The 461373-nt window shown below is 63.0% G+C and carries 415 protein-coding genes, 7 tRNA genes, 2 other RNA genes, 3 pseudogenes and 2 riboswitches; of the genes and pseudogenes, 203 read left to right on the top strand and 224 right to left on the bottom strand.

The annotated features are described in order from the left end of the window. Positions 1-28 precede the first annotated feature (28 nt). The 4 genes from rplS to rpsP form a co-directional block, all read right to left on the bottom strand. Positions 29-415, bottom strand: a complete 387-nt coding sequence (gene rplS / locus AAGS40_RS10715) for a 50S ribosomal protein L19 (RefSeq protein WP_020069334.1) — start codon at positions 413-415, stop codon at positions 29-31. 155 nt (positions 416-570) lie between these two features. Next, positions 571-1338 carry a tRNA (guanosine(37)-N1)-methyltransferase TrmD gene (trmD, locus tag AAGS40_RS10720; RefSeq protein ID WP_345811233.1) on the bottom strand — a complete coding sequence of 256 codons (768 nt, stop codon included), beginning with the start codon at positions 1336-1338 and terminating at the stop codon, positions 571-573. A 24-nt stretch (positions 1339-1362) separates the two neighbouring features. After that, on the bottom strand, positions 1363-2109 hold the full coding sequence (rimM, locus tag AAGS40_RS10725; RefSeq protein ID WP_345811234.1) for a ribosome maturation factor RimM: 747 nt from the start codon (positions 2107-2109) through the stop codon (positions 1363-1365). A 156-nt stretch (positions 2110-2265) separates the two neighbouring features. Further along, complete coding sequence (rpsP, locus tag AAGS40_RS10730; protein WP_345811235.1) at positions 2266-2520, bottom strand: 30S ribosomal protein S16; 255 nt, start codon at positions 2518-2520, stop codon at positions 2266-2268. Between the two features lie 263 nt (positions 2521-2783). Here rpsP and AAGS40_RS10735 point away from each other — a divergent pair, with 263 nt between their 5' ends. Further along, positions 2784-3878 (top strand): PQQ-dependent sugar dehydrogenase, encoded by a 1095-nt coding sequence (locus AAGS40_RS10735; RefSeq protein WP_345814368.1) that lies wholly within the window; start codon positions 2784-2786, stop codon positions 3876-3878. A 152-nt stretch (positions 3879-4030) separates the two neighbouring features. Then, entirely contained in the window at positions 4031-4498 is a 468-nt protein-coding gene (locus AAGS40_RS10740; RefSeq protein ID WP_345811236.1) for an NINE protein, read from the top strand. Positions 4499-4513: 15 nt separating this feature from the next. Here the strand turns inward: AAGS40_RS10740 and AAGS40_RS10745 are convergent, their stop codons facing one another. After that, positions 4514-5680, bottom strand: coding sequence for a PA0069 family radical SAM protein (locus tag AAGS40_RS10745; RefSeq protein WP_345811237.1), 1167 nt, complete (start codon positions 5678-5680; stop codon positions 4514-4516). Between the two features lie 142 nt (positions 5681-5822). Then, a complete protein-coding gene (locus AAGS40_RS10750; protein ID WP_345811238.1) occupies positions 5823-6311 on the bottom strand; it encodes an Lrp/AsnC ligand binding domain-containing protein in 489 nt (162 codons plus the stop codon). A gap of 193 nt (positions 6312-6504) precedes the next feature. Between AAGS40_RS10750 and AAGS40_RS10755 the strand changes: the two genes are divergently transcribed. Beyond that, positions 6505-7791 (top strand): D-amino acid dehydrogenase, encoded by a 1287-nt coding sequence (locus tag AAGS40_RS10755; RefSeq protein WP_345811239.1) that lies wholly within the window; start codon positions 6505-6507, stop codon positions 7789-7791. A gap of 113 nt (positions 7792-7904) precedes the next feature. Here AAGS40_RS10755 and AAGS40_RS10760 read toward each other — a convergent pair whose 3' ends face one another. The 6 genes from AAGS40_RS10760 to AAGS40_RS10785 form a co-directional block, all read right to left on the bottom strand. Next, the gene (locus AAGS40_RS10760; RefSeq protein WP_345811240.1) at positions 7905-9695 is read right to left on the bottom strand and encodes an acyl-CoA dehydrogenase; all 1791 of its coding nucleotides are present in this window, start codon (positions 9693-9695) and stop codon (positions 7905-7907) included. 118 nt (positions 9696-9813) lie between these two features. Next, complete coding sequence (locus AAGS40_RS10765; protein WP_345811241.1) at positions 9814-10749, bottom strand: FAD-binding protein; 936 nt, start codon at positions 10747-10749, stop codon at positions 9814-9816. A 75-nt stretch (positions 10750-10824) separates the two neighbouring features. Next, positions 10825-11574, bottom strand: a complete 750-nt coding sequence (locus tag AAGS40_RS10770; RefSeq protein ID WP_345811242.1) for an electron transfer flavoprotein subunit beta/FixA family protein — start codon at positions 11572-11574, stop codon at positions 10825-10827. Between the two features lie 283 nt (positions 11575-11857). Continuing rightward, positions 11858-12658 carry a MetQ/NlpA family ABC transporter substrate-binding protein gene (locus tag AAGS40_RS10775; protein ID WP_345811243.1) on the bottom strand — a complete coding sequence of 267 codons (801 nt, stop codon included), beginning with the start codon at positions 12656-12658 and terminating at the stop codon, positions 11858-11860. 45 nt (positions 12659-12703) lie between these two features. Further along, positions 12704-13357: a methionine ABC transporter permease gene (locus tag AAGS40_RS10780; RefSeq protein ID WP_345811244.1), complete on the bottom strand. Its 654-nt coding sequence runs from the start codon at positions 13355-13357 to the stop codon at positions 12704-12706. After that, complete coding sequence (locus AAGS40_RS10785; RefSeq protein WP_345811245.1) at positions 13347-14381, bottom strand: methionine ABC transporter ATP-binding protein; 1035 nt, start codon at positions 14379-14381, stop codon at positions 13347-13349. Before AAGS40_RS10785 ends, AAGS40_RS10780 begins: the two co-directional genes overlap by 11 nt. A 251-nt stretch (positions 14382-14632) precedes the next feature. On the opposite strand from AAGS40_RS10785, the gene AAGS40_RS10790 reads away from it, so the two are divergent. Next, on the top strand, positions 14633-15529 hold the full coding sequence (locus AAGS40_RS10790) for a lysophospholipase (RefSeq protein ID WP_345811246.1): 897 nt from the start codon (positions 14633-14635) through the stop codon (positions 15527-15529). Positions 15530-15616: 87 nt separating this feature from the next. On the opposite strand, the gene AAGS40_RS10795 is transcribed toward AAGS40_RS10790, so the two are convergent. Both AAGS40_RS10795 and AAGS40_RS10800 read right to left on the bottom strand, forming a co-directional pair. Further along, positions 15617-16417 (bottom strand): enoyl-CoA hydratase, encoded by an 801-nt coding sequence (locus AAGS40_RS10795; RefSeq protein ID WP_345811247.1) that lies wholly within the window; start codon positions 16415-16417, stop codon positions 15617-15619. A gap of 65 nt (positions 16418-16482) precedes the next feature. Further along, positions 16483-17406: a histone deacetylase family protein gene (locus AAGS40_RS10800; protein ID WP_345811248.1), complete on the bottom strand. Its 924-nt coding sequence runs from the start codon at positions 17404-17406 to the stop codon at positions 16483-16485. A 282-nt stretch (positions 17407-17688) separates the two neighbouring features. Here AAGS40_RS10800 and mltB point away from each other — a divergent pair, with 282 nt between their 5' ends. Further along, complete coding sequence (mltB, locus tag AAGS40_RS10805; protein ID WP_345811249.1) at positions 17689-18873, top strand: lytic murein transglycosylase B; 1185 nt, start codon at positions 17689-17691, stop codon at positions 18871-18873. Positions 18874-18991: 118 nt separating this feature from the next. Here the strand turns inward: mltB and cysM are convergent, their stop codons facing one another. The 15 genes from cysM to serC form a co-directional block, all read right to left on the bottom strand. Continuing rightward, positions 18992-19894, bottom strand: coding sequence for a cysteine synthase CysM (cysM, locus tag AAGS40_RS10810; protein WP_345811250.1), 903 nt, complete (start codon positions 19892-19894; stop codon positions 18992-18994). Positions 19895-20187: 293 nt separating this feature from the next. Continuing rightward, entirely contained in the window at positions 20188-20553 is a 366-nt protein-coding gene (locus AAGS40_RS10815; protein ID WP_345811251.1) for a helix-hairpin-helix domain-containing protein, read from the bottom strand. 76 nt (positions 20554-20629) lie between these two features. Further along, entirely contained in the window at positions 20630-21622 is a 993-nt protein-coding gene (rfaD, locus tag AAGS40_RS10820) for an ADP-glyceromanno-heptose 6-epimerase (protein WP_345811252.1), read from the bottom strand. A 92-nt stretch (positions 21623-21714) separates the two neighbouring features. Next, positions 21715-22722: a D-glycero-beta-D-manno-heptose-7-phosphate kinase gene (gene rfaE1 / locus AAGS40_RS10825; protein WP_345811253.1), complete on the bottom strand. Its 1008-nt coding sequence runs from the start codon at positions 22720-22722 to the stop codon at positions 21715-21717. Continuing rightward, positions 22676-24091, bottom strand: coding sequence for a UDP-glucose/GDP-mannose dehydrogenase family protein (locus tag AAGS40_RS10830; protein WP_345811254.1), 1416 nt, complete (start codon positions 24089-24091; stop codon positions 22676-22678). The genes rfaE1 and AAGS40_RS10830 overlap by 47 nt, the downstream gene beginning before the upstream one ends. A gap of 123 nt (positions 24092-24214) precedes the next feature. Then, entirely contained in the window at positions 24215-25390 is a 1176-nt protein-coding gene (lapB, locus tag AAGS40_RS10835; RefSeq protein ID WP_345811255.1) for a lipopolysaccharide assembly protein LapB, read from the bottom strand. 68 nt (positions 25391-25458) lie between these two features. After that, positions 25459-25752 (bottom strand): LapA family protein, encoded by a 294-nt coding sequence (locus tag AAGS40_RS10840; protein WP_345811256.1) that lies wholly within the window; start codon positions 25750-25752, stop codon positions 25459-25461. A gap of 304 nt (positions 25753-26056) precedes the next feature. Then, a complete protein-coding gene (locus tag AAGS40_RS10845; protein WP_074300394.1) occupies positions 26057-26383 on the bottom strand; it encodes an integration host factor subunit beta in 327 nt (108 codons plus the stop codon). A 21-nt stretch (positions 26384-26404) separates the two neighbouring features. After that, a complete protein-coding gene (gene rpsA, locus AAGS40_RS10850; RefSeq protein ID WP_020068971.1) occupies positions 26405-28138 on the bottom strand; it encodes a 30S ribosomal protein S1 in 1734 nt (577 codons plus the stop codon). A 176-nt stretch (positions 28139-28314) separates the two neighbouring features. After that, positions 28315-29001, bottom strand: a complete 687-nt coding sequence (cmk, locus tag AAGS40_RS10855) for a (d)CMP kinase (protein WP_345811257.1) — start codon at positions 28999-29001, stop codon at positions 28315-28317. Between the two features lie 34 nt (positions 29002-29035). Then, the gene (aroA, locus tag AAGS40_RS10860) at positions 29036-30340 is read right to left on the bottom strand and encodes a 3-phosphoshikimate 1-carboxyvinyltransferase (RefSeq protein WP_345811258.1); all 1305 of its coding nucleotides are present in this window, start codon (positions 30338-30340) and stop codon (positions 29036-29038) included. 18 nt (positions 30341-30358) lie between these two features. Beyond that, the gene (locus AAGS40_RS10865; protein ID WP_345811259.1) at positions 30359-31309 is read right to left on the bottom strand and encodes a prephenate dehydrogenase/arogenate dehydrogenase family protein; all 951 of its coding nucleotides are present in this window, start codon (positions 31307-31309) and stop codon (positions 30359-30361) included. A 49-nt stretch (positions 31310-31358) separates the two neighbouring features. Then, positions 31359-32471 carry a histidinol-phosphate transaminase gene (gene hisC, locus AAGS40_RS10870; RefSeq protein WP_345811260.1) on the bottom strand — a complete coding sequence of 371 codons (1113 nt, stop codon included), beginning with the start codon at positions 32469-32471 and terminating at the stop codon, positions 31359-31361. A gap of 80 nt (positions 32472-32551) precedes the next feature. After that, the gene (gene pheA, locus AAGS40_RS10875; protein ID WP_345811261.1) at positions 32552-33634 is read right to left on the bottom strand and encodes a prephenate dehydratase; all 1083 of its coding nucleotides are present in this window, start codon (positions 33632-33634) and stop codon (positions 32552-32554) included. Positions 33635-33708: 74 nt separating this feature from the next. Beyond that, entirely contained in the window at positions 33709-34791 is a 1083-nt protein-coding gene (serC, locus tag AAGS40_RS10880; RefSeq protein WP_345814369.1) for a 3-phosphoserine/phosphohydroxythreonine transaminase, read from the bottom strand. On the opposite strand from serC, the gene AAGS40_RS10885 reads away from it, so the two are divergent. After that, a complete protein-coding gene (locus AAGS40_RS10885) occupies positions 34705-35025 on the top strand; it encodes a hypothetical protein (protein WP_345814470.1) in 321 nt (106 codons plus the stop codon). The genes serC and AAGS40_RS10885 overlap by 87 nt on opposite strands. Here the strand turns inward: AAGS40_RS10885 and AAGS40_RS10890 are convergent. Further along, entirely contained in the window at positions 35009-35611 is a 603-nt protein-coding gene (locus tag AAGS40_RS10890) for a DUF2059 domain-containing protein (protein ID WP_345814371.1), read from the bottom strand. The two genes, AAGS40_RS10885 and AAGS40_RS10890, sit on opposite strands and share 17 nt — an antisense overlap. Before the next feature lie 185 nt (positions 35612-35796). After that, positions 35797-38442 (bottom strand): DNA gyrase subunit A, encoded by a 2646-nt coding sequence (gene gyrA, locus AAGS40_RS10895; protein WP_345811262.1) that lies wholly within the window; start codon positions 38440-38442, stop codon positions 35797-35799. 487 nt (positions 38443-38929) lie between these two features. Here gyrA and ompA point away from each other — a divergent pair, with 487 nt between their 5' ends. From ompA to AAGS40_RS10925, 6 genes are all read left to right on the top strand, one after another. After that, positions 38930-39577, top strand: a complete 648-nt coding sequence (gene ompA, locus AAGS40_RS10900) for an outer membrane protein OmpA (protein ID WP_345811263.1) — start codon at positions 38930-38932, stop codon at positions 39575-39577. A gap of 248 nt (positions 39578-39825) precedes the next feature. Continuing rightward, positions 39826-40524, top strand: coding sequence for a bifunctional 2-polyprenyl-6-hydroxyphenol methylase/3-demethylubiquinol 3-O-methyltransferase UbiG (gene ubiG, locus AAGS40_RS10905; protein WP_345811264.1), 699 nt, complete (start codon positions 39826-39828; stop codon positions 40522-40524). Positions 40525-40554: 30 nt separating this feature from the next. Beyond that, complete coding sequence (gene gph / locus AAGS40_RS10910; protein ID WP_345811265.1) at positions 40555-41268, top strand: phosphoglycolate phosphatase; 714 nt, start codon at positions 40555-40557, stop codon at positions 41266-41268. 121 nt (positions 41269-41389) lie between these two features. Next, positions 41390-41759, top strand: a transfer-messenger RNA (tmRNA) gene (ssrA, locus tag AAGS40_RS10915). Positions 41760-42056: 297 nt separating this feature from the next. Next, a complete protein-coding gene (locus AAGS40_RS10920; protein WP_345811266.1) occupies positions 42057-42845 on the top strand; it encodes a substrate-binding domain-containing protein in 789 nt (262 codons plus the stop codon). Positions 42846-43083: 238 nt separating this feature from the next. Next, positions 43084-43452 (top strand): hypothetical protein, encoded by a 369-nt coding sequence (locus AAGS40_RS10925; RefSeq protein ID WP_345811267.1) that lies wholly within the window; start codon positions 43084-43086, stop codon positions 43450-43452. Between the two features lie 139 nt (positions 43453-43591). Here the strand turns inward: AAGS40_RS10925 and AAGS40_RS10930 are convergent, their stop codons facing one another. Further along, positions 43592-43858: a hypothetical protein gene (locus tag AAGS40_RS10930; protein ID WP_345811268.1), complete on the bottom strand. Its 267-nt coding sequence runs from the start codon at positions 43856-43858 to the stop codon at positions 43592-43594. A gap of 106 nt (positions 43859-43964) precedes the next feature. Further along, positions 43965-45044 (bottom strand): substrate-binding domain-containing protein, encoded by a 1080-nt coding sequence (locus AAGS40_RS10935; RefSeq protein ID WP_345811269.1) that lies wholly within the window; start codon positions 45042-45044, stop codon positions 43965-43967. A 135-nt stretch (positions 45045-45179) separates the two neighbouring features. Between AAGS40_RS10935 and AAGS40_RS10940 the strand changes: the two genes are divergently transcribed. The 4 genes from AAGS40_RS10940 to AAGS40_RS10955 are packed head-to-tail and all read left to right on the top strand — an operon-like array spanning position 45180 to position 50448. Continuing rightward, on the top strand, positions 45180-45665 hold the full coding sequence (locus AAGS40_RS10940) for an NAD(P)H-dependent oxidoreductase subunit E (protein WP_345811270.1): 486 nt from the start codon (positions 45180-45182) through the stop codon (positions 45663-45665). Continuing rightward, positions 45662-47221, top strand: coding sequence for an NADH-ubiquinone oxidoreductase-F iron-sulfur binding region domain-containing protein (locus tag AAGS40_RS10945; RefSeq protein ID WP_345811271.1), 1560 nt, complete (start codon positions 45662-45664; stop codon positions 47219-47221). Before AAGS40_RS10940 ends, AAGS40_RS10945 begins: the two co-directional genes overlap by 4 nt. 15 nt (positions 47222-47236) lie before the next feature. Further along, positions 47237-50188 carry a formate dehydrogenase subunit alpha gene (gene fdhF, locus AAGS40_RS10950; RefSeq protein WP_345811272.1) on the top strand — a complete coding sequence of 984 codons (2952 nt, stop codon included), beginning with the start codon at positions 47237-47239 and terminating at the stop codon, positions 50186-50188. 8 nt (positions 50189-50196) lie between these two features. Continuing rightward, a complete protein-coding gene (locus tag AAGS40_RS10955; RefSeq protein WP_345811273.1) occupies positions 50197-50448 on the top strand; it encodes a formate dehydrogenase subunit delta in 252 nt (83 codons plus the stop codon). A gap of 61 nt (positions 50449-50509) precedes the next feature. On the opposite strand, the gene AAGS40_RS10960 is transcribed toward AAGS40_RS10955, so the two are convergent. From AAGS40_RS10960 to AAGS40_RS10970, 3 genes are all read right to left on the bottom strand, one after another. Beyond that, the gene (locus AAGS40_RS10960) at positions 50510-52234 is read right to left on the bottom strand and encodes an FAD-dependent monooxygenase (RefSeq protein WP_345811274.1); all 1725 of its coding nucleotides are present in this window, start codon (positions 52232-52234) and stop codon (positions 50510-50512) included. 257 nt (positions 52235-52491) lie between these two features. After that, positions 52492-53670 (bottom strand): cation diffusion facilitator family transporter, encoded by a 1179-nt coding sequence (locus AAGS40_RS10965; RefSeq protein WP_345811275.1) that lies wholly within the window; start codon positions 53668-53670, stop codon positions 52492-52494. Then, entirely contained in the window at positions 53667-54014 is a 348-nt protein-coding gene (locus AAGS40_RS10970) for a metalloregulator ArsR/SmtB family transcription factor (RefSeq protein WP_345811276.1), read from the bottom strand. The genes AAGS40_RS10965 and AAGS40_RS10970 overlap by 4 nt, the downstream gene beginning before the upstream one ends. A 137-nt stretch (positions 54015-54151) precedes the next feature. Between AAGS40_RS10970 and AAGS40_RS10975 the strand changes: the two genes are divergently transcribed. After that, positions 54152-56011: a tetratricopeptide repeat protein gene (locus AAGS40_RS10975; protein WP_345811278.1), complete on the top strand. Its 1860-nt coding sequence runs from the start codon at positions 54152-54154 to the stop codon at positions 56009-56011. 96 nt (positions 56012-56107) lie between these two features. On the opposite strand, the gene AAGS40_RS10980 is transcribed toward AAGS40_RS10975, so the two are convergent. After that, positions 56108-57409 (bottom strand): MFS transporter, encoded by a 1302-nt coding sequence (locus AAGS40_RS10980; protein ID WP_345811279.1) that lies wholly within the window; start codon positions 57407-57409, stop codon positions 56108-56110. Positions 57410-57706: 297 nt separating this feature from the next. On the opposite strand from AAGS40_RS10980, the gene AAGS40_RS10985 reads away from it, so the two are divergent. Together AAGS40_RS10985 and AAGS40_RS10990 are read left to right on the top strand one after the other, a co-directional pair. Then, complete coding sequence (locus tag AAGS40_RS10985) at positions 57707-58231, top strand: GNAT family N-acetyltransferase (protein ID WP_345811280.1); 525 nt, start codon at positions 57707-57709, stop codon at positions 58229-58231. Between the two features lie 286 nt (positions 58232-58517). After that, a complete protein-coding gene (locus tag AAGS40_RS10990) occupies positions 58518-59540 on the top strand; it encodes a hypothetical protein (protein WP_345811281.1) in 1023 nt (340 codons plus the stop codon). Positions 59541-59629: 89 nt separating this feature from the next. Here AAGS40_RS10990 and AAGS40_RS10995 read toward each other — a convergent pair whose 3' ends face one another. From AAGS40_RS10995 to AAGS40_RS11005, 3 genes are all read right to left on the bottom strand, one after another. Then, positions 59630-60391 carry a DUF2968 domain-containing protein gene (locus tag AAGS40_RS10995; protein ID WP_345811282.1) on the bottom strand — a complete coding sequence of 254 codons (762 nt, stop codon included), beginning with the start codon at positions 60389-60391 and terminating at the stop codon, positions 59630-59632. Positions 60392-60764: 373 nt separating this feature from the next. Beyond that, entirely contained in the window at positions 60765-62255 is a 1491-nt protein-coding gene (locus AAGS40_RS11000; protein WP_345811283.1) for a gamma-glutamyl-gamma-aminobutyrate hydrolase family protein, read from the bottom strand. A gap of 128 nt (positions 62256-62383) precedes the next feature. Next, entirely contained in the window at positions 62384-64141 is a 1758-nt protein-coding gene (locus AAGS40_RS11005; RefSeq protein ID WP_345811284.1) for a cation:proton antiporter, read from the bottom strand. A 197-nt stretch (positions 64142-64338) separates the two neighbouring features. On the opposite strand from AAGS40_RS11005, the gene AAGS40_RS11010 reads away from it, so the two are divergent. The 10 genes from AAGS40_RS11010 to guaD all read left to right on the top strand — a co-directional run bounded on the left by AAGS40_RS11010 (position 64339) and on the right by guaD (position 77402). Then, positions 64339-65025, top strand: a complete 687-nt coding sequence (locus AAGS40_RS11010) for a DUF2848 domain-containing protein (protein ID WP_345811285.1) — start codon at positions 64339-64341, stop codon at positions 65023-65025. A gap of 7 nt (positions 65026-65032) precedes the next feature. Then, entirely contained in the window at positions 65033-66391 is a 1359-nt protein-coding gene (locus AAGS40_RS11015) for an MFS transporter (protein WP_345811286.1), read from the top strand. 204 nt (positions 66392-66595) lie between these two features. Further along, positions 66596-67276 (top strand): GntR family transcriptional regulator, encoded by a 681-nt coding sequence (locus tag AAGS40_RS11020; RefSeq protein WP_345814373.1) that lies wholly within the window; start codon positions 66596-66598, stop codon positions 67274-67276. Positions 67277-67410: 134 nt separating this feature from the next. After that, positions 67411-68790 carry an amidase gene (locus tag AAGS40_RS11025; RefSeq protein ID WP_345811287.1) on the top strand — a complete coding sequence of 460 codons (1380 nt, stop codon included), beginning with the start codon at positions 67411-67413 and terminating at the stop codon, positions 68788-68790. Positions 68791-68942: 152 nt separating this feature from the next. Next, positions 68943-69452: a disulfide bond formation protein B gene (locus AAGS40_RS11030; RefSeq protein ID WP_345811288.1), complete on the top strand. Its 510-nt coding sequence runs from the start codon at positions 68943-68945 to the stop codon at positions 69450-69452. Between the two features lie 291 nt (positions 69453-69743). Further along, a complete protein-coding gene (xdhA, locus tag AAGS40_RS11035; protein ID WP_345811289.1) occupies positions 69744-71294 on the top strand; it encodes a xanthine dehydrogenase small subunit in 1551 nt (516 codons plus the stop codon). Beyond that, positions 71291-73714 carry a xanthine dehydrogenase molybdopterin binding subunit gene (xdhB, locus tag AAGS40_RS11040; protein WP_345811290.1) on the top strand — a complete coding sequence of 808 codons (2424 nt, stop codon included), beginning with the start codon at positions 71291-71293 and terminating at the stop codon, positions 73712-73714. Before xdhA ends, xdhB begins: the two co-directional genes overlap by 4 nt. Positions 73715-73821: 107 nt before the next feature. Next, positions 73822-74841: a xanthine dehydrogenase accessory protein XdhC gene (gene xdhC / locus AAGS40_RS11045; RefSeq protein WP_345811291.1), complete on the top strand. Its 1020-nt coding sequence runs from the start codon at positions 73822-73824 to the stop codon at positions 74839-74841. Positions 74842-74907: 66 nt separating this feature from the next. Continuing rightward, positions 74908-75954 (top strand): adenosine deaminase, encoded by a 1047-nt coding sequence (locus tag AAGS40_RS11050; protein ID WP_345811292.1) that lies wholly within the window; start codon positions 74908-74910, stop codon positions 75952-75954. A 110-nt stretch (positions 75955-76064) separates the two neighbouring features. Next, on the top strand, positions 76065-77402 hold the full coding sequence (gene guaD / locus AAGS40_RS11055) for a guanine deaminase (protein ID WP_345811293.1): 1338 nt from the start codon (positions 76065-76067) through the stop codon (positions 77400-77402). A gap of 193 nt (positions 77403-77595) precedes the next feature. Here guaD and AAGS40_RS11060 read toward each other — a convergent pair whose 3' ends face one another. Continuing rightward, entirely contained in the window at positions 77596-78858 is a 1263-nt protein-coding gene (locus tag AAGS40_RS11060) for an NAD(P)/FAD-dependent oxidoreductase (RefSeq protein WP_345811294.1), read from the bottom strand. A 123-nt stretch (positions 78859-78981) separates the two neighbouring features. Between AAGS40_RS11060 and AAGS40_RS11065 the strand changes: the two genes are divergently transcribed. Then, the gene (locus tag AAGS40_RS11065; protein WP_345811295.1) at positions 78982-79710 is read left to right on the top strand and encodes a class I SAM-dependent methyltransferase; all 729 of its coding nucleotides are present in this window, start codon (positions 78982-78984) and stop codon (positions 79708-79710) included. Between the two features lie 108 nt (positions 79711-79818). Here the strand turns inward: AAGS40_RS11065 and AAGS40_RS11070 are convergent, their stop codons facing one another. The 16 genes from AAGS40_RS11070 to AAGS40_RS11145 all read right to left on the bottom strand — a co-directional run bounded on the left by AAGS40_RS11070 (position 79819) and on the right by AAGS40_RS11145 (position 94936). Continuing rightward, positions 79819-80241, bottom strand: coding sequence for a signal peptidase (locus AAGS40_RS11070; protein ID WP_345811296.1), 423 nt, complete (start codon positions 80239-80241; stop codon positions 79819-79821). A gap of 37 nt (positions 80242-80278) precedes the next feature. Next, the gene (locus AAGS40_RS11075) at positions 80279-81538 is read right to left on the bottom strand and encodes a beta-ketoacyl synthase N-terminal-like domain-containing protein (RefSeq protein ID WP_345811297.1); all 1260 of its coding nucleotides are present in this window, start codon (positions 81536-81538) and stop codon (positions 80279-80281) included. Then, the gene (locus tag AAGS40_RS11080) at positions 81535-82761 is read right to left on the bottom strand and encodes a beta-ketoacyl-ACP synthase (protein ID WP_345811298.1); all 1227 of its coding nucleotides are present in this window, start codon (positions 82759-82761) and stop codon (positions 81535-81537) included. The genes AAGS40_RS11075 and AAGS40_RS11080 overlap by 4 nt, the downstream gene beginning before the upstream one ends. Beyond that, complete coding sequence (locus AAGS40_RS11085; protein ID WP_345811299.1) at positions 82761-83486, bottom strand: 3-ketoacyl-ACP reductase FabG2; 726 nt, start codon at positions 83484-83486, stop codon at positions 82761-82763. Before AAGS40_RS11085 ends, AAGS40_RS11080 begins: the two co-directional genes overlap by 1 nt. Next, positions 83483-83971, bottom strand: a complete 489-nt coding sequence (locus AAGS40_RS11090) for a hotdog family protein (RefSeq protein ID WP_345811300.1) — start codon at positions 83969-83971, stop codon at positions 83483-83485. The genes AAGS40_RS11085 and AAGS40_RS11090 overlap by 4 nt, the downstream gene beginning before the upstream one ends. 7 nt (positions 83972-83978) lie before the next feature. Further along, positions 83979-85175: a beta-ketoacyl-[acyl-carrier-protein] synthase family protein gene (locus tag AAGS40_RS11095; RefSeq protein WP_345811301.1), complete on the bottom strand. Its 1197-nt coding sequence runs from the start codon at positions 85173-85175 to the stop codon at positions 83979-83981. Further along, positions 85172-87625 carry an MMPL family transporter gene (locus AAGS40_RS11100; RefSeq protein ID WP_345811302.1) on the bottom strand — a complete coding sequence of 818 codons (2454 nt, stop codon included), beginning with the start codon at positions 87623-87625 and terminating at the stop codon, positions 85172-85174. Before AAGS40_RS11100 ends, AAGS40_RS11095 begins: the two co-directional genes overlap by 4 nt. After that, entirely contained in the window at positions 87625-88305 is a 681-nt protein-coding gene (locus AAGS40_RS11105; protein WP_345811303.1) for an outer membrane lipoprotein carrier protein LolA, read from the bottom strand. Before AAGS40_RS11105 ends, AAGS40_RS11100 begins: the two co-directional genes overlap by 1 nt. After that, the gene (locus AAGS40_RS11110) at positions 88293-88724 is read right to left on the bottom strand and encodes a thioesterase family protein (RefSeq protein ID WP_345811305.1); all 432 of its coding nucleotides are present in this window, start codon (positions 88722-88724) and stop codon (positions 88293-88295) included. Before AAGS40_RS11110 ends, AAGS40_RS11105 begins: the two co-directional genes overlap by 13 nt. Positions 88725-88814: 90 nt before the next feature. Next, positions 88815-90560, bottom strand: a complete 1746-nt coding sequence (locus AAGS40_RS11115) for a glycosyltransferase (protein ID WP_345811306.1) — start codon at positions 90558-90560, stop codon at positions 88815-88817. Beyond that, positions 90560-92251 carry an AMP-binding protein gene (locus tag AAGS40_RS11120; RefSeq protein WP_345811307.1) on the bottom strand — a complete coding sequence of 564 codons (1692 nt, stop codon included), beginning with the start codon at positions 92249-92251 and terminating at the stop codon, positions 90560-90562. The genes AAGS40_RS11115 and AAGS40_RS11120 overlap by 1 nt, the downstream gene beginning before the upstream one ends. Further along, complete coding sequence (locus tag AAGS40_RS11125; RefSeq protein ID WP_345811308.1) at positions 92248-92910, bottom strand: hypothetical protein; 663 nt, start codon at positions 92908-92910, stop codon at positions 92248-92250. The genes AAGS40_RS11120 and AAGS40_RS11125 overlap by 4 nt, the downstream gene beginning before the upstream one ends. Beyond that, the gene (locus tag AAGS40_RS11130) at positions 92910-93161 is read right to left on the bottom strand and encodes an acyl carrier protein (protein WP_345811310.1); all 252 of its coding nucleotides are present in this window, start codon (positions 93159-93161) and stop codon (positions 92910-92912) included. The genes AAGS40_RS11125 and AAGS40_RS11130 overlap by 1 nt, the downstream gene beginning before the upstream one ends. Positions 93162-93164: 3 nt before the next feature. Then, positions 93165-93464 (bottom strand): phosphopantetheine-binding protein, encoded by a 300-nt coding sequence (locus AAGS40_RS11135; protein ID WP_345811311.1) that lies wholly within the window; start codon positions 93462-93464, stop codon positions 93165-93167. Continuing rightward, positions 93439-94233, bottom strand: a complete 795-nt coding sequence (locus tag AAGS40_RS11140; RefSeq protein ID WP_345811312.1) for a lysophospholipid acyltransferase family protein — start codon at positions 94231-94233, stop codon at positions 93439-93441. Before AAGS40_RS11140 ends, AAGS40_RS11135 begins: the two co-directional genes overlap by 26 nt. Continuing rightward, complete coding sequence (locus AAGS40_RS11145) at positions 94217-94936, bottom strand: beta-ketoacyl synthase chain length factor (RefSeq protein WP_345811313.1); 720 nt, start codon at positions 94934-94936, stop codon at positions 94217-94219. Before AAGS40_RS11145 ends, AAGS40_RS11140 begins: the two co-directional genes overlap by 17 nt. Before the next feature lie 500 nt (positions 94937-95436). Beyond that, a riboswitch (yybP-ykoY riboswitch) is annotated at positions 95437-95646 on the top strand. Between the two features lie 17 nt (positions 95647-95663). On the opposite strand from AAGS40_RS11145, the gene AAGS40_RS11150 reads away from it, so the two are divergent. Then, complete coding sequence (locus AAGS40_RS11150) at positions 95664-96236, top strand: TMEM165/GDT1 family protein (RefSeq protein ID WP_345811314.1); 573 nt, start codon at positions 95664-95666, stop codon at positions 96234-96236. A gap of 3 nt (positions 96237-96239) precedes the next feature. Here AAGS40_RS11150 and AAGS40_RS11155 read toward each other — a convergent pair whose 3' ends face one another. Then, positions 96240-96935, bottom strand: coding sequence for a DUF4136 domain-containing protein (locus AAGS40_RS11155; RefSeq protein WP_345811315.1), 696 nt, complete (start codon positions 96933-96935; stop codon positions 96240-96242). Positions 96936-97206: 271 nt separating this feature from the next. On the opposite strand from AAGS40_RS11155, the gene pepN reads away from it, so the two are divergent. The 6 genes from pepN (at position 97207) to AAGS40_RS11185 (ending at position 106079) form a co-directional block, all read left to right on the top strand. Next, positions 97207-99903 carry an aminopeptidase N gene (gene pepN, locus AAGS40_RS11160; protein ID WP_345811316.1) on the top strand — a complete coding sequence of 899 codons (2697 nt, stop codon included), beginning with the start codon at positions 97207-97209 and terminating at the stop codon, positions 99901-99903. 278 nt (positions 99904-100181) lie between these two features. Continuing rightward, on the top strand, positions 100182-101198 hold the full coding sequence (locus AAGS40_RS11165; RefSeq protein ID WP_345811317.1) for a class 1 fructose-bisphosphatase: 1017 nt from the start codon (positions 100182-100184) through the stop codon (positions 101196-101198). Between the two features lie 55 nt (positions 101199-101253). Then, positions 101254-101329 (top strand) — tRNA-Thr (locus tag AAGS40_RS11170). Between the two features lie 512 nt (positions 101330-101841). Continuing rightward, entirely contained in the window at positions 101842-104523 is a 2682-nt protein-coding gene (locus AAGS40_RS11175) for an excinuclease ABC subunit UvrA (RefSeq protein ID WP_345814375.1), read from the top strand. A gap of 546 nt (positions 104524-105069) precedes the next feature. Continuing rightward, positions 105070-105219, top strand: coding sequence for a hypothetical protein (locus AAGS40_RS11180; RefSeq protein WP_345811319.1), 150 nt, complete (start codon positions 105070-105072; stop codon positions 105217-105219). Between the two features lie 263 nt (positions 105220-105482). After that, a complete protein-coding gene (locus AAGS40_RS11185; protein ID WP_345811320.1) occupies positions 105483-106079 on the top strand; it encodes a chorismate mutase in 597 nt (198 codons plus the stop codon). A gap of 130 nt (positions 106080-106209) precedes the next feature. Here AAGS40_RS11185 and AAGS40_RS11190 read toward each other — a convergent pair whose 3' ends face one another. Then, a complete protein-coding gene (locus AAGS40_RS11190; RefSeq protein ID WP_345811321.1) occupies positions 106210-107367 on the bottom strand; it encodes an exonuclease domain-containing protein in 1158 nt (385 codons plus the stop codon). A 514-nt stretch (positions 107368-107881) separates the two neighbouring features. Here AAGS40_RS11190 and AAGS40_RS11195 point away from each other — a divergent pair. Further along, positions 107882-108124 (top strand): hypothetical protein, encoded by a 243-nt coding sequence (locus tag AAGS40_RS11195; RefSeq protein WP_345811322.1) that lies wholly within the window; start codon positions 107882-107884, stop codon positions 108122-108124. 545 nt (positions 108125-108669) lie between these two features. Continuing rightward, entirely contained in the window at positions 108670-109815 is a 1146-nt protein-coding gene (locus AAGS40_RS11200; protein ID WP_345811323.1) for a porin, read from the top strand. A gap of 153 nt (positions 109816-109968) precedes the next feature. Here AAGS40_RS11200 and greB read toward each other — a convergent pair whose 3' ends face one another. Continuing rightward, positions 109969-110538: a transcription elongation factor GreB gene (gene greB / locus AAGS40_RS11205; RefSeq protein WP_345811325.1), complete on the bottom strand. Its 570-nt coding sequence runs from the start codon at positions 110536-110538 to the stop codon at positions 109969-109971. A gap of 119 nt (positions 110539-110657) precedes the next feature. Between greB and AAGS40_RS11210 the strand changes: the two genes are divergently transcribed. Next, positions 110658-110734 (top strand) — tRNA-Arg (locus AAGS40_RS11210). Between the two features lie 100 nt (positions 110735-110834). Beyond that, a tRNA-Arg gene (locus tag AAGS40_RS11215) sits at positions 110835-110911 on the top strand. An 83-nt stretch (positions 110912-110994) separates the two neighbouring features. Here the strand turns inward: AAGS40_RS11215 and AAGS40_RS11220 are convergent. The 5 genes from AAGS40_RS11220 to AAGS40_RS11240 all read right to left on the bottom strand — a co-directional run bounded on the left by AAGS40_RS11220 (position 110995) and on the right by AAGS40_RS11240 (position 116106). Beyond that, entirely contained in the window at positions 110995-111483 is a 489-nt protein-coding gene (locus AAGS40_RS11220; RefSeq protein WP_345811326.1) for a phage protein NinX family protein, read from the bottom strand. A gap of 139 nt (positions 111484-111622) precedes the next feature. After that, positions 111623-113980 carry a bifunctional (p)ppGpp synthetase/guanosine-3',5'-bis(diphosphate) 3'-pyrophosphohydrolase gene (locus AAGS40_RS11225; protein WP_345811327.1) on the bottom strand — a complete coding sequence of 786 codons (2358 nt, stop codon included), beginning with the start codon at positions 113978-113980 and terminating at the stop codon, positions 111623-111625. 239 nt (positions 113981-114219) lie between these two features. Then, the gene (gene rpoZ / locus AAGS40_RS11230) at positions 114220-114423 is read right to left on the bottom strand and encodes a DNA-directed RNA polymerase subunit omega (RefSeq protein WP_006025620.1); all 204 of its coding nucleotides are present in this window, start codon (positions 114421-114423) and stop codon (positions 114220-114222) included. Positions 114424-114483: 60 nt separating this feature from the next. Next, positions 114484-115164 (bottom strand): guanylate kinase, encoded by a 681-nt coding sequence (gmk, locus tag AAGS40_RS11235; RefSeq protein ID WP_345811413.1) that lies wholly within the window; start codon positions 115162-115164, stop codon positions 114484-114486. 18 nt (positions 115165-115182) lie between these two features. Beyond that, positions 115183-116106: a YicC/YloC family endoribonuclease gene (locus AAGS40_RS11240; protein ID WP_345814377.1), complete on the bottom strand. Its 924-nt coding sequence runs from the start codon at positions 116104-116106 to the stop codon at positions 115183-115185. Between the two features lie 221 nt (positions 116107-116327). Here AAGS40_RS11240 and rph point away from each other — a divergent pair, with 221 nt between their 5' ends. From rph to AAGS40_RS11260, 4 genes are all read left to right on the top strand, one after another. Then, complete coding sequence (gene rph / locus AAGS40_RS11245; RefSeq protein WP_345811414.1) at positions 116328-117068, top strand: ribonuclease PH; 741 nt, start codon at positions 116328-116330, stop codon at positions 117066-117068. 43 nt (positions 117069-117111) lie between these two features. Continuing rightward, on the top strand, positions 117112-117723 hold the full coding sequence (gene rdgB / locus AAGS40_RS11250) for an RdgB/HAM1 family non-canonical purine NTP pyrophosphatase (protein ID WP_345814378.1): 612 nt from the start codon (positions 117112-117114) through the stop codon (positions 117721-117723). Further along, positions 117720-118949, top strand: a complete 1230-nt coding sequence (hemW, locus tag AAGS40_RS11255) for a radical SAM family heme chaperone HemW (RefSeq protein WP_345811415.1) — start codon at positions 117720-117722, stop codon at positions 118947-118949. The genes rdgB and hemW overlap by 4 nt, the downstream gene beginning before the upstream one ends. A 55-nt stretch (positions 118950-119004) precedes the next feature. Beyond that, positions 119005-119094, top strand: a tRNA-Ser gene (locus AAGS40_RS11260). Between the two features lie 208 nt (positions 119095-119302). Here AAGS40_RS11260 and AAGS40_RS11265 read toward each other — a convergent pair. Further along, positions 119303-119533, bottom strand: coding sequence for a hypothetical protein (locus AAGS40_RS11265; RefSeq protein WP_345811416.1), 231 nt, complete (start codon positions 119531-119533; stop codon positions 119303-119305). Between the two features lie 136 nt (positions 119534-119669). Then, a complete protein-coding gene (locus tag AAGS40_RS11270; RefSeq protein ID WP_345811417.1) occupies positions 119670-120890 on the bottom strand; it encodes a Bcr/CflA family multidrug efflux MFS transporter in 1221 nt (406 codons plus the stop codon). A 401-nt stretch (positions 120891-121291) separates the two neighbouring features. On the opposite strand from AAGS40_RS11270, the gene AAGS40_RS11275 reads away from it, so the two are divergent. The 8 genes from AAGS40_RS11275 to AAGS40_RS11310 all read left to right on the top strand — a co-directional run bounded on the left by AAGS40_RS11275 (position 121292) and on the right by AAGS40_RS11310 (position 128784). Next, entirely contained in the window at positions 121292-121894 is a 603-nt protein-coding gene (locus AAGS40_RS11275; protein WP_345811418.1) for a hypothetical protein, read from the top strand. A gap of 126 nt (positions 121895-122020) precedes the next feature. Next, complete coding sequence (gene hemL, locus AAGS40_RS11280) at positions 122021-123304, top strand: glutamate-1-semialdehyde 2,1-aminomutase (protein ID WP_345811419.1); 1284 nt, start codon at positions 122021-122023, stop codon at positions 123302-123304. 23 nt (positions 123305-123327) lie between these two features. Then, positions 123328-124527, top strand: a complete 1200-nt coding sequence (gene ribD, locus AAGS40_RS11285; RefSeq protein WP_345811420.1) for a bifunctional diaminohydroxyphosphoribosylaminopyrimidine deaminase/5-amino-6-(5-phosphoribosylamino)uracil reductase RibD — start codon at positions 123328-123330, stop codon at positions 124525-124527. A 15-nt stretch (positions 124528-124542) separates the two neighbouring features. Beyond that, complete coding sequence (locus AAGS40_RS11290; RefSeq protein WP_345811421.1) at positions 124543-125157, top strand: riboflavin synthase; 615 nt, start codon at positions 124543-124545, stop codon at positions 125155-125157. Between the two features lie 256 nt (positions 125158-125413). Next, the gene (gene ribBA, locus AAGS40_RS11295; RefSeq protein ID WP_345811422.1) at positions 125414-126550 is read left to right on the top strand and encodes a bifunctional 3,4-dihydroxy-2-butanone-4-phosphate synthase/GTP cyclohydrolase II; all 1137 of its coding nucleotides are present in this window, start codon (positions 125414-125416) and stop codon (positions 126548-126550) included. A gap of 49 nt (positions 126551-126599) precedes the next feature. Further along, positions 126600-127106 carry a 6,7-dimethyl-8-ribityllumazine synthase gene (gene ribH / locus AAGS40_RS11300; protein ID WP_345811423.1) on the top strand — a complete coding sequence of 169 codons (507 nt, stop codon included), beginning with the start codon at positions 126600-126602 and terminating at the stop codon, positions 127104-127106. Then, positions 127103-127537: a transcription antitermination factor NusB gene (gene nusB / locus AAGS40_RS11305; RefSeq protein ID WP_345811424.1), complete on the top strand. Its 435-nt coding sequence runs from the start codon at positions 127103-127105 to the stop codon at positions 127535-127537. The genes ribH and nusB overlap by 4 nt, the downstream gene beginning before the upstream one ends. Positions 127538-127587: 50 nt before the next feature. Then, positions 127588-128784, top strand: a complete 1197-nt coding sequence (locus AAGS40_RS11310; protein WP_345811425.1) for a pyridoxal phosphate-dependent aminotransferase — start codon at positions 127588-127590, stop codon at positions 128782-128784. A gap of 223 nt (positions 128785-129007) precedes the next feature. On the opposite strand, the gene AAGS40_RS11315 is transcribed toward AAGS40_RS11310, so the two are convergent. After that, a complete protein-coding gene (locus tag AAGS40_RS11315; RefSeq protein ID WP_345811426.1) occupies positions 129008-130210 on the bottom strand; it encodes a transglycosylase SLT domain-containing protein in 1203 nt (400 codons plus the stop codon). 599 nt (positions 130211-130809) lie between these two features. Here AAGS40_RS11315 and AAGS40_RS11320 point away from each other — a divergent pair. Both AAGS40_RS11320 and AAGS40_RS11325 read left to right on the top strand, forming a co-directional pair. Further along, on the top strand, positions 130810-132378 hold the full coding sequence (locus AAGS40_RS11320) for a UbiD family decarboxylase (protein WP_345811427.1): 1569 nt from the start codon (positions 130810-130812) through the stop codon (positions 132376-132378). Positions 132379-132426: 48 nt separating this feature from the next. Next, positions 132427-133104 carry a LysE family transporter gene (locus AAGS40_RS11325; RefSeq protein WP_345811429.1) on the top strand — a complete coding sequence of 226 codons (678 nt, stop codon included), beginning with the start codon at positions 132427-132429 and terminating at the stop codon, positions 133102-133104. Positions 133105-133203: 99 nt separating this feature from the next. On the opposite strand, the gene AAGS40_RS11330 is transcribed toward AAGS40_RS11325, so the two are convergent. Then, positions 133204-133500, bottom strand: a complete 297-nt coding sequence (locus AAGS40_RS11330; RefSeq protein WP_345811430.1) for a hypothetical protein — start codon at positions 133498-133500, stop codon at positions 133204-133206. A gap of 426 nt (positions 133501-133926) precedes the next feature. Next, the gene (locus AAGS40_RS11335) at positions 133927-134088 is read right to left on the bottom strand and encodes a hypothetical protein (protein WP_345811431.1); all 162 of its coding nucleotides are present in this window, start codon (positions 134086-134088) and stop codon (positions 133927-133929) included. Between the two features lie 259 nt (positions 134089-134347). Here AAGS40_RS11335 and AAGS40_RS11340 point away from each other — a divergent pair, with 259 nt between their 5' ends. The 5 genes from AAGS40_RS11340 to trmB all read left to right on the top strand — a co-directional run bounded on the left by AAGS40_RS11340 (position 134348) and on the right by trmB (position 137701). Next, the gene (locus AAGS40_RS11340; RefSeq protein ID WP_345811433.1) at positions 134348-135295 is read left to right on the top strand and encodes a DUF2520 domain-containing protein; all 948 of its coding nucleotides are present in this window, start codon (positions 134348-134350) and stop codon (positions 135293-135295) included. Positions 135296-135372: 77 nt separating this feature from the next. Continuing rightward, positions 135373-135693, top strand: coding sequence for an EthD family reductase (locus AAGS40_RS11345; protein ID WP_345811434.1), 321 nt, complete (start codon positions 135373-135375; stop codon positions 135691-135693). Positions 135694-135918: 225 nt separating this feature from the next. Further along, complete coding sequence (locus tag AAGS40_RS11350) at positions 135919-136482, top strand: YggT family protein (RefSeq protein ID WP_345811435.1); 564 nt, start codon at positions 135919-135921, stop codon at positions 136480-136482. A gap of 99 nt (positions 136483-136581) precedes the next feature. Next, positions 136582-136655: transfer RNA gene (locus AAGS40_RS11355), tRNA-Gly, on the top strand. A 266-nt stretch (positions 136656-136921) separates the two neighbouring features. Further along, positions 136922-137701, top strand: a complete 780-nt coding sequence (gene trmB, locus AAGS40_RS11360; RefSeq protein WP_345811436.1) for a tRNA (guanosine(46)-N7)-methyltransferase TrmB — start codon at positions 136922-136924, stop codon at positions 137699-137701. A gap of 130 nt (positions 137702-137831) precedes the next feature. Here trmB and AAGS40_RS11365 read toward each other — a convergent pair whose 3' ends face one another. The 3 genes from AAGS40_RS11365 to AAGS40_RS11375 all read right to left on the bottom strand — a co-directional run bounded on the left by AAGS40_RS11365 (position 137832) and on the right by AAGS40_RS11375 (position 139743). After that, positions 137832-138668: an undecaprenyl-diphosphate phosphatase gene (locus AAGS40_RS11365; RefSeq protein ID WP_345811437.1), complete on the bottom strand. Its 837-nt coding sequence runs from the start codon at positions 138666-138668 to the stop codon at positions 137832-137834. Positions 138669-138746: 78 nt separating this feature from the next. Next, positions 138747-139340, bottom strand: a complete 594-nt coding sequence (locus AAGS40_RS11370; protein WP_345811438.1) for a DUF1439 domain-containing protein — start codon at positions 139338-139340, stop codon at positions 138747-138749. A 133-nt stretch (positions 139341-139473) separates the two neighbouring features. Beyond that, positions 139474-139743, bottom strand: a complete 270-nt coding sequence (locus AAGS40_RS11375; RefSeq protein ID WP_345814381.1) for a YkgJ family cysteine cluster protein — start codon at positions 139741-139743, stop codon at positions 139474-139476. Between the two features lie 367 nt (positions 139744-140110). On the opposite strand from AAGS40_RS11375, the gene hemN reads away from it, so the two are divergent. After that, positions 140111-141496, top strand: a complete 1386-nt coding sequence (hemN, locus tag AAGS40_RS11380) for an oxygen-independent coproporphyrinogen III oxidase (protein ID WP_345811439.1) — start codon at positions 140111-140113, stop codon at positions 141494-141496. A 104-nt stretch (positions 141497-141600) separates the two neighbouring features. After that, positions 141601-141685, top strand: a tRNA-Leu gene (locus AAGS40_RS11385). Positions 141686-141955: 270 nt separating this feature from the next. Here AAGS40_RS11385 and AAGS40_RS11390 read toward each other — a convergent pair. Next, positions 141956-143341 (bottom strand): amino acid permease, encoded by a 1386-nt coding sequence (locus tag AAGS40_RS11390; protein ID WP_345814383.1) that lies wholly within the window; start codon positions 143339-143341, stop codon positions 141956-141958. A gap of 211 nt (positions 143342-143552) precedes the next feature. On the opposite strand from AAGS40_RS11390, the gene AAGS40_RS11395 reads away from it, so the two are divergent. Beyond that, positions 143553-144497, top strand: coding sequence for an alpha/beta hydrolase (locus AAGS40_RS11395; protein ID WP_345811440.1), 945 nt, complete (start codon positions 143553-143555; stop codon positions 144495-144497). 301 nt (positions 144498-144798) lie between these two features. On the opposite strand, the gene poxB is transcribed toward AAGS40_RS11395, so the two are convergent. Next, positions 144799-146523, bottom strand: a complete 1725-nt coding sequence (gene poxB, locus AAGS40_RS11400; protein ID WP_345811441.1) for a ubiquinone-dependent pyruvate dehydrogenase — start codon at positions 146521-146523, stop codon at positions 144799-144801. Between the two features lie 297 nt (positions 146524-146820). Here poxB and AAGS40_RS11405 point away from each other — a divergent pair, with 297 nt between their 5' ends. Both AAGS40_RS11405 and AAGS40_RS11410 read left to right on the top strand, forming a co-directional pair. After that, positions 146821-147531, top strand: a complete 711-nt coding sequence (locus tag AAGS40_RS11405) for a 16S rRNA pseudouridine(516) synthase (protein ID WP_345811442.1) — start codon at positions 146821-146823, stop codon at positions 147529-147531. Positions 147532-147697: 166 nt separating this feature from the next. Next, complete coding sequence (locus AAGS40_RS11410) at positions 147698-147886, top strand: hypothetical protein (RefSeq protein WP_345811443.1); 189 nt, start codon at positions 147698-147700, stop codon at positions 147884-147886. A 125-nt stretch (positions 147887-148011) separates the two neighbouring features. Here the strand turns inward: AAGS40_RS11410 and AAGS40_RS11415 are convergent, their stop codons facing one another. Then, a complete protein-coding gene (locus tag AAGS40_RS11415; RefSeq protein ID WP_345811444.1) occupies positions 148012-149052 on the bottom strand; it encodes an NAD-dependent epimerase/dehydratase family protein in 1041 nt (346 codons plus the stop codon). Positions 149053-149171: 119 nt separating this feature from the next. Between AAGS40_RS11415 and AAGS40_RS11420 the strand changes: the two genes are divergently transcribed. The 3 genes from AAGS40_RS11420 (at position 149172) to AAGS40_RS11430 (ending at position 152237) form a co-directional block, all read left to right on the top strand. Next, positions 149172-150203 carry a CDP-6-deoxy-delta-3,4-glucoseen reductase gene (locus AAGS40_RS11420; RefSeq protein WP_345811445.1) on the top strand — a complete coding sequence of 344 codons (1032 nt, stop codon included), beginning with the start codon at positions 149172-149174 and terminating at the stop codon, positions 150201-150203. 362 nt (positions 150204-150565) lie between these two features. Then, positions 150566-151750: an acetylornithine transaminase gene (locus AAGS40_RS11425; protein ID WP_345811446.1), complete on the top strand. Its 1185-nt coding sequence runs from the start codon at positions 150566-150568 to the stop codon at positions 151748-151750. A 16-nt stretch (positions 151751-151766) separates the two neighbouring features. Beyond that, positions 151767-152237, top strand: a complete 471-nt coding sequence (locus AAGS40_RS11430) for a GNAT family acetyltransferase (protein WP_345811447.1) — start codon at positions 151767-151769, stop codon at positions 152235-152237. 96 nt (positions 152238-152333) lie between these two features. On the opposite strand, the gene AAGS40_RS11435 is transcribed toward AAGS40_RS11430, so the two are convergent. The 7 genes from AAGS40_RS11435 to AAGS40_RS11465 all read right to left on the bottom strand — a co-directional run bounded on the left by AAGS40_RS11435 (position 152334) and on the right by AAGS40_RS11465 (position 159403). Further along, on the bottom strand, positions 152334-153056 hold the full coding sequence (locus AAGS40_RS11435) for an ABC transporter ATP-binding protein (RefSeq protein WP_345811448.1): 723 nt from the start codon (positions 153054-153056) through the stop codon (positions 152334-152336). Continuing rightward, on the bottom strand, positions 153057-153830 hold the full coding sequence (locus AAGS40_RS11440) for an ABC transporter ATP-binding protein (protein WP_345811449.1): 774 nt from the start codon (positions 153828-153830) through the stop codon (positions 153057-153059). It abuts the gene before it with no gap. Between the two features lie 17 nt (positions 153831-153847). Further along, positions 153848-155017: an ABC transporter ATP-binding protein gene (locus AAGS40_RS11445; protein ID WP_345811450.1), complete on the bottom strand. Its 1170-nt coding sequence runs from the start codon at positions 155015-155017 to the stop codon at positions 153848-153850. Positions 155018-155041: 24 nt separating this feature from the next. Then, the gene (locus AAGS40_RS11450) at positions 155042-155992 is read right to left on the bottom strand and encodes a branched-chain amino acid ABC transporter permease (RefSeq protein ID WP_280996069.1); all 951 of its coding nucleotides are present in this window, start codon (positions 155990-155992) and stop codon (positions 155042-155044) included. A 228-nt stretch (positions 155993-156220) separates the two neighbouring features. Further along, complete coding sequence (locus tag AAGS40_RS11455; protein ID WP_345811451.1) at positions 156221-157426, bottom strand: branched-chain amino acid ABC transporter substrate-binding protein; 1206 nt, start codon at positions 157424-157426, stop codon at positions 156221-156223. 559 nt (positions 157427-157985) lie between these two features. Continuing rightward, on the bottom strand, positions 157986-158945 hold the full coding sequence (ispH, locus tag AAGS40_RS11460; RefSeq protein ID WP_345811452.1) for a 4-hydroxy-3-methylbut-2-enyl diphosphate reductase: 960 nt from the start codon (positions 158943-158945) through the stop codon (positions 157986-157988). 2 nt (positions 158946-158947) lie between these two features. Next, positions 158948-159403, bottom strand: coding sequence for a peptidylprolyl isomerase (locus AAGS40_RS11465; protein WP_345811453.1), 456 nt, complete (start codon positions 159401-159403; stop codon positions 158948-158950). A 173-nt stretch (positions 159404-159576) separates the two neighbouring features. Here AAGS40_RS11465 and radC point away from each other — a divergent pair, with 173 nt between their 5' ends. The 4 genes from radC to nadB all read left to right on the top strand — a co-directional run bounded on the left by radC (position 159577) and on the right by nadB (position 162970). Then, positions 159577-160470 carry a DNA repair protein RadC gene (gene radC / locus AAGS40_RS11470; protein WP_345811454.1) on the top strand — a complete coding sequence of 298 codons (894 nt, stop codon included), beginning with the start codon at positions 159577-159579 and terminating at the stop codon, positions 160468-160470. A 241-nt stretch (positions 160471-160711) separates the two neighbouring features. Further along, a complete protein-coding gene (gene rpmB / locus AAGS40_RS11475; RefSeq protein ID WP_007180631.1) occupies positions 160712-160945 on the top strand; it encodes a 50S ribosomal protein L28 in 234 nt (77 codons plus the stop codon). Between the two features lie 10 nt (positions 160946-160955). Continuing rightward, positions 160956-161123: a 50S ribosomal protein L33 gene (gene rpmG / locus AAGS40_RS11480; protein ID WP_006050116.1), complete on the top strand. Its 168-nt coding sequence runs from the start codon at positions 160956-160958 to the stop codon at positions 161121-161123. Positions 161124-161371: 248 nt separating this feature from the next. Beyond that, positions 161372-162970 carry an L-aspartate oxidase gene (gene nadB, locus AAGS40_RS11485; protein ID WP_345811462.1) on the top strand — a complete coding sequence of 533 codons (1599 nt, stop codon included), beginning with the start codon at positions 161372-161374 and terminating at the stop codon, positions 162968-162970. A 107-nt stretch (positions 162971-163077) separates the two neighbouring features. On the opposite strand, the gene nadC is transcribed toward nadB, so the two are convergent. The 6 genes from nadC to purN form a co-directional block, all read right to left on the bottom strand. After that, the gene (gene nadC / locus AAGS40_RS11490; RefSeq protein ID WP_345811464.1) at positions 163078-163977 is read right to left on the bottom strand and encodes a carboxylating nicotinate-nucleotide diphosphorylase; all 900 of its coding nucleotides are present in this window, start codon (positions 163975-163977) and stop codon (positions 163078-163080) included. Then, complete coding sequence (gene nadA, locus AAGS40_RS11495) at positions 163977-165116, bottom strand: quinolinate synthase NadA (protein ID WP_345811466.1); 1140 nt, start codon at positions 165114-165116, stop codon at positions 163977-163979. The genes nadC and nadA overlap by 1 nt, the downstream gene beginning before the upstream one ends. Positions 165117-165247: 131 nt before the next feature. Beyond that, positions 165248-166444, bottom strand: a complete 1197-nt coding sequence (locus AAGS40_RS11500; RefSeq protein WP_345811467.1) for an acyl-CoA desaturase — start codon at positions 166442-166444, stop codon at positions 165248-165250. Positions 166445-166657: 213 nt separating this feature from the next. Next, positions 166658-168013, bottom strand: coding sequence for a mechanosensitive ion channel domain-containing protein (locus tag AAGS40_RS11505; protein ID WP_345811468.1), 1356 nt, complete (start codon positions 168011-168013; stop codon positions 166658-166660). A gap of 67 nt (positions 168014-168080) precedes the next feature. Next, positions 168081-169340 (bottom strand): RsmB/NOP family class I SAM-dependent RNA methyltransferase, encoded by a 1260-nt coding sequence (locus AAGS40_RS11510; RefSeq protein ID WP_345811469.1) that lies wholly within the window; start codon positions 169338-169340, stop codon positions 168081-168083. Then, positions 169337-169990 (bottom strand): phosphoribosylglycinamide formyltransferase, encoded by a 654-nt coding sequence (gene purN, locus AAGS40_RS11515; RefSeq protein WP_345811470.1) that lies wholly within the window; start codon positions 169988-169990, stop codon positions 169337-169339. Before purN ends, AAGS40_RS11510 begins: the two co-directional genes overlap by 4 nt. A 117-nt stretch (positions 169991-170107) precedes the next feature. Between purN and AAGS40_RS11520 the strand changes: the two genes are divergently transcribed. The 6 genes from AAGS40_RS11520 (at position 170108) to dut (ending at position 177534) form a co-directional block, all read left to right on the top strand. Next, positions 170108-171103 carry a bifunctional riboflavin kinase/FAD synthetase gene (locus tag AAGS40_RS11520; protein ID WP_345811471.1) on the top strand — a complete coding sequence of 332 codons (996 nt, stop codon included), beginning with the start codon at positions 170108-170110 and terminating at the stop codon, positions 171101-171103. A gap of 174 nt (positions 171104-171277) precedes the next feature. Beyond that, a complete protein-coding gene (gene ileS / locus AAGS40_RS11525) occupies positions 171278-174115 on the top strand; it encodes an isoleucine--tRNA ligase (protein WP_345811472.1) in 2838 nt (945 codons plus the stop codon). Further along, entirely contained in the window at positions 174115-174624 is a 510-nt protein-coding gene (gene lspA / locus AAGS40_RS11530; RefSeq protein ID WP_345811474.1) for a signal peptidase II, read from the top strand. The genes ileS and lspA overlap by 1 nt, the downstream gene beginning before the upstream one ends. 143 nt (positions 174625-174767) lie before the next feature. Beyond that, the gene (gene coaBC / locus AAGS40_RS11535; protein WP_345811476.1) at positions 174768-175982 is read left to right on the top strand and encodes a bifunctional phosphopantothenoylcysteine decarboxylase/phosphopantothenate--cysteine ligase CoaBC; all 1215 of its coding nucleotides are present in this window, start codon (positions 174768-174770) and stop codon (positions 175980-175982) included. A 72-nt stretch (positions 175983-176054) separates the two neighbouring features. After that, complete coding sequence (locus tag AAGS40_RS11540) at positions 176055-177074, top strand: LLM class flavin-dependent oxidoreductase (protein WP_345811477.1); 1020 nt, start codon at positions 176055-176057, stop codon at positions 177072-177074. 13 nt (positions 177075-177087) lie between these two features. After that, positions 177088-177534 carry a dUTP diphosphatase gene (gene dut, locus AAGS40_RS11545; RefSeq protein ID WP_345811478.1) on the top strand — a complete coding sequence of 149 codons (447 nt, stop codon included), beginning with the start codon at positions 177088-177090 and terminating at the stop codon, positions 177532-177534. A gap of 100 nt (positions 177535-177634) precedes the next feature. Here dut and clpA read toward each other — a convergent pair whose 3' ends face one another. Together clpA and clpS are read right to left on the bottom strand one after the other, a co-directional pair. Then, a complete protein-coding gene (gene clpA, locus AAGS40_RS11550; protein WP_345811479.1) occupies positions 177635-179935 on the bottom strand; it encodes an ATP-dependent Clp protease ATP-binding subunit ClpA in 2301 nt (766 codons plus the stop codon). Continuing rightward, the gene (gene clpS, locus AAGS40_RS11555; RefSeq protein WP_006050100.1) at positions 179932-180246 is read right to left on the bottom strand and encodes an ATP-dependent Clp protease adapter ClpS; all 315 of its coding nucleotides are present in this window, start codon (positions 180244-180246) and stop codon (positions 179932-179934) included. Before clpS ends, clpA begins: the two co-directional genes overlap by 4 nt. 546 nt (positions 180247-180792) lie before the next feature. On the opposite strand from clpS, the gene AAGS40_RS11560 reads away from it, so the two are divergent. Beyond that, positions 180793-180999: a cold-shock protein gene (locus tag AAGS40_RS11560; protein WP_007180614.1), complete on the top strand. Its 207-nt coding sequence runs from the start codon at positions 180793-180795 to the stop codon at positions 180997-180999. A gap of 95 nt (positions 181000-181094) precedes the next feature. On the opposite strand, the gene AAGS40_RS11565 is transcribed toward AAGS40_RS11560, so the two are convergent. Both AAGS40_RS11565 and icd read right to left on the bottom strand, forming a co-directional pair. After that, positions 181095-181925, bottom strand: a complete 831-nt coding sequence (locus AAGS40_RS11565) for a hypothetical protein (RefSeq protein WP_345811484.1) — start codon at positions 181923-181925, stop codon at positions 181095-181097. A gap of 261 nt (positions 181926-182186) precedes the next feature. Then, positions 182187-183443 (bottom strand): NADP-dependent isocitrate dehydrogenase, encoded by a 1257-nt coding sequence (gene icd, locus AAGS40_RS11570; RefSeq protein ID WP_345811485.1) that lies wholly within the window; start codon positions 183441-183443, stop codon positions 182187-182189. Between the two features lie 371 nt (positions 183444-183814). Between icd and AAGS40_RS11575 the strand changes: the two genes are divergently transcribed. From AAGS40_RS11575 to AAGS40_RS11620, 10 genes are all read left to right on the top strand, one after another. Next, positions 183815-184384, top strand: coding sequence for a pseudouridine synthase (locus tag AAGS40_RS11575; protein WP_345811486.1), 570 nt, complete (start codon positions 183815-183817; stop codon positions 184382-184384). 470 nt (positions 184385-184854) lie between these two features. Continuing rightward, complete coding sequence (locus AAGS40_RS11580) at positions 184855-185049, top strand: hypothetical protein (RefSeq protein ID WP_345811487.1); 195 nt, start codon at positions 184855-184857, stop codon at positions 185047-185049. Between the two features lie 145 nt (positions 185050-185194). Continuing rightward, on the top strand, positions 185195-185707 hold the full coding sequence (locus tag AAGS40_RS11585; protein WP_345811488.1) for a DUF192 domain-containing protein: 513 nt from the start codon (positions 185195-185197) through the stop codon (positions 185705-185707). A 312-nt stretch (positions 185708-186019) separates the two neighbouring features. Beyond that, on the top strand, positions 186020-188125 hold the full coding sequence (fusA, locus tag AAGS40_RS11590) for an elongation factor G (protein WP_345811489.1): 2106 nt from the start codon (positions 186020-186022) through the stop codon (positions 188123-188125). A gap of 231 nt (positions 188126-188356) precedes the next feature. Beyond that, positions 188357-188872 (top strand): cupin domain-containing protein, encoded by a 516-nt coding sequence (locus AAGS40_RS11595; RefSeq protein WP_345811490.1) that lies wholly within the window; start codon positions 188357-188359, stop codon positions 188870-188872. A 378-nt stretch (positions 188873-189250) separates the two neighbouring features. Then, on the top strand, positions 189251-190909 hold the full coding sequence (locus AAGS40_RS11600; protein ID WP_345811492.1) for an ABC transporter substrate-binding protein: 1659 nt from the start codon (positions 189251-189253) through the stop codon (positions 190907-190909). Positions 190910-191001: 92 nt separating this feature from the next. After that, a complete protein-coding gene (locus tag AAGS40_RS11605; protein ID WP_345811494.1) occupies positions 191002-192012 on the top strand; it encodes an ABC transporter permease in 1011 nt (336 codons plus the stop codon). Then, the gene (locus tag AAGS40_RS11610) at positions 192009-192923 is read left to right on the top strand and encodes an ABC transporter permease (RefSeq protein ID WP_345811495.1); all 915 of its coding nucleotides are present in this window, start codon (positions 192009-192011) and stop codon (positions 192921-192923) included. The genes AAGS40_RS11605 and AAGS40_RS11610 overlap by 4 nt, the downstream gene beginning before the upstream one ends. Further along, entirely contained in the window at positions 192920-195091 is a 2172-nt protein-coding gene (locus tag AAGS40_RS11615) for an ABC transporter ATP-binding protein (protein WP_345811497.1), read from the top strand. Before AAGS40_RS11610 ends, AAGS40_RS11615 begins: the two co-directional genes overlap by 4 nt. A 173-nt stretch (positions 195092-195264) precedes the next feature. Then, a complete protein-coding gene (locus AAGS40_RS11620; protein ID WP_345811498.1) occupies positions 195265-195747 on the top strand; it encodes a hypothetical protein in 483 nt (160 codons plus the stop codon). 127 nt (positions 195748-195874) lie between these two features. Here the strand turns inward: AAGS40_RS11620 and AAGS40_RS11625 are convergent, their stop codons facing one another. Beyond that, positions 195875-196720, bottom strand: a complete 846-nt coding sequence (locus AAGS40_RS11625; protein WP_345811500.1) for an aldo/keto reductase — start codon at positions 196718-196720, stop codon at positions 195875-195877. Positions 196721-196938: 218 nt separating this feature from the next. On the opposite strand from AAGS40_RS11625, the gene AAGS40_RS11630 reads away from it, so the two are divergent. Next, the gene (locus tag AAGS40_RS11630) at positions 196939-197685 is read left to right on the top strand and encodes a GntR family transcriptional regulator (protein WP_345811502.1); all 747 of its coding nucleotides are present in this window, start codon (positions 196939-196941) and stop codon (positions 197683-197685) included. 63 nt (positions 197686-197748) lie between these two features. Here AAGS40_RS11630 and AAGS40_RS11635 read toward each other — a convergent pair whose 3' ends face one another. Next, positions 197749-199143 carry a CoA transferase gene (locus tag AAGS40_RS11635; protein ID WP_345811503.1) on the bottom strand — a complete coding sequence of 465 codons (1395 nt, stop codon included), beginning with the start codon at positions 199141-199143 and terminating at the stop codon, positions 197749-197751. A gap of 181 nt (positions 199144-199324) precedes the next feature. Here AAGS40_RS11635 and AAGS40_RS11640 point away from each other — a divergent pair, with 181 nt between their 5' ends. Then, positions 199325-200557 (top strand): citrate synthase family protein, encoded by a 1233-nt coding sequence (locus AAGS40_RS11640; RefSeq protein ID WP_345811504.1) that lies wholly within the window; start codon positions 199325-199327, stop codon positions 200555-200557. Between the two features lie 32 nt (positions 200558-200589). Here AAGS40_RS11640 and AAGS40_RS11645 read toward each other — a convergent pair whose 3' ends face one another. After that, the gene (locus AAGS40_RS11645) at positions 200590-200895 is read right to left on the bottom strand and encodes a DUF2917 domain-containing protein (RefSeq protein ID WP_345811505.1); all 306 of its coding nucleotides are present in this window, start codon (positions 200893-200895) and stop codon (positions 200590-200592) included. Between the two features lie 174 nt (positions 200896-201069). Here AAGS40_RS11645 and AAGS40_RS11650 point away from each other — a divergent pair, with 174 nt between their 5' ends. The 3 genes from AAGS40_RS11650 to AAGS40_RS11660 all read left to right on the top strand — a co-directional run bounded on the left by AAGS40_RS11650 (position 201070) and on the right by AAGS40_RS11660 (position 205621). Then, positions 201070-202488 carry a PLP-dependent aminotransferase family protein gene (locus tag AAGS40_RS11650; RefSeq protein WP_345811506.1) on the top strand — a complete coding sequence of 473 codons (1419 nt, stop codon included), beginning with the start codon at positions 201070-201072 and terminating at the stop codon, positions 202486-202488. A gap of 89 nt (positions 202489-202577) precedes the next feature. Further along, on the top strand, positions 202578-204038 hold the full coding sequence (gene mdtD, locus AAGS40_RS11655; protein WP_345811507.1) for a multidrug transporter subunit MdtD: 1461 nt from the start codon (positions 202578-202580) through the stop codon (positions 204036-204038). Positions 204039-204346: 308 nt separating this feature from the next. After that, complete coding sequence (locus AAGS40_RS11660; RefSeq protein WP_345814384.1) at positions 204347-205621, top strand: EAL domain-containing protein; 1275 nt, start codon at positions 204347-204349, stop codon at positions 205619-205621. On the opposite strand, the gene AAGS40_RS11665 is transcribed toward AAGS40_RS11660, so the two are convergent. Beyond that, entirely contained in the window at positions 205577-206605 is a 1029-nt protein-coding gene (locus AAGS40_RS11665) for a sigma-70 family RNA polymerase sigma factor (protein WP_345814386.1), read from the bottom strand. The two genes, AAGS40_RS11660 and AAGS40_RS11665, sit on opposite strands and share 45 nt — an antisense overlap. Positions 206606-206965: 360 nt before the next feature. Here AAGS40_RS11665 and clpP point away from each other — a divergent pair, with 360 nt between their 5' ends. Together clpP and AAGS40_RS11675 are read left to right on the top strand one after the other, a co-directional pair. Then, complete coding sequence (gene clpP, locus AAGS40_RS11670) at positions 206966-207613, top strand: ATP-dependent Clp endopeptidase proteolytic subunit ClpP (protein WP_345811508.1); 648 nt, start codon at positions 206966-206968, stop codon at positions 207611-207613. 93 nt (positions 207614-207706) lie between these two features. Beyond that, positions 207707-209311 carry an NYN domain-containing protein gene (locus tag AAGS40_RS11675; RefSeq protein ID WP_345811509.1) on the top strand — a complete coding sequence of 535 codons (1605 nt, stop codon included), beginning with the start codon at positions 207707-207709 and terminating at the stop codon, positions 209309-209311. A 295-nt stretch (positions 209312-209606) separates the two neighbouring features. Here AAGS40_RS11675 and AAGS40_RS11680 read toward each other — a convergent pair whose 3' ends face one another. The 3 genes from AAGS40_RS11680 to xseA all read right to left on the bottom strand — a co-directional run bounded on the left by AAGS40_RS11680 (position 209607) and on the right by xseA (position 212754). Continuing rightward, entirely contained in the window at positions 209607-210164 is a 558-nt protein-coding gene (locus tag AAGS40_RS11680; protein WP_345811510.1) for a glycine zipper family protein, read from the bottom strand. A gap of 413 nt (positions 210165-210577) precedes the next feature. Then, positions 210578-211156 carry a Fe-Mn family superoxide dismutase gene (locus tag AAGS40_RS11685; protein WP_345811511.1) on the bottom strand — a complete coding sequence of 193 codons (579 nt, stop codon included), beginning with the start codon at positions 211154-211156 and terminating at the stop codon, positions 210578-210580. A gap of 218 nt (positions 211157-211374) precedes the next feature. Next, positions 211375-212754, bottom strand: coding sequence for an exodeoxyribonuclease VII large subunit (gene xseA, locus AAGS40_RS11690; protein WP_345811512.1), 1380 nt, complete (start codon positions 212752-212754; stop codon positions 211375-211377). A 574-nt stretch (positions 212755-213328) separates the two neighbouring features. Between xseA and lpxK the strand changes: the two genes are divergently transcribed. The 5 genes from lpxK to AAGS40_RS11715 all read left to right on the top strand — a co-directional run bounded on the left by lpxK (position 213329) and on the right by AAGS40_RS11715 (position 217498). Continuing rightward, positions 213329-214345: a tetraacyldisaccharide 4'-kinase gene (gene lpxK / locus AAGS40_RS11695; protein ID WP_345811514.1), complete on the top strand. Its 1017-nt coding sequence runs from the start codon at positions 213329-213331 to the stop codon at positions 214343-214345. Continuing rightward, positions 214326-214529: a Trm112 family protein gene (locus tag AAGS40_RS11700; protein WP_323047947.1), complete on the top strand. Its 204-nt coding sequence runs from the start codon at positions 214326-214328 to the stop codon at positions 214527-214529. The genes lpxK and AAGS40_RS11700 overlap by 20 nt, the downstream gene beginning before the upstream one ends. Positions 214530-214796: 267 nt before the next feature. Next, complete coding sequence (gene kdsB, locus AAGS40_RS11705) at positions 214797-215597, top strand: 3-deoxy-manno-octulosonate cytidylyltransferase (protein ID WP_345811516.1); 801 nt, start codon at positions 214797-214799, stop codon at positions 215595-215597. A gap of 211 nt (positions 215598-215808) precedes the next feature. After that, a complete protein-coding gene (adk, locus tag AAGS40_RS11710) occupies positions 215809-216474 on the top strand; it encodes an adenylate kinase (protein WP_345811517.1) in 666 nt (221 codons plus the stop codon). A 265-nt stretch (positions 216475-216739) separates the two neighbouring features. Further along, positions 216740-217498, top strand: a complete 759-nt coding sequence (locus AAGS40_RS11715; RefSeq protein ID WP_345811518.1) for a 3-hydroxyacyl-CoA dehydrogenase — start codon at positions 216740-216742, stop codon at positions 217496-217498. A 99-nt stretch (positions 217499-217597) separates the two neighbouring features. Here the strand turns inward: AAGS40_RS11715 and AAGS40_RS11720 are convergent, their stop codons facing one another. Together AAGS40_RS11720 and murJ are read right to left on the bottom strand one after the other, a co-directional pair. After that, the gene (locus tag AAGS40_RS11720; protein WP_345811519.1) at positions 217598-218440 is read right to left on the bottom strand and encodes a SirB1 family protein; all 843 of its coding nucleotides are present in this window, start codon (positions 218438-218440) and stop codon (positions 217598-217600) included. Between the two features lie 5 nt (positions 218441-218445). Further along, on the bottom strand, positions 218446-219996 hold the full coding sequence (gene murJ, locus AAGS40_RS11725) for a murein biosynthesis integral membrane protein MurJ (RefSeq protein WP_345811520.1): 1551 nt from the start codon (positions 219994-219996) through the stop codon (positions 218446-218448). Positions 219997-220644: 648 nt separating this feature from the next. On the opposite strand from murJ, the gene rpsT reads away from it, so the two are divergent. Then, complete coding sequence (gene rpsT / locus AAGS40_RS11730) at positions 220645-220923, top strand: 30S ribosomal protein S20 (protein ID WP_345811522.1); 279 nt, start codon at positions 220645-220647, stop codon at positions 220921-220923. Positions 220924-221188: 265 nt separating this feature from the next. Here rpsT and AAGS40_RS11735 read toward each other — a convergent pair whose 3' ends face one another. Beyond that, entirely contained in the window at positions 221189-221533 is a 345-nt protein-coding gene (locus tag AAGS40_RS11735) for a DUF3579 domain-containing protein (protein ID WP_345811524.1), read from the bottom strand. Between the two features lie 434 nt (positions 221534-221967). On the opposite strand from AAGS40_RS11735, the gene argF reads away from it, so the two are divergent. Beyond that, positions 221968-222897: an ornithine carbamoyltransferase gene (gene argF / locus AAGS40_RS11740; protein ID WP_345811526.1), complete on the top strand. Its 930-nt coding sequence runs from the start codon at positions 221968-221970 to the stop codon at positions 222895-222897. A gap of 248 nt (positions 222898-223145) precedes the next feature. After that, entirely contained in the window at positions 223146-224372 is a 1227-nt protein-coding gene (locus tag AAGS40_RS11745; RefSeq protein WP_345811528.1) for an argininosuccinate synthase, read from the top strand. A 200-nt stretch (positions 224373-224572) separates the two neighbouring features. Here AAGS40_RS11745 and murB read toward each other — a convergent pair whose 3' ends face one another. After that, positions 224573-225613, bottom strand: coding sequence for a UDP-N-acetylmuramate dehydrogenase (murB, locus tag AAGS40_RS11750; protein ID WP_345811530.1), 1041 nt, complete (start codon positions 225611-225613; stop codon positions 224573-224575). Positions 225614-225840: 227 nt separating this feature from the next. On the opposite strand from murB, the gene AAGS40_RS11755 reads away from it, so the two are divergent. Then, a complete protein-coding gene (locus tag AAGS40_RS11755) occupies positions 225841-226326 on the top strand; it encodes a YajQ family cyclic di-GMP-binding protein (RefSeq protein ID WP_007180572.1) in 486 nt (161 codons plus the stop codon). A gap of 61 nt (positions 226327-226387) precedes the next feature. On the opposite strand, the gene plsY is transcribed toward AAGS40_RS11755, so the two are convergent. After that, positions 226388-227029 carry a glycerol-3-phosphate 1-O-acyltransferase PlsY gene (gene plsY / locus AAGS40_RS11760; protein WP_345811534.1) on the bottom strand — a complete coding sequence of 214 codons (642 nt, stop codon included), beginning with the start codon at positions 227027-227029 and terminating at the stop codon, positions 226388-226390. Between the two features lie 113 nt (positions 227030-227142). Further along, positions 227143-227634 (bottom strand): Cys-tRNA(Pro) deacylase, encoded by a 492-nt coding sequence (gene ybaK, locus AAGS40_RS11765; RefSeq protein ID WP_345811536.1) that lies wholly within the window; start codon positions 227632-227634, stop codon positions 227143-227145. A gap of 140 nt (positions 227635-227774) precedes the next feature. Between ybaK and AAGS40_RS11770 the strand changes: the two genes are divergently transcribed. Further along, positions 227775-229337, top strand: coding sequence for an AMP-binding protein (locus tag AAGS40_RS11770; RefSeq protein ID WP_345811538.1), 1563 nt, complete (start codon positions 227775-227777; stop codon positions 229335-229337). Positions 229338-229362: 25 nt separating this feature from the next. On the opposite strand, the gene xerD is transcribed toward AAGS40_RS11770, so the two are convergent. Continuing rightward, on the bottom strand, positions 229363-230298 hold the full coding sequence (gene xerD / locus AAGS40_RS11775; protein ID WP_345811539.1) for a site-specific tyrosine recombinase XerD: 936 nt from the start codon (positions 230296-230298) through the stop codon (positions 229363-229365). A gap of 92 nt (positions 230299-230390) precedes the next feature. Beyond that, complete coding sequence (gene queG / locus AAGS40_RS11780; protein WP_345811540.1) at positions 230391-231647, bottom strand: tRNA epoxyqueuosine(34) reductase QueG; 1257 nt, start codon at positions 231645-231647, stop codon at positions 230391-230393. A gap of 17 nt (positions 231648-231664) precedes the next feature. On the opposite strand from queG, the gene tsaE reads away from it, so the two are divergent. Next, the gene (gene tsaE / locus AAGS40_RS11785; RefSeq protein WP_345811542.1) at positions 231665-232237 is read left to right on the top strand and encodes a tRNA (adenosine(37)-N6)-threonylcarbamoyltransferase complex ATPase subunit type 1 TsaE; all 573 of its coding nucleotides are present in this window, start codon (positions 231665-231667) and stop codon (positions 232235-232237) included. Further along, positions 232219-233826: an N-acetylmuramoyl-L-alanine amidase gene (locus AAGS40_RS11790; protein ID WP_345811544.1), complete on the top strand. Its 1608-nt coding sequence runs from the start codon at positions 232219-232221 to the stop codon at positions 233824-233826. Before tsaE ends, AAGS40_RS11790 begins: the two co-directional genes overlap by 19 nt. A 105-nt stretch (positions 233827-233931) precedes the next feature. On the opposite strand, the gene AAGS40_RS11795 is transcribed toward AAGS40_RS11790, so the two are convergent. Continuing rightward, positions 233932-234813, bottom strand: coding sequence for an EamA family transporter (locus AAGS40_RS11795; RefSeq protein WP_345811545.1), 882 nt, complete (start codon positions 234811-234813; stop codon positions 233932-233934). Between the two features lie 237 nt (positions 234814-235050). Between AAGS40_RS11795 and AAGS40_RS11800 the strand changes: the two genes are divergently transcribed. Further along, complete coding sequence (locus tag AAGS40_RS11800) at positions 235051-235926, top strand: pirin family protein (RefSeq protein WP_345811546.1); 876 nt, start codon at positions 235051-235053, stop codon at positions 235924-235926. An 81-nt stretch (positions 235927-236007) separates the two neighbouring features. Further along, positions 236008-236856: a thioredoxin gene (gene trxA / locus AAGS40_RS11805; protein ID WP_345811547.1), complete on the top strand. Its 849-nt coding sequence runs from the start codon at positions 236008-236010 to the stop codon at positions 236854-236856. A 121-nt stretch (positions 236857-236977) separates the two neighbouring features. Here trxA and tcdA read toward each other — a convergent pair whose 3' ends face one another. Then, positions 236978-237835 (bottom strand): tRNA cyclic N6-threonylcarbamoyladenosine(37) synthase TcdA, encoded by an 858-nt coding sequence (gene tcdA / locus AAGS40_RS11810; RefSeq protein ID WP_345814387.1) that lies wholly within the window; start codon positions 237833-237835, stop codon positions 236978-236980. A 224-nt stretch (positions 237836-238059) separates the two neighbouring features. Here tcdA and pdxH point away from each other — a divergent pair, with 224 nt between their 5' ends. The 3 genes from pdxH to AAGS40_RS11825 all read left to right on the top strand — a co-directional run bounded on the left by pdxH (position 238060) and on the right by AAGS40_RS11825 (position 241542). Beyond that, on the top strand, positions 238060-238701 hold the full coding sequence (gene pdxH, locus AAGS40_RS11815; RefSeq protein WP_345811548.1) for a pyridoxamine 5'-phosphate oxidase: 642 nt from the start codon (positions 238060-238062) through the stop codon (positions 238699-238701). A gap of 141 nt (positions 238702-238842) precedes the next feature. Then, positions 238843-240057, top strand: coding sequence for a cyclopropane-fatty-acyl-phospholipid synthase family protein (locus tag AAGS40_RS11820; RefSeq protein ID WP_345811549.1), 1215 nt, complete (start codon positions 238843-238845; stop codon positions 240055-240057). 84 nt (positions 240058-240141) lie between these two features. Continuing rightward, positions 240142-241542, top strand: a complete 1401-nt coding sequence (locus AAGS40_RS11825; protein ID WP_345814390.1) for a DUF72 domain-containing protein — start codon at positions 240142-240144, stop codon at positions 241540-241542. Positions 241543-241587: 45 nt separating this feature from the next. On the opposite strand, the gene msrA is transcribed toward AAGS40_RS11825, so the two are convergent. Next, complete coding sequence (gene msrA / locus AAGS40_RS11830; protein WP_345811550.1) at positions 241588-242136, bottom strand: peptide-methionine (S)-S-oxide reductase MsrA; 549 nt, start codon at positions 242134-242136, stop codon at positions 241588-241590. A 360-nt stretch (positions 242137-242496) separates the two neighbouring features. On the opposite strand from msrA, the gene AAGS40_RS11835 reads away from it, so the two are divergent. Continuing rightward, the gene (locus AAGS40_RS11835) at positions 242497-243009 is read left to right on the top strand and encodes a flavin reductase family protein (RefSeq protein ID WP_345811551.1); all 513 of its coding nucleotides are present in this window, start codon (positions 242497-242499) and stop codon (positions 243007-243009) included. A 57-nt stretch (positions 243010-243066) separates the two neighbouring features. Here the strand turns inward: AAGS40_RS11835 and AAGS40_RS11840 are convergent, their stop codons facing one another. Continuing rightward, the gene (locus AAGS40_RS11840; protein WP_345811552.1) at positions 243067-243582 is read right to left on the bottom strand and encodes an Lrp/AsnC family transcriptional regulator; all 516 of its coding nucleotides are present in this window, start codon (positions 243580-243582) and stop codon (positions 243067-243069) included. A gap of 130 nt (positions 243583-243712) precedes the next feature. Here AAGS40_RS11840 and kynB point away from each other — a divergent pair, with 130 nt between their 5' ends. From kynB to AAGS40_RS11870, 6 genes are all read left to right on the top strand, one after another. Further along, on the top strand, positions 243713-244348 hold the full coding sequence (gene kynB, locus AAGS40_RS11845; protein WP_345811554.1) for an arylformamidase: 636 nt from the start codon (positions 243713-243715) through the stop codon (positions 244346-244348). A gap of 66 nt (positions 244349-244414) precedes the next feature. Continuing rightward, the gene (kynU, locus tag AAGS40_RS11850; RefSeq protein ID WP_345811555.1) at positions 244415-245665 is read left to right on the top strand and encodes a kynureninase; all 1251 of its coding nucleotides are present in this window, start codon (positions 244415-244417) and stop codon (positions 245663-245665) included. 10 nt (positions 245666-245675) lie between these two features. After that, positions 245676-246626, top strand: coding sequence for a tryptophan 2,3-dioxygenase (kynA, locus tag AAGS40_RS11855; RefSeq protein WP_345811557.1), 951 nt, complete (start codon positions 245676-245678; stop codon positions 246624-246626). A gap of 343 nt (positions 246627-246969) precedes the next feature. Then, positions 246970-248379 carry a D-arabinitol 4-dehydrogenase gene (gene dalD / locus AAGS40_RS11860; protein WP_345811559.1) on the top strand — a complete coding sequence of 470 codons (1410 nt, stop codon included), beginning with the start codon at positions 246970-246972 and terminating at the stop codon, positions 248377-248379. Between the two features lie 174 nt (positions 248380-248553). Beyond that, a complete protein-coding gene (xylB, locus tag AAGS40_RS11865) occupies positions 248554-250035 on the top strand; it encodes a xylulokinase (protein ID WP_345811561.1) in 1482 nt (493 codons plus the stop codon). Between the two features lie 86 nt (positions 250036-250121). Beyond that, positions 250122-251069 (top strand): sugar-binding transcriptional regulator, encoded by a 948-nt coding sequence (locus AAGS40_RS11870; protein WP_345811563.1) that lies wholly within the window; start codon positions 250122-250124, stop codon positions 251067-251069. Positions 251070-251184: 115 nt separating this feature from the next. On the opposite strand, the gene ugpC is transcribed toward AAGS40_RS11870, so the two are convergent. From ugpC to AAGS40_RS11900, 6 genes are all read right to left on the bottom strand, one after another. Then, on the bottom strand, positions 251185-252294 hold the full coding sequence (ugpC, locus tag AAGS40_RS11875) for a sn-glycerol-3-phosphate ABC transporter ATP-binding protein UgpC (RefSeq protein ID WP_345811564.1): 1110 nt from the start codon (positions 252292-252294) through the stop codon (positions 251185-251187). A gap of 73 nt (positions 252295-252367) precedes the next feature. After that, positions 252368-253081 (bottom strand): HAD family phosphatase, encoded by a 714-nt coding sequence (locus AAGS40_RS11880; protein WP_345811565.1) that lies wholly within the window; start codon positions 253079-253081, stop codon positions 252368-252370. Further along, complete coding sequence (locus AAGS40_RS11885) at positions 253078-253953, bottom strand: carbohydrate ABC transporter permease (protein ID WP_345811566.1); 876 nt, start codon at positions 253951-253953, stop codon at positions 253078-253080. The genes AAGS40_RS11880 and AAGS40_RS11885 overlap by 4 nt, the downstream gene beginning before the upstream one ends. Then, the gene (locus tag AAGS40_RS11890; RefSeq protein ID WP_345811567.1) at positions 253950-254885 is read right to left on the bottom strand and encodes a sugar ABC transporter permease; all 936 of its coding nucleotides are present in this window, start codon (positions 254883-254885) and stop codon (positions 253950-253952) included. The genes AAGS40_RS11885 and AAGS40_RS11890 overlap by 4 nt, the downstream gene beginning before the upstream one ends. Before the next feature lie 191 nt (positions 254886-255076). Continuing rightward, positions 255077-256399, bottom strand: coding sequence for a sugar ABC transporter substrate-binding protein (locus AAGS40_RS11895; RefSeq protein ID WP_345811568.1), 1323 nt, complete (start codon positions 256397-256399; stop codon positions 255077-255079). Between the two features lie 84 nt (positions 256400-256483). Further along, entirely contained in the window at positions 256484-257266 is a 783-nt protein-coding gene (locus AAGS40_RS11900; RefSeq protein ID WP_345811569.1) for an L-iditol 2-dehydrogenase, read from the bottom strand. Positions 257267-257636: 370 nt separating this feature from the next. On the opposite strand from AAGS40_RS11900, the gene AAGS40_RS11905 reads away from it, so the two are divergent. The 3 genes from AAGS40_RS11905 to AAGS40_RS11915 are packed head-to-tail and all read left to right on the top strand — an operon-like array spanning position 257637 to position 260348. Then, positions 257637-258572, top strand: a complete 936-nt coding sequence (locus AAGS40_RS11905) for a metal ABC transporter solute-binding protein (RefSeq protein WP_345811570.1) — start codon at positions 257637-257639, stop codon at positions 258570-258572. A 44-nt stretch (positions 258573-258616) separates the two neighbouring features. Then, on the top strand, positions 258617-259573 hold the full coding sequence (locus AAGS40_RS11910; protein WP_345811571.1) for an ABC transporter ATP-binding protein: 957 nt from the start codon (positions 258617-258619) through the stop codon (positions 259571-259573). Further along, a complete protein-coding gene (locus AAGS40_RS11915; RefSeq protein WP_345811573.1) occupies positions 259566-260348 on the top strand; it encodes a metal ABC transporter permease in 783 nt (260 codons plus the stop codon). The genes AAGS40_RS11910 and AAGS40_RS11915 overlap by 8 nt, the downstream gene beginning before the upstream one ends. A gap of 81 nt (positions 260349-260429) precedes the next feature. On the opposite strand, the gene fghA is transcribed toward AAGS40_RS11915, so the two are convergent. From fghA to AAGS40_RS11930, 3 genes are all read right to left on the bottom strand, one after another. Further along, complete coding sequence (fghA, locus tag AAGS40_RS11920) at positions 260430-261281, bottom strand: S-formylglutathione hydrolase (protein ID WP_345811574.1); 852 nt, start codon at positions 261279-261281, stop codon at positions 260430-260432. 14 nt (positions 261282-261295) lie between these two features. Beyond that, positions 261296-262402: an S-(hydroxymethyl)glutathione dehydrogenase/class III alcohol dehydrogenase gene (locus tag AAGS40_RS11925; RefSeq protein ID WP_345811576.1), complete on the bottom strand. Its 1107-nt coding sequence runs from the start codon at positions 262400-262402 to the stop codon at positions 261296-261298. Positions 262403-262549: 147 nt separating this feature from the next. Further along, positions 262550-264124, bottom strand: a complete 1575-nt coding sequence (locus tag AAGS40_RS11930) for an FGGY family carbohydrate kinase (protein ID WP_345811578.1) — start codon at positions 264122-264124, stop codon at positions 262550-262552. A gap of 446 nt (positions 264125-264570) precedes the next feature. Here AAGS40_RS11930 and AAGS40_RS11935 point away from each other — a divergent pair, with 446 nt between their 5' ends. Then, positions 264571-265980 carry a nucleobase:cation symporter-2 family protein gene (locus AAGS40_RS11935; RefSeq protein ID WP_345811580.1) on the top strand — a complete coding sequence of 470 codons (1410 nt, stop codon included), beginning with the start codon at positions 264571-264573 and terminating at the stop codon, positions 265978-265980. 48 nt (positions 265981-266028) lie between these two features. Beyond that, on the top strand, positions 266029-266337 hold the full coding sequence (locus AAGS40_RS11940; protein WP_345811581.1) for a hypothetical protein: 309 nt from the start codon (positions 266029-266031) through the stop codon (positions 266335-266337). Here the strand turns inward: AAGS40_RS11940 and AAGS40_RS11945 are convergent. From AAGS40_RS11945 to AAGS40_RS11955, 3 genes are read right to left on the bottom strand one after another with little or no spacing between them, the layout of a single operon-like run. Further along, entirely contained in the window at positions 266324-267871 is a 1548-nt protein-coding gene (locus AAGS40_RS11945; RefSeq protein ID WP_345811583.1) for an efflux transporter outer membrane subunit, read from the bottom strand. The two genes, AAGS40_RS11940 and AAGS40_RS11945, sit on opposite strands and share 14 nt — an antisense overlap. A 1-nt stretch (position 267872) precedes the next feature. Then, complete coding sequence (locus AAGS40_RS11950) at positions 267873-271088, bottom strand: efflux RND transporter permease subunit (protein WP_345811584.1); 3216 nt, start codon at positions 271086-271088, stop codon at positions 267873-267875. 18 nt (positions 271089-271106) lie between these two features. Further along, on the bottom strand, positions 271107-272339 hold the full coding sequence (locus AAGS40_RS11955; RefSeq protein ID WP_345811587.1) for an efflux RND transporter periplasmic adaptor subunit: 1233 nt from the start codon (positions 272337-272339) through the stop codon (positions 271107-271109). Between the two features lie 427 nt (positions 272340-272766). On the opposite strand from AAGS40_RS11955, the gene AAGS40_RS11960 reads away from it, so the two are divergent. Continuing rightward, positions 272767-273408, top strand: coding sequence for a TetR family transcriptional regulator (locus AAGS40_RS11960; protein WP_345811589.1), 642 nt, complete (start codon positions 272767-272769; stop codon positions 273406-273408). Positions 273409-273526: 118 nt separating this feature from the next. Here the strand turns inward: AAGS40_RS11960 and AAGS40_RS11965 are convergent, their stop codons facing one another. The 6 genes from AAGS40_RS11965 to AAGS40_RS11990 all read right to left on the bottom strand — a co-directional run bounded on the left by AAGS40_RS11965 (position 273527) and on the right by AAGS40_RS11990 (position 279379). After that, positions 273527-274306 carry an SRPBCC domain-containing protein gene (locus tag AAGS40_RS11965; RefSeq protein ID WP_345811591.1) on the bottom strand — a complete coding sequence of 260 codons (780 nt, stop codon included), beginning with the start codon at positions 274304-274306 and terminating at the stop codon, positions 273527-273529. Positions 274307-274330: 24 nt separating this feature from the next. Then, complete coding sequence (locus tag AAGS40_RS11970) at positions 274331-274723, bottom strand: DUF427 domain-containing protein (RefSeq protein WP_345811593.1); 393 nt, start codon at positions 274721-274723, stop codon at positions 274331-274333. Positions 274724-274928: 205 nt separating this feature from the next. Then, positions 274929-275423, bottom strand: coding sequence for a carboxypeptidase regulatory-like domain-containing protein (locus AAGS40_RS11975; protein ID WP_345811595.1), 495 nt, complete (start codon positions 275421-275423; stop codon positions 274929-274931). 276 nt (positions 275424-275699) lie between these two features. Then, entirely contained in the window at positions 275700-277229 is a 1530-nt protein-coding gene (locus tag AAGS40_RS11980) for a DegQ family serine endoprotease (protein WP_345811598.1), read from the bottom strand. Between the two features lie 181 nt (positions 277230-277410). Beyond that, positions 277411-278712 (bottom strand): ATP-binding protein, encoded by a 1302-nt coding sequence (locus AAGS40_RS11985; RefSeq protein WP_345811600.1) that lies wholly within the window; start codon positions 278710-278712, stop codon positions 277411-277413. A gap of 4 nt (positions 278713-278716) precedes the next feature. Continuing rightward, on the bottom strand, positions 278717-279379 hold the full coding sequence (locus AAGS40_RS11990; RefSeq protein ID WP_345811601.1) for a response regulator: 663 nt from the start codon (positions 279377-279379) through the stop codon (positions 278717-278719). A gap of 463 nt (positions 279380-279842) precedes the next feature. On the opposite strand from AAGS40_RS11990, the gene dacB reads away from it, so the two are divergent. The 3 genes from dacB to AAGS40_RS12005 all read left to right on the top strand — a co-directional run bounded on the left by dacB (position 279843) and on the right by AAGS40_RS12005 (position 283901). Further along, positions 279843-281459, top strand: a complete 1617-nt coding sequence (dacB, locus tag AAGS40_RS11995) for a D-alanyl-D-alanine carboxypeptidase/D-alanyl-D-alanine-endopeptidase (RefSeq protein WP_345811603.1) — start codon at positions 279843-279845, stop codon at positions 281457-281459. Between the two features lie 161 nt (positions 281460-281620). Beyond that, positions 281621-282559, top strand: coding sequence for a sterol desaturase family protein (locus tag AAGS40_RS12000; RefSeq protein WP_345811605.1), 939 nt, complete (start codon positions 281621-281623; stop codon positions 282557-282559). Positions 282560-282653: 94 nt separating this feature from the next. After that, complete coding sequence (locus AAGS40_RS12005) at positions 282654-283901, top strand: SGNH/GDSL hydrolase family protein (RefSeq protein ID WP_345811606.1); 1248 nt, start codon at positions 282654-282656, stop codon at positions 283899-283901. 265 nt (positions 283902-284166) lie between these two features. Here the strand turns inward: AAGS40_RS12005 and AAGS40_RS12010 are convergent, their stop codons facing one another. From AAGS40_RS12010 to AAGS40_RS12050, 9 genes are all read right to left on the bottom strand, one after another. Beyond that, the gene (locus tag AAGS40_RS12010) at positions 284167-285240 is read right to left on the bottom strand and encodes an L-threonylcarbamoyladenylate synthase (protein ID WP_345811607.1); all 1074 of its coding nucleotides are present in this window, start codon (positions 285238-285240) and stop codon (positions 284167-284169) included. Between the two features lie 10 nt (positions 285241-285250). Beyond that, on the bottom strand, positions 285251-286447 hold the full coding sequence (locus tag AAGS40_RS12015) for a 5-(carboxyamino)imidazole ribonucleotide synthase (protein WP_345811609.1): 1197 nt from the start codon (positions 286445-286447) through the stop codon (positions 285251-285253). Positions 286448-286545: 98 nt separating this feature from the next. After that, positions 286546-287064 (bottom strand): 5-(carboxyamino)imidazole ribonucleotide mutase, encoded by a 519-nt coding sequence (purE, locus tag AAGS40_RS12020; RefSeq protein WP_345811611.1) that lies wholly within the window; start codon positions 287062-287064, stop codon positions 286546-286548. Positions 287065-287107: 43 nt separating this feature from the next. Next, positions 287108-287998, bottom strand: coding sequence for a phosphoribosylaminoimidazolesuccinocarboxamide synthase (locus AAGS40_RS12025; RefSeq protein ID WP_345811613.1), 891 nt, complete (start codon positions 287996-287998; stop codon positions 287108-287110). 133 nt (positions 287999-288131) lie between these two features. After that, entirely contained in the window at positions 288132-289196 is a 1065-nt protein-coding gene (gene fba / locus AAGS40_RS12030; RefSeq protein ID WP_345811615.1) for a class II fructose-bisphosphate aldolase, read from the bottom strand. A gap of 210 nt (positions 289197-289406) precedes the next feature. Beyond that, entirely contained in the window at positions 289407-290843 is a 1437-nt protein-coding gene (gene pyk, locus AAGS40_RS12035; RefSeq protein WP_345814391.1) for a pyruvate kinase, read from the bottom strand. 460 nt (positions 290844-291303) lie between these two features. Next, a complete protein-coding gene (locus AAGS40_RS12040) occupies positions 291304-292497 on the bottom strand; it encodes a phosphoglycerate kinase (RefSeq protein ID WP_345811617.1) in 1194 nt (397 codons plus the stop codon). A 269-nt stretch (positions 292498-292766) separates the two neighbouring features. Continuing rightward, positions 292767-293090, bottom strand: coding sequence for an AzlD domain-containing protein (locus AAGS40_RS12045; protein WP_345811618.1), 324 nt, complete (start codon positions 293088-293090; stop codon positions 292767-292769). Then, complete coding sequence (locus AAGS40_RS12050) at positions 293087-293833, bottom strand: AzlC family ABC transporter permease (RefSeq protein ID WP_345811620.1); 747 nt, start codon at positions 293831-293833, stop codon at positions 293087-293089. The genes AAGS40_RS12045 and AAGS40_RS12050 overlap by 4 nt, the downstream gene beginning before the upstream one ends. Positions 293834-294159: 326 nt before the next feature. On the opposite strand from AAGS40_RS12050, the gene AAGS40_RS12055 reads away from it, so the two are divergent. The 6 genes from AAGS40_RS12055 to AAGS40_RS12080 all read left to right on the top strand — a co-directional run bounded on the left by AAGS40_RS12055 (position 294160) and on the right by AAGS40_RS12080 (position 299191). Beyond that, complete coding sequence (locus AAGS40_RS12055) at positions 294160-295083, top strand: branched-chain amino acid transaminase (RefSeq protein ID WP_345811621.1); 924 nt, start codon at positions 294160-294162, stop codon at positions 295081-295083. Positions 295084-295179: 96 nt separating this feature from the next. Further along, positions 295180-295374, top strand: a complete 195-nt coding sequence (locus AAGS40_RS12060) for a zinc-finger domain-containing protein (RefSeq protein ID WP_345811622.1) — start codon at positions 295180-295182, stop codon at positions 295372-295374. A gap of 439 nt (positions 295375-295813) precedes the next feature. Further along, positions 295814-296839 carry a lipopolysaccharide heptosyltransferase II gene (waaF, locus tag AAGS40_RS12065; RefSeq protein WP_345811623.1) on the top strand — a complete coding sequence of 342 codons (1026 nt, stop codon included), beginning with the start codon at positions 295814-295816 and terminating at the stop codon, positions 296837-296839. A gap of 179 nt (positions 296840-297018) precedes the next feature. Beyond that, positions 297019-297465 carry a nuclear transport factor 2 family protein gene (locus AAGS40_RS12070; protein ID WP_345811624.1) on the top strand — a complete coding sequence of 149 codons (447 nt, stop codon included), beginning with the start codon at positions 297019-297021 and terminating at the stop codon, positions 297463-297465. Positions 297466-297504: 39 nt separating this feature from the next. Next, positions 297505-298620 (top strand): alpha/beta fold hydrolase, encoded by a 1116-nt coding sequence (locus AAGS40_RS12075; RefSeq protein WP_345811625.1) that lies wholly within the window; start codon positions 297505-297507, stop codon positions 298618-298620. Further along, the gene (locus tag AAGS40_RS12080; protein ID WP_345811626.1) at positions 298613-299191 is read left to right on the top strand and encodes a DUF2946 family protein; all 579 of its coding nucleotides are present in this window, start codon (positions 298613-298615) and stop codon (positions 299189-299191) included. Before AAGS40_RS12075 ends, AAGS40_RS12080 begins: the two co-directional genes overlap by 8 nt. A gap of 30 nt (positions 299192-299221) precedes the next feature. On the opposite strand, the gene AAGS40_RS12085 is transcribed toward AAGS40_RS12080, so the two are convergent. Next, on the bottom strand, positions 299222-300979 hold the full coding sequence (locus AAGS40_RS12085; protein WP_345811627.1) for a M48 family metalloprotease: 1758 nt from the start codon (positions 300977-300979) through the stop codon (positions 299222-299224). Between the two features lie 172 nt (positions 300980-301151). Between AAGS40_RS12085 and moaC the strand changes: the two genes are divergently transcribed. Continuing rightward, a complete protein-coding gene (gene moaC, locus AAGS40_RS12090; RefSeq protein WP_345811628.1) occupies positions 301152-301628 on the top strand; it encodes a cyclic pyranopterin monophosphate synthase MoaC in 477 nt (158 codons plus the stop codon). A 57-nt stretch (positions 301629-301685) separates the two neighbouring features. On the opposite strand, the gene AAGS40_RS12095 is transcribed toward moaC, so the two are convergent. From AAGS40_RS12095 to recA, 8 genes are all read right to left on the bottom strand, one after another. After that, positions 301686-303470, bottom strand: a complete 1785-nt coding sequence (locus AAGS40_RS12095) for a Wzy polymerase domain-containing protein (protein WP_345811629.1) — start codon at positions 303468-303470, stop codon at positions 301686-301688. Positions 303471-303612: 142 nt separating this feature from the next. Then, positions 303613-304254, bottom strand: a complete 642-nt coding sequence (locus AAGS40_RS12100; RefSeq protein ID WP_345811630.1) for a pilin — start codon at positions 304252-304254, stop codon at positions 303613-303615. A gap of 155 nt (positions 304255-304409) precedes the next feature. After that, positions 304410-305114, bottom strand: coding sequence for a TerC family protein (locus AAGS40_RS12105; protein ID WP_345811631.1), 705 nt, complete (start codon positions 305112-305114; stop codon positions 304410-304412). A 142-nt stretch (positions 305115-305256) separates the two neighbouring features. Further along, the gene (gene sucD, locus AAGS40_RS12110; RefSeq protein ID WP_091799342.1) at positions 305257-306138 is read right to left on the bottom strand and encodes a succinate--CoA ligase subunit alpha; all 882 of its coding nucleotides are present in this window, start codon (positions 306136-306138) and stop codon (positions 305257-305259) included. A 115-nt stretch (positions 306139-306253) separates the two neighbouring features. Beyond that, positions 306254-307423 (bottom strand): ADP-forming succinate--CoA ligase subunit beta, encoded by a 1170-nt coding sequence (gene sucC / locus AAGS40_RS12115; protein WP_345811633.1) that lies wholly within the window; start codon positions 307421-307423, stop codon positions 306254-306256. Further along, entirely contained in the window at positions 307420-308160 is a 741-nt protein-coding gene (locus tag AAGS40_RS12120) for a DUF2889 domain-containing protein (RefSeq protein WP_345811635.1), read from the bottom strand. Before AAGS40_RS12120 ends, sucC begins: the two co-directional genes overlap by 4 nt. A gap of 214 nt (positions 308161-308374) precedes the next feature. Next, the gene (gene recX, locus AAGS40_RS12125; RefSeq protein ID WP_345811637.1) at positions 308375-309103 is read right to left on the bottom strand and encodes a recombination regulator RecX; all 729 of its coding nucleotides are present in this window, start codon (positions 309101-309103) and stop codon (positions 308375-308377) included. Positions 309104-309110: 7 nt separating this feature from the next. Next, on the bottom strand, positions 309111-310184 hold the full coding sequence (gene recA / locus AAGS40_RS12130) for a recombinase RecA (protein ID WP_345811638.1): 1074 nt from the start codon (positions 310182-310184) through the stop codon (positions 309111-309113). 232 nt (positions 310185-310416) lie between these two features. On the opposite strand from recA, the gene AAGS40_RS12135 reads away from it, so the two are divergent. From AAGS40_RS12135 to AAGS40_RS12150, 4 genes are all read left to right on the top strand, one after another. Then, entirely contained in the window at positions 310417-311196 is a 780-nt protein-coding gene (locus AAGS40_RS12135; protein ID WP_345811639.1) for a response regulator transcription factor, read from the top strand. 9 nt (positions 311197-311205) lie between these two features. Further along, positions 311206-312741 carry a sensor histidine kinase N-terminal domain-containing protein gene (locus AAGS40_RS12140; RefSeq protein ID WP_345811640.1) on the top strand — a complete coding sequence of 512 codons (1536 nt, stop codon included), beginning with the start codon at positions 311206-311208 and terminating at the stop codon, positions 312739-312741. Positions 312742-312969: 228 nt separating this feature from the next. After that, complete coding sequence (locus AAGS40_RS12145; protein WP_345811642.1) at positions 312970-314628, top strand: MFS transporter; 1659 nt, start codon at positions 312970-312972, stop codon at positions 314626-314628. An 86-nt stretch (positions 314629-314714) separates the two neighbouring features. Then, positions 314715-314791, top strand: a tRNA-Met gene (locus tag AAGS40_RS12150). 553 nt (positions 314792-315344) lie between these two features. On the opposite strand, the gene AAGS40_RS12155 is transcribed toward AAGS40_RS12150, so the two are convergent. After that, positions 315345-315698 (bottom strand): hypothetical protein, encoded by a 354-nt coding sequence (locus AAGS40_RS12155; protein WP_345814472.1) that lies wholly within the window; start codon positions 315696-315698, stop codon positions 315345-315347. On the opposite strand from AAGS40_RS12155, the gene AAGS40_RS12160 reads away from it, so the two are divergent. Continuing rightward, the gene (locus tag AAGS40_RS12160) at positions 315646-315993 is read left to right on the top strand and encodes a hypothetical protein (RefSeq protein ID WP_345811644.1); all 348 of its coding nucleotides are present in this window, start codon (positions 315646-315648) and stop codon (positions 315991-315993) included. The two genes, AAGS40_RS12155 and AAGS40_RS12160, sit on opposite strands and share 53 nt — an antisense overlap. A gap of 131 nt (positions 315994-316124) precedes the next feature. Here AAGS40_RS12160 and AAGS40_RS12165 read toward each other — a convergent pair whose 3' ends face one another. Further along, positions 316125-316568, bottom strand: a complete 444-nt coding sequence (locus AAGS40_RS12165; RefSeq protein WP_345811646.1) for a MarR family transcriptional regulator — start codon at positions 316566-316568, stop codon at positions 316125-316127. Between the two features lie 134 nt (positions 316569-316702). On the opposite strand from AAGS40_RS12165, the gene AAGS40_RS12170 reads away from it, so the two are divergent. Continuing rightward, positions 316703-318241 (top strand): DHA2 family efflux MFS transporter permease subunit, encoded by a 1539-nt coding sequence (locus AAGS40_RS12170; RefSeq protein ID WP_345811648.1) that lies wholly within the window; start codon positions 316703-316705, stop codon positions 318239-318241. A 33-nt stretch (positions 318242-318274) separates the two neighbouring features. Here AAGS40_RS12170 and AAGS40_RS12175 read toward each other — a convergent pair whose 3' ends face one another. After that, the gene (locus AAGS40_RS12175) at positions 318275-319024 is read right to left on the bottom strand and encodes an FCD domain-containing protein (RefSeq protein ID WP_345811649.1); all 750 of its coding nucleotides are present in this window, start codon (positions 319022-319024) and stop codon (positions 318275-318277) included. A gap of 150 nt (positions 319025-319174) precedes the next feature. Here AAGS40_RS12175 and dgoD point away from each other — a divergent pair, with 150 nt between their 5' ends. From dgoD to AAGS40_RS12195, 4 genes are all read left to right on the top strand, one after another. After that, a complete protein-coding gene (dgoD, locus tag AAGS40_RS12180; RefSeq protein WP_345811650.1) occupies positions 319175-320323 on the top strand; it encodes a galactonate dehydratase in 1149 nt (382 codons plus the stop codon). A gap of 210 nt (positions 320324-320533) precedes the next feature. Then, complete coding sequence (locus AAGS40_RS12185) at positions 320534-321805, top strand: MFS transporter (protein ID WP_345814393.1); 1272 nt, start codon at positions 320534-320536, stop codon at positions 321803-321805. A 283-nt stretch (positions 321806-322088) separates the two neighbouring features. Beyond that, on the top strand, positions 322089-322391 hold the full coding sequence (locus AAGS40_RS12190) for a hypothetical protein (protein WP_345811652.1): 303 nt from the start codon (positions 322089-322091) through the stop codon (positions 322389-322391). 16 nt (positions 322392-322407) lie between these two features. Further along, positions 322408-322665 (top strand): YodC family protein, encoded by a 258-nt coding sequence (locus tag AAGS40_RS12195; RefSeq protein WP_345811653.1) that lies wholly within the window; start codon positions 322408-322410, stop codon positions 322663-322665. Positions 322666-322776: 111 nt separating this feature from the next. On the opposite strand, the gene AAGS40_RS12200 is transcribed toward AAGS40_RS12195, so the two are convergent. Continuing rightward, positions 322777-323706, bottom strand: a complete 930-nt coding sequence (locus AAGS40_RS12200; protein ID WP_345811654.1) for a CopD family protein — start codon at positions 323704-323706, stop codon at positions 322777-322779. Then, complete coding sequence (gene copC, locus AAGS40_RS12205) at positions 323703-324089, bottom strand: copper homeostasis periplasmic binding protein CopC (RefSeq protein ID WP_345811655.1); 387 nt, start codon at positions 324087-324089, stop codon at positions 323703-323705. The genes AAGS40_RS12200 and copC overlap by 4 nt, the downstream gene beginning before the upstream one ends. A gap of 384 nt (positions 324090-324473) precedes the next feature. On the opposite strand from copC, the gene AAGS40_RS12210 reads away from it, so the two are divergent. From AAGS40_RS12210 to AAGS40_RS12225, 4 genes are all read left to right on the top strand, one after another. Further along, positions 324474-325205, top strand: coding sequence for a c-type cytochrome (locus AAGS40_RS12210; RefSeq protein ID WP_345811656.1), 732 nt, complete (start codon positions 324474-324476; stop codon positions 325203-325205). A 21-nt stretch (positions 325206-325226) separates the two neighbouring features. Then, positions 325227-326525, top strand: coding sequence for a cytochrome c (locus AAGS40_RS12215; protein WP_345811657.1), 1299 nt, complete (start codon positions 325227-325229; stop codon positions 326523-326525). A gap of 115 nt (positions 326526-326640) precedes the next feature. After that, complete coding sequence (locus AAGS40_RS12220) at positions 326641-327261, top strand: hemolysin III family protein (protein WP_345811658.1); 621 nt, start codon at positions 326641-326643, stop codon at positions 327259-327261. A 201-nt stretch (positions 327262-327462) separates the two neighbouring features. Further along, the gene (locus AAGS40_RS12225) at positions 327463-329070 is read left to right on the top strand and encodes a DEAD/DEAH box helicase (protein ID WP_345811659.1); all 1608 of its coding nucleotides are present in this window, start codon (positions 327463-327465) and stop codon (positions 329068-329070) included. Between the two features lie 272 nt (positions 329071-329342). On the opposite strand, the gene AAGS40_RS12230 is transcribed toward AAGS40_RS12225, so the two are convergent. The 4 genes from AAGS40_RS12230 to AAGS40_RS12245 form a co-directional block, all read right to left on the bottom strand. Next, the gene (locus AAGS40_RS12230; protein WP_345811660.1) at positions 329343-329879 is read right to left on the bottom strand and encodes a hypothetical protein; all 537 of its coding nucleotides are present in this window, start codon (positions 329877-329879) and stop codon (positions 329343-329345) included. 193 nt (positions 329880-330072) lie between these two features. Then, positions 330073-330900 (bottom strand): ferritin-like domain-containing protein, encoded by an 828-nt coding sequence (locus AAGS40_RS12235; RefSeq protein ID WP_345811661.1) that lies wholly within the window; start codon positions 330898-330900, stop codon positions 330073-330075. 339 nt (positions 330901-331239) lie between these two features. Beyond that, positions 331240-332610, bottom strand: a complete 1371-nt coding sequence (locus tag AAGS40_RS12240; protein ID WP_345811663.1) for an MFS transporter — start codon at positions 332608-332610, stop codon at positions 331240-331242. A gap of 143 nt (positions 332611-332753) precedes the next feature. Then, positions 332754-334391 (bottom strand): gamma-glutamyltransferase family protein, encoded by a 1638-nt coding sequence (locus tag AAGS40_RS12245; protein WP_345814394.1) that lies wholly within the window; start codon positions 334389-334391, stop codon positions 332754-332756. A gap of 309 nt (positions 334392-334700) precedes the next feature. Between AAGS40_RS12245 and AAGS40_RS12250 the strand changes: the two genes are divergently transcribed. The 3 genes from AAGS40_RS12250 (at position 334701) to AAGS40_RS12260 (ending at position 336830) form a co-directional block, all read left to right on the top strand. Further along, complete coding sequence (locus AAGS40_RS12250) at positions 334701-335480, top strand: DeoR/GlpR family DNA-binding transcription regulator (RefSeq protein WP_345811664.1); 780 nt, start codon at positions 334701-334703, stop codon at positions 335478-335480. A 395-nt stretch (positions 335481-335875) separates the two neighbouring features. After that, positions 335876-336073: a hypothetical protein gene (locus AAGS40_RS12255; RefSeq protein WP_345811666.1), complete on the top strand. Its 198-nt coding sequence runs from the start codon at positions 335876-335878 to the stop codon at positions 336071-336073. 124 nt (positions 336074-336197) lie between these two features. Continuing rightward, a complete protein-coding gene (locus AAGS40_RS12260) occupies positions 336198-336830 on the top strand; it encodes a TetR/AcrR family transcriptional regulator (protein WP_345811668.1) in 633 nt (210 codons plus the stop codon). 9 nt (positions 336831-336839) lie between these two features. On the opposite strand, the gene AAGS40_RS12265 is transcribed toward AAGS40_RS12260, so the two are convergent. Continuing rightward, positions 336840-337217 (bottom strand): hypothetical protein, encoded by a 378-nt coding sequence (locus AAGS40_RS12265; RefSeq protein WP_345811669.1) that lies wholly within the window; start codon positions 337215-337217, stop codon positions 336840-336842. Between the two features lie 200 nt (positions 337218-337417). On the opposite strand from AAGS40_RS12265, the gene glpD reads away from it, so the two are divergent. The 4 genes from glpD (at position 337418) to AAGS40_RS12285 (ending at position 342280) form a co-directional block, all read left to right on the top strand. Continuing rightward, positions 337418-338947, top strand: a complete 1530-nt coding sequence (gene glpD, locus AAGS40_RS12270; RefSeq protein ID WP_345814396.1) for a glycerol-3-phosphate dehydrogenase — start codon at positions 337418-337420, stop codon at positions 338945-338947. A 191-nt stretch (positions 338948-339138) separates the two neighbouring features. Beyond that, positions 339139-340638, top strand: coding sequence for a glycerol kinase GlpK (glpK, locus tag AAGS40_RS12275; protein ID WP_345811670.1), 1500 nt, complete (start codon positions 339139-339141; stop codon positions 340636-340638). A 97-nt stretch (positions 340639-340735) separates the two neighbouring features. Then, a complete protein-coding gene (locus AAGS40_RS12280; RefSeq protein WP_345811672.1) occupies positions 340736-341449 on the top strand; it encodes an MIP/aquaporin family protein in 714 nt (237 codons plus the stop codon). A gap of 144 nt (positions 341450-341593) precedes the next feature. Beyond that, positions 341594-342280 carry an HAD family hydrolase gene (locus tag AAGS40_RS12285; RefSeq protein WP_345814397.1) on the top strand — a complete coding sequence of 229 codons (687 nt, stop codon included), beginning with the start codon at positions 341594-341596 and terminating at the stop codon, positions 342278-342280. A gap of 112 nt (positions 342281-342392) precedes the next feature. Here AAGS40_RS12285 and ribB read toward each other — a convergent pair whose 3' ends face one another. The 3 genes and pseudogenes from ribB to AAGS40_RS12300 all read right to left on the bottom strand — a co-directional run bounded on the left by ribB (position 342393) and on the right by AAGS40_RS12300 (position 345700). Continuing rightward, complete coding sequence (gene ribB, locus AAGS40_RS12290) at positions 342393-343112, bottom strand: 3,4-dihydroxy-2-butanone-4-phosphate synthase (RefSeq protein ID WP_345811674.1); 720 nt, start codon at positions 343110-343112, stop codon at positions 342393-342395. 144 nt (positions 343113-343256) lie between these two features. Continuing rightward, positions 343257-343440: riboswitch (FMN riboswitch) on the bottom strand. Positions 343441-343677: 237 nt separating this feature from the next. Beyond that, positions 343678-344331, bottom strand: a pseudogene (locus AAGS40_RS12295) (XRE family transcriptional regulator); the annotation flags it as partial. A gap of 199 nt (positions 344332-344530) precedes the next feature. Then, positions 344531-345700: an MFS transporter gene (locus AAGS40_RS12300; protein ID WP_345811675.1), complete on the bottom strand. Its 1170-nt coding sequence runs from the start codon at positions 345698-345700 to the stop codon at positions 344531-344533. A 335-nt stretch (positions 345701-346035) separates the two neighbouring features. On the opposite strand from AAGS40_RS12300, the gene AAGS40_RS12305 reads away from it, so the two are divergent. The 7 genes from AAGS40_RS12305 (at position 346036) to lnt (ending at position 353913) form a co-directional block, all read left to right on the top strand. Next, positions 346036-347019 (top strand): LysR family transcriptional regulator, encoded by a 984-nt coding sequence (locus AAGS40_RS12305; protein ID WP_345811676.1) that lies wholly within the window; start codon positions 346036-346038, stop codon positions 347017-347019. Positions 347020-347228: 209 nt separating this feature from the next. After that, entirely contained in the window at positions 347229-348602 is a 1374-nt protein-coding gene (miaB, locus tag AAGS40_RS12310; protein WP_345811677.1) for a tRNA (N6-isopentenyl adenosine(37)-C2)-methylthiotransferase MiaB, read from the top strand. Positions 348603-348655: 53 nt separating this feature from the next. Beyond that, on the top strand, positions 348656-349741 hold the full coding sequence (locus tag AAGS40_RS12315) for a PhoH family protein (protein WP_345811678.1): 1086 nt from the start codon (positions 348656-348658) through the stop codon (positions 349739-349741). 69 nt (positions 349742-349810) lie between these two features. After that, entirely contained in the window at positions 349811-350272 is a 462-nt protein-coding gene (gene ybeY, locus AAGS40_RS12320) for an rRNA maturation RNase YbeY (RefSeq protein WP_345811679.1), read from the top strand. Between the two features lie 26 nt (positions 350273-350298). Continuing rightward, entirely contained in the window at positions 350299-351015 is a 717-nt protein-coding gene (locus tag AAGS40_RS12325; protein ID WP_345811680.1) for a gamma-glutamylcyclotransferase, read from the top strand. Positions 351016-351227: 212 nt separating this feature from the next. Then, the gene (locus AAGS40_RS12330) at positions 351228-352121 is read left to right on the top strand and encodes a transporter associated domain-containing protein (RefSeq protein WP_345811681.1); all 894 of its coding nucleotides are present in this window, start codon (positions 351228-351230) and stop codon (positions 352119-352121) included. A 49-nt stretch (positions 352122-352170) separates the two neighbouring features. Next, entirely contained in the window at positions 352171-353913 is a 1743-nt protein-coding gene (lnt, locus tag AAGS40_RS12335; protein ID WP_345811682.1) for an apolipoprotein N-acyltransferase, read from the top strand. A gap of 78 nt (positions 353914-353991) precedes the next feature. On the opposite strand, the gene AAGS40_RS12340 is transcribed toward lnt, so the two are convergent. Continuing rightward, positions 353992-354606 (bottom strand): glutathione S-transferase C-terminal domain-containing protein, encoded by a 615-nt coding sequence (locus AAGS40_RS12340; protein ID WP_345811683.1) that lies wholly within the window; start codon positions 354604-354606, stop codon positions 353992-353994. A gap of 266 nt (positions 354607-354872) precedes the next feature. Between AAGS40_RS12340 and AAGS40_RS12345 the strand changes: the two genes are divergently transcribed. The 5 genes from AAGS40_RS12345 (at position 354873) to purH (ending at position 360686) form a co-directional block, all read left to right on the top strand. Continuing rightward, positions 354873-356279 carry an aminopeptidase P N-terminal domain-containing protein gene (locus tag AAGS40_RS12345; protein WP_345811684.1) on the top strand — a complete coding sequence of 469 codons (1407 nt, stop codon included), beginning with the start codon at positions 354873-354875 and terminating at the stop codon, positions 356277-356279. Positions 356280-356284: 5 nt separating this feature from the next. Then, on the top strand, positions 356285-357529 hold the full coding sequence (locus AAGS40_RS12350; RefSeq protein WP_345811686.1) for a UbiH/UbiF/VisC/COQ6 family ubiquinone biosynthesis hydroxylase: 1245 nt from the start codon (positions 356285-356287) through the stop codon (positions 357527-357529). Between the two features lie 224 nt (positions 357530-357753). Continuing rightward, positions 357754-358815 carry a tRNA dihydrouridine synthase DusB gene (gene dusB / locus AAGS40_RS12355; RefSeq protein ID WP_345811687.1) on the top strand — a complete coding sequence of 354 codons (1062 nt, stop codon included), beginning with the start codon at positions 357754-357756 and terminating at the stop codon, positions 358813-358815. Then, a complete protein-coding gene (locus tag AAGS40_RS12360) occupies positions 358812-359045 on the top strand; it encodes a Fis family transcriptional regulator (RefSeq protein WP_007180440.1) in 234 nt (77 codons plus the stop codon). The genes dusB and AAGS40_RS12360 overlap by 4 nt, the downstream gene beginning before the upstream one ends. 75 nt (positions 359046-359120) lie before the next feature. After that, positions 359121-360686 carry a bifunctional phosphoribosylaminoimidazolecarboxamide formyltransferase/IMP cyclohydrolase gene (purH, locus tag AAGS40_RS12365; protein WP_345811701.1) on the top strand — a complete coding sequence of 522 codons (1566 nt, stop codon included), beginning with the start codon at positions 359121-359123 and terminating at the stop codon, positions 360684-360686. A gap of 120 nt (positions 360687-360806) precedes the next feature. Here the strand turns inward: purH and AAGS40_RS12370 are convergent, their stop codons facing one another. Beyond that, complete coding sequence (locus AAGS40_RS12370) at positions 360807-361046, bottom strand: hypothetical protein (RefSeq protein ID WP_345811703.1); 240 nt, start codon at positions 361044-361046, stop codon at positions 360807-360809. A gap of 138 nt (positions 361047-361184) precedes the next feature. Here AAGS40_RS12370 and ruvC point away from each other — a divergent pair, with 138 nt between their 5' ends. The 4 genes from ruvC to AAGS40_RS12390 all read left to right on the top strand — a co-directional run bounded on the left by ruvC (position 361185) and on the right by AAGS40_RS12390 (position 364561). Then, positions 361185-361727, top strand: coding sequence for a crossover junction endodeoxyribonuclease RuvC (gene ruvC, locus AAGS40_RS12375; RefSeq protein WP_345811704.1), 543 nt, complete (start codon positions 361185-361187; stop codon positions 361725-361727). Between the two features lie 55 nt (positions 361728-361782). Next, positions 361783-362364 (top strand): Holliday junction branch migration protein RuvA, encoded by a 582-nt coding sequence (gene ruvA, locus AAGS40_RS12380; RefSeq protein ID WP_345811705.1) that lies wholly within the window; start codon positions 361783-361785, stop codon positions 362362-362364. A 143-nt stretch (positions 362365-362507) separates the two neighbouring features. Next, entirely contained in the window at positions 362508-363572 is a 1065-nt protein-coding gene (ruvB, locus tag AAGS40_RS12385) for a Holliday junction branch migration DNA helicase RuvB (RefSeq protein WP_345811707.1), read from the top strand. Positions 363573-363610: 38 nt separating this feature from the next. Then, entirely contained in the window at positions 363611-364561 is a 951-nt protein-coding gene (locus AAGS40_RS12390; RefSeq protein WP_345811709.1) for an oxygenase MpaB family protein, read from the top strand. A 68-nt stretch (positions 364562-364629) separates the two neighbouring features. Here the strand turns inward: AAGS40_RS12390 and AAGS40_RS12395 are convergent, their stop codons facing one another. From AAGS40_RS12395 to tyrS, 3 genes are all read right to left on the bottom strand, one after another. After that, positions 364630-365307: a histidine phosphatase family protein gene (locus tag AAGS40_RS12395; RefSeq protein ID WP_345811710.1), complete on the bottom strand. Its 678-nt coding sequence runs from the start codon at positions 365305-365307 to the stop codon at positions 364630-364632. Between the two features lie 106 nt (positions 365308-365413). After that, a complete protein-coding gene (dtd, locus tag AAGS40_RS12400; protein ID WP_345811711.1) occupies positions 365414-365872 on the bottom strand; it encodes a D-aminoacyl-tRNA deacylase in 459 nt (152 codons plus the stop codon). A 67-nt stretch (positions 365873-365939) separates the two neighbouring features. Further along, entirely contained in the window at positions 365940-367190 is a 1251-nt protein-coding gene (gene tyrS / locus AAGS40_RS12405) for a tyrosine--tRNA ligase (RefSeq protein ID WP_345811712.1), read from the bottom strand. Positions 367191-367395: 205 nt separating this feature from the next. Between tyrS and AAGS40_RS12410 the strand changes: the two genes are divergently transcribed. Beyond that, complete coding sequence (locus AAGS40_RS12410) at positions 367396-368529, top strand: anhydro-N-acetylmuramic acid kinase (protein ID WP_345811713.1); 1134 nt, start codon at positions 367396-367398, stop codon at positions 368527-368529. Positions 368530-368645: 116 nt separating this feature from the next. Here the strand turns inward: AAGS40_RS12410 and erpA are convergent, their stop codons facing one another. The 3 genes from erpA to rplM form a co-directional block, all read right to left on the bottom strand. Then, positions 368646-369011, bottom strand: a complete 366-nt coding sequence (gene erpA / locus AAGS40_RS12415) for an iron-sulfur cluster insertion protein ErpA (protein ID WP_345811714.1) — start codon at positions 369009-369011, stop codon at positions 368646-368648. 206 nt (positions 369012-369217) lie between these two features. Further along, a complete protein-coding gene (gene rpsI, locus AAGS40_RS12420; protein ID WP_007180423.1) occupies positions 369218-369610 on the bottom strand; it encodes a 30S ribosomal protein S9 in 393 nt (130 codons plus the stop codon). 11 nt (positions 369611-369621) lie between these two features. Continuing rightward, the gene (rplM, locus tag AAGS40_RS12425; RefSeq protein WP_020069304.1) at positions 369622-370050 is read right to left on the bottom strand and encodes a 50S ribosomal protein L13; all 429 of its coding nucleotides are present in this window, start codon (positions 370048-370050) and stop codon (positions 369622-369624) included. A gap of 712 nt (positions 370051-370762) precedes the next feature. Between rplM and AAGS40_RS12430 the strand changes: the two genes are divergently transcribed. Continuing rightward, positions 370763-371185 carry an OsmC family protein gene (locus AAGS40_RS12430; protein WP_345811718.1) on the top strand — a complete coding sequence of 141 codons (423 nt, stop codon included), beginning with the start codon at positions 370763-370765 and terminating at the stop codon, positions 371183-371185. A gap of 72 nt (positions 371186-371257) precedes the next feature. On the opposite strand, the gene rnpB is transcribed toward AAGS40_RS12430, so the two are convergent. The 3 genes from rnpB to pyrC all read right to left on the bottom strand — a co-directional run bounded on the left by rnpB (position 371258) and on the right by pyrC (position 373766). Continuing rightward, positions 371258-371671: RNase P RNA component class A (gene rnpB / locus AAGS40_RS12435), an RNA gene on the bottom strand. Positions 371672-371832: 161 nt separating this feature from the next. Next, positions 371833-372660, bottom strand: coding sequence for a DUF3025 domain-containing protein (locus AAGS40_RS12440; RefSeq protein WP_345811719.1), 828 nt, complete (start codon positions 372658-372660; stop codon positions 371833-371835). Between the two features lie 11 nt (positions 372661-372671). After that, a complete protein-coding gene (pyrC, locus tag AAGS40_RS12445) occupies positions 372672-373766 on the bottom strand; it encodes a dihydroorotase (protein WP_345811720.1) in 1095 nt (364 codons plus the stop codon). 393 nt (positions 373767-374159) lie between these two features. Between pyrC and AAGS40_RS12450 the strand changes: the two genes are divergently transcribed. Next, positions 374160-375092, top strand: a complete 933-nt coding sequence (locus AAGS40_RS12450; RefSeq protein ID WP_345811721.1) for a class II glutamine amidotransferase — start codon at positions 374160-374162, stop codon at positions 375090-375092. A 129-nt stretch (positions 375093-375221) separates the two neighbouring features. Here AAGS40_RS12450 and AAGS40_RS12455 read toward each other — a convergent pair whose 3' ends face one another. The 6 genes from AAGS40_RS12455 to AAGS40_RS12480 all read right to left on the bottom strand — a co-directional run bounded on the left by AAGS40_RS12455 (position 375222) and on the right by AAGS40_RS12480 (position 381058). Further along, entirely contained in the window at positions 375222-375947 is a 726-nt protein-coding gene (locus AAGS40_RS12455; protein ID WP_345811722.1) for an amino acid ABC transporter ATP-binding protein, read from the bottom strand. After that, positions 375944-376621: a glutamate/aspartate ABC transporter permease GltK gene (gene gltK / locus AAGS40_RS12460; protein ID WP_345811723.1), complete on the bottom strand. Its 678-nt coding sequence runs from the start codon at positions 376619-376621 to the stop codon at positions 375944-375946. The genes AAGS40_RS12455 and gltK overlap by 4 nt, the downstream gene beginning before the upstream one ends. Next, positions 376621-377361: an amino acid ABC transporter permease gene (locus tag AAGS40_RS12465; protein WP_345811724.1), complete on the bottom strand. Its 741-nt coding sequence runs from the start codon at positions 377359-377361 to the stop codon at positions 376621-376623. Before AAGS40_RS12465 ends, gltK begins: the two co-directional genes overlap by 1 nt. Positions 377362-377443: 82 nt before the next feature. Beyond that, positions 377444-378337, bottom strand: a complete 894-nt coding sequence (locus tag AAGS40_RS12470; RefSeq protein ID WP_345811725.1) for a glutamate/aspartate ABC transporter substrate-binding protein — start codon at positions 378335-378337, stop codon at positions 377444-377446. A gap of 279 nt (positions 378338-378616) precedes the next feature. Then, positions 378617-379957 carry a Glu/Leu/Phe/Val dehydrogenase gene (locus AAGS40_RS12475; protein WP_345811726.1) on the bottom strand — a complete coding sequence of 447 codons (1341 nt, stop codon included), beginning with the start codon at positions 379955-379957 and terminating at the stop codon, positions 378617-378619. A 144-nt stretch (positions 379958-380101) separates the two neighbouring features. Then, entirely contained in the window at positions 380102-381058 is a 957-nt protein-coding gene (locus tag AAGS40_RS12480; RefSeq protein ID WP_345811727.1) for a LysR family transcriptional regulator, read from the bottom strand. Positions 381059-381341: 283 nt separating this feature from the next. Between AAGS40_RS12480 and AAGS40_RS12485 the strand changes: the two genes are divergently transcribed. Together AAGS40_RS12485 and purB are read left to right on the top strand one after the other, a co-directional pair. Next, on the top strand, positions 381342-382121 hold the full coding sequence (locus AAGS40_RS12485) for a glycosyltransferase family A protein (protein ID WP_345811728.1): 780 nt from the start codon (positions 381342-381344) through the stop codon (positions 382119-382121). A gap of 180 nt (positions 382122-382301) precedes the next feature. Then, positions 382302-383690 carry an adenylosuccinate lyase gene (gene purB, locus AAGS40_RS12490; RefSeq protein ID WP_345811729.1) on the top strand — a complete coding sequence of 463 codons (1389 nt, stop codon included), beginning with the start codon at positions 382302-382304 and terminating at the stop codon, positions 383688-383690. A 96-nt stretch (positions 383691-383786) separates the two neighbouring features. Here purB and AAGS40_RS12495 read toward each other — a convergent pair whose 3' ends face one another. The 4 genes from AAGS40_RS12495 to edd form a co-directional block, all read right to left on the bottom strand. Beyond that, positions 383787-384281 (bottom strand): gluconokinase, encoded by a 495-nt coding sequence (locus AAGS40_RS12495; protein WP_345811730.1) that lies wholly within the window; start codon positions 384279-384281, stop codon positions 383787-383789. A gap of 10 nt (positions 384282-384291) precedes the next feature. Further along, entirely contained in the window at positions 384292-385704 is a 1413-nt protein-coding gene (locus tag AAGS40_RS12500; RefSeq protein WP_345811731.1) for a GntP family permease, read from the bottom strand. Positions 385705-386002: 298 nt separating this feature from the next. After that, positions 386003-386644: a bifunctional 4-hydroxy-2-oxoglutarate aldolase/2-dehydro-3-deoxy-phosphogluconate aldolase gene (gene eda / locus AAGS40_RS12505; RefSeq protein WP_345811732.1), complete on the bottom strand. Its 642-nt coding sequence runs from the start codon at positions 386642-386644 to the stop codon at positions 386003-386005. 37 nt (positions 386645-386681) lie between these two features. Continuing rightward, the gene (gene edd / locus AAGS40_RS12510; protein WP_345811733.1) at positions 386682-388601 is read right to left on the bottom strand and encodes a phosphogluconate dehydratase; all 1920 of its coding nucleotides are present in this window, start codon (positions 388599-388601) and stop codon (positions 386682-386684) included. Between the two features lie 295 nt (positions 388602-388896). On the opposite strand from edd, the gene AAGS40_RS12515 reads away from it, so the two are divergent. Continuing rightward, the gene (locus tag AAGS40_RS12515) at positions 388897-389742 is read left to right on the top strand and encodes a MurR/RpiR family transcriptional regulator (RefSeq protein ID WP_345811734.1); all 846 of its coding nucleotides are present in this window, start codon (positions 388897-388899) and stop codon (positions 389740-389742) included. A 68-nt stretch (positions 389743-389810) separates the two neighbouring features. Here the strand turns inward: AAGS40_RS12515 and AAGS40_RS12520 are convergent, their stop codons facing one another. From AAGS40_RS12520 to AAGS40_RS12535, 4 genes and pseudogenes are all read right to left on the bottom strand, one after another. Further along, complete coding sequence (locus AAGS40_RS12520; RefSeq protein WP_345811736.1) at positions 389811-390530, bottom strand: OmpA family protein; 720 nt, start codon at positions 390528-390530, stop codon at positions 389811-389813. A gap of 123 nt (positions 390531-390653) precedes the next feature. Then, complete coding sequence (locus AAGS40_RS12525; RefSeq protein WP_345814398.1) at positions 390654-396644, bottom strand: YadA-like family protein; 5991 nt, start codon at positions 396642-396644, stop codon at positions 390654-390656. Positions 396645-396761: 117 nt separating this feature from the next. After that, positions 396762-397121: pseudogene (locus AAGS40_RS12530) on the bottom strand (hypothetical protein); the annotation flags it as partial. A gap of 1017 nt (positions 397122-398138) precedes the next feature. Continuing rightward, positions 398139-398323: pseudogene (locus AAGS40_RS12535) on the bottom strand (gamma-glutamyl-phosphate reductase); the annotation flags it as partial. On the opposite strand from AAGS40_RS12535, the gene AAGS40_RS12540 reads away from it, so the two are divergent. Beyond that, positions 398285-398536 carry a nuclear transport factor 2 family protein gene (locus AAGS40_RS12540; RefSeq protein ID WP_345811737.1) on the top strand — a complete coding sequence of 84 codons (252 nt, stop codon included), beginning with the start codon at positions 398285-398287 and terminating at the stop codon, positions 398534-398536. The pseudogene AAGS40_RS12535 and the gene AAGS40_RS12540 overlap by 39 nt on opposite strands. A gap of 100 nt (positions 398537-398636) precedes the next feature. Here the strand turns inward: AAGS40_RS12540 and AAGS40_RS12545 are convergent, their stop codons facing one another. The 10 genes from AAGS40_RS12545 to AAGS40_RS12590 all read right to left on the bottom strand — a co-directional run bounded on the left by AAGS40_RS12545 (position 398637) and on the right by AAGS40_RS12590 (position 409199). After that, on the bottom strand, positions 398637-399056 hold the full coding sequence (locus AAGS40_RS12545) for a hypothetical protein (protein ID WP_345811738.1): 420 nt from the start codon (positions 399054-399056) through the stop codon (positions 398637-398639). A gap of 443 nt (positions 399057-399499) precedes the next feature. Further along, positions 399500-399916 carry a CopD family protein gene (locus AAGS40_RS12550; protein WP_345811739.1) on the bottom strand — a complete coding sequence of 139 codons (417 nt, stop codon included), beginning with the start codon at positions 399914-399916 and terminating at the stop codon, positions 399500-399502. Positions 399917-400007: 91 nt separating this feature from the next. Continuing rightward, a complete protein-coding gene (locus AAGS40_RS12555) occupies positions 400008-401279 on the bottom strand; it encodes a glutamate-5-semialdehyde dehydrogenase (protein ID WP_345811740.1) in 1272 nt (423 codons plus the stop codon). A 149-nt stretch (positions 401280-401428) separates the two neighbouring features. After that, positions 401429-402577 (bottom strand): DNA polymerase III subunit delta, encoded by a 1149-nt coding sequence (gene holA / locus AAGS40_RS12560; protein WP_345811741.1) that lies wholly within the window; start codon positions 402575-402577, stop codon positions 401429-401431. Positions 402578-402607: 30 nt separating this feature from the next. Next, positions 402608-403159 (bottom strand): LPS assembly lipoprotein LptE, encoded by a 552-nt coding sequence (gene lptE / locus AAGS40_RS12565; protein WP_345811742.1) that lies wholly within the window; start codon positions 403157-403159, stop codon positions 402608-402610. 103 nt (positions 403160-403262) lie between these two features. Continuing rightward, the gene (leuS, locus tag AAGS40_RS12570; protein WP_345811743.1) at positions 403263-405866 is read right to left on the bottom strand and encodes a leucine--tRNA ligase; all 2604 of its coding nucleotides are present in this window, start codon (positions 405864-405866) and stop codon (positions 403263-403265) included. A gap of 137 nt (positions 405867-406003) precedes the next feature. Then, positions 406004-406447, bottom strand: coding sequence for a biopolymer transporter ExbD (locus AAGS40_RS12575; protein ID WP_345811744.1), 444 nt, complete (start codon positions 406445-406447; stop codon positions 406004-406006). A 29-nt stretch (positions 406448-406476) separates the two neighbouring features. After that, positions 406477-407187, bottom strand: coding sequence for a MotA/TolQ/ExbB proton channel family protein (locus tag AAGS40_RS12580; protein ID WP_345811745.1), 711 nt, complete (start codon positions 407185-407187; stop codon positions 406477-406479). Positions 407188-407279: 92 nt separating this feature from the next. Next, the gene (dapB, locus tag AAGS40_RS12585; RefSeq protein WP_345811746.1) at positions 407280-408077 is read right to left on the bottom strand and encodes a 4-hydroxy-tetrahydrodipicolinate reductase; all 798 of its coding nucleotides are present in this window, start codon (positions 408075-408077) and stop codon (positions 407280-407282) included. A 285-nt stretch (positions 408078-408362) separates the two neighbouring features. Next, on the bottom strand, positions 408363-409199 hold the full coding sequence (locus AAGS40_RS12590; RefSeq protein WP_345811747.1) for an outer membrane protein assembly factor BamE: 837 nt from the start codon (positions 409197-409199) through the stop codon (positions 408363-408365). Positions 409200-409357: 158 nt separating this feature from the next. On the opposite strand from AAGS40_RS12590, the gene fur reads away from it, so the two are divergent. Then, entirely contained in the window at positions 409358-409786 is a 429-nt protein-coding gene (gene fur / locus AAGS40_RS12595) for a ferric iron uptake transcriptional regulator (RefSeq protein ID WP_012434340.1), read from the top strand. Between the two features lie 137 nt (positions 409787-409923). Here the strand turns inward: fur and gap are convergent, their stop codons facing one another. Further along, positions 409924-410934, bottom strand: coding sequence for a type I glyceraldehyde-3-phosphate dehydrogenase (gap, locus tag AAGS40_RS12600; RefSeq protein ID WP_345811752.1), 1011 nt, complete (start codon positions 410932-410934; stop codon positions 409924-409926). Between the two features lie 101 nt (positions 410935-411035). Beyond that, on the bottom strand, positions 411036-413057 hold the full coding sequence (tkt, locus tag AAGS40_RS12605; RefSeq protein ID WP_345811753.1) for a transketolase: 2022 nt from the start codon (positions 413055-413057) through the stop codon (positions 411036-411038). Positions 413058-413342: 285 nt separating this feature from the next. Between tkt and speE the strand changes: the two genes are divergently transcribed. The 3 genes from speE to AAGS40_RS12620 all read left to right on the top strand — a co-directional run bounded on the left by speE (position 413343) and on the right by AAGS40_RS12620 (position 415508). Next, entirely contained in the window at positions 413343-414221 is an 879-nt protein-coding gene (speE, locus tag AAGS40_RS12610; protein ID WP_345811754.1) for a polyamine aminopropyltransferase, read from the top strand. A 113-nt stretch (positions 414222-414334) separates the two neighbouring features. Then, a complete protein-coding gene (locus AAGS40_RS12615) occupies positions 414335-414748 on the top strand; it encodes a VOC family protein (RefSeq protein ID WP_345811755.1) in 414 nt (137 codons plus the stop codon). A 19-nt stretch (positions 414749-414767) separates the two neighbouring features. Continuing rightward, the gene (locus tag AAGS40_RS12620; RefSeq protein WP_345811757.1) at positions 414768-415508 is read left to right on the top strand and encodes a 16S rRNA (uracil(1498)-N(3))-methyltransferase; all 741 of its coding nucleotides are present in this window, start codon (positions 414768-414770) and stop codon (positions 415506-415508) included. Positions 415509-415673: 165 nt separating this feature from the next. Here AAGS40_RS12620 and AAGS40_RS12625 read toward each other — a convergent pair whose 3' ends face one another. The 3 genes from AAGS40_RS12625 to AAGS40_RS12635 form a co-directional block, all read right to left on the bottom strand. Then, positions 415674-416234 carry a barstar family protein gene (locus AAGS40_RS12625; RefSeq protein WP_345811758.1) on the bottom strand — a complete coding sequence of 187 codons (561 nt, stop codon included), beginning with the start codon at positions 416232-416234 and terminating at the stop codon, positions 415674-415676. Positions 416235-416250: 16 nt separating this feature from the next. Further along, complete coding sequence (locus AAGS40_RS12630) at positions 416251-416667, bottom strand: ribonuclease (protein WP_345811759.1); 417 nt, start codon at positions 416665-416667, stop codon at positions 416251-416253. A 438-nt stretch (positions 416668-417105) separates the two neighbouring features. After that, positions 417106-419445 carry an NADP-dependent malic enzyme gene (locus AAGS40_RS12635; RefSeq protein ID WP_345811760.1) on the bottom strand — a complete coding sequence of 780 codons (2340 nt, stop codon included), beginning with the start codon at positions 419443-419445 and terminating at the stop codon, positions 417106-417108. A gap of 227 nt (positions 419446-419672) precedes the next feature. Here AAGS40_RS12635 and thiL point away from each other — a divergent pair, with 227 nt between their 5' ends. The 4 genes from thiL (at position 419673) to AAGS40_RS12655 (ending at position 422393) form a co-directional block, all read left to right on the top strand. Continuing rightward, on the top strand, positions 419673-420671 hold the full coding sequence (thiL, locus tag AAGS40_RS12640) for a thiamine-phosphate kinase (RefSeq protein ID WP_345811761.1): 999 nt from the start codon (positions 419673-419675) through the stop codon (positions 420669-420671). Further along, positions 420661-421233: a phosphatidylglycerophosphatase A gene (locus AAGS40_RS12645; protein ID WP_345811762.1), complete on the top strand. Its 573-nt coding sequence runs from the start codon at positions 420661-420663 to the stop codon at positions 421231-421233. The genes thiL and AAGS40_RS12645 overlap by 11 nt, the downstream gene beginning before the upstream one ends. Before the next feature lie 72 nt (positions 421234-421305). Then, the gene (locus tag AAGS40_RS12650; protein WP_345811763.1) at positions 421306-421806 is read left to right on the top strand and encodes a CinA family protein; all 501 of its coding nucleotides are present in this window, start codon (positions 421306-421308) and stop codon (positions 421804-421806) included. Positions 421807-421841: 35 nt separating this feature from the next. Beyond that, positions 421842-422393 (top strand): cupin domain-containing protein, encoded by a 552-nt coding sequence (locus AAGS40_RS12655; protein ID WP_345811764.1) that lies wholly within the window; start codon positions 421842-421844, stop codon positions 422391-422393. A gap of 52 nt (positions 422394-422445) precedes the next feature. Here AAGS40_RS12655 and pyrF read toward each other — a convergent pair whose 3' ends face one another. From pyrF to AAGS40_RS12710, 11 genes are all read right to left on the bottom strand, one after another. Further along, the gene (gene pyrF, locus AAGS40_RS12660) at positions 422446-423261 is read right to left on the bottom strand and encodes an orotidine-5'-phosphate decarboxylase (RefSeq protein WP_345811765.1); all 816 of its coding nucleotides are present in this window, start codon (positions 423259-423261) and stop codon (positions 422446-422448) included. Positions 423262-423510: 249 nt separating this feature from the next. Continuing rightward, on the bottom strand, positions 423511-424563 hold the full coding sequence (locus AAGS40_RS12665; protein WP_345811767.1) for an aldose 1-epimerase: 1053 nt from the start codon (positions 424561-424563) through the stop codon (positions 423511-423513). A gap of 191 nt (positions 424564-424754) precedes the next feature. After that, positions 424755-425645, bottom strand: coding sequence for an SMP-30/gluconolactonase/LRE family protein (locus tag AAGS40_RS12670; protein WP_345814399.1), 891 nt, complete (start codon positions 425643-425645; stop codon positions 424755-424757). Positions 425646-425737: 92 nt separating this feature from the next. After that, positions 425738-426538 carry an SDR family oxidoreductase gene (locus tag AAGS40_RS12675; RefSeq protein ID WP_345811768.1) on the bottom strand — a complete coding sequence of 267 codons (801 nt, stop codon included), beginning with the start codon at positions 426536-426538 and terminating at the stop codon, positions 425738-425740. Between the two features lie 28 nt (positions 426539-426566). Further along, positions 426567-427583: an L-arabinose ABC transporter permease AraH gene (araH, locus tag AAGS40_RS12680; protein WP_280996333.1), complete on the bottom strand. Its 1017-nt coding sequence runs from the start codon at positions 427581-427583 to the stop codon at positions 426567-426569. 54 nt (positions 427584-427637) lie between these two features. Further along, the gene (araG, locus tag AAGS40_RS12685; RefSeq protein ID WP_345811769.1) at positions 427638-429179 is read right to left on the bottom strand and encodes an L-arabinose ABC transporter ATP-binding protein AraG; all 1542 of its coding nucleotides are present in this window, start codon (positions 429177-429179) and stop codon (positions 427638-427640) included. 228 nt (positions 429180-429407) lie between these two features. Next, entirely contained in the window at positions 429408-430406 is a 999-nt protein-coding gene (locus AAGS40_RS12690) for an arabinose ABC transporter substrate-binding protein (protein ID WP_345811771.1), read from the bottom strand. A gap of 117 nt (positions 430407-430523) precedes the next feature. Beyond that, positions 430524-431300 carry an SDR family oxidoreductase gene (locus AAGS40_RS12695; protein ID WP_345811772.1) on the bottom strand — a complete coding sequence of 259 codons (777 nt, stop codon included), beginning with the start codon at positions 431298-431300 and terminating at the stop codon, positions 430524-430526. Then, positions 431297-431977: a 2-dehydro-3-deoxy-6-phosphogalactonate aldolase gene (locus AAGS40_RS12700; RefSeq protein ID WP_345811774.1), complete on the bottom strand. Its 681-nt coding sequence runs from the start codon at positions 431975-431977 to the stop codon at positions 431297-431299. The genes AAGS40_RS12695 and AAGS40_RS12700 overlap by 4 nt, the downstream gene beginning before the upstream one ends. Positions 431978-432020: 43 nt before the next feature. After that, complete coding sequence (locus AAGS40_RS12705; protein WP_345811775.1) at positions 432021-433079, bottom strand: 2-dehydro-3-deoxygalactonokinase; 1059 nt, start codon at positions 433077-433079, stop codon at positions 432021-432023. Further along, positions 433076-434059, bottom strand: a complete 984-nt coding sequence (locus tag AAGS40_RS12710) for an IclR family transcriptional regulator (protein WP_345811777.1) — start codon at positions 434057-434059, stop codon at positions 433076-433078. Before AAGS40_RS12710 ends, AAGS40_RS12705 begins: the two co-directional genes overlap by 4 nt. A 393-nt stretch (positions 434060-434452) precedes the next feature. Between AAGS40_RS12710 and AAGS40_RS12715 the strand changes: the two genes are divergently transcribed. From AAGS40_RS12715 to AAGS40_RS12725, 3 genes are read left to right on the top strand one after another with little or no spacing between them, the layout of a single operon-like run. Next, a complete protein-coding gene (locus AAGS40_RS12715; protein ID WP_345811779.1) occupies positions 434453-435115 on the top strand; it encodes an acetyltransferase in 663 nt (220 codons plus the stop codon). A 19-nt stretch (positions 435116-435134) separates the two neighbouring features. Further along, positions 435135-435374, top strand: a complete 240-nt coding sequence (locus AAGS40_RS12720) for an acyl carrier protein (RefSeq protein WP_345811780.1) — start codon at positions 435135-435137, stop codon at positions 435372-435374. A gap of 11 nt (positions 435375-435385) precedes the next feature. Further along, on the top strand, positions 435386-435892 hold the full coding sequence (locus tag AAGS40_RS12725; protein WP_345811782.1) for a beta-hydroxyacyl-ACP dehydratase: 507 nt from the start codon (positions 435386-435388) through the stop codon (positions 435890-435892). A gap of 72 nt (positions 435893-435964) precedes the next feature. Here the strand turns inward: AAGS40_RS12725 and mtgA are convergent, their stop codons facing one another. From mtgA to mpl, 5 genes are all read right to left on the bottom strand, one after another. Beyond that, on the bottom strand, positions 435965-436687 hold the full coding sequence (gene mtgA / locus AAGS40_RS12730; protein ID WP_345811783.1) for a monofunctional biosynthetic peptidoglycan transglycosylase: 723 nt from the start codon (positions 436685-436687) through the stop codon (positions 435965-435967). A 43-nt stretch (positions 436688-436730) separates the two neighbouring features. Further along, positions 436731-437600, bottom strand: a complete 870-nt coding sequence (gene aroE, locus AAGS40_RS12735) for a shikimate dehydrogenase (RefSeq protein WP_345811785.1) — start codon at positions 437598-437600, stop codon at positions 436731-436733. Then, entirely contained in the window at positions 437597-439735 is a 2139-nt protein-coding gene (locus AAGS40_RS12740; RefSeq protein WP_345811787.1) for an RNB domain-containing ribonuclease, read from the bottom strand. The genes aroE and AAGS40_RS12740 overlap by 4 nt, the downstream gene beginning before the upstream one ends. 203 nt (positions 439736-439938) lie before the next feature. Then, a complete protein-coding gene (locus AAGS40_RS12745; RefSeq protein WP_345811789.1) occupies positions 439939-440541 on the bottom strand; it encodes a YqiA/YcfP family alpha/beta fold hydrolase in 603 nt (200 codons plus the stop codon). Beyond that, positions 440538-441932 carry a UDP-N-acetylmuramate:L-alanyl-gamma-D-glutamyl-meso-diaminopimelate ligase gene (gene mpl / locus AAGS40_RS12750; RefSeq protein ID WP_345811791.1) on the bottom strand — a complete coding sequence of 465 codons (1395 nt, stop codon included), beginning with the start codon at positions 441930-441932 and terminating at the stop codon, positions 440538-440540. The genes AAGS40_RS12745 and mpl overlap by 4 nt, the downstream gene beginning before the upstream one ends. Before the next feature lie 279 nt (positions 441933-442211). On the opposite strand from mpl, the gene AAGS40_RS12755 reads away from it, so the two are divergent. The 10 genes from AAGS40_RS12755 (at position 442212) to AAGS40_RS12800 (ending at position 450477) form a co-directional block, all read left to right on the top strand. Then, a complete protein-coding gene (locus AAGS40_RS12755; RefSeq protein ID WP_345811793.1) occupies positions 442212-442865 on the top strand; it encodes a UDP-N-acetylmuramate--alanine ligase in 654 nt (217 codons plus the stop codon). A 10-nt stretch (positions 442866-442875) separates the two neighbouring features. After that, complete coding sequence (locus AAGS40_RS12760; protein WP_345811794.1) at positions 442876-443430, top strand: TlpA disulfide reductase family protein; 555 nt, start codon at positions 442876-442878, stop codon at positions 443428-443430. Between the two features lie 194 nt (positions 443431-443624). Continuing rightward, positions 443625-444080, top strand: coding sequence for a type II 3-dehydroquinate dehydratase (gene aroQ, locus AAGS40_RS12765; protein ID WP_345811796.1), 456 nt, complete (start codon positions 443625-443627; stop codon positions 444078-444080). Between the two features lie 69 nt (positions 444081-444149). Continuing rightward, positions 444150-444620: an acetyl-CoA carboxylase biotin carboxyl carrier protein gene (gene accB / locus AAGS40_RS12770; RefSeq protein WP_345811797.1), complete on the top strand. Its 471-nt coding sequence runs from the start codon at positions 444150-444152 to the stop codon at positions 444618-444620. Positions 444621-444749: 129 nt separating this feature from the next. Beyond that, complete coding sequence (accC, locus tag AAGS40_RS12775; RefSeq protein WP_345811798.1) at positions 444750-446117, top strand: acetyl-CoA carboxylase biotin carboxylase subunit; 1368 nt, start codon at positions 444750-444752, stop codon at positions 446115-446117. A 3-nt stretch (positions 446118-446120) separates the two neighbouring features. Then, positions 446121-447023 carry a 50S ribosomal protein L11 methyltransferase gene (gene prmA, locus AAGS40_RS12780; protein WP_345811799.1) on the top strand — a complete coding sequence of 301 codons (903 nt, stop codon included), beginning with the start codon at positions 446121-446123 and terminating at the stop codon, positions 447021-447023. Positions 447024-447071: 48 nt separating this feature from the next. After that, positions 447072-448373, top strand: a complete 1302-nt coding sequence (locus AAGS40_RS12785; RefSeq protein WP_345811800.1) for a DUF3426 domain-containing protein — start codon at positions 447072-447074, stop codon at positions 448371-448373. A 73-nt stretch (positions 448374-448446) separates the two neighbouring features. Further along, a complete protein-coding gene (tpx, locus tag AAGS40_RS12790) occupies positions 448447-448947 on the top strand; it encodes a thiol peroxidase (protein WP_345811801.1) in 501 nt (166 codons plus the stop codon). A 90-nt stretch (positions 448948-449037) separates the two neighbouring features. Then, a complete protein-coding gene (locus AAGS40_RS12795; RefSeq protein WP_345811802.1) occupies positions 449038-449976 on the top strand; it encodes a carbohydrate kinase family protein in 939 nt (312 codons plus the stop codon). A gap of 24 nt (positions 449977-450000) precedes the next feature. Then, positions 450001-450477 carry a glycine zipper 2TM domain-containing protein gene (locus AAGS40_RS12800; RefSeq protein ID WP_345811803.1) on the top strand — a complete coding sequence of 159 codons (477 nt, stop codon included), beginning with the start codon at positions 450001-450003 and terminating at the stop codon, positions 450475-450477. A gap of 322 nt (positions 450478-450799) precedes the next feature. Here the strand turns inward: AAGS40_RS12800 and AAGS40_RS12805 are convergent, their stop codons facing one another. The 7 genes from AAGS40_RS12805 to ccsA form a co-directional block, all read right to left on the bottom strand. Beyond that, positions 450800-451420 carry a histone H1-like DNA-binding protein gene (locus tag AAGS40_RS12805; protein ID WP_345814400.1) on the bottom strand — a complete coding sequence of 207 codons (621 nt, stop codon included), beginning with the start codon at positions 451418-451420 and terminating at the stop codon, positions 450800-450802. A gap of 31 nt (positions 451421-451451) precedes the next feature. Further along, positions 451452-451778, bottom strand: coding sequence for a hypothetical protein (locus tag AAGS40_RS12810; protein ID WP_345811804.1), 327 nt, complete (start codon positions 451776-451778; stop codon positions 451452-451454). A gap of 86 nt (positions 451779-451864) precedes the next feature. Then, positions 451865-453097, bottom strand: a complete 1233-nt coding sequence (locus AAGS40_RS12815) for a ribonucleotide-diphosphate reductase subunit beta (RefSeq protein ID WP_345811805.1) — start codon at positions 453095-453097, stop codon at positions 451865-451867. Positions 453098-453703: 606 nt separating this feature from the next. Further along, on the bottom strand, positions 453704-456709 hold the full coding sequence (locus AAGS40_RS12820) for a ribonucleoside-diphosphate reductase subunit alpha (protein WP_345811806.1): 3006 nt from the start codon (positions 456707-456709) through the stop codon (positions 453704-453706). Between the two features lie 544 nt (positions 456710-457253). Beyond that, complete coding sequence (gene ampD / locus AAGS40_RS12825) at positions 457254-457850, bottom strand: 1,6-anhydro-N-acetylmuramyl-L-alanine amidase AmpD (RefSeq protein ID WP_345811807.1); 597 nt, start codon at positions 457848-457850, stop codon at positions 457254-457256. Then, positions 457847-458152 (bottom strand): PP0621 family protein, encoded by a 306-nt coding sequence (locus tag AAGS40_RS12830; protein ID WP_345811808.1) that lies wholly within the window; start codon positions 458150-458152, stop codon positions 457847-457849. Before AAGS40_RS12830 ends, ampD begins: the two co-directional genes overlap by 4 nt. A gap of 7 nt (positions 458153-458159) precedes the next feature. After that, a complete protein-coding gene (gene ccsA, locus AAGS40_RS12835) occupies positions 458160-459077 on the bottom strand; it encodes a cytochrome c biogenesis protein CcsA (protein WP_345811809.1) in 918 nt (305 codons plus the stop codon). An 81-nt stretch (positions 459078-459158) separates the two neighbouring features. Here ccsA and ffh point away from each other — a divergent pair, with 81 nt between their 5' ends. Together ffh and AAGS40_RS12845 are read left to right on the top strand one after the other, a co-directional pair. After that, a complete protein-coding gene (gene ffh, locus AAGS40_RS12840; protein WP_345811810.1) occupies positions 459159-460526 on the top strand; it encodes a signal recognition particle protein in 1368 nt (455 codons plus the stop codon). 145 nt (positions 460527-460671) lie between these two features. Further along, a complete protein-coding gene (locus tag AAGS40_RS12845) occupies positions 460672-461223 on the top strand; it encodes a hypoxanthine-guanine phosphoribosyltransferase (protein WP_345811811.1) in 552 nt (183 codons plus the stop codon). The last annotated feature ends 150 nt before the right edge of the window (positions 461224-461373 follow it).

The following is a 461373-nucleotide window of genomic DNA, read 5'->3' on the forward strand; positions in this document are numbered from 1 at the left end:
CCGCGTGGGGTGCTTTTTCTTACAGCATTTACGCCTGGGAAGCAGCGCGGTCTTTCGAGACCAGCTTTTCCTTGATTCGAGCCGACTTGCCCGAACGGTCGCGCAGGTAGTACAGCTTGGCACGACGCACATCACCACGACGCTTCACGACGATGCTTGCCAGCAGCGGCGAGTAAGTCTGGAACGTACGCTCGACACCTTCGCCCGACGAAATCTTACGGACGATGAACGACGAATTCAGACCACGGTTACGCTTGGCGATTACGACGCCTTCGTAAGCCTGAACACGCTTACGCGTACCTTCAACCACGTTCACGCTGACGATCACCGTATCGCCGGGAGCGAATTCGGGGATGGTCTTCTCGCCGAGGGCGCGCGCAATTTCTTCCTGCTCGAGTTTTGCAATCAGATTCATCACTGACTCCTAAGTCCATCTTGTCGACGTTCGTACCTGCCTCGCGCTGAGTTGCCTTTTGCGCCCGGCTACGGCCCCGATAGAGGATGGGTTCACATCAGGCGCCGTACACGCATGTAAGGCGCCGCCTGGTGTCCGCTTGAAAGGCCGGGGCTTTATGCCTTCGGCTCTTTGTTTGCGAGACTTGCAAGCCATGCCTCGTCGGCACGGCTCAACATCTTGTTCTTTCTGGCCTTGACGATCAGATCGGGCCGCTTGTTCAACGTATTGCGCAACGCTTCGCGCCGACGCCACGCTTCGATCTCCGCATGATGGCCACCGAGCAGCACATCTGGCACGCGCACGCCGTTGTACTCCTCGGGACGCGTGTAATGCGGACAATCTAGCAGCACGTCGACGAAGCTGTCCTGCACCGCCGACTGCGCATCGTTCAGAACGCCCGGCAATTGACGCACGACCGCGTCCATCAATGCCATTGCCGGCAATTCACCGCCTGACAGCACGAAGTCGCCAAGGCTGACTTCTTCGTCGACCACGCGGTCGAGAAGACGCTGGTCAATCGCTTCATAACGACCGCACAACAGAATCAGACCGGATTGCGCCGCAAACTGCATGACGCGCTCGTGATTCAACGTGGCGCCTTGCGGCGACATCATCACCACGCGCGGTGAGAGGATGCCCTGCTCCGCCTGCGCCGCTTTTGCCGCGCCGATCGCGTCTTCGAGCGGCCGCGCCAGCATGACCATGCCAGGGCCGCCGCCATAAGGACGATCGTCGATCGTACGGTAGTTATCCGTGGTGAAATCGCGCGGATTCCACGTACGCAAGCCGTAACGCTCCTGCTTTGCCGCCCGGCTGGTAATGCCCCAATCGGTCAGCGCACGGAACATGTCAGGAAAGAGCGTAACGACATCGAACTGCATCGCTCTCTCCGTTCAGCGAATCATTTAATAGTCGGCTTCCCATTCGACGATGATCTGCTTCGCCGCCTGGTCGACCGTTTTGACAAAGACGCCGACGAACGGGATCAAACGTTCGCCCGTTACCGGCTTACCGTTCTTGTCGGTAGACGGATATTCGACACGCAACACCGAGTGCGCGCCGTTGTCGATCATGTCTGCAACCTTGCCGAGATCGACGCCGGCCACATTCACCACATTCAGGCCGAGCAGGTCGACCCAGTAGAATTCGTCGGCCTCGAGAGCCGGAAATTCGCTGCGGCTGACGTAGACGCGAGCGCCGCGCAGTGCCAGCGCCACATCACGATCAGCGATGCCGCCCAGATGGGCGACCACACTGTCGCTATGCGTTTTCGCGTCCAAAGCCAGCGCCGACTTGCGCTCGCGGCCTTGCATCAGCCACCAGCGCTTCGCGCTCAACAATGCGTCACCGCCGTGGCCGGCATCCGCGTGAGCGGCCACCTTGACCCAGCCTTTGAGGCCGTAAGCGTCGACGATCTTGCCGACTTCGACCGCGTCGGCCGGCCAGCTCTCCACGGTTTCCGCGCGCATGGCTGCGGCCTCGGCACCCGTGGTTGAGACGTTGGCTTTCGCCTTGCCTTCGGTTTTTTCGACCGGCTTGCGGACGAATGCACCGAACGACACCTGATCAGACGCCTTTGCGCGCGGGGCCGCGGTTTTTGCCGCAACCTTTGCCTTCACGCGATCTGTGCTGCCGTAATCACGTTCAGACATAAGAGAACCTCGCTGCCAATCTCGACGCCTGCGTCAGCATGACTGCCAATACCACCATTTGCGTTTCTGACTGCGCCCGCCAGGTGCGCGGGCCGCCGGCCAGACCGACGTTCGATCCGGCTACGACACGCCTGCGCGCTGCCCTGCGTGCGGCCATTAAGCAGCCGGCTGCGCCTTTTGCGCTTCTTTCACGAGACGCTGAACGGTCGGCGACAGTTGCGCGCCAACGCCTTGCCAGTACGTCAGGCGATCTTGAGCGATACGCAGGGCTTCACCCTTCGTAGCGATCGGGTTATAAAAGCCCACGCGCTCGATGAAGCGGCCGTCACGACGGTTACGCGAGTCGGTTGCGACGATGTTGTAGAACGGGCGCTTCTTGGAGCCGCCACGAGCCAAGCGGATGATGACCATTACTAGAATCCTTGAAAACCGGGGTTCGGAACGACTGAAACACGCGATTATAGCGGGAAACTGACGCCATAACAAACACTTACCGGGATAAACTGAGCAGGCGTAATGCGCCGGCCACGCCTGCGCGACGCCCAGACCACGCTAAAACGCCCGAATCACTTGACGGAGCGCCTGTGAAAGTCCTGCCTTGCAACGCGTTTTTGGCCTTTGCTTTGGCCTGCCGCACGGCGCTTTTCAAGCGTGCGCTTGACCTGCGAAGCCGTCTGGCGCACGGTGCGGCCGTTTTGCTCGCGGCTGGCTTGACCGTTCCGGCGCTTGCCGCCCTACCCGTGGATCGCATCAAAGTGCCGTTGGGCTTCCATATCACGGTGTTGTCCGATGCGGTGCCGAGCGCGCGGGCCATGACGTGGTCGCCGAAAGGCATCCTCTATATAGGAAGCCTCGACGGTCACGTCTACGCGCTTGAATTGCAGAACGGCCGGGTGACCGCGCGCCACGTGATCGCTTCCGGCCTGGAAAGCCCGGCGGGCGTTGCGTGGCACGACGGCGCGCTGTATGTGTCGGCGGTGTCGCGAATTCTGCGATTCGACGCAATCGACGATCATCTGGACAATCCGCCCAAGCCCGCCATCGTGACCGACCAATTGCCGACCGAAACGCACCACGGCTGGAAGTTCATTGCATTCGGCCCCGACGGCAAGCTGTACGTGCCGCAAGGCGCGCCCTGCAACGTATGTCTGAAGGACCGCAGCCGCTATGGGCTGATCGGCCGCATGGACCCGGACGGCAGCCACTACGAAGTAGTCGCCCGCGGCATACGGAATTCCGTGGGCTTCGCGTGGGATCCGCTCACGCACGACCTGTGGTTCACCGACAACGGCCGCGACCTGCTGGGTGACGATATACCGAGCGACAAACTCAACCGCGCGCCGCGTGCCGGCATGGATTTCGGCTTTCCCTATTGCCACGGCGGCGACACGCCCGACCCTGAATTCGGCAAGGACCATCCCTGCAGCGCGTTCACTCCTCCCGTCGTCAAACTGGGCGCACACGTCGCCGCGCTCGGCATGCGTTTTTACACCGGCTCGATGTTTCCGGCCGCCTATAAAAACAACATCTTCATCGCTGAGCATGGCTCGTGGAATCGCAGCAAGAAAGTCGGCTACCGCGTGGTGCGTGTGATCACGAATCCGGACGGCAGCAACGCCCACCAGGAAGTCTTTGCTGACGGCTGGCTGGAACCGGACGAAACGCAATGGGGGCGCCCCGCCGATGTGCTGCCGCTGCCCGATGGCTCGCTGCTGATCAGCGACGACTACGCGGGCGCCGTCTACCGCGTGACTTACGCGGCGCCTTGAGCCTGCTGCACGGCTAGGTGCTTGCAGCCCGGCTATACCCATGCCCTCGCAAGTCACATGACCTCAGCCGTGCAGCGGGCGTAGAATGCGCGACGCTCTGCGCCTCGGCGCGCCGGCTCCTTTCGACCGCCTGCCACTTTGCCCTCGCCCACATGTCCACCCTTGTTTCGACGCCCTCGCATTTCAGATCCAAAACGATTACCGCCGCTCTCGCGTTTTTCCTTGGGTACCTGGGCGCGCACCGTTTCTATCTGTATGGCAAACGCGACCTCTATGGCTGGGCGCACGTGATCGGTACGCTCGTCGGCATTCCGGGTGCGATGCTGGTGGTAGCGAGCGAACGTTCTTCGATGCTGGGCTGGGTGCTGGCGTTCGCAGGCGCCGTGTCGTTGCTCGCCGCGTTCCTCGCGGCCATTGTGTATGGCTTGCGCCCGGACGAAAAATGGGACGCGCAGTTCAATGCTCACACAGAACGAAAAAGCCACTCCGGCTGGACGGTCATTTTCATCGTGATCTTTTCGCTGTTGATCGGCGCATTCCTTCTGATGACAGGGCTCGCCATTTCCTTTCAGACCTACTTCGAGAGTCAGGTCGAGGCGGCCAAAGCGCTTTCACAATAAACCGTAAGCGCTGCGTCAGAACAGTTCGAGTTGCGGACTCACGGGTGGGGGCGCCTTCACCGGGTCACGCGCAGGCTCGATCCGCCGGAAATGCGACATGTCCAGAATGCCGCGGTCGCGTTGATTGAGGCCCAAGCGGCGGGCAGCGTTGTGAAAACGCTGCTTGAGCAGATCTGCCCACAACCCCTCCCCCTTCATGCGGCTGGAGAAACACGCGTCGTAATCTTTGCCGCCGCGCATGTCACGCACGCGGCTCATCACACGGTCAGCACGATCGGGGAAGTGGGCGGCCAGCCAATCCTTGAAGAGCGGTGCGACTTCCCACGGCAGACGCAGCACGATGTAGCTCGCATTGCACGCACCCGCCTCCGCGCACGCCTCGAGCACCCTTTCCAGGTCTGGCTCGGTAACGAATGGAATCATCGGCGCGACGCTGACGCCGACTGGAATGCCCGCCTCGCTCAACGTCCGGATTGTGCGCAATCGGCGCGACGGTGTTGCCGCACGCGGTTCGAGCGTGCGCGCAATGTCCGAATCCAGCGTGGTGATCGTGATTGCGGCCATGAATTGGCCGCGCGCCGCCATGGGCGCAAGCAGATCAAGATCGCGCTCGATCAGCGATGATTTGGTGATCGCCGCGAACGGATGATTCCGCTCGCCAAGTATTTCGACGACCCGCCGCGTGAGCCGTAACTCGCGCTCGACCGGTTGCCACGCGTCCGTATTCACGCCTAGCGCGATCGGCTCGGGCATATAAGACTTCTTCGACAACTCCCGTTCGAGCAATTCCGGCGCGTTAACCTTCGCATAGATGCGGCTCTCGAAGTCGAGGCCCGGGGACAAGCCGAGATAGCTGTGCGTTGGCCGCGCGAAGCAATAGATGCAGCCGTGCTCACAACCGCGATACGGATTCAGCGACACGCTAAACGGGATGTCCGGCGATGCATTGCGCGTGAGGATGGTCTTCGCCTGCTCTTCGAAGAGCTGCGTGCGTAGAACCTTGGTGTCGTCGCCGTCTTCATCCTGATGAGTGACCCACCCGTCGTCCACGGCTTCGCGCTGGTCCACTTCGTAGCGGCCTTGAAGATTCGTGACAGCGCCTCGCCCCTTGCGGGGTGCGGGCGGCGCGACAGGAAACTCGGGCACGGATGCGTCAGCAGGGTCGAAATCGGAGTCGGTCACGATGATGGCACGCCAAGGAAAAACGACGAAAACACCTGTATAAATATACAGTGTTTACGTCGTTTGTCGAGGCCTCCTTTAGCGTGCTGCCGACCACTGCCGACCACTGCCGATCGGCAGTCCGAAGCCGGAGGGACACCGCTCAGTCGCCCACCGCGATCGTCAGCGTCTCCTTGATTTCTTCCATCACCACATAGCTCTTGGACTGCACCGCGCCTGGTAACTGCAAAAGAATGTCGCCAAGCAGCTTCCGGTAATCCGCCATTTCACCAATGCGCGCCTTGATCAGATAGTCGAAGTCGCCGGACACGAGATGGCATTCCAGTACCTCGGGAATCTTCTGCACCTCGCGGCGAAACTGGTCGAACATGTTGCCACTTTTGTGGTCCAGCGTGATTTCGACGAACACGAGCAGCGCCGCACCCAGTTCCGCCGGATTCACCCGCGCGTGATAACCGGTGATTACGCCGTCGCGTTCCATACGCTTGACCCGTTCGATGCACGGCGTAACCGACAGCCCGACCTGCTCGGCCAGTTCCTTCATGGCCATTCGGCCGTCCACCTGCAACAGGCGCAGGATCTTGTGATCGAGCTTATCGAGGGCACGAACCGGCTGGCGCTGTGTACGCATGGTGTTTCTGCTGAAAATCCTGAAAATACAATAACAAAACCTGCCTGACTGTTAATAGTATAGCGGTTAACACTGGGCGAACTGCGATACACCTCGTTAATCGAACGATGCGAACGATGCGAACAACGCAAACACTTCGAACGAACGACGAACCCACCGCCCGCCAACTTTCCTGAATCTGTTTGGAGCAGCTATGCGAGTCGTCGTTTTGGGCAGTGGCGTCGTCGGGGTGACGAGTGCTTATTATCTGGCGCGCGCGGGTCATGACGTGACCGTGATCGACCGCGAGGCCGGCCCGGCGCTCGAAACCAGCTTTGCTAACGCCGGCCAGATCTCGCCGGGCTATGCGTCGCCGTGGGCCGCGCCTGGCGTGCCGCTGAAGGCAGTCAAGTGGATGTTCCAGAAGCACGCGCCGCTTGCGATCCGGCTAGACGGCACGCAGTTCCAGCTTCAATGGATGTGGCAGATGCTGCAGAACTGCACGTCTTCGCGCTATGCCATCAACAAGGGACGCATGGTGCGTCTCGCCGAATATAGCCGCGACTGCCTGCAGGCACTGCGTGCCGAAACGGGCATTCGGTATGAAGGGCGCACTGGCGGCACACTGCAGGTGTTCCGCACGCAGCAGCAGTTCGATGGGGCGGCCAAAGACATCGCCGTGCTGCGGGAAGCCAACGTGCCGTTCGAATTGCTTTCGCCAGCGGAACTGGCAAAAGCCGAACCCGCGCTCGCTGCCGTGTCGCACAAGCTGACGGGCGGTCTGCGTCTGCCGGGCGACGAGACCGGTGACTGCCAGATGTTCACCACGCGCCTCGCCGCCATGGCCGAGGAACTGGGCGTCCAGTTCCGCTACAACACGCCGATTGACTCGCTCGCGCTTGCGGGCGACCGTATTGCCGGCGTGCAATGCGGCAGCGAACTGGTGCGCGCCGATTCATTCGTCGTTGCGTTGGGCTCGTATTCGACTCAATTTCTCTCCGGTCTCGTCAAGATTCCGGTTTACCCGCTCAAGGGCTATTCCATCACTGCGCCAATTGTTAACGAGGCTGCTGCGCCTGTCTCCACGGTGCTCGACGAAACCTACAAGATTGCGATTACGCGCTTTGACGACCGCATCCGCGTGGGCGGGATGGCCGAAATTGTCGGCTTCGACAAGTCATTGCGCGAGGCTCGTCGCGAAACCCTGGAGCTGTGCGTGAACGATCTGTTCCCGGGTGGCGGCGACACGTCGAAAGCCAGTTTCTGGACTGGCCTGCGCCCCATGACGCCGGACGGTACGCCGATCGTCGGCCGCACGCCGGTGTCGAACCTGTTCCTGAATACGGGGCACGGCACGCTCGGCTGGACGATGTCATGCGGCTCGGGCCAGTTGCTCGCGGACGTCATGTCGGGCAAGCAACCCGCTATCAAGGCGGACGATCTGTCGGTGCATCGGTATCTCGGTGAAACACGCGGTGCGCATCGGCCGGCTTATGCGTGAGGTTGCTTCAGGCGACTGCACGAACGACGCGTTCTGACGCAGCCGCCCACCTACAAAAACAAACGGCGCCCTCGTGGCGCCGTTTGTCTTGCTGCATCAGAACACATGTCACGTCAAAACTGATCTTCCGACAGCGCCAGCACGCTCTCTCCACCCTTCGCGCTGACGATGGCCGCCTCCAGCGCCGACGCCAGCGGCAACACGTGCTCGGCGTAGAACTGCGCGGTGGCGATTTTCGCGCCGTAGAAAGACGGATCTTCGTCACGCTTCCGGGCCGCCACGAGTAACGCACGCGCCATCTGCCAGCCACCCAGCACAATCCCCGAAAGCTTCAGATACGGCACACTGCCGGCGAACACCGCGTTCGGATCGCTCCTCGTATTCGTGACGACAAAATCGACCGCAGCACTAAGCGAGTCATGCGCTTGTGCAAGGTACTTTCTCATGGAGGCGAATGCTGCGCCCTGCTGCGCACCGAGCGCTTCGACGGTCTCAGCAATACCCGCCAGCAGCGTTTTCGCGACCTTGCCGCCATCGCGCACGGTTTTGCGGCCGATCAGGTCATTGGCCTGAATCGCAGTCGTGCCTTCATAGATGGGCAGAATGCGCGCATCGCGGTAAACCTGCGCGGCGCCGGTTTCCTCGATGAAGCCCATGCCGCCATGCACCTGCACACCGAGGCTCGTCACCTCGATCGACAACTCCGTGCTCCAGCCCTTCACGATCGGTACGAGATATTCGTAGATAGCCTGATGCTCGGCGCGCTTCGCTTCGTCCGGATGACGGTGCGCAATATCGCAATGGCTCGCGGCGACATACGCCAGCGCACGCGACGCTTCCGTCAACCCGCGCATGGTGGCAAGCATACGGCGCACGTCCGGATGCTGGATGATCGCCACAGGCTGCTTCGCCGAGCCATCCACCGGACGGCTTTGCACGCGATCCTTCGCATAGGCGACTGCCTGCTGATACGCGCGATCCGATACCGCCACGCCCTGCATGCCAACCGCGAAGCGCGCCGCGTTCATCATGATGAACATGTATTCGAGGCCGCGATTTTCCTCGCCGATCAAATGACCGATTGCGCCGCCGTGATCACCGAACTGCAGCACTGCGGTGGGGCTCGCCTTGATGCCCAGCTTGTGTTCGATCGACACGCAATGCACGTCGTTGCGCTCGCCCAGTGAACCGTCTTCGTTAATGAGGAATTTCGGCACGATGAAAAGCGAAATGCCCTTCACGCCTTCCGGTGCGCTCGGCGTGCGCGCCAGCACGAGATGCGCGATGTTCGCCGCCATATCGTGCTCGCCCCACGTGATGAAAATCTTGGTGCCGAACAGCTTGAACGAGCCGTCGCCCTGCGGCTCGGCGCGCGTGCGGACCAACGCCAGATCGGAGCCGGCTTGCGGCTCGGTGAGGTTCATCGTGCCGGTCCACTCGCCGGAAATCAGCCTGGGCACATAAGTCTGTTTCTGCTCGTCGCTGCCCGCGGTTAGCAGCGCTTCGATCGCGCCGTCCGTCAACAGCGGACACAGCGCGAACGAGAGATTCGACGCGTTGAGCATCTCCACGCAGGGTGTGCCGATCAGCTTGGGTAGACCCTGACCTTCGTAATCGACGGGATGCTGCACACCCTGCCAGCCGCCTTCGGCAAACTGGCGAAACGCATCCTTGAAACCAGGCGTTGCGGTAACCACGCCGTCTTTCCAGCTGCTCGGATTCCTGTCGCCTTCGACATTCAGCGGCGCCAGCACTTCTCCACACAGTTTCGCCGATTCTTCGAGCACGGCCTGAGCCGTGTCCAGATTCGCGTCTTCGAAGCCTGGCAGCGTGGCGATTTCTTCGAGGCCGGCCAGTTCCTTCATTACGAACAGCATGTCCTTGATGGGCGCCGTGTAGGTCATTTCAGTTCTCCTCCTGTCTCGATGTAAAAAGGGCGCGGGACCGGCTCGGTCCTGCGCCCTTCATGTGCTGCCAGGCGCCATCATCCAGGATCACCCAGGCGCGACCATTGCCCGATTGTTAGCCCAGTTCTTTGACGAGTTCCGGCACGACCGTGAACAGATCGCCGACCAGACCGTAATCAGCAACGCTGAAAATCGGCGCTTCTTCGTCCTTGTTAATCGCGACGATCACCTTGCTGTCCTTCATCCCGGCCAGATGCTGGATCGCGCCCGAGATGCCGACCGCAACGTACAGCTGCGGCGCGACGATCTTGCCAGTCTGGCCAACCTGATAGTCGTTCGGCACGAAGCCCGCATCCACTGCCGCGCGCGACGCGCCAAGCGCTGCGTTCAGCTTGTCGGCCAGCGGCTCCAGCACCTGCGTGTAGTTCTCGCCGTTGCCCAGACCACGGCCGCCCGACACGATGATCTTCGCCGACGTCAGTTCCGGACGGTCCAGCTTCGTCACTTCACGGCTCACGAACGACGAGATACCGCTGTCCGCTGCCGCTTCGATCTTCTCGACCGTTGCGCTGCCGCCTTCGGCCGCGACTGCGTCGAAACCGGTCGTGCGGACCGTGATGACCTTGATCGGATCAGCCGATTGCACCGTGGCAATTGCATTGCCCGCGTAGATCGGACGCTCGAACGTGTCGGCCGAATCCACCGCGGTGATGTCGCTGATCTGCGCGACGTCCAGCTTCGCCGCGATACGCGGCGTAACGTTCTTGCCGTAAGCGGTGGCTGGCGCGAGGATGTGTGAATAGTCCTTCGCAATGTTCAGCACCGTTGCCTCGACGTTTTCCGCGAGACCCGCTTCGAGTTGCGGCGCGTCGGCGAGCAGCACCTTGCTGACGCCGGCGATTTTCGCTGCCGCCTCCGCTGCGGCCTGGGCCTGGTGACCCGCCACCAGCACGTGTACGTCGCCGCCAATCTTTTTGGCCGCTGCGATCGTGTTCAGCGTCGCGGCCTTGATCGACGCGTTGTCGTGTTCTGCTATTACCAGATTCGTCATTTCGTCTGTCTCCGTGTCGACCGGACCGGCGCTTCGCGCTCACTCCAGTCACATGCAACATGGTTGCCGTTTGGCTCAAAGCACCTTGGCTTCGGTCTTCAGCTTCTCGACCAGCGTCTTCACGTCCGGCACCTTCACACCGGCGGAGCGCTTCGGCGGCTCGACAACCTTCAGCGTCTTCAGGCGCGGCTTCACGTCGACGCCGAGGTCCTCAGGCTTGACCGTTTCCAGCGGCTTTTTCTTCGCCTTCATGATGTTGGGCAACGTGACGTAGCGCGGCTCGTTCAGACGCAGGTCAGTCGTGACCACGGCAGGCAACGTGAGCGACAGCGTTTCCGCGCCGCCGTCCACTTCGCGCGACACCGTGGCCTTGCCGTCTGCCACCGTGACCTTCGATGCGAACGTGGCTTGCGGCAGCCCGGCCAGTGCGGCCAACATCTGACCGGTCTGGTTCGAGTCGTCGTCGATCGCCTGCTTGCCGAGGATGATCAGCTGCGGCTGTTCCTTGTCGACCAGCGCCTTCAGCAGCTTGGCGACAGCGAGCGGCTGCAGTTCTTCGGCCGACTCGATCAGGATGGCGCGGTCCGCGCCGATCGCCAGCGCCGTGCGCAACGTTTCCTGCGATTGTGCGACACCCGCCGACACGGCGATCACTTCGGTCGCCACGCCGGCCTCTTTCAGGCGCACGGCTTCTTCCACCGCGATTTCGTCGAACGGATTCATGGACATCTTCACGTTCGCGATGTCGACGCCCGTACCGTCCGACTTGACCCGGACTTTCACGTTGTAATCGACCACTCTTTTCACTGGCACCAGGATTTTCATGCACACGCTCCAAAGTTACGAATACGTCAACCCAACGGACATTATAACGACTGCCCTCATGACAGCCCTGTCGCGGGTGCTCTAGCTGGAGGATATCCCTCTTCAACGGCGGGACGGCATTAACGAACGATCGTTCTATTTTAACGTCGAAAAAACCCGGGCGACAACCCCGGGTCAAGATCTACGACTCTAATTCGGATTGTCGTCCTGGCTGCGCGTCTGTTTTTACCGCACCACCGTCGCCGCAGTGGCCGCGGTGGCCGCGGTGGCCGCGGCGGCCGCCTCACCAGGCGGTAATGACCGAACCGCCAAACTTGCTGTCGACAAACTGCTTCACTTCCGGCGAATGATAGGCGGCGACGAGCTTCGCGACCCACGGCTTGCCCTTGTCCGCTTCGCGAATCGCGATGATGTTCACATACGGACCTTTCGGATCTTCGATCGCAATGGCGTCCTGCTTCGGCTTCAACCCGGCTTCCATAGCGAAATTGGTGTTGATCGCGGCAGCATCCACGTCATTCAGCGAGCGCGGAATCTGCGCGGCGTCGAGTTCGACGATCTTCAACTTCTTCGGATTGTCGATGATGTCGAGCGGCGTGGCCTTCAGGCCCGCGTCCGCGCGCAGTTTCAGCAGACCCTGCTTCTGCAGCAGCAACAGTGCCCGGCCACCGTTGGTCGGATCGTTCGGCACGGCGATTCTGGCGCCCGGCTGCAGTTCGCCGAGCGACTTCACCTTTTTCGAGTAAATACCCATTGGGTACGTCACCGTATCGGCGACACGGATCAGCTTGTAGCCACGGTCCTTGACCTGCGCCTGCAAGTATGGGTCGTGCTGGTAGCTGTTGGCGTCCAGATCGCCGCCGGCGAGCGCCGCGTTCGGCTGCACGTAATCCGAGAACTCGACGATCTTGATGTTCAGACCGTTCTTCGCCGCGACGGTCTTCACGACCTCCATGATTTGCGCGTGCGGGCCGCCGGTGACGCCGACCTTGATCGTGTCCTCGGCCCGAGCCGTGGTCGCGGCGGCAAACAGCGACGCGGCGCCGAGCGTGGCGGCCAGCTTGAGAATGAAACGACGTTGCATGACGAATCTCTCCAAAACCTTGGTGGGTCCCGATGACCCCTTGTTTTACTTATGGCTCAAACGACGCACGAGCCAATCCCCGAACGACTGCACCAACTGCACGAACACGATCAGTATCACGACGACCGTCAGCATGACTTCCGGCAGGAAGCGCTGATAGCCATAGCGGATGCCCAGATCGCCAAGACCACCGCCGCCGATCGCACCGGCCATCGCCGAATAGCCAACCAGCGAGACGAACGTGATGGTCAGCCCGGCAACCACGCCCGGCAGCGACTCCGGCAACAACACCTTGAAGACGATCTGGCTGGTGGTCGCGCCCATCGCCTGCGCGGCTTCGATCAGCCCGCGATCCACTTCGCGCAGCGCAGTTTCCACGAGGCGCGCGATGAACGGCGCGGCGGCGATCGTGAGCGGCACCACGGCCGCAGCTGTGCCGATCGACGATCCCACGACGAGCCGCGTGAACGGGATCACCGCCACCAGCAAAATGATGAACGGCGTCGAACGCACGGCGTTCACGATCACGCCCATCACCCGATTGACGGCGATGTTCTGCAACACGCCGTTGCGGTCCGTCAGATACAGCAGCACGCCGAGCGGCAAGCCGAGCGCCGCGCCCACCAGTCCGGAGATGCCCACCATGACGAGCGTTTCCCAGAACGACTGGACGAACATATCGAACATTTCACTCAACATACGAAAGCTCCTCCACGACCACGCCCTGTTCCCGCAAGTACGTCAGCGCCTGCGCCACTTTCACCGGTTCGCCACCCGCGAGCACCGCGAGCGAGCCGAACGCCTGACCCTGGATCTCGTCGATCTGGCCGTGCAGGATATTGAAATCGAGCTCATAGCGGCGGATCGTTTCCGAGAGGATCGGCTGATCCACGCCCGAACCGGTGAACGCGAGGCGCAGCAGGTGGCCGCTGCCGGTCTTCAGACGCTCGGCGACGCGCGCCTTCATTGCCGGCGGCAACTCCTGCGCGATCACGTCGCCGATCAATGCGCGTGTGACTTCGTGATGCGGCTGCAGGAACACGTCGATCACCTTGCCCTCTTCGACTACGCGGCCCGCGTCGAGCACGGCGACGCGGTCGCAGACCTGTTTGATCACGTCCATCTGGTGCGTGATCAGCACGATGGTCAGGTTCAGTTCGCGATTGATGCGCCTGAGCAGTTCGAGAATCGCGCGCGTGGTCTCAGGATCGAGCGCGGACGTAGCTTCGTCGGAGAGGAGCACCTTCGGCTTGCTCGCCAGCGCGCGCGCAATGCCGACGCGCTGCTTCTGACCGCCGCTGATCTGCGCGGGATAGCGGTCCTTCTGTGCCGACAGACCGACCAGTTCGAGCAGCGGCAACACGTTCGCTTCGATCTCGTCGCGCTTCATCCCGGCCAGTTCGAGCGGCAACGCGACGTTCTCATAAACGGTACGCGACGACAGCAGATTGAAGTGCTGAAAGATCATGCCGATCTCGCGACGCGCGTCGCGCAGTTGCGCAGCGGGCAGCGTGGTCAGATCGCGACCGTTGACGACGATGTTGCCTTCGGTCGGACGGGTGAGCAGGTTGATGGTGCGCACGAGCGTGCTCTTGCCGGCGCCGCTGCGGCCGATGATGCCGAACACCTCGCCCGCCGGGATGGACAGATTGACGTTGTGCAGCGCCTCGACCCAGCCCCGGGGCCCGGCGAACCGCTGGGAGATATTGCGTATTTCGATCATGGAAAAACGAAACGGCGGAGATTGCCAGCGAGCGCGTTGCGCTCCCGACAAGCGGCCGCCGTTGCTTTTATTGGGATTTGAGGCGGCAATTCTACCGCAGCGTCGACATTCCGATTAATAATCAATTCCGATCTATTTATAACTGCGAGGCATTAGAGACGTGCGCGGTACGCCGGAGAAGCTGAAACGATGCGGCTGCAGATAGGATCGGTCGAACAACAACTACGTTTTTTTAAGGACTATTGGCAATCATGGCAACAACCCGGCCAGATAACGTTCGGCCAGGCGCGAACGTGCGCAAAGGCGGCAGCGCGCGCCGCTCGACCGTCGCGGCCCGCGACGGCGTCGACCTGCCGCTGTATCGGTGGCCGGCCACCGCACCCATGCGCGCGACGGTCGCGCTCGTGCACGGGCTCGCCGAGCATGCGGGACGTTATGCGGCACTGGCCGATCGGCTCAATTCCGCGGGGATTGAACTCGTCGCTATCGACCTGCGCGGGCACGGCCATGCGCCGGGCAAACGGACTTACGTCAGGCGTTTCGACGACTATCTTCTCGACGTGCAGGCATTGCTCGACGATGCAGCGCAGAGTTGCGCGCCGCTCTTTCTAATGGGACACAGCATGGGCGGCGCCGTCGCGGCCCTCTACGCCATTGAACGGTTGCCCGCGAGCGGGCGGCGGCTCAACGGATTGATCCTGTCGAGCCCGGCACTTGCGCCCGGCCGCGACGTGCCGCGATGGATGCTTGCTCTGAGCCAGATCGTCAGCCGGTTATGGCCCGGCTTTCCGGCCATGAAAATCGACGCCGCGTTGCTCTCGCGGATCCAGCCTGTCGTCAACGCCAATCGCAATGATCCGCTCGTGCATCATGGTGCCATTCCGGCGCGCACCGGCGCGGAGTTGTTGCGGGCAATGACGAGAATCGAGCGCGGGCGCGCCACGTTGCGTGTCCCGGTGCTGGTTTATCACGGGACCGCCGATCAGCTGACCGAACCTGATGGCAGTCGTGCATTCGGAGAACACGTCGGCTCGCCCGACAGGACGCTCACCATGTATGAGGGCAGCTTCCACGAGACGATGAATGATCTCGATCGCGATCGGGTAATCGATGAGGTGATCGAGTGGATCACGAGGCGGAGTGTTTGAGGTCGCTCCGGGTAAGGTTTTCTGCGTGATTCCGTGCGTCTTTTCTGAGGCCTTTCCCGTCAGTCTGGCGGCCTGTTCTTTTGCCCTTTATTGCTTCCAGTCCGGCGGACGCTTGTCGATAAACGCCTGCACGCCCTCCAGCGCAGAGTCGTCCATCATGTTGCATGCCATGGTTTGGCCGGCAAGCTGGTAGGCGGCTTCGATGCCCATCTCGGCCTGACGGTAGAACAGGTCTTTGCCCGCGCGCACGGCTTCGACCGGCTTTGCGCAGATGCTGCTTGCGAGACGCGACACTTCCGCATCCAACGCGTCCAGCGGAACCACGCGATTGACGAGGCCTTGCTGCTTCGCGTGTACGGCGTCGATGAAGTCGCCCGTCAGCAGCATTTCGAGCGCGGCCTTGCGCGACAGGTTGCGCGAGAGCGGCACCGACGGCGTCGCGCAAAAGAGCCCGAGGTTGACGCCGGAGACCGCGAAGCGTGCGGTATCTGCGGCCACCGCCAGGTCGCACATCGCAACCAGTTGACAGCCCGCCGCCGTCGCGATGCCGTGCACACGCGCAATCACGGGCTGGGGCAGGCGCTGGATCGTCAGCATCAGCTTCGTGCAACGGTTGAACAACGACTGGTAGTAAGCAAGCGACGGCGCCGCACGCATTTCCTTCAGATCGTGACCTGCGCAGAACGCACGCCCCGCACCGGCGATCACGACGACGCGCGCATCCGACTTCCCGATCTGGTTCAGCGCGGTCTGCAAATCTTCGAGCAGCGCCTCCGAGAGCGCGTTGAATGCGTCCGGGCGTTTCATCGTCACACGCGTGACGCCGGGCAGGCCGTACACGCCATGCTCGACTTCGACCAGTGAAAGGCTGCGCACTTCGGCGTTCATCGCTCGCTCCTCTTTCAATTGATGCGGCTCACGCGCGCCGCGACACCCGGGCGCCCGCCTTCGGCTCAGATGCCCGCCAGCGAGCGCATATGCGCGACCACGCTGCGTCCAAGCGCGGACAGGTTGTAGCCGCCTTCGAGGCAACTGACGATCCGCCCGCGCGCATAGCGCTTCGCGATCTCGCGCATCTGATCCGTGATCCACGCGTAGTCGTCCTCGACCAGTCCCATGTTGCCGAGATCATCCTCGCGATGCGCGTCGAAACCGGCCGAGATGAACAGCATCTCCGGCTTGAATTCATGCAGACGCGGCAGCCACAGCATGTCCACCGCCTCGCGCACCGCCATGCCCTTCGAGCGCGCCGGCATGGGCACGTTGCACATGTTCGGCGCCTGATTATCGGCGCCCGTGAAGGGATAAAACGGATGCTGAAAGATGCTGCACATCAGAACGCGCGGGTCGCCCGAAAACGCAGCCTCGGTGCCGTTGCCGTGATGCACGTCGAAGTCGATGACCGCCACGCGCTCCAGCCCATGCACTTCAAGCGCATGACGCGCGGCAATCGCGACGTTATTGAAAAAGCAGAAGCCCATTGCGCGCGCCGGTTCCGCGTGATGGCCCGGCGGCCGCACGCTGCAGAACGCGTTGTCGTAACGGCCCTCGATCACCGCGTCGGTCGCGGCGACCGCAGCGCCCGCGGCACGTAACGCCGCTTGCAAGGTGTGCGGATTCATCGACGTATCGGGGTCGATTTCGGCCAGGCCCTCGGCGGGCGAGCGGCTGCGCAGATAGTCGACGTGTGCCCGCGTATGCACGCGCAACAACGACGCGTCGTCGGCCAGCGGCGCGGACTCGCGCTCAATGAGCGAGTCGATGCGGCTCGCGATCAGCTGGTCTTCGATGGCATGCAGACGGGCCGGACACTCGGGGTGCCACTGCCCCATGTCGTGCTGCAAACAGTCGGCGTGAGTATAGAAACCGGTTGCCATGATTCTCTTGCGCGGCGCGGCGCTTCGCAGCGCGCGCGGCGTGTCTCCTTCCAGGGGCGCGCGCCCTCGGCGCGCCAACATCATCAAGTTACCACACGGGGTGGCTGTGACGTGTGCTGCACAATTTTGCGAAGGGCGTCGGGTATACTGCCCCGAACCGATTTTCCCTACGTCTTCCTCGACACGCGCCCTCAGCTCACTATGACCGTCAAGCTTGCTCTGTCTGCACGAAACCGGCAATGCATCACCACTGTGGCCGCAGCACTTTCTGTCGCATCGTGCATGTTCATGGCAACCACGCCGGCGCTCGCGCAAGGCATCGGCAAGACACCGCCCACGCTGCTCGCGCAGAGCCAGCCGCAACCCAGCGTGCCGCAAGGGCAGACTTTCGAAGAAGAAATCATTCCGCAGCGCTACGCGAACAATGCGAATGTCGACGCGTTCATCAACGACATGGTCGCGCGCTATGACTTCGACGAGTCTTCATTGCACGCGCTCTTTGCCGGCGTGAGCTATTCGGCGACCGCGGTCAAGCTCGTGACGCCGTCGCCTTCGCCGTCGGTCAAGAACTGGCGCGTGTATCAGTCGCGTTTTCTCGACCAGGTGCGCATCAACGCGGGGGTGCGCTTCTGGCGCGCGAACCGCGATACGCTGCAACGCGCTTATGAGGAGTTCGGCGTGCCGCCCGAGATGGTTGTCGGCATTATTGGCGTAGAGACGATCTACGGGCGCTTCATGGGCAACTTCCGTGTGCTCGACGCGCTGACCACGCTCAGCTTCGACTATCCGAACACACCGAACCGCGCCGATCGCCAGGCGACCTTCCGCAAGAATCTCGAAGACTATCTGGTGTGGACGCGCGATTCGCAGATCGATCCGACCACGGTGCTCGGCTCATACACGGGTGCAATCGGTATCCCGCAGTTCCTGCCGAGCAGCATCGTTCAGTATGCAGTGAGCTACGACGGCAACAAGCAGATCGACTTGCGCACGAGTCCGGCCGATGCAATCGGCAGCGTCGCCAACTATCTGCGTCAGAACGGCTGGGAAAGCGGCCGGCCCGTCGTGTGGAAGATCGGCTCGGACGCGGGCAGCCTGGGCGTCGCGCAAGCGGCGGCCGACGGTCAGCCTGAACCGCATTGGCCGCTGTCTCAATTGCTGCGTGCCGGTTTGCTGCTGAACCAGCCGGACGTGGACGTGGCCGCCGAGGCGGGCACGCCGGTCACGGTGGTCGACCTGCCGTCGCCGGGACGCGGCACCGAGTTCGTGCTGGGCCTGAAGAACTTTTACGTGCTGACACGCTACAACCGCAGCTTCTTCTATGCGCTGGCGGTGTACCAGTTGGGCCAGCGGGTCAAGGCGCAACTGGAGGCGAGCGATGCGGCGAACGCCGCGAGTCATGCAACGGGTAATACAACCGGCAACGCGCCGGACGGCGCGGCGTCGGCAGACACGGCGCCGCAATGAAGTGACGTTGCGAGGAGCGGCGCACACCTGATCGCGCCGTCCAATTCCACGCCAGCTATAAAAGAAAAAGCGCCGGGCCGGCGATTTTTCTTTGGCTTCGCACTTCGGAGCGTGTCACTCAGGCGGGGAAGACTCCGGTCGACAGATACCGGTCGCCACGATCGCATACGATGAACACGATGGTCGCGTTCTCGACCTGACGCGCGACGCGCAGCGCCACCTCGCACGCGCCGCCCGACGAGATGCCGGCAAAGATGCCTTCAACCGACGCCAGGCGCCGCGCCATGGCTTCGGCCGCGGCCTGGCTCACGTTCTCGACGCGATCCACGCGGCTGCGATCGAAAATTTTCGGCAAATACGCCTCTGGCCACTTGCGGATGCCAGGGATACGCGAACCCTCTTCAGGCTGCGCGCCAATGATCTCAATGGCTGCGTTTTTCTCTTTCAGATAAGCGGACACGCCCATGATCGTGCCGGTCGTGCCCATGGACGACACGAAGTGCGTAATGCGCCCTTCCGTGGCCTGCCAGATTTCCGGACCCGTGCCTTCGACGTGCGCCGCCGGATTGTCCGGATTCGCAAACTGGTCGAGGATGATGCCCTTGCCTTCGCGCTGCATCTGCTCGGCCAGATCGCGCGCGTACTCCATGCCGCCGGTGACCGGTGTCAGGATGATCTGCGCGCCATAGGCGGCCATGCTCTGACGACGCTCGATCGACAGGTCCTCTGGCATGATCAGGACCATCTTGTAGCCGCGAATCGCCGCCGCCATGGCAAGCGCGATCCCCGTGTTGCCGCTGGTCGATTCGATCAGCGTGTCGCCCGGCTTGATGCGGCCGCGCGCTTCCGCTTTCTTGATCATCGACAGCGCCGGGCGGTCCTTCACCGAACCCGCCGGATTGTTTCCCTCGAGCTTTGCCAGGATGACGTTGTTGCGAGCGCGGATGTCGTCGTCGGGAAGCCGGACGAGTTGCACGAGCGGCGTATTGCCAATCGTGTCTTCAATCGTTTTGTATGCCATATCGGTTCTGGTGCTGTCGATGCGCGGAGTCTTCAATTCATTGATTCTAAACCACGATGCCCGCGGCTGCCGCCCGCCCCTTCTACCTGCATGGATGCCCGTATTCGCCTGCGACGTGCGCGTACTTTGTAATGCACTGCTCGCCAACACAAAAAGCCCGCGGCCGAGAACCGCGGGAGCCAGTCATCTGCATGACAGCTGAAGGAGTGTTCATGCGCACTCCGACCATGAAGCGCAACCCGAGCATTGACTGTGCGGCGCGCCTCGCACGGCCGCCGCACAGTGGACACCGACTATTTTTTTACCGCGACTGTGGCGCCGCTCTTCGCGGCATTGCCCGAAACGGTCGTGCCTTTGGTCGATGCAGCCGCCGCAACCTGCGTGCTAGCAGCCGCGCCAGCCGGACCGACAGCGAGACCCTCCGCCTGCAAGCGCTCGACGGTATGCCCGCCCATGCCCTTGACGCGCTTGCCGAGGTCGGCCGAGTCCTTGAATGGGCCATGCGCTGCCCGCTCGTCGAGAATGGCTTTCGCCTTGGCAGGACCGATGCCCTTGATGCCACGCAGCGCGTCTTCGTTAGCCGTATTGACGTCGACCGCCGCGTACGCGTGGCCGAAAGCGGCGAGCATGGCCGCGGTAACCAGAATTTTTCGAAACATATGGAATCTCCCTCAAACAACCGGCTGGCGTCATCACCAACCGGGAGATTCCAGTTTAAAGAGGTATCCGAATTATTTACACCTGGCCGAATAGCCAACGTACGTAGCGATCCACGCCTTCCTGCACACTGAGGAACGGCGCCTCGTAACCGGCCGCGCGCAGCTTCGACTGATCGGCTTGCGTGAAGCACTGGTACTTGCCGCGCAGCGCGTCGGGGAACGGAATATATTCGATCAGTCCGCGTTGCACGAGATCGGCGAGCGACAACGCCGGCTCGTTGTTCAGCGAGCGCAGCGTGTTGACCACGGTGCTCGCGATATCGTTGAACGGCTGCGCGCGGCCGCTGCCGAGATTGAAGATGCCCGACTTGTCCGGATGGTCGAAGAAGAACAGGTTGACCTTGACCACGTCTTCGACCGAAACGAAATCGCGCGTCTGCTCGCCCGCCGCGTAGCCGTTGTATTCGCCGAACAGTTTTACCTTGCCTTCGGCGCGGAACTGGTTGAAGTTGTGGAACGCCACGGACGCCATGCGCCCCTTGTGCGTTTCACGCGGGCCGTACACATTGAAATAGCGGAAGCCCGCAATCTGACTCCTCGCGGTGGGCAGTACGCGCCGGATCACCTGGTCGAACAGAAACTTCGAATAGCCATACACGTTCAGCGGTTGCTCGACTTCGCGCTCTTCGACGAAACGGCTCGATCCGCCATACGTTGCCGCCGACGACGCATACAGGAACTGGATGTTCTGCGCGAGGCACACGTCGAGCACGTCGCGGCTGTAGCGGAAGTTGTTGTCCATCATGTAGCGGCCGTCGGTTTCCATCGTGTCCGAGCAGGCGCCTTCGTGGAAAATCGCACGCACCTTGCCGAAGTCGCCGCCCTTGAAGCGTTCGACGAATTCGGTCTTGTCGAGATAGTCGTCGATTTCGCAGTCGACCAGATTCCTGAACTTGTCCGCGCGCGTCAGATTGTCGACCGCGATGATGCGTTGCTCACCGCGCTCGTTGAGCGCCTTCACGAGATTGCTGCCGATGAAACCGGCCGCGCCGGTGACGATGAGGGTCATGATGATCCTGCGGTAGTGTGCATGGCTGCGCTGCCGCCGTTACCGCAGCTCGTCCGGGCGAGCGCAAGCGACGGTCAGCGCGGCGGCTCGTATCAATGAAAGAGTTCGTCGTAATCGACGGTGGCGGTGCCGAGTTTGCCGACCACGATGCCGGCCGCGCGATTCGCGAGCCCGACCGCCTCGACCAGCGTCAGACCCGCGCCCAGCATGGCGGCGAGCGTGGCGATCACGGTGTCGCCGGCACCCGAGACATCATACACTTCGCGTGCAACCGCCGACGCGTGCAGGATGCCGTCGTCGGAGAAGAGCGTCATGCCTTCTTCGGAGCGCGTGAGGAGCAGCGCCTTGAATTCGAGTTCTTCGCGCAGTCGGGTCACGCGGGCGATCAGATCGTCTTCCGATTTCCACTGCCCCACCACTTCGCGCAACTCGGCGCGGTTCGGCGTGATGACCGTGGCACCCCGATAGCGCTCCCAGTCGTCGCCCTTCGGGTCCACCAGCACCGGCTTGCCCGCCGCATGCGCCTTCGCGATCATCTGCGTGACGTGCGTGAGACCGCCCTTCGCGTAGTCCGACATCAGGATCACGTCATGCGACGGCAGCAGTTCGTCAAAACGCGCAAGGCCCGCAAGCAGCACTTCGTGCGCGGGCGTGTTCTCGAAGTCCACGCGCAGCAGCTGTTGTTGCCGCGACAGCACGCGCAGCTTGATCGTGGTGAGCAGATCGGGATCGCGTTCCAGATGCGGCGCAACACCGCTCTCCCCGAGCAATTGCACGATCCGCTCGCCAGGCTCGTCGTGACCGACCACGCAGAGCAAGCCCGCCTGGGCGCCGAGCGCCACCGCATTGCGCGCGACGTTCGCCGCGCCGCCGAGACGGTCTTCCTGACGCTGCACATGCACGACCGGCACCGGGGCTTCCGGCGAGATACGGTTCACGTCGCCGAACCAGTAACGGTCCAGCATCACGTCGCCCACCACCAGCACGCGCGCCGCGCCGAGTTGCTGGCGCGGCACGAGCGTCAGTTCCGGTGCCGGTTGCGACGGTGCGCCCTCAGGCATGGCCGGGGCCATTGGCCGGAAGTTCAGAGGGTTGTGCATAGGGACGTCCAATCGAGTGATAGTCGATGCCCAGTTCGGCCATCGTCTCCGGTTCATACAGGTTGCGGCCATCGAAAATGAGCGGCGATTTCAGCACCGATTTCAGGTACACGAAATCCGGGCTCTTGAATTCCTTCCACTCGGTCACGACCACGAGTGCGTCGGCGCCGGTCAGCGTTTCGTCCTGAGTGCTCGTGAACGTGAGACGTGCAAGCTGATCCGGCGCGTCCTGCAGATCCATCGCGAAGACGCGCTGCGCTTCCGTCAGCGCAACCGGATCGTACGCGCGAACACTCGCGCCGCGCCTGAGCAACTCGGCAATCACGCGACGGCTCGGCGCCTCGCGCATGTCGTCGGTATTCGGTTTGAACGCGAGACCCCAGACGGCGAACGTGTGGCCGCGCAGATCGTCGCCGAGCCGTGCGGTGATCTTCTGCACCAGCACGTCTTTCTGGTCGTCGTTCACCTGCTCCACCGCTTCCAGGATGCGCAGGTTCTGACCGATCTCGCTCGCAGTACGAATCAGCGCCTGTACGTCTTTCGGGAAGCACGAACCGCCATAGCCGCAGCCCGCGTACAGAAAGTGATAGCCGATGCGCGGGTCCGAGCCAATGCCGCGACGCACCGACTCGATATCCGCGCCGACGCGATCCGCCAGGTTCGACATCTCGTTCATGAACGAGATGCGCGTGGCGAGCATGGCGTTCGCGGCGTACTTCGTGAACTCCGCCGAACGCACGTCCATATAAAGCGTGCGCTCGTGATTACGGTTGAACGGCGCGTACAGGCGCTTCATCAGCTCGCGCGCGCGCTCGCCGGCTTCATCCTCGTCGATGCCGATCACGATGCGGTCCGGGCGCATGAAGTCGTCCACCGCCGCGCCTTCCTTCAGGAACTCCGGATTCGACACGACAGAAAAGCCGTACTGACCGTTATCCGCAAGCCCGCGTTTCGCCAGTTCTTCGTCGATGACCGCGCGCACGCGCTGCGCGGTGCCCACCGGCACCGTCGACTTGTCGACGATCACCTTGAACCCATTCATCATGCGGCCGATATTGCGCGCCGCCTCCAGCACGTATTGCAGGTCGGCCGAGCCGTCCTCGTCGGGCGGCGTGCCAACGGCGATGAACTGCACGTCGCCGTGCGCCACGCTCGCTTCGATATCCGTTGAGAACTGAATGCGCCGCGCCGAGCGCGTGCGTTTGATTATTTCCTGCAGGCCCGGCTCGTGGATCGGCACACCGCCGTTGTTCAGGATCTCGATCTTGCGCGGATCGACGTCGAGGCAGAACACATCGTGGCCGATTTCTGCGAGACACGCGCCAGTGACGAGGCCGACATAGCCGGTGCCGATAATGGTGATTTTCATACGCTTTCCGGTAGGAGGTTCCCGTGAGGGTTTTTCGTAATCAGCCTGGCCGCGACGACACCGCCGGGTCAGTTCCGCCTGACGGGCCGCCGGTGCGACCCGCCGTTACGAAGACGTCCGCAATCAGTTCGACGCCGCGATCGGTTCGACGCGACGCGGCGCATAGGTTTCCCAACCGCTGCAGCCGGGGCATTGCCAGTAAAAGAGCCGCGCCCTGAAACCGCAATTCTGGCACGTATAGCGCGGCAGATTCTTCGTACGCTGACGGATCAGCGTGCGCATCAGCTCCAGTTCGCTGCGGCGCGGCTCTTCGGCGACGGCTTGCTGCGCTTCGAGCAGCCGCGTCATGCCGGCGAGGTTGGGCGCTTTCTGCATCTGCGAGCGCGCCAGCGCGTGCGCCGCATCCGGACCACGCAACGACGCAACGTGCTGGTACGCGACGTCGAGCAAATCATTCGACGGATAGCGGTCGACCCACGAGGTAAGCAGGTCGGCGCCGTCTTGCGGACGGCCGAGCGCTTCATAGGCCTTCATCAGCTTTTCCGCCACAAGCGGCAAATAAGCCGGATTCTGCTCCTCGACGCGCAACCAATGCGCAATCGCCGCTTCCTGCGCGCCGCCGGCCGCGTCGACATCGCCGAACAGAATCGTGGCGCGCACATTGGTCGGATTGGCTTTCAGCGCGAAACCCAGCTGCCGGCGTGCTTCGTCCGGATTCTTCTGCTGCAGCGCTTCCTGTGCGAGTTCGCAATGAAACTGGGCAATTTCCTTGTCGAGCGATTCGGCGCCCATCGTTTCGAGATGGCGGGCGGTGTCGATCGACTTCACCCAGTCCTTCTCAATCTCATAAATGGTAAGCAGCGCACGCTGTGCGCCGAGCGAGTAGTCGCCCGTCTCAAGCGAGCGGAACGTCTCTTCCGCACGATCGAGCAAGCCGGCCTTGAGGAAATCCTGGCCGAGTTCATATAGCGCGTGATCGCGTTCGCTAACCGGCAGGTCGGCACGGCTCAGCAGATTCTGATGCACGCGAATCGCACGATCTGTCTCGCCCCGCCGACGAAACAGATTGCCGAGCGCAAAATGCAGCTCCACGGTTTCCGGGTCGAGTTTGACGACTTCGATGAACGCGTCGATCGCCTGATCCGGCTGTTCGTTGAGCAGAAAATTCAGACCGCGAAAATACGAGCGCGGCAGGTTCGCGCTTTCCGACAGCAACGTCTTGAGGTCGTAACGCGCAGCCATCCAGCCGAACGCGAAAGCGACGGGTATGACGAGCAGCCACCAGAAATCTAGATCCATGCGATCAATGTCAATGTGCGGAAAACCGAGGGGTGAAGAACCGCACTTTGGCAGAGCGGTTCACGAATTCAGATCAATGGCGGCATGGGCGGCTGTTCGACGACAACCGGCGCTTCGCGCGCAACACGCAACTCGCGCTTGAGCCGCCCATTCTCCATGCGCAGGCGCACCATTGCCGGCAACGACGACACTAGCCCCGCCAGCAACCCCACGACGAAGAACGCGAGGCCGATCAGAATCAGAGGCGCCGACCATGCATAGCCTGCGAGGAAATTCAGCGTAGCGGGTTGTGTATTGGAGAGCGCGAGCACCAGCAGCAGCACGAACACCAGCACACGGATCAGCCAGACGATAAATTTCATGTATAGGTCTCTTGACGGCAGTTGCGGGGTGACGCCGGCTTGGATGACGCGTCGCGCCACGGTGTTGCCCGCGCCGAAGTGACCCGTATTGTAATGGAAGGCCCCGCGGCTGGGCAGGAACTGGCGGATAGCAGCCTTAGGCGGGACCTATCGGTGCTCGCCGCCAGGTGCGTTGACGATCTGACGCTTACATAAAAGTACAGGCGAAAAAAAAGCGCCCGAGGGCGCTTTTCATGGTCTTTTGCCGTCTGGCTTTGGCCGCTGACGCTACCAAGGCCACGCCGCCAACCGCACGGCGGGGCGCTTACAGGTCGTCGTCATCCGGCTCTTCGGCTTTCAGCGGTTCGCCCGAACGCCGGTCGACCCGCTCACGCAATTCCTTGCCCGGCTTGAAGTGCGGTACATACTTCTCGGGTACCAGCACCTTCTCGCCCGACTTCGGATTGCGCCCGACGCGGGAGGGACGGCGGTTGAGGCCGAAGCTGCCGAAGCCGCGAATTTCGATGCGATGACCGTTGGCAAGTGCCTCCGACATCGCATCAAGCATCGTCTTCACCGCGAAATCCGCATCTTTAAGAACAAGTTGCGGAAATCGCGTAGCCAGCTGGGCGACCAATTCCGATTTGGTCATACTGCAGCAGACCTCTCAGGCTTACTGGTTCTGGCCGTCGAGCTTGGCCTTCAGCAGCGCGCCGAGGTTCGTCGTGCCGGTAGCAGCTGCACTCGAGTCCGACGAAGCCAGGCCGCGGATCGCTTCCTGTTGCTCAGCCGAATCCTTGGCCTTGATCGACAGGTTGATGCCACGCGATTTGCGATCGATGTTGATGATCATCGCGTTGACCTTGTCGCCTTCCTTCAGCACGTTGCGAGCATCTTCCACGCGGTCCTGGGCGATTTCCGAAGCGCGCAGGTAGCCTTCGACTTCCGCCGACAGCTGAACCACTGCACCCTTCGCGTCCACCGTCTTGACCACGCCGTCGACGATCGAACCCTTGTCGTTCATCGCAACGAAGTTGCTGAACGGGTCGCCTTCGAGCTGCTTGATACCCAGCGAAATACGTTCCTTCTCGACGTCGATGCCGAGAACGATCGCTTCCACTTCGTCGCCCTTCTTGTACTTGCGAACCGCTTCTTCGCCCGTTTCCGACCACGACAGATCCGACAGGTGAACCAGACCGTCGATGCCGCCTGGCAGACCGATGAAGACGCCGAAGTCGGTGATCGACTTGATTGCGCCTTGCAGCTTGTCGCCCTTCTTGAAGTTGCGGCTGAAGTCGTCCCACGGGTTCGGCTTGCACTGCTTCATGCCGAGGCTGATACGGCGGCGGTCTTCGTCGATTTCGAGAACCATGACTTCGACTTCGTCGCCCAGCTGCACGACCTTCGACGGTGCGACGTTCTTGTTCGTCCAGTCCATTTCCGACACGTGAACCAGGCCTTCGATGCCCGATTCGACTTCGACGAATGCGCCGTAGTCGGTGATGTTGGTGACCTTACCGAACAGGCGCGTGCCCGACGGGTAACGGCGCGAGATGCCTTCCCACGGATCGTCGCCGAGTTGCTTGATACCCAGCGAAACGCGGTTCTTTTCCTGGTCGAACTTGAGGATCTTCGCGGTGACTTCCTGGCCAACCGACAGCACTTCGCTCGGGTGACGCACACGACGCCATGCGATGTCGGTGATGTGCAGCAGGCCGTCGATACCGCCCAGGTCCACGAACGCGCCGTAGTCGGTGATGTTCTTGACCACGCCTTCGACGATCGCGCCTTCCTTCAGCGTTTCGAGCAGCTTTGCGCGCTCTTCGCCCTGGGTCGCTTCGATCACGGCGCGGCGCGACAGCACCACGTTGTTACGCTTGCGGTCGAGCTTGATGACGCGGAATTCCAGCGTCTTGCCTTCGTACGGGGTCGTGTCCTTGACCGGACGCGTGTCGACCAGCGAACCCGGCAGGAACGCGCGGATGCCGTTGACCATCACGGTCATGCCACCCTTGACCTTGCCCGTGATCGTGCCGGTCACGAGTTCGTTGTTGTCGAGCGCTTTTTCCAGCGACAGCCACGAAGCCAGACGCTTCGCCTTGTCGCGCGACAGGATCGTGTCGCCATAGCCGTTTTCCAGCGCGTCGATCGCGACGGAAACGAAGTCGCCCGCCTGCACTTCTACCTCGCCCGCGTCGTTCAGGAACTCTTCGAGCGGGATGTAGGCTTCGGACTTGAGACCAGCGTTGACGACCACGAAGTTGTGGTCAACACGCACGACTTCGGCGGAGATCACTTCGCCAGCGCGCATGTCTTGCTTGGTCAGCGACTCTTCGAACAGAGCCGCAAAAGATTCGGTATTCGGGGTAGAGGTTTGCAGGTCGGACATAAAAATCGAAATTTGCATGGTTCTCGCGGTGCCCGGCTGGCCGGACGGTCAGCTACTTCGGCGAAACTGCGAATGCCACGCGGGGTTAAAGGGTTAACACAACGCTTTACGACGATCGTAAAGCACCTACTGACAACGGACTTCTACTGCGCCACGCCTGGCACGCAACGCTTATTGCTCACTGCTTACTTCTATCAGGCGTGGGGGACTAACGCTTCATACCATTGCACTACCTGCTCGACCGCCTGGTCGACAGACAATGCCGAGGTATCGAGCAGCCTGGCATCCGCTGCGGGCTTAAGCGGCGCGGCCGTGCGCTGACTGTCACGCTCGTCGCGCTCGCGCAAATCCCGGAGCAAGTCAACTATATTAGCAGAAAATCCTTTTTGGATCAATTGCTTATATCGGCGCGCCGCGCGGGCCTCCACGCTGGCCGTCAGGAACACCTTCAGGGTTGCATCCTGGAAGATCACCGTGCCCATGTCGCGGCCGTCCGCGACGAGGCCCGGCTCCTTGCGAAACGCCCGCTGCCGCGCCACCAGCGCGGCTCGCACGGGCGCGTGCACCGCGATGGCCGACGCCCGGCCACCCACTTCCTCCGCGCGAATGTCGGCGGAAACGTCGACACCGTCGAGTTGCGCCAAGCCTTCGCGAAAGGTGATGTGCAGGTCGTCGATCAGCTTGACGAGCGCGTCGGCGTCGTGCGCCTCGACGTTGTAGCGCATGCTCGCGAGCGCCGCGAGGCGGTACAGCGCACCGCTGTCCAGCAGGTGGAAGCCGAGACTCGCGGCCACCAGCGCGGCGACGGTGCCCTTGCCGGAGGCACTCGGGCCGTCGATTGTAATGACGGGCGTCTGGTGAAAGGGACGGGTCGGTTTCATCTAAAAGGTCGCACGTCAGACGATTCGGGTCGAATCAGGGTTGGGTGAGCGCAATAAAACGCTCGAAGTAATCAGGAAAAGTCTTGCCGACGCACTTCGGATCGTTGATCCGGATCGGCACGCCGCCGAGGCTGACCAGCGAAAAACACATTGCCATGCGGTGATCGTCGTAAGTGTCGATCGAGGCGTTCGGGACCAGCGTGGCAGGCGGCGTGACGACGAGGTAATCCTCGCCCTCCTCCACTTTCGCGCCGACCTTGCGCAACTCGGTGGCCATCGCGGCGATCCGGTCGGTTTCCTTCACGCGCCAGCTCGCGATGTTACGCAGCGTGGTCGTGCCGTCCGCGAACAGGGCGGCGACGGCAATCGTCATCGCCGCGTCGGGAATCAGGTTGAAGTCCATGTCGATCGGATCGAGCTTGCCGTTGTCGTTGCCGACGCCGCGCACTTCGATCCAGTCCTCGCCCATCTGCAGATTTGCGCCCATGCGGATCAGCGCGTCGGCGAAACCCACGTCGCCCTGGATGCTCGCGCGGCCGACGCCCTCCACCTTCAGCGGACCGCCGCCAAGCGCACCGGCTGCAAGGAAATACGACGCCGACGACGCGTCGCCTTCCACCATGATCCTGCCCGGGGACTGATAGCGCTGGCCCGACGGTACGACGAAGCGATGCCACTCATGCCGCTCGACCGCGATGCCGAAGCGCTCCATCAGCTTGATCGTGATATCGATGTACGGCTTCGAGATCAATTCGCCGTCCACCTGCACGATCGTCACGCCGCTTTCCGTGCGCAGCAACGGCAGCGTCATCAGCAGCGACGTGAGGAACTGGCTCGATACGTCGCCGCGCACGCGAATCGGCGCATCCACTGCGATGGGTGCGGGCCGGATCCGCAACGGCGGATAGCCCTCGTTTTCCTCGTAATCGATCTTCGCGCCGATCTGGCGCAAGCCGTCGACCAGATCGCCAATCGGCCGCTCGTGCATGCGCGGCACGCCGTGAATGCGATAGTCGCCGCCGTTCACCGCAAGCGCGGCCGTCAACGGGCGCACCGCCGTTCCTGCGTTGCCGAGGAACAGATCGGCCCGGCGCGCAGTGAACGCGCCGCGCGTGCCCTGGACGACGCATGTGTCGCCGTCGCGCGTCAGACGCACACCGAGCTTTTCGAGCGCGTCGAGCATCACGCGGGTGTCGTCGGAATCGAGCAGGTTGGTGATCGTCGTCTCGCCTTCGGCAAGCGCGGCCAGCAGCAGCACCCGGTTCGAAATGCTCTTGGAGCCTGGCAGACGCACCGTGCCGGACGCACGGGAAAAGGGTCCGAGATCGAGGAATTCCATGATTGTGTCCAGTTCCGGTTAGTTCGACACGTTACGGCCGGTGGGGACCGCGTCGGCCGCGCGATGCTCCTGCCACTCGCTGCGCGCCTCGCGCGAGCGGGCGAACACTGCTTCGAGCGCGGCGCCGTCGCCAGCTTCAATGGCGGCACGCAAACGCGCGAGCACCGCCGTGTAGTCGTCGAGTTCTTCGAGCAGCGCGACGCGATTCGCCACGCACACGTCGCGCCACATTTCCGGACTCGACGCGGCAATGCGCGTGAAGTCGCGAAAACCGCCTGCGGCAAAGGAAAATTTCAGATCGGCGTCGGGTGAATTGAGAATCTGCTCGACCAGTGCGAACGACAGCACATGCGGCAAATGGCTGACCGACGCGAGCACGCGGTCATGCTGCGCGGGCTCCATTTCGCGGACGCAGGCGCCGGTGGCGCGCCACATCGCGGCGACCCGCTCTACGGCGTGCGGCGTGTTTTCCGGCAGCGGACACAGCACGACGTTGCGATTCACGTACAGATCGGGCAGCGCCGCGTCCGGGCCGCTCGCTTCGCGGCCGGCAATCGGATGTCCGGGCACGAATTGCCCGACACGGCGCTCGCCGAGCGCGGCGCGCGCGGCGGCGACAACGTCTGCCTTCGTGCTGCCGGCGTCGGTAACGATCGTGTTGGCGTCCAGAAACGGCGCGATGCGTTCGAGCAGAGGCTGCGTCTGTGCGACGGGCGCCGCGAGCAGCACGAAGTCCGCGCCGTCGAGCGCGTCGCGCAGCGCGGCGTCGTCGTTCAACGACACCGCCCGGTCGATCACGCCCAGTTCCAGCGCCCGCGCACTCGACGCAGCCGACCGGCCCACGCCGATCACCGTGCGCTTGCCGGTTGCGTCTGAGCGCTCGCGCAGCGCGCGCGCAAGCGATCCGCCGATCAGGCCGAAACCAAAAATTACCAGCTTGTCAAAAGAAAACGCGGCCACGTCGGTCACACAAAAAGCGCGCTCATTCGCATGAGACGCGCGAGTCAAGAAATACCGCTTACGCGGCGGCGAGCGCCTTTTCGAGCGCCGCGATAAACGCTTCGTTCTCCTGCGGCAGGCCGATCGTAATGCGCAGCCATTGCGGCAAACCATAGTTGCCGACCGGACGGACGATCACACCCTGCTTGAGCAGCGCCAGATTCACACGATTGCCCGCGGCGTCGTCATGACCGACGCGTACCAGCACGAAATTGCCGTCCGACGGCACGTATTCGAGACCGAGCTTGTCGAACGCTTCGGTCAAACGCCGATAGCCTTGCGCATTCAGCGCCGCGCTTTTTTCGAGAAATGCCGTGTCGTTCAGCGCGGCAATCGCCGCCGCTTGCGCGAGCGTGTTCACGTTGAATGGCTGACGCAGACGGTTCAGCAGATCCGTCAATTCCGGCTGCGCAATCGCAAAACCGACGCGCAAGCCTGCGAGGCCGAACGCTTTCGAGAACGTGCGCGAGACCAGCAGATTCGGGTAACGGCGCACCCACGCGATCGAGTCGTAGCGCTTTTCTTGCGGCAGATATTCCGTGTACGCCTCGTCGAGCACGACGACCACGTTGCGCGGCACCTGGTCCAGAAACGCTTCGAGCCTGGGACCTTCGATGAACGTGCCGGTCGGATTGTTCGGATTGGCGACGAAGATCAACCGCGTGTCGTCGGTGATCGCTGCGAGCATCGCGTCGAGATCGTGGCCGAATTTCACGGCCGGCACGACGATCGCGCGCGCGCCCAGGCCTTGCGTGGCAAGCGCGTACACCGCAAACGAATACTGCGCGTAGACGATCGACTCGCCCTTCTGCACGAATGCATGCGCCGCGATTTCGAGAATGTCGTTGCTGCCGTTGCCGAGCGTGATCCAGTCGGCCGGCACGCCGTAACGCTCGCTGAGCGCCGCCTTCAGTTCGAACGCATTGGCGTCCGGATACCGGCCAAGTTCGCTTGCGGCCTGCGCCATGGCGCGTTGCGCCGACTCCGGCATGCCCAGCGGATTTTCGTTCGATGCGAGCTTCACGATCGTCGCTTCATCCAGACCGAACTCGCGCGCGACCTCCGAAATCGGCTTGCCGGCGACATAGGGCGCAATCTCGCGCACATAGGAAGGACCGAAGGACGTTGTCATGAAATGATCTCCGAACGACTGTGAATAATTGAATGGGCAGACGGCGCGCGCAGACGGCGCCGCTTGCCGGGTGCATGCGATCAACGGGCGCGCGGATATGAGCCCAGAATCTTCAGGAAAGCCGCCTTTTCACCGAGTTCAGTCAACGCCGCGGCAACCGCCTGGTCGTCGCGATGACCTTCGACGTCGATGTAAAAATAGTATTCCCACGTACCGACTCGCGCCGGGCGCGACTCGAAACGCGTCATGGACACGCTGTGGCGCGCGAGCGGTTCGAGCAGCTTGAACACCGCGCCTGGTTCGTTGTGCACGGAAACGATCAGCGAAGTCTGATCGTGGCCGCTCGGCCCCGCCGGCTGCTTGCCGATCATCACGAAGCGCGTGCGATTGTGCGGGTCGTCCTGAATCAGCGCGTAGGCAACTTGCAGGCCATAGTGGGTTGCGGCACGGTCGCCGGCAATGGCCGCAACCGTTGGGTCCCCGGCCGCGAGGCGTGCCGCCTCGGCATTGCTCGATACCGCCTGCCGCTCCAGGTGCGGCGCGTTCGTGGACAGCCAGCGCTGACATTGCGCGAGCGCCTGGGCATGCGCGCACACACGCGTGACGCCCGTCAAACCACCGTTGAGCGTCAACAAATTATGGTGAATCGGCAAAGCCAGCTCGCCGCCGATGGTGAGCTGGGTTTGCAGCAGCAGATCAAGCGTGCGCGACACCGCGCCTTCGGTCGAATTCTCAACCGGCACGACGCCGAACTCGGCTGCGCCCGCTTCGACCGAACGAAACACTTCGTCGATCGACGGACACGGCAAGCCTTCGATCGACTGACCGAAGTACTCGTGCATGGCCTGCTCGCTATACGTGCCGACCGGCCCGAGGTACGCAGCCTTGATGGTCTTTTCGAGCGCGCGGCTCGCGGCCATGATCTCGCGCCAGATTGCGCTGATGTGCTCGCTCGCGAGTGGACCTTCGCTCATGTCCTGCAGGCGCGCGATCACCTGCTGTTCGCGTTCCGGACGAAACACCGGCGCGTTGAAATGCTTCTTGACTTCACCCACTTCGAGCGCCACCGCAGCGCGCTGATTCAGGAGCGCGATCAGTTGTGCGTCGAGCGCGTCGATGCGCTCGCGAAGGGGTTTGAGTCGGGTATTGAGTTCGTCGTCCATGCGTGAAAACGGCCCTGCCGGTAGCTGCTGCACAAATGCGTGCTGGAAAGGATGCGCGCCTCCTGGCCCAGGGCTCAGGCGCTGCGCTGCTCGAATTCCTTCATGTATTCGACTAGCGCTTTGACGCCTTCGAGCGGGACGGCGTTATAAATCGACGCCCGCATGCCGCCGACGGACTTGTGGCCCTTCAGCTGCACCATTCCCCGGGCTTTCGCGCCGGCGAGGAAATCTTCGTTGCGCGACTCGTCGGCGAGAAAGAACGGTACGTTCATTCGCGAGCGTGAGCCGTGCTCGACCTTGTTCAGATAGAAGCTGCTCGAATCGATTGCTTCGTACAACAGCCTGGATTTTTCGAGGTTAAGCGCTTCGATCGCGGCAAGGCCGCCCTGCTTCTTCAACCACTTGAACACCAGCCCTGCAATGTAGATGGCATAGGTAGGCGGCGTGTTGTACATCGAATTATTTGCAGCGACGGTCTTCCACTCGAACGCCGACGGACAGACCGGCTGAGCACGATCGAGCAGATCTTCCCGCACGATTACGACCGTCACCCCGGCCATGCCGATGTTCTTCTGCGCGCCGCCGAAAAGCACGCCGTACCTGGAGATGTCCATAGGGCGCGACAGGATATGCGACGACGCGTCCGCGACGAGCGGAATATCACCCAGGTCAGGAATCTCGAACGTTTCGACGCCGTGAATCGTTTCGTTCGTGCAGAGATGCACATAGGCGGGATCGTCGGACAGTTGCCACTCCGACCGGGCCGGCGCGCGCGTGAAACCTTCGGCCGTTTCTCCGCTGGCCGCCAGATGCACGGTGCCGTACTTCTGCGCTTCCTTGAGCGACTTCTGCGACCACGAGCCGGTCACGACAAAATCAGCTCGAGGTTTCGCGCCCATCAGATTCATCGGCACGATGGCGTTTTCGCCCAGACCACCGCCTTGCAGAAACAGGATGCTGTGGCTTGCCGGAACCTCGAGCAACGCGCGCAGATCGGCAAGCGCCTCTTCGTGGATCGACAAGAACTCTTTGCCGCGATGGCTCATTTCCATCACGCTCATGCCGCTGCCTTGCCAATCGAGCATTTCGTCGGCTGCGTGACGGAGCACTTCTTCGGGCATGGCCGCGGGGCCGGCGGAGAAATTAAAGACGCGCATCATGAGATCCTGGAAGCAGGCGCGAGAGCAACGGTTCGCGCCAATGTCGGCGAAGTGGGCTACTGCGAAGATTTCGCGCCCGAAAAAGAAATGGCCGTCTGCGCGTGTGCGCAAACGGCCATTATCGCATTGTCACCGCCAACCCGCCAAACCCGATGGGGTAAAGCCTACCGGGCGATCGATCGAGACGGCGCCAATGCAGCCTTCAGACCTGAGCTTACTTGGCCGGCTTGACTGCAGCGACTTCCTTGTCAGCCTGGTCGCGCGTTGCCTTGATCGATTGCGGCATGTACTTCTGCATCAGACCATTTACGACGTCGCGGCCCACCTGGTCTTGCACCTGGATGAACTTGCGGCCGGTCGGGCTCTTGTAGAACGCGGTCAGATCCTTGATCTCCGACGTGCTGTAGTACTTCGCATAAGCGTCGTACTGAGCTTCCATCGCGTCCTGACGGAAACCGTCAGTGGCGAACACCTGGCCCGCGCCGTCAACCAGCTTCGGCACGGCGTTCTTTTGCAGCGTCGGGACGGAAGCCTGCTTCTGCTTGTCCGTCATCGTCTTGTTTTCGCTCAGCGCGTCCGACAGGATAGCCGGGACCAGCTGCTTGGCTTGCATCTGTGCGCTGTTGCCGATCGCGCCGACGAGCTTCTGTGCATCGATTGCGTCCAGCAGGTCTTTGATTGCTGCCTGCTTGGCCGGGTCAACCGGTGCTGCGGCAGCAGCCGGGGCCGCCGGAGCCTGGCTTTGAAGCGCTTGAGCCATGGCAAAGGTCGGCACGAGGGCAGCCAGCAACATCAGTTGTTTGAATCGTTTTTGCATCATTACTCCCTAATGGAAATTAACTTGAACTGCGAGCCGCGCGAGATGCGTGCCGGTCCGACACACCCGACACGCCATAACTCCCGGCGCAGCTTTCAACCCGTACTTTCGACCATGGATTGCAGCGGTTGACGTTGACTCACGGCGCTGGACTCGAAGCCACGGCCGGATGTCTCCGGCGTGGGTCAGGCCGCGCCACCGTCTTCACCGCCGTTGCCGCCATTGCCGCCTTCAGCAGGACCCTCGGTGTCGCCTTCTGCCTCGCCATCCGTCTCTGCCTCGGCCACCTGCTGCAGACCTGAAAGCTTGGTTCCTTCGTCAAGGCTGATGAGTGTAACACCTTGGGTTGCGCGTCCCATTTCTCGAATTTCCGACACGCGCGTGCGGATCAGCACGCCCGTATTGGTGATCAGCATGATCTGCGCTTCCGAATCCACCAGCGTCGCGGCGACGACCCTGCCGTTGCGTTCCGACGTCTGGATCGCGATCATGCCCTTCGTGCCGCGCCCGTGACGGGTGTATTCGGTGATGGGTGTGCGCTTGCCGTAGCCATTCTCGGTGGCGGTCAGCACCGACTGCTGCTCGTCACCCGCCACCAGCAGCGCAATGACATTCTGACCGTCTTCGAGCTGCATGCCGCGCACGCCGCGCGCTTCACGGCCCATAGGACGCACGTCGTTTTCGTCGAAGCGAACTGCCTTGCCCGAGTCCGAGAACAGCATCACATCGTGCTGGCCGTCGGTGATGGCGGCGCCGATCAGGTAATCGCCGTCATCCAGACCGACCGCAATAATACCCTTGCGCAACACGCGGCCAAAAGCCTCCAGCGGCGTCTTCTTGACGGTTCCTAACGCGGTGCCCATAAAGACGAATTTGTCGGCTGAAAATTCCTTGACCGGCAACACCACTGTGATCTTTTCGCCTTCCTGAAGCGGGAAGATATTGATGATCGGACGGCCACGCGAATTGCGCGAACCTTGCGGCACTTCATAGACCTTCACGCTGTACACGCGGCCACGGTTCGAGAAGCACAGAATGTGATCATGCGTGTTCGCAATGAACAGCGTGTCGATCCAGTCGTCTTCCTTCATCGCGGTGGCCTGCTTGCCCCGCCCACCGCGCTTTTGCGCGCTGTATTCGGACAACGGCTGCGATTTCACATAGCCCGCATGCGACATGGTCACGACCATTTCCTGCGGCGTGATCAGGTCTTCGGTGTTCAGCTCGGTCGCGTTCAGTTCGATCTTCGAGCGGCGTGCGTCGCCGAATTCGGTCTTGATCGACGTCAGTTCGTTGACGATGATCGCCGTAATGCGCTCCGGGCGCGCAAGAATGTCCAGCAGGTCGGCGATCTGGGCCATGACGTCACGGTACTCGCCGATGATTTTGTCCTGCTCCAGACCCGTCAGGCGTTGCAGACGCATCTGCAGAATTTCCTGAGCCTGGGTGTCCGAGAGGCGGTAAAGGCCGTCGGACTGCATGCCGAATGCCGGATTGAGCCCGTCGGGACGGTAGGCTTCGCGACCGCCCGCCGTCGCGTTTTCCGTCTCGGCCCGCACCAGCATTTCACGCACCAGCGACGAGTCCCACGGACGCGCCATCAACTCCTGCTTCGCAATGGGAGGCGTGGGCGCAGCCTTGATAATCGCGATGAACTCGTCGATATTGGCCAGCGCAACCGCCAGACCTTCGAGCAAGTGACCGCGTTCGCGAGCCTTGCGCAGTTCATATACCGTGCGGCGCGTGAGCACTTCCCGGCGATGCGACAGGAAGCAGGACAGCATTTCCTTCAGGTTCAGCAGCTTCGGCTGGCCGTCGACCAGCGCGACCATGTTCATGCCGAAGGTGTCCTGAAGCTGCGTCGCCTTATACAGATTGTTCAGCACGACCTCGGGCACTTCCCCGCGCTTCAGCTCGATCACGACGCGCATGCCGCTTTTGTCGGACTCGTCGCGGATATCGGAAATGCCTTCGAGCTTTTTCTCGTTGACCAGTTCGGCGATGCGCTCGAGCAGCGAACGCTTGTTCACCTGATAAGGCAGCTCGTCGACGATGATCGCCATGCGCTGGCCGCGATCGATTTCCTCGAAGTGCGTGAGTGCGCGCATCACCACGCGGCCGCGGCCCGTGCGATAACCGTCGCGCACGCCGGCCACGCCGTAGATGATGCCGGCCGTTGGGAAATCAGGCGCCGGAATGATCTCGATCAACTCGTCGATCGTAGCTTCCGGGTTTTTGAGCAGATGCTGGCACGCGTCGACAACCTCGTTCAGGTTGTGCGGCGGAATATTGGTCGCCATACCGACCGCGATGCCGGACGACCCATTGATCAGCAGATTGGGAATGCGCGCGGGCAGAATGGCCGGCTCGTTCTCGCTGCCGTCGTAGTTCGGTGTGAAATCGACCGTTTCCTTGTCGATATCGGCCAGCAGTTCGTGGCCGATCTTCGCCATGCGGATTTCGGTGTAACGCATCGCCGCGGCATTGTCGCCGTCGACCGAACCGAAGTTGCCCTGTCCGTCCACCAGCATGTAGCGCAGCGAGAAGTCCTGCGCCATACGGACAATGGTGTCGTATACAGCTGTGTCGCCGTGCGGATGGTATTTACCGATCACGTCGCCCACGATACGCGCCGACTTCTTGTACGCGCGGTTCCAGTCGTTGTTCAGTTCGTGCATCGCATACAGCACGCGCCGGTGAACCGGCTTCAGGCCGTCGCGAACATCGGGGAGCGCGCGCCCTACGATTACGCTCATCGCGTAATCGAGATACGAACGGCGCATTTCCTCCTCTAGGGAGATTGGCAGAGTCTCTTTGGCGAATTGATCCATTATCCGTATCTTTTACGTGCCAAGACGAGGGTAATACCGCGCCTTCGCGTAAGCATTGCAGGCGCAATGCATCACGCGATTCTAACATGGCAGGCATCCATGCCCGGCGCGCGCACGTATACCTATTAGTGGCCCTTTAATGAGACGCACAAAAGCGGCATTTCGACGCCCCATTTTCGAGCCGGTCAGGCTCGATTCGTGCGTGGGGCAATCCGCCGCTCAGCCATGACTGGCGGTGCCTCCGGCGAATTGCTTCTGTTGCGCATGCACCACAATTGGAGGGCGAATTGATCGGGGGCAGATTTTTTTATCGTTGGAAGGGAACGATATGGCAAAATGCCAACGCACAAAGAGTTAGACACTGCTCGAAGTCTACACAGCACGTTTTTTGTTCTACACCGATGTTATACTTCGAGCAATGTATGACTTGTCTTCGTCAACAGGCTCGCAGTAAACCTGCGGTAATCTCAATTTCGAGAGGAGAAATATGAATAAACTTTCAAAGCTCGCGTTCATTGCAGCTACCGCGGTTATGGCTGCATCCGCCATGGCACAGTCGGTGCCGGCGTCGCGACAAGCTACGAACGACAACTGGGTGAATGGTACCGGCGAATACGTGTGGATGAACGGCACGAACGAACTCTGCTGGCGCGATGCATTCTGGACGCCGGCAACGGCCAACGCAAAGTGCGATGGCGCTCTGGTTGCTCAAGCTCCGACGCCGCCGGCACCGGTCGCTCCGCCGCCCGCTATCACGAGCCAGAAGATCACGTATCAAGCTGACGCGCTGTTCGACTTTGACAAGGCAATCCTGAAGCCGGCTGGTAAGGAAAAGCTTGACGATCTGGCATCGAAGATCGGCGCGCTGAACCTCGAAGTCGTGGTCGCAACGGGTTACACGGACCGTATCGGTTCGGACAAGTACAACGACCGTCTGTCGCTGCGCCGTGCTCAAGCTGTGAAGGCTTACCTGGTCAGCAAGGGCATCGAAGCTAACCGTATCTATACGGAAGGCAAAGGCAAGCGCAACCCGGTTACCACCGGTTGCAACCAGAAGAACCGCAAGCAACTCATCGCCTGCCTCGCACCGGATCGTCGCGTGGAAGTCGAAGTTGTCGGTACTTCGAAGCAATAAGCTCCAAGTTACCGCAGTATCAAAGCCCCGCTTCGGCGGGGCTTTTTTTATGCCAATCGTGAACTCATAAGCGCAGTCGCGGAGTCCTTCGAGCTGCCGCCCGTTTTCCCAGATTCCCGGCATTGCTAGCCAGACGCGTGGCGTGACCAGATGCGCCGGCGCGATTTTGCCGCTCGGCGCCTCGGCCTATATACTCGGGGTTTATCCTCGAGCGCTCGCTCAACGCTCTCATCGAGGCAGCCTCCGCCATGACCAACGCCGATCCCCACGAACTGCAAAAATTCAGCGACCTTGCCCATCGCTGGTGGGACCCGAATGCCGAGTTCAAACCGTTGCATGAACTCAATCCAGTCCGTCTGAAGTGGATCGACACGCATGCGCATCTTGCTGGCAAAAAGATTCTGGATATTGGCTGCGGAGGCGGGATTCTGTCGGAGTCGATGGCCGGTCTTGGCGCGCATGTCAAAGGCATCGACCTGTCGCACGAAGCGCTGGGCGTGGCCGATCTTCACAGCCTTGAAAGCGGTGTAACCGTCGATTACGAGGAAATCGCCGCAGAGGCACTCGCCGCACGCGAGCCGGCAACGTACGACGTCGTCACCTGTATGGAAATGCTGGAACACGTGCCGGAGCCAGCGGCGGTCGTGCAGGCTTGCAAGACGCTGGTGAAGCCTGGCGGATGGGTGTTCTTCTCCACGCTGAACCGCAACGTGAAGTCATACCTTTTCGCCGTGATCGGTGCAGAGTACATCGCGCGGATGCTCCCCAAGGGCACGCATGACTACGCGCGTTTTATCCGGCCATCAGAACTGGCCGGCTTCGTGCGCGCCGCCGGACTGCAGACTGCCGACATCAAAGGTATCGTCTATAACCCGCTCAGCAAGCATTTCGTGCTGTCCGCCGACACGAGCGTGAACTACATGCTCGCTTGCCGGCGCGACTTCTGATCCGCCCGACCCGCCAGACTTTTCCAATCAATGAGCGATCCCACTCCCCTGCCCCAACGCGAAGACACTGACGACGCACTCGGTCTTTGCCAGGCTGTGCTGTTCGATCTCGACGGCACGCTCGCCGACACAGCGCCCGATCTCGCGGCCGCAGTGAACAAGATGCGCCATGATCGCGGTCTGGACATGGTGCCGCTCGAAGATCTGCGTCCGCTTGCGTCCGCGGGTGCGCGCGGGCTCATTGGCGGCGCTTTCGGCATCGGTCCCGACGATCACGAATTCGCGTCGATGCGCGAAGAGTTCCTTGCCAATTACGAGGCCGACCTGTGCATCGAGACCACGCTTTTTCCGGGCATCCCCGAATTGCTCGACGATCTTGACGCGCGCGGCGTGCGTTGGGGCATCGTCACGAACAAGGTTGCGCGGCTGACTGAACCGCTGATCGCGCAGCTTGGGCTCGAGGAACGCGCCGGCTGCATTGTGAGCGGCGACACCACGCCGCATTCGAAACCCCACCCCGCGCCCTTGCTGCATGCCGCGCGCGAGCTGGACGTGGTGCCGGAGCGCATCGTCTATGTCGGCGACGACCTGCGCGACATCCAGGCAGGCTTCGCGGCAGGCATGAAAACAGTCGCAGCCGCCTATGGTTATTGCGGCAACGACATTCCCCCGACGCAATGGCACGCGCAGCATGTCGTGCAGTCGCCCGCGGAACTCCAGGCCTTGCTGCGAGAAATCGGCTAGTGCGCATCAGAACTCTCTGAAGCTCAGCGCGACGCCGGTGGCCCGAGGTGAATCAGTCAGGACGTAGCCGTCAATTTATTGTAAAATCTACGCTGGCTCAGATGCTTGAGCAACGAACCGCGGGGGCGACCTGGTTTCGACAGGGGTTGCGAAGCGGCTAGGGCATGTCGAGGACCCGTCACCTCGTTAATCAATGGGAAAAACGTAACTGCAAACGACGATACGTTCGCACTGGCAGCCTAAGGGCCGCCGTCCTCTGCCTAGTTCACTGACGGGCTAGTGTCGCAAGACCGGTAGCAATACCGACAGAGGTCATATACGTCAGTTAAGCCTTGACGGAGTCACGACGTCCGGGTCGAAAAACTAGTGAATCGCCGTAGCGCAGCGTGTTCGTCCGCGTCGCTGCGGTTAAATCAAAAGACAGAACTAAACATGTAGAACTGGTCGTAGAGTGCTTCTGGACGCGGGTTCGATTCCCGCCGCCTCCACCAGAACACCGTATCACGCTGTAGATTCAGAGGCAGCATCTTCATGCGTCACCGAGAACCCGTAAGCGGCCCGTCTGCTTGCGGGTTTTTTGTTGTCCGCTCGACTCGATGACAGTGCCGGTCTCAAGCACGTCGTAATGGGGTATCTACGTAGTTCCAAACCGTACGACCTGGTCGAAGATGCAGGACGAACGCAAACACAGAACGCAAACGAGGCGCAACCGCTCCAATGCGCGCCAATCAGACAGCAACGCGCTGCGCCGCGCCACTACACATCATCTCAACGCACCCACGTTCCCGATGCTCAAAACCCAACTCGCCAGGCTCGCCACTGTCAGCGTCTTTTGCGCGAGCGCCATCGTCTGCCCGGCAGCTCAGGCGGTCGATCTGCATGTCATGAACTCCGGCGGCTTCACGGCCGCTTACAAGCTGCTGGCGCCGAAGTACGAAGCCAGTTCAGGCAACACGCTCGAGATCGCCTATGGCCCGTCCATGGGCAACGCGGCTGAAGCCATCCCCAAACGCCTCGAGCGCAACGAACCGGCCGACGTCGTCATCATGGTCGGCTACGCGCTCGACAAGCTGATTGCCGAAGGCAAGGTGAGGCCGGATTCTCGTGTCGAACTGGCGGATTCGCGCATTGGAATGGTGGTCCGCGCAGGCGCGCCGAAACCCGACATCAGCAGCGTGGACGCTTTCAAAAAGACCCTGCTGGACGCCAGATCCGTTGCCTACTCGGATAGCGCGAGCGGTGTCTATATTCAGAACGAACTGTTCAAGCGCATGGGCATCGAGGCGCAACTCAAGCCGAAGGCGACGATGATTCCCAAGATTCCGGTCGCTTCCGTCGTGGCCAAAGGGGATTATCAACTGGGCTTCCAGCAGGTCAGCGAGCTATTGCCGGTGGCGGGTGTCGATTTCGTCGGCAAGATTCCGGAGCCTCTGCAATCGGTGACGCGCTATGCGGCGGGCATTCCGGTCGCGTCGCAGCATCCACAGGAAGCGCGCCAGTTGCTGCAGTTTCTCGCGTCCCCCGCAGCGGCCGCGGACATCGCCGGAACCGGCCTCGATCCGTTGAACTCGAAGTAAGTGAAGACAACGAGCGAGACGGGCAGCCGAACGAAAAGCGCGCGACAAACAAGTGACACGCACAGGCAAGCGAACAGGCAGAACAAACAGGCAAAAATGCACAGGCAAGCGAACAGGCAAAGCGAACAAGCGAAGAAGTAGCCGAATCAACCAGCCGTCCCACCGTCCGACGTTTGTCAGCCGCGCCCGACCGCGCGGCGGACTCGGCGAACAGACCCTCTGATCAGGAGCCCACATCATGCGCAAAACACTCTTCTGCCTCTCCACGCTCACGTTGCTTGCGGTACAACAAGCCGCCTTTGCCGAGGCGCCCAAAGTGGATAACGGCCGCTTCGTCACGGCCGACGGCATGTCGCTCTATACGTTCGACAAGGACACCACGCCCGGCGTCAGCGCATGCACCGGCGGCTGCATGAAATACTGGCCGGCCGCCGTGGCCGCGTCGGGTGACAAGCCCTCCGGCGACTGGACGCTGATCCCGACCGCCGATGGCAAGCAGCAGTGGGCTTACAAGGGCCATCCGCTGTATCGGTATGCGCAAGATAAACAGGCAGGCGATACGAAAGGCGACGGGTTCAAGGACGTCTGGCACACGGCGAAGCCGTGAACCGAACTTCGCGGCGCTGCAGTCCACCGTCAGAAATGACAACGCCGGCACGAAGCCGGCGTCTGCATGATCCATCGTCGCACTGACGGGTCAAGCCTCTACACAATCAGGGCGCCGAAACGGCCGCCCTCTCCCACCATCATTCGTCCTGCGGGCATTGCAGGTTGCAGCCATTCGGATCGCCCATATCGCCACGCTTGCGCATGGACGATTTCTTGCCGTGCTGGTATTTGTCTGAAGGCGCGGACGCGGCAAACGGCATTTGCGGATGCTCGGCGAGCCGGAACTGGTCCTGCAGGATTCCGCCCGGCACACCCGGCGAATTCTGGGCAAAGGCAACTGACACGGTAGCGCAAAGCACACCAGCCGCCGCAGCGGCGGCACAGGCTTGAAGAAGAACTTTCATATCGATTCGGCGCGACTGGCGCGGTTAAGGCGGAAGCGGAAGCTTGAAGAGTATCCCAAACGGACGCCAAGTGCAGCGCGATCCGCGCGGTGATGTTTACCAGCGCTTACGCCACCGTCTCGCCAAGTCCCATGTCGAGATCGACCACCGTGCCGCAGTCGCGCGGGTCGTAGCCTTCCAGCTGATCGACGCTGCGGCGAAACCCGTCGCCACGCAGCAACGCAATCACCGCCTCGAGCGGCGTGCGTTCGAGGCGCGCCCGCTCGCACGCGAAGTAATAATCCTCGTCGACCACGGGAATGAAGTCGAGCCCGAAGTGGTGCGCGGCGGGTTCAACGCCGAAACCAACGTCGGCCATGCCGCTCGCCACGAACGCCGCGATCGCCGAATGCGTGAGCTCGGTCGACGCATAACCATTGACGCGATCCGGATCGACGCCGACTTTGCGTAGCGCAAGGTCCAGCAGCATACGTGTGCCCGACCCAGGCTGACGGTTCACGAAGCGGACGTCGTCGCGCGCCAGATCACCGAGGCCGCCAATGCCGCGCGGATTGCCCTTGCGAAGAAAAAGCCCTTGCTTGCGCCGCGTGAGATGCACGAGTACGTGACGCTGCGGATCGAGCCAGCGCCGATAAGTGTCCGCACAAGCCGCGCGAAATTCACCGAGCGGCAAATGGAAACCCGCGAGATCGCATTCGCCGCGTGCGAGCGCGCTGACCGCGTCTGCGCTGTCGCGATACTTGATGTCGACCGGCAAGTCGTTCGCAACCAGAGCGGTGACGAGCGCGGCCACTGCGTAACCGTGCGACGCATGAATACGCACGTCGTCGCCGGGCGGCGCAAGCCAGCGGTTCAGATCGCTTGCGACCTCACTCGCCAGTGCGCGCATGTTGCCGTCGAGTCGCTCGCCGCATAAGCGCTGCGCTCTCAACACTGCCTGGCCGAGTTCCGACAACACCGAACCGCGCCCGCGTTCTTTGGCGATCAGCGGACCGCCCAGATGTTCTTCGATGCCCCGCAGCAACCCCCACGTATGACGGTAGGACAAACCCTTAAGCGCAGCAGCCTGCGCAATGCTGCCGGATTCATCCACCAGCGCAAGCAGCGCCACGACGTCCGACAGGCTTGCCTCCCGACCCTGCGCATCTGTCACCACCAGCTGCGCCCGACACTCGACCCTAATCATATATGCTCGATTTTTTCCTATTGCACGCGCCGATTGACGCGCCTATTGTTCGGCTAATCATATCGAACAAACGAAGCATAAGTGCACGCATTATGAATAACAAGTGCATATATGACTTTGGAGGAGCGACCCACATTGGACAATTCCATCGCCTTTGCGCCTGATCGGCTCGTGCAACGTCACGCGCGGCCGGGCGTGTCGCTGCTGGCTATCCTGCACGCGATCCAGGACGAACTCGGCTACGTGCCGCCCGCAGCTGTCGCGCCGCTCGCGCAAACCTTGAATCTGTCCCGTGCGGAAGTGCACGGCGTCATCACGTACTACCACCACTTCCGCACGCAACCCACGGCAGCGGTCACCGTACAACTGTGCCGCGCGGAAGCCTGCCGCAGCATGGGCACCGAGGCGCTCGCACGCCATATCGAGAACAGAACCGGCTGCCGCTTCGACGTGGACCATGAATCCGGCGCGACAGTCGAACTGGCGTCGGTGTATTGCCTCGGCCAGTGCGCGCTGTCACCTGCACTGACGATCAACGGCACCCTGCACGCGCGGGTCACGCCGGAAAAATTCGACGCGATCTTCGCCGCGGCCAGTAAGCGCGTGGAGGTGACGGCATGACGCGCATCTATGTCCCGCGCGACTCGTCGGCGCTGGCGCTCGGCGCTGACGAACTGGCACGAGAGATCCAGGCCGAAGCCGCGCGTCGCGGCATCGACATCGATCTGGTCCGCAATGGCTCGCGCGGGCTTCTGTGGCTCGAACCGCTTGTCGAAGTCGCGACGGCCAACGGTCGCGTCGGCTATGCGAATGTCGAAACCGGCGACGTCGCGACGCTATTCGATGCGGGCTTTACCGATGGCGGCGCGCATCCGCGCAACGTGGGCGTGGTCGACGAGATAACGTATCTGAAGAAACAGCAGCGGCTCACTTTTGCGCGCATCGGCCTCACCGATCCGCTTTCCATCGAAGACTACGTGGCTCACGGCGGCCTCGAAGGGCTCAAGCAGGCGCTTCTCACCGACGGCGACGCCGCCTGCGAAGCGCTGATCGAATCCGGTCTGCGCGGACGGGGCGGCGCCGCGTTCCCGGCCGGCATCAAATGGCGCACCATGCGTGGCGCAAAGGCGGCGCAGAAGTACATCGTCTGCAACGCGGATGAAGGCGATTCCGGCACGTTCTCCGACCGTCTCGTGATGGAAAGCGACCCGTTCATGCTGATCGAAGGGATGATCATCGCGGGCGTCGTGACCGGCGCGACGATCGGCCATATCTATGTGCGCAGCGAATATCCGCATTCGATCGCCACGCTCGAAGCGGCCATCGCCAAAGCACGCGCCGCCGGCTGGCTCGGTGACAGCGTGCTCGGTTCAACCGCGCAGCGCTTCGACCTCTTCGTCGCGAAAGGCGCAGGCGCCTATGTGTGCGGTGAAGAAACGGCGCTGCTCGAATCGCTCGAAGGCAAGCGCGGGATAGTTCGCGCGAAGCCACCGGTTCCCGCGCTCGTCGGCCTGCACGGTCAGCCCACCGTCATCAACAACGTCATCACCCTCGCCACCGTGCCGGTCATCTTTGCGCGCGGCGCAGCGTATTACAAAGACTTCGGCATGGGACGCTCGCGCGGCACGCTGCCGTTCCAGCTCGCGGGCAATGTGAAGCAAGGCGGCCTCGTGGAACTCGCATTCGGCGTGACGCTGCGCGAATTGCTCGACGACTTCGGCGGCGGCACCGCGAGCGGCCGGCCCGCGCGCGCGGTGCAGGTAGGCGGCCCGCTCGGCACGTATCTGCCGGAAAGCCAGTGGGACATTCCGATGGATTACGAAGCGTACGCGGCAGTCGGTGCGGTGGTCGGCCACGGCGGCCTCGTCGTGCACGACGACACATCCAACCTCGCTGAACTCGCGCAATACGCGATGCACTTCTGCGCGCTGGAGTCGTGCGGCAAATGCACGCCTTGCCGGATCGGCTCGACGCGCGGCGTCGAAGTGATTGCGCGGATTCGCAACGGCGACACGTCCGCGCGACAGGTGCAACTGCTGCGCGATCTGTGCGACACGATGGTGTCCGGCTCGCTGTGCGCGATGGGCGGCATGACGCCGTTTCCCGTGCTGTCCGCGCTCGAGCACTTTCCCGAAGACTTCGGTCTCGCCGACGCGCCCAAAGCGGCCGCCGCCTGACCCACGGAGCCCACCATGTCCGACACCATCCACACGCCTGCCGGCGGCTGCGGTTCAGGTCAATGCGCGTGCAAATCTCAGGCGCAGGCGCAGCAGCGCAGCAAGCCCTCGTTCTTCGACGATACCGACTATGGCACGCCGCAGCGCCACGCCGATACCGACATCACGCTGGAGATCGACGGCCAGCCCGTGACCGTCGCGGCCGGCACGTCCGTGATGCGCGCCGCGATCGAAGCCGGCGTGAACGTGCCGAAGCTCTGCGCGACCGATTCGCTCGAACCGTTCGGCTCGTGCCGTCTGTGCCTCGTCGAAATCGAGGGCAAACGCGGCTATCCGGCGTCGTGCACGACGCCCGTCGAAGCCGGTATGAAAGTGCGCACGCAGACCGATCGTCTGCAGTCGCTGCGCCGTAACGTGATGGAGCTGTACATCTCCGATCACCCGCTCGATTGCCTCACGTGCCTCGCGAACGGCGACTGCGAGTTGCAGGACATGGCGGGCGTCACGGGCCTGCGCGAAGTGCGCTATGGATTCGAAGGCGCCAACCATCTGAAGGACAGAAAGGACGAGTCCAATCCCTATTTCACCTACGACCCGTCGAAGTGCATCGTCTGCAATCGCTGCGTGCGAGCGTGCGAAGAAACCCAGGGCACGTTCGCGCTGACGATTGCCGGGCGCGGTTTCGAATCGCGCGTGGCGGCAAGCGAGAACCAGCCGTTCATGGAATCGGAATGCGTGTCGTGCGGCGCATGCGTGGCCGCGTGCCCGACCGCGACGTTGCAGGAAAAGACCGTCGTCCTGCTCGGCCAGGCCGAACATTCGGTCGTGACGACGTGTGCGTACTGCGGGGTCGGCTGCTCGTTCAAGGCGGAGATGAAGGGCAGCCAGGTCGTGCGGATGGTGCCGCACAGGAACGGCGAGGCGAACGAAGGGCACGCGTGCGTGAAGGGTCGCTTCGCGTGGGGCTACGCGACGCACAAGGACCGCATCACGAAGCCGATGATCCGCGCGAAGATCACCGATCCGTGGCGCGAAGTGAGCTGGGAAGAAGCGCTCAGTTACGCGGCCTCGGAATTCCGCCGTATCCAGGCGAAACACGGGCGTGATTCGATCGGCGGCATCACGTCGTCGCGCTGCACGAACGAGGAGACCTATCTCGTGCAGAAGCTCGTGCGCGCCGCGTTCGGCAACAACAACGTCGATACCTGCGCACGCGTATGCCACTCGCCGACCGGCTATGGCCTGAAGGCCACGCTCGGCGAATCGGCGGGCACGCAGACCTTTGCCTCGGTCGACAAAGCCGATGTGATCATGGTGATCGGCGCCAATCCGACCGACGGTCACCCGGTGTTCGGCTCACGGCTGAAACGCCGGGTCCGGGAAGGCGCGAAGCTGATCGTGGTGGACCCGCGGCGCATCGACATCGTCGACACGCCGCACGTGAAAGCGTCGCATCACCTTCAATTGCGGCCCGGCACGAACGTGGCTGTGATCAACGCGCTGGCTCACGTGATCGTCACCGAAGGCCTGCTGAACGATGCATTCATTGCCGAGCGCTGCGAAGACCGCGCGTTCGGGCAGTGGCGCGATTTCGTCGCGCTGCCGGAGAATGCGCCGGAGGCAACCCAGGCGCTGACCGGCGTCCCGGCGCAAAGCCTGCGCGAAGCCGCGCGCATCTATGCGACCGGCGGCAACGCCGCGATCTACTACGGGCTCGGCGTCACCGAACACGCGCAAGGCTCGACGGCGGTGATGGGCATTGCGAACCTCGCGATGGCGACGGGCAACGTCGGCCGCGAGGGTGTGGGGGTCAATCCGCTGCGCGGTCAGAACAACGTGCAAGGCTCGTGCGACATGGGCTCGTTCCCGCACGAACTGCCGGGCTATCGCCATATCAGCGACACGGTCACGCGCACGCTGTTCGAGCAGGCGTGGAACGTGACACTGCAACCCGAGCCGGGCTTGCGCATTCCCAACATGTTCGACGCGGCGCTGCACGGCACCTTCAAAGGTTTGTACTGCCAGGGCGAAGACATCGTGCAGTCGGACCCGAATACGCATCACGTGTCGGCGGCGTTGTCGTCGATGGAATGCATTGTCGTGCAGGACATTTTCCTGAACGAGACCGCGAAGTATGCGCACGTGCTGCTGCCGGGTTCGTCTTTCCTCGAAAAGGACGGCACCTTCACTAATGCCGAACGGCGCATCTCCCGAGTGCGCAAGGTCATGCCGCCCGTGCCCGGTTACGCCGACTGGGAGGTGACCGTGATGCTCGCGCGGGCGTTGGGGTATCAGATGGACTACGCACATCCGTCGCAGATCATGGACGAGATCGCGCGACTCACGCCGAGTTTTAACGGCGTGTCGTACGCAAAGCTCGATGAGCTCGGCAGCATCCAGTGGCCGTGCAACGAGCACGCGCCGCAAGGCACGCCGACCATGCATGTCGGCACGTTCGCGCGCGGCAAGGGCAGGTTCGTGATCACGAAGTTCGTCGCGTCGCCGGAAAAGGTCACGCGCAGGTTTCCGCTGCTGCTCACCACGGGCCGCATCCTGTCGCAGTACAACGTGGGCGCGCAAACCCGCCGCACCGAGAACTCGCGCTGGCACGACGAAGACCGGCTGGAAATCCATCCATACGACGCGCAGGAACGCGGCATCCACAGCGACGACTGGGTCGGCATCGAATCGCGCGCGGGGCACACCGTGCTGCGCGCGAAGGTCACCGAGCGGATGCAGCCGGGCGTCGTGTACACGACGTTCCATTTCCCCGAATCCGGCGCGAACGTGATCACCACCGACAGCTCGGACTGGGCGACCAACTGTCCGGAATACAAGGTCACTGCCGTTCAGGTGCTGCCGGTCGAGCAACCGTCCCAATGGCAGCGTGACTACTCCCGATTCAACACCGAGCAACTCGACCTGCTGAAGCAGCGCGAGCTGGCCAATGCGACGTCGGGCAAGTGAGGCGAGCGATGGACTCCCACAATCTGATCGACATGGCGAACCGGATCGGCGAATTCTTCGATTCGATGCCGGATCGCGAGGAGGCGCTCGCGGGCGTCGCCGACCATATCAAACGTTTCTGGGAACCGCGCATGCGGCGCGCGCTGCTGGCCTCGCTCGACCAGACGGATTCGGACGGCGCCGCCATGTCCGACTTCGTCAGGCAAGCGCTCGTCAGGCACCGTGAACTGTTGACGCCGGCCGCGCCGACTGCCGTTTGAGTGCGACGCGCTTACGCAAGCGGCGGCAAACTGCAGCGCACTGCCGCACGCTGCGCACATGTCACAGTGCCGCCTGCTCCCGTATCTCGCCGCCCACCGCGAACCACGCTTCACAGTGCCGCAGCAGACCATGCAGATCGGAGCCGGTGCGTCCCCGCGCGCTGATGTAGCCGTCCGGCCGCACGAGATAGAACGAGGGCCGGGTGCGTCCATACGACTCCGCGAGCGACGGGCCGCCCTCGCCCGTCGTGTCGGTGATGCGCCAGATGCGCACCGCGCCCGGCAGCAGGCGCTCGACCTCGCCAGTCAGGCGGTCCAGCTCCGTCTCGGGTGCCACGCGGTGTGTGGCCGCGGGGTCGAGCGGCGTGCCGTCGACGGGAAGCGGCGGGACGAGCAGAAATAGCGAGAAGAACGCCGGATCATGCAGATCGAAAATGCAGCCGACGCCCGGCGCGCGGCCAAGCGGACCGTCCACCACGTGCACCAGCGCGTCGGGCGCGCGCTCGCCGGCACGCGGGCCGCCGTCGAGCACACGTTCGAGCGTAAGCGGACTGCGCCGGTACTGGACCGACAACTCGCTGATCGTCAGGCGCGCGGCATCGCGCAGCGGACCGAGCGCGGCAAGTACGGGCATCACACGTTCGCGCAGCAGCTTGAGCGGACCGTGGTCGGCTTCGGCCATCTGTGTCATGAACCCGGTTTGCCGCAGCACCTCCCGCTCGATCGGATGACGCTCCAGATGATAGGTATCGAGCAACCTGTCCGGCGCCGCGCCGTTGATCACGCGCGCCAGTTTCCAGCCGAGGTTGAATGCTTCCTGGATGCCGGTGTTCATACCTTGCGCGCCGGCAGGACTATGCACGTGCGCCGCATCGCCGGCAAAGAAAATGCGGCCGACGCGCAAGCGCTCCACCATCCGGCTATTCACATGAAAGTACGACGACCACGCGAGGTCCGATACGTCGACGCGTTCGTGCACGCGGCGCCCGATCAGCGTCCTGCATTGATCGAGCGACGGCGGCGGCACCTGGTTCAGCGGCGGTTCGCCGAGCACGGCGGGCGTCAGCGTGGCGGGCGCGGCAGCGGACTCGACCGCTTGATCCGCAATCAGCCGATGCCGCCCGTGACCCAACGGAAACAGTGCGACAAGACCTTCGCCCGACGCGAATATGTGGAACTCGTCGTCGGGCCAGTCGGTTTCCGCATGCAGGTCGGCCAGCAGGAAAGTCTGCTCGAACGTGCGGCCCGCGAAGCTCATGCCGAGGCGATGACGGATCATGCTATGCGCGCCGTCGGCTGCGATCATGTACGACGGCCGGGCGGATTCGGTATGGCCGTCCGCGCGCCTGAGCGTCGCCTGAACACTGGCCGCGCCCTGCGAGAACGACGTCAGTTCGACGCCGCGCTCGACCGTCACGCCCAGCGTCGCGAGATGCTCGGTCAGCAGGCGTTCAGTGATGGATTGGTCGAGGAACAGCAGGTACGGATAGCGCGTATGCAGCGGATCGAAATCGAGCTGCGCGAGACGCATGCCGTTGGAAACCAGATTCGCGATGCGCGCGCGATGACCCAGCTCGAGAAATGGTTCGACCAGCCGGTGTTGTTCGAGCAGTTCGAGCGTCCGCGCCTGAATGCCGATGGCCCGCGAATACGGGGCGGGCTGCATCGCCTTGTCGATCAGACGCACGGGAATGCGTGCGCGCGCCAGACTCATTGCGGCGGCAAGCCCCGTTGGGCCCGCCCCGACGATCAGCACCGACGACGCGTCATATGCGGCAGCGTCCATGCGAAACTCCGGAGACAGCAATGCGCTCTAGTGTACGCCGCCGGTCGCCCGGGGCACGGTGCGCTGCATCATTCACGGCGGTGTGCGGGGTTGCACGCGGCTTTGGCGCCGTGTTGCCGGCACGGCTGCTAACGCGCGGCTCGCCGTCGTGACTCGCTGTCGTGATTTGCTGTCGTGATTTGCTGTGGCGACTCGCCGTGACGATTCGCCCGAGTGACTCGCTCGGGGCATTCTTTGTCCGCGCTCGATGTCACGACTCAGTGCGTGTGCAACGTTTCCATTGCGCAGCGATGCCGCGTCGTGCCGAGGTCGACTTGCAGCGTTGCGTGCTGCATCGAATAGCGCTCGCGCAGCGTGACGACAATCAGATCGAGCGCTTCGTCGCCCGGATGGCCGGCGGGCATCACGAGATGGGCGCTCATCGCATTGCCCGTGGTGGAGAGCGCCCACACGTGCAGATCATGCACGTTGACGACGCCGGGCTGGCCCGAGAGATAGGCATGGATCGTTTTCAGATCGACGCCGGGCGGCACGGCATCGAGCGCGAGCCGCACCGAGTCGCGCAGCAGGCCCCACGTGCCATACACGACGACCGCAACGACCACCAGACTCATCACCGGGTCGAGCCACGTCCAGTTGGTGTAGAGGATCACGAGGCCGCTGATCGCGACAGCGGCCGAAATACCGGCATCCGCCGCCATGTGCAGAAACGCGCCGCGAATATTCAGATCTTCCTTCTGGCCGCGCATGAAAAGCCACGCGGAGAATCCGTTGACGACCACGCCGACGGTGGCCACGACGAACACCGCGAGACCCGCGACCGGCGCCGGGTTCATCAGCCGCCCGATCGCTTCGGTCACGATCACGCCGCAGGCGAACAACAGCAAACCCGCATTCACGAGCGACGCGAGAATCGACGAACTGCCGTAGCCGAACGTGTAGCGCGCGGACGGACGACGCGTGGCCAGCCACGTCGCGCCCCACGCGAGCAGCAGACCGAGGACGTCGGACAGATTGTGGCCGGCGTCGGCAAGAAGCGCCGTGGAATGCGCGATGACGCCGTAAATGGCCTGAATGACGACGATCGCGATGTTGAGCGCGACGGCGAGCGCGAACGCGCGGCCGTGGCCGGCGACAGGCGCGTGGTGGTGAGCGTGGCCGGCGTGGGAGTGGCCGGCGTGGGAGTGGCCGGCGTGGCTGTGTGTAGGATCGTCGTGGGTGCGGGCTGTGTGGCCGTGGTCTGCGTGAGCGTGGTCTGCGTGGCCGTGGTCTGTATGGCTGTGGTCATAGCCGCCGTGAGCGGCGTGGCCGTGCCCCTGGCCGCCCAGCGCATTGGCGGCATGATCGTGCGCTGCGCCGGCGCTTGCGGCGGACGCGGGCTTGCGATCGTCCTCGGGTCCTTCGGCGGCCCGCTTCGGGTCAAAGTATGAGTTCATGACGGATCCAAAGGAAATTCACCTGCCGGTTCGGCCACATGTTCGAGCATCCCGGCAAGCATCGCGCTGATATGACGGTCGGCGGCAAGATAGAACACCTGCTTGCCCTGCCGTTCCGCACGCACGATGCGCGCCGCGCGCAACAGCCGCAGATGATGACTCACCAGCGAAGGCGACAGTGCGAGCGTTTGCGCAATCGCACCGACCGCGCGACGTTCATCCAGACAGGTCAGCACGATCCGCAGGCGCGTGGGATCGCCAAGCAGGCGGAACACATCGGCCAGCAGCACGATTGTGTCCTGCGAGCGAGAGTCAGCGGAGTCGAATGTGACGGATGAAGGCATGGCCGAACACAACATCTATAACATATGAACAAGTATTCACATGTTATAGATGTTCAGGCGACCGGTCAATTCGCAGCGACGTAAGGTGAGTGTGGGAAAATGCGGCCTCCGTCATACCCCGAATGTCACTTCCCGTCATGCAACCCGTATTTGACCGCGCGTTCGCGGCGCATCGTGACGGCCGCCTCGACGACGCCGAACGCGGCTACCGCGCGACGCTCGACGGCAACCCCGTGCACGTCGACGCGCTGCACCTGCTGGGCGTCTTGCGCCACCAGCAGGGCCAGCATGCCGAAGCCGCCGACCTCGTGCGGCGCGCGGTCAAGCTGCGCCCGGAAGATGCCGCGCTGCAACTGAACCTCGGCAACGCATTGAGAGCGCTCGGCAAGATCGACGACGCGATCGAACAGTTCCGCAACGCGTTGACGATCGCGCCGTCGTTTCCGATGGCGCACTACAACCTCGGCAATGCGTATGCCGCGCTCGGCCGCCACGAAGACGCCGCCGACGCCTTCGAGCGATCGGTGCGTCTGCAACCGAACGACGCGTCGTCGCACAACAATCTCGGTAACGCGCGTCATGCGCTCGGGCGGCACGCGGAGGCCATCGCGTCGTTCCGGCGCGCGCTCGAATTGCGGCCGGGTCATGCGGGCGCGTTGAACAACATGGGCATGTCGCTGAATGCGCTCGATCGCCCGGACGAGGCCATTGCATGCTTTCAGGCGGCGCTCGCCGCGCAGCCGCGCTTTGTCGCCGCGCACTTCAATCTCGGCAACACGTTCGACGCCACCGGCCGCCACGCGGAAGCGGTCGCGTCGTTCCAGGCGGCGCTCGCCTTGCAGCCGAATCTGCCGCCGGCCATTTTCGGACTGGGTAACGCGCTTGCCGCATCAGGACGTCATGCGCAGGCGCTGCCGTATCTTGAACGCGCGGTTGGGCTCGACCCGCAGTTCGCGCTGGCGTGGCTGAGCCTCGGCAATGCGCACCAGGCGCTCGGCGCGCATACCGCCGCCATTCGCGCGTTCGATCAGGCGTTGCGTCTGCGCCCCGATCTCGCCTCCGCGCACATGAACCGCGCGCTCACATGGCTCGCGCTGCGCGACTTCGCCCGCGGCCTGCCGGAGTATGAGTGGCGGCTGCAAACCATCGCGCAGCCCGTGATTCAGACATTGCCGCGCTGGCATGGCGAGCCGATCGAACAGCGCACGCTGCTGGTCCATGCCGAACAGGGTTTCGGCGATACATTGCAATTCGTGCGTTTCGTGCCGATCGCCGCACAACGCGCTGCGCGTGTCGTGCTCGAAGTGCAACCGCAATTGCTGCCGCTGCTCGCGCCGGCCGCCCAAAGCTGGCGCGTGACGCTGATCGCACAAGGCGCGCCGCGCCCTGCCGCCGATCTGCACTGTCCACTGGTGAGCCTGCCGCTCGTGCTTGGCACGTCTGTCGACACGATTCCCGCGCGTACCCCTTATCTGAGCGTACCGCCAGCCTACGGCCGGAAATGGCGCGGCTCGCTCGGCGGTCAGGCGAAACGCAAGATCGGTGTTGCGTGGTCGGGCCGCATCCAGCAGAACGAAACACGCTCGATGCCGCTCGCCGCGCTCGACCCGTTGTTCGCAATCGAAGGCATCGACTGGATCGTGCTGCAACCTGCCTTAAGCGCTGACGAACGCGCGGCGCTCGACGCCCATCCGCGCGCGGCGTCGATTCATCGATTCGACAGCAGGATCGGCGATTTCGCGGACACGGCCGCGATCATCGAACGGCTCGACGCGGTGGTGTCGATCGATACGTCCATTGCGCACCTGGCCGGCGCGCTGCGCAAGCCGCTATGGCTGATGCTGCCGTTCGCGGCGGACTGGCGCTGGTTCACCGTCGACGCACGCAGCCCGTGGTATCCGGGCGCAACGCTCGTGCGGCAGCGCCAGCCCGGCGGGTGGAACGACGTGGTCGAAACCGTCGTGCAGGAAGTACGCAAGAGTCAGGGGCGGGGCTGACAGCAGCGCGGTCGTCCGGTTGAAATAAAAAGCCCGCTCGCGCGCGCCCGCGTTCTCACGAACGCGGGGCTTTTCAATGACCTGAACGAAGCGCCGTCACGCGGTCCGGTACTGATCCCGCGCTTCCCGCGTGCGGTACAGCACCAGCGTCGCGATCAGCCCGCAGATTGCCGCCAGACCGAGGAACAGGCCGGGCGCGGCCTTGTTGCCAGTGCTGTGGATCAGCAGCGTCGAGATCGCCGGGGTAAAACCGCCGATCGTCGTCGCGAGGCTATAGGCAAGTGAGAAGCCGGCGGTTCGCACCTCGACCGGCATGACTTCGGTAAGCGCCACGACCATCGCGCCGTTGTAGCAGCCATACAGGAACGACAGCCACAGTTCGACCACCAGGAGACGCGCGAACGACGGCTCGGCGACCAGCCACTGCAGCGCCGGATACGCGGTGACGATGGTCAGGATCGTGAACGCCAGCAACACCGGGCGGCGGCCGATCCGGTCCGACAGCGCACCGGCGAGCGGCAGCCAGACGAGGTTCGACAGGCCGATACACACGGTCACGACCAGCGTATCGATCGACGAGAGCTTGAGCACTTCCTTGCCGAAGGTCGGCGTATAGGCGGTGATCATGTAGAACGACACGGTGGTCATGATGACCATGCCCATACCGCCGAGCACGATGCCCCAGTTTGCGGCCATCGTCTTCATGATTTCGCTCATGGCCGGGCGATGCTTGCGCGCCTTGAACTCCTCGGTTTCCTTCAGCGAACGGCGGATCAGGAACAGGAACGGCACGATCAGGCAGCCAATCAGAAACGGCACGCGCCAGCCCCACGCACCCATCTGGTCGGCCGGCAGCGCCTTGTTCAACACCACACCGATCAGCGCGGCGAACACCACGGCCACCTGCTGACTACCCGACTGCCATGCGCAATAAAAACCTTTGTTGCCCTTCGTGGCGATCTCGGACAGATAGACCGACACGCCACCCAGCTCCACCCCCGCAGAGAAACCTTGCAGCAGGCGTCCGAATAAAACGAGTACCGGTGCGAGCACGCCGATCGTCGCGTACCCCGGAATCGCGGCGACTGTCAGTGTGCCGAGCGCCATCAGGCCAAGCGTGAGAATCAGGCCTTTGCGCCGGCCATGATGGTCGATGTACGCGCCGAGCACGATCGCGCCGAGCGGACGCATCAGGAAACCTGCGCCGAACACGGAAAGCGACAGCATCAGCGAGGCGAACTCGCTGCCACCCGGGAAATAGGTCTTGGCGATCGCCGACGCGTAATAGCCGTAGACCATGAAGTCGTACATCTCAAGAAAGTTACCGCTCACTACGCGGAAGACTGTCTTGACCTTGGATTCTTCCGAAGAAGACGTAGCGTGTGTCGCTGTTGACATGACATTCTCTGATAAGCCCGTCGCCGCGCGAGCCGCAGCGACCGGGCAGTTGATACGATCCACTGCGCTGGCCCGGCGGATCCCGCGGGCGGAACAACGCGCCGGGGGCGCTGCATTTTCATGCTGAATGCGTTGGCGAGATATCCGGGTAAACGTTGTAGAACAGGCAAAGGCAGTGCACGTAATGTTACCGCTCAAGGCGGTACTGCGTAATGCATACAGTTTCATTACAGCGGGAATCGTTCGAACCCCGCGGGGTCAATTTGCGCTCAGGCACTACTGTGGATCCCTATCCCGATGCAAACCACCCGCACCCTGTCGCTGCGCCCTGCAACGTTCGCGGACGCCGCACTCATCGCTTCCATTCATAGCGCCAGTTGGCAGGCCACGTATCGCGGCCTGCTGCCCGACTCGTTTCTCGATGGCGAGGTGGCCGGCGAACGCGCTGCGTATTGGGAAGCGCGCCTGCGCGCTCCGGGGCAAGAGCGCCGCATGGTGGTCATCGCGGAACTGGCGGACGAGCCGATCGGGTTCATGTGTGTCGAGCGTCAGCCGGAATCCGCGTGGGGCGTGTTGCTCGATAACCTGCATGCGCTGCCGGGCTATCAGGGTATCGGCGCCGGCAAGCTGCTCATGCGCGCCGCGCAGGACTGGGCACGCGAGCAGGGCGAAACGCAGATGTATCTCTACGTGCTCGAGGGCAACACGCCGGCCATTGGCTTTTACGAGCGGCAAGGCTGGCAGTTTGTCGGCGCCGAACCGGACCACATGGGCGGCGTCGATATCACCGCATTGCGCTATGTGTACCGGCTCGATCGCTAGCATCGACGTCGGGCGTCTACGTATTCCCGCTGCCTGACGTAGTTTCAGGCGGATCGAGTGCCAAATTCGGAACCGTCCGATCGCTAGCCTAAGCGCGCACAAGCATCATCGTCGGCACTCCGATGGCTTCGTTGATGCAACGCCCTGCCGCGCGTGTCCGATCCGGGCGTCGTCCTGTGTTTCAGGCTGGACATGCCGCGTTCGCTCAAGGCGTTTCTCGCGCGAGACCTGGGTCGTGAACCCACGCGCCGCCCATCGGCTTATCACGAGGCGCTGAAACAAACCGATGTCCACTATTCCCCTCACTCTGATTCAAGGCTCGCTGGCGCTGCCGCGTCTGCGTCCGCTTGCCCAATTGCCGGCGCCTTTCGGCCACGACTGGTCGCTGCTGCCGCCGGCTTACAGCGTTCGGGTCGAACTGAAGGCGCTGTATGCAGCGCTGTTGCGCACGTTCTGTCTGAGTGATCAGGCGATTCGCTCGCTGTGCCGATGGTTGCCGCCAAGCGCGGGTGAACCACCGGAGACCGTCATACGGGAAGCAGTGGCCTTCGAATCGCCCCATCCTGTCGCTGCGCCGATGCCCGTGACTGAGATGTCCGCCGAAAGACTCGCTTCGCCGGCGGCTGGCAGTGGCACATTGCGAGGGTCACCGGCGTGGGCGGGCGTTGCAGGCGGCTTTTGCGCACTCAGCGGTGCGGCCGTGCTCGCATGGATCGCCGCCGGGCATTTGCCGCATCGTCATGCAGACCGTCAAGCCAACGTGGCGAATGGATCGGGCATGGCGAAAGTTGCAGAAGTGGCAAGCGCGTCGGCTGCAACGCGCGAGATGGCAACGCCGTCTCGCCGTGCGACTGATCCAGTTCCGGCGGCTGCGGCGGTCACCATCGCAAGTGCGGCTTCGCCTGAACCTTCGCATGACATCCAGCGCGCTCGACCCGCAGCCACGCGGCCGTCAACGAAGACTCACCAGCATGCCCGGCGCGCGCACCACGCGAACTTCAATGGCAAGCCTGCGCCCCGTCATTCTGCAGCGGCAGACACGCTGTCGCGCAGCACACCTGCTTCGCGCGTGCCGCATGAAGCTCCCCATCCGTCAATCGCGGGATCTTACTCACCGCTCGCGCCATCAAGGCTGGGCGTCGCCGAATACAACGCAGTGACATTATCCGCTGCCACGCCTGTCGGCCACATTGCAACGCTGCCGCGTCCCGCCGGCGCTGCCACGGCACCGGTTACCAGTGCGACCGAGTGGTCGACTCGCCTGTCTCAACGTCGCGTGACCGAAGTCCCCGATCAGTTCGCGAGATAAGCGGATCCGCAGCGACAAAACGCTGAAACAAAAAACGTCCGGCCTGTCTTTCGACCGGCCGGACGTTGCCGCTTGTCACTCCCACTCGCTTATTTCTGCGGTGGCAAGCCGGACTCCGTTTGCCTTTGCAACTGCATTACCTGATTTTCGACCTGACGCAACTGTGCTTGCGCCCTGTCTTTCTCGACATGCAACGCGACCGCTTCGCTTTGTGTCTGCCGTTGATAGTCGCTCACCTTTGCCTCCTGCGCACGCGCCACATTCAGATCGGCCTGCAGACGTCTCGCGCGATCTTCAGACAGCGCGATCACCTCTTCGATATAAGCCTTCTGAGCCTGCAATTGCGTGCGACGAATTTCGACATCCGACAGTTGCACCGTTTGCTGGACAAAGCCCGCATAAATCGCTTCAGCGCGTGCCGCGTCCTCGGACCTGATGACGCGCCAGAAATGTTTATCCTGGAAGAGCGCGATGTAGTACGCCATCTGTTGCGGATAAAAAAACAGACTTGCACCGTAGCTGCCGTTATAGGTGGTGCGCAATTCGCTCAATCGCCCGTCTTGAATCAGTTGCATCAGTTCGGCAACATTGCCTTGCGCGTTGGCGGCATCCGCGGCGTTGGCGGAATTCGTGGCGTTGCTTGCATTGCCCGCTTGAGCCGGTGACTCCGACGCCGCAGCGCGCAGCGCCGCGGCCACGGGCTGCGGCGTCAACGTGTTGAGCGACGGCCGCGTGCCGGCCGTGGGCGGGAAGTCTTGCGCCTGCGCCGACAGCACGAGACCGCTCTGCTGCAACAGCGCACATGAAGTCGCGAGCAGCATGGCACGCCGTACTATTAAGGGGTACTTCATAGTGCATGCTCCATGCAATACCAGATCAGCCGCAGATTATCGCGCGGATCACGCATTAAGCGAAGCATTCAGACCGAGCGGAAACGCACTTTAAATCGAGATAAAACAGCGTCGAATAATTTAGTTCGATCAGCTCATCAATTGGAAATAAACGATTTGAGATAGAGCGCAACGGGCGACGATTCAAGCTCGCTGGCGCGCAAGTCGAGCGACATCGGAATTGACTGAATCCGGCCGAGACAATACGTTATAGATTGGAGATAGCAGCGGCGGCGTTGGCGCCGGAGCGAGACGGGCACTCGCCGCTGCCATCGGCCGAAGTTCCACGTCAAGCGTGATCAACGCATGAGCGTGGAACCTGGTACGTCGCTAATCAGAACCGCGTTTCGCGTGCGACGCGCAGAAACGTATCGAGCAACGGCGTGCAGTCCAGCAATTCGGGACCGCCCGCGCGATGAAACTCCGGGTGCCACTGCACGCCCATGACGAACGGCGCCCGGCGATAGCGCACGGCCTCGATAATGCCGTCCGATGCCGACACCGCCTCGATATTGAGATCGCGTCCCAATGTCTTGACGGCCTGATGGTGAATCGAGTTCACGATCGCGTCGCGCCGCCCAGGAAACATGTTGGTGAGCGTCGAGCCATCCGGAAAATGTATGCCGTGCCGATGCTGATCGTAGTTCTCGTTGACATGCGCGCCCGCAGTAGGCACATCGGTGGCGATATCCTGATAAAGCGTGCCGCCAAACGCCACGTTGATCAGCTGGCAGCCGCGGCACACACCGAGCACCGGCTTGCCAGACTCGATGAATTCGTGCAGCAACTCCAGTTCGTACATATCGCGCACGCGGTCGCCCGGCCACTCGTGACTGGTCGCCTGCTCCGCATACGACTGCGGCGAGACGTCCGCGCCGCCTTGCAGCAGCAAGCCGTCGAGATGTTTCGCATAGTCGCGCAACCGGATGTTGCTGGGATGCAGCATCCCTTGATGCCCCACCGTCGGAATCATGAAGACGAGCACATCGCGCGACATCACCCAATGTGCGATCGACTCTTCCAGATATTGCAGCGTTTTACCGCGCAGCCCTTTCGCGCCGGGTTCCGGATGGAAGATCCGCGCCGACACGCCAATGCGTAGCGTGCGCTGCGTGATCCGTTGACCCGCCCGGTCGAAAATCTGCCGTGCACGCGCCGCCACGATGCGGCCGAACACGGTCCAGGCAGAGTCGTTCTGCTTCAGGTAACGAGGCGGCGACGGCGGCAGCGCATTCGGCGGGGGCGGGTTGGAGGCGGTAAAGTCGGGCGCCGCGCCGAAGCCCGGCGGCGGCGAGCCAACCGGGCGCGTGGTGGATGCCTTTGCATCTTCGATCACCTCGGCATCTTCGGCGGAGTGCGCCAGGTCACCGGCACTGCGTTCGCTGCCGGACACCGTCGCCGCAGGCCGCACCGGATGCCGCGTGGCATACCGCGCTTCACGCTCGTGCACAGCCGCTTCCTGTTTCGCCGTGGACGCTGCCGCCGAACTGCGCGCCTCGGCCGCGTCGCGTTGACGGGCGCTGTGCGGATCTTCGGGCGTGACGGTCGACGCGCTATCGAGCTCATCGGTCGACGACCTGATGGCGGCTTCTTCGGCGGCGGGCGTTACTGTGTCTTTGATCGGCGACTGGATCGCGTCTTCGTGCGAGAGGGGCAGCGACGCCGCCGGTTCGGGCGGCATGCCAATGCCAGGTGATACACCCGGCGATGCGCCCGGCGTTGCGCCAGACGTTGCACCTGGACTTGTACCGGGCGATGCTGGCGACGCCGTAGGCGACGGTGAGGAGCCGGGCGTACCGGCGTTATCAGGTTTGTTTTCGCTCATGACAGTCAGACAGGCGCCTTCCACGCGAACGAATGAATATGCCCTGATTATCCGCTAGCGAGCCGACCCCCGCAAACTCGCACACAATTGCTCACATTGTTGCGGCTCAGGCCAAAGGCCCATCTGACTTAAGGATCGGGCTGTTCGTCGAAAGTTTCACGCAACGCGATCTGCATGGCCGCATGAATCTTCACGCACCAGCGCCATGCCAGCGCGAGCAGCAGCGCCGCGCAGATCAGCACGGCGGCGAGCAGCCCCGCTGGCGGCAAGATGCCGCCCGATAACGCGGCGACCAGCAGGAAGACACCGACCATCGACACCACCGGCACGAGATCGGAAATCGCATAGCGGATCGCGCTCGTGAAGCGTCCCGCCGTGGCCGGGTCCACGCCCACTTCGGCGAGCAGCAATGCGAGCGACTTGGTTTTGCGATAGACGGCGACGAGAAACGGCAGCGACACCAGCAGCGCAAGACTCCAGAGCACCACGCGCCGCATCGGCTCCGATTCGAGCCAATGCGCGAGCAGGTTGCTGGCAAAGGGCGCGCTGTACGACACGATCAGAAAGATCGCCGCCACGAGCGCCAGATTGACCGCGATTTGCAGAATGATCCGACGCGTCATGCTGAAAAGTGTCGGCTCGTCGCTGCCCGTGGTCAGGCTGCGCAGCCATTGCCCGTACATTCCGAATACATTGGCGAGCGTGCGCGGCATCGCGCGGCTCAGGCGCTGCGTCAGAGGATCGGCGGCGCGGATCAGATACGGCGTGAAGAGCGTGGTCAGCGCCGAGACGGCCACGGCAATCGGATAGAGAAACGCGCTGGTCACTTTCAGCGTGAGGCCGAGCGACGCGATGATGAACGAGAACTCGCCGATCTGCGAAACCGTCATGCCGACCCGCACCGCCGTGCGCCCGTCCTTGCCCGCGAGGAAAGTACCGAGCCCGCAGGAGACGATCTTGCCGACGATCACCGCCGCCGTGATGACCGCGATTGGCCACGCGTAATCCACCAGCACGGCCGGATTCAGCATCAAGCCGATGGTCACGAAGAAGATGGCGGAAAACGCGTCGCGCAGCGGCGCGATCAGATGTTCGATCCGATGCAGGTGACGCGATTCCGCCATGATTGCGCCAATCAGAAACGCGCCGAGCGCAGTGCTGTAGTCGAGCTTCACGACCAGCAGACAGAAGCCGAAGCAGAAACCGAGCACGGACACGAGAAGCATTTCGTCGCTCTTCGCACGCGCGACGTAATTGAGCGCGCGCGGCACGACCAGCACGCCCACCACCAGCGACACCGTCATGAAGAGCAGCAGTTTGCCGAGCGTGACCATCGCGACGCCCGCGCTCAACTGCCCGGTCTGCGCAATGCCGGACAGCAATACCAGCATGGCGATGGCGAGAATGTCCTCGACGATCAGAATTCCGAACACCAGTTGCGCGAAGCGCTCACGCTTAAGCCCCAGTTCGGAGAGCGCCTTGACGATGATCGTCGTCGACGAGATCGCCAGAATCGCGCCGAGGAACAGCGAGTCCATCGAACTCCAGCCGAACGCGCTGCCAATCTCATAACCCAGCCACAGCATCAGCACGATCTCGGACAGCGCCGCGACAATGGCCGTCGCGCCGACCTCGAACAGCTTGCGCAGACTGAACTCCAGCCCGAGCGAAAACATCAGGAAGACGACGCCCAGCTCGCCGAGCGTCTGAATGGTCTGCTCGTCGTGAATCAGCTGGAACGGCGGCGTGTAAGGCCCGATGATCACGCCCGCCGCGATATAGCCCAACACCACCGGCTGCTTCAGGCGATGGAACAGCACGGTGACGACGCCGGCGAGCGCCATCACGACCGCCAGATCCTGAATGAAGCCGATGCCGTGGTGCATGAATTTTTTCCTTACAAAAAGTAATCCAGAAAGGCCGAGTGTAACGCAGTCGGCACCCCGCTCCGGGCACTGCGCTCCGAACCGGAATGATGACCGTCGACCGCTGCAACGCCCGGAAGCCGCAATAATTTTGAAACGCTCGACGTGTGTGAAATATCACAATAATATTTGACGCATATTTTTTTCGGAGTCGAGCGATGCAGCAGTTGTCCTTCAATGTCCTGGACCGGTCAGGCAACAGTTACGCCGAGCGCGTCGACCTGAACCATTTGACAATCGCCGGTTGGGCCGGCCGCGACCAGGCCGCGATCGAGCATCACATTGCCGAGCTTGCCGAACTGGGCGTGAAGCGCCCGTCGACGACGCCCTGCTTCTATCGTCTTGGCTCGGAACTGCTCACGCAGGCCGGGCAGGTGGACGTGATCGGCGTGAAGTCGAGCGGCGAAGCCGAATGCGTGCTGGTGAATGCGCCGACGGGCCTGCTCGTCACGGTCGGCTCGGACCACACCGATCGTGAAGTCGAGGCGTACGGCGTCACGGTGTCGAAACAGATTTGCCCAAAGCCGGTAGCGCGCGACGCCTGGCGTTTCGATGACGTAGCCGGCCATTGGGATCAGCTGGAATTGCGCGCCTACGCCGTCCCACATGGCGAGCGACGCGTCTATCAGCAAGGCAGCGTCGCCTCGCTGCTGCCGGCGGCCGACCTGCTGGCGCGCGCGCCGCTCGCGCCAGACGCAGCCATGTTCTGCGGCACGCTCGCCGTGCAGGGCGGCATTGCCGGCATGGCAGATGGCGACGCGCTCGAACTCGAATTGCACGACCCCGTGCTGAACCGCACGCTGCGCCACGCGTATCGCGTGCGCGCGCTTCCTATCGTCGAATGAGGCATTCATGAGCATCCCTTCGCTATCCGCTGACGCCGACGCGTCCTCCGACGCCTCGCTCGAAGCCGCCGCGTTGCGCAAGATCACGTGGCGCATCATGCCCTTCCTGTTTCTCGTCTACGTGCTGTCGTATCTGGACCGCGTCAACATCGGTTACGCGAAGCTGCAGTTCACCGGCGACCTCGGGCTTTCGAACGCCGCCTACGGACTGGGCGCGGGGATCTTTTTCTTCGGCTATTTCGTGTTCGAAGTGCCCAGCAATCTGCTGCTCAAAAAGTTCGGCGCGCGCGCGACGATCGCCCGGATCACGATGCTGTGGGGCCTGCTGTCGTGCCTGATGATGTTCGTGCACTCCGAAACCATGTTCTACGTGCTGCGCTTCTTCCTGGGCGTGGCCGAGGCGGGTCTGGTGCCGGGCGTCGTGTTGTATCTGACCTTCTGGTTTCCATCGGATCGGCGCGCGCGGATGGTCGCCGTGTTCATGGCGGCGATTCCGGTCGCGGGCATTGTCGGCGCGCCGCTGTCGGGCTTCCTGATGTCCGCGCTGCACGAGACGCACGGCCTGCGCGGCTGGCAGTGGATGTTCCTGATCGAAGGCATTCCGTCGATCCTCGCCGGCTTCTGGGCGCTTGCCGTACTGCGCAACTCGCCGGCCGAAGCCGGCTGGCTCACCAACGACGAAAAGCGCGTGATTCTCGGCCGCATTTCGCGGGAAAACAGCGCGGCGGCCGCGGCCGGCGCGGAGCACAGCCTCGCGGTCGCGCTGCGCTCGGGCCGCTTCTGGCTGCTCACGCTGATCTATTTTTGCCTCGTCACCGGCAACGCGGGCTTTTCGTTCTGGCTGCCGCAGATCGTCAAGGATCTTGGCGTGACCAATCTGGTCACCAACGGCTTCGTGACCGCGATTCCTTATCTGGCAGCGGGAATCGGCATGATCCTGATCGGGCGTTCGTCGGACGTGACGGGCGAACGGCGCTGGCACTACGCGGTGTGCTGCTTCATCGGCGCGGCCGGGCTGCTCGGCAGCGCGTCCGTGACAAACTCGATTCCGCTCGCCGTGACTGGCCTGTCGATCGCCTACATCGGGATTCTCGCGGGCTTCGGCATCTTCTGGTCGATGTCGACGACATTCCTGCAAGGCACGGCTGCGGTCGCCGGCATTGCGGTGATCAATTCGATTGCGAACCTCGCAGGCTACGTGAGCCCTTACGTGCTCGGCATCGTGAAGGATGCGACGCATAGCGTGACGTTCGGTCTCGTGCTGATTGCGGGCGCGTTGATCGTCGGCGGTCTGGTCACGCTGATGATGCCGCGCGTGAAGGTTCAGCATGCGGCAGCGCCTGCGCCGGGCGGCGTCGAAGCGTGACGCGCAGGCGCGGCGGCGACGCCCGACATGCCGCCGGCACGGCCGGCCTTGCCGGCCGTGGCCGCACTGGCCGCACTGGCCGCACTGGCCGCACTGGCCGCACTGGCCGCACTGGCCGCGCTCGCCGCGCTTGCCGCGCTTGCCGTCCGGTTACGGCAAAACCTTGCTCTACAATGGGGACGACATTGTCCGCATCTTTTCTCCATGACGCTTTTGCAGACTGACCGTCCTTCGAAGTCCACCCGCACGACGGCTTCCGCGAGCCTCGCCGAACAGGCGTATGCGTTCGTCAAGCGCGAGATCATCACCCTGCGCTTGCGGCCAAGCGAAGTCCTCAACGAGGCGGAACTGATGGCGCTGACGGGCATCGGCCGCACGCCGGTGCACCAGGCGCTGCACCGGCTCGTGCACGAAGGCATGCTGACCATCATGCCGCGCAAGGGCATCATGGTCCGGCCGGTGTCGCTCGAAGACGTGCTGGCGATCATCGACGTGCGGCTCGTGAATGAAAGCTATTGCGTCGAGCTTGCCGCCCGTCACGCGCAGCAGCACGACTACGACGCGATGCAGGCGTTGCTGGACCGCTCGTCGGTATGTGTTGCCGCGCACGATATCGAGGGCATGATGGATATCGACCGCGAGTTTCATCTGGCGATCTCCGCCGCGTCGCGCAACGCCGTGCTTGCCGATATTCTGCGCGGACTGCACGAGCGCTCGCTGCGCTTCTGGTTCATTTCGCTTTCGGAACCGCACCACCTGGAAGACGTGCACGAAGAACATCTCGAACTGTTCCGCCTGCTGCGCGAACGCGACGCCGAAGGCGCCCGGCAATCGGTGCAGAAGCATATCGAGGCGTTCCGCTCGACCCTCTTCAACCGGATTTAAACGATGCCGCTTCCCGTGACCGCGGCCTGCATCGCAAACCGCATCGGCGAGAGGGGCGCGATAACAGATGAAAACTGACTGCGAAACCGGCTGCATCTGAACGCAAACCCGCCCCCAACATTTTTACCGACACAATGGCCAACGACTTCACGCCCTTTCCGCCGCTTGCCCAACTCGCCGCCGATCTCGCGGCCGGCCGCACCACGAGCCGCGCGCTCGTTGAAACCGCACTCGGGCGGATTGCGGATCCGACCGGTCAGGGCGCCGTCGCCTTCATGCACGTCGACGCCGACAACGCCCGCGCCGCCGCCGACGCGCACGACCGTCTGCGCGCGGCCGGCACCATCCTGTCGCCGCTCGCCGGGATTCCGGTGTCGGTGAAAGACCTGTTCGATATCGAAGGCCAGCAGACTCGCGCGGGCTCGGTGGTCCTCTCCGACGCGCCCGCCGCGAAAGCGGACGCCGTCACCGTTGCGCGCCTGAAGCGGGCCGGCGCGGTGATCGTCGGGCGCACCAATATGAGCGAGTTCGCTTTTTCCGGGCTCGGCCTGAACCCGCATTACGGGCACCCGCTCTCGCCATACCGGCGCGGCGTCGAAGGCGATGAACGGATTTCGGGCGGCTCGTCGTCGGGCGCGGCGGCGTCGGTCGCGGACGGGATGGCGGCCGTCGCGCTCGGCACCGACACAGGCGGCTCGATCCGCATTCCGGCGGCGCTTTGCGGCCTGACCGGCTTCAAGCCGACCGCGTCGCGCATTCCGAAGCAAGGCGGCGTGCCGCTGTCGTCGACGCTCGACTCATTCGGGCCGATCGGCGTTTCGGTGGCGTGCTGCGCACTGGTCGACCGGATGCTCGCCGGGCTCGAACCGCGCATTCCGGCCGCCCGGCCGCTCGAAGGCGTGCGCCTCGGCGTGCTGACGAATTTCGTGACCGACGGCGTCGAGCCCGCGGTGGCCGCGGCCATCGACACGGCGCTCAAACATCTGGAAGCAGCCGGCGCCATTGTCAGCGAAGTGCGCTTCGCGCCGCTCGACCGTCTGCCGCAAATCAACCGCTTCGGCTTCTCGCCAATCGAAGCGTATGCGTGGCATCGGCCGCTGCTGGAAAAACATCGTGATCAATACGATCCGCGCGTGCTGGTGCGGATCATGAAAGGCCAGCCGGCCACAGCCGTCGACTATCTGGATCTGCTCGCGGAGCGCGAGGCGATGCTCGACGAAGCCGCGCGCACGCTGTGGCAGCGTTTTGACGCGGTGGTGGCGCCGACCGTGCCGGTCGTACCGCCGCGCGTCGCCGATCTGGTTCACGACGACGACGCGTTCGGCCGCACGAACGCGCTGATTCTGCGCAATCCGAGCGTGTTCAATTTCCTCGACACCTGCGCGTTGTCGTTGCCATGCCATTTGCGCGGCGACGCGCCAGTCGGTCTGATGCTGGCAGGCGCGCCGCACGCCGACGACGCGCTGCTCGCGATCGGCCGCGGCGCGGAAGCGGTGCTGAACGCGATTCGCTGAGATTCGGGCGGGCGCAGCAACGTGCGATCGACGCGATCCGGCCTGCGGACAAAGAGCCAGATCAGCGCGTATAAGCGTCAGTGCGCCGGGGGCAAGGGTTCGCGCTAGAATCGCGGGCACCGCACTCCCGTCTCCCGACCGCCACACGATCCATGAATAACGACAATGCAATGCTGCGCCGCGAGCGCTCCCTGCTGGTCCTGCTTGGCCTGATCTGCGTCGCCCTCGTGGCCGGCGCGCTCTATCTGCAATACGGGCTGCACGAGGATCCTTGCCCGCTGTGCATCATTCAGCGGTATTTCTTCCTGCTGATCGCGATTTTCGCGTTCCTCGGCGCGCGCTTTAACAGCTGGCGCGGCGTGCGGTTGCTGGAAGTGCTGGCTGCGTTGTCGGCGCTCGCCGGCATCGTGACGGCGGCGCGCCACGTCTACGTGCAGGCCAACCCCGGCTTCAGCTGCGGCTTCGACGCGCTTCAGCCCGTGGTGGACAGCCTGCCGCCCGCGCATTGGCTTCCGGGCGTGTTCAAGGTGGCCGGATTGTGCGAAACGGCTTATCCGCCGATTCTCGGCCTGACATTGCCGCAGTGGTCTCTGGTCGCCTTCGTGATCGCGTTCATTCCGCTTGCGCTGAGTCTCGTGCGGAACCGGCGTCGGTTCGCCTGATCCGACGCTAAGTTCGGCTTTCTTCCGTCATATCCCACCTTTTCGCCTGGCGACGCCCCACCTGGGGCCGCCCAATTCAGGCACTCCCGCCGGGCGCGCAACTTCCCGCCGTCGCGCGGATCGTACTGTTTGCATGACCGCTTTCGAATAGGCTTCATGCGACGCGGGAAATATTTTCGCGACGAGGGAGTGCTATCTTCGGAACTGGATGGCGATCTACGTGCGCGAGGCCGGTTCCGGCACGACCCCTGCGTAACGCGCGCCCGGTCCGCACTGTCTTCTGGATTCGCCATGACATCGCACACCATCCGTTTCTATCATCAGGGTTCCGTCCGTGAAGTGTCGGACGTCCCGGCATCGCGCACCGTGCTTCAGCACCTGCGTGAGGATCTGCATTGCACGGGCACCAAGGAAGGCTGCGCAGAAGGCGATTGCGGCGCGTGCACCGTCGTGATCGGCGAGCTGGATGCGCACGGCGGGCTCGCGCTGAAAGCCGTCAATGCATGCATCCAGTTCCTGCCGACGCTCGACGGCAAAGCGCTTTTCACGGTCGAAGACCTGCGCGCCACGAACGGCGCGCTGCATCCCGTTCAGCAGGCAATGGTGGATTGTCATGGCTCGCAATGCGGTTTCTGCACGCCCGGATTCGTCATGTCGATGTGGGCGTTGTATGAAAATCAGCCGGCCGCCGCCGGCCTGCCCACCCGTGATGAAATCAACGCCGCGCTGTCCGGCAACCTGTGCCGCTGCACCGGCTATCGGCCCATCGTCGACGCCTCGCAGAAGATGTTCGACTACTCGCACTATCCGCGAGTAGCGCTGGATCGCACCGCCATCGTCGAAACACTGCGTCCGCTGCAACGCGGCGACACCTTTGAATACCGCGCGCCCGACACGCGTGGCACCGCGTTCGGCTCGCCCACGTTTTACGCGCCCGTCACGCTCGACGCATTCGCCAGACTGCGCGCCGAGCTTGCGCAAGCGCGTCTCCTGGCAGGCAGCACCGACGTCGGCCTGTGGGTCACCAAGCAGTTCCGCGATCTCGGCGACATCCTGTATATCGGCAACGTCGCCGAACTGAAGACCATCGCGCGTGACGCGCAGACGCTCACGATCGGCGCGGCCGTCACACTGGAGGACGCCTACGCCGCCCTCGCCGCCGACTATCCCGAACTCGCCGAACTGTGGACGCGCTTTGCATCGCTGCCGATCCGCAACGCCGGCACGCTCGGCGGCAACGTCGCGAACGGTTCGCCGATCGGCGACTCGATGCCTGCGCTCCTTGCGCTCGGCGCAGAAGTCGTGCTGCGTCACGGCGCCAGAACGCGCACGTTGCCGCTCGACGCGTTCTACCTCGGCTATCAGAAAACGGCGCTCGCGGCGGGCGAATTCGTCGCCGCGCTGCGCGTGCCGCGTCCGGCAGGCAACCTGCGGTTTCGCACGTACAAGGTATCGAAGCGCTACGATCAGGACATTTCGGCGGTATGCGCGGCTTTCGCGCTGTATATCGGCGACGACGGCACGATCAGGACGGCGCGCGTTGCGTTCGGCGGCATGGCTGCCACACCGAAGCGCGCCGCGCAGACCGAAGCGGCGCTGACCGGCGCAACATGGACCGAAGACACCGCGCGGCAGGCAATGAACGCGCTGGTCGCCGATTACCAGCCGCTCACGGATATGCGCGCTTCGAGCGCATATCGGTTGAAGGTGGCGCGCAACGTGCTGTGGCGCTTTCATCTCGAAACGCGTGACCACGCGCCGCTCACCCTCTTCGACGTGAACGCATTCGCGTTCGAAGCCGGCTCGCCGGACGCCGCCGTCACCCAGGAGTCGTCGTCATGAACCGGACCGATGCTTTCGTCCACCGCGCAGCCGACCCGCTCGAATCCTCCGTCGGCCCGCAAGACAACGACGCCGCGATCGGCGTGTCGCTGCCGCACGAATCCGCCGCGCTGCACGTCAGCGGCGAAGCCACCTACACCGACGACGTGCCGGAACTTCAAGGCACGTTGCATGCGGCGCTCGGCCTGTCGCGCCACGCGCACGCGCGGATCGTCTCGATCGACCTCGACGCGGTGCGCAAAGCGCCGGGCGTGATCGCCGTGCTCACCGCCGACGACATCCCCGGTGAAAACAATTGCGGCCCGGTGCTGCACGACGATCCGATTCTCGCCGTCGACGAAGTGCTGTACCTCGGTCAACCGGTTTTCGCCGTGATCGCCGAGAGCCACGAACTCGCGCGACGCGCGGCAGCGCTCGCCAGAAGCGACGACGTGATCCGTTACGAGCCGCTCGAAGCGATCCTCACGCCCGCCGAAGCCAAAGCGGCGAAGAGCTTCGTGCTGCCGCCATTGCATCTGAAGCGCGGCGAGCCCGACGCGAAGATCGCCGGCGCGCCGCACACACTCACCGGCACGTTCGAAGTGGGCGGCCAGGAACAGTTTTATCTCGAAGGTCAGATTGCCTACGCCGTGCCGAAGGAAATGGACGGCATGCTCGTCTACAGTTCGACACAGCATCCCAGCGAAATGCAGCAGGTCGTCTCGCATATGCTCGACTGGCCCGCGCATAACGTGGTGTGCGAATGCCGTCGCATGGGTGGCGGGTTCGGCGGCAAGGAATCGCAGTCGGCGCTGTTCGCGTGCGTCGCGGCGCTCGCGGCGAAACTGTTGCGCCGTCCGGTCAAGCTGCGCGCCGATCGCGACGACGATTTCATGATTACCGGCAAGCGCCACGATGCGATCTACGAATACGAAGCCGGCTTCGACGAGAACGGCCGCATTCTCGGCGCGCGCGTCGAAATCGCGTTACGCGCAGGCTATTCGGCGGACCTCTCGGGCGCGGTCGCAACACGCGCGGTCTGCCACTTCGACAACGCGTACTACCTGTCCGACGTCGATATCGTCGCGTTGTGCTGCAAGACCAACACGCAATCGAACACGGCGTTTCGCGGCTTTGGCGGCCCGCAAGGCGCGCTCGTGATGGAAGTGCTGATGGACAGCATCGCGCGCCAACTGGATCGCGATCCACTCGACGTGCGCATCGCCAACTACTACGGCATCGGCGAGCGCGATACGACGCCGTACGGTCAGCGCGTCGAGGACAACATCATCGCGCCGCTCACCGACGAACTGCTCGGTACCAGCGACTACCGCGCGCGGCGGGAGGCCATCGCCGCCTTCAACGCGACGAGCCCGGTGCTCAAGCGCGGCCTCGCGTTCTCGCCGGTGAAGTTCGGCATCTCGTTCAACGTGCCGTTTCTGAATCAGGCCGGCGCGTTGGTGCATGTGTACAAGGACGGCTCCGTGCTCGTCAATCACGGCGGCACTGAGATGGGCCAAGGGCTCAATACGAAAGTCGCGCAGGTGGTCGCGAACGCGTTCGGCTTGCCGTTGTCGCGGGTTCGCGTGACGGCAACCGATACGTCCAAGATCGCCAATACGTCCGCGACCGCTGCGTCCACCGGCAGCGATCTGAACGGCAAAGCCGCCGAAGCCGCTGCGCAGACCATTCGCGTGCGGCTTGCCGAACTCGCGGCGAAGCAGCTTGGCGGCACGGCGGACGACGTGCGCTTCGTCAATGGCGAAGTGGTGGCGAACGGCGGCGCGATGCCCTTCGAACAGCTCGTGGGCGCGGCCTATCTGGCGCGCGTGCAACTGTGGTCGGATGGGTTTTACACCACGCCCAAAGTGCATTGGGACGCAAAAACGCTGACCGGACATCCGTTCTATTACTTCGCGTATGGCGCGGCGGTGTCGGAGGTCGTGATCGACACGCTGACTGGCGAATGGAAACTGGTGCGCGCCGACGTGCTGCACGACGCCGGGCAGTCGATCAATCCGGCTATCGACATCGGCCAGGTGGAAGGCGGCTTTATCCAGGGCATGGGCTGGCTCACCACCGAGGAACTTTGGTGGAACCGCGATGGGCGGCTGATGACGCACGCGCCGTCCACGTACAAGATTCCGGCGGTCAGCGACACGCCCGGCGCGTTCTACGTGAATCTCTATCAGAATCAGAACGCCGAGCCCACCGTATTCCGTTCGAAGGCGGTTGGCGAGCCGCCGTTGCTGCTGCCGTTCTCGGTGTTCCTTGCGATTCGCGACGCGATCGCCGCCGCGGTGCCGCACGCGGATCGCGCGCCGCCACTGCGTGCGCCGGCCACGCCCGAAGCAATTCTGGATGCACTGGATGCCCTGCGGACAACGTTGACAGACGAACAAGCCGCCGCCGAGCCGGCAACCACCGCGACGACTGCCTGACAACGCTGATAGAAACAACAACCGCGGCATGACACGACAAAAACGCGTCACGCCACACTCAACCGGCCGCACGGAGACCCCGCGCGGCCCCGTATGGAGAACGCCGGATGCAAGCCTGGCTACCTGACCTGCAACACCTGCTCGCGCACGGCGACGCCGCCGTGCTGGTGACGGTCGCGCGCGTCGAAGGTTCGGCGCCCCGCGAAGCCGGCACCAAGATGATCGTCACGCGCGATTCGACCCGGCACACGATCGGCGGCGGTCATCTGGAATGGAAAGCGATCGAGACTGCGCGCCAGGTGTTGCGCGACGGCATGCGCTCCCCGCATATGCGGCGCCTCGAGCGTTTCGCGCTCGGCCCGAGTCTGGGGCAGTGCTGCGGCGGCGCGGTGATACTCGCGTTCGAGCGGCTGGATGTCGGCGATCTCGGCTGGATCACGACGCTCGCCAAGCGCGTGGCCGCCGGCCAGTCGACGGTGCGTAGCGTATCATTCGGTCCCGCACCGGATGCGGTGATGCTGTCCGACCCCGAACCGGGCGTGGACGCCACCGACTGCCTGCTGTGGGACGGCGCCGGCTTCGACGACAGCGGCGCGCTGCTCACCGAAACCATTGCGCCTGGCGACTTTTCGGTCGTGCTGTTCGGCGCGGGCCATGTGGGCGCGGCGCTGGTTCGCGTGCTTGCCACGCTGCCCTGCACGGTCCGCTGGGTCGACGAACGCGACGCGCAGTTTCCTCCGCTCGAAACGCTGCACGCGCCGAACGTGAAGATCGATCCGAACGACGCTCCCGACGAAGCGATCGACGAAGCCTTGCCGCACACGTACTTCATCGTGATGACGCACAACCATACGCTCGACCTCGAACTGGCCGAGCGCATTTTGCGGCGCGGCGATTTCGCGTTCTTCGGCATGATCGGCTCGCACAGCAAGCGCAAGCAGTTCGAACACCGGCTCGCCGCGCGCGGCATCGATCCGCTCCAGATTGCGCGGATGAAATGTCCGCTCGGCGTGGACGGAATCGTCGACAAGTCGCCGGAGATCATCGCGATCTCAGCGGCCGCGCAGGTGTTGCAGGCGGTCGAAGCCAACGCGACGTTGCATCACGCAGCGCCGACGACCACCTGAACCCGGCGCGTCGCTTCAGCGCATCGCATCCGGCGCACAGCGACTCCAATGAACTCCTGACCGACCATGAATACAACAACCGCTACGTCCCTGATCGATAAAACGGCGCGCGCGCCGAAGGCCGAACTGCATATTCACATTGAAGGTTCGCTGGAACCCGAACTGATTTTCGCGCTGGCCGAGCGCAACGGCGTGAAGCTCGCGTATGACTCGATCGACGCGCTGCGCGCCGCATACGCGTTCACCGACCTGCAATCGTTCCTCGACATCTACTACGCGGGTGCGAGCGTGCTGCTGCACGAGCAGGACTTTTACGACATGACGATGGCGTACGTCGAGCGCTGTCTGGCCGACAACGTGATCCACAGCGAGATCTTCTTCGATCCGCAGACGCACACCGAACGCGGCGTGCCGATCGCGACCGTCGTGGCCGGCATCGAACGTGCGCTTGCCGACGCCGAAAAGCGCGGCATGACGAGCAGGCTGATTCTGTGCTTCCTGCGCCATCTGTCGGAAGAAGACGCGCTCGCCACGTTCGAAGAAGCGCTGCCGCTCTTTGAGCAATACCGGCATCGGCTGATCGGCGTCGGCCTCGACTCATCGGAACGCGGGCATCCGCCGTCCAAGTTCGAGCGGGTGTTCGCGAAGGCCCGCGCGCTCGGGCTGAAGCTCGTTGCGCACGCAGGCGAAGAAGGACCGCCGTCGTATATCTACGAAGCGCTCGATCTGCTGAAAGTGGATCGCGTCGACCACGGCGTGCGCAGCATCGAAGATCCGGCGCTCGTCACACGTCTCGCGGACGCGCGCGTCGCGTTGACCGTGTGCCCGCTGTCGAACCTGAAGCTCTGCGTGTTCGACGACCTGACCCAACATACGCTGAAGGACCTGCTCGATCGCGGCGTCGCCGTCACGGTGAATTCCGATGACCCGGCGTACTTCGGCGGCTACGTGAACGCCAACTATTTCGCCACCATCGACGCGTTGAAGCTCAACGATGCCGAGGTCTACACGATCATCCGCAACAGCTTCGAAGCGTCGTTCGTTACGCCCGGGCAGCGCAGTGAACTGATCGCGAAGCTCGACGCGTACTGGCAACAAAACGGCCCGCACTGACGGGCCGGTGTAGCGCAGCCGGCGGCGGCACGCTTGCCCGGAGTTCGGGCATCCACATCGGGCCGCTGTCCGCGCTGTTCAGCTCCCCCTATCCGGAGACGGTTTTTCCCATGACTCAAACGGCTTTTCGCGCACAACTGCTTACCTTCAACGGCGATCCCGCGCAATCGTCCAACGCGGCGGTCTTCGACGAAGACGGCCTGCTGATCGTCGAAGACGGCCACGTCGTCGCGGCGGGCGCGTATGCGGCGCTCGCGTCGCAGCTCGCGCCCGGCACCCAGGTGCAGGAGATGCGCGACAAGCTGATCGTGCCGGGCTTCATCGACACGCACATTCACTATCCGCAGACCGACATGATCGCGTCGCCGGCGCCGGGCCTGTTGCCGTGGCTCGAGACGTACACGTTTCCGACCGAGCGCCGCTTCACCGATCCGGCCTATGCGCGCGACACGGCGAACTTTTTCGTCGACGAACTGCTCGCCTGCGGCACGACCACCGCGCTTGTGTATTGCACGGTCCACAAGGAATCGGCCGACGCGCTGTTCACGGCAAGCGAAGCGCGCAACCTGCGCATGGTGGCGGGCAAGGTGCTGATGGATCGCAATTGCCCCGAGTTCCTGCGCGACACCGCGCAGTCCGGTTACGACGACAGCGCCGAGCTGATCGGCCGCTGGCATAACCGGGGCCGCCAAATGTACGCGCTCACTCCGCGATTCGCGCCCACTTCGACAGAAGCGCAGCTCGAAGCGTGCGGCGTGCTGGCCGGCCAGCATCCGGATATCTTCATCCAGAGCCACGTGGCGGAGAATCACGACGAAGTGAAGTGGGTTGCCGATCTTTTCCCCGGCCACCGCAGCTATCTGGACATTTACGATCACTACGGCCTGTTGCGCCGGCGCGCGGTGTACGGCCATTGCATCCACCTCGACGAGGAAGACCGCAAGCGCATGGCGCAGACCGGCACGGTGGCGTCACATTGCCCGACCTCCAACCTCTTTCTCGGCAGCGGCCTGTTCGACTTCGACAAGGCCGACGAATCCGGCATGCCAGTCGCCCTCGCCACCGACGTGGGCGGCGGCACGTCGTTCTCGATGCTGCAGACCATGAACGAGGCACACAAGGTGGCGCGTCTGACCGGGCATCACCTGAGCGCCACGCGCATGTTCTATCTCGCCACCGCCGGCGCCGCCGAAGCGCTCGATCTCGCGGACAAGGTCGGAACCTTGAAGCCGAAGTCGGAAGCGGATTTCATCGTGCTCGATCCGCAAGCCACGCCGTTGCTCGCACGCCGCACCACGCGCACCGAAACGCTGGAGGAACTGCTGTTCGCGTTCGCGCTGCTCGGCGACGACCGCGCGATCTATGAAACATATGCGGCCGGCAAGCGCGTGCATCGCCGTGACGATGTGCGTCAGCCCGAGGCACGCGCGGCGAAGATTGCGGCTTGAGTGTCGCGTAACGGCGGCGTGGCCGCAGTCGTGCGCTGACTTGTGCGGCTCGATATGGGTTGACCAGGTTTGGTCAGGCTCAAGGCGGCTCGATAAGGCTCGGGAAAAAGCTGGACAAAGCTCGAAGACAAACGGCGCTTCCTTTCGCAAGGAAGCGCCGTTTTCATTGACAAGCTGCACCCAGCCGTTCTGCTCAACGCTGCATGCACACCTCGTGCAACGCGTTCAGGCGGCGCACCGGGTCCGCGACATACGGATTCGTGTCATCCCATGCATAGCCCGCCAGCACTGAACTGATCATGCGCCGAATCGACGGCGTCTGCTCCGGGTAATGGATGATGTCCTGCAACTCGCCGGAATACCAGCGCTCCACGAACGCGCGGAATGTGTCGATGCCCTTGCGCAGCGGCATGTCGTATTCCGCCGACCAGTCCACACGCTCACCCTCGAGTTGCCGGTTCAGCGTCTGCACGGCCAGATGCGCCGAACGCAGCGCGATCGTCACGCCGGACGAAAACACCGGATCGAGAAATTCGCCGGCGTTGCCGAGCAGTGCGTAACCCGGTCCGTGCAAATGCTCGACGTTTGCCGCATAGCCGCCGATATGCCGCACCGGCATCAGAAATGGCGCGTTGCCGATGAGGCGGTTAAGCGTCGGCTCCTGCCGGATCAAACCGCGCAGTTTTGCTTCGCGCTGCGCGTCGGGTACGTCCAGAAAACTCGCCTCGGCGACACAACCCACCGACGAGCGGCCGCCCGCCAGCGGAATCATCCAGAACCACACGTCGCGGCGCTCCGGATGCGTCGCGACGCAGATCTTGTCGCGGTCCGTCGTGCCTGCCGGAATCCCGTCCTGCACATGAGAGAAGATCGCGGCACGCATAGGCATGCGTGTGGGTGCTTCGAGATTCAGCAGACGCGGCAGCACGCGGCCAAAGCCGCTCGCGTCGAACACAAAGCGCGCTTCGATCTGATACGCGTGGTCCGCTTCATCGATCACGTCGACGAGCGGCAGCGCGTCCGGGTGATTCGCAGAAGCCGTGCGCAATGCGCGCACGGCATGCCCGAAACGCACGTCGGCGCCCTGCGCGGCCGCACGGCGAATCAGGATATCGTCGAACACGGCGCGTTCGACCTGATAGGTCGTGCCCCACCCGGGCGAATGTTTGTCGCGGAAATCGAATGCGGACGACTGGTCGCGATAAACAAATTGCGCGCCGTTCTTGAACTGGAAGCCGGCCTCGACCACCGCCTGCAGCATGCCCGCTTCCTCCAGATAAGCCATGCTTTGCGGCAACAGGCTCTCGCCTATGGAAAAACGTGGAAAGTGCTGCCGCTCCAGCACCACGACCGAACGACCGGCTTTGCGCAGCAATGCCGCCGCGACCGCGCCGGCCGGACCGGCGCCGATGATCGCGACATCCACGCTCAGGCGCTTTGACGAAACTGAACTCAAATGTGCCTCAATGATTTGCTTGCCCGCTGCTGCGTAACGCTGCATTCTTATGTTCCGTTAAGACGTCCCACGGTTTTTCCGTTGGGGAACGAAAAGAACACCCCACTCGCGAGGGAGCCGAGCGTGTCGCAATCCGAAATATCCAGCGTGCCCTTCGTGCCTGAAACGGCATTTGGAAACTGGTTCCTGCGCACCCATACCTGGGAGCATCACGTGCTGCGCGTGGCGATCGGCGACCTGAAGCGCCTGATCGACACGCCGCTGCCCGCCGCGCCCGTGATCGTCGACGTCGGCTGCGGGCAAGGTATGTCGTTTCGCCTGCTCGCGCAAGCGTTCAACCCGCGCCGCATTGTCGGTATCGACTACCACGCGCCCTCTCTGGCGCTCGCCGCGCAGGCCGCGAACGCGTGCCGCAACGGACTCGCCGATATCGAACTGCTGCACGGCGACTGCGCGGATCTGCCGCTGCCCGACGCCAGCGCCGACATCGTGTTCTGCCACCAAACGTTTCATCATCTCGTCGAGCAGGAGCGCGCGCTCGCCGAGTTCCGCCGCGTGCTCAAGCCTGGCGGCGTGCTGCTGTTCGCCGAATCCACCGACGCGTACATCAAATCGTGGGTCATCCGCCTGCTGTTCCGTCACCCGATGCATGTGCAGAAAAGCGCGGACGGCTACCTCGACATGATTCGTCGCGGCGGTTTCACTTTCAGCGAGCGCAACGTTTCGCTACCGTATCTGTGGTGGAGCCGCGCGAAAGATTTCGGCCTGCTCGAACGCATCGGCCTGTCCCGCCCGCAGCCCGGCAGGCGCCGCGAAACGCTGGTCAATGTCGCGGCGGTCAAGGCCCATTAACGCGGCACTGATCACACCAGCCAATAAAAGCGCACGCATGGCGCGCTTTTATCCTTCTACTGCGTGACGCCCTTTTCCTGCTCGGCGCATCTCAAGCCTGCTCGCGATCTAGTTCGACTCCAGCACCACGAGCTGCCCGCTCACCGCAATGGCCGCCGCACTCGGACTCACGCCGCACGTGAAATCGGTCGACGAGTGGGTCTCCGTGCTGTGAAAACGCGTGGTTACATCGATCACGGCATTTGCCTGGCGCTCGTTCGCCGCGGCGCGCAGCTTCTTCACGGCTTCGGTGAGCGCCTCGTGGCACGCCTGTTCGGGACTCGATGTCTTGCGCGCAACCCGTACCGAGTACGACACGGCGCCCAACTGGCTCTTCACCACCGGATGATCCTGCTCGCCAAAATAGACTTGCACGTCACCGCGCGACTGTCCGCCGGCCGCCGCGAGCGGCAACGACTGCACCTGCGTCGCGCAGCCCGCCTGAGTGAGCGCGATAAGCGCGGCGATGCCCAGTACAGCTGATCTGGTCATGGTTATCTCCCTTGGATTTTTTCGATTCACCGCTCTTTCAGCGGCCCTGCCACGCTTCGAACATCAGGCTCGCGCAACTGCCGCCAAAGCCGAACGAGACCGACATCGCCGTGCGCAGATGCGCGTCGCAGGTCGTTCGCACGATCGGCAGACCGTCCAGTTCGGGCTCCAGCGACGCTTCACGAAGCTCGCTCGCCCCGCTCGCCGTTCCCGCGATGAAACCATCGCGCATCATCAATAGCGTGTAGATCGCCTCGTGCGCGCCGGATGCGCCAAGCGAGTGCCCGGTCATGCCTTTGGTCGACGAGAACGGCGGCACGTCCCCGTCGGACGAAGCGCCGAAGACGTCGCGCAATGCGCGCACCTCCTCGATATCGCCGGCCGGCGTGGATGGCGCGTGCGTATTCACATAATCGGGACACTTGCCCGCCTCCTCGACTGCGCGCCGCATGGCCCGCGCGATCCCGGCGGCGCGCGGTGCCACCATGCCTGCGTTGTCGGTGGCGTCGCCGAAACCGGTCAGTTCGGCATAAATTCGCGCGCCGCGCGCCAACGCGTGGTCGAGCGATTCGAGCACCAGCACACCCGCGCCCGACGCGATCACGAAACCGTCGCGCTCGGTGTCGTAGGGCCGCGACGCGGTAGACGGCGTGTCGTTGAAGCGCCGGGACAGCGCACCCATTGCGTCGAACATCAGCGTCATGTTGTCGTGCAGCGCTTCGCTGCCGCCGGCCAGCACGATGTCCTGACGGCCGGTCTGGATCAGTTGCATCGCCTGGCCGAGTGCGAGCGCCGAAGTCGTGCACGCCGACGACGGCGAATAGCTGACGCCTTCGATCCCGAACACCTGCGCGACATTCGCCGACGCCGTGCTGCTCATCGCATGCGGCACCGTGTACGGCGGGACTTTTTCGACGCCGCGCAAGGTCGCGATCGTCATCGCCGCGTCGTAAGTCGCGAGGGCGCCGACGCCCGAGCCAATCACCACGCCCGCGCGCGGCGAGCGCAGTGCCGCGACGTCGAGCGCGGCGTCATCGATCGCCTTGCGGGCGGCATGGCACGCGAAGCGCGCAGTGTCGCCCATGAAGCGCTCCAGCTTGCGCTCGAACGGCGGCTCGTGCGCAACGGAGGCGACGCCCGCCACCTGCGACGCAAAACCGCGTTCGCGCCACGCGTCGACCCGCTCGATTCGCGAGTCGCCCGCGCGCAACGCGGCGGCCACGTCGTCGAGCGTATTGCCGATACACGACACGATGCCCATGCCCGTCACGACCACGCGTTGCAACGCCGCGCTCATCGAACGCGCCTGAAAATCAGCGACGTGTTGATGCCGCCGAACGCGAAGTTATTGCTCATCACATGTTCGGCATCGATCTCGCGCCCGCTGCCGACGATATAGTCGAGCGGCGCGCAAGCCGGGTCGACGTTCTCGAGGTTCAGGGTCGGCGCATACCAGTTGCGCTTCATCATCTCGATGGTCCACCACGCTTCGAGCGCGCCGCACGCGCCGAGCGTGTGGCCGACATAGCTCTTGAGCGAACTGATCGGCATACGCGCGCCGAATGTCTGCGCGGTCGCATGGCTTTCGGCAATGTCGCCGCGATCCGTGGACGTGCCGTGCGCGTTCACATAGTCGATCGCCGACGGCGGCAGCCCGGCGTCGGCAAGCGCGAACTGCATGGCGCGCGCCATCGTGTCGGCGGTCGGTTGCGTCATGTGCGAGCCATCCGAATTGCAGCCGAAACCGACGATCTCCGCGTGGATTGTCGCGCCGCGCGCCCGCGCGTGTTCGTATTCTTCGAGTACCAGCGTGGCCGCGCCTTCGCCGACCACGAGGCCGTCGCGCGCCACATCGAACGGACGCGGCGTGAGATGCGGCTGCTCGTTGCGCGTGCTGGTTGCGTAGAGCGTGTCGAACACGGCCACCGCCGGGCCCGACAGTTCTTCAGCGCCGCCCGCGAGCATCAGCGCCTGCTTGCCGCTCTGGATCGCCTCGTATGCGTAGCCGATCGCCTGACTGCCCGATGCGCACGCGCACGACGTCGGAATGATCCGCCCTTTCAGGTCCCAGAAAAGACTCACGTTGACGGCCGCCGTGTGCGGCATCATCTGCACGTAGCTGTTGGACGTCACGTCGCTCATCGAGCCGGTCTGCAGCATCGTGCCGAATGCGCGGATTGGCTCGACCGAGCCCGACGACGAACCGTAGGCGACGCCCATGCGGCCGTCGCTGATCAGCTCGTTATCGGCGAGGCCGGCGTCGGCGAGCGCAAGTTCGCTCGCGCGCACCGAATACATGGAGACGGGCCCCATCGAACGGGTCTTCTTGCGCGGATAGTGCGCAGGCAGCGTGAAGTCCGGCAACGGACACGCAAGCCGCGTGTGCAGCGCTTCGAAGTAGTCCCATTCGGGCATGCGCCGCACGGCGTTCACACCGCTTCTCAGACGCGTTTCGATCGCATCCCAGCTATCGCCGAGCGCGGTCACGCCGCCCATCCCGGTTATGACGACGCGCTTCATCAGACCATCCCGCCATTGACGCCGATCACCTGACGCGTGACGTACGAGGCCGCATCCGACATCAGGAAGCTCACCACGGACGCCACCTCGGCAGGCTGGCCGACGCGGTTCATCGGCACCGTCTTCAACACGTGCTCGAGCGGCACGTCCTCGAGCATGCCGGTTTCGATCAGACCCGGCGCCACGCAGTTGACGGTGATGTTGCGCGTCGCCAGTTCCACGGCGAGCGCCTTGGTTGCGCCGATCAGGCCGGCCTTCGCCGCACTGTAGTTGACCTGGCCGCGATTGCCCATCACGCCCGAGACGGACGCGATCGTGACGATGCGGCCGCCCTTGCGTGCGCGCACCATCGGCATGGTCAGCGGATGGACGACGTTGTAGAACGAGTCGAGACCGGTTTCGATCACGATGTCCCAGTCTTCTTCGGTGAGCGCGGGAAATGCGGCGTCGCGCGTCACGCCTGCACTGCAAACGATCCCGTAGTAAGGGCCGTTCGCGGCGACGTCGGCTTCGAGCACGTCGCGGCATGTGGCGCGCTCGCGCACATCGAATTGCAGCACGCGCGCCATGCCGCCTTGCGCGGCGATGCCGGTCGCCACCGCGTCGGCTTCACTGCGTCCGCTGCGGCAATGCACCGAGACGGCAAAACCGTCGGCGGCCAATTTGTACGCAATTGCCCGGCCAATGCCGCGGCTTGCGCCCGTCACGAGAACACGCCGGCTCATGAACTGAAGCTCCCTTCGATGAATGACTGAAAATCGGGTGGTTGAAAAACCTTGATGACGGCTTGCGCGCAGCACACGTCTTCGCGATGGATCGTGCATTCGTACGCGCCGTGGCCCGCCTCGCTGCGCAGCAGCTCCGTCGCGCGAATCAGCAGCGGCGCGCCGCCGCTTGCGAGCGCGGGTTGCAACGCCTTGTAGCTGCGCGAGCCGAGCAGCACGCCGGGCCGCGCACAGCCGCCGCCCCGCATGGCCAGCAGCGCAACATGCGCGGCAATCGCCTGCGCCATCAGTTCGATGCCGATCCACGCGGGCATCGCGCCGTCAGCGTCGGCATACCACGCGTCAGCTTGCACGGTTGCGCTGGCGGTCAGCGCTTCTGCGCCGAACGAAGTCACTGCGTCGATCAGCAGCATGGTGCCGCGATGCGGAATGATCGCTTCGATCGGCTGCGCAATCAGTTGCTCGATGGTTGGAGTCGGGCTCATGCGCGCATCACCCGGCCAGCACGAGACTGACGTTACTGCCGCCGAATGCGAACGAGTTGCTCATCACATGCCGTGAACCCGTGCCCACACCTGCGTGGCGCGCCAGGAACCGCGCGCCTTCCACGAGATCGAGCGGCGGCAGCGCGGGATCGGCCTCGCCGTCCCACACATGGCGCGGCAACGGCACGCCGTCGCGCGCGAGCGTCAGCCATGCAAAGCCGAGTTCGGTCGCGCCCGCGGCACCGAGCTGGTGACCCGTCAGCGGTTTGGTGCCGCTCGTCGGCACGCCGTTCGGGAACACGCGCGCCATCAGACCGGCTTCCATTTCGTCGTTCTTGCGCGTAGCGGTGGCATGCAGATTCACATAGCCGATCGCAGACGGCTCGACGCCCGCGTCGGCGAGTGCGGCGCGCAACGCCAGTTCACCGCCGACACCCTGCGGATCGGGCGAAGAAATATGATGCGCGTCGCTCGATTCACCGACGCCCGCCAGCCGCACCGCCGCTTCGTCGCGACTCATCAGGAACACGGCCGCACCTTCGCCGACATTGATGCCGCAGCGGTTTCGGCTCATTGGATTGCTGCGCACGGCGCTGGTCGATTCGAGCGACGCAAATCCCTGCATGGTCAACTCGCACAGCGAATCGACGCCGCCCACCACCACGGCGTCGCACAGTTGCAATTGCAGCAGACGTCGCGCGGACGCAAACGCCTTCGCGCTCGACGTGCACGCGGTTGAAAGCGTGTACGCCGGGCCGTGCACGCCGAGCGCGGCGGCGGCGAACGGCGCGGCGGTGCCGATTTCCATCTGCCGATAATTGAAATTCGCCGGCAGACTGCCGGCCTGCGCCTGATAGACGAACGCGGCCTCGGCCGCTTCGATGCCCGATGTGCTCGTGCCCAGCACGATGCCAATGCGATGCGCGCCGTAACGCGCGCGTGCCGCTTCGATGTCCGGCGCGATCTGTTTCAATGCGGCCAGCAGCAGCCGGTTGTTGCGGCAATCGTAGCGCGACAGTTCAGCGGCCGGCGCCAGATCGAGCGGCGTGAGCACGCTGCCGACGAACGCCTCACCGATGCCGGTCCGTGTGGTTCTCATGCCAGGCGAGTGCGCGTCGGCGAGCGCGGGCACGATCGCATCGAGGTCGCCGCCCATCGCATTGATCATGCCGAGCGCGTGCAAAAAAACCGATGGCGACTTCATGCCACCCTCCTTGATTCCGAAGGCATGCCGATCGGCGCGAGCAGCACCGACACCGCAATGCCGAGTGCGAGCGTCGCGCCGAAGCTCTTTAACGCGGGCATCGCGCTCATGGCGAGCATGCCGAACGACAGCAGCGTAGTGGCCGCCGACAGCAGCACGCCGGTCCACACCGCGCCGAGATCCGCGTCCGCGCGTGCAGAGCCTTCGCGCAGGAAAACGGCATAGTTTGCGCCCACGCCCAGTACGAGCATGAGCGCGAGCCAGTTGAACAGATTGAGCGGCACGCGTGCGTAGCCGAACACCGCAAGCGTGACGCCGACGGCGAGCAGCACCGGCAGCGTCGTCGCCACGCCGCCGCGCACCTTTTCCTGCAGACTGGCCCGCTTCGCGCCGTATCGGACCATCAGCAGCAGCAGCACCGACGCCAATGCGCCGCCGAGCCACCAGCCGCTGTCGACACGATAGGCGCCGAACAGTTTCGACACGCTCGCCGCCTTATCGACGAAAATCGCGCCCGGCACGTCCTTCGCGGCAGCCATCAGCGCGGGTTCGTTTTGCGGGGTCACGCCTTGAGGAATCACGACGGTTGCGTACGCGTGGCTGTCGGCGGCGTCTGCTTTCACATCGCCGAGCCACAGGTGCCGGTAGGGCTGCGACCACGGCGCGGCAAGCCACGTGTCGACAGTGAGCGTTGCCTGCGGTTTGGCAAAGGCCGCGAGCCACGCGTCGGCGACTTCATCCTTGAAACCGGCCTGCAACAACGTGGCGCGCACCGCGGCGGGATCGTTGAACACATGCCCGGCGAGCAGCGCGCGGTCTTCGCGTTGCCGTTTCGCCGACGGTACGAATTGCGCGATCGACCGGTAACTCCCCACTTTGGCGGCGGTGTCGTTCAGCGCGTCCAGTTTCTGATCCAGCGTTTCGGCGCGTTGCAGCACCTGCTCCGCCGTCTCGCCGCGCACCACGAAAAACTGCGCGCTGTTATCCACGCCGACCGCATCGCGCACCTTGTCCTCCTGCGCAACCAGAGCGGGATCGCGCTGGATCAGCAGATGAATGTCGTCGTCGCTCGTCAGACGCAGCCAGCCTGGCACCGCCGCGATCAACAGCAACGCGGCAACGATCCACGCCCGTTTGCCGCCGATCGTTCGACGCCACACGGCCAGCACGCGCGCTGCACCGGTGAACAGGCGTCGTGGTGTGCGCATGGGCGCGCGCGTGAGCAACGCGGGCAGCAGCCACACGACCGACGCAAACGCCGTGACGATGCCCGCCATCGCGAAACACGCGATCTGTTTGAGCGCGGGAAACGGCACCCAAGTGAGAATCGCGTAACCGAGCAGACTGGTCGCCAGCGCGACCGTCAGCGCGGGACGCACCGCGCGCGCGCCGCGTTGCGCATCCCAGTCCTCGTCTGCGCCGAGATACACGACGAAGTATTGAATCGAATAATCGACCGCTTCGCCGATCAGGCTGGCGCCGAACACGAGTGTGAGCAAATGCAGCTGGCCGAACACCCGCAGCGTGACCGCGAGCGCGCACACAATACCGAGCGCGGTCGACACGAATCCAAGCAGCAGCAGACGCGGCGAGCGGAACACCCACATCATCAGCAATGCAATGCCGCACAGCGACGCGACGCCGATCAGATGCACTTCGCGTTCGGACGCACTGCGCGCCGATTCGGCGTAAAAAACAGCGCCGGTTCTTGCGACCGACACGTCCGGAAAATCCCGCTTCAACGCGCGCTCACCCTCGGCAAGCGCCGCGAGCACCGCGTGCTGTGTCTTCGATTCGTAGGCTGACCCTGGCAGCGTCGCGACGACCAGCACGCTCGTCGCGCTGCCACGGTGCGACACCAGCATGTTGTCCTCGAGTTCGAGATTCGACGTGGCGAGCGGCAGATTGCCGAGCCAGTGTTCGAGCCAGCCAAACGGATCGTCGGCGAGCGACGTGCTCAGCGCACCGTGCAGCGGACTGTAAATCCGCTGTGCGAGCGCATCATGCAGCGCCGTGCCGGCCGTGCCGGACGTGCCGCTCACCAGCGCGATCCGATCCGCAGGTGTGAGCAAGCCGAAGCGGTACGGCATGTACGACGCGGCGATCTGCGACAGGTCGAACGGCGGCAACTCGGCCGTCACGGAGCCGAACGCCCCGCTCTTTTGCAACGACGCACCGAGCTGCTTTGCCGCGGCTTTCGCGTGCGCGTCGTGATGGCTCGTGACGAGAAACACCGTGCGATCGCCCAACGCGCTCGCCAGACGATTCACCGCTTGTTCGGCGACCGGGTCGGCTTCCGTGGCGGGCAGCAGTGCAAGCAGATTGGTCTGCAGCGGCGACGGTCCCATGAAACGCCACGCGCAGTACGACGCCGCCACGAGCGCGAGCAGGAGCCACGCGGCGCGCATGCCCCACGCGTACGTCACGGACCGCTGTTGCGCCACGTACATCACGGGGCTCCAAGCATGCCGCGCTCCGCGGGCGTCGGATCGTTGACCGGCGTGCTGTTCGCGAAGTCGAGTTGCGTGACATCGCCGTTCGCAAGCGAGATGCGCAAGCTTTGCAGCGCGTCGCCGCCGCTCATCTGCAAGCCTTTGATGGATTGCGCGATCTGCGGCTGGTTCGGCGTCAGTTGCAGGCGCCAGTGGGCGGCGCTGCCTTCGGCTTGCACGTCGAACTGTGAGTACAGCGCGGACAGATCGCCGCCGAGCATCGCGCGCATCATCTTCGAGACTTGCGCGACGCCGCGTGCGCCCTGCGCACGATGTGTGCTCACGCGTTGGCCATTGGCGTCGACTTCGGCGACGCCCGCATCGGTGATGACATAGGTCGCCTTATACGGCGTATCGACTTGCCAGATCACGCCGCGCTCACGGAAGAACAGCAGTGAGCCCGTGCTGACGAGCGGCTGCTTCATGGCGGCGAGCGTTTGCGTCTGCGTGAATTGCGCGCGCACGCCCCTGGCTTGTGCGAGATGCGCGGCGATCTGCGAGACCAGCGCCGCATTGCCGGAAGCCGACGCGGATTGCGCGGACGTACCCGTGGCTGCGGCCGTCAAAGCCGGTGGCAGCACGAGGCCGAGCGCAAGCACGGTGGCGGAAAGCACCCCGCGCCATTTCATTGTCCCCATACACGCTCCAGCTTGTCGAATACGACCGGCGGCGAAACGAACTGCAATTCCTGCGTGGCGGCGTCCACCGCGACCTGGATCGTATAGCCCTTGGTCAGACGCGTGCCGGTGGCGCAGTCTGCGATTTCGTAGCCTATTTTCAGGCGGTTTTCATGTTCGAGCAGTTGCGTGCGGATCTCGATTTTCTGACCGTAAGTGGCCGGACGCACGTATTTCAGGTGCGCCTCGACGATCGGCCACAGATAGCCCGACGCCTGCATCTCACGGTAGTCGTAATCGAACGCGCGCAGCAGCGCCGCGCGGCCGATTTCGAAGTACTTCAGGTAGTGCCCGTGCCAGCATATGTTCATCGCGTCGACGTCGTGGAACGGCACCTCGACCTCGGCGCTCGCGCTCAGCAGTTTTCGTGCACCGGTCATGCCGACAGTCCTCCACGTTAGTCGCGCATCGGATCGCCTGCGGCGATACGCGCGGTGAGCGCGCGCAGGCCATCGCGCGCGTCGCTCAGGTCATGTTCGGCCATTGGCACCTCGTCTGGGGCTGGCCCAGAAATCGAAGAAATTGAACCATTGGTACGGAGCCTTGCGGCAATAGTGTTCGAGCCGCACCGCGTAACGCTGCGCCCACGCAGACAGATGCTGCGCCCGCTCGCGGCGCGGCAACTGGATGCGCTCGGCGAACGGCTCGAAATACAGACGGTAGCCGTCGCGCTCCTTCAGGCAGAAGAAAAGATAGACGGGGCAGCCCAGCGCGTGCGCCAGCACGTACGGACCTTGCGCGAATGGCGCGCTCGAGCCGAGGAATTGCGCCTGGGTCGTGCGCCCCGCTTCATGCGCGGGCACCCGGTCGCCGACGATCACGAGCAGCTCGCCGGCATCGACGCGCTCCTGCATCATCATCGCGGTCTCGGGACCGAAGTCGCTCACTTCGAGCAGATGCCGTGCGAACTCGCTATTCGCCGACGCGAGCACGCTATTGAACCGGCGCGCGTGCTGGGTATAGACGACGGCCGTGACCTTCGCGTAAGCACCTCGCGTGGCGAGCGCGCGGGTCATTTCCAGATTGCCGAGATGCGCGCCGATCACGAGCGCACCCTTGCCGCTCGCCACCAATGCCTCGAATGCCGATGGGTCGTCGAAATGGATGTCGGCGTTATTCACGCGGCCGGACCAGGCGGCGAGCTTGTCGAAGCCCGACTGCGCAAAGGCCAGCATGTGGCGATACGCCGAGAGCCAACCCGGACGCGGCGTATCGGGGTAACGCGTACCGGCGCGCGGCGCGGTCTCACCAAGATGTCTGAAATAGTTGCCCGACGCCTCGCGCGCAGCGCGGCCCGTCAGCAGAAAATACGCGACGACCGGATGCAGCCACAGCGCCGTGAAGCGCCGCCCGAACAGCTTGCAGCTCAACGCGAGCAACGACATGCCGAGGTGGCTGCCGCGTTCGGCGATGCGCCACCAATCCTGCGACCGCGCATTGTCCGGTTCAGCGCGCTCGCTGAGCGCGCCACGGCGCGGCATCAGCTTGTGCGCGAGCAGCATCGGCAGACGGCACAGCATGCCGCACACGAGCCGCGTATGACTGCGGCTGATGCGCACGTTGTCCCATAGCACGTCGAAGTGCGATACGCCGTCCGCCGCGTAAGTCACGCGCGTGGGAATCGAGCGGAACGCCGCGCGCCGCCAGTAAAGCCGCACCAGAATTTCGATATCGAAGTCCATGCGGGTCGGCAACCGTACGCTGTCGATCAGCTCGCAGGCGAGCGCGAGCGGATAGAGGCGGAAACCGCACATCGAATCGCGAATGGTCAGCGACAGCGTTTCGATCCACACCCACACATGCGTCAGATAACGGCCATACAGGCGCGCTTTCGGCACGCTCTCGTCGTACACCGGGCGGCCCAGAATGACCGCGCCCGGTTCGGCTCGCGCCGCCGCGACGAAGCGCGGCACGTCGGTAGCGTCGTGCTGGCCGTCGGCGTCGATCTGCAACGCGTGCGTATAGCCGGCATCGCGCACCGCACGCAGTCCCGCCATGACCGCCGCGCCCTTGCCGCCATTGACGGGCAAACGCCGTAACGTGAGCTGCTCGCCGTATTGCCGCGCGAGCGCGGCGAGCACCTGTTGGGTCGCGTCGTCGCTGCCGTCGTCGATCACGAAAATGGGCAGGCCGTGCACGGCAAGATGCGCGACGGTCGCGCCAATCGCGTCCCGATGGTTATAGATCGGAATGACAATGCAAGGTGCGAAGCGCATCACGCGGGCTCCCGGTAGGTGATCACGCCGGACGCGCATTCGTGGCCATTGGCACGATACGCGAACTGCACGCGACGGCGCGCGGCGTCGTGAGCGAGCGTGAGATCGAGCACCGCGCCGGGCGACACCGGCGCCATGAACTTGAGCCGATCGATCGAGCTCACCGCGCGCACCCCCGGCACATGTTCGGCGGCAAGCCGCACCGCCCAGTCGACCTGCACCACGCCGGGCAGAATCGGCAGTCCCGGAAAATGGCCGGCGAAATGCGCGAGCGACGGCGGCACGCGCAGCTCGCAGTAGAGGGTGTCGCCGCTGCGTGCTTCGGCAAGCACTTCGACGCCTTCCACGCGCGGCTCGAAGGCCGCCGCCACCGCCGACACCGGCAGTTTGCCGCGCGCGTCGAAGGGCAACGCGGCGCGAAAGCGCCAGCGACGCGGCAGCACGACGACATCGAAATAATCGGCGAGATGACGGCGCAGCGTTTTTGCGAGCAGCACGCGGCCCTCGTCGCGCAGCGCCTCGCCGCCCGCTTCGCTTAGCGCTACCAGCGCGCCGATACGTTCGCGCGACACGCCCGCAAGCGGCACGATCGCGGCCTGCGCGACATACGGATGCAGCGCGAGGCGTGCTTCCAGTTCCGGGAGCGACACGCGTTTGCCGTCGAGTTTCAGCACGCGGTCGAGCCGGCCTTGCAAGCGGAAACGGCCCTGTTCGTCGAAGGCGATCCTGTCGTCGGTGCGATGCCAGCCGTCATGGTCGAGATGCGGCGAGCGCACGTTCAGCGCACCGTCTTCATCGCGCCTGACATCGACGCCGGCCACTGCCTGCCACGCATCGCCATGATCCTGACGACGCCACGCAATGCCGCCGGTTTCCGTGCTGCCATATATCTCCAGCGGCGCGGCGCCATACGCTGCCGCATAGGCCTGCGCGGCGTCCGGAGCAAGCGGGCCGCCCGACGAGAAAAACGCGCGTGGCGGCGGCGTCAACGCGGCAAAGCCCGGCAAGGACGGCCAGCGCGACAGTTGAGCGGGCGTCGACACGACGACCGCCGGGCCGCCATGCGCAAGCTGCGCCTGCAGATGCAGAGGTTCGATGCTGATCGCGCGATCGAACGCGCGCCCCGTCGCGAGCGGCCACAGCACGCGAAACAGCAGACCGTAGATGTGATGATGCGGCACGCTCGCCAGCACCGTGGCGTCGCCGATCAATCCGCCCCACTGTTTTTCGAGCGTGTGGACTTCGGCATTGAATTGCGCAAGCGTTTTGCGGATGGGCTTCGGACGACCGCTGCTGCCCGAGGTATAGAGCGTGAGCGGCGCGCGCGGATCGATCGGGTGACCGGGTTGAATCGCCGGAGCGGCGTCGACGCGCGACGGCAGACCGGCGTCGTTCAGCACGACGTCGTACGCGTCGGCAAGATCGGCGAGATAGCCGGGTGTCGCGTTCGATGGAATCACCGGCTCCTTGCCGCATGCAAACACGGCGAAGAGCGCACAGGCAAAGTCGAACGGGTCGTCGATACACAGTGCATAACGCTGGGCGGAGTGCCTTTGCACGAACGCTGTCAGGGCCGACACGCGCGCGCGGAACGCCGCGCGATCGAGCAGCGTGGCGCCGTCGCGGCAAACAGGCGCGCTCAGTGCGAGGTCGGCCTGAACGGGTGACAGCAGATCATGCAATGCGATCACGCGGCCTCCGAGCGCGCAGCACGCGGCAGCACCACCAGATAACGCCAGATCACCTCGCCTACGAGCAATACGCCGATGAGCCCGTAGGCAATCGCGCCGTTGTACAGCGACCAGGCCGGCCGGCTCCAGAAAAGTGCGGTATAGGCGGAAAACGTGCCGTTCAGCACGAAGAACCCGCACCACATCTGCGTCACGCGCCGCGTATGCGTGACCGCGGCCGGCGGCAGATCGGGATTGCCGAGCCGCGCGAATTTTTCGATCATCGACGGTCCGCGCACGAGCGTCGCGCCGAACGCGATCAGCAAGCCGAGATTCACGAGCGACGGATACAGATGCAGCAGCAACTCGCTATTGGTCAGCACCATGGCGACCGACGCGCCACTGAGCAAGCCGACCACCGCCCAGTCGATCGACGAAAGCCGGCGCAGCGACGTCGCCACCGGCCCGCTGCCGGCCCAGCGCTGCAGCCACAGAATCGCGAACAGCATGCCGCCGATATAGCGCGGCGTATCCCAGCGCCACGCGCAAAGAATCAGCGCGGGGTACGCGAGCTTGAGCAGGACCTGCAGCACCGGCTTCACCCGGTTGCCAGGCGCCTCGGGCAAGGTCGCGGCGGCGCGCTGCGCCGTCATGTGCGTTGGCGAGCGCACAGCCGGCATCAGCTTTGGGCGGCCAGCAGGGATTCGACGGCGTTGATCACGTCGCCGACGGTGCGCACCGACTTGAACTCGTCCGGCTTGATGCGGCGCCCCGTCATCTCCTGCAGCTTGATCGCGAGGTCGACCGCGTCGATGCTGTCGAGATCGAGGTCTTCGAACAGATTCGCCTGCGGCGTGACGCGCTCTGCGTCGATCGCGAAGTTGTCTTTGAAAATGGCGCGGATGCGCTCAAGGATCTCTGCCTCGGACACGATTTAATCCCCCTTGTTACCTGTTTCGTTTCCGGCGTGCGCCGCTTCCCGCTGGCTCGCGACCAGCGCCGCAAGCGTGCTGATCGAGCGGAAATGTTCGCGCGTGCGCTCGTCGTTCGCCGCGATGGTCAGTTGGTATTGCTTGCGCAGCACGATGCCGATTTCGAGCGCATCGATCGAATCGAGACCGATGCCGTCGGTATCGAACAACGGGGCGTCGTCGTCGATATCGGCCGGGCTCAGGTCTTCGAGATCGAGCGCTTCGATCAGAAGCTGTTTAATTTCCAGTTTTAAAGAATCCATAATCGAACAGGTGCTGGGTAATGTGGGCTTCAATGGCGCTCGTCACGCTGCGCGCCGCGAGAGCAGGTAGCGTGTCGTGCGGCGCGAGCGGCTCGACATCGAGCGGTTCGAGCACGTTCACGCGCATGCGGAAGGCGCGCGCCGGCACGTCGTACCAGCGCATCTGCTTCGTGAATGCGGGCGGATCGCAGTCCATCAGCACCGGAACGATCGGCGCGCCGACCTTCAGTGCCATGTGAGCAAAGCCGCGCGAAAAGGCGTGCAGCCGGTTCGGCGCGGGGCTACGCGTGCCTTCGGGAAAAATGATCATCGTGTAGCCGGCGGCAAGCTGATTCGCGCCGGCTTTGACCAGCTCTGAGGGGTCGGCATTGCTCACGTAATGCGCCGCGCGCACGATGCCCCAGAAACATGGATTGCTCCAATGCGCATTTTTCACGACGCAACATGCGTGCGGCGTCAGCGACAGCAGCACCATCACGTCGAGATACGTGGGGTGATTGGCCACCACGATCGCCGGGCCGCCCGTGCGCAACCGCTCGACGCCCGACGCTTCCACTTCCATCACGCCGATGCGTTGGAGCACCGCGACGAGAGCGCGAAAAAACCAGTGAATGACGCTCGTTACCGCACGTTGCCGCGTTGCGCGGTGCGGCCACAGCCACGCGAGCGGAAATACCAGCCCCGAGAACAGCACACCGCACACGCCGAACACCACGAAGGCCATGCCGGTTGCGCCGAAGCGCCACAGATAGTCAAGCCGCGCGGTCATGCCAGCTCCATTGCCATGCGGCCTGCGTGCCGCGCCATTGCGCCGGCTTGCCCGTGTCGAGGCAATGTTGCAGCGCCTGGCTCTGGGTCGGGAAGCATGCTGCTGCAGCTGTTGCGCCAATGTCGCGCGTAAGCGGCAGCGGCTCCGGCGCGTCCGATACGGCGCATACCAGCTCGCCCGTGGCATGAACGCTGTCGATCAGAATAGCGACCGCGCCGCCCTGCACTTCGTCTTCGATTGTGCCGTAGGCCGGGTCGGCCGGTTCGTCCGCGTAGACCAGCAGCACGGGCGCGGCCGGCTGGCACGCGTGCTGCGCATGCGCCTCCAGCAGACCGTAACCGAGCGTTTGCGCGCCCGCCGAGATTGCGCTCGCCGCCGAACGGTCGCCCCGCGCCATGCCGAACACGCCGGTCATCGCATTCAGCACGGACAGACTGAACGCCGTGGGCGACACCGGCTCGGCCGCGCTGATGCTGCGCAAAATGTCGGTGGTGCGCCGCAGTTCGCCGTGGCGCGACGCAAACACGACGCGCGCCTCGTTCTGTGCGACGCAATCGTGCGCAACCTTTAACGCAACCTTGGACAGCGTGCTCAGACGACGTCGCACGATCGGCTCGATGAAGCCAATGTCGGGTGCGGCGAATGCGGCAGCAGGCCAGCTAGACCAGCGAGCGACCGGAATGGTCCAGTGCAGATCGGGCATATCGGTGTTCGCGCGTAGAAGCGAGGAGAGACTGAAGCGTGCGACGGAGGACACCGCCGTCAAAGCGTGTACGCACCGCGCGGTCCGGCAATCTCCAACCGGACGGCAACCCGGTCTTGTAATAGAGGGTTCAGCGATTTAACGGCGGCTCGCCGCATTTATTTAGGCGAACGTGCCAGTTGTGCTGGTGGATCGCCCCGACCTCGTTATGGTCGGCGGAATCATACTTAATATTCTGAATTAAATCAGCCCTGAAAGAAGTATCTATCTGTAATCGATATTTCGAAGAGCACAACAGCCGTCAGCGCGGTGCCGCAACGGAGTTCGAGAGAATTCGGGTGTTGTGATTACCCGTCATTGCCGTCTTTCCCAGGAGGCACGCGCGATTCCCTGTGTTATTGACGGCCTGTTCCATCGGTTGATTACTTTCGGTTTGCTTTCCATTTACCTGTCTTAACCCGGAACATAGGGATTGTGCGCAAAGCGGCCCCTGCTATACTCCGTCCCTCATTGGGGAGTAGCCGCCTCGTGCGCACGTCCGCACCGCCTTCCTGGCGTGCGTCGAACCTGCGATTCGCGAGGGCGCCTGTCAACAGACCTGGCCGTGACGGCCATGGCAGCCGCAGCCTCTGGCCTGGCGAGACCGATGATCCACACGCGCCGCAACAGGGCCCGGCGTGTCGTGGGTCGTCGCTCGTCATATTCCGGCTCGGGGAATCAACACAACGTGGATCACGCTTTTCTCATTTCGACCGGAGCGGTCGCGCTCGCTGAAATCGGCGACAAAACGCAACTGCTCTCGCTCGTTCTGGCCGCCCGCTATCGCAAACCGCTTCCGATCATTCTCGGCGTGCTCGCTGCCACGCTCGTGAACCACGCCTGCGCCGGCGCGCTCGGTGCGTGGCTCGGATCGCTGCTCACGCCGACCATCATGCGCTGGGCGCTGGCGGCGTCGTTCATCGGCATGGGCTTGTGGATTCTCGTGCCTGACAAGCTCGACGACGAGGAAGCCAACACCAGCCGCACGCATTTTGGCGTGTTCGGCGCGACCGTCGTGACATTTTTCCTCGCCGAGATGGGCGACAAGACGCAGATTGCGACTGTCGCGCTCGCCGCTCGCTTTCACGATTTTTTCGGCGTGGTGGGCGGCACGACGCTCGGCATGATGATCGCGAACGTACCGGCGATTCTGCTTGGCGACCGCTTCGCCCATAAGCTGCCGACGAAAATCGTGCACGGAATCGCCGCGGTCATGTTCGTGATTCTCGGGTCGATGGCCCTCTTCGGGGTGGGCGTCTAGCGACTATTGCACCACCTTCGCATCCGACGCGGGCGCGGGCACCGCTGCGCCCGCCGCGGCCACCTCGTTCGGCGCGCCGCCCGCCTTGTCGAGCGGAATCTTCACGGTATGCACGACGCCATTGCCCAGCGGGAAATCGGCCAGCGCGCTACGCGCGAGATACGGCATGGCCCGCACCAGCGACGACTCGCCGCCCGAATTGCGCGCGGTCACGTTATAGACCTCCTTGCCGGTGGCGCGCTCGGTGATCCGCACCCCTAGCAGGTGCGTGAAGACCGGATAGCTCTGGTTCACGTAACCGGCCGGGAACGGACCCCACGGACCCCACGGGTCGAACGGCCGGCCCCAGCCCCAGTAAGGCGACGGCCAGGGGTTGTAGTAGACCGGCTCGGACACCGTCACCATGTCGGAACGGATGCCGTAAGCAAGCCCGACCAGATAATGCGCCTGCGACGACTCGACCTCGCGGAACGCATGCGCGGCGAGCTCGTTCGCCACGATGCGCTCGTAAGTGGAGAGTTCGAGATTGTTCTGCTGGCTGGCCGCGCGGGTGAACGCGTAGGTTCGGGTGGCGTCGTTGCCGCTCCAGTCGGAGAAGGCTGTCACCTGCGTCGTCACGTAGGTCGTGCAGCCTGACAGCAGCACGGTCAGCGTGGCCAGCAGCCATGCGGCGCGGCGGGTCATGCAGTCGAGTTTCATGGTCTGCCTCTTAGTCTTCCCTGTGTCTTCCATTATGCTTTTTGATAAGCGCTTCCGGTTGCCGCCTCTGTCGACGGCCGGGATCGCGCGCGGTCAAAGGCCGCCCCACCCCGGTTTTGCGCGCGTCGGCGCCCGATCATACGCTGACCCGACGGGTCGGTAAAAGGTTCGACCCGCACGATCGGCCGAGGCTTTGTACAATGGCTCGACAAGCCCGGCTCGCGTGCCAGAAGCGCGCCCGCCGACACGAGTTCCATCACTACAGAACGCCATGGCCGATACCGAAACGCCCAATGTGATACGCCGCGCCGATTACGCGCCGCCCGCTTTCCTGATCGACACCGTCGCGCTGGAGTTCGATCTCGTCCCCGAACGCACGGTCGTCAAGAATACGATGCGCGTGCGCCGCAATCCGGACGCGTCGCGCGCCTCGCATCTTGCGCTGATGGGCGAGCAACTCGAATTCGTCGGCGCCGAAATCGACGGCAAGCCGTTTCCCAACGCGCATGCGCACGAGCACGGCCTGTTGCTCGATAACGTGCCGGACAGTTTCGAACTCACGCTCACGAGCGTCTGCAATCCCGCCGCGAATACCACGCTGTCCGGGCTGTATGTGTCGGGCGGCAATTTCTTCACGCAGTGCGAGGCCGAGGGCTTTCGCCGCATCACCTACTTCCTCGACCGGCCCGACGTCATGGCCACTTTCACGGTGACGCTGCGCGCGAGCAAGGCCGACTATCCGGTGCTGCTGTCGAACGGCAACCTGATCGAGGAAGGCGACTTGCCGGACGGCCGCCACTTCGCACGCTGGGAAGACCCGTTCCGCAAGCCGAGCTATCTGTTCGCCCTGGTCGCAGGCAAGCTGGTCGCACTCGAAGAACGCATAAAGAGCGGCTCGGGCAAAGACAAGCTGCTGCAGGTGTGGGTCGAGCCGCACGATCTGGACAAGACCCGTCACGCCATGGACTCGCTGATCCATTCGATCCGTTGGGACGAGGAGCGCTTTGGGCTGGAACTGGATCTGGACCGCTTCATGATCGTCGCCGTGAGCGACTTCAACATGGGCGCGATGGAGAACAAGGGGCTCAACATCTTCAACACGAAGTACGTGCTGGCGAACCCCGAGACGGCAACGGACACCGACTTCGCCAATATCGAGGCAGTCGTCGGACACGAGTATTTCCATAACTGGACCGGCAACCGCGTCACCTGTCGCGACTGGTTTCAGCTCAGCCTGAAAGAAGGCCTGACCGTGTTCCGCGATCAGGAGTTCTCGGCCGACATGGCCGGTGGCGCAACGGACGAAGCCGCCCGCGCGACCAAGCGGATCGAGGACGTGCGCGTGCTGCGTCAGATGCAGTTCGCCGAAGACGCGGGCCCGATGGCGCATCCGGTGCGCCCCGAGAGCTACGTCGAGATCAACAACTTCTACACGATGACGGTCTACGAGAAAGGCTCAGAAGTCGTGCGGATGTACCAGACGCTATTCGGGCGCGACGGCTTCCGCAAGGGCATGGACCTGTACTTCAAGCGCCACGACGGCCAGGCCGTGACGTGCGACGACTTCCGTCACGCGCTTGCCGACGCGAACGGCCGCGATCTCGCGCAATTCGAGCGCTGGTATAGCCAGGCCGGCACGCCGCGCGTGTCCGTGCGTACCCACTACGACGCCGCGCAGAAGCGCTACACCGTTACGCTCACGCAAGGCTATGGCGAGGCCGCGCCGGCAGCGCGTGAAACGCAGAAGGGGCCGCTGCTGATTCCGTTCGCAATCGGCCTGATCGGCCGGGACGGCGAGGATCTGCCGCTGCAACTCGAAGGCGAAGCGCAAGCCGGCAGCGCGACCACGCGCGTGCTCGAATTTACACAGAAGGAGCAGACCTTTACGTTCGTCAACGTCGAGCAGGAACCGCTGCCTTCGCTGCTGCGCAATTTCTCGGCGCCGGTGATCGTGGAGTACGACTACTCGGCGGATCAACTCGCATTCCTGCTTGCGCACGACAGTGACCCGTTCAACCGTTGGGAAGCCGGTCAGCGGCTCGCCACGCGCGAGTTGCTGACGCTGGCCGGCCGCGCCGCGACCGGCGTGCCGCTGCAACTCGACGATTCGGTGGTCGCCGCGTTCGCGCGGGTGCTGACCGACGAGTCGCTTTCGCCGGCGTTCCGCGAACTCGCATTGATGCTGCCTTCGGAAGCCTATCTCGCCGAACAGATGGCCGAATCGAATCCGGCCGCGGTGCATGCGGCGCGTCAGTTCGTGCGCAAGCGTCTGGCAAACGCGCTCAGGAACGACTGGCTCAAGGTCTACGAGCAGCACCGCACGCCGGGCGCCTACGAGGCCACGCCCGAGGCATCGGGCCACCGCGCGTTGAAAAATCTCGCGCTGTCGTACCTCGCGGAACTGGACGACCCGGCCGAAGCCGTGAAGCTCGCGTCGGCGCAATACGACGCCGCGAACAATATGACCGACCGTGCGGCGGCATTGTCGGCGCTGCTGAACGCGTCGGCGGCAAAAGGCGGCAGCGCAGAGGCGCAGCAGGCGCTGGACGACTTCTACCGGCGCTTCGAGAAAGAGCCGCTCGTAATCGACAAGTGGTTCGCGCTGCAGGCTACGCAGCGTGGCAGTGCGCAGCGTCCGGTGATCGAAATCGTGCGCAAGCTGATGTCGCATCCGGCATTCAACCTGAAGAACCCAAACCGCGCGCGCTCGCTGATCTTCAGCTTCTGCGCGGCCAATCCGGCGCAGTTTCATGCTGAAGACGGCTCGGGGTATGCGTTCTGGGCCGATCAGGTGATTGCGCTGGATGCGATCAACCCGCAGGTGGCCGCCCGCCTCGCCCGCTCGCTGGAACTGTGGCGGCGCTTCACGCCCGCGTTGCGCGATCGCATGCGCGAGGCGCTGGAAAAGGTGGCCTCGCAGGTCAAGTCGCGCGACGTGCGCGAAATCGTAGAGAAAGCGCTCGCGTGACGTTGTTTGACGCGGTTTGATGCGTGGAAAAGCCGGCACGTGATGCCGGCTTTTTTTCGCTCTCGACATGCTCCGGCGTGCGCCTGGATGGTCCACCCGCAATTCGGCTCGAATCCGGCGATAGACGGCCTCGGCTGGCAATGTGCGCCACAAACCCGACACTCACCGCGGCCGTCAAGCAGCACGGCATTGATAGCGGGTTTGTAGACAAAAGCACAGAGCGGACACAACGAGCGGTTAAAATCGAGATATTCCTCAAGCCTTCCCGGAGTACAGCAATGGCTTTGCAACGTCGTACCACTCTCACGAAGTACCTGATCGAGCAGCAGCGTGAAACCAACAATCTGCCGGCCGATTTGCGCCTTCTGATCGAAGTCGTCGCGCGCGCGTGCAAGGCGATCAGCTACCACGTCAGCAAAGGCGCGCTCGGCGATGCGCTCGGCACGGCCGGCAGCGAGAATGTCCAGGGCGAAGTGCAGAAGAAGCTCGACATCCTGTCGAACGAAATCCTGCTCGAAGCCAATGAATGGGGCGGTAACCTTGCGGGCATGGCATCGGAGGAAATGGAACAGTTCTTCCCGATTCCGGCCAACTACCCGAAGGGCGAATATCTGCTGGTATTCGATCCGCTGGACGGCTCGTCGAACATCGACGTGAACGTGTCGATCGGCACGATCTTTTCGGTGCTGCGCTGCCCGGACGGCCAGCAACCCACCGAGCAGTCTTTCCTGCAGCCGGGCACACAGCAGGTCGCGGCGGGCTACGCGGTCTATGGTCCGCAAACGGTGCTCGTGCTGACCACCGGCAATGGCGTGAACTGCTTCACGCTCGACCGCGAACTGGGCTCGTGGGTGCTCACGCAAAGCGATATGCGCATTCCGGTCGAAACGCGCGAGTATGCGATCAACGCGTCGAACGAGCGCCACTGGTATCCGCCGGTCGAGCAATACGTCGGTGAACTGAAGGCCGGCAAGGACGGTCCGCGCCAGACCGACTTCAACATGCGCTGGATCGCGTCGATGGTGGCGGACGTGCACCGTATCCTGAATCGCGGCGGCATTTTCATGTATCCGGCCGACAAACGCACGCCGGACAAGCCAGGCAAACTGCGGCTCATGTACGAAGCGAATCCGATGGCGTTCATCGTCGAACAGGCAGGCGGCGCTGCAACCAATGGCGAAAAGCGCATTCTCGATATTCAGCCGAAGGCGTTGCACGAGCGCGTGGCGGTGTTCATCGGCTCGAAGAACGAAGTCGACCGCGTGACCCGCTACCATCTCGAAACAAAAAAGTGATTCGCAGGACTTGCCAAGCCGATAAAGAAGTCCCTATAATCTCGTTTCTCCTGATGCCGGAATAGCTCAGACGGTAGAGCAGCGCATTCGTAATGCGAAGGTCGGGGGTTCGATTCCTCTTTCCGGCACCATCAAGATTCAAGCAAAAAGCCCAGTCCTTGCGACTGGGCTTTTTGTTTTTTGTTTTTCGCTTTTCACCTCTGGTCTTTGTTTCTGGCTTTTGTTTCTGGCTTTTGTTTCTGTTTTGCAGCGGGCTACCGTGCGGTCCCTTCATGCTCCGCAATCGACGCTAAACATGAAAACACGTCATGCGGCGCGCACGAAAAGCACGACACCCCCGGCGCAAACTCACGCGCGCCCGCCCGACCATTCCATCCACCTCGCATTTCATCGCAAACTCTCCATAATAGTTAGACGGCCATCCGTTTGGTCTGGCTCGGCGCGTGCCGCAGCAAACACATTAAACATTGCGCCTCGCGTGCACGTCGGCAGCAGCCAGCATGGTCAGTGACCGTTGCCGAAGCGCGCTTCTCCGCATCTCGTGATGGTTTGTCGCGAGCGCAACGCAGCGGGCATGTTCCGTGCAACCAAGCGAACGAACGCCCGGCGCTCCCGCGCGCCGCGGGTCTCCACTTCGACCAACATGGACGCCATTCACAAGCCACATCGCCCGGGCGCTGCCGACTCCGATACGCCCTCCTCCGCGGGCTTCGTGCGCGTACGCGGCGCACGCGAACACAATCTCAAAAATGTCGATGTGAATATCCCGCGCGACGCGCTCGTCGTGTTCACTGGCGTGTCCGGATCGGGCAAATCGTCGCTCGCATTTGGCACCTTGTACGCAGAGGCGCAGCGCCGCTACTTCGAATCGGTCGCGCCTTATGCGCGTCGGTTGATCGACCAGGTCGGCGTGCCCGAAGTCGACGCGATCGAAGGCCTGCCGCCCGCCGTCGCGTTGCAGCAGCAACGGGGGACGCCGAGCGCGCGCTCGTCGGTGGGCAGCGTCACTACCCTGTCGAGCCTCGTACGCATGCTGTATTCGCGCACCGGCGACTATCCGCCGAAACAGCCCATGCTGTTCGCCGAGGACTTCTCGCCAAACACGGTGCAGGGCGCGTGTCCGACGTGTCACGGGCTGGGCCGCGTGTATGAAGTGACCGAGCAGTCGATGGTGCCCGACGACTCGCTGACGATTCGCGAACGCGCGATCGCCGCGTGGCCGCCCGCGTGGCATGGTCAGAATCTGCGCGACATCCTCGTGACACTCGGCTACGACGTGGACACGCCGTGGCGCGAGTTGCCGAAGAAGGATCGCGACTGGATTCTCTTCACCGACGAGCAGCCCACGGTGCCGGTCTACGCGGGTCTCACGCCGAAGGAAACGCGCGCCGCACTCAAGCGCAAGGACGAGCCGAGCTATCAGGGCACGTTCACGGGTGCGCGCCGCTACGTGCTGCATACCTTCGCGAACACGCAAAGTGCGCTGATGAAAAAGCGCGTTTCCCAGTTCATGGTGGGCAGTACGTGTCCGACGTGCGAGGGCAAGCGGCTCAAGAAAGAAGCGCTGTCGGTCAAATTCGCGGGGCTCGATATCGGCGAGTTCTCGCAGTTGCCGCTCGCCAGCCTGGCTGCGCTTCTCGAACCCATCGCGCGCGGTGAGTGGCCCGACACGAGCACGGCCACGCCGGCGACGAAAGGCGCTGGGGTGTTGAGCAAAAGCGCCATGCGTGAGGCGGTCGACAAGCGCGTTGCCGCCGGCGGCTCAGCGCATAAGGCGTCCCCCGATGTGCGGCGCACGCCGAACCTCTCCGCAGAAAAACGCGTAGCGGCACGGCGCATTGCAGCTGAGTTGCTGGAGCGGCTCACGACACTGATCGACCTGGGCCTCGGCTATCTGGCGCTGGAGCGCAGCACGCCGACGTTGTCGTCCGGCGAGTTGCAGCGCTTGCGGCTCGCGACGCAGTTGTCGTCGCAATTATTCGGCGTGGTGTATGTGCTCGATGAACCATCGGCCGGTTTGCATCCCGCCGACGGCGAAGCACTCTTCACCGCGTTGCAAGGGCTGAAGGCGGCGGGCAACTCGCTGTTCGTCGTCGAACATGATCTGCAGATGATGCGGCGCGCCGACTGGCTCGTCGACGTCGGGCCCGCGGCGGGCGAAGCGGGCGGCCATATCGTCTACAGCGGACCGCCGGACGGACTGGCGAAAGTCGAAGCGTCACAGACTCGCCGACATTTGTTCGCGCCGCCTGCGCCGCTCGACCGTTCGCCGCGCGAACCCGCCGGCTGGCTGAAACTTGCCGATATCACACGCAACAATCTGCGCGGACTGAACGTGGCGTTCCCGCTCGGCTGCCTGACCACCGTGACCGGCGTGTCGGGCTCCGGCAAATCCAGTCTCGTCAGTCAGGCGCTGCCCGAACTGGTCGCGAGCTACCTCGGCAAGTCGATCGACAATCCTGACGACGACGAACAGGATCCGCTCCTCGCCGCGAGCAGCGCGCCCGCGACCGGCCACATCGCCGGCGGCATGGATGCGCTGCGACGGCTGGTGCGCGTCGATCAGAAACCGATCGGGCGGACGCCGCGCTCGAACCTCGCCACCTACACAGGCCTCTTCGACCATGTGCGCAAGCTGTTCGCCGACACGCCGCTCGCGCGCAAGCGACGCTATAGCGCGGGGCGTTTTTCGTTCAACGTGGCGCAAGGCCGCTGTCCGACTTGCGAAGGCGAAGGCTTTGTCAGCGTCGAATTGCTATTCCTGCCGAGCGTGTATGCGCCCTGCGCGACCTGCCACGGTACGCGCTACAACGCGCAAACGCTGGACGTCACGTGGCGCGACAAGAATATCGCGCAGGTGCTCGATCTGACGGTGGACGGCGCTTGCGCATTCTTTGCAGACGAACCTTCGGTGATGCGCGCGCTCCAGGTGCTGCGCGATATCGGGCTGGGTTATTTGCGGCTCGGGCAGCCGGCCACCGAACTGTCGGGCGGCGAGGCTCAGCGTATCAAGCTCGCGACCGAACTGCAGCGCGCGCAACGCGGCGACACGCTGTACATCCTCGACGAGCCGACCACCGGGCTGCATCCCGCAGACGTCGATCGTCTGATGGTGCAGCTTCAGGGGCTGGTGGACGCAGGCAATAGTGTCGTTGTCGTCGAACATGACATGCGTGTGGCCGCGCAAAGCGACTGGGTAATCGACGTCGGCCCCGGCGCGGGCGATGCCGGCGGCACGGTCGTCGCAAGCGGAACGCCTGCCGACGTGGCGCAGGTCGCGGCAAGCCGGACTGCCGAATACCTTCGTCCAAAGCTGGCGGGTTGAGGCTCAGCAAGGGCTGGCGGTCGCAGCATCGCGCTGGATAGGGCAACTTTGGGTGGTGTCGCCGACGCTGGGTAAGGAGAAATCCACTTTTGAGTTTTTTTAATAGCGCCATAACCCACTCGCGCTTTGTCAACTCAACCCGGGAATTGATCGTTTACAAATTGTGCGGGTATTTCAGTGAACGCTCGTTCGGTAATAAAAAGAATTTCCGAATTGGTCACGAGAAAATCGTTCCGATGCGGCAATGCACCAATTAGCATCCATATATGTGCTGAACAACACACGCAGACCAATTTTTTAGGTTAACGTGTAAGTAGCGTCACACCCGCCACCAGTAAGGCCTTACGGCGTTAGCAGGCGAATGGAACCGGTTTTTGCCGACTAAGCCGCCGTACAGTCGCCTAGTGGCAAATCGTTAAGTTCTTTTTGCACACCTCCTTAAATGTTGCGGTGTGCCGTTAAAGCAACAGGAAACAAGTGAAATGCATCGTGTGCTGGTGCACAACGGGGCAGAGACCGATAATCGGTTTGTAAAGGAGAATGATCATGGATGCGAAACCACCGAAGATTCCGACCCCGGATAAAGTTTTTTCCCCGGATCCGGAACCCGCTGGCGTCGAATTTCTGGGTGCTGAACTGCCTGAGCATGTCCGCGCCTTTTTCGATGAGCAACGCAAGTCGTTCGACTCGAAGTAAGCGAGGCGGCGGTATCGCGCAGCGTTGACGCCCGTGCAATGCGGACGGCGACGGAAGCACACGCGCCTGTGAAACCTTCACAGGTCGAATCGGAATCCGTCCCCATCTGCAGTCGGCGCGAGCGGCTTGCACGCGCATAGCCGATCGCAATTTGCCCCGTCGTGGTTCCCGGCCGAGTGGTGCCTGCATTGATCAACCCCCTGCGGGCAGCGCATCGTTTATTCTTCCTGTTTTTCCTTCGGCGAGTCGGCCACGCTCTCTCCATGAATTGCCTGCTTCGCATTGGCGCGTCTTGCGCACTCGCCCTGCTTGCCGCACTCGCTGTCGCTCCTGCCCCTGCTTTCGCCGACGGCGACGACACCGCGCTCACCAATCTGATTGCATTGGCTTCGCAACGAATCTCACTTGCTGAACCGGTAGCGCGCTGGAAATGGGCTAACCATCAGGCCATCACCGATACACCGCGCGAAAATGCGCTGCTTGCCGATGTCGGGAGGCGCGCCGTGGCCGCCGATGTGGATCCGACGTTCGCGCGTGCTTTCTTCCAGGATCAGATCGACGCCAGCAAGGATGTTCAGAATGCGCTCTTTGCCACCTGGCGCAGCGCGCAGCCGCCGCAAGGCCCGGCTCCCGATCTCGCGACGAGCACGCGGCCTCAACTGGACAAGCTGACGCAATCCCTGATTGCCGGCCTTGCAAGAGTACAACCGTTGCGGGCGGCGCCCGATTGCCCTTCCCGCGTCGCGCAAGCGCTTGTGAACTGGAAGTCGTTGACTCGCTACGACTCGGCACGTTCGGCCGCGCTCACGCATGCGCTGGGTCATGTGTGCGAGACGGGTGGCGTAGGGGCGACCGGCTAGACCCGGAGCTGACCGAACCGGCGGCTTTGATGCGAGTTGATAGGCGAGGACGTGCCGGTCGCCGGGCAACAACGGGGGCCGCGAGCGAAAACTCACTGCGCTGCGCGTATCGCGCAGCGATCAGCTTCGCTCAGGCCACGCTTGATACTGGCGTGAGCGCGTCGGTCGGCAACCCCAGCGGCATCACGCGCAAACCCCGCGCGAGATGGCTCTGCAAGATGCGATACGTCGACAACTCGAACGGCAACTTTTCGCTCGACGCATGCAATTGCGCTGCCTGCGTCAACGACGCCGCGTGGCCGATATAGCGCCAGCGGTCGACCACATGAAAAGCGCGCGACTGCAGCGCTTCTTCACGCTCTTCAAAAACAATCGGCCCGTCGAATGGCCACGGAGCATCTGCGGGATCGCTTTTCGACACGCGCGGCACGCGATTGTGACCGGGACGCAGCGTTGCAATCCACTGCGCCTCGGCGAGCATCGCGCCCAGCTCGCCGCCCGTCGCGCGCCACTCGACACGTTTGACCTGCTGGGCAAGCCGGATATCTTTCGACGAACGGCGCTCACCGCTCAAATGCGCACGTAACCGCTGACGTACGCGGACACTGCGCCCGACGTAAAGCGGCACGTCTTCCTCACCATAGAACGCGTAGACGCCGCAGCCTGCCGGCGCGGTATCGAGCAGGTCCTCGGTGATATCGCCCGCGAGGCGGTAGCGGCGCGTCGTGCGCTCGATCTGCGCCCGGAGCACGTCGAGCGGGACAAGGCCATGCAGGCGCTGCCAGAATTGCCAGATCAGATCGGCGTCGGCGAGCGCGCGGTGACGGTCGAACGGCACCAGCGCGTGGCGTTCGACGAGCGCATCCAGTCCATGACGCTTTTCCGCCGGAAAAAGCGCGCGCGAAAGTCGCACGGTGCAGAGCACGTCCGGATCGAATGCAAGGCCGGCTCGCCGGAACTCGCCACGCAGGAAGCCGCGGTCGAAGCTCGCGTTGTGCGCAACGAACAGTTTGCCCTTGAGGCGCTCCAGCAAAGCCGGTGCGATGTCGGCGAAGGTCGGCGCGCCTTGAACCATCGCGTTTGTGATGCCGGTGAGTTGCTGGATGAACGACGGAATGGGCTGCTGCGGATCGACGAGACTGCTCCAGCGTGACACGCCTGCCGGCCCGACTTCGACGACACCGATTTCCGTGATGCGGTGCTCGCTGGTCGATCCACCCGTGGTTTCGAGGTCGACGAAGACAATGGGCTCGTTCAGAGCCGGTTCTGGCAGAAGCAGTTCAGACATGGACAAAGATACTTAGACGCGTGGCTTTGCGGCAAGTATGCACCAGTTGAGCGATCGGCACCCGCATCGGATGGCGAAACGCCGGCCGGAGAGGGCTACTGGTTTCGGATTGGAGACTTCTTGGATGGCTCACGTGCTGCGTGGCTTGGGGACGCCTGTTTTTAGCCCTCTACGCAGCCGGGTGTGAGTTTGCTGATACAGTTGATGGACTGTCCCCACTTCGTAGCCTATTGCCACCCGGGGGCGGCAAGTAATACAAATTAACCGTTTCTGTTCGCAATAAATGACGCTTCGAATCGGGAAATTCGACGTGCCGATAAAATAACTTACAACACTAGCGTCGAATTTACTGACTTATTAAGGTTCACAAAGCCAATGCGGACAAATTTCCCCATTAAGTAATTGTTCGTGTAATTGAATCTGTCATTAGTAAGTGTTTGTCCGAGTTGTTGCAGCGCATTTAGCGCACGATCATGGAATAAGCAAAGCGTGAAACATGTTTTAGGAGGTCGCCATGCTGTTCAGCGAATTGCGGCGCTTCGCCGCCTGGCTCACCCGAGCCTCTACATCGGTTGATCGGGATGAAACTTCTGCGTCCGCTTCGTCCGTTTTCGAATTTGATCCGATGTGGCACGGTGATCATTGGCAGAACTTGCTGTCATCGCCAATGGACGCGCGTCGCTACGTGATGGAAGACTGGAGCGTCTCTCCCGCATTCAGCTGGGATGAGGCTGAGCGAACTGCATCGGCACACTAGACAGTGCCGCGCCGCGGGCGGCAACAGCCGCGGCTAAGCCAGGCGAAAAAAAAAGCGCGACTGGAGAGTCGCGCCGACAAAGGTTTGGAGATCTTCTTCGTCAACGAAAAAGTCTGCTTCGGAAAGCAGAAATTGCAGTATAGCGGCTGATTCACTTTCTATTATTTGCATAATTAACAATCGTCTATTTCGCGATTAACAACAATCCATTTTAAGAATTTTCTTACGTCGTTTTTTCGCATCAGCCAGTGTCGCAAACTCGCAACGCGTTTGATGTGAAGTCCCTTTCGCAATTTTCTCGGTCCCGCGAAAAGCCTTTATCCACAAGGCTTGGACAGTATTTCGATATCATTTCCGATCGCGTAATACTTTATTGCTGTTTTCGGAATGCCCGTTGTCCGAGACGTCTATCTACACTCTGCCTACCGGAAACCAGCGCGCGTGGAAGACCGCGCGCTTCATGCGGACTACGCCTCTCGCAGCGCCCGCGTGAAGGTCTCCCTAAGCCCGGGCTCACAGCCCGCTCTCGCTCTCGGAGTTACAAGATGAAAAAGACACTCATGGTCGCTGCCCTCACGGGCGTTTTCGCAACGGCTGCTCACGCGCAAAGCAGCGTCACGCTGTACGGCTTGATCGACGCCGGCATCACCTACACCAATAATCAGCATGGCCACAGCAACTGGCAGGAAACGAGCGGTTCGATAAACGGCAGCCGTTGGGGCTTGCGCGGTGCCGAAGATCTGGGCGGCGGTCTGAAGGCCATTTTCACGTTGGAAAACGGTTTTGGCATCAATGACGGTACGCTGAAGCAAGGCGGCCGCGAATTCGGCCGCCAGGCCTTTGTCGGCTTGACAAGCGATCAGTTCGGCGCCGTGACACTGGGTCGCCAGTACGACAGCATGGTCGACTATGTTGGCCCGCTGGCACTCACCGGCACGCAGTATGGCGGCACGCAGTTCGCGCACCCGTTCGACAACGACAACCTGAACAACTCTTTCCGTATCAACAACTCGGTCAAGTACCAGAGCGTGAACTACGGCGGCTTCAAGTTCGGCGCGTTGTACGGCTTCTCGAACCAGGCTGACGGCTTCGCCAACAACCGTGCGTACAGCGCGGGCGCATCGTACAACTGGGGCGGCCTGAACGTCGCGGCGGCTTACCTTCAACTGAATAGCAACGGCGCGCTCGGCGCGGCGGCGGCGTTCAATTCGGGCGGCGCAGTGTCCAGCGACAACACCTTCTTCGCCGGTCGCCAGCAAACGTGGGGCGCGGGCGCCAACTACGCGTTTGGCCCGGCAACGGTCGGCCTCGTGTACTCGCAGACGAACCTCGGCGCGTTGGCCGGCATCGGCGCGGGCGCGTCGGGTCAATCGGCTGGCGTCGGCTTTCCGAGCGACAGCGCTCACTTCCAGAACTTCGAAGCGAACGCTCGCTATGCACTGACGCCGGCAGTGAGCATCGCCGGTTCGTACACGTACACCCGTGCAAGCCTGGCAGGTACGCGTCCGCACTGGAACCAGTTCAACCTGCAAACGGCGTATGCGCTGTCCAAGCGCACCGACGTGTATCTGCAAGGCGAATACCAGCAAGTCAACCAGAACGCGATTGTCGATGCCGACATCAATGGTCTGGGCGCTTCGGGCAACAACAAGCAAGTCGCTGTGACGGCAGGTCTGCGTCACCGCTTCTAAACGCAGCAGATCTGCGTTGCAGGAAAAAAGGCGCCGTTCGCGGCGCCTTTTTTTGCACGCTGCTCATGTGCGTGTGGGAGAGAAACAGGATGTGCCGGCTGTCAGATGCCCGAGGGACCGGCGTCAAATGACCAGGCAAATGAAGAAGCAATGTCAGCCGCCGCTATCGGGCGGCGGATATTTGACGTCGAGAATGTCGATCGGCTGCGGGCCGGCAGGTGTGTATAGCGTAACCGTATCGCCGACTTTCGCCTTCAGCAGAGCACGCGCGACCGGCGAGATCCAGCTCACGTGTCCTACGTCGAGATCGACCTCGTCAATGCCGACGATCGTTACCACATGCTCGGCACCATCCTCGCCCGCATATTTCACCGTCGCGCCGAAGAACACCTGGTCGATATTCTCCTGCTTGCTGCTATCCACGACCTCCGCAAGGTCGAGCCGCTTGGTCAGAAAGCGGATGCGCCGGTCGATTTCCCGCAACCGTCGTTTGCCGTAGATGTAGTCGCCGTTCTCCGACCGGTCGCCATTTGAAGCGGCCCACGAGACAAGCTTGACCACCTCCGGGCGCTCCACGTCGATCAAATGCAGCAATTCGTCACGCATGCGACGGTAGCCGGCGGGCGTGATGTAGTTCTTGGTTCCAGCGGGGATGTCCGGCTGGGCGACGTCGAGGTCGTCGTCGTTCTCTTCGCTCGACTCTTTGACAAAGGCCTTGTTCATGATGATCCAGTAACCGCAGCAACGACTGCCTGACAAGGGTACACGATCGGGGCAATGAGAGAAATCGCGCCTCGACGCTTCCTTTTTTAGAAACCTTTGCTATAATCTCGTTTCTGCGTGCGGCTGTAGCTCAGTTGGATAGAGTACTTGGCTACGAACCAAGGGGTCGTGGGTTCGAATCCTGCCAGCCGCACCACTAATTCGAGGGCCTTCCTCTGGGAAGGCCCTTACGTTTTACCTGAAGTTCTACGCAGATTCACCGCTGCTTGATTGCGGCGAGCGTCACCGTTTAGCGTGCGGCTGTAGCTCAGTTGGATAGAGTACTTGGCTACGAACCAAGGGGTCGTGGGTTCGAATCCTGCCAGCCGCACCACCTATCAAGGGCCTCCCAATCGGGAGGCCCTTTGTCTTTATGCGTCGACATTTATACGTCGACATCTATTTCGGCCGCCGTGCTCAACGCGGCTGCGCCTGAATATCGCCGATCTCGCCGTCCGGCGTCGGCACGTCTGCGTAGGAACTGAATACCGTTTCCTCTCCGATGCTTTGCGCGCGCGCGCCAATCAGCGACTGCGATTGCCGCAAGATATCTTCCACTGAATCGCCAAAGCGGCTCTCCACGAAAGCCCGCAGCAGCGCGACCCGCAGCGACTCGCCACGCCCTTCCACCGTGCCGTTGCCGCCTTCGAATTCCGCCACACAGTGCGCCGCGCCGCGATGAGCAGGCTCCCGCACCTCGAACCGCTGTGCGCGCTCCAGCACGACCGCTGCGGTTTCCCATGAGGACGACGGCGTAAAGCGGCCGTCCCACGGACGTCCGTGGTCATTGCCGCGAATCGCGACGGTCTCGCCGCTGTCGGTGAAGTAAATCTCGCGCACGAAGTCGTGCAGGCTGCGGGCGACCCAGTAATCGAGCGCCACGCCTTCGAGGTCGGCTACTTTCATGAGCATTCTCCGTGTTAAACGGGTCGGACTGCCTCGGCGCCCGACCATTCGTGGCAGAAGCAAGACGAGGCAATGCAGAAGACAGAGACGAACCGGATGGGAGACGCAAAAAGCAGGCCGCGCAGCGCGCCTGCCGCGCCTAGTAGTCTGCGCGCTCGCGGTCGATCCGCATTCCACCATCATGACGATGATGCCCGTCATCGCTCGGCCGCTCGCGCGCAATACGCATGACGTCCGGATTCGTGCGCACGCGGCGCATCACGTTCGCAAGGTGAACCCGATCGCTGACCTGAATCACGAAGCGCAATATCGTGGATTCCTGCGACAGGTCTTCGTCCATTGCAATATGAACGATGTTTGCGTCCGCCGACGTAATATCCGCTGCGACGCGTGCAAACACGCCCTTGGTGTTTTTCACGAGCACCTTCACGGCGACGTCGAACAGACGCCCCGGCTGCGGCGCCCAAGCCACGTCGATCCAACGGCCCGGATCGCGCCTGTGGATGCGCTGCGCAACCCGGCAATCCGTGGTGTGGATCGCCATGCCGAGACCGATGCCGATGTAGCCCATGATGTCGTCACCGGGAATCGGGCGGCAGCAGGCCGACAGCTGCACGGACATGCCCTCGGTGCCTGTGATCACCACCGGCGGCGCATGCGGCGCGTTGCTGTCGGAACGCGAGCCGTCGTCGTCGGCGTCGCGGCCGCTCATCAGCACTTCGATGCGCTTGGCCATGACCGCCGCCACGCGCCGGCCAAGGCCAATGTCCGCGAAAATCTCCTGACGGTTCTTGTTGCCCGTCCATTGCACCAGCTTTTCCCACGCTTCGGGCGTGACGTCCGACAGCGCCAGGCCATAACCCTTCAGCGCCTGATCCACCAGACGCTCGCCAAGCTGCACCGATTCATTCAGGCGCATTGTCTTCAGGTAATGGCGGATTGCCGAACGCGCCTTGCCCGTGCGCACGAACCCCAACCACGCCGGATTCGGCTTCGAGTACGGTGCCGTAATCACTTCAACGATATCGCCGCTCTTCAACTCGGTGCGCAACGGCAACAGCTCGTTATTGATCTTGACTGCGACGCACTGGTTGCCTAAGTCGCTGTGAATCGAATAGGCGAAGTCGAGCGCAGTCGCGCCGCGCGGCAGCGCCATGATTTTCGACTTCGGCGTGAACACGTAGACCGCATCCGGGAACAGGTCGATCTTGACGTGCTCGAGGAATTCGCTCGAATCGCCGGCTTCACTCTGAATGTCGAGCAGCGATTTGAGCCATTGGTGTGCGCGCTTTTGCACGTCGTTCAGATCCGCGCCGCCGTTCTTGTACAGCCAGTGCGCGGCGACACCCGCCTCCGCGATCTCGTGCATCTTGCGCGTGCGCACCTGGAATTCGATCGGCGCGCCGAACGGACCGACCAGTGTGGTGTGCAGCGACTGATAGCCGTTCACCTTCGGAATGGCGATGTAATCCTTGAACTTGCCGGGCACGGGCTTGTACAGCGCGTGCAGCGCGCCGATGCAGGTGTAGCACTCCAGCGCGCTCTCGACCACCACGCGAAACCCATACACGTCGAGCACCTGCGAAAACGACAGTTGCTTGTCGCGCATCTTCTTGTAGATGCTGAAGATGGTCTTTTCGCGGCCGGTGACCTCCGCATCGAGCTTCGCATCCGAAATAGCGCGCTGCACCGACTCCAGAATCTTGCCGACGACTTCGCGCCGGTTGCCGCGCGCGGCCTTGACGGCTTTTTCGAGCGTGGCGTACCGGTGCGGATTGAAGTTCGCGAAGCTCAGGTCCTGCAATTCGCGATACGTATTGTTCAGGCCAAGGCGGTGCGCAATCGGCGCGTAGATATCGAGCGTTTCGCGCGCAACACGGCGGCGCTTCTCCGGCGGCACTGCGCCCAGCGTGCGCATGTTGTGCAGCCGGTCCGCGAGCTTCACCAGAATCACGCGGACGTCGCGCGCCATCGCGAGCAGCATCTTGCGGAAATTTTCCGCCTGCGCCTCTTCGCGATTGCGGAACTCCATCTTGTCGAGTTTCGACAGCCCGTCGACCAGTTCCGCAACCTTCGCGCCGAACCGCTCGGCGAGTTCGGCCTTGGTCACACCCTGGTCTTCCATCACGTCATGCAGCAGCGCCGCCATGATCGCCTGCGCGTCCAGATTCCAGCCGGCGCAGATTTCGGCGACGGCGACTGGGTGCGTGATATAGGGCTCGCCGCTCTGCCGATACTGGCCGAGGTGGGCTTCGTCGCTGAAATGAAACGCCGCCTTGATGTCCTTGATCTCTTCCGGCTGCAGATAACCGGACAAAACGGACGTCAGCTTGGCGATGGAAACGACGTCATGCCGGCGCGGTTGCTCCGGCGTGGCGGTGGGCCCGAACAGATGGCGAAACGACTGTTCGAGGACCGCATCGATGTACTTGCGTGCCGACGAGGGCGAGTCAGCGTCGTGGTCCACTTCCGTCGCGGTGGGCGGGGTAGCACTCATGATCGCCTCCGTAGCGGTTGGGGTTGGACGCTGGTCTGCACGTTAATGCTATGACTTGTTGCGAATGCGTGAAGCAAATCTTTTCGCCAGATGCGGCTTGTGTCCGAGGGAACGTATGCCAGACAAGCACGGCGAATAAAGCTGCCAAAAATCTCGCGTGCGGTATGACAGGCAGATGAATGGCAATGCGATAAACAGCTACAACAAAAAACAGTAATCGAAATCAGAAACAGTGCGCGTTAAACCGGCACCTTCTTCAGCATTTCGACGCCTACCTGACCGGCTGCGATTTCACGCAGTGCGACGACCGTAGGCTTGTCGCGGCTTTCGATCTTCGGCGTGTGACCTTGAGCGAGCTGACGCGCACGATAGGTCGCGGCAAGCGCGAGTTCGAAACGGTTCGGGATCTGTTTGAGGCAGTCTTCGACGGTAATGCGGGCCATGTTGGGTTCCTTCTCAGTATGTTGCTTATTCTACCTTATGTGCTCGACACAGCACCGCGCTCACGCGTGCGGAAGATGAATGCCGAGCTGCACGAAAAGCTTCGTGTGGCGTGCGTATTGTGAAGCGAAGCGCGAACGCGTGGCGGCCACGAGACATTGCAATTCGCCAAGCGCGCGATCGAACTTCTCGTTGATCACCACGTACTCCGCTTCCGCCGCGTGCGCCATCTCGCTGCCGGCTGCGAGCAGACGCCGCGTAATCACGTTCGGCTCGTCCTGGCCGCGCTTTTTCAGGCGCTCTTCGAGCGCTTCGAGCGACGGCGGCAGAATGAAGATTTCGACCGCGTTGTGAAACTGCTTCTTGACCTGTTGCGCGCCTTGCCAGTCGATTTCGAGCAGCACGTCATGACCGCTTTTCATCTGCTCCTCGATCCACACGCGCGACGTGCCGTAGTAGTTGCCATGCACTTCCGCGCTTTCGAGAAACTCGCCCGCGTCGTGGCGCGCCATGAAATCGTCGACGGTGGTGAAGTGGTAGTGCTCGCCGTCCTGTTCCTTCGGACGCGGCGGGCGCGTCGTGTACGAGATCGACAGACGGATCGCGGCGTCGCCCGCGAGCAGTGCGTTCACGAGCGTCGACTTGCCCGCGCCCGAAGGCGCGACAACCATGAACAGGTTGCCCGGATAGGCTCCGGCGTACGGATTGCGCGGTGCGCCGGCTTCGCGTTTGTGGTCGGTCATGTTGGTGTTGCTCCCGCTTTATTCCAGATTTTGTACTTGCTCGCGCATCTGTTCGATGAGCAGCTTCAGCGTCATCGACGAATCCGCCAGTTCCTTCGCGGCCGCCTTCGAGCCGAGCGTGTTCGCTTCCCGATTCAGTTCCTGCATCATGAAGTCGAGACGCTTGCCGACCTTGCCGCCCTTCTGGATCACGTGACGCGTTTCGTTCAGGTGAGCCGTAAGGCGCGACAGTTCTTCGGCGATGTCGATACGGATGCCGTACATCGTCACTTCCTGGCGAATCCGTTCGTTGATTTCCTCGCGCGAGACGATCGTGGCCGCCGTATCGGGTGCCGCGATGCCAAGCGCTTCCTGCAGACGCTCGACGATCTTCTGCTGATGCTTGCTGATCAGCTCCGGCACGAGCGGTGTGATCCTGGTGACGATCGCTTCCATCTCGGTGACGTTCGCGATCAGCATGGCGGCCAGTTGCGCCCCTTCGCGGGCACGCACGTCGATCAGATCGGTAATGGCCTGCTTGCCGCACGCGAGCACCGCGTCGCGCAGCACTTCCGGCGCGACGCCGGTTTCGGCGAGCACGCCCGGCCAGCGCAGAATTTCACCGGTGCGCAGACGCCCCGCTTCCGGAAACGTGGACAACACCGTGCGTTCGAGCAGCGCGAGCTGCGTCAGCGCTTCCTTGCTGATCGATCCTGCGTTGGCCGACTGCTCGCTGCGCTGCAGGTTGATACGGATATCGACCTTGCCACGCGAGAGCTTGTTCATCAGCATCTCGCGCAACGTGGGTTCGCACACGCGCACATCTTCGGGCATGCGGAAGTTCAGATCGAGAAAGCGCGAGTTCACCGTGCGCAGTTCGACCGACACGCTCACGCCACCCGTGCCCGAGGCCGCGACGAGTTCGCGGGTCGCGCTCGCATAGCCAGTCATGCTGTAGATCATCGTCATTCTCGCGATTGTGGCCACGCGTCGAGCGCGGGCCTAAGAGGTGAATCGCCCGGCGTGTACGAGACGCGGGGCGGAGAAACGCCATTATCCCATTTTTGCCGCTGCGACCCTGCGAGCGAGCATGCGTCAAGGCGGCTGGCAGCCCCGCGCATGCCCGCTTCGATCGGCTGTAAAATCGCCGTTTCCCTCCTGCCTTTTTCCTGACCGATCCCAACATGACCCACGACACCCAACGCCCGAGCGGCCGCAAAGCGAACCAGCTGCGCGACGTGCGCATCACGCGCCATTACACGAAGCACGCGGAGGGCTCGGTGCTGGTCGAATTCGGCGATACCAAGGTGATCTGCACGGCGAGCATCGCCGAGAGCGTGCCGGGCTTTTTGCGCGACCGCGGCCAGGGTTGGCTGACGGCTGAATACGGCATGTTGCCGCGCGCCACGCATACCCGCAGCGACCGCGAAGCCGCGCGCGGCAAACAGACGGGCCGCACGCAGGAAATCCAGCGCCTGATCGGGCGCGCGTTGCGCTCGGTTTTCGATCTGGAGAAACTCGGCGCGCGCACCTTGCATATCGATTGCGACGTGATCCAGGCCGACGGCGGCACACGCACCGCGAGCATCACCGGCGCATTCGTGGCCGCGCACGACGCAGTGTCGAAACTGCTGGCCGCGGGCCGTATCGAAACGTCGCCGATTACGGATTACGTGGCGGCGATTTCTGTCGGCGTGTACGACGGCCTGCCGGTGCTCGACCTCGATTACGACGAAGACTCGCAGTGCGACACCGACATGAACGTGGTGATGACGGGCGCGGGCGGTTTTGTCGAAGTCCAGGGCACGGCTGAAGGCGTGCCGTTCTCGCGCGATGAAATGAACGCGCTGCTCGATCTCGCGAGCGACGGCATCCAGACACTGATCGCGAAGCAGAAAGCGGCGCTCGAACTCAAAGGTGAGTGACGTGAAGTCGGGCGAACTGAGTCAGGACAACGGCGCGCGCGCAATGGGCTCGCCGTTGAAGAAAGTCGTGCTGGCGTCGAATAACGCGGGCAAGCTGCGCGAGTTCGCGGCGCTGTTCGGCGCGGCCGGCATCGAACTGATTCCACAAGGGCAATTGAATGTGCCCGAGGCGGAAGAACCGTATCCGACCTTTGTCGAAAACGCGTTGACCAAGGCACGGCACGCGGCGAGGCTCACCGGCCTGCCCGCACTCGCCGACGATTCCGGCCTGTGTGTGCATGCGTTGCGTGGCGCGCCCGGCGTCCATTCGGCGCGCTACGCGCAACTGGCGGGCGGCGAGAAAAGCGACGCGTCGAATAACGCACGCCTCGTTTCCGAGTTGCAAAACGAAGCGGACCGTCGCGCGTATTACTTCTGCGTGCTGGCCCTGGTGCGTCACACCGACGACCCCGAGCCGCTGATCGCCGAGGGCCGCTGGCACGGCGAGATTCTCGATACGCCGCGTGGCGAACAGGGTTTTGGGTACGATCCATATTTCTATCTGCCGTCGCTGAACGCCACGGCCGCCGAACTCCAACCGTCCGTGAAAAACGCAAACAGCCATCGCGCGATCGCGTTGCGGCAACTGCTAGCGCGTTTGTCGGAGGAAGCGTGATTCCGATCAGACCAACGCCCGCTGATATCGGCAATGGCGTCATCAAGGCTTTCACGTCACCGGGCAGTATCCGGCTGACGTCGCTGCCGCCGTTGTCCCTTTATGTGCACTTTCCGTGGTGCGTGCGCAAGTGTCCGTACTGCGATTTCAACTCGCACGAGTGGAAAGGCGACGCATTCCCAGAGAACGATTATCTCGACGCGTTGCGCGCCGATCTTGAAATGGCGCTGCCGCTCGTGTGGGGACGCCAGGTGCATACCGTCTTCATTGGCGGCGGAACGCCCAGCCTGCTTTCGGCGGCGGGACTCGATCGCATGCTGTCGGACATCCGCGCGCTGCTGCCGCTCGACGCCGACGCCGAGATCACGCTTGAAGCCAATCCCGGCACGTTCGAAGCGGCGAAATTCGCGCAGTTCCGTGCGAGCGGCATTAACCGGTTGTCAGTGGGCATTCAGAGTTTTAACGAAGCGCATCTGAAAGCGCTCGGCCGGATTCACGATTCGACGCAGGCGCGCCGGGCGGTCGAGGTCGCCGCGAACACGTTCGAGAACTTCAATCTCGACCTGATGTTCGCGCTGCCGCAGCAAACGCTTGCCGAGTGTCAGGCCGACGTGGAGACGGCGCTTTCGTTCGCGCCGCCGCATCTTTCGCTCTATCACCTGACGCTCGAACCCAACACGCTGTTCGCCAAATTCCCCCCTGCCTTGCCCGACGACGACGCGTCCGCCGACATGCAGGACTGGATTCACGAACGCACGGCGGCAGCGGGATATGGGCACTATGAGGTGTCGGCGTATGCACGGCCGCATCGGCAGAGCCGGCACAATCTGAACTACTGGCGTTTTGGCGACTACCTGGGAATCGGTGCGGGCGCGCACACGAAGCTGTCCTTTCCGAATCGCGTGCTGCGTCAGGCGCGTTATAAGCATCCCACTACTTTCATCGAGCAGGCGCGAGCGGGCACGGCGGTGCAGGAAGAGCATGAGGTTGGGCCGCGCGATCTGCCTTTCGAATTCATGCTTAACGCGCTGCGACTGGTGGAAGGCTTTCCAGTGCACCGGTTCAGCGAGCGCACAGGACTTTCGATGACGTCGATCGAACCCGCGTTGCAGGAAGCCGAGCGACGCAAGCTCATCACCCGAGATCATGAAAAGATCGCGCCCACACCGCTCGGTCAGGCGTTCCTGAATGATCTGCAAGGACTGTTTCTGAAAGATCCGCAGTGATTGCGGAGTGATCTCGCGCCGCAGCGGGCGTTTTTCAGGTTACAATTTCGCGCTTGGAGGTGTGGCCGAGCGGTTTAAGGCACCGGTCTTGAAAACCGGCGAAGGAGTGATCCTTCCGTGAGTTCGAATCTCACCGCCTCCGCCAGACACTCAATGGAAACGGGCCTCTCGGCCCGTTTTTTGTTTTCTCCGTCAAGGAGGCCTTCTACCGTCGCGGCCTCCCGCCAATCGGCTGAATGCTGAACTCTGCTCAGCATATTTCCTGTAATGAAGCTCAGACAGGTTCGCTGCGTTCATCATCGGGATCTTTCAACAGATCCAGAAGCTTTCCCTAACCAGAGACCACTTCGCTCTCACACCCCCACTGCTTCCAGCCTCTCCCGCGCATCGGCGCAGCGGCGGTTCAGGTCGCGATGCATCAACTGGCTGTCGAGCAGCGCCGACGCATCCGGCAGACCATAATCGAAGCGCAAGACATACTCGATATCCGTGTAATCGTGATAAGCGCCGCTGTCAGCCAGCTTTTGCGCTTCAGCGAAAGCGGCCTGCTGCCGTTCGCCGTTCATCAAGTCTCTGATCGCCATGGTTGCCGCTCCGAGGAACAGTGACCCCATCATAGCAATGCAAATTACGCGGCACGGTCGCGTGCGCGCAACACCAGGTGTTTACCGCAGGCGCAGTGTGCGCAGCACCTGTGGCGACAGGCCCGCAGCGCGCGCTTCAGACCGCGGCGACGGGCACCTTGCTCCCATGCCATCTGATCACCAGCATCCGGCCCACATAACACAGCAAGCCTGCCGCGCCCACGACGATGCCCATTCCTTTGGGCGAGCCGTCCTGCCACAGTCCAACAGCCAGACTCGACAAGGCGCCGAGCGCCAGTTGCACTGCGCCGAACACCGCAGCCGCAGCGCCCGCATTGACCGGATAACGATGCATCAAGTCCGTCGTGCAGTTAGCGGATAGCAAACCCACCACACCCACCACAAAGAACAGGCCTAACACGATCGACCACAAACCGCCCCACCCCGTCAGCGACACGAGACATACAAATAACGACGCAATGCAACTGACGCTCGCGGCAAACGAAATGATCGGCAATGAGCCGAGCCGTCCGACAAGACGCGTGTTCATGAAGTTACCCAACATGATGCCGACGATATTCAGCGCGAACAAAAAACCATAGTGCTGCGCCGGCACATGAAAGTATTCGATATAGACGAACGGCGTTGCGGTGATGTACGCGAACATCGACGCGAACGCCATGCCGCCGCACAACATGTGCCCCCATGCCACCGGATCGCGCAGCAACTTCCCATACGCGCCGAACGACTGCAATAGCGCGGATTGCGCCCGCTTCTCGCGCGGCCACGTTTCCGGCACCTTCAGGAAAGCGGTGACCGCGCACACGCCGCCAAACAGCGTCAGCACGATAAACACCACGCGCCATCCGCCCAGCAGCAACAACTGGCCGCCGATCAACGGTGCGAGCAAAGGCCCGATCGACGTGACAATGGCGAGCATCGACAACACGCGCGCCGCGTCGGCCGGCCCATGCGCATCGCGCGCAATCGCACGCGCGAGCACCGACGCGGCGCCCGCGCCGAGCGCCTGCACGAAGCGGAACGTCACCAGCGTCCCGATCGAGAACGACAACGCGCACGCGACGCTAGCCAGCGCATACATGATGATGCCGCCAAGCAGAACCGGTCGGCGTCCATAGGTATCGGACAGCGGACCATACAGCAGCATGCCGATCGAGAAGCCGAACATGAAGCTCGTCAGCGTGGCCTGCGCGGCGCCAGTACTGATTGCGAAAGCCTGCGCAATGGTCGGCAAGCTGGGCAGATACATATCGATCGAAATCGGCCCGCATGCGGCGAGCGCACCGAGCAACAGGATCAGCCGGCCATCGGGCCGGCGGCTGGTGACGTGAGACATGGGAATCCAGATGGAGCACCGCGCCAGCAGAGGCAGCGGAAAAGTCGAAACGGGGAGCATGCGTGAACGCCCGATTGTACGCGATGGTCACTCCGGCAAAGCGCGGGCGGCCCGGGCGACGGGCGCGTGGCCGGCCGCCGCCCGGCGCAGGTAGCCGAGGGTCGCTGACGGAACTCATGTGTCCGCCGATTGCTGCATGCCGCGCGTTGCTGTCGTCACCACGCTATACGCGGGTCGTCCTGCGACCTTCCGCGCCACGCAGCCAGACCAGGGACACGACGGGCATCGGTCGGGTAAGCTGCCAGTTGAAGAACCGGACAGCCGCCATGCCAGCGCGCGGCATGTCGGTGACGGCGTGACTGCCCCGCGCTGCCACTAACCCTTTCACATTGTCGCCTGCGATGACCGCCTTCCTGCTGATCTGGAGCCCGAAGAAATGGCCTTGGCCAGAGTTGCCCGACGTGGCGAAACGCGTCGCCACCGGCGTGGCGGTCGCCGACGTCTGGGGCTGCGGATTCGCGCGCGGCATCGTGCCGGGCGACCGCGTGTTCTTGCATCGCGTCGCGCAAGAACCCAAGGGCATTTTTGGCTCGGGCTACGTGACGCGCGCACCCTACGAAGTGCCCGACCCGGCGACCAAACGCGGCTATCGGCTGTGCATCGACTTCGTGTATGACTGGCTGGTCGATGCGCATCAGCAGGTCGTCATTGCACGTGATGCGCTGCGCGTGCATCCGTTTTCCGTGCAGACCTGGGACGCGCAAAGCTCGGGCACCGTGATCAAACCCATCGCCGAAGGCGCACTGGAGAAACGCTGGCGTGAGCTGACCGGTGCTCGCAAACCGTCAACGCCTGCCGTTCCGGCCGGCCCGGCCCGCTCCAGCAAAGTGACCGCGCACGCCGCGGCGGCCGCGAAACGCGCTGTTCGCTCGCCGGCTTCCACGCAGCGTATGGAAAGCGCAGCGGGCGCAATCACCAGGCCGCGTCGCAAGCGCGCGGGCTGATCCGCCCAAAGCCCGTTCACGCCGACTCCGGTACAATTTCCCCACCCATCCCAGCGCCGCGTCGAACGCCCGACTTTGATCCGCCGGCACGCCGTGCCGCTGCGCAACCCTATTCCAGTCATCACCATGTCTAACAACCAGACCCTCTTCGACCGCGCGCAGCGCACCATTCCCGGCGGCGTGAACTCACCCGTGCGCGCTTTCCGCTCGGTCGGCGGCACGCCACGCTTCATCGAACGCGCACAGGGCCCGTATTTCTGGGACGCGGACGGCCAGCGCTACATCGACTACATCGGCTCGTGGGGCCCGATGATTCTCGGCCACGTTCATCCGGAAGTGCTCGAAGCCGTCCAGCGCGTGCTTGGCAACGGGTTTTCGTTCGGCGCACCGACTGAATCAGAAGTCGAAATTGCCGAGGAAATCTGCAAGCTGGTTCCTTCTATCGAACAGGTTCGCATGGTGTCGAGCGGCACCGAAGCAACCATGAGCGCGCTGCGCCTCGCTCGCGGCTTTACGAACCGCAGCCGGATCGTCAAATTCGAAGGCTGCTATCACGGTCACGCGGACAGCCTTCTGGTCAAGGCGGGCTCGGGTTTGCTGACGTTCGGCAATCCGACTTCGGCTGGCGTGCCGGTGGATATCGCGAAGCACACCACCGTGCTCGAATACAACAACGTCGCAGCACTCGAAGAAGCGTTCAAGGCTTTCGGCAACGAGATTGCCTCCGTGATCGTGGAACCCGTTGCGGGCAATATGAACCTCGTGCGCGCCACGCCTGAGTTTCTGCAAACATTGCGCCGCCTTTGCACGGAGTATGGCTCCGTGCTGATTTTCGACGAAGTCATGTGCGGCTTTCGCGTTGCACTAGGCGGCGCGCAGGAGGTCTACGGCATCACGCCGGACCTGACCTGCCTCGGCAAAGTGATCGGCGGCGGCATGCCGGCGGCGGCGTTCGGCGGCCGGCGCGACATCATGGCCCACCTTGCGCCGCTTGGCGGCGTCTACCAGGCAGGCACGCTGTCGGGTAATCCGATCGCCGTTGCCGCGGGCCTGAAGACACTGCAGCTGATCCAGGCGCCTGGCTTTTACGAGACGCTCGCCGCTCGCACTACCCGTCTTGCACAAGGCCTTGTCAACGTCGCGTGCGAAGCCAAAGTGCCGTTCTCGGCCGATTCGCTCGGCGGCATGTTCGGCCTCTACTTCACCGAGTCGATCCCGGCGAGCTTCGCCGAAGTCACGAAAAGCGACGTGCCGCGCTTTAACGCGTTCTTCCACCAGATGCTCGACGCCGGCGTGTACTTCGCGCCGTCCGCATACGAGGCGGGTTTCGTGTCGATCGTGCATGACGATGCGATCATCGACGAAACAATCGACGCGGCGCGCGGCGCTTTCGCGTCTCTCGCGGCCTGACCACGCTTCACACACGGACACCGATGTTCTCGCAAACCGACTTCGTCCATATGGAACGTGCACTCGCGCTGGCGAAGCGCGGGATGTATACGACCGACCCCAATCCGCGTGTGGGCTGCGTGCTCGTCCGGAACGGCGAAGTGATCGGCGAAGGCTTCACGCAGCCGGCCGGCCAGGATCACGCGGAAATTCGCGCATTGAAAGACGCGCGCTCGCGCGGCCACGACCTGCGCGGCGCCACGGCTTACGTGACGCTCGAACCGTGCAGCCACTTCGGTCGCACGCCGCCGTGCGCGAACGCGCTGATCGAAGCGCAGGTCGCGCGCGTGGTCGCGGCAATGGAAGACCCGAATCCGCAGGTATCGGGACGTGGTCTCGCCATGCTGCGCAATGCAGATATCGAGGTGCGCTGCGGCCTGCTCGCCAACGAGGCGCACGAACTGAACATCGGCTTCGTGTCGCGCATGGTGCGCGGCCGGCCGTGGGTGCGCATGAAGGTGGCGGCCACGCTCGACGGCCGCACGGGCTTGCCTTCCGGCATCAGCCAATGGATCACCGGCGAAGCAGCGCGCGCAGATGGACACGCATGGCGCGCTCGCGCGTCGGCAATTCTGACGGGCATCGGCACGGTCAGGGAAGACGATCCGCGCATGACCGTGCGTGCGGTCGACACGCCGCGCCAACCGAAACGCGTGCTGATCGACAGCCAGCTCGACGTGCCGCCGCAGGCGCAAATCCTGGCAGGTGCACCCACGCTCATTTTCTGCGGCAATCTGGATCAGCGTCATGCCGACCGCGCGAACGCGCTGCGTGAGCGCGGCGCCGAGATTGTCCAGTTGCCGAATGGCGCGGGCAAAGTCGACCTGCCTGGCGTGCTGAAAGCGCTCAGCGAACGCAATGTGAACGAACTGCACGTCGAGGCGGGCTACAAGCTGAATGGCTCGCTGCTGCGCGAAGGCTGTGTCGACGAACTGCTGGTTTATCTCGCGCCCAGCCTGCTCGGGGTCGATTCGATGAGCATGTTCAACATTCACGCGCCCGAGACGCTCGAAGGCCGCGTGAAACTCAGCTTTCATACGGTCGACCGGATTGGCGACGATCTGCGAATCCTGGCGCGCTTCGCGCCTCTCATGCCGACCGCGCCTGCCGCTTCAAGCGCCTCGTCCACGGATCGACCCGCGGACGCCGACATCGACCCGCACTCCCCACCCCTTCCGCATTGATCAAGGATTAGCACGATGTTCACAGGAATCGTCGCGGCAGTCGGCCGCATCGAATCAGTCAAACCTCTCGGGACCGACGGCGACGCGGGCGTGCGCCTGAACGTGGAAGCCGGCGGCCTCGATCTGGACGACGTGCAGCTCGGCGACAGCATTACAATTCAGGGCGCCTGCATGACCGTGGTCGCGAAAACCCCGCATTCGTTCGAAGTCGACGTGTCGCGCGAAAGCCTGAATTGCACGGCCGGCCTCGGCGAGACTGGCGAAGTCAATCTGGAGAAGGCGCTGCGTGCGCACGACCGGCTCGGCGGCCATATCGTCTCGGGCCACGTGGACGGCCTCGGCACGGTCACGCACTTCGCTCCGGTAGGCGAATCGCACGAACTGCGCGTGCTCGCACCGCGCGAGATTGGCCGCTACCTCGCGTACAAAGGGTCTATCACGGTCAACGGTGTGAGCCTGACCGTCAACTCGGTTAAAGATCGTGACGATGGTTGCGAATTCTCGATCAACCTGATTCCGCACACAGTCGAAGTGACGGCCCTGAAGCGCCTGCGAGAAGGTACGCAGGTGAATCTGGAAATCGATCTGATTGCCCGTTACGTCGAGCGCATGCTGAACGCGCCGAAATAACGGCGCTCAAACGGCGCTCCATGTGACAGTCGGCAGGCAATCGCGCGCGGCGGCCTGATGACTGCACCTGCCGCCCGAGCACTGGCCAGGGCGGCGCTTTGCCGCTTCTGGCTGGTTCATGCGTCCATCGTTTGAACGAGAATAGCAACGGCGGACGGCCTGACGCCAGTCGGCCAAATGGCCTATGCCATCCGGCAGAGGCGACTTGGGACCGCGCGTGGCGTAAAATACGCGCTTTCCCGAAAAACTCGCCAACATGACGCTCGCCTCCACTCAAGAGATCATTGCCGAACTGAAAGCAGGCCGGATGGTGATCCTCGTCGACGAAGAAGACCGCGAAAACGAGGGCGACCTCGTCATTGCCGCCGAATTCGTCACGCCGGAAGCGATCAACTTCATGGCTCGCTATGGTCGTGGCCTGATCTGTCTGACGCTTACGCAGGAACGGTGCAAGCTGCTGAACCTGCCGCTCATGACCTACCGCAACGGCACGCAGTACGGCACTGCGTTCACGGTCAGCATCGAAGCCGCCGAAGGCGTCACCACCGGCATCTCGGCAGCCGACCGCGCCCGCACGATCGCTGCGGCGGTCGCACCGGACGCGAAGGCCGACCACATCGTGCAGCCGGGCCACGTGTTCCCGATCATGGCGCAACCCGGCGGCGTGCTGGTCCGCGCGGGGCACACCGAGGCGGGCTGCGACTTCACTGCACTGGCGGGCCTCACGCCGGCCGCAGTGATCTGCGAGGTCATCAAGGACGACGGCACGATGGCGCGCCTGCCCGACCTGATGGAGTTCGCGAAGGAGCACGCGCTGAAAATCGGCACGATTGCAGACCTCATCCACTATCGCAGCCGCACCGAGTCGATCGTCGAACGTATTTGCGAACGCACCATGCAAACGGCGCACGGCCCGTTTCGCGCCGTCATGTATCTCGACCAGCCAAGCGGCCAGCCCCATATCGCGCTGGTGCGCGGCACGCCTTGCACGGATCAGGACACGCTTGTGCGCGTGCACGAACCGCTGTCGGTGCTGGATCTGCTCGAAGTCGGCGAGTCCACCCATTCGTGGACGCTCGATGCCGCGATGAAGGAAATCGCCGCGCGCAACTGCGGCGTGATTGTGCTGCTGAACTGCGGCGACTCGAAAGATCATCTGATCGACGTGTTCAAGGCATTCGACTCGAAGGAAAAGGCGCAGGCGCTCAAGCGCCGTCCGGTCGACTTCAAGACTTACGGCATCGGCGCGCAGATTTTGCGCGAGCTCGGCGTCGGCAAGATGCAGGTGTTGTCGAACCCGCGCAAGCTGGGCAGCATGTCAGGCTATGGCCTCGAAGTTACAGGCTTCGTGCCGATGCCCGGCAGCGCCGCGCAGGCAGCGCAACTCGGCTGAGCGACCATTCACGCGTTTCGCGCCCACTCAAAAACATTACGGAATTCACATGGAAATCGGACAATACCAACCGAACCTCGACGGCGACGGACTACGCATCGGCATCGTCCAGGCGCGCTTTAACGAACCCGTTTGCAACGGTCTTGCTGACTCGTGCATCGAAGAACTGGAGCGTCTGGGCGTCACCGGTGAAGACGTGCTGCTCGTCACCGTGCCGGGCGCGCTGGAAATCCCGCTGGCTTTGCAAAAGCTCGCTGAAAGCGCGCAGTTCGACGCACTGATCGCACTCGGCGCGGTGATTCGCGGCGAGACGTATCACTTCGAACTGGTGTCGAACGAAAGCGGCGCGGGCATCACACGTATCGGCCTCGACTTCGGCATTCCGGTGGCGAATGCCGTGCTGACCACCGAAAACGACGAGCAGGCCGTGGCGCGCATGGCCGAGAAGGGTCGCGATGCGGCACGCGTGGCTGTCGAAATGGCCAATCTCGCAGTCGCGCTCGAACAGCTCGGCGGCGACGATGAGGAAGAAGACGAAGAAGAGGAAGAAGCATGAAGAGCGCACGTCGACGCTCCCGCGAACTGGCCACGCAGGGGCTTTATCAGTGGCTGCTGTCGGGCTCGTCCGGCGGTGAAATCGACGCGCAACTGCGCGGCGCTCAAGGTTTCGACAAGGCTGACCTCGATCACCTGAACGCCGTTCTGCATGGCGTGATCCGTGATTCAGAAGCGCTGTCCGCTGCGATCGCGCCGTGCCTCGATCGTCCGATCGACCAGCTTTCGCCGGTCGAACGCGCGGTGTTGCTCGTCGCGGCGTTCGAACTGAAGAACCAGCTGGACATTCCGTATCGCGTGATCATCAATGAAGCAGTCGAGCTTGCCAAGACGTTTGGCGGCGCGGACGGCTACAAATACGTGAATGGCGTACTGGACAAGCTGTCGGCGCAATTGCGCCCCGATGAAACGCAGGCTGCGCGCAAGCATTGAGGATGCGTGACGCAAGCCGGCACCGCCGCTTCTGAACTGGATCTGATTGTATGAACTCCGTAACCGAACCTCTGGTGCGGCTTGCTGCACGCGTCGATGCCATCCAGCCTTTCTATGTGATGGAACTGGCCAAGGAGGCAGCACTCCTTGAACGCGATGGACGCGACATCATCCATATGGGAATCGGCGAGCCCGACTTCACCGCACCCGAGCCGGTTATCGAAGCGGCCGCAAACGCGCTGCGCCGCGGCGTGACGCAGTACACCAGCGCGCTCGGTCTGCATGCGCTGCGGGAAGCCATTTCCGCGCATTACGCTGCGTTCTACGGCGTCGAGGTCGATCCGGCGCGGATCGTCGTGACGGCAGGCGCGTCGGCCGCGTTGTTGCTGGCCTGCGCGGCGCTCGTGGATCGCGACGACGAAGTGCTGATGCCCGACCCATGCTATCCGTGCAACCGGCATTTCGTGATCGCCGCGGAAGGCAAGCCGGTCATGGTGCCGAGCGGGCCGGCGGAACGCTTCCAGCTGACTGCCGCGGACGTCGAACGCTTGTGGAACGAGCGCACGCGCGGCGTGCTGCTGGCTTCGCCATCGAACCCCACGGGCACGTCGATCGAGCCGGCGGAACTCGAACGCATCGTGAAGGCCGTGCGGGCGCGCGGCGGCTTTACGATCGTCGACGAGATCTATCAGGGTCTGAGCTACGACGCAAAGCCCGTTTCGGCGCTTTCCTTCGGCAACGACGTCGTCACGGTCAACAGTTTCTCCAAGTACTTCAATATGACGGGCTGGCGCCTCGGCTGGCTGGTCGTGCCGCCCGGCATGGTCAGCGCATTCGAGAAGCTCGCGCAGAACCTGTTCATTTGCGCGTCGGCGCTTGCCCAGCATGCGGCGCTGGCGTGCTTTGAACCTGAGACGATCGCGATCTACGAGGCGCGGCGCGAGGAATTCAAACGACGCCGCGATTTCATCGCCCCCGCATTGGAGTCGCTCGGCTTTTCAGTGCCGGTCATGCCTGACGGCGCGTTTTACGTGTATGCGCATTGCCGCACCGTCGCGCATGCGGCCGCCGGCGATAGCGCGGCGCTGACCAAGGCGATGTTGCACGACGCGGGCGTGGTGCTGGTGCCGGGCATGGACTTCGGTACGCATGCGCCGAAGGACTACATCCGGCTTTCCTATGCAACCGCCTATCCGAAGCTGGAGGAAGCGGTCGACCGATTGGCCAGGCTCTTCGGCCGGCATTGACGCCCGCCGCGACGATTGCGCTTGAACCCGTCTAACGCTGGCGACAGCTGATCGCCGCGCGAGTCGGAATCGCAGCTCCGGCGGCTCAGGCGCAAGTACTTAAAGTCCAAAACGCAAAGCGCCAGACGCCAGGCGCAAAAAAGGACGCCCGCAGGCGTCCTTTTTTTCGTGCTCGATGCGACTTTCGTCACGCCTGCCATTCTGCTTCAAGCCGATCCCAGACCTAAGCGCCCAACTCCGATGCCGAAGCAACATGCTTGGAAGCATTGGCGCTGGCATCGTCCTGGTCGGAAACTGGCGTCTTGGCGGGCGTCGCCGCGCCCAGCGGATGGCCGCCGTCAAGCGTCATCTGCACACGCTTGCCAACGGCCGGGGAAGCAGCCGCCGCGCTTGCGTTATTCGATGCCGTCAGCACTGGCGCCTGCGGCGCATTGATCGGCACCTTGCGGCCACGCGCCACGTCACGCAAACGGCTACGCTCGGCCATCACCTTGGCGCCGTACCCGCCGTCGTCCTGCGACGTGGACCCGACATACAGACGCAGGCCACCCGGCAACGAGCCGCCACGTGCGATGCAGTCCTTCAGCACCAGCGCGCCGACCCTGATGTTCGCAAGCGGTTGGAGCGCCGCGCGCTGCCCGCCGAAATACTCGAACTTGTCCGAATGCACCTTGGACATGACCTGCATCAGCCCTTGTGCGCCGACACCGCTCTCCGCGTACGGATTGAAGCCCGATTCGATTGCCATCACGGACAGCAGCAGAAGCGGATCGAGGCCGACTTCGCGGCCAGTGTCGAAAGCCGCCTTCACGAGTTCGCTGACAGGCTCCTGAGCGACGCGATAACGCCGCGACAGATAGGAGGCCACGAGATCCTGCTCATGGCTCGAAACCAGCACACGGTCGTCGCGCGCATCGGCTGACACACGTTGCGCTGGAATCAGGCTCGCCAACGCGGTGACGCTTTGCATCGTTCGCGGATCGAGCCCGTTCAACGCGGCGACGCCCATGCCGGGCGAGCCGCTGACGTCGAATGCGCCGTCGAAGCTGGCAGTGCTGACGGTTGCGACATTGCTGCCGTTGCCGTTTGCGGCAGTGGCAGCGTCGTTGCTGATCGAATTCGCGGACAGCGACTCGTCAGAAGACGAGTTGCCGGAGCCGCCGCCCGACGGACCGATAGCCGGCAGCGGGTTGCCTTGTAACAAGCGGGCCGGACCGGCTTGCACTGCAGCGGAAATGACCGGCATCAAGCGGGCGGCAAGGGTGCCGCGCAGGGCCGGCATCAGCCACAGTGCGACGGTCAGCACGACAGCGATACCGCCGACGATGCTGAACAGGTGATGACTCATTTGCGTCCCGCGACGCAGCACACCACGCACGAACTGCGCAATCCGCTCATCGGGACGCCACGATAACCAGGCGTTCATTCAGATCTCCCATGTTGCATGATCTGCGAACTCCGCCGGAACGGGCGGCAATACGCGTTCGCAGAATCAAGACATCGCGCGCTCTGTCTGGTTAGGGCGCCGGCGACGTCGGGAAAACGGCAAATACCGTCTATGGGGAGCCATCCTGGAAGAGGACCGCGGCATGTCAAAAACATGCAGGCGCAGGCTCCCACGCGAAAAAACCAGCGTCGTCAGGCGCTGGTCAGGACATCAATCAAAGCCGTCAAAACCGTGCAGGGTCGGCATGCGGTGACGCGTTGCGTCGATAGGGACCGGGGGCAATGGTAAAAAGGTTCACGCCCTGCAACCAATGTCGACGGATTCTATGCACGGTTTTATAGATCGTCAACACTATAAACTGGCAAATCTATAACTAATTGTAATAATGAACGGTGTTCAGCTGGTTCAAACCCGCGCGGCATGCGCCTTTCCACGTCTCGCCAGTCCTCCGTTCGGCCAAAGACGTTTGGTCGATCTACGTGCGCTATCTAACACAGGTAAAATCGACAATCTTTTTCAGCTGCGCGACATCGCGCCGCGTCCTCTTTCGCCGCTTGCGCGGCAGTGAAGTGCACCGAATGAAATACAAAGACCTGCGTGATTTCGTCAGCCGTCTGGAGGCAATCGGGGAACTGCGCCGTATCTCGCAAAACGTATCGCCTGTCCTGGAAATGACCGAAGTGTGCGATCGCGTGCTCCGCGCCGGCGGCCCTGCGCTGTTGTTTGAGGGACAGCGGGACCATATGTTTCCTGTGCTCGGCAATCTGTTTGGCACGCCGCGCCGCGTCGCGTTGGGAATGGGCATCGACGCCGAGCCGGGCGCGGGAGACAGCGCAGCATTGGAGTCGTTGCGCGACGTCGGACGGCTACTCTCAGCGTTGAAGGAGCCAGAGCCGCCCAAGGGCCTTAAGGACGCGGGCAAGCTGCTCTCGCTCGCAAAGGCAGTGTGGGACATGGCGCCCAAAACCGTCAGCGCGCCGCCATGCCAGGAAATCGTCTGGGAGGGGCAAGACGTGGACCTTGCCAGGCTGCCTATTCAGACCTGCTGGCCGGGTGATGCAGGGCCGCTTATCACATGGGGTCTGACCGTCACAAAGGGCCCAAATAAGAGCCGACAAAATTTAGGCATATATCGCCAGCAGCTGATCGGACGCAACAAACTGATCATGCGATGGCTCGCGCATCGCGGTGGCGCGCTCGATTTTCGCGAGTTTGCGCTCCAGCATCCGGGCAAGCCATATCCCGTTGCGGTCGTGCTTGGCGCCGACCCGGCCACCATTCTGGGCGCGGTCACGCCGGTGCCCGACACGCTCTCCGAATACCAGTTCGCCGGACTGCTGCGCGGCGGCCGCACGGAGTTGGCCAAGTGCATCACACCGGGCGTCGACGTATTGCAGGTGCCGGCGCGCGCAGAGATTGTGCTCGAAGGTTTCATCTACCCTCAGGAAGGCGCACCCTCGCCCGCCCCGGCCGGCGCACCGCCGCGTCCCGCCAAAGGCGCCTCGGCGGCTTATGAGCATGCGCTGGAAGGTCCGTATGGCGACCACACCGGCTACTACAACGAACAGGAGTGGTTTCCCGTCTTCACGGTCGAGCGCATCACCATGCGGCGCGATGCGATCTACCACTCCACCTACACCGGCAAACCGCCCGACGAACCCGCCGTGCTCGGCGTCGCGCTGAACGAAGTGTTCGTGCCGCTGCTGCAGAAACAGTTCACCGAGATCACCGACTTCTATTTGCCGCCCGAAGGTTGCAGTTACCGGATGGCCATCGTGCAGATGAAGAAGAGCTACCCTGGCCACGCAAAGCGCGTGATGTTCGGCGTGTGGAGCTTCTTGCGTCAGTTCATGTACACCAAGTTCATCGTCGTCGTGGACGAGGACGTGAATATTCGCGACTGGAAGGAAGTGATCTGGGCGATCACCACGCGTATCGACCCTGCGCGCGACACCGTGCTGGTCGATCGGACGCCCATCGACTATCTCGACTTCGCGTCGCCGGTGGCGGGCCTCGGCTCGAAGATGGGCCTTGACGCCACTAACAAGTGGCCCGGCGAAACCGATCGCGAGTGGGGTCGCCCGATCGTCATGGACGATGCGGTCAAGCAGCGCGTCGATAACCTGTGGAACGAGCTCGGCCTGTAAGCCGGTGGCGCGACAACACCAAGGACGATAGAGGGAGCAGTTGCGGGGATGCACGCCTTTTCAATGATGTCGGACGGATTTTTTCTGTCGCTTTCGCTGTGTCTGGATATTGGCCTCGTCAACGTCGCGATCATTTCGCTCACCTTATCGCATGGTTTCAAGCCCGGTTTCTGGCTTGGCCTGGGCTCCTGTGTCGGCGACCTGATTTACGCCGCGCTCGCGCTGGCCGGCATGGCCGCATTGCTGCAGTTCGAGTCGGTGCGTTGGGTTGTCTGGATTGGCGGCGCCGCGATCTTGTTGTTTCTCACATGGAAAATGGCCCGCGAGGCCATTTTCCCGGCGACCGCGCCGGCGGTGTCAGGCGAAACGGACGTGAACGCGCGGCACCTGTCTGCGTGGCGCGGCTTCTTTCGGGGCGTGTTGCTGGCGGTGTCGTCGCCCTCGGCGATCTTGTGGTTCGCGGCGGTAGGCGGCGCGCTGATTGCGAAAACCGGCGCAACGAGCGTCACCACCGCACCCGTTTTCCTCGGCGGCTTTTTTCTCGGCGGCCTCTGCTGGACGCTCTTTATCTGCGGATTAGGAAGCCACGGGCGCAAACGCGCCGGCACCGGCCTGCTGCGCACATGTCATGTGCTGTCCGCCGTGCTCTTCGCCTACTTTTCGTACAGCGTGATTGTCAACGGGTATCGGGACCTGATCGTGCAAACCGTCCGAGCCGCGAGTTGAGCCGGCGCGATCGAGTAGGCCCATAAGCAAACGGCGCAATCGCCGAAATGAAATGGCAATTGCGCCGTCGGTAAAAAACCTTAAAAAACTGCTATTAAATTAGCGGCGATAATAACCGTGGCCGTAGTAGCCGTGATAATAGCCATGGTAGTACCCGTGGGGATAGTACGGTCGTCCATAGGGATAATATCCGCCGACCGCAATAGCGGGCGGTGCGTAATAAACCGGCGGTGGAGGCGGCGGCGGTGCATAGTAGACCGGCGGCGGGGCAGCGTACACCGGATACGCCGGCGCGACTGGAACGCCAATGCCAATACCCACAGAAACATGCGCCTGCGCCGCTGTGGCACCCCCCACCAGCGCGGCAGCTACAACGAACGGAATGATCTTCTTCACTTTTATTCTCCTGAGCTTCCACTAGGGTCGCCGACTTCGCATGACTTGCATGCCATGGAATAAATGTATCGAAAAAGACTTGGGGGCGTTGTGCGCATTTGTTGCAAATTGCAATTGCGCGCAATAACTTGTCGACAACAGGTAAGTCGCGCAACGCGTGCGGTTTTGAGGGCCAAAGGCGGGAGAGGCCTGGAACCTGAATGTCAGCGCCTCAAGCACACACCGGTAGCAGCGCTACGGGCTTAACGTCAGCCGCCCGTCTATCACAGTGGTAATGTTTAATTACAAATTCGCTTCATTCCTGACAGCACGAAGCCGTCGCCCACGAAAAAATGCCCAGCGTAAATGGGCCGGGCATTGTCTGCTTCAACTGTATGAACCGTTAGCGTATGCAGGACGTCAGTGCGTCAGCCTACGAATGACGACTCAGCCTACCTTGATATACGCGAATTCCTTCGACACATTTGGCGGCACATAGGCGCCGCTGATCCGCACGCGCGGCGTCAGCCGCTTCTTCTGATCCCACCACCGACGACGCTGCGAATGCGTCAGAAATCGCAAATGCTTTCGGTAAGAAAAAATATTCATGACTACGCTCCAGAATCTGACTGCGAGACGAAATACCAAAGACATCAACCGCGAAGCCGGCTCATTGAGACGCAAGCCACTCATGAGGAACATTCTGAGCAGTTTTCGCGCCCGCGTGAAGCGCGCGGCCGGATGAACGGGCGAGCGCGACATATCGCCAGCCGACTTGACGAGCGCCGCACGACCAAACGCACGCCGCACATTGGCGGATGCGCGATACTTCTGCTTCCATTCAAACGTCCAGTCTGGAGCAGGCAACATGTCCCAGTCCTCATTGCCGCGCCTCGGTTTCATCGGTGCGGGGCGCCTTGCGCGCTGTCTGGCGCTCGGCTTCTCGCGAGCCGGCTATCCAGTCACGGCGGTGGCAAGCCGCACCGCCGCTTCGGCCCACCACCTCGCGAGCCAGACCGATCACTGCGTGGCATTCGGCGATCCCCAACAGGTGATCGACGCTGCCGATGTCATCTTTTTAACGGTTCCAGATGACAGCATCGGTACGACAGCGCACACACTGAGATTCGGCGGACCGTCGGCCGCCACGTCGACTGCCGCGAACGGCAAGGCGCTCGTGCATTGCAGCGGCGCGTCGCCGGTAGATCTTTTGGCGCCCGCCCGCGATCAAGGGGCGGCGATTGGCGGCTTCCATCCACTGTATCTCTTCAGTGGCGATGCCGCCGACGTCGAGCGGATCGCCGGCTGCTCGGTGACGATCGAGGCCGACGGCGCCCTGAAAGACACGCTCACGGCGCTGGCCGTCGCGCTGGGTTGTCATCCGCTGTCGATCCCGCCGGGTGGCCGCATGCTGTATCACGCGGCCGCGCACTACGCGGCCAGCTTTGCACTGTGCAGTCTCGCCGAATGCGTGACGCTCTGGCAGACGCTTGGCATGACCGAAGAAGACGCGCTGCGCGCGCTGCTGCCCATGCTATCGGGCACGATCGAAGCCGCACGCGACAAGGGCTTGCCCAACGCGCTCGCGGGCCCCGTGTCGCGCGGCGATACGGGCGTCGTGCAAAAGCAGCTTGCGCTGCTCGAGAGCTTCGGCGGCGACCATGCCGCGCTGTACGGCTTGATGTCGCGGCGCGCGGTCGGTCTCGCCGAGCGGCGCGCGACGTCGCCCGCGGCAATCGAGGCGATTGCGAGCGTCGTCGAAGAATCGCTCGGGCGCTCGCTCATTCAGGCGGCGGCAGGTGCAAGCGCCAAGTAAGCCGTGATAATGTGACGTCCGGCGCCGCGCGCAATCCGCTGGCGCTACGCTTCGAGACCAACCGACGAGAACGCACAATGATCAAGGTCAGCATCCTCTATCCGTACCGGGAAAACGGCCACTTCGACGTGGACTACTACTGCGTCAACCATATGCCCCTTGCAGCGAAGCTGTTTGGGCCGTCGCTGAAAGGCTGGTCGGTCGACGTGGGCATCAACGCCGGGCCGCCTGGAACGCCGCCGCCGTACGTGGCCGCGGGGCATTTCCTGTTCGACAGCACGGAAGACTTTTACAAGGTGTTCAAACCCGCTTCCGATCGGCTCATGGCGGACATTCCCAATTACACCGACGGCGGCAACGGCGCGATCCTGATCAGCGACATCAGGAAATCCGTGTGATTGCCAACGGCCAGCGCAAGTTCGACGGCATAGAGTCTGACCGTCGGCCCGCTCAGGCGGCCGTGGTTTCGAAACGATGCGCGCAAGTGCTTGACCCAACGCATGATGTGCCGCGCCACTGCGCACAGCATGCGTAACGTTCCAGACGAACGCCGGCGCGCCCAACGGCAAGCGCCGGCATCCGCGGCCCGTTCACGGCTGCTACATGAAGGATAAGGACACGAGATGTTTGGCGATATCGCCCGTTTTCTGCTCAATACCGTCTTCACGCTGTTCGGCGCGGCGCTGTTGCTGCGCGCGTGGCTCCAGGTGGTGCGCATGCCGCCGTACAACCCGGTCACGAACGCCGTGCTCCAGGCCACCAACTGGATCGTGCTGCCGCTGCGGCATATCCTGCCCAGTACGCGCAAGATCGATTGGGCGAGTCTCGTCGCGGCGCTGCTCGCGGCGATTGTCTATGTCGTGCTGATGGTGTTCCTGACGGGCGCTGATCCGCTCACGTTGTTGCCCACGCTACTGATCGTCGCCGTGCTGACGCTGATCAAGTGGGCGCTCAATCTGGTCATCTGGATGACGATTCTGATGGCACTGCTGTCGTGGCTCAACCCGCGCTCGCCGGCCATGCCGATTCTGTATCAGCTGACTGCGCCGTTTCTGAATCCGCTGCGGCGTGTGGTACCGCAACTCGGCGGCATCGACCTTTCGCCAATCCTGCTGTTCGTGATCGTGCAGGTGCTGCTGATGGTGGTAACGCGCGCTGCCGTTCAGCTGACTTACTTCGTCATCTGAGGCTTTCGGGCTCGTGGACGGTCCGTGCCGGTCAGTTTAACGACGGGCGGCGGCGCAATTTGCGCTAACCGCCCGTTCGCGCGTAAAATAGCGCGCTCTGCGGGCGTCGTATAATGGTAATACCCTAGCTTCCCAAGCTAGAGCCGTGGGTTCGATTCCCATCGCCCGCTCCAGATTTTTTCTGACCACGCCGGCTCGCAACCCATGCGGCGGCTTTGCGAAAGAATCTGTCGCAATGTCCAGCATGAGCCGCCTCCCTGAAGGCGGCTTTTTTATAGCGGCGGCCCGCCCTCGCAGCGCGAAGCTGGCGGCGTGTCGGCGAAGCAATGGCGCGGCTGTTCGTATGTTTGCACTGTGCGTCCGATTACGGCGCACGTCGCGCACCACCCCCGGCGCACGGCGCAGCCGCGCAGCCCTTACCCTTGTAGCCGCATCCACGATGATTCACGATCCAACCGAACCCGGCCGGCCCGACGAGCTTCCAACGCCCACCGACCCAACCGCGGACACCTCTTTGGCCGACGGCGAGCCCGAGGACGGCCTGCACCGCCGACGCATCCGCAGCTTCGTCACGCGCGCCGGTCGCGTCTCAACGGGCCAGCGCCGCGCGATGGACGAACTGGGACCGCGCTTCGTCGTGCCTTTTGCGCCACAGCAGCCCGACTGGCGCGTCGTCTTCGGCCGCGAGGCGCCACGTGTGCTGGAGATCGGCTTCGGGATGGGAGCGACCACGGCCGAGATCGCCTCGAATCGTCCGGAAGACGATTTTCTTGGCGTCGAGGTGCACGAACCGGGCGTCGGCGCACTGCTGAAGTTGATGGGCGAGCAGAACCTGTCGAATATCCGCATCATTCAGCACGACGCGGTCGAGGTGCTCGAGCAGATGATCGCGCCGGATAGTCTGGACGGCGTGCATATCTTCTTTCCCGACCCGTGGCACAAGGCGCGCCACCACAAGCGCCGCCTGATCCAGCCAAAGTTCGTCGCGCTGCTGGTGTCGCGGCTGAAGGCGGGCGCATACCTGCACTGCGCGACCGACTGGCAGAACTACGCCGAGCAGATGCTCGACGTGCTCGGCGCGGAGCCCGCGCTGGAAAATACCGTCGAGGGCTACGCGCCGCGCCCGGACTACCGCCCGGTAACGAAGTTCGAGCGGCGCGGCCTGCGGCTCGGCCACGGCGTGTGGGATCTGGTGTTTCGCAAACGTGCTGCCGGATAGGCGGCGAAGGCTCGGTCAACGCTGGTGCAACGCAAGCGCACAAGCGCTGCAAAAACCGAAAACACCGAAAAGGTCCGCTTCACCCAGGCGGACTTTTTTGTTTCCACGGGCGCGAACTCGCGTCAGATGCTCAATCCGCCCAGCTCAACGCGCCGCTGTAGCCGATCAGCAGAATCAATAAGCCGAAGCCGATCCGATACCACGCAAACGCGGTGAAATCGTGCGCGGCGATATAGCGCAACAGCCAGCGCACGCAGGCAAAGGCGCTAATGAACGCAGCGACGAAGCCGATCGCGAACGTACCGAGCGCGTCGACGGACAGCGAATGCCAGTCTTTGTAAAGCTCGTATGCCGTCGCACCGAAGATAATCGGGATGGCCAGAAAGAACGAAAACTCGGTGGCGACGCGCCGGTCGAGACCGAACAGCATCCCGCCTATGATCGTCGAACCCGAGCGCGACATGCCCGGAATCAACGCAAAGCACTGCGCGAGACCGACTTTGAGCGCATCGAGCGGCGTGAGGTCATCCACGTTTTTTACGCGCGCCGCTCTCTGCCCGGTGGAACGCTGGCGAGCTTCCGCCCACAAGATCACCACGCCGCCGGCGACGAGGGCAAACGCGACCGGCACGGGTGAAAACAGCGCCGCCTTGATCGTTTTCTCGAACAGCAGGCCGAGCACGATCGCCGGAATGGTCGCAATAACCACGTTGAGCGTGAAGCGCCGCGCGTCCGGCCGTGTCGGCAAGCCCGACACCACGCTGCCGATGCGCCGCCGGAACTCCCAGCACACCGCGAGAATCGCGCCGAGCTGAATGACGACGTCGAAGGTTTTCGCGTGGTCGTCGGTGAAATTCAGCAGGCTTCCCGCGACGATCAGATGCCCGGTGCTCGACACCGGCAAAAACTCCGTGAGCCCTTCCACCACGCCCAGAATCAGCGCCTTGCAAGCCAGTAGCCAGTCCATCCCTGCCCCTTGTCACTGTTGTCAGTCGGAACGAACAGGGCCAGACAGTCGCGCGGCCCTGCCGGCCGCGCGCTTGCGTCACTTTTCGACGATTTGCACGCGTATGCCGTTTGTAAGGATTGTGATTGTACCGGGTTCGTAGTTCACGCCGGCAAATTGCAGTTGTTCCGACTTGAACGTGTAGATCGGATAGTTGGCAAGGAGCTGCGTGGCCAGCACGGCGGCCCCCGCATTGATCTGCTGCGTGTAGGCCTGCGCCTGTCCGCTCACGCTGACGTTGTCCACGTTTGGCGAGCGAAGCACGACTGACCTGCTGGCTGCGTCGTAAGCAAGTTCGCTCGACAGCGTGAACACGCCGTCCACCGGTTGCGGCATGAACGGGCTGGCAAGATGCGCGTCGAGCTTGATGGACACGCGATTCGTCTCCGGCAGGAACCCGACCACCGGATTGTCGAGCGCCACGTCGAACACCTGCGAGACCGTGCGCCGATACGGAAACTTGCGCTGCACGGCGTCCTGCACCTGCTGCTGCGAAAACGTGTAGTGCGATGGGATGAACGGAAAAGTGGACGTCGCGCAAGCAGCCATGGAAAGCGTGATGCCGAGCGCGCTACAACCGGTCAGCGCGGCAAGCAGAAAGCGGCGCCGGGACGGCGCAGCAAGTCGGGTCATGCGAAATCTCCTGTGGACATTTTCTTGGGCCGTTATCGAAGTCGGAGGACGACGGTCGGGTGGTGTCGCGGGGTCATCAACACAGCCGGGGGACTCCCCGGCGCATACGTTCGTTTATTGCAGGATCAACCGTTCACGCAGACGGACGCGTTTGCACTTCGAGTTGCGTGAGCCACGTCAACGCTTCGACGCGGCTCGTGCCGCACATCTCCGCCTGCGGCTGCAGCCCTGAACAGCACGCCGGACGCTCAGGCTGGCCGAAGATCGCGCAGCGCAGATCGTCGCCGAGTTGTATGCAGCGCACGCCCGCCGGCTTGCCGTTCGGCATGCCCGGAATCGGACTCGAAATCGAAGGCGCGATACAGCACGCGCCGCAGTAGGGACGGCACGCGTGTCCGTCCACATTGAACGGCGACGTGCAGGCCTCTCGCGGCTTCGACTCATGTGCCGACTCATGTGCCGACTCATGCACAGAGTCATGCACCGAGTCATGCGCGCAGTCATGCTTCGAGTCGCGCGCCACGTTTTGCTGCATCACACTGTCCGACACATCATTCACGACGTTTTCCTGAATTCAAAACGGGCAACACCTTGCCAGACCCGCATTGTGCCACTGCCTCTCGTGCGACCTTTTTACGCAATCGTCCCGATGACCATCCGCCTAAACTTGCTGGATACGAATGGCCACGCCCGAGGGGCATCCGCGCGGTTCGGGCTGGTCCGACGAAGCCGCCTTTGCCTCATGGCGTCGGCGTCAGAACGGGCTTCCCATGACTATCGCCAACACACTCTTTCGCCCCGACCTGCTTGCCCGATATCACGCAAACGGTCCTCGTTATACGTCCTATCCCACGGCCCTGCAGTTCCGTGACGACTTCGATCCCGCCGACTACCTGCGCGCCGCCGCCGATCCGGGCGCAGCATCGACCGATCTCTCGCTGTATTTCCACATCCCCTTTTGCGATACCGTGTGCTTCTACTGCGGATGCAACAGGATCGCGACGAAAAACCGTTCGCATGCACGACCGTACCTCGATCAGTTAAAGCGCGAGATGGCGTTGCAGGCGGCGCATTTCGATACGCGCCGCCCGGTGTCGCAACTTCACCTGGGCGGCGGCACGCCCACTTTCCTGTCGCACGACGAGTTGACTGAATTGATGGCGGCGGCGCGCGAGCATTTCTCGTTGCTGCCCGACGCACTCTCCGAGTATTCGATCGAGGTCGATCCGCGCGAGGCGTCGCCGGAAACGGTTGCGCACTTGCGCTCACTCGGCTTTAACCGCCTCAGCCTCGGTGTGCAGGACTTCGATCCCGTGGTGCAACGGGCAATCAACCGTGTGCAGCCTTTCGAGATGACCGCGTCGGTCATGCAGGCCGCGCGCGCCACAGGCTTCCATTCGATCGGCGTCGATCTGATTTATGGATTGCCACATCAAACGGTGGAAAGCTTCAGCCGCACGCTCGACACGATGATCGAGCTTGCGCCCGATCGGCTCTCGGTGTTCGCCTATGCGCACATGCCGCAGCTCTTCAAGATGCAAAGACAGATGGACCCGGCTGCGCTGCCCACGCCGCCCATGCGGCTCGCGATCCTGCAACGCGTGATCGAGCGCTTGACCGGTGCGGGCTACGTCTATATCGGCATGGATCACTTTGCGCTGCCCACCGACGAACTCGCGCGTGCGCAAGCAAGCCGCACGCTGCATCGCAACTTTCAGGGCTACAGCACGCGGGCCGAATGCGATCTGATCGGCCTCGGCGTGTCGTCGATCGGCAAGGTCGGCGATGTCTACGCGCAAAACGCCAAAGACCTGCCCGTCTATTCGGCGGCGATGAAAGCCGGCAAGCTCGCGATTACACGCGGCGTGCGCCTGAGCGTCGACGATCGCCTGCGCCGCGACATCATCACGCAACTCATGTGCAACCTCGAAGTGCGCTTCGATGAATTCGAAGCCGCGTATGGCATCCGCTTCGCTGATGTGTTCGAGCCGGAACTGGAAAGGCTGGCAAGCTTCGAGCAGGATGGGCTGATCTCGATCAGCGAACGCCAGCTCGACGTGCTCACTGCGGGGCGCATGCTCGTGCGCAATATTGCGATGGTGTTCGACCGCTACCTTGGACAGCAAACGCTCGAACGCTTTTCGCGGACGGTTTGAAGCGCGGACAGCATGAAGAGCGGCTGGCTTGCCCGTCTTCGAAATTTCGGCCATAATCTGCGTCTTCGCCGCGCGCCATGTCTTGCGCGTGCGCTGCAAGACCTGCCCAGGTGGTGAAATTGGTAGACGCAGGGGACTCAAAATCCCCCGCCGCAAGGCGTGCCGGTTCGATTCCGGCCCTGGGCACCAAAGAATTTCAATGTACGCGTAAGTTCGAATTCTCCTCTCGCGTTCAACTGTACTTTCCAGCCTCGCTTAGCTCAAAACCCCGCCTGCGTTGACCGCCTGCGGGGTTTGTTGCTTCTGGCCTTCCGACCATGACCATCGCGATCCACGCGCCGCTCTGCAACGGGCAATGGATCGCGCACCTGGCTCAATACGCCACGCTCGAACGACGTAAGCGCGCAAACACATTGCACGCCACTTCGCACATCACCTCACACGCCGTTCGACAGACCATCAACGCCCCGCTACGCCTGCGCTGCGATGCATGGCCGCGCGGCGACGCTTGAGCGCATAGCCGACCCACATCACGACGAGCCACGCCGGCACGAGCCATACGGAAACCGAGAGGCCGGGCGTCATGGCCAGAATGACGAGGATCAACGCCATGAACGCGAGACAGATCCAGTTGCTGAGCGGAAACCAGAGCGACTTGAATACGAGCGTTTCGCCCGCGGCGACCATCGCTTTGCGCGACTTCAGATGCGTCAAGCTGATCAGCGCCCAGTTCAACACGAGAGCGGCAACGACCAATGCCATCAGCAAACCGAGTGCTTCGGCGGGAATCAGATAGTTGATGATCACGCAGGTGAACGTGGCTAGCGCCGACAAACCAATGGCCATGTACGGCACGCCGCGCCGGTCCACCTTCATGAGCGCGCGCGGCGCGTTACCCTGTTCCGCGAGGCCATACAGCATGCGGCTATTCGCGTACACGCCACTGTTGTAGACGGACAGCGCCGCGGTCAGCACCACCACGTTGAGCACATTGGCGGTCAGCGTCGAGCCGATCTGCGAGAAGATCATCACGAACGGACTGCCGCCCGCCGCCACTTCGTTCCATGGGTAGAGCGACAGCAACACGACGAGCGAGCAGATGTAGAAAATCAGAATCCGGTAGATCACCTGATTTACGGCCTTCGGAATGCTTTTCTGCGGCTCGTCGGCTTCGGCTGCCGTGATGCCGATCAACTCAAGCCCGCCGAAAGAGAACATGATGACCGCGAGCATCATGAACAGACCGTGAAAGCCATGCGCGAAGAAACCGCCGTGGCTCCACAGGTTGGTGATCGACGCCTGCGGTCCGCCGTGGCCGCTGATCAGCAGATAACCGCCGAACACGATCATGCCGATCACCGCCACGACCTTGATGATCGCGAACCAGAACTCGGTTTCACCATACGCCTTCACGTTCGCGAGGTTGATCGCGTTGATCACCGCGAAGCACACCAGCGCCGACACCCACGAGGGCACCCCCGGCCACCAGTAATGCACATAGGTGCCGACGGCGGTCAACTCCGCCATACTGACGAGCACGTACAGCACCCAGTAATTCCAGCCCGACAGAAAGCCGGGGAAATCGCCCCAATACTTGTACGCGAAGTGGCTGAACGACCCGGCGACCGGTTCCTGCGCGACCATCTCGCCCAGTTGCCGCATGATCATGAAGGCAATGATGCCGCCGATCGCGTAGCCGAGAATCATCGACGGGCCGGCTGCCTGCAGCACGCTGGCGGAGCCGAGAAAGAGCCCCGTGCCGATCGCGCCGCCCAGCGCGATCAACTGGATATGGCGATTTTTCAGCCCGCGCTTCAGGCCGTCCTGCTGCTGTCCACTATTCAACTTGCGCCCCAGTGTATGGATATCGATCACCCGGCTGGACTTATGATCCGGCCTGGCAAACCGTAAATTTTACCCCGGCCGATATAACCTAAATACTGGGAGCAACCCGCGTTAGTTCTGCGCCGCACTTAACGGCATGGATTGTGATTGTCACGGGTAGGGGGCTTATGTATGTTCGCGTAGTCGAGCAATCAGCCTCCGGAGATTCAACATGTCGCTCAAACGCCTGCTGTGCGCCGCCGCTGTGAGTCTCTGCTTCGCCGAGGCAAACGTCCTCGCGCAGACAGCCACGCCGGTTGAATCGCCAGGTGCGCCGGCCACGCAAATGAGCGTGCCGCAAATGCCGCCGCCCTCCGTGCCTGAAACGCCGCCGATCGCACAACCGATGACGACCCCGGCCACGCCCACTGCGGCAACAGCCACGGCCGCACCTGTCGCGCCGGTCGCGCCGATGAGCGGCCCGGTGCGCAACGTCGTGCTGGTGCACGGCGCTTTCGTCGATGGTTCGAGCTGGAACGGCGTGGTCGCTAAATTGCAGCAGAAGGGTTATCACGTGAGTTCGGTGCAGAACCCGCTCACCTCTCTCGCCGACGACGTCGCCGCCACGCGCCGCGTCCTTGCGCGCCAGGACGGTCCGACGATGCTCGTCGGCCATTCGTGGGGCGGCGTGGTGATCACCGAGGCAGGCGCGAACGCGCCGAACGTAGCAGGCCTCGTCTACGTCGCGGCGATCGCGCCGGACTTGCACGAGTCGGCGGTCGATCTGATGAAGCGCGCGGCGCCGATGCCCGCAGGCCAGAGCATGATCACGGACCCGAGCGGCTTTCTCTGGCTCGACCGCACTCATTACCGCGCCGACTTCGCCGCGGACGTCCCCGACAATGTGACCCGCGTGCTGGCCGCCGCGCAGCAGCCGATCTCATCGAAAGCGTTTACCGAAACGGTCAGCCAGGTGGCGTGGCGGGAAAAGCCGTCGTGGTACGTGCTCACGACGAAAGACCGCGCCGTCTCGCCCGAGGTCGAAAAGTTCATGGCCGAGCGCATGGACGCGAAGGTCGTGCCGATCGCGTCGAGCCATCTTGCGCCGGTCTCGCATGCGGCTGCAATTGCGGACGTGATCGACCGGGCCGCACGGGAGCTTGGCCGGCAGCAATGAGTCGAGCGCAACGCCGCGCATGCGCGGTTCCTGCGCGTAACCGCCGCTGGTGCTCGCGACCGAGCCGCTGAGCCGCTGAGCCGCTGAGCCACTGAGCCACTGAGCCACTGAGCCGCTGAGCCACCGAGCCACCGAGCCACCGAGCCGCTGAGCCACTGAGCCACTGAGCCACCGAGCCACCGAGCCACCGAGCCACTGAGCCACTGAGCTACCAACGCCACGAGCGACAGCCAGGCGAGGCACCCGAGGCGCCCCACCCTCCTCGCGGCTCACACGCACCCTTCGCCGCGCCTGCCCGGCATCACCGCAGATTCGTGGTTGCCAGTTCCACGATTTCGTCGCCGCGGCCATTCAGTACCGCCTTGAGCATATACAGGCTGAAGCCTTTCGCCTGTGCCCACTGAATCTTCGGCGGCATCGCGAGTTCGTGCTTCGCGGTCACGACGTCGACCAGCGCCGGCCCCGGATGCGCAAACGCCTCGCGCAACACCGGTTCGATGTTTTCCGAATGTTCGACGCGAGCGCCGAAAATGCCCGCGCCTCGCGCAATGGCCGCGAAGTCCGTCGCGATCAGATCGGTGCCGGCTTCGAGATAACCGCCCGCCTTCATCTCCATTGCGACGAAACCGAGCGTGCCGTTATTGAACACCACCACCTTGATCGGCAGGTCGAGTTGCCGCGCGCTGAGCAGATCGCCAAGCAGCATCGAAAGACCGCCGTCGCCGGACAACGAGATGACCTGGCGGCCCGGTTGCGCGGCTTGTGCACCGAGCGCTTGCGGCATTGCGTTCGCCATCGAGCCGTGGTTGAACGAACCGTGCAATGTGCGCTTGCCGTTCATCGTCAGATAACGCGCGGCCCAGAGCGTGGGCGTGCCGACATCGACGGAAAACGCGGCGTCTTCGTTCGCAACCTTGTCGACGATGCTGGTGAGATATTGCGGATGAATCGCGCGCCCCGCGGGCGAAGGACGCGCGAGATCGTCGAGATCCTTGCGCGTGTCGGCATAGTGCTTGCGCGCGTTCTCGAGGAAGCGCCGGTCGGCCTTGCGTTTGAGCCTCGGCAGCAGCGCCTCGACCGTCGCCTTCACGTCGCCGACGAGTCCGAGCTTCAGCGGCGCGCGCTTGCCGAGCGCGGAGCCGCGCCGGTCGATCTGCACCACGTTGCCGTGCGACGGATAAAAGTTTCGATACGGAAAGTCGGTGCCGAGCATCACGAGCGTGTCGCACGACATCATCGCGTGGTAGCCGGAGCTGAAGCCGATCAGCCCCGTCATCCCGACGTCGAACGGATTGTCCCACTCCACGTACTGCTTGCCGCGCAATGCGTGGACGGTGGGCGCGGCCAGCTGATCGGCGAGCGCCACCACCTCGTCGTGCGCGCCCGCACAGCCGCTGCCGCACAGCAACGTCACTGCATTGGCCTCGTTGAGCAGGTCGGCGAGGCGGTCGAGGTCGGCTTCGGACGGCAGCACGGTGGACCGCTCGAGCGTGCCGGCCCATGCCGGCGTTTCATCGGTCGCCTCCGCGAGCGCAACATCGCCCGGGAGCACGATCACCGCGACGCCACGGTCCTCGATTGCAGTGCGCATGGCATGCGCGAGAACACGAGGAAATTGTGACGGGTTCGTGACGAGTTCGGCGAAGTGGCTGCACTCCTTGAACAGATCCTGCGGATGCGTTTCCTGAAAGTAGCCGAGCCCGATTTCCGACGACGGGATATGCGCGGCGATCGCGAGCACAGGCTGATGGTTGCGGTGACAGTCGTACAAGCCGTTGATTAGATGCAGATTGCCCGGACCGCAACTGCCTGCGCACACCGCAAGCTTGCCGGTGGCGGCGGCTTCGGCGCCGGCGGCGAAGGCGGCGACTTCTTCGTGACGGGTGTGCATCCAGCGTATCGAACCGACCCGTTGCAAGCTGTCTGACAGGCCGTTCAGGCTGTCGCCCGTTACGCCCCAGATGCGATCCACGTTTGCTGCGGCCAACGTTCTGGCCAGATAATCCGCGATAGTCTGCTTACTCATGCCGTGCTCCGCTCGTTGAGAAAGACGGTACCTCTGCAGACGCAGAGATTACCCCTTCCTCGAACAAGGCGTCGTCCGGGTGCGCAGAAGCATGGTGGAAAGGCGGCGCATGACAGGGGTGCCGCCGATTTCCTTTCAGTCCGACTGACGCGACGTCCATCGACCTTACGAAAGGCATCCGCGCTGCCGCGATTAGTTAAGAATCCGAATCACCGCAGCATGCCTGGAGACTACGCCGATGCACCGCCAACGGGCGACGGGGCGTCCGGGTTCCCGCGATGTTATTCTTCGCTCGCCATGAATCTCGAAAGCATCCTCTTCACACAAGGTTTCGGGTCGCGCCGCCAGTGCCGCGCGCTGATCGGCGACGGCCGCGTGAGCGTCGCCGGCGTGGTCTGTACCGACGCCAACACCGATTTCTCCTTCGATGGACACGATTTCCACTTCAGCGTGGACGGCGTCGACTGGCCATATCGCGAACACGCTTACCTGCTGCTGAACAAGCCCGCGGGCTATGAATGTTCGCGCGACCCGCAGCATCATCCGAGCGTGTTCAGCCTGTTGCCACCTCAGTTCGCCGAGCGCGGCGTGCAGTGCGTCGGCCGGCTCGACCAGGACACAACAGGGCTGTTGCTCCTTTCCGACGACGGCAAATTCGTCCATATGTTCACGTCGCCGAAACGCAAGGTGCCGAAGGTGTACGTAGCCACCACGCGCCATCCCGTGAACGATGCGCAACTGGACGCGCTACGCGGTGGCGTGCTGTTGCATAGCGAGCCCAAACCGATTGCGGTAGTCGACGCACAAACGCGCGGCGAGTGCATGCTGGCGCTGACCGTCATGGAAGGCAAATATCACCAGGTCAAGCGGATGATCGCGGCGGCCGGCAACCGCTGCGAGGCCCTGCATCGCGAGCGCGTCGGCGGACTCGCGTTGCCCGCAGCGCTTGCGCCCGGCGCGTGGCAATGGCTCGACGAAGCCGACCTCGGATCTTTACGGAGCGGGTAAACCGGTAGCGCCCTTTTAAAACCTTGATCCAGCACGAAAAGTCGGGGGCCGCCTGATTGCCCCGTGAACGAAAGCGGCCCCGCGCGCTGCGACGCAACATGCCCTTCCTTACAAGTCGCCCTATACTCGTCTAAACAAAGACCAATAAGTTTCAAGGAGGGGCGCCATGGCTATCCATGACACCGTCGTGATCTCTCACGGCATGATTCTGTTTTTGTGCGCCGGGTTAGTTCTGATCGCCGGATTGCTGGTGACGATGAGGTTGCGCCACACTTATCATCCCAATCTGATCGGTGCGTTGATCGGTGCAATGCTGTGTTTTCTGTTGCTCGAAGCACTCCCGGCGTTGACCTGACGCTGCGCGGCACCAACGCTTCGCCGCAACGAGACGGCGCGCCGCATCATGCGTCGACGGGCCACGGCCGGCACGGCGAGAAGTGGCCAGCACGTAAGCGGCGCGGACACGGATGTTTGCGTGCGCTACTTCCTGTGCCGCTGTGTTTCGCGCAAAAAGTCCTGCACGCCTGGATACCGTAAGCGCACGCCCAATTCCCTTTTCAGACGCCTGTTCACGAGCCGCCGCGATTCGCGCATGAACGAGAGCAGGGTCGGCTCGATCTGCTGCTCGGCCTGCTCGCGCGAAATGCGCGGCGGACGCGACAGACCAAACGCATCGGCCACCTCGTCGAAATACTCCCCCATTTTCAGCGACGAGTCGTCGGACGCGTGAATCACGCGCGCCGGGCGTCCGTGCGTCGCGAGGCGCACAAGGATGGTCGCAAGGTCATCGGCGTGGATATGATTGGTGTAGACGTCGTCGCTATCCACCAGCGCCGGCGTGCCCTTTTCTAGACGTGCGAGCGGCAAGCGGTTGCCCGCATAGATGCCCGGAATTCGCGCGATGCTGGCACAAAGCGCGCCGCGCGCGGTCGCGCGACGCAGTTGCTGTTCCGCCGACACGCGCCGTTTGGCGCGCGCGTTCGTCGGCTGCGTGACGCGCGTCTCGTCGATCCACGCACCACCGCAATCGCCGTAGACGCCCGACGTGCTCGCATAGACGAGCCGGATGCGCGCAGCCGAAGCGGCGGTTCGGCCGACCCCGTCGGGTACAATACCGGCTGTTTTTCCGCGCGCCCACGACGCGCTCATGTCGCGCTGCTCGCGGCGTAACCGTCCCAGCGGCGCCACCGCGCCGCGCGCGGCACGCAGCGCCCGGCCGCCGGACCCGAGCGTCGCGAGCAACGCGCGGGTGCGGCGGTCGTCGTCGCCGGTTGTCTGCGGTGGCGCGAGGTGCAGCACGGTCGGCGCGAGCGCGGCGATCCGTTTCAGGCTGCGGCGCGCGTCGAGGTCGCCGGCAACTGGTGTCACGCCCGCGGCGCGCAGTTCGGCGGTTCGTTCGGCGTGACGGGTCAGCGCAAAGATATGCGCGCGCGGCCGCAGCAAGGGCACGCAGCGCATGCCAACGTCGCCGCACCCTACAATCAGCACGCGCGGCCGGCGTAAGTTTCGTGTCGCTTTCATGGTGAACGCATTGTAGCCGCCAGGCGCGGCGTGCATCGCGCAGTGAACCGCAGTCAGGAAATGATCGCACCCGATCGCCACGATCACCCCATTACCGACTTTTCGATTTCGAACACTCTATGGCATTTAACGTCACGCTCCGGCAAAGCGGCCGGCAGTTTCAGGTAGAACAGGACGAACCGGTACTGAGCGCCGCGCTGCGCCAGGGCATCGGCCTGCCGTACGGCTGCAAGAACGGCGCATGCGGTTCGTGCAAGGGCACGGTGGTCAGCGGCGAGATCGAACAGCGTCCGCATTCGTCGTCGGCATTGTCGAACGACGAAAAAACGCGCGGCATGGCGCTCTTGTGCTGCGCCACCGCGTGCACCGATCTCGAAGTGGACATCCGCGAAGTGGCGGGCGTGGGCGACGTACAGGTCAAAAAGCTGCCGTGCCGCGTCAACGCAATCGAGCGCAAAGCCGACGACGTGATCGTGCTGAAGCTGCAATTGCCCGCCAACGAGCGTCTGCAATACCTCGCCGGTCAGTATCTCGAATTCATTTTGAAAGACGGCAAGCGTCGCAGCTATTCGATGGCGAATGCGCCGCACACGGAAGGTCCGATCGAACTGCATATCCGCCACATGCCCGGCGGCGCATTCACGGACCACGTGTTCAGCACGATGAAAGAGCGCGACATTCTTCGTTTCGAAGCGCCGCTCGGCACGTTCTTCCTGCGTGAAGACTCGAACAAGCCTATCGTGCTGCTCGCATCCGGCACGGGCTTCGCGCCGCTGAAGGCGATCGTCGAACACGCGGTGTTCAAGAACCTGAATCGCCCGATGACGCTGTACTGGGGCGCACGTCGCAAGAAAGACCTGTACCTGCTCGAACTTGCCGAACAATGGGCGCGCGAGATTCCCAACTTCAAGTTCGTGCCGGTGCTCTCGGAGCCCGATGCGAGCGACGCATGGACGGGCCGCGTGGGCTTCGTGCATCGCGCGGTGATCGAGGATCTTCCGGATCTGTCCGCCTATCAGGTGTACGCGTGCGGCGCGCCGGTCATGGTGGAGTCGGCGCAGCGCGACTTCACGCAGCATCACGCGTTGCCGGAAGACGAGTTCTATGCGGACTCGTTCACGAGCGCAGCAGATCTGGCCAACCCGGTTTGACAGGTCAGGCGGTCCGTTCTCATGCGTCTTGCGGATCGCACATCCTTAACGTGTCACCATGACGACACGGCCATGAAAATCGTCCGGGGCGCCGACCTCTGCAAATTGATGGTTTACACCGGCGGCGCCCATGTCGTATTCTTTCGCGCATGAACCGCATCCAGTCCGAACTTCGACGTCGCCGCTCGCCGCTCCCATAGGGACGCCGCCGGCTTCGTCACGGACTCGCGCTGCATAAGGCGCAAGCTCTTCGAATCATGAAAGCCACGGCCTGCCGTGGCTTTTCTGTTTTTCCGGCCCCTGCTTCTGGAACCGGCCACCCACCACCCACCCTTCACCCTTGCTGTCTGGAGCCCGCCGTCATGAATTTCAATGAGTATCCCATCGAGTCGCTGATGTACATCACGAACCGGCCCGAAATCGTTTTCACGCACGGCAAGGGCTCGTGGCTCTACGACAATAACGGCAAGCGCTATCTGGACTTCATCCAGGGGTGGGCGGTCAACAGTCTCGGCCATTGCAACGACGGCATGATCGAAGCGCTGAACCGGCAGTCGCAATTGCTGATCAACCCGTCGCCGGCGTTCTATAACCAGCCCATGGCGCAACTGGCCGGCCTGCTCACCGCGCACAGCTGTTTCGACAAGGTGTTCTTTGCGAACAGTGGCGCGGAAGCGAATGAAGGCGCGATCAAGCTCGCGCGCAAATGGGGCAAAAAGTTCAAGGACGGCGCGTTCGAAATCATCACGTTCGACCACAGCTTCCACGGCCGCACACTCGCCACCATGTCGGCGAGCGGCAAGCCGGGCTGGGACACGATCTACGCGCCGCAAGTGCCGGGTTTCCCGAAGGCGGACCTGAACGACATCGCGTCGGTTGAACGGATCATCAATCCGAAGACCGTCGCCGTGATGCTGGAACCGATTCAGGGCGAAGGCGGCGTGATTCCTGCATCGCGTGAATTCATGCAACAGCTGCGTGAGCTGACGAAGAAACACAACCTGCTGCTGATCGTCGATGAAGTGCAAAGCGGTTGTGGCCGCGCGGGCACGCTGTTCGCCTACGAGCTGTCGGGCATCGAGCCGGACATCATGACGCTCGGCAAGGGCATCGGCGGCGGCGTGCCGCTCGCGGCGCTGCTGTCGAAAGCGGACGTGGCCGTGTTCGAGGCCGGCGACCAGGGCGGCACGTACAACGGCAATCCGCTCATGACCGCCGTCGGCTACTCGGTGATTTCGCAACTCACCGCGCCGGGTTTTCTCGAAGGCGTGCGTGCGCGCGGCGAGTATCTGCGCGGGAAGCTGCTGGCGTTATCGGAGGAGCGCGGCTTCGAGGGCGAACGCGGCGAAGGCCTGCTGCGCGCGCTGCTGCTCGGCAAGGATATCGGCAACCAGATTGTCGAGAAGGCGCGCAACATGCAGCCCGACGGCCTGCTGCTGAACGCCGCGCGTCCTAACCTGCTGCGCTTCATGCCCGCGCTGAACGTGACGAACGAGGAAATCGACCAGATGATGGCGATGCTGCGCTCGATTCTCGACACGCTGTAATGCACAGGAACGGTTGATGACAACGCCTGCGACGCTATCTATCCGCTGCTTCGACGCGTCCGACACCGATGCCGTGATCGCACTGTGGCAGCAGGCATTCCCCGAGTATCGGGATGTCACGCGGCCGCAGCGCAATCCGCATCTGTCGATCGCGAACAAACTCGCGACCCAGCCCGAGCTGTTCTTTGTCGCGGTGCTCGGCGAGCGCATCGTCGGCACGGTGATGGGCGGCTACGATGGCCACCGCGGCTGGATGTATTCGCTCGCGGTGGATGAGTCGGTGCGTCGTCATGGCATCGGCACGCGGCTCGTCGCGCATGTCGAAAGCGCACTGACCGCGCTCGGCTGTCCGAAGGTGAATTTGCAGGTGCTGTCGGCCAGGAACGAGATCCGCGGCTTTTACGAGGTACTGGGTTACCGCGCGGATCCGGTGATCAGTCTGGGCAAACGGCTGGGCGAACTGGCCGATCCGGTGCCGTCTGCCTAGCGGGCGCAGTTCTGTCACGCACCTTCCGGATGTAGAAAGGCCGCATGCGCTCAGCGCGCATGCGGCCTTTTTCACGACACGGCCGACCAGACGGGTTTATTCGCCCAGATAGGCCGCGCGCACCTTCGGATCGTCCAGCATCTGCTTCGCATCGCCCGACATCGTGACCAGACCCGAGTCCATCACGTAGCCGCGATTCGCCGCCTGCAACGCGAGCCGCGCGTTCTGTTCGACCAGCAGCACGGTCATGCCTTCAGCCGAAATCGCGCGCACCACTTCGAAGATCTTCTCGACCATGATCGGCGACAGACCCATCGACGGTTCGTCCAGCAACAGCAGCTTGGGACGCGAGATGATCGCGCGCGCCATCGCCAGCATCTGCTGTTCGCCGCCCGAGAGCGTGCCGGCGAACTGCGTCGCGCGCTCCTTCAGACGCGGGAAGAAGCCGAACATGCGATCGACGTCCGCCTTGATGCCGTCCGTATCCGTGCGCAGATAGGCGCCCATCTGCATGTTCTCGACAATCGACATGCGCGCGAAGATGCCCCGGCCTTCCGGCACCATCGCCAGACCGCGCTTGAGCAGCAGATGCGGCGGCACGCCCTTGATCGACTCGCCCATGTACTCGATGTCGCCGATCGTGTAGGGCTTCAGACCCGTGATCGCTTTCATCGTCGTGGTCTTGCCTGCGCCGTTCGCGCCGATGAGCGTGACCAGCTCGCCCTGCGCGACTTCGAGGTCGATCCCCTTGACTGCCTGGATGCCGCCGTAATTGACCTGCAGGCCCTTGATTTTCAACATTGCTTGCGTCGTGGACATTTAGTGGACCCCTGCACCCAGATAAGCTTCGATCACCTTCGGATCCTTCTGCACGTCTTGCGGCAGACCTTGCGCAATCACCTTGCCGTAGTCGAGCACCGTCATCTGGTTGCACAGACCCATCACGAGCTTCACATCGTGCTCGATCAGCAGAATCGTCTTGCCGTCCGCGCGGATCTTGTCGAGCAGCCTCGTCAGCTCGACCTTTTCCGTCGCGTTCATGCCGGCGGCGGGTTCGTCGAGCGCGAGCAGTTTGGGATCTGTCGCGAGCGCACGGGCAATTTCCAGACGGCGCTGGTGGCCATACGACAAATTGCGCGACGTATAGTCCGCGTACTGCGCAATGCCCACGTAGTCGAGCAGTTCGATCGCGCGTTCCTTGATCTCGCGCTCTTCCTGACGCTCGGCAGGCGTCTGGAACACTGCGCCGATCAGGCCGTGCTTCGTACGCACGTGACGGCCGACCATCACGTTTTCCAGTGCGGTCATGCCGCCGAACAGACGGATGTTCTGGAACGTACGCGCAATGCCGGCTTTCGCCACCTGATACACCGCGGTCGGCGTATAGCTTTCGCCGTCGAGCCGGAAGTCGCCCGAATCCGGCGTGTACAGGCCCGTAATCACGTTGAAGAACGTGGTTTTGCCCGCGCCGTTCGGACCGATCAAACCGTAGATCGTGCCTTCCTGGATTTGCAGCCCCACGTCGGACAGTGCCTGCAAACCGCCGAAACGCTTGTTGACGCCTTTTACGGACAGTCGGATTTTGTCGCTCATTTCTTTCTCTCCCCGGCTTAGGCCCGCACCGGCTTCTTGCCGCCGCGCTTCGACAGTTTGGCGATCTTGTCTTCATGCTTCGGCGACGGCCACAGGCCTTCCGAGCGATACAGCATGATCAGCACCATCGCGAGTGCATAGACCAGCTGACGGATCACTTCCGTGTCGACGATTTCATGGCCAAACAGCATGTTCTGCAGCGGACCCATGGTCGAGCGCAGGAATTCAGGCAGCACGGCGAGCAGCACCGCGCCCAGAATCACGCCCGGAATATGGCCCATACCGCCCAGCACCACGCACGCCAGCACGACGATCGATTCCGGCAGCGTGAACGATTCCGGCGACACGAAGCCCTGGAACGAGCCGAACATCGCACCGGACAGGCCGCCGAACGACGCGCCCATCGCGAACGCCAGCAGCTTCACGTTACGGGTGTTGATGCCCATTGCCTTCGCGGCGATTTCATCTTCGCGGATCGCGGCCCATGCACGGCCAATACGCGAGTGCTGCAGACGCGTACAGATCCAGATCACGAGCAGCGCGGCGATCACGAACAGGTAGTAGTACGAGTAGACCGTGGGGAACTGGAAGCCGAACAGCGTGTGCGTCTGCGCGAGGCTGAAGTCGCCGAAATGCACCGGGTCAATCGCCGTGATCCCCTTCGGGCCGTTGGTGATGTTCACCGGACGGTCGAGGTTGTTCATGAAAATCCGCACGATTTCCCCGAAGCCCAACGTCACGATCGCGAGGTAGTCGCCCCGCAGACGCAGCGTCGGTGCACCGAGCAGCACGCCGAACAGCGCGGCGAGCGCCATCGCGCACGGCACGATGATGAGAAACGGCACATGAAGCCCGTTCGGCGCGAGATGCGCGATCCATTCGAACTGCGTCGACAGATGCGGTGAGCTGAGCAGCGCCGCCACGTAGGCGCCGACCGCGTAGAACGCGATGTAGCCCAGGTCGAGCAGGCCGGCAAAGCCGACCACCACGTTCAGGCCGAGCGCGAGCATCACGTACAGCATCGCGAAGTCCAGCACGCGGACCCAGTAGTTGCCGCCCGCCGTGCCGATGATCATCGGCGCCGCGATCACGAAGATCGCAGTGATGATGCCGACGGTCCAGGTTTTGGTGCGGTTCTTTTCGGGGATGAGCGTCGTGGACGGCTCGATCGGTTGAATTGAGGTCATGTTTATGGACTCCTTGGACCTGGATCAGGCGCGATCCGCAACGCGTTCGCCGAGCAGACCCGACGGACGGAACACCAGCACGATAATCAGCACGATAAACGCGAACACGTCCTGATAATTACTGCCGAACACACCACCAGTGAGATTGCCGATGTAGCCGGCACCGAGCTGTTCGATCAGGCCGAGCAGCACGCCGCCCACCATCGCGCCGCCGAGGTTGCCGATCCCGCCCAGCACCGCCGCGGTAAAGGCCTTCAGACCGGGGATGAAACCCATGTAGAAGTGCGCGTTGCCGTACTCGGACGCGATCATCACGCCGGCCAGCGCAGCAAGCGCCGAGCCGATCATGAAGGTCGCCGAAATCACGAAGTTCGGGTTCACGCCCATCAGCGACGCATTGCCCGGGTTTTCGGCGATCGCGCGCATTGCGCGGCCCAGCTTGGTCTTGTGAACCAGCAGCAGCAGCCCGCCCATCACGAGGAACGCCACGACGATGATCACGATTTCAGTCATCGAGATCACGGCGCCGGGCGTGGTGTCCGTGGCCTTGATCACGTTCAGCGGATCGGTAGGCAACAGTTGCGGGAACGGCAGCGGGTTGCGCGACCAGATCATCATCGCGAGCGTCTGCAGCAGGATCGACACGCCGATCGCGGTGATCAGCGGGGCAAGGCGCGGAGCCTTACGCAGCGGCCGGTAGGCGACCCGCTCGATCGTATAGCCGACGGCCGCGCACACAATCGCGGCGATGATCAGCGCGATGACGAGCGTCGGCACATTGCCGAGGCCGGGGAAGTGGTTTTGAAGCACGCCGATGGCCGAGAGCGCGACCATCGCGCCCACCATCAACACATCGCCGTGAGCGAAGTTGATGATGCCCAGAATGCCGTAAACCATCGTATAGCCCAGTGCGATGATGGCGTAGACGCTGCCAAGCACCAGTCCGTTTAGGACCTGCTGGATGAAGATATCCATTTAAAGCTCCTTAGCCCGTGCGACTGGATTTCCGTTGTTCATAGCCGGTGGGCGGCGATGCGTCACGTAACCTCAATGGCACTGCGGGTACTGATGTAAAAGACCGGTAAGGGTTATCCGCCGCCAGTTCGCCCCGGCGACTGGACGACAGCCGTGGGCTCCCCTTGAGCGGATGCAAAAACGGCACCGTTGGGTATTGTCGGTGCCGTCAGACTGAACGTCCCGTCATTACATCTTCACGACGTCGAGGACCGCCTTCTTGCCGTCCTTGAAGTCGTAAAGCGTAATGGCGCTCTCTTTCAAATCACCCTTGTCGTCGAACGCGATGTGGCCGATTACCCCGTTGTAATCGGTGGACGGCATCGCAGCCAGCACCTTGGGCGCCTCGATAGAATTAGCGCGCTTCATTGCATCGACGATCACGTACACAGCGTCATACGTGAACGGCGCGTAAATCTGCACCGGCGTGTGGAAGCGGTCCACGTACTTCTTCTCGAAGTCCGCTCCCCTGTCCATTTTCGAAAGCGCAAGTCCTGCCTCCGAACAGACCAGGTTTTGCACGGCGGTTCCCGCCAGCTCACCCACCTTGTCGGTACACACGCCGTCGCCGCCAAGGATTTTTGCCCTGATACCGAGCGCCGCCGCCTGTCTGGTGAACGGGCCGCCCGTTGCGTCCATGCCGCCGAACATGATCACGTCCGGCTGAACACTCTTGATCTTTGTGAGGATGGCCCGGAAATCCGTGGCCCGGTCGTTCGTGGCTTCCCGCGCCACGACCTTCGCCCCATTCGCCTCCACGGTCTTCGCGAATTCGTCCGCGAGCCCCTTGCCGTAGGCGGTCGCATCGTCCACGACCGCGATGCGTCGCGCGCCCAACACCTTCGTCGCGTAGTTCGCAAGCGCCGGACCCTGCTGCGCGTCCGTGGCCACCACCCGGTAAGTGCTCTTGAAACCCTGCTGCGTGTAGGCCGGATTCGTCGACGACGGCGAGATCTGCACGATGCTCGCATCGCTATAGATCTTCGAAGCCGGAATCGAGACACCTGAGTTCAGATGGCCGACCACGCCGACCACGTGATCGTCGACGAGCTTCTGCGCGACGGCCGTTCCCGTCTTTGGGTCCGCTGCATCGTCCTGCGCGTCGAGTTCCAGCTGGATCCTGTGGCCGTCGATCGTCAAACCCTGCGCGTTGATTTCTTCGACCGCGAGACGCGCGCCGTTTTCGTTGTCTTTACCGAGATGCGCGATGCCGCCCGTCAAAGGGGCCGCATGACCGATTTTCACGATCGACGCTTCACTCGCCGGCGCTGCCGCAACGGCAGCCGCCGACGCACCTGCACCTGCTGCTGCCTCGCCTTCCTGTTTTTTGCCGCACGCGGTCAGCATCGCAACCGCGGCCGCGACGGACACGGCGTAAGCAAACTTGACTCGCATTAAGTAGGTCTCCTGCACCTTCCGAAATCTATTGTTCGGGGCCCGCAGGCCTTGAGAACGCGCGCATTGTAACTCCAATTTTGCGATGGGCAATATTGTTGAACTGACAGGGTTTTCCTGCATTGCAACCTTAATTTGAGACTCAAAAACGATCTCCGGCGCAACCGGGTTGCGACTGATTTTCGTGCATCAGTTGCACCATCGCCGTACCCGGTGTCATCAAGTGTTGCGATCTGCTGGCGCGCCGCCTGATCCAGCCGAGGCTTTGGTCACCATTTGGACATTTGTCGTCGTTCCAATGTACGCACTATTTTAGTGCGCCAAAAAGTCATTACTTCGTGACGACGAACGTAAAATTAGGGCGCCATCATCAAGGAACGCGTGATAAAGGTCTTCCGCCGCTCAAAAAAACTCAGCGGAACTCGACCAGATCAGCGCGCAACGACGTGGTTTGGCACTATTTATTCCTGGCTGCCAAGCTGCGTACAGGCGAAAAAAAGCGCGCCCAAGGCGCGCTTTGCTTTCAGCTCTGAAGGCCCGTTGTAGGCCATCGGACCCGTCAGGCCGGAAGCCCCAGCCCCTTCGGCAATGGAAACGCAATGCTCTCTTCGATGCCTTCGAGCGCGCGCACGTTTCGCACACCCAGCTCACGCAAACGTGCGATAACCGCCTGCGCCAACACTTCAGGCGCGGACGCGCCGGCTGTTACGCCGATTCGCCGCTTGCCATCGACCCACCGTGGGTCGATCTGGTCGGGCGAATCCACCATATAGGAAGGCACGCCGAGCTTCTCGGCCAGTTCACGCAGCCGGTTCGAATTGGAGCTGTTAGGGCTACCGACCACGATCACGACGTCGCACTGCGGCGCCATGAATTTCACCGCGTCCTGACGGTTTTGCGTGGCATAACAGATGTCCTGCTTTTTGGGCTCATGAATGGCCGGATATTTGGCCTTCAATGCGCCGATGATCTCGGCAGCGTCGTCGACGGACAGCGTGGTTTGCGTGACGAACGCGATACGCTCGGGATCGGCCAGCTGCAGCGCCTGCACGTCGTCGATGTCCTCGACGAGATGCATGCCCTCGCCCGCCTGGCCCATGGTGCCTTCGACTTCAGGATGACCCTTGTGGCCGATCATCACGATATCGAAACCGTCCTGCCGCATTTTCGCGACTTCGATATGCACTTTGGTGACGAGCGGACACGTGGCGTCGTACACGCGCAGCCCGCGCGATTCGGCTTCCGTGCGCACGGCTTTCGACACGCCATGCGCGCTGAAAATAACCGTGTTGCCGGCCGGCACTTCCTCGAGCCGCTCGATGAAGATCGCGCCCTTCTTGCGCAGGTCTTCAACGACGTAGGCGTTGTGAACGATTTCGTGACGCACGTAGATCGGCGAACCATGCAGTTTGATAGCCCGCTCGACGATCTCGATAGCGCGATCCACGCCGGCGCAGAACCCACGCGGCTGCGCCAGCAGGATCTCCGCTTCGGCAAGAGTCGTATCCGTGATGCTCATGTTTACAGAATCCCGATGATTTTCACTTCGAACGCCAGCGCCTGGCCGGCAAGCGGGTGGTTGAAATCGAACAGAGCGGACGTTTCGCCCACCTCTTTCAGGACGCCGGCATAGCGCCCGCCACCCGGCGCGTTGAATTCGACCAGATCGCCTGGCGAAAAATCCTCGCCGATCATACTGTTTTCGCGCAGCGTGGCCAGCGATACACGCTGAATCAGTTCCGGGTTGCGCGGGCCGAATGCCTGACCCGGCGCTAGCTGAAAGGTCGAATGGTGGCCCACCTTCAAACCCAGCAGAATGTCTTCCAGCGGCGGCGCGAGTTGGCCCGCGCCGAGCAGAAGCGTGGCGGGCTTCTCGGTAAACGTATTGATGACTTCGGCGCCATCGGCAAGGGAAAGCCGGTAGTGAAGCGTCACGTGTGAACCGGGTTTCACTTCGGAAATGTCGATGATGCTCATGCAATGCTCGCTCAGTCGAAGCGCGCTGCACGCGGGCCGCTGGCGCAGTCGACGCGTGTGGCAAACCCTTGGTTCGCCATGCGCAAAGCGCCTATTGTAAGCCACATAACGAGCGGCGGCTTGGGCGCGTCACGTGCGCCGCCGCACGCTAGACCACAAGGATACCGAGCACCATGAACGATCGAATGTGCGCGTTTGACGATACATTGACGCAGACGAGCGCGTCGGCGAAGGTCATGCCGAAGCCGCCAGCAGCGTCGACGAACGCGCTGTTAGTCCACCCTTCGGCAGCGTCCTCGCCGCGCGAACCGCCTCGATTGCCGGACGAACGCGCCGAGCACGAATTGGCCGGTGACACTCGCGAGACATTGTCCGTCGCGCGGCGCGCCCGCCCGTCGAAACGCAAATGGCCCAAAAAGGATATGCCGCGCGAGCGTCTGTTGGACGGCGGCCCGGGTGTGCTCTCCGATACCGAGATGATCGTCCTCGTGCTCGGCTCGGGCCTGCCCGGCCACGACGTGTTCGAAGTGGCGCGCACACTGCTCGATCGCTTCGGCTCGCTGCGCGCCATGCTCGACGCGGAGTACGCCGATTTCAACGGACTGCGCGGCATCGGCCCCGCGAAAAAAGCACAACTGCTCGCCATCATGGAGATGGCGCGACGCTCGCTCGTCGAAAAAATGCGCAAACGGCCGCCGATGAACTCGCCCGAGGCCGTGGAAGACTACCTGCGCCTTCTGATCGGCGGCCGCTCGCGGGAAGTTTTCGTCACGCTGTTTCTGGATGCGCGGCATCGGCTTATCCGCAGCGAGGAAAGCGCGCGCGGCACGCTGACGCGCATGGCCGTCTATCCGCGCGAAATCGTGCGGCAGGCGCTGAGTCTGAATGCGGCCAGTCTGATCGTCGCGCATAATCACCCATCGGGCGCCGTGCAGCCCAGCGCAAGCGACCGCCAGCTCACGCACACATTGCGCAGCGCACTTGCGTTGATCGACGTGCAACTGATCGATCATCTGGTCATTGCCGCCGACCGCGTCTTTTCGTTCGCCCGCGCAGGCTGGCCATGAAGGGGGCCACCGCGTAGCACTAAACCCGTCGAACGCGGCATGCCGGCGGGTCCGCCATCGCAAATAAGGTTTGATTTTGCGGCTTTTTTTCTGCTAGAATTCCGGTTTGCCTATTTCCAACCCCCTGTTCCGAAGCCACCAAGGCGTTCCGGAAAGGATCCGTGCCTGAATTTCAGCGCGACTCTTTTCGGGAAACTTTCACGGCGTTCGAACTCAGAATTAGCGTATTAGGAGTGCTCTCATGGCACGCGTATGCCAAGTAACTGGGAAAGCGCCGATGAGCGGCAACAACGTTTCCCACGCGAATAACAAAACCAAGCGCCGGTTCCTGCCGAATCTGCAAAACCGCCGTATTTGGGTAGAAAGCGAAAACCGTTGGGTGCGTCTGCGCGTTTCGAACGCTGGTCTGCGCCTGATCGACAAGAACGGTATCGACGCTGTGCTCGCAGATCTGCGCGCACGCGGTGAAGCCTAAGGAGTAAATCATGGCGAAAGGCGCACGCGACAAGATCAAGCTGGAATCGACCGCAGGCACGGGTCACTTCTACACGACCACGAAGAACAAACGCAACATGCCGGAAAAGATGCTGATCAAGAAGTTTGATCCGGTCGTCCGTAAGCACGTTGACTACAAAGAAACCAAGATCAAATAAATCTTGGGTCTCCAGCCCGACGAAGGCAAAAGACACGCAAAAAACCTCGCACCTGTGCGAGGTTTTTTTTGTTTGCGCGGCGCAATTTCAGGCCCATGCAGTAATACACGCGTCTTAGCAGCGCACTGAATTTCTTATCCCATTCGGCCAGCTTTCCCTCGTCCGTCGCGACGCGTATCCTTTCTCGTTTTAGCGGCGGCCTATCGCACGCCGTCCTGACAATACGACGAAAGATGGAGATGCAGGCAATGGAATTCGATGTAGCGATTGTCGGTAGTGGTCTCGCGGGTCTGAGCGTCGCGCTCAATCTTGCGCAGACCCGGCGAGTTGCAGTGGTCGCCAAGCGATCCATAACGGAAGGCGCGAGCGATTGGGCACAAGGCGGCATCGCGGCCGTGCTCGACTCGGCCGACAGCATCGAAAATCATGTGCGCGATACGCTGATAGCGGGCGGCGGTCTGTGCGACGAGGCGGCCACACGCTTTATCGTCGAACACGGGCGCGCGGCGATCGAATGGCTGATCGAACAAGGCGTGCCGTTCACGAAAGACGACGCCGCGGAACTCGGCTTTCACTTGACGCGCGAGGGTGGTCACAGTCACCGGCGGATCATTCACGCGGCGGACGCCACGGGCCATGCGGTCGTCGCCACGCTGAGCGAGCGCGTGCGGCGTCATCCGAATATCACACTGCTCGAAGATCACTATGCGATCGACCTGATCACGTCGGACAGGCTCGGTCTGCCAGGACGCCGTTGCCATGGCCTTTACGCGCTCGACTTGCAAAGTGGCCGCACAGTCACCATCGAGGCGCCGCACACCGTGCTGGCCACGGGCGGCGCGGGCAAGGTCTACCTGTACACCACCAATCCGGACACCGCGACGGGCGACGGCATTGCGATGGCGTGGCGCGCCGGTTGCCGCGTGTCGAACATGGAGTTCATCCAGTTCCATCCGACATGCCTGTTTCATCCGTACGCCAAGTCGTTCCTGATTTCGGAAGCGGTGCGCGGCGAAGGCGGCATTCTCAAACTGCCCGACGGCACACGCTTCATGCCGAATCATGACGAGCGCGCAGAACTCGCGCCGCGCGATATCGTCGCGCGTGCGATCGACTTCGAGATCAAGAAGCGCGGCATCGATTGCGTGTATCTCGACATCAGCCATCAATCGCCCGAATTTTTGCGCGAGCATTTCCCGACCATCCTTGCACGCTGCCTCGAATTTGGCATCGACATCACGAAACAGCCGATTCCGGTGGTGCCGGCCGCGCACTACACGTGCGGCGGCGTCGTGACGGACCTGGCCGGCCGAACCGATCTCGCGGGCTTGTACGCTGTTGGAGAAACGTCGTGTACAGGCCTGCACGGTGCCAATCGCCTCGCGAGCAATTCGCTGCTCGAATGCCTCGTGATCGGGCGCTCGGCCGCGCAGGCCATCGAGCAGGAAGGATTCAGCGCAGCGGTCCATGCGCCGCTGCCCGATTGGGACGAAAGCCGCGTCTCCGATCCGGACGAAGAGGTCGTCGTTGCGCACAACTGGGATGAGCTGCGCCGGCTCATGTGGAACTACGTTGGCATCGTGCGCACCGACAAGCGGCTCGCGCGCGCACGTCATAGGCTGGCACTGTTGCGCGACGAGATTCACGAGTACTACGCGAACTTCAAGGTGAGCCGCGATCTGCTCGAACTGCGAAATCTGGTGGATGTCGCCTCGCTGATCGTCGACGGCGCGCGATCACGGCGCGAAAGCCGCGGCCTGCATTTCAGCCGTGACTGGCCGGCCACGTTGCCGAAGGCGCTGCCAACCGTGCTTTCGCCGGAACATGTCCGCAATCGTATCGTGTGAGCGACACGCGCATTCATCCAAGCACGAATGAAAAAACCATCGCCGCCTGAAGGCTGACGATGGCTTTTTCTTCAACGCCCGCGCGGACCATTGCAGCGGCGGCGTTGTCAAACGATTCGCATCGAGTAGTCGGTTGCGCGAACGTCTTTAGTCAGCGCTCCGATCGACACGCGATCCACGCCCGTTTCGGCAATGGTTTTCACCGTATCGAAGTTCACGCCACCCGAGACCTCCAGCACTGCCCTGCCCGCTGTAATTCGAACGGCGTCGCGCATGGCTTCGAACGAAAAATTATCGAGCAGGATCGACTCCGCCCGATGCGCCAGCGCGGTTTCCAGCTGTTCGAGCGTCTCGACTTCGATCTGGATCGAGACGCCTGCATCAAGCGCAAGCGCCGCGTCCATGGCCGCTCCAACACCGCCCGCAGCGGCAATGTGGTTTTCCTTGATCAGGATGCCGTCGTACAGCGCGAGCCGTTGATTCGCGCCGCCGCCCACTCGCACGGCGTACTTCTGAGCGAGCCGCAACCCCGGCAACGTTTTGCGCGTGTCGAGAATGCGTGTGTTCGTATGGGCAATGGCATCCACGTAGCGACGCGTTGCACTCGCCACGCCCGACAGCAACTGCAGGAAGTTCATCGCGTTGCGTTCGGCGGTCAGCAGCGCGCGCACCGGACCGCGCAGTTCGCAAACCGGCGTGTCCGCGCTCATCCTGTCGCCTTCGCGATAAAGCCATTGCACCTCGATACGCGGATCGACCTGATGCATGACCGCGTCGAACCACGGCACCCCGCACAACACGGCATTTTCGCGGACGATAATCCGGGCGTCGCGCACCTCGTCGGCTGGCACGAGACGACCCGTCTGGTCGCCCGGACCGACGTCTTCGGCCAGCGCGTCAGACACGTTGCGCGCTAACGCGGCGTCGAACGCCTGCCCGTACTGCGCATGAATCTCAGCAAATAGCGGCGAAACCGCATCGAGCTTGTTGCCTTCGATCGCGCCCATTACGCGGCTCCAACGTTCGAATAGAGTTGTGAATCGCGCGCAAGATCGCCGCTCGCCTGCACACGCTTCTTGTGTCGCGCGGCGAAGTCGAGCATCCGGTCGATCGGCAGGCGTGCCCGTTCGCCGACCGCGCGATCGACCGAAATTTCATTGTGGCCACGCTCGAGCACGTCGGCCAGATTCGCGAGGCCGTTCATGGCCATCCACGGACAGTGCGCGCAGCTTTTGCAGGTGGCGCTGTTGCCCGCGGTTGGCGCTGCAATCAAGGTTTTGCCGGGCGCAGCAAGCTGCATCTTGTGCAAAATGCCCAGATCGGTTGCCACGATGAAATGCGAAGCGTCGAGCTTTTGCGCAGCGTCGATCAGTTGCGTGGTCGAGCCGACCACGTCTGCCTGCGCGACCACGTTCGCTGGCGACTCCGGGTGCACGAGCACTTTTGCGCCCGGATACTCGGCGCGCAGAAGGTCGAGTTCAATGCCCTTGAACTCGTCGTGTACGAGACACGACCCTTGCCACAACAGCATATCGGCGCCGGTCTGGCTCTGGATGTAGCTGCCCAGGTGCCGATCCGGCGCCCAGATGATCTTTTCGCCGCGCGCATGCAGGTCGGCAACAATCTCGAGCCCGATCGACGACGTCACCATCCAGTCCGCCCGCGCTTTCACCGCCGCGCTCGTGTTCGCATAGACGACCACGGTTCGGTCCGGATGCGCGTCGCAGAAAGCCGAGAATTCGTCGACCGGACAGCCTAGATCGAGTGAGCACGTCGCGTCGAGATCCGGCATCAGAATGCGCTTATCCGGACTCAGGATTTTTGCGGTCTCGCCCATGAAACGCACGCCTGCGACAACCAGCGTCTGCGCGTCGTGATCGCGACCAAAGCGTGCCATTTCCAGTGAGTCGGCCACGCAACCGCCGGTTTCGTCTGCGAGTTCCTGCAGTTCCGCGTCCACATAGTAATGCGCGACGAGTACCGCTTTCTCACGCGCGAGCAATGCGCGAATGCGCGCTTTCAATGCTACCCTTTCCGCCGCCGACGGCATCTCGGGCACTTTCGCCCAGGCCTGTCCGACTCCACAGCTGGTGCCCTGCGCGTGCGGCCGGTCGTATTCGACGGTTCTGATCGCCTGCTGTTCCATGCTCTCCTCTGCCTTCGCTCTGTCGCGGCGGACTGTCCATGGCGAGCCGTTGCCATTTTCCGCAGCCCAAAAAGCAAAACCCCGCCAACGCGGGGTTTTGTGACGTAACGAAATTTTAAAGGATTTCGCGATCAGGCATAGCGACGCAGACGCAACGCAAACTCTTGCAGCGCCTTGATACCGCTTTGTTCCGCGCGGTGGCACCAGTCTTGAAGCTGCACCAGCAACTGGTCGCGAGATGCATTGGAGCGTTCCCACATTGCGGCGAGTTCATTACGCATGTCGATATACGTCTTGAGCTTCTGGCTGTTCGCGAAGATCTGCGGCAACTGACGTTTCTGCGGCTCGTCGAGACCCGCCTCTTCCTTATGGAACCAGCTACGCGCGCCGCGCATGACCTGATACTTCTCACGCGCGCCGACTTCCTTCAGGTGCGCCAGTTCCTGACGATAAGCACGCTTGAGCGCCTTGCCGTAACGCGCCATGACTTCATAGCGGTTGGCGAGCACGGCTTGCAACGTGTCCTGATCGAGCACCAGCTTGCCGGTGGTGAGACGCGGCGTGGGCGCGATCTTCTTCACCTTGGCCAGACGGAACGCGGACATGATGCGTATGTACATCCAGCCGATGTCGAACTCGTACCACTTGTTCGACAACTTGGCCGACGTGGCATACGTGTGGTGATTGTTATGCAGCTCTTCACCGCCGATGATGATGCCCCACGGGAAAATGTTCGTGCTGGCGTCCGACGAGTTGAAGTTGCGATAGCCCCAGAAGTGCGCCAGGCCGTTCACCACGCCAGCCGCCCAGAACGGGATCCACACCATCTGCACGGCCCAGATCGTCAGGCCGACAACGCCGAACAGCGCGACGTTCAGGACCATCATCAGGCTCACGCCGAGAATCGGGTACTTGGTGTATACGTTGCGTTCCATCCAGTCGTTCGGCGTGCCGTGACTGAACTTGCGCATCGTCTCTTCGTTCTTGGCTTCGGTGCGGTACAGTTCCGCGCCCTCGAGCAGCACCTTCCAGATGCCACGCGTTTGCGGGCTGTGCGGGTCTTCTTCGGTCTCGCACTTGGCATGGTGCTTACGGTGAATCGCGGCCCACTGGCCGGTCAGCATGCCTGTGGTCATCCACAACCAGAATCGGAAAAAATGACTGACGGCCGGATGCAATTCCAGCGCGCGGTGCGCCTGGCACCGGTGCAGGTAGACCGTCACGCCGATGATCGTGACGTGTGTCGCGGCCAGCGTATAGAGGACGAGTTGCCACCAGGAGAAGCGAAGCAGACCGTGGGCAAGAAAATCGAGCAAAGAATTCAACAAGGCAATTTACCTGTGGAACGAGAGAGACACGAAACACCGCAAACCAGCGCAAATCAGACGTGTCAAGGAAGTGAAAGCATACAGCGGATTGGACGTCATTCTACTGGAAGCGTTCCAAGTGTTTGTAACAAATAGGGATTTTTTGTCAGCGATCAACCGCTGAAGGGTGCAGCAGCAGCCCTCCGGGGGACGCGCGAGGCGGCCGGACGCCCGTCAATGGGCGCTGTCAGACTGACTTGCCGAAGGCGCGGTCATTATTACCGGCTGCGGCATCGCGTCGCTGACGTTGCCCACGATCCGCACTTCGCGTTGCGCAAACGGAATCGAGATGGCGTGTTCGGAGAAAAGGCGCCAGATATTGCGGTTGACCGCCGAGCGCACGCCCGCCGTGCCGGTCGCCGCATCCTCGATCCAGAAGCCCAGTTCGAGGTTGATGCCGTCCGCGCCGAAACTCGCAAGATACGGCGTAGGCGACGGCTCCTGTAGCACGCGCGCAACACCTTGCGTTGCCTGAACCAGCAGCGCCATCGCCTGCTCGACGTCCGACGTGTACGCAACCTGAACAGCCACCTTTGCATGGCCGCGCGTCAGATAGGACGACTGGTTCTGCACCACGTCCGTGATGAGCTTTTCGTTCGGGATCAGCGTCTCGATGCCGTCCAGTCCGCGCACGACCGTGTAGCGCGTCCGGATCTGCGTGACCATGCCCTGCAGGCCGCTCACGTTGATCGTGTCGCCGATCCTCAGCGACCGGTCGATCAGAATGATGAAGCCCGACACATAATTGCTGGCGATCTTCTGCAAGCCGAAGCCGAGCCCCACGCCCAGCGCGCCGCCGAACACGCCCAGCACGGTGATGTCGATGCCCACCAGCGACAGGCTGATCAGAATCGCCGCCAGCACGAACGCCGCGTGGCCGACCCGCGCCACCACCACTTTCAGGTTGGCGTCGAGTGATTTGGCGCGCATCAGCCGGTCTTCGAAAGCCGCGCCGAGCCACATCGCGACGATCATCGTCACGCATACCCACAGCAGCCCGGTCGTCAACGAGAGCAAGGTCATATGCGCGTTGGCGACGCGGAAATGCACGCTGCCCATCCACGCGATCACGTCGTCCTGAATGCCCATGACGGTGAGCACCATCGCCACCCAGACAACCAGCGAGACCACCTTCTCGACCAGGAATAGCCACGGATGGGTAGCGCCGTTATGGCTGAAAACCCGTCTCGCGAAGAAAAAGACGATGTAAATCAAGCCGATGCCAAACAGCGGCACGAGCGCCAGATCGAGCAGCGCCGTGTGCATGAACTGCCCGGTAATCGAGCGTGCAAGCCACACGAGCACCGCGCCGATCAGCGGGAAAAACGCGCGGTTCAGGCTCTCCGCGCCGAAACGCAGCGTCTGGTAACGGGTCTGTCGGCGAAGGTCCAGCGCGCGCCGTACGAGGCGCGCGAGCAGCGCGGCGACGATCAGCGTACCGACCAGCACGCCGACCTGCCAGAGCATGACCGGCTGGCCGAAGTCGCGCGCGAGATCGCCGAATACGTGAGAAAAAATGCGATTTTCCATGATGTCGCCACTGTGAGCGGCGCGCGGGGCTCACTCCTCACCGCGCGCCGGCAGAAGCCCGCTGCGCTTAGCTTTGGCGTTCCAGCACGGCGGCGAAGAAGCCGTCGGTTGCATGGCGGTGCGGCCACAGCGACAGGTAATCGCCCATTTCCAGCTCGATGCGCTGTTCGGCCAGCACTTCCTTCACCGGCACCAGCGCGAAATCCGGATGGTCAGCGAGAAATTTCTGCACGACCTCTTCGTTCTCGGCGTCGAGAATCGAGCACGTTGCATAGACCAGACGCCCGCCCTTCTTCACCAGCCGCGCCGCGCTCGCCAGAATCGAGCCCTGCTTCGGCGCGAGTTCGGCGACAGATTCCGGCGACTGCCGCCATTTCAGGTCAGGGTTGCGGCGCAACGTACCGAGCCCGCTGCACGGCGCGTCCACCAGCACGCGGTCGATCTTGCCCGCGAGGCGCTTGATCTTCGAGTCGTGCTCGCTGTCGATCAGCACGGGATTCACGTTCGACAGCCCGCTGCGCGCAAGCCGCGGCTTGAGCTTCGCGAGACGCCGCTCGGAGATGTCGAATGCATAAAGACGGCCGGTGGAGCGCATGGCCGCGCCGAGCGCCAGCGTCTTGCCGCCCGCGCCGGCGCAGAAGTCGACGATCATCTCGCCGCGCTTGGGCGCAACCAGCGAGCACAGCAACTGGCTGCCCTCGTCCTGCACTTCCACCCAGCCTTGCTGGAACGCGTCGAGCTTCGTAAGCGGCGGCTTGCCGACCACGCGCACGCCGAATGGCGCGAACGGCGTGGCGCCGGCCTCGATGCCGGCTTTCGAAAGCGCGCCCAGCACGTCGTCGCGGCTCGCCTTGATCGGGTTCGCGCGCAGGTCGAGCGGCGCCGGATAGTTCAGCGCGGCGGCCAGTTGCGCCAGTTCGGCGGGCTCGAAACGCTTCGACAACGCCTGGTCGATCCAGTCGGGCAAGTTCAAACGAATCCGCAGCGGCAGACTTTCGGGGTCGATCATCGCGACGTGTTCGAGCCACCTCGATTCGGCTTCCGACACGAACGGCTTGAGCGCCGAGCGCCCTGCGGTCTGCATCAGGCCGAGCAGCGCCATGCGGCGCGCCGGGCTGCCCGTGCCGCTTTCGGCCAGATGCGCGAACTCCATGCGCCGGCGCAGCACCGCGAAAACCGCCTCGGCGATCACGCCGCGCTCGCCATGTCCGAGCTTGGGGTGAGCACGGAAGAAGCGGCTCGTGGTGGCGTCGGCGGGACCGTTCAGTTTTAGGACTTCAGCCAGCAAAGTCTCAGTTTGTCCAATCAGAAAACCATGCAATCTCATGCGCCCTCTCCGGCGGTGTGACCGGCAAAGAGCCATTGCGGCTCCGGCGGCGTAAGCGTGACACGCAGACCGTCCAGAGCAAGGCGCCCTTCGACGAACCAGCGCACCGCGCGTGGATAAATAATGTGTTCTGTAGCCAGCACGCGCTCGGCAAGGATGGCCGGCGTGTCGCCGTTTTCGACGGGCACCGCCGACTGCATGACGATCGGCCCGTGATCCAATTGTGACGTGACAAAATGGACCGAGGCGCCGTGCAGCCGCACGCCGGCATCGAGCGCCTGCTGGTGCGTTTTCAGACCCGGAAAGCTCGGCAACAGCGACGGGTGCACATTCAGCATGCGCCCCGCGTAATGGTCGACGAAACCGGCCGTGAGCACGCGCATGAAGCCGGCCAATACCACCAGGTCTGGCGCGAAGCCGTCGATCTGGCGGGCGAGCGCGGCGTCGAAGCTGTCGCGCCCGGCAAACTGGCGGTGGTCGACGACCGCCGTGGCAATGCCGTGCGACGCCGCGAACGCAAGGCCCGCGGCATCTGGACGGTTGGCAATCACAGCGGCAATCTGCGCCGGCCAGCCTTCGTTCGAGCAGGCCCGAACGATCGCTTCCATGTTGCTTCCCCGTCCGGAAATCAGGATGACGAGTTTTTTCATCCGCGGATTTTATCATTCGAGGGCACGGAATCCGCGCTGCGCCGCCGTGCCGTGCGCCGAGCGTTTATAATCGTTTGTTTTGCGGCACCCCGCCCGCGCCCACTGCAACCCGCTATCGTGAGAGTCTTCCGCGGTCTTCCCAATGCCGAGAGCCGTGCGCCCTGCGCACTGACCATCGGCAACTTCGACGGTGTCCATCGCGGCCATCAGGCATTGCTCGCGCACGTGCGCGCAGCGGCCGACGCGCGCGGGCTGCCCGTCTGCGTGATGACCTTCGAGCCGCACCCGCGCGAGTTCTTCAATCTCGCCGGCGCGCCGCCGCGCATCGCCATGCTGCGCGACAAGCTGGAAGCGCTGCGTACCAACGGCGTGGATCGCGTGGTGGTCGAGCATTTCAACCACACGTTCGCCAGCCAGTCACCGGACACGTTCGTCGAGAACATCATCGTCAACGGGCTGCATGCGCGCTGGGTCATGATCGGCGACGACTTCCGCTATGGCGCGAAACGCGCGGGCGACTTCGCGTCGCTGCAGGCGGCCGGCGAACAGTACGAATTCGAAGTCGAGCAGATGGCCACGGTCGCCGATCCGTCGGGCGCGCGTATTTCGAGCTCCGGCGTGCGCGCCGCGCTCGTGGCGGGCGACCTCGACTCGGCGCGCGCCGCGCTGGGCCGCGACTATCTGATCAGCGGTCACGTCGTTCACGGCATGAAGCTCGGCCGCGACCTCGGTTTCCCCACGCTGAACCTGACCATCGCGCACAAGCGCCCGGCGCTGTCGGGCATTTTCGTCGTGCGCGTGCATGGCGTGGCGGACGAACCCCTGGCGGGCGTCGCGAGCCTCGGGCTGCGTCCCACGGTCGACGACTCCGGCCGCGTGCTGCTCGAAGTGCACCTGCTGGACTGGCACGGCGACGCTTATGGCAAACTCGTGCGCGTCGAATTTCTCAAGAAGCTGCGCGACGAGGAGAAATACGTCGACCTCGAAACGCTGACGGCTGCCATCAGAAACGACGTCGCCAACGCCCGCGCATGGTTTGCGGCCGCTGGCGCCGGCACGTCTGGCAGTCGTTCCACGGGCTTCGCGACTTCGGCTACGGACCGAATTAGGTAGCCGCCGCGGACCGAGCGCGCCAGATCGAGTCAGGCGCGGCATGGTCCGTCGCTGTGCGCATCGAAAGGCGTGCGTGAATCACGCGTCACACCTGCCGGGCGCGCCCCACGCCCTCGCGCATTACGCGCAACCCGCGCCCCGCTGCGCTTAGAAAGAATTCACCGCGATCTCACCATGAGCAACAAGAAAGCCGATTCGAAACCGCAGTCACGTTACCCGGTCAACCTGCTCGACACGCCGTTCCCCATGCGCGGCGACCTGCCCAAACGCGAGCCGCAATGGGTCAAGGAATGGCAGGAACACAAGATCTACGAGAAGATTCGCGCCGCTTCGAAAGGCCGCAAGAAGTTCATCCTGCACGACGGGCCGCCGTATGCGAACGGCGACATCCACCTCGGCCATGCGGTCAACAAGATCCTGAAGGACATGATCGTCAAGGCGCGCAACCTGGCGGGCTTCGACGCGGTCTATGTGCCCGGCTGGGATTGCCATGGCATGCCGATCGAAATCCAGATCGAAAAGCAGTTCGGCAAATCGCTGCCCGCCACGGAAGTCATGCAGAAGGCACGCGCCTACGCGACCGAACAGATCGAGAAGCAGAAGGTCGGCTTCCGCCGTCTGGGCGTGCTTGGCGACTGGGACAATCCGTACAAGACCATGAACTTCGTGAACGAAGCCGGCGAAATCCGCGCGCTCGCGAAGATCATGGAGAAAGGCTACGTGTTTCGTGGTCTGAAGCCGGTCAACTGGTGTTTCGATTGCGGCTCGGCGCTTGCCGAAGCGGAAGTCGAATACAAGGACAAGACCGATCCGACCATCGACGTGCTGTTCAGCTTCGCGGAACCGGACAGGACGGCGCAGGCGTTCGGCCTCGACAGGCTGCCGCGCAACGAAGGCGGCATCGTGATCTGGACCACGACGCCGTGGACCATCCCGGCCAACCAGGCGTTGAATCTGCACCCGGAAATCGTCTACGCGCTCGTCGATACGCCGCGCGGCCTGCTGATTCTCGCCGAGGAACGCGTTGAGGCGTGCCTCAAGCAGTACGGTCTGGACGGCACGGTAATCGCCACCACGCCGGGCGCAAAGCTCATCGAACTGCGCTTCAATCATCCGCTCGCGTCGGCGCATCCGTCGTACAAGCGCACGGCGCCGGTTTATCTCGGCGACTACGTGACGACCGAAACCGGCACGGGCGTCGTGCACTCGTCGCCGGCGTACGGTGTGGAAGACTTCGTGTCGTGCAAGGCGCATGGCATGTCGGACTCCGACATCATCAACCCGGTGATGGGCGACGGCCGTTACATCGAATCGCTCGCGCTATTCGGCGGGCTGTCGATCTGGGCGGCCAATCCGCAGATCGTCGAGGCATTGCAGAACGCCGGCACGCTGATGCGCACCGAGAAGTACACGCACAGCTACATGCACTGCTGGCGTCACAAGACACCGATCATCTACCGCGCCACCTCGCAGTGGTTCGCCGGCATGGACGTGACGCCGAAGGACACCGACAAGACGCTGCGCGAAACCGCGCTCGAAGGCATCGAGAACACGGCGTTTTATCCGTCGTGGGGCAAGCAGCGTCTGTTCAGCATGATCGCGAATCGCCCGGACTGGACGCTGTCGCGCCAGCGCCAATGGGGCGTGCCGATGGCATTCTTCGTCCACAAGGAAACGGGCGAGCTGCACCCGCGCACGCTGGAGTTGCTCGAAGAGGTCGCGCAGCGGGTCGAGAAGGCCGGCATCGAGGCATGGCAGTCGCTCGATCCGCGTGAACTGCTCGGCGACGACGCCAACCTGTACGAAAAGAATCGCGACACGCTGGACGTCTGGTTCGATTCAGGCACGACGCACTGGCACGTGCTGCGCGGCTCGCACAAGGACGAACTGCAATTCCCGGCCGACCTGTACCTCGAAGGCTCGGACCAGCATCGCGGCTGGTTCCACTCGTCGCTGCTGACGGCTTCCATGCTCGACGGCCGTCCGCCGTACAACGCGCTGCTCACGCACGGCTTCACCGTGGACGGCGAAGGCCGCAAGATGAGCAAGTCGCTCGGCAACGGGATCGACCCGCATGAAGTGGCCAACCGCCTTGGCGCGGAGATCATCCGCCTGTGGATCGCATCGACCGACTACTCGGGCGAACTCGCCATCTCGGAAGAAATCCTGAAGCGCGTGACGGAAGGCTACCGCCGTATCCGCAACACGCTGCGCTTCCTGCTCGCGAATCTGTCCGACTTCGAGTTCGACCAGCACGCGCGCCCGGTCGAGGACTGGATGGAGATCGACCGCTATGCGGTCGCGCTGTCGGCGAATCTGCAGAACGACATCCTCTCGCACTACGACAAATACGAGTTCCACCCGGTCGTCGCCAAACTGCAGACGTTCTGCTCGGAAGACCTGGGCGGCTTTTATCTCGACGTGCTGAAGGACCGCCTGTACACCACGGCGGCAGATTCCGTCGCGCGCCGTTCGGCGCAAACCGCGCTGTATCACATCGCAAACGGCCTGCTGCGCGTGATGGCGCCGTTCCTCTCGTTCACCGCGGAGGAAGCGTGGAAGGTGTTCCATCCGAATAGCGACACGATCTTTACCGAGACGTATCACGCGTATCCGCAAGTGGCGGACGCGGGCAAGCTGCTGGACAAGTGGACGCTGCTGCGCGCCGTGCGCAGCGACGTCACGAAGGCGCTGGAAGAAGCGCGCGTGGCGAATCTGATCGGTTCGTCGCTGCAGGCGGAAGTCGAAATCCGCGCGAGCGGCGTGCGTTACGACGTTCTGGCGAGCCTTGGCAACGACCTCAAGTTCGTGCTGATCACGTCCGCGGCAACGGTGGTAAGGGTCGATAGCGAGGCGGAAGAAGGTGTCGAAGTGATCGCGTCGAAGTATCTGAAATGCGAGCGCTGCTGGCACTACCAGGCGGACGTCGGCACGAATCCGGAACATCCCACGCTGTGTGGCCGCTGCTTCAGTAATCTGTTTGGCAACGGTGAAACAAGGAGCGCGGCATAATGGCAAGGTCCATGTCGAAGACATCGTCGGCAGCAGGCGGTTCGCTGGCGCCCTGGCTGGGCGTGGCGCTGATCGTCATCCTGTTCGATCAGCTGACGAAAATCGCGGTTCAGAAGGTGTTTGCGTATGGCGTTGCGCACGAGGTCGCGCCGTTCTTCAATCTGATTCTCGTGTACAACCGCGGCGCGGCGTTCAGCTTTCTCGCCATGGCCGGCGGCTGGCAACGCTGGGCGTTCACCGCGCTCGGCGTGGTTGCGGCGCTCGTCATCTGCTATCTGCTCAAGCGCCACGGTGGACAGAAAATGTTCTGCACGGCGCTCTCGCTGATTCTTGGCGGCGCGCTCGGCAATGTGATCGATCGGCTCGCATACGGTCACGTGATCGACTTTCTCGATTTCCACGTGCGTACCTGGCACTGGCCGGCGTTCAATCTCGCCGACAGCGCGATCACCGTCGGCGCGATCCTGCTCGTACTCGACGAGTTGCGGCGCGTACGCGGCTCGAAGTAACGGCGCGCCCGTCTGGCCCGGCATTGAGCTGGCCTGATGCATGAGAACCCCGAACGCACATCGCAGGTTCTCGTGCGCGATTCGACGGCACCGCGGTGGCGCGATGCTGCCGCCCGCCACCACGCTTTTGTCGGAGGCTTTCGTTGGCAACCGCAGAACTCGCAGGGAAACATCTCGTCCTCGGCATGACCGGCGGGATCGCCTGCTACAAGATCGCCGAACTCACGCGTCTGCTCACTAAAGCAGGCGCCACCGTGCAGGTCGTGATGACCGAAGCGGCCACGCAGTTCATCACACCCGTCACGATGCAGGCGCTGTCGGGCCGTCCTGTGTACACGAGCCAATGGGACGGACGGGTGCCGAACAACATGGCGCACATCGACCTGTCGCGTGAAGCCGACGCGATTGTCGTCGCGCCCGCCTCCACCGACTTCCTCGCCAAACTCGCGCACGGCATGGCGGACGATTTGCTGTCCACGTTATGCGTCGCGCGTGATTGCCCGTTGCTCGTCGTCCCGGCAATGAACCGCCAGATGTGGCAAAACCCGGCGACCCAGCGCAATGTCGCGCAGGTGCGCGCGGACGGCATCGAAGTGCTCGGTCCTGATTCGGGCCCGCAAGCGTGCGGCGAAATCGGCGACGGCCGCATGCTCGAGGCCGCCGCGACCTACGAGGCGATCGCGTCATTCTTCGCGCCGAAAATCCTCGCCGGCAAGCGTGTCCTGCTGACGGCCGGTCCGACTTTCGAACCGCTCGACCCGGTGCGCGGCATCACCAATCGCTCGAGCGGCAAGATGGGCTTTGCACTGGCGCGCGCGGCGCAGCAGGCCGGCGCGGAAGTGCATCTGGTCGCGGGCCCCGTGGCTCTGGAAACGCCGTGGGGCGTATTTCGCGAAGACGTGCAAACGGCGCAGCAGATGCACGACACGGTCATGCGCGCGGTCGCCGACGCCGATATTTTCATCGGCGTGGCCGCTGTCGCCGACTGGCGCGTCGATCACGCGAGCGAGCACAAAATCAAGAAGAGCGCCGATCGTGCGCTGCCGACTTTCACATTCGTCGAGAATCCAGACATTCTGGCATCGGTCGCGAAGCTGGCGCATCCGCCCTTCGCGGTCGGTTTCGCGGCCGAAAGCGGCGACCTCGAACTGCATGGCGAGGACAAGCGCGCGCGCAAGAACGTACCCCTTCTGATTGGCAATCTCGGTCCGCTGACCTTCGGTCTCGACGACAACGAAGTGATTCTTTTCGAAGCATCAGGTGCCACGAAACTGCCGCGCGCGGACAAGCAGACGCTCGCACGCTCGCTGATCGCGGAAATCGCTAAACGTCTGCCTGATACAAGTCTGATTCGCTAGGCACGGCAGCGCGTTCGCGCTGTGACGCAGGCGAGCGTGCTGGCAAATGGAATCATCTGGAGACGATCTGTCATGACGCTACTGTCCGTTCTCGATCAAACGCCCGTCATTTCCGGGCACTCGGTGGCGGACGCGCTTGCCGCCACGATCGAACTTGCGCAACTCGCCGACGATCTCGGCTACACGCGTTACTGGTGTGCCGAGCATCACGGTCTGCGCGGCGTGTCGAACCCTTGCCCTGAAGTGCTGCTGGCGCGCCTCGGCAGCGTGACGAAGCGCATTCGGCTCGGCTCCGGCGGCGTGATGCTGCCGTATTACAGCCCGTTCAAAGTGGCCGAGCAATTCATGATGCTCGAGGCGCTGTTTCCGAACCGAATCGATCTCGGCGTGGGGCGCGCACCCGGCGGCGATATGCGCACCGCGCAAGCAGTCGCGGCGGGCGACTACAACCGTGGCGACATCTTCCCGCAGCAGGTGGCCGATCTGCTCGGTCTGATGCACAACACGCTGCCCGACGATCACGTTGCGAAAGGCGTGCTGCTCCAGCCTCAAGTCGCGACACGTCCGCAGTTATGGATGCTCGGATCGAGCGAGTTCGGCGGTTTGCTGGCTGCGCAATTGGGCATCCGTTTCGCGTTTGCGCACTTCATCAATGCGCATTTTGGGCATCAGGTCGCGCACGCGTACCGCGACCGCTTCAAGCCCAGTCTGGAAGCGCAGCAACCTTATCTGGCGGCCGCCGTGTTCGTGATCTGCGCGGACACGCAGGAGGAAGCGTCCAACCTCGAAAAGGCCGTCGACCTTCGTCGCGTGCAAATGGCGTACGGCCTGAACGAGTTGATTCCGTCTGTCGAGGAGGGCGTCGCGCAGGAGTATGGCGAACGCGAACGTCTCGTGATCGACCGCGAAAAACCGCGCAGCATTATCGGCACGCCGGAGGTGGTGACCGAGCGCCTCCACGCGCTGCAGGAACGATTCCAGGCCGACGAACTGATCGTGCTGACCGTAGCGGGCAGTTACCAGGCCCGCTTGCGCTCTTATGAACTTCTCGCCGACGCGTTCCAGTTGGAACGCGCGGCTTCCACTTCCTGAACTGTCCACCTGCATGAAACTCGACCTGAAGATTCTCGACGCGCGCATGCGCGACCAGCTTCCCGCCTACGCCACGACGGGTAGCGCCGGACTCGATCTGCGCGCATGTCTCGACGAACCGCTGACGTTAAAACCCGGCGAAACCGCGCTGGTGCCCACCGGCCTCGCGATCCATGTCGGCGATCCTGGCTATGCGGCGCTGATTCTGCCGCGCTCGGGTCTGGGCCACAAACACGGGATCGTGCTGGGCAATCTCGTCGGGTTGATCGATTCGGATTACCAGGGCCAGCTCATGATCTCGACGTGGAACCGCGGCGAGACCACGTTCGTATTGAACCCGATGGAACGCCTCGCGCAACTGGTCATCGTGCCGGTCGTGCAAGCAGAGTTCAATATCGTCGACGACTTCGACACCAGCGCCCGCGGGGCCGGCGGTTTCGGCAGCACAGGCAAGCACTGAGCTTTTCGCTGCATCAGCAACGGTGCACAAAAAAACGGCGCGGGGTATAAGCCCCGCGCCGTTTTTGTCTTCGGCAACCTGCTGGCCGTGACGCTGCTAGTTACTCGACTTCGACCGCTTCCGGATTCGGATTGCGCGGCGGCGCCGAGTTTTCGTCGAACGTCAGCTGGACCTTGTCTTCCGCATCCACGTCCACCGTTACACGACCGCCGTTCATCAGCTTGCCGAACAGCAGTTCGTCGGCCAGCGCACGACGGATCGTGTCCTGGATCAGACGCTGCATTGGCCGCGCGCCCATCAGCGGATCGAAACCGTGCTTCGCGAGATGCTTGCGCAGCGCGTCGGTGAAGAGTGCATCGACCTTCTTCTCATGCAACTGATCTTCCAGCTGCATCAGGAACTTGTCGACCACGCGCATGATGATTTCTTCATCGAGCGAGCGGAAGCTGATCACCGCGTCCAGACGGTTGCGGAACTCCGGCGTGAACATGCGCTTGATGTCGACCATCTCGTCGCCGGTCTCCCGACGATTCGTGAAGCCGATCACCGACTTGCCCATCGCCTCAGCGCCCGCGTTCGTCGTCATGATGATGATGACGTTGCGGAAATCCGCCTTGCGGCCGTTGTTATCCGTCAGCGTGCCGTGATCCATGACCTGCAGCAGCACGTTGTAGATGTCCGGATGCGCCTTCTCGATTTCGTCGAGCAACAGCACGCAGTGCGGCTTCTTCGTGACAGCTTCGGTCAGCAAACCGCCCTGGTCGAAACCCACGTAGCCCGGCGGCGCGCCGATCAACCGGCTCACCGCGTGACGCTCCATGTATTCCGACATGTCGAAGCGGATCAGCTCGATACCCAGCGTGAACGCCAGTTGCTTCGCCACTTCGGTCTTGCCGACGCCCGTCGGGCCGGAGAACAGGAATGCGCCAATCGGCTTGTCCAGCTTGCCGAGGCCCGCACGCGCCATCTTGATCGACGCCGACAGCGCATCGATGGCCGGGTCTTGCCCGAACACCACGCTCTTCAGATCGCGATCCAGCGTTTGCAGCTTGCTGCGATCGTCTTGCGACACGCTTTGAGCTGGGACGCGCGCGATTTTCGAGATGATTTCCTCGATTTCGTTCTTGCCGATGGTCTTCTTCTGCTTCGACTTCGGCAGGATCCGTTGTGCCGCGCCCGCTTCGTCAATCACGTCGATCGCCTTGTCCGGCAGATGACGATCGGTGATGAAGCGTGCGGACAACTCAGCCGCCGCCGACAGCGCGCCCGACGAGTACTTCACGCCGTGGTGCTCTTCGAAACGCGACTTCAGGCCGCGCAGAATCGCCACTGTCTGCTCGACGCTCGGCTCGGTCACGTCGACCTTCTGGAAACGGCGCGACAATGCCGCGTCTTTTTCGAAGATGCCGCGGTATTCCGTGAACGTGGTCGCGCCGATACACTTGAGCGTGCCCGACGACAAAGCCGGCTTCAGCAGATTCGACGCGTCCAGCGTACCGCCCGATGCGGCGCCCGCGCCAATCAGCGTATGAATTTCGTCGATGAACAGAATGGCGTGCGGACGCTCCTTCAACTCCTTCAGGACCGTTTTCAGACGCTGTTCGAAATCACCGCGATACTTGGTGCCGGCGAGCAGCGCGCCCATGTCGAGCGAATACACCTGCGCATCCGCCAGAATGTCCGGCACTTCGCCGCGCGTGATCCGCCACGCCAGCCCTTCAGCGATCGCCGTTTTGCCGACGCCCGCCTCACCCACCAGCAGCGGGTTGTTCTTGCGGCGACGGCACAGCACCTGGACCACGCGTTCGACTTCCGACTCGCGCCCGATCAACGGGTCGATGCGGCCGTCTTTCGCCATCTGGTTCAGATTCTGCGTGAACTGCGCGAGCGGCGTTTCCTTCTGCGCAGCGGCTTCGTCCGACTCGGCATTCGAATCGCTCGCTTTCGCGGCGTCCGTGCTGCTCGTCTTGGCGATGCCGTGCGAGATGAAATTGACCACGTCCAGACGCGTCACGCCCTGCTGTTGCAGGTAGTACACCGCGTGCGAATCCTTTTCGCCGAAGATCGCGACCAGCACATTCGCGCCTGTCACTTCCTTCTTGCCATTCGAGGTGGACTGCACATGCATGATGGCGCGCTGGATCACACGCTGGAAACCCAGCGTGGGCTGCGTGTCGACGTCATCCGTGCCAGGCACGGTTGGCGTGTTGTCATGAATGAAGTTGCGCAGGTTCTGGCGCAGATCCTCGATATTGGCCGCGCATGCACGCAACACCTCGGCCGCCGTTGGGTTGTCCAACAGCGCCAGCAAAAGGTGCTCGACCGTTATGAACTCGTGCCGCGCCTGGCGTGCTTCCATGAACGCCATGTGCAGGCTGACTTCCAGTTCCTGGGCAATCATGCTTCCTCCATCACACACTGCAGCGGATGCCCGGCCTGCCGTGCGTGGGTAACGACTTGCTCGACTTTGGTCGACGCGATGTCCCGCGTATAGACCCCACAAACTCCCCTGCCCTCGCGATGCACCTTCAACATAACCTGTGTTGCGGTTTCACGATCTTTATTGAAATACTCCTGCACGATCATCACGACAAATTCCATTGGCGTGAAGTCGTCATTCAGCAGCACCACCTTGTACATGGATGGCGGCTTGAGTTTTTTCTCCTGCCGCTCCAGTACGGTGCCGTCCTGCTTGTCCGGGATAATCGCCATACACCCATTCTAAACATCTAGGACAGGCCCGCAATCCTGTCAAAACCCGGCAAACCAGCCGGTGAGCCCGTTGGCGACCGCCAGATGGGGTGCTTTCCCCAACGCGTGCGCCCTTCGACGAGCCGATTGCGGAGCCGGCCCCTATCCATTTCTGCTTGCGGCCGTGTTGCACCGCAGTCGGATCGAGTATCGCATAACCTGCCGGAGCTAGCTGACAGCGCTGGCCGGACCAGCCGGCACCATCGAACCGCTGAATAGCATGTGAGTCGATTATGCGTCTTTTCAAGACGCGCCGCTTGCGCCACCGCACACAAGAAAAGCGGTAAAAACCCTGGAAACCGCCTGTTTGCAGCGCCACAACGGCGTCTCAAAATTTTCTTGACAGTCGAATAAAGAGCACCAACAATCAAGCTGGCACTTTTTTCACTGAGCCATAATTCGAAAAAATGCCGATGGTGAGCTTGTGAGGAGGGGGCGGCTGCAGCGCGCGGTCGTCGAGCTTTTCGAGGGCTCGTGGTAGTGATATGAGTTACAGGGGAAGTTGGAATGGCAACTGGTACGGTCAAATGGTTCAATGACGCAAAAGGTTTCGGCTTCATCACGCCGGATGAAGGTGGCGAAGATCTGTTTGCCCACTTCTCGGCCATCCAGATGAATGGGTTCAAGACCCTGAAGGAAGGCCAGAAGGTGACCTTCGAGGTCGTGCAAGGCCCGAAAGGTAAGCAGGCATCGAACATCCAGGCACCGGCCTGATTCAGTTCGATCCCGTCCTTTTGAAACCCGGCTTTTTGCCGGGTTTCTTTTTTGGTGCGACGCTCTAATGAGATCGACGCAGCCAGATGTCTCAATTATCGGGTTGACGGGCCCGACTGCGCGGTGCTATTCGCCGACATCGCGCGTTGCACCTGGAGACTGCGTGCGACATCGCCTTCGTATGTCGCGATTCCCTGATGGCTCAGATTCGAGCGGGCGTCGACAACCGGCGTAATCCCGATGCTTGCGATCAGCCTGCAGAACCAGTAGTCCTCCGACAGGTACATGTTCGTTTCGTGGTCGATTCCGGTATCGAAAAACGCGTAGACGAAATTTGCGACTTCGGCCGCATCGAGATCCGGCCGGCCGACGAACGACGCCCGGCAGTGCAACTCCGGATATTCCGCGATCAACGCCGTGAATACCTCGCGTCGAATCAGCATGAAACCGGTTGGCGCGTAGAGCGCTTCGAGGAAACCGTCCGCGTCCTCTTCGAGCTGGGCCGAGCGAACGACGGCCGGATAAGACGCATACCGTGCCCGGAAGTCCGCCTTGGTCGAGCCCGCCGGCAGCGGGTGCGCGAGCCCTCGAACGGGCCAGCCGTCGTTTTTCAACGGATAAACGCCTGCGGCCACCGGACGGTTCGCCTGCAGCAGCCGCACGACATCCGCACCCTTGAAGCCAATATCGCTATCGATCCACATCAGATGCGTGCAGCGTTCGTCCGCGAGAAACTCGGCGACCATCGTGTTGCGGGCGCGCGTCACGAGACTGTCGAAACTGTTGAAGTTGACGCGTATGCCGAAGCCGTATTCGGATGCCACGTCGTGCAAATCAAGAAGGCCCAGCGCGTAGCCCGTCGTTACGACCGCGCCATAGCTGGGTGTCGCGACGTACACGTTCGCGGCAATAGATTTGTTGTCCATATTGTTCGTTATTTGAGTTCTGGTTTGCCTGATCGGCGAGACGCCGCGCTGCTTGCTGCACCGCATTGCCTCGCGCGATGCGAGTCCATACTCGCGTCGGCTAACTTACCCCAGTCCGCGGCCCGACGGGCATCTCAATAACAGCCACGCGGCCCCGCGTACCGGCGAGGACACCGCACGCGACTCAAAAAACAAACAACCCCGGCGCCGCGAGGCGGCCGGGGTTGTGAACACATGCCTGATAAAAGCCGCGCTGCTCGCCTACATGTTCTCGATCATCACCTGACCGAAGCCTGAGCACGAGACCTGCGTGGCCCCTTCCATCAGACGCGCGAAGTCATAGGTGACACGCTTCTGCAAAATAGATTTTTCCATCGACTCGATGATCCGATCCGCCGCCTCGGTCCAGCCCATATGGCGCAGCATCATTTCAGCCGACAGAATTTCCGAGCCCGGATTCACATAGTCCTTGCCGGCATATTTCGGCGCGGTGCCATGCGTGGCCTCGAACATCGCGACCGAGTCAGACAGGTTCGCCCCCGGCGCGATGCCGATGCCGCCCACCTGCGCGGCCAGCGCGTCGGACACATAGTCGCCGTTCAGGTTCAGCGTGGCGATCACGTCGTATTCGGCGGGACGCAGAAGGATCTGCTGCAGGAACGCGTCGGCGATCACATCTTTCAGCACGACGTCGCCACCGGTCTTCGGATTCTTGATCTTCATCCACGGACCGCCGTCGATCAGTTCCGCGCTGAATTCCTTCTGCGCCAACCCATAACCGTAGTCGCGGAATGCGCCTTCGGTGTACTTCATGATGTTGCCCTTGTGCACCAGCGTGACCGAGCGGCGATCGTTGTCGATCGCATACTGGATGGCCTTGCGCACGAGACGCTCCGTACCCTCGCGCGACACCGGCTTGATGCCGATCCCCGACGTCTCCGGAAAACGGATTTTTTTCACGCCCATCTCTTCGCGCAGGAACTGGATGACCTTCTTCGCCTGCTCGGATTCCGCCGGCCATTCGATGCCCGCATAGATGTCCTCCGAATTTTCGCGGAAGATCACCATGTTGGTCTTCTCCGGCTCACGCACCGGCGAAGGCACGCCCTTGAAATACTGCACGGGCCGCAAACACACATAGAGGTCGAGCTCCTGGCGCAGCGCGACATTCAGCGAGCGGATTCCGCCACCCACTGGCGTGGTGAGCGGACCCTTGATCGACACCACGTATTCCTTGAGGACCTGCAACGTTTCGTCCGGCAGCCACACGTCCGGACCGTACACCCTGGTGGACTTTTCGCCTGCGTAGATTTCCATCCAATGGATTTTCTTCTTGCCGCCGTACGCTTTTTCCACGGCGGCATCCACGACCCTGATCATCACTGGCGTAATGTCGATACCGGTGCCGTCGCCTTCAATGTACGGAATGATCGGCTGGTCGGACACGTTGAGCGAGAAATCCTCGTTGACGGTGATCTTGTCACCTTCGGTCGGAACCTTGATGTGCTGATACGGCATGATCGGACTCCAGTGGAACCTACGTGCTGAATGCTGATGGGAGACTGCGAAAATGGACGATCCTCGCTATGCGTCGTGCCGGCTGCACGCAAGCGACATGGCCGCTATTCTAGCCCACGCGTTTTGGCTACACAGGCCAGGCCGGCTCGGGGTTTTCCAATATGGACCGACCGCCGGCGCCTGAACGCATCGTCTTATGTCTTATAGAAGACAGAGGTTCGCCGGCCCCGCACTATGCTTTATCATCCCGCCATTCGATCCCTGCAACGCCTGGCTATTCATCGCGGTGCCGGCCAATCGCGCAACGGCGTGCAAGCGCTGACGCGCGCATGGGCACATGGGCGCCGCACGAACTTCTCCGACTTTCTTTTATGCGCCTCCTCGCCCTGAACAAGCCGTTCGGCACCATCTGCCAGTTTTCGCCGCACGAAACGCGCGCGTCGCTTGCGGACTGGGTCAAGGTGCCGGGCGTCTATCCCGCGGGGCGGCTCGATTCGGATAGCGAAGGGCTGCTGCTGCTCACCGACGACGGCGCGCTGCAGGCCCGCATCGCCGAGCCGCGTCACAAGCTCGTCAAACGATATTGGGCACAGGTGGAAGGCGCAGTCGATGAAGCCGCGCTAAAGACGCTCGCGCGCGGCGTCGATCTGGGCGACTACGTGACGCGGCCCTGTCGGGCAAACTACGTCGAGCCGAACGACGCGCTGTGGGCGCGCACGCCACCCATCCGTTTTCGCGCGGCGATACCCACCACCTGGATCGAGTTGTCGATCACGGAAGGCAAGAATCGCCAGGTGCGCCGCATGACAGCCGCAGTCGGTTTTCCTACCTTGCGACTCGTTCGCGTAGGCATTGGCGCACTCGATATTTTTTCGCTCGGATTGCAGCCCGGCGACACCGTGGCGTTGCCGGCAAAAGCGCCGTGGGAAGGTGTCGCATGACATAAACCGCATGACAGGTACGCGTGAAATGCTCGTAACGGTCATGGCCGCCCGGCACTCAGTGCGCGTCCCCTATGCTGACGACGATCGCTAAGCCGTTGTATCCGCGAACAAAAACTACGTGAATGTCCGGTGCAAACCGCGAAACGTCGGCGCGTGGAAAAGCGCTTGGAGTGTGCGCTTCAAATGATTCGCGACCGCACGAATTTTCCACAAAAATCTCGTCAACCGCTGTGCAAGCTCACGCGTTATTCGACGCAGATGCCGCCCGAAGCTATCCGGCATTCAGCCTTAAGGGCCTATGTGCGAGCCGCTCTTGCGGCAAGTGCAAAGAGTCCGAGCGCTAAAGCAGACGTGTCGAAAATTGTTCGATGCGGCTGTCAACCGAAAGGTGGATGGCACGTTTACCGACATGACTCTACATATAGCCGGGTCATTGGGTTAATTTACTAAAGCTGAGGATTCACAAAATGAACAAACTGATCGCCGCTCTGGTCGCTGGTCTCTTCGCAACGGCAGCATTCGCACAAGCTTCGGCACCGGCAGCAGCTTCGGCAGCTCCGGCAGCAGCAGCTTCGTCGGCTAAGAAGACCACGAAGCACGCTCACAAGAAGGCGCACAAGAAGGCAGCAGCAGCTGCTGCAGCTTCGGCAGCGTCGGAGTAAGTTTGTTGTAAAAACGCAGTCAAGAATTAGCTTCATTGCCGTTCTTACGGCGTTGAAAGGCAGATCACCGAAAGGCGATCTGCCTTTTTGTTTTTGACGTGCTCGCGTAACATTCGCGGGTTAATTTCCATAAGGGAGTCACGCCGTGCGATTTTCCATGCGCTCGTTGATTGCGCGTTTCGCTGTTGCCGTTGCGGTGCCGCTTGCCGTGTTGTCTACCGCTGCGTCGTTCGTTGCGGTGACGCCTGCCCACGCGCAGCAGATGCCGCCGGGTGCGAAGCAGCCCAGCGAATTTCCGCGCGCGAAGTTGACCGCAGGCATGTTCGTGATCGACGCAGCTGTCGCCGCCAACGACGCGGACCGTGAACAAGGCTTGATGTATCGCACGAATCTCGCGCCGAACGAGGGCATGCTGTTCGTCTTCAACGAAACTGCTGTGCATTGTTTCTGGATGAAGAACACGTTGATTCCACTGTCCATCGCGTTCATGCGCGCGGACGGCACCATCACCGACATCGACGAGATGCAGGCCGAAACCACCAACAATCACTGCCCGCGCAACAATGGCGTGTATGCGCTGGAAATGAGCAAGGACTGGTTCACGTCGAAGGGCATCAAGCCGGGAATGAAAATTCAAGGCTTGCCGGCCGCGCAATAGTTGTCATAGCGTCAAGCGCCGCATCCCCACGGCGAGCGGGCGGCAGAGGCCGCCGCTTGCACAAAAGCTGGTGTTTTTTCTCGAGGCACCGGCTTTTTTTATGGCCGGGCGTCCTCACATCGTAGCGATTCATCCGGATCGCCACGACTCATCCGCTGCCGGCCGCCACCAGCAAGCGTCCGGCGAGATTCCTGCAAAAGGTGGGCCGACGCGCTATCCTAGTCATCTTAGTAAAGCAGCACCCAGGCTCCCCGGGCAGCACAGACTGCCGCCCGGCAAGCGTTTCAGGCGCGCCATTCCAAGGAGGTTCACGTGCCCCGCAAGACTCCCATCGAGCGCTACCGGAATATCGGCATCAGCGCTCACATCGATGCCGGCAAAACCACCACCACTGAACGCATCCTGTTCTACACAGGCGTGACCCACAAGATCGGCGAGGTTCACGACGGTGCGGCGACGATGGACTGGATGGAACAGGAGCAGGAGCGCGGCATCACCATCACGTCGGCGGCTACCACCGCTTTCTGGAAGGGCATGGCCGGCAATTATCCCGAACACCGCATCAATATCATCGACACGCCGGGGCACGTCGACTTCACGATCGAAGTCGAGCGCTCCATGCGCGTGCTCGACGGCGCATGCATGGTGTATGACTCGGTCGGCGGCGTGCAGCCGCAGTCGGAAACCGTGTGGCGTCAGGCGAACAAGTACAAGGTGCCGCGCATTGCGTTCGTCAACAAGATGGACCGCGTGGGCGCCGACTTTTTCCGCGTACAGCGTCAGATCGGCGACCGTCTGAAGGGCGTGGCGGTGCCGATCCAGATTCCGATCGGCGCGGAAGAGCATTTCCAGGGCGTGGTCGATCTGGTGAAGATGAAGGCGATCTTCTGGGACGAAGAGAATCAGGGCATCAAGTTCGAGTATCGCGACATTCCACCGGAACTGGCGGCCACCGCGAAGGAGTGGCACGACAAGATGGTCGAGGCCGCGGCCGAAGCGAATGAAGAGCTGCTCGACAAATACCTGGGCGGCGAAACGCTGAGCGAAGAGGAAATCAAGCAGGCGCTTCGCTCGCGCTGCATTGCCAACGAAATCGTGCCGATGCTGTGCGGCAGCGCGTTCAAGAACAAGGGCGTGCAGGCCATGCTCGACGCGGTGATCGACTATCTGCCCTCGCCCGTCGACGTGCCCGCTATCACCGGTCACGACGAACACGACAAGGAAATCGAGCGTCATCCGACCGACACCGATCCGTTCTCGGCGCTCGCGTTCAAGATCATGACCGACCCGTTCGTCGGCCAGCTGATTTTCTTCCGCGTCTATTCGGGCGTGGTGAACTCGGGCGATACGGTCTACAACGCGATCAAGGAAAAGAAAGAACGCCTTGGCCGGATCCTGCAGATGCACGCGAACGAGCGCAAGGAAATCAAGGAAGTCTACGCAGGGGACATCGCCGCGGCAGTCGGCCTGAAAGAAGCGACCACGGGCGACACGCTGTGCGATCCGAACAACGTGATCATCCTTGAAAAGATGATTTTCCCGGAGCCGGTGATTTCGCAGGCCGTCGAACCCAAGACCAAGGTCGACCAGGAAAAAATGGGCATTGCGCTGAACCGCCTTGCGCAGGAAGACCCGTCGTTCCGCGTGCAAACCGACGAAGAATCCGGCCAGACGATCATCTCCGGGATGGGCGAACTGCACCTGGAAATTCTGGTCGACCGGATGAAGCGCGAGTTCGGCGTGGAGGCGACCGTCGGCAAGCCGCAGGTGGCCTATCGCGAAACGGTGCGCAACAAGGTCGAAGACGTGGAAGGCAAGTTCGTCAAGCAGTCGGGCGGCCGCGGTCAGTATGGTCACGCCGTGATTACGCTGGAGCCGGCTGCGCAGGGCAAAGGCTACGAATTCGTCGACGCGATCAAGGGCGGCGTGATTCCGCGCGAATACATTCCGGCGGTGGACAAAGGCATTCAGGAAACACTGAAGGCCGGCGTGCTTGCGGGTTATCCGGTGGTCGACGTAAAAGTCACGCTGACGTTTGGCTCGTATCACGACGTGGACTCGAACGAAAACGCGTTCCGCATGGCCGGCTCGATGGCGTTCAAGGACGCCATGCGCAAAGCGCGACCGGTGTTGCTCGAACCCATGATGGCGGTCGAAGTGGAAACGCCGGAAGACTTCATGGGCAACGTGATGGGCGATCTGTCGAGCCGTCGCGGCCTGGTGCAGGGCATGGAAGACATCGCCGGCGGCGGCGGCAAGCTGGTGCGCGCCGAAGTGCCGCTCGCGGAAATGTTCGGTTATTCCACGTCGTTGCGCTCGGCCACGCAAGGTCGCGCCACGTACACGATGGAATTCAAGCATTACGCCGAGACGCCGAACAACGTCGCGGAAGCGGTGATCAACGCGAAGCAGAAGTAAGCGCTTGAAGTAAGCGTCGGCTGCCATGGCGGTCAGTTCGTCCCGCCATGAAGCTTTCGCCCAGAAGCCCGTCCCTTCACACGGACGGGCTTTTTTCGTTTCCGCCGCGATGCATGACAGCGCGCTACCCACGCGTTTTCTAACGTGCAAGAATGCAGGCAGGCGCCCGAGGCCCATTCGGTCGCCATGCGACGTACAGTGCAACACAACCTGCGGGCGAGGAGACGCACCATGAGCCAGGAGCACGAACATCCGCATTATCACGACGAAAAGCCATCCGAACCGGTGGATTGGCGCGAGCACGGCGTGAAGGTCATCAAGGGCGATCAGCTCGACGGCAACACCGCACAAACGCCCGGCATGAACCGGGCGGCGGCGATCAATGCGGCCCGCGTTGGCGCGCAGAAACTCTGGGCCGGCACCGTGACGATCCATCCCAATGCGAAGACCGGCGCCCATCATCACGGCGCGCTGGAAAGCGTGATCTACGTGGTGCGCGGTCAGGCTCGCATGCGCTGGGGCGAGCATCTGGAATTTACTGCAGAGGCCGGTCCGGGCGACTTCATCTTCGTGCCGCCGTATGTGCCGCATCAGGAGATCAACGCAAGCACGGACGACCCGCTCGAATGCGTGCTCGTGCGCAGCGACAACGAAGCGGTCGTCGTCAATCTGAACATCGACGCGGTCGAACAACCCGAAACCGTGTTCTGGGTCGATCCCATTCACAAGCATCCACACGATCACTGAGCCATCCGCGAACACTTCCGCCGTCACGCGTCATGGTAATTTGGCCTCGCTTCGCACACTGCGATCGGTAAGGATTCCGCCGCGCGTCGACAAGGTTTCTGCTGCTGGAACGCCGCATCTGGCAGTGTCGTCGGCGACCGCTTGCTACGGCCGCCGCCCAGCTTGGCGCTGAACGTTGTGACGACGAGACGCGCTGGCCCTTTATCCGCCAATCGGCAGCCCGCTGCCGGTTCAGGCGCTCACCAATCCATGAGCAATCGCTTACACTGAAAAGCCCAGGCATCATTGCAACCCGCCGTTGCACCCACGTCGCGGTGTCACGCGTCGACGCAACGGCTCGTCAGAACCGGCAACAGAAACGGACTGGACTCTCCATCGATGAAGACACCCGCGGACCGCTTTCCCGAACTCGACCTGGCCCGCAGCACCGCTGACGCCTACGGCAACCATGCCCTCGACGAATTCCTCGCCGGCCGCATCTCGCGCCGCGATCTGCTGCGCTATGCGAGCGTGATCGGTTTGTCGCTGATCGGCGGCGGCGTGCTGAATGCGCCACGAGCACGGGCTCAGGCAGGCGCATCCGGTCAGACCATTCGCGTCGCGCATCTCACACCGCTTGGCGCCGTCGATCCGCTCACCGTGACGGACGCCGCCAGTCTTGCGCTGCTGAACCAGACCGGCGAATTCCTGATCGACGACGACAGTGAAAAGCTCACGCTGAAACCGGCGCTCGCGCTGTCATGGAAGCCGAACGACAAAGGCGACGTGTGGACGTTCAAGCTGCGGCCGAATGTCAAATTTCACGATGGCCAGACGTTCACCGCGAAGGACGTCGTCGCCACGTTCGACCGCCTGGCCGATCCGGCGAGCGGCTCGGCGGCGCTCTCCGTACTCAAGGGTGTGCTGTCCAAAGGCGGCGCGAAGTTCGTCGACGAGCACACTGTCGCGTTCCATCTGGATGCGCCGAACGGCAACTTCCCGTATTACGTTTCCTCGGACAATTACAACGGTGTGATTCTGCCTGCCAACTACGCCGGGGGTTACGAGAAGACCTTTGTCGGCACCGGTCCATTCAGGCTCGAGAAGTATCAGCCGAAAGTCGGCGCATCGTTCGTGCGCAATCCGGACTATTGGGGCGACAAGGCATTGCCGGAGCGCGTGCAGTTTTCGTTCTACGCCGACGAGCAGGCACAACTGCTCGCACTGCAAGGTCATCAGGCCGACGTGATGGGCACCTTCACCGTGCAAGGCGGCGCAGGCATTCTGAACAACCCCGACTTCAAGGCGGTGGGTGTGAAGTCGAGCGCGCACCGGCAGATTCACATGCGCAACGACAGTCCTCTGTTCAAGGACAAGCGCGTGCGCCAGGCGCTGGCGCTGTCGATCGATCGCGACGTGCTGGTGCGCGGGCTGTTCAAAGGGCGCGCGCAACCTGGCAACGACAGTCCATTCGCGCCGGTGTTTCCGTCCTCCGATGCGGGCGTCGCCCAGCGCAGAATCGACGTGGCTAAGGCCAAACAGCTGCTCGCGCAAGCCGGCGTGCCGAACGGCTTCGACGTCACGCTTACCACCGAGAAGTACATGGAGATTCCCGATCTCGCCGTGGTCGTGCAGAACGCGGCCAAGGCGATCGGCGTGCGCATCAAGCTGAAGGTAGAAAGCCAGTCGCTCTACTACGGTGCGGGCACGCCAGGCAAGTCGGACTGGCTGGATTCGCCGCTCGGCATCACGGACTATGGTCATCGCGGGGTGCCGAACGTGTTTCTCAACGCGCCGCTGACGAGCAACGGCACATGGAACGCGGCGCACTTCAGGAATGCGCAATACGATCAGCTGGTCGCGCAATTCGTCGCGGCGATCGACTTTGCTTCGCAGAAGAAAATCTCTGGGCAGATCCAGACGCTGCTGCTCGACGAAACGCCAATCATCATTCCATTCTTCTACGATCAACTGATCGCCATGCGCAAGGGCGTAAACGGCGTGCGTTTCACCGCGCTCGCGCAGCTCTACTTCGACCGCGCGGTGCTGAGTGCATGATGACGTGCGACCACGCACTGGCGCGGTAAGCCGATGAACGCGCACGAGGCGAAACGCATGGGCGCATCGCGCCTGCCCGGCAGGAGCTTGCAATGTCGACCACGGTAACCCCTTCCGCCACGCCGACCTCGAACGGCAACGCCGGCCGCGTCGTGCGGTTTCTCGCGACGCGCGTCGGACTCTCGCTGATCACGCTCTGGCTGTTGTCCGTGATCGTATTCGCGGGCGGTCAGTTGCTGCCCGGCGACATCGGCCGCGCTGTGCTCGGCCCGCTCGCCGATGCCCGAGCGGTCGCCGCACTCGATCATCAACTCGGCGCTGATCGTCCGCTGATGACGCAATACGTGGACTGGATCACCCATTTCGTGCGCGGCGACATGGGTCTTTCGTATGCCTATCGCGAACCCGTTCGACCGTTCATCGCCGATGCGCTCGCGCACTCCGCGAAACTCGGGCTGCTCGCGTTCGCCGTTGTCGTGCCGCTTGGCATTGCAGGCGGCGTGTGGTCCGCGATGCACGCGGGTCGCTGGCTCGATCGCACGATCAGCATTGCCGGATTGTCGGCGACAGTGGTGCCCGAATTCGTGTCGTCGATCGTGCTGATTCTCGTGTTCGGCGTGTGGCTGCGCTGGCTGCCGATCGAAGCATCGTACGCGCCCGATGCTGGCGTGCTCGAGCAGTTACGGCATCTGGTGCTGCCCGTGCTGCCGCTCGTGCTGGTGTTCTTCGGCTACATCGCACGAATGGCGCGCGCCGGCACCGTCGAGGCGCTCGATGCGGACTACACGCGCACCGCGATCCTGAAAGGGCTGCCGCGCCGCGTCGTGATCTGGCGGCATGTACTGCGCAACGCGCTGCTGCCCACCATCACCGTAGCCGCCACACAGCTCGGTTATATGATCGGCGGCCTCGTCGTGGTCGAGACGCTGTTTCATTATCAGGGGATCGGCTCGCTCATTTACAACGCCGCCAAGGCCAAAGATTTTCCGATGCTGGAAGCGGGTGTGCTGACGATCGGCGTGGTCTACACCGTCGCCAATCTCGTCGCGGATGCGCTGCATGTGCTGCTCAATCCGCGTCTGCGAGTGAGGAGCGCCGAATGAGCACAGTCGTTCCATCCGCCAAACCGCCTGAGCCGACCGGGCCGAACCCCACGCCGACATCAACGCCAGAACCGCTCGCGGCGGAGCCGCGCTTCGACCGGTTGCGCGTACTGCTGCGCTCGCCCACGTTTGTGATTGGCGTGGTGATCGTCGTCTGGTGGATTGTTTGCGCAATCGCGGGACAGTGGATCGTGCGGCTCGACCCGTACGCGTCCGACCCGCTCAATTCGTTGACGCCGCCCGACCACACGCATTGGTTCGGCACCGACCAGCTTGGCCGCGACGTGTTCTCGCGCGTGATTGTCGGCGCTCGCGACATTCTGACGATCGCCCCGCTCGCCACGTTGCTCGGCACCGTCGCGGGCACCGCGCTTGGACTCGTGGTCGGCTATTTCGACGGCTGGGTCGACAACGTGATCGGCCGCGCAATCGACGCGGTGCTCGCCCTGCCGCTCGTGATCGTCGCGCTGCTCGCGCTCGCTGCCGTGGGCGCGTCGAACTTCACGGTGATTCTCGTGATCGGCGTGACGTTCACGCCGATCACGGCCCGCACGGTGCGCGCCGCCGTGTTCGCCGAGCGGCATCTCGACTACGTCGCCGCCGCGCAACTGCGTGGCGAGCACGCGCCCTACATCATGTTTGCCGAAATTCTGCCGAACGTGCTGCCGCCGATCATCGTCGAGGCCACCGTGCGGCTCGGCTACGCGATCTTCGCGGTCGCCACGCTGTCGTTTCTCGGCTTCGGCATCCAGCCGCCATCCGCCGACTGGGGGCTCGCCCTGTCCGAGTCGTACACGCTGATGGCAGGCGGCGCATGGTGGACCGTCGTGTTCGCGGCGGGCGCAATCGCGTCGCTGGTGGTCGGCGTCAATCTGATCGCAGACAGCGTGCAAGGTGTGATCGACCGATGAACAGCGCACCACCCTCCTCGTTTCCCGCTTTCGACGTGTCGAAAAGCGACCGTACCGATGCGCTGACCGTGGTCGGCCTGACGGTCACGTACCGGATGCGCGGACGCGATCGCGAAGTGCTGCAGGACGTGTCCTTTCGCGTGCGACGTGGCGAAGCCTATGGTCTGGTCGGCGAATCCGGTTGCGGCAAGTCCACTGTCGCGATGGCCGCGCTGCGTTATCTGCCGCGCAACGGCAAGCTCAAGGCGGGCAAGATCATCATGGCCGGCCAGGACGTGCACAAGCTCAATGCCGACGCGCTGCGAACCCTGCGCGCCAACGCGATTTCGATGGTCTATCAGGACCCGGGCCGCGCGCTGAATCCGTCGCTCACGATTGCCCGTCAGGTCACCGAAGCCTTCGAGGCCGCGGGCGTTTCGCGTGAGGAAGCCGTCACCCGTTCGCTGGCGATGCTCGAGCGCGTGCGCATCGCAGCACCCGAACGCGTGATGGAGAGCTATCCCCACCAGCTGTCGGGCGGCATGCAGCAGCGCGTGGTGATCGCGATGGCGCTCGCATCGAACCCGGCGCTGCTGATTCTCGACGAGCCGACCACCGGCCTCGACGCAACCGTCGAAGCGGAAGTACTCGATCTCGTCGCGCAATTGCGTGAAGAACTCGGCACCGCGGTGCTGTTCATCAGCCATAACCTCGCGGTCATTGGGCGCATGTGCGATCGCGTCGGCGTGTTGTACGCGGGCAAGCTGGTCGAAGAAGGCGCAACCGACGACGTGTTCTTGCGCCCGCGTCATCCCTATACGGTCGGACTGCTGCGCTGTCTGCCCACGGCGGGCCGCAGCAAGGATACCGAACGGCTCGATACGATTGCGGGCAGCCTGCCGGCGCCTGGCTCCGTCGTGCAAGGCTGTCTCTATGCGGACCGCTGCCGTCTTGCCGACGAACGCTGCCGCCGTGAAGCACCGCCGCCGTATCGGGTAAGCGCGGTGCATGGCGATCAGATGTCGCGTTGCCATTATCACGAGCGCGCTATCGCTCTGCCACGCGCAGGCGCGGAGACGCTGGCTCAGCCCGCGCCAGCCGCGCATCGCGAGCGACCCGCCGCGCCCGTGCTGCGCGCGGACAAACTCTCCCGGACGTTCCGCGTCGGCGGCGCCGCGCTGCGCGCCGTCGACGACGTGTCGATCGAACTCGCGAGTGGCGAGACGCTCGGTCTCGTCGGCGAATCGGGCAGCGGCAAGACCACGCTCGCCAAGCTGATGCTCGGGCTGCTGACGCCGGACGCCGGCGCCGTGCTCGAACTCGATGGCGCGCCGCTCGCCGCGCGCGTCACACGACGCGACGACGAGCAGGTCAAATCGCTGCAGATCGTGTTCCAGAATCCGGATTCGGCGCTCAACCGCGCGCATTCGGTGAGGCGGCTGATTGGCCGTGCGCTGTCCCGTCTCGGCAGGCTGCGCGGCGCCGCCATCGACGCACGGCTCGCCACGCTCGCCGCGTCCGTGCGGCTGCCGGAGCGCTATCTGGGCTCGCGCACGCGGCAGCTTTCCGGTGGCCTGAAGCAACGCGTGGCCATTGCGCGCGCGTTTGCAGGGGAGCCGCGTGTCGTGGTTTGCGACGAACCGACCTCCGCGCTCGACGTCTCCGTGCAGGCCGCGATTCTCAATCTGCTCGCCGACCTGCAACGCGAACGCGGCGTGAGCTACATGTTCATTTCGCACGACCTGCATGTGGTGCGCTACCTGTCGGACCGGATCGCCGTGCTGTACCTCGGCCGACTAATGGAAATCGGACCCGCTGCGGCGGTGTTCGACGGCCCACAGCATCCTTATACCGAAGCGCTGCTCTCGTCCGTGCCGACACTCGAAGGCGGGCGTCATCAGTCACGCATCCGACTTTCGGGCGACCTGCCAAGCGCGGCGTCGCCACCGTCTGGCTGCGTGTTTCACACGCGCTGTCCGCGCAAGCTCGGCGCGATCTGCGAACAGCAGGACCCGCCGTTTCTCGACGCCAGCACGAACGACGGTCGGCACGCCGGCGTCCATCGCATTCGTTGCCATATCCCCGTCGACGAACTGCGCGCATTGCAGCACGCGTCGCGCAACGGCGCGGGCGTCAGTTCGCCCGACAGTTCAGCGAGCGCCCGTGAAAACGCGGACCAAAGCGAATAGCGGCGCTTGCGCGCTGATAGTTGGGCGCACGGGTGGTCACCGATAGGTCGTGCGGATTTCCGGCATGCGCGACGCGCGCCGTCGCCCGCAGCGCGGCAGTTCAGCGCCGCAGGAACCAAACCGGAACGTGCGCCTCATATCTACTCAACGTTCGATATGAGGGCACCCACAACATGCAAAGAAACGTCCCCCGCGCCACGGCGCGCGCAACGGCCGCCCTGATCGCGGCCGCCGCCTTTGGCTTCGCAACGCTCGCGAGCGCCCAGACCCCGGCGCAGCCGGCCACCGGAGCAGCCCAGCCGCTGCAGCCCACCCTCTCCCAGGCCGCGCCGCCGGTCGATCCTACGTTTTCCGCCTACTCGCTGCTACAAACCTGCAAACAGAAGAGCGACAACGTCGCGCAAGGCCAATGCGTCGGCGCCATCCGCGGGATCATCCACGGTTATCAGTACGGCGTGCTATTCCTCGGCCAGCGCTCGGCATTGCCGGCTAATGAAACGCAGCGCGTATCACTGTGCTTGCGCGATGCCCAGGTGTCGTCGATCGTGGACGATTTCATCTCCGACGCCTCGCAAGTCAGCGACGACTCACTCAAGCACACGCCCGCTGAAGTCGCCGTACTCGGCTCCGTGCACATGCATCACGGCTGCAATTGAGGCGTTCAGACCGTCGACGTCGGGCGCCAGCGGCGTGGGTGGCGGTTGTGCCCTGATGACGATAGCGTAGTCGCCATTGCGGCTCGGCCGCTACGCCACCCGTAGCGGCGCCGCATCTCACGGCACCTCACAGCATCTCGAGCGGACGCTTGCTGCGCGGCGGCTTGAAAAAGCCGTCGATGGCCGCCAGTTCGTCGGCGTTGAGCGTCAGCTGCGACGCGCGGTGGTTGTCGCGCACGTGCTCGACGTTCCCCGACTTCGGAATCGCGGACACGCCAGGCTGCATCAGCACCCATGCAAGCGCGACCTGAAATGCGGAGACGCCGCGCGCCTGGCCGATGTCGTCGAGTGGAGAACGCCTGGGCAGCCGTGCATGGTCGACCGGACTGTATGCCATTGCGGGCAAGCCGCGTGCGGCGAGCCACGGCAGCAGATCGAACTCGGGGCCGCGTCGCGCTACGTTGAACAGAATCTGATTGGTCGCGCAGGCTTCGCCGCCCGGTATCGCGAAGAGTTCTTCCATGTCGTCGGTGTCGAAGTTGCTCACGCCCCAATGGCGGATCTTGCCGGACGCACGCAACGCCTCCAGTCCTTCGACCGTTTCTTCGAGCGGCACCGAGCCGCGCCAATGCAGCAGATACAGATCGAGCCTGTCGGTTTTCAGCCGCTTCAGGCTTTGCTCGCACGCGTGCGTCATCGCGCGCCGGCTCGCGTTATGCGGATACACCTTGCTCACGAGAAACACCTGTTCGCGCAATCCGGCCAATGCTTCGCCGACGAGCGTTTCAGTCTTGCCGTCGCCGTACATCTCCGCGGTGTCGATCAGCGTCATGCCGAGTTCGATTCCGCAGCGCAATGCGGCGATGTCGGATGCGCGCCGCGAGGGATGCTCGCCCATTTCCCAGGTGCCCTGCCCCAGTTTCGGAATACGCTCGCCGTCGGGCAAACTCACGGTGGCAATCTCGCTAGTCATGCTGACTCCTCGGAATGGCTGAATGAAGATTCATGCGCCGCAGCAATAAGGGGGCCGACGACGCACGCTCGGCCGCGACGCGCGGCGTGTGCTACGAAAAACATATCAGGAAGTTTAGCCGTTGGACGCACGCAGATTGGGGCCATCAGACAAACGCCTGCTATAACGTGGCGCGCCGATGTTTTAGAATTGCCGCTTGCCCCTCTTGCGTGAGCCACATGACCTCTGCCTCGGAAGACCGCTGGCGCGACCTGCGCCCGGACCCGGAAAACGACACGCCGCTCTATCTGCAACTTGCCCGCAAGCTCGGCAGCGCGATTCACGAAAACCGTTGGAACGCGGGTGAGGCGTTGCCTTCGGAGCGCGTGTTGTCGGAGGCGCTCGGCGTCTCGCGAATCACGTCACGCAAGGCAATTGCGTTGCTCGTCGAACAGGGATTGATCCGGCGCACACAAGGCGCGGGCAGTTTCATCACACCACGGTATGAAGATCCGCTGTCGCGGCTGTCGAGCTTCAGTGAAATGCTGCGGCGGCGCGGATTCACGCCGAGTTCAAAATGGCTTTCACGCGAGATCCTGCCGGCCAATCGCGACGAAGTCATTCAACTCGGTTTGTCGCCGGCGGCGGCCGTCACGCGGCTGCGCCGTCTGCGACTCGCGGACGGCATTGTGATGGCAGTCGAAAATTCCACCTTTCCGGCGGCGATCATTCCCGATCCGCAAGCGATCGGCGACTCGCTCTATTCGTACCTCGAACAGCGCGGGCTGACCATCGTGCGCGCACTGCAACATTTTCGCGCGGTGAATGCGAGCGACGAAATTGCGCAGCAGATGAGCATTGCGCCCAACGAGGCGCTGCTGCTGATCACGCGGGTTGGCTACACGGCGGATCAGCGCGCGATCGAACTGACGGACACGTATTGCCGCAATGACTACTACGACTTCGTCGCTGAGTTGAGGAAGTAGCTTCCTCGCCACACAGCGCGCGGCGCGTGCCGCGCGCCTGACCTCGTCTCCAGCCGACGCGCATCACTCCCAGCTTGCCGCATGCGCGCCGATCCGCGCCGGCGGCAATGCGAAACGGGCGGGCGTCTCCTCCATCTGCTCCGCCGGCAAAACGCCGAGCACGCGGCCAAATGCCGAGTCGACCGTGCCGAGACAATCGCGCACGTCGTCGATTAAGACGTCCGGCCGTTGCCAGCCATCGGGCACAAGACCGAACGACTGTAGCCAGCGTCCCGTTTGCGCGAGCGAAACTCTCACGTGCCAGCTTCCTCCTTCTGTTGCTCGGCGGGACAGCGCGGCCATTGCGCCGAAAGCGGCCAGATAGCCGGTCGCGTGATCCAGCGCCTGACACGGCAGATGCTTTGGCTCGTCGCAGCCCGCCGCCTGCCGCTCGGTGAACGCGATGCCACTCGCCGACTGCACGAGACTATCGAAGCCGCGCCGCTGCGACCACGGCCCATCGTGCCCATACGCGGACACCGACACGTACACGATCCCCGGCCTCAGCCGCGCCAGTTCCTCCGGGCCGAAGCCGCGCGCCGCAAGCGCGCCCGGACGATAAGCCTGCAGGAAGACATCGGTGTCGAGGGCGAGCTTGCGCAGCGTGTCGCGCCCGTCCGCCTCGCGCAGGTCGAGCACCGCCGAGCGTTTGCCGCGACCATTGTCGATCACCAGCGGCGCGATATTCGGCAGATGCGGGCCGTTGATCATCAACACGTCGGCGCCATGTTGCGCCAGCGCGCGCCCCGCCACCGGCCCTGCGATGATGCGCGACAAATCCAGCACCCTGATGCCGTCGAGCGGGCGGTTCGCGACCGTGCGGCCTGGCGGCTCGGCGGGCGCGTCGCCGATGCGCTCGATCTCGAACAGCGGCAGGCCCGCGATCGCTTTCGCCTGATCGAGCGCGGCCCATTCGTCGGGCGAACGGATCAGCGCGGCGCACAGACCGGCGTCGGCGAGCGTCTGGTCGAGCGCCGCGCCGTCCCAGTGTCCGCGAATCGCCGCCGACACGGCCGCGCGGCCCTTGTCGCAACCGAGCACCTTCAGCACCCCCTCCAGGTGGTGCGCGAAATTGGTGTGCAACTGAATCCAGCGGCCGTCCCGGGTTTCATAGAACCCCGTCACCGGATCGCGCAGCGCGGGCGGCGGCCCGTCGTCGATCCGCAGATAGCGTTCACTGCGAAAGGACGCCAGTGCGCGACGCATCTCCACGGCGACATGCTGCCGGTGGCCCGTTCGCAGGCGGTGATATTCGGCCGCGGCGAGTCCCGTCGCGGCAATCGTCGCCGAGGCCAGACTACCGACGCGATACACCGACGGCAGACCGGGATCTTCGCCAGTCAGCGACACGGAACGAAGCGCGGTTGGGTCGCATCCGGCGAGCGTCCAGATCTGTTTGAGAGCGAGTTCGGGCGTCATGGCATTCATCCGCACGGGAGGAGTTGGAGCACGCGTAAGGCGGTATAGAAAGTCAGTCTAGATTCCGCGCCACTCACAATCAATCTTGATTATGATAATCAATATATATTGATTTCTTTGGTTCTTGCATCGCTTCCGTTCTTGCGTCGCTTCCGTTCTTGCATCGCTTCCAATGCCGGCAATGTCGAACTCAACTGTCCTGACTGCACCCGAGGCCGCTGCCGCGCTCGGCATCAGCCTTTCCACGCTGTATGCATACGTGAGCCGTGGCATGCTGAGTTCGTCCCCGGATGCACAGGGTCGGCACCGTCTTTACGACGCCGGCGAAGTGCGGAGGCTTGCGCGCCGCAAGGAAGACGGCAAGCGCGCAGGCAAAGTCGCACAAAAGGTGCTTGACTGGGGCGTGCCGGTGCTCGAATCGTCGATCACGCTGGTCGCCGACGGCCGGCTGCTGTACCGCGGGCACGATGCGACAGCGCTGGCGCGCAGCGCGTCGCTCGAAGATATTGCCGCGTTGTTATGGGAATGCAGCGTCCGCCGGATCGCCGATGCGCCAGCGGTGCCGCTCGCGAGCGCGCAATGGGCCGCGTGGCTCAAACTGTGGAGCGACAGCACGCCACTCGATCGCGCGCTCGTGCTACTGCCGGCTGCCGCCGCGCAATTGCCGCGCGTCTGGGCGCTCGGCCGCGATGCGCAGCTCGACAACGCCTGCGCGGTCATGCGACTGCTGGCGGCCGCGATGATCTCGGCGGCGCCTTCGAGCGAGCCGCTGCATCGGCAACTGGCCTCAGCGTGGAATGTTCGCAACCGGCAGCAAGCCGGCTTGCTGAGAGCAGCGTTGGTGGCGTGCGCCGATCACGAGTTGAATGCGTCGACCTTTACGGTTCGCTGCATTACTTCGACCGGCACGCATCTGTTCGGCGCGGTGGCGGGCGGGCTCGCCGCCTTGGCCGGTCCGCGCCACGGCGGGGAAACGGTACGCATCGCCGCATTGTTCGACGAAGCCGCACGCGCATCGGACCTCGACCGTTATCTGGCGACCCGCATGGCGCATGACGGCCACGGTACGCAGGGAGCCGTGCTGTCGGGCTTCGGTCATCCGTTGTATCCGGACGGCGATCCGCGCGCGCGATTGTTGCTGGAAATGCTTGCCGATTGCGCGCCCGCCCGTTCTCCGCTCGGCGAGGTACTGGCGCTGGCGCGCGCGGTGCGTGACACGACGGGCGCAGAACCGACCGTGGATTACGCGCTCGCGGCTATTGAACGGGTACTTGGCTTGCCCGCCGGCGCGGCATTCACGCTGTTCGCTTCGGGAAGGGTGGTCGGCTGGATTGCACACGCGATGGAGCAGACGCGCGATGGCCGGTTGATCCGGCCACGCGCGCGATACGTCGGCGAGTACGACGTGAGATGACCCGCCCGCCTGGTTGCCGCGCGTGCCGGCAATCAGGCCGTGCCGAACCAGCGCGGCAGCCAGCGCAATGCGGGCAAATCGAGCGCGGACTTCGACGCGGCTCGCTCGGCGCCGCTTGCGAGCGCGAAGCGCGCGCCCGACTGGCCGGCGCTTACCCACGCCACCGCTTTGCGCGGCAATTCGATCGATTGACCCGTGGCAAGCCAGTGGTCTTCGCTATCGCCTTCCACGGTCAGCCAGATCTCACCCGAGATCACCTTGAAAATCGACGTGCGCGCGACACGCCAGGCCGCTGCGGGCTCGTCATGTTCCAACTCGAAAATCCGGACTTCGCGCATTGCCGTTCTCCTTCAAAGAACATTCTGTTGTTCCGATTATTGACGTGCGATGATCCGATACCCATGCACAGTTCCGAACACTTCTGTCGGAACTGTTCAGTCGAAAAACCGGACAGTTGGCAAGGCATCCGACCGTTGCCGGTAGCGCCGACACCGCACGGAGGACATCGCTGCATGAAACCTGATATTCAGATCGATCGGGACAACGGGGTCCCGCTGACCGAACAGATCGTCACGGGCGTCACCCAGTGGATCCGTTCGCGCACGGCACACCCGGGTTCAAAGCTGCCTTCGATCCGCCAGTTCGCGGCTGATTACGGCGTGAGTCGCTTTCCGGTGATCGAAGCGTATGACCGCCTCGTGTCGCTCGGGTATGTCGACTCGCGTCACGGCTCGGGCTTTTACGTGGCCGATCACCAGCCGATGATGCCGCACTGCCAGGGCACGAGCGACCCGCGCCGCGCGGAAGACGAGTCGGGACATCTGCTGCAGCAATTCAACCACCCGGGCGAGACACTCAAGCTCGGCAGCGGCTTCATTCCCGAAGCATGGCGCGACATGGACGGCATCGCGCAGGCCATTCGGCATGTGTCGCGCACGGACCCGGCGAGCATGGTCGATTACGCGACGCCGCTCGGCAATGTGGTGTTGCGCGAGCATCTGCGTGGCCGCATCGGCCAATTGGGTATTCACGCCGACGCGTCGCAAATCCTGATCACGAACGGCGCAAGTCAGGCCTTCGATCTGCTGATGCGCTACATGCTCAAGGCCGGCGACACGATCTTTGTCGAAGACCCCGGCTACTACAACCTGTATGGCCTGCTGAAGCTGCACGGCGTCAGGCTGATCGGCATTCCGCGCACGCGCAACGGTCCCGATCTCGACGTGATGCAAGCGCAACTGAAGCTGCATCGACCGAAGCTGCTTTTCATCAACACCGTTTTTCATAATCCGACCGGCACGACGGTCGCGCCGCCGGTCGCTTTCCGTTTGCTGCAACTGGCGCGCGAGCACCATTTCTCGATCATCGAAGACGATATTTACGCCGATTTTCAGACCGACCTGACCGACCGCCTTGCGACGCTGGACCAGCTCGAACATGTGATCTACATAGGCGGACTGTCAAAGACGCTATCTTCGTCGCTGCGGATCGGCTGCATCGTTGCGAGCCACGCGACCATCAAAGACCTGGTCGACATCAAGATGCTGACGAGCATCGGCGGCTCACGTTTTGCCGAGGCGGTCGCGGTCTCCCTGCTCGAACGCGGCGCGTATCGCAAATATCTGGAGCGCCTGCGCCGCAGGATGCGCGACGCACTCGGTTCGACCATCCAGACACTCGAAGACGCCGGCTGGGAACTGTTCGAAAAGCCGGTGGGCGGTAAATTCGTGTGGGCGCGCGTGCCGCACGTGGACGACGCCGAACGGCTGGTGGCGTGCGGCGCGCCGCTCGGCGTCACCGTCGTACCCGGCAATTACTTTCGCCCCAACATGGAGACGAGCCCGTGGATCAGAATTCACGTCGCATTTGGCAACGACCCGCGTGCACGGGCTTTCTTCGATGCCGCCGCGAGGTTGCCCGAATCAGCGTGACCCAGTCGTGCAATCGCTGCGTCGCCCTGCGCTTTTGCCTAGAATAGCGAGTCCCGTCCGTCTCTCCTCCGCGCGCCCAGCCGCCCTTCATGACCACGCCGCCAACACTGCCCACCGCCTCCACCGCCCCTGCCACTGTGCCGTCGGCCCGTTCGCTGACCGTGATGCTGTGGGTGGTGGCAACCGGCTTCTTCATGCAGACCCTCGACTCGACTATCGTCAACACAGCGCTACCGGCGATGGCGACGAGTCTCGGCGAATTACCGTTACGCATGCAGTCAGTCGTGATCGCCTATTCGTTGACGATGGCGGTCATGATTCCGGTGTCCGGCTGGCTCGCCGACAAACTCGGCACGCGCCGCGTGTTTCTGAGCGCCATTCTCGTTTTTTCGATTGGCTCGCTGTTGTGCGCGAATTCCCACACGCTGAACCAGCTGGTGATTTTCCGGATCATTCAGGGCGTGGGCGGCGCAATGTTGTTGCCGGTTGGACGCCTCGCCGTTCTGCGCACGTTTCCGGCGGAGCGGTACTTGCCGGCGTTGTCGTTTGTCGCGATTCCCGGCCTGATCGGCCCGCTGATCGGGCCAACGCTCGGCGGCTGGCTCGTCAAGATCGCGTCATGGCACTGGATCTTTCTGATCAACGTGCCGGTGGGCATAGTGGGTTGCATCGCGACTCTCATTTTCATGCCCGACAGTCGCAACGAGCATGTCGGCAAGTTCGACGTGAAGGGTTATCTGCTGCTGATTGTCGGCATGGTGGCCATTTCCTTCGCGCTCGACGGTCGCACCGAGTTCGGCATTCAGCACGCCACCGTGCTGGTGCTGCTGATACTGAGCCTCGCCTGCTTCGTTGCTTACGGGCTGCACGCCGTGCGCGAGCCGTCGCCCCTCTTTTCGCTCGATCTGTTCAGGATTCACACGTTCAGCGTAGGACTGCTCGGCAATCTGTTCGCGCGGATCGGCAGTGGCGCGATGCCGTACCTGCTTCCTCTGCTATTGCAGGTCAGTCTCGGCTATAGCGCGTTCGAAGCCGGGATGATGATGCTCCCCGTAGCCGCCGCCGGCATGGTCTCGAAGCGACTCGTGACCAATCTGATCCTCAAATACAGCTATCGACGCGTGCTGATCGTCAACACGATCCTCGTCGGCCTGACCATGGCGAGTTTCTCGCTGATGAGCGCAGGTCAGCCGCTGTGGCTAAGACTGGTGCAACTGGCGTTCTTCGGCGGAGTCAACTCGATCCAGTTCACCGCGATGAACACGTTGACGCTGAAGGACCTCGGCACCGGCGGCGCAAGCAGTGGCAACAGCCTGTTCTCACTCGTGCAGATGCTGTCCATGAGTCTTGGCGTGACGGTGGCCGGCGCGCTGCTTGCGACCTTCACCGGCTTGCTGCCACGCGTGACAGCGGCCAACTCGCTGCCCGCGTTTCATGCGACCTTTCTGTGCGTCGGCATTATCACGACAGGATCGTCCTGGATTTTTGCGCAATTGTCCCCGGATATCCGCACGCCGGCAAAGAAAACGGACCCGTCTGAGCGAACCTAAGCGACCTCGGATCAGCGAGGGCCGCTGCGTTTTTGCCTGTGCGATGATCCGGGATGTGAACCGTCGAGCCCTCCGAAAAAAGTTGCACTCGACCCGCAACAGGGCGCGGGCCGCACCAGTGAAGTGCGAATCGGCGCGCGCACGTCCGCGCTGGCGCACAATCCTCCGACGAGACGAACCAACCGGGCGCGGGTGCGTTGTTTCTACATGCGCACAGATCTTGCTCGGCAATCCTGTAAACTCAAGTTTTGCGCGTGCCTTTTGTGTCGAGCATACAAACGCGCCGCCACCTCTACACGGCTGACATGATGAGCATGATCGACCTCGATCCTCCCGGCTTCCAGCCGCCGCGCCCGATGGCCGGTGACGAAGGCTCCCGGCGCACCGTTCTTTACGGCGGCTACACTGTTTTCAGCGTGTTCCAGCCGGTGTTTTCGGTGTCGCATCGGCGAGCGATCGGTTATCACGCCTCGCTGCGCGCCCACGACGAGCATGCGCTTCAGGTCCCGTCACACGAAGTCTTCACGCAAGCCGCAAGGCGTGGTGATTTGCTTGAACTTGGCCGACTTGCCGAATCGCTGCATCTCGGCAACTTCAACGCGTTCGACAGTCACGACGAATGGCTCTTTCTCAGTCTTCACCCGGCCGCGCTGATGGACACGAGCTACGGCGATGCATTGCTCGCCGGTCTCAAGGCACTGGGCCTGCCACCACAACGCGTGGTGCTCGAGGTCTCCGAGCAGGCCGGTGGCGAAACCACGCGATTTGCCGAGATCATCGACGCGCTGCGAAAGTCAGGGTTCCTGATTGCGCTCGACGGCTTTGGAGCCAAACATTCCAATATCGATCGCGTGTGGAACCTGCGGCCAGACATCGTTACGCTCGACCGCTGCATCCTCGCGCAGGCCAGCGAGCACTCGCACATAGAGCGCGTGTTGCCCGGGCTCGTGTCGCTGCTCCACGAATCCGGCCAACTGGTGCTAATGGGCAGCCTGAGCAGCGAGCGCGACGCACTGATCGCCCTTGAATGCAACGTCGACTTCGTGCAAGGCGCCTTCTTCGCCGGCCCTAGCGTTGAAGCTGTCAAGCCGCAAGCGGCAGCGGGCTTGATGGATTCGCTCTCTGCGGCGTTGCGTGAACGCGTTGCGACGCGTGAGCGCTCACAGGCAGTGCGCCTCGCGCCCTACGTCAAGGCGCTGGAAACCGCAGCGGCCCAACTGGTCGCGGGCGAATCGGTAGCCCAGGCGACTGCCCCTCTGCTGACGCTTGGCGAAACCGCGCGCTGCTTCGTACTCGACGGGTCGGGCCGTCAGATTGGCGATAACGTGTTGCCTCCCGGACGCGCGTCACAACGCGCCAAGCGTTTCCGTCCGCTGCTGCATTCCGAAGGCGCAAGTTGGGAACGCCGGCCGTATTTCATTCAGGCGATGCGCGCGCCCGGCAAGGTGCATCTGACACCGCCGTATCTGTCGATTAATGAAGCGCACTTGTGCGTAACGGCCTCGATCGCAGCCCACACGCCGATTGGCACTCAGGTGCTATGTGTGGACATCAACTGGGAAGTCGCGGCACACCGTAACTGATGACCGTGTGTGCCGCCGAATACGCGCGAGCAACTGCACCACTGCCGCGCGGCCTAGTAACCGGTTAGCGAACCGCAAATGGACTGCATGAGTCACTGCGTGCATTGCGACGATCTCCATGCCACCGTTTGACTTTTCTTTCGTCGACACGTCGATCACAGCGACAACCTCCCCCTCGCGCAGCAGCGCGACACCCGCAGATCCTTGTACCGACACGACCTCAACACTGCTTGCATGCCGCGCGAGCGACGCGATCTTTTCGACCCACTCTGTTCGCACCTGATCGACCGCCTCGGAAACAGGCTCCGGATGCTTGCGACTCAAAGAATACGTATGGGCCGACACGAAAACCCGCGAGTCACAGACGACCTCGGGTGCAACGCTGAACAGTCGCACGAGGCCAACTCGGTCTTGGGTCTCCAGAGCTGCACGCAGCCGCTCCACCATCTTCGCGTGCGCCGCCGCATCGGGCCGCTGCAAAGGCGCGCCCGCGCGCTGCAAACGGTTTTTCGCGCGATGAACGATCTGCCGGCAGGCGGCCGGCGTGCGCTGGAGGATCTCTGCGATTTCCGCATAGTCGCATTCAAATGCTTCGTGAAGCACGAACGCTGCCCGTTCGTCCGGCTTCAGCCGCTCGAGCAGGAGCATAACGCCATACGACATCTCAGCCGCGCGTAACGCCAGATCTTCGGCGGACGGTGCCACCTCGTCGAGCCAAGGTTCCGGGAGCCAGCCGGCAGACTGCGACGCCCGTTCATGCTGCAGGCGCCGTAGCCGGTCAATTGCCGTGCGCGTAGTGAGGGTGGTGAGCCAGGCGATCGGCGTTTGCACCTCTTCTGTCTCGGCAAGATGCCACTTGAGCCAGACGTCCTGCACCACGTCTTCAGCTTCCGCGCGGCTGCCGAGCATGCGGTACGCCAGAGCGAGCAGGCGGGCGCGCACGGCCTCGAAACTGGATGCCTTGCTGATTTCTTGTTGCGTCATGTGCGAACCCTCCCGATCTTGCATGGTGATAAGCGCGCCGTTGCTCCATTGGGGCATTGGCGGCGCGCGCTAAAAGCGACTTTCTGTTCAGCTTGACGGCTCAGCCTGGTGCGATGTGACAGCGCAACAAAAAAATTCTTTTTGTCACGTCGCGACTCGCTGGCGCGTCATATGGGTAAGAACCAGCGCATTGCCGCGCAGGCCCCAAACCAGTTTGGGTGCGAGTCAATGGCCGCTTCGTGGCAAACAGGATACGACGCATTAACCGGGAACCTTACGCCGCTGGCCAAACGACAGAGCTCCGTTCAGTCCGAATGCCCACGTTCGAGCCCGTCGTACAACTCCACCATCGAGATCATCATGCCATTGCACTATCCGTCTTTCACCGGCCTCGGCCTCGTCCCCACTGTGATCGAACAGTCCGGCCGAGGCGAGCGCGCCTACGACATTTATTCCCGTTTGCTTCGTGAGCGCATCGTGTTTCTCGTCGGACCCGTTACAGAACAATCAGCGAGCCTGATCGTCGCGCAACTGCTCTTTCTGGAGTCCGAAAATCCAGACAAGGATATTTCCTTCTATATCAATTCGCCGGGTGGCTCCGTCTATGACGGTCTTGCGATTTACGACACCATGCAATTCATCAAACCCGAGGTATCGACTTTATGCACCGGCTTCGCCGCGAGCATGGGCACCTTTTTGCTCACAGCCGGCCAGCGCGGCAAGCGCTATGCGCTGCCCAACGCACGGATCATGATCCACCAGCCGTCAGGCGGCAGTCAGGGCACGGCAGCGGACATTGAAATCCAGGCGAGAGAAGTGCTGTATCTTCGCGAGCGGTTGAACACGCTGACAGCGGAACGCACCGGGCGCAGCGTCGAAGAAATTGCGCGGGACACCGACCGTGACAACTTCATGTCGGCGCAAAGCGCGAAGGAGTACGGGCTGGTGGACGAGGTGCTGGAAACCAGGACAACCCTCGGCGGTCTCGCGCACCGGAACGACATGTAGAGCGCCTGCAACACAAATTCTGATTACCTTCGCTGGAATCGCTATCATGGTCGCGATTCGTCGCATTCGACGAGCGCTTCAATGGAGAGATACATGGCGTCATCCAACGAAACCGTCAGCATGGCGCTATTCTGCGACTTCGAAAACGTCGCGCTCGGCGTGCGCGACGCGAAGTACGACAAGTTCGACATCAAGCTGGTACTCGAACGTCTGCTGCTCAAGGGCAGCATCGTCGTCAAGAAAGCCTATTGCGACTGGGACCGCTACAAGAGTTTCAAAGGGGCAATGCACGAAGCGAACTTTGAGTTGATAGAAATTCCGCATGTGCGTCAATCGGGCAAGAACTCCGCCGACATCCGGCTGGTAGTTGATGCGCTCGACCTTTGCTACACGAAGTCGCATGTCAACACGTTCGTGATTATCAGCGGAGACTCCGATTTTTCGCCGCTCGTGTCGAAGCTGCGTGAAAACGCCAAGCAGGTGATCGGCGTCGGTGTGCAGCAATCCACATCAGATCTGCTGATAGCGAATTGCGACGAGTTCTTTTTCTACGACGACCTGGTCCGCGAAAGTCAGCGTACGGTCGCCAAGCGGGAATCGTCACGCCCGCAGCAAGCCGCGCAGCAGGCAACGAAGCGCGCGCCTGACGAAGAGAAAACGCGCAACAAGGAAGACTTGGAAAAGCGCCGTACGAAGGCTGTGGAGATTGCGGTGCAGACGTTCGACGCCCTTGCTTCCGAGCGCGGCGATAGCGGCAAGATTTGGGCGTCGGTGCTGAAAAATGCGATCAAGCGCCGCAAACCCGATTTCAACGAGACGTACTATGGGTTTCGTGCGTTCGGCAACCTGCTTGAAGAAGCGCACGCGCGCGGCCTGCTCGAGTTTGGCCGGGACGAGAAATCCGGCGCTTACGTATATCGGAGTACGGCTGCGAGTGTTGCCGGCGACGGGACCGGCGAAGTGATTGGAGAAGTGATCGGAGAAGTGGCTGCAGAAAGCGGCAGCGAGTCGTTCGAAGCGTCCGGATCGGCCGAGCAATTGTATGAAGCTCAGGTTGCCGAGACCGTGGTCGCAGAGTTGGGTGGCAGGCACGAATCGCGCCGCCGCGGCCGGGATAATCGTAAATCGGGCCGTGGCCAGCAAAGGGCCGCTCATGAAGAACGGGCGCCGCGCGAGCCACAGGAGGCCGTGCTGCCGCCGACGAACGACGACCACACCTCAGCAGCAGAAGCGCATCGCGTGGAACTGCACGAACTGGAAGACGAGCGCGCGCCTAAGGCGTCACAGGACAACGCGTGGCCTCCAATGGAAGAAGCTCACGTACGGGTGTCGTCCCTCAGTGAGTTGTTCGGCGAGCAACCGGAATTGGCGTTGAATGACGCGGAGACTTTGCCTGTGGACCCTACCCAGGCGGATTCGTCGGGCTCCGAAGTTGCGCCGCACGAACCCAATGCGGAACCGAAGCGTGGCAGGCAGCGATCGCCGCGCAAGACGGCGGCGAAAAATGTGAGAAAAAGCGCGCAGCGAACGATCGACGAGTTGCCCGACGCGTCGCCCGATCTCGCGCCGCCCGCGGAAGCGCGGATAACCGCAGTACAGGAAACCGACACACCCGTGCCGGCAAAAAAAACCGCGCGGAAAACTGCATCACGTAGCCGTCGTCCGAAAAAATCGGCGACGGCAAGTGACGTCGAGTAATGCCCGGATGCCGATGCCGGTCAACGTTGCGCGAATGACGGCGCAAACCGGCCAGCGTTGGCAGCGACGTTCGCAGCGGTATGAGCGTGGTGCGGGCCGCTGCAATGGCACCCCGCAATCGGGCCGCGCCCGCAACAGCAACAGCAACAGCACTGGCACCGGCACCGGCACCGGCACCAGCACTCATTCCGCCATCGTCGCGCACCCGACCGCCATCAGGCGAGCGGGCGCTCCACAATATGACACGCGCCGACAGGCGGAACCCAACCCGCATGCCGCTGCCCTGCGGTCTCGATCAATAGTACGGATACGGTGCGTACATGACTGGCGGCGGCCCGTAATACCGCGGCGGCGGCGCGACATAAACCGGTTGCGGCGCATAAACAGGCACTTGCGGCTGGGAAATGGTGTTTCCCTTCGAAGTCATGCACTGGGCGTAGGCCGCGTCGTACTGGGCCTGCAGGCTGTTCGACGAATATTGCGCGCCATTTGCGCCCGCAGCACCGCCGAGCAGCAGGCCGCTACCGGCGCCAATTGCCGCCCCCGCACCAGCATTGCCGGCTGCCGCGCCGATCAGCGCGCCCACCGCAGCACCGCCGAGGGTGCCGACAGCCGCGCTGCCCACCGCATTATTCGTCGAAGCCTGCGCGGCGCCCGGCGCGTTAGTCGAGTGGTAAGCGTAATCGCGGCACGAATAGTCGTCCTGCTGGAACTGGTTCAGCGGCTCGCCGCTGCGCGGCAGTGCGACGATGGAGGGGCCGCTCGGAGGCACCACTGCACATCCGCCGAGCAGCGCCAATGCGACTGCACTGGCCGGCAGTGCGACGCTTATGGATTTAAGTCTTGAGATCATGATGACGCGCAATGCCTGGATTTGGGAAAGCTAACGTTAGACCATCTGCAAAAGCCGTGGTTACAAGAACGTTACCGGATCTTTTCCTGCTTACAAATTGCCGGGCGCAAAAGCCGTGCCGGGCGGCAATCCGTCGCTCGGCAGTTACCAACTGTGACAAAGATGAGGCGTGCGTCCGCCCATTGCCGCATGCGAGGAACTGGCATCGTGGGACATCGTCCTGTACGAAGCATTCCTATTTAATTGCGAACCAGATAATCAGCTAGTTGGTAGACAGCGGAAGCGGGCGCATCGAAACAAAAAAGCCCTCGTCTCCGAGGGCTTTCTTCATTGCTACGTGCAAGCCATTCAGTTCAATGCCGGTGCGCCGTGGAACCGATCACTCAGACGCCGCACGACATCAAATCACGCTCTCACGCAAAGTTCTTCGACGCAAAATCCCAATTCACGATGTTCCAGTACGCTTCGACGAACTTCGGACGCGCATTGCGGTAATCAATGTAGTACGCGTGCTCCCACACGTCGATCGTGATCAGTGCTTTTGCGTCTGTGGTGAGCGGCGTAGCAGCGTTGCTCGTCGACACGAGGTCGAGCGAACCGTCCGGCTTCTTCACGAGCCACGCCCAGCCCGAACCGAACGTGCCGATGGCGGTCTTTGCAAACTCTTCCTTGAACTTGTCGAACGAACCCCATTTGGCGTTGATCGCGTCAGCCAGCGCACCGGTCGGCGCACCACCGCCTTGCGGCGACAGGCTGTTCCAGAAGAACGTGTGGTTCCACACTTGCGCTGCGTTGTTGAAGACACCGCCCGACGACTTCTTGACGATTTCTTCCAGCGGTAGGTTCTCGAATTCCGTACCCTTGATCAGATTGTTCAGGTTGGTCACATAGGTCTGGTGATGCTTGCCGTAGTGATAGTCAAGCGTCTCTTCCGACATGTTCGGAGCGAGCGCATTCTTCGCAAACGGCAGCGGCGGGAGCGTATGTTCCATGGTGCATTCCTTGTGTCTGTATCTGTTGTGGGGGGAGTCTGCGGATAACGCTATGAGCACTCGATTGTAGGCGAGTTGGAATAACCCCGCAAACCAACGGACTTTATGGCCGGCATCGGCGAACATGCCGCACATAGAGCGTAATTAATGCTTTCGCATGCAGTGTGCCCAGCGCACGCAACATCAAAAGTACGTGCGCTGATGTTGTCGGCGAAGTGTCAGAAACCGTCGCTCAGACGCGTTTGCACGTCGCCGACCGTGACGTCCGCCGTGCCCTGCGCGAGATGCATCGTCAAGCGCCGGCCCGGCTTCAACGACGACGGTGTGCGCACCGCGCGGCCGCTCTGCGCGTCGAGCACCGCGGCGTAGCCACGCTCAAGCGTGCGTTGCGGGCTCAACACCTCGAGGCGGCCAGCGAGCGTTGCGATGCGTGCCGTCTGACGCTCATGCTGACGCAACAATGCCGCGTCCAGCCGCTGGCTGAGCGCGTCGAGTTTCGCCTGATGCGCAACCAGATCAGGACGCCAGCGCTGCCAGCGCATCTGCAGCAGCGAAAACCGCGCCCGCGCATCGCGCACGGGACGCGCGCCCGCCGACGCGAGCCGCACACCCAGTTGCTGTAAATGCGTGCGTTGGCGCGCGAGGCGCTCGGCCGGCGACACCAGCCGGCGCGCGAGCCAGTCGAGTTGCTGCGCGCGCCGCTCCATCATCCGGCCGAAGCCCCGGGCGAGCGCCGCGTGCCGCTGGTCCAGTTCGCGCAGCAGCAGCACGCGCTGCGGACTGACGAGTTCGGCTGCGCCGGTTGGCGTCGGCGCGCGCACGTCGGCGGCAAAATCGGCGATCGTAAAATCAGTTTCGTGACCGACGCCGCTCACCACGGGTATCGCGCTCTCTGCGATCGCACGCGCCAGCACTTCTTCGTTGAACGCCCACAGGTCTTCGATCGACCCGCCGCCACGACATACGATCAGCACATCCACTTCGCGACGCGAGCTTGCCGCTTCGACCATCGCCGCGAGTTTGCCGCTGACGCCCACGCCCTGGACGGGCGCTGGATATACGATGACGGGGATGTGCGGCGCGCGGCGTGACAGCGTGGTCAGCACATCGCGCAACGCAGCCGCCTGCAACGACGTGACGATGCCAATGGCGCGCGGATGCGAGGGCAACGCGCGCTTGCGCTCGGCGGCGAAGAGGCCTTCGGCTTCGAGCTGCGCTTTGAGCCGCAGGAACGCTTCATAGAGACGGCCTTGCCCGGTACGGCGCACGGCCTCCACATTCAGTTGCAATTCGCCGCGCGGCTCGTACAGGGTCACCAGCGCACGCACTTCAATACGGTCGCCTTCGCGCGGCGTGAACTCGGCATATTGAGCGCGGCCGCGAAACATGACGCAGCGCATCTGCGCCTGCGCGTCCTTGATCGAAAAATACCAGTGGCCGCTTGCCGCGCGAGTGAAATTCGACACTTCCCCCGCCACCCAGACAAGCGGAAACGAGCGCTCGAGCATCGTGCCGATCGCCCGATTCAATGCGGAAACAGGGACGACGACTTCGCCGCCGGGCGCGGCCGGCAACGAGAAAGGACTATCGGAGTTCATACGCGGGTAGCTTTGAGTTGGCCGGACAGACAATAGACCGAGCGGCCATCGGCGTCTAGCGCGCCGGTTGGATTGCCAAAAGTGTCCACATGGCGGGACGGGCAAGGCCGAACCCGCCAGCGTGCCCGCCAGATCACACAAATTCGAAGCATGTTGTTGATTTATATGGAGTTTATATCTCGACGACGTGATTGGCTGCCGACACGTGGCGCCCACCACGGCGCTTTCCGCGCGGTAGACGGCCGGTTTTCCACAAAGTTATCCACAGGTTGCGCATTGCGCAGTGCCACCACGTTGCGCGCCCAATTGGCAGGTAGCGACTTGCGGGGCGGGTCGCACGCGCGCTAGAGTGGCGGGTTCGTCGGCATGCCTTATCCGCCACGGCTCGCTTTACGGCGCGTCGCGCGGCACACTGCAAATGCTCTGCGCCGTTGGAGCCCGTTACTGTCGATTCACCTCCAGACCTCCGGAGAACCGCATTGATGCTTGCCTTGCGTAGCGCGCCTCGCACTTTTACGCCGCCGTCACGGCTTTCCCCGGCCTGCACCACGCGCGCCGTTCGCAAGATTCACGAATGAGCGATCTGAAACACCGTCTCGAAGCGCGTCTTGCACGCGAATGGCAGCAACGCGGTCCGCTCGCTTGGGCGTTGACGCCGTTCGCTTGTGTGTTCGGCGCGATTGCCGGCGCGCGCCGTGCCGCTTTTTCGCTCGGATGGCTCAAGCCGGTGCGCGTGGGCGTGCCGGTGGTGGTCGTCGGCAATGTCACTGTTGGCGGCACGGGCAAGACGCCGACCGTCATTGCGCTAGTCGAAGCGCTGCGCGCAGCGGGCATTACGCCGGGCGTGGTGTCGCGTGGCTACGGCGCACGCGTGAAAGCGCCGACGCCCGTCACGCCGGCATCGGCGGCAAGTGTCGGCGGCGATGAACCGCTGCTGATCGCGCGGCGCACGCATGCGCCCGTTTGCGTCTGCCCGGATCGCGTGGCGGCCGCGCAAGCGCTGTGTGCGGCCCATCCGGAGGTCGACGTGATCGTGAGCGACGACGGCCTCCAGCACTACCGCCTCGCACGAGACGCCGAGATCGTCGTGTTTGATCACCGGCTCGGCGGTAACGGCTTCCTGTTGCCCGCAGGTCCGCTGCGCGAGTCGCTTTCGCGCCGTCGCGACGCCACGCTGATCAACGATCCCTATGCGCGTACGCTGCCGCCTTGGCCTGACACGTTCGCTTTGCAACTCGCGCCCGCCGACGCGTGGCATCTCGACAATCCCACGCTGCGCCGTCCGCTCGCGCAATTCAGCGGCGAGCGCGTGATGGCCGCGGCGGGCATCGGCGCGCCGGAGCGCTTTTTCGCGACCTTGCGCGCCGCCGGCCTCACGCCCGCAACGCGCGCGCTGCCGGATCACTACGCGTTCGAGCGCAATCCTTTTACGGACGTCGACGCCGACGCGATCCTGATCACCGAAAAGGATGCGGTAAAATTAGGGTCCTGGCACGACGCGCGCATCTGGGTTGTTCCGGTCGAAGCCGCGCTCGATCATCGCCTCATTGCATTAGTTGTGGAGAAAGTCCGTGGACGCTCGCCTGCTTGAAATTCTCGTCTGCCCGATCTGCAAGGGCCCGCTCAGCTATGACCGTGCCGCACAGGAGCTGACCTGCAACGCGGACAAGCTCGCCTATCCGATCCGCGACGGCATCCCCGTCATGCTGGTGGACGAAGCGCGTCAAACGGTCGAAGGCACGCCGGTCGATCTGAATCCGGGTTCCGTCGCGTAAGTCGGCTACACGCCCGGTACGCGCGCGAGACAACGCAGCCGTTTCATAGATTGCGTCGTCTTGCGTCACGATTGCGAAACGTGTACTCGGGCTAGGCGACTATTCAATGGCAAGTGGCACGCGCACTTGTAGCCAAGGCGGCTCTCGCGCTTTCTGCTTGTCTAGTGCGCCTCTATTCGCTTCAAACTACTTCCGCGCCGTCTGTTTCGTATGCGCCCGCCTGCTGACAGCGGCCGCATCCTTCCGCTTCCATCGCCCCCGCTTACGATGACTCAAGCCAACGCTTCCACTCCGCCTTTCGTTGCCGTCGTCCCTGCACGGCTCGCTTCGACGCGTCTGCCCAACAAGCCGCTCGCCGACATCGGCGGAAAGCCGATGGTGGTGCGTGTCGCCGAACGCGCCCGCGAATCGGGCGCGCAGCGGGTGCTGATTGCGTCGGACGCACAGGTCGTGCTCGACGTCGCGCGCGATCATGGTTTCGAAGCGGTGCTCACGCGCGCCGATCATCCGTCCGGCACGGATCGTCTCGCGGAAGTGGCCGCGCAGTTCGGCTGGAGTGACGACACGATCGTCGTGAACGTGCAAGGCGACGAGCCGCTGATCGACCCGGCGCTCGTGTGCGGCGTTGCGTCGCACCTCGCGGCAAATAGCGGCTGCGCGATTGCCACCGCTGCGCATCCGATCACCGATCCCGCCGAAATTTTCAATCCGAACGTCGTCAAGGTCGTGCTCGACGCGCGCAGTGTCGCCATGTACTTCTCGCGCGCGCCGATTCCGTGGGCACGCGACGCATACCAGCCGCATTGGCCGGCTGTTGCGTCCATGCCCGCGCCAACGGCGCCTGCGGTGGTTCATCGGCATATCGGCCTGTATGCGTATCGTGCCCAGTTTCTGCGTACGTACCCTTCGCTCGCGATCTCGCCGCTCGAACAGGTCGAAGCGCTCGAACAGTTGCGCGCCATGTGGCATGGCGAGCGCATCGCGGTGCTCGTCACGCACGACGTGCCGCTGCCTGGCGTCGACACACCCGCGGATCTCGCTCGCGTACAGGCTTTATTCGGGTCTTGAGCGTAAAAACCCGTGGCATAATCGGACGGTTGTGCGCGCCTCCCAGTACTGGCGGGGGCCAGGGTTTGCCCGGTCGTCGTGTCGTCATCTTGCAGCGCCGTCGTGGTCGACGTGCAGCGCGAGAACGCGACATCAGCGGTGCGGGTCCCTTGCCTGATCGCGGGACGGCCATGTCGCCAACACAGAATTCACACAGATCTGGAGATATCACATGCGGTTGATCCTTTTGGGTGCACCCGGCGCGGGTAAAGGCACTCAGGCAAACTTCATCAAGGAAAAATTCGGCATTCCGCAAATTTCCACCGGCGACATGCTGCGCGCCGCCGTTAAGGCGGGCACGCCGCTCGGCATTGAAGCCAAGCGTTTCATGGACGCCGGCGAACTGGTCACGGACGAGTTGATCATCAACCTCGTGAAGGAACGTTTGCAGCAGCCGGATTGCGCAAACGGCTATCTGTTCGACGGCTTCCCGCGCACTATTCCGCAAGCGGAGGCCATGAAGCAGGCAGGCGTCGCGATCGACTACGTACTGGAGATCGACGTGCCGTTCGACGAGATCATCGTGCGCATGAGCGGCCGCCGCTCGCACGCGGCGTCGGGCCGCACGTATCACGTGAAGTTCAATCCGCCGAAGGTGGAAGGTCTCGACGACGTGACCGGCGAACCGCTGATCCAGCGCGACGACGACAAGGAAGAGACCGTCCGCAAGCGTCTGGATGTGTACGAAGCGCAGACCAAGCCGCTGATCGATTACTACAACGGCTGGGCGAAGAACGGCGATCCGTCGACGCCGTTGAAGGCGCCGCAATACCGCCGCATTTCGGGGCTCGGCACAGTCGAAGAAATTCGTGCGCGTGCATGTGACGCGCTGAAGTAGCCACGGCAATAGCGTTTTGATCGCATTAAGGGAAACCCGCCTCTGTTGGCGGGTTTTTTTTGCGCGATCACGGCTCACCTCTTCCCGAGGAACGGGACGACGTTTTAGTTAGCTATCCGTATCTATTTGCGCGTATTCAACTATCCTGGTGTAAGCATCAGACAGCTGATCGGGTCCGCTTTCCGCGATGCAGCATAGCCGCTACAATCAATCATCGAAAAGATATTCGATCCTGACATTACCGAACCGTAGCCAAGGAGAAGACATGGAGATCCGTGACAATGCATTCCTGATCACCGGTGGCGCATCGGGCCTGGGTGCCGCAACCGCACGCCTCATCGTCGAGCATGGCGGCAAAGTGGCGCTCGCCGATCTGAACCAGGATGCCGGCGAAGCGCTCGCCAAAGAATTAGGCGGCGTGTTCGTCAAATGCGATGTAAGCCGCGAAGACGACGCCACCCAGGCGGTCGAGGCCGCCACGCGACTCGGCGCATTGCGTGGACTCGTCAATTGCGCGGGCGTCGCGCCCGCGGTCAAGACAGTCGGCAAGGACGGCCCGCATCCCCTTGACTCGTTCGCACGCACCATCTCGATCAACCTGATCGGCACGTTCAACATGATCCGGCTCGCGGCCGTGGCCATGTCGAAAAACGAGCCGAATTCATACGGCGAGCGCGGCGTGATCATCAATACGGCGTCGGTGGCGGCCTACGACGGTCAGATCGGCCAGGCGGCCTATGCGGCTTCCAAGGGCGGCGTGGTCGGCATGACGCTGCCGATCGCCCGGGATCTGTCGCGCAACGGTATCCGCGTGATGACCATCGCGCCGGGCATCTTCGAAACGCCAATGCTGCTCGGCATGCCGCAGGAAGTGCAGGACGCGCTAGGCGCCATGGTCCCGTTCCCGCCGCGCCTAGGCAAACCCGTGGAGTACGCGATGCTCGCCAAGCAGATCTTTGACAACCCGATGCTCAATGGCGAAGTGATCCGTCTGGACGGTGCAATCCGGATGCAGCCGAAATAGACGACGTGCGCGCGTGCTGCAATGAAAAACGCCTGCGCATTCGTCATGTGCAGGCGGTTCGTTCCATACGTCACGCTGGCGGCGCGAGACGCAGCGCGCCTAGTCGCCGTCGTTATGCTGCGTGCGCTGACGTAATTCGTGCAACTGCGATTCCACCACGGTGGCATCTTCGGCGTCCGGCCTGTCGCCGAGATAACGCTCGAGGTCTTCGAGTGCGGGACGCAGATAGTCGAGCCTCGCGTACGCGAAGCCACGGTCGCGCACCTCTTCGATACTGTCCGGCAGCAGAATGACAAGCCGCTGCTGCACTGCCAGCAAACGCTGCCACCGTTCCGTCTGAAGATAAGTGGACTTCAGATTGCGCAACATGCGCGCAATGATCTCGCGGCGGGTGGCCGGCTGCAATAGCATGCGCAACGCGCGGCTCACCGAGTCGCCCGCTGACGCCACATAGGGCTCCAGCATGTCCACCATCTCCGACTCGGATAGCGAGTGTCCGCTCGTCGGGTCGAGCATCACATCGCCGTCCGGCGTCGTGACGCGCAGCAGAAAATGCCCGGGAAACGACACGCCACGCGCCGGTACGCCGACCTGCTCGGCCATCTCCAGATACAGCACGGCAAGCGAAATCGGAATGCCGCGGCGACGCTTGAGTACGGCGTTCAGGTGGCTGTTGTCCGGATCGTAATAATCGTTGAGATTGCTGGCAAAGCCCAGCTCGCGAAAGAAAAACCGGTTCAGAACGCCGACTTTCTGCCTGATGTCGGCGTCCTCCGGCATGCGACGCTGCAGGCGCACCACCAGTTCGTCGATCTCGGCCAGCGTAGCCTGCAGATCGAGATCGGGATAAGCGTCCTGTGCGAGCGAGAGCGCCGCCTCGGTCAGCGGAAGACTCTCGTCTTCGGCCACGAGCGTGCTGAAATAGTCGAGAACTCGCGTCATCGTGATCACTTCACTCGCCTTTTGAAATACGCGTATTTGAAGCCCATCAGCCAAAGCATACCGAAATATAGCGCGGCGAACAGAACGAGGCACGCTGCGAGCAACACCATGCGATCGACCGGCCGGTTATGCATGCCGATCCAGTCGAAGCTGATGGCGAGCCAGTGCATCACACCCGCCAGCACGAGGCACGCGCCAAGCAACTGCACGAAGAATCTGAGCCAGCCATTGGATGGCATGTAAATGCCGCGTTTGCGCAAACCGAGGAATAGCAGCAGCGCGTTGCCGCACGCACCAAGCCCGACGCTCAGCGTCAGACCGGCATGCGCGAAGATCGGCACGAATACATAGTTGCTCAGCTGCGTCAGAATCAGCACGCCGATGCCGATTTTCACCGGCGTTTTAATGTCCTGCTTCGCGTAGAAACCGGGCGCGAGAATCTTGATCAGGATCAGACCGATCAGGCCCACACCGTATGCCGCCAGTGCGCGCGCCACCATGACGACCGAGTTGCCGTCGAACTTGCCGTAATGGAACAGCGTCGCCGTGAGCGGCTCGGCAAAAAAGAACAATGCGACGGCGCTTGGCGCGGCCAGCAGGAATGTGACGCGCAGCCCCCAGTCGAGCAGGGAGGAATACTCGTGCGGATCGGCGTCGACGTGCGCCTTCGAAAGACTCGGCAACAGGATCGTGCCGAGCGCGACGCCGAGCAGCGCCGTGGGAAATTCCATCAACCGGTCCGCGTAGTTGATCCACGACACGGCGCCCGGGCCAATATGCGACGCGATATTGGTGTTGATGATCAGACTGATCTGCGCGACCGACACGGCGAACATGGCCGGCAGCATCTTCGACAGCACGCGTTTGACGCCACGATGCGCGAGTGCCTTCACCGGATTCCACCCGACGCGCGGAATCATGTCGATCTTCTTGAGGCCGGGTAGCTGCACGACGAACTGCAGCACGCCGCCCGCAATCACCGCCCACGCGAGCGCGTAGACCGGCGTTTGCAGGTGCGGCGCGACGAACACCGCGGCAGCGATGAACGCGACGTTCAGTAGGACAGGCGCGAAAGCCGGCAGCGAGAAGTTCTTGTACGTATTCAGCACGCCCGACGCCAGCGACGTCAGCGAAATGAAAATGATGTACGGGAACATGATGCGCGTCATCGCGACCGCGAGCGCGTAGGCCTGCCCTTCGTGCGCAAGCCCGGACGCGACGACGAAGACCACACCCGACGCGCCCAGCACGCCAATGACCGACAGCACGGCCAGCGCCCAGGCGAGCACCGTCGAGGTGGCGTCGACCAGCGCCTTGGTCGCGTCGTGGCCTTGGTGGTTCTTGAACTCCGCGAGGATCGGCACGAAAGCCTGCGAGAAAGCGCCTTCGGCGGAAATACGGCGCAGCAGATTGGGAATGCGGAAGGCGACGTAAAACGCGTCAGTGTATTGACTGGCGCCGAACGCGCGTGCGATCAGCGTTTCTCGGGCCAGTCCGGTCACGCGGGACAGCAGCGTGAAGCCGCTGACCGTCAGCAGGGCTCGGAATAGATTCATGGGGCGTTGATTATACGGGTGCCGCAAGTGCGGACGACGAGCCAAGACGCGATTCGGACCGATTTACCGCGAAGACGTTCGCAGCGGTGTTTGCATCTTCGCGGTTTTTGATCGTGTCTCGCGGTTTTGACGCGTGTTGTCGCGTGACTCTTCGCGTTGCCTCGGCGAATGACATCCCGGGATGTGAGACGACTCGATTCGGCCCGCCGAGCGCAGGCAAAAAATTCGAGACGCTCGCCTGCCGCAGACAGGACGCGCGCATGCCGCGACGCCCACGCGAACGCGCAGGCAACCGGACCGCCCCCCCGAGCCGCTGCCGGCGCCGCGCAGGGCGTCCGATTACCCGTTGCCACGTGCCTGATTTTGTTGCTATAATCGCCGGTTTCGAAGCTCGCTCAACGTTCGGAAGGGCACTGCTGCTGGTCGTAGGCGCGCAGTTTGATAGCAGCGTTAAGGCATCATCAAGCGCTTGCCGGCCGCAAACACACTTCGCGGCACACCGAACGCGGTTGCGTTCACGTAGTTCGATCGATTCATTCGACACTTTTTGCGCTCTTGGGCAATCGCTTCCAAGAGTTCGGATCTAAAAGCAGCACCTCACCATTTGAAGGTCAGGTACTGGAAACAGGAACAGGATAAGGAACCGTCATGGCTAACTCCGCACAAGCACGCAAGCGCGCCCGCCAGGCCGCCAAGGCAAACTCGCACAACTCGGCACTGCGCTCGAAGTTCCGCACGGCTATCAAGGCTGTCCGCAAGGCAATCGACGCAGGCGACAAGGCTAAGGCCGCTGAAATCTTCCAGGCATCGTCGAAGACCATCGACATCATCGCCGACAAGAAGATCGTTCACAAAAACAAGGCAGCTCGTCATAAGAGCCGTCTCGCTGCAGCCGTCAAGGGTCTGCAAGCGCCCGCAGCCCAGTAATTCCGGTCGGCCCGCTTCGGTGGGCTACCTCCTGTTTCCGCTGCACAGAAAGGCCCGCTTCGGCGGGCTTTTTTGCTTGGCGCGCCATTTTTCCGCTAACGCACGAAACGCGCGGCATTGGCCAGAAAGCTCCACTGCAAGTAGGCGTCGGCGCTGCCTTTGCATTCCGGCCAAGGCTGCGTTTCCAAAACAAAGGTACAAAAAAAACCCGCTTCCGCGGGTTTTTTGCTTTGAGCCGCCCTAGCCTTCAATAAACGCTGTCCAGCTAGATAATGTGCCGCTTCGCCAGCGGCGTTGCATGTTCGAGTTGCAATTCGCACGCCTCGGTGACGACCAGATCATTGTCTTTCGCAAAGTTCAGCACGAAGTCGAACGCCATTGGCTCGATGTCGCGTAATCGCGAATCGAGAATGACGCATTTGAGGTCGCCAATCATGGTAGGACGCACATACAACGAGTATTGCATATAGGCGTTCGGTCCCTTGCGCGCACCGGGACCAAAACCCGCCATGACGCCGGCAAGACGCTCCGACCAGTCGCTCGGCCGAAACTTTTTTCCCGTCGACGTGATGCCCTGAATGAAATATTCGGTTGGAGCTGCTTCGGCCATGTAGGAATACCTGTGTGACTGCCCAGCGAGATGGCGGCAAGCGGTGCTGAAATGCCTGAACACACGGCGCACTGTATTGAAAGCCTGCTGACAAACACCGCGCGCTGCGCACCGCAACGGGCCGCCGCGCCACGACGGCGCGCTTCGCGACGCAGGACCGTACGCGCTTTTCCGGAACCGTGCGAACCGTGTGCCGCGAGCAGAATACCGGCCTGCTGGGCTTAGGGATAACCGCCAGATTATAGCGCAGCGGACCTGTTTCCGCAGCGCACACAAGCGTGTTCCCGAGTCCGCGCACGCCTTTCATACGGCTTTCCCCGACCATTTGGCTGACTCGTCAAACGTGGCGAAATCCTTTATGCTGCACTGAGTTACCACAAACGACGGCGGCGCCGTCCGGCAATCGTGCCGGGTGAGTCCGCCGTATTTGTTTCATGACCGCCAAGAAAATTCGCCACTACCTGCAGTTCAAGGATTTCTCGCTGGAAGACTACGAGTACGTGCTGGAGCGCGCGCGCATTCTGAAACGCAAGTTCAAGAACTACGAGACTTATCATCCGCTGCACGATCGCACGCTCGCGATGATCTTCGAGAAGAATTCCACGCGCACGCGTCTGTCGTTTGAAGCCGGCATTTTCCAGCTGGGCGGCCATGCCGTCTTCATGAGCACGCGCGACACGCAGCTTGGCCGCGGCGAGCCGATCGAAGACGCCGCGCAGGTCATCTCGCGCATGGTCGACATCATCATGATCCGTACGTTCGGCCAAGACATCATTCAGCGCTTCGCCGAAAATTCCCGCGTGCCGGTGATCAACGGCCTGACCAACGAATACCACCCGTGCCAGGTGCTGGCGGACATCTTCACTTACTTCGAGCATCGCGGCCCGATTCGCGGCAAGACGGTCGCGTGGGTTGGCGACGCCAATAACATGCTGTACACATGGATCGAAGCCGCGCAGATTCTCGGCTTCAGGTTGCGCCTGTCCACGCCGCCGGGCTACAAGCTCGACCGTGCAATGGTGGCCGCGGAGAGCGCGCCGTTCTACGATGAATTCGACGACCCGAACGAAGCCTGCACCGGCGCCGATCTCGTCACCACAGACGTATGGACGAGCATGGGCTTCGAGGCTGAGAACGAAGCCCGCAAGGCAGCCTTTGCCGACTGGTGTGTCGACGCGGAAATGATGGCGCGCGCAAACTCAGACGCGCTCTTCATGCACTGCCTGCCCGCCCACCGTGGTGAGGAAGTCAGCGCAGAAGTGATCGACGGTCCGCAAAGCGTCGTGTGGGACGAGGCGGAGAACCGCCTGCACGTGCAAAAAGCCTTGATGGAATACCTGCTGCTCGGCAAGCTCAACCACTGAGCACGCCGTGAGTCGGCATGCGAGCAGCCTCTGCGTGAAGCGCGACGGGGCCTTGAATACGAGGCAAGGCATCCACGTTTTGCGCCACGCGTCAGGCGGGCGGCCAGAATATCGAGGTTTCCGGCTGCACCACCACACTGTCCCAAAATCGCGGACGGCGGGCAGTTTAGTGTCAAAATAGTGACTTTCCGCGCTCCGGGACCGCCGGCGCGCCTTGTTTTCCCGCTTTCTCCAGCTACGAGTTCACCATGAGCGATATCAAGAAAGTCGTGCTCGCCTATTCCGGCGGCCTCGACACCTCCGTCATCCTGAAGTGGTTGCAGGACAACTACGACGCCGAAGTCGTCACGTTCACGGCCGACATCGGCCAGGGCGAAGAGCTGGAACCGGCGCGCAAGAAAGCGTTGCAACTCGGCATCAAGCAGGAAAACATCTTTATCGAGGATCTGCGCGAAGAGTTCGTGCGTGACTTCGTGTTCCCGATGTTTCGCGCCAACACGATTTACGAAGGCGAGTACCTGCTGGGCACGTCGATCGCGCGTCCGCTGATCGCCAAGCGTCAGATCGAGATTGCCCGCGCGAGCGGCGCGCAGGCGGTGTCGCACGGCGCAACCGGCAAGGGCAACGACCAGGTTCGCTTCGAACTCGGCTACTACGCGCTGGAACCGGGCATCAAGGTGATCGCACCGTGGCGCGAATGGGACCTGCTGTCGCGCGAAAAGCTGCTTGCGTACGCGGAAAAAGCCGGCATCCCGATTGAGATGAAGCACAAGCAAGGCGGCGCGCCGTATTCAATGGACGCGAACCTGCTGCACATCTCGTTCGAAGGCCGTCACCTGGAAGACCCGAAGGCCGAAGCCGAAGCCGACATGTGGCGTTGGACGGTCGCGCCGGAAGACGCGCCGGACCAGCCGGAGTACCTCGACATCGAATACGAACACGGCGATCCGGTTGCGATCAACGGCAAGCGTCTGTCGGCTGCTGACATGCTGACCGAGCTGAACCGTCTGGGCGGCAAGCACGGCATTGGACGTCTGGATCTGGTGGAAAACCGTTACGTGGGCATGAAGTCGCGCGGCTGCTATGAAACGCCGGGCGGCACGATCATGCTGAAGGCTCACCGTGGCATCGAGTCGATCACGCTCGACCGTGAAGTCGCTCACCTGAAAGACGATCTGATGGCTCGTTACGCTTCGCTGATTTATAACGGCTACTGGTGGAGCCCGGAGCGTCGCGCGATCCAGGTGTTGATCGACCATACGCAGGAAAAGGTCAATGGCTGGGTGCGGGTGAAGCTGTACAAGGGCAGCGTGTCGGTGGTCGCGCGCGATTCGAAGGAAACGTTGTTCGACAAGACCATTGCCACGTTCGACGACGACGGCGGCGCATACAACCAGGCGGACGCTGGCGGCTTCATCAAGCTGAATGCGCTGCGCATGCGCATTGCCGAGAACGCCCGCCGTCAGCGCAACTGACGATCGGCGTTCCGGTGAGGGCTGGTCTCGCCTGAGCGAAATCGTCCGTTAGAGCCGAGCCAACTTACGCCAGACGCGTGAGCATGAAAAAAGGCGCCAGGAGACACCTCCCGGCGCCTTTTTCAATTCAGCCGACACCAAACGGACCGATAACTCAACGGAACCACACACCAGCAAGCCATTGGCCGCAAATCAGGCCCTCACAAGCACACCGGCTCCGCTTCCAGCTCCACGCCAAACCGCGCCAGCACATCCTGCTGAATAGCGCTCGCCAGGGCCAGCACATCGACGCCAGTCGCGCCGCCGCGATTCACGAGCACCAGCGCCTGCCGTTCATGCACCGCCGCCGCCCCGAGCGCCCGGCCCTTCCAGCCGCAGCGGTCGATCAGCCAGCCCGCCGCGAGCTTCACGCGGCCATCCGGCTGCGCATACGACACCAGCTCGGGCTCCCTGACCTTCAGCGCGTCGAACTGCGCCGCGTCGATCACCGGATTTTTGAAAAAGCTGCCCGCGTTGCCAAGCTGCAGCGGATCGGGCAACTTTGCACGCCGCACAGCAACGACGGCATCGAATATGGCCTGCGCGTCGAGCGCGCCTTGCGGGCCGCCGCGTGCCGCAAGCTCGCGTGCAAGATCCGCGTACCCTGCGCGCGGCTGCCAGTTCTTCGGCAGGCGGAACGTGACTGACGTAATCACAAACCGGTCACGTCCTTCCCGCTTGAAAAAGCTGTCGCGATAGCCGAAGCGGCAGGCATCCGCGCCGAATTCGTGCACCGCGCCCGTTGCCAGCTCCACCGCGCGCAGGGACGCAAACCGCTCGCCCATTTCCAGCCCGTATGCGCCAATATTCTGGATCGGCGCCGCGCCGACCGTGCCGGGAATCAGCGCGAGATTTTCCAGCCCGGGCAACCCTTGCGACAGCGTCCACGCAACAAACTCGTGCCACGGCTCGCCGGCCGCCGCCTCGACGTACCAGGCCGCGTCGTCCTCGCGCACCACGCGACGGCCGCGCAGCGCGACCAGCAACACCAGCCCCGCGAAGTCGCCGGTCAGCACGACATTGCTGCCGCCGCCGAGCACGAGCCGTTGCAGACCCGCCGCGCGCGGATCGCGCACGGCCGCCATCAGTTGTGCTTCGTGCTCGATTTGGCACGCGAACTGTGCACGAACGTCGAAGCCGAAGGTGTTATGCGCCTTCAGTGAATAGCCGGCAATGAACCCGGCAGAATGGGTGTGGGACATCGGAATGGAAACGGAGCTACCGCGAATAGAGGCGTATGGAGACGAATCGGCGCACACGGACGCGACCACGGACCGGCGCCCCGCCCGTTTCCCCGCAACGATGCGCGGCGGCCTTGGGCAAAAGGGAGTGGCGTCGGTAAAATGACGTCCGGTCCGTGATTATAGCGAGTGCCCCGTGAGCAGCCGACCGGCCGCATCACGCACCGCAGCACCATTGGGAGAAAGCAATGCCATCGTTTGACGTCGTCTGCGAAGCGAACATGATCGAAGTGAAGAACGCGATCGAACAGTCCAACAAGGAAATTTCCACCCGCTTCGACTTCAAGGGGTCGGACGCGCGCGTCGAGCATAAGGAAAACGAAATCACGGCCTATGCGGACGACGATTTCAAACTCGGCCAGGTCAAGGATGTACTGCTGTCGAAGATGGCCAAACGCAACGTGGACGTGCGCTTTCTCGACTACGGCAAGATCGAGAAGATCGGCGGCGACAAGGTCAAGCAGGTCATCAAGATCAAGAAGGGCGTCTCGGGCGATCTGTCGAAAAAAATCGTGCGCCTTGTAAAGGACAGTAAGATCAAGGTGCAGGCAAGCATTCAGGGTGACGCCGTGCGCATTACCGGCGGCAAACGCGACGATCTGCAAAGCGTGATTGCCATGCTGCGCAAGGACGTGACGGACACGCCGCTCGACTTCAACAACTTCCGCGACTGATCAGCAAGTGTCTTGTCTTATTGACCCGCCAAAGCGCCGCGCCAATAAGACAAGCAAGGCATCAACGATCGTTGGCTGCGGCATTCGCTGCCGCCTGCGCCTTTTTCTTGTCGCCAATACGGCTTTCCTGCCCGCGCATCAACTTGTTGATGTTGCCGCGATGACGCCACACGAGCAGTGAACTCATCACGACAATGGCGAGCGCAATCATGTGCGGCCCGAACAGGAAGCCGTCGAAAAGCGGTGCAAACACTGCCGCCGCGAGTGCCGCCAGCGACGAATAGCGCGTGAAGAATGCGACGATCAGCCAGGTCAGCAGCGTGGCAATACCGAGAATCGGATTGATCGCGAGCAGCACGCCCGCCGCCGTTGCCACGCCCTTGCCGCCCTTGAAGCGAAAGAACACCGGATACAGATGGCCGAGAAACACGGCGATCGACGCAACCGCGACCGACGTGTCGTCGAGTCCATAGCGCGTACCGTACTGCACGATGAACCACACGGGCAGCCAGCCTTTGAACGCATCGCCGAGCAGCGTGAGAATCGCGGCCTTCTTGCTGCCGCTGCGCAGCACGTTAGTGGCGCCGGGATTGCCGGAGCCGTATGAGCGCGGGTCGTCCAACCCCATCGCGGCGCTCACGATCACGGCGAACGACACCGAGCCGATCAGGTAGGCAACAACAGCGACGATCAGGTTTTGCATCTCGGGACTCTTCTAAGATAGGCGGTCTGAAAACTCGATACTCGACCGCAGCAGGGATTGAAGCGGCGCGTATTCTACCGAACCCGAAGGCCCGGAAAACATTCAGGCAAACGTCAATCGACGCTGGCGCACTGCACCGCCCGAGCCGCCAGCAGTTCGGTCAGGACCTTCGGTGCGATGCTGACGAGAAAACCGCGCCGCCCGCCGTTCAACCAGATTGTGTCCATCTCCAGGATGCTCGACTCCACGTACACCGGCATCTGCTTGCGTGTGCCGAACGGCGACGTACCGCCGATCAGGTAGCCGGAATGCCGGCTCGCCACTTCGGGTTTGCATGGCTCCACGCGTTTTGCGCCGATCTGCCGCGCGAGATTCTTCGTGCTGACCGTGCGGTCCCCGTGCATCAGCACGATCAGCGGCTTCGCATGTTCGTCTTCCATGACCAGCGTCTTCACGACATGATGTTCATCCACGCCGAGCTGGCGTGCGGATTCGGCTGTGCCGCCGTGCTCGACATAGTCGTAAGGATGCTCGCCGAAGGTAACGCCGTGACGCCGCAAAAACTGCGTGGCGGGCGTTTCGGACACGTGTCTGGATTTGCTCATCGGCGCATTGTAATGGCGAGTTTGCACAACGGCTATTTGCCGAACGGCCAATTGTGCGAGCTGGACCGTTGTGGCACGATCGTTCGACATATTCCCGGCGCACCGTACGTCCAACACCGAGTTCAAGTCAGGAGACACTGTTGAGCCACGAATCCGCGCCCCGCTCCGCGCTCGATATCACGGCGCTGCTCGCCGGGCTGCCGGCGCGTATCGCCGACATCCCCATACTCGCCGCCGCGCGGAATCCGCATCATGTCCTGTTGATCGAAGACGCGCGCCGTCTGACCAGCGCGCAACTGCTGCACGCTGTCGATGCCGTCGCCGAACTTCTGCGCGCCTGGGGCGTGCGCGGCGGCGATCGCGTGATGATCGTCGCGGAAAATAGCATCGCGCAGATCGTGCTGCTGTTCGCCGCCGCGAAACTCGATGCGTGGGCGCTAGTGTCGAACGCGCGTCTTTCGGCGGCCGAACTGGATTCGATCCGCGCTCATGCGCAGCCGCGCGTGGTCGCCTATGTGGTGGAGAGCTCCGCCGACGCGGCACTGCATGCCGCGCGCCATCACGCGCAAGCCGCGCCCGCGCTCACGCCGGACATCGGCGCATGGTCCTACGCCGTCGACCAGACCGTACAGGCGGAGCCGGTCGAGGCCGCCGGCGAGCGCCAATGCGCCGCGCTCATTTACACCACGGGTACGACTGGCGCGCCGAAGGGCGTCATGCTGTCGCACCGCAACCTGCTCTTTATCGCCGCTGTCTCCAGCCGGTTGCGCAAAGTCGGCCCGGAAGATGTCGTGTACGCGGTGCTGCCCATCTCTCATGTGTACGGGTTCGCGTCCGTGTGTCTCGGCAGTCTGCACGCCGGCGCCACTTTGCGGCTCGCGCCGCGCTTCTCGCCCGAAGCCGTGCGCCGCGCACTGGCCGAGGAACGCGTGTCGATCTTCCAGGGTGTCCCGGCCATGCACGCGAGGCTGCTCGAACATCTGCAGATACACGGCCACGCATGGGCCGCACCGCAGTTGCGCTTTGCCTATTCAGGCGGCTCGCCGCTCGACGCCGCCTTGAAAGCCAGAGCCGAAGCCATTTACGGCCTGCCGCTGCACAACGGTTACGGCATGACTGAAAGCAGCCCGACCGTCGCGCATACCATGCTCGACGCGCCGCGCGCGGACTGCTCGGTGGGCGAGATCATTCCGGGCGTCGAGGCGCGCTTCGTCGGCACAAATGGCGTGGATGCCGCCCGCGGCGAGATCGGCGAGTTGTGGGTACGCGGACCCAACGTGATGCTCGGCTACTACCGCAACCCGGAGCAGACGCGCGCCGCCGTCACCGAAGACGGCTGGCTCAAGACCGGCGATCTGGCGCGCGAGGACGCGGACGGCGCGCTGCATATCGTCGGGCGCAGCAAGGAGTTGATCATCCGGTCGGGTTTTAACGTCTATCCGGCTGAGGTCGAGCACGCGCTGAATGCGCATCCGCAAGTGGTGCAGTCGGCGGTGATTGGGCGCGCGGTCGAGGGCAACGAGGAAGTGGTCGCGTTCGTCGAACTGATCGCAGGCGCCGCGGTGACGCCCGCCGAGCTGATTCAATGGTGCGGCGAGCGGCTCGCGCCATACAAGCGCCCCGCCGAGGTCAAGGTGCTCGCGGCGCTGCCGGCCGCGTCAACCGGCAAGATTCTCAAGCATCAGTTGCGCGCTCACCTGTGAGGCGCGCGTTGTACAAGCAGGCTCATCAACCGCGCGGATGATGCATGGCGTGCAGCGACTTCAAGCGCTCGCGGGCCACGTGCGTGTAGATTTGCGTCGTCGATATATCCGTGTGGCCGAGCAACAGTTGCACGACGCGCAGGTCGGCGCCGTGGTTGAGCAGGTGTGTCGCGAACGCATGTCGCAGCGTATGCGGCGACAGCGGCGCGTGGACGCCTGCCGCCACCGCATGACGTTTGATGATGTTCCAGAACTGCTGACGCGTCATGCCTTCCGCACGGTTCGTCACGAAGAGCGCGTCGGTGGCGCGTGCGCCGAGCAACGCGGGCCGCGCTTCGCGCAGATAACGCTCGATCCAGCCGTGCGCTTCTTCGCCGAACGGAATCAGCCGTTCCTTCGAGCCCTTACCCATCACACGCACCACGCCTTCGTTCAGGCCCACTTCCACTGTTTTGAGCGTGACGAGTTCGGTCACGCGCAAACCGCTCGCGTACATCAACTCCAGCATCGTGCGATCGCGCAGGCCCAACGCCGTGCCGACATCGGGTGCGCCGAGCAGCGCTTCGACCTGCGCTTCGGTGAGCGTGGACGGAAAACGGGGCGGCTGTTTCGCCGAGCGGATGCGCACGGTGGGATCGACCTGCGTGCGATGCTCGCGCACGGCCCAGCCGTAGTAGCGCCGGAACACGGAGAGGCGCCGGTTCGCCGACGTCGATTTGTCGTTGCGCCGCGCCGCGCTATACGCATTGAGATCAGCCTCGCTGACGGTGTCGAGCGACGCATGGCGCGACTGCACGAGCCATTCAGCGAACAGACGCAGATCGCGGCGGTACGCGTCGAGCGTGTTGCGTGACAGGCCGTGTTCGAGCCACAACGCGTCGCAGAATGCGTCGATCGAGGCCGAGCTTGCCAGATAGAGAGGAGATGCGACGCTTGCGTCGTCGGCGAGGGTATCGCTCATGCGTAAAGGATGCTCCTGCATTCTTGCTGCGCTTTCGTTCGCCGGACCTGTGCCTTCCGGGAACCCGGCGCGAGTTCCGGCAAGCCGCTACTTTACGCCGCTTCCAACGCCCATTCCACATGCTCGCGCACGACGGAGGAAGCGTCCTGCGCACGCGCTCGAAGCGCGAGCACGATCGCCTCGCGCGCGCTTGCGCCGAGACTGCCGGACGGCGAGCGCAGCGCGTTGCCCATTCCCACCGCGAGATTGCGCAGCCAGCTTTCGTAGCCGATCCGGCGAATTGCGCTGCCTTGCATGCGCGTGTCGAAATCCGCCGCGCTCCATGCAAACAGTTCGACGAGCGTCGCCCGATCGAGTCCATGCCGCACATCGAAATCCGCGACGGGCGCGGCCTGCGCGAACTTGTTCCACGGACACACGAGCTGGCAATCATCGCACCCGTACACGCGATTGCCGATCAACGGCCGCATGTCGCGCGGAATGCTGCCCTTCAGTTCGATCGTCAGATACGAAATGCATAGACGCGCGTCGACCTTATAAGGCGCGACGATCGCGCCGGTCGGGCACGCGCCAATGCAGCGTGTGCAACTGCCGCAATGCGCGCCCGGTGTTTCCGGCGCGGCTTCGGGTACAGTCTCGGCGTCGGTCGGCAATGGCACATCGACATAAATTTCGCCGAGAAAGAACAGCGAACCGGCGTCGCGTTGCAGTAACAGCGTGTGCTTGCCGCGCCAGCCGATGCCCGCCTTCTGCGCCAGTTCGACTTCGAGCACCGGTGCGGAATCGGTAAATACGCGGTAGCCAAACGAGCCGATCTCCGCCTCGATTTTTTCAGCGAGATGTTGCAGACGGTTACGCATCACCTTGTGATAGTCGCGACCTCGCGCGTAAATCGACACGACCGCGGCCGCGGGGTCCGCGAGGCGCGCATGCTCGGCCGCACGCCAGTCCTGCGCAAGCGGAGCGCCTGGAGATGTGCGTCCATGTGCGTTCGCGCTTGACGTCTCGGCGGGCAAATAGGCGATGCGCGCAGTGATCACACGTCGCGTGCCGGCAACGAGCTCTGCCGGGCGCGCGCGTTTCATGCCGTGTTTCGCCATATAATCCATCTCGCCGTGGCACCCCGCTTCCAGCCAGGCTGCAAGCGGCGCTTCGGCAGCGTAGAGATCGGTGTCGCTAATGCCGATCGCTCCGAAACCCAGTTCACGGCCCCACGTTTTGATGTTGAGCGCGAGCGTGTTCAGCGCCGCTTCATCGAAATGACGCTCGGCACGCACGTCGTCGATGGCGTCGATCGCGTCGATCGGCTCGGGCGTGCGGGACACTGGGGACTCCGGACTTCGGTTCATCACGCCATTTTACGAGAATGCCTGCCAATTCCGATCTCGCCGTTCCACCGGCCGCCAACGTCCTGCTCGAACGCACCTTCGCGCTCGCAGACGAAGCCGCCACCAACGCGTTCGGCGAGCGCTTCGCGAAGGCGATCGACAGTGTGCGTGAAGCCCGGCTCGACACGCCCGATGCTCATGGCGACAGGGCTTTTTATGGGCTGCAGGTCCAACTCGTCGGCGATCTCGGCGCCGGCAAAACCACACTGGTACGCGCCACGTTGCGCGGCCTCGGCCATACAGGCCGCGTGCGCAGTCCCACTTATACACTCGTCGAACCTTATACGCTCGCGCGGCCCGCTGGGGAACTCGCGCTCTATCACTTCGATCTGTACAGATTCACCGATCCGGCCGAATGGGCCGACGCGGGCTTTCGCGAGTATTTCGACAGCGGCGCCATCTGCCTCGTCGAATGGCCGCAACGCGCGGGGCGCCTTCTCGGCATACCGGATCTCGTCTTCTCACTCGATCTCGACAGCGGGAACGACGCACGCGTGCTCGTCGCACGGGCATACAGCGAATCAGGAAAGGCATGTCTCGAAAGATGTTGATCAAACCGTTCCGCTCGATCGAATCAGCGGCTACCGCAACGCATAACTGGCGGCGCCGGCAGATTCTGCGGGCGGGCGCGTCCACCCTCGTGCTCGGACTCGTCGCGCCGCGTCTCGCAAGGGCAAGCTCCGTGCTCGGCGTGCGCGTGTGGCCGGCGCGCGACTACACGCGCGTGACGATCGAATCGGATCAGCCGTTGCAGAACGCGCAGCAACTGCTGCAAGGTCCGGACCGCCTGGTCGTAGATCTCAGTGGCCTCGACCTCGACCAGGAACTGAAAGACCTGGTGTCGAAGATCACGCCAAACGATCCGCAGATCCAGTCGGTGCGCGTTGGCCAGTATCAGCCGCATGTCGTGCGCATGGTGTTCGATCTGAAAGGTTCGGTGAAGCCACAGGTCTTCGCGTTGCCGCCGGTCGGCGCGTACAAATACCGTCTGGTGTTCGACCTGTACCCCGCCGTTGCGCCCGATCCGCTGATGGATCTGCTCGCGCAAAGCGAGCGCAAGCAGCAGACTCTCGACCAGAACGCCGCGCCGCCGGCCACACTCAGCGGCCCCGGCACCACGCCGCCAGCCGCCGACAACAGCGAGGCCTTCTTCGAACGTTATGCGCAGAACGGCGGCGCCGGCAGCGCGGGCGGGAGCACGTCGGGCGTGCCGCATCCGCCCACGCATCTCACGCCGTCACCGGTGCCGGCTCCAATGCCGCCCATTGCCGGCCGGCCCGGCGCGCCTTCGGTGCCGGTCGCGCCGCCCACCGCGATTGCCCGCAACAAAGGCGCCACGAGCGGCAGCCACGGCAGCGCGAACCTCGGCGATGGCGACAACGACGACACGTACGCGTTCACCACGCCTAAATCCGGCAAGAGCAACACCGTGCGTCTGTTGACGGTTGCAATCGACCCGGGTCATGGCGGTGAAGATCCAGGCGCAATCGGCGGTTCGGGCACCTATGAAAAACACGTCGCATTGGACATCGCGAAGAAGCTGCGCGCGAAGATCGACGGACAGCCGAACATGCGCGCGATGATGACACGCGACGCCGACTTCTTCGTGCCGCTCAACGTACGCGTGCAGAAAGCGCGTCGCGTCGGGGCGGATCTGTTCGTGTCGATCCACGCGGACGCGTTCACCACGCCGGAGGCAAAGGGCTCGTCGGTGTTCGCGCTGTCGGAGCATGGCGCGTCGAGCGCCGCGGCGCGCTGGATGGCGAACAAGGAAAACTCGTCGGATCAGATTGGCGGCATCAACATCAAATCCGACGACGCCGCGGTGAACCGCGCGCTGTTCGACATGTCGACCACCGCGCAGATTCGCGATTCAATGCGTTACGGCAACTTCGTGCTGAAGGAAATTGGCGGCATCAACAAGTTGCACAAGGGGTCGGTCGAGCAGGCCGGGTTTGCCGTGCTCAAAGCGCCGGACATTCCGTCGATCCTCGTGGAAACGGCCTTCATCAGTAACCCGGACGAAGAACGCCGCCTGAACGACGACGCGTATCGCGACAAGATGGCCGACGCGATCATGACCGGCATCAAGCGCTACTTCGCCGCCAACCCGCCGCTCGCGAAGAACCGCATGACCTGACGCACCACGCTGCGATGACACCACGAATGACGGCCGCTCGATGCGGCCGTTTTTTCGTTGCGCACGCAAATCAGGCTTCGGCCCACGGCTCGGCCCACGCGGCGTTTAACGCGCCGGCACGAATCGCTGCAGGACCCGTCCGCCGAATACATTGACGGCGAGCCCGGCCATGACCAGCGCTGCGCCTGCGATCTGCGCGGCAGACAGGCTCTCATTGAGAAACAGCGATGCGGATGCGAGGCCGACGATCGGCACCAGCAACGAGAACGGCGCGACCTGACTCGCGGGATAGCGCGACAGCAGACGGCTCCAGAGTCCGTAGCCGAGCAAGGTAGCGATGAACGCCAGATAGACGATTGCGAAGATCGACATGGCGCTGATGCCGGAGAGCGCCGCGACGATCCGCTGCGGTCCCTCGAACGCATAAGACAGCGCGAAAAACGGCAGCGGCGGAATCAGGCTTCCCCACACCACCAGCCCGACCAGGTCAACCTGGCCGATCTTCTTCGTCACGATGTTGCCGAGCGCCCATGAGCACGCGGCGCATAACGTGAGCGCGAAACCGGCAAGCGTCATCGCGTGGCCGCCCTGCAGACCGATCACGGCGAGGCCGCCCGCTGCGATCAGCAGACCGATCACATTCGGCACGCGGAAACCTTCACGCAGAAAAAGCGCCGCGAACACCAGCGTAAAAAACGCCTGCGCCTGCAGCACGAGCGACGCGAGACCCGCCGGCATGCCGACGTACATGGCCGAAAACAGGAAAACGAATTGCCCGAATGAAATCGTCGCGCCGTACGCTAGCAGCCAGCGCCAACGCATGCGCGGACGTTTGACGAAAAACACAGCCGGCACCGCCGCGAGCGTGAAACGTAACGCGCCGAGCAGCATCGGCGGCACGCCATGCAAGCCCACCTTGATCACGACGAAATTGACGCCCCACGCCACGACAACCACCAGCGCGAGCAAAAGATCCCTCGGCGACATGCCGGTCCCCCTCTGATTGTTGGATCCGGCAGTTTACCGGACGCGATAGCGGGTTGAAGTGCGTCATTGCGTAGCCAGCCGTTCAGCCAGCCTCCTGCGCTCGCGATGCAACACGGCATGACGGACCCCGCGCCCCGCCTGCTCATGATTGCAGAACCTCGCTGCGGTCACGACGTCAACCGCAGTAGAATCGTCCATTAAACGCATTTACCCACTCTCCTCCTGGCGAGTCTGCCCATGTCATCCTCGATCAAAGCAGTCCTCACGCCGCATCTGCGCGACGTCGGCACTCTCACCGTGCGGCGCGTGCTGCCGGCCATGGCCGCGCGTCTGGTCGGGCCGTTCATTTTCTTCGACCACATGGGCCCCGCACGGCTCGACCCGGGCGTGGGCCTCGACGTGCGTCCGCACCCGCATATCGGCCTTGCCACCGTCACGTACCTGTTCGACGGCGCGATCATGCATCGCGACAGCCTCGGCTCGGAGCAGAAGATCCTCCCAGGCGACGTCAACTGGATGACGGCCGGGCGCGGGATCGTTCACTCCGAACGTACGCCTGCCGAAGACCGCGCGGGCGGTCTGAACATGCATGGCATTCAGACGTGGGTCGCGCTGCCGCTGGAGGACGAGGACGTCGAGCCGTCGTTCGCGCATCATGAGGCGCAGACGTTGCCGGTCGTCGAGCGGAACGGCGTGACGCTGCGTGTGATAGCGGGCACCGCGTTCGGCGAAACTTCGCCGGTCGTCACTTTTTCCGGCACGCTGTATGTCGCCGCGCAGTTCGAGCCGGGCGGCGCCTTCGCGCTCGAACCCGAGCATGAGGAACGCGGCGTCTATCTGGTGGACGGCGATCTGGAAATCGACGGCACACCGCTCGAAGTCGGTCAGATGGCCGTGCTCGCGCTCGACGAAACGGTCACGCTCGCGAGCACGCACGGCGCGCGCGCGATGCTGCTCGGCGGCGAGAAGCTCGACGGCGAGCGTTTTATCGAATGGAATTTTGTCGCCAGTTCGCGCGAAAAAATCGAAGCGGCCAAGCTAGCGTGGGCGAATCAGGAAATGGGCCATGTGCCTGGCGAAACCGAATGGATTCCGCTGCCGGTACGGAAATGACGCCACCCAACGCGCGCCGTATTGATTCCGCCGCGTTCGGCCCCAATTAAGCTGCAAACCGTTTTTATCGACGAGGACGCAATGGACACCACGCTGGCCACATTTGAACAGGACGTCATCGCGGCGTCGACACTGGCCCCTGTGCTGGTCGATTTCTGGGCGCCCTGGTGCGGCCCGTGCAAGACGCTAGGCCCGATGCTCGAAAAGCTCGAAGCCGAAGCCGCCGGCAAATGGAAGCTGGTCAAGGTGAATGTCGACGAGAACCAGGAATTGGCCGCTCACTTCCAGGTGCGCAGCATTCCGCACGTCATGGCGTTTGCCGACGGCCGGCCGGTCGATCAGTTCGTCGGCGTGTTGCCGGAAGGGCAACTGCGCGAATTCATTGAGCGTCTGGTGCCGCAAGGCGCGGACGCAGCCCGACTCGAAGCGCACGCCGCGCTGGACGAAGGCCGCCGTGAAGATGCGTACGACGCGCTGCAGGCCGCGCTCGCGTACGACCCGGGTTTCGACGAAGCGCGCATGGACCGCATCGAAATGCTGCTCGAAGACAACCGTATCGACGAGGCACGTAACGAGGTCGATCTGCTGTCGCCGAAAACCACGCAAGGCATCGATGCGCGTTTTAACGCGATCAAGACGCGGCTCGACGCCGTGGATGCAGCCGCAGATCTGCCGCCCACCGACGCGCTGGAGGCAAAGGTCGCCGCCAGTCCCGACGACCTCGAAGCACGCTTTGATCTGGCCAGCGCACTCATTGCGCACCGCAAATACGCGGGCGCGCTCGAACACCTGCTGGCGATCGTGCAGCGCGACCGCACGTTCCGCGACGACATTGGGCGCAAGACCATGTTGTCGGTGTTCGATCTGGCCGCGCATCAGCCGGAACTCGTTGCGCAGTGGCGGCGCAAGTTGAGCGCGGCGCTGTATTGAGCGGTGCAGCCAACGTCGTAGTCAAGAATCTTTGTGCCAGCGTACGGACCAGCAAAGGCGCGGCATGCAAGCCGCGCCTTTTTTCATTGTTGAGGTGCATGCGCTGATGCGCCTTCTGTCCTCATCCCGCCGCCTGTCTTGCCAGTGCTCGCAACACGTGCGCGGCCGCCGCGAAACCGAAGCTCGCTGTCACGCACACGCTCGAACCGAATCCCGCACAGTTCAAACCGATCGGCCCCGTGTGTCCCGGCGACGTCGTGACGTGCTCTGCTTCGTCATCGATATCGCAGACGGCAGCCTCCGGATAGATCAGCGGCTCGTCGGAATAGACGGCGGCCACCTTGAATTTCGCCTTCGGCCCGCGCGGAAAACCGTGCTGTTTGCGTAACTGGCCACGCACCTTGGATAGCAGCGGATCCTGAATGGTCAGCGCCAGATCGTCGATGCGAATGCGGGTGGGATCGAGCTGGCCGCCCGCCCCGCCGACCGTGATCAACGGCTGTTTCTTTTCCACGCACCAGGCGATCAGCGCGGTCTTGGTCCGTACGCTGTCGATCGCGTCGATCACGTAGTCGAAGCCTGCGCCCAGCGTCGCCTCGAAATTGTCCGGCTCGACGAAGTCTTCGATCAGCCGCACGTCACAGTATGGATTGATCGCGGCGATGCGCTCGGCCATCGCCTCGACTTTGGGCTTTCCGTAATTGCCGTCGAGCGCGTGAATCTGCCGGTTCGTATTGCTTTCGGCGACGTTATCGAGATCGATCAGCGTCAGCGTGCCGACCGCGCTGCGTGCGAGCGCTTCGGCCACCCATGAGCCGACTCCGCCGATACCGATTACCGCGACGTGCGCGCCTTCAAACGCGGCGAGCGCCGGCGCGCCGTACAGGCGGGCGATTCCGCCGAAGCGGCGCGCGCGATCGGCGGTTTCACTCCCGTCGAGGCTGGTAGTAAGATCGGTTTGCGCGGTCGTGCTGGACATCATGGCGGGGCTCGTGGAAGACAGGCAAAGCAGAAGGTTTCGCGCGAGGTTGCGCAGCCCGTATTTTGCCTGAACGTCCCGCTTCGCATTGCAGCGGTGAACAACAAGGGCGTGCCGCGAAAGCGCCGGCAGGCGTGAAGTGCGGCGCGTGGCCATGACCGGGCCGCGCGCAAAAAAATTACGCCTTAGCTATACTGAATGGACTGTAGCGTTTGCATAAGAACATGACCTCACTCGCCGAACTTCGAAAAAACTATTCGCTAGGTTCTTTGGACGTTACCGACATAGATCGCGATCCGTTCCGTCAGTTCGACGCATGGTTCGCACAGGCGGTCGACGCCAAACTGCCCGAACCGAATGCAATGACGCTCGCCACGGTCGATTCGCGCGGGCGGCCGTCGGCACGCATCGTCCTGATCAAGGGCGTCGACGAGCGCGGGTTCGCGTTCTTCACTAATTACGAAAGCCGCAAAGGCCGTGAACTGGCGGCCAATCCTTACGCGAGCCTTCTGTTTTACTGGATCGAACTCGAACGGCAAGTACGTGTGGAAGGCCGCATCGTGAAGACGAGCAGCGAGGAAAGCGACGCGTACTTCGCGTCGCGTCCGCTCGGCTCGCGGATCGGCGCGTGGGCGTCGAATCAGAGTCAGGTGATTGAAAGCCGTTCGCAGCTCGAAACACGCGAACGCGAAATGAGCCTGCAGTACGGCGATCATCCGCCGCGTCCACCGCATTGGGGCGGCTATCGTTTGGTGCCCGAAGCAATCGAGTTCTGGCAGGGCCGGCCGTCGCGTCTGCACGACCGTTTGCTCTACACGCGTTCAAGCGAAAACAGCGCCTGGCAAATCTCCCGCCTTTCGCCTTGAATCTGAATAAAACGCCGAACGCGCGCCGCCAATGCAGCAGCGCGCGGCGGCCGGATCGTGTCACGCAGCATGGGAGTCGCGCTGCGCTGAACCACGATCCACATAAGCTTTGCTTGAGTTCAACGGACACGGAGAAATCACATGTTCTGGGAGAAGAAGCTGGCGCAGTGGGTGGAAGATGTAAAAACCAAGGCTAACCTGCCAGCACGGCTCGTGCTGTGGGACGGCCAGCAACATGACTTCGGGCAGTTCGCCGCGCCCCAGGTCACGCTACACGTGAAGAGCGCCACGGCGCTGCCCTATCTGCTGGAACCCAGCCTCGACAATCTTGGCGAGGCCTACGTGAAGGGCAAGATCGACATCGAAGGCAAGCTGTCGGACATCATCAACATCGGCTATCAGCTCGCGCGCAATACGGTGACGAGCGCGAGCAAGCTGGCGCGCGTACGACGCTACTTCAACCATTCGAAGGCGTCGGACAAGAAGGCGATCCAGTATCACTACGACGTCTCGAACGAGTTCTACAAGCTGTGGCTCGATGAGAACATGGTGTACTCGTGCGCGTACTTCGAAAATGGCGACGAAGATCTCGCCACCGCGCAGATCAAAAAGATCGACCACATCCTCACGAAAATCCAGTTGCAACCGGGGCAGCGTCTGCTCGACATTGGCTGCGGCTGGGGCGCGCTCGTCATCCGGGCGGCGCAGAAATTCGGCGCGAAATGCGTGGGCGTGACGTTGTCGCAGAACCAGTTCGACCTTGCCACGCAGCGCGTGAAGGCGGCTGGCCTCGAAAACCAGATCGAGATTCGTCTGCAGGATTACCGCGACGTTCAGGGACAATTCGACCGCATTACGAGCGTCGGCATGTTCGAACACGTGGGCCGCAAGAACCTGCCGGGTTACTTTGAGAAGATTCGCGATCTGCTGGTGGACGACGGCATTGCGATGAATCACGGCATTACGTCGAGCGACTCGGATAGCGGCGAAACCGCACTGGGCGGCGGTGAGTTTATCGACCGTTACGTGTTCCCGGACGGCGAGCTGCCGCATATCAGCCTCGCGCTCGAAGCGATGCAGCGCGGCGGCCTCGAAGCGGTTGACGTCGAAAGCCTGCGCCGTCACTATGCGCACACGCTGGACATCTGGGCAGAAAATTTCGAGGCGCATGCCGACGAGGCCCGTAAGCTCGTCGACGACGAGAAATTCCGCATCTGGCGCGTGTACCTTGCTGGCTGCGCCTACGCGTTCGAAACCGACGACGTGTCGATCTACCAGGTGGTGTGCCGCAAGGCTGGCCGCAGCGCGAAAACCTTGCCGTGGTCGCGCCGCTATATGTATGAAAAACCGCTGTGACACGGTGGCGCTAGCGCGCCGGTCCGTGTATCTATAGCGGACGGGCGCGATCCGGCGCAACCTTGAACAGCAGGCCAAATGTCGATGGACCCGAGCGGGACGAGTGAAATTGCAGAGCCGGTGAGCGGTGAGGCCGAACCGCAAGCCGAAGCGGTTCAGTTCGATCTGTTCGGAATGCCGGTGGAACACTCGTCCGCAGTATCGGCAAAAGCAGATTGCCATTCAAGGAAGCCGCTGAGCCGCACCGCTGCCACCGATGACATTGCCGGGCAGGCGGGCTCACCTGCCGACGCGGATGCCGATGCCAATGCCGCGCTGGAACACGCCGAATCCCGCCGGCAAGCGCGCGCGAACACCGATAGAACCGCTTCGCTATGGGAAGGCGAAGCGGCCGTCGGCAACGCAGAAACCCTGCCCGCGAATAATCCAAAAAAGCGCCGCTCTCGCGATGTCGTCGCTGCACCGCCCTCGGCGGAACTGCTGGCACTCGCCGCCAACCTGCCGCCACAGATTCACCTTGGCACGTCCACCTGGTCGTTTCCGGGCTGGAACGGCATTGTCTACGGCGACGAATACAGCAACAGCAAGCTCTCGCGCGAAGGGCTGAGCGCCTATAGCGCGCATCCGCTGCTGAAAACGGTGAGCATCGACCGGTCGTTTTATCAGGCGCTGACCATCACCGACTATCTGCGCTACGCGCAACAGGTGCCCGAGCACTTCCGCTTTATCGTCAAAGCGCCGATGACGATCACCGACGCTACCGTGCGCGCCGAACGCGGCGAGCCGATGTCCGTCAATCCCTGCTTTCTGAACGCGCAAATGGCAATCGACGAGTTCGTCACGCCCTGCGTGGAAGGTCTTGGCAGGAAGGCCGGCGCACTGGTGTTCCAGCTTTCGCCGCTGCCGGATCAGATGCTCGCGCAACCTGCGGTGTTCATCGAACGTCTGGCCGGGTTTTTGTTGGCGCTACCGCCGCTGCCGCAGGGCACGTGTTACGCCGTCGAAATTCGCGATGCGAGCCTGCTCACGCCGCGCTTTATCCGCGCCCTCAAGATGGCGGGCGTGCGGTATTGCGTCGGGATTCACGCGCGCATGCCCGACCCGCTGCGTCAGGCAGCGGCGCTTGCGCTGCTCGACGGCGAGCCCGCCGGACCGTTGATCGTCAGGTGGAGCCTGCACGGAGGCTTCAAATACGAACAGGCGAAGGCGAAGTACGAGCCGTTTGATCAGCTCGTCGATCAGGACCCGGCCACACGCGCGTCGCTCGCCGAAGTGGCTGCGCGCTATGCGCTGGCCGGTCAGCCGGTGGTGATCGCCATCAATAACAAGGCGGAAGGCTCGGCGCCGCTGAGTTGCGTGGAACTGGCGCGGGCGATCATTGAAGCGTACGCGCGGCTTGCCCATGAGCGGCAGCACGGGCAGCCGCACGAGGTCGGCGAGCCCGAACCGTCGCCGCAAGAAAACCCCCAGTGCGACCCGGACTGATTGTTTGCGCCCGTTGCCTCGCCAACCTGCGACCCGCCATGCCGCTCAACCCGGCTTGATCCGGTGAGCGAACTTCTGACGAAACTTCGCCACCTTCGGCGCGACCACGAACGAGCAATATCCCTGATTCGGATGCTGCGCATAATAGTTCTGGTGATACGCCTCGGCCGGCCAGTAGTTGCCGTCGAGCGGCAGAACCTGCGTGACAATCGGACCGCTGTAAATCCGCTGCTCGCCAATGTCGCGGATCGTTTGCAATGCGGTTTCGCGCTGCGCGTCGGAGTTCGTGAAGATGACCGACCGATATTGCGTGCCGACGTCGTTGCCTTGCCGGTTCAACTGCGTCGGGTCGTGAATCGCGAAAAAAATCTCCAGAATCTCGCGATAGCTGATTCGCGCCGGATCGAAGTCGACGTTCACCACCTCCGCGTGACCCGTGTCGCCGTCGCACACCTGCTCGTAAGTGGGCTGCGGGGTCTGTCCGCCGGCATAGCCCGATTGCACCGAGTTCACGCCATCGACGCCCAGATACACCGCTTCGAGGCACCAGAAACATCCGCCACCCAAGGTGGCAATCTCGCCTGTCTGACTCATGCTCGTCGCTCCTTAAGACTGATTTCTGACTCGCTTCCTGACACGCCCCGGCTTGCGCGTTTTGACTTGTTCCGGCGACTGACGCCGCCGGCGCGTGCGTCGCACTTTGGTTGCAAGAACGCCTGCCCGATCGACGCCGGTCCCGCGTTGCTGCGACACGCGTCCCATTGACGCGACATCCGGCCACGCTTAAGTGGTTTTCCGCACACGGCAGCAGAGGTCGCGGCCGACATGCCGCGATAACAGTTAAAATTGCGGCAAATCGACGATTTTCACTATGACTTTCGAATCATCTGTTCCCGGCAGCACCTGCGATGGTTTCAGCCTGCCCGTCCGGCTTGCGCCAGAGACGCTCGCCCGATGAAAAAACACGCCAGCCCGCCGAATTTCGACCAGGCCGCTTTTAAACAGGCGCTCGGCCAGTTTGCCACCGGCGTCACCGTGATTACCACGCGTGCGGCGTCCGGGCAGTTGATCGGCATCACGGCAAGCTCATTCAACTCCGTTTCGCTCAATCCGCCGCTCGTGCTGTGGAGTCTCGCGACTCGCTCGGCATCCATGCCCGTATTCCGTGCGAACAGTCACTACGTGGTGAATGTGCTGGCCGCTTCTCAGCTCGATCTGTGCAAGCGTTTCGCGACGGTGAAGGGGGATCGCTTCGAGGGCGTTTCGCATGCGGAAGGCGACACCGGCATGCCGGTGCTCGACGGCGCACTCGCATGGTTCGAATGTCACAATCGTAGCCGCTACGAAGAAGGCGACCACGTGATTTTTGTCGGCGAAGTGGAGCGCTGCGGGGTGCACGAGCATGCCGCCGACCTCAAGCCACTGGTGTTTCAAAGCGGGCAATTCTTCGGACTGGATCCGCTCTGACCGGAACGCAGCCGTGCCTTGCCGGTCTCACCGGCGCGCGCGCAAAGCGGCTAACGCTTACCGATCATTATGCGACGCCCCGTGCGTGTTCGTCCGGGTCACGAGCGACACCGGCACGCCTGAGTCTTCCTTCAACGTCTGCAGCACGATATTCGAGCGGATATCCATCACGCCCGGCGCCTTGTAAAGACGCTGCAGTACGAAGTCCGAATAGTGTTTGAGGTTGTGCGCAAGCACGCGCAGCAAGTAATGCGTTTCGCCGGTCACGACGAACGCGCCGACCACCTCCGGCCAGTCCCGCACCGCTTCGGCGAAGCGCTCATGCCAGTTCTCCTGGTCGTTGCGCATGGACACCTGCACGAATGCCTCCAGTTCGAATCCCAGCACTTCACGGTTCAGACACGCGCGGTAGTGCTCGATGACACCCTGCTCTTCCAGCAGACGCAGGCGTCGCAGGCAGGCTGATGGCGAAAGCGAAATACGCTCCGCAAGGTCGAGATTGCTGATCCGTCCTTCTTGCTGAAGCACCGCCAGAATACGGCAATCGGTGGCGTCGAGCGAGATCGCGTTCATATTCGGTCTCCCTTTCCCATTTGAATCAAATTATGTTCCAAGACCGGCCTCGGAAGGTGTTTTTTTCGCAATCACATTTCACTCCAAGCCGCCTATCATTCCGTGATAGACACAAACCGCCGATGGAGACATGCAAACACTCTGGGACATCACCCCCGCCGTCGATACCGCGACGCCCGTCTGGCCCGGCGATACGCCGGTCGGTATCGAGCGTGTGTGGCGCATGGAAGCGGGCTCGCCGGTCAATGTCGCGCGTCTGACGCTGTCGCCTCATACCGGCGCGCACACTGATGCACCGTTGCATTACGACGCCAGCGGCGCAGCGATTGGCGAAGTGCCGCTCGACGCCTACCTCGGCCTATGCCGGGTGATTCACTGTATCGGCGCAACACCTGTTGTCACGCCACAACACCTGAGCGGCTCGCTCGACAATCTGCCGCCGCGAGTCTTACTGCGCACTTACAGAAAAGCGCCCATCGGCGCATGGGACAGCGCGTTCTGCGCGGTCGCGCCGGAGACGATCGATCTGCTCGCCGGCCACGGTGTAAAGCTGATCGGCATCGACACGCCGTCGCTCGATCCGCAGGAGTCGAAAACGATGGACGCGCATCACCGCATCCGCGCACACCGCATGGCGATTCTCGAAGGCGTCGTGCTGGACGCCGTCGCGCCCGGCGACTATGAACTCATCGCTTTGCCGCTGAAGTTGACCACGCTCGACGCGAGCCCGGTGCGCGCGGTGTTGCGCTCGCTGCCGCGCGTCTGACCGAACTTTGCGCAGCAAGCCTTCAGGACCTGCGGCCCTATCCCCAATCTGATCCACTGGACCATCATGAACCACCGTGACGAAGCACTGGCGCTCGACAGCGCCGATCCGCTCGCGACTTTGCGCGGCCAGTTCGCGCTGTCGTCGACGACCATCTATCTCGACGGCAATTCGCTGGGCGTGCCACCCGCGGCCGCCGCGCAACGGGCGCAAACCGTGATCGGCGCGGAATGGGGCGAAGGGCTGATCCGCAGCTGGAACACCGCCGGCTGGTTCGAACTGCCGCGCCGGCTAGGCAACAAGCTCGCACCGCTGATCGGCGCGGCCGAGAACGAAGTGGTCGTCACCGACACGATTTCGATCAACCTGTTCAAGCTGTTGTCCGCGGCGTTGCGCGTGGCGGATGCACGGGATCCAAAACGTCGCGTGATCGTGTCCGAGCGCTCCAATTTCCCGACCGATCTGTATATCGCGCAAGGCCTGATCGACCAGCTCGACCGTGGCTATGAACTGCGTCTCGTCGACGATCCGTCCGAGTTACCCGCCGCGATCGGCGACGACACGGCCATCGCGATGATCACGCACGTCAACTACCGCACCGGCTACATGCACGACATGGCCGCGCTGACACAGCAGATTCACGACAAAGGCGCGCTCGCGCTGTGGGATCTCGCGCATTCGGCGGGCGCGGTGCCGGTCGACCTGAACGGTGTCGGCGCCGACTACGCCGTAGGCTGCACGTACAAATATCTGAACGGCGGCCCCGGTTCGCCCGCGTTCGTGTGGGTGCCCAAGCGTCATCAGAACGACTTCGCGCAGCCGCTGTCCGGCTGGTGGGGTCATCGCGCGCCGTTCAGAATGGACCCGACCTATGAGCCGGATGACGGCATTGGCCGATTCCTGTGCGGCACGCAGCCCATGGTGTCGATGTCGCTCGTCGAATGCGGGCTCGACGTGTTCCTGCAAACCGATATGCAGGCGATCCGCAAAAAGTCGCTCGCGCTGACCGATCTGTTCATCGAACTCGTCGAAGCGCGCTGCGCCGACTTTCCGCTCACGCTCGTCACGCCGCGCGAACACGCGCGGCGCGGCTCGCATGCGAGCTTCGAGCATCCGCATGGTTACGAGGTGATGCAGGCGCTGATCGCGCGCGGTGTGATCGGTGACTACCGCGAGCCGCATGTATTGCGCTTTGGCTTTACGCCGCTGTACACGCGTTACGTCGACGTATGGGATGCGGTCGAGACCTTGCGCGACGTGCTGATCAACGAGACCTGGCGTGCGCCGGAATTCGCCGCGCGCGGCGCGGTAACCTGAGGAGCGCACGATGAACGATCACATGCAAACGCCTGATCTGCCGGAAGACAAACCGGCGCAAGGATGTCCGTTCGGCTACGGCGGAGCCGCCTCGTCCGCCTCGCCCGCCTTCTCCGGCGACTCCACCTCCACGGCCGCAGAAGACGGCTGGCATGACGCGCAGCTCGATTTTTCGGAGGCGATGAGTTACGGCGATTATCTGTCGCTGGGAACGGTGCTGAGCGCACAGCATCCTTTATCGCCGGATCACAACGAGATGCTGTTCATCATTCAGCATCAGACAAGCGAGTTGTGGATGAAGCTCGCGTTGTACGAATTGCAGGCCGCGCTCAAGGCAGTGCACCGCGATGAGTTGCCGCCCGCGTTCAAGATGCTCGCGCGTGTGTCGCGGATCATGGAGCAACTGGTGCAGGCCTGGAGCGTTCTGTCGACGATGACGCCGTCCGAATACACCGCCATGCGGCCTTATCTCGGGAGTTCTTCGGGGTTCCAGTCCTATCAGTACCGACAGATCGAGTTCGTTCTGGGCAACAAGAACGAGCAGATGTTAAAGCCTCACGCGCACCGCGCCGATGTTCATGCGCAGGTGAAAGCCTCACTGGAGTCGCCCTCTTTCTACGACGAAGTCGTGCGCCTGCTTGCGCGGCGCGGCTTCGAGATTTCCGCTGCGAGACTGGAGCGGGACTGGACGCAACCGACCGTGCACGATGCTTCGGTCGAGGCCGCGTGGCTCGAGGTCTACCGGAATCCTTCGAAGCACTGGGAGTTGTATGAGATGGCCGAAGAACTGGTCGATCTCGAGGACGCCTTCCGGCAGTGGCGCTTCCGGCACGTCACGACCGTCGAGCGGATCATCGGTTTCAAGCAGGGCACGGGCGGCACGAGCGGAGCTAACTATCTCCGCAAGATGCTGGACGTGGTGCTGTTTCCGGAGCTATGGCATGTGAGGACCATGCTGTAGCAAACGCCTGTTGCAGCGTGGCCCGGCAGGCCATTCGCGTCGCTTTGCAGCCTGTCCCCACGCGCCGGGCGTCCTTGACCTTCGCCGCGTCGCCGGCCGATATCTATTGCATTGCAACAGACGCTGCAACGCCGCTTGCGCATGGCCGTGACTGACGCAGCAATCCGTTAGCCCGCGATTCACGCCGCGCTGCGCCACGAAAACAAGTGGAAAACAGCGCGCCGTCACCTTGACTTTGGTATCACCGGGTACGATCATTCGCTCACAAGCAGAGCAAATGCTCCAACTCGAGAAGAAACGCAGGCTTCGAGCCGTGCGAGCCAAGGACATCCAGGAGACGCACATGAACAGCGGGCAAAGCAGCGGCACGTCACACGTGATCCTGCACATCGGCGCGGGATCGTTTCATCGCGCGCATCAGGCGTGGTATCTACACCGGTTGAACGAAGCGAAAGTGCCGGGCGAGCCGCACTGGTCACTCACGGTCGGCAATATTCGCAGCGACATGAATGCGGTGCTCGAAGCGCTCGCCGCACAAAACGGCGTCTACACGCTCGAAACCGTGACGCCGCAAGGTGAGCGCGCCTACGAGACGATCCGCTCGATCGAGCGCGTGGTGCCGTGGACCGAAAGCCTCGACGCGCTGATCGAAGCGGGCGCGGACCCGGCGTGCAAGATCATTTCGTTCACCGTCACCGAAGGCGGCTATTACCTCGACGAAGAGGACGAACTCGACGTCGACAATCCCGACCTCGCCGCCGATCTGAACGGCGGACACACCACGATCTACGGCGCGCTGGCGGCCATTCTCGACGCGCGCATGAAGCGCGGCGCCGGCCCGGTCACGCTGCAAACGTGCGACAACCTGCGCAGCAACGGCGAGCGCTTTCACGCCGGGATGAGCGAATTCCTGGAGCGGCGCGGCGCGGACGAGCTGGCGCAATGGTTCGACGACAACACCGCTTGCCCCAGCTCGATGGTCGATCGCATCACGCCGCGCCCCACGCCTGACGTGCGCGAGCGCGTAAAGGCCGCAACCGGTGTGGACGACGCGTGTCCGGTAATGGGCGAGGCGTTCATCCAGTGGGTGATCGAAGACGATTTCATCGCGGGACGCCCCGCATGGGAAAAAGTCGGCGCGGAACTGGTCGACTCGGTGATGCCTTACGAGGAAGCCAAAATCCGCATCCTGAATGCAACGCATAGCTGTATTGCGTGGGCGGGTACGCTCGTCGGCCTGAACTACATTCACGAAGGCACCCTCGATCCGGACATTCATCAGTTCGCTCATGACTACGTGAGCGATGACGTGATTCCGTGTCTCACGCCGAGCCCGCTCGATCTCGAACGCTATCGCGACGTGGTGCTCGAACGCTTTGGCAACCCGCATATCCAGGACACCAACCAGCGCGTCGCGGCCGACGGCTTCTCTAAGCTGCCCGGCTTTATCGCGCCCACGCTGTCCGAGTGCTTCGAGCGCGGAGTCACGCCCGCGGCCACGTCGATGCTGCCCGCGCTCTTTTTCCGTTTTCTCGAACGCTGGCACCAGGGCAAGCTGCCCTATACGTATCAGGACGGCGTCATGGACGAACGTGTCGCGCATGCGTTTTTCGACGCGCCCGACCCGCTTGAAGCATTCGCCGCCGACCGGCTGCTGTGGGGCAGCATGGCGCAGACGCCGGAACTGGAATCGGCGCTCGCCGGCGCGCTGGCTCGCGTCGACGTATGGCTGGCAAAGCGCGGCGCGGCCTGAACGGCGGCGCGGCAAGCGTTCACACGACCTCGTGCATCACACGCCACCTGACCGCGCTGCGATGCACGATGGCAGACAGTATCGATTCGCACGGTGCCAGGCTTAATGCGCATGGCACCGTGCGCCCCGTGCGGCTAAAGTAGCCGCATCTCCAACGACGAAGGTTCCGCGCCCATGTATCTCGGCATCGACCTCGGCACGTCCGAAGTGAAAGTTCTGCTGCTCGCCTCCGACGGACGCGTGATCGGCACCGCAGGCTCACCATTTACCGTTTCGCGTCCGCATCCGCGCTGGGCCGAGCAGAATCCCGAAGACTGGTGGGCCGGCACGCGCGCGGCGCTTGCCGCGTTGCGCGCGAGGCACCCCGACGAGTTCGCGCAGATCCGTGGCATCGGCCTCTCGGGCCAGATGCATGGCGCGGTGCTGCTGGATGCGCAGGACCGCGTGCTGCGTCCCGCGATCCTGTGGAACGACATGCGCAGCGACAAGGAATGCGCGGAGTTGACCGAGCGCGCGCCGGATCTGCATGCCGTCGCCGGTAATCTGGCGATGCCCGGTTTCACCGCGCCGAAGCTGCTGTGGGTCGCGCGCCATGAACCGGAGATCTTCGCGCAGACCGCGTGCGTGCTGCTGCCCAAAGACTATCTGCGCCTGCAACTGACGGGCGGCAAGGTGTCCGATCCGTCGGACGCGGCCGGCACCTTGTGGCTCGACGTCGCCAGACGCGACTGGTCCGATTCGCTGCTCGCCGCCTGCAACATGACGCGTGCGCAGATGCCACGCCTATGCGAGGGCAGCGAACCTGCCGGCGTGCTACTGCCGGAGGTTGCTCGCGAGTTCGGCCTGAGCGACGGCGTGATCGTCGCGGCGGGCGGCGGCGATAATGCGACGAGCGCCGTCGGTATCGGCGCGACGCAGCCTGGCGACGGCTTCGTGTCGCTCGGTACGTCCGGCGTGTTGTGCGTGGTCGGCGACAGTTTCCGGCCGAATCCCGCGTCGGCCGTGCACGCGTTTTGCCACGCGATTCCGGACCGCTGGCATCAGATGAGCGTGGTGCTCTCCGCCGCGAGTTGCCTGCGCTGGGTCTGCAAGCTCACGTCAACCGACGAACCCACGCTGCTCGCCGAAATCGAAGCATTGCCGCCGGACGCGCTGACGACCGCGCCGATCTTTCTGCCGTATCTGTCGGGTGAACGCACGCCGCACAACGACCCGTATGCGCAAGGCGTGTTCTTCGGTATGAACCACGCGACGGATCGCGCGTTGCTCGGCTATGCGGTGCTCGAAGGCGTGACGCTCGCGCTCACCGACGGCCTCGACGCACTGCGCGCCGCCGGCACGGAGGCAAAAGCATTGTCGCTACTGGGCGGCGGCGCGCGCAGCGACTACTGGGCCCAGCTGCTCGCCGACGCGCTCGACACCGCCACGCGCAAGCACGGCGGCGGCGAAACCGGCGCGGCGCTCGGTGCGGCGCGGCTGGGCTGGCTGGCAGCCGGCGGCGATCCTGCCACCGTGCTGACCAAACCGCCGATCGCACGAGAGTTTCAGCCGAATCCGCGTCGCCATGCCGAATTGCGCACGCGGCTCGAAGCGTATCGCGCGCTGTATCGTCACGTGCGGCCGCTGTTCGACCCCGCACGGACGCCGCTCGCCTGAGCGGCCAACCACAGCCGGCGTGCGCGCGTGGCGGATCGAGCGCGCACCGGCTGCCATCCTCGGCGCACCTGAAGCGAACCGACACCGTGCCTAAGTCCACAGAAAAATTAGACCTTGCTACCCGCGCCGCGTGGCTTTACTACGTTGCCGGCAACACCCAGAACGAGATCGCTGAAAAACTGCAGGTGTCGCGTCCGGTGGCGCAACGGCTCGTGGCGTTCGCCGTCGAGAAAAATCTGATTCGCGTGCGCGTGGATCATCAACTCGCGGATTGCCTTGCACTCGCCGCCCAGTTGTCGAAGCGCTACGGGCTGAGCATGTGCGAAGTCGTGCCGGTAGACAGCGATACCCCCGAGGAAGTGGATCGCAAGCTCGCCGTGGCCGGCGCTCAGGTGATGGAGCGTTACCTGAACGAAGAAAAACCGATGGTGGTCGCCGTGGGCAGTGGCCGGACGCTGAAAGCCGCGGTCGATCAGATCGCGCAGCTAGACCGTCCGCAGCACCGGCTGGTCTCGATGGTCGGCGCCATCGCCCAGGACGGCTCCTCGAACCGCTACGACGTCGCGCTGCACATTTCGGAGAAGACGGGCGGCAAGCATTTTCTGCTGCCCGCGCCATTACTCGCCGACAGCGAAGCGGAACGCGCGCAGTGGTGCAATCACCGGCTGTACCGGATCGTCGAATCGCTGTCGGCCGATGCGGATGTCGCCTTTGTCGGCGTCGGCAATATCGGGCCGAACTGCCCGCTGCACGAAGACGGCTTCATCACGTCAGCGGAAGTCAAGGAGTTGATGCAGAACGCCGCGGTGGCCGAGATGCTCGGCCTGCCGATCGACGCCGCCGGCGCGCAGGTCGAGTCGCCGACCGGCAGCCGCGTGACCAGTCTTGCACTCGATTCACCGCCGAGGCGCCCTACCATCGGCTTCGCGGGAGGGCAGCGCAAGCGCGAAGCGCTCGTTGCGGTGCTCAAGGGCGGGTGGCTGTCCGGTCTCGTCACAGATGAGCTTTGCGCGAGGGCCGCACTGGAAGCATGACGCACGAGCGGCGGGCGCGGTGAGATAAGAAAAAACGCCACCTTCGCGGTGGCGTTTTTATGTTTGCCTGCTGATCGACGAAGCGGCGCGCCGCCGCTTCCCCTCTCCACCCCGCTTACGCGGCCAGCACCTCGACGATCTTGCGCTGGAACGCTTTGCCTTCGGCATCGAACAGATGACAGTGCTCGGGCGTGGCGCCGAGCTTCTGCGTTTCACCTTTCGTATGGCGTTCGAGCGGCGGAATGCGCGCGATCAGACCGTCCGGCGCCACGCTCGATTCCGCGTACAGATACGCCGCGTCGCCGAGCGATTCGATCGCCATCGTGCGTGCGGAAATGCCGTCGTCCGTCATGCCGACGTGCAGATGCTCCGGACGAATGCCGACCGTCACCTTGTCGCCCTGCTTCACCGCGCCGGGTTCCACCGCGACGCGCTGCGTCTCGCCCGTTTCGTAGCGGACCGTCACGCCGTCGTGCGTGACCGACTGCACCACGCCTTCCATGAAGTTCATCTTCGGCGAGCCGATGAAACCCGCGACGAAGCGGTTGGCGGGCGCGTGATACAGCATCGTCGGGCTGCCGACCTGTTCGAGATTGCCCGCCGACAGCACAACGATCTTGTCCGCGAGCGTCATTGCTTCCACCTGATCGTGCGTCACGTAGATCATCGTGGTCTTGAGTTCGTCGTGCAGGCGCGCGAATTCGAGCCGCATTTTCACGCGCAACGCGGCGTCGAGGTTCGACAGCGGTTCGTCGAACAGGAATACCTTCGGCTTGCGCGTGATCGCGCGGCCAATCGCCACGCGCTGACGCTGCCCGCCTGACAGCTGCTTGGGCTTGCGATCCAGCAGATGGTCGATGTGCAGGATCTTCGCCGCATTGCGCACGGCGGCATCGATCTCCGGCTTCTTGGTGCCGGCGAGCTTCAGGCCGAACGCCATGTTGTCGTACAGCGTCATATGCGGATAGAGCGCATACGACTGGAACACCATCGCGATGCCGCGCTTGGCGGGTTGCACGTCGTTCACGCGCGTGCCGTCGATGGTCAGGTCGCCGCCGCTGATGTCTTCCAGACCGGCGATCATCCGCATCAGCGTGGATTTACCGCAACCGCTCGGTCCCACGAACACGACGAACTCGCCGTCCGCGATGTCGAGGTTGATGTCGCGCATCACTTCGTTGTCGTCGTAGGCCTTTCTGATGTTGCGCAGAGTTACGCTTGCCATGATGTGTCTCCGTGTATTGCTATGTGTTGCCTGGCTACCTGGATTCGTCTGGAACGCCGCGTGATGAAGCCCTTCAAGGCGCGGCCGCTGTTGCGCTCAATGTCCATTGCGCGACGAGTTCGGGCAACTGCTGCATGTCGTCGAACACGTGGCGCGCGCCCGCCGCGTGCAGTTTGTCGATCTGCGCGTCGCTTGCGTGGCCGCCGCCGATAAAGCCGAGCACCGTCATGCCCGCCGCCGTCGCCGCGGTCACGCCGGTCACGCTGTCCTCGACCACGAGACACGCGGAAGGCGCGAGGCCAAGCCCCTTCGACGCCGCTAGATAGACGTCCGGCGCGGGCTTTGGATTCGGCACCGAGTCCGCACAAAAAAGGCGTTCGCCAAAAAATTTGACCAGGCCGGTGCGCGCCAGCACGGTTTCCACATATGGCCGAAAACTGTTGCTCGCGCAGCCTTTGATGAGCGGCACCTGGGCGAGCGCGGCCTCGATGCCGTCCACTGCCGGCGCCTGCATCGCCGCCGCTTCCACCGAGCGCCGGATCGCGTCGATATCCGCCACGCCTAGCGTCTTGCCGAGCTTCGCGGCGGTGTTTTGCAATACCTGTTCGATACGCAGGCCAAGCAGCGGCAGCACGACCGGTTCGACATCCGTGCCGGGCCAGCGCAATTCCAGTTCGTGCACCAGCATGCGCGCGGCCACAGCTTCGCTGTCGATCAGCACGCCGTCGCAATCGCAGATCAACGCATACTGAGGCGCACCCGCGCCCGATGGGGTGACCGCCGTCATTTCACCGCCCCGAAAGTCAGACCGCGCACCAGTTGCTTCTGCGACAGCCAGCCGACGATCAGGATCGGCGCCACCGCCAGCAGCGACGCAGCGGACAGCTTCGCCCAGAAGAGACCCTCAGGACTCGAATACGACGCGATGAACACTGTCAACGGCGCGGCGTTGGAACTCGACAGGTTGATGCTCCAGAACGCTTCGTTCCACGAAAGAATCACGAGCAGCAGTGCGGTGGAGGCAAGCCCCGGCAGCGACATCGGCATCAGCAGATAGACGATTTCCTGCCAGGTCGCGGCGCCGTCGATCCGGCCGGCTTCGAGAATGTCGCGCGGAATCTCGGCGAAATAGGTGAACGACATCCATACTGCGATCGGCAGGTTGATCAGCGTGTAGACGATCACGAGCCCGGACACCGTATCCAGCAAGCCGCTGTTTTTCCACAGCAGATAGATCGGCACCAGCACGCCGACCGACGGCATCATCTTGGTGGACAACATCCACAGCAGCACTTTCTGCGTGCGGCGCGTCGGGAAGAACGCCATCGCATACGCGGCCGGCACCGCGAGGATCAGACACAGCACCGTGACGCCCACGGAAATCAGTATCGAATTCCACGCGAACGAGAAGTAGTTGCTGCGCGCGAACACTTCCCGGAAGCTGTCGAGCGTCGGCACGAAAAACAGCGACGACGAGTACGCCTGCTGCTCGGTCTTGAACGCGGTAATCGTCATCCAGAAGATCGGGAAAAACAGCAGCAGCGCGACGAGCCACGCAATGACGCCGGGAATGCCGCGACGAATGGCGGCGAACGGCGACCTGGCGGGAATGGTGACGGGCGTCGTGCTCGACGCCGGGGTGGAGGCAACGTGGCTCATTTTTCGTACTCCCCTTTCAGGTTCTTCGCGAGCATCCGCACAAGGAAGAACGACACGATATTGGCCAGCACGACAGCGAGAATGCCGCCTGCGGAAGCAAGACCGACGTCGAACTGTTGCAGCCCGAGCGAGTAGATCAGGTACGACAGATTGGTCGTCGCGGTGCCCGGACCGCCGCCCGTGGTCGTATAGATTTCAGCAAAGATCGACAGCAGGAAAATCGTCTCCATCATCACCACCACCGCGATCGCCCGCTTCAGGTGAGGCAGTGTGATGTAGAAGAACATGGAAAACGGACCTGCACCGTCGATGCGCGCCGCTTCTTTCTGCTCCTGATCGAGCGACTGGATCGCCGTGAACAGGATCAGGAACGCGAACGGCAACCACTGCCACGCGACGATCATGATGACGGCGAAGAGCGGGTAATCGGCGAACCAGTCGATCGGCTGCATGCCGAGCGCGCGCATGCCCTGGGCGATCAGGCCGTACACCGGATGCAGGATCATGTTCTTCCAGATCAGCGCGCTTACCGTCGGCATCACGAAGAACGGTGCGATCGCGAGCAATCGCGCAATACCCTGACCATAGAACTTGCGGTCGAACAGGATCGCCATCAGCACGCCGCCCACTACGGTGATCACGAGCACTGAAACGATCAGTTCGAGCGTGTGGCCGATGGAAGGGCCGAACGACGGATCGCTGGCGAGGTATTTGTAGTTGTCGAAACCGGCGAAACCCTTCAGGTCCGGATTCAGCAGGTTGTAGCGCGAGAACGAAAACCAGATCGTCATCGCAAGCGGGATCGCCATCCACAGCACCAGTACGGCGACCGACGGCGACACGAGCCAGCGTGCCGAATTGGCTTTACGGGCTTCGCGTTCCTTCTCTGACTGGGGATGGGCATGCATGAGAGGCAGGCGCAGAGGACGCATGATTGACCACCTGTTCGGTAATGCGCGGGCTGTCCGCTCAGACTGCGGGCGCCGCCTTTGCCGCCGCGACATCTGGAATGTCGTGGCGCAGGCGCGGCGCCCGCGTGACGGACAAGCAGCCCGCTGTGCTGCGTGAGCCGGCTAACGGGCGTCAGCCGGCGCGTTTCACGTTACTTCGACAACCGCCCGGCTTACTTCTGGTAGCCGGCTTGCTGCACGGCGCGGTTCGCCGTGGCCTGACCGGCTGCCAGCGCCTGATCGACCGTCATCTGACCGGCAATCGCGCCGGAGATGCTCTGACCGACCACCGTGCCGAACGACTGGAACTCGGGGATGCCGACGAACTGCACGCCCGTGTAAGGCACCGGCTTGAGCGTCGGATGGTCCGGATCAGCCGTCTCGATCGCCTTCAGCACGAAGTCGCCGAACGGTGCGGCCTGCTTGTACTCAGGGCGCGCATAGGTGGACTGACGCGTTCCCGGCGGCACCGAGGCCCAGCCTTCGTCCTTCGCGACCAGTTCGATGTATTGCTTCGACGTGGCCCACGAGATGAACTTCTTCGCCGCATCCGCCTGCTTCGACGACTTCGGAATCGCGAGTGCCCACGCCCACAGCCAGTGCGAACCCTTCGGCGTCACGGCGATAGGCGCCGCCGCGAAGCCAACCTTGTCGGCGATCTGCGACTGCTGCTTGTTATAGAGCATGCCGGCGGCGACCGTTGCGTCGATCCACATCGCGCATTTGCCCGAGGACATCAGCGTGAGGTTCTCGTTGAAGCCGTTCGAGCTGGCTCCCGGAGGGCCGTCTTTCCTCAGCAGATCCACATAGAAGCCAATCGCCTTCTTCCATTCCGGCGACGTGAGCTGGGCTTGCCATTTCTCGTCGAACCAGCGGCCGCCGAAGGTGTTCACCACCGTCGTGGCGTACGCCATGTTCTCACCCCAGCCGGCCTTGCCGCGCAGGCAGATGCCGTACACGCCGTTGGCCTTGTCGGTGAGCTTGTCGGCGAACTGCGAGATCTGGTCGTAGGTCGGCTGATCGGGCATCTTCAAACCCTTTGCCGCAAACAGATCCTTGCGGTAATACGTCATCGAGCTTTCGACGTAGAACGGCAGCGCATACAACTGGCCGCCGCTGGAAAGACCGTCGCGGGCCGTCTTCACGACGTCGTTCAGATCGTAATCGGCGGGCAGGCCGGTGAGCGGCGTGAGCCAGCCGCGCTTGCCCCATTGCGGTGTTTCGTACGCGCCGATCGTCATCACGTCAAACTGGCCGCTGCCCGTCGTGATGTCCGTGGTCGCGCGCTGGCGCAGCACGTTTTCTTCGAGAATCACCCAGTTCAGCTTGATGTCCGGATTCGCCTTTTCGAATTCGGGCGACAGCTTCTTCAACTCGATCATGTCCGGGTTGTTCAACGTCGCGATCGTCACCGTGGCGGCTGACGCATTCAGCGCAAAGCATGCAACAGCGCCGGCGCTGATCGCCTTCAACGCGGATTTGAGGACTGGCTTCATGTGTTGTCTCCTTTCTCGTACGTTATGTGGTGCTGCGTTTGTTCTGCGAAATACGGCACTGAATGGATGCAGATGGGTCGCCCGTCAGCTCATCCAGTTGCCGCCGTCCACGTTCAGGGTTTGCGCGGTGATGTAATCGGCATCTGCCGACGCGAGAAACAGGGCGGCGCCGGTCAGGTCGTCCGGCACGCCCATTCGGCCGAGCGGCACCGCTTCGCCGACCAGACGCTTCTTTTCGCCGAGCGGCCGGTTTTCATAGCGGGCGAAGAGCGCGTCGACTTCTTTCCACATCGGCGTATCGACGACGCCCGGCGCGATGCCGTTCACATTGATCTTGTGCGGCGCGAGCGCCAGTGCCGCGGATTGCGTGTAGCTCAGCACGGCGGCCTTCGTCGCGCAGTAGTGCGAGACGAGCGCTTCGCCGCGCCGCCCGGCCTGCGAAGACATATTGATGATCTTGCCGCCGTGACCTTGCTCCACCATTTTCCGGGCGACGGCCTGCATCAGGAAGAACATGCCTTTGACGTTGACCGCGAACAGGCGGTCGAAGACGTCCCAGGATTCGTCGAGGATCGGGCGCATATCGAAGAGCGCCGCGTTGTTGAACAGAATGTCGATCTGGCCGAAACGCTCCTGTGTGCTCGCCACAATGCGTTCGATGTCTTCGCGTTGCGTGACGTTGGCCGAGAGGGTCAGCACGCGGTCGCCGCAGTCGGCACGCAATGCTTCGCCGAAACTGTCGGCGGGTTTCATGTCGACCAGCACGCAACGCGCGCCTTCGTCCAGATAGCGACGGGCGACGGCCTCGCCGATTCCGCTTGCCGCCCCCGTCAGAATGGCCACCTTGTCTTGCAATCGTGACGACATTGCTTGTCTCCGGTTCGTTTCGCTTTTCTCTGACGCGGTGAGCGAACGCTCATTGCGCGAACAATTGCTCTGTTGGTGGTCGAATGATCGGATACGCACCGGATGATGTCAAGGCGCACATCCAGATTTCGATGGTGCAGCGCGGCAGGACCATCGGTGGACCGGCGCTGCCGTTTGTGCCTTGAACAACACTAATACGAGAAACCGAAGTCCGCCAAACTGCGCCGCGCTTACGCTGATGACAAAAAATCGAGATACGTTATATCATTGCGGCCTCGTCTTGCCGGAGCGCCGCGTGGAGCGATTGGGCTTCCACGAGGAGCGCATGCAGGACCATGCCACTCCCTCAACTCTCGTAGCAGGAATCAGCATGAAGTTACTTGGCACGACATCGTTCGGGGCGCAGCGGGCGCAGAAACTGGCAAGGCGCATCGCGGCGAGCGCGGCGCTGGCCGCTGGCGTCAGCTTTGGCCACGCTGCGTTCGCTGGCGAAGCGAAAATCCCCGTGGTTGCGGCAGAGAACTTTTACGGCGACGTGATCCAGCAGCTCGGCGGCGAGCGCGTCGACGTGACGAGCATTCTCAGCAACCCCGATCAGGATCCTCACCTGTTCGAGGCGAGCCCGAAGACGGCGCGCGCGTTGCAGCATGCGAGTCTTGTGGTCTATAACGGCGCCGACTACGATCCGTGGATGGCAAAATTGCTGGCCGCGTCGAAGGGCACGCAACGCACGACGATCGTCGCAGCCGAGCTGACCGGCAGGAAAGCCGGCGATAATCCGCACCTCTGGTACGACCCGGCCACCATGCCGAAGGTGGCGCGCGCGGTGAGCGCGGCGCTCGTCGCGGCTGACCCGGCGCACAAGTCGGCGTACGATGCGAACCTCGCGAAGTTTCTGGATTCGCTGAAACCGGTGGATGCCAAAGTGGCCGAGCTGCGTGCGCATTATGCGGGCGTGCCCGTCACGGCGACCGAGCCGGTGTTCGGCTATATGTCGGACGCGGTGGGCTTGTCGATGCGTAATCTGCGCTTCCAGCTCGCAACGATGAACGACACCGAAGCAAGCGCCGCCGACATCGCCGCGTTCGAACGCGATCTGCGCGAAAAACGCGTGCGCGTTCTGATCTATAACAGCCAGGCGACCGAGGCGCTCACCAAACGCATGCTGAAACTCGCGCAACAATCGCAGGTACCGACGATGAGCGTCACCGAGACCGAGCCGGCCGGCAAAACCTATCAGACGTGGATGCTGACGCAGCTCGACGCACTCGGCACCGCCCTGGCCGCAGGCGCGGGCAGCAAGTAACGCGACAGAGAACGGCAGAAACCGGCAGAAAAGGAAATCACGCAATGAATGTCACTGGCCGCAGCGCGCCAGCCACCCCATCCGCTGGTGCCGCGTCCGGCGCACCCGTGCTCGAACTCGAGCACGTCACGCTCGAACTCGGCGGCCGCACGATTCTGCGCGACACCGGCTTCATCGTGAATCAGGGCGAATTCATCGGCGTGCTCGGGCCAAACGGCGCGGGCAAGACCACGTTGATGCGTGCCGTGCTCGGCCTCGTGCCGGCGGCGGCCGGCGTGATTCGCGTGCTGGATCAGCCAGTCGAACGTGGCAATGCGTCGATCGGCTACATGCCACAAACACGCAGTGCGCTCGCGGGACGCCGCGTGCGAGGTCGCGATTTCGTCGCGATGGCGGCAGACGGACACCGTTGGGGTCTGCCCCATGCGGACGCGACGACACGCGCAGAGGTGGAGCGCGTGCTGGATCTGGTCGGTGGCGTCAAGCTGGCCGAGCGGCCCTTGTCCGAACTGTCGGGCGGCGAACGGCAGCGTCTGCTGCTCGCGCAATGTCTGCTCGGCAATCCGAAACTGCTACTACTCGACGAACCGCTGATCAGCCTCGACCCGCATCATCAGAAGAGCGTGGTTGAACTCGTGCGGCGGGTGCAGCAGGAACTTGGCATCGCCGTTCTGTTTTCCGCGCATGAACTCAATCCGCTGCTCAATTCGCTCGACCGGGTGCTGTATCTCGGCAGCGGCGTAGCCGCGCTCGGCACCGTGAACGAAGTGATCACGAAGCCGGTCCTCTCGCGTCTGTATGGATCGCCGATCGATGTGATGCGCGTGAACGGCCGGATCTTCGTGATGTCGGGCGACGTCGAAGTGGAAAAGCACGACCACGGGCATGAGCACGACGAACGCGGCGGCCATTCGCATGCACACGGCCATTCACACGATCACCCGCCCGGCCACGGCTATTCGCACGGTCATTCGCACGACGGACACACGCACGATGTTTGAATACGATTTCATGGTGAACGCATTCGCGGCGTCGGGGATCGTCGCGGTGCTGGCGGGTGTGGTCGGCTACTTTCTGGTGATGCGCGGACAGACCTTCGCGGGCCATGCGCTGTCACACGTCGGCTTTACCGGCGCGACCGGCGCAGTGTTGATCGGCATCTCGCCAATCTGGGGGATGATCGGCTTCACGCTCGCGGCAGGTGTCGGCATGGGCGCGCTCGGCGAGCGGCTCGCGGGCCGCGACGTGGCGATCGGCGTGATCCTTTCACTGTCGCTCGGCTTCGGGCTGCTGTTTCTACACTTCTTCACCGCGTACGCCACGCAGGTCACCGCACTGCTGTTCGGCAACGTGCTCGGCGTCAATACTTCGACACTCGGCGTGCTGGCGGCGCTCGGCGTCATCAGTCTGGGCGCGCTCGCCGCCATCATGCGGCCGCTGCTGTTCGCCTCGTTGCAGCCGGAACTCGCGGAAGCCAAGGGTGTGTCGCTGCGTCTGGTCTCGGTGCTGTTTCTCGCGATTGCGGCACTCGCCGTGGCGGCGTGTACGCAGATTGTCGGCGTGTTGCTGGTGTTCACGCTGATGGTCGGTCCGGCCGCGGCCGCGCAGAACATGACGACGCGTCTTTCAACCGGCCTCGTCCTCGCGGCGCTTTTTGCGCTCGCGCAGGCGTGGATCGGGTTGACGCTCGCGTTCTATACGGATTGGCCGACGAGCTTCTGGATCACCGTGCTCTCGGCCGTGGTGTATGGCGCGAGCCTGTTGCGGCGGCGCTAGGCAGTGACCGTTTCGCGCCGGCGGCGTTAGGTTGTCACGCGCCGCCGCCGACGCCACGTTAAGTACAGATTTGCACCCACCTTATCCCAGCAACACCTTCGCATGATGCGCGAGGTGATCCTCGATGAACGTCGAGATGAAGTAATAGCCGTGGTCGTAACCTTCATGACGACGCAGCGTGAGCGGCTGACCGGCTGCCTTGCATGCTGCCTCGAACAGGTCCGGATTCAGTTGCTCGGCGAGAAACTGGTCTGCCAGCCCCTGATCGACCAGAATCCCTTCAGCGAATTTCTGCGACGCCCGCGCGACCAGCTCGCTCGCGTCGTAGTGCTTCCATGCTTCGCGGTCCTCGCCCAGATAGCCACTGAACGCCTTCACGCCCCACGGGCAACGCGACGGCGCAGCGATCGGCGCGAACGCGGACACCGAGCGATAGATCTCCGGATTGCGCAGCGCCAGCATCAGCGCTCCGTGACCGCCCATTGAATGCCCGAAGATGCCGAGACGCGCGCCGTCCACCGGTAGATGGGCGAGCACCGTTTCGCGCAGCTCGTCGCGCACGTACGAATACATGCGGTAGTGCTTCGCCCACGGCTGCTGCGTGGCGTCGACATAAAAGCCCGCGCCCACGCCAAAATCCCACGCCGCGCTTTCGCCCGGAACGCCCGCGCCGCGCGGACTCGTGTCTGGCGCAATCAGCGCGATACCGTGCTGCGCGGCGAAGCGCTGCGCGCCGGCCTTCACCGGAAACGTTTCTTCGGTGCAGGTCAGACCCGCGAGATAGAACAGCGCAGGGACGTTGGCAGCGGGTTGCAGCGCTTGCGGCGGCAGGTAGACCGAGAAGCGCATCGGCAGACCGATGGTCTGCGAATCGTGTTTGTAAATACGCTGCTCGCCGCCGTGGCAGGCATGCGAAGACAAGAGTTCAGGCATCGCGACGCTCCCGGTTAGTACAGCACCACCGAGCGGATCGACTCGCCCTTCTTCATCAGATCGAAGCCCTCGTTGATGCGTTCGAGCGGCAGACGGTGCGTGATCAGATCGTCGATATTGATCTTGCCTTCCATGTACCAGTCAACGATTTTCGGCACGTCCGTGCGGCCGCGCGCGCCGCCGAACGCCGAGCCTTTCCATTCGCGGCCGGTGACCAGCTGGAACGGACGCGTGCTGATCTCCTCGCCCGCCGCCGCCACGCCGATGATGAACGACTGGCCCCAGCCCTTGTGCGTGCATTCGAGCGCCTGACGCATCACCTTCGTATTGCCGATGCACTCGAACGAGTAGTCCGCGCCGCCGTCGGTCAGTTGAACGATATGGTCGACCACGTTCTCGACGTCGTTCGGGTTGATGAAGTGCGTCATGCCGAATTTCTTCGCCAGTTCGACGCGGCCCGGATTGATATCGACACCGATGATCTTGTCCGCGCCGACCATCTTCGCGCCCTGGATCACATTCAGGCCGATGCCGCCGAGGCCGAACACCACGACGTTCGCACCCGCTTCGACCTTCGCCGAATACACGACGGCGCCGACGCCTGTCGTCACGCCGCAGCCGATGTAGCAGATCTTGTCGAACGGCGCATCTTCCCGCACTTTCGCGACCGCGATTTCCGGCACGACGATGTAGTTCGAGAACGTGGACGTGCCCATGTAATGAAAGAGCGGCTTGCCGTCCAGCGAGAAACGCGAAGTGGCATCGGGCATCAACCCTTTGCCTTGCGTCGAGCGGATTGCCTGGCACAGGTTGGTCTTGCGCGACAGGCAGAACTTGCACTGACGGCACTCCGGCGTGTAGAGCGGAATGACGTGATCGCCTTTTTTGAGCGTGCCGACGCCGGGGCCCGTGTCCACGATCACGCCTGCGCCTTCATGGCCCAGGATCGCCGGAAAGAGCCCTTCCGGGTCCGCGCCCGACAGCGTGTAGTAGTCGGTGTGGCAAATGCCGGTGGCCTTCACTTCGATCAGCACCTCACCGGCGCGCGGACCTTCCAGATCCACTTCCTCGATCGTCAACGGGGCGCCGGCTTTCCATGCAACGGCTGCTTTGGTCTTCATGATGAATGCTCCTGTGAGTCTGTCGATGCCCGGCGTATCGCGGATCAATGCTTCGCGGCGCGCGGAAATCGGTGTGAAATGATGTGCTGCGCGAGGCGCGGACGCCTACCTTAGCGCGCGAGAACCGTCATGGTATTGCAAAGTGCGTCACGGCATTGTCCAGACAGGACATTGCCCGGTCTGGGGACGCGGCGTGTCGGCGAACCACGTCTCAAGGCGGCCATACAGGTCGAGAAAACGCGCGTAACGCTCGTCGAGCGCCTGGTCGGCGCGCGGACTGGCGACACGCGTCGCACCGGGCGCGAGCGCGGCGAGGTCACCCGCATGCCAGTGTCCACTGGCGAGACCACCGAGGATCGCCGCACCACGCGGCGCGGCGTTCGGACAGTCGACAGCGTGAAGCTCGACTTTCAGCGCGTCGGCCAGCAATTGACGCCAGCGCGCATCGACCGAGCCGCCGCCCGCGAGCTTGAGCGTCGTCACCGTCGCGCCGCTCGCGCGGATTGCGTCGAGCCCGGCGCGCAGCGAGAAAGCGACGCCTTCGAACGCTGCGCGCATCATCGCGCCGCGTGTGTGGTCGAGCGCAAGACCGAGCCAGCCGCCGCGCGCTGCGGGATTGAGCCACGGCGTGCGCTCGCCGGTGAGGTAAGGCAGGAAGGTCAGGTTGGCTGATGCCGCGTGCGGGTGGCGGGTCAGGTTGCGGGTTGCGTTGCCACTTGCGCTTTCGTTCGTGCTGCTGTTCGTGCTTTCGCTCGTGCTGCCGTTCGCGCTGCCGTTCGTGTCGCCGGATGCATCGCCGAATGCATCCTGATATGCATTGGCCCATTCATACGACAGCCACCCGCGCGCACGTTCGAGCGCAATGCCGACGTTCTGCATTGCCGCCATGCGATACCAGTGATCGCTCGCCGCGCGATAGCGATGCAAACCCCTGACCGCGTTGGGCGCCTGCTCCGCGAGCACGACGATCTGCCCGCCCGTGCCGGTGGTGAGCAGCGCGTCGCCATCGCGTGAAAGCCCGCTGCCCAGCGCTGCGCAAGGCGTATCGGCGGCGCCGGTAGCGAGCACAATGCCCGCGCGCAAACCGAGCGCCTGCGCCGCCTTCTCCGATAACGTGCCGCCCGCCGCATAAGACGGCGCCAACGGCGCGAACCACGCACGTGGAATCTCGAGCCGCGCGAGCAACGCGTCGTCCCACACGCCGGCCGGGTCGGCGAGCGCGGTCGCGCACGCGTCGGACGGATCGGTTGCGATCGCGCCGCCTAGCGCGACGCGCAGCCAGTCTTTCGGTTGCAGCGCCCAGCGCGTCTGGCGGGCGGATTGCGGCTCATGCTGCACAATCCAGGCAAGCAGAGGCCCCGCCATGCCGGGTGCAACGGGATTCGGTTGCGGCTCGGGCCAGTGACCGAGCAAGTCGAGCGCACGCGTGTCCGGCCACAACATGGCGGGACGAACGGCCTCACCGTTCTCGTCGATCAGCACGACGCCATGCATCTGGCCGGAGAAGCCGATTGCTTTCACATCGCGACGTGCGTCGGCGGGCAAACGCGCCGATGCGTCGCACAGCGCGCGCCACCAGGTGTGCACGTTCGTTTCGGCCCAGCCGGCGTGAGGTGTCTCGAGCGCGTAGGCGACACTCGTTACGGCCTGCTCGCGCCCGCTTTCGTCGACGATTGCCAATTTGAGGGAACCGGTGCCGAGGTCGATGCCAAGAAAACTCATAGGCGATAGCGCGTGAATAGGACGTGAATGGGACAGGAAGAATGGCCTGCGGAAGGCACGCAATCGACCTTCAAAATGACCGTTTTTATTCGCCACGGGACAGGTCGCCAGACTTGCTGACGAACCCGCGAAAATCCCACATTTCGGGGTTAACCCCGCCATGCCGAAGGCGTCTTTGAAAAACCACTATGCGGCCTCGCAGATACACCTCATTGATTCTCACACATATGCCGCCCTGCCGGGCTCGACTCGTTGACGGCCCTGCATCGCGGCTGCAAGGCGATGCGCGCCACTTCCTCCTGGCCAGACATTAAATTGGCCTTTCAAATGACGCCCGTGCATATCGTCACCGGGAATGCCGGAATAGGCCCCAGTGGTCTTGTGACGCTTTTTCGTCCCCGATACCTTGGAGTCATCCCAAAAACCAGATGGTGGAGACAGACGATATGCAATCGAACACGGTTCACCCGTGCGACGAGCGACTGCCCGCAGGCCAGTTGCTCACCCTCGGCATCCAGCACGTTCTCGTGATGTATGCCGGCGCAGTCGCCGTGCCGCTGATCATCGGCGCCGCACTCAAGTTGCCGAAGGATCAGATCGCTTTCCTGATCAGCGCCGACCTGTTCGCGTGCGGTATCACGACGCTGATCCAGACACTCGGCCTGTGGATTTTCGGTATCCGCCTGCCTGTCATCATGGGTTGCACGTTCGCGGCCGTCGGCCCGATGCTCGCGATCGGCACCAACCCGTCACTCGGCATTCTCGACATCTTCGGCTCGACGATCGCGGCTGGCGTGATCGGTATTCTCATCGCGCCAGCCGTCGGCAAGCTGCTCCGGTTCTTCCCGCCGGTGGTGATCGGCGTCGTGATCTCGGTGATCGGTCTTTCGCTGATGGAAGTCGGGATCAACTGGGCGGCCGGTGGCGTGGGCAATCCCGACTACGGCAATCCGGTGTATCTGGGTCTGTCGCTGGCCGTGCTGATGCTGATTCTGCTGATCAACAAGTTCGCGAAGGGCTTCATCGCCAATATTTCGGTGCTGCTTGGCATCGTGGCGGGCTTCGTGGTCGCATTGCTGCTCGGCCGCGTCAATATGGACGGCATCACGCACGCATCGTGGGTCGGTTTCCCGATGCCGTTCCACTTCGGTCTGCCGCACTTCGACCCGCTCTCGATCGCGACGATGGTCACCGTGATGTTCGTCACGTTCATCGAATCGACGGGCATGTTCCTCGCGGTCGGCGACATGGTGGATCGTCCGGTGAATCAGAAGGCGCTGGTGCGCGGCCTGCGTGTCGACGGCCTGGGCACGGTGATCGGCGGCATCTTCAACTCGTTCCCGCATACGTCGTTCTCGCAAAACGTTGGCCTGATCGGCGTGACGGGCGTGAAAAGCCGCTTTGTCTGCGCGATGGGCGGCGTGATCCTGGTACTGCTCGGCCTGTTCCCGAAGATGGCGCAAGTGGTCGCCTCGGTGCCGGCGTTCGTGCTTGGCGGCGCGGGTATCGTGATGTTCGGCATGGTGGCGGCGAACGGCATCAAGGTGCTGGCCAAAGTCGACTTCGTGCGGAACCAGCACAACCTGTTCATCGTCGCGGTGAGTATCGGCATGGGCCTCGTGCCGGTGGTGTCGCCGCACTTCTTCTCGCAACTGCCCCCGGCACTCACGCCGTTGCTGCATAGCGGGATTTTGCTGGCTTCGGTGTCGGCGGTGCTGTTGAACCTGATTTTCAACGGCGTGAAGAGCGAAAAGAACGCGCAGAGCGAGATCCGCGAAGCGGGTCACGATTTCGACGGCCGCGGCGGCAAGGACGCCCATCGCGACGAAATGCTGCGCGCGGCTGATCTGCACTGAACGCATGAATGACCGCCTCGCGTGATGCGATTCACGCGGGCGCGGCAGATGAAAAAAAGCCACGGCATGCCGTGGCTTTTTTGTTGCTGGCCGATGTTGCTGGCCGATGTTGCTGGCCGTTGCTGCTGGCCGTTGTTGCTGGCCGTTGTTGCTCGCCGTTGTTGCTCGCCGTTGTTGCTCGCCGTTGTTGCTCGCCGTTGTTGCTCGCCGTTGTTGCTCGCCGTTGTTGCTCGCCGTTGTTGCTCGCCGTTGTTGCTGGCCATGGCCGGCCACGGCGACTGTCCGACAAAACAGCGCGGCCCCGATCAGTTCCGGAAGCCTCGCTGCATCAACACGTCCAACCTCACCCAGCAGTAGCCGCCGACGCAGCCACCGGCGCGCTCGCCGCACCGTAATCGACCGGTGCATCAGCCGGGCGCGGCTGGTCGCCGTTGTGCTCGATCCAGCCGCCGCCGAGCGCCTGGTACAACGTCACCAGATTCTGCAGACGCTCCATGCGCGCGGTGATCAACGACTGCTGCGACGAATACAGATCGGTCTGCGCGGTCAGCACCGACAGATAGCTGTCGACGCCGTTCGTATAACGCAGGTTCGACAGATCGAGCCGGCGCTGTTCGGCAAACGTATTGCGCTCCAGCGACTCGATCTGCTGATCGTACGTGCCGCGTGCGGCGAGGCCGTCCGCCACTTCGCGGAAGGCCGTCTGGATCGCCTTCTCATACGTGGCGATCTGGACGTTCTTCTGGATGTTCGCGAGATCGAGATTGGCCAGGTTCTGGCCGCCTTCGAAGATCGGCAGTGTGATCGACGGTGCAAAACTCCATGCCGCCGAACCCGGCTTGAACAGGCCGCCGAGCGTCGGGCTCAGTGTGCCGAAGCTGCCGGTAAGCGACACTTTCGGGAAGAACGCTGCGCGCGCCGCGCCGATATTCGCATTGGCCGCGAGCAGGTTTTCCTCGGCCTCCATGATGTCCGGACGACGCGTGAGCAGGTCGGAAGGCAAACCGGCCGGAATATCCGTGAGGAGATTCTGATTGTCCAGCGCCATGCCCGGCGGCAGATCCGCCGGCAGCGGCTCGCCGATCAACAGCACGAGCGCGTTGTCCGCCTGAGCCCGCAGACGCTGCTGCGACTGCAGATTGGCGCTCGCCTGCTCGACCACCGTTTGCGACTGACGCAGATCCAGTTCGGTGCCCGTGCCGTTGTCGAACTGGAGCTTTGTGATCCGGTACGACTCCTGCGCGGTCTTCAGCGTGTTCTGCGTGACCTTCAGCAGATCGTCGAGCTCCAGCACCGTGAGGTACTGGTTCGCAACCTGCGAGACCAGCGCGATTTCCGCCGCCTTGCGTGCCTGCGCGGTGGCCAGGTACTGCGCCAACGCCTGGTCCTTCAGGCTCTGGATCCGGCCGAAAAAGTCGATTTCCCACGACGCGTTCAGACCGACCGAATACGAGTTCGAGATGGTCTGGTCGAAGAACGACAGATCTCTCGGCGTGCGCGACTTGCTTTGCGATGCCGACGCGTCGAGCGTCGGGAGCAGACCCGCGCGCACGATGCGGAACTGCGCCGCCGATGCCTGCATGTTCAGCACCGACACGCGCAGATCGCGGTTGTTCTTCAACGCGACTTCGATCAGCTTCTGCATACGCGGATCGACGAAGAAATCGCGCCAGCCGATGTCGGCTGCCGCCTGGCCATTCGCGCTGCGCGAGGCGCCCGTCGTGCCGGGCTGCTGCTGACCCGGCTGGGTTGCGCCCGGCTGCGCGTCGTACACGCCGCCCGTCGGGAAGGTGCTCGTCACGGGCGGCGCCGGACGCTGGTACTTCGGCGCCAACGTGCAACCCGCTGCGAAGAGCGCGACTGCTACTGCAATCAGAGAGTGTTTTTGCATCTCAATGTCCGTCCTTGCCCGAGCCTTCGTCAGTCGACGCGCCCGCCGCCCCGCCGCCATCACGAGGATGGTGCTGGTCGTAATGAGCGAGCGCCACATCCGGGTCTTCTTTTTCGCCGCCGAACTTCGCGCGAATCACGACGAAGAACATCGGGATCATGAAAATCGCGAGGAAGGTCGCCGTCAACATCCCGCCGATCACGCCCGTACCAATCGCGTGCTGGCTCGCGGAGCCGGCGCCGTTACTGATTGCGAGCGGCATCACGCCGAGAATGAACGCGAGCGAAGTCATCAGAATTGGCCGCAACCGCAGACGCGCCGCTTCGAGCGCGGCCTCGACCGGTCCCATGCCTTCACCCTGCTGCAGCTCGCGGGCGAATTCCACGATCAGGATCGCGTTCTTCGCCGACAGACCCACCGTGGTCAACAGACCCACCTGGAAGAACACGTCGTTCTCGAGTCCGCGCAGCGTGGCGGCCAGCAGCGCGCCGATCACGCCGAGCGGCACCACCATGATCACCGAGAACGGGATCGACCAGCTTTCATACAGCGCCGCGAGACACAGGAACACGACGAGGATCGAGATGCCATACAGAATCGGCGCCTGCGAACCCGACTGGCGTTCCTGCAGCGACAGACCCGTCCACTCGTAACCAATGCCCGCCGGCAGCTTCGCCACGAGCGCTTCCATGGCCGTCATGGCCTGACCGGTCGACTTGCCCGGTGCCGCCGCCCCCTGGATTTCCACCGCGGAAATACCGTTGTAGCGCTCCAGCTTCGGCGAACCGTAAGTCCATGTGCCGCTTGCGAACGACGAGAACGGCACCATGCCACCCGCCGAATTGCGCACGTACCATGCGTTCAGGTCTTCCGGCTTCATGCGGAACGGTGCATCGCCCTGCAGGTACACCTTCTTGATCCGGCCGTCGGTGTCGAGGAAGTTGTTCACGTACTGCGACGCCCACGCGATCGAGAACGTCTGGTCGATCGTCGCCAGCGACACGCCGAGCGCCGACGCCTTCTCGTGATCGATATCCACCTTGAACTGCGGCGTATCGTTCAGGCCGTTCGGACGCACCTGCGCCAGGGTCGGATCTTTCGACGCGAGACCAAGCAGCATGTTGCGCGCTTCCATCAGCTTCTCGTGGCCGATACCCGCCCGGTCCTGCAGTTCGAAGTCGAAGCCCGCAGCCGTGCCGAGTTCTGGAATGGACGGCGGATTCACCGGATACACCAGCGCGTTCTTATAGCTGCCGAAGTGCATGAAGAGACGTCCCACCAGCGCCTGGACCTTCTGGTCCGAATGCTGACGCACCGAGTAGTCCTTCATCCGCACGAACACGAGACCCGCGTTCTGGCCGCGACCGGCGAAGCTGAAGCCGTTCACCGTGAAGGTCGATTCCACGATGCTCTTCTCGGTATTGAGCAGATAGTCGGAAATGTCCTTCAACGCCCTCGCCGTGGTTTCCTGCGTGGAGCCCGACGGCGTTTGCACCAGCACGAACATCGTGCCCTGGTCTTCGTCGGGCAGGAACGACTTCGGCAGGCGCACGAACAGCAGACCCACCGCGACGATCACCACCATATAGATGATGAGCCAGCGGCCCGAACGCTTGATCACGTGCGCCACGCCCGAGTGATACTTGTCGCGGCTGCGGTTGAACGTGCGGTTGAACCAGCCGAAGAAGCCGGTGGTTTTTTCCTCGTGGCCCTTCTCGACCGGCTTGAGGATCGTCGCGCACAACGCCGGCGTCAGAATCAATGCGACCAGCACCGACAGCACCATTGCCGCCACGATCGTCAGCGAGAACTGACGGTAAATCGCGCCGACCGAACCGCCCGAGAATGCCACCGGCACGAACACCGCCGAGAGCACCAGTGCCACGCCCACCAGCGCGCCGGTAATCTGGTCCATCGCCTTGCGGGTTGCGTCACGAGGCGATAAGCCTTCCTCCTGCATCACCCGCTCGACGTTTTCCACCACCACGATCGCATCGTCCACCAGCAAGCCGATGGCGAGCACCAGCCCGAACATGGACAGCGTATTGATCGAGAAACCGACGATACCCATGATCGCGAACGTGCCCAGCAGCACCACCGGCACGGCGATCGTCGGGATCAGCGTGGCGCGCAGATTCTGCAGGAACAGGTACATGACCAGGAACACCAGCACGATACCTTCGAGCAGCGTCTTGACCACTTCCTCGATCGACAGGCGCACGAACGGCGTGGTGTCGTACGGGTACTGCACGACCAGACCATGCGGGAAGTACTTCGACAGTTCGGCGACCTTCGCGCGCACCGCCTTGGCCGTGGCCAGCGCGTTCGCGCCCGTGGCGAGCTGAATACCGAAGCCTGCCGTCGGCTGACCGTTGTACTTGGTGTCGAAGTTGTAGTTTTCGCCGCCGAGTTCGATGTGACCCACGTCCTTGATCCGGACTTGCGAGCCGTCCGGGTTCACCTTCAGCAGAATGTTGCCGAACTGTTCGGGCGTGTTGAGCAGCGTGGCTTCCGTGATGGTGGCCTGCAACACCTGACCCGGCACCGACGGCGTGCCGCCGAGCGAGCCGCCCGCAACCTGAACGTTCTGCGCCTGCAACGCCGCCTCGACATCGACCGGCGTCAGCCCGAAGTTGGTGAGCCGGTTGGCGTCCAGCCAGATCCGCATCGCGTACTGCGAGCCGAACAGCGTCACCGTGCCCACACCGTCGATACGGCTGACCGGATCCTGAATGTTCGACGCGACGTAGTTCGCCAGGTCGTACTTGTTCATGCTGCCGTCTTCGGAGACGAACGCCATGACCAGCAGGAAGCTGCTGCTCGACTTCGTCACCTTCGTACCGAGCTGCTGAACGGCTTGCGGCAGCAGCGGCGTGGCGAGCTGCAGCTTGTTCTGTACCTGAACCTGCGCGATGTCAGGGTTGGTGCCGGCCGCGAACGTCAGCGTGATGGTTGCCGTACCCGAGTCGTCCGACGTGGACGACAGATACAGCAAGTGGTCGAGACCACTCATCTGCTGCTCGATCACCTGCGTGACGGTGTTTTCCACCGTCTTCGCCGATGCGCCCGGGTACGTTGCGCTGATCTGCACGGCCGGCGGGGCAATCGTCGGGTATTGGGCGATCGGCAATGTGAACACCGACGCGATACCCGCGAGCATCAGAATAATGGCGATCACCCATGCAAAAATCGGGCGATCGATAAAGAACTTTGCCATGAGGCGGGCTCCCTGTTATTACGCGCCCGATGCAGCAGAGGCGGGTTGAGCCGTCTGCGCAGCACCGCTGGCGGCCGGCGCGCCTTGAGCGGACGCGTCGGAAGCGGGTGTGGCGGGAAGTTGCGCGGCAACCGTCTTGACCTGCATGCCGGGCTTGGCCTTGTCGGTACCCTGGACGATCACGCGGTCGCCGGCCTTCAGGCCGCTCTCGACCACCCAGTTCGAACCGTACGTGCCGGAGGTGACGAGCTGACGCAACACGACTTTGTCGTCGCTGCCGACAACCAATGCGGTCGGCTGACCTTTCTGGTCGTGGGTGATGCCCACTTGCGGCACCACGAGCGCGTTCTCGTTCACGCCTTCCTGAATCCTCGCGCGCACGAACATGCCCGGCAGCAGCACCTTGTCCGCGTTTTTGAAGATCGCGCGGATCGTGACCGAGCCGGTGCCCTGGTCGACCGTGACGTCCGTGAACTGCAGCTTGCCCTGCTCCGAATACGTGCGGCCGTCTTCGAGGATCAGCGACACCTTGGCGGCGTCCGGGCCGGTCGTCTTCAGCCGGCCTTCCTGTATCTCGCGGCGCAGTTTCAGGCCATCGAGACTCGATTGCGTCAGATCGACATAGGTCGGGTCGAGCTGCTGAACGGTGGCCATCAGCGTGGCGGCGCTCGCCTGCACATAGGCGCCCGGCGTCACTTGCGAGATGCCGATCTGGCCGCTCACCGGCGAGGTCACGTCCGTGTAGCCGAGGTTGATCTGCGCCGTGTCCACCGCCGCCTTGCCGGCGGCGACGTCGGCCGCGGCCTGGCCTTCCGAGGCCACCGCGTTGTCGTAATCCTGCTTGCTGACCGCGTTGGCCGCCACCAGCACCTTGTAGCGGTTGGCCTGCGCGGTGGTCGACACGAGGTTCGCCTGCGCCTTCGCGAGCGACGCCTTCGCGTTGTTCAGCGCGGCGATATACGGCGCCGGATCGATCTTGTACAGACGCTGACCTGCCTTGACCTGGTCACCCTCCGTGAATTCGCGGCGCAGCACGATGCCGTCGACCCGCGCGCGCACTTGCGCGACGAGGAAAGCACTGGTACGGCCGGGGAGTTCGGTGACGACGGGCACGGCCGTCGGCTGGACAGTCACGACGCCGACTTCGGGCGTTTGCTGCGGCGGGGCAGATTGTTTTGGTCCGCACGCTGCCAGCAATACGGCAGCCGTCGCGGCACTGATTAAGCGGAATGGAACCCGTTCGACGCGCATGGAGCGACCTCTGTCAAAGACTGAGAAGAAAAAGTGCGCGCATCCCTACCCCGGGGACGACAGCACACACAGGCGTCTTGCGACGCTTGACCGGAAGCCCACGGATGCAAATCGAACCTGCATGGCATCCCGGGCGAAGATGCGCCAAGTCGGGGAAATGCGGCACGGCGCCACCCTACCAGCACGGCGCAAACAGCGTTTGAAAGGCAACAGTGACGGATATTAACCGGTCGTCACGGCTTGGGCTATCCGATCGTGGGGTGCTATTATATATACATCCACGAATGCATGTAAAAGAGCGTTTTAGTTCTCGCAGGGGACGGGGACCGCAGGATTGCTTCGGAATACAGTAGATAGTAGACAGAACGTCGCCGAGCGCTTCTGAAAGCGCTCGGGAAAACCCCAGAATCAGGGCAGGTCAAATCAAATGGTCAGAAGAACCAAAGAAGAAGCGCTGGAGACGCGCAACAGCATTCTAGACGCGGCCGAGCGCGTATTTTTCGAGAAAGGGGTGTCCCGCACGTCGCTGGCCGACATCGCGCAGGCTGCGGGCGTCACGCGCGGCGCAATCTACTGGCACTTCGCACATAAAAGCGATCTGTTTACCGAAATGTTCGACCGTGTGCTGTTGCCGCTCGACGAACTCAAGGCCGCCTCGCAAGATCCCAACGAACCCGACCCGCTCGGCCGACTGATGGAAATCTGTGTGGTGTGCCTGCGTGACACGGCGAACGATCCACATCGGCGGCGCGTGTTCGACATCCTGTTTTTGAAGTGTGAACTGGTCGAGGAAATGGGCCCGGTCATGGTCCGCTATCAGACCAATATGCGCGAAGGGCTTGCCAAGATAGAGGGCGGCCTGCGCAATGCCGTGTCGAAGGGTCAGCTTCCCACTGATTTCGACGCCAGGATCGCGGCGGCAATGGTGCACGCTTTCGTCAGCGGGTCATTGCGAGACATGCTGTTTTTGCCCGACGCGACCGACTTCGGCGCGCACGCACGCCAAATGGTCGAGGCGCTGTTCGACGCGCTGCGGCTGAGCCCCGCGTTGCGCAAGGGCCCGGCTTAAATCGTGTGAAGCTAAGGCGGCAGCGCAGGGTCTCGCCGCCGCATGAATGGCCACGGATTCACATCTGCGCCGCCGGCGAATTGCCGCAATTCTTCAGTCGCGCGAAAAAAGACAACCTTCAGTGTTCGCTGATCCAGCGCGCGATATATAAAAGCAACGCCACCAGAAAGATCATCGCGGCCCACGCCCAGTTCGGCACCGCATGCGGACCCGATTCGCGATGCGACACGCCATGCGTGACGCCGTGCGACACGCCATGCGTGACGCCGTGCGACACGCTCGCCGCGCGCCCGATTACCCCGCTGTCATGCTCCACGCGGGCGCGCCGGGCCATGCCGCCCAGGCTGATCGGCCGCAAAAAAACGTGCTGGCGCCGCGCCGACGAACCGCCCGCCTCGTTGGACCCCTGCCCATGCTTGGCACGCACGACCGCGCTGAATTCGGCGAAGAAGTCGTCGGCGAGATCGTGCAGCGCCTTTTCCAGCTGACGGGTCGGAAGTTCGGCAAGCGGGCCGGAAGACGTTGCCCAGATTGCGTATTCGATATGTGTGCTGCGCCCGCGATCGGGATCGCCGCCTGACGCTCCCTCCTCCGCGCGCAATCTCACTTCGATCTGACCGCGCAACGCGCCAATGCCTTCGGCACGCGCCTTGAAATTGATGGTCCGGCGCTGCGCGTCAGCCGGCCCGGAATCCTGGCCGGCCACATGAGCGCGCGTGTCGTAATGCGCGCGCAGCGGCCCGAGCGGCACCGTCATGCTTAACGCATATTCGCCGCGCGCGAGGCGTGTGAACGACTCGCAATGGTCGAGACTGGCCCGTAACAACGCAAGATCCTGCAGCGCGTCCCATACGACGGACGGCGCGAGCGGAATCCGCAATGCGTCGCTCAGCTCCATGACAGTCTCTCCGATGAGTCGCAATCAGGATGTCTGATCGATCCGGTCGACGCGCGAAGGGTAAAAAGCGAGATAGCCCTTGATCTGCGAAGCCTGCTCGAACGGCTCTTCGTAACTCCAGACGGCGTTTTCGATCAGCCCGTCTTCGGTCAGCAGATGAAAATACGACGCGTCGCCCTTGAACGGGCAATGGGTGGCGTGCGGCGAGCGCTGAAGGCGCGCCATGTTCACGTCCGCGCGCGGAAAATAGAACACGTCGGGCAGGCCCGTTTCGCTCAGTGTCAGCCCGGCATGGGTGTCGGCCATCGTCACCCCGCCATGAATGATGCGCACCCGGTGGCTGTTGCCGGTAATCGAGATGGTGTGGCCGCCCGCGCTTTCGCCGGGGTTCGCGTGAGGCATCAAGGCATCGCTCATGTCTCGGCTCCATGATGGTGGAAGAGTCAGTTCCAGTCGGCGTGCGGCCATGCAAACAGTAAAGCCACGGGGCGCGCCCGTGGCTTCATTATCGGCCAAACCGCCGTCGGCCGTGCGGCCTTCCTGCGCGATTTGCGGCCGCTGCCCCGGCCGCCGCAGGACCGCGCACGCGGGCCCCGCGACAGGCTCGCGCGCTCGAACGCGCTTACTGCGTATTCCAGTAGAACGCCGCCTTGGCGGTGCCCTTTGCCGGAATCGTCACTGCCTTGGTCTGGTCGTGATCCTTGTATTGCGCATGCACGGTATAGCGGCCCGGGCGCAGCTTCACGAGCATGTAAGGCCCGCGCGAATCGGCCTTCAGCACGTCGCTACCATGCGCGTCGACTATGCGCACGTGGACGTCGGCGAGAAAATCCGAGCCGGGTCCGGTAAAGCGCAGCGACAGCGGCCACTGGCTTTGCGCATGCTGGAGCGCTTTGGATTCGTCGAGTCCGACGCCGCCCGACACGTACGATATGTCGCCTTGCTGCTGGATTTGCGGCAGACCACCGCCGTTGGCATTGCCCGCGCTGCTTTGATCGGTGGTCGATCCGCCGGTCACGTCGCTTGCCTGGGCGTACGCGCCGCCCGCCAGACTGAACGTGAGCGCCGCGCACACCGCGGCGGCTACGATCTTTCGCTGATTGCGTTGGGGTTTCATCGATTCCCTCCTTGTTAAGGTCCTTGTCGCCCGGGGATGGACGCGGCGACGGTCGTGAGATTCGCCGCGATGAGCCCGGATCAGCCCAGACGCAACCTGCGTGCCACACGTCGGGCCGTACCGGCCGGAGACGACAGAAGACGGTTCGTCCGTCTGGCCGCTACCTGCCGCGTCGCCGCGCCTGGTTCGTGGCAAGCGCGACAGGGCCGAAAAAAAGCCGGTTGTGGCACATCGTGCAACGAACCGGCAAGCATTACGTTCAAAGCGCCTGACTGGTCAGCCGAGGTCGACCGGCACGAAAATCTGCGCGTTGTCGCGCTGGATCAGCAGCGCGATGCTGTTGCCCGCACCGGCGATCATCTGCTTTAACTGATCGACGCTCGTGATCGGCCGGCCGTTGACAGCCAGAATCACATCGCCTGGCTGGATACCCGCGCTTTCCGCCGCGCCGCCCGACTGCTGCACGAGTAGCCCGTGCGACACCGATGCGCCGCTCTTTTCTTCCGGCGTCAACGGACGCACCGCCACGCCGAGCCGCCCTTGCAGCTGCGTCGGCTGATCGGCTTTGTCGTTCGACGCTGTCTTCAAATCCGACAGCGAGCCGATCGTCACCTTCAGGTCCTTGGTGGACTTGTCGCGCCACACCTGCACGTTAGCCGAGCTGCCCGGCGTGAGGCTCGCGACCTGCGACGGCAGATCCGACGAGTCAGTGACCGGCTCGCCATTCACCGACAGGATCACGTCGCCAGGCTGCAGCCCGGCCTTCGCGGCGGGACCGCCCGGGTCGACCGAACTGACGAGCGCGCCCTGCGGCTTTTGCATGCCGAACGAATCGGCGAGCGTCTGGTTCATGCCCTGCACGGCCACACCCAGGCGCCCGCGGCTCACGTGGCCCGTCTTGACGATATCGTCCTTGACCTTGATCGCTTCACTGATCGGGATCGCGAACGACAGGCCCTGGAAGCCGCCCGTCTGCGAGTAGATCATCGAATTGATGCCGATCACTTCGCCTTGCAGGTTAAAGAGCGGACCACCTGAATTGCCCGGATTGACCGGCACGTCGGTCTGAATGAACGGCGTGTAGTTCTCGTTGGGCAACGAACGCGACTTCGCGCTGATGATGCCGGAGGTCACCGTATTGTCGAAACCGTAAGGCGAGCCGATCGCGACGACCCACTGCCCCACTTTGCTCTGGCGCGGATCGCCGATCTTCACGGTCGGCAGATTGCTGGCGTCGATCTTCAGCACGGCGACGTCGGACTGCTTGTCGGCGCCCACCACCTTGGCCTTGAACTCGCGTTTGTCGGTGAGCTTGACGGTCACGACATTGGCGCCGTCCACCACGTGCGCGTTGGTCAGGATATAGCCGTCCGCGCTGACGATAAAGCCTGAACCGAGGCTCGCGCTCGGCTGGTCGGCCGCGTCACCGCCCTCGCCGCCGTCGCCGCCTTGCATCCCGGGCATACCGCCGAAGAAGTGTTTGTAGAACTGATAGAAGGGATCGCTCGGGTCGATCGGCAACTGATTGCCGCCACTATTGCCGTTACCCGGATTGCCGCGCAATGCGGTCTGCTTGACTACGTGCTTCGCGCTGATGTTGACGACCGCCGGGCCGTAGGTTTCGACGAGGCCCGAAAAATCGGGAATGCCGGTTTTCGCGGCAGCTTCAGCGGGCATCATCGCGGCCTGCGCCGGCGAGATGACCTGCGGCGCGGGCACGTCGCGATGCCCCGCCACGTAGCCGGCGGACAGCGCCACGGCTACAGCTACGGCAACCGCACTGCGAGACAAGGTTTTCGCGTTCATCGTGTACTCCTGACTGGGAGAAAAGGCTGTGGAATGTCTCGAAGCGTACGGGGCATCGCTTAAAAGAGTCTTAAGCAGCGGCCGACGCTTCCCGAACCTTTACCGGGCTCTTTTAAGCCCTGTTTAAGGCACGTTTCGATCCATTCCCGACACGTTACGAACGCCAGGCTCTCCTTTCGATTCAGAAGCGCACGGTGACCTGCAAGCCGCCCGCTGGCGATTCGTCGAGCGAGATGGCCGCGTGATGCTGCGTCGCGATGCGGCGCACGATCGCGAGGCCAAGGCCGGAGCCCGCCACGTCCGTGCGCACGCGATTCTCGCCCGCGCCGGCGCGGTAGAACCGATCGAACACGCGATCGCGCTCGGCTGGCGCAATGCCCGGCCCGCTGTCCGCGATACGCACCACGGGGTGCCCTTCCTCGACACGCAGGCCGACATCGACACGGCCGCCGCGCGGCGTGTACTTGGTCGCGTTGTCGACGAGATTGTTGAACATTACCCGCAGCGCTTCCGGGTCGCCGATCACGGTGGCGGATTCGTTTGCGTCGATGCCGAGGTCCACGCCGCGATTCTGCGCGAGCGGCGAATAAGCGATCACGCAGTCCTGCAGCAACGCGCGCAGATCGATCGCGTCGGTTGCGGCAAGCCCGTCCGGCTCGGAACGCGCCAGCGCGAGCAGTTGCTCGGCCAGACGCGTGGCGCGCGTCACGCCCGCCTGCAGATCGGCGAGCGCCTCGCTGCGGGCGGCGTCGTCCTTGGCGCGTGCCACGAGTTGCGACTGGATCTGCACGGCGGCAAGCGGCGTGCGCAGTTCGTGCGCGGCATCGGCGACAAACGCTTTCTGGATATCCAGCGCGGTGGCCAGCCGCTCCAGCAGTCCGTTCAGTGCGCGCACGAGCGGCTGCACCTCGAGCGGCAGACGCTGATCGGGCAGCGGATCGAGCGCCTCGGGATGCCGCGCGTCGAGCGCGGTCGTGACACGTCGCAGAGGCCGCAGCCCGCGCCCGACGATCACCCACACGGCAAGCCCCAGCAGCGGCAACAGCACGATCAGCGGCCACAGCGTGCGCAGCGCGACGTTGGCCGCAAGCCGGTTGCGCACCGACACCGGCTGCGCGAGCTGCACGACGTTATCGCCGACGATCGCACCATAGACGCGCCATTCGCCGCGGTCCGTGTGCTCGGTGGAAAAGCCGAGTTCGGCGCGCGGCGCGAGCGGCGCGCGCGGACGCGAGTAGTACATCAGCACGCCGTTGCGATTCCAGATCTGCAGTACGATGCCTTCGTCGCCGGTATCGCGCGAACCCAGCACCTGTGAGAACGGTTCCGACGGCAACGCCGCCGCAATCTGCTCCAGCTGATAATCAAACAGTTCATTGGCTTCGGCGAGCGCCTGCCGGTAAATCAGCCAGCCTGCGATACCCACGCCGAGCAACACCAGCGCAAGCAGCCAGAACAGCAACTGACGACGAATCGAACGCATCGGCTCAGCCGTCCTTCGCGATCATGTAGCCCAGCCCGCGGACGTTGCGGATCAGCTCGGCCCCGAGCTTCTTGCGTAGCGCATGAATGTAGACCTCGACCGTATTGCTGCCGATTTCCTCGCCCCATCCGTACATTTTTTCCTCGAGTTGACTCTTCGAGAGTACAGCGCCCGGCCGTGCGAGCAACGCCTCGAGCAGCGCGAATTCACGCGCTGACAGCGCCACCGGCGCGCCGTCGAGCGTCACCTGATGAGACGCGGGGTCGAGCGTGAGATTGCCGTGGCGGATCGTCGAGTCGCTGCGCCCCGATTGACGGCGGATCAGCGCGCGCATGCGGGCGCCGAGTTCATCGAGATCGAAAGGTTTGACAAGGTAATCGTCGGCGCCCGCGTCGAGGCCTTTCACCCGATCGGCGACGGCATCGCGCGCGGTAACGATCAGCACGGGGAGCGCATGGCCGCGCGCACGCAGCGTGCGCAGCACGTCGAGCCCGTCGCGTTTGGGCAGACCGAGGTCGAGCAGCACGAGATCGTAAGGCTGACTGCCTGCCGCGCTGAGCGCCGCTTCGCCGTCTTCGACCCAGTCGACCGCGAAGCCCTCGCCGCGCAGTGCCTTACGCACGCCTTCGGCGATCATCCGGTCGTCTTCGACAAGCAATATGCGCATGGTTGTACGGTTCCAGAACGTTCGATGATGCCGCATTCTAGCGCCCGCACCCGGCATGCGGGCCGCGTGGCGCTTTTTCCACCGCAGCGTGGCGGCATGTCTCTACAATGAGCGCTCCGCGTCGCGCGATGCTTCGACTCGCGCGCGGGAAGTGATGCGCAACGTATGAAGCCGCACCACTTGAAGGACCGACCGATGCCGCGTTGGCAGACGTGCGATCCGGCTGCAAACGGCAAGCGCCGAGCTTTGCCATTTACACCGAGGTTGCCGCACGCAAGACGCGCCGAACAAAAAATTGCTCTAACGCCCTGTTCTCTGCCCGTTCATGACGCTCGCTTTACTGTCTTCCTTTGCGCGCCGCGTAGCGCTGCGCGCCCGGTCCTCCGCTACGGCGTCTGCTGGTTCTGCTGGTTCTTGTGGTTCATCTGATTCCTCCCTTTCCTCCGTTACCTTTCCGGCTTCCATGCGCGCCGCGGTTTTGACCGCGGGCCGCAGCGAGCGCGGCGTTCACCGCTTCGCATTGCGCACCGGCGCATGGCTGCTCGCGTGCGCCGCGCTCGGCGGCTACGGCACGTCGCTGCCGCTTGCAGCGCAGGCGCGGGTCAAAGCCGAGCACCCGAGCATCAACGTCACCACCGTGTTGCCGCGGCCCGTCATGGCCGGACTGCAACGGGCGCACGTGCCGTTGTCGTCGATCAGCGTGGTGGTGGAGAAAGTGGGCGACCGCACGCCGATCGTCGCGCTAAATGCCGGCAAGCCGATGATGCCCGCGTCGACGATGAAACTCGTCACCACCTACTCCGGCCTGTCGATTCTCGGCCCCGACTACCGCTGGCGCACGAGCGCTTACGCGGATGGCACGGTCGACGAGAACGGCGTGCTGCACGGCAATCTGTACATTCAGGGCACCGGCGATCCGAAGCTCGTGCCGGAAGAACTGATCGATCTCGTGCAGAAGATCCACAAGGCGGGCATCAATGGTATCGACGGCGCGCTCGTGCTCGACAAGCGCTACTTCGATCCGTCCACGCGCGACCTGCCGCCATTCGACGACGACGCCACCGCGCCTTACAACGTCGGCCCCGATCCGCTGCTGTACGCGTTCAAGTCGCTGTCGTTCACGCTCACGCCCTCGCCCGACGGCAGTGTCGCGATCGACGTGCTGCCCGCGCTCGCGCAACTGCAGATCGACAATCAGATGCGCGCGGTGAACGGACCATGCCGTGGCGACGCGGCTTCGGTTTCGCCTGCGGTCACGCCGCAGCCGAACGGCACGCTGGTCGCCTCGTTTGCCGGCGACTACCCGGTGCGCTGCGGCCCGCGCACGATCAACGTCGCGGTGCTCGATCACTCGGCGTTCTTTGCCGGCGGTTTTCTCGCGTTGTGGAAGCAGACGGGCGGCACGTTCAACGGAACGACGCGCGAAGGCGCCGTACCTGTTGGCGCAAAACTGGTCGCCACGCATCAGGGGCCGATGCTGTCCGACATCGTTCGCGACATCAACAAGTTCAGCAACAACACGATGGCGCGCAACCTGTTTCTGACCATCGGCGCCGCTGAAGAAAAAGGTCCCGCCACGCCCGCGAAAGCGGCGCGCGCGATTCAGGCGTTCCTGCACCGCGACGCGCTCGACATGGAATATCTGACGCTCGACAACGGCTCGGGGCTCTCACGCGAGGAACACGTGACCGCGCTCTCGCTTGCCGATCTGCTGCAGCGCGCCAATGCAAGCCCGGTTGCGCAGGTGTTCGTCGAGTCGCTGCCTATTGCGGGCGTCGACGGCACGATGCGCAACCGCCTCACCAACGCGGGCGCGGGTGGCAACGCGCACATCAAGACCGGCACCTTGCGCGACGTGCGCGCGATTGCCGGTTATGTCGCTTCCGCCGACGGCAACAGCTACGTCGTGGTGAGCATCATCAACGATCCGCATTCCGAGGCGGCCGGCGCCGCGCATGACGCGTTGCTCGAATGGGTTTATCAGGGACCGTCGCAGGGCTTGACGAAAGTGTCGGCGCCCATCATGGAAGCGCCTGTCGGCAAGCCCAGGAAAAACCCGCACAAGCGCGGCGCTCACTGAGTATTTCTTCTATAGCGCTGCGCGCCGCGACGCGTGCGAGCGTGTACGCTGTCGGGCAGTGTTGGAGGGGCGCAAAGTGCAGCGCGCGCGGCCCACTCGAACGATAACGACAGCGACCGCCGCCACCCGCGCGGCGGCCAGGGACCACGGAGGAAGACACGATGCAATTCGACGCCGAATTGCTGCTGCTCGCCATGGCGCCGGTCTTTCTCGCATGCATTGGCTGGGAGGCGTGGCACCTGCGGCGCACGCGCCCGGACGCGCAGCTCTATAGCTGGCGCGACACGCTCTGCAACGCCGCGCTCGCGCTCATGCAGCAAGCCGCCGACAAGCTCGCTTGGCTTGTCGTCATTCCCGTCTACGCATTTGTCTACGACCACTACCGCGTCTACACGTGGCCCGCTGGCTGGGTCTCGTTCATCGTGCTGTTCGTCGCGCAGGATCTGCTCTACTACGTCTTTCACCGTTGCAGCCACCGTGTGCGCTGGCTGTGGGCCGCGCACGTCGTGCATCACTCGTCGGAGCGGATGAATTTTTCGACCGCGTTCCGGCAGAGCCTGATGTATCCGGTTGCGGGCATGTGGCTGTTCTGGATTCCGCTCGCCGTGCTGGGATTCGCGCCGAAGCAGATTGTCGCCATCGTGCTGATCAATCTCGGCTTTCAATTTTTCGTGCACACGCAGGCAATCGGCAAACTCGGCTGGCTCGAATACGTGTTCAACACGCCGTCCATCCACCGCGTACATCACGCGCGCAATGATCGTTATATCGACCGCAACTATGCCGGCGTGCTGGTGATCTGGGATCGGCTGTTCGGCAGCTACGTCGACGAAGATCCGCACGACGCGCCCGTCTACGGCATTGTCGAGCCGCTGCACACCTATAACCCGCTGAGGGCGACGTTTCACGAATGGGCGTCGATGGCGCGCGATGTCGCGAGCGTGCGCGGCTGGCGCAACAAGTGTCGCGCGCTTTTCGCGCCGCCGGCGTGGGCCGCCGATTATCACGCCCGCTTCGGCGAGCGCCCGTCGTTGCCGCGCGGCGACACGAATCCGCGCCAAAACCCTACGGGCGCGTTTCAAACGTCACGCAGACGCTAGAAGATTCTGTAAGCTGTCGTCACGCCGCCGACGCGGTGGGCGCTGCCTGCACCACACGGCACCAAGGCCATACAAACGAGGAGATGTAGTCAACATGAGTCAAACAGCATCGAGGAAACAACCGTGGCTGCGCGCCACGCAGATCGCGCTGGCGAGCACCGCATTTGCCCTGCTCGCAGCCTGCGGCGGTGGCGGCGACAATAACAATTCGAGCAGCACGCCGGCAGGCGGCGTCAAACTGCAGGTCGTGTCGTTCGGCGACAGCCTGTCCGACGTGGGCACCTATGCGCCGGTGATCCAGTCGAGTTTCGGCGGCGGCCGCTTCACGACCAATCCGGGCGAAGTGTGGACGCAGAAGGTCGCGGAATACTACGGCGGCACGCTGACAGCCGCCTACGTGGGCGGCTTCGGCCAGCCGCTCGTCGCGACAGGCGGCTATGGTTATGCACAAGGCGGATCGGACGTCGTCAACGCCCAAGGCCAAGGCTGGGCGCCGAACAACATGGCGGCCACGACGGTGCCGGTCGTCACTCAGGTGGCCAACTACCTGAGCGCGCATGCAAGCTTCAACTCGAACCAGCTCGTGCTCATCAACGGTGGTGCCAACGACATCTTCCAGTTCGCGGGGACAACCGCGAATCTGACTGCTCTTGGCGCTGCGCTTCAGACGCAATACCCGTTGCTCGTGCAGGCCGGCAAGCTGCCGAACTCGCAGGCGGGCCAGGTGGCGTTCATCGTCGGCTACCTGCAGCAGTTGTCGAACCCGCAGATCGCGACCGCCGCGAGCCAGCTCGCAGCGCAGGTTCAAACCATCGTCAATTCGGGTGCGACGCACGTGGTGGTGGCAACGGTGCCGGACATCGGCAACACGCCGCTCGGCGTCCAGGCCAACGCGAGCGCGCCGGGTTCGGCTGCGTTGTTGACGGGCATCACCGCCGCATTCAACTACCTGCTGGTTCAGAACCTGACGGCCCTCGGTCTGGTGAGTTCAGGCAAGGTTATCGTCGCCGATGCGTTCACGTGGCTGGATCAGCAGTTGCCGAACTACAAGGCGCTGGGCTTCACGGTCTCCAATACGGATACGGCCTGTAACCTGAGCCTGATGGTGAAGAACGCCACGGCTTACGCGACGGCCAATCCCAGCGCAACAAACGGTTTGACGCCGGCTCAGTACGGCGCCCAGTTCGGTTCGTCGCTGTTCTGTTCGCCGCAGACGTACACGGTGGCCGGCGCCGACCAGACCTACATGTTCGCGGACACGGTCCACCCGAGCACGCACACGCACGCGTTGTTTGCACAGTACGTGCAGCAGCAGATTGCCGCGACGGGTTTGGGGAAATAAGTCGAAGGCAGCCGCCTTGCGGCTTTCACCGATGGTTGAAACGCCCGGCTTGCTGGTCAAGCCGGGCGTTTTTTGTTTGTTGACGCCGCATTGCGGATGCAGACCGGCTGCGGGCGTTTCGCAAAGGCCGTACGAATCTCGCAAGTCGCGCGGATTTCGCAAGTCACACGGATCTCGCAAGTCACACGGATCTGGCAAGTCGCACGAGTCGCACAAAGCGCACAAAAGGCACAGGCCGCCGCAGCCGCAGCCGCACAAACCGCATTTATCCTTGTGCTTCGAACGCAGCGGCGGCCCGACCGAGCCGATCATTGACCGCGATCCATTCGATCGTGTCCGGCAGTTTCTCGATCAGAATCCTCGACACGTTCGCGCGATCCAGCGCTCGCAGCAAGCCGTATAGTTCGCGCGCATAGACATGCGGGTCTTCGGGTGCCGCGATGAAATGCACGCCCTCCGCATCGGCCCAATGACCGGCGCGGGAGGCACGCGCGACCAGCGCCACGCGTTCCCCTGCGTCCCGCCCGGCGAGCAGCGGTTCGAGCATGCCGAAGGGCAGCAACGCCAGCGGCGTGCGCGGCGCGTAATGCGCTTTCAACGTACCGGACGCACGCGGCGCGGTGGCGTCCGAACCGTCCGGCAAACGCGGCGATTCGCCCAGCACGTCCGCGATATCTTGCGGCGTCACGCGACCGGGCCGGAGCAACGCCGGAAAGCCGCGCGACAGATCCAGAATGGTCGATTCAATGCCGACATCGGACGCGCCGCCGTCCAGCACGTGAATCGCGCTGCCGAATTCGTCGCGTACGTGCTGCGCCGTGGTGGGGCTGACATGACCAAAGCGGTTCGCCGACGGGGCAGCGACGCCGCCATGACCGCCGCGCAATGCGCTGAATGCGTCCAGCAGCGCTTGCGCAACCGGATGCGACGGGCAGCGCAAACCGACCGAATCCTGCCCACCGCTCACGGCCGGATTGATACGCTGCGCGCGCTTCAGGATCAGCGTGAGCGGGCCGGGCCAGAATGCATCGATCAGGCGTTGCGCGTCGGCCGGCAAATGGTCGACCCAATAAGCCGGGTCGCCTTGGGGCGCGAGATGAACGATCACGGGATGGTTGGCCGGCCGCCCCTTTGCCGCGTAAATGCGTGCGACGGCGTCCGGGCTTTCGGCGTCGCCACCCAGGCCGTACACCGTCTCGGTAGGAAACGCGACGAGGCCGCCTGCGTCGAGCAACGCTGCCGCGTGCTCAATCTGCGCGGCGCTGACGGGCAGGTCGCCGGACGCGCCCGCGAGGATGTCGCGCGCCGGGCTTCCGGCAGGTTTCTGTTGGTCCGGCATGGCGTTCGTGTCAGCTCTTGATGATGTGCAAAAGCCGCGCGCAATCGCGCCCTGCGGTGCGGGCCTCTTCGAGCGTTGCCGCCGTGAAGTTCACATGGCCCATCTTGCGGCCGCAGCGCGCCTCTTCCTTGCCATACAGATGCAGACGCGCCGCCGGCATCGCGGCGACTTCCTGCCACGGCGGCGTGACCGCCGCGCCCTTCGGGCCGTCCGGGAACCAGATGTCGCCGAGGATATTCAGCATGACAGCCGGCGAATGCTGACGCGTATCGCCAAGCGGCATGCCGGTCATCGCGCGCACCTGCTGCTCGAACTGGCTCGTGGCGCACGCGTCGACCGTGTAGTGGCCGGAGTTGTGCGGGCGCGGCGCCATTTCGTTGGCGACCAGCGAACCGTCTTCGAGAATGAAGAACTCGACGCACAGCACACCCACGTAGCCGAGCTTGTCCGCGATCTGCAGCGCGGCCTGTTGCGCCTGCTCTGCGAGCGTAGGACTTGCGTCTGGTGCGGGCACGATGGTGTGCGACAACACGCCGTCGCGATGCGTATTCTGCGCGAGCGGGTAGACCACCGACGCGCCGCTCGCTGCACGCGCGATCAATGCGGACACCTCGAACTTCAGCGGCAAGCGCTTTTCCAGCACGCACGGCACACCCGCGAGCGACGCATGCGCCTCGCGCACTTCTTCGGCGTTGCGCACGCGAACCTGCCCTTTGCCGTCGTAGCCGAGGCGCGCCGTTTTCAGAATGCCGGGCAGCACGGCTTCCAGCTTCGCGTCCTCGAGCGCGGCGAGCGCATCCGACGACTCGATCACCACGTGCGGCGCCACCGCCACGCCCGACGACGCAATGAAGCGCTTCTCGGCGATCCGGTCCTGCGCGACGGCCACGCAGCGCCCCGCCGGGCTGACGAACGTGGTTCTGGCGAGAAAGTCGAGGCTTGCCGCCGGCACGTTCTCGAATTCCGTCGACACCGCCGCGCACAGCCGTGCGAGCTCGGTCAGCGACGCTTCGTCGTCGTAAGCCGCGCGGATGTGGCGATCCGCGACCGCGCCCGCAGGACTGGTCTCGTCCGGATCGAGCACGGCAACGCGATAGCCCATGGCCTGAGCGGCAAAGCAGAACATGCGGCCGAGCTGGCCGCCACCAACCATGCCGAGCCATGCGCCGGGCAGAATGGGTGAAACCGGTGAGTTGTCTGGGTTCATCTTAGTGGTCGGTCACGGCCGGGTGGCTGCGCATGCCTTCATGCGAAACACCCTGCCGGGGGGTTCAGACAGTGGGACGTCCAGAAAATGACTCGCGCTTACAGCGGCGGCAATGCCATGGCGTGAGCCGCCTCGTTCTGGCGCACGCGGAAAGCGGCGAGCTTCTCTGCAAGTTCGGTATTCGTGCCGCTCAGAATCGACACTGCGAACAACGCTGCGTTCGCGGCGCCCGCTTCGCCGATTGCAAATGTCGCAACCGGCACACCCTTGGGCATCTGCACGATGGAATGCAGCGAATCCACGCCTTTCAGGTACTTGCTCGACACCGGCACGCCAAGCACCGGTACCGTCGTCTTGGCCGCGAGCATGCCCGGCAGATGCGCCGCACCGCCCGCGCCCGCGATGATCGCGCGAATGCCACGCGCGCGTGCACTTTCAGCATAGGCGAACATTTCGTCGGGCATACGGTGCGCGGAGACCACCTTCGCCTCGTAAGGCACGCCGAATTCCTGAAGAATCGCGACGGCGTTCTTCATCACTTCCCAATCGGAACTGGAGCCCATCAGTACGCCGACGAACGGCGCGCTGTGCGTATGGGCAGTTTGAGCTTCACTCATGTTACGGCTTCCTTTTTCTCTGCGTGTACGAAAGGTGCGCGTATCAGGCGAGCTTCTGTCCGGTCAGGCGTTCGAGCGCTTCCTGATACTTTTCGCCCGTTTTCGTGACCACGTCGTCCGGCAGTTTCGGCGCCGGCGGCTCTTTCTTCCACGCCTGGGTTTCGAGCCAGTCGCGCACGAACTGCTTGTCGAACGACGGCGGGTTCGTGCCGACCTGATACTGATCCGCCGGCCAGAAGCGCGACGAATCCGCCGTCAACGCTTCGTCCATCAGATACAGCTTGCCGTGGTCGTCCAGACCGAATTCGAACTTCGTATCCGCAATGATGATCCCGCGCGTAGCCGCGTAATCCGCCGCTTCCTTGTACAGCCTGATCGAGATGTCGCGGATCGTGGCCGACAGTTCGGTACCGATGCGACGCTCCATCTCGTCGTACGTGATGTTCTCGTCGTGGTGGCCCATTTCGGCCTTGGCGGCCGGCGTGAAGATCGGCTCAGGCAGCTTTTGCGCATTCTGCAAACCCGGCGGCAGTTGTACGCCGCACACCGAACCGGTCGCCTGGTAGTCCTTCCAGCCGCTGCCGGCCAGATAGCCGCGCACCACCGCTTCCACCAGAATCGGCTCGAGGCGCTTGACCACCACCGCACGGCCTTTTACCTGCTCGGCTTCGTCCGCCGCGACCACGGATTCCGGCGCGACGCCCGTCAGGTGGTTCGGCACCACGTGCTTGAGCTTGTCGAACCAGAAGTTCGCCATTTCGTTGAGCACGCGACCCTTGTTCGGAATCGGCTCGCCCATGATCACGTCGAACGCCGACAGACGGTCGGTCGTGACGATCAGCAACTGGTCGTTGCCCACGGCATAGTTGTCGCGGACTTTGCCGCGGCCGAGCAGCGGCAGCGAGCGGAGCGTGGATTCGTAGAGGGTAGACATCGTCGTGGTTCGCTAAAAGTGGGGCAAAAAGTGTGACCGGAACAAAAGGGAAACGCCGTTCCCCGGATGATGCGGGAACGGCGATCTGACGACAACCTGGCCAGACGGCCAGGTGCAGAGCTTTGGTTATAGCTTAGCGGACGACTTGCGCAAGCTCGCCCGACTTGTACTTCTCCGCAATTTTATCAAGCGAAACCGGCTTGATCTTGCCAGCCTGGCCTTCGCAACCAAATTCAACGTAGCGCTCGACGCAGATTTTCATCGCGGCTTCCCGCGCCGGCTTCAGGTAATCGCGCGGGTCGAACTTGCCCGGATTCGTTGCCATGTAGCGGCGGATCGCGGCGGTGATCGCCAGACGCAGGTCGGTGTCGATGTTGACCTTGCGCACGCCGTGCTTGATGCCTTCCTGAATTTCCTCGACCGGCACGCCATAAGTTTCTTTCATGTCGCCGCCGAATTCGCGGATTTGCGCGAGCAATTCCTGCGGCACCGACGACGAACCGTGCATCACCAGGTGCGTGTTCGGGATGCGCTGATGAATCTCCTTGATGCGCTCGATCGACAGGATGTCGCCCGTCGGCTTCTTGCTGAACTTGTACGCACCGTGCGATGTGCCGATCGCGATCGCCAATGCGTCGCACTGGGTCAGCTTGACGAAGTCGGCGGCCTGCTCCGGGTCGGTCAGCAATTGCTCGCGGGTCATCGTGCCTTCCGCGCCGTGGCCGTCTTCCTTGTCGCCCTTCATGGTTTCCAGCGAGCCGAGCACGCCCAGTTCCGCTTCCACCGTAATGCCGATCGAGTGCGCCGCTTCAACGACCTTGCGCGACACGTCGACGTTGTACTCGTACGAAGCGACCGTCTTGCCGTCGGCTTCGAGCGAACCGTCCATCATCACGCTGGTAAAGCCGCTGCGGATGGCCGCCATGCACACCGCCGGCGACTGCCCGTGGTCCTGGTGCATCACCACCGGAATATGCGGATAGGATTCGACCGCGGCTTCGATCAGGTGGCGCAGGAACGGCTCACCCGCGTACTTACGCGCGCCGGCCGATGCCTGCATGATGACCGGTGCGTTGACCTTGTCGGCCGCGGCCATGATGGCCTGCACCTGCTCAAGATTGTTCACGTTGAAGGCCGGAATGCCATAACCGCTTTCGGCGGCATGGTCCAGCAGTTGACGCATTGATACGAGAGGCATTGCTGTAACTCCTTGGATTGAAACGAATTCTTTTGCCGTCGGCATCTTTTTCGGACGATTTGTCGCGAGGCAGACTGCATACCCGGGCGTCCATTCTCCACGCGCATTTTTCCTGCTTGCGCAACCGGAGTCTGTGCGCCGCCTCTCGCGGGGCATGACAGCCTGCTTCGCTCAATCAGTCCTGTGCCGATCGAGCAGTGTGCCGCGTGATCAATACGGTTCGCCAACCCGCACGATTTTCAGCGTATTCGTGCCGCCGGCCTGACCCATCGGCTCGCCGACGGTGAGCACCACCATATCGCCGCGCGACGCGTAGCCCTTGCTGACCACCGTTTCCAGCGCCTGTTGCAACGCAATGTCACGATCGGTGTTGGTGTCGAGATGAAGCGACGTGACATTGCGGTACAGCGCCATGGCCCGTTCGCTGCCGACGCGCGGTGTGAGCGCGAAGATCGGCACGTGCGTCCAGTGACGCGACATCCACAACGCAGTCGACCCGGATTCGGTCAACGCGACAATCGCCTTTGCGCCCAGGTGGAATGCGGTGAACAGCGCGCCCATCGCGATCGACTGGTCGATCCGCGTGAACGTGCGGTCGAGGAAATCCTTATCCAGTTCCGACGACTCCGACTTCTCCGCTTCCACGCAGATCGCCGCCATGGTTTCGATGGTCTGCACCGGATACTTGCCCGCCGCCGATTCCGCCGACAGCATGACCGCGTCCGTGCCGTCCAGCACCGCGTTCGCGACGTCCGACACTTCGGCGCGCGTCGGCACCGGCGCATGGATCATCGACTCCATCATCTGCGTGGCGGTGATCACGAACTTGTTCGATTCGCGCGCCATGCGGATCATGCGCTTTTGCAGCGCCGGAACCGCGGCGTTGCCCACCTCCACCGCCAGGTCGCCGCGCGCGACCATGATGCCGTCCGACGCGTCGAGAATGCCTTGCAACGCGGGAATCGCTTCCGCGCGCTCGATCTTGGCGATCATCTTCGGCTTGATGCCGTAAGGCGCGCCGGCGATATTCGCCAGCTGGCGGGCCATTTCCATGTCCGTGGCGTTCTTCGGAAACGACACTGCGACGAAATCCACGCCGAGCGACATCGCCGTGCGGATGTCTTCCATGTCTTTCGCGGTCAGCGCGGGCGCGGACAGACCGCCGCCCTGGCGGTTGATGCCCTTGTTGTTCGACAGCTCGCCGCCGATCTTCACGATCGTGTGGATTTCATTGCCGATCACGCGCTGAACGTCCAGCACGATCAGGCCGTCGTTCAGCAACAGCACGTCGCCCGCTTTCAGGTCACGCGGCAAGTCCTTGTAATCGAGGCCGGCGCGTTCCTCGTTACCGAGTTCGCAGCCCGCGTCGAGAATGAACGGCTCGCCGGCAACCAGCATGATCTTGCCGTTTTCGAATTTGCCGACCCGGATTTTCGGGCCTTGCAGGTCCGCCATGATGGCGACTTCGCGGCCGGCCTGGCGGGCCGCCTCGCGCACGAATTCGGCGCGCTGGCGGTGGTCGTCGGCGGTGCCGTGCGAGAAATTGAGTCGCACCACGTCCAGTCCTGCCTGAATCATTTGCAGCAGGATTTCCGGCGTACTGGAAGCCGGTCCGATGGTGGCGACAATTTTGGTGGCGCGATGCATGAGTCTCCTCGTCTGGGTGAGATCGCTGGAAAGAGCGCTGCGAGTCGGATGCGGAGGCTGCACACCGATAGATGCTGCCAGGGGCTGCGCGCCAGTCATCGCCAGCGTCGCTTTATGGGGTGAAGCGGTGTTCGATACCAGCACAGGGGGTGCGGGCGGAGGGACCGGTGTCACCTCGTCGTCGGGGAGTTCTGCTGGCGAATGGGCGGCGTCCGTGAGCGCGGCGGATACGTTGACTGCTCCGCCGGACAGATCCGTTGCTTCGCCGGCAGTGGTCAACTCCGCGAGCGCAGTGGACGAGCCGGATTCTTCTTGTTGATGTGCTGCCGGCGTAGTGGCGGCGGAGCGCACTTCGCGCTCCTCTGCCGCCGCCGCGGTATGGCGCGGCGACTGGCCGTCGCGCGCCTTGGCAGACTTTGCCGGCTTCGCCGGCTTTGCAATCAGGGAGCGCGTGGTCACTTTAGGCCCGCGATTCCAGGACTTCGACCGCCGGCAGCTTCTTGCCTTCGAGGAACTCGAGGAAAGCGCCGCCGCCCGTCGAGATGTAGCTGACCTTGTCCTGGATGCCGTACTTGGCGATGGCCGCAAGCGTGTCGCCGCCGCCCGCGATCGAGAATGCCGACGACCTGGCGATTGCGTCCGCCAGTGTCTTCGTGCCGTTGCCGAACTGGTCGAACTCGAACACGCCAACCGGGCCGTTCCACACGATCGTGCCGGCTTTTTCCAGCTGCATCGCGAGTACTTTCGCGGTTTCCGGTCCGATATCGAGAATCATGTCGTCGTCTTGAACATCGGCAACCGCCTTGATTTCGGCCTTGGCCGTCGGCGAGAACTCCTTGGCGGTGACGACGTCGCTCGGGATCGGTACGGACGCGCCACGGGCTTTCGCGGCGTCGATAATGGCCTTTGCTTCTTCGACCAGATCGGCTTCGGCAAGCGACTTGCCGATCTTCAGGCCCGCGGCCAGCATGAACGTGTTCGCAATGCCGCCGCCCACGATCAGCTGATCGACCTTGTCGCCGAGCGACTTCAGAATGGTCAGTTTGGTGGACACCTTCGAGCCGGCGACGATCGCCACCAGCGGACGCTTCGGCGAACCGAGCGCCTTGCCGAGCGCTTCGAGTTCGGCGGCGAGGAGCGGACCCGCGCACGCGACGGGCGCGTACTTGGCGATCCCGTGCGTGGTGGCCTCGGCGCGGTGCGCGGTGCCGAACGCGTCGTTCACGTAGATATCGCAGAGCTTCGCCATTTTTTGCGCAAGCTCGTCGGAATCCTTCTTCTCGCCCTTGTTGACGCGGCAGTTCTCCAGCAGCACCACCTGGCCCGGCGCCACGTTCACGCCGTTCTCCACCCAGTGCGCGACTAGCGGCACGTCGCGGCCCAGCAGCTCGGCAAGCCGCTTGCCGACCGGCGCGAGCGAGTCTTCCGGCTTGAAGTCGCCTTCGGTCGGGCGCCCCAGATGCGACGTGACCATCACGGCGGCGCCTGCGTCCAGCGCGGCCTTGATGGCCGGCACCGACGCGCGGATGCGGGTGTCTTCGGTGATGTTGCCTTGATCGTCCTGCGGGACGTTGAGATCGGCACGGATGAACACGCGTTTGCCGGATAGTTTGCCTTCGGCGATCAGATCGGAGAGACGCAAAACCTTGTTCATGGGCGTTTGTGTGCGAGTTGATGAGAAGGCGGTGGCGGACAACGCGCTGCCAGCCTCGCGCGGCGAACTCCAGCGCTCAGGCACAGCAGCGGCTCCACTGACTCGGGTGCCGCCGGCAAGGCCGCGGCGCGCGCCCAGCAACGGCGCGGTTATCCCGGAAACATTCATTTTAACTGATCCCCACTGCCTTCTGACCCGCAACCCGGCGAATGTCCCGTATTTGAAGACACGCGCGGCGTGTCGCAGCGCAGCATGGGCTGCAGGAACGCCTAGTTCAGGAGCCGCAACAATGTGAATATGGCCATCCCGACGACAATGGTGCCGAGCATGGTGCGCCGCCACAGAAACCAGGCGAGCGCGGATAAAGTGGCGTAGAACTCGTGATTCGACGGCGCGAACGAGAGGCCCTCCGGCGTGGCGAGCACATCGGGCAGCACAACCGCCGCCAACGCGGCGGCCGGCGCGTAGCGCAGCATGCGCTGCACGCGCGGCGGCAGTACGGTGCGCTCGCCGCCAATCAGGAACATCGCGCGTGTCAGCGTGGTGACGATGGTCATGCCGAAGATGGCAAGCCAGATCTGCGTGGAAGTCATCGGGAATCTCCGGCGCTGTTGCGGATGCGCCGCAAGTCGGCGCGCTCGACCATCAGATCCGCCGCGCTTCCGGCAACGATGGCGGCGACGACGGCAAGCGGCAGCGCGAGCCGGTACGGCAGGTCGAAAGCGAGCAGCGACACCACCCCGGCGATGCTGACGGCGACCAGCGTGGAGCGCGTGGCGATCGCCGACACCATGATCGGCAAGAGCGCGAGCGTGCCGGCGAGCGCAAGGCCCCAGTTATCCGGAATCAGGCTCGCGAGCAGAATGCCGATGATCGACGAGACCTGCCATGACAGCCAGCTCGCGAGCGCCATGCCCCAGTAGTACGCCTCCTTGCCGGGCACGTAGCCCGTCGGGAAGCTCTTTTTCTGGAACAGCAGATAGATCACGTCACCGTTGAAATAGCCGAGCACGATGCGCCGCCACATCGGCAGATAGGAAAAATGCGGCGCGAGTCCCACGCTGAAAATCACGAAGCGCGTGTTGACCATGGCGGCCGTGAGCAGCGCGGTCCAGATCGGGAGCTTTGCCGCTAGCAGCGGCAGCACCGCCAGCTGCGACGAGCCCGCGTAGCACAGCAGCGACATGGTGAGCGCCTGCGGCAGCGTAAGCACGGACTTGCTCATGGCGATGCCGGTAACGAGTCCCCACGAAAAGATCGCCATCAGCGTGGGCGAGTAGTCGCGCGCGCCCTCACGGAAGGCGCGGCGATCGGTGTCTGACAGGCGAGCGAACATGAGGGCGGATCGGGGCGATGCACGACGGGCGCAGCGCGTGGCTGGCGCGCCGCAACGAAGGACGAGCCGGCGCAACGCAGCGATGCCACTTGCCGATGGCATGTGGACGAGCCGCCGGGGCGCCGGATTCAATTTAAGCGTGCGCTGGATTATAGCGTTCGGCCTGCGGCCAAACGCCCGTTCCTTGTGCAAAAGACGCTAAAATAATGTTCTTCGCAACACCTCACGAGAAAACGCAGGGCTGCTCCTGCATTCTTGCCCCTCGGGGACCTGACGCGGCGCGCCAGGTTGGGGCGCACTCATAACCGCACCCGCTGGAGAATCGTATGTCAATGGCCGACCGCGACGGCAAGATCTGGATGGATGGCAAACTCATCGACTGGCGCGATGCCAAGATCCACGTGCTGACCCACACGCTGCACTACGGCATGGGCGTGTTCGAGGGCGTGCGCGCGTACAGGACGGCAGACGGCGGCACCGCGATTTTCCGTCTGCAGGAGCACACCAAACGGCTGCTCAACTCGGCCAAGATTTTCCAGATGGAAGTGCCGTTCGACCATGAAACGCTCGCCGCCGCGCAGCGCGAAGTGGTCCGCGAAAACAAGCTCGAATCGTGCTATCTGCGCCCGATCATCTGGGTCGGCTCGGAAAAGCTCGGCGTGTCGGCCAAGGGCAACACCATCCACGTGGCGATCGCCGCGTGGCCGTGGGGCGCCTATCTCGGCGAAGACGGGCTCGCCAAGGGCATCCGCGTGAAGACGTCGTCGTTCACGCGGCATCATGTGAACGTGTCCATGGTTCGCGCGAAGGCGTCGGGCTGGTACGTGAACTCGATTCTCGCCAACCAGGAAGCGATTGCCGACGGCTACGACGAAGCGCTGCTGCTCGACGTGGACGGCTACGTGTCGGAAGGCTCGGGCGAAAACTTCTTCCTCGTGAACAACGGCAAGCTGTACACGCCGGATCTGTCGTCGTGCCTCGACGGCATTACGCGCGACACGGTCCTTACGCTCGCGCGCGACATGGGCATCCCCGTGATCGAAAAGCGCATCACGCGTGACGAGGTCTACACCTGCGACGAAGCGTTCTTCACCGGCACCGCCGCCGAGGTCACACCGATCCGTGAGCTCGACAACCGCACGATCGGCTCGGGCGCACGCGGCCCGATCACGGAAAAGCTGCAATCGGCATTCTTCGACGTGGTGAACGGCAAGAGCGAGCAGTACAACCACTGGCTCACGAAGATCTGACGCATTGGCGCACGCCGCCGCGGCCGCGAATGGCCGTGGTGCGCCAGCGCCGTCACCGGCACTACGCACGCACCCTGCATACAACGAGAAAGTCCCATGAGCGAAACCAAGGAAATGCCGCTGGTCGAACTGTCGGCAAAGGATCTTCCGGCTTATTGTCCGAACCCGGGCATGCCGCGCTGGAGCGCGCATCCGCGCGTCTTTATCGATGTCACGCACGGCGAAGCCAAGTGCCCGTACTGCAGCACGCGCTACAAGCTGCGCGACGGCGAAGTGGTCAAGGGTCACTGAGCACGGCACGCTGATCGCTTGTGGCAGGGTGTAGCGCGATGCGCATTCCGGTCGCCCATCCGTACGAAAGCGGCCTTCGGACTTGCGACGACGCGCTCCTGGCGCTGAGTGTGGGCTGAGTGTGGGCTGAGTGTGGGCTGAGTTGGCGCTGAGCCGGCGTTGCCTGAAGGCGTTGACTTCGCGTTCAATCGGCATGGAAGGAGGCAGTCTGCGCCGCCGTGCCGGGCACGAGCCTCGCGAGCGGAGCAGGTTCCTCGCTCGGTGTGGCGAACCATTCCAAGCATGCCGACCGTAGCCGCCGAGGCACGCCACCGTTCCACAGCCTTCGTGCCACAGCCTTTGTTTCGCCGCCTGCTTTCGCAGGCATTTCCCTGTTATTCAACCGAATGCCACGCGCGCTGCGCGCGGCCATTCCTTTCGACACCGGACACACTCTCTGATGCGTCGCGCGTTGGTTATCGCACCGAACTGGATCGGTGACGCATTGATGGCGCAGCCGCTGTTTGCGCGCCTCGTTAAATTGCATCCGCGCATGGTCATCGACGCGGTCGCCCCCTCGTGGGTCGCACCCGTGCTCGAACGCATGCCGGAAATCCGCGACGTCTACGCCACGGATCTCGCCCACGGCAAGCTGCAAATGCTGCGCCGCTGGCAACTGGCGAGCGACCTGCGTGACGTCGGCTACGACGCGGCCTACGTGCTGCCGAACTCGCTCAAATCGGCGCTGATTCCGTGGATGGCGGGCATCCGCCTGCGCATCGGCTATACCGGCGAAAGCCGCTACGGGCTGCTCAACGTGCGTCATGCGAATCCGCGCAAGGACGAGCGCCCGCCGATGGTTGGCCATTACGCCGCCCTCGCCTACGCGCCCGGCGCCCGCGTCCCCGACGACCTGCCGATGCCGCGGCTCGACAGCGATCTGAACGAAGCGTCGCGCGTGTCGGCGCGTTTTAATCTGGACACGCGCGTGCCGTTGCTGATGTTCTGCCCGGGCGCCGAGTACGGTCCCGCCAAACGTTGGCCGCCGGAGCATTTCGCGGCGCTCGCGCAAATGGTAGGCCAGTCGTTTCCGTACACGCACATCGTCGCGCTCGGCTCGCCGAAGGATGCGCCGCTCGCGCAGGCCATTGCCGAGAAAGCGCCCAATGTGCGCAACCTGTGCGGCCAGACCGCGTTGGGCGAAGCGTGCGCGCTGATCTCGCGGGCCAATGCCGTCGTGACGAACGATTCCGGGCTGATGCACGTGGCGGCCGCGCTGCGCCGGCCGCTCGTGGCCGTGTACGGTTCGACCGACCCGCGCCATACGCCGCCCTTGTCCGAGCTTGCGAAGGTACAATGGCTTCACCTCGAATGCAGCCCCTGTTTTCAGCGCGAGTGTCCGCTTGGCCATCTGAACTGCCTGAAGCAGTTGAGTGCCGAGCAGGTGTTTGGCGATCTGCGCGGCATGTTGCTCGCGCAGCGCTGAGGTGGCTGTCAGGTACACGCAACATCGCACGCATCACCGCATGCCTCTGAGCGCGTCGCGTCATGTTCACGCCTTGCGGCGCGGGCATTCTGGCGCTCGGGGCGAAAGTCCGGTATGCCGGACTGTTCCGCTGACCGCTGCCTAGCAACCGCGCGCCGCGCACGAGAGACTGACGAGCCATGCCACGTTTTGCCCATATCTTCGAAGCCGCCGCCGATACGCTGAACGCCTACTATCAGGCCGTCGCCGAGGTGAATATCGACAGCTTGATGGGCCTGTGGATCGACGAGGAGTTCGTGAGCTGCATCTGGGCCGACGGCTCCCATCTGCATGGCCTCGACAGCATCCGCACCGGTCTGCAGATCCAGCTCGAAGCCGCGCCCATCTCGATCGAACCGCTCGACATCCGCGTCTACGACAGTCTCGGCACCGTCGTGTACGCGATTGCGGAAGCGCATCGTCCGGCCGATCCGAAAGCGCTGCCTGCCATGGTCTTCACCACCTACGTGATGGTTCACGAGCGCGGCGAGTGGCGCATCGCGCACATTCACGCGAGCCCGATGCCCAATGAAACGGCCAGCCAGTTCGCCACGAAAATGCGTCACGGCCAGGGGTCGCTGCACTGACACGCTGCCGGGCTTTTTTCTTTTCGCTACGCTAGAGGCATGAGCACGCCCCGCAGCAAGTCCCCGTCAGGGACTACGCCCAACCCGTCTCATTCGCCCAGTACGGTCCGTGAGGCTGTCGAGGTCGCCGTCGAGGCGACGGTCGATCTGCTTTATCGTGCGCCGCTATGGCTGCCGAACCGGCACGTGCAGACCATCGTGCCGTCGCTGTTCGCGCGTCGTCCGTCGGTGTCGTTCCGTCGCGAGCGCTGGGATACGCCGGATGGCGATTTCATCGATCTCGACTGGGTCGTGCACGACGGGCTCGCATCGGCAAAAGGCATCGCAGCGCCGCCTCACGTTCCATCCGACACCGCTCCCCTCTTCGTTCTGTTTCACGGCCTGGAAGGCAGTTCGGCGTCGCACTATGCGCGCTCGCTCATGGCCGCCGCGCGCGAATACGGCTGGCACGGCGTCGTGCCGCATTTTCGCAGTTGCAGCGGCCCGCTGAACCGGCTGCCGCGCTTCTATCATCTCGCCGACAGCAACGAGGTCGATTGGGTGCTGCGGCGTTTGCGCGCCGCGCATCGCGGGCCGATTGTGGCGGCGGGCGTGTCGCTCGGCGGCAACGTGTTGCTGCGCTGGCTCGGCGAGCAGCGCGAAGGCGCGACGTCGGTCATCTCGGCTGCCGCCGCGATCTCTACGCCGATCGACGTGCACGCGGGTGGACGCGCGTTGTCGCAGGGCTTCGGGATGGTCTACACGCGTAGCTTCCTGAAAACGCTCAAGCAGAAAGCCGAACAGAAGCTGCTGCAATTTCCCGGCCTCTTCGACCGCAATGCGATGCTCGCGAGCCGCACCATGTACGATTTCGACAACGTGGTGACCGCTCCGCTGCACGGCTTTCGCAATACCGACGAGTACTGGAGCATTGCCACCACGCGTCCGTTGCTGCCGCACATCGAACTGCCCACGCTCGTCCTGAATGCACGCAACGACCCGTTCCTGCCGGCCGAGGCATTGCCGGCGCGCCACGAAGTCTCGGCGGCGGTGGAGCTGGACCAACCCCGGCACGGCGGCCACGCCGGTTTCATGACTGGGCCGTTTCCCGGCCGCATCGACTGGTTGTCGCGGCGCGTGTTCGGCTACCTGGAGCGACACGTCGATCATGGATGACATCGTCAAGCAGGCTCTGGCCAAATGGCCGAACGTCCCGAGTTGCACCGGCTGGCTGCTGCTGGATCGGCGCGGGAACTGGCGTATGCGCGACGAGGCCGCCCAAACGAGCGGCTCGCCGGGTACGGCGATCCGGCACGACGCGCTGCTCGGTTTCATCAACCGCAACTATGCCGTCGACGAGCGCGGCCAGTGGTATTTTCAGAATGGCCCGCAGCAGGTGTACGTGGAACTGGGATACACGCCGTGGGTGGTGCGGCTGTCGGCGCAAACCGACGGCGTGCTGACGCTGAAAGACCAGGCGGGCCATGCGTTCGAACCGGCCGCCGTGCTGGTGGATGACGCCGGCGGCATCCTGTTCGTCGACCGTTCGAACCCGGCTCGGGTCGCCGTTCTGCACGACCACGATCTGGAAGTGTTCTCCGATCACGCAACGCTCGCCGACGATTCGCTTGGCGGCGAGTTCCGCTGGAACGACCACACTGTGTTACCGCTGGAACCGGTGAAGCGCAGCGACGTTGCCGCGCGGTTCGGTTTTATCGCGAGCCCCGCCGCGGCGCAGCGCGCCTGATCGGCGGCGTTGCTGCAGCGGCGCGCCCGCTCAACTCTTCTCGTCGAGCCGCTCTTCCTTGTAGCGGCTTTCCATCTCATGCAGCCGTGCGTCGACGGTCGCCAGATCGTAGTAGCCGATCGTCTTCATGTCGCGCGCGTCTTTCAATTGCCGGATCGCCGACGGCCACGCCCCGTCCAGCGCGAACTTCTCCGCCATTGCGCGGTGCTGCGTGAACGCATCGCCGCTGCCCGCGCTTGCCTGCGCGAGATACAGCCACCACGCGGGCTGATCGGGCTGCGCACGCGTTTCCCTGAGCGCGAGCGCCTGGGCTTCCGTGAAGCGCTTGAGCGTGAGCAACGTGCGAATATGCATGTCGATCGCGGCATTCGACCGCGGCCAGCGCTGCTGCGCGAAGTCGGCCAGACGCGCCGCGTCGTCGTCATGACCGGCGCGTCGCGCGATGTCGGCGGCGAGCACGTCGAGACTCGGCGAGCTGCGCTCGGGCTCGCCTTCGTTCTGCTCGCCACTTGCGAACGCCGCGCGCGATGCGGCCAGCGACGCCGCCGCGTCGTCGTAACGTTCGAGCAGCATCTGGCCGTACGCGATCCCATACCAGTTCGCGGCGATGTTCACCGCCGTGCGGTCCTCGATCTCGGAACGCAGACGCGACACCTCGTCCGCAAATTCACTGCGCGACTGTTCCTGCAGCAGCCGCGCCCGCGCCCGCACGAACCCGTATTCGGGCGCCTGGTGCGGCTGACGATAGGGCGCGCGGCGCGCGCGGTCCTCCATGTCGGCGATCCGCTCGCCCGTCAGCGGATGGGTGCGCGCGTAGGCCGGGATGCCCGTGTCGCTCATCGCCGCGCGGTCGAGCCGTCCGAAGAAGGTCGTCATCGCGTACGGATCGTAGCCCGCGCCGGCCAGCAGCAGAAAGCCGACGCGATCCGCTTCGTGTTCGGCGGAGCGGGAGAAGCGCAACTGGTTATCCACCGCGTACGCCTGGCCGCCGAGCGCGATCGCACTCCCCAGATCTCCGCTGTGTGCGAGCACGCCCGCGAGAATGCCGAACAGCAAACCGGCAAGCGCCGCATAGGTGCTGCGCTCGCCGGTCGTGATCATCCGCGAGATGTGCCGCTGCAGCACATGACCCATTTCGTGGCCAAGCACCGACGCGAGTTCCGATTCGGTCTCGGTGGCCACGATCAACCCGGTATTCACGCCGATGAAACCGCCCGGCAGCGAAAACGCGTTGATTTGCGGATCGCGGACCGCGAACAGATCGAAGTCAGGCCGATAGCCGCCGATGTAGAGCGCATTCGCCGCCGCGGCGAGCTTCGCGGCGACCGAATTCAGATAGTCGCACACGAGCCAGTCGTCGAGATAGTCGGGGTCGCGGCGCAACTCGCGCATCACGCGCTCGCCGAGTTTGCGCTCGGCTTGCGGCGTCAGCGATGCCGAGCCGCCATTGCCGAGGTCGGGCAGTTGCTGCGCGGCGATCGGCGCGCGCCAGCCGGCACTGGCGCTTGCGCCCGCATTGCCGGAGAAGCGGCTCTGCGCGCCGCCGTATACGCCGAACACGCCTTGCGCGATGTCGGGCGGCACGACGGGGTCGGCGAAAGATTCGACAGGACCGCTCACCAGCGGCGGTTCCACGGCTGGCGCGTTGAACCCCAATGTTCGGGGCAGTGCCAGGTTCCGCGTCGGATCCGGCGTTGACTTCGGCGTTGGAAGCGCTTGCGCGAACGCGCCCGGCGGCGCCGCCAGCGCGACTGACAACAACGCAGCAAGGAACCGTTTCGGACGCATTGCGAGGTCGGGGTGACGAAGTCGAAAAGCGACGCCCGCCACTCGGACTAAGATAGCGGGCATAGGACGGATTGTAATCAGTCCCCGCGGCGTGTCGGTGGCTTTGCCGTTATCAGCGGCGGTCCGGCGCGGCTGCGCTGCTATGATAGGCGCCCTCTAAAGGAGCCCAACCATGCCTGAACTCACCCATTTCGACGCTGCCGGCCATGCACATATGGTGGACGTCGGCGGCAAGGAAGAGACTCGGCGCATTGCGATTGCGCGCGGTTCGATCCGCATGCTGCCCGAGACGTTCGCGCTGATTCGCGACGGCAACGCCAAAAAAGGCGACGTGATCGGCGTTGCACGAATCGCCGCAATTCAAGGTTCGAAGCGCACTGCCGATCTCATTCCGCTATGCCATCCGCTGGCGCTTACGCGCGTCAAGGTGGATTTCGAACTCGACGAGACGTTGCCCGGCGTGCACTGCACGGTCCAGGTCGAAACGCTCGGCCGCACGGGGGTGGAGATGGAGGCGCTGACCGCCGTTCAGGTTGGCCTGCTGACGGTGTACGACATGTGCAAGGCGGTGGATCGCGGGATGACGATCACCGATGTGCGCGTGCTGGAGAAGCACGGCGGGAAGTCGGGGGATTGGGTCGCGGAGTGACAACGACGTTGCGCGTCATCACTCTCCCCCGCGAGCGCCTGAAAAACACTGCTCGACTCAATCGTTGTCGCTGTCGTCATCCTCGTTGACGTCGCCCGGCGGCATGCCATAGCGCTTGACGAGTTCGGCCTTGAAGCCGGCGAGTGTCTTCTGCTCGTCGCACAACTCGTAGACGTAGCTCAGTTGCGACGGCCAGTCATGCAGTTCCTCGGCAAAAATCTTCAGGCGCTCCACGGTGTCGAACGCGCCAGCCGTGTCGCCACTCAATGCCTGCAGCACCGCATACCGGCGCAACACCGTTTCGCCCGGCAATAGCGCCATCGCTTGCCGATGCATTGCGAGCTTGTGCTGCAGGTCCGTCGAGTTCATCGGCAGCAGCGTCGCCATACCGTATTCGCCCCACGCCCGGAACAGGAACGACGGCTCGGCGCGGTACTGCTCGGCAGGACGCGAGCCGTAATACAACACCTCGGCGCGCGCGTAATCCCGATACACCGGATACAACGCGGCCAGACCACCGAACACCACGACTGCGAACACCCCGAAGGACAACCGCTCGGGCACGACGCGCAGCGACCGTGTTTCAAGCAGGCCAAACACGAACATCGCGGGCAGAAGGAAAAACATGTACTGCTGCGGATATTCGACGAGCGCGTGCATCGTCAGCACGCCAATCAATGCGACGCCAAATATGCGTGCAGCCGTATGCGGTGCGCGCACCACTCGCACGAGCCACGCGACGAGGCCCGTTAGCACGATAGCGAGCCCGATCAGGCCGGTCTTTGCCAGCAGATCGATAAAGATGTCGTGCGAATTGTTGGCGATTTCCACGCCGCCGAGCGTCTTTGCGAACTCGTACTGATAGCTCGGAAATTCGCCCCAACCCACACCCAGAAGCGGGTGTGTTCTGAACATGGTCCAGCCGTATTTCCACAGTGCAAGGCGCGGCGCAATCTGACCGGCGTCCTTGAAACGCTCGGCGGCGGACTGCCCGAGTTCGAGGTGGTAGTGCACATTGGCCCAGCGGATCAGCGCATTGACCACGACGAACAGCACCGCCAACGCAATCGGAATGATCCATTCGCGGTTGCCACGGCGCGGCCCGCCTTGCTCGCGAGTTTGCGCGAATGCCATCCAGAATCCGGCCACGACGATTACGCCCATCTGCAGCCAGGGCCCGCGTGAGACTGTCAATGCGAGACCCACCGCAAAAATCGTCGACACCAGCAGCCAGACAATCATGGCCAGACGTCGTGTCTGCACAAGAAAAAGCGCGCCAGCCATGGCAAAGGCGATATACGTGGCGAGGTGATTTGCCTGCGCCATGTTGCCGAACGGCCGGCGCTCGATCGTCACGTTATAGGCGACGACGAACGGCGACACGCGCGCCTCCAGGTGGAACAACTGGATCACCTGACAGAACACCGCAAAAAGACCACCGACCACGAGCGCGCCCGCTGCCCAGCGCAGCGCGCTTTCGCTGAGTTTCACCTGTGTGAAACCGTAGCCTGCGTGCGTCGCCATCAGCGCCGCCAGCAGGAAGCCCCCGCCGAGCCAGTTCATCGACGGTTGCGACACCGGCAAAACCACGGACTGTGCCACCAGCAAAAGCCCGAACAGCAACGGCACCAGCGCAACGACCGGCGACGCGAACGCCACACGCGGCCGCGCGCTCGCCACCAGCAGTACGACGCCTGCGCCGGTCAGCAGATATAACGCAAGCGCCGTGAATTCGGCGTAGAAGGTGGGAATCGGATACGTGTGGTTGACGACTGCGTACGGCAGCACCAACGCGAGAGACAGCAAAATCAGAGACAGGTAGCGTGCAAATGGGGTGGGCATCGAATAACCGGTAGGCGTCAGCAACCGGCGCACTATACAAAAAAATCCTCGCGCTGTGCGCCGGCCTCGCTGAAACATCCCAAAAATCAGGCTTTTACGACGAGCGGGCTTTCGCGGCCCGCTTCGCCGCCTACCTGTCCGATCAGGAACGGCATTCAGGCGGTGCAAGATTCGACGGCAACGTCGGCGCTTCGGCCGGCGTCGGCCCCGCTCCCGGCGCCGGCAATGACGATGCCGTCTTGCCGCCCGCGAAACACTCCCAGTTCAGCGCGCCCGCCTGCACGGCACCTTTGGTCAACGCGACGCGCGCAGTCGGTGCGTCGACGTTATCGGGCACGGACGGCACGAGCGTCAGCGTGTTCGAGCCGGCTGGCGCAACGCGCGTCGTGAACGCGACGGTGATTTGCCCGGTGTCGTCGTCGACATGAATCGATTCGACGTTGCGCGTGGCGGGCGGCGATGCATAGCCGCCGCTGAAAGCGTTGCCGCTCGCGGCATTTTCAGACACAGCGAGGCGCGCGGACGCGGCAAGCGACAGTCCTTCGCCGACGCGGCTGCGCGCCAGATAGTCCTGATAGGCCGGGATCGCGTAGGCGGCGATCACGCCGACAATCGCGAGCACGATCATCAGTTCGATCAGCGTGAAGCCGACGCCAACGCGGCGGCACACGCGCGCGAGACGTTGCGGCCAGCGCACCCGGCGCGCGAGCCGCTGCACGGATAGCATGGCTGACGCGGATCGCGAGGACTGTGAATAAGGGGAATATGGCAAGGTAACGGTCATCGGCAGGCTCCTGAAACGAAAAACGCCTGCTCCACGGATCGGGAACAGGCGTTCAATCGTAATCAGCGAGACAGCTTCCACACAGTCGGCCAGATGGCTAACGACACGGCTCGCTAGTCTGTGAGACCAGCGCGCGGCATATGCCAGCGCGCGGGCTATGCTTGCGCGCGACTTGCGTTGCGGCGCTTGAGCAGGTAGCCGAGGATCACGACAAACAGCGCGCCCGCGATGCTCATGCCGTACTCGGCGACAGGCGTGTCCAGAATCGGCCAGCGGTCGCCGGCGGGGTCGTTGATGATCAGGCCGCCGGCGATCCAGCCGAGCAACGCGGCACCGAGCACGATGACGACCGGAAAACGATCGAGCAGTTTCAGTACGAGCTGACTGCCCCAGACGATCAACGGGATGCTCACCAGCAGCCCGAAAACCACCAGCGCGATGCGATGGCCTGGATCGGCCGCCTCGGCCGCGCCCGCGATGGCGATCACGTTGTCGAGGCTCATTACCGCGTCGGCGACGATGATGGTTTTGATCGCCGACATCAGCTTGTCAGCCGGTTTGACGTTCTCGTGCGCGTCATGCGCGGGCGCCATGAGCCGCACGCCGATCCACAGCAGCAACAGACCGCCCGCGAACTTGAGCAACGGCACGTCGAGCAACACGACGGCAAACGCAATCAGTGCGACGCGCAGCAGGATTGCGCCTGCCGTGCCCCACAGCACGCCCCTGGTTCGCTGCGACGGCGGCAGATTGCGGCACGCCAGCGCAATCACGACGGCGTTATCGCCACCCAGCAGAATGTCGATGACGATGATCTGAAACACCGCGCCCCAATGGAGCGTCGCAAAGAAGTCGAGCATGAGGAGTAAGAAGAAGGAATCCGGCACGCGGCCAATAAAAAAGCGGGAGAGTCTGAACTCCCCCGCTTTTAGGACCGCGTGCTCACGAAAGGATTCCGTAAGCGTACCAAAAATCGCGCCGCTACCGCACGCGAATTTCGATTTACAGCATGGCCTTCAGAAGACGCGCCATTTCAGACGGGTTCTTCGTCACCTTGATGCCGCACGCGTCCATGATTTCCAGCTTCGCCTCGGCCGTATCCGCACCGCCCGAGATCAGCGCGCCGGCGTGGCCCATGCGCTTGCCCGGAGGCGCCGTAACACCGGCGATGAAGCCCACCACCGGCTTCTTCATGTTGTCCTTGATCCACTCCGCAGCATTCGCTTCGTCCGGACCGCCGATCTCGCCGATCATGATGACGGCGTCCGTTTCCGGATCGTCGTTGAACATCTTCATCACGTCGATGTGCTTCAGACCGTTGATCGGGTCGCCGCCAATACCGACTGCCGACGACTGGCCGAGACCGATCGCCGTCAACTGGCCGACTGCTTCATACGTCAGCGTGCCCGAACGCGACACGACGCCGATACGGCCCTTGCGGTGGATGTGACCCGGCATGATGCCGATCTTCAGTTCGTCCGGCGTGATTGTGCCCGGGCAGTTCGGTCCGAGCAGCAGCGTCTTGCGGTTTTCAGCGCGCATACGAGCCTTCAGCTCGATCATGTCACGGACAGGAATCCCTTCCGTGATACAGATCGCGAGGTCCAGGTCGGCCTCGACGGCTTCCCAGATCGCAGCAGCAGCGCCCGCTGGCGGAACATAAATGACCGAGACGGTCGCGCCCGTTTCAGCCTTGGCTTCTGCAACGCTGGCGTAGATCGGAATGCCTTCGAAATCTTCGCCGGCACGCTTCGGGTTCACGCCTGCAACATACGCTTCGCGGCCGTTTGCATACTCGCGGCAAGCACGCGTGTGGAACTGACCGGTCTTGCCGGTGATGCCCTGCGTGATGACCTTGGTGTCTTTGTTAATCAGAATCGACATGTATTGACCTCTGTTCGTTTGGCGTCGCAATCGTTGCGTCGCGGCGGGATGTTCTTTGCCCCGCGCCGCCGACGCGCCGCCATTCGTAATCCTGGTGAATGCCGTGGGAGGCGGCTTACGCCTTGCCCGCAGCAGCCGCGACGACCTTCTGAGCCGCTTCTTCCATGCTGTCTGCCGCGATGATCGGCAGGCCGGATTCGGCGAGCATCTTCTTGCCCAGGTCTTCGTTCGTGCCCTTCATGCGGACCACGAGCGGCACCTTCAGCGACACGGCCTTCGACGCCGCGATCACGCCTTCCGCGATCACGTCGCAGCGCATGATGCCGCCGAAAATGTTGACCAGAATCGCGGTCAGGTTCGGGTTCTTCAGCATGATCTTGAACGCTTCCGTGACCTTCTCGGTCGTGGCGCCACCGCCAACGTCCAGGAAGTTCGCCGGTTCGCCGCCGAACAGCTTGATGGTGTCCATCGTTGCCATGGCGAGGCCCGCGCCGTTCACGAGGCAGCCGATGTTGCCGTCGAGCGAGATGTACGCGAGGTCGAACTTCGACGCTTCGACTTCAGCCGGATCTTCTTCGTCCAGATCACGATACGCGACAATTTCCGGGTGACGGAACAGTGCGTTCGAATCGAAGTTGAACTTGGCGTCGAGCGCGATCACCTTGCCGTCGCCGGTCAGGATCAGCGGGTTGATTTCGGCCAGCGACGCGTCGGTTTCCCAGAATGCCTTGTACAGACCTTGCAGGATCGCGCGCGCTTGCGGGATCGATGCGTCGGGCACGCCAATTTTCTTCGCGAGGTCGTCCGCTTCCGCGTCTTTCAGGCCCGTTGCCGGATCGACAGCGACCTTGTGAATCAGCTCGGGCGTCTTTTCCGCGACTTCTTCGACGTCCATGCCGCCTTCGCTCGACGCCATCACGACGATCTTCTGCGAAACGCGATCGATCACGAGGCCGACATACAGTTCCTTCTTGATGTCAGCGCCTTCTTCGATCAGCAGACGATTCACCTTCTGGCCTTCCGGACCGGTCTGGTGCGTGACGAGCTGCATGCCGAGGATCTGTTCCGAGTACTCGCGAACCTGATCCAGCGACTTGGCGACCTTCACGCCGCCGCCCTTGCCACGGCCACCCGCGTGGATCTGAGCCTTTACGACCCATACCGGGCCACCGAGCTCTTCCGCGGCCTTGACCGCATCATCCACCGAGAAGACCGGCTTGCCGCGCGGTACCGCGACGCCGAATTTCCGCAGGATTTCCTTACCCTGGTACTCGTGAATCTTCATGCGTGATTCCCTTCAGTCTGAGAGTTGGATTGAACTTCGTTTCCGCTGCCGTCGTTCATGCCGGACGCATTGCCGCCCTCGCCTGTCTGGCGGGCCGCCCCGTCGCCTGACGATGCTGCACGATCCGCTTTATACGGAGCGTGGCCATACCAGCGCGGATAAAACTCTTGCACCGCCTCGCCGTCGAAACGCAGCGCATGGCAGCGTCCCAACTGGAATGGCGGCTTGTCGTTGAAATGCTCGCCTGTGCCGGCAGGCGATTCGTCTCCTGAACTGGTGTCCGCGCCTGGGGCGCCTCGATCGGTATTCCACACGTCGCCGGCGAATGCCTGAATCGCGGCGGTCGGCAAAACCGCGCACAACTCGGTGAGATGCGTGCAACCCACGGTGCCACCCAGCAAGCGGGCAGCCTCGCGGCGAAAGTTGTGACGGAGATTGAGCCCGATAAGGGCACGATAGGCGGGATTGCTGGCCTGGCATAACCCTGGATAGGGCATCCAGTCGGACGACGCCTCGGCGTCCACGACATTGAGCTTGCGATCGATGGTGATGCGAAGCCAGAGTTCATGGATCGGCTGACCATTGGGCCGGACCCCCGACGCAAGCACCACGTCGCGCGGTTTCTGGTCGGTCAGGCATGCTTCCACATCCCACAGGCCATCCGCTCGCTCATAAGCTTCCGCTCTGATTGCGCGACGGTGGCGCAATTGTCGGGACACGGGCTGGGAGAGCGGCATGGGAAGGGAAAGGCCGGATTGGAAAACCCACGAATTTTAGCATACTGGGTATTTGGGACAGGCCAAACGCGCAGGCCTTCGTGCGTCAGCCTGGATGCGGGATACCTTGCGCCAAACGGGCTTCGCGGATCGCGCGGCGAGACAGTTCAGTCGGGAGCGCACGCATGCCGACTGGATGCCCGAAACTCGCCAAACAGGACGGCCGAACGGGACGTTATTCTTCAACCCAGTCGTCGTCGATTCCCTTGAGGATTTTGCCGATCGTGGCGCCGGAGAATCCGCGCGATGCCAGAAAGCGCGCCTGCTTCGCCCTGTCCGCCTGCGTATGCGGCAGTTCGCCGAATTTCTTGCGCCATACCGCCTGAGCGCGGGCAAGTTCGGTTTCGCGCAATTGCGCGCTAGCCTCTTCTACCAGCGTCGGGTCCACCGCATGCTGCTTCAGTTCGCCGACGATCCGGCTCGCGCCCAGCCGCGACGAGCGGCGATGAATCAGACTCTCCGCGAAACGCGAATCGGACAGCCAGTTCTCCGCTTCGAGTTGATCGAGCAACGTGTCGAGCGAATCGCTTTCTTCAACGAACGGTTTCAACTTGCGCGACAGTTCAGCGCGACTATATTCGCGGCGCGACAGGTAGCCGAGTGCGCGACCTTTTAGCGACCGTGCCGGGCGTTGGGATTTCCTGGTGTCGTCTTGCCCGGGCTTCGTTTCGCCGGGGACACGACGCGAGCGTGTGTAGGTGGTCTCCGAAGAGCCCGAGCCAGCAGGTGGAGAGGTCTGAAAGTGCGCACGCTGAGGGCTGCGGCCCGCAGCGCGGTCGTGTGCATCGAACGATTCAAATGGATCGGCCTGGTCTAAAGCCGGATTATCTGGATCGTTCTCACCTTCACGCAGGGCCGCCGCACTGCGTCCGGTATCAGACAGCGGCCAACCCTTGCGTGTCACGTGATAGTTACTCTTCGTCCGCGACTTCGGCGCCTGCGCCGGTCACGGCTTCCGCCATGGCGTTCACGCCGAGCGATTCGCGAATGCGATTTTCGATTTCACGAGCGATGTCCGGATTTTCGCGCAGGAATTCGCGCGCATTGTCCTTGCCCTGACCAATCCGTTCGCCGTTGTAGCTATACCAGGCGCCGGCCTTGTCGACGATCTTGGCCGATACGCCCAGGTCGATAACTTCGCCCTGGCGCGAGATACCTTCGCCGTACAGAATGTCGAAAATCGCTTCGCGGAAAGGCGGCGACACCTTGTTCTTCACGACCTTCACGCGGGTTTCATTGCCGATCACTTCATCATTCTTCTTGATCGAACCGATCCGGCGAATGTCCAGGCGCACCGACGCGTAAAACTTCAGCGCGTTACCACCGGTGGTGGTTTCCGGATTGCCGAACATCACGCCGATCTTCATGCGGATCTGGTTGATGAAGATGACGAGGCAGTTCGTGCGTTTGATCGTGCCGGTCAGCTTGCGCAGCGCCTGCGACATCAGGCGCGCTTGCAAACCCGGCAGCGAGTCGCCCATTTCGCCTTCGATTTCCGCTTTCGGCACGAGTGCCGCGACCGAGTCGATCACGATCATGTCGATCGAGCCCGAACGCACCAGCGCGTCCGCGATTTCGAGCGCCTGTTCGCCTGTGTCCGGCTGCGAAACCAGCAGATCGTTCACGTTCACGCCGAGCTTGCCCGCGTACTGGATATCCAGCGCGTGTTCCGCGTCGATAAACGCTGCCGTGCCACCCAGCTTTTGCATTTCCGCGACGACTTGCAGCGTCAGCGTGGTTTTACCCGACGATTCCGGACCATAAATCTCAACCACACGGCCACGCGGCAAACCGCCGACGCCCAGCGCGATGTCGAGTCCGAGCGATCCGGTTGAGACCACCTGGATGTCTTCGACCACCTCACCTGCGCCGAGCCGCATGACCGACCCTTTGCCGAACTGTTTTTCGATCTGCGCGAGTGCGGCAGCCAGTGCCTTGCTCTTTTCAGCAGTCAGTCCAGCCGAGCCTTTCTTGCTTTCTTCCATGAATCGTCCTTTGCTATGATGAACGGCGTCTGAGGCAGGTGTGCGGCGCGTTTTTAGCGGACAGCACACGAAACTCAGACACTGTATAAAAAAACAGTAGTTTTGGCAAGCGCGATTCTCATGCGAACACGCATTTTTACTGTCGTGCTGCCCGGAACTACCCAAATTATTTTCGGAGACCGCTGTGCGCCGCGGGGACACCCAAAGTGCCGGCAAGGCAGGCTGACGCATCATGCGAATTCTGATTGCCGAAGACGACAGCATACTCGCGGACGGTCTGGTTCGATCACTCCGCCAATCGGCCTATGCCGTCGATCATGTGAAGAACGGCGTCGAAGCCGACACCGCCCTTTCCATGCAGACGTTCGACCTGTTGATCCTCGATCTGGGCCTGCCGCGCATGTCCGGCCTCGACGTGCTGCGCCGCCTGCGCGCCCGCAATTCGAACCTGCCGGTGCTGATTCTGACCGCGGCGGACAGCGTCGACGAACGCGTCAAAGGTCTTGATCTGGGCGCCGACGATTACATGGCCAAACCCTTTGCGCTGAACGAGCTGGAAGCGCGCGTGCGCGCGTTGACCCGGCGCGGCGCGGGTGGCGGCCCGACAGTCGTGCGGCACGGCTCGCTTTCGTTCGACCAGGTTGGCCGGATCGCCTATGTCAACGAGCAGGTGATCGACCTGTCGGCGCGCGAACTCGGCTTGCTCGAAGTACTGTTGCAACGAATCGGCCGGCTGGTTTCGAAGGAGCAACTCGTCGACCATCTGTGCGAATGGGGCGAGGAAGTGAGCAATAACGCAATCGAGGTATATGTGCACCGGCTGCGCAGGAAAATCGAGCCGAGCGGCGTGCGCATCATCACTGTGCGCGGCCTCGGCTATTGCCTCGAGAAGGCCGCTTCGCCGGCGGCTGTGAGCGCCGCCGCCCTTGCCGCGCAGGCGCAGGCCGCCGAGCCCGAACCGCCTGCCGCGCCTTCGCCGGGCGCGCCGCCGGCGAGTCATCACTACAAGTAGAGCGCACTCATGTCCGCACGCGCAGATCGCGCCACGGCGCGCGCGGCGGACCTGGACGAGGCGCGCGACGAGCGCTACGCCAATCCATTCGCGCCGCCGGACGAAACCGAGGCCGCCGAAGCGCGCCCGCGCTCGCTGTTCGGCGAGATTCTCGACTGGATGCTGGCCCCGCTGCTGCTGTTATGGCCGATGAGTCTCGCGGTCACTTATCTGGTCGCCAAGTCGATCGCGAACGGGCCGTTCGACCGCGCGCTCGAAACCGACGCCTATGTGCTGGCACGTCAGATTCATCCGGTGAACGGGGTGGCGGAACTGTCGCTGCCCGACTCCACGCGAGACTTTCTGCGCGCGGACAACGTGGACAGCGTTTTCTATCAGGTGCTCGGCACGCGCGGCGAACTGGTGGGCGGCGAGCGGGACATGCCGCTGCCCCATGAAGAGGACCGCCCGCAGCCCGGCCTCGTCGAATTTCGCGACGATGTGCTGCGCGGCAACGACATCCGCGTCGCCTATACGACTGTCGAGTTTCCGCAGACGGCCGGCGCGCAGCCCGTGCTGGTCCAGGTAGCGGAAACGCTCGACAAGCGCAGCCAGCTCGCCAACGACATCATCAAAGGCGTGATCCTGCCGCAGTTCGTGATTCTGCCGCTCGCCATCCTGCTGGTCTGGTTCGGCCTGTCACGCGGACTGGCGCCGCTGCACGCGCTGCAGGCGCATATCCGCGCGCGCCGCCCGGACGATCTCTCGCCGCTCGAGGCGCGTCGCGCGCCGCCGGAAATCGAGCCGCTCGTCACGTCATTCAACGATCTGCTGACGCGCCTCGAACAGAATATGGAATTGCAGAAACGTTTCATCGCCGACGCCGCGCATCAGATGAAAACCCCGCTGGCCGGGCTGCGCACCCAGGCTGAGCTCGCGCTTCGGCAGGAGGCGTCGGCGGAGGTTCACCGCTCACTCGAACAGATCGCCACGAGTTCGGAACAGGCGGCGCGGCTCGTCACGCAACTGCTCGCGCTGGCGCGCGCTGAAAACCGCATGTCGGGCCAGATTTTCAGTCCCGTCGACGTGACCGACGTGGCGCGCAGCGCCGTGCGCGACTGGGTTCAGGCTGCGCTCGCCAAGCAGATGGATCTCGGCTATGAAGCGCCGGACGAGCACGTCGACGTGGACGGCAACCCGGTCATGCTGCGCGAAATGCTGTCGAACCTGATCGACAACGCGATCCGCTATACGCCGCCGGGCGGCCGCATCACGGTACGCGTGCGGCAGGACCCCGCGAAGCGGCGCGTCCATCTCGAAGTGGAAGACACCGGTCCCGGCATTCCCGTCGCCGAACGCTCGCGGGTCATCGAGCGCTTCTACCGCATTCTCGGACGCGAAGGTGACGGGAGCGGACTCGGCCTCGCCATCGTCCGCGAGATCGCGACGATGCATGGTGGCGAGCTGACCATCGACGACAACGTCTACCAAAGCATGCCCCGGCTCGCAGGTACGCTCGTGCGTGTCAGTCTGAGCGTGCGTCCGGTGGCACCGGACTTACCCTAACGAGTCCGTCAAACTTAATTCCCAAATCGGCAACTTGAACGACGATAGATGGGTTTTCCGAATAGATAAAATCGATATCAAGAATATTAGAAGCGTTGGCCCGGCCGTCGAGGTATTCGCGCTCCGCCTTGAAACGTCAGTACGCCGTAAGTTTCCACTCCAATAATCGGTTGCACGGAGACGCCCTTCCGGCGAACCGCGTGCAGATCAAAATATTGGAGACGACATATGGCAACCGTTGGCGGGCAAATCTCGCATGTGCCGATGACGAGCGCTGAGAAGCGGGTGATCTTCGCATCGTCGCTCGGTACGATTTTCGAGTGGTATGACTTCTTCCTGGCCGGCTCGCTTGCGGCCTTCATCAGCAAAAGCTTTTTCTCCGGCGTGAACCCCACGGCGGCTTTCATCTTCACCCTTCTGAGCTTTGCCGCCGGCTTTGCGGTGCGACCGTTCGGCGCAATCGTATTCGGACGCCTCGGCGATCTGGTCGGCCGCAAGTACACGTTCCTCGTCACGATTCTGATCATGGGCCTGTCGACGTTCCTCGTCGGCTTCCTGCCGGGTTATGCGTCGATCGGAATGGCTTCGCCGGTCATCTTCATCGCGATGCGCATGCTGCAAGGTCTCGCGCTCGGCGGCGAGTATGGCGGCGCTGCGACCTATGTGGCCGAACATGCGCCGCCGGGACGGCGCGGCTTCTACACGTCCTGGATTCAGGCGACCGCCACGCTGGGCCTGTTCCTGTCGCTGCTCGTGATTCTCGGCGTGCGCACGGCGCTCGGCGAGGACACATTTGGCGTGTGGGGCTGGCGCATTCCGTTCATCGCATCGATCATCCTGCTGGCCGTGTCGGTGTGGATTCGTCTGCAACTGCACGAGTCGCCGGTGTTCGAGCGCATCAAGGCCGAAGGCAAGACCTCTAAAAAGCCGCTGACCGAAGCGTTTGCCGAATGGAAGAACCTGAAGATCGTGATTCTCGCGCTGATCGGCCTCACCGCCGGTCAGGCCGTGGTCTGGTACACCGGCCAGTTCTACACGCTGTTTTTCCTGACGCAAACGCTGAAGGTGGACGGCAGCAGCGCCAACATCATGATTGCGATCGCGCTGCTGATCGGCACGCCCTTCTTCCTGTTCTTCGGCTCGCTGTCGGACCGTATTGGCCGCAAGCCGATCATCATGGCAGGTCTCCTGATCGCCGCATGCACGTACTTCCCGCTGTTCAAGGCGCTGACGCACTATGCCAACCCTGCGCTGGATGCGGCAAGCGCCAGGGCGCCGATCGTCGTGATCGCCAATCCGGACGAGTGCTCGTTCCAGTTCAACCCGGTGGGCACGTCCAAATTCACGAGTTCGTGCGACATCGCGAAAGCCGCACTGTCGAAGGCCGGCCTGAACTACGAGAACGTGGCCGCGCCGGCAGGCACGTTGGCGCAGATCAAGGTTGGCGATACCGTGATCAGCACGTATGACGGCAAGTCCGCCGACGCGAAAGACCAGGGCAAGGTGTTCGACAAGACGCTGGCGACGACGCTCAAGTCCGCGGGTTATCCGTCCAAGGCCGATCCGTCGCAGATCAACTGGCCAATGAGCGTCGCGATCCTGACGATCATGATGATCTACGTAACGATGGTTTACGGTCCGATTGCCGCGATGCTGGTGGAAATGTTCCCGACGAGAATCCGTTATACGTCGATGTCGCTGCCGTATCACATCGGCAATGGCTGGTTCGGCGGCTTTTTGCCGGCCACTGCATTTGCGATCGTCGCGGCGAAGGGCAACATCTATTCGGGGCTGTGGTATCCGATCGTGATCGCGGTCGCCACCTTTGTGATCGGGATGCTGTTCGTCAAGGAAACGAAGGACTCGGATATCTATGCGCAGGACTAGAACGCGCAACGAACCCGGCGCCCTGAAAAACTTGTGCGCCGGGGGTTGACAGCCTCCGGTCCCATCTTCATAATCTCGCTTCTTTCGGCGAATTAGCTCAGTTGGTTAGAGCGACGGAATCATAATCCGCAGGTCCGGGGTTCGAGTCCCTGATTCGCCACCAGCATCAAGAAAAAGCTGCTGCTTCTCACGAAGCAGCGGCTTTTTTGTTTCTGCCGACGTCCTCAACAAGCCTGCTCCGCCACCGGTCTGCATCGTGCCTGACCGCCCCCCGACGCTGCAGTTCAAAATGAAACGCACCCGCCCGTCCTTCTGATAATCGTCACATCGGCGACGGGCGAGCAGAACGATCACGTCGGACAGCCGCGCCCGCCATCGCCTGGACGGAAACGCGGAGCAAGTCATGCGCACGGGCAATACGGTTCTTGGCCTTCTGGTTGTGAGCGCAGCGATGTGGGTTTCGTCTGCCGAAGCCGCGACCTGCATGCTGACTGGCGTACACGGCCGCCGCCACCACGCAACGGTACCGGCGGTGCACGTGGGCAGGCCTTCTCCAGCATCACGAGGTAGCGGCCTTTCGAGCAGCCGTGACTCTGCGCGGAATCCACCATCGACGCCCCCAGTGCCGATGCCGAAACCAGCAGCCACCCCCGGCCGCGACGGAGATAGTATCGACGCGCAATTCCGTGGCGGTTGAGCAGTCTCCTTTCCCGTTTTTATCGCCTTTGTCGAGCTATCCGAGCCGGATCCTCGCCGTCCACCTGACCCCGTCCGAACACCGCATGCTCGATAGAAACCGTTTGTAAAACCAGGCGCGACCATTCGCTCAAGCTGCTATCCTCATAGTCTGGATAGCCAAAAATAGCCGCAAAATCAGGCGACACGAAGCTTACTGGCGCACTGCCGCGAAGTCCCTGATGCGCTGCCGGTTGCAGAAAAAGCCGTTGACCCGCAAGGTTCAGCGGCTTTTCGTTTTTGGCTTTCCGCTTCGCCACTTCATGGAAGGAGGTTTTCCTGATGACGTTCCGCACCGCCGCGCTTGCTGCGGCCACCGTATCCGTAACACTCATGAGCATCGGCACGACGCTCTGCGCTCGCGCCCAGTCAGCGCCAGACGGTCAATGGCGCAGCACGCCGACCACGCTTTCCACGCTGCTTCAGGACGGCTACAAGATCGTCGCCGTGGTGAATGGCAATGTCGGCAGTGCAGGTCCAGCCGATACGATTTTCGTGCAGCGCGACCAGAGCGCATTCAAATGCATCGACCCGCAAACGGATGCCCGCGCGAAGACGCAAGTCGCCCCGCCGGCCTGTTTCGAACTGGTGCCTCCGCAGGGCACGCCTGCGGCTTCCGACGCGAAGTAACCATACAGCGCGACTGCCTCACTGCCCACGGTTCAAAGAAGACGCCTGTCACCCGACTGGCTCCTCGTTCTGAGCGACATCGGGCCCGCAGACCGTGCGCCGCGTCTCATCCGCAATGCGTGGATCAAGCTTCACCGATCCACCAGCCGGCTCAGATTTCCCCGCACGCGCTGCAGCAACGCGATCAACTGCGCTGCCTCGGCATCGCTGAAACCATTCAGCGCTTCCAGCGCCACCTCGTCGCCTACCTTGCGCGCTTTACCCAGCGTGCGCTCGGCCTTCGGCGTCATGCGCACCTGACGTTCGCGACGGTCCTGCGGATTGGCCGTGCGCTCGATCCATCCGCCCTCTTCCATCCGGTCGAGCAAACGTCCCGCTGAAATGGGCGCGACCTCGAGCGGGTCGGCGAGGCGTGCCTGATTGGTGTCGCCGTAATGTGCGAGATAGGCAAGCACGCGGCACTGCGCGCGCGTCAGATCGACCGACGACTTCGCCAGGTCATCGAACCGCTTGCCGGTGAGCCGGCCGACATCGGAAATCAGAAAGCCGAAGCGTTCGTCGAGTTGGGTTTTCATGGGCAAATTATACGAAAGCGCAACGCCCGGCCACGGCACCTCGGGCCCTATTCAGTCTCCGCATAATTCCCAATTGTCCAAACCCGTCCGGACCATATACTAAGCATGCTTACTATATGGTCCGGCCACTTACCATGTCTTCCGTTTCCACGCCGTCGAGTGCCGCCGCTCCACTCAACCGGCCGATGATCACCGTGTCGATCATGCTCGCCACGCTGATCCAGACGCTCGACAGCACGATCGCCAACGTCGCGCTGCCGCACATGCAGGGCACGCTGTCGGCGTCGCAGGACGAGATCACGTGGGTGCTGACGTCCTACATCGTCGCCGCGGCGATCGCAACGCCGCTCACGGGCTGGCTGTCAGACCGGCTGAGCGTGAAACGCCTGCTGATCGTCGCGATCGGCGGCTTTACGGTGTCGTCGGCGCTGTGCGGGCTGTCCGAGACGCTCACGGAGATCGTCGCGTCGCGGCTGTTGCAAGGGATCTTCGGCGCTTCGCTGGTGCCGCTCTCCCAATCCATCCTGCTCGACATCAATCCGCGCGAAAAGCAGGGTCAGGCGATGGCCGTGTGGGGCATGGGCGTGATGGTCGGCCCCATTCTCGGGCCGACGCTCGGCGGCTGGCTCACCGACAGTTACAACTGGCGCTGGGTGTTCTTCATCAACGTGCCGATCGGCGCGTTCGCGCTGTTTGGCGTCGCCACGTTTCTGCCTTCGCGCGAGCCGAAACACGACGCCACGTTCGACGCGTTCGGCTTCGCGACGCTCGGCCTCGCGATCGGCGGCCTGCAGGCCATGCTCGACCGCGGCGAGCAACTCGACTGGTTCGGCTCGCGCGAGATCGTCACCGAGGCGCTGATCGCCGCAATCAGCTTCGCATTCTTTCTCGTGCACACGGCGACGGTCGGCAAGAAGTCGTTCTTCAAATACCAGTTGCTCAGAGACCCGAACTTCGCCACGGGCACCTTCTTCATCTTCGTGATCGGCGCGGTCATGTACGCAACGCGCGCGCTGCTGCCGCCCGTGCTGCAGAACCTGATGAACTATCCGGTGGCCACCACGGGACTCGTCACGGCGCCAAGCGGCGCGGGCACCATGATCGCCATGCTGTTCGCGGGGCGCCTGCTCAAGCATGTCGACGCGCGTCTGTTGCTGCTGTCCGGCTTTCTGATTTCGGCGTTCGCGCTCTGGCAGATGATGCAATACACGATCGTGCTGTCGGCGTCGGATATCGTATGGCCCGGCGTGATCCAGGGCTTTGGACTCGGGCTCGTGTTCGTGCCGCTGAGCGCGCTCACGTTCTCCACGCTCACGCCCGAACTGCGCGCCGACGGCACGGCAACCTACAGCCTGATGCGCAACATCGGCAGCAGTATTGGCATCTCGATCGTGCAGACGCTCATGACGCGTAACACGCAGGTCTCGCATGCGGACCTTGCCGCGAACATCACGCCGTTCAATCCCGCGATCCAGCCGATGCTCAACAGCGGCTCCAACTACGATATGGCGGCGCTGAATGCATCGATCACGCAGCAGGCTTCGATGATCGCGTATCTGAACGACTTCAAGCTGATGTTCATGGCAACGTTATTCGTGATTCCGCTCCTGCTGCTGATTCGGCCTTCGCACCGGGCCAACGACGCATCCGCAGCCCACGCGGCGATGGATTGAGCAGCGGCGCCTCGCGCACCGAACATTCGGGCGCTACGCCTCGATGCGCGCGCGCGTCACGCCGAGCAGTCCCGCCATGGCCGCGCGCGCCGCGGCGGCGTCACGATCGCGGATCGCCTCGAACACCGCGGTGTGTTCGGCAAGCGACGCGTTGAACACGTCCGCGCGCTTCGCATTCAAACGAAGCTGCGCCTCGAGCGTGCGCTCGATCAGCGTGCCGAGCGGGATCAGCAATTCATTGCTGCACGCGATCAGCACGCTCAAATGAAATTGCAGATCGGCGCGCACCCATTCATCGACATTGCGCGCCGCTACCATCGCGGCGTGCGCCGCTTCCAATGCCGGGAAAGTCGCGTCATCGTGGGAAGCTGCCGCCAGGCTTGCAGCGTACGGCTCGATCATCTCGCGCATTTCCTGCAACTTCAGCGCGAACGCCATGGGCTCGGCAACGCGCGAGTACCAGTCGAGCACATCGACATCCAGCAGATTCCACGCGTGTCTCGGACGCACGCGCGTGCCCACCCGCGGGCGCGATTCGATCAGCCCTTTCGAGGTCAGCGTGCGCAGCGCTTCGCGCAACACCGTGCGGCTGACGCCGAATGTTTCCATCAGCTCGGCCTCGCGCGGCAGGATCGAATCGGGCGCGTAGTCGCCCCGCAGAATCGCGGTCGCCAGCAAATGGGCGACGCGCCCGTGCAAATCGTGCTGAATAGCTTTCTCCCAGCGGCTTGCGCCGCCATTGACCGGACGTGACGTCCTGAAACGACCGCGATTATCCGGCATCTGACCCGACGGTTGGCATGCTGCTGCCCCCACGCGCTCCGATCACTATCTGGCGAATAGTACTATTAATAGTACTTAAACGGGCTTTTGTTGTAGCATGGGAACCCTCGCATATTTCGCTGGCGCCCAACACGCAAGGAGACGCACACCATGAAAATCACCAAGCTCGAAACCTTTATCGTTCCACCGCGCTGGTGCTTCCTCAAGATCGAAACCGACGAAGGGATTGTCGGCTGGGGCGAACCGGTCGTGGAAGGCCGCGCACATACCGTCGCCGCCGCCGTCGAGGAGCTGTCCGACTATCTGGTCGGCAAGGACCCGCTGCTGATCGAAGACCATTGGCAAGTCATGTACCGCGCGGGCTTCTACCGTGGCGGCCCGATCACCATGAGCGCCATTGCCGGCGTCGACCAGGCCCTGTGGGACATCAAGGGCAAGCATCACGGCGTGCCGGTGCACGCGCTGCTCGGCGGCCAGGTGCGCGACCGGATCAAGGTGTACTCGTGGATTGGCGGCGACCGTCCGAGCGACGTCGCGAACAACGCGCGCGCCGTGGTCGAACGCGGTTTCAAGGCCGTGAAAATGAACGGCTCGGAAGAACTGCAGATCATCGACACCTTCGACAAGGTGCAAGGCGTGATCAATAACGTGGCCGCCGTGCGCGAGGCGGTGGGCCCGAACATCGGCATCGGCGTGGACTTCCACGGCCGCGTGCACAAGCCGATGGCGAAGGTGCTGGCCAAGGAACTCGATCCGTACAAGCTGCTCTTCATCGAAGAGCCGGTGCTGTCCGAGAATGCGGAAGCCCTGCGCGATATCGTCAATCAGACCAACACGCCGATCGCCTTGGGCGAGCGTCTGTATTCGCGCTGGGACTTCAAGCACATCCTGTCCGGCGGCTACGTCGACATCATCCAGCCGGATGCGTCGCACGCCGGCGGCATCACCGAATGCCGCAAGATCGCGTCGATGGCCGAAGCCTACGACGTCGCGCTCGCGCTGCACTGCCCGCTCGGGCCGATCGCGCTCGCCACCTGCCTGCAGATCGACGCGGTGAGCTACAACGCGTTCATCCAGGAGCAGAGCCTGGGCATCCACTACAACCAGGGGAACGATCTGCTCGACTACATCAGGAACCCGGAAGTCTTCAGGTACGAAGACGGGTTCGTGTCGATTCCGCAAGGCCCGGGCCTTGGCATCGAAGTGAACGAAGAGAAGGTTCGCGAGATGGCGAAGGTCGGGCACCGCTGGCGCAATCCGGTCTGGCGTCACGCCGACGGCAGCGTCGCGGAATGGTAAGCATCGCCTGAACGGAACGCCGCCTGCAGTCCACGGGCGGCGTTTTTCTTTTGCGGCGCGTGTGGTGCACGCATCGTCCGCGCTCGTCGTATGCGAACACCTGGGCTGCGGCCGCGGCCCCGGCCAGAAACAGAAAAAAACGAGGACACCTTCGTGGAGACAACCCACCTCCAGACCCGAGCTACGGGCCAGCGCCACCGGCTCCTGGTCATGCTGTTCATTACCGTCGTCATCACCTATCTCGACCGCAGCAATCTGTCGATTGCCGCCACCGCGATCGCGCAAGACCTGCAACTCGACCCGGCGCGCATGGGACTGGTGTTTTCCGCGTTCGGCTGGTCGTATGCGTTGCTGCAGATTCCGGGCGGCATGCTGGTGGACCGCACGCGCCCGCGGCTACTGCTCGCGCTGGTCATCGGACTGTGGTCGCTGGCGACGATCGTGCAAGGTCTCGCGGGCACGTTCGCCGTGCTGCTGTCGCTGCGCGTGCTGCTCGGCGCACTGGAAGCGCCGGCTTATCCCACGCTCAACCGTGTCGTCACGACGTGGTTTCCCGACAGCGAGCGCGCCCGTGCAATTGCCACTTATACGTCCGGTCAGTATGTCGGACTGGCGTTCCTCACACCGGCGCTCGTCCTCACGCAGCAGCGCTTTGGTTGGCAGGGCGTATTCTTCTTGACTGGCGCGATCGGCGTCGTGTGGGGTTTCGTCTGGTACGCGGTCTATCGCGAGCCGTCCGAAGCGGCCAACGTGAACGAAGCCGAACTCGAAACGATCCGCGCGGGCGGGGGACTCGTCGAACTCGGCGAACCGGGCAGATTGCGTCAATCGTATAAAGCGGGCGGATCGGCAGACCAAACGCGCCGCGCCTACACCGCTGCCGACTGGCGCGCCGTGCTCGGTAATCGCAAGCTATGGGGCGTGTACATCGGGCAGATCGCGGTGACGTCCACGCTCTGGTTCTTCCTTACCTGGTTTCCGACCTACCTCGTCAAATACCGGCACATGGACTTCCTGAAGGCCGGGTTCATGGCGGCCGTGCCGTTTCTCGCGGCCTTTGTCGGCATTCTGAGTTCGGGCCTGTTATCGGACTGGATGGTCAAGCGCGGCGTGTCGGTGACCGTTGCGCGCAAGGTGCCGATCGTCACCGGCCTGCTGTTGTCCACCGCGATCGTGGGTGCGAACTATGTCGAAACACCTGCAATGGTGATCCTGTTCATGGCGGTGGCGTTCTTCGGCAGTGGCTTTTCGTCGATCACGTGGGTACTCGTGTCGTCGGTGGCAAAGAAAGAGTTGCTCGGCCTCACCGGCGGCATGTTCAATCTGATGGGCAACCTGTCCTCGATCTGCGTGCCGGTCGTCATCGGACTGATCGTCAGGGATAACGACTTCAAGCCGGCGCTGGTATTCATGAGCGCCGTCGGCGTGGTGGGCGCGCTGTCGTATCTCTTTCTCGTCGGCAAGATCGAACGGATTCGCTAGACGTCGAGGCTCGCACATCGCTTCCCGGCGATGGACGCCTACCGCGCCGCGACAACGACAGGTCGCGCGTTACGGGCACGTGACACACGTCCTGCCGCAGTAACGTAACATCCCGGACCAGATCGGCATCAGCATGCTATTTCCGGCCTGTTTCCGGGCGCCGGCTGGTCCTCCGAAACGCCTTACCCACCAAGGCTTCACTGCTTCTGTTAGACAACATACAGACGCATTGGCCCACTCCTTGCTCAAATGCAGTGAAACACCACATGCATCGGGGAACATCATGGGCGAATTCCTTCCAGACTATCTGATCCGCGAACAGGCGGCCGTCGGCGCACTGGTCGTGTTCGGCGTGCTGCGGATCATTGGTGCGGCGCTCGCGTACGAACGTGGCTGGCGCATCCCGGTCGTCGAAAAGCTGTTCATTGGCGCAGCCGTGCTGTATTGCATGCCTCAACTCTTCGACGTGCTGACCCACATGTACGGCGCGCGTGGTGCGGGCGCGGAACTCGAAGGCAAAGCAGCCGGCTGTGCAATCGCGCTGTTCTGCGCGCCGATCCTCGGCCACCGCCTCGGCTTCGAATAATCAGGCCGCCCCGCCTATGCCTGCCCTGCACTTCACTGAACTGTCGAAGAAAAACACGCAAGCAGCAGTGTGCGCCGACCCGGTGTACCGGGCGGGCGACGTGTTGAAACTCAAATCCGGCGGACGCACGATGACCGCGACATGGTCCGGTCCAGTGGTGTTCGCGCCGGGCAACTGGCTGATCTGCCAATGGTTCACTGACGCGGGCGAGTTGCAGCAGGAGATGTTTCCGGAAGAAACGCTGGTCCGGGCTCACGACGCTTTCGCCGGCTAACGAGTAGTGACGGATCACCTGGCCCCACGCCAGGCGACCGTGTGTATTGCGCCGCACGGGCTTGCCGTGCGGCGTTTTTTTATGCGCGGCGGCGGCGCGGTGCGAACCCGCCTAACCCAATGCCGCGAATGCCGGCACGCTATGCGACAGCGCGGCAGCGGCGACAAACACGCCAATCATCGCGAGCGCTTCGAGATACAGCACGTTGACGAACGTGTGCGCGTCCATTGTCGAGGCGGTGCGGCGCAGGCGCGGCAGCGCGGAGAAGCGGTTCAGCCCGCCGAGCACGAGCGCGAGTGCGACCAGCGTAAGCTTGAGCGTAAGCACATGGCCCCACGTGCTCAGTTCGATTGCCTCGAACGATCCGCCCGAGCCACGGACCGCGTTGAAGAGACCGGAGATCAGCACAAGTACGACCGCCACCACCGACACGTTCGACACCTGCGTCGCCGTGCGGATCAGCATGCCGCGCGCCGTCGACGTGCCCAACGCGGGCAGCACCGACAAGCCTGCCGCCATCGCCAGTCCACCCCACACGGCGGTGACGAGCACGTGCAGCGTCTGCATGACGATCGCCGCCGAAGCCGGGCCAGCGTCGGCCGCGTGACCCAGCGACGCCTTGCCCACCGAGACCACGATCACCGCGACCCACAGCAGCGCGTTGCGCAGCGTTCCGGTCTGACTCGTCATCGCAGTACCCAACAGCAGCAGCGCGCCCGCGAATGCAATCGCCCAGCCGCGCCCGACATGCGTTTGCGTCAGCACGGTCGGCACGACGCCGATGGCAGCCGGCAGCGTCACGCCGCTCATCGAGGCCGCCTGATAGAGCAGCCAGCCAAGGTCCGCGAGCACCAGCACCACGGTAGCCGTCAACATGGCCCGTTGCGCGCGCGCCCACGCCGGCCGCGCCGGCGAGACCTTTGCCTGCGCGTCCCTCGCGAGCCACGCGCCAAGCAGCGCCGAGCCAACGGCAAACGCAAACGCCACGTTCATCAGCGCGGCCATCGCGACCTGTCCGAACCACAAGCCGTCGAAGCTCATTTGACTGCGAACGCCAGATCGCCCTGGGTCCGGTGACCGTCCGTCGCTACGGCTACCCAATGCGCGGTGTATCGGCCAGTGCTCAAGTGTGGAAGCGCCAGGTGCATGACGCGGGCGTCGCCGTTATCGACTTGTGATGCGGCGGAAGTCGCAGCCTTGCCCGCCGCGTCGGCCAGCGTGATCTTGCTGAATGCGGGCTCCAGAGGCTCGGTGAAGTGGATCGTGACTTCGGTCGGCGCGGCGACTGCCGCGTTCATGGCAGGCTCGCTCGATACGAAATGGGCGTGCGCGAATGCAGTGGAAGTAACGACCAGCGTTGAGAAGCCGAACGGCCAGCGGCGCAACGCGCGCAGCGTCGGACGTGAAAAATTGAATAGCGTCATGTAAGACCGATAGCGTTAAACAGAGAAAATCAGGAACGTCAAGGCGGACTGCGTGAAAACCGGCAAGCCCAAGGGGGACTCACGGCGAGCCCGGAAGTGTACGCTTCGATGGCCGTCACGCGCGTGGGTTCAACCCTGTTTGTCCGTACGGAAGTGAGTCGTGGGCCTAGGGGCATTGATACCAAAGGCAATTTCGCGATAGCAGGCACGCGACTTGATGCAGCTTCAGGCGTCAAACTGTCGCATGGCCGTGACAACAGAAAGCATCTCTAATGTGGCAAATAGTCACCATCACCCTTCGATGATAGAATGCTGCGTCGCCGCGCAGCGACCGTTTGTCCTTCACACCGAACCGGTCGAAGTTCGGTCAGGTCCCCGATTCTGATGGAGTTACGCGTGTCTTCAAGACGCATTTTCCGCCCGTTGCTCGCCCTTCTGCTGATCGGCTCCGCGGGCGTCTATAGCGCTGCGAAAGCGCAGACTCAACCGAAGGCTCCTGACACGATGGAAGCGCGCGTGCAGGGCTGTACAGCGTGTCACGGTACTCATGGTCAAGGTACGGACAACGACTACTTCCCGCGCCTTGCGGGCAAGCCGGCGGATTATCTGTATAACCAGCTACAGAATTTCCGTGAAGGGCGCCGCAAGTATCCGCCGATGAACTACCTCGTCACGTACCTCTCGGACGATTACCTTCATCAGATCGCTACGTATTTTTCCCAGCAGCGTCCTCCGTATCCGCCTCCTGCCAAGCCCACCGTGTCGCAAGCCACGCTCGCGCGCGGCCAGCAGATCGTGTTGAACGGCGACACGTCGAAACAGATTCCGGCTTGCGCGGCGTGTCACGGCAAAGGCCTGACCGGCATGGAACCAGCTATTCCGGGTCTCGTCGGCTTGCATTCGGACTACATCAGCGCGCAGCTCGGCGCATGGCGTTCAGGCTCGCGCCATGCGATCGCGCCTGACTGCATGCACACTATCGCTACCCGCCTGACTGACGACGACGTGAATGCCGTCGCGTCCTGGCTTTCCACGCAACAGGCTCCGCAAAACCCCGTGCCGGCTCCAGCCCGCTCGATGAAGACTCCGCTTGCCTGCGGCAGCGAACCGCAATAAGGCACCGGGAGAGACACTCAAATGAAACGCAAGTCCTTGTTCGCCCTCTCGGCAGTCATCGTGGTTGCGGCTGCTGCGCTCGTCCCCGTCCTGTGGTCGGGCGGCGACCATCTGCACAACGGATCGGCCATGGCGGCCACGCCGGCCGACCAGGCCGAACTGGTCAAGAAAGGCGAGTACCTCGCCCGCGCCGGCGACTGTATCGCCTGCCACACGGTGCGCGGCGGCAAGCAGTTCGCCGGCGGTCTGCCCATGGCTACACCGTTCGGCACCATGTTCACGCCGAACATCACGCCTGACGACCAGTACGGCATCGGCAAATGGACGCAGGACGACTTCTACCGCGCCATGCACACCGGCCGTTCGAAAGACGGCAGCCTGCTCTATCCCGGTTTCCCGTTCACGAGCTACACGAAGGTCACGCGCGCCGACTCGGACGCGATCTATGCGTATCTGCGTTCGGTCACGCCGGTCAACGTGCCGAGCCGTCCGCACGAGCTGAAATTCCCGTTCAACCAGCGCAACATGCTGATCGGCTGGCGTACGCTGTTCTTCCGTGAAGGCGAGTACAAGCCGGACCCGACCAAGTCGGTCGAATGGAATCGCGGCGCGTACCTGATCGAAGGCCTCGGCCATTGCGGCATGTGCCATACGTCGATCAACGCAATGGGCGGCCCGGTCAGCTCGGCGGCATTCGCCGGCGGCCTGATCCCGCTGCAGAACTGGTATGCACCGTCGTTGACGTCGAACAAGGAAGCGGGTCTCGGCGACTGGGAAACGAAGGACATCGCCGACCTGCTGAAGACCGGCGTGTCGAATCGCGGCGCGGTGTTTGGTCCGATGGCTGAAGTGGTCCACAACAGTCTCCAGTACATGTCGGATTCGGACATCAACGCAATGGCCACGTACCTGAAGACCATTCCGCAAAAGAGCGAAGCACCGGAGTCGATGCAGCTCGAAACGTCGGAAAAGTTCGGCGGTGAACTGTTGAAGCAAGGCCAGAAGATCTACGCTGACAACTGCGCGAAGTGCCACGCTGAGAATGGTCTCGGCATGCCGCCGAGCTTCCCGCCGCTCGCGAATAACCAATCCATCCAGATGCCGTCGGCGGTCAATCCGATCCGTATGGTGCTGAACGGCGGTTATCCGCCGAGCACGAACGCGAACCCGCATCCGTATGGCATGCCGCCGTTCGCGCAAGCGTTGTCGAATCAGGAAGTGGCGGCGGTTGTTACGTACATCCGTATGTCATGGGGCAACCACGGTACGGCAGTGTCGCCGCAACAGGTGGCGGATTTGCGTTCGGCGCCGCTCGACTAGGCAGCACAGGCAGTCTCTGGGGCGCGGCCTGCGTGACTTGCGGCCGCGCCCTTCGTTTTTGCAGGACCGGTATCATGTAGGACTTTGTCCATGAAACCGTGCAGGAGAATGAGCCGTGCATGTCGGTGAGCGTTTGAACAGCATTACCCACCTCGTCGGCGCCGTACTGTCGGTGGCGGGTCTTGCCGCGCTCGTGACAATGGGCGCGCTCGACGGTGACGCGTATAAGGTGGTGAGCTTCAGCGTGTACGGAGCGATGCTGTTCGTGCTGTATGCTATCTCCACGCTTTACCACAGCGTGCGCCACCCGCGTATCAAGGCAGTTTTGCAGAAATGCGATCACTCGGCGATCTACCTGCTGATCGCCGGCAGTTACACCCCGTTCACACTTGTTACATTGCGGGGGCCGTGGGGCTGGTCGCTTTTCGGCGTAAGCTGGGGACTCGCCACGCTTGGCATTGTCCAGGAACTCACGCTCGGGCGACGCACCCGCAGCGTGTCCATGGTGCTGTACGTGTTGATGGGATGGCTCGCGCTCGTTGCCGTCCGCCCGCTGGTTCATGCGTTACCAGCAGCGGGAACCGCCTGGCTCGTGGCCGGTGGGGTCATCTACAGTGCCGGCATCTACTTCTTCATCAACGACGAGCGCATCCGGCACGGACATGGTATCTGGCACCTGTTCGTACTGGCGGGCAGTCTGTGTCAATTCGTCAGTGTCGCGCGCTACGTCGCCTGACACGCCACGGCGGCGAAATGCAACTTAAGGCCAGTCAACGTGTCTGCATAGCGCGTTGAGCATTCGGCACGCATCAGAGCGTGCCGCCGATTTCTCTGCGGACGGAACCGGGCTTTGCCCCCGAGCGCGCCATGCGGCGTGTTCATGCTGCTCTATGGCCCGTCTGGGCCGTTCGCAAAACTGCATTGCAAAGAACAATTTATGTCTTTTGATTCTCTCGGCTTGTCCGAACCGTTGGTCCGCGCTGTTCACGAACTCGGCTACACCACGCCGACACCCATCCAGACCCAGGCGATTCCCGCCGTGCTGAACGGCGGCGATCTGCTGGCCGGCGCACAAACCGGTACCGGCAAGACGGCTGGCTTCACGCTGCCCATCCTGCAACGTTTGAACGCCACGTCGCCGGCCGGCGCGGGGTCGGGCAAGCGCACCGTGCGCGCGCTGATCCTCACGCCGACGCGCGAACTGGCCGCGCAGGTCGAAGAAAGCGTGCGCGCCTACGGCAAGTATCTGAAGCTCAGGTCCACCGTGATGTTCGGCGGCGTGGGCATCAACCCGCAGATCGGCGCGCTGCGCAGCGGCGTGGACATCGTCGTCGCGACGCCGGGCCGTTTGCTCGACCATATGCAGCAGAAGACCATCGACCTGTCGCATCTCGAGATCCTTGTCCTCGATGAAGCCGACCGCATGCTCGACATGGGCTTCATCCACGACATCAAGCGCGTACTTGCCAAGCTGCCGCCGAAGCGCCAGAACCTGCTGTTCTCGGCCACTTTCTCGGATGAAATCAAGACGCTCGCCGACAGCCTGCTCGACTCACCGGCACTGATTGAAGTGGCGCGCCGCAATACGACGGCTGAAACGGTCGCGCAGAAGATTCACCCGGTGGACCGCGACAAGAAGCGCGAACTGCTCACGCACCTGATCAAGCAGCACAACTGGTTTCAGGTGCTGGTGTTCACGCGCACCAAGCATGGCGCGAACCGCCTCGCCGAACAGCTGACGAAAGATGGCATCAGCGCGCTGGCGATTCACGGCAACAAGAGCCAGTCGGCACGCACGCGCGCGCTCGCCGAGTTCAAGGATGGCACGCTGCAGGTGCTGGTCGCCACCGACATCGCCGCGCGCGGCATCGATATCGATCAACTGCCGCACGTGGTCAATTACGATCTGCCGAACGTGCCGGAAGACTACGTGCACCGTATCGGCCGTACGGGCCGCGCGGGTGCTACGGGCGAAGCGGTGTCGCTCGTTTGCGTGGACGAGTTGCAACTGCTCAAGGACATTGAGAAGCTGATCAAGCGTCCCGTCCCGCAGGAAGTGATCGCGGGCTTCGAACCCGATCCGACCGCGAAGCCGGAGCCGATTCTGCGTCGCGGTCAGGGTGGCGGTGGCGGCGGCGGACGGTCGCCGCGTCAGAGCCAGGGCACGCCGAAGCGCGAGGGTGCAGCGGCGGCCAAGCCGGCGCAGCGTTCGGGGCAACGGCCGGCGAACGGCCAGCAACCGCGCGCGCAGGGTGCGAAGCCGGCCGCGGGCAATGACGGCCAGGCGCGCAATCAGACACGGCCGCAAGGCGCCAAGGCGACCAATGGTCATGGTGGCGAGGCGCGTCGCGAAGGTCAGCGTCGTGACGACCGGCCGCGCGCGGTCGCGCATGAAGCCGCCGCGACGCAGCACGCGCCGCGCAAGCCACAGGCCAACCGCCCGCAGGGTGGCAATCCAGGCGCCTTGCTCGGTGGCGGCGCAAAGGCACGCAATGACGCACCTCGCGGCGGCCAGTCCACGCGCAGCGGGCAGCGCGGGCGTTAAGCGCGTTCTGGTGTCTGGTGCAGCCAGCGGGGTTGCCGGCCGGCTGCGCGACCTTGTGTAATCACGGGGCTGCTGGCTTGCAGCGCGCCGTTATGTAATCACAAAGCTGCTGGCTTGCAGCGCAGTGTCTGCAACCTCGGACGCGTAAGCCAGCGCGTCGAACTGCGCCGTCAAGCATGGGAAGCAAAACACACGCTTGGCGTGTGACCGACCAGGCGCTCTCATACTGGCCTGAGCGATAAAACACGCAGCCATTGCCAGCAATTTCAAGGCTAACGGCTCGCCATCGCGGCGGCCTGCTTCAAATGCTCGATCTGATGTTCCCAGCGATCGAGCACCGCCTCGCGCTCCCCCTCGAGTTCGAACGTTATGCCGCTCGTCAGACGCGCATAGGGGACGCTTTGCGCCTCCGCTGAGTCAATCGAGCCGATCAGATACACCAGCCCGCTTTCATCGCCAGGCACGTCTGCTAGCGGTGAAACGATCAGTTGGACTTGGTAAAACGTCTCGTCGCAGACGAACGTGAGTGCGGCGCGTCCGCTTCGCGCGATGGCCTGGGTGGCCCGCGCCCGCGGCCATAACGCGATGCACAGCGTGCGCGAGTCGGGCGCATACAATTCACCCACCCCAAGCAGCGACGTGCGCAGATGGCCATGCGTGTCCACGGTCAGCAGCGACGCGGTGAACCCCGTCTTGCTCGCCAGCGACGACCCGTCGAACTGCGCGCGCACAGCGTCGGGCCATTCATCGAAAACGTGCTGTTCGAGCGCACGTGCGGGCGCCGAATCTGTTCCAGAAGGGTCGCTCATTCTTTCGATCCGGTTAGTGAAGGCAAGGCTCCATCATGCCTCGAAAAACAAGATGGCCCGCATAAGCGGGCCATCGGTCAGCGGCAAAGCGCTAGATGAAACGTCGAGCGAAAACCTCGAGTGGAACCGTCAAACGAAATCGTCCGGCAAAAGGCCGGCAAAGCCCGACGCAAAGCTAGCCGGCACGCTTCGATCAACGGAAGAACACGTGTTGCGTGATTTTCGCGAGCGGATAATGCACGCCCGGCTGGATGCTTGCCGGCAAGTCGAGCGGCTTGAGCAGCATCTTTACGCACATGTCAGCGGACAGGTTGCGCCGCACCAACGCATTGATGCGCGCAGCGCGTTCGCGGTTATACGCCGAATCGTGAACGCGCTCCGGATAACGAACCGCGAAGACATGACGCAATGCAATCTCCGAGTCTTCGTTCTTGATCTCCATCACGCGCCGCATCAGCGCACCGAGTACGGCAAGCCGGCCGTTGCCTTCGATCTTGTTGTATTTCTTGAAAAACTTGAGGAAGTGCTTGTAGTGGCGAACTTCGTCCGTGCGAATGTTGTCGGTGATTTCCTTCAACACGGGGTCGTCCGAGCACTCGCCGATCGCGCGATACAGCGTTGCCGTGCCCGTTTCAACGACACAGCGCGCCACCATTTCCAGCGCGCGGGTCTTCTCGAAATCCTCGAAAGAACAGGTCAGCGAATATTCGGCCATGAAGTTACTGAACGCCGTGTCCCAGTCGAATTCCGGCCACACGTACGCGATATATGTTTTGAGCGCGCGGCCGTGCTGCATCTCTTCCGGCTCCCATTCGCGGTTGAGCCACGCGGAGACTTCAGGATCGTCGTTGAAAAACTGGCTGAGGTTGCTCGTGTAAATGTCACTGCCGCTTTCAATGAACGAAGACGCGCATAACAACAGCAGCAGATCTTCGTTCGCGACGGCCTTTTGCCGGTCGATGCGGGTGAGGTCGATGTCCTCGATCCGCCAGGGCATGACATGGTTTAGCTCTGTGTGCATCGTGTCTTGCTCCGAAAACTGTATCGACTCGCGGAGCAAGCTCGAAACCACTCGCTCTCAGCTGAGTGGTCCGCCATGTCTGATACAGCGCTTGAATTAGAGTTAACCCCTTGTATCCTGCATCTTAGTCGGTGTTTCACAACTCTGCAGGCGACTTAGCACAGACCATGCCGAAGCGCCGCAGTTCCTGGCGGCAAGTGGTCGAAATATTCAGACAGACAAAACGAAGTTGCGGACGTTAAAAAGCCAGCTCGAAGAGCTGGCTTGACGTTGATCGAGCGCCTGAAAATGAGGCTGCTCTGCCATGGCGGAAGCGCGCTGGCGGCCGCCCGCTGCGAATCAGGCGGCCTGGACGCCTTGCGAGCGTCGCGCGCCGCGCATGCGCCATCCCACGATGACAAGGGAGATGCCCGAGAGCACTGCCGCGACGAGCACGTAGTAACTCGGCGCGAGCTTGTCGCCGGTCAGGTGAATAAACGTTTCGACGATGGTCGGCGCAAAGCCGCCAAAGATCGTCACGCCAATGCTGTAACCAATCGAAAGACCCGTGGAGCGCATTTGCGTTGGGAAAATTTCGGACATCAGCGCGGGCATGGGACCGGAATAAGCCGCCTTGAAAATTCCGGCAGTGCCTTGCAACAACAACAGCCAGCCGAGCGTCGGATGAGATTGCAGCAACGCGAACATCGGATAGATGAGCAGGCCCATCAGGATCGACGTGGTTAGCATGATGCGAATCCGCCCGATGCGATCCGACAACGCGCCCATCACCGGCGAGAAGATGAATTGCAAGCCGCCGTTGAGCACCACGACCCCGAACGAAGCTGCCGCCGGCATGTGCAATTGCTTGACCGCGTACATCGGCATATACAGTTGCAGCACGTACACGCCCACGGTCGACTGCGCGACGATGCCCACCGCGAGCAGCAGATTGACCCACTGGCTGGCGAACGACGCTCCTTCGTCCGTCCCGCGTGCCGCGCCAGTCAGCTTCACCGCGGCGTCGCGCGCCCGCTTCAACGCGAGGAACTCCGGCGTTTCATCGAGATGCGAACGGATGTAGTAGCCGACCGGGCCGATCAGCAGTCCAAACACGAACGGCAGCCGCCAACCCCAGGTATTCAACTGCGCTGGCGGCATCCAGGCGGTCAGAAGCGAGCCGAATGCGGCAGCCGTGATTGCGGCGAGACCCTGACTCGCGAACTGCCAGCTTGCGTAATAACCTCGACGTGACGGGCTGTGTTCGACCATGAAGGCCGTCGCGCTGCCGAACTCACCGCCCACCGCGAAGCCTTGCACGAGCCGCGCGAGCAGGATCAGCACCGGGGCCGCGAGGCCAATCGACGCATACGGCGGCATCACGGCCATCGTGAGTGTACCGACCATCATCAGGGCGATAGCGAGCGTGAGCGCCGCCTTGCGGCCTTGACGGTCCCCGTAGATGCCCAGCACGACCGCCCCGAGCGGACGCATCAGGAACGAGATGCCGAAAGTGGCAATGGCGAGGAGCGTCGAGAGCCACTCGTCCTGCATCGGGAAAAACTCTTTCGCGATGATGGTCGCAAAGTAGCCGTACACGAGGAAATCGAACCACTCGAGCGCATTGCCGACGGACGACGAAAACACGATCCGGCGCACCAGCGCTTTGGAAAGCGGCGGCGCATCGGCGTATGCGGGAGCGGTCGCAGAATGCGACGCGGGGGTAGTCATACTGTCTCCTGTCGATCCCGGCGCTCGCGTGGACGCCGGCTACGATCCATGCAAGTGGCCGGCGGATCGTTGTGGTGCCGGTCTCGTGGCGAAAGGGCAAAGCGCCGCGCTTACCGGAAGCGACGCTTCACGCTGCGGCCGGATCAGAACCCTGCGGCCAGCCCGTCCCGGCGGCTGTCGCTCGCGGCCACATAACCGCGCTCCGGCTCGTTACGGTCGAGCTTCCAGATGTACTGGCCCGAGCCGAAGTCCATGTAGGGGTCGTCGACCGACTTGATGGTGTGGCCAAGCTTCTGCAACGCCTCGGCCGTCTTCGGGTCGAGCGTCGATTCGATGTCGATCGTGAAATCGCGGTTGACCTTCCAGCGCGGTGCGTCGCAAGCGGCCTGCGGCTGCTGTCCGTAGTCGAGCATCCGCACGATGGATTGCAGATGACCTTGCGGTTGCATGTCGCCGCCCATCACGCCAAAGCTCATCACCGCTTCCTGCTGGCCGTTCACCTGCTGCGTGAGGAACGACGGAATGATCGTGTGAAACGGCCGCTTGCCGCCTTCCACCACGTTCGGCGACTTCGGGTCCATCGAGAATCCGCAGCCACGGTTCTGCATGGAAATGCCCGCATCCGGCACGACGATGCCCGAGCCGAAACCCATATAGTTCGACTGGATGAAGCTCACCATCATGCCGCGCTCGTCCGCGACGGACATATAGATCGTGCCGCCCGCCTTCGGCATGCCGAAGTCGAACTGCGTGGCGCGCTTGTGATCGATCAGCTTCGCGCGCGAGGTCAGATAGGCGTCGTCGAGCATCTGTTCGGGCGTCACTTCCATGGAACGCGGATCGGCCACGTAGCGGTAGACGTCGGCGAATGCGAGCTTCATCGCCTCGATCTGCAGATGCTGCGATTCGACGTTGTCGACCGTGAGTTCCTTCACGTCGAATTTGTCGAGGATGCCCAGCGCGATCAGCGCGGCGATGCCCTGGCCGTTCGGCGGGATTTCGTGCACCGTGTAGCCGCGATAATCCTTGCCGATCGGCTCGACCCAGTCCGCGCGATAGTTGCGCAGATCGTCGAGCGTCAACGCGCTGCCGCCTTCACGCGAAAACGCCGCGATCCGCTCGGCAATCTCGCCTTCGTAGTAGGCGCGCGGGCCTTGCTCGGCGAGCTTGCGCAGCGTCTTCGCGTGGCCGGGAAAGCGCACCAGCTCGCTGACCTCCGGCGCGCGTCCGCGCGGCATGAAGGTGTCGGCGAAGCCCGGCAGGTCCTTGAGTTCAGGCACCGCGGCCGCCCACTTGTACGCGACAATGCTCGCCACTGCGTGGCCGCGCTCGGCAATTTCGATGGCCGGCTCCATCAGGTCGGCAAACGGCAGCGTGCCGAATTTCTGATGCAACGCTTCCCAACCCGCGATCACGCCCGGCACCGTGACCGTGTCCCAACCGCGCCTGGGCTGCTTCGCGAGTCCGTTCTCCTCGCCATATTTGCGCTTGAAATAATCGACGTTCCACGCAGCCGGCGACACGCCCGATGCGTTCAGTCCATGCAGCTTCCTGCCATCCCACACGAGCGCGAACGCGTCGCCACCCAGGCCGCACGACACCGGCTCGACCACCGTAATGGCGGCTGCCGCCGCGATGGCTGCATCGACCGCATTGCCGCCTTTCCACAGCATGCGCAAACCCGCTTGGGCGGCGAGCGGATGCGAAGTGGAAACAATGTTGCGCGCGAACACGGGCAGGCGCGGCGTCGGATAGGGGTTTTGCCAGTTAAAGCCAGTCATGTCGAACACTCTCGAAAGGGAGCCGCGGCGCTGAAGACACGCCGCATGCCACGGGAAGTGGGTGGAAAGCGGAACGAATGATTGCATCGCGATCCGGCACAAAAAACAAATTCATTTATCAAATGAATAAATGCAGCGGCATACTGAATGCAGTGCGCGATGTCCGCCGCAGTCTATGCACGTCGCACGACCCGGCCGGCCCATGCATGCGATGGTCTTACAATACGCAAACCCTCGCTCACGCATCGCAGGCCCGGCTCAGGCCGACTCGCGAGCATCGTCAAGAAGCAACCTCATGATCCGAGACACATGACCCGAGACCCCCGCCTGACTCTCAACGCCCGGCAACAGGAACTGCTGGAGTGGGTGCAACGCGACGGCTTCGTAACCGTGGACGACCTCGCGGCGCACTTCGACGTCACGCCGCAGACAATCCGCCGCGATGTCAACTGGCTCGCCGACATGAATCTGCTGCGGCGCTATCACGGCGGCGCCAGCCTGCCGACCAGTTCCGAAAACGTCTCGTACACCGCGCGGCAGCGCATGTTCCACGACGAGAAGCGGCGCATTGCAGCGTTAGTGGCCACTCACATCCCGGATCAGGCGTCGTTATTCATCAACCTCGGCACGACCACGGAGGAAGTGGCTCGCGCGCTGAACCGGCATCGCGGCTTGCGCGTGATCACCAACAACCTGAACGTCGCCAGCATGATGAGCGGCTATCCGGATTGCGAGGTGCTGGTGACGGGCGGCATCGTGCGGCCTTGGGACAAGGGGATCGTCGGCGAACTCGCGATCGATTTCATCCGCCAGTTCAAGGTGGATTTCGCGATTATCGGCACGTCGAGTATCGAGACGGACGGCACGTTGCGCGATTTCGACACGCGCGAAGTACGGGTGGCCGAGGCGATCATCCAGCATGCGCGCACGGTTTTCCTCGCCGCCGACAATTCCAAGTTCGGCCGACCGGCACTGGTTCGCCAGGGTCATCTGGATCAGATCGATGCGCTTTTCACGGACGCTGTGCCGCCCGCGGACATGGCCGAAACGCTCGCGGCGGCGAACTGCCAGGTGTACGTTGCCGACTGACTGAAGCGCCGTCGCGCTGGACGCGAAGGACGGCTTGACGCCGCCCGCATCATGACTGAATGTGCGCCACTCAGGTGCTTTGTGGAGAGTCGCCACGCGCACTGCGTGATGCTGCACCGCACGCGAAAGTTCGAGTGAAATCAAGGATTTCGCCGCGACGGCAAACCGCCGTTGCGCCGCTCGCTTGTCAAAGGGAAAATTTACTGGGGCCGAATTGGCGTTTGACGTGGGCTTGACTACACTGCAATTCCCCGGCGCCGTTCCGCATTCCGCGTAGCGCTGGTCGCCAAGAACTGTCGTGAGCCGTACTTCCCGACTGATCCTCTAGCGGACTCCGCTGGCCTCGTGCCAGTCGCCTTCAAGGCCGTCCGCCTATGCTTGACATGGAGAGAACGATGCTGAGTCCGCATGAATTCGCCACGTTGTTGCTCGTCAAGGATGCTCCGAACCAGGTCGACATGGAGCGTGAAGAACTCGATGCATTGCTGGAGCGCCAGCTCGTCCAGCTCGAACGCCTTGCATCGGGTAACGAACAATGGCGCGTAACCGAATCCGGCGACACTGCGCTGCGCGCCATCAAGCGTCTTTCCTAGTTGTCGCTGCGGTTCGTCAACCGCCCTCAATCTCGAACGAAGCGGGACGCGTGTAGCGCCCCGCTTCATTGTGCGCAGATCATTTACACAGTAAATTGACGCGACGGACCGATACCCTTCGCGCATGCCCAAAACCCTTTCCGCCGATGACATCCAGCAGTTTCGCGAGACCATGCGGCGCGTCGCGGAACAGGCGTTCGCCACGCGTGGCGCGCAGGGCGTGACCATGCGCGAACTCGCGAAGGAGTTGGGTTGCAGCGCGATGACTCCGTATCGCTACTTCCGCGACAAGGACGAGATTCTGGCGATGGTCCGCGCCGCCGCGTTCAATCGCTTCGCGGCGCGGCTGGAAGCGGCCGCGAAAGACGCACCTGAAAACGACCACTCATCGGTGAGCGACGCGTACGTTGCATTTGCGCTCGACGAGCCGCACGCCTATCGCCTGATGTTCGATCTGAATCAGCAGGATGGCGGCTACCCGGAGCTGGCAACGGCCTCACAGCGCGCGTGGCGCATGCTGGGCGAGCACTTCAGCCGGCTGGTTGCCGCGGGCATTCTCGAGGGCGATCCCGAACTGATCGGCTATGCGTACTGGGCAAGCCTGCATGGGTTCACGATGCTCGCGCTCGCGAACCAGCTGCCACTGCCGGCGTCGCAGCACGGAACGCCGAGCGGGCAGCCCACGCGCGAAGCCGTGTTCGCGCAGATTCGGAAGATGCTCTGGCGTGGCGCGCAACCGCAACGCGGCGAGCCGTAGCGCTCTACGTCAGCCGTTTCGCAAAGTCGGATCTACCGCTGCGCGCCAGCTGAGCGCCTTCGCGCGCTGTTCGTTCAAGAACGTCACCCATTGATTGCGCGTCTGCGGATCGCTGCCGACAGCCTCGCTCGTGTAACGTTGCGCGATCGACGCCTGAAACGCGCAGAAATCCTGCTTCGACAACCTGCCGTGCCGGTTCGCCACGTACGCGTCGAAAAAGGTCACGTAGACGTTTTGCGCGTCATGCCCGTAGTCGACCGCCTGCGCCGTGCACATCTGCTGTAACGACACAAAGGACGGCGCGCCCGCCGAGCCTTCGAGGCTCGTCGGCGAACTCACACATCCCGCCAGAAGCGCGGCGGCGCCGATCATCAAAATTCCACGCATGAATTTCCCCCGAATTGGCTGCTGCCGAGAGTATCGTCCGTGGCCGTCCGTTGCGCTACTCCCCTGTCCGGCTAATAGAGGACCGCCTAAGGCAAGCGAACTTTACTTTTTCGAATATGTTCATTAAAGTTCGAAAACGAACACGAAGCGTTCGATAGATTTTCCAACCGCTTTTCGCAACTCACATGGGGACACGGCAGGTGACGCAAGGCTCGAGATACGATTTGCTTGTCGTCGGTGGCGGCATCAATGGCGCAGGCATTGCGCGCGACGCGGCAGGTCGCGGCCTGTCGGTGCTTCTCTGTGAGCAGGACGACCTGGCCGCGCATACGTCGTCGGCGAGCACGAAGCTGATTCACGGTGGCCTGCGCTACCTCGAATACCGCGAGTTCGGCCTCGTGCGCAAAGCGCTGCAGGAACGCGAAACGCTATTGCGCGCCGCACCGCACATCATGTGGCCGCTGCGCTTCGTGATGCCGCACATGCCCGATCTACGCCCGGCCTGGCTCATTCGCGCCGGCCTGTTCTTTTACGATCATCTGGCCAGGCGCGAGCTATTGCCGGGCTCGCGTGGCATCGTCATGCGCGATCACCCCGCGGGAGCGCCGCTCGTCGATTCGATCAGGCGCGGTTTTGTCTATTCGGACGGCTGGGTCGACGACGCGCGCCTCGTCGTGCTGAATGCGCTGGATGCGCAGGAGCACGGTGCAAAGATTCTCACGCGCACCCGCCTCGTGAGCGCAGTGCGTGCCGGCGGCGAATGGCGCGCGCAGCTCAAACGCGCGGACGGCACCCTTCTCGACGTGCGCGCCAACGCCGTGGCGAACGCTGCGGGGCCGTGGGTCGGCGACCTGCTGCGAGGCGCGCTCGGCCGCAAGGCGTCGCATAGCGTGCGCCTCGTGAAGGGCAGCCATATCGTCACGCGGCGCCTGTTCGAGCACGATCATGCGTACATTTTCCAGAATCCGGACAAGCGGATCATCTTTGCGATTCCCTACGAACACGACTACACGCTGATCGGTACGACGGACATCGAATATCGCGGCGATCCTTCGCAAGTAACGATCACGGCCGACGAAACGCAATACCTGTGCGACTCGATCAACCGCTATTTCAAGCAGAAGATTTCCCCGGCGGACGTGCGCTGGACCTACTCCGGCGTGCGTCCGCTGCTGGAGGAAGAAGGCGCGGACAATCCGTCCGCGGTAACGCGCGACTACTCGCTCGAACTGGACGCGCCCGCTGGCGAAGCGCCGCTGCTGTCGGTGTTCGGCGGCAAGATCACGACGTTTCGCAAGCTGGCCGAAGAAGCCGTCGACAAACTCGCGAACGCGCTGCATCGCGAGTCGCCGTCGTGGACGGCCGGCGCGCCACTGCCGGGCGGCGATATACCGAACGCCGATTTCGAGGGCTTTCTGACCGGATTCAGGCAGCAGCACCCCTCGCTGCCCGCCGATCTCGCCTATCGCCTCGCACGCGCGTATGGCACGCGCGCCGCCAGAGTTATCGGACGCGCCCAATCGCTTGCCGAGCTCGGGCGTCCCTTCGCGCCGGGTCTCTACGAAGCGGAACTGGTTTATCTGCGCGATACCGAATGGGCGCGCAGCGCGCAAGACGTGTTGTGGCGGCGCTCGAAGCTCGGGCTGCACGTGGAACCCGGCACGCTCGACGCAATCACGCGCGACATCGACACATGGTTCGCTCGCGAACCGGTCCGGCAGAGCGCCTAGACTGACCGTAACGTTACCGAAGCCGACGTCGCCCGCGGCGCAAGTGTCGCCGCCATCAATCCGGACAACTTCACCCTCGGCTTCGCCAGGCCGGGACGCACACGAACACGTTTGCAGCCCGCTTAGAAAAACAAGCCGTTCCCGTCGCCGGTCACAAGCCGGCGATTCATAAAACGCATGGAGAAGAGACAATGCAGGATCAGTACATCCTCGCGCTTGACCAAGGCACCACCAGCTCGCGCGCGATGCTGTTCGACCGGCTCGGCAACATCGTGTCGACCGCGCAGAAGGAATTTCAGCAGATCTATCCGCGGCCGGGCTGGGTCGAGCACGATCCGCAGGAGATCTGGTCGACACAGGCTGGCGTCGCTGCCGAGGCCGTCACGCGTGCCGGCATGAACGGCACGTCGATCGCTGCAATCGGCATCACCAATCAGCGTGAAACCACGATCGTGTGGGATCGGGAAACAGGTCATCCGATTTACAACGCGATCGTCTGGCAGGACCGTCGCACCGCCGATTTCTGCGACCAGCTCAAGGAGCAGGGTCTCGAAGAAAAAGTCCGCGCGAAAACCGGTTTGCCGATCGACTCGTATTTCTCCGCGACCAAAATTCGCTGGATTTTGGACAACGTAGAGGGCGCGCGTGAAAAAGCGCAACAGGGGCGCCTCGCTTTTGGCACCGTGGACAGCTGGCTCGTATGGAATTTCACGAAGGGCGGCCTGCACGTGACTGACGTCACCAACGCGTCGCGCACCATGCTTTTCAATATCCACTCGCTGAAGTGGGATGACGAGCTGCTCGAAGCGCTCGACATTCCGCGCACCATGCTGCCGGAGGTGCGCGCGTCGTCGGACGTGTACGGGCCGACCAAGACCACGGTGTTCGCGTCGAAGATTCCGCTTGCCGGCATTGCCGGCGACCAGCACGCCGCGCTTTTTGGGCAGATGTGCACGGAGTCCGGCATGGTGAAGAACACCTACGGCACCGGCTGTTTCCTCGTGATGAACACCGGCGACAAGCCGATCGAATCGAAGAACAATCTGGTCACTACGATCGCATGGCAAATCGGCGATCAGATCAATTACGCGCTGGAGGGCAGCATTTTCATCGCCGGCGCAGTGGTGCAATGGTTGCGCGACGGGCTCGGCATCATCAAGAGCGCCGGCGAGATCGAAACGCTCGCGCGCAGCGTGCCGCATTGCGACGGCGTGTATCTGGTGCCGGCGTTCGCGGGCCTCGGCGCGCCGCACTGGAATGCGCGTGCTCGCGGTACGCTGTTCGGCGTAACGCGCGGCACAAGTTCAGCCCACATTGCACGCGCGGCGCTCGACTCGATCGCGTATCAATCGCTCGACGTGCTGAAGGCGATGGAAGCCGACTCCGGCATTCGCATCGGCGAATTGCGGGTGGACGGCGGCGCCTGCGCAAATAATCTGCTGATGCAGTTCCAGGCCGACATTCTCGGCGTGGACGCGGTGCGTCCGAAAGTGTCGGAAACCACGGCGCTGGGCGCGGCCTATCTCGCGGGCCTCGCGGTGGGCTACTGGAAAGATGTCGACGAACTGAAAAGCCAGTGGAAACTCGACCGCCGTTTCAACCCTGCCCTGCCGCACGCCGACGTCAAGGAATGCCTCGACGGCTGGAAGCGCGCCATTCGCGCCGCAAAGGCGTGGGCCGACACGCCCTGACCTGACCTGACGCCCGGTCGCGTGATTCAACGTCGATAACGAGGAAGCCGCTCCTTCGAGGCGGCTTCCGTACAACAAATAGTTCGGATAACCAACGATGTCTCCTTATATTGCTGAATTCATCGGCACGGCGCTGGTCGTGCTGCTTGGCGACGGCGCCGTGGCCAACGTGCTGCTCGCGCGCACCAAAGGTAAAGGCGCGGACCTGATCGTGATCGTCATGGGCTGGGCCATGGCGGTGTTTATCGCGGTCTACGTCACCGCTTCGTTCAGCGGCGCGCACCTGAATCCTGTGGTGACAATCAGCCTTGCGCTGGCCGGCAAATTCGCGTGGGCCAAGGTGCCGGGTTATATAGCGTCGCAGATGCTCGGCGGCATGGCGGGCGCGCTGCTCGTGTGGATGGCTTACCGCCAGCACTTCGCGAAAGAAGGCGACGCCGACGTGAAGCTCGGCGTGTTCTGCACCGCACCGGCAATTCGCAGCGTGCCGCACAACCTGCTCACGGAAATGATCGCCACGTTCGTGCTGATTCTCGGCGTGCTGTATCTGGCGTCGCCGCAAGTGGGTCTCGGCGCGCTCGACGCGTTGCCGGTCGGCCTGCTCGTGCTGGGCATCGGCATTTCGCTCGGCGGTCCGACCGGGTACGCGATGAGTCCCGCACGCGACCTGTCGCCGCGTCTGATGCATGCGCTATTGCCGATTCCGGGCAAGCGCGATAGCGACTGGCGCTACGCGTGGATTCCGGTGTGTGGTCCGCTACTCGGCGGCGCGGTCGCCTCGGGGTTGTTCCTGTCACTGCACGCGCACTGACTCCGCGTACACGAAACGGTGAGCGGCACGCCGACGCGGCGCACCGCGCAAGCGGCGTCAAACGACGTATGATGGTGCTTTCAGTCTGCGCACATGAGCTTGCAAGTCCGTTGCTCGCGCACCTTCCGCTTTCCGTTTCCACGCATGATCGACCACCTCATCTGTGACTGCGACGGCGTACTCGTCGACAGCGAAGTTATTGCTGATCGCGTGATGTACGACACGCTGACTGCCACGTTTCCGGGCCTCGATTTCGAACCCGTCGTCAAAACGGCGTTCGGCCAGCAGACCTCACGCTTTCTCGAAGGCATTGAAAAGTCGTTCGATATCACGCTGCCGGCCGATTTCCTCGAGACGATCGAACATCACGTCGAACTCGAACTGGCGGCGTCGCTCAGTCCGATCAACGGCGTGCGCGAGGCGTTGCAACGCGTGCCTTTGCCGGCCGCCGTCGTGTCGAATAGCCGGGTGACGCGCGTGACCGCGTCGGTGCGGCGCGCGGGTTTACAGCAGATTTTCGGCGAGCGCGTGTTCAGCGCCGAACAGGTGGCGCGCCCCAAACCTTATCCGGACGTGTACCTGTTCGCCGCGCAATCGCTGGGCGTCGAACCGTCGCGTTGTCTGGTCGTCGAGGACAGCGTGGCCGGTCTGAATGCGGCCCGCGCGGCGGGCATGAAGACCATCGCGTTCGTCGGCGCGAGTCACATTCCCGATGGTTATGCGGACGCACTTCGCAACATGGGCATGACACGGATCATGCACCACATGGATGAACTGCCCGCGCTGGTGGAAGCCGGCGTACGCGGCGATTTCGCGGGCGTGCAGTCGTAGCGCACGGCATTGCTTTCGCCATTGAAAAGCCGGCATAGTGTGCCGGCTTTTTCACATCGACCCTCGGTCAACGCGAACCCTTTAACGGTTCACGCGTTCGCCGCATCAAGCATCATGCCTCGTCGGCGACACACTCGCGCGCGTGCGCCAGCGCCTCGCGAAATTCGACCAGTTCGGCGATCGTGAGCATCGGCAGATTGTGCTGTTGCGCAAAGCGTTCGACGTCCGCGCCGCGCGTCATCGTGCCGTCGGCGTTCATCAATTCGCACAGCACGCCGGCCGGTTTCAGACCTGCGAGGACCGCCAGGTCCACCGTGCCTTCCGTATGGCCGCGACGTGCCAGTACGCCGCCGGGTTGCGCTCGCAGCGGAAACACATGACCGGGACGCACGATGTCGGCCGGTTTCGCCGTATCGGCGATCGCGGCACGAATCGTCGTCACGCGATCGAGCGCGGATACGCCGGTCGTCACGCCGTCGCGCGCTTCGATCGATACCGTGAACGCCGTGCCATGACGGCTTTCGTTGTTGACCGCCATCGGCGGCAATTCGAGCGCGCGAATCTTGTCGTCGGGCAGGCACAGACAGACGATGCCGCTGCATTCACGAATCAGCAGCGCCATCGTTTCGACGGAAAGACGCTCGGCGGAGACGATCAGGTCGGCTTCGTTCTCACGATCGTGGTCGTCCTGCAGCACGACGGCGCGTCCATCGCGCATGGCCTGCAAAGCAGCGGCGATTCGCGGCGGAACGGTTTCGGTGGCGAGCAGCGGGAGATCGAGCGAAGCGTCGGGCGCGATCGTCGACGGAGTGGGAAAAGTGGCAAAAGACATAGTTGAAACGCTCATCGCAAAAGTGGGGCGAAAAACGTTTCAGGGCATTGCAAACAGACAAAGACGCGCCGCCGAGCGCCGCATGGCGACACTCACCCGCCGCTCAAACTTCTGGCGGCGGCACGGGAACGAACATGACTATCTGCACATCTTCTTCCATTCGGACTATGACCGTCGGCTCTGGCTTCTCACCAGATCTGCTGACCTCGCGTTGTCTTTCATGCGGCAAAGACACCTGCTACGCGAGCGCTCGCGGGCTCACCGGCTCACGCTTTCGCGCTGCCGGCATACCGCCGGTGGGGAATTTCGCCCCGCCCTGAAGACGCACTGATTGCCGGACAAACCGGCCGGCAAAGGATACAACAGTCGCGCTGCGCGTGCAGCGCAACCCTGACGGATCAGACAGGCACGCCGCATTCACGGTGTGCCATCGCGACGCGGGCGATCAAACCTGCGCAGGTTCGCGCGCGGGTTCATGCGGCGCTGACTGGGCGGCCTGCTGTTGAACCTGCTGCGCAACCTGCTGTGCAGCCTGAGGTGAGGCATCGTGCGCCCGGTCGTGAGATGCGGGCACATCCCAGCGCGGCGGCGTTTCCGCTTTCAGCGTCACGCGGAAAGCGCGCGCTTCGGTATCGCCAGGATTGCGCAGGCTGTGCGGTTGATCGGCGTCGAACACGATGGCGTCGCCGGTCGCGAGCAACTGCCGCTGGTCGTGCACGCTGACTTCCAGCGTACCCTCGCTCACCACCAGATTGACCGTCGTACCGGGCGCGCGGCGCGTGCCGGCCTCGGTATGCAAGGGTGCGATGCGCAGTTCGTGGAATTCGGCGGCAGTCGGCTCGGCGTCGGGGTAAAGCGGACGCGCCGAATAACGCCCATTCGAACTGACGACGCGCGACGAACGATCCGCCGGCAAATGCTCGAAGCCATTATTCGCGTGGCGCCGCAGGAAGGCCGCGACGGATACCTTCAATGCCGCCGCCACCTTGCACAGGACTTTGATGGACGGCACGCTGCGCGCCGATTCTATCTGCGCCAGCATCGCACGGGACACGCCGGAAGCGCGAGCGAGCGCATCGAGTGAAAGCTGCCGTTCGGCGCGCAGACGGGCCAGATTCACGCCGACCAGATGTTCCAGCGCGTCGAAGGGTTCGGCGGTACGCGCCGGCGTGTCGGCGTCAGCGGCGGGATCGCGCACCAGCGCAAGCGGGGAATGCATGATTGCCTCCAGAAGCACCGCCGCAAGGCGGGCAAGCGATGAGTGGAAGCAAGATAGCATCGCGCCCTGCCGCGCCCAACGAAGTTATCTTCACACTGAAATCTGTTCTGCTCGCATAGAAGCCCTCGCGTTGTTGCGGATAGTTGTCGCGGATAGTTGTCGCGGATGGTTGTCGCGGATGGGCAGGCCCACACCCGCTTCATGACGCCCGCTGCGCGGTCCTCACTGCCGGCGCGTCCATCCTTGCCGCAAACCAGGTCAGCAGCAACGCCGCCACACTGACGGCTGCCGCAACCCAAGGCAGCGTGTCGAGCGAATGGCCGTGGTCGATCACGAGCCCGCCTAGCCACGCGCCCGCCGCATTGCCGACGTTGAACGCGCCGATGTTCAGCGTCGACGCCAGATTCGGCGCGGCCGCGGCCTTTTCGACCACGCGCATCTGCAACGGCGGCACGGTAGCGAACGCGGCGATACCCCATACGAAAACCGTGATCGCCGCGGCAACCTGCGAATGACTGGTGCGCGCGAAGAGCGCCATCACCACCGCGAGCGCGACCAGAATGCCCATTAGCGACGGCATCAACGCGCGGTCCGCGAGCTTGCCGCCAATCGTATTGCCGATCGTCAGTCCGACGCCGAACAGCACGAGTATCAGCGTCACGGCGTGCGGCGAGAAGCCGCTCACCTGCTCCAGAATCGGCGCAATGTAAGTGAACACCACGAACACGCCGCCAAAGCCTAGCACCGTCATGCCGAGCGCGGTCCAGACTTGCAGGTCCTTGAGCACGCGCACTTCATGGCCGAGCCCGACGGGACCGGCGTCGTGCCGGTTCGGCACCAGCGCCGTCACGCCGGCGAGCGACAGCACGCCGAACGCGCTGACAATCCAGAACGCCGCGCGCCAGCCGAATTCCTGCCCGACGAACGTGCCGAACGGCACGCCGAGCACGTTCGCGAGCGTGAGGCCGGTGAACATCAGCGCAATCGCGCTTGCGCGCTTTTCAGCGGGCACGAGCGACGCCGCGACCACCGCGCCAATGCCGAAAAACGAACCGTGCGCGAACGAGGTCACCACTCGTGCGACCATCAGCACCGAATAGCTCGACGCGATCGCGCACAACGTATTGCCGACGATGAACACGCCCATCAGCAGTTGCAACGCGAGCTTGCGCGGCATTCTGCTCGTGACCACCGCGAGCAGCGGCGCGCCGACCGCAACGCCGAGCGCGTAGCCGCTCACCAGCAAGCCGGCGGACGGAATGGACACGGCCAGATCGCGCGCGACGTCGGGCAGCAAGCCCATGATCACGAACTCGGTCGTCCCGATCGCGAAAGCGCTGATCGCCAGCGCCAGTAAGGGTATGGGCATTCTTCTACTCCAGGTTGTCAGGATAGGCCGTGCCCCGCTGCCGTCACGGATGGGACGATGACGCCTGCCGCAACGGCGACCCGCGGCTGCCTGTCGGCCGTTGCCGTTCCGCTGGCAGCACGTCGTCGAGCGGATGCGGCGCCGCGACTGCGCTTACCGATCTAACAGCGCCTGCCGCCTAGCCGCGCCGACGAACAGCGCGTGATCGAGTCACATGAGCCCGTCGGCGTAGCGGTATTAGGGTTTTCGAGCATTGAATTGTGGAGGCTCGCCAAGCTTTTGAGAATGGGCGTAGCATTTGAAGCATTCTCAAATTTTTTTTGAAAATGCCGACAATGGACAATCTTGGCGACATCCGGCTTTTTGTCGAAACCGCGCAACTGGGCAGCCTCTCCGCGGCCGGCCGCAAGATGTCGCTGACGCCGGCCGCCGCGAGCGCCAGGCTGGCGAGGCTCGAAGCCGGGCTGAAAACGCGGCTGTTCGAGCGCACCACCCGCCGGCTGCGCCTGACAGACGAAGGCCGGCTGTACCTGAATTGCTGCCGCCAGGCGCTGCAATCGCTGGACGACGCCGAGGCCGCGCTGCAGGCAGGACAAGGCGCCGTGCGCGGCAAGGTGCGCATTTCGGCGACGTCGGACTTTGGCCGCAATCTGCTGATGCACTGGCTCGACGAGTTCAACGCGCACTATCCGGAGGTGAGCTTCGCCCTCACCTTGTCGGATTCGCTGTCCAATCTCGTGCAGGAAGATATTGACCTTGCGATCCGCTTCGGCGTGCCGCAGGACAGTTCGCTGGCCGCCCGCCGGCTGGCGCCGAACCGGCGCGTGCTGTGCGCGTCGCCGGACTACATTGCCCGTAGGGGCGAGCCGAAAGATCCGCTGGATCTCGCCAATTTCGACTGCATCGTGCTGGGTACGGCGTCCGGGCCCGCCAACGAATGGCGTTTCACGCGCGGCGACCAGGTGCAGCACTACACGGTGCCGCTCGACACCGCGCGCGAAACGAACGACGGCGCCGTGGCCCGCGAATGGGCCGTGCGCGGCTATGGCATCGTGATCAAATCGATGTGGGACGTGCAGGCCGATCTGCGCGCGGACGGCTTGAAGATCCTGCTGCCCGACTGGCGCTACCCGGACGCGCCGCTGCACGCGCTTTATCACCGCAACCGTTTCATGGCGCCGCGCGTGCGGGTGCTGCTGGACTTTCTGGCCGAGCGTTTCGCGCAGGTTTCGGGCGAACTGGAGCGGCTGCTGGACCTGCCGCCCGACGAAAGCGCCCCCGCACCCGCCTCCGAACCGCACGGAAATGAAGGGCTATAATATTCAGCTACGCTGCGGACGTGCTCCTGAATATGCCTCTGCTGGCTCCATTGAAACGCACTTGGAAGCCTGCCCGAAGGCGCACTCAGAGGAACTAAATGCAGACCTGCACGCCGCTTCACGGCCGGCCCGCATCCCGCATCTACGTTCGGCCCCACTTCACCTTTAAAAGACGCCCCCAGGTTAACCACTGCGACCGGCGAAATTCGATGACCAAGAAAGTTTATGTAAAGACCTTTGGCTGCCAGATGAACGAGTACGACTCCGACAAGATGGTCGACGTACTCGGCGCGGCTGACGGACTCGTCAAGACCGACACGCCCGAAGACGCGGACGTGATTCTGTTCAACACCTGCTCGGTGCGTGAAAAAGCCCAGGAAAAAGTATTCTCCGACCTCGGCCGCGTGCGCGAGCTGAAAGAAGCGAAGCCGGACCTGATCATCGGCGTGGGCGGCTGCGTGGCGAGTCAGGAAGGCGCGTCGATCGTGGCCCGCGCTCCGTACGTCGACCTGGTATTCGGTCCGCAAACGCTGCACCGTTTGCCGCAGATGATCGACAAGCGCCGCGAGAGCGGCCGCGCGCAGGTCGACATCACGTTCCCGGAAATCGAAAAATTCGACCACCTGCCGCCGGCGCGCGTCGATGGCCCAAGCGCGTTCGTGTCGATCATGGAAGGCTGCAGCAAGTACTGCAGCTATTGCGTCGTGCCCTACACGCGCGGTGAAGAAGTGTCGCGCCCGCTCGACGACGTACTGACCGAAGTCGCCGGACTCGCCGACCAGGGCGTGCGCGAAGTCACGCTGCTCGGCCAGAACGTCAATGCCTATCGCGGCGCGCTCACGCTGGGTTCGTCGGATATCGCCGATTTCGCCACGCTGATCGAATATGTCGCGGAGATTCCGGGCATTGAACGGATTCGCTACACCACGTCGCATCCGAAAGAATTCACACAGCGTCTGATTGACACCTACGCGAAGGTGCCAAAGCTCGTGAGCCACCTGCATCTGCCGGTGCAACACGGCTCCGACCGTATCCTGATGGCAATGAAGCGCGGCTACACGGTGCTCGAATACAAGTCGGTAATTCGCAAGCTACGTGCGATCCGCCCGGATCTGTCGCTGTCCACCGACATGATCGTGGGCTTTCCCGGCGAGACGGAAGAAGACTTCGACAAGATGATGGCGCTCGTCCACGAGATGAAATACGACACGAGCTTCTCGTTCATTTACAGCCCGCGTCCCGGCACGCCGGCTGCGAACCTGCACGACGACACGCCGCGCGAAGTCAAGCTCAGGCGCCTGCAACATCTGCAAGCCACGATCGAAGAAAACGTGCAGCGCATCAGCGATTCAATGGTGGGCAAGATCGAGCGCATTCTGGTCGAGCGGCCGGCCCGCAAAGACCCGAACGAGCTCGCGGGCCGCACGCAAAACAACCGCGTGGTGAATTTCCCGGCGCCGGTCGCGTCGCACGCGCGGTTGATCGGGCAGATGGTGGACGTGAAAATCGTCCATGCGTACCCACATTCACTACGTGGCGAGCTGGTACTGGTGCACGACGACGCACCGGCGACGACGCACTGAGCGAGCCACTGCACATCGTAACCGTCAGCAACCGACAGGATCGACCCACCGCCTTGAAGACCACTCAGCAGTCTCTGGAATTCACCGCTCCGCGCGACGACAACGCGCGGCTCGCCAACCTCTGCGGCCCGCTGGACGAAAACCTGCGGCAGATCGAGCAGGCCCTCGACGTGACGCTGCAACGCCGCGGCCATCGCATCACAATTCGCGGACGCGGCGCGAAACTCGCGCTGACGGCGCTGGAAAACTTCTACAACAACGCGCGTGAGCCGCTGTCCGTGGATGACATCCAGCTTGCACTCGTCGAAGTGCGTCATCCGGCGCGCCATCGCTCGAATGGCAACGGCAACGGCAATGGCACGGGCGGCGAAGCGGACGATCCGCACTTTGCGGGCAATCCCGACCACCCGTTCGACCAGCCCGCCGATACCGGCGAAGACGATGTCGAAGAACTCGGCCCGAAGCTCTACACTCGCCGCGCCGATCTGCGCGGGCGCACCCCCGCGCAGCGCGAGTATCTGAAGCAGATCGTGTCGCACGACGTCACATTCGGTATCGGCCCTGCAGGCACCGGCAAGACCTATCTCGCGGTAGCGTGCGCGGTGGACGCGCTCGAACGCGATCAGGTCAAGCGGATCGTGCTCACGCGGCCGGCTGTCGAGGCCGGCGAGCGTCTCGGTTTCCTGCCGGGCGACCTCGCACAGAAGGTCGATCCGTACCTGCGTCCGCTGTACGACGCGCTGTACGATCTGCTCGGCTTCGACAAAACCGCGAAGATGTTCGAGCGGCAGATGATCGAAATCGCGCCGCTCGCCTACATGCGGGGCCGCACGCTGAATCACGCCTTCATCATTCTCGACGAGGCGCAGAACACCACGCCCGAACAGATGAAGATGTTTCTCACGCGCATCGGCTTCGGCTCGAAGGCAGTGGTGACGGGCGACACGACCCAGGTCGACCTGCCGCGCGGTCACAAGAGCGGGCTGATCGAAGCGCAGCAGGTGCTGTCGGACGTGCGCGGCATCGCGCTCACGCGCTTTACCAGCGCCGACGTGGTGCGCCACCCGCTGGTCGCGCGAATTGTGGAGGCCTATGATGCGCATTCGCAGAAAACCGCCAATCCCGCGGATGCGCGCTAGTACGCGTTGAAGGTCACTGACCGAGCTATCGCCAGTCATCCAGCACATCCCGCAACCTGCCCACCACGCATGAGCCGCACCCCGAAACTGACGTTGAATCTGCAATTCCCCGCCGCCAGGGCCTGGCCGGAACACAAGGCGCTGCTGCCGCGCGCCACCGTGGCCGGCTGGATCAAGGCGGCACTCTTTGCGGATGGGGAATTGACGGTGCGCTTCGTCGATGCCGAAGAAGGCCGCACGCTGAACCGCACTTACCGCGGCAAAGACTACTCCACCAACGTGCTGACCTTCGCGTACGCGGAATCGGAAGAGGATCCGGTCAGCGGCGACCTGATCCTCTGTTGCCCGGTGGTCGAGAAAGAGGCCGCCGAGCAGGGCAAGCCGCTCATTGCACACTACGCGCATCTGCTGGTGCACGGCACGCTCCACGCTCAAGGCTACGATCACGAAGTCGACGAAGAGGCCGAGGAAATGGAAGCGCTCGAAACCGAAATCCTCGTCAAACTCGGTTTCCCCGATCCGTATCAATAGCCGATCCACTCTCTTCAAAGCCCACCGTGAGCACTTTCGTCCCAGAAGCCGACAGCCGGACGCCCTGCCCGGATTACCCGCCAGCGCTTGGCGAATCGCGGCTGCTCACGGACGAGGAATTGCGCGCGTCGCTCGATTGCACGCTGCGTGACTGGGACCGTAAGAGCGATCTCTGGCTGTTCGGCTATGGCTCGCTGATCTGGAATCCCGGTCTGCCGACGGTCGAAGCCATGCGTTCGAAGGTGCACGGCTACCATCGCGGACTGTATCTGTGGTCGCGCGTGAATCGCGGTACGCCGGAACAGCCCGGGCTCGTGCTGGCGCTCGATCGCGGCGGCTCGTGCACCGGCATCGCGTTCCGGCTCGCGGCCGAGGGCTCCGCGCCGCATCTGGAAGCGCTGTGGCGCCGCGAAATGGCGATGGGTTCCTATCGCCCGGCGTGGCTGCCCTGCGTGCTCGCGGACGGACGGCGTGTCGACGCGCTCGCTTTCGTGATGCGCCGCGACGTGCCGACCTACACCGGCAAACTGCGCGACGACGTCGTCAAAACCGTGTTCGGCTGTGCGTGCGGCCGCTACGGCACCACGCTCGACTACGTGAGCCGCACGGTCCAGGCGCTGCGCGAAAGCGGCATGCCCGACCGCGCGCTCGAGGCGCTGCTCGAACGTTGTCGCGAAGAAAGCCTTCAGCCGGACAGCGCGGAAAAAGCCCGCGTCGCCAGTCGCGAAACCGGACAGAAGTAAGCGCCACGCGCCGCCCTTTTTTTCCCAAAAACGCTTTTCGGCGCGTAATAAGTTAGGATGGAACCACGCCGGCCGCCCTCGGCGACGCGGGTTCACCCTGGTTTTATCCCGCTTCATTTATCGCCCAGCCATGCGGGACACGGTTCCGCCATGTGCGTGGTGTATCCTTAACGCTCTGCAACAGCGCGCCCAGTCTTGCCGGGCGCACTACCATGAACGACACGTATCCCAGTCGACGCCAACACGACAAACCGCAGGAAAAGCGCTCACTCCTCGAGCGTCTGACCGACTTCATCTCGCCCGAGCCCGACTCACGCGCCGAGCTTCTGGAAATACTGCAGGACGCGCACGAGCGCAACCTGATCGACGCCGACTCGCTGTCGATGATCGAAGGCGTATTCCAGGTATCCGAACTCAGCGCACGCGACATCATGGTGCCGCGCGCGCAAATGGACGCGATCAACATCGCGGATAGTCCCGCCGAGTTCATTCCGTTCGTGCTGGAAAAGGCGCACTCGCGCTACCCGGTGTACGAAGGCAACCGCGACAACATCATTGGCGTGCTGCTGGCCAAAGACCTGCTGCGCTACTACGCCGAAGAAGAATTCGACGTGCGCGGCATGCTGCGCCCCGCTGTCTTCATTCCCGAATCGAAACGTCTGAACGTGCTGCTGCACGACTTCCGGGTGAATCGCAATCACCTCGCGGTGGTGGTCGACGAATACGGCGGCGTGGCCGGCCTGATCACGATCGAGGACGTGCTGGAGCAGATCGTCGGCGATATCGAGGACGAATACGATTTCGACGAGGAAAGCGGCAACATCATCGCCTCGCCGGACGGCCGTTTCCGCGTTCGCGCGCTGACCGAGATCGAACAGTTCAACGAGGCTTTCGGCACGCATTATTCGGACGACGAAGTCGACACGATCGGCGGACTCGTCACGCATCACTTCGGACGCGTTCCGCATCGGGGCGAAAAAGTGCGTCTCGACGATCTTATTTTCGAGATTCTGCGCGGCGACGCCCGTCAGATTCATATGCTGCTGGTGCGCCGCGACCCGCTCGCCGGCCAGCGCGAACGCGAAGCCCAGCACGTGCAGACCTGATCCGCTCGTTGCCTTCGCCTTTCCAACTCCTCACGCCGACCGCGCAACAATGGCCGACCCGATCACTTCCCGTTCGCGCCGCGGCGTGACTGCGCCCGCCGCCGAGAACGCGCGCGGCCGCACGCTTCCCCGCTGGCATTACCTCGTCGCCCTGATGACCGGCGCGGCGAATACGCTTTCGTTCGCGCCGACGCCGCATGGCGGCTGGCTCGAACTGGCGATTTTCGCGTTCTTTTTCTTCTGGCTGACGCGCACGACCGGCTGGAAAAGCGCCGCGCTGACAGGCGGCGCTTTCGGCTTCGGCAACTACGTGACCGGCGTGTGGTGGCTGTACGTCAGCATGCACGACTACGGCGGCATGGCCGCGCCGCTCGCGGGCGCGGCCGTCGTGCTGTTTTCGTTGTATCTGGCCGTGTATCCGGCGCTGGCCGCAGGCGTCTGGTCCTTCTGCGCCGGGCACACGCGCGCCAGCACCGCCGTGGCCGACGACATCCCTTTTTCTCCTACGTGGCACGGCGCGCTGGCCTTCGCAAGCGCCTGGGCGATCGGCGAATGGCTGCGCGGCACGGTGTTCACCGGCTTTCCATGGTTGGCGAGCGGCTACGCGCAGGTGGACGGCCCGTTTGCCGGATTTGCGCCGGTGGCTGGCGTGTACGGCGTCGGCTGGATGCTGGCGCTCGCTGCGGCGCTAATTGTGCAGGCGTTGACCGCGGCGCTGCGGGCGCGTGAGGCGCGCGGCGCGGCGATGGAGCGCGCAAGCCACGCTCGACGCGACGCGGCGGCGCGCCCGGCAGTGAGCAGCGCGGCAGTGCCGGCCGGCGTCGCGATTGCGCTGATCGCGGCGGGTTTGCTGCTGCCGCTCGTGCAATGGACCGTGCCGGCGAATGCGCCGCTCACGGTGCGTCTGCTGCAAGGTGACGTGAAGCAGGAGATGAAGTTCGAGGAGGCCGGCATGCGCGCCGCGATCGACCAGTATCAGCAAATGATTACGTCGAAACCCGCCGATCTGATCGTCACGCCGGAAACCGCGATTCCGGTGCTTGCGCAGCAATTGCCCGCGCCGTTCGCGTCGGCGGTGCGACGCTTTTCCGACTCGACCGGCAGCGCGATCCTGTTTGGCGCGATCGGCGGCACGATTACCCCCGAAGGCCAGGTCACGGACTACACGAATAGCCTGTTCGGCGTCACGCCCGGCACGCGCGATATTTACCGCTACGATAAACACCATCTGGTGCCGTTCGGCGAATTCGTGCCGTGGGGGTTCCGCTGGTTCGTCAATCTGATGAGCATTCCGCTCGGCGATTTCTTCCGCGGGCCGCCAGTGCAGAAGCCGTTCATCGTGCATAACCAGCCGGTCGCCGTCGACATCTGCTACGAGGATATTTTCGGCGAAGAGATTGCCCGCACGATCCGCGAAAGCGAGACGCCTGCCGGCGTGCTGGTGAATTCCACCAATCTCGCGTGGTTCGGCGACACGATCGCGCTGGATCAGCATCTGCAGATCGCCCGCATGCGTTCGCTCGAAACCGGCCGGCCGATGCTGCGCGCCACGAACACCGGCACCACAGCGGCGATCGATTCGAACGGCAAGGTGCTCGGCCGTCTGGCGCCCTACACGATCGGCTCGCTCGACGTCACCGTGCAAGGCACGTCGGGCAGCACGCCTTATGTGACGAGCGGCAACAACACGGTGCTCGCGGTGTCGTTATTTTTGCTGGCTTTCGGTTTTGCCTTTGGGCCCGGCATCACGCGGCGCCGCCGCGCCGCGGCGTCCAACGACAGCGCGCAATAAAGCGCATCAACGAAAAAACGCGCGCTCCGGTTTCCCGGGAGCGCGCGTTCTGCTTTCTGGCGAGCGGCTCAGCCTGCTTCAGGCCGACGGCAGCGTATCGGCAAAGGACTGACGTTGCGACAGTTTCTGGAAATGCTTGTCCAGATTCGGATACGGTTCACGCCAGTTCAGCTCCGGCATGCGGAAATCGAGGTAGCCGAGCGCGCAGCCCACCGCAATGTCGGCAAGCGTGTAGTGATTGCCGGCACACCAGTTCTTGCTGCCCAGCCCCTGTGACATGGCGATCAGGCCTTCGTCGATCTTGCGCTGCTGGCGCGCGACCCATGCTTCCACGCGCTGTTCGGGCGTGCGTTGCGTGCCTTCCAGACGGATCAGCACCGCCGCGTCCAGCACGCCGTCGGCAAGCGCCTCCCAGCAGCGCACCTCGACGCGCTCACGGCCCGACGGCGGAATCAGCTTGCCGACCGGCGACAGCGTGTCGACGTATTCGCAGATCACGCGCGAGTCGAATACGGCTTCGCCATCTTCCATGACGAGGCACGGCACCTTGCCGAGCGGGTTGAAGGTATGAATGCGCGTGTCCGGCGACCAGACATTTTCGGGCACGAGTTCGTAGTCGATCTTCTTGTCGGCGAGAACGATACGAGCCTTGCGCACGAACGGGCTGCCGAGCGATCCGATAAGTTTCAACATTCCATCTGCCTTTTTCTGAATCCGGCGCAAGTATAAGTGCTTGACGGCGTTCACGAACATGCTGCCGCGCGTTTCGCGAACCGGGCGCGGACGCGCTGTGGATGGTTTGCAACATTGCCGCGAATGTGGCGCGCCGTCTAGCTGACCAAACGGCCAGACGGCGTCCGGCACAACGCGGGCCCAGCCTGATCCCGTCACGAACCGACGCAGTCCCAGCGCAAATTCGGCGCAAAATAGGAGTTTGCAATGGGCGCTACAATCGCACGATGAACCAGCCGAACGAACCCACCATCGCCATCGACGTCTACCGCAAGCGCCGTGAGCGCGTGCTCGCTGCGCTGCGCGCCGTGGGCGGCGGCGTCGCCATCGTCCCCACCGCGCCGGAGGCGTTGCGAAACCGGGACGCCGACTATCCGTACCGGCACGACAGCTACTTCTATTATCTGACGGGGTTCACCGAACCAGAGGCTTTACTTGTGCTCGACGCAAGCGCCGCACCCGGCGAGCCGGCGTCGATCCTGTTCTGCCGCGAAAAAAATGTCGAGCGCGAGACGTGGGAAGGCTTTCGCTTCGGGCCGGAAGGCGCGCGCGAAGCGTTCGGCTTCGACACCGCGTTTGCGATCGGCGAAGCAGATACTCAGGTGCCACGCATTCTTGCGGACAAGCCGGCGCTCCATTACGCGCTCGGCAGTTCGGCGGAACTGGACGACCAGGTGCGCGGCTGGCTCGACGCCGTGCGTGCGCAAAGCCGTGGTGGCGTGGCCGCGCCCACGGCGGCGCGCGATCTGATTCCGCTGCTCGATGACATGCGACTCGTGAAGGACGACCACGAACTCGCGATCATGCGCCGTGCCGGCCAGATATCCGCACACGCGCACCGTCGCGCGATGGCCGCGTGTCATCCGGGCGTGCGCGAGTATGAACTCGAAGCCGAATTGCTCTACACGTTCCGCAAGTTCGGCGCGCAGGCGCCGGCGTACACGTCGATCGTCGCGGCGGGCGCAAATGCGTGCGTGCTGCACTATCCGGCCGGCAATGCAATTGCGCAGGACGGCGATCTGATCCTGATCGACGCTGCGTGCGAACTGGACGGTTACGCGTCCGACATCACCCGAACGTTTCCCGCGAGCGGCCGCTTCACGCCGGCGCAACGCGAGCTGTACGACATCGTGCTGGCTGCGCAGCAGGCCGCCGTAGACGCCACACGCGCCGGCGCCACTTTCGACGATCCGCACCAGGCTGCCGTGCGCGTGCTGGCGCAAGGCCTGCTCGACACGGGCATTGTGGATCGCGCCAGATTCGCTTCGGTCGACGACGTCATCGCCGGGCGCGCCTACACGCCGTTCTACATGCACCGCACCGGCCACTGGCTCGGCATGGACGTGCACGATTGCGGCGACTACCGCGAACGGGGCGCGCCACGCGACGAAACCGGCGCGCTGCCGTGGCGTACGCTGCAGCCATCCATGACGTTGACCATTGAGCCGGGCCTGTACATCCGGCCGGCGGAGGGCGTGCCCGAGCGCTACTGGAACATCGGCATCCGCATCGAGGACGACGCAATCGTCACGGCCGACGGCTGTGAATTGATGACCCGCGACGTGCCGGTCGCCGCCGACGAGATCGAAGCGTTGATGCAGGAAGCGCGCGCGGCACACGGAACAAGGAAGTAACCGCCATGAACGACGTCGCCCCGTCGACCATCATCCTGAAGCACGCGGCTCGGGCCCATCCGTTCGATTTCGACGTCACGATTGTCGGCGCCGGGCCGGTCGGGCTGGCGCTCGCTGGCTGGCTCGCGCGCCGCAGCGCGACGCGAGCGCTCAAAGTGGCCCTCGTCGATGCCCGCGAACCGGAAGACTCGATCGCCGATCCCCGCGCGATCGCCGTGTCGCAGGGCAGCCGTATGATCCTGGAGCCGTTGCGCTGGCCCGCGGACGCGACGGCGATTCACCGCATCCACGTATCGCAGCGCGGGCATTTCGGCCGCACGTTGATCGATCACAGCGAGCATGGGTTGCCGGCGCTCGGCTACGTGGTGCGCTACGGTTCGATCGTGCATGGGCTCGCCGACGCCGTGCACGCCACGGACGTGCACTGGTTTCGCTCGACTTCCGCGTTTGCGCCAACCCAGGAAGACGACGGCGTCACGCTGCCGATCGAAACGGCGGGCGTTGCGCGCCAGTTGCGCACGCGCATTCTGGTGAACGCGGAAGGCGGCCTGTTCGGTGATCAGAAACTCACCCGAAGCGAGGCCGATACGCAGCGCGAAGACAACGGAGACACCCGCGACTACGGGCAGACCGCACTGGTCGGCACGGTGAGCGTGTCCGCGCCGCAACCGCACGTTGCGTGGGAGCGTTTCACGTCGCAAGGACCGATTGCGCTGCTGCCAATGGGCGGCGTGCGCGGCGGCGACTACGCGCTCGTCTGGTGCTGCGCGCCGGACGAAGCGGCGCGTCGCGCACAACTGCCGGACGAGGCCTTCCTGCGCGAACTCGGCGCCGCGTTCGGCGACCGCATGGGCCGCTTCACGCAGATTCGCGGACGCGCGTCGTTTCCGCTCGGCCTGAATGCGGTGGATACGCTCGTGAAGGGGCATGTCGTTGCGATCGGCAATGCGGCGCAAACGCTGCATCCGGTTGCCGGCCAGGGGTTGAACCTTGGTTTGCGCGACGCGCACGCGCTCGCCGACGCCCTCTCCGCGGACGGCCCGACACCACTCGCGCTCGCCACGTTCGCGCAACGCCGCGCGCTGGATCGTCGCATGACGATCGGCGCCACCGACACGCTCGCACGCCTTTTCACCGTCGACTTCGCACCGCTTGCCATCATGCGCGGGCTTGCGCTGACCGCGCTCGAATTCGTGCCGCCGGTCAAGACCGCGCTCGCCCGCCAGATGATGTTCGGACAGCGACGCTAGACCCTTCCCCACCGCCGCGCGGCCTGTTTTTTTGACAACGAGGCACGCGCGGTGAAATAAGCGCCGATTATATGAATCTGCCCACTTTCATAGAAGATTTAATGAGTTACGACGGTCACATGTCGGGTGTCGGCTAACTGTTAACGCTAAAATAGCGGTTTTCTCTCGCACTTCGCGAACGTTCCGATTGCACACTTGCCCGATCGGTCGCGCGCGTCAACGTCATGCCTACTCTCGGCTCCCACAATCTGCGCAATAACCTCTTCGTCGCCCCGATGGCCGGCGTGACCGACCGGCCGTTCCGTCAACTATGCAAACGGCTGGGCGCAGGCTATGCGGTGTCGGAAATGGTCGCCTCGAACGCGCAGCTGTGGAAAAGCGAAAAGACCATGCGGCGTGCCAATCATACGGGCGAAGTCGAGCCGATCGCCGTGCAGATCGCCGGCGCCGATCCGGCCATGATGGCCGAAGCGGCCCGCTACAACGTAGCCAACGGCGCGCAGATCATCGACATCAACATGGGCTGTCCGGCCAAGAAAGTCTGCAACGTGGCCGCGGGTTCCGCGCTGTTGCAGAACGAGCCGCTGGTGCAGCGCATTGTCGAGGCCGTGGTGGGTGCGGTCGGCGTCGGGCCCGACGCCGTGCCGGTCACGCTGAAAATCCGCACCGGCTGGAATCGCGAGAACAAGAATGCGCTGAACGTGGCGCGTCTGGCCGAAGCGGCCGGCATTTCCATGTTGACCGTGCACGGCCGCACGCGTGCCGACCTGTATCACGGCGACGCCGAATACGAAACCATCGCCGCCGTGAAAGCGGCAGTGCGGATTCCGGTGGTCGCCAACGGCGACATTACGTCGCCCCAGAAGGCTCGCGAGGTGCTCGCCGCGACCGGCGCCGACGCGATCATGATCGGCCGCGCGGCGCAGGGGCGCCCGTGGCTGTTCCGCGAGATCGGGCATTTCCTGCAGACGGGCGAACTGCTGCCGCCGCCGCGCATCGACGAAATCCAGCAGGTGATGAACGAGCATCTCGAAGACCACTATGCGTTCTACGGGGAATTTACCGGTGTTCGCACTGCGCGCAAGCACATCGGCTGGTACACTCGCGGCCTTTCTGGCGCCAACGTGTTCCGGCATCGCATGAATACGCTGGACACCACGCGCGAACAACTCCTCGCCGTCAACGAATTCTTCGACGCGCAGAAGGCGATCTCCGACCGCCTCGTCTACGTCGACGAATCGCCCAACAACAAGGGCGAGGGCCCAACCGACCTTCTGGCAGCATGAGCAAGAACAATATCGAACAATCAGTCCGCGACAGCCTGGGGATGTACTTTCAGGACCTCGACGGCTCAAATCCGCACGACGTCTACGACATGGTCATTTCGTGCGTGGAAAAACCCTTGCTCGAAGTGGTGCTCGAGCAGGCAGGCGGCAATCAGTCGCTCGCCGCCGAGTATCTCGGCATCAACCGCAATACGCTGCGCAAGAAACTGCAACAGCACGGGCTTCTGTAGGCTGCCGTCTCTCGCTGTGGTCCGTTGCCGTTTTTCGCGCCCCGCCACGTTTTCCTTCGGCTTTTCGTCTTCATCATGATCAAGCAAGCGCTCATCTCCGTTTCCGACAAGTCCGGCATTGTCGACTTCGCCAAGTCGCTGTCGGACCTCGGCGTCAAGATCCTGTCGACCGGCGGCACCGCGAAACTGCTCGCGGACGCGGGTCTTTCCGTCACCGAAGTCGCGGATTACACCGGCTTCCCGGAAATGCTGGACGGGCGTGTGAAGACGCTGCATCCGAAGGTGCACGGCGGCATCCTCGCGCGTCGCGATCTGCCGGAACATATGGCGGCGCTCGAGAAACACGATATTCCGACCATCGATCTGCTGGTCGTGAACCTGTATCCGTTCGTGCAGACGGTCACCAAAGAAGAATGCTCGCTGGAAGACGCGATCGAGAATATCGATATCGGTGGCCCGACCATGCTGCGTTCGGCGGCAAAAAATCACCGTGACGTGACGGTGGTCGTCGATCCGGCGGACTATGCAATCGTGCTCGACGAAATGCGCGCGAACGCCAACGCGGTGTCGTACAAGACGAATTTTCGCCTCGCCACCAAAGTGTTCGCGCACACCGCGCAGTACGACGGCGCGATCACGAACTATCTGACGAGCCTGACCGACGAGTTGCAGCACGCGTCGCGCAACACGTACCCGGCCACGTTCAACCTGGCATTCGACAAGGTGCAGGACCTGCGCTACGGCGAGAATCCGCATCAGAGCGCCGCGTTCTATCGCGACCTGGTCGTGCCGGCCGGCGCGTTGGCCAACTACAACCAGTTGCAGGGCAAGGAACTGTCGTACAACAACATCGCGGATTCCGACGCGGCATGGGAATGCGTGAAGACGTTCGACGTGCCGGCCTGCTTGATCGTCAAGCACGCGAATCCATGCGGCGTGGCGGTAGGCGCTAACGCGCACGACGCATATTCGAAGGCGTTCCAGACCGATCCGACCTCGGCGTTCGGCGGCATCATCGCGTTTAACCGCGAAGTGGACGAGACGGCAGCGCAAGCCGTGGCGAAACAGTTCGTCGAAGTGCTGATCGCGCCGTCGTTCAGCGCCGAAGCGCGTCAGGTTTTCGCGGCGAAGCAGAACGTGCGTCTGCTGGAAATTGCTTTGGGCGAAGGCCATAACGCGTTCGATCTGAAACGCGTCGGCGGCGGTCTGCTGGTGCAGTCGCTCGATTCGAAAAACGTGCAGCCGCACGAATTGCGTGTGGTCACGAAGCGTCATCCCACACCGAAGGAAATGGACGACCTGCTGTTCGCGTGGCGCGTCGCGAAGTTTGTGAAGTCGAACGCGATCGTGTTCTGCGGCAATGGCATGACGCTTGGCGTCGGCGCGGGCCAGATGAGCCGCGTGGACTCGGCGCGCATTGCGGGCATCAAGGCGCAGAACGCCGGCTTGACGCTGGCGGGCTCGGCGGTCGCGTCGGACGCGTTCTTCCCGTTCCGCGACGGCCTCGACGTCGTGGTTGCGGCAGGCGCGACCTGCGTGATTCAACCGGGCGGCTCGATGCGCGACGACGAAGTGGTCGGCGCGGCGGACGAGCACAACATCGCGATGGTCATGACCGGCGTGCGGCACTTCCGGCATTGAACGAGATACTCATGGCACGCCGCTCGCGGCGGTAGCCTGAGCCAAACGGTCCGGTGGCTTCCCACCGGGCCGTTTTTTCTTGCGCGGCCTTTTTGTGTGCGCGCTCTTTTTGTGCGAGCGCTAGTCCTGTGGATCTTTACGCGCATACCCGTCGCTGACCTCCGCGTGCTGGCTGATATACGTGCTGAGTCCCTGTCCTTTGCGCGCGAGGCGCTTGAGCGTCCTGACGTGCGTTGCGCCAACGCTCGCCTCCGTGTACCAGTACGACACGCCCGACCTGAATCGAACGCGAATGAAATCGTCGCCAATTTCATAAGCGTCGATGCCCGAGTCGCCACTGACATTGCGATAGCGCTCCATCTGCGATTGCCTCCTTCACACGTGTCTGCCTGTCCCGAGCAGGTTTTATTCCGCCGGCAACGCCACCGTCCGCCCGCTGCGCCGCGCGCGTGTTGTAGTATCGCAGGCACCTGGCTTTAACCGCGTGTGCGGCATTTCATGAGAATTCTCGGCATCGATCCTGGTCTGCGCGTCACGGGCTTTGGCGTGATCGACCAAAGTGGTCACACGCTCCGCTACGTGACGAGCGGCGTCATCAAGACCGCCGACGCGGACCTGCCGTCTCGCCTCGGCACCATCTTCGACGGCATATCGACGCTGATCCGGCAGCACTCGCCCGATCAGTCCGCAATCGAAAAAGTGTTCGTCAACGTCAATCCGCAATCCACGCTGCTGCTGGGTCAGGCGCGTGGCGCCGCGATTTGCGGACTGGTGGCGGGTGGCGTGCCCGTCGCGGAATATACGGCGTTGCAGTTGAAGCAGGCCGTGGTGGGCTACGGCCGCGCGACCAAGGAGCAGATGCAGCAGATGGTGGTGCGCCTGCTCTGCCTTTCCGGCGTACCCAGCACCGACGCCGCGGATGCACTCGGCATGGCGATCTGTCACGCGCACGGCGGCAGCACGCTCGGCACGCTCGGCGACATCGCGCCAGCGCTGGCAAAGAAGGGGTTGCGGGTGAAACGTGGGCGGCTGGTGGGGTGACCCGCCGCCGATCCCCTGCGCTACACTCGCCCTTTCCCTCGAAATTGAATTCGCCATGATCGGTCGCATTGCCGGCGTTCTGCTGGAAAAAAACCCGCCGCATCTGCTCGTCGACTGCAACGGCGTCGGCTACGAAGTCGATGTGCCAATGAGCACGTTCTATAACCTCCCCTCCACCGGCGAACGGATTACATTGCTCACGCAGATGATCGTGCGCGAAGACGCGCATCTGCTGTACGGCTTCGCTACCGCTCAGGAGCGCTCGACCTTCCGCGAATTGCTGAAAATTTCCGGCATCGGCGCGCGCATGGCGCTGGCGGTCCTTTCCGGCATGAGCGTGAGCGAGCTTGCGCAAACTGTCACGATGCAGGACGCTGCTCGCCTCACGCGCGTGCCGGGCATCGGCAAGAAGACGGCGGAGCGGCTGCTCCTCGAACTGAAGGGCAAACTCGGCGCCGACCTGGGCGCAATGGCGGGCGCGGCATCTGCATCCGACCACGCCTCCGACATCCTGAACGCACTGCTCGCATTGGGTTACTCCGAAAAGGAAGCGTTGGCGGCCATCAAGAACGTGCCGGCGGGCACCGGTGTTTCCGACGGCATCAAACTCGCGTTGAAGGCGTTGTCCAAGGGCTGAGGGCTCAGGTTTGCCGGAGGTTTGCCTGACACCCGCGCACCGGCCGTGCCTGCAATGAATCAAGCTTCGCACACGGCGGCGAGCTACGCACCCTGGCCGTTCGGCCGGGTTTTGCAATGCGCGGGGCGCGGTACAATGAACGCATGATCGAAACCGACAAACTCGCCGCCGAGCGCATCATCGCGGCCACGCCCGTCTCGCCGAACGAAGAAGCGTTCGAGCGCGCGTTGCGTCCGCGCCAGCTCGAAGAATATGTCGGCCAGGAAAAGGTGCGCGGCCAACTCGAGATCTTTATTGAAGCGGCCAAACGCCGTTCCGAATCGCTCGACCACGTGCTGCTGTTCGGGCCGCCCGGTCTGGGCAAGACCACACTCGCGCACATCATCGCGCGGGAAATGGGCGTCAATCTGCGGCAAACGTCGGGCCCCGTACTCGAACGCGCGGGCGACCTCGCCGCGCTGCTCACCAATCTCGAAGCCAACGACGTGCTGTTCATCGATGAAATCCACCGGCTCTCGCCGGTCGTCGAGGAAATTCTGTACCCGGCGCTCGAGGATTATCAGATCGACATCATGATCGGCGAGGGGCCGGCCGCGCGCAGCGTGAAGCTGGACCTGCAGCCGTTCACGCTGGTCGGCGCGACCACCCGAGCAGGCATGCTGACCAATCCGTTGCGCGACCGCTTCGGGATCGTCGCGCGGCTTGAGTTTTATAACGCGGAGGAGTTGGCGCGCATCGTCACGCGTTCGGCTTCGCTGCTGCACGCGCAGATTCATCCGGACGGCGCGTTCGAGATCGCGAGACGCGCACGCGGCACGCCGCGAATCGCCAACCGCCTGCTGCGCCGGGTACGCGATTTTGCCGAAGTGAAAGCCGACGGCAACATCACTGCGCAGGTCGCCGACGCGGCGTTGAGAATGCTCGACGTGGACGGTGTCGGCTTCGACCTGATGGACCGCAAGCTGCTCGAAGCCATCCTGCACAAGTTCGACGGCGGCCCGGTCGGCGTCGACAATCTTGCGGCCGCCATCGGCGAAGAACGCGACACGATCGAAGACGTGCTGGAGCCGTACCTGATTCAGCAAGGCTTCCTGCAACGCACGCCGCGCGGCCGCGTCGCCACGCTGCTGACGTATCGCCACTTTGGCCTTGCCGCCCCCGAATCAACGAGCGCGTTGCCCGGCCTGTGGGATTCGGCCGCCACCTGAGCCGCCACCCACCCGGCAGCGAGAGGCCCACCCAAGCCATGTCCGATCAAGCCAGGCGGCCTGACTCATCCGGCTCACCCAGCATTGCACAGCTGCTGACGGGGAGGCTGCGCTCGAAACTCGCGGCCGGTGTGACACACCTGACAAGCGGCAGCGGTCCCATGCTGGACTATTCGTCCCCGCCTGGCGACCCCGGCCTCTTCGGCCCCGATTCGGTCTGCTGGAAAGTCCACGCCGATTTCACTTCCATGATGACAGGCGGCATCAGTGCGCTATTACTCCAGGCACTGCATCCGCTGGCGCTCGCCGGTGTGTGGGACCATTCGACCTTTCGCGTCGACATTCTCGGCCGCCTGCGTCGCACGGCGACCTTCATCGCCGGCACGACTTACGGCAACCGCCACGATGCCCTCGCGCTAATCGAGCGGGTCAAACGCATTCACCTTGGCGTGACCGGCACGGCCCCCGACGGCCGCCCTTATCGCGCGAGCGATCCCGCGTTGCTGACGTGGGTGCACGTGGCCGAAGTGTCGAGTTTCATGACCGCTCATCTGCGCTACGTGAACCCTTTTTTGCCCGTTGCCGCGCAAGACCAGTATTTTGCCGAAACGGCGCGAATCGCCGAGATGCTCGGCGCGTCCGACATTCCGCGCTCACGCGCCGCGATCGAAGCTTACTTGCTGGCCATGCGCGCCCAACTCGTCGCCAGCGAGCGCACGCGCGAGGTCGTGAAGGTGCTGATGAACGCGCCGGCGCCGAGCGTCGCCATGCGACCCGCCGGTATGTTGATGCTGAATGCGGGTGTCGATCTGTTGCCCGATTGGGCTCAGGCAATGCTGGGTTTCGAGCGGCACGCTGTCATCCGTCGTGCGCTGACGAGGCCCGGTGTGCGGCTGGTGGCGCCGGTCGTTCGCTGGGCGCTGGTGAATGGCGTGTCCAAGCGCGCGAGACGGCGCGTGGCGAGTGGGTGCGACGTGGACCCGAAGTAGATCGGACTAGGGCCGACGGCCTGCATCAGGCGCCGTCCGCCCCCTGTGGCGTCAGACCATGCCGCTCGTCAACGCCCGGGCTCGGGCGCCTTCCTGAAGCTGTCGTCCCCGCTCGGCGCGTCCAGATGCGCGACGTCCGCCCATGACACGATCGTTGCGCGACTCGCGTCGTCCGCATAGTCGACCACGTTCACGCTCGTGTTGAGGAGCGGATAGTCGCGCGGCGCATCGAGCGGCAAACCCGCCGCAAAGCGCCGCACGCAATCCAGTACCCCGCCGTGCGCGACGCACGCAATCCGTCCGCCGGGATGCGCGGCGACCAGCGGTTCGATTGCATGCAGCACGCGATGATAAAGCGCGCGCTGCGACTCGCCCTGCGGCGGCGCGAAACCGGGGTCGCGAGTTTGCCAGTGCGCATATTCATCAGGGAAGCGCGCGGCGATCTCGTCGCTGTCGTGCCCCTGGAACGCGCCGTATGACCGCTCGCGCAGACCTTCGCGCAACTGCAACGTCAGCCCGAGTGCGTCGGCGATCGGCTGGGCAGTTTGCCGGGCGCGCAGCAGGTCGCTCGAGTAAATGGCGTCGAGTCGAGCGCCCTGCTTCGCCTCTTCCACCATGCGTCGGGCGAGACGTTCTGCCTGAGCTAGCCCCGTGGTCGCAAGCGGAATGTCGATATGACCTTGAATGCGCTTGATGCGATTCCAGTCGGTTTCGCCGTGCCGGATCAACAGAATCTGCGTAGTCATGGAGAGAGTGAGCGAGTTGGGGCGGTTGGATCGAGCCGCATAGTCGCAAAAGCGACTGCGGAAAAGGTTCGGCCTGCAGCCACGGGCCGCGCAGCGAAGCCCGAACTCAGGCCTTCGTCTGCAACCAGAACGTGACAGGGCCGTCGTTGACGAGCGACACCTGCATATCCGCGCCGAATTCGCCGGTTTCGACGATTGGATGTTTCGCGCGCGCCGCCGCGACGAAATAGTCGAACAGACGCTTGCCTTCGTCAGGCGGCGCGGCCGGTGTAAAGCTCGGACGCAGACCGCTGTTGGTGTCCGCCGCGAGCGTGAATTGCGACACCAGCAGCAGGCCGCCCGCACGACCCGCGCCGTCGAGATTCTGCACGGACAGGTTCATCTTGCCTGCGGGGTCGCTGAACACGCGATAGCCGAGCATTTTGGCGAGCAGTTTGTCGGCGGCCGCTTCGGTGTCGCCGCGCTCGGCGCACACGAGCGCGAGCAGACCAGCTTCTATCGCGCCGGTGACGCGCTCGGCCACGCGCACTTCGGCGCGCCGCACGCGCTGGATCAGCGCGATCATCGGTCTGCCTCCAAACGAGGCGCGCGAACCGGCGCGTCGCCGGCAGCCGTACGGTGGCCGCCGCTCATCAGGCCGTCAGCGTGACGCGTGCAAAGCGGCGCTTGCCGACCTGCACGACGTACTCGCCCGCCTCGACTTTGAGACCCTTGTCGGACACCGTCGCGCCGTCGATCTTCACGCCGCCCTGTTCGATATTGCGCAGCGCTTCGCTCGTCGACGGCACGAGGTTCGCCTGCTTGAGCAACTGGCCTATCGCGAGCGGTGCGCCCGCAAGCGATACCGTCGCAATATCATCCGGCACGCCGCCCTTTGCGCGATGGTTGAAATCTTCGAGCGCGCGCTCGGCGTCGGCCTGCGAATGAAAACGCGCGACGATTTCCTGCCCGAGCATGACCTTAAAATCGCGCGGATTGCGGCCCGCTTCGATTTCCTTTTTAAAGCCCGCGATCTCGTCCATGGGACGGAATGACAGCAGTTCGAAGTAACGCCACATCAACGTGTCCGAAATGCTCATCAGCTTACCGAACATATCCGTCGGCTTTTCGCTGATGCCGATGTAGTTGTTCTTCGACTTCGACATTTTCTCGACACCGTCGAGGCCTTCGAGCAGCGGCATGGTCAGGATGCACTGCTGTTCCTGGCCGTACTGCTTCTGCAGTTCGCGGCCTACCAGCAGGTTGAATTTCTGATCCGTGCCACCGAGTTCGAGGTCAGCGTTCAGTGCGACCGAGTCGTAACCCTGCATCAAGGGGTACAGGAATTCGTGGATCGAGATCGGCACGCCGCTCTGGAAGCGCCTCGTGAAATCTTCGCGCTCCAGAATCCGCGCCACGGTATAGCGCGACGCGAGTTTGATCATGCCGTCGGCGCCGAGCGGCATCGACCATTCGCTGTTGTAGCGGATTTCGGTCTTGTCGCGATCGAGCACGAGCGCGGCCTGGTCAAAATACGTTTTCGCATTCGACTCGATCTGCTCGCGTGTGAGCGGCGGCCGCGTGGCGTTACGGCCCGAAGGGTCGCCGATCAACGACGTGAAATCGCCAATCAGAAAAATCACGGTATGACCGAGATCCTGCAACTGACGCATCTTGTTCAGCACGACGGTGTGGCCGATGTGAATGTCGGGCGCGGTCGGATCGAGCCCGAGCTTGATGCGCAGCGGTTTGCCTGTTGCCTGGCTCTTCGCGAGCTTTTGCGCGAATTCGTCTTCGATCAGCAGTTCGTCGACGCCGCGTTTCGTGACGGCGAGCGCGTGACGAACTTCGTCGGTGACCGGAAAGGCGGACGCGGGATTGGGCTTGTTGGACTCGGTGCTCATGCTGGGAACGGGAAGTCGCGAAAAGAAGGATTGTCCCATAGATGCGCGCCGCCGCGCCCATTCGCAGGGCCGCTGCCAACGAGCCGATGCCTACCTGACGAGTTTGCACGCGTTGGCGTGAGCGGCATGGCGCGGCATATTTCACCGCGCTTGCGTCGTAAATCTGCTAAAACGGTCGCAACGAACCCTCGACAGGAGCAGCAACGTGGCGCAAGACGACACCGCAGACGGCGTCTATTTTGGATTGATGTCCGGCACGAGCATGGACGGTGTAGATGGCGTGGCCGTCCGCTTCACCGAAGGCAAGCCGCCGGTGGTGCTGGCCGAGGCGTTCGTCGGCTTCGCGGCTGGGTTGCGCGAGGCGTTGTTCGCGCTCCAGCAACCGGGCGACAACGAAATTGAACGCGAAGCGCTGGCGGCGAACGCACTTGCCACGCGCTATGTGGTCTGCTGCCACGAACTGCTGCGCGGTAGCCGCGTTTGCGCCGCGGAGGTCCGCGCGATCGGGGTGCATGGGCAGACGGTGCGGCATCGGCCGGAAAAAGGGTACACGCGGCAGATCAACAACCCGGCGTTGCTCGCGGAAATGATGCATATCGACGTGGTGGCGGATTTCCGCAGCCGCGACGTGGCAGCGGGCGGTCAGGGCGCGCCGCTCGTACCGGCGTTTCACGCAACCGTGTTCGGCGCGAAAGACGAAACGCGAGTGGTCTGCAATCTTGGCGGCATCAGCAATATTACGATCCTCAATGCGACAGGCAGCGTACGCGGGTTCGATTGCGGCCCGGCCAACGCATTGCTCGACGAATGGGCGGCACGCCATCTGGGCAAACCATTCGATGAGAACGGCCACTTCGCAGCCGGCGGGCAGGTGAACCGAGAGCTGCTCAACGCGTTGCTCGACGAACCGTTTTTCTCGCTTCAACCGCCCAAGAGCACCGGGCGAGACCTGTTCAACGCCGAATGGCTCGACGCCCGGCTGCAGCCGTTCAGCGGCCTGCCGCCCGCGGACGTGCAAGCGACGCTCGTCGCGTTGACCGCCGTGACGGTGGCGCGCGAGATCGAGCGACATGCGTCGGACGCCAGGGCCGTGTACGTGTGCGGCGGCGGCGCACGTAATCCGGAAATAATGAAGGCTTTGCAGCAGGCTTTGGAGGACAGCGGCGTACGCGGCGTGCCAGTCATGACGACTGAAGCGCTCGGGGTGCCGCCAAGCCAGGTCGAGCCGCTGGCGTTCGCGTGGCTCGCCATGCGCTGCGTGGCCCGCTTGCCGGGCAATTTGCCGGCGGTCACGGGCGCATCCGCCGCGCGCGTGTTGGGGGCGATTTATCCGCGCTGATTCGCGTCGGGATCTTCGGCAAGGGGCGGCCCTGGGCTTAGCTTGGCTGGAAATGAAAAACGGGGCCGAAGCCCCGTTTTCTTTACAACTTGCCGGCTATGGCGATTAACCGCACATCAAACCGAGAATGACGAGCCGCAACCGCATGTGGTCGTGGCATTCGGGTTCTTGATGACGAACTGCGCGCCGTTGATGTCGTCTTTGTAGTCGATTTCGGCGCCAACCAGGTATTGGTAGCTCATCGAGTCGATCAGCAGCTGAACGCCGCTCTTGTTCATGACCGTATCGTCTTCGTTGACAGCTTCGTCAAAGGTAAAACCATACTGGAAGCCCGAGCAGCCGCCGCCCTGCACGAACACGCGCAGCTTCAGATCCGGGTTGCCTTCTTCTTCGATCAGTTCCTTGACCTTGTCAGCCGCCGCGTCGGTGAAGACGAAAGGGGCCGGCATCTCGGTTACGGGTGTTTCGGTAACAGCGTTCATTCGAACTCTCCAAAAAGCTTCTAACCGCTATTGTAGGGCTGATCTCGATATCGTGCTGATGCCCACAAAATCAATGGGTTCTTCCAGGAGAATCAATCGCCTCGTCCAGCCTTGTGCGTGATCCGCCAATGAAAAAAGCCGCCTTCGCGAACGCGTTGGCGGCTTTTGCAGCGGTCCAGCCCGGAGGCTGGCTCGCAGCGAAGCGATTAACGCTTCGAGAATTGCTTCCGGCGACGTGCCTTGTGGAAGCCGACCTTCTTACGTTCGACTTCACGAGCGTCACGCGTAACGAAACCGGCTTTCGACAGTTCCGGCTTCAGCGTTGCGTCGTAGTCCATCAGCGCGCGGGTGATGCCGTGGCGCACCGCACCGGCTTGACCCGTTTCACCGCCGCCGTTCACGTTGACCTTGATGTCAAACGTGACGCCGTGGTTCGTGAGTTCCAGCGGCTGACGCACGATCATCAGCGACGTTTCGCGCGAGAAGTAATCGGCGATAGGCTTGCCATTGACGATGATCTCGCCCTTGCCAGCCTTGATGAAGACGCGTGCGACGGCGCTCTTGCGGCGGCCCGTGCCGTAATTCCAGTTACCGATCATGTGGGCTCCCCTTAGATCTCGAGCGCTTTCGGCTGTTGTGCCGAATGCGGATGCGTTGCTTCAGCGTAGACCTTCAGCTTCTTGATCATCGCGTAGCCGAGCGGGCCCTTCGGCAGCATGCCTTTGACCGCTTTCTCGAGCGCACGGCCCGGGAAGCGTTCCTGCATCTTGCCGAACGTCGTTTCATAGATACCGCCCGGGTAGCCCGAGTGACGGTAGTACTTCTTGTCAGTTGCCTTGTTGCCCGTGACTTTCAGCTTGCCGGCGTTGATAACGATGATGAAATCACCGGTGTCGACGTGGGGAGTGAATTCAGGCTTGTGCTTGCCGCGAAGACGGTGTGCCACTTCGCTGGCGACACGCCCGAGAACCTTATCCGTCGCGTCAATCACGTACCATTCGCGCGTCACCTCATGGGCTTTTGCGGAAAACGTCTTCATGATCGATCCAAAAAAATTGCTGCGCCCAATGTGTTTTTTCCTGCTTGTAGTGTGCGCATCGAGGCGCGTGCAGGCTCTCCCTGGTTCTTCCTCCGCGGGCGCGGATGCGGAAAAGCCCTGAATTATAAAGGAATTCGGTCAGTCAAGTCAAAATGTCCGCGCTTTGACCTTAAACCGGCACGGACTGCGCGGCAGGATGCGCCCTTTTCGACCCTCTGACGTAGTTGGACGCGCGTAAGACGCGGTTCGCCGCGAGCAACGCCTTGGCGAAGAACCGGGCGCGACAGCAGGCGAAAAAAAACCCGAACAAGTGGTTCGGGTTTAATCCACCAAAGGAGGAGGTGGAGGAGACAGCGGAGGTTGCGAGCTTCCGCAACCGATGGAACCGATTATATGAGCCACCCTTGTGCGACGCAAGAATATTTGCAATGCGAAATCGTGTTTCACAATATGGGATTGCGCATTTTTTCGTTTGGCATCGAAATGCTGTTTAAATTCAAAGGCGATCGCGTTGTCCGGAACGACAGATGCGGAGAGCGTCTAGAAGAAAACCCCTAAAACGTCCGAGCACAAGGCGGCCGGTTTGAACATCCCGCAGCGCAACACGCAAGCCATCATTTCGCATAAATCCGGCCGGACGTCGCCTCGGACGGACACTCAGTCACCGGGCTACAATGCCGTTTCGATATAGCAAAGCGCGGTGGAGCACAGCATGGAATGCAAAGTGAGCTGGATGGGGCAAGACGGGATGGCATTCGCGGCCGAGACGGGCAGCGGTCATCTGGTCGCGATGGACGGCGCGCCGGAGGGCGGCGGTCGCAATCTCGCACCGCGTCCGATGGAAATGGTATTGCTGGGTACGGGCGGTTGCACCGCCTATGACGTCGTGATGATCCTGAAGAAAAGCCGCCAGGAGATTGCCGGCTGCTCGGTCACGCTGAAAGCCGAGCGCGCCAGCGAAGATCCGAAGGTTTTCACGAAGGTCCACTTTCACTTCACCGTAACCGGCAAGAACCTGAACCCGGCGACCGTGGAGCGCGCGATCAACCTGTCGCACGACAAATACTGCTCGGCGTCGATCATGATCGCGAAAACGGCCGAGTTGACCCACTCGTTCGACATCGTCGCGGCCTGAGCACGGTTCGTCGTCTCGCGTCAGAAAAAGCAATGCCGGCGTCCTCAAGGACGCCGGCATTTTTTTGTGGGGTGGCAAAGCAGGCCGATAAGCCGGATTCTGTGCACGCGCTACGTCCGAAAACGCGACGCGCGTGGCAGCCATTCCTCTAGGCGCGCCATTACTGACGCGCTCAAGCTTCCTACCCGCTGACGTGACGGGGGCCCCGCCCTGCATCTCGAAGATGCTAGCCAGCCTACTTGGAATTGCTCCGGGTGGAGGTTACCGTGCCGGTCTGCCTTGCAGCAGCCGCGGTGCGCTCTTACCGCACCGTTTCACCCTTACCTGATCCCGGCTTGCGCCGGGCCATCGGCGGTTTGCTTTCTGTTGCCCTGTTCCGCGTGTCACCACGGATGGCCGTTAGCCATCACCCTGCCCTGTGGAGTCCGGACTTTCCTCGCCCTCGTTGGCCGAAGCCGCAGAGGCCGCGACTGCCTGGCCTGCTTTGCTGGACGCGATTTTAACATCGAGGCGATAGACAAACGTCGTCAAGCGGAGAAATAGCCGAATGGCTTGGTTTTCCGCGCGACGCCTGTCGCACGGCATCCCGGCAACTGAACATCTCGGCGTCTCATCATGTGCGCCACGCGGCGACACACCGCTCCGTCTCAGCGCGCCCGTCGCCCGGACCGAAACACTGACGCGTCGTCGTAAAAGCCGGCCGATTCGTTCTCCGGCCACCAGCCGGGAATGCCCAGCACCGGCAACGGCGCGAACATGCGGCTCGACAACTCGTCGGTGCCGAGCAGTGCCGCGCTGACCGCCTCGTCCACCCACGCGTCGCGCTCCGATGTATTCCACGCGAAATACTCGGGCGGCACGTCGACAATCCACGCGTGCCCCGTACAGGCCTTGAACGGCGTCACCAGCTTTTCGAGCAACGCGTGTCCGAACGAGCGCACTTCACAGCGCGCGCCCCATGCTTCGCGCTGCGCAACGAGCAGCGTTTGCCAGTCGAAGCCACGTAGCGCGGCGCTCAGCGCCGGATCAGCGCAAGCGAACAAGACAGCGTTTTCGTCGAACAGCGTCAATGCGTCGCGAATGCCGCCACGGGTCGGTCCAACGCCCAACACGTCGATGGCCGCAGACTGCCGCGCGTTCAGCGCCGCCTTGATGCGCGGAAACGCAAACCACATGGACCCGTTGAAGAAATCGTGCAGGTTGTGACGCGTCGGTACACAGCCGGTGGCCGCGATATGCGCCTCGTAAGCCGCGCCCGGCGGCAGATCGTCCTGTGCAATGAACGCGAGCCGCTGGCCGCGCCCTGTTTGCTGCTGCGTCGAACGCGCGTCGGCGTTCATCTCGTTCAGCAGCGCTGCATAGCCCGCGAGCGCCGCGCGTTGCCAGCGTTCGCCGCGCGCGGCGAACTGCGCAAACCACGGCTTCGTCCAGTCGATGTCGGCGAAGCCCGGCGGCGCGGCGTCCTGCATCTGCATCGATCGCAGCCTCAGACGAGGCGCCAGCCAATCGATTCGCCGCCGCGTAGCGGCACGACCGGCGTGTCGCCCACCGGCAACTCGGCCGGCAAGGTCCATTCTTCGCGACGCAGCGTCACCTTTTCCTGGCTGCGCGGCAAGCGGTAGAAATCGGCGCCATAGAAGCTGGCAAAACCTTCGAGCTTGTCGAGCGCGTCGGCTTTGTCGAACGCTTCGGTGTACAACTCCAGCGCATGCAGCGCGGTGTAGCACCCCGCACAGCCGCACGCGTGCTCTTTCAGGCCCTTCGGATGCGGCGCGCTATCCGTGCCGAGGAAGAAACGCGGATTGCCCGACGTCGCGGCTTCCACGAGCGCCACTCGATGCGTCTCGCGCTTGAGCACCGGCAAGCAGTAGTAATGCGGACGAATGCCGCCCTGAAAAATGGCGTTGCGGTTGTACAGCAGATGATGCGCGGTGATCGTCGCGCCCAGCAGATCCGGCGTGGCGCCGGCTTCACGGATGTAGTCGACCGCGTCTTTCGTGGTGATGTGTTCGAACACCACCTTGAGCGCCGGAAACGCGCGGCGTAGCGGCGTCATCACACGGTCAATAAACACTTTCTCGCGGTCGAACAGATCGATCGACGAGTCCGTCACTTCGCCATGCACGAGCAGCGGCATCCCCACTTCCTGCATCACTTCCAGCGTTTTCGCGCACTTCATGATGTCGGTCACGCCCGCGTCCGAATTCGTCGTCGCGCCTGCCGGATACAGTTTCACGCCATGCACGAAGCCGCTCTCACGCGCGCGGCGGATTTCGTCGGGCGGCGTATTGTCGGTGAGGTACAGCGTCATCAACGGTTCGAATTTCGCGCCGGCCGGAATTGCCGCGACGATCCGCTCGCGATAAGCCTGCGCCATCGCGGTGGTGGTAACGGGCGGCTTCAGGTTCGGCATGATGATCGCGCGGCCGAACTGGCGAGCGGTGTCCGGCAGCACGGCGGCGAGCATGGCGCCGTCGCGTACGTGCAGATGCCAGTCGTCCGGGCGAGCCAGTGTGATGGAGTCGATCTGGCTATCGATCCGGCTGTCGGCGGTAACGTGGGAAGCGGTGGAGGCGGTCATGGCAAGTAGGAACAACGAATGAAGACAACGAATCGGGCCAATGAATGAACAGCGAATAGAACACGGAGCGGCCCAACAGGAAAGCACCGGGCGCGGCGAAAAGACCCGGCGGCCACCCCCGGCAAAAGACGGCGGCAACCGATGCCGGCAGCAATTCACGGCACCCGTTCCCGGCACCCGCTCACGGCGGCCGCTTCCGGCAGCAGATCCCGACAACAGTTTCAGTTGCAGATCCCCGCTAATTAAGCCGATGCGCCTCTTCAATCCGCGACGTTACGGCCCGAATACACGTCAATTTGCTATTTGGCGTTTTTGGCGCGGTGATATGCTTGGACAATCATCATTGTAACGGCTTGCCCGCTAGTGGACGCAGCCGCGAGGCTTACCCGCAACATGTGCCAACTTCTAGGAATGAACTGCGCCGCGCCGACGGACGTCACGTTCTCGTTCACCGGCTTCGCAGCGCGCGGCGGCGTCACGGATCATCACGCGGACGGCTGGGGTATCGCCTTCTTCGAAGATAAAGCCTGCCGGCTGTTCATCGACCATCAATCGTCGGCCACCTCGCCGATCGCCGAGATGGTCAAGCGCTACCCGATCAAATCGAAGAACACCATCGCGCATATCCGCAAGGCAACGCAAGGGCACATCCTGCTGGAAAACTGTCACCCTTTCATGCGAGAATTGTGGGGCCGTCACTGGATCTTCGCGCATAACGGCGATCTGAAAAACTACTCGCCCGCGCTGAACGGCGTGTATCAACCCGTGGGCACGACTGACAGCGAGCTGGCGTTTTGCGCGCTGCTGCAAGGTTTGCGCAAGGCGTTTCCCGGCTGCCAGCCGCCGCTTGATGAACTGTTCGCCGCGCTTGAAACGCTCACGCGCGACATCACGCAATTCGGCGTGTTCAACTTTCTGATGTCGAACGGGCAGGCACTCTTCGCGCATTGCTCCACGCATCTGTATTACATCGTGCGGCGCTGGCCGTTCTCCACCGCGCATCTGGTGGACGCCGACGTGTCGATCGACTTCGCCAAATACACGACGCCCGAAGATCGCGTCGCGGTCATTGCGACCAAGCCGCTCACGGACAACGAAGTGTGGACCGCCTTCAATCCCGGCGATCTGCTGATGTTCCAGCACGGCGAAGTGATCGGGCGAGTCAATGTGCCGGTGCCGCCGTCCGTGCTGGAAAAGCTGCGCAATCCGTCGCTGGACGCGTCGGCGTCCGCTACGACGATTGCCGCGACGATCGCGCCCACGGTCCGATCCGCGGCGGAAGTCGACCTCGAAGCCGCCGACGACGCCGCGACATTCGAATCCTGATCCGACGCACCCGCACGAGATTCCGGGCGCAATAAAAAAAGCCTTGCACTGCAAAGTGCGAGGCTTTTTAATCGCCGCGCCGCGCCGCGCCGCAAACATACAGCGCGCCCGGCGTTCATCTCATCAGCTTCAGTGCAGGATCTTCGCGAGAAAATCTTTCGCGCGGTCCGACTTCGGATTCGCGAAGAAGTCTTCCTTGCGGTCGTCTTCGACGATCAGGCCTTTGTCCATGAAAATCACGCGATGCGCGACCTTCTTCGCAAAGCCCATTTCGTGCGTCACGCACATCATGGTCATCCCTTCCTGCGCGAGTTCGACCATCACGTCGAGCACTTCGTTGATCATTTCCGGATCGAGCGCCGACGTGGGTTCGTCGAACAGCATTGCGATCGGGTCCATCGACAACGCGCGTGCAATCGCCACACGCTGTTGCTGACCGCCCGACAACTGGCCCGGAAACTTGTCCGCATGCGCGCGCAGACCTACGCGATCGAGCAGCTTCAACCCCTTCGCGGTGGCCTCATCGTTCGAACGGCCCAGTACCTTGACCTGCGCCAGCGTGAGGTTCTGCACGATCGACAGGTGCGGAAACAGCTCGAAGTGCTGGAACACCATGCCGACTTTCGAGCGCAGCTTCGACAGGTTGGTCTTCCTGTCAGTCAGCGACTGGCCATTGATGACGATCTCGCCCTTCTGGAACGGCTCCAAACCGTTGACGGTTTTAATCAGCGTGGACTTGCCCGAACCCGATGGCCCGCACACCACCACCACTTCACCTTTTTTGACTTCCGTCGTGCAGTCCGTCAGCACCTGAAACTGGCCGTACCACTTCGAAACATTCTTGATGGAGATCATCTTGCGACCTTTTTCTGAAGACCTTTGACGAGGCTCGACGCGATCACGCAGATCACGAAATAACACGCGCCCGCGAACAGTACCATTTCGACATTCGTACCGTCACGGTCGCCAATATTCGTCGCCGTGCGGAAAAAATCGGCGAGGCTGATTACATACACGAGCGACGTATCCTGAAACAGCACGATGCCTTGCGTGAGCAGCAGCGGCACCATCGCGCGAAACGCCTGCGGCAATACGACAAGACGCATGGCCTGCGCGTAGTTCATGCCGAGCGCGAACGCCGCATTCACCTGGCCGCGCGGCACTGCCTGAATGCCCGCGCGGATGATCTCCGAGTAGTACGCGGCCTCGAAGAGCGAGAACGCAACCATTGCGGATGCGAGGCGAATGTCGATATCCGGCGACAAACCGAGCACGTTCTGCAGCACCTGCGGCACGATCAGGAAGAACCACAGCAGCACCATCACCAGCGGGATGGAGCGGAAGATCGTCACGTAAGCCTTCGCGAACCACTGGAAAGGCTTGAACGACGATAACCGCAACATGGCGAGCACGGTGCCCCAGATAATGCCGAACACGATCGCGATCAGCGTGATCTTGACCGTGACGATGGCGCCGGTCCACAGCGTAGGCAATGCGCCCGGAATACCGCTCCAGTCGAAATGATGCATTACTTGCCTCCGATATAGCCGGGCAACCGGGTCTTCGCTTCGACCCAGCGCATCAGTTGCATCACGACCAGATTGATCAGCATGTAGGCGAGCGTGACAGCGATGAACGATTCATAGGTTTGCGACGTGTAGTCCACCAGTTGACGCGCCTGCGCGGACAGATCGAGCAGACCAATGGTCGATGCCACCGCCGAATTCTTGAAGATATTCAGGAATTCAGACGTGAGCGGCGGCACGATGATCCGGTACGCCACCGGCAGCAGCACATAGCGATACGTCTGCCACTGCGTGAAGCCCATGGCGAGACCTGCGGCGCGCTGGCCTTTCGGCAATGCGTTGATGCCGGAGCGCACCTGCTCGCACACGCGCGCGGCAGTGAAGAGCCCAAGACAGATAATCGACGACGAAAAGAACTGCGCGCCCGGCGGCAGTTGCTTGAACCAGTTGCCGATCGACACAGGCAGCAGTTCGGGTATCACCAGATACCAGACGAAGAACTGCACGATCAGCGGAATGTTGCGGAAAATCGCGACGTAAAGCGTGCCGATGCCCGACGCCCATCGGTTCGGCACCGTACGCAGCACGCCGAAAAACGAACCGACGATCAGCGCGATCACCCATGCCGACAGCGACACGGTGATCGTCACCCAGAAGCCCGACAGCAGCCAGCCCAGATAAGTGGTCGGCTCGCCGGTGGAGACGGGGCTCAGCAAGATGCCCCAGTTCCAGTGATATGACATGACCAAGACTCCAGCAAAAAGAAACGGAAGAAGCGCGTGGCCCCTTCCGTTCCGTTCAGCGTTTCAAAGAAACAGCTAAGGTTTAGTCGATTGCCTTGTCATTCGGGCTCTTGAAAAGCGCCTTGATGTCGTCGCTTTCCGGGAAATTCAGGTTCAGGCCCTTCGGCGGGATCGGCGACTCGAACCACTTCTTGTAGATCTGATCGGCTTCGCCCGAGGTCTCGACCTTCGCGATCGCGTCGTCGACCACCTTCTTGAATTCCGGATCGTTCTTGCGAATCATGCAGCCGTACGCTTCATGCGACTGCGGCGCGCCGACGATCACGAAGTCGCCCGGATTGTTCGACTTCGCGCGCTCACCCGCGAGCAATGCGTCGTCCATCATGAACGCAGCGGCGCGGCCCGTGGAGAGCGTCAGGAACGACTCGCCGTGATCCTTCGCGCTGATGATGTTCATGCCCATGCTCTTGTCCTGATTCATCTTGCGAAGCAGGCGCTCGGACGTGGTGCCGGCGGTCGTGACGACCGTCTTGCCCTTCAGGTCGGCCCAGTCCTTGATGCCCGAGTCTTTCTTCGTCATCAGACGCGTGCCGATCACGAAGATCGTGTTCGAGAACGCAGCCTGTTGCTGGCGCTCGGCGTTATTGGTGGTGGAGCCGCATTCCATGTCGACCGTGCCGTTCTGCACGAGCGGAATGCGGTTTTGCGACGTGACGGGCGTGAGCTTGACCTTCAGGTTCGGCATGTTCAGCTTCTGCTTCACCGCGTCGACCACTTTCAGTGCGAATTCCTGCGAATAGCCGATAACGTTCTGCTTGTCGTCGTAGTAAGAAAACGGAATCGACGACTCACGATGCCCCAGCGAAATGACGCCCGTGTCCTTGATTTTTTTCAGCGTACCTGCGTCTTGCGCGTGCGCGCCAACCGTAAACAGTCCGAGAGTCGCGAGCAGCAGCGCAGCTTTTTTAACCTTCATGTGATGATCTCCTTGGCAAGAACCGGCGCCAGTTTAGCAAAGTAATTATTCTGAAAGTATTGCGACAAACCATGTTGTTGCATTCGCGCCGCGATGCCTGAAACAGGGGGCCTGCGCGCGTTTAGGGGAGTCGGAAAACCTTTCCGGACAGGCAAAGCGGGCGGCATCGATCCGATGCCGCCCGCCGGGTAAAACTCGCGGTCTCGTGAACCGCGTTGACACAAGAATCGTCGAGCCGTTTATCGTGTGAGACAAACGACTGTTCTGAAACAAGTCAGATCAGGGATACAGGCCGCGCAGTTCGCGCGCTTCGAGAATCCGCTTACACGCGACGATGAACGCTGCAGTCCGCACGGACACTTTCTGTTCGCTCGACACTTGCCACACCGCGGCAAACGCTTCGCGCATCACGCGTTCGAGACGCTGGTTGATTTCGTCTTCGGTCCAGAAGAAGCTCGAGAAGTCCTGCACCCATTCGAAATACGACACGGTCACGCCACCGGCATTCGCGACCACGTCCGGAATCACGAGGATGCCGCGGTCATGCAGAATGTCGTCCGCCGCCGTGGTGGTCGGGCCGTTCGCGCCTTCCACGACGATCTTCGTCTTGATCTTGGAAGCGTTCTTTTCGGTAATCTGGTTTTCCAGTGCGGCCGGAATCAGGATGTCCGACTCGACGTTCCAGAATTCTTCGCTCGTGACCGAATCGGCTTCCGCGTAGCCGCCCACGCCGCCCGTCTTTGCGACGTGATCGAGCAGCGCGACTGCGTCGATACCCGTCGACTTGTAGATCGAGCCGGTGTGGTCCTGCACCGCGACCACTTTCGAACCCGCTTCCTGGAACAGACGCGCCGCAATCCCGCCGACGTTGCCAAAGCCCTGCACGGCAATGCGCGCGCCTTCGATATCCACGCCAATGCGGCGCGCGGCTTCCGACGCCACCACGAACACGCCGCGGCCGGTCGCCTCGCGACGGCCGAGCGAGCCGCCCAGCGTGATCGGCTTGCCGGTCACGACGCCGGTGGCCGTCTGGCCCTGGTTCATCGAGTACGTGTCCATCATCCACGCCATGATCTGCTCGTTCGTGTTCACGTCCGGCGCGGGGATATCGGTATTCGGTCCGATGATGATGCCGATCTCGCTGGTGTAGCGGCGCGTCATGCGCTCCAGCTCACCTCGCGACAGCGTGCGCGGATCGACGCGAATACCGCCCTTCGCGCCGCCGTACGGCACGTTGACCGCAGCGTTCTTCACCGACATCCACGCCGACAACGCCATCACTTCCGACAATGTCACGTCCTGGTGATACCGCACGCCGCCCTTGCCCGGACCACGCGACACGTTGTGCTGAACGCGATAGCCTTCGAAGTGAGCAACCGTGCCGTTATCCAGTTCGATAGGCACGTCGACCACCAGAATGCGCTTCGGGCGCTTCAGCGTTTCGAGCCAGCGGGACAGGGAGCCGAGATAAGGCGCGACGCGATCGACCTGGCGCAGGTAGTTGCCCCACGGGCCGAGATCGTCTTTATTCAGGTAGGAAGGAACGGCCTGCAAGGTGGATGCGGATTGTGCTGCTTGAGACGCTTGTGCGGCGTGTGCTGCCTGTTGCTGGGATGACATGAACGCTCCGGCGTTGATCGAATGACAGCATTGTCGAAAAACGCCGATTTGAAATCCAATGCCGATTCCTTATCCGATTATGTTTTTTATGCATAACCCTTCAGAAGCCGCAAATTCATGTCGTCCGCGAGCAGGACAACGACCTTACGCGCCGCGCTGCGCCAGTTCTCCGGATACCACGTCCCATAGCTGCCTCACGAGCATCTGGCGCGCGTCGTCACTCTTCGCGGCCAGCTTGTCGCGGTACAGCCGAATCTCCATCGTAAGCGTAAGCTGCCCTTCCGGCGTGCTACGCGTCGCGCGATCGAGGCGGATCAGCTTGCCGTCCGCCACTGCATCTTCCACGGCGCTATGCGGCAGAAACGCGACGCCGTGACCGGCTAGCGCCATTGCCTTGAGCCCTTCGGCCATGTCGGTTTCGTAGAGCCGGTCCAGATACAGACGTTCGGGCGCGTTGGCCAGAATCACCTCGGTCATGCGGCCGAGGTACGCGTTCGGCGTATAGGACAGATACGGCGCGGGCGATTCAGGCGTGCCCGGCAACGTGTGACGCGGCCGGCCGGCGCGGCCCGGCGCCGAGAACGGGCTGATCGGCTCGTTGCCGAGCGTCAGCATGTCGTAGCGGCCGGGATCGAGCGCCACCGGATGGCTGGGATGGTGATAGCCCATCATCAGATCGCAGCCGCCTTCCACGAGCGCAAGCGCCGCGTCGTGCACGTTCAGCGCGCGCAGCCGCGTGTGGATCGGACCCATTTGCGCTTCGATCCGCTGGAGCCAGCGCGGGAAGTACGTGAGCGATAACGTGTGCGGAACAGCGAACTCGATCGTCGCCTGCGGCGTCGCCGTGTGACCGCGCAGCAGCGCGCGCGCCTCGTGAAACTGCGAGAGCATGGCGAGCGCCTGCTCGTTGAATACCTGACCGGCCGCCGTCAGCCGCGTCGGATACACCGAGCGATCGATCAACTCGGTGCCGAGCCACGCCTCGAGCGCCTGAATGCGCCGCGAAAAAGCCGGCTGCGTGACGTGCCGCAATTCTGCCGAGCGGCTGAAACTACGCGTTTCCGCGAGCGAGACGAAGTCTTCGAGCCATTTCAGTTCCATGCGTAGCCTGCTGCCGGCGGAAAGAGGAAGTCAGCATTCTAGATGCTGATGTGCTGATGGAAGGCGGTTGCAGCGCCGAACGTCATGGAGACCGCTTATGTCGCGAGTGCGAGTGCGAGTGCGAGTGCAGGCGCGAGTGCGAGTGCAAGCGCCAATGCCGATGACAACGCAGCATCAAAGCGAACGCAAAACCAACGCCAGGCGAGCAAGCCGGCACAAATCGGACTTCGCCGATAGGCCATCCAATGGCGGCCCGATATCGTGCCCGGCACGACCCGCCGCCTTGCCCCCTCACTTTCTTACGCCGCCCATGCGTCCACACGTCTCCATCATCACGCCGACGGCCCACCGCGAACACCTGCTGCCTGCCATCGCGCGTTGCGTGCTGCGCCAACGCGTCGAATGGGAATGGCTGATTCTCGACGACAGTGCGCAGCCCAGTGCCTATCTGCAAGCGCTCGCCTCCACGGATGCGCGCATCCGCTATTTCCACTCGCCCGCGCGCATGTCGATCGGCGCCAAGCGCAACTTTCTGGTTGCCGAGTCGCGCGGCTGCGTGATCGCCCATTTCGACGACGACGACCACTACGCGCCGCACTATCTCGCTCACATGCTCGCCACGATGCAGGAGAGCCACGCCGATCTGATCAAACTGTCCGGGTTCTTCATGTACGCGCCGCACACGCAGTTCTTCGGTTATATGGATCTGAACGCCAAGGTCGGGCTGCATTACGAACTGAGCGGCCGCACGGTGAGTCACATCGAATTCCACGAAAAGATGCAGATCGGCGCGGATTTCATCCTTTTCTACGGCTTTTCTTACGTGTACGACAAGGCACGCGCCGCGATATCCGCGTTCGACGACGTCGATCTGTACGACGACGAAAGTTTCATCCGCCGCGTAGTGAACGCAGGCCGCAAGGTGATCGCGGTCGACGATCCGCAGGCCAGCTGCCTCCACCTCGTTCACCCGGCATCCACGTCGCGGTGTTTCTCGCGGCATTCAATGCCATCCTTTCTGCTGCCGACGCTCTTTCCCTGCTACGAGGGCTTTGTGGAGTAAGCACGCAAGAGGCGCGAGCGCGCCCGCGCCGCCTTCCGCACACGGCGCGCAGGCGCGTGACCCAGTCGGGCGGCCGTCGCCGCGAAATCGGGGCAAACACCGTCCAGTGTTAAAATTCGCGGTTCTGGCAGTTTCTCCCGCGTTTTCAATCTTGCGCTTTGCCCTCACCCGGCCCCCATCATGTCCGACACTCGCCCCGACACCCTGTTCGCGCTGAACGCGCTCTCCCCGCTCGACGGTCGCTACGCGTCGAAAACCGAAGCCCTGCGCGACTGGCTCTCGGAAGCCGCTTTCATGCGCAATCGCGTGACGGTCGAAATTCATTGGCTGATTGCGCTGTCGCGCGCCGGTTTCGCGGAAGTGCCGCGTTTCTCCGAAGCGTCCGAACAATTCCTGCTGCAACTGGCCGAGCGCTTCACCGCGCACGACGCTGCGCGCATCAAGGAAATCGAGCGCGTCACGAATCACGACGTGAAAGCGGTCGAATACTGGCTGAAGGAATCGGTGAAGGGTCAGGCGGAACTGGAGCGCGCGAGCGAATTCATTCACTTCGCATGCACGTCGGAAGACATCAACAACACGTCGCATGGCCTGATGCTGGCCGGCGCGCGTGAGCACGTGATCCTGCCGGCGCTGCGCTCGGTGCATCAACGGCTCGTGGCGCTTGCCCACGCGCATGCCGCCCAGCCGATGCTGTCGCGCACCCATGGCCAGCCGGCCAGCCCGACAACGCTCGGCAAGGAAATCGCGAACGTCGCCGCACGTCTGGAACGCGCGATCGAGCGGATTGCGAAGGTCGAACTGCTCGGCAAGATGAACGGTGCGGTCGGCAACTTTAACGCGCATCTGTCCGCGTATCCGGAATTCGACTGGGAAGCGTTCTCGCGCGAAGTGGTCGAACAGCGTCTGAAGCTCACGTTCAATCCGTACACGATCCAGATCGAGCCGCACGACTACATGGCCGAACTGTTCGACGCGGTGTCTCGCGCAAATACGATCCTGCTGGATCTCGACCGCGACGTCTGGGGCTACATCTCGGTCGGCTATTTCAAGCAGCGTACGAAGGCCGGCGAAATCGGTTCGTCGACCATGCCGCACAAGGTCAATCCGATCGACTTCGAGAACTCGGAAGGCAACCTCGGTCTCGCAAACGCCACGCTGCGCCATCTCGCGGACAAGCTGCCGGTGTCGCGCTGGCAGCGCGACCTGACCGATTCGACGGTGCTGCGCAATATCGGCGTCGCGTTCGGCTATTCGCTGCTCGCGTACGATTCGCTGATCCGGGGTCTGGACAAGCTCGAAGTCAACGCGCAACGTCTGAACGAAGACCTCGATAATTGCTGGGAAGTGCTCGCCGAGCCGGTGCAAACCGTCATGCGCCGTTACGGCATCGAGAACCCGTACGAACAGCTGAAGGAACTGACGCGCGGCAAGGGCATTACGCGCGAAGCGCTGCAAACGTTCGTCAGCGGCCTTGCGATCCCGCAGGACGCGAAAGATCGTCTGCTCGCGATGACGCCGGGTTCGTACATCGGCAAGGCGGTTGAACTGGCCAAGCGGATCGCCTGACCGTTCCAGCTGGGCGCCGCCTGGCGCACAGCCCCACGACGCATAAAAAAACCGCTCCAGGAGCGGTTTTTTTACATGCACACGAGGCGCGAGCGCTCAGCGCAACTTGAGCTGGCGCAGCACTTCCTCGACGATCTCTTCCGGCGTCAGTTCGATACTCACCGTAATCGCTTCATCCGGGCCCGGCTCTTCGAGCGTATCGAGCTGGCTTTGCAGCAGCGACGGATCGAAGAAATGCCCGGTGCGCGTCGTGAGGCGCTCCTCGAGGACTTCACGCGAGCCTTTCAGATAGACGAAGCACACGTCCTTGTCGCCGTCGCGCAGCACGTCGCGATACGAGCGCTTGAGCGACGAGCACGTGAACACCGCCGTCTCGTGCGCTTTCTGCTTTTCCACGATGGCCGCGCGGATCGTGCGCAGCCACGGCCAGCGGTCGTCGTCGGTCAGCGGAATGCCCTTGTGCATCTTTTCCTTGTTGGCGGCGCTGTGAAATGCGTCGCCGTCGGTGAAGGCGCAGTGCAGACGTTCCGCCAGCATTTCGCCAATCTTCGTTTTGCCGGCGCCCGACACGCCCATTGCGATCAAAATCATCTGAAACTCCTTACACGACCGCCGCGAGTGCGAAGGTCAAACCCAAGCCCATCAACGATATGATGGTTTCGAGGAGCGACCATGTCTTGAAGGTCTGCCCCACCGTCATACCGAAGTATTCCTTGATCAGCCAGAAACCGCCGTCGTTCACGTGCGAGAAGATCAGCGAGCCCGAGCCGGTGGCCAGCACCAGCAGTTCCGGCTGAACCTGCACGGCGCCCGCCGCCGCGATCGGCGCGACGATACCGCAGGCGGTGGTCATCGCGACCGTCGCCGAACCGGTGGCGAGGCGGATCAGCGCCGCGACGAGCCAGCCGAACAGCAACGGCGACAAATGCGCGGACGTTGCCGCATTGACGATTTCCTTCGAAATGCCGCTGTCCATCAGCACGCGGCCAAAACCGCCGCCCGCGCCGACGATCAGCGTAATACCCGCGATCGGCGCGAGACAGTCGCCGCAAAACTTCTGGATCTGCTCACGATTGAAGCCGCGGCTCGCGCCGAAGGTCCAGAAGCTGACGAGCACTGCGATCAGCAGCGCGACGTCGGAGTTGCCGACGAAACGCAGCAGATCGTTCGGCAGCGTTTTCGGCGTGAATACGAGGTCGGCCCAGCTTCCCACCAGCATCAGGATAACCGGCAACAGGATCGTGAACAGCGTGATGCCGAAGCTCGGCAAGTCGCGCATCGGCGCGGCGCTTTTTGCGCCGCCCGGCACGCCATCTTTTGCGACGTCGTTGCCGTTGCTGTCGCCCGAACCGAGAAATTGCGACGCGAGCGCGTTGTCTTTCGGCAGCTTGATATAGCGGCTGATCATCAGCGAAAACAGCGGGCCGGCGACGATCGCCGTGGGAATGCCGACCACGAGGCCATACGCGATCGTCTTGCCGATGTCCGCATGGTAAGCCTGCACGGCCAGCATCGCGGCCGGGTGCGGAGGAATCAGACCATGCACGACGGACAGACCCGCCACCATCGGCAAACCGACCAGCAGCAGCGACTTGTTCGTGCGTTTCGCGACGTTGAACGCAATGGGAATCAGCAGCACGAAACCGACTTCGAAGAACACTGGCAAGCCAACGATGATCGCGACGACCATCATCGCCCAGTGAATGTGTTTTTCGCCGAATTTATTGATCAACGTGGTGGCGATGCGCTCGGCGCCGCCCGACTCGGCCATCATCTTGCCGAGCATCGTGCCGAGGCCCACCACGATCGCAATGTGCCCCAGCGTGTTGCCGTTACCCGTTTCGAACGATTTGACAATGGTCGCCATAGGCATGCCGGACGCGAGGCCCAGCAGCAGCGAGACGATGATCAGGACGAGAAACGGATAAACCTTGAAGCGCGTGATCAGCAGGATCAGCAATGCGATGGCGACGACCCCGTAGACCAGCAGCATGCTGCCGTGAACAGCTTCCATGAAGCTCCTCCTTGTGCGTTATTGATTGCGAGTGCCCGCGCCCGGCCGTGGCCCGGGCATGCGGAAAGCGGCCGGCACTCTGTCTCACGGCAACCTGCGTGGTGCCGGAAAACCCGGCTAGCCGCGCGGACGCTGAATTTTACTGTTTGTTTTCACAAAGCGCGCGCGAAATGCGCGCGCTCCCACCTCGTTGCTGCACGCACATAAAAAAGAGCCTCGCTGCGACAGCCGGGCGGGCTGTCGCAGCGAGGCTCTTTCATGCCGAGCGCAATGGTGGACTACGTTGCGCGTGCTGCCGTTAATGGGCGGGCGCGGCCAGTTGACTGGCGGCTCGCGCGAGGCGCGTGACTTCGTCCCAGTTCTGCGCGGCCAGCGCGGCCTTCGGCGTGAGCCACGAACCACCGACGCACACCACGTTGGGCAGCGACAGGAAATGCGTCGCCGTTTCCGCCGTAATGCCGCCGGTCGGGCAAAATTTCAGGTTCGGGAACGGACCATGAAAAGCTTGCAGCATCGGCACGCCGCCGGCCTGCTGCGCCGGGAAGAACTTCACGATCTCATAGCCGAGTTCGAGCGCGGTGATGATGTCGCTCGGCGTCATCACACCGGGCAGCAGCGGCAGGCCGGCGTCCTGCGCGGCCTTGTGCATGTCTTTCGTCAGGCCCGGCGACACGCCGAACTGCGCGCCCGCTTTCTTCGCCTGAGCACAGTGCTCCGGCTTCGTGATCGTGCCGACGCCAACCACGATGTCCTCGGCCAGCTGGCTTGCGCGTTCGATCGCTTCCAGTCCGGCCGCCGTGCGCAGCGTAATCTCCAGCACTTTCACGCCGCCCGCATGCAGCGCGCGCGACACGTGTTCACCCTGCTCGACCGAGTCGAACGCGAGCACCGGAATCACCGGGCCGAGGCGCACGATATCGCTTACTGTTTTCGACGTCATAGTCAGACTCCTTGGTTCTGCAGCGCTGAAGTAGCGCTTAGCTGGCTTGAGTGGTGCTCGTGTGCATTTCGCCGTGTGCGCGAGCGTGGCCGTGTTCGCCTTGTTCGGCGTGCTGCTGCGCCCGCTCGCCGACCATCGCGCCGAATACCGACGCGCCCTGCTCCGCAGGCGCCGCCGCTGCGCGGAACACGCCGAACAGTTCGCGGCCGAAACCCACTTCGTTTTCCGCCTGATGCTGCGGCACCGCGCAGGCGCGCGCGGCCCATTCCGCTGCGTCGATTTCGATGTCGAGCACGCCGGCGTCCGCGTCGATTTCAAGCATGTCGCCCGTGCGCACCTTGCCGATCGGCCCATGCAGCAACGCTTCCGGCGACAGATGGATCACTGCGGGCACCTTGCCCGATGCGCCCGACATGCGGCCGTCCGTGACCAGCGCGACATGAAAACCCTGATCCTGCAACACACCGAGGAGCGGCGTCAAACGATGCAGTTCCGGCATGCCGTTTGCCCGCGCGCCCTGAAAGCGCACCACGGCGATGAAGTCGCGCTTCAGTTCGCCTTTGTCGAACGCTTCCTGCACGGCTTCCTGCGAATCGAACACGATAGCCGGCGCCTTCACCTTGCGATGCTGCGCCGCGACCGCCGAAATCTTGATGACACCGCGGCCGAGCTTGCCCTGCATCAGACGCAAACCGCCGTCCGGCTGGAACGGCTCCGCGATGCCGCGCAGCACCGCCGTGTCTTCGCTCTTTTCCGTGCCGGGCACCCATTGCAGCTTGCCGTCGATCAGCTTCGGCTCTTTGGTGTAATGCCTGAGCCCCTTTCCCGCGACGGTGTTCACGTCTTCATGCAGCAGGCCGCCGTCCAGCAGATTGCGCACGAGGAACGCGACGCCGCCCGCCGCGTGGAAGTGGTTCACGTCGGCCTTGCCGTTCGGATAGATTTTTGCGAGGAGCGGCACGGCTTGCGACAGCGTGTCGAAATCGTCCCAGTCGATCACGATGCCGGCCGCGCGCGCAATGGCGACGAGGTGCAGTGTGTGATTGGTCGAACCGCCCGTTGCCAGCAAAGCGACGATGCCGTTCACGATCGCTTTTTCGTCGACCACATGGCCGATCGGCGTGTAATTGCCGCGGTCTGCCGTCAGATCGAGCACGCGCCGCGCGGCCTGCGCCGTCAGCGCGTCGCGCAGCGGCGTATGCGGATGCACGAAAGCCGAACTCGGCAGATGCAGGCCCATCACTTCCATCAGCATCTGGTTGCTGTTCGCCGTGCCGTAGAACGTGCAGGTGCCGTGGCTGTGATACGCGGCGGCTTCCGCCTCGAGCAATGCATCGCGGCCGCACTGGCCGGTCGCGAAAAGCTGACGCGTTTTGGCCTTGTCGTCGTTGGACAGGCCGCTGCCCATTGGACCGGCCGGCACGAAAATGGTCGGCAGATGCCCGAATTGCAGCGCGCCGATCAGCAGACCCGGCACGATCTTGTCGCAGATGCCGAGGCACAGCGCCGCGTCGAACATGTTGTGGGTGAGTGCGACGGCCGTGCTCATCGCGATGACTTCGCGCGAGAACAGCGACAGTTCCATGCCCGCGTTGCCTTGCGTGACGCCGTCGCACATGGCCGGCACGCCGCCCGCGAATTGCGCGACGCCGCCGTTTTCACGCGCGGCCTGCTTGATGATGTCCGGGTAGTTTTTGTACGGCGCGTGGGCCGACAGCATCTCGTTGTACGAGGAGACGATTCCGATGTTCGGTTCGCGGATCTGCTTGATGACGAGCTTGTCGTTGCCTTCGAGGCCGGCGAAACCGTGCGCGAGGTTCGCGCACGATAGCGCGCCGCGCGCCGGGAACTTGCCCTGCGCCGCGTGAATGCGGGCGAGATAGGCCTCACGGGTCGGCTTGCTGCGCTCGACCACACGCTGCGTAACCTTCAACAATTGCGAATGCGGGGAAACCATCGGAGCTCCTTCGTCGCTGGCTCACGGCGGCTGTAGGCGCGCACTATGCCAGGTAGGTATCGCGGGATAGGGATCAGTTGACGACGCCCATCTTAGTAGAAAAACTACATCATCGCAATGACTCGCGCTGCTGCGTTGCGGCATTGGACACTTGCCCAAAAGCCTTGTTCTGCCTGCCTTCGCAGTTTTCACAGCAGATCTCAGGGATAACCCCTACGGCCGGTATGTAGTTTTTGTACCTTCTTTTGGCATCAGCTATAGTCCACGCATTCTTCAGCATAGTGCGAGTTTTCCAATGATGCTGTCCCAAGTGGAAGCGATGCGCGAACAGTTGCGGCCGTCGGAGCGCAAACTCGCCGACTACGTGATCGAAGCGCCGCGCGAAGTGCTCGATCTGTCGATGACCGAAGTGGCCGCGCGCGCGGGCGTGAGCCAGCCGACCATTGCGCGGTTCTGCCATGCGCTCGGCTTTTCCGGCTTTCGCGAGTTCAAGATCAGGCTCGCGCAGGGAATCGCGTCGGGCGTGCCGACCGTCTATCGCGACGTGCGGCCGGACGAAGGCATGCCGGGCCTGATCGCGAAAGTGTTCGACCGGACCATTGGTACGCTGATCGAAGTGCGCAACAACCTGTCGCCGGATAGCGTCGAGGCGGCCGTGAATCTGCTCGCCGACGCGGCGCGTATCGAGTTCTACGGCGCGGGCGGCTCGGGCATTGCCGCGCAGGATATCCAGCACAAGTTTTTCCGGCTCGGCATGCCGAGCGTCGCCTACTCCGATCCGCATACCTATTCGATGTCGGCCGCGCTGCTCGGTCCCGGCGACGTGGTGGTGACGGTATCGAACACGGGACGCACGCGCGACATCATCGAAGCTGCGCGTTCTGCGCTTGCGCGCGGCGCGAAGGTGATCGCGATCACGCATGGCAGCTCGCCGCTTGCGCGGGTCGCGTCGATCAGTCTGTTCTCGAATGTGGTCGAAGAAAACGACGTGTTTTCGCCGATGACCTCGCGCATGTCGCATCTCGCGATCGGCGACATTCTGGCGGTGGGCGTGGCGCTCAGGCGCGGCCCCGAACTGGTGGAACGCGTGGGCCAGGCGAAAGACGCGATTGGACGCCTGAGAACCGAGGGCGGGGATTGAAGCGTTGACATGAAAAAAAGGCCCGCGCGATGCGCGGGCCCCGATGCTGAATGACGCGTTGCGGCGCGTTATTCCGCCAGCACGCGGACGTCGACGCGACGGTTCAGCGCGCGGCCCTGAGGCGTTGCGTTGGATGCGACCGGATCGGCGCTGCCCATGCCCTTCGCAATGAACTCGTCGGCATGAAGGCCGCCATTGCGCAGATACTGTGCGACGGATTCCGCACGCGCCTGGGACAGCGCGAGGTTGTGCGGTTCAGAACCGGTGCTATCGGTATAACCCGTCACCGTCAGGCGATGCAGCTGCAGGCCACGATTCACGCTCATGAAGTGATCGAGGTTCTGTTTCGCAACCGCAGTGAGTTCCGCGCTATCGGTGGCAAAGTTCGCGTTGCCCTGCAGAAGGACCTGGCGTGCCGGCGGCTGCGGCGCCGGTTGCGGAACCGGCTGAACGACAGGCTGAACCACGCGCTCCGCTACCGCCGCTTTGCCGCACGAGAAGGTCATGTCACGCGGATCTTTTTTAAGCGTCGTACCGGTCACGCCGTCGACGGCTTCGATCCAGTTCACTGCTTGCGTCTTGCAGGTCTCCTGCGCGACTTGCACGCAGCTGTTCGAGTCCTCGAAAAGCCCCCCGCAAGTCACCCGGTAGACCTGTGCCTGCTGGTTCGGCGTGCTGATCGCGTGGAGCGTGTAAGTCGGACCCGACTGCGTGGTGCACGCGGCGAGAGTAGCGACGACCGCGCCTAGCATCGGCGCGCGAAGATATTGATAAAGAGTGGAGTTCATTTTCACGAGTCAGTCAGTTCAAGCGCTGCACGTGCCGCCTTGACGGCGACACGTGCGTGCTTTCAGTTAAGTCGGAGCGGATCTGGCTGACGGACGGGGCTCACGCCCCATCCGTCACGGCGCTTACCACTGGTACGAAGCACCCACACCGAACGTGGTGCCTTGCGAGCTGGTACCCGCGCCGGCCTTCATCTTCAGGTTCTCGGTGATGCGCGCCGAAATACCGAGCGCCACCGCCTGCGAACCCTTGTATGAACCACCGCCAACACCGACCGCGATTGTCTTGCCTTGATCGACGTCCGGGATCATCGTCAGCGCGGTAGCGGCTGCGATACCGGCATAGGCGTTCTTCGCGAGCTGGTTGACGCTGTTCTGCACCGAGTTGACCTGCTGGTCGGTGTAGTCCTTGGCCGTCATGCCAGCCGGCAGATTGCCCACTGCCGAGCTAATCGAGTCATTCAACTGGCCGACGTTGACCGCGTCGGTCGTGGCCGTACCCGCGGCGACGTTGGTGATCTGACGTTCGCTGCCCGCCGAGCCCACCGACACCGCGTTGTCGCGGTCCGCCACCGAGTTCGCACCCAACGCCACCGAGTTCGCGCCGGTCGCCTTCGAGTTCGCACCCATTGCCACCGCGTTCGACCCGCTTGCCTGAGCGCTCGCACCCGTCGCTACCGAGTTTTCACCGGTCGCCTGCGAGTTCGCACCCATTGCCGTGGCGTGCGTGCCGCTCGCCACGGCTGCCTCGGTGTCACGATCGCCGTCCGCCGCGAACAACGGATTGCCGCCAGACAGTGCGATGTTGGTGACCGTGGTGATCGCCGCGTTCATCTGGTCCAGGTTGACCGCGTCATTGCCGGCCGTGCCTGCCGCCACGTTGTGGATCGTCGTACCGCCGTCAACACCGTTACCCATCGTGACGCTGTTGTAGTTGGTCGTACCGTCCGCGTTGTGGTCGTAGACGACCGCGGCGTTGGTCGTGCCGTCCGGATTGATCATGCCCGACGCCTTCAACTGCGCGACGTTCACGGCATCCGTATCCGCCGTACCTGCTGCGACGTTGGTGATCTGACGTTCGTTACCCGCCGAGCCCACCGACACCGTGTTCGCACGATCCGCGACCGAGTTCGAACCCAATGCCACCGAGTTCGCCGCGATCGACTGGGCGTTGCCGCCGATCGCCACCGACTCGGCACCCGTTGCCTGAGAATCCGGCAGCGTCGAGTTCGCGTGGAAGTACTTGATCGGTGCGCCGTTGTTCGTGATGTTGTTCAACGTGTTGTTGATGTTGCTGATATCCGTCGAGTTCTGCGTCGTACGGCCGTCGAGGTTGGTGATGGCATCGCCCACGTTGTTGAACGTGTCGCCGCCCACCAGATACGTCGGCGCCGTGATCGAACCGTCCGGATTGACCGTCGAACCACCGCCCATCGCCTTGGATGTGGAGTCGGCCAGCGCGTACAACTGCGAACCGTTCACCGCATCCACGCTCGTGGCGTTCACCGCGCCGTCCGCCACGCCGGTCAGTTGACGCGAGCCCGCCGTGCCCGTGAAGTCGACCACCGTACCGTCGGTATCCTTCGCGACCGTGACCGTGCGCGTCGTCGCGTCCTGCTGCACCAGACCGACCGAACCCGAGTTCACGATGTTCGTGAGGTTCGTGATGTCGCTGCTGTTCTGCGTCACCTGCTGGTTGGTTGCGTACAGCTGGCTTCCGTTGATCGCGTCCGTGCTGGTTGCGCTCAGACGGCCGGCCGCCACGTTGGTGATGGTGCGCTCGTTACCTGCCGAGCCCACGCTCACCGTGCTCGTCGGAGCCGTGCCGGCGAACGTGTAAGTCACGCCGCCGATCGTCGTACCCGATGTCGCCACTGCCGAGGTGGTCGTCGAACCGGCGCCGAGCGCCACCGCGCCGGCGTTCGACGCATTCGCGCCGTTGCCCACTGCGACTGCGTTGACAGCGCTTGCCACGGCTGCCGGACCTGCCGCGAGGCTGTCCGTACCCGTTGCCGACGAATCCGCCAGCGTCGAGTTCGCATGGAAGTACTTGATGCCGCCACCGTTGGTGATGTTGTTCACCGTGTTGCTGATGTTAGTGACATCACCCGCAATGTTCGTCACGTTGCCCGCGAGGTTGCTGACGTTATTGCTCAGGTTCGACACGTTGGCGTTCGTCTCGTACAGCTGCGAACCGTTTACCGCGTCCGTGCTGGTTGCGCTCAGATCGCCCGCCGTCAGGTGGGTGATCTTCGTCGAGCCGCCTGCACCTTGCAGCGTGATGGTGTTCTTCGTGCTGTCGTCGTACTGGACCGCGTTGGCCGTGCTGTCAGCCACCGCCGACTGCAACTGGCTCACGTTCACCGCGTCCGTGCTGGCCGAGCCGGCTGCCACGTTCGTGATGCGACGTTCTGCGCCTGCCGAACCCACCGACACTTCACCCACCGGCGTCGTGCCAGCCAGCGTGCCCGTACCCGGGTTGTACGCCGCCGCCGACAGGTTTGCTGTCGTCGTTGCGTTCGAACCGAGTGCTACCGAGTTCGCTGCCGTGGCCTGTGCGTTGCCGCCGATTGCCACCGCGTCCGCACCTGTTGCCGACGAATCTGCCAGCGTCGAGTTCGCATGGAAGTACTTGATGCCAGCGCCATTGGTGATGTTGTTCACCGTGTTGCTGATGTTGGTGACATTACCCGCGATGTTCGTCACATTGCCGGCCAGGTTCGCAACGTTGTTACTGACGTTGTTCACCTTTGCGTCTTCCGACTGCAACTGGCTCACGTTCACCGCATCTGTGCCATTCAGGCCCGCTGCGACGATCGTGATACGACGTTCTGCACCCGCTGCGCCAACCGACACTTCACCGCCTGCTGCCGTAGCCGCTGCGATTGCCGTGCCACCAACCGGCGTGAAACCTGCCGTCGTCAGCGAGGTCGAGTTCGCCACCGAGTTCGAACCGAGGGCTACCGAGTTTGCTGCCGTGGCTTGCGCGTTGCCGCCGATCGCCACTGCGTCCGTGCCCGTTGCCGACGAATCAGCCAGCGTCGAGTTCGCGTGGAAATACTTGATGCCACCGCCGTTGGTGATGTTGTTCACCGTGTTGCTAATGTTGGTGACACTACCCGCGATGTTCGTGACGTTGCCTGCCAGGTTGCTGACGTTGTTGTTCAGGTTCGACACGTTCAGATTCGTTGCATACAGCTGCGAACCGTTCACCGCATCCGTACTCGTTGCGCTCAGATCGCCCGCCGTGAGGTGGGTGATCTTTGTCGAGCCGCCTGCACCTTGCAACGTGACCGTGTTCTTCGTGCTGTCGTCGTACTGGACCGCGTTGGCTGTGCTGTCAGCAACCGCCGACTGCAACTGGCTTACGTTCACCGCGTCCGTGCTGGCCGAGCCGGCTGCAACGTTCGTGATGCGACGCTCTGCTCCTGCCGAACCCACCGACACTTCACCCACCGGCGTTGCACCAGCCAGCGTGCCCGTCCCCGGGTTGTACGCTGCCGCCGACAGGTTCGCTGTCGTCGTTGCGTTCGAACCGAGTGCTACCGAGTTCGCTGCCGTGGCTTGCGCATTACCACCGATCGCCACTGCGTCCGTACCTGTTGCCGACGAGTCAGCCAGCGTCGAATTCGTGTGGAAGTACTTGATGCCGCCACCGTTGGTGATGTTGTTCACCGTGTTGCTGATGTTGGTGACATTACCCGCGATGTTCGTGACGTTGCCGGCCAGGTTGCTGACATTGTTGCTCAGGTTCGAAACGTTATTGCTGACGTTGTTCACCTTCGCATCTTCCGACTGCAACTGGCTCACGTTCACCGCATCCGTGCCATTCAGGCCCGCTGCGACGTTCGTGATACGGCGTTCAGCACCTGCTGCACCAACCGACACTTCACCGCCCGCTGCCGTCGCTGCGGCGATCGCCGTGCCGCCAAACGGCGAGAAGCCTCCCGTTGTGAGCGAGGTCGAGTTCGCCAGCGAGTTCGAACCCAAGGCTACCGAGTTCGCCGTCGTTGCCGATGCGTTACCACCGATCGCCACTGCATCCGTACCCGTTGCCGACGAGTCAGCCAGCGTCGAGTTCGTGTGGAAGTACTTGATGCCGCCACCATTGGTGATGTTGTTCACCGTGTTGCTGATGTTGGTGACGTTACCTGCGATGTTGGTGACATTGCCTGCCAGGTTCGCCACGTTCGCGTTCGTCGAGTACAGCTGCGAACCATTCACCGCGTCCGTGCTGGTGGCGCTCAGATCGCCCGCCGTCAGGTGGGTAATCTTCGTCGAGCCGCCTGCACCCTGCAGCGTGACCGTGTTCTTCGTGCTGTCGTCGTACTGGACCGCGTTCGCCGTGCTGTCAGCCACCGCCGACTGCAACTGGCTTACGTTCACCGCGTCCGTGCCTGCCGCACCGGCTGCCACGTTCGTGATGCGACGCTCGGCACCTGCGGAGCCCACCGATACTTCGCCCACCGGCGTTGCGCCCGCCAGCGTGCCCGTACCCGGGTTGTACGCTGCGGCCGACAGGTTCGCTGTCGTCGTTGCGTTCGAACCGAGTGCTACCGAGTTTGCTGCCGTCGCCTGGGCGTTGCCGCCGATCGCCACTGCATCCGTACCCGTTGCCGACGAGTCCGCCAGCGTCGAGTTCGCGTGGAAGTACTTGATGCCGCCACCATTGGTGATGTTGTTCACCGTGTTGCTGATGTTGGTGACATCACCCGCGATGTTCGTCACGTTGCCTGCCAGGTTCGCCACGTTCGCGTTCGTCGAGTACAGCTGCGAGCCGTTCACCGCGTCCGTGCTGGTTGCGCTCAGATCGCCCGCCGTGAGATGGGTGATCTTCGTCGAGCCGCCTGCACCTTGAAGCGTGACCGTGTTCTTGGTGCCGTCGTCGTACTGCACTGCGTTCGCCGTGCTGTCAGCAACCGCGGACTGCAACTGGCTTACATTCACCGCGTCGGTACCTGCCGAGCCGGCTGCCACGTTCGTGATGCGACGCTCAGCACCTGCCGAACCCACCGACACTTCACCCACTGGCGTTGTACCCGCCAGCGTGCCCGTACCCGGGTTGTACGCTGCGGCCGACAGGTTCGCTGTCGTCCTGGCGTTCGAACCAAGTGCTACCGAATTCGCTGCCGTCGCCTGGGCATTGCCGCCGATCGCCACTGCATCCGCGCCCGTTGCCGACGAATCGGGCAGCGTCGAGTTCGTGTGGAAGTACTTGATGCCGCCACCGTTGGTGATGTTGTTCACCGTGTTGCTGATGTTGGTGACGTTGCCCGCGATGTTCGTGACATTGCCTGCCAGGTTTGCAACGTTGTTGCTGACGTTGTTCACCTTCGCATCTTCCGACTGCAACTGGCTTACGTTCACCGCATCCGTACCGTTCAGGCCCGCTGCGACGTTCGTGATGCGACGTTCAGCACCTGCTGCACCCATCGACACTTCACCGCCTGCTGCCGTCGCTGCTGCGATTGCTGTGCCGCCGACTGGCGTGAAGCCTGCCGTCGTGAGCGTGGTCGAGTTTGCCAGCGAGTGCGAGCCGAGTGCTACCGAGTTCGCCGTCGTGGCTTGCGCATTGCCACCGATCGCCACTGCGTCCGTGCCCGTTGCCGACGAATCCGCCAGCGTCGAGTTCGCATGGAAGTACTTGATGCCGCCACCGTTGGTGATGTTGTTCACCGTGTTGCTGATGTTGGTGACACTACCTGCGATGTTCGTCACATTGCCGGCCAGGTTCGCAACGTTATTGCTGACGTTGTTCACCTTCGCATCTTCCGACTGCAACTGGCTCACGTTCACCGCATCCGTGCCTGCCGAACCGGCTGCAACGTTCGTGATGCGACGCTCGGCACCTGCCGAACCCACCGACACTTCACCCACCGGCGTTGCGCCAGCCAGCGCGCCTGTACCCGGGTTGTACGCTGCCGCCGACAGGTTCGCTGTCGTCGTTGCGTTCGAACCGAGTGCTACCGAGTTCGCTGCCGTCGCTTGCGCGTTGCCACCGATCGCCACTGCGTCCGTGCCCGTTGCCGACGAATCCGCCAGCGTCGAGTTCGCGTGGAAGTACTTGATGTCAACGCCATTGTTGATGTTGTTGATCTGATTGCCCAAATTTCCCAACGCAGCGTCAACGGTGCTGAAAGCCGAGCCGACGTCACTACTTGGACCGGTGGTGCCGTCAATAGCATTTGCTTGAGTCAGTGCGTAGCTTGGGCCCGTGACGGCACCCGTAGTGGCGTTAAAGGTAGCTCCGCCACCAAGGGCTGTGACGACAGGCTGCAGTTGACTAACATTGACGGCGTCAGACGCTCCCAAACCCGCATTAAGCCCAGAAAACAATACGCCCGTCGTACCATTGGTAAGCGTCGCCATATAGGCGGTTCCACTGTTTGCGCCTGGGATGAAGACCAACCTACGCTGGGTAGTGCTAGCAATGATGTCCGTACCGGCGTGACCCATGCCGTTAAAATCGTCCCTTCCGAGAACGTTCCCCGCAAGGTCACGGGTGGTCCAAGAAGAACAGTTAGATGCGGTTCCGGAATACGTGTAGTTGTACGCACCGGTACTAGTAGCTGCACAAAAATCGGCCCATGCCATGCCGGGCAGCGAGAGACCGGCAACGCCTGCGACAACACTGCCTAACGCAACGATGACCGTGCGACTTGACTTCGTCTTGCCTCGCGCGACGGCATTTTCCTGCACTGCCACCCAAGATCCAGATGATTCGTTCCAGACGGATCTATAAATCTTATTCACAAAGCACTCCTAAAAATATATGGATAGTTCGTTCGAGAACTTGAGGGTCCACCGACGGATAGACGCGAACGCGCCACGGTGCACCGGTTAGTCAAGTGCCTCGTTTAAAAATTAAATGGGAAAAGAATGCGCTCCGCAGTCGCGGGTGTTGGCTCTGATTTCCGGATGACAGACAAGTACCGGAATGAACCCAGCGATTTGAAATCTGAAACTTGCCGCTCTGCTCAATCCATAACCGATTTTATTGTGAGATAAACGGGCGGCACATCGGACGACTCCCAATTGCTCTTAGAGTAAGTCGCAATAGCGGAGACGCCGTTTTGAAACGAATCAGAACATTCTGATTTTCGACAAGAGACCTAGCACAACTGACCTTCACTCATGCATAAACAGGATTAGCCGAGTTAGAGCTCGCTAACGCACAGATTTGCCGACCGCTGTCGCATCAATCTCGGCAAATCTGAGAGTAGCTCTGCTGGGCTAAACGCCAGCGCAAATTAGCGAACAAATACGTTTCGACCGTCGCGACTGCGCATCGTGAAAAAATGTGACGAGTCATTTGTCGTGAATTGAACGAAACTGGGATCAAACGAATTGGCTAGCAAGCGTCGGATGCGTCGACCGGGTAGATACCAAACTTCCGCCGTCAGTCAAAGGATTAACTAGCCGAGGGCGCTTCGGCTTCCGGGCCCCCCGTTTATATCTAGCGAAGCGTTGGCCCTCGGATTTGGGAAGTACAACTGCGGTGTAGATCGAATCGCTCAGAGACAGGTGCATGGATTCCCTACGCGCGGAAGTTCGCGAGGAAGGCCGGTCCCTTACTCGTAAGTGCTGCTCCGCGCGTCGGCCTAAAACCGCGATAGTCACGTTCGGACGCGATTCGTAAAAGAATCTGATCGTGCCGAGCGGCGCGCGCATCTGACCGACCTAGATATCGCTTGGCCGATATTTAAGATTGCTGATTTTGCGGATCGAACTGTCCAGCGCGGTGACTTGCCGCAATTTTGGACCACCGTCTTCACCGCTTTGTCCGACAGTGTCAAGCATCGCCGACGCTTCCGCCCGGCACTGTGCAAACGGTCGGAGACCTGAAAATCCGTGTAGTTGGAAATGTCGCAACCGTGTCCGGAATGAGCCACTACACACCGGCCTTCGGCATCAACGCAACGAGTTACGCGTTCACCGATCTCTACGTTCGGCGCGGCAACACATGGCGTGTCGCGTCCTCGCGTACGGTACGCGAGGCAACGACGTAGATGAGCGCACTGTCCGCAGTCGTCATCCACGATACAAACAAAAAGAGGCGCGAATATTTCGCGCCTCTTTGCTTTTCCAGACCGCCCGGCCTGACTGAATTTAATGCGTCGTCGCCGTCACGCGCGACTCGCTATCCTCATCTGCCCCCGCATCCACCGCTTCCCCTTCCTCTTTCGCTTCGGCGAGCAATTTAGCCGCCACGCTCGCCGTAATCCGCCGATGCGGCACGCCCCGTGCATCGAGTGCAATGACCTGATACAACTCGCGGTCGCATTCCACTTCGCGCTCGTAGGATTCACACGTCTCCAGCAGCAACTCCAGCAACGCTTTCTGCTCGCGTCTGTCAGCGCTCGTGAGCGCAGGAGTCCTGCATATCGAGGCCGCGAGAGTCGCCAGCCGGTTGAGTTGGCTCAACTGCCGTTCGCAGGAGCCGAAGGCGGACAACGCGAGTTTTTCGTACTGCAAAGCGTCGACGGGCGGCCGCGACTCGGTTTTCATGTTCTTTCTGGTTTTGCTCATGCTGCGATCTCCCTAGGACCTTATAGGTTCGCCCGACACTCGCTTGCAAGGTGGGTGAGCGGGCACGTAGCGGGTTGACAGACCGGGTCAGAAACAAAACCGGCGAGCCTTGCGGCTCCCCACCACGTCCCGCCCATTGATATAGACGTGCAGAGGCAGACGCACGCCCCGCCTGAGCGGGTGTGCGGTTTCTGACACAGGCTGTCAAACCTGACCACTGGTCAAAGCCAGCAGTCCAAGAATTATAAGTCAGCCCGAGCCACGAAACCTGTCCCAATAAAGGCCGTGAGCCATGTTAGCCATTAGGCCTAGGACGATCATTCAGCGCTAGGAAAAGCAAAAAGGGCAGTCCGCTGCACGCAGCAAACTGCCCCATCTCATGAGCCGCAAAAAAACATAAGAGCCGCAAGCGCCGCAAAAAAAGCGCAGCCCCGGACCCGATCCTAAAACGGCTTAATCACCACCAACGCCACTGCCGCCAACATCCCCAGCACCGGCAGTTCGTTGAACATCCGATACCACTTGTCCGAGCGACGGTTCTCCCCGCGCTCGAACGTGCGCAGCAGCACGCCGCAATAAGCGTGATAAATCAGCAGCAACACGACGACGCCGACCTTCGCGTGAATCCAGCCCTGCCCGCTGCCGATTCCGACCACCAGCCACAACCACAGACCACAAGCCAACGCGGGCACCGCAATAAACGTCATGAAACGGAACAGCTTGCGCGCCATGACGAGGAGCCGCGCCGTTGCCGCCGGCTCGGTTTCCATCGCCAGATTGACGAAAATGCGCGGCAGATAGAACAGGCCGGCGAACCAGGATGCAACCAGAACAATGTGAAACGTCTTGATCCAAAGCATCAGCAATCCCCGCGTGCTACGTGGCGGCACGATGCGGCGCGCGCGCAGGCCGGAGGCACCGCTAACGCGTCCATCAACTGACGAGTCGCGCTCATTGCCGCCCCTCGCCGTGACCCAGCACGACATATTTCAACGACGTCAGCCCTTCCAGTCCCACGGGCCCGCGCGCATGCAGCTTGTCGTTCGAAATGCCGATCTCCGCGCCCAGACCGAATTCGAAGCCATCCGCAAACCGCGTGGACGCATTGACCATCACGCTCGCCGAATCGACCTCGCGCAGAAAGCGCATCGCGCGGTCGTGGTCTTCGGTCACGATCGCGTCAGTATGCTGCGAGCTGTAGGTGTTGATGTGCTCGATCGCGGCGTCCAGATTGTCGACCACCTTGATCGCCAGCACCGGCGCGAGATACTCGGTGCGCCAGTCTTCTTCGGTGGCATCGACGAGCGGCCCCACGCCCGCATCGGCCAGCACCGCGCGCGCCGCCGCATCCACGCGCAGCTCGACTTCCTTGTTGCGATACAGCTTGCCGAGCGGCGGCAACACTTGCGCGGCGATATCGCGCGCGACCAGCAGCGTTTCCATCGTATTGCAGGTGCCGTAGCGGTGCGTCTTCGCGTTGTCGCAGACGGTCAGCGCCTTCGCCAGATCCGCGCGGTCGTCCACGTACACGTGGCAGATGCCGTCGAGATGCTTGATCATCGGCACGCGCGCTTCGTTCATCAGCCGCTCGATCAGGCTCTTGCCGCCGCGCGGCACGATCACGTCGACGTGTTCTGTCATCGTGATCAGTTTGCCGACCGCGGCGCGGTCCGACGTGGCCACCACCTGTACGGCGTCCTGCGGCAAACCGGCCGCTTCCAGCCCTTCGCCGATCAGCTTCGCCAACGCGGTGTTGCATTCGAGCGCTTCGGAACCGCCGCGCAGAATCGTCGCGTTGCCCGATTTGAGACACAGCGCGGCGGCGTCGATGGTCACGTTCGGACGCGACTCGTAGATGATCCCGATCACGCCGAGCGGCACGCGCATCTGACCGACCTGGATACCACTCGGCCGATATTTGAGATTGCTGATCTCGCCGATCGGATCGGCCAGCGCGGCAACTTGCCGCAAACCTTCGACCATCGTCTTCAGCGCTTTGTCCGACAGCGTCAAGCGGTCGATGAACGCCGCGTCGTGCCCTTTCTCGCGTGCTTTGGCGACATCGCGCGCATTGGCCTCCTTCAGCGTGGCGGCGTCGCGCTCGATCGCCCCGGCGACGGCGGCCAGCGCCGCATTTTTTGCCGCCGTCGACGCCCGTGCCATCGCCCGCGATGCTTGGCGGGCGCGTCGGCCGAGGTCGGTCATGTACTGGTCGATATCCATGGTGATTCTCGTGGTGCCGCGCACGGTCGAGTGCGGCGGACAGACAGAATAAACAAACGTGAACGATTGTAAGGCGGGCAAAGAGGCTTTGCTTGCTTGCGGCGACGGCCACCGCCAACGGCGCGGAATAGATGCGAGCCAGCGGCCGTTCAGCCAGGCCTGCGCACCGACGACGCCGACGGCGCCGATGCGGCCGGCGTGCCCGCCCGAGGTCGCGACGGCGACGGCGACGGCGCAGCGGCCGTTTTCGGCGCCGCGACCGTCATAGCCAGCTCGAACAGGCCGTCCCAGGGATCGGGCGGTGGATCATGGCGATGATTACCCGGCGTGCCGCCCGACAATCCCTTCACCTGCCGGTCGAGCCGCGCCGCCAGTGCAAGCGCCTTTTCCAGCCCGCTTTCCGTGACACGCGAAAGCGCCGGTCCGATCAGCCGTTCACGCGGACCCCACACGCGGTTCTCGCGCACCAGCACCGCGAGCGGCTTGCCTGCGGCGACGCCGCGCTTGATCCGCAACAGCGTGCGCACTTCTTCGACGACTGCCCACAGCACCAGCACGGCCGCCTCGCCTTCGCCGCGCAAGCCGTCGAGCATGCGCGACAGACGGCCGACATCGCCGGCCAGCATCGCTTCGTTCAACTTGAAAACGTCGTAACGGGCGACGTTGAGCACCGCGTCGTGAATCTGTTCAAAGCTGAGCGAGCCCGCCGGATACAGCAGCCCGAGCTTCTGGATTTCCTGATGCGCTGCGAGCAGATTGCCTTCCACACGCTCGGCGATAAACGCCAGCGCGCGCCGGCCTTCGTCGCCGGCTGCCACGCGCTGATTCTGCGCGGCGAGCCGCTGGCCTACCCAATTCGGCAACTGCGCGCGCTCGACCGGCTCGATCTTCAACGCAACCCCCGCGTCGGACAATGCCGAAAACCACGCCGACTTCTGCGTGGCTGCGTCGAGGCGCGGCAGCGTGATCATTGTGAGCACGTCGTCGTTGACGGCCGACGCGAGCGCTTTCAGCGCTTCCGCGCCTTCCTTGCCGGGCTTGCCCGACGGAATGCGCAATTCGACCAGTTGACGGTCACCGAATAGCGACATCGACTGGCTCGCACCGAGCAGCGAACTCCAGTCGAAACTGCGCTCGACCGTGAACACCGATCGGTCGGTGAAGCCAGCCGCGCGCGCCGCCGCACGGATGCGGTCGCTCGCTTCCTGCGCGAGCAGATGCTCGTCGCCGTACACGACGTACAGGCCAGCGAGACCTTTGGCGAGATGCGCTTCGAGCGCGTCAAGTCGCAGTTGCATGGCTACCGATCGGTGAAGTGGAGCACGGGTTCACAGCGGCGGCGGCGGCAACGGCCCACCCGGCGCAACCGCCGGCGCGCCCTGACCCGGCGCCGGATGCAACGACTTCACGATGGAAAGACGCCGCGTGAGCTGGTCGATCGCATCGTTTTCCATGTCGGCGAACAGAATGTCCGACTCTGCCACCTTCGCCTGCGAGTACTGATCGCTGTACGTCATTGCGCGGTTCAGCGCGATCACGCTCGGCGGAATCAGCACGGTGCCGTCCTTGCCGACCAGCGAGTAGTTCATGGTGAGATTCAGCTGATACTCTTCGACCACGCCAAGGGTATTCAGCGTCAGCGTACCGATGCCGCGCGCCTCGGAAATCTGCAAGGTCGCGTCGGCGTTCGCCACCGTGTTGACCACCACGGTATCGCTGCCGCCTTGCACCATGCGCGTGAGCCGCGCGCCCGCCGCCTGGGAGCCGCCGGCGATATACAGGCGTTTGAATGCATAGTCCTGCTGGCCGCGCAGCTGGAAGCCGCACGCGCTGAGCATCGACACGCTGCATGCGAGCGTCAAAAACAATCTGCGAGTCACATGGGCTCCTGGTTCGCAGTGGATTCCGTATGGAGGACAGCGGCCGCCGCGCACAGCGACGGCGTGCTGTCCGCTGTCATGTTGCCAACGGTGATACCGGTGATCAAACGACCACGTTCACGAGGCGGCCCGGCACCACGATGATCTTCTTCGGCACCTTGCCTTCGCTGAACTTGGCGACTATCTCATGGCCGGCCGTGAGCTGTTCGATCGATTCACGCGATGCGTCTTTCGCAACCGTGATCGCGCCGCGGACCTTGCCGTTCACCTGCAGCACGAGTTCGATTTCCGACTGCTCCAGCGCTTTTTCGTCGACCTTCGGCCACGGCGCGTCGAGCAGCGAGCCGAATTCGTCGGCGTAACCGAGTTCCTGCCAGAGCTGAAACGTGAGGTGCGGCACGACCGGATACAGCACGCGCAGCATCACGCCATATGTTTCGTGCAGCACGGCCGGCTGAGCGCCCTTCGCGCTGTCGAGCGCATTGAGCATCTTCATGGCCGCCGACACCACCGTGTTGTACTGCAAGCGCTGATAGTCGAAGTTGGCCTGCTTGAGCACCGTGTAAATCTCGCGGCGCAGCGTTTTTTCGACGTCGCTCAGGTTCGCGGCGTCGAACTTGCCGTCCGCTTTGCCACCCGAGCGCAGCGCGGCTTCGTTCGCCTGACCGAAGCTCCACACGCGGCGCAGGAAGCGGCTCGCACCTTCCACGCCCGAACCGGACCACTCGAGCTGCTGCTCGGGCGGAGCCGCGAACATCACGAACAGACGCGCGGTGTCCGCGCCATGCTGATCGATCAGCAATTGCGGATCGACGCCGTTGTTCTTCGACTTCGACATCTTCTCGACGCCGCCGAGCACGACCGGCTGGCCGTCCGCATTCAGCACGGCACCGACCGGGCGGCCCTTGTCGTCGAACGACACGGTGACGTCGGCCGGGTTGTACCAGGTTTTCTTGCCCGCTTCGTTTTCGCGGTAGTACGTCTCGTTGAGCACCATGCCCTGCGTGAGCAGGTTCTTCGCCGGCTCGCCGAAGTTGACGAGGCCCAGATCGCGCATCACCTTCGCCCAGAACCGCGAGTACAACAGGTGCAGGATCGCGTGTTCGATCCCGCCGATGTACTGGTCCATCGGCGCCCAATAGTCGGTGCGCGCGTCGACCATGGTTTTCGCGTCCGGCGACGCATAGCGATAGAAGTACCAGGACGAATCGACGAACGTGTCCATGGTGTCGGTTTCGCGCTTCGCCGCGCCGCCGCAGGTCGGGCAGGTGCAATTCACGAACGCTTCCGACTTCGCGAGCGGGTTGCCCGTGCCGTCCGGCACGAGGTCTTCGGGCAGCACCACCGGCAGATCTTTTTCCGGCACCGGCACGTCACCGCACGTCGGGCAATGGATGATCGGAATCGGCGTGCCCCAGTAACGCTGGCGCGACACGCCCCAGTCACGCAGACGCCACGTGATCTGCTTGTCGCCGAGGCCGAGTTCCTTCAGGTCTGCCGCGATCTGGTCGACGGCCGCCTCATACGCGAGGCCGTCGTACTTGCCGCTGTTGACCAGCGTGCCGACTTTCTCGCCGTACCACTCCTGCCAGGCTTGCGTCGAGTACTCCTTGCCTTCGACGGCCACCACCTGTTTGATTGGCAGCCCGTATTTTTTCGCGAACGCAAAGTCGCGTTCGTCGTGCGCCGGCACGCCCATGACCGCGCCTTCGCCGTAGCTCATGAGCACGTAGTTGCCGATCCACACTTCCACCTGTTCCTGCGTCAGCGGATGCGTGACGTAGAAGCCGGTGCCCATGCCCTTCTTTTCCATGGTCGCGACGTCGGCTTCGGCCACGCCGCCGCGCTTGCATTCTTCGATGAACGCCTGCAGCTCCGGCTTGTCCTGCGCGAGGCGTGTGGCAAGCGGATGCTCGGCGGCGACCGCGCAGAAAGTCACGCCCATGATCGTATCGGCGCGCGTGGTGAACACACGCAGCAGTTTCTGTTCGCCGTCGATTTCATACGGGAAACCGAAATTCACGCCGAAGCTCTTGCCGATCCAGTTCTGCTGCATGATCTTGACGCGCTCAGGCCAGCCGAGGCCTTCGAGGTCGTTCAGCAACTCGTCTGCGTACTGCGTGATGCGCATGTAGTACATCGGGATTTCGCGCTTTTCGACGAGCGCGCCCGAGCGCCAGCCGCGCCCGTCGATCACCTGCTCGTTGGCGAGCACGGTCTGGTCGACCGGGTCCCAGTTCACGGTGCCGGTTTTCTTGTACGCGATGCCCTTTTCCAGCATCTTCAGGAACAGCCACTGGTTCCACTTGTAATAGTCTGGGTTGCATGTGGCGATTTCGCGCGACCAGTCGATCGCGAGGCCCATCGACTGCATCTGCTTCTTCATGTAAGCGATGTTGTCGTAGGTCCATCGCGCGGGCGGCACGTTGTTGGCCATCGCGGCGTTTTCGGCCGGCATGCCGAACGCGTCCCAACCCATCGGCATCAGCACGTTGTAGCCGTTCATGCGCAGATAGCGGTACATCACGTCGTTGATCGTGTAGTTCCGCACGTGCCCCATATGCAGTTTGCCCGACGGATACGGCAGCATCGAGACGCAATAGAACTTGGGCTTGTCGGCGGTTTCCGTCGTCTTGTACGCGTCGATGGCGCGCCATTGCCCTTGCGCGGCGGATTCGACGTCGGAGGGAACGTATTTTTCGTGCATGGTGTGATGGGATCGCTGGGTTCGGTGCTTTCGCACCGGGCCTGGTGCTCTGCTGGATGAAATGACGTCGATTCCCCTTCTGCGGGGAAAGGGCTGATTATACCGTTCGCGGACGGGTGCGCCGCGCGGCGGCGGCGCTATGGCGCGGCCGGCGCTGCCATGGATGGCGGCGGCGGGTCGGTGACGAAGCCGATCTTTTCGAGCCCCGCCTGCTGGGCCGCGCCCATCACCTGGGCGATCATCTCGTAGCGCGTGGAGCGCTCGGCGCGTAGCTGGATTTCCGGCTGTTCGGCCTCTTTGCCCGCCTGCACGAACTGCGCGCGCATCTGGTCGAGCGTAATGGGCTTGCCGTTCCAGTAGAGCCGGCTGGCGGCGTCGATCGACAGCGAAATGGTGTGCGGCGTCTGACGCGCGGGCGCTGCCGCGACTTTCGGCAAATCGAGCCGGATCGCGTGCGTGAACAATGGCGCGGTAATGATGAAAATGACGAGCAGCACCAGCATGACATCGATCAACGGCGTCATGTTGATGTCGGCCATGGGCGCGGCCGCCTGCTTCTTTTCCAGTCCGCCGAATGCCATGTCGCCTCCTTCTGCCGCCGTTCGCGCGTTTAGTGAGCCGAGGCCTGAGGGTGCCGCGCGGGCGCCTGAGCCGGCCCGGCGGGTGCGCATACATAAGCGTGCAGATCGTGCGCGAAGCCGTCGAGTTCCTCCGACAACTGCCGCACGAGACGCCCCAGCACGTTGTACGCAAGCACGGCGGGAATCGCGACGACGAGGCCGAATGCCGTCATGATCAGCGCCTCGCCCACCGGCCCCGCGACGTTCTCGATCTGCGCCTGCCCGCTCGCCGCGATACTGCCGAGCGCGTGATAAATGCCCCATACCGTGCCGAGCAAGCCGACGAACGGCGCGGTGCTGCCCACCGACGCCAGCAGCACCTGCCCGAATTCGAGCCGCCGCTGCGACGCATTGAGCGCCTGGCGCAGCGCGCGCAGCACGCGTTCGCCGCGCTCGACGCGAGCGAGCAGCGCGCCGGGAATGTCCACCTCGGCCGCATGGAGCGCGGCCTCGGCAAGGGGCGTGAAGACGCGCTCGCGGTCGACGCGCTTTAACGCGGCGACGCCTTCAGTCAGCGTAGGCGCCTGCCAGAACTGCGACAGCGCCCGCGTGGCCTGCCGTTTGGCGCGCGTGAGAATCCAGCTTTTGACGATCAGAAAACACCAGCTGGCAATCGACATGGTCAGCAATACGTAAGCGACGCCATGCGTGATCGCGTCGCTGGTTTGCAGGTAATGGATGATGCCGCTGCTGCCTGCCATCTGACCTCGCCGCGAGAAAGTGTTTTCAGGGTTGCAAACGGAGCGCGAGTCGATCGCGCTGCCGCAACGCGCTGAGAACGGGTTAATGCAGGTTACCGCAGGCCGAGCACGTCCTGCATGTCGAAGAAGCCGGTTGGGCGGCCTTCGAGGAAACGTACAGCACGTAGCGCGCCCTGAGCGTAAGACAGGCGGCTCGCCGATTTGTGCGTAATTTCGATGCGCTCGCCGATGCCCGCGAACAGCACCGTATGGTCGCCGACGATGTCGCCGCCACGAATCGCCGAAAAGCCGATGGTGGACGGATCGCGCTCGCCGGTCACGCCTTCGCGGCTATAGACAGCGCAGTCGTCGAGCTTGCGGCCGAGCGCGTCGGCGATGACTTCGCCCATTGCCAATGCCGTGCCGGACGGCGCGTCGACCTTGTGACGGTGATGCGCTTCGATGATCTCGATGTCGTAGCCGGTCGCAAAGTGCTTTGCCGCGAATTCGAGCAGCTTCATGGTGACGTTCACGCCCACGCTCATGTTCGCCGCGAACACGAGGGCGATGCTGTCGGCCGCGGCGCGCAGTTGCGCCTTTTGCGCGTTGTCGAACCCGGTCGTGCCGATCACCATCTTCACGTTGTGACGCTGCGCCGCTTCCAGATGCATCAGCGTGCCCTCGGGACGGGTGAAGTCGATCAGATAGTCCGATTCAGCGAACACACGTTCGACGTCGTCCGTCAGCACGATGCCCGTCTGTTTGCCGAGGAACGCGCCGGCGTCCTGACCGAGTTGCGGGGAGCCTGCCCGGTCGAGCGCGCCGGACAGCGTGGCGTCAGGATCGTTGAGGACAGTTTCGATGAGCATGCGGCCCATACGGCCCGATGCGCCAGCAATGGCAATTTTCATGGCTACGACGGTTCGAAAAGGCTAGGCGGAAAAAACGCGGACAAAGAGCGGCGCACAGGAGCCAGCGCGAATGAGATGCGGCAGGCGGCATGACTGCGGCGGCGCATTCATCTGACGTGGCAGGCACGACAGGCGGTGTTCGCGCGCGAGGCGCCTATGGCGCGCGCAATAACGTGAAAGAACCACTTTACGCGACGACTCACACAAGCGGGACACTACCAGCCGTGACAACCCAAGCCGGGCCACTGCACGTTGCAGCGCCCTGCCCTGACACCGACAGCATTATCAGCCGCCTGTTCCCGACGTAGCCGGCGGAGCAGTCAACGGCGCGTTAAGCGTCGGGCTGCTGCTTTGCGGGCCCGTGGGTCCAACCGGATTGCTGTTGTCCGTGCCCGGATTCGGCGGCGGCGGCGGACGGTGGAACTGGATCTGCGGCTGCCCGCCCGACGTCGGGCCTTGCGGCGGAATGCCGCCCGCGTTGGGCGTCGGGGCGCTAGGCACGGCGGAGCGCGTGTTGCTCGGCGTCAACTGCACGGCGTTGGTTGCGCGATTGGCGGCCTGCGCGGCCTCCGCATTGGCGTCCGTGGACGGCGCGGCGGCCGCGGCAGCGCCGTCGACCGACGGCGAGCGCGTGGTGTCGACCGTCGGCGTGGCCGGAGCCGACGCGGCGCTGACGCTGCTCGACGCCGTTGCCGCGCTCGACGCGACCGGCACAGAAGCCTTCTTGCCGCTCTTGTCGCCGTCGATTTCAGCAAGCAGTTCGAGGTTCGAAGGCAGGTCTTCGCCGCCCGACCAGCTGGCGAGGCGATCGCCCACGAAGTTCACCACGAAGTCGCGCTGTTGAACGACGTTAGTCGAGCCGCGCTTGAAATAGAACACGTAGTCCCAGCGATCCGCATGGAACATGTCGGTCAGCAGCGGCGTGCCGAGCACTTGTTTGACCTGCGCGCGCGACATCCCAACCTGCATCTGTGCTGCGGCTTCCTTCGAGACGAAATTGCCTTGCACTACCGTGATCCGGTAGGGCGTGATGCTTTGGGCAATACGCTGCGTCAGGCTGTCGTAAGTGGAACATCCGGCAAGAACCGCGACAGTCGCAACAGCGATCAAGGTACCCCGCATGCGGCTCCCCCGGTAGATCAATTGAGATTTTGAAATCATTTCACTCACCGTGCGGGCCCGCTGACGAGCCGCGCGAGTTTCATTCCATCGAAGATGACCAGAACGGCAAAAACACATTACTATGAGAGCCCAGCATTGTACTCTAGGGATCCCTTGTCATGACCAATCCAACCGATCTCAAGAATATCGGGCTCAAGGCGACCCTTCCGCGCCTCAAAATCCTCGAGATTTTTCAGCATAGCCCGGTGCGCCACCTGACGGCCGAAGACGTTTACCGCAACCTGTTGCATGAGGAACTCGATATCGGCCTTGCCACCGTGTATCGCGTGCTCACGCAGTTCGAGCAGGCGGGCCTGCTGTCGCGCAGCAACTTCGAATCAGGTAAGGCGGTGTTCGAACTGAACGAAGGGTCGCATCACGACCACCTCGTGTGCCTCGATTGCGGGCTCGTCGAAGAGTTTTTCGACTCCGAAATCGAAAGCCGTCAACAGTCCATCGCGAAGGAACGCGGCTTCAAGCTGCAGGAGCACGCGCTCGCGCTGTATGGTGCGTGCACGAAAGAGAATTGCCCGCATCGCAAGCATTGACGCTGCGTTGAATCGTGTCCGGGGACGCGGTTCGGTGGACAAGTTTCTGAAAGCAGAAGGGCTAGAAGCAACAGCCAAAGCAGATGTGAAAAAGCCGCTCCGAAGAGCGGCTTTTGTCTGACACGAGGCGAGCCTGCTTACTTTGCGTTAGCCAGTGCCACAGCCGTATCCAGCATGCGGTTCGAGAAGCCCCACTCGTTGTCGTACCAGCTCGACACCTTCACCAGGCGGCCCGACACCTTGGTCAGCGTTGCGTCGAACGTCGACGAAGCCGGGTTGTGGTTGAAGTCGATGGAGACCAGCGGCGCCTCGTTGTAGCCGAGAATGCCCTTCAGCGCGCCTTCCGATGCTTCCTTCATGATCGAATTGACTTCTTCGACCGTCGTGTCGCGCGCGGCGATGAACGACAGGTCGACCACCGACACATTGATCGTCGGGACGCGAATCGCGTAGCCGTCCAGCTTGCCATTCAGTTCCGGCAGCACCAGGCCGACCGCGGAAGCCGCGCCGGTCTTGGTCGGGATCTGGCTGTGCGTGGCCGAGCGCGCGCGGCGCAGGTCTTCGTGGTACACGTCCGTCAGAACCTGGTCGTTCGTGTAGGCGTGGATCGTGGTCATCAGACCATTCACCAGACCGATCTTGTCGTTCAGCGGCTTGACGAGCGGCGCGAGGCAGTTCGTCGTGCACGATGCGTTCGAGATCACGGTGTCCGAAGCCTTCAGCACGTGATGGTTCACGCCATAGACGATCGTCGCGTCGACGTCCTTACCGCCCGGCGCCGAAATGATCACCTTCTTCGCGCCGCCCTTGATGTGCGCGCTCGCCTTTTCCTTGGTCGTGAAAAAGCCCGTGCATTCCATCACGACATCGACGTTCAGCTCGCCCCACGGCAGTTCGGCCGGGTTGCGGTTGGCCAGCACGCGGATCTTGTCGCCGTTCACGACCAGGTAGTCGCCATCCACCGACACTTCGCCCGGGAACTTGCCGTGCGCGGTGTCGTACTGCGTGAGGTGGGCGTTCGTCTTGGCGTCGCCAAGATCGTTGATGGCGACGATTTCGATATCGTGCTTCTTGCCGTTTTCGTAGAAGGCGCGCAGCGTATTGCGGCCGATCCGGCCGTAGCCGTTGATTGCGACGCGAATCGTCATGGTCTATCTCCTGATGGCTGAAAAAAATTCGTCCAGTTCGTCTGACCGGCTGCACCGCCGCGCGTCGTTGCAGAACGCGAGCGGCAGCGCCTCGCCGTTGATCAGCCGAGTGCGGCTTTAGCCGTCTCTACAACGCGCTCGACGGTGAAGCCGAAGTGCTTGAACAGCACGCCTGCCGGGGCTGATTCGCCAAACGTGTCGATACCGACCACGCCGCCTTCCAGCCCCACGTACTTACGCCAGAAATCCGTGACGCCCGCTTCGATCGCGACGCGCCGCACGCCTTGCGGCAGCACGCGTTCGCGGTACTCGGCGTCCTGCTTGTCGAACACCGTGGTGGACGGCATGGACACGACGCGCGCGGCAATCCCTTCACGCGCGAGCGGCTCGACCGCGTTCAGCGCGAGCTCCACTTCCGAACCGGTGGCGATCAGAATGATCTTGCGTGCGACGATCTCGTCGTTCCAGTCGCGCAGCACGTAACCGCCCTTCGCAATGTTCGCGATCTGCGCGTCGGAACGCTCCGAGAACAGCAGATTCTGGCGGCTGAAGATCAGGCACGACGGGCCGTGATGCTCGACCGCCTGCGTCCAGGCCACTGCGGTCTCAACGGTATCAGCCGGACGCCACACCTGCAGGTGCGGAATCAGACGCAAACTCGCAACATGTTCAATCGATTGGTGGGTCGGGCCGTCTTCGCCGAGGCCGATCGAGTCGTGCGTAAAGACGAAGATCGACGGCGCTTTCATCAGCGCGGCAACGCGCAGCGCGTTGCGGCTGTAATCGGAGAACGTCAGGAACGTGCCGCCGAACGCCTTGAAGCCGCCATGCACCGCGATGCCGTTGATCGCCGCGCTCATGCCGAATTCGCGCACGCCGTAGTTCACGTAGTTGCCGGCGGCCTTGCCTTCCGCGTTCACGCGCACGTTCCTGGCCGCCTTCCAGTTGGTGAGGTTCGAGCCGGTCAGGTCGGCGGAGCCGCCGAGCAGTTCCGGCAGCACGGCCGACAAACCTTCGATCGCCTGCTGCGACGCCTTACGCGTGGCAATGGTTTCGGCGCGCTCGTTCGCGCCGGCAATGATCGCCTTCGCCTGCTCCGCCCAGTCGGCCGGCAGTTGCTTGGCCATGCGGCGCTTGAATTCGGCGGCTTCGTGCGGGTATTTCGCCTCGTACGCCGCGAACGCCTTGTTCCATTCGGACTCGTTGCGCGCGCCGGCTTCCGTGGCGTCCCAGGCTGCGTAGACTTCCTGCGGAATCACGAACGGCTCCCACTTCCAGCCGATCTTTTCCCGCGTGGCCGCGACTTCCTTGTCGCCGAGCGCAGCGCCGTGCGAATCGTGGCTGCCCGCCTTGTTCGGCGAGCCTTCGCCGATCACCGTCTTGCAGCAGATCAGCGTGGGCCGGTCGGACTGCTTGGCCTGCCTGATGGCGGCGTCCACTGCGTCCACGTCGTGACCGACCACGTTCGGGATCACATTCCAGCCATAGGCTTCGAACCGCTTCGGCGTGTCGTCGTGGAACCAGTGCACCACTTCGCCGTCGATCGAGATGCCGTTGTCGTCGTAGAACGCGATCAGCTTGTTCAGCTTCAGCACGCCCGCGAGCGATGCGGCTTCGTGCGAAATGCCTTCCATCAGGCAACCGTCGCCGACGAACACATAGGTGTGGTGATCGACGATGGTGGCATCAGGCTTGTTGAATTCGGTCGCGAGCAGCGACTCGGCGAGCGCCATACCAACCGAATTCGCCAGACCCTGGCCGAGCGGCCCCGTGGTGGTTTCGACGCCCGGCGTGATGCCGTATTCCGGATGGCCCGGCGTCTTCGAATGCATTTGACGGAAGTTCTTCAGCTCTTCGATCGGCAGATCGTAGCCGGTGAGGTGCAGCAGCGAGTACAGCAGCATGGAGCCGTGACCATTCGACAGCACGAAACGGTCGCGATCGGTCCACTGCGGGTTCTTCGGGTTGTGACGCAGATGACGCGACCACAGGGCCACGCCGATCTCGGCCATGCCCATCGGCATACCGGGGTGGCCGGAATTCGCTTTTTGAACGGCGTCCATGGACAACGCGCGGATTGCGTTGGCCATCAGGGAAGTGGGTGCGGGAGACGAAGTCGTCATGTCGAGTCCGGAGACAGAGTCAGAAGGCGGTGCGCGCTTGAGGCCCGGAAGCTCGAATGCCAGTTCGCCAAGGCGCACGATGCGGCGCCGACAGACGCGAAACGGGCAGAGCAAACGGACAAAGCTGAAAGCGAGACATTCTAACAGAACGTCCTTTGGTTCCCGCGCCGAAAGCCGCGAGGACGCGCGCCGCTGCGGCCGGCAAAGCCACGCCGCGCGCCGGGCCTGACGGCCCTTTACAATCGGTTGTCCCGTCCTGTCGTTGCACGCGCGGAGCCTGCTGCCTTGAACCCGAGCGACACCTTGCTGTTTCGTCCTTCACCTGACGCCGTCTACGGTTTTCCGGACGCGACGTGCGTGGCGCGCGTCGATTCGCCGTATCAGCGCATTGAAGTATGGGAGACCTCGCAGCTTGGCCGGCTCTTCACACTCGACGGACGGCCGATGACGTCGGTCGGCGACGAATTCATCTATCACGAATGCATGGTGCATCCCGCGGCGCTCGCGCATCCGTCGCCGCGGGCGGCGCTGGTCCTCGGCGGCGGCGACGGCGGCGCCGCGCGGCAACTGCTGCGGCATCCGTCTATTGAGCGGATCGTGGTGGCGGAGCTGGACGCCGAAGTTGTACGCCTGACCCGCGAGCATTTGCCGGAAGTGGTTGGCGGCGCCTTCGACAATCCGCGCGTCGAACTCGTCATCGGCGACGCCGCGCGGTATGTGGCGGCTGCGCAGGCGCTGTCGTTCGATCTCGTGGTGTTCGACCTGACGCCGCCCGACTCACCCGCCGCCGGCTTATACACGCAAGCGTTCTTCCGGCAACTCAAGCGCATCATGCGCCCCACGTCCGCCATCTCCGTGCATCTCGGCTCGCCCTATTTCCATCCCGAGCGCGTGGCCGCTCTGCACGAAGAACTGCGCGCCGCGTTCGCCGTCGTTCGCACGATGAGCGCTTACGTTCCGCTCTACGGCTCGCTATGGATGATGGCGACCGCCAGCGACACGCTCGACCCGTCCGCGCTTGCCCAAGACACGCTCACCGAAGCCCTTGCCGCGCGCCGGCTCGACTCGCTGCACCATTACGGCGCGGATAGGCATGCCGGACTCTTCTCAACATCCAGGTCCGTGCGCGATAAACTAAGTCAATTCTTAAAGCCATCCCGTTGACGCGTGGGCAAAATGCACAGTTCCCGTCCCACCGCGCTGTCGGTTTTTTCGACAGACGCGTGGCCGCGTGCCTTGCAGCAAGCGTCCCGCCAACATTAGATCCGGAGAACTCCATGACCGCCTCCCGCCCCGCCGGTGTGCCCTGGTTGACCCCTTATCTGACCGTGCGCGACGCCCGCGCCGCGACCGCATTTTTCACAGCGGCGTTCGGCTTCGAGGTACGCGACAGTGTTCAGGACGATGGTGTCGTCATGCATGTCGAGATGACGTATCAAGGCCAGTTGATCGTGATGTTCGCGCCGGAAGGCGCATTCGGCTCCGCCGCGAAAACACCGAAAAGCGCAGGCGCGATCGCGCCGCAATCGTTCTATGTCTATGTCGACGATGTCGACGCGGTTTATGCGCGGGCTCTCGCCGCCGGCGCGAAATCGCTGAGCGAGCCACAAGATCAGTTCTGGGGCGACCGGTTCGCCCAGGTCGAAGACCTGGATGGCTACCGTTGGGCGCTCGCTCGCCACCTTTCGTGAACCAATGAGTATTTCTTTGATGCCTCGCTTCTTCGTCGGTACTTCACTCAAACCCGACGACATCATGTCGCTTCCTGATGACGTCGTGCGCCATATCCTCGTGCTGCGCTTGCAGCCGGGCGACTCAATCGTGCTGTTCAACGGCGAGGGCGGCGAACACAGCGCTGAGCTCGTCGAGGTCGAGCGCCGGTCAGCGAAGGTGCGCATTCGCGAATTCTGCGACGTCGAAGTCGAGGCGCCCTACCGCCTGACGCTCGCGCAAGGCATTGCCGGCGGCGACAAGATGGACTGGCTGATCGAGAAGGCTGTCGAACTCGGCGCGGCCGCGTTCGTGCCGCTCACGACCACGCGCAGCGTCGTGCGCCTCACCGGTGAACGTGCGCAGCGGCGGCAGGCGCACTGGGAAGGGATCGTGCGGGCGTCGTGCGAACAATGCGGGCGCAATCGCCTGACCGAAGTGATGCCGGTGCGTGAGATCGCCACGTGGCTCGGCGGGATGCCGCGCCAACCAGCGGAGGGCGAACTGCGCATTCTGCTGTCACCGCGCGCCAGTGTGGGCTTTTCCGCGCTGCCCGCTGAACCGCCAAAAGGGGGCGTGACTGTTCTGGTCGGCCCCGAAGGCGGATTTTCCTCGACCGAAGAAGCCGCCGCGACCGCGCACGGCTTCATGGCCGTCGGCCTCGGGCCGCGTGTGATGCGCACCGAAACCGCGGGAATCGCGGTGCTGTCGGCGCTCGCAGCGGGCTGGGGTGGATGGTGACACAGGCAGAAGCTAGCGGGCCGTGGCGAACGAGGCTGCAGGCACCGAAAACCGCTAAAACGTCGCACCGGCCGTAGCCATGCGCTGTCACCAAAAGCAAAGGCCCGCCAATCGGCGGGCCTTTTCTGTTTCTACAGGTTATGAACGCGCTTTGCTCGGCGGCACTCAGGCAAACGAATAAAACACTCTGAACGCGACCTTGCGCTCGGCCCAGAATTCGGCGGCTTCCCGGAACACGTCCAGCAGCGTTTCGCGCCCTTCCTTGTCGAACTTCTGCGCGACCGGCAGTTGTTCCAGCACGATCACGAAGCCCGGCTGCGCGCCCGCTTTGTGGACGAGATCGGTGAGGCTGTCGTAGAGCGCGTCGTAGTTCTTGCCAAAATGCTTGGGGAACAGGAACGACGTGGCGATGGTCTCCAGCACTTCCTGTTTGGACTGCGCATTGGCGCAATAGGCATACAGAAAATGCTGGCCGAGTTGCTGGGCCTCGTCCGCCAGGTCCTGCACGCGGAACGCGCGGATCGACTGTACGATGTTCGGTCGTACGGTCTTGAAAAGACTCATGGGCTCCTCGTTCGATGAAACCACAGTGCCTGTCTGGCTCTGGTTCTCGCGGCCCTGATCGCCGGCGCGCATCTTCATGACGCGCTGGAACAAATTGCCGTCGCCGGCCGCGAAAAGATCCCTCGCGACTCCGGAATCGTGCGCGTAGACGTTGTCGCTCATGCCGTTCATCCCGATGTCATTCAACAATACGATTAAAACTGGTGTAGTGGTCGTCCGAGTAATAACAATTGTCGGTGCGCTTCAGCGGACCTCCGCAGACGATGCGACGTGCCCCGCGATCATGTGAGCGAGGCGTGGGGACGGTGTATTCGTGGTAATAGCCGCGCCGATGGGCGGGCAGCAACCGTTCGCGGTTGCCGAATACGATGCCGTCCTTCTCATACAGGTAAGGCCCACCCATGGCGATCAAGTTCAATGTATTGACCGCCTCGCGCGGCAGCTGAGCCAGCGCGACGACGCCCTGCACCTGCGTTTCGCTTTCGGCGGGGACCGCGTAGTCGCGGGCAAACGCGCCAGGCACGGACCCGGAGACAGCGAACAGCGCTAAAGCACTGATTAGCACGCCTTTCGAGCGCAGCCACGTGCGTGACATGTATCAGGGTTCCCCGCTGTCAGATCACGAGTTTGACGACCATGAAAGACGTAAGGGTATCGCTAAAAGCCTTCGGAATCAACGCTCGCCGGGGCGTGGGCGCCTTCCGGCAGCCTGGAGAAGGCTGCCAGCCGGGCTTTGACGACATTTGACAAATATCTTAGCGTGCGTGCGCTAAACTTAGCTCGGCTAAGCGAGTTCGATGGAAAGGCGCAGGTTTTCCAGAACCCGGGGCGCGCCGTTCGACCGGACTCGCGAGGCCAGCTGACATTGAAGTTCAGGCAGTGGAACTGTGTCTTTTGCCGTTTTGGGGTGGCAATCCCCTGTTCATCCCAAGGCGTGCCCGTCGCGGGCACGCCTTCTTTTTTTCCGGCACCGTGCGGAGCCGTGCGCTCTTCTGCAGCGCCAGGGCGGCGCCTCAGTCACGCAAAAGGCCGCTTAGCGCGCAGCGCTAACGTCCGCCACCAGAAGCGCCGTCATATTGACGATTCGACGCACCGTCGCCGAAGCCGTCAGCACGTGTACAGGCTTGGCTGCGCCCAGCAGCATCGGACCGATTGCGATGTTGTTGCCCGCGGCCGTCTTCAGCAGGTTGTACGAGATGTTGGCTGCGTCGATGTTCGGCAGCACCAGCAGGTTCGCGTCGCCTTCGAGCGTCGAGTCCGGCAGGATTTCGCGGCGCAGATTCGCGTCGAGTGCGACGTCGCCGTGCATTTCGCCGTCCACCTGAAGATCGGGCGCGCGCTCGCGCAGAATCGCCAGCGTATCGCGCATTTTCTGCGCGGTCGGCGCATGGCTCGAACCGAAGTTCGAATGCGACAGCAGCGCGACCTTCGGCTCGATACCGAAACGGCGCACTTCCTCCGCTGCCATGATCGTGATTTCGGCCAGCTGCTCCGGCGTCGGGTCAACGTTCACGTGCGTGTCCACGAGGAAAATCTGGCGGTTCGGCAGCACCAGCGCGTTCATCGCCGCATATACCGCGCAGCCTTCACGCTTGCCGATCACCTGGTCGATAAAGTGCAGGTGACGGTGCGTCGTGCTGACCATGCCGCAGATCATGCCGTCCGCTTCGCCCTTTTGCACCAGCATCGAACCGATCAGCGTGGTACGGCGGCGCATTTCGAGCTTGGCCATCTGCTGCGTGATGCCCTTGCGGGACATCATCTTGTAGTATTCCTGCCAGAAATCACGGTAACGCTCGTCGTGATCCGTATTCACGAACGTATAGTCCTGACCCGCGACGAGACGCAGGCCAAAGCGCGCAATACGCTGCTCGATCACCGCCGGGCGGCCGATCAGAATCGGCTTGGCCAGCTTTTCGTCGACGATGATTTGCACCGCGCGCAGCACGCGCTCTTCTTCACCTTCCGCGAACACAATGCGCTTCTTCTCCGGCTCGACGCCGCGCGCGAGCTGGAAGATCGGCTTCATGGTCGTGCCGCTGTGATACACGAACTGCTGCAGGTGCTGTTCGTATGCGTCCATGTCTTCGATCGGACGCTCGGCGACGCCGGAGTCCATCGCAGCCTTTGCCACCGCCGGCGCGACCTTGACGATCAGACGCGGGTCGAACGGCTTCGGAATCAGGTATTCCGGACCGAACGACAGATCCTGAATGCCATACGCCGTCGCGACGATATCGCTCTGCTCCTGGCGCGCCAGTTCGGCAATCGCATTGACAGCCGCGATCTCCATTTCGCGCGTGACCGTGGTTGCGCCCGCATCCAGCGCACCACGGAAGAGGAACGGGAACACCAGCACGTTGTTCACCTGGTTCGGATAGTCGGTGCGGCCCGTGCACAGCACGGCGTCCGGACGCACTTCGAGCGCCAGTTCCGGCAGGATTTCCGGCGTAGGGTTGGCGAGCGCGAGGATCAGCGGCTTGTTGCCCATCCGCTTGACCATGTCCTGCTTGAGCACGCCGCCCGCCGACAGACCGAGGAACACGTCCGCGCCGTCGATCGCTTCCGCGAGCGTGCGGGCCTCGGTTTCGCGCGCGAAGCGCTCCTTGTCCGGGTCCATCAGTTCGACGCGACCCTTGTAGACCACGCCAGCCAGATCGGTCACCAGAATGTTTTCGAGCGGCAAGCCGAGATCGACGAGCAGATCCAGACACGCCAGCGCCGCAGCGCCCGCGCCGGAAGCCACCAGCTTGACCTTCGAGATATCTTTGCCGACCACCTTCAAACCGTTGGTGATGGCCGCCGCGACGACGATTGCCGTGCCGTGCTGGTCGTCGTGGAAGACCGGGATCTTCATGCGCTTGCGGCATTCCCGTTCGACGATAAAGCAGTCCGGCGCCTTGATGTCTTCGAGGTTGATGCCGCCGAAGGTCGGTTCGAGCGCGGCGATCACTTCGACGAGCTTGTGCGGGTCGGACTCGTTCAGCTCGATATCGAATACGTCGATGCCGGCAAACTTCTTGAACAGCACAGCCTTGCCTTCCATCACCGGCTTTGACGCCAGCGGACCGATATTGCCGAGGCCGAGCACGGCAGTGCCATTCGTGACCACGCCGACCAGGTTGCTGCGAGCCGTGAAACGCGCGGCGTTCATCGGGTTTTCGACGATTTCCTCGCATGCGAACGCAACGCCCGGCGAGTACGCCAGCGCAAGGTCGCGCTGGTTGATCATCTGTTTGGTCGGAGTGATCGCCAGCTTCCCTGGGGTGGGGAACTCGTGATAATCGAGGGCGGCTTCGCGGAGTTTGCTATTGACGGGAGTCGACATAAGGCGGGCTTGGAAGTGCAGATTAGAATAGGCGTTCGACGGCATTGTAGCCCCAATTGCCTACGCATTTCCTTCAACACGGGTACAACTGCCGCGACTGGAATACAGCAAACCGCGAGCAGGGCAAACGCACAGGCGACAGAGATGCTTCTGAAAGAAAATGACCAATAAGCTGATTTTGTGGCGCCTAATCACTGCAATGCGCGCAGTTGGCGTCAGTTCGCACCATCTGACCGTCCACTTTGGCTCGTCCTGATCCTACGCACCTCGCCATGCTCTCCGAGTTCTCGCTTATCGACCGCTTCTTCGCGCGCCGTGCTGCCGCCCACCCTTCCAACGCGAAGGCGGGCACGCTCGGCATCGGCGACGACTGTGCGTTGCTTGCCCCCCGTCCCGGTCAAATGCTGGCCATTTCGACGGACATGCTGGTGGAAGGCCGCCATTTTTTCGCCGACGTCGATCCAGAGGCGCTCGGTCACAAAACCCTGGCCGTGAATCTGTCCGACCTTGCCGCGATGGGCGCACAACCTCAAGCGTTCACGCTGGCATTTTCGCTACCCAAAGCCGACGAAGCGTGGCTCACCGCTTTCAGCAACGGACTATTTACGCTGGCCGACCGCTATGGTTGCGAGCTGATCGGCGGGGACACGACCGGCGGTCCGCTGAATCTGTGCGTCACGGTATTTGGCAGCGTGCCGCCTCGCGAGGCGTTGCGCCGTGACGCCGCGCAGCCCGGCGACGACATCTGGATTTCCGGTACGCTCGGCGACGCACGCGCCGGTCTCGGCGTGCTGCGCGGCGAGTGGACGGCCAATGCCAGCGACACTGCGACCTTTCGCCGCGCCCTGGAACGCCCCGAGCCGCGCATTGCGCTGGGTCTTGCGTTGCGCGGCATCGCGCACGCCGCGCTCGATCTGTCCGACGGACTCGCCGGCGATCTGAAACACATCCTCGATCGTTCGAACATGCAAGCGATCGTCGACGTCGATGCCGTGCCCCGCTCGGACGCGCTGCGCCGGCTGTCGCACGAAATCCAGCGGCGCTGCACGCTTGCGGGCGGCGACGATTACGAACTCTGCTTTACCGCGCCCGCATCGGCTCGACAGAAGGTGGAAGCCGCCGGCCGCGAGGCGTCCGTGCCGGTCACCCGCATCGGTACAATAAGCGCTCCTGATACGGCCGCCGACCGCCCCGCGATCCACTGGCACGACGCGGCCGGCACGCCGCTCACTCTGACGTTGCAAGGCTTCGATCACTTTCATGCAGACTGATCCCCCGCTCGGCCCCGCCGACGACTTCGTCGGCAGCGCGCCGCCCGACGCGCCCGATCCGCACGCGCCGCGTCCGCAAAAGCGCCGCGCCACCGCGCGCTTCATGCTGTCGCATCCGTTGCATATTCTGTCGCTCGGTTTCGGTAGCGGATTGTCGCCGGTGGCGCCGGGCACGATCGGCACGCTGTTCGCATGGGCCTCGTTCGCCGTGCTGAGCCGCTATCTGACGGTGATCGACTGGGGCTTGCTGATCGTGCTCGGCTTTATCGGCGGGATTGCGATTTGTGGCTTCACCGCAAAAAAGCTCGGTATCGACGACCCGTCGCCGGTCGTGTGGGACGAGATCATCGCATTCTGGCTCGTGCTGCTGATGGTTACGCCGGTGACGCTGACCGGCCAGCTCTGGGCGTTCGTCGTCTTCCGCTTTTTCGACATGGTCAAGCCGCCGCCTATCGGCTATTTCGATCGCCGCCTGAAAGGTGGCTTTGGCATCATGTTCGACGACCTCGTCGCCGCGTTTTTCACGCTGCTCGTGATTGCCCTGTGGCGCATGTCGGTCTGACCGTACTCCCCGTCCGCCGGCCGCCGCACCGCGCGGGTTTCACCGCCAGCTTCTGTTTAACGGATTGACGTCATGCCTACCGATGCCGTGGTTCATCAACTCGCAATCACCGTGAGCAACCGTCTGTGCGACGAACGTCTGATGCTCGTCACCGCCGAATCCTGTACGGGCGGGATGGTGGCAACCGCGCTCACGGACATTGCCGGCAGCAGCGGCTGGTTCGAGCGCGGCTTCGTCACTTATTCGAACCAGGCGAAGAGCGAGATGATCGGCGTGCCGGCCGATCTGATCGAGAAGCACGGCGCGGTGAGTGAGCAGGTGGCCCGCGCGATGGCCGAGGGCGCGCTGCGCAACAGCCGCGCACAGGTGTCGCTGTCCATCACGGGCATCGCGGGCCCGGGCGGCGGCACCGCGACGAAGCCGGTCGGCATGGTGTCGTTCGGCTGGAGCAACCGGCTGCACACATCGGTGGAAACGAAGATTTTCGAGGGCGACCGCGAACAGATTCGCGTACAGGCCGCCGCCCATGCGCTGCGCGGGGTGCTGGCATTGCTCGATGAGCGCGAGCACTGAACGGCCATCCAGGCCGGCCACGAGAACCTGACGCCATGACCCAACGACCAGCCGCTGAGAGTTTTGATTCACACGCAACCCAGGCGGAGTTGATCCGCCGTCTGAATCTGAAGCCGCATCCCGAAGGCGGCTTTTTTTGCGAGACTTACCGTTCCGCTCACCGCGTCAAACGCGATCACGACCCGTTAGCGAACGAAACGCGGTCGGCGTCTACCGCGATCTATTACCTGTTATGTGACGGCGCGCATTCGGCGTGGCATCGGATCCAATCCGACGAAGTCTGGCATTTCTATGCCGGCGAACCATTGAACGTGCACGTGCTCGACGAACACGGCGCGCTCGTCACACATCAGCTGGGCAACGCGCTGGTTCACGCCGATGCCGTGTTTCAGGCCACGGTGCCCGCGGGCCTCTGGTTCGCGGCGGAGTGCGCGGACCCGGCGACATTCGCGCTGGTCGGCTGCACGGTCGCGCCGGGTTTTGAATTCAGCGAGTTCGAACTGGCGGACGTCGAGGCGTTGAAAGCGCGGCATCCGCAGCATGCCGCGCTGATCGGCCGCCTCGGGCCGGCGCAACGCCACGCATGACGGCAAGCATGAACGGCCGTCTTTCACCACGGCCGCCCGGGCTCACGAACCATCACCGGAACGCGTTGATCCTGTCGCGCGTTGCCATTGCGGCTTGCGCGGCTGCGTCGGCGAAATCGTCGCCCTTTCCCGCATAGATAATCGCGCGCGACGAGTTGATCAGCATACCGGCGCCATTCGCGGTGCGACCGGCCTCGACTGTCGCCTGCACGTCGCCGCCTTGCGCGCCGATGCCCGGAATCAGCAGCGGCATGTCGCCGACAATCCCGCGCACCACTTCGATTTCCTTCGGGAACGTCGCGCCGACCACCAGACCGAGTTGACCGCTCGCGTTCCACTTGTCCGCCGCCAGTTGCGCGACGACCTGATACAACGGACGGCCACCGGTTTCCAGGAATTGCAGGTCGGAGCCGCCCGCGTTCGACGTGCGGCACAACACGATCACGCCTTTGCCTTCATGCTCGAGATACGGCTGGATCGAGTCGAAACCCATATACGGATTCACCGTCACCGCATCGGCCTGATAACGCTCGAACGCCTCACGCGCGTACTGCTCGGCCGTGCTGCCGATATCGCCGCGCTTTGCATCGAGAATCACCGGCAGGCCCGGATGGTTCGCATGAATGTGCGCGATCAGCTGCTCGAGCTGGTCTTCGGCGCGATGCGCGGCGAAATAGGCGATCTGCGGCTTGAATGAGGACGCGTACGGCGCGGTCGCATCGACAATCGTGCGGCAGAATTCGAAGATCGCGTCGGGGCGGCCGGCGAGTGCGCCCGGAAACTTGCTGGGCTCGGGATCGAGGCCGACGCACAGCAGCGATTGCGTACGCTCCCAGGCGTCGTTGAGTGTCTGGATGAAGTTGGACATGGTAGATCTCGCGGCGAGCCGGTGAACAGAGGAGGCGCGTATTTTACCTGTGCGGCGCATGCCGTTCGTCGCACGCTGGCCGCCCGGATGCCACGGCACCTGCCTCCTGCCTCCTGCCTCCTGCCTCCTGCCTCCTGCCTCCTGCCTCCTGCCTCCTGCCTCCCTGCCTCCCTGCCTCTGCCTCATGCCTCGCGACGAAGCACGGCTTTCGGGATCAGACCCGACCGCAGCCGAATCGGCCGCCGCCTGTCATTGCCGACGCTTCGCGCCGCGTGCCCCCGGCATCGATCGCAAACCCGTGCGCTCGACGGTGAAGCGGAATGTTCGCGTGAGCCGCTCACCCCGTCCGAGCATCGTCATGCCGTTTTCGCACGCGCCGCCCGCGAGGTTCATCGCGTTGATCGGGTGATCGACCGGTTCGAAGCAGAAAAAGTCCTGGCCGGGAGGCGTGTACAACACGTAGTAATCCGTGTCGGCGGCAATGTTCAGCAACAGGCGGCGCTTCGGCCAGACCACCGCCGCCTGCCCGCTCCAACCGGTGAACGCATGGTTGACGATCGTATCCGGCAGCGGATATGCGACGCCAAATTGCCAGGCGGGCGGTGCCGGCACGTGGCGCACGGGCAGCCAGTCGTCACCGGACAACCACAGCCCACCTGCCGCCGCGGACAGTTCGGTGTCCGCATCGCGCACGAAAAACGGATGCACGCCGAGACCGAACGGCATCGGCTCGCGTCCGGCGTTCTCGATCTCCAGCGTCACGATCAAGGTCGGGCCGTCCAGCGCGTACGTCTGCGCCGCCCGATACGCGTACGGCTTGCCATCGTGACGATCGAGCGTCAGCCGCACGTTTTCGCGGTCCGCTTCGCTTACCTGCCACGCCGACTGCCAGCCATCGCCGTGTATGGGCAACGGTTCATCGGCGCGATTGCGCGGTACCTCTATGCGCCGTCCGGCCACGCTGAATTGACCACCGCCGATCCGGTTCGAATACGGCAGCAGCGGATAGCAGGCGAGCTGGTTCGGTTGCGTGTCCGCGCTGACATGGCGGCAGCGCCGGAAAATCGGCGTGAGCGCGCCGTCGTCGCGCCAGTCGAAACGGGTAATGCCGCCGCCGAGCGTCGGCGCGACGTCCAGGCGCAAATGCGTGTTCGCCAGCGTGATGCACGCGACGTCGCCGCCGCTCGTCTCGCCAACTGCCACCGCCGACGTGCTGGGCCCTGGAAGGACGGGATTGGCCGCCGCCGCGAGTCGCGAGCGTCGGCTTTGAGGAGTAGGAGAAACGAGATTGGTAACAGTCATATCTGGCTCCATCGAGAGGCTTGGGACGCGACCGTCAAGGCTGACGGGTGCGGTTGGGCGACTTTTTTGTACCGGTCGCCTCAGGGTCCGAACTGCATGTGCCGATTTGCTGCCACTGCCACGTGTACCGCGGTTGCTATTGACATTGGTGCATCAAGTTGCGCCTCACTGCAAGGCAGCGTCATTCTGCGCTATGCGGGCGCGCCCTGGAACACGGGTTCTGGTAAACCTCTGCTGCCCGGTGTGGCGATAAAGACACCGCCCGCCCGCGAATCTTCCGCAAGCATCGCGGAATCGAGGCCAATACGTGCGCTCGTGATGTAAAGCGTGCCCAGTTGCGGCCCACCGAATGCGACGCAGCTTGGCTGCGCGGTAGGCACGTCCACGCGTTGCGTTTCCACCCCATCCGGGCCGTAACGCACGACGCGCCGGCCGCCCCATTGCGCGTTCCACAAGCCGCCGTCGCGGTCGACGGTCGAGCCGTCCGGTTCGCCGCTGTCGTCCGTGAGCCGTGTGAACACGCGGTCGCGGGCGATGCTGCCGTTGGCGGCGTAGTCGCATGCGCGGATTTCGCGCGTCGGCGAATCGCAGTAGTACAGAGTTGCGCCGTCGGGACTGAACGCAATGCTGTTCGAGATCGCCGACGCCGGCAGCGGCAACCGTTCGAGCGACAGATCGTGATTGAGCCGGTAGAAGGCGCCAACCGGCCGCACCGGCGACGCTTCGTCCTTCGTGCCGAACACGAAGCGGCCCTGACGGTCGCAGCGGCCGTCGTTTGTCCGCGTGTTCAAGCCGGGCTCGACGTCGACGATATGCCGCGTCTCGCCGGTCGCCAGATCGAAGAATGCAAGGCGCGACGCGAGCCCCAGCAGCAGGTAATGCGGGTCGGCGCACAACGCAAACGTGGCGAGCCGCTCGGGCATGCGCCAGAACGTGCTGCGGCCGTCGGCCGGATCGTAACGCCACAGGCGTGCGCCTTCGATGTCGGTCCAGTAGAAACGGCCGGTCTTTGCGCACCACGTCGCGCCTTCGCCAAGCGTGGATTTCGTGTCCAGCAACAGTGCCGCGCGGTGCGTGCGCACGTCGGCACGAGACCCGGGCGTTGAACCGGCGCCTGAAGCGGCGATTGAGTCGGCGATTGAGCCGGCGCGCGTTCCGCGCTCCTCTGCCGCACTCACGCCCAACCTCCATCGACGATCACGTCCTGCGCGGTAATCATTCTGCTGTCGTCGGCGGCGAGGAAAAGCGCCATGCGCGCAAGGTCGGCGGGTTCAAGCTCGGCGTCGATGCACTGCCCTTCCTTGATCGCGCGACGACCCGCGTCGTCAAGCCACAGGCGCTTCTGTTTGTCCGTCATCACCCAGCCCGGCACCAGCGAATTCACGCGGATATTGAACGGGCCGAGGTCGCGTGCGAGACCGCGCGTCAGACCCTGGACCGCCGATTTCGACATCACGTACACCGGATAACCGCCGTTCTTCAACATCCAGCTGATCGAGCCGAGGTTGATGATCGAGCCGCTTCTGGCGGCCTTCATGTCTTCCGTCACCGCCTGGGCCGCAAAAAACTGATGGCGCAGATTCACCGCGATGCCGGCGTCGAATGACTCGCGCGTCACTTCGCCGATCTGGTGCCGTTTGTCGTTCGCCGCATTGTTGACCAGCACCTGGATCGGGCCGAGCGCGGCCTTGACGTCGGCGATGGCTTTTTGCAGCGCGTCGATATCGGTCAGATCGCACCGCAGGAACAGCGGCCTGTGCTTCGAATCGCCGAGTTCGTCCGCGAGCGCTTCGCCGGCGGACGTGTCGATATCGAAGAAGGCGACGCGCGAACCCTGCGCCGCAAAATGCTCGACGAACGATGCACCGATGCCGGTCGCGCCGCCCGTAATCAACACCGTGCGGTCGACGAGGCTCGGATAGCGCGCGAACGCGTGATCCGCGAGACGGGCGCTTGCATTGGCCGGTGACGACATCGTTTCGTTTCCTTTTAAAGCAGGTAGGTTAGTCCCGCGAGCCGCGGTTCTTCAACTGGTCGAGCAGCACGGCGGCCAGCAGGATCGCGCCGCGCACGAGGTACTGGTAGAACGCGTCGATGTTCATCAGGTTCATCACGTTCTCGACCGTGCCCATGATCAGCACGCCGATCACCACGCCCGAAATCGTCGCGCGGCCGCCGAGCAGCGAAACGCCGCCCAGCACGCAGGCCGAGATCACGTTCAACTCGAAGCCTTCCGCCGCATTCGGCTGACCCGACGTGATCCGCGAAGCCAGAATCACACCGGCCAGCGCGGTCACCGCGCCCTGAATCAGGAAAATGTACACACGCGTGCGCTCGACGTTGATACCCGCGAGACGCGACGCTTCCGGATTGCCGCCGATCGCGAGCGTGTTACGCCCATACACGGTCTGGTTCAGCATCACGCCGAACACGATGAAGCACAGCAGCGTGACCCAGATCGGCAGCGACACGCCGAAGAAGCTCAAGCCGCCGAGCGCGATAAACGTATCCGACGACACGCCCACCGCCTGCCCGTGCGACACGATAAAGCCGAGCCCGCGCACGATTTCCATCGTGGCAAGCGTCGTGATCAGCGCGTTGATGCGCAGATACGCGATCACCGCGCCGTTGACGAAACCGATCACCGCGCCCGCCGCCACGGCTGCGATGATCGCGATGAACGTGTTGCCCGTTGCGTTGAGCACCATCGCGCACAGCACGCCGGCGAACGCAACGGTCGAGCCGACCGAAAGATCGAAGTCGCGCGACGCGAGACAGAACATCATCGTGCACGCGACCATGCCGATCTGCGAGATCGACAGCGCGAGACCGAGCATGTTCTCGATCGAAAAGAAGTGGTCGACGGTCAGCGACATCGTGACGAACATCACGACGAAGATCACGATCAGGCTGTACTCGGTGATTTGCTGCCACCACTTGGCCTTGTCGTTCGACTGCGGAATCAGCGCGTCCGCCGCGCCTTTGGCGGCCTGTTGCGCGAGGTTTTCTCTGGCTTGCATGTTCAAGACTCCTCCCGTTCCCCACGGGTTGCCGGACTTCCGTCCGAATAATGTTCAGGCCGCTTGCTGGGTGGCGGCGGTAGCGTCTGCGGCCAATGCAGTCGAGCTTTGCGGCAACGCAAGGCTCAGCACTGATTGTTCGGTGGCATCCTTGCGCGACAGCTCGCCGGAAATCCGGCCCTGACGCATCACGACGATACGGTCGGACACGCCGAGCACTTCCGGCAATTCCGACGAAATCATCACGATCGCGCAGCCGCGTTCGGCAAGCTGATAAATCACGTTATAGATTTCATGCTTCGCACCGACGTCGATCCCGCGAGTCGGTTCGTCCAGAATCACGACTTTCAGATCCGGCTCGGCCAGCCAGCGCGACAGAATCGCTTTCTGCTGATTGCCGCCGGAAAGAAAGCGGATCTTCTGACGACGGCTCGGCGTTTTGATCTTCAGCAGCTTGATGAAACGGTCCGCGGTTTCCGCTTCCTTCTTGCGATCGAGGAACATGCCCACGCGCAGATAGTGCCGGCGGCAACTGATATTGATGTTTTCCGACACGGTCGCCATTGCGACGATGCCTTCTTCCTTGCGGTCTTCCGGGCACAGCACGATGCCGTGCCGGATCGCCTCGCCCGCGCTGCGCACCTTGATCGGCTTGCCGTCGAGCAGCAGCTCGCCGCCCTTTTTGCTGTCCGCGCCGTACACGAGGTGCATCAGCTCGCTGCGGCCCGCGCCCACGAGCCCGAAGAAGCCGACGATCTCGCCGCGCCGCACTTCGAAGCTGGCCGGTTCGGAGAGCGCGTGGCCCTCGATCGCTTTCGCCGCGAAGCGCACTTCGCCGAGCGGCCGCGTCGAATAGTTATAGATGTCCGAAATTTCCCGCCCCACCATCTCGCTGACGATGGTGTCGCGCGACACGCCTTCGAGCGTCGGATGCGAGGCGATCTTGCGGCCATCGCGGAAGATCGTGCAGGCGTCGCACAGTTCGTAAATCTCGTCCATCCGGTGCGAGATGTAGATCATCGCGCGGTTGTCGGCGCGCAGATCGCGCACCAGCTTGAACAGCACTTCCGTCTCGCGATGCGACAGCGAACTCGTGGGTTCGTCGAGCGCGATCACACGGGCGTTGCGCAGCAGTGCCTTGCAGATTTCGACCATCTGACGTTGCGCGATCGAGAGCTTGCGCAGCTTCGCGTTCGGGTCGAGCGCCACGCCCATTGCTTCGAGACGCTCGCGCACGAAGCGTTTGGCTTCGCGCTTGTTGACCCAGCCAAGCGAGTTCGGCAACTGGCCGAGCAGCAGGTTTTCCGCGACCGTCAGATCGGGCACGTATTGCAGTTCCTGGTGAATCACCGCAATCCCTGCCGCGATCGACGAAGCCGCGCTCGTAAAGCGCACTTCATTCCCGTCGATCATCACGCGGCCTGAATCGGGCTGGTATTCACCGCCGAGAATCTTGAGCAGGGTCGATTTCCCTGCGCCGTTTTCGCCCATCAGGCCGTGCACCTGGCCGACGTTGACGTCGAAGGACACACCGTCGAGCGCGCGCACGCCTGGAAAGACCTTGCCGATATTGTCAAAACGTAGCGTCGCTGACACTTCGCCTCCCTTCCCATGCAACATGATTGCTGCTTCATATGAGCCGCGCTTTCCTTTACCCGGCGCACGCCGTGCAGGGGTTCGGGACAACACGGTTGTCTCTACTGCTTCTTGTATTGCTGCCGCCGGCGCACCCGCTCAAAGTTGCGACAGCTGCGCCGGCGGCTTGCTTCACGCGTCAAACACTTCATTCCATTCGCAGCTCACTGCACTGCGATCAGCCTGCGCTCAATTTGCCGCGAGGCCCATCTTCTGGCGCACGTCGGCCACGTTGTCACGCGTCGCCAGCATGCCGGTCGTCAGGGTCAGCGGGGGCGGTGCCTTGCCCTGCGTGATCCAGTCGTACATCAGCGTCGAGGTTTCTTCGCCGTGACGCTTCGGGCTGATGATGACCGTGCCGTAGAAGCCCGTCGGCGACGGCTTCTTGAATTCGTTCAGCGCCGAATCCGAACCGCCGATGCCAATCCCGATCATGTTGTCCGCCTTGAAACCGCGGCCTTCCGCTGCGCGCACCGCGCCGAGCACGCCTTCGTCGTTCAGCGCGTAAGCCACCCAGTGCTTGAACTGCGGGTTCTTCGTCAGCGCGATGTTGGCGGCGTTGAACGCGTTTTCGGTGTCGGTCTTCGCTTGCGGCGCGGCGATGATGTTCGCCTTCGGGAAGCCCGCGGCGATCAGCGCGTCCGTTGCGCCGCTCGTGCGGTCATGCGCGGTCGGCAGCTGTTCGTAGGTCACGTCGATCGCGCCCACGTCCTTCATGTCCCAGCCGCGCTTCTTGATTTCCGCCGCGAGACCGTCGCCGACCTGCTTGCCGATGTTGTACGCCGAGATGCCCATATGCGGCACCGACGCGATCGGCTTGCCCGAGCCGTCCACGAGACGGTCGTCAACCGTCATCATTTTCAGGTTGTCGGCTTTGGCCTTGGCAACGATGCCCGGTCCGAGCTTGACGTCGGGCGTGCAGATCACGAAACCCTGTGCTTTTTGCGCCGACAGGTTGTCGATTGCGCTCATCACCTTTTCGCCCGACGGCGCGCCGATCTTCACCAGCGTGAAGCCCTTCTCCTTCGCTGCGATCTCGGCGAACTTCCACTCGTCCTGGAACCACGGTTCTTCCGGCTGCTTCACGAGAAAGCCGATCTTCACCGGATCAGCGGCTTGCGCGACCGGTGCATTGAAGAGCACACCCGTCGCCGCCGCTGCCAGCGTGAGGAAAATTCTACGTTTCATGATGCGTGTCTCCTGACTAATTGATAACGAGAAGGTATCGGCCGCGTCTTCTTGTACCGGTGGTGACACACGCGGCCAGCGCGTCGTCCGGTGAAACCTCTGCTGCTTTTTTAAACTTCAATCGTGATACAGCGCCGAGCGCCCGCCGTCCACGGTGATGCACGACGCGTTGATGAACGGCGCTTCGTCCGATGCGAGGAACACGGCCGTCATCGCGACTTCTTCCGGACGGCCGATGCGCTTCATCGGTTGCAGATCGAGCGTGGCCTGCCTGGCTGCCGCCGGGTCCGCCTGCTCGTTCCACCAGTCGTGCGTCAGTTGCGTTTCGATGTAGCCCGGCGCAATGGCATTGACCCGCACGTTGCGCGGCGCGTACTCGATGCCGAGCGCGCGCGTGAGGCCAATCACGCCATGCTTGGCGACCGGATACGGAAAGCAGCCGGGAATGATCTTGAACGAGTGCGTCGACGCAATGTTGACGATGCTTCCCGCGCCGCGCTCCACCATGCCCGGCAACACGGCGCGGCAACCGTTCCATACGCCGTCGAGGTCGACGGCGAAGCAGCGGCGCCAGTCGTCGTCGGTCATCGTGAGCGGGTCGCAGAATACGTTGATGCCCGCGTTGTTGACGAGCACGTCGAGCGCGCCGAATGCGTGTTCGGTTTCGCTGACCGCCTGCTGCACCGAAGCCGACTGCGTCACGTCCGTGCGCACGGCCATCACGCGCGCGCCAGTTTGCGAGCGGATGCGTTCGGCCGTCTGCTGCGCGGTGTCGAGATCGAGTTCCGCCAGCGTCACCGCCGCGCCTTCGCGCGCAAACGCGAGCGCAATCGCCGCGCCGATCCCGCGCCCGGCGCCCGTCACCAATGCGACCTTGTCGGCGAGCCGTTTCATTTTTTCGCGCCTGCCCGTGCAATGCGCAAGCCGTTGATATACGCCCTTGCATGCGACGCGGTCACGGCGGCGCTCTGGCCCGGCTTGTACAGCGCGGAACCGAGGCCGAAGCCGTTCGCACCGGCGCTCAGGAACGGCCCCATGTTGTCCGGCGTAATCCCGCCGACCGGCACCAGCGGCACCTCCGCCGAGATCACCGCGCGCCACGCTTTCAACACATGGCAGCCGAGTTGCTCGGCGGGGAACATCTTCAGCACGTCCGCGCCGTTCTTCAATGCGATGAACGCTTCGGTCGGCGTCGCCACGCCGGGCGCGCACGCAAGACCTTGCGCCTTGGCGGCGGCCACGACTTCCGGGTCGCTATGCGGCATCACGATCAGCTCGCCGCCCGCCGACTTCACGTCGTTGACGAAGCTCGCGTGCAGCACGGTGCCCGCGCCGACGATCGCGTCGGCCGGCAACACCTTGCGGATCGCCGCGATGCTGTCGAACGGCTGCGGGGAATTCAGCGGCACCTCGACGATCCGGAAGCCGGCTTCGTAGAGCGCCTGACCGTGCCCGGCTGCATCGGCGGGCGTCACGCCACGCATGATCGCGATCAGCGGACAGACCTCGAACGCCGCGACCAGACCCGCGTGCGGCATGTACGGGGCGGGCAGATTGATGTGAGGTTGCATGTCGGTTCCTTGTTTCAAGAGCGGCGCCCGGCTTGCCAGCCGGTCAGCTCGCGCGGGCCGCGAGCGGCGCCGGATTGACGAGCCCCGCCTGGGTCGCGACGCGCCACAGTCCGCGCTCGGTCGCGTGCCTGACGAGTTCCGCCTGCGTGCAGCCGAACTGCGCGAGCGCGAGGCGATAACGTTCGCACAACGCTTCGTTGCCGATCAGGCGCAGGCGCTGGCCGGCGAGCGAATCCTGTTGCTGGTTCAGTACGGCTTCGAGCCCGGCCATTTCGTGGCCGATCAGCAGGCCCGACAGATAGTCCGGCTGTTGCTCGCGCGAAAGCTGACCGGTGAGGCCAAGCGTGCGCGCGCTGAATATGGTTGCGAGCACGCCGGCCTCGCCTTTGTCGCGCGCGATCTGCACGCCGTGCAGGAAGGCATCGGAATCCGGACGATCCGGCGTGAGCATCGTGCGGCCGAGAATCGTATGGTCGCGCAGCGCCGCGAACACCTCGCCGGTCATGAACGTATGAAACTGCTCGATGCGTCCCGCCTGCACGACGGCCCACTTCGCATGCGTGCCCGGCAAGCCGATCAGTGCGCGCTGGGCGGCGTCCGTGCCGCTCGCGTCGATCTCGCCGGACGCATTCGCGAGCGCACCGAAAATCTGCGTTTCTTCGCCGCGCATCACGTTCGGCAACTCGCCGCGCTGCAACACGCCCGGCACGATATGCAGCGTCGTACCGGTAGCCGCCGTCACGCGGACGATGCCCGCCACCAGCGCGTCGGCGCTCGCGGGCGCGTCGACATAAGGCGCCTCGACCCAGCCCTGTGCGCTGCCCACCATGCCGGCGGCGATCACCGGAATGCCGGGTGTGCTGTCGAGCCACGCGCCGCATGTGTCGTCGAACGCGGCGTCGAAGCCGCCGTCTTCAGCGCTGCGCGGCAGATTCATGATGCCGGCCGTCGACGCACGCGTGTCCAGCACGTCGCCGTTGGCGTCGAACAGATACGCGCGCAGCGACGTCGTGCCCCAGTCGAGCGCAATCAGCGCCGCCCGCGCGGAACTAGCGGCGACGACCTGTGCGGCAACCGGCGTGGAAGAACCCGCTCGCGTCATCGTTTGATCCTGCGGGTTGCGGGTTGCGGTGCGCGCCAGCCAAGTTCTTCGGAAATCGCGCGCGCTTCGCGCTGCACGACCGGAATCAGTTCGTCCATCCGTTCGAGCGACATGTACGGGATCGTGCTCGCCACCGACAAGGCCGCCACCACCGCACCCGACGCGTCGCGCACCGGCGCGGCCACGCAACGGATCGACGCTTCGTTCTCTTCGAGGTCGAACGTGAAGCCGCCGGCCGCATAGCTGGTCATGCGCTGCATGAACGTGGGCGCGTCGGGACGATTGTCCGGCTTGAAGCTGACGCCAGCCAGCGCACGGCGCGACGCTTCGAACAGCGACTGCCAGACGTCCGGCGTAAGGTCGAGCATCATGGCCTTGCCGATTCCCGTCGACGCGAGCGGCATCCGGTGCCCGACCCGCGAGCGCATTTCGAGCCCGCGCGTGCCCGGAATCTTGTCGATGTACAGCACGTCGTCGCCATCGCGCACGCCGAGGTGAATCGTGTCGAGCGTCTGTTCCGCGAGCGATTCCAGATGCGGCCGCGCCACCGCGGTGAGCGGCATCTGTTCCAGCGCGATCGTGCCGAGTTCGATCAGCTTGGGGCCGAGCAGATAGCCGCCCTGCACCTGGCGCAGATAGCGCGCCTGCACAAGGCTGCTCACGAGGCGATGCGTGGTGCTGCGGGTCGTGCCGAGCGCGGCGCCGAAGGTGCGCAGATCGCGCACGCCGGCAGCGGCCGCTTCCAGGATCGCCAGGCCGCGCAGCAGCGTCTGCGTGCCGGCTTGCTGCGGCGTGATGTCGAGCAGCGTGCTCGGCAGCGCGATTTCATTGACGACAGCCGGCTGCGCATTGCTGCGCGATGTCCTGGCAGTGGCAAGCGGCCGCGGCGCTGACGGCGGCGCGGCGCCGTCGGCGTGATCGGCGGACGCCACGTCGGCGTCGGACGTGCTGGCGGCGTGAGAGGGCATCGCTTTGTTCATGGCGATTCGCTTTTCGGTGGTTTTGCGCTTACAGCGCGGGACCGGAGAGACGGCCTGACGGGCTTGCGATGCGAAGTGCGCGGGGATGCGGCCTGCGGCTGATAGGCATGATTGGCTTGTCTCCAGTTCTTGTGCTGTCGCTTTCCGTGGCCGGCTTCTCAGCGTTCCCGACTCGTGGATGCGTGTTGGGTTGGATTGTAGGGCCGTTTTTGAGAAAGCTCCAATATGTGAATGTTTGCGTCACATATTGGGATGTCCGTGCGGACAACAACGCACGAATTGGCGGTCATTTCGACGCTAGCTCACCGCTTCGGCCCGGCGGCGCTGCGTGCATACTTGGCACGTGGCTGGATCCTGCCGTTGCACGCGGCGCTTGCTCCTATTGTTTTTATCGTGACACGCAAACTTTTCATTTACGGCTCCGGCGGCTTCGGCAAGGAAGTCATGGACTTTGCACGGCGGCAAAATGCCGTTGCGCCGGCATGGAGCGAAATCTGTTTCGTCGACGACATCCGCGCGGAACGCACGTGGCACGGTGCGCCGGTGTATCGCTTCAGCGATCCGGAAGTCGCGACGCAGTTCGACAAGACGGAATTCGTGATCGCGCTCGGCGAGCCTGCCGCCCGCGAGAAACTGGCGCAGAAGCTGCGCGACGCGGGCGCCCGGCTTGGCCGCGTGATCGATCCGAGCGCGCTCGTCGCCGACACCGCCCGCCTCGGCGAAGGGGTGATCGTCTGCGCGTCGTCTCTCGTATCGAGCGACGCCCGCGTCGGCGATCATGCGTGTGTGAATTCCATGTCGATCGTCGGACACGACGTCCAGGTCGGCGAGTACGCGGTGATTTCGTCGATGGTCAACATCGGCGGCGCGACTGTGATCGGCGCGGGCACATACGTCGGCATGGGCGCGCTGATCCGCGAACGTCTGAGCGTCGGCGCGAACTCGATCATCGGCATGGGCTCGGTCGTCCACAGCGACATTCCCGACGACGTCATCGCACTCGGCAACCCCGCGCGCGTCATGCGCCCGAATACCGACCGCAAGGTCTTCAAGTAACCAGGTAAGAGAGATGCAAATGACCAACAGGGCGACCTACGACAAGGTCTTCATGGACAGCTTTTCGGTCCCGCAGAGCGCGCTTAACGCGGAGTTTGTCTATCAGTGCGTGCCGGCCTGGGATTCGGTCGGCCACATGGGGATGATCGCGGCGCTGGAAGAAGCCTTCGACGTGATGATGGAGACGGAAGACATCATCGAATTCGGCTCATACACGATCGGCATCGAGAAGCTCAAAAAGTACGGCGTGGAAGTATGAGCGAGGCACGCATGGAACCGACCCCGAACGCGCAGGCAACCGACACGCCTGAAAAATTCAGCCTCAACTATCAGGACTTGCAGGCATTCCAGCAGAATCGTTATCCGTTCCTGCTGATCGATCACGTCGACGAAGTGATTCCGGGCAAATCGGCGCGCGGCTACAAGCTGATGACGCTGAACGAATGGTATTTCCCGGTGCACTTTCCCGGCGCGCCGAACATGCCGGGCGCGTTGCAGATCGAAGCGATGGCGCAGATGCTGACGGTCGCGATCACGACGCTGCCGGACCTGAAAGGCCGCTACACGCGCGCACTGGACTACAAGGTGCGCTTTCGCAAGGAAGTCGTGCCGGGCAAGAAATTCGACCTCGAAGCGGAAGTGCTGTCGTGGCGCCGCGGTATCTGCAAGGGTTACGGCATTGGTCGGATCGATGGTGAAGTCGCATGCGAAGGCGAGCTGCTGATCACGATTCCGGAAATTCTTGAGCAGTTCACGCCGCCCAAAAAGACGGGCTGACGTGGATTCAACGCTACCCGAATCGCGCCGCGCGACTCGTGCCGCGCGATTCGGCAAGGCGCGGCCCCATGCCTAGTCGGGCAGTTCGGCCGCGCCCATGCGCCGCGCAATGATGCGCGAGCGCTGCGCCAAGAAGGCCGAGTTGCGATGCTCGTCGAAGTATTTGGGTCGCGGCAGCATCACCGCCATTCTGGCCGACTGCGCGGCGGTCAGTTTGCTTGCGGAAGTCTTGTAGTAATAGTGCGCGGCCGCTTCCGCGCCATACACGCCGTTGCCCCACTCCACCGAGTTCAGATAGATCTCGAAGATGCGCTCCTTGTCCATCAGCGTTTCGAGCATCCACGTGATGATCAGCTCCTGCCCCTTGCGAATGTAGCTCTTGTCCGGCGACAGAAACAGGTTGCGCGCCAGCTGCTGGCTGATGGTCGAGCCACCCCCCACGATCTTGCCCCTGGATTTGTTCTTTTCCCACGCCTGCAGAATGGCGTCGGTCTCGTAGCCGTTGTTGCTGACGAAATTGGCGTCTTCCGACGCGATGATCGCGCGTTTCAGGTTCCGCGAAATCTGGTCGTACGGGACCCACGTATGCTGCACGCCGAGATCGGGGCGTTCTCTGGAAAGACGCCACGCGTCCGCTCGCATGAACGCCGTGCTCTGTGGATTCACGTCGTTCCACAGCGCGATCTGCGCGAAATAGAACAGTTGCGTCGCGAGCCACGCGATCGTGACCACGATCCCCAGATAAACCACCCATCGCACCGGACCTGGCCGGCTCGCGCGCCGCGTTGCTGTCATCGTGGTGAGCCCCTCGGATGGATGGTTAAGCGGTGGTGAAGACCTAGACTGGCGACGGCGTCTTCAGCAGCTTGCGCAATTCGGCAAGCACGGGCGCGCCATCGGGACGAATGCCGCGCCACACGTAAAACGACTCGGCCGCCTGCTCGACCAGCATGCCGAGCCCGTCGGCACTGCGCGCGCCCAGCTTTTGCGCATGATCCATGAATACCGTGGGTTGCGCGCCATACATCATGTCGTAGGCAAGCGTGCCGCCGCCGAATGCACGGTCGTCGCAGTCGGGCAGCGACGCGTCCAGACTGCCTGCCGTTGCGTTGACGATCACGTCATAGGCGCCCGCCTCGATTGCCCTGGCGCTGCCGCCGTTCAGACGACACCCGGCGTCGCGCGCGGCATGCGCAAATTGCTCGACCAGTTGCCCGGCCTTTTCCGCCGTCCGGTTGACGATGGTCAGCGCGTGCGGCGCGCGATCCAGCATCGGCAGCACGACGCCGCGCGCCGCGCCGCCCGCGCCCAGCAGAAGAATCCGCGCACCCTTCAACGGCACGCCCAGATTCACTTCGATGTCGCGCACGAGGCCGAAGCCATCCGTGTTGTCGCCGAACACGCCATCCGCGTCGAAGCGCAGCGTGTTCACCGCGCCGGCCGCCGCGGCGCGCGGCGACAGACGCGTGGTGAACGCGTGCGCGTCGAGCTTGAACGGCACCGTGACGTTCATCCCGCGGCCGCCCGCCTCGATAAAGGCGCGCACGTGCGGCACGAACGCATCGACCGGCGCGAGCAGATGGCCGTACTCGATCGGCTCACCTGTTTGCGCGGCAAAACGCGCATGAATGAACGGCGACTTGCTATGCGCAATCGGATTGCCGATCACCGCGTAACGGTCGAGCGAGAGGGGCGCCTGCGGGTTCATCGGCCGGGTTCCGCGACGTGGCGGTCCGTAGCGGCGTCGTTCGCGCCGCCGCTCTTTTCCGCGTCGGTTAGTGCGGGGGCTTCGCCGCTGTCTTCCACGTTCTGTGCGTCGGCGGCCGGTTCCGCTTCGGCACGCGCCTCGGCTTCGCCTTCGGCGCTTTCATCGGCGGCGTCGATGATCTCGTCTTCGCTTTCGTCCGCTTCTTCAGCCTCCGCGCCGCTCGTGACGGTCGGCGCGTCGAGCACGTGCAGCAGACGCACCGACGCCTCGACGGTCAACTCGTCGATCGACATCACTTCCATTTGCAAACGCGTGCCGCGCGCATGCACACCGAGACCCGGCACGTGCAGCAGCAGCGGAATCTCTTCGAGACGCACGAGATCGCCCTTCACGACCGACGCCACCACCTGCTTGCGGTTCTCCTGCTTCAACCAGCGCAGACACCAGAAATACTCCATACGACGCTGATGATCGGCATACGCGGTATAGGTGTCGTCGAACCCTTGCACAACCGCGAACAGATCCGCGTCTTTCGGCTTGAACGGCGCGGCCAGTTTCGCCGTCACGCCATGCTGGACACAGGCGAGCAATTGCCACTGATTGACGAGGTCGACATAGCGGCGCAGCGGCGACGTGCTCCACGCGTACTGCGTGACGCCGAGGCCCTCGTGCGGCGCGGCATTGGTTTGCATACGGGTGCGCTTGGGACCGGTGGGCGCGCCGAACGCGCGCTGCGTCCGGTAGATGCCGGGCACGCCGTGGTCATGCAGGAACGCGCCCCATGACGAGTTCGCGAGAATCGCCAGTTCGGCGACGATCGTGTCGAGCGGCGAGCCGCGACGGCGCGGCGTGATGGTGACGTGCTCGCCTTCCACGTAAAAGTTGAAGTCGGTGTTGCGTTGCACTTCGCGGCGCAAACCATAGCCGGCTCGCGCGGTCTGGCGTTTTTCAAACAGCGCCTGCGCGAACGGCCACAGCACGGCGATGTCTTCCTTGTGCGGATAGTCGCCCGTGCCGGCAGCGAGCGCCTCTTCAGTCACCAGTTCGTCCAGCGTGTTGTGACGCAGGTTGTTCTTCACGAACACACGTTCGGCGCGTGTTTCGCTCGCGACAATTTCCTGCGTCTCGCGATTCACGATCACGTACAGCGAGAGCGCCGGGCGCAAGCCACCCTCGGCCAGCGTGAACGCTTCGACGACGCTGTCGGGCAGCATCGTGATCTTGTCACCCGGCATGTAGACCGTGGACAGACGCGTGCGCGCAATCGCATCGACCTCGTCGCCGCGCACGATGCCGAGCGCCGGCGCGGCAATATGCACGCCGATCCGCACGCGGCCGTCGGACAGGTGCTCGACGGAAAACGCGTCGTCGATTTCGGTCGTGGTGATGTCGTCGATCGAGAAAGCCTCGACGTCGGCTTCCGGCAGGTCTTCCGGCAACTTGCCGACACTGACCGGCGGAAACCCGGTGCCATGCGGGAAGAATTCGGAGAGGAAGCGCGCCTCGTGCAACGCGCGCGCCGACGCGATGCCGCCGCATTCGAGCATGAGCCGCGCCTGCGAAATGCCGCGCGCGGCGGCGGCGCCTTCCAGCGCCTTGTATTCGATCGTGTTCTTGTCCGGTTTGGTGAGCAACGTGAGCGCCGTCTTGCCGGCGAGTGCCTCAGGCAGGCGCCCTGCTTTCAGCTCGTCCTCGTAAGTCTGCTGCACGAGCGCCTGCTGACGCTTGCGCTCCAGACCGGCGAGCGCCATTTTCAGCTGTTCCTGCGGCGCGCGTTGGTACATGCCGCGCCCCTTGCGGCGGAAATAAACGGGCGCGCTGTGCATGCGCAGGATCAGCGCCGCACGTTCGGTGGGTCCGAAATGCTCGCCAAAGTATTCGGCGCCCAGTGTTGCGAACGGGAATTCATCTTCCGGCGCACATTCCCACAGAAAGTCCAGGTCGATGTCCTGCGCAGCGGTGTCCGCCTGCTGCATCAGTTCGCCCGCCGTGGGCTTTTCGAACTCGATCAACACGTCTTTGGCGCGCACCTTGGCTCGCCGGCCGCCCGGCAATTCGACCTGAAAAGCATCGCCCTGACGCGACAGCACGCTGCCCGCCTTGAAACTGCCCGATTCCTCGAAGAAAACGTTCACTCAATACTCTCGTTCTGACTTGCATCTGCCGGCGCGCCGATTCGCTTGAGCTATCGGTCACTGCGTGCGCGGCACGACAATGTGTTCGTGGTAGTGGACCGCGGCGCGACGCGCGCACCTGCGATATGAAACTGGGGACCGGCAACGCCGCCGCTGCTGGATTGCGTCGACCCCGACGTGGCCGCCCGAACGGCCCGCGTGCGTCAGGCCGCTTCGCGCGGCGCCGGCGGCTCGATGTCTTCGGCGTCGCAAAAGGCCAGCACGTCGTCGACGTATTGCGCGAACTCGCTGATCGCGTGATCGCTTCCTTCAATCAGCCGGGTTCGTGCGCCCGGATAGTGTGCAAGCATTTCGCGATAGTCGAGCACTTCATCGCCGGTCGCGGCGATCAGATAATAGCGCTCCGGCCGCGTGATCGACGCCACGCGCAGCGCGCGCAGTTCGTCGAGATGATGTGGCTCGACCACGATACTGCCGCCGCCATGCCATAACGGCTGCTCGCCCAGATAGGCGCTCAGATCGCGCTGCGGCACGACCGCCGGATTCAGCAGCACCGCCGGCCAGCCGTGCTTCTCGGCCAGGTGCGTGGCGAAAAAGCCGCCAAGCGAACTGCCGATCAACGTGACGTTTTTCGGCCGCGCCTCGGTGACCAGCGACTCGGCGAGCGCGACCGTTTCGAGCGGCGAGACCGGCAGCATCGGGCAGCGCCATTCGTCGCTGCGGCCGAGTTCGACGAGCCGGGCCGCCAGCACGCGCGCCTTGAACGAATTCGGGGACGACCGGAAACCGTGCAGATAGAGAATCACGTTGTGCCTCGCGCGGAAAGGGCGTCCAGCAGTTTCTGATGAACGCCGCCGAAGCCGCCGTTGCTCATCACCAGAACCTGGTCGCCGGGGCGCGCCGCCTGGACCACTGCTTTGACTAGCGCGTCGAGATTGTCGAAAGCTTGCGCTTTTTCGCCGAGCGGCGCGAGCGCTTCGCCCAGATTCCAGCCGAGCGCGTCCCGACCGGTGGGCGCGCCGTAGCCGAATACGAGGTCGGCATCGGCGAGACTGGCGGGCAACTGCGCTTTCATCACGCCAAGCTTCATGGTGTTCGAGCGCGGCTCCAGCACGGCCAGGATACGCGTATTCTCGCGGCCCACGCGTGTGCGCAGCCCCGCCAGCGTAGTCTCGATCGCCGTGGGGTGGTGAGCGAAGTCGTCGTACACCGTCACGCCGTCGACGCTGCCGCGCACTTCCATGCGCCGCTTCACGTTGCGGAAGTTTGCGAGCGATTTCGCCGCCTGCGCGGGCGGCACGCCCACATGGCGTGCGGCGGCGATCGCGGCGAGCGCATTCAGGCGATTGTGCTCGCCCTGCACCTGCCACTCGACGACACCGACCCGCTCACTGTTGTGATACACCGCAAAGCGCTCGTCGACCGGGACACCGTCTTCGGCGGGCAGGGTCTCCCAGCCGCCTTGTACGCCGAAACGTTCGACTCCGCTCCAGCAACCGCGCGTCAGCACGCGTTCGAGCGCGTTTTCACGCCCGTTCGTGATGATCCGGCCGATGCCGGGCACCGTGCGCACAAGATGATGGAACTGCGTTTCGATGGCGGACAGATCGGGGAAGATGTCAGCGTGATCGAACTCCAGATTGTTCAGCACTGCGGTTTTGGGCCGGTAGTGAACGAACTTGGAGCGCTTGTCGAAGAACGCCGTGTCGTATTCGTCGGCTTCGATCACGAAGAAGCTCGAATCGGTAAGGCGCGCCGACACACCGAAATTCAATGGCACGCCGCCAATCAGGAAGCCGGGATTCAGGCCCGCGTCTTCGAGCAACCACGTGAGCATGGTGCTGGTCGTGGTCTTGCCGTGCGTGCCGGCAACGGCGAGCACCCACTTGCCGTTCAGCACATGTTCACCCAGCCACTGCGGACCGGAGCTGTAAGGCAGGCCCCGATCCAGAATGGCTTCCATGAGCGGATTGCCGCGCGACACCACATTGCCGATCACGAACAGATCGGCATTCAGACCATTCAGCTGGTCCGCGTCATAACCCTCGATCAGGCGAATGCCTTGCGCTTGCAGCTGCGTGCTCATCGGCGGATAGACGCCGGCATCGCAGCCCGTCACGGTATGGCCCGCACCGCGCGCAAGGACCGCCAGACCGCCCATGAACGTGCCGCAAATGCCGAGGATGTGGATGTGCATAAGCCTGTGATGCCGCGCGGGCGTTTTTCCTGGAGTGATTCCCGACCTGACGCCTGGCGCCAGACAGGAAGACGAACTGCACCGCGTCTTCCTGACAGGGATGAGAGCGCAGAAAAGCGGCCAAAACGACCGTCTGCAAAGGACGCTATTGTAACCGACGCCTTGTCTTCGCCCCACGGATGGCGGCTCGTTTCGTCCTCAAACTGGCGGCGAAATACGAAAGCGGACGAAAGCTGGCGTCCCGGGAAGTCGCGCAACAATCTCTAGTATCATGGAAAGATGGTTCGCAAATCACATTTCGATCCGCAGCGCGTGCGCGAGGAAATCGCCACTGCGGCTGCGAGGCTCATCGCCGAAGACGGTCTCGACTACGCTACGGCGAAGCGCAAAGCGGCGCGACAAGTGGTCGGAGAGAGCCGTATTGGCGGCGAATGGCTACCGGATAACGATCAGATCGAAGAAGAAATCCGTGAGTATCAATCGCTTTTTCAGGGCGACAGCCAGCCGGCCTTGCTGCGGCGACTGCGCCAGATCGCAGTCGACTGGATGGAACGACTCGCCGCATTCAACCCATATCTGACCGGCGCGGTGCTCGGTGGAACTGCGGGCGAGCATTCCGACATTCATCTGCAGGCGTTCTGCGACAACCCGAAGGAAGTCGCGATCTACTTCCTGAACGCCAACATCCAGTACGACGTGTCCGAGACTCGCCATTTTGCCGGCCGCGGTTATGTCGAGACGCTGAGCTTCCTGTGGCGCCCGGCGAGCGAGGGTCGCGACGCGGCGCCGGTGGGCGTGCACGTCGCGCTGTACGAAACCGACGACCTGCGCGGCGCGGTACGGGCGGATGCACGTGGCCGCACGGCGCGTGCAAATTTGCAGACCGTCCAGACGCTGCTCAACGATAGCGATGTCGCTCCTTCCACTAACTGACAGACGAAAGATGAACACGAGACAGCTTCTGGGCGGCGCACTGGTCGCCGTGATAGCGGCCGGCGGCGGCGCGCTGGCGAATCATTGGCTCGGCGTCAGCGACGGGAGCGAGGTTGCACATGCCGCGCAACCCGTGTCAGCGCAAAGCCCCGTGGGTCAGTTGTGGAGCGCACAAGTCACATCGGTCGACGGCAAGCCGCAATCGCTAGTTGCGTTCAAAGGGCACCCAATTGTCGTTAACTTCTGGGCGTCCTGGTGCGGGCCGTGCGTGGAGGAAATGCCGGAGTTGTCGCAGCTTCAGCGTGATTACGCGAAAAAAGGAATCCAGTTCGTCGGACTTGGTGTGGATTCAGACAAGAACGTTCAGGCATTCCTGCAAAAGGTGAAAGTTGCCTATCCGATCTATGTCACGGGCTTTGGCGGTGCGGATCTGGCGCGAGCATTCGGAAATACCGCAGGCGGCCTGCCCTATACGGTCGTAATTGACGCCAAAGGCGATGTACGTTCGACAAAATTAGGACAAATCGATCCGCAGGCGCTTAAACAGACCCTCGACTCGCTCTGAATACTAGAATCCGTTGCGCCCCGGATCGCCTTGGAACGCGCCAATTTGTGCGCAAATCCCGTAGCTTTGAGAGAAGATGTGCGACACGGGTAAAGGCCGAAAGCCTCCTGAGAAGCAAACCATGCGCGGAAAACTAGACAAGTTTCTCTAATCAGCGCTAAAGTGCGCCCAATTCCACGGAAAAAGAAGCGACCATGACGCGACTGCTGGTACTGCACGGACCCAACCTCAATCTTCTCGGCACGCGGGAACCGGAGGTTTATGGCCGTGTGACGCTCCCGCAGATCGATCAGGCACTGGCGGACCGCGCCGCGGACGCCGGCGTCGAAATCGCGTCGTTCCAGAGCAATCATGAAGGGGCACTGGTCGATCGCATTCAATCCGCCCGGACTGAACACACCGATTTCATCGTGATCAATCCCGCTGCGTACACGCACACGAGCGTGGCGATTCGGGACGCACTGGCGGGGGTCGGCATCCCGTTCGTCGAGGTCCATCTGTCGAACGTGCATCGTCGCGAACCGTTCCGGCATCATTCCTATTTCTCCGACCAGGCCGAAGGCGTGATCTGCGGCCTGGGCTGGAAGGGATACCTGTACGCACTCGAATTCGCGCTGGACCGGCTCGCTGCCGGCTCGTCGCGCGGCTGAAATCCAAAACGTCTAATTTGAGCCGGCCGCGCACGCGCCGGCACTCTTCGCATTGAAAGGGGCAACCTGATGGATCTACGTAAACTGAAAACTCTGATCGACCTTGTCTCGGAGTCCGGTATCTCCGAACTCGAAGTGACCGAGGGCGAAGGCAAGGTCCGCATCGTCAAGAATGCGCCGCCGGTTTACGTGCAACCGTCTGCCTCGTACGCGCCGCAATACGCGCAGCCGGCTCCGGCGGCTGGCGGCGAAGCGCCTGCCGCTGCTGCCGGCGCGCCGGCCACGCCGGCAGCGGCCGCACCGCAAGGCCACGTTGTGACCTCGCCGATGGTCGGCACGTTCTATCGCGCGCCGTCGCCGGGCGCCGATCCGTTCGTCCAGGTGGGCGACACGGTCAAGGAAGGCCAGACGATCTGCATCATCGAAGCGATGAAGCTGCTCAACGAGATCGAGTCGGACCAGTCCGGCGTGATCAAGGAAATCCTCGTCGAAAACGGCCAGGCGGTCGAGTATGGCCAACCGCTGTTCGTGGTCGGCTAACGCGGCACGCTCTGCGCGTTAATTTGCGCCTGCCGTCCGCGCGCCCGCTGTTTACGGTGCGCGACCGATCCTCTGAGGCAGCCCGCGTTGCGAGCAACCGGGCGCCTATTGATGAGTCGAAAACCCGCTATGTTTGAAAAAATCCTCATTGCCAACCGTGGCGAGATCGCGCTTCGTATCCAGCGCGCCTGCCGCGAACTCGGCGTCAAGACAGTCGTCGTCTATTCGGAAGCCGACAAGGAAGCCAAGTACGTAAAGCTCGCCGACGAGGCGGTCTGCATCGGCCCGGCGCCTTCGAACCTGAGCTATCTGAACATGCCGGCGCTGATCAGCGCGGCCGAAGTCACCGACGCCGAAGCGATCCACCCCGGCTACGGCTTCCTGTCGGAGAACGCCGACTTCGCCGAACGCGTCGAACAGTCGGGCTTCACCTTCATCGGCCCTCGCCCGGAAACGATCCGGATGATGGGCGACAAGGTCACGGCCAAGCAGACCATGATCAAGACCGGCGTGCCGTGCGTGCCCGGTTCGGAAGGCGCGTTGCCCGACGATCCGAAAGAGATCGTGAAAATTGCCCGGCAGGTGGGCTATCCGGTCATCATCAAGGCCGCGGGCGGCGGCGGTGGCCGCGGCATGCGCGTGGTCCACACGGAAGCGGCGCTGGTCAACGCGGTCAACATGACGCGCGAGGAAGCCGGTCGTGCGTTCGGTAATCCGCAGGTCTACATGGAAAAATTCCTGGAGAACCCGCGGCACATCGAAATTCAGGTGCTCGCCGATTCGTTCAGGAACGCGATCTGGCTAGGCGAGCGTGACTGCTCGATGCAGCGCCGTCACCAGAAAGTGATCGAAGAAGCGCCGGCACCGGGCATCGCGCGCCGCCTGATCGACCGGATCGGCGATCGTTGCGCGGACGCCTGCAAGAAAATGGGTTATCTCGGCGCCGGCACGTTCGAATTCCTGTACGAAAACGGCGAGTTCTACTTCATCGAAATGAATACGCGCGTGCAGGTCGAGCACCCGGTGACCGAACTGATCACGGGCGTCGACATCGTGCAGGAACAGATCCGCATTGCGGCCGGCGAAAAGCTGGCTTTCCGTCAGCGCGACATCGCGTTCAAGGGTCACGCGATCGAATGCCGGATCAATGCGGAAGATCCGTTCAAGTTCATCCCGTCGCCGGGACGCCTTACGTCGTGGCATATGCCGGGCGGGCCGGGCATCCGCGTCGATTCGCATGCATACAATGGCTATTTCGTCCCGCCCAACTATGATTCGATGATAGGCAAGCTGATCGCCTACGGCTCGACGCGCGAGCAGGCCATCAAGCGGATGCGCATTGCGCTGTCGGAAATGGTCGTGGAAGGCATTCAGACCAATATTCCGCTGCACCGCGAGTTGATGCTCGACGCGAAGTTCGTTGAAGGCGGCACCAGCATTCACTACCTCGAAAACCGGTTGGCAGCGAAGCAGCAGGCCGCACCGGAAGAAGCGTAACCCATGAGCTACCGGGAACTGATCGCCGAGCTGGCACGCGAGCACGCGGAGGAGTTTTCCGACGCGATGCTCGAGTTGGGCGCGCTGTCCGTATCGGTTGAAGATGCGGACGCCGACACGCCCGACGAGCAGCCGCTGTTCGGCGAACCCGGTCTCACGCCGGACCGCACGGCGTGGCAACGCTCGCGCGTGATCGCACTGCTCGCGCCCGAACACGAGCCCGCGGTGTTGCTTACGGCGGCTGCCAACGAGATCGGGCTCGACGCAGCCCCGTCGTTCACCGTGCGCGACGTCGAAGAACAGGATTGGGTGCGTCTCACGCAATCGCAGTTCGACCCGATCCCGATCGGCGAACGGATCTGGGTGGTGCCTTCGTGGCACGACGCGCCGGACCCCGAAGCGCTCGTGCTGGAACTGGACCCAGGTCTCGCATTCGGCACCGGCAGTCATCCGACCACGCGCCTGTGCATGGAATGGCTCGAACAATCGGTGCAGCCCGGTCAGTCGCTGCTCGACTACGGCTGCGGCTCCGGCATCCTCGCGATTCTTGCGAAGAAGTGCGGTGCCGATCCGGTTTATGGGATCGACATCGATCCGCAAGCGGTCGACTCGGCGCGTCACAACAGCGAGCGCAATCACGCCGACGTGACCTACGGTTTGCCTGACGAATGCCCGAGCGGCGAGTTCGACATCGTGGTCGCCAATATCCTGTCGAATCCGCTGAAACTGATGGCGTCGATGCTTTCGTCGAAGGTCAAGCCGGGCGGCCGGATCGCGTTGTCGGGCATCCTTGCGCGGCAGGCCGACGAAGTCGCGCAGATCTACGCGCGGTGGATCGAGATCGGCGTATGGCGCGAACACGAAGGTTGGGTATGTCTCACCGGAACGCGCCGCGAAAGCCATTAGAATAAGGCGTATTGTCCAACCAACGGCCCTAAGGCTTACCGGCTCAATATGCTCCTGGCGACGCGTTGCCCCTTCTGCGAAACCGTCTTCCGCCTGCAACCGGCGCAGCTTGCCTTGCGTCGCGGCCTCGTGCGCTGCGGGCATTGCAATCAGGTATTCGACGCTTCAAACAGTCTCTACGATGTAGCCGACGGCGGAGACTTCTCCACCGCCAGGCCGGTCGCCGCCGCTGCGGCGATCGACGCGATCTCCGGCGTGCGTCCGAAGGGCCCGGATTTCAGCGCGGAAGCGTGGGACCCCTGGGCCTCCGCACCCGACGCCGCGGTCGACAACCGTCTGCTGCACAATGCGCGCAACGTGCCGCTGCAACCGGTGTCGACCGGTGCGGGCGTCGCGGTCACGCCGCGTCACGCGGCCGAGCCGGAACTGCCTGCGCATGCGTCCTCCGCGCCCCTTCCTGCGGACCACGAACCGATTCTCGCCGACGCGCCGCTCGACCCCTTTGCATACGACGCCGACGTTCCCGCCGAGGAGCCGCCGCGCGTGTGGCACAAGACCGGGCGCATCAACGAGCCGCCTATGGAAGAGCCGGTGATGAACGCGTCGGCGGCATTGCGTGGCGCGCCGGATAACGAGCCGCGCTTTAGCCCGGCGGGTGCGGGCGCGGCGGCGGGTGCAACTGGCGCCGCTGCATTCGGGACGGCAGGCGCCGGTGCTGCGGGTGCTGCGGGTGCTGCGGCAGGAACCGGCGCTGCGGCCGCGCGTGCGCCTTCGGCTGGCTCGCGAGGAGAACCGTTCTCCGTTCAGCCCGTCCACGAAGACGACGACCCGTTCCCGGTCATGCGCGAAACGCGTCCGGCCGAACCGCGCCGCGTCGGCTGGATGGTTGGCGGGATCATTCTGGCGGTGCTGCTCGTCGTCTCGCTGCTCGCGCAGCTCGCGTGGTGGCAGCGCGAAACGGTGCTGGTCTATCTGCCGAGTTCGCAGGCGCTTTACGCCAAGGTTTGCGAGCAACTCGACTGCCAGATCATGCCGCCGCACGATATCGACGGCTTGCAGGTCGAGCCGTCCGACCTGCGCCAGATCGACGGCCCGCACAAGCTCGAACTGAAAATGCCGCTGCGCAACCGCTTTAACGTGGCGCTCGCGTATCCGGCCATCGAACTCACGCTACTCGACGATCAGAACAATGTCGCGCTGCGTCGCGTGCTGTGGCCGCACGACTATGTGCCGCCCGGCACGCCAATCGCCGCCGGCCTGCCCGCGCGCTCGACCCAGACCATGATCGTGCACCTCGATACGGGCAATGCGGTCGCATCCAATTTCCGCGTACAGATCTTCTATCCGTAACGCAACCTTGCGCGCCCGGCAGCGACCGGGCGCGTTCACCGTCGTCAACGACGCATTTCCGGAGCACAACAACATGAGTCAAGTCACGCTGGGTGGCAACCCGATCGACGTAGCCGGCACGTTCCCGTCCATCGGCCAGAGCGCCCCCGCTTTTTCGCTGGTCGGCAAGGATCTGAAGCCGCTGTCGCTCGCCGATTTCGCTGGCAAGCGCAAAGTGTTGAACATCGTTCCGAGTCTGGACACGCCGACCTGCGCGACGTCCACGCGCAAGTTCAACGAAGCTGCCGCCAAGCTCGAGAACACTGCCGTTATCGTGATCTCGGGCGACCTGCCGTTCGCCGCTTCGCGCTTTTGCACCACGGAAGGCATCGAGAATGTCGTGACCGTTTCCACGTTCCGTGGCCATGAATTCGCGCAGGCCTACGGCGTCGACGTAACGAGCGGCCCGCTGACCGGTCTGACGGCACGCGCCGTCGTCGTGATCGACGAGAACGACAAGGTCGTGCATGCGGAACTGGTCAGCGAAATCAAGCAGGAGCCGAACTACGACGCGGCCCTCGCCGCACTGAAGTAAAGCCCTCACGGACGCACCCCGGCGCCGCGCCTCGTGCGCGGCGCTGTCACATCGTCACGCCCTTCACTCCACTTTTACAGGATGCTCGCCTTGGCTACGCTGATTTGCGGCTCGCTCGCGTACGACAACATCATGACCTTCGAAGGCCGGTTCCGGGATCACATCCTGCCGGAGCAGGTCCATATCCTCAACGTGAGTTTTCTCGTGCCGACGATGCGCCGCGAATTCGGCGGCTGCGCGGGCAACATCGCTTACGCATTGCATCTGCTGGGCGGCGACGCGCGCATCATGGGCACCCTCGGTGAGGTCGACGCGCAACGCTATCTCGACCGGTTCGCGCAACTCGGCCTTTCGACAGAACACGTGCTCGTGGTGCCGGAGACGTCCACGGCCCAGGCGATGATCACCACCGATCTGGAAAACAACCAGATCACCGCTTTCCACCCGGGCGCGATGATGCAGTCCCATCTGAATCGCGCGGACGAGGCGAAGGGCATCACGCTTGGTATCATCGGACCGGACGGCTTCGACGGCATGGTCCAGCATTCGGAGCATCTGGCCGCTGCGGGCGTGCCGTTCATCTTCGATGTGGGTCAAGGCTTGCCGCTCTTCGACGCCCCGACGCTGCGCCGCATGATTGAACTTGCCACTTACGTAGCTGTCAACGATTACGAAGCCAAGCTTGTGAGCAACAAGACGGGCTGGTCGATCGAAGAGATCGCGGGCAAGGTCGAAGCGTTGATCGTTACGCTCGGCGAACAGGGTGCGCAGATCCATCATGCCGACGGCGTGGAGAACATTCCCGTGGTCAAGGCACAGCAAGTGCTCGACCCTACAGGGTGCGGCGACGCGTTCCGCGGCGGCCTTCTGTATGGCATCGAAAACAAACTGGGCTGGGCAACCACCGGGCGTCTCGCGAGCCTGATGGGCGCGCTCAAGATCGAACACCAGGGCCCGCAAAACTACGCGCCCACGCGGGCCGAGATCAATGAACGGTTCAAGCAGGCGTTCGGCTACGACCTGCCGTAACACAGAGAGCTATTGGAGTCAGGAATGAAAACAACGAGTCGCCTGGTGGTCGCGGCGCTGATTGCCGGTTCGCTGGCCATGTCGGGCTGCGCCTACAACAGCAGCTCTGCCGACGTGTACACCGCGTCGCAGGCACAGCGCGAAGAAACGGTCCGCATGGGGACGGTCGACAGCGTGCGTGCGGTCAAGATCAGTTCCAACAATGGCCAGCCGAGCGGGCTCGGCGCAATCGGTGGCGGCGCGTTGGGCGCGGTCGCCGGCAGCGCACTGGGCGGCGGGCGCGGCTCGATCGTCACCGGCATCATCGGCGGTCTCGCGGGCGCGGTGGCCGGCAATGCGGTCGAGAACGGCGCAGCCGTGCGCGATGGCATCGAGATCACCGTGCGGCTCGATAACGGCGACATGCGCGCGATCACGCAAAGCGCAACGGGCGAAATCTTTCGTGCCGGCGAACGCGTACGCCTCCTCTCCAGCGGCGGTGTAACGCGCGTCACTCATTAGGCTTTTCCCCTCTCGCGCGGCCCCGCTATACGCGCCGCCGCGTCGACCTCACACGCATGCCCTCCCCTGTGCATGCGTTTTTTTTCGCCGGCGATTTTTGACGCAAGCATCAGCGCGGGTGTGACGATGGGTGAGCGTGCCCAGGCGACCCACCTCGCTCGTGCGCCACACGAATCGCGAAGGCAAAAAAAATCCCGCCGCCGAAAAAATCCGGCAACGGGACCCTGAGCGAGTAGCGCTCGATCGAACCGGATCAAGCGCTACTCGATCATCGGACACATCATGCGATGCGTCGAATTGCTTTTACCGCGTGCAGCCCAGCTTACGGACGGCTGCCCGTCGGGAACGGCCATGCCGCTGCGGGGTTCAGCGCGGTCTTCACCGTCGCCGCCGGTGCGCTCGAGACAGAAGTCGCAGCGGGTGCAGGCGCAGCCTTCTTGGCGACAGCCTTCTTCGCAGGTGCAGCCTTCTTCGCGGGAGCAGCGGCAGCTTTCTTCGCGGGAGCCTTCTTGGCAGGCGCAGCCGTTTTAGCGGCAGCCTTTTTCGCGGGCGCAGCCTTTTTAGCAGCGGCCTTTTTAGCAGGCGCAGCCTTTTTCGCAGCAGCCTTCTTAGCCGGTGCAGCCTTCTTCGCTGCGGCCTTCTTCGCCGGTGCCGCCTTCTTTGCTGCAACCTTCTTCACTGCGGCTTTCTTCGCCGGTGCTGCCTTCTTCGCCGCGACCTTCTTCACTGCGACTTTCTTGGCTGCAACCTTCTTTGCCGGTGCAGCTTTCTTCGCTGCAACCTTCTTCGCCGGTGCTGCCTTCTTCGCTGCAACCTTCTTCACTGCCACTTTCTTGGCAGCGACTTTCTTCGCCGGAGCAGCTTTCTTAGCCGGTGCAGCCTTCTTGGCTGCGACCTTCTTCGCTGCGGGTTTCTTGGCGGCGGCTTTTTTTGCAGTTGCCATCATTTGCTCCTTCAGGTTTTTGAGATGAGAGTCAGTTCAAACTACACCCTTCGTCAAAACCCGCTTCCCGCGGACGCTTCTCAGGGCGCGCGCTACGAAGCGGGCTATTCATCGGCATACGCAGGTGCTGCGCGCTTACGCTAATGAATGCGGTAAGGCGCGCCGTGCCCTTGGGCACCGCGCGCCAGATCTGGTCGGCGCCTGAATGCGGCGCCGGCAATTGCTTGATCGAACCGCCGGCGATCACGCCAGCGGCTTTTTCCGGGGGGAAGTTTGCCCATCCCACTGAAGGGTTCGCAAAGTGCCAGTCATGTTTGTGGGCCGCGAAGGCACGCGACGCACCAGGCACGCTTTGCATCAGGCGATTCAGCTCCTAAACATAATTGCCGCGGCGACGGCCTGCGGCATCCCCATCCATAAATGCATCTGCGACACGAACCCGGATCACTCCCAGGTCAGCGCGCCGCCAGTCTGATATTCGATCACTCGTGTTTCGAAGAAATTGCGTTCTTTCTTCAGGTCGATCATCTCGCTCATCCACGGGAACGGGTTTTCCTCGTTCGGGTACAGCGGATCGAGACCGATCTGCTGGCAACGGCGGTTGCAGATGAAGCGCAGATAGCTCTTGAACATCGACGCGTTGAGGCCGAGCACCCCGCGCGGCATCGTATCTTCGGCGTAACGATATTCAAGTTCGACCGCTTGCTGGAAAATCTCGCGGATTTCCGCGCGGAACTCAGCCGTCCAGAGTTGCGGGTTTTCGAGTTTGATCTGGTTGATCAGGTCGATGCCGAAATTGCAGTGCATCGACTCGTCGCGCAGGATGTACTGGTACTGTTCCGCCGCGCCGGTCATCTTGTTCTGGCGACCCAGCGCCAGGATTTGCGTAAAGCCGACGTAAAAGAACAGGCCTTCCATCACACACGCGAACACGATCAGCGAGCGCAGCAGCGTCTGGTCTGCTTCGAGCGTGCCGGTCTTGAAGGCCGGATCGGTCAGCACGTGGATGTACGGAATCAGGAATTCGTCTTTCGCGCGGATCGAGGAGACCTCGTGATACGCGTTAAAGATTTCGCCTTCGTCGAGCCCCAATGATTCGACGATGTATTGGTAAGCGTGCGTGTGGATCGCCTCTTCGAACGCCTGGCGCAGCAGAAACTGGCGGCATTCGGGCGCCGTGATATGGCGGTAGGTGCCCAGCACGATATTGTTGGCGGCGAGGGAGTCGGCCGTCACGAAGAAGCCCAGGTTGCGCTTGACGATGCGGCGCTCGTCTTCGGTCAGCCCGTTCGGGTCTTTCCAGAGAGCGATGTCGCGCGACATGTTTACTTCTTGCGGCATCCAGTGGTTGGCGCAACCCGCCAGATACTTTTCCCACGCCCACTTGTATTTGAACGGCACCAACTGATTGACGTCGGTCTGGCCGTTGATGATGCGCTTGTCGGCGACGTTGACCCGCGCTTCCGAAACGGCTGCCGTTTCGTTCGCGAGAGAAGCGGAGGCAACGGGAGCGACAGCGATGTCGTTCGCGAAGACTTCCTGAGCCGAGGGAGCATGAGGAGTGGAACGCGTTACGACTTGCGAACCAACAGCCGATCCCGCAGCGTTGCGCAACACATTCTGTTGCGTCGCGCTCGAGGGAGTTACGGCAGTGATCTCGTCATCCCAGTTGAGCATAAATGTCACCATCAATTTAGAACGGTTTGTACCATCTTTTCACGAGCGATAAAAGAGTTCGCTCATGAAAAATCCTGTTTTCGATTCGCGCTGCTACGTTCATACAACACTTTGTTCAACAGAGTGTGCGCATCACCACATGTGACGCGTGTTGATCGTGTGTCGTCGACGTGCTTCACGACCTCGAAGAGCAACGTGTCGCCATGACATTTCGCTGCTCTATCTAACTGTATTGCGGAGTGCGTTTGCGTTGCTCTTGCGTGGCGTCTGCATGTTCGTCAGCGACGACGAGGTGAAGGTCAAGGCACTGCCGAGCGATGCATCGACCGGCTGCGTTGATCGGTCTGTCGATCGACGATTGGCTGAGCGCTTCGTGTCGAGCGCCAGGTCTTTCGATGAGCCGCGCGACGTTCACTTCGACATCGCGTCACGCGCCGCACCGCTCATCTCATTCGCTACTGCCTGGCTACTGCCTGGCTTTTGCCTGGCTTCTGCTTCACTACTGCAGCGTCACTGCAACTGCGTCGCTGCTCGCCGCACCCGGGTCATTACCGACCAACGTCAGCAAGCAGCGATCCTGCCTGATATCGCCTGCAAGCGTGCCGCTTACTGGCAGGCCTCGCACTCGTCGAAGCCGGGGTCGCCAGGACGCATCATGCACACCGGACCCTCCGCTTCCGGCGCTGCCGCGCTGGCCGCCACCGCGACGGCCGAGGCTGCCGCTGCTGCGTGAAGCCCCCCGCCCGAAGCCGCGCCGCCGTTCGCGCCGAAGCTTCCGGACGCGCCCCCGATGCCGCCCGAGCTTTCACCGCCACCCGAACTCACCGCGTTCAGCGCGCCGTGCGCCACCGTCGATTTCTCGACGTGCGTCGCCGCCATCGTGCGGAGGTAGTACGTGGTCTTCAGACCGCGGACCCATGCAAGCTTGTAGATCTCGTCGAGCTTCTTACCCGATGCGCCGGCCATGTAGATGTTCAGCGACTGCGCCTGGTCGATCCACTTCTGACGGCGCGACGCTGCTTCGACGAGCCACTTCGGATCGACTTCGAACGCGGTTGCGTAGATCGCGCGCAGGTCGGCCGGGATGCGGTCGATGCGCGAGAGCGTGCCGTCGAAATACTTCAGGTCGGCGACCATCACTTCGTCCCACAGGCCGCGTGCCTTCAGGTCGCGCACCAGGTAGTCGTTGACCACCGTGAATTCGCCTGACAGATTCGACTTCACATACAGGTTCTGGAACGTCGGTTCGATACACGCGGACACGCCGATGATGTTCGAGATCGTCGCCGTCGGCGCAATCGCCACGCAGTTCGAATTGCGCATGCCGTAGGTGGCAATGCGCGAACGCAGTTCGGTCCAGTCCATCGACTCGCTCGAATCGACTTCCACGTAACCGCCGCGCGCGTCCGCCAGCAGCTTCACCGAGTCTTGCGGGAGGATGCCGCGATCCCACAGCGAGCCGCGATAGCTCGAGTAGCGGCCGCGTTCCTGCGCCAGTTCCGTCGACGCGTAGTAAGCGTAGTAGCAGACCGCTTCCATCGACGTGTCGGCGAACTTCACCGCTTCGTCCGACGCATACGGCGTGCGCAGCAGATGCAGGCAGTCCTGGAAGCCCATGATGCCCATGCCGACCGGACGGTGCTTCAGGTTCGAGTTACGCGCCTTGGCGACCGCGTAGTAGTTGATGTCGATCACGTTGTCGAGCATGCGCATGGCCACGCTGATGGTGCGCTTGAGCTTGTCGTGGTCGAGCGCGAGCGTGCCGTCGGCCTGCTCTTTCAAATGCGCGACGAGGTTCACCGAGCCCAGATTGCAGACGGCGATTTCGGCGTCGCTCGTGTTCAGCGTGATTTCCGTGCACAGGTTCGACGAGTGGACCACGCCGACGTGCTGTTGCGGCGAGCGCACATTGCACGGGTCCTTGAACGTGATCCACGGGTGGCCGGTTTCGAACAGCATGCCCAGCATCTTGCGCCACAGCTGCGCGGCCGGAATCTTCTTGAAGAGTTTGATCTCGCCGCGCGCGACCTTTTCTTCGTAAGACGTGTAAGCCGCTTCGAAGTCTGCGCCGAACTTGTCGTGCAGATCCGGGCAGGTGGACGGCGAGAACAGTGTCCAGTCGCCACCTTCCATCACGCGCTTCATGAACAGATCGGGAATCCAGTTCGCCGTATTCATGTCGTGCGTACGACGACGGTCATCGCCGGTGTTCTTGCGCAGCTCCAGGAATTCCTCGATGTCCAGGTGCCACGACTCCAGGTACGCGCACACTGCGCCCTTGCGCTTGCCGCCCTGGTTCACGGCGACCGCCGTGTCGTTGACGACCTTCAGGAACGGTACGACGCCTTGCGACTTGCCGTTGGTGCCCTTGATGTGCGAACCCAGAGCGCGCACACGCGTCCAGTCGTTGCCCAGACCGCCGGCGAATTTCGACAGCAGCGCGTTTTCCTTCAGCGCTTCGTAGATGCCGTCGAGGTCGTCGTCCACGGTGGTCAGGTAGCACGACGACAGTTGCGAGCGGCGCGTGCCGGAGTTGAACAGCGTGGGAGTGGACGACATGAAGTCGAAGCTCGACAGCACGTTGTAAAACTCGATCGCGCGCGCTTCGCGGTCGATCTCGTTCAGGGACAGGCCCATCGCGACACGCATAAAGAATGCCTGCGGCATTTCGATCCGCACGCCGTCGTGATGCAGGAAGTAGCGGTCGTACAGCGTTTGCAGGCCGAGGTAGCCGAATTGCAGATCGCGGTTGTTGTCGAGCGCGGCGCCGAGGCGCTTCAGGTCGAACTGCAGCAGTTTGTCGTCGAGCAGTTCGGCTTGCACGCCGCGCTTGATGAATTGCGGGAAATATTCGGCGTAACGCTCGCCCATTTCCGTTTGCGTGACTTCCTCTTCGAGGATCTCGCGACGGATCGTGTGCAGCAGGATGCGGGCGGTGACCTGGCTATACGCCGGATCCTTTTCGATCATGGTGCGTGCGGCGAGGATTGCCGAGTCGTAGACCTGGGTCATCGGCACGCCGTCGTACAGGTTCTTGACCGTTTCCGCGATGATCGGGTCGGCGCTCACCGCGTCGCCCAGATTCGAACAGGCCAGCTCGATGATGCCGCGCAGCGCAGCCATGTCGAGCGGTCGCGTGACGCCGTTGTCGGTGACGTTCAGACCCGGCGTGTTCGCCACGATCTGGTCGTCGTGGCCACGAGCCTGCGTGCGCTTTTCGCGATACAGCACGTAGGCGCGCGCGACGTTGTGCTCGCCGCCGCGCATCAGCGCGAGTTCGACCTGATCCTGGATGTCTTCAATATGGAACGTGCCGCCGTTCGGACGGCTGCGCAGCAGTGCGCGCACGACGCTCTGCGTGAGTTGCTCGACCAGTTCGCGCACGCGCGCCGACGCCGCGCCCTGACCACCGTTGACGGCCAGAAAGGCCTTCGTCACGGCGATGGCGATTTTCGACGGCTCGAACGACACCACGCTGCCGTTGCGGCGAATCACCTTGTAGTCGGCGTACGTCGCTTGCGGCGCGAGCGCCTGGGCGCCTTGTGCCTGGCCAAACGCCTGGCCAGTCGGTGAGCCCTCATACCGGGTCGTCACGTTGTCGGTGGTTTGCATGTGCAAAGCTCCTGGTCCTGGAAATGTTGCGGAGAAAAGCCGCGGATTAAAACGAACGCTGCGCCGCCGCGTGCGCAAGCGATGAGGTGCAGGAAAAAGACCGGCGCTGCCGGTTGGCGGGATGCGACTGCGATGAAGCCTGGTTCGAATTGATGACGGTCTTCAACGTGTGTGTCGCGATCACTTGCTGTGCCCTTTCCCTGAATGCTTCTGGATGCCGCCGGTGGTCTCTGCCGGCCGCGCTGCAGGAATGCTTTTGCCGCCCTGGAAAGCTTGCGGCGCCATGCTCGGAGAGCGGGGCGCCGCTAACTTGTTCACTCGGTTATGCACTCAGTTATTCACACGGTTATGCACAGCACACCACAAGATGTAGTGCGAAACCGAATTTGTGGCACCAAGTATAGTGGAGATTCGAGACAGGTCAAATCGATTTATTTGCGGTCCAAGCCTTGACTTTTGCCTCGCGCGGCGCGAAGCCAACCACATGGAGAACGAGGCGGCGCCTGGTTCTCCACGCGTCGCGCGAAGTCATCGGAGGGGTGGTTTACCGCGCTCTGGGAAACTTGAGATAGGGGAAATACTGATCGGTGAGCGCAGTGTCACGCTGCAGACGTTCCCACTCGAAATGCGGACCAGGATCGGTCTTGCGACCCGGCGCGATGTCCGAGTGACCGGCAAGCGCCTCGACCGGATAACGCGCCTTCAATGCGCTCACGAGCGCACCGAGCGTGCGGTATTGCGCCGCTTCGAAGGCAGTGGTGTCACTGCCCTCCAGCTCGATGCCGATCGAAAAATCATTGCAGCGCTCGCGCCCGAAGAAATTCGAAGGACCGGCGTGCCATGCGCGCGCGTTGCACGACACGAATTGCTCCAGCGCGCCGTCGCGATGAATCACGAAGTGCGCCGACACGCGCACGCCGCGCAGATGCGAGTCGTAGTACGGATGCGCGTCGCAGTCGAGTGTGTTGAGGAATAGTTCGGCGATCGCCGTGCCGCCGAACTCGTTCGGCGGCAGGCTGATGTTGTGCACGACGATCAGCGTCGGCGCGGCCCCGTCAGGGCGTGCCTCGAAATTCGGCGAGGGCAGTTTGCGAGCGGCGGCGACCCAACCGTCAGCATCGACGGTGAACGCGTCGCTCATCGAGCGTCGCGGCCGGTGGGTCGGGCGCTATGACGCTGCGCATGCGCGGCGCAGCAGAACTCTTCTCCCGCCACGACGACCGAATCGCTCTTCGGCGCATGAACGCCGCATTCGACGCAGCGGATCATCGGCTCGGCAAGCTGCGGGCGCGCGTGGCTGCCGCCGGGGCCGGAACCGCGCGCGCCCTGCGGATTCGCACCCGCGCCGGTACGCTGCGCATGGTTCGCGTCATGACGACGCAGTGCCTTCACCAGCCAGTTGCCGACGATGAACAGCAGGGCCAACAGAAAAATTTGTCGCATAGGACGCTCACACAACTGCACGGTGCAACAGCACCTCGAAGACGAAACGGCTGCCCACGTACGCCAGCAACAGCGCGACGAACGAAGCCAGTACCCAGCGCAATGCCGCACGGCCGCGCCAGCCGGACACCCTGCGCGCGGTCAGCAGCGCGCCGAACATCAGCCACGAAAGAATGGCGAAAACGGTTTTGTGATCGAGCCGCAACGCGCGATCCACCAACTGCTCGCTAAACAGAATGCCCGATACCAGCGTGAGCGTGAGCAGCACGAAACCCGCGCCGATCAGACGGAACAACAGCTTTTCCAACGTCAGAAGCGGCGGCAACGTGTCGAGCCAGCTCGACAGCCAGCCGTTCCCCGCCGCCGCGCCGTGCCGCTGCGCGACCCCGCCGCGCATGGCGTGCAGACGCCGCTCCACCAGCAGCATCAAAATGGCATGCAGAGCGGCGATCGCGAACAGGCCATACGCGATGTTCGCGATCAGGAAGTGCAGCTTGAACATCGGCGCAGCCGAATACGGCAACACCCGCACGCCGCCGAACGCGAGCGGCATGAGCGAGGCGATGCAGGCGAGCGGCAGCACCAGCAGGCGCAAGCCGTCGAGCGGGAAGAAAAAGCTCTCGATCCAGTAGATGCCGGCGCCGAGCCAGAACATGGCCGATAGCGCGAACGCGAATCCAAAGACCATCGCGTTCTGCGGGAAGATAGTGGTATGCAGCAGCACGCCGTGCGCGAGCAGCGCGACGAACAGCAGCGCGCGGCCCGGTGCGCTCATGCCCGAAGCGGCCGACACGCCCGCGGCGGCCGGCATGGGCGGCACGCTTTCGAGCATGGGACGCACGGCCGTTTGCCGGTGCGAGCGCCAGCCGGCCACGGCTAAACCGCCGTAGAGGAGCGCAGTGAGGGCATACAGTACAATATCCATATTCGAAGTTTACACTAGGCCCTTGCCCCGCGACGTCTTCCACTTCGCGCGCTGCCCGGGCCGCACCGTTCATCGCTCCCCATGCTCGACAATCTGACACAACGGATGGCGCGCGTCGTCAAGACGCTGCGCGGCGAAGCCCGGCTCACCGAGGCGAATACCCAGGACATGCTGCGCGAAGTGCGCCTCGCGCTGCTCGAGGCGGACGTGGCGCTGCCCGTCGTGCGCGAGTTCATCGCCAAGGTGAAGGAAAAGGCGCTCGGCGAGGAAGTCATCAGCAGTCTGTCGCCGGGTCAGGCGCTGGTCGGCGTGGTGCAGCGCGAACTCACCGCGATCATCGGCGGCGACTATGAAGGCAAGGCAATCGAGCTGAACCTTGCCGTCGCGCCGCCGGCCGTGATCCTGATGGCGGGTCTGCAAGGCGCGGGTAAGACGACCACGGTCGGCAAGCTCGCCAAGCTCCTGCGCGAAAAGTACAAGAAGAAAGTGCTGACCGTTTCGTGCGACGTCTACCGCCCCGCTGCTATCGCGCAGTTGAAGACGGTGACCGAGCAGGTCGGCGCGGACTTCTTCCCGTCCGAACCGGATCAGAAGCCGGTCGACATTGCGCGCGCCGCGGTGGACTGGGCGCGACGTCACTATCACGACGTGCTGCTCGTCGACACGGCCGGCCGTCTCGGTATCGACGAAGCGATGATGGCCGAAATCACCGCGCTGCACAGCACGCTGAAGCCCGCGGAAACGCTGTTCGTCGTCGACGCGATGCTGGGCCAGGACGCGGTCAACACCGCGAAAGCCTTCAGCGACGCACTGCCGCTCACCGGCGTGGTCCTCACCAAGCTCGACGGCGACTCGCGCGGCGGCGCGGCACTTTCCGTGCGACACGTGACCGGCAAGCCGATCAAATTCGTGGGCGTCGCGGAAAAGCTCGACGGCCTCGAAGTGTTCTACCCGGATCGCATGGCGAACCGGATTCTCGGCATGGGCGACATTCTTGCGCTCGTCGAAGAAGCGCAACGCGGCGTAGACGTCCAGGCTGCGCAAAAACTCGCCGACAAGGTCAAGAAAGGCGGCGACTTCGATCTGAACGATTTCCGCGCGCAATTGACGCAGATGAAGGGCATGGGCGGCCTCTCGTCGCTGATGGACAAGCTGCCTGCGCAGTTCCAGCAGGCGGCCGCCGGCGCCGATATGGGTCAGGCCGAAAAACAGATGCGCCGCATGGAAGGCATCATCAATTCCATGACGCCGCAGGAACGCGCGAAGCCCGATCTTATCAAGGCCACGCGCAAGCGGCGCATTGCCGCCGGTGCGGGCGTGCAGGTGCAGGAAGTCAACCGCATGCTGAACCAGTACGATCAGATGCGCACCATGATGAAGAAGCTCAAGGGCGGCAATCTGCAAAAGATGATGCGCGGCATGAAGGGCATGTTGCCGGGCATGCGCTAAGCTTCAGCAAGACGGCGGCGCGTCGCCTGTTCGTGAATCTGCATGAATGGCGCGCGTGACTCTTCGGGTTGGTGCGGATGTATTCTTTGCTGACCGCCGCCGTTCTCACTCACACTATGTATACAGTCACCGCCCGTCAGACGTCATGAACCGCGAAGAAGCTCTCCACATTTTCAGCCACTCCGAAGAAATCGTTTCGGCCAACGACGTCAACGCGTCGATCAGCGGCATGGCGGCCGCCATCCGCAAGGAGATGAGCGAGGACTTCCCGCTCGTGCTGTCGGTGATGGGCGGCGCGGCGGTGTTCACTGGCATGCTGCTGCCGCACCTCGATTTCCCGCTCGAATTCGACTATATCCACCTCACGCGCTATCGCAACACCACCAAAGGCGGTAACGACATGCAGTGGCGTGTCGCGCCGGCCGAATCGGTGAAGGATCGCGTCGTGCTGGTGCTCGACGACATTCTCGACGAAGGCGAGACGATGGCCGCGATCCGCGACCGCATCCTTGCAATGGGCGCGAAGCGCTTTTTGAGCGCGGTGCTGTGCGAGAAGATCATCCCGAAGGCCAAGCCGCTGCGCCCGGACTACTGCGGGTTCGAAGTGCCGGACCGTTATGTGTTCGGGTGCGGGATGGATGCGAAGGGTTACTGGCGTAATCTGCCGACTATCCGCGCGCTGACCGACGGCGCGTGATGCCTGTGTGAGCCAGCCGCCGGCGCAGCTCGGGCGTTGCGTGCTTGCTGCCTGCGTGCTGGGTGCATCGCACTCATATGAAAAAGCGGCCAGTAGGCCGCTTTTTTAATGCCAGTCAGCGCAGATTTCGCGGCTGTTCAGGTCTTCGCG

It is taken from the genome of Paraburkholderia sp. PREW-6R (genome assembly GCF_039621805.1).
Lineage (GTDB): Bacteria > Pseudomonadota > Gammaproteobacteria > Burkholderiales > Burkholderiaceae > Paraburkholderia.

Excerpts from the sequence above, each read along its gene's own strand:
- AAGS40_RS12630 (WP_345811759.1), bottom strand. The coding sequence starts at position 416,667 with ATGTCACGCACGTGGCTGCGCTCGAAAGGCGTGCTAATCAGTGCTTTA.
- dusB (WP_345811687.1), top strand. The coding sequence starts at position 357,754 with ATGCCTACTCTCGGCTCCCACAATCTGCGCAATAACCTCTTCGTCGCC.
- AAGS40_RS12260 (WP_345811668.1), top strand. The coding sequence starts at position 336,198 with ATGCCCAAAACCCTTTCCGCCGATGACATCCAGCAGTTTCGCGAGACC.
- accC (WP_345811798.1), top strand. The coding sequence starts at position 444,750 with ATGTTTGAAAAAATCCTCATTGCCAACCGTGGCGAGATCGCGCTTCGT.
- AAGS40_RS10980 (WP_345811279.1), bottom strand. The coding sequence starts at position 57,409 with ATGTCAACAGCGACACACGCTACGTCTTCTTCGGAAGAATCCAAGGTC.
- AAGS40_RS11220 (WP_345811326.1), bottom strand. The coding sequence starts at position 111,483 with ATGAAAGTAGCCGACCTCGAAGGCGTGGCGCTCGATTACTGGGTCGCC.
- AAGS40_RS12820 (WP_345811806.1), bottom strand. The coding sequence starts at position 456,709 with ATGCAAACCACCGACAACGTGACGACCCGGTATGAGGGCTCACCGACT.
- AAGS40_RS12200 (WP_345811654.1), bottom strand. The coding sequence starts at position 323,706 with ATGAGCTTCGACGGCTTGTGGTTCGGACAGGTCGCGATGGCCGCGCTG.
- ribD (WP_345811420.1), top strand. The coding sequence starts at position 123,328 with ATGTTCTCGCAAACCGACTTCGTCCATATGGAACGTGCACTCGCGCTG.
- AAGS40_RS11200 (WP_345811323.1), top strand. The coding sequence starts at position 108,670 with ATGAAAAAGACACTCATGGTCGCTGCCCTCACGGGCGTTTTCGCAACG.
- araH (WP_280996333.1), bottom strand. The coding sequence starts at position 427,583 with ATGCAAGCCAGAGAAAACCTCGCGCAACAGGCCGCCAAAGGCGCGGCG.
- AAGS40_RS11635 (WP_345811503.1), bottom strand. The coding sequence starts at position 199,143 with ATGACGCCCGAACTCGCTCTCAAACAGATCTGGACGCTCGCCGGATGC.
- AAGS40_RS12165 (WP_345811646.1), bottom strand. The coding sequence starts at position 316,568 with ATGAAAACCCAACTCGACGAACGCTTCGGCTTTCTGATTTCCGATGTC.
- AAGS40_RS12050 (WP_345811620.1), bottom strand. The coding sequence starts at position 293,833 with ATGTTCGCTCGCCTGTCAGACACCGATCGCCGCGCCTTCCGTGAGGGC.
- AAGS40_RS10930 (WP_345811268.1), bottom strand. The coding sequence starts at position 43,858 with ATGAAAGTTCTTCTTCAAGCCTGTGCCGCCGCTGCGGCGGCTGGTGTG.
- copC (WP_345811655.1), bottom strand. The coding sequence starts at position 324,089 with ATGACGCTATTCAATTTTTCACGTCCGACGCTGCGCGCGTTGCGCCGC.
- AAGS40_RS12695 (WP_345811772.1), bottom strand. The coding sequence starts at position 431,300 with ATGAAACGGCTCGCCGACAAGGTCGCATTGGTGACGGGCGCCGGGCGC.
- AAGS40_RS11890 (WP_345811567.1), bottom strand. The coding sequence starts at position 254,885 with ATGCGTCCTCTGCGCCTGCCTCTCATGCATGCCCATCCCCAGTCAGAG.
- AAGS40_RS11720 (WP_345811519.1), bottom strand. The coding sequence starts at position 218,440 with ATGACGCGAGTTCTCGACTATTTCAGCACGCTCGTGGCCGAAGACGAG.
- gyrA (WP_345811262.1), bottom strand. The coding sequence starts at position 38,442 with ATGGATCAATTCGCCAAAGAGACTCTGCCAATCTCCCTAGAGGAGGAA.
- AAGS40_RS10955 (WP_345811273.1), top strand. The coding sequence starts at position 50,197 with ATGGACTCCCACAATCTGATCGACATGGCGAACCGGATCGGCGAATTC.
- AAGS40_RS12045 (WP_345811618.1), bottom strand. The coding sequence starts at position 293,090 with ATGACTTCCACGCAGATCTGGCTTGCCATCTTCGGCATGACCATCGTC.
- AAGS40_RS11420 (WP_345811445.1), top strand. The coding sequence starts at position 149,172 with ATGGCATTTAACGTCACGCTCCGGCAAAGCGGCCGGCAGTTTCAGGTA.
- nusB (WP_345811424.1), top strand. The coding sequence starts at position 127,103 with ATGAAGAGCGCACGTCGACGCTCCCGCGAACTGGCCACGCAGGGGCTT.
- AAGS40_RS11975 (WP_345811595.1), bottom strand. The coding sequence starts at position 275,423 with ATGAAACCCCAACGCAATCAGCGAAAGATCGTAGCCGCCGCGGTGTGC.
- ribBA (WP_345811422.1), top strand. The coding sequence starts at position 125,414 with ATGACGCTCGCCTCCACTCAAGAGATCATTGCCGAACTGAAAGCAGGC.
- AAGS40_RS12140 (WP_345811640.1), top strand. The coding sequence starts at position 311,206 with ATGTCCGCACGCGCAGATCGCGCCACGGCGCGCGCGGCGGACCTGGAC.
- AAGS40_RS11820 (WP_345811549.1), top strand. The coding sequence starts at position 238,843 with ATGTTCTGGGAGAAGAAGCTGGCGCAGTGGGTGGAAGATGTAAAAACC.
- tyrS (WP_345811712.1), bottom strand. The coding sequence starts at position 367,190 with ATGAGCACCGAGTCCAACAAGCCCAATCCCGCGTCCGCCTTTCCGGTC.
- AAGS40_RS12080 (WP_345811626.1), top strand. The coding sequence starts at position 298,613 with ATGGATGACATCGTCAAGCAGGCTCTGGCCAAATGGCCGAACGTCCCG.
- AAGS40_RS12475 (WP_345811726.1), bottom strand. The coding sequence starts at position 379,957 with ATGTCATCCCAGCAACAGGCAGCACACGCCGCACAAGCGTCTCAAGCA.
- xdhC (WP_345811291.1), top strand. The coding sequence starts at position 73,822 with ATGCAAGCCTGGCTACCTGACCTGCAACACCTGCTCGCGCACGGCGAC.
- AAGS40_RS12070 (WP_345811624.1), top strand. The coding sequence starts at position 297,019 with ATGCCACGTTTTGCCCATATCTTCGAAGCCGCCGCCGATACGCTGAAC.
- AAGS40_RS12235 (WP_345811661.1), bottom strand. The coding sequence starts at position 330,900 with ATGCACACAGAGCTAAACCATGTCATGCCCTGGCGGATCGAGGACATC.
- AAGS40_RS11990 (WP_345811601.1), bottom strand. The coding sequence starts at position 279,379 with ATGCGCATATTGCTTGTCGAAGACGACCGGATGATCGCCGAAGGCGTG.
- AAGS40_RS12760 (WP_345811794.1), top strand. The coding sequence starts at position 442,876 with ATGAACACGAGACAGCTTCTGGGCGGCGCACTGGTCGCCGTGATAGCG.
- AAGS40_RS12185 (WP_345814393.1), top strand. The coding sequence starts at position 320,534 with ATGCTGTTCATTACCGTCGTCATCACCTATCTCGACCGCAGCAATCTG.
- AAGS40_RS11735 (WP_345811524.1), bottom strand. The coding sequence starts at position 221,533 with ATGGCCGAAGCAGCTCCAACCGAATATTTCATTCAGGGCATCACGTCG.
- mpl (WP_345811791.1), bottom strand. The coding sequence starts at position 441,932 with ATGCACATCCACATCCTCGGCATTTGCGGCACGTTCATGGGCGGTCTG.
- ispH (WP_345811452.1), bottom strand. The coding sequence starts at position 158,945 with ATGAGCATCACGGATACGACTCTTGCCGAAGCGGAGATCCTGCTGGCG.
- AAGS40_RS11910 (WP_345811571.1), top strand. The coding sequence starts at position 258,617 with ATGAATGTCACTGGCCGCAGCGCGCCAGCCACCCCATCCGCTGGTGCC.
- rfaD (WP_345811252.1), bottom strand. The coding sequence starts at position 21,622 with ATGACCCTCATCGTCACCGGCGCGGCCGGTTTCATCGGCAGCAATCTC.
- AAGS40_RS11680 (WP_345811510.1), bottom strand. The coding sequence starts at position 210,164 with ATGATCTCAAGACTTAAATCCATAAGCGTCGCACTGCCGGCCAGTGCA.
- rpmB (WP_007180631.1), top strand. The coding sequence starts at position 160,712 with ATGGCACGCGTATGCCAAGTAACTGGGAAAGCGCCGATGAGCGGCAAC.
- dgoD (WP_345811650.1), top strand. The coding sequence starts at position 319,175 with ATGAAAATCACCAAGCTCGAAACCTTTATCGTTCCACCGCGCTGGTGC.
- AAGS40_RS11745 (WP_345811528.1), top strand. The coding sequence starts at position 223,146 with ATGAGCGATATCAAGAAAGTCGTGCTCGCCTATTCCGGCGGCCTCGAC.
- AAGS40_RS11225 (WP_345811327.1), bottom strand. The coding sequence starts at position 113,980 with ATGAGTGCTACCCCGCCCACCGCGACGGAAGTGGACCACGACGCTGAC.
- AAGS40_RS12550 (WP_345811739.1), bottom strand. The coding sequence starts at position 399,916 with ATGCTTTGGATCAAGACGTTTCACATTGTTCTGGTTGCATCCTGGTTC.
- AAGS40_RS12555 (WP_345811740.1), bottom strand. The coding sequence starts at position 401,279 with ATGGATATCGACCAGTACATGACCGACCTCGGCCGACGCGCCCGCCAA.
- ompA (WP_345811263.1), top strand. The coding sequence starts at position 38,930 with ATGAATAAACTTTCAAAGCTCGCGTTCATTGCAGCTACCGCGGTTATG.
- msrA (WP_345811550.1), bottom strand. The coding sequence starts at position 242,136 with ATGAGTCAGACAGGCGAGATTGCCACCTTGGGTGGCGGATGTTTCTGG.
- rdgB (WP_345814378.1), top strand. The coding sequence starts at position 117,112 with ATGGGCTCGCCGTTGAAGAAAGTCGTGCTGGCGTCGAATAACGCGGGC.
- rph (WP_345811414.1), top strand. The coding sequence starts at position 116,328 with ATGACCCACGACACCCAACGCCCGAGCGGCCGCAAAGCGAACCAGCTG.
- AAGS40_RS11965 (WP_345811591.1), bottom strand. The coding sequence starts at position 274,306 with ATGGAGCTGAGCGACGCATTGCGGATTCCGCTCGCGCCGTCCGTCGTA.
- mltB (WP_345811249.1), top strand. The coding sequence starts at position 17,689 with ATGTTCATGGCAACCACGCCGGCGCTCGCGCAAGGCATCGGCAAGACA.
- AAGS40_RS11945 (WP_345811583.1), bottom strand. The coding sequence starts at position 267,871 with ATGCAAAAACACTCTCTGATTGCAGTAGCAGTCGCGCTCTTCGCAGCG.
- tpx (WP_345811801.1), top strand. The coding sequence starts at position 448,447 with ATGAGTCAAGTCACGCTGGGTGGCAACCCGATCGACGTAGCCGGCACG.
- AAGS40_RS12480 (WP_345811727.1), bottom strand. The coding sequence starts at position 381,058 with ATGGAACTGAAATGGCTCGAAGACTTCGTCTCGCTCGCGGAAACGCGT.
- xdhA (WP_345811289.1), top strand. The coding sequence starts at position 69,744 with ATGACATCGCACACCATCCGTTTCTATCATCAGGGTTCCGTCCGTGAA.
- AAGS40_RS12580 (WP_345811745.1), bottom strand. The coding sequence starts at position 407,187 with ATGGCAGGCAGCAGCGGCATCATCCATTACCTGCAAACCAGCGACGCG.
- AAGS40_RS10890 (WP_345814371.1), bottom strand. The coding sequence starts at position 35,611 with ATGCAAAAACGATTCAAACAACTGATGTTGCTGGCTGCCCTCGTGCCG.
- AAGS40_RS11575 (WP_345811486.1), top strand. The coding sequence starts at position 183,815 with ATGCGCCTCCTCGCCCTGAACAAGCCGTTCGGCACCATCTGCCAGTTT.
- AAGS40_RS11100 (WP_345811302.1), bottom strand. The coding sequence starts at position 87,625 with ATGTACGTGGCGCAACAGCGGTCCGTGACGTACGCGTGGGGCATGCGC.
- AAGS40_RS12265 (WP_345811669.1), bottom strand. The coding sequence starts at position 337,217 with ATGCGTGGAATTTTGATGATCGGCGCCGCCGCGCTTCTGGCGGGATGT.
- AAGS40_RS10945 (WP_345811271.1), top strand. The coding sequence starts at position 45,662 with ATGACGCGCATCTATGTCCCGCGCGACTCGTCGGCGCTGGCGCTCGGC.
- serC (WP_345814369.1), bottom strand. The coding sequence starts at position 34,791 with ATGCGCGTCTTTAATTTCTCCGCCGGCCCCGCGGCCATGCCCGAAGAA.
- sucD (WP_091799342.1), bottom strand. The coding sequence starts at position 306,138 with ATGTCGATTCTGATTAACAAAGACACCAAGGTCATCACGCAGGGCATC.
- AAGS40_RS12060 (WP_345811622.1), top strand. The coding sequence starts at position 295,180 with ATGAGCGAAACCAAGGAAATGCCGCTGGTCGAACTGTCGGCAAAGGAT.
- AAGS40_RS11560 (WP_007180614.1), top strand. The coding sequence starts at position 180,793 with ATGGCAACTGGTACGGTCAAATGGTTCAATGACGCAAAAGGTTTCGGC.
- AAGS40_RS11510 (WP_345811469.1), bottom strand. The coding sequence starts at position 169,340 with ATGAGATTGCATGGTTTTCTGATTGGACAAACTGAGACTTTGCTGGCT.
- AAGS40_RS11070 (WP_345811296.1), bottom strand. The coding sequence starts at position 80,241 with ATGACCAGATCAGCTGTACTGGGCATCGCCGCGCTTATCGCGCTCACT.
- AAGS40_RS12430 (WP_345811718.1), top strand. The coding sequence starts at position 370,763 with ATGGAATGCAAAGTGAGCTGGATGGGGCAAGACGGGATGGCATTCGCG.
- AAGS40_RS11270 (WP_345811417.1), bottom strand. The coding sequence starts at position 120,890 with ATGTCTCACGTCACCAGCCGCCGGCCCGATGGCCGGCTGATCCTGTTG.
- queG (WP_345811540.1), bottom strand. The coding sequence starts at position 231,647 with ATGAACCGAAGTCCGGAGTCCCCAGTGTCCCGCACGCCCGAGCCGATC.
- AAGS40_RS12800 (WP_345811803.1), top strand. The coding sequence starts at position 450,001 with ATGAAAACAACGAGTCGCCTGGTGGTCGCGGCGCTGATTGCCGGTTCG.
- AAGS40_RS11840 (WP_345811552.1), bottom strand. The coding sequence starts at position 243,582 with ATGAACGCGATCTCGCTCGACGCCACCGATTGCCGTATTCTGGCGGTG.
- AAGS40_RS10790 (WP_345811246.1), top strand. The coding sequence starts at position 14,633 with ATGGCAACAACCCGGCCAGATAACGTTCGGCCAGGCGCGAACGTGCGC.
- pheA (WP_345811261.1), bottom strand. The coding sequence starts at position 33,634 with ATGGACGACGAACTCAATACCCGACTCAAACCCCTTCGCGAGCGCATC.
- ugpC (WP_345811564.1), bottom strand. The coding sequence starts at position 252,294 with ATGGCAAGCGTAACTCTGCGCAACATCAGAAAGGCCTACGACGACAAC.
- AAGS40_RS12240 (WP_345811663.1), bottom strand. The coding sequence starts at position 332,610 with ATGACTACCCCCGCGTCGCATTCTGCGACCGCTCCCGCATACGCCGAT.
- murB (WP_345811530.1), bottom strand. The coding sequence starts at position 225,613 with ATGTCCCACACCCATTCTGCCGGGTTCATTGCCGGCTATTCACTGAAG.
- nadB (WP_345811462.1), top strand. The coding sequence starts at position 161,372 with ATGGAATTCGATGTAGCGATTGTCGGTAGTGGTCTCGCGGGTCTGAGC.
- guaD (WP_345811293.1), top strand. The coding sequence starts at position 76,065 with ATGACTCAAACGGCTTTTCGCGCACAACTGCTTACCTTCAACGGCGAT.
- clpP (WP_345811508.1), top strand. The coding sequence starts at position 206,966 with ATGCCATTGCACTATCCGTCTTTCACCGGCCTCGGCCTCGTCCCCACT.
- AAGS40_RS12145 (WP_345811642.1), top strand. The coding sequence starts at position 312,970 with ATGGCAACCGTTGGCGGGCAAATCTCGCATGTGCCGATGACGAGCGCT.
- AAGS40_RS12710 (WP_345811777.1), bottom strand. The coding sequence starts at position 434,059 with ATGAACAAAGCGATGCCCTCTCACGCCGCCAGCACGTCCGACGCCGAC.
- ruvB (WP_345811707.1), top strand. The coding sequence starts at position 362,508 with ATGATCGAAACCGACAAACTCGCCGCCGAGCGCATCATCGCGGCCACG.
- AAGS40_RS11110 (WP_345811305.1), bottom strand. The coding sequence starts at position 88,724 with ATGACCGGTGCACGAAAACTGCTGAGCGCGAGCGCCGAGGTCGAGGTG.
- AAGS40_RS12370 (WP_345811703.1), bottom strand. The coding sequence starts at position 361,046 with ATGGAGCGCTATCGCAATGTCAGTGGCGACTCGGGCATCGACGCTTAT.
- clpA (WP_345811479.1), bottom strand. The coding sequence starts at position 179,935 with ATGATTGCCCAGGAACTGGAAGTCAGCCTGCACATGGCGTTCATGGAA.
- tkt (WP_345811753.1), bottom strand. The coding sequence starts at position 413,057 with ATGACGACTTCGTCTCCCGCACCCACTTCCCTGATGGCCAACGCAATC.
- AAGS40_RS11970 (WP_345811593.1), bottom strand. The coding sequence starts at position 274,723 with ATGAGCGATGCCTTGATGCCTCACGCGAACCCCGGCGAAAGCGCGGGC.
- ruvA (WP_345811705.1), top strand. The coding sequence starts at position 361,783 with ATGATCGGTCGCATTGCCGGCGTTCTGCTGGAAAAAAACCCGCCGCAT.
- AAGS40_RS11025 (WP_345811287.1), top strand. The coding sequence starts at position 67,411 with ATGGCCAACGACTTCACGCCCTTTCCGCCGCTTGCCCAACTCGCCGCC.
- AAGS40_RS12085 (WP_345811627.1), bottom strand. The coding sequence starts at position 300,979 with ATGCGTCCGAAACGGTTCCTTGCTGCGTTGTTGTCAGTCGCGCTGGCG.
- kynA (WP_345811557.1), top strand. The coding sequence starts at position 245,676 with ATGAACGATCACATGCAAACGCCTGATCTGCCGGAAGACAAACCGGCG.
- AAGS40_RS12010 (WP_345811607.1), bottom strand. The coding sequence starts at position 285,240 with ATGCCGGACCAACAGAAACCTGCCGGAAGCCCGGCGCGCGACATCCTC.
- AAGS40_RS11340 (WP_345811433.1), top strand. The coding sequence starts at position 134,348 with ATGTCCCAGTCCTCATTGCCGCGCCTCGGTTTCATCGGTGCGGGGCGC.
- AAGS40_RS11115 (WP_345811306.1), bottom strand. The coding sequence starts at position 90,560 with ATGCGCTTCGCACCTTGCATTGTCATTCCGATCTATAACCATCGGGAC.
- purE (WP_345811611.1), bottom strand. The coding sequence starts at position 287,064 with ATGAGTGAAGCTCAAACTGCCCATACGCACAGCGCGCCGTTCGTCGGC.
- AAGS40_RS11180 (WP_345811319.1), top strand. The coding sequence starts at position 105,070 with ATGGATGCGAAACCACCGAAGATTCCGACCCCGGATAAAGTTTTTTCC.
- AAGS40_RS12095 (WP_345811629.1), bottom strand. The coding sequence starts at position 303,470 with ATGCCCACCCCATTTGCACGCTACCTGTCTCTGATTTTGCTGTCTCTC.
- AAGS40_RS12815 (WP_345811805.1), bottom strand. The coding sequence starts at position 453,097 with ATGCTCAACTGGGATGACGAGATCACTGCCGTAACTCCCTCGAGCGCG.
- glpK (WP_345811670.1), top strand. The coding sequence starts at position 339,139 with ATGCAGGATCAGTACATCCTCGCGCTTGACCAAGGCACCACCAGCTCG.
- AAGS40_RS11665 (WP_345814386.1), bottom strand. The coding sequence starts at position 206,605 with ATGACGCAACAAGAAATCAGCAAGGCATCCAGTTTCGAGGCCGTGCGC.
- fdhF (WP_345811272.1), top strand. The coding sequence starts at position 47,237 with ATGTCCGACACCATCCACACGCCTGCCGGCGGCTGCGGTTCAGGTCAA.
- AAGS40_RS10840 (WP_345811256.1), bottom strand. The coding sequence starts at position 25,752 with ATGAAATTTATCGTCTGGCTGATCCGTGTGCTGGTGTTCGTGCTGCTG.
- AAGS40_RS11090 (WP_345811300.1), bottom strand. The coding sequence starts at position 83,971 with ATGAGCCCGACTCCAACCATCGAGCAACTGATTGCGCAGCCGATCGAA.
- dtd (WP_345811711.1), bottom strand. The coding sequence starts at position 365,872 with ATGATCGCGCTGATCCAGCGCGTGCGGCGCGCCGAAGTGCGCGTGGCC.
- AAGS40_RS11630 (WP_345811502.1), top strand. The coding sequence starts at position 196,939 with ATGACCTCTGCCTCGGAAGACCGCTGGCGCGACCTGCGCCCGGACCCG.
- AAGS40_RS12465 (WP_345811724.1), bottom strand. The coding sequence starts at position 377,361 with ATGTCATATCACTGGAACTGGGGCATCTTGCTGAGCCCCGTCTCCACC.
- AAGS40_RS11790 (WP_345811544.1), top strand. The coding sequence starts at position 232,219 with ATGTCTCGAAAGATGTTGATCAAACCGTTCCGCTCGATCGAATCAGCG.
- AAGS40_RS11825 (WP_345814390.1), top strand. The coding sequence starts at position 240,142 with ATGGACCCGAGCGGGACGAGTGAAATTGCAGAGCCGGTGAGCGGTGAG.
- AAGS40_RS10990 (WP_345811281.1), top strand. The coding sequence starts at position 58,518 with ATGTCCACTATTCCCCTCACTCTGATTCAAGGCTCGCTGGCGCTGCCG.
- pyrF (WP_345811765.1), bottom strand. The coding sequence starts at position 423,261 with ATGTCCAACTTCATCCAGACACTCAACGACGCCTGGGAGCGTACGCAA.
- AAGS40_RS11980 (WP_345811598.1), bottom strand. The coding sequence starts at position 277,229 with ATGAACGCGAAAACCTTGTCTCGCAGTGCGGTTGCCGTAGCTGTAGCC.
- AAGS40_RS12245 (WP_345814394.1), bottom strand. The coding sequence starts at position 334,391 with ATGACTGGCTTTAACTGGCAAAACCCCTATCCGACGCCGCGCCTGCCC.
- AAGS40_RS12280 (WP_345811672.1), top strand. The coding sequence starts at position 340,736 with ATGTCTCCTTATATTGCTGAATTCATCGGCACGGCGCTGGTCGTGCTG.
- AAGS40_RS10985 (WP_345811280.1), top strand. The coding sequence starts at position 57,707 with ATGCAAACCACCCGCACCCTGTCGCTGCGCCCTGCAACGTTCGCGGAC.
- AAGS40_RS12195 (WP_345811653.1), top strand. The coding sequence starts at position 322,408 with ATGCCTGCCCTGCACTTCACTGAACTGTCGAAGAAAAACACGCAAGCA.
- AAGS40_RS11440 (WP_345811449.1), bottom strand. The coding sequence starts at position 153,830 with ATGAGCGACAAAATCCGACTGTCCGTAAAAGGCGTCAACAAGCGTTTC.
- AAGS40_RS11000 (WP_345811283.1), bottom strand. The coding sequence starts at position 62,255 with ATGAGCGAAAACAAACCTGATAACGCCGGTACGCCCGGCTCCTCACCG.
- AAGS40_RS11935 (WP_345811580.1), top strand. The coding sequence starts at position 264,571 with ATGCAATCGAACACGGTTCACCCGTGCGACGAGCGACTGCCCGCAGGC.
- AAGS40_RS11185 (WP_345811320.1), top strand. The coding sequence starts at position 105,483 with ATGAATTGCCTGCTTCGCATTGGCGCGTCTTGCGCACTCGCCCTGCTT.
- ybaK (WP_345811536.1), bottom strand. The coding sequence starts at position 227,634 with ATGAGCAAATCCAGACACGTGTCCGAAACGCCCGCCACGCAGTTTTTG.
- tsaE (WP_345811542.1), top strand. The coding sequence starts at position 231,665 with ATGCCTGCCAATTCCGATCTCGCCGTTCCACCGGCCGCCAACGTCCTG.
- AAGS40_RS12255 (WP_345811666.1), top strand. The coding sequence starts at position 335,876 with ATGCTGAGTCCGCATGAATTCGCCACGTTGTTGCTCGTCAAGGATGCT.
- clpS (WP_006050100.1), bottom strand. The coding sequence starts at position 180,246 with ATGGCGATTATCCCGGACAAGCAGGACGGCACCGTACTGGAGCGGCAG.
- AAGS40_RS11540 (WP_345811477.1), top strand. The coding sequence starts at position 176,055 with ATGACGCTACTGTCCGTTCTCGATCAAACGCCCGTCATTTCCGGGCAC.
- AAGS40_RS11675 (WP_345811509.1), top strand. The coding sequence starts at position 207,707 with ATGGCGTCATCCAACGAAACCGTCAGCATGGCGCTATTCTGCGACTTC.
- AAGS40_RS12515 (WP_345811734.1), top strand. The coding sequence starts at position 388,897 with ATGATGCTGTCCCAAGTGGAAGCGATGCGCGAACAGTTGCGGCCGTCG.
- AAGS40_RS10775 (WP_345811243.1), bottom strand. The coding sequence starts at position 12,658 with ATGCAACGTCGTTTCATTCTCAAGCTGGCCGCCACGCTCGGCGCCGCG.
- AAGS40_RS11800 (WP_345811546.1), top strand. The coding sequence starts at position 235,051 with ATGTCATCCTCGATCAAAGCAGTCCTCACGCCGCATCTGCGCGACGTC.
- plsY (WP_345811534.1), bottom strand. The coding sequence starts at position 227,029 with ATGCAAAACCTGATCGTCGCTGTTGTTGCCTACCTGATCGGCTCGGTG.
- AAGS40_RS11905 (WP_345811570.1), top strand. The coding sequence starts at position 257,637 with ATGAAGTTACTTGGCACGACATCGTTCGGGGCGCAGCGGGCGCAGAAA.
- AAGS40_RS12590 (WP_345811747.1), bottom strand. The coding sequence starts at position 409,199 with ATGCGGGGTACCTTGATCGCTGTTGCGACTGTCGCGGTTCTTGCCGGA.
- AAGS40_RS11050 (WP_345811292.1), top strand. The coding sequence starts at position 74,908 with ATGAATACAACAACCGCTACGTCCCTGATCGATAAAACGGCGCGCGCG.
- pepN (WP_345811316.1), top strand. The coding sequence starts at position 97,207 with ATGGCCGATACCGAAACGCCCAATGTGATACGCCGCGCCGATTACGCG.
- AAGS40_RS11885 (WP_345811566.1), bottom strand. The coding sequence starts at position 253,953 with ATGAGCCACGTTGCCTCCACCCCGGCGTCGAGCACGACGCCCGTCACC.
- gph (WP_345811265.1), top strand. The coding sequence starts at position 40,555 with ATGAGCGATCCCACTCCCCTGCCCCAACGCGAAGACACTGACGACGCA.
- AAGS40_RS10995 (WP_345811282.1), bottom strand. The coding sequence starts at position 60,391 with ATGAAGTACCCCTTAATAGTACGGCGTGCCATGCTGCTCGCGACTTCA.
- recA (WP_345811638.1), bottom strand. The coding sequence starts at position 310,184 with ATGGAAGAAAGCAAGAAAGGCTCGGCTGGACTGACTGCTGAAAAGAGC.
- AAGS40_RS11395 (WP_345811440.1), top strand. The coding sequence starts at position 143,553 with ATGTCGCTCAAACGCCTGCTGTGCGCCGCCGCTGTGAGTCTCTGCTTC.
- aroE (WP_345811785.1), bottom strand. The coding sequence starts at position 437,600 with ATGAACCCGCAGGCGCCCCTCTCGCTCGACCGTTACGCGGTGATCGGC.
- AAGS40_RS12175 (WP_345811649.1), bottom strand. The coding sequence starts at position 319,024 with ATGCCGGATAATCGCGGTCGTTTCAGGACGTCACGTCCGGTCAATGGC.
- fur (WP_012434340.1), top strand. The coding sequence starts at position 409,358 with ATGACCAATCCAACCGATCTCAAGAATATCGGGCTCAAGGCGACCCTT.
- AAGS40_RS11195 (WP_345811322.1), top strand. The coding sequence starts at position 107,882 with ATGCTGTTCAGCGAATTGCGGCGCTTCGCCGCCTGGCTCACCCGAGCC.
- AAGS40_RS12190 (WP_345811652.1), top strand. The coding sequence starts at position 322,089 with ATGGGCGAATTCCTTCCAGACTATCTGATCCGCGAACAGGCGGCCGTC.
- AAGS40_RS10960 (WP_345811274.1), bottom strand. The coding sequence starts at position 52,234 with ATGGACGCTGCCGCATATGACGCGTCGTCGGTGCTGATCGTCGGGGCG.
- lspA (WP_345811474.1), top strand. The coding sequence starts at position 174,115 with ATGGCAAGGTCCATGTCGAAGACATCGTCGGCAGCAGGCGGTTCGCTG.
- AAGS40_RS11880 (WP_345811565.1), bottom strand. The coding sequence starts at position 253,081 with ATGACGGCGGTCACCCCATCGGGCGCGGGTGCGCCTCAGTATGCGTTG.
- AAGS40_RS10785 (WP_345811245.1), bottom strand. The coding sequence starts at position 14,381 with ATGATCGAAATACGCAATATCTCCCAGCGGTTCGCCGGGCCCCGGGGC.
- pdxH (WP_345811548.1), top strand. The coding sequence starts at position 238,060 with ATGACCTCACTCGCCGAACTTCGAAAAAACTATTCGCTAGGTTCTTTG.
- AAGS40_RS12015 (WP_345811609.1), bottom strand. The coding sequence starts at position 286,447 with ATGAACCCAGACAACTCACCGGTTTCACCCATTCTGCCCGGCGCATGG.
- AAGS40_RS11240 (WP_345814377.1), bottom strand. The coding sequence starts at position 116,106 with ATGATCTACAGCATGACTGGCTATGCGAGCGCGACCCGCGAACTCGTC.
- AAGS40_RS12545 (WP_345811738.1), bottom strand. The coding sequence starts at position 399,056 with ATGAGCAAAACCAGAAAGAACATGAAAACCGAGTCGCGGCCGCCCGTC.
- AAGS40_RS11755 (WP_007180572.1), top strand. The coding sequence starts at position 225,841 with ATGCCATCGTTTGACGTCGTCTGCGAAGCGAACATGATCGAAGTGAAG.
- purN (WP_345811470.1), bottom strand. The coding sequence starts at position 169,990 with ATGAAAAAACTCGTCATCCTGATTTCCGGACGGGGAAGCAACATGGAA.
- AAGS40_RS11645 (WP_345811505.1), bottom strand. The coding sequence starts at position 200,895 with ATGCGCGAAGTCCGGATTTTCGAGTTGGAACATGACGAGCCCGCAGCG.
- AAGS40_RS11135 (WP_345811311.1), bottom strand. The coding sequence starts at position 93,464 with ATGGATTCTTTAAAACTGGAAATTAAACAGCTTCTGATCGAAGCGCTC.
- AAGS40_RS12100 (WP_345811630.1), bottom strand. The coding sequence starts at position 304,254 with ATGACCGTTACCTTGCCATATTCCCCTTATTCACAGTCCTCGCGATCC.
- rpsP (WP_345811235.1), bottom strand. The coding sequence starts at position 2,520 with ATGGTCATCATCCGCTTGGCTCGTGGCGGCTCCAAGAAGCGCCCGTTC.
- AAGS40_RS12055 (WP_345811621.1), top strand. The coding sequence starts at position 294,160 with ATGTCAATGGCCGACCGCGACGGCAAGATCTGGATGGATGGCAAACTC.
- AAGS40_RS11955 (WP_345811587.1), bottom strand. The coding sequence starts at position 272,339 with ATGCGCGTCGAACGGGTTCCATTCCGCTTAATCAGTGCCGCGACGGCT.
- AAGS40_RS12000 (WP_345811605.1), top strand. The coding sequence starts at position 281,621 with ATGCAATTCGACGCCGAATTGCTGCTGCTCGCCATGGCGCCGGTCTTT.
- rplM (WP_020069304.1), bottom strand. The coding sequence starts at position 370,050 with ATGAAGACGTTTTCCGCAAAAGCCCATGAGGTGACGCGCGAATGGTAC.
- AAGS40_RS11950 (WP_345811584.1), bottom strand. The coding sequence starts at position 271,088 with ATGGCAAAGTTCTTTATCGATCGCCCGATTTTTGCATGGGTGATCGCC.
- lpxK (WP_345811514.1), top strand. The coding sequence starts at position 213,329 with ATGAGCGATCTGAAACACCGTCTCGAAGCGCGTCTTGCACGCGAATGG.
- AAGS40_RS12705 (WP_345811775.1), bottom strand. The coding sequence starts at position 433,079 with ATGACGCGAGCGGGTTCTTCCACGCCGGTTGCCGCACAGGTCGTCGCC.
- cmk (WP_345811257.1), bottom strand. The coding sequence starts at position 29,001 with ATGAAACCGACCCGTCCCTTTCACCAGACGCCCGTCATTACAATCGAC.
- AAGS40_RS11605 (WP_345811494.1), top strand. The coding sequence starts at position 191,002 with ATGTCGACCACGGTAACCCCTTCCGCCACGCCGACCTCGAACGGCAAC.
- AAGS40_RS11095 (WP_345811301.1), bottom strand. The coding sequence starts at position 85,175 with ATGAAGTCGCCATCGGTTTTTTTGCACGCGCTCGGCATGATCAATGCG.
- AAGS40_RS11350 (WP_345811435.1), top strand. The coding sequence starts at position 135,919 with ATGTTTGGCGATATCGCCCGTTTTCTGCTCAATACCGTCTTCACGCTG.
- kynU (WP_345811555.1), top strand. The coding sequence starts at position 244,415 with ATGAACCACCGTGACGAAGCACTGGCGCTCGACAGCGCCGATCCGCTC.
- AAGS40_RS12575 (WP_345811744.1), bottom strand. The coding sequence starts at position 406,447 with ATGGCATTCGGCGGACTGGAAAAGAAGCAGGCGGCCGCGCCCATGGCC.
- AAGS40_RS11145 (WP_345811313.1), bottom strand. The coding sequence starts at position 94,936 with ATGCCCGATCTGCACTGGACCATTCCGGTCGCTCGCTGGTCTAGCTGG.
- AAGS40_RS11405 (WP_345811442.1), top strand. The coding sequence starts at position 146,821 with ATGAATCTCGAAAGCATCCTCTTCACACAAGGTTTCGGGTCGCGCCGC.
- AAGS40_RS11915 (WP_345811573.1), top strand. The coding sequence starts at position 259,566 with ATGTTTGAATACGATTTCATGGTGAACGCATTCGCGGCGTCGGGGATC.
- AAGS40_RS11165 (WP_345811317.1), top strand. The coding sequence starts at position 100,182 with ATGGCTTTGCAACGTCGTACCACTCTCACGAAGTACCTGATCGAGCAG.
- AAGS40_RS11940 (WP_345811581.1), top strand. The coding sequence starts at position 266,029 with ATGAAAAAAAGCCACGGCATGCCGTGGCTTTTTTGTTGCTGGCCGATG.
- AAGS40_RS11435 (WP_345811448.1), bottom strand. The coding sequence starts at position 153,056 with ATGTCCACGACGCAAGCAATGTTGAAAATCAAGGGCCTGCAGGTCAAT.
- AAGS40_RS11080 (WP_345811298.1), bottom strand. The coding sequence starts at position 82,761 with ATGAAGCGCGTCGTCATAACCGGGATGGGCGGCGTGACCGCGCTCGGC.
- AAGS40_RS12810 (WP_345811804.1), bottom strand. The coding sequence starts at position 451,778 with ATGCAAAGCGTGCCTGGTGCGTCGCGTGCCTTCGCGGCCCACAAACAT.
- AAGS40_RS10970 (WP_345811276.1), bottom strand. The coding sequence starts at position 54,014 with ATGCCTTCATCCGTCACATTCGACTCCGCTGACTCTCGCTCGCAGGAC.
- AAGS40_RS11615 (WP_345811497.1), top strand. The coding sequence starts at position 192,920 with ATGAACAGCGCACCACCCTCCTCGTTTCCCGCTTTCGACGTGTCGAAA.
- moaC (WP_345811628.1), top strand. The coding sequence starts at position 301,152 with ATGCCTGAACTCACCCATTTCGACGCTGCCGGCCATGCACATATGGTG.
- lnt (WP_345811682.1), top strand. The coding sequence starts at position 352,171 with ATGGCCGACCCGATCACTTCCCGTTCGCGCCGCGGCGTGACTGCGCCC.
- AAGS40_RS12345 (WP_345811684.1), top strand. The coding sequence starts at position 354,873 with ATGAACCAGCCGAACGAACCCACCATCGCCATCGACGTCTACCGCAAG.
- ccsA (WP_345811809.1), bottom strand. The coding sequence starts at position 459,077 with ATGGATATTGTACTGTATGCCCTCACTGCGCTCCTCTACGGCGGTTTA.
- AAGS40_RS11190 (WP_345811321.1), bottom strand. The coding sequence starts at position 107,367 with ATGTCTGAACTGCTTCTGCCAGAACCGGCTCTGAACGAGCCCATTGTC.
- AAGS40_RS12625 (WP_345811758.1), bottom strand. The coding sequence starts at position 416,234 with ATGAGCGACAACGTCTACGCGCACGATTCCGGAGTCGCGAGGGATCTT.
- eda (WP_345811732.1), bottom strand. The coding sequence starts at position 386,644 with ATGACGTCGAAAACAGTAAGCGATATCGTGCGCCTCGGCCCGGTGATT.
- AAGS40_RS12170 (WP_345811648.1), top strand. The coding sequence starts at position 316,703 with ATGTCTTCCGTTTCCACGCCGTCGAGTGCCGCCGCTCCACTCAACCGG.
- ileS (WP_345811472.1), top strand. The coding sequence starts at position 171,278 with ATGAGCAACAAGAAAGCCGATTCGAAACCGCAGTCACGTTACCCGGTC.
- AAGS40_RS12675 (WP_345811768.1), bottom strand. The coding sequence starts at position 426,538 with ATGTCGTCACCGGCCAATGCAAGCGCCCGTCTCGCGGATCACGCGTTC.
- AAGS40_RS11450 (WP_280996069.1), bottom strand. The coding sequence starts at position 155,992 with ATGGATATCTTCATCCAGCAGGTCCTAAACGGACTGGTGCTTGGCAGC.
- dut (WP_345811478.1), top strand. The coding sequence starts at position 177,088 with ATGAAACTCGACCTGAAGATTCTCGACGCGCGCATGCGCGACCAGCTT.
- AAGS40_RS11105 (WP_345811303.1), bottom strand. The coding sequence starts at position 88,305 with ATGGGGACAATGAAATGGCGCGGGGTGCTTTCCGCCACCGTGCTTGCG.
- dacB (WP_345811603.1), top strand. The coding sequence starts at position 279,843 with ATGCGCGCCGCGGTTTTGACCGCGGGCCGCAGCGAGCGCGGCGTTCAC.
- AAGS40_RS12635 (WP_345811760.1), bottom strand. The coding sequence starts at position 419,445 with ATGCCGTCGAACGCCTATTCTAATCTGCACTTCCAAGCCCGCCTTATG.
- AAGS40_RS11075 (WP_345811297.1), bottom strand. The coding sequence starts at position 81,538 with ATGAGCGCGGCGTTGCAACGCGTGGTCGTGACGGGCATGGGCATCGTG.
- ribB (WP_345811674.1), bottom strand. The coding sequence starts at position 343,112 with ATGTCTTTTGCCACTTTTCCCACTCCGTCGACGATCGCGCCCGACGCT.
- AAGS40_RS12720 (WP_345811780.1), top strand. The coding sequence starts at position 435,135 with ATGACCAACAGGGCGACCTACGACAAGGTCTTCATGGACAGCTTTTCG.
- AAGS40_RS11290 (WP_345811421.1), top strand. The coding sequence starts at position 124,543 with ATGTTCACAGGAATCGTCGCGGCAGTCGGCCGCATCGAATCAGTCAAA.
- AAGS40_RS11930 (WP_345811578.1), bottom strand. The coding sequence starts at position 264,124 with ATGAGTTTTCTTGGCATCGACCTCGGCACCGGTTCCCTCAAATTGGCA.
- nadC (WP_345811464.1), bottom strand. The coding sequence starts at position 163,977 with ATGGGCGCGATCGAAGGCAACAAGCTCGATGCGGTTTCGCCGCTATTT.
- AAGS40_RS10770 (WP_345811242.1), bottom strand. The coding sequence starts at position 11,574 with ATGAAAATCCTGGTGCCAGTGAAAAGAGTGGTCGATTACAACGTGAAA.
- AAGS40_RS12250 (WP_345811664.1), top strand. The coding sequence starts at position 334,701 with ATGACCCGAGACCCCCGCCTGACTCTCAACGCCCGGCAACAGGAACTG.
- AAGS40_RS11960 (WP_345811589.1), top strand. The coding sequence starts at position 272,767 with ATGGTCAGAAGAACCAAAGAAGAAGCGCTGGAGACGCGCAACAGCATT.
- AAGS40_RS11900 (WP_345811569.1), bottom strand. The coding sequence starts at position 257,266 with ATGTCGTCACGATTGCAAGACAAGGTGGCCATTCTGACGGGGGCGGCA.
- mtgA (WP_345811783.1), bottom strand. The coding sequence starts at position 436,687 with ATGACAGCAACGCGGCGCGCGAGCCGGCCAGGTCCGGTGCGATGGGTG.
- AAGS40_RS12215 (WP_345811657.1), top strand. The coding sequence starts at position 325,227 with ATGAAACGCAAGTCCTTGTTCGCCCTCTCGGCAGTCATCGTGGTTGCG.
- xseA (WP_345811512.1), bottom strand. The coding sequence starts at position 212,754 with ATGAACTCCGATAGTCCTTTCTCGTTGCCGGCCGCGCCCGGCGGCGAA.
- AAGS40_RS11415 (WP_345811444.1), bottom strand. The coding sequence starts at position 149,052 with ATGAAAGCGACACGAAACTTACGCCGGCCGCGCGTGCTGATTGTAGGG.
- AAGS40_RS12075 (WP_345811625.1), top strand. The coding sequence starts at position 297,505 with ATGAGCACGCCCCGCAGCAAGTCCCCGTCAGGGACTACGCCCAACCCG.
- AAGS40_RS11795 (WP_345811545.1), bottom strand. The coding sequence starts at position 234,813 with ATGTCGCCGAGGGATCTTTTGCTCGCGCTGGTGGTTGTCGTGGCGTGG.
- nadA (WP_345811466.1), bottom strand. The coding sequence starts at position 165,116 with ATGGAACAGCAGGCGATCAGAACCGTCGAATACGACCGGCCGCACGCG.
- AAGS40_RS11010 (WP_345811285.1), top strand. The coding sequence starts at position 64,339 with ATGCAGCAGTTGTCCTTCAATGTCCTGGACCGGTCAGGCAACAGTTAC.
- AAGS40_RS11085 (WP_345811299.1), bottom strand. The coding sequence starts at position 83,486 with ATGAGCCGGCGTGTTCTCGTGACGGGCGCAAGCCGCGGCATTGGCCGG.
- AAGS40_RS12300 (WP_345811675.1), bottom strand. The coding sequence starts at position 345,700 with ATGCCCATACCCTTACTGGCGCTGGCGATCAGCGCTTTCGCGATCGGG.
- AAGS40_RS10780 (WP_345811244.1), bottom strand. The coding sequence starts at position 13,357 with ATGTTGAGTGAAATGTTCGATATGTTCGTCCAGTCGTTCTGGGAAACG.
- AAGS40_RS12105 (WP_345811631.1), bottom strand. The coding sequence starts at position 305,114 with ATGCTCGACTTCTTTGCGACGCTCCATTGGGGCGCGGTGTTTCAGATC.
- AAGS40_RS10975 (WP_345811278.1), top strand. The coding sequence starts at position 54,152 with ATGCAACCCGTATTTGACCGCGCGTTCGCGGCGCATCGTGACGGCCGC.
- rpsT (WP_345811522.1), top strand. The coding sequence starts at position 220,645 with ATGGCTAACTCCGCACAAGCACGCAAGCGCGCCCGCCAGGCCGCCAAG.
- AAGS40_RS10760 (WP_345811240.1), bottom strand. The coding sequence starts at position 9,695 with ATGACCTACACGGCGCCCATCAAGGACATGCTGTTCGTAATGAAGGAA.
- AAGS40_RS11685 (WP_345811511.1), bottom strand. The coding sequence starts at position 211,156 with ATGGAACATACGCTCCCGCCGCTGCCGTTTGCGAAGAATGCGCTCGCT.
- kynB (WP_345811554.1), top strand. The coding sequence starts at position 243,713 with ATGCAAACACTCTGGGACATCACCCCCGCCGTCGATACCGCGACGCCC.
- AAGS40_RS11325 (WP_345811429.1), top strand. The coding sequence starts at position 132,427 with ATGCACGCCTTTTCAATGATGTCGGACGGATTTTTTCTGTCGCTTTCG.
- purH (WP_345811701.1), top strand. The coding sequence starts at position 359,121 with ATGATCAAGCAAGCGCTCATCTCCGTTTCCGACAAGTCCGGCATTGTC.
- ffh (WP_345811810.1), top strand. The coding sequence starts at position 459,159 with ATGCTCGACAATCTGACACAACGGATGGCGCGCGTCGTCAAGACGCTG.
- ruvC (WP_345811704.1), top strand. The coding sequence starts at position 361,185 with ATGAGAATTCTCGGCATCGATCCTGGTCTGCGCGTCACGGGCTTTGGC.
- AAGS40_RS11505 (WP_345811468.1), bottom strand. The coding sequence starts at position 168,013 with ATGGAAAATCGCATTTTTTCTCACGTATTCGGCGATCTCGCGCGCGAC.
- AAGS40_RS12655 (WP_345811764.1), top strand. The coding sequence starts at position 421,842 with ATGACCCAACGACCAGCCGCTGAGAGTTTTGATTCACACGCAACCCAG.
- AAGS40_RS11445 (WP_345811450.1), bottom strand. The coding sequence starts at position 155,017 with ATGACCTCAATTCAACCGATCGAGCCGTCCACGACGCTCATCCCCGAA.
- AAGS40_RS12390 (WP_345811709.1), top strand. The coding sequence starts at position 363,611 with ATGTCCGATCAAGCCAGGCGGCCTGACTCATCCGGCTCACCCAGCATT.
- rplS (WP_020069334.1), bottom strand. The coding sequence starts at position 415 with ATGAATCTGATTGCAAAACTCGAGCAGGAAGAAATTGCGCGCGCCCTC.
- AAGS40_RS12395 (WP_345811710.1), bottom strand. The coding sequence starts at position 365,307 with ATGACTACGCAGATTCTGTTGATCCGGCACGGCGAAACCGACTGGAAT.
- AAGS40_RS12285 (WP_345814397.1), top strand. The coding sequence starts at position 341,594 with ATGATCGACCACCTCATCTGTGACTGCGACGGCGTACTCGTCGACAGC.
- AAGS40_RS12650 (WP_345811763.1), top strand. The coding sequence starts at position 421,306 with ATGCCTACCGATGCCGTGGTTCATCAACTCGCAATCACCGTGAGCAAC.
- AAGS40_RS10755 (WP_345811239.1), top strand. The coding sequence starts at position 6,505 with ATGCGAGTCGTCGTTTTGGGCAGTGGCGTCGTCGGGGTGACGAGTGCT.
- AAGS40_RS12350 (WP_345811686.1), top strand. The coding sequence starts at position 356,285 with ATGAACGACGTCGCCCCGTCGACCATCATCCTGAAGCACGCGGCTCGG.
- AAGS40_RS12450 (WP_345811721.1), top strand. The coding sequence starts at position 374,160 with ATGTGCCAACTTCTAGGAATGAACTGCGCCGCGCCGACGGACGTCACG.
- aroQ (WP_345811796.1), top strand. The coding sequence starts at position 443,625 with ATGACGCGACTGCTGGTACTGCACGGACCCAACCTCAATCTTCTCGGC.
- AAGS40_RS10750 (WP_345811238.1), bottom strand. The coding sequence starts at position 6,311 with ATGCGTACACAGCGCCAGCCGGTTCGTGCCCTCGATAAGCTCGATCAC.
- gap (WP_345811752.1), bottom strand. The coding sequence starts at position 410,934 with ATGACGATTCGCGTCGCAATCAACGGCTACGGCCGGATCGGCCGCAAT.
- rpsI (WP_007180423.1), bottom strand. The coding sequence starts at position 369,610 with ATGATCGGTAACTGGAATTACGGCACGGGCCGCCGCAAGAGCGCCGTC.
- AAGS40_RS12340 (WP_345811683.1), bottom strand. The coding sequence starts at position 354,606 with ATGTTGAAACTTATCGGATCGCTCGGCAGCCCGTTCGTGCGCAAGGCT.
- AAGS40_RS12440 (WP_345811719.1), bottom strand. The coding sequence starts at position 372,660 with ATGCAGATGCAGGACGCCGCGCCGCCGGGCTTCGCCGACATCGACTGG.
- AAGS40_RS10925 (WP_345811267.1), top strand. The coding sequence starts at position 43,084 with ATGCGCAAAACACTCTTCTGCCTCTCCACGCTCACGTTGCTTGCGGTA.
- AAGS40_RS11030 (WP_345811288.1), top strand. The coding sequence starts at position 68,943 with ATGAATAACGACAATGCAATGCTGCGCCGCGAGCGCTCCCTGCTGGTC.
- AAGS40_RS12620 (WP_345811757.1), top strand. The coding sequence starts at position 414,768 with ATGCCTCGCTTCTTCGTCGGTACTTCACTCAAACCCGACGACATCATG.
- AAGS40_RS11715 (WP_345811518.1), top strand. The coding sequence starts at position 216,740 with ATGGAGATCCGTGACAATGCATTCCTGATCACCGGTGGCGCATCGGGC.
- AAGS40_RS10740 (WP_345811236.1), top strand. The coding sequence starts at position 4,031 with ATGTCCACCCTTGTTTCGACGCCCTCGCATTTCAGATCCAAAACGATT.
- adk (WP_345811517.1), top strand. The coding sequence starts at position 215,809 with ATGCGGTTGATCCTTTTGGGTGCACCCGGCGCGGGTAAAGGCACTCAG.
- AAGS40_RS11365 (WP_345811437.1), bottom strand. The coding sequence starts at position 138,668 with ATGGACTGGCTACTGGCTTGCAAGGCGCTGATTCTGGGCGTGGTGGAA.
- AAGS40_RS12665 (WP_345811767.1), bottom strand. The coding sequence starts at position 424,563 with ATGACTGTTACCAATCTCGTTTCTCCTACTCCTCAAAGCCGACGCTCG.
- trmB (WP_345811436.1), top strand. The coding sequence starts at position 136,922 with ATGATTCACGATCCAACCGAACCCGGCCGGCCCGACGAGCTTCCAACG.
- leuS (WP_345811743.1), bottom strand. The coding sequence starts at position 405,866 with ATGCACGAAAAATACGTTCCCTCCGACGTCGAATCCGCCGCGCAAGGG.
- AAGS40_RS12470 (WP_345811725.1), bottom strand. The coding sequence starts at position 378,337 with ATGAAGGTTAAAAAAGCTGCGCTGCTGCTCGCGACTCTCGGACTGTTT.
- AAGS40_RS11140 (WP_345811312.1), bottom strand. The coding sequence starts at position 94,233 with ATGACCGCGCGGCTTGACTATCTGTGGCGCTTCGGCGCAACCGGCATG.
- AAGS40_RS11020 (WP_345814373.1), top strand. The coding sequence starts at position 66,596 with ATGACGCTTTTGCAGACTGACCGTCCTTCGAAGTCCACCCGCACGACG.
- trmD (WP_345811233.1), bottom strand. The coding sequence starts at position 1,338 with ATGCAGTTCGATGTCGTTACGCTCTTTCCTGACATGTTCCGTGCGCTG.
- prmA (WP_345811799.1), top strand. The coding sequence starts at position 446,121 with ATGAGCTACCGGGAACTGATCGCCGAGCTGGCACGCGAGCACGCGGAG.
- AAGS40_RS11595 (WP_345811490.1), top strand. The coding sequence starts at position 188,357 with ATGAGCCAGGAGCACGAACATCCGCATTATCACGACGAAAAGCCATCC.
- sucC (WP_345811633.1), bottom strand. The coding sequence starts at position 307,423 with ATGAAGATTCACGAGTACCAGGGTAAGGAAATCCTGCGGAAATTCGGC.
- AAGS40_RS11660 (WP_345814384.1), top strand. The coding sequence starts at position 204,347 with ATGAGCATGATCGACCTCGATCCTCCCGGCTTCCAGCCGCCGCGCCCG.
- AAGS40_RS12005 (WP_345811606.1), top strand. The coding sequence starts at position 282,654 with ATGAGTCAAACAGCATCGAGGAAACAACCGTGGCTGCGCGCCACGCAG.
- AAGS40_RS12040 (WP_345811617.1), bottom strand. The coding sequence starts at position 292,497 with ATGAACAAGGTTTTGCGTCTCTCCGATCTGATCGCCGAAGGCAAACTA.
- AAGS40_RS12160 (WP_345811644.1), top strand. The coding sequence starts at position 315,646 with ATGACGTTCCGCACCGCCGCGCTTGCTGCGGCCACCGTATCCGTAACA.
- mdtD (WP_345811507.1), top strand. The coding sequence starts at position 202,578 with ATGACCACGCCGCCAACACTGCCCACCGCCTCCACCGCCCCTGCCACT.
- xdhB (WP_345811290.1), top strand. The coding sequence starts at position 71,291 with ATGAACCGGACCGATGCTTTCGTCCACCGCGCAGCCGACCCGCTCGAA.
- murJ (WP_345811520.1), bottom strand. The coding sequence starts at position 219,996 with ATGAATCTATTCCGAGCCCTGCTGACGGTCAGCGGCTTCACGCTGCTG.
- dalD (WP_345811559.1), top strand. The coding sequence starts at position 246,970 with ATGAACAGCGGGCAAAGCAGCGGCACGTCACACGTGATCCTGCACATC.
- rimM (WP_345811234.1), bottom strand. The coding sequence starts at position 2,109 with ATGTCTGAACGTGATTACGGCAGCACAGATCGCGTGAAGGCAAAGGTT.
- poxB (WP_345811441.1), bottom strand. The coding sequence starts at position 146,523 with ATGAGTAAGCAGACTATCGCGGATTATCTGGCCAGAACGTTGGCCGCA.
- AAGS40_RS11345 (WP_345811434.1), top strand. The coding sequence starts at position 135,373 with ATGATCAAGGTCAGCATCCTCTATCCGTACCGGGAAAACGGCCACTTC.
- AAGS40_RS11625 (WP_345811500.1), bottom strand. The coding sequence starts at position 196,720 with ATGACTAGCGAGATTGCCACCGTGAGTTTGCCCGACGGCGAGCGTATT.
- hemL (WP_345811419.1), top strand. The coding sequence starts at position 122,021 with ATGTCTAACAACCAGACCCTCTTCGACCGCGCGCAGCGCACCATTCCC.
- ampD (WP_345811807.1), bottom strand. The coding sequence starts at position 457,850 with ATGAGCGACGCGTTCACCGTCGATGCTGACGGTTGGGTCGCCGCCGCT.
- trxA (WP_345811547.1), top strand. The coding sequence starts at position 236,008 with ATGGACACCACGCTGGCCACATTTGAACAGGACGTCATCGCGGCGTCG.
- AAGS40_RS11600 (WP_345811492.1), top strand. The coding sequence starts at position 189,251 with ATGAAGACACCCGCGGACCGCTTTCCCGAACTCGACCTGGCCCGCAGC.
- accB (WP_345811797.1), top strand. The coding sequence starts at position 444,150 with ATGGATCTACGTAAACTGAAAACTCTGATCGACCTTGTCTCGGAGTCC.
- AAGS40_RS12225 (WP_345811659.1), top strand. The coding sequence starts at position 327,463 with ATGTCTTTTGATTCTCTCGGCTTGTCCGAACCGTTGGTCCGCGCTGTT.
- AAGS40_RS10920 (WP_345811266.1), top strand. The coding sequence starts at position 42,057 with ATGCTCAAAACCCAACTCGCCAGGCTCGCCACTGTCAGCGTCTTTTGC.
- AAGS40_RS11015 (WP_345811286.1), top strand. The coding sequence starts at position 65,033 with ATGAGCATCCCTTCGCTATCCGCTGACGCCGACGCGTCCTCCGACGCC.
- ybeY (WP_345811679.1), top strand. The coding sequence starts at position 349,811 with ATGAGCCGCACCCCGAAACTGACGTTGAATCTGCAATTCCCCGCCGCC.
- AAGS40_RS10795 (WP_345811247.1), bottom strand. The coding sequence starts at position 16,417 with ATGAACGCCGAAGTGCGCAGCCTTTCACTGGTCGAAGTCGAGCATGGC.
- gmk (WP_345811413.1), bottom strand. The coding sequence starts at position 115,164 with ATGACCGACCACAAACGCGAAGCCGGCGCACCGCGCAATCCGTACGCC.
- rpoZ (WP_006025620.1), bottom strand. The coding sequence starts at position 114,423 with ATGGCCCGCATTACCGTCGAAGACTGCCTCAAACAGATCCCGAACCGT.
- AAGS40_RS12135 (WP_345811639.1), top strand. The coding sequence starts at position 310,417 with ATGCGAATTCTGATTGCCGAAGACGACAGCATACTCGCGGACGGTCTG.
- AAGS40_RS11335 (WP_345811431.1), bottom strand. The coding sequence starts at position 134,088 with ATGAATATTTTTTCTTACCGAAAGCATTTGCGATTTCTGACGCATTCG.
- AAGS40_RS12520 (WP_345811736.1), bottom strand. The coding sequence starts at position 390,530 with ATGAACTCCACTCTTTATCAATATCTTCGCGCGCCGATGCTAGGCGCG.
- AAGS40_RS12500 (WP_345811731.1), bottom strand. The coding sequence starts at position 385,704 with ATGGAAGCTGTTCACGGCAGCATGCTGCTGGTCTACGGGGTCGTCGCC.
- AAGS40_RS12615 (WP_345811755.1), top strand. The coding sequence starts at position 414,335 with ATGACCGCCTCCCGCCCCGCCGGTGTGCCCTGGTTGACCCCTTATCTG.
- pyk (WP_345814391.1), bottom strand. The coding sequence starts at position 290,843 with ATGCATCGCGCCACCAAAATTGTCGCCACCATCGGACCGGCTTCCAGT.
- edd (WP_345811733.1), bottom strand. The coding sequence starts at position 388,601 with ATGGTTTCCCCGCATTCGCAATTGTTGAAGGTTACGCAGCGTGTGGTC.
- dapB (WP_345811746.1), bottom strand. The coding sequence starts at position 408,077 with ATGAAAATTGCCATTGCTGGCGCATCGGGCCGTATGGGCCGCATGCTC.
- pyrC (WP_345811720.1), bottom strand. The coding sequence starts at position 373,766 with ATGACCGCCTCCACCGCTTCCCACGTTACCGCCGACAGCCGGATCGAT.
- AAGS40_RS11425 (WP_345811446.1), top strand. The coding sequence starts at position 150,566 with ATGAATTTCAATGAGTATCCCATCGAGTCGCTGATGTACATCACGAAC.
- ribH (WP_345811423.1), top strand. The coding sequence starts at position 126,600 with ATGGAAATCGGACAATACCAACCGAACCTCGACGGCGACGGACTACGC.
- AAGS40_RS11640 (WP_345811504.1), top strand. The coding sequence starts at position 199,325 with ATGTCGAACTCAACTGTCCTGACTGCACCCGAGGCCGCTGCCGCGCTC.
- AAGS40_RS12700 (WP_345811774.1), bottom strand. The coding sequence starts at position 431,977 with ATGCAACCTCACATCAATCTGCCCGCCCCGTACATGCCGCACGCGGGT.
- AAGS40_RS11455 (WP_345811451.1), bottom strand. The coding sequence starts at position 157,426 with ATGCGAGTCAAGTTTGCTTACGCCGTGTCCGTCGCGGCCGCGGTTGCG.
- AAGS40_RS11985 (WP_345811600.1), bottom strand. The coding sequence starts at position 278,712 with ATGCGTTCGATTCGTCGTCAGTTGCTGTTCTGGCTGCTTGCGCTGGTG.
- xylB (WP_345811561.1), top strand. The coding sequence starts at position 248,554 with ATGTATCTCGGCATCGACCTCGGCACGTCCGAAGTGAAAGTTCTGCTG.
- AAGS40_RS12120 (WP_345811635.1), bottom strand. The coding sequence starts at position 308,160 with ATGCCGCTCTCCCAGCCCGTGTCCCGACAATTGCGCCACCGTCGCGCA.
- AAGS40_RS12455 (WP_345811722.1), bottom strand. The coding sequence starts at position 375,947 with ATGATCTCCATCAAGAATGTTTCGAAGTGGTACGGCCAGTTTCAGGTG.
- AAGS40_RS12645 (WP_345811762.1), top strand. The coding sequence starts at position 420,661 with ATGCAGACTGATCCCCCGCTCGGCCCCGCCGACGACTTCGTCGGCAGC.
- rpmG (WP_006050116.1), top strand. The coding sequence starts at position 160,956 with ATGGCGAAAGGCGCACGCGACAAGATCAAGCTGGAATCGACCGCAGGC.
- greB (WP_345811325.1), bottom strand. The coding sequence starts at position 110,538 with ATGAACAAGGCCTTTGTCAAAGAGTCGAGCGAAGAGAACGACGACGAC.
- rpsA (WP_020068971.1), bottom strand. The coding sequence starts at position 28,138 with ATGCAAATTTCGATTTTTATGTCCGACCTGCAAACCTCTACCCCGAAT.
- xerD (WP_345811539.1), bottom strand. The coding sequence starts at position 230,298 with ATGAGCGATACCCTCGCCGACGACGCAAGCGTCGCATCTCCTCTCTAT.
- AAGS40_RS10765 (WP_345811241.1), bottom strand. The coding sequence starts at position 10,749 with ATGACGAATCTGGTAATAGCAGAACACGACAACGCGTCGATCAAGGCC.
- AAGS40_RS12805 (WP_345814400.1), bottom strand. The coding sequence starts at position 451,420 with ATGGCAACTGCAAAAAAAGCCGCCGCCAAGAAACCCGCAGCGAAGAAG.
- AAGS40_RS11410 (WP_345811443.1), top strand. The coding sequence starts at position 147,698 with ATGGCTATCCATGACACCGTCGTGATCTCTCACGGCATGATTCTGTTT.
- hemN (WP_345811439.1), top strand. The coding sequence starts at position 140,111 with ATGACTATCGCCAACACACTCTTTCGCCCCGACCTGCTTGCCCGATAT.
- AAGS40_RS10800 (WP_345811248.1), bottom strand. The coding sequence starts at position 17,406 with ATGGCAACCGGTTTCTATACTCACGCCGACTGTTTGCAGCACGACATG.
- AAGS40_RS11895 (WP_345811568.1), bottom strand. The coding sequence starts at position 256,399 with ATGAAGCCAGTCCTCAAATCCGCGTTGAAGGCGATCAGCGCCGGCGCT.
- AAGS40_RS11265 (WP_345811416.1), bottom strand. The coding sequence starts at position 119,533 with ATGGCGATCAGAGACTTGATGAACGGCGAACGGCAGCAGGCCGCTTTC.
- AAGS40_RS12690 (WP_345811771.1), bottom strand. The coding sequence starts at position 430,406 with ATGAAACGTAGAATTTTCCTCACGCTGGCAGCGGCGGCGACGGGTGTG.
- AAGS40_RS11005 (WP_345811284.1), bottom strand. The coding sequence starts at position 64,141 with ATGCACCACGGCATCGGCTTCATTCAGGATCTGGCGGTCGTGATGGCG.
- AAGS40_RS12210 (WP_345811656.1), top strand. The coding sequence starts at position 324,474 with ATGGAGTTACGCGTGTCTTCAAGACGCATTTTCCGCCCGTTGCTCGCC.
- AAGS40_RS10815 (WP_345811251.1), bottom strand. The coding sequence starts at position 20,553 with ATGTTTCGAAAAATTCTGGTTACCGCGGCCATGCTCGCCGCTTTCGGC.
- AAGS40_RS12230 (WP_345811660.1), bottom strand. The coding sequence starts at position 329,879 with ATGAGCGACCCTTCTGGAACAGATTCGGCGCCCGCACGTGCGCTCGAA.
- fba (WP_345811615.1), bottom strand. The coding sequence starts at position 289,196 with ATGCCTCTCGTATCAATGCGTCAACTGCTGGACCATGCCGCCGAAAGC.
- AAGS40_RS12845 (WP_345811811.1), top strand. The coding sequence starts at position 460,672 with ATGAACCGCGAAGAAGCTCTCCACATTTTCAGCCACTCCGAAGAAATC.
- rfaE1 (WP_345811253.1), bottom strand. The coding sequence starts at position 22,722 with ATGCACAACCCTCTGAACTTCCGGCCAATGGCCCCGGCCATGCCTGAG.
- erpA (WP_345811714.1), bottom strand. The coding sequence starts at position 369,011 with ATGAACGCTGTTACCGAAACACCCGTAACCGAGATGCCGGCCCCTTTC.
- radC (WP_345811454.1), top strand. The coding sequence starts at position 159,577 with ATGAACGATCGAATGTGCGCGTTTGACGATACATTGACGCAGACGAGC.
- AAGS40_RS10965 (WP_345811275.1), bottom strand. The coding sequence starts at position 53,670 with ATGAACTCATACTTTGACCCGAAGCGGGCCGCCGAAGGACCCGAGGAC.
- hisC (WP_345811260.1), bottom strand. The coding sequence starts at position 32,471 with ATGACAACGTCCTTCGGTCCTTCCTATGTGCGCGAGATTGCGCCCTAT.
- lapB (WP_345811255.1), bottom strand. The coding sequence starts at position 25,390 with ATGGATCTAGATTTCTGGTGGCTGCTCGTCATACCCGTCGCTTTCGCG.
- AAGS40_RS11565 (WP_345811484.1), bottom strand. The coding sequence starts at position 181,925 with ATGGACAACAAATCTATTGCCGCGAACGTGTACGTCGCGACACCCAGC.
- AAGS40_RS12025 (WP_345811613.1), bottom strand. The coding sequence starts at position 287,998 with ATGTCTACCCTCTACGAATCCACGCTCCGCTCGCTGCCGCTGCTCGGC.
- AAGS40_RS10845 (WP_074300394.1), bottom strand. The coding sequence starts at position 26,383 with ATGACCAAATCGGAATTGGTCGCCCAGCTGGCTACGCGATTTCCGCAA.
- ubiG (WP_345811264.1), top strand. The coding sequence starts at position 39,826 with ATGACCAACGCCGATCCCCACGAACTGCAAAAATTCAGCGACCTTGCC.
- AAGS40_RS11465 (WP_345811453.1), bottom strand. The coding sequence starts at position 159,403 with ATGAGCATCATCGACATTTCCGAAGTGAAACCCGGTTCACACGTGACG.
- AAGS40_RS11175 (WP_345814375.1), top strand. The coding sequence starts at position 101,842 with ATGGACGCCATTCACAAGCCACATCGCCCGGGCGCTGCCGACTCCGAT.
- AAGS40_RS11275 (WP_345811418.1), top strand. The coding sequence starts at position 121,292 with ATGACCGCCTTCCTGCTGATCTGGAGCCCGAAGAAATGGCCTTGGCCA.
- aroA (WP_345811258.1), bottom strand. The coding sequence starts at position 30,340 with ATGGAATTCCTCGATCTCGGACCCTTTTCCCGTGCGTCCGGCACGGTG.
- AAGS40_RS11125 (WP_345811308.1), bottom strand. The coding sequence starts at position 92,910 with ATGCCGGCTGTGCGCTCGCCAACGCACATGACGGCGCAGCGCGCCGCC.
- AAGS40_RS12495 (WP_345811730.1), bottom strand. The coding sequence starts at position 384,281 with ATGATTTTGATCGCAATGGGCGTGTCGGGCGCCGGCAAAACGAAGATT.
- AAGS40_RS12785 (WP_345811800.1), top strand. The coding sequence starts at position 447,072 with ATGCTCCTGGCGACGCGTTGCCCCTTCTGCGAAACCGTCTTCCGCCTG.
- AAGS40_RS12725 (WP_345811782.1), top strand. The coding sequence starts at position 435,386 with ATGGAACCGACCCCGAACGCGCAGGCAACCGACACGCCTGAAAAATTC.
- holA (WP_345811741.1), bottom strand. The coding sequence starts at position 402,577 with ATGCAACTGCGACTTGACGCGCTCGAAGCGCATCTCGCCAAAGGTCTC.
- AAGS40_RS10830 (WP_345811254.1), bottom strand. The coding sequence starts at position 24,091 with ATGAAAATCACCATTATCGGCACCGGCTATGTCGGCCTCGTCACTGGC.
- AAGS40_RS11620 (WP_345811498.1), top strand. The coding sequence starts at position 195,265 with ATGCAAAGAAACGTCCCCCGCGCCACGGCGCGCGCAACGGCCGCCCTG.
- AAGS40_RS12755 (WP_345811793.1), top strand. The coding sequence starts at position 442,212 with ATGGTTCGCAAATCACATTTCGATCCGCAGCGCGTGCGCGAGGAAATC.
- cysM (WP_345811250.1), bottom strand. The coding sequence starts at position 19,894 with ATGGCATACAAAACGATTGAAGACACGATTGGCAATACGCCGCTCGTG.
- AAGS40_RS11310 (WP_345811425.1), top strand. The coding sequence starts at position 127,588 with ATGAACTCCGTAACCGAACCTCTGGTGCGGCTTGCTGCACGCGTCGAT.
- tcdA (WP_345814387.1), bottom strand. The coding sequence starts at position 237,835 with ATGTCCAGCACGACCGCGCAAACCGATCTTACTACCAGCCTCGACGGG.
- thiL (WP_345811761.1), top strand. The coding sequence starts at position 419,673 with ATGCTCTCCGAGTTCTCGCTTATCGACCGCTTCTTCGCGCGCCGTGCT.
- AAGS40_RS11370 (WP_345811438.1), bottom strand. The coding sequence starts at position 139,340 with ATGACCCGACTTGCTGCGCCGTCCCGGCGCCGCTTTCTGCTTGCCGCG.
- AAGS40_RS11580 (WP_345811487.1), top strand. The coding sequence starts at position 184,855 with ATGAACAAACTGATCGCCGCTCTGGTCGCTGGTCTCTTCGCAACGGCA.
- AAGS40_RS11835 (WP_345811551.1), top strand. The coding sequence starts at position 242,497 with ATGAAAAAACACGCCAGCCCGCCGAATTTCGACCAGGCCGCTTTTAAA.
- waaF (WP_345811623.1), top strand. The coding sequence starts at position 295,814 with ATGCGTCGCGCGTTGGTTATCGCACCGAACTGGATCGGTGACGCATTG.
- fghA (WP_345811574.1), bottom strand. The coding sequence starts at position 261,281 with ATGCCTGAACTCTTGTCTTCGCATGCCTGCCACGGCGGCGAGCAGCGT.
- AAGS40_RS11650 (WP_345811506.1), top strand. The coding sequence starts at position 201,070 with ATGAAACCTGATATTCAGATCGATCGGGACAACGGGGTCCCGCTGACC.
- gltK (WP_345811723.1), bottom strand. The coding sequence starts at position 376,621 with ATGCATCATTTCGACTGGAGCGGTATTCCGGGCGCATTGCCTACGCTG.
- AAGS40_RS12330 (WP_345811681.1), top strand. The coding sequence starts at position 351,228 with ATGAACGACACGTATCCCAGTCGACGCCAACACGACAAACCGCAGGAA.
- AAGS40_RS11320 (WP_345811427.1), top strand. The coding sequence starts at position 130,810 with ATGAAATACAAAGACCTGCGTGATTTCGTCAGCCGTCTGGAGGCAATC.
- AAGS40_RS12830 (WP_345811808.1), bottom strand. The coding sequence starts at position 458,152 with ATGCGACAAATTTTTCTGTTGGCCCTGCTGTTCATCGTCGGCAACTGG.
- AAGS40_RS12305 (WP_345811676.1), top strand. The coding sequence starts at position 346,036 with ATGGACAATCTTGGCGACATCCGGCTTTTTGTCGAAACCGCGCAACTG.
- argF (WP_345811526.1), top strand. The coding sequence starts at position 221,968 with ATGACCGCCAAGAAAATTCGCCACTACCTGCAGTTCAAGGATTTCTCG.
- AAGS40_RS10935 (WP_345811269.1), bottom strand. The coding sequence starts at position 45,044 with ATGATTAGGGTCGAGTGTCGGGCGCAGCTGGTGGTGACAGATGCGCAG.
- miaB (WP_345811677.1), top strand. The coding sequence starts at position 347,229 with ATGACCAAGAAAGTTTATGTAAAGACCTTTGGCTGCCAGATGAACGAG.
- AAGS40_RS11610 (WP_345811495.1), top strand. The coding sequence starts at position 192,009 with ATGAGCACAGTCGTTCCATCCGCCAAACCGCCTGAGCCGACCGGGCCG.
- AAGS40_RS11315 (WP_345811426.1), bottom strand. The coding sequence starts at position 130,210 with ATGAACGCCTGGTTATCGTGGCGTCCCGATGAGCGGATTGCGCAGTTC.
- AAGS40_RS12360 (WP_007180440.1), top strand. The coding sequence starts at position 358,812 with ATGAGCAAGAACAATATCGAACAATCAGTCCGCGACAGCCTGGGGATG.
- kdsB (WP_345811516.1), top strand. The coding sequence starts at position 214,797 with ATGACTCAAGCCAACGCTTCCACTCCGCCTTTCGTTGCCGTCGTCCCT.
- AAGS40_RS12155 (WP_345814472.1), bottom strand. The coding sequence starts at position 315,698 with ATGAGTGTTACGGATACGGTGGCCGCAGCAAGCGCGGCGGTGCGGAAC.
- AAGS40_RS11925 (WP_345811576.1), bottom strand. The coding sequence starts at position 262,402 with ATGAAGACCAAAGCAGCCGTTGCATGGAAAGCCGGCGCCCCGTTGACG.
- AAGS40_RS11155 (WP_345811315.1), bottom strand. The coding sequence starts at position 96,935 with ATGAAACTCGACTGCATGACCCGCCGCGCCGCATGGCTGCTGGCCACG.
- purB (WP_345811729.1), top strand. The coding sequence starts at position 382,302 with ATGTCCGACACTCGCCCCGACACCCTGTTCGCGCTGAACGCGCTCTCC.
- icd (WP_345811485.1), bottom strand. The coding sequence starts at position 183,443 with ATGCCGTATCAGCACATCAAGGTTCCGACCGAAGGTGACAAGATCACC.
- AAGS40_RS11430 (WP_345811447.1), top strand. The coding sequence starts at position 151,767 with ATGACAACGCCTGCGACGCTATCTATCCGCTGCTTCGACGCGTCCGAC.